This window comes from Peribacillus sp. TH27 (assembly GCF_016650915.1).
In the GTDB taxonomy this organism is placed as follows: Bacteria; Bacillota; Bacilli; order Bacillales; family DSM-1321; genus Peribacillus; species Peribacillus butanolivorans.
The window spans coordinates 1-357,607 of record NZ_JAEKEV010000001.1 but is presented as its reverse complement, the minus strand read 5'-3'; the positions used below and the strand labels follow the sequence as shown (position 1 = coordinate 357,607).

Below are 357,607 nucleotides of genomic sequence, written 5' to 3'. Positions count from 1 at the left end.
GCCATAAGAAAAAGGCTGCCGCAGCAACCCTTGTTAATGAACTAAAGCACCCGTTTGTTTAAGTACAATGCTTCACAAACTTAAATTTTAAAAAAAGCAGCCCCTAAAAAAAGTGGGCTGCCTCGTTACAAAAGTTTCTTTTTAGAGTTCTTGAATGGTTGGACGAATAATCATCTCATTAATCGCTACATCTGATGGTTGTTCAATGGCAAATGCAACGGAACGGGCAATGCTAGCAGGCTCGATTCCAATTTTACTAACTTCAATGATTTCAGATTTTAACTCTAAATCTGAAATGGATTCTAGTAATTCTGTAGCAATAGTTCCTGGCGAGATAATGGTTGTACGAATATTGTTGCTAGCCTCTTCTATACGGAGACCTTCTGTAATGGCACGTACCGCAAACTTTGTACCACTATAAACGGCACTAGCAGGGAATACTAAGTGACCAGCTATGGAGGAAACGTTAATGATATGCCCTTCTTTTCTTTCTCTCATGGACGGAAGAACAGCCGCAATACCATAGAGCACACCCTTGATGTTAATATCAATCATCGAATCCCATTCATTGATTTTTTTTTGATGAACAGGTGATAGCGGCATTACGCCTGCATTATTGACCATGACATCAATTTTGCCAAACTCTTTAAGCGCATAATCAGCCAGCTTTTCCATTTGTTCGTGTGAGGAAACATCCGTCACTTTATAAATAGCTTGCCCGCCATTCTGTTGAATTTCTTCTTGTAGCTTTTGTAAACGATCTTCGCGACGAGCGGCCAGTACCAGCTTCGCACCTTTAGAAGCAAGTTCTTTTGCAGTAGCTTCTCCAATCCCGCTAGAAGCACCCGTAATAATGACAACCTTACCTTGAATAGTAGACATACTGTATAACATCCTCTCTTAATAAAAATGTAACCAAAACCGTCAACTTAATTTTTATTCTTCAATCTTAAACCACGGGCCTGAAGCTTGAATGATACCCCAAAGTTTTTCCGGAAGCTCAAGCTCACGAACATTTGAAGCCTTTATCGCTGTCTGGATCTCAGACTCTTGTCCGTTCTGCACCTTTTCCACCCAGTCTGGATTCATAATTAAACCATGGCCAATTGCAGCCAGGGTAAGGCCTTTGTCTAACGCTTGTGCCACATCATCCGGCGTTACCATAGAACCAGCAGCCAACAAAGGTACCCGGCCGTTTACATGGTCCACAAGTAACTCAAGATACGTTTTTTCCTGGCTGTCGACCGGCAGTGAGGAAAGCGCATCTGCCAATGAAGCATGAATATAATCTACATCCTGCTCAACAAGGCGATCAATTAATGCGTAGGTATCCTTCATTCGCAAACCGCCTTCTTCTGATTCTTCAGGAGATATTCTGTATCCTAAAATAAACGGTTTTGTCGCATGTTTTTTAATGACATTCTTCATTTCCTGAACGACTGCCAGTGGGAAACGCAAGCGATTTTCTAGAGAGCCTCCCCACTGATCCTCGCGTCTGTTGAAGAAAGGAGAGAAGAAGTTTTGGAGCAAAAATCCGTGTGCGCCATGAATTTCAACGCCATCAAACCCTGCTTCAATGGCCCGTCTTGTTGTTTCTCCAAACGCATGAATCACGTCCACTATTTCATCGTGTGAAAGTTCTCTCGGCAATACGGAAGGAGCAAAGGCCGTCGCTTCCGTCTCTACAGCGCTGGAACTAACAATATCACCATTTGGTGTCAAGTCCGGCAGTGCTTTGTTGCCGGCATGGAAAATTTGAAGAATGGCATGAGCTCCGCCGCTTTTCGCTGCATCCGCCAATTTCCGAAGGCTTGGAATAAAGGAATCATCATACGCTGCGAATTCATGCGTAAAACCGATCCCATTTGGCTGAACATGCGTGCAGCCTGTAATCACAAGACCGACACCATTTACTCTTTTTTTGTAGTATGCTGCTTCTTCATCTGAAATGGTGTAATCGTCATTACTTGCCCAAGTGGTCATTGGTGCCATAACGACTCTATTTTTAATGGTGATACCATTTTTAAATGTAAGGGACTCAAATAAGTTGCTGTATTTTGTGTTCATTTATTAACCTCTTTCAATATGTTTATTTATATATTCATGTCAGTTTTGCACTATTTTATAAAGGTTTATCAACCCTTCATGTATTTAAATAGTGCAAGAGTAGATTAATCCTTAGAGTGCACTCTAACGCAAGCGTTTTTTATTTTTATTTTTTTTCGATAAAAACGCGATTTCGAAAACTGTCTGTACGAGGTTTATCAAAAAGACGAAAATGGAGAAAATAACTGGCTGCTTAATCTCTAGAGAAACAGTCTCCTAATTCATTTTCGTAAAAAGTTATTTTATTATCCAGATGTTCTAAACTTCGACGAAGCTTCTCCAAATCTTCCACTACTTTTTTGCGATGATTTTTAAGTAGAGCTAACCTTTCTTCCATAGTTGCATCTCCAACATGCCCCCACATGGCAAATTGTTTCATGTCTTTTAGTGGCATTCCCGTATTTTTTAAGTGAAGCAAAGATTCAATCCATAATTTATTTTCATCCGAGTAGACTCTGACATTGTTCTCGTCTCTGTTTACTTTTATTAACCCTTCTTTTTCATAAAACCTCAATGTATGGTCGCTTAACCCAACGATTTTAGAAAATTCTCCAATAGAATATGTCAATGTAGCCGCCTCCATTAAATCTGATATGTCTATATCTTCTTTCATTTTTAATTTGTGATACAAAGTAAGAGTAATACTTAGAGTTTACTCTAAGTCAAGGTATTATATTTTGTCTCTCTATGATGCACTAACATTTTTAGATTAATTTGGTTTCGTCAGGCAATAAAAAAGGAAAACTCGCCAATACTACGAATTTTCCTTTTTTATAGTTATCCCATTCCTTATTGAACTAAACTGCTTCGCTAGTTAATTAAGGGTACTTTTTCACTTTTATTTGAATGAATAATTATTGTAAGAGTCTTACATTAAGAAGTGCCGCCAATTGGCGACCTTGTTATGGCGCTAACGCCCGTTTGTTGAATTAAATATAAAGTTATTTAATCTTTTTTACCTTGATTGACCTTAATTAATTCATCAAGCTTCTCATTTCTATCTCGGTCTAATTTTGTTTTTTCATTCATGAACTTAATTACCTTAATTACAAAATAAATGGAAAAACCAGTAATTACTAAACAAAAAATAATAGGTAAAAAAGCTACAAGAGCAAATAATCCATCTCCACTATTAATCATTTCAAACCTCCAATACTATTAAATATATTAATATTATACATTTTCTCTTTCCCCCAAGGTTTGGACGAACCTTAATAAATAACCGTCTGGGTCCATAATTAAAAATTCTTTTTGTCCCTTTAATTTATTATCTGCCCTATACCAATTCTCCTGAATTTCTATCTTAATCGGATACTCATGCATTCTTAGACTCTTATATATTTCGTTAATATCACTTACCGTTATTTGAAAGTTAATTCCCCTCCCAAAAGGATATGTTAACTCCGCAGTCTGCCAATAGCCATTTATCTCTTCAATCATAATTTGACAGTCATTTAGTGATAGCATAGCGAACTTATCTTCTGGACGTTGGTACTCTAACTTAAATGAGAGAATGTTTAAATAAAAATTAAGACTTTTATTTATATCTGAAACTGATAACTCTGGTACTAATGTATTTAGTTTAAACATCATATCTATTCTATCTCCATTTCTAATTTTATTAATATATGTACCCTACCCTATATTCTATATCATTCCTTTCAACAATCCTCCACCGATAGTTGCATAAAGAAAAAGCCGTCTTAAAGACAGCTCTGATCTTCAGCTAACGCACCCGTTAGTTCATTATGAAATTATCTTATATCATCTATTTCTTGTAAAACAACATCTTTAGATATTTCTAATTCAGCCTTTTTCGCTATAAAACTTTCGTCATCCAAAGGTCCAGTTACTTTGCCTGTCTTAATTTCTAATATCCAAAAATTCACTTTCTCTTCATCAGGAATTTGATAGCCATTGCTACTATCTTCGTCTTCTTTCAAACCAAGTTGCTTTGCAATAATATAATTACCATCCCAAGCAACTTCAGTAACTTTCGTAGGAATGACGTCGGTTCCCCAACTACTATCACTTTCTTTTGGTGCAATCTTGACTTGATGGGCTGATGTTCTTATAACAGAATAACCTCCAGGAAGGTCTATATCGTAGTCAGTTGGACCCGGACAACCTGTTAGTAGTGATAGTGATATTAAAGCTAATAGTAAATAATTAAATAATTAAATAATTGCTTTATTTGCATTAAAATCCCTCGATATCAAAAAAATCCATTCTAATTTCAGCTTTAGTATATTCTATATTCGTATAATTTTCTCGACTAACCTGCCCCTTCGTATTATAAGGTCAGCCAGAAAATATTTCTGGTTGACCATTTTTTATATCGATATATGATAACGGTAGCCGGGGTAGAACGTACCTGCCCGTGGGGCTTAAGATCCCGTCAACTAAACAGTTCGCCCCCTACTTGCTTAAACATGATTTGGCTGGTTGGGACCAAGATCTCGTATAACAAGCGAAGCTATGATACTGCAAGAAGGATTAGGGGTTACCGGCAAATATTATGTTTTTGGAGGAGATAAAAAATGAATCCAGTGGTTGGTCTGGATGTAGCTAAAGGTGAAAGTCAGGTTCAAGCATTCTTGGATAAGAAGAAGCCTTATAAAAGAAGTTTTAAAGTAGCACATACCATTGAAGGGCTAGAGAGCTTACACCAATATCTTAGAGAGATAGAAAACTTAGCAGGAATTCGACCTCCGGTCGTTTTAGAGTCTACTGGGCATTATCATACTCCAGTTGTTCAGTATTTCGAGGAAAGAGGTTATTTACTAATTATCATTAACCCACTTGTCTCCTATCGAGCAAAGAGCTCATCTCTACGAAAAGTAAAGACAGATGTGATTGATGCTTACCATCTCTGCGAGCTGTATTATAAAGAAGATTTGGAACCAAATAAAAAACGAGGAATTCAACTCTTAAACCTTCGTAATCCTACAAGACAACACGAAAATGTAACGGGTATATATGTACAAACGAAACTTCAATTTCAAGCAGTTCTTGATCAGGTTTTCCCTGAGTATCATGGGGTTTTTGGGGACTTATATTCAGTTGCCTCTTTACTAACCTTATTAGAATTTCCTACATCTAAAGATGTTTTGGTAGTCGATGAAGAAGCATTAGGTAATAAAATCGATGAATTATGTACAAGTCGTTCAAGAAAGTGGGCAAATACAAAGGCAAAGAAACTTATAGCTGCAGCAGCTAAAAATCCCTTTCAGACAACACTGTATCAAAGTCACATAATGAGCTAAGAAATGTATATCAAAATGCTTATGGAATACCAAAAGCACCTATCAAAGTTGGATGAAGAGATAGGTGCTTTGGCTAAAGAAATTGAAGAATATAAGATAATCCAATCAATCCCTGGTATCGGTGAAAAAATCGCGGCAACGATTATTTCTGAAATTGGTGAGATTGATCGGTTTAATCACCCTAAAAAACTCGTAGCATTTGCAGGAATTGATCCTAGTATCTTTGAATCTGGTAGATTCAAGGGATCCGTAAACAAAATAACCAAAAGAGGTTCGAGTAGATTACGGCATGCCCTATATATGGCTGTTCGATGTGCCATTCGTGATTGTCGCAAAAAGAAAACGACTGATGAAATCATCCCTCGTAATAAGAGATTACGTGAGTTCTATGATAAGAAACGGAAAGAAGGAAAGCCCTATAAAGTAGCTGTTATAGCATGTGCTAATAAGCTTCTACAATGGATTTATGCACTATTACAAAACAACTCGACTTTCCAAGATCTAGACTAGTTTGAAAGTGCAACTAAATATCACAAAACTTTCCAAACGCTATTCGTAGGGGGGCTATTTGGTATGCATATTTTTAGTATAGCATGAAATATTTTTAGTTTTTATTGATAGATGTTGACAAACTATTAGCTGGTTTAGTTGCATAAGAATAAGCTGTCTTAAAGACAGCTCCGATCTTCAGCTAACGCACCTGTTAGTTGAAGAAGAAAAATCAAAATCATTGTTTAAAAGAGTCTATTTTAAAGAAGTAACAATTAAAAAAAGTTCGTAAAAGTGTACTTTTACGAACAGGGTAATTATAGTAAACAGGAAAGGCTTATCAAGTTAGGGATAATGGCATCCATATGTGTCTAATATTTTCTCTTCTTCTGCATCATAGTAAAATCCTCTTTCTCCGTTAATACATTCGAATCTGACTTTAGTAAAATAAGTGACATTACCATTTGAATCAAGTTCTGGTGCTATGCCAATTATTGCTATATAGTCTTTTCTAACATTACCTTTATCTATAAACTCGTCGGTAAACTTGTCAATTTTATATTTAGCTTCTGAAACATTCATCTTTGCACCTTCCTTGTGTCACAATTTTGTCTATAAGCGAATTTGCATGTTACCAATTCAAAAATTCAGGATATTTTTTATTTGTCTTAGGATGTAAAGCAACCTGGCCATAGGTTCTGTAACTGAGGTTTGTTAATCAAAGGGGAGCGTGTGTTGAATTAAGACTTTTTATGAGGTAAAAAAGGAAAGGCTTAAGGATCCGAATTCACCTCAAGCCTTTACTTGCCCTATCTTAAAAACCCATTGATATATATTTTTCTTCCAAATATTCTTCAAGGCCTTGATGGCCACCTTCCCTTCCCATACCACTCTCTTTCATGCCGCCAAATGGAGCTTGTGCAACGGTGGGAATTGCGTCGTTAAAGCCGATGATGCCGAACTCCAGAGCTTCGGATACCCTGACTCCCCTGCTTATATTCTGTGTATAAAAATAAGCGGCCAGACCGTACTCTGTATTGTTGGCAAGCTCGATTACTTCTTCTTCTGTATCAAATGGGATGATTGGTGCAACCGGTCCAAATGTTTCCTTGTATGTGATAAGCATATCCTTGTTCACTCCACCTAGAACGGTAGGTTCATAGAATAATCCATCAGCCAATTCCCCTTCAATCCTTTGTCCACCACAAAGAAGGCGGGCACCTTTTGCCAAGGCATCTTGTACATGTTCCTCTACCTTTGCCAGGCCATCACCGCTGACAAGAGGCCCGACTTCAACGGTTGGATCAATGCTATTTCCGACTTTAAGGGCTTGTACTTTTTCAACAAAAAGTGCAGAGAATTTATCGATGACAGAACGCTGGACGTAAATTCGATTTGCACAAACGCATGTTTGTCCAGTGTTCCTGAATTTGCTTGCAACGGCACCAGCTGCTGCGGCTTCCAAATCAGCATCCTCAAAGACGATGAACGGCGCGTGTCCTCCAAGCTCAAGGGAAAGTCTCTTGAGCTGCGGGGCTGACTTGGTAACCAGCAATTTGCCTACTTCAGTAGATCCTGTAAAAGAAATTTTCCTTACTACCGGATTTTCAAAAATTTCATCCGAGATAGGTCCGGCACTCCCTGTTACGATACTGACCACTCCAGCAGGCACTCCCGCCATTTCCACCAATTTACCAAACGCTAACGCACTAATAGGAGATTGTTTTGCAGGCTTGACAATGACTGTACATCCAGCGGCCATGGCAGGTCCTACTTTCCGCGTCATCATGGCCAACGGGAAATTCCAAGGGGTAATGGAAGCGACCACTCCAATCGGCTGGCGAATCACCGATAGCCTTTTATTTGCAGCAGAAGCAGGGATCGTTTCCCCATAAATCCGGCGTCCTTCTTCAGCAAACCATTCCAGGTAGCTTGCAGCAAAATCCACTTCACCCTGTGCTTCTGTAAAGGGCTTGCCCATTTCCAGACTCATGATTTCTGCTAATTCATCTTTATATTCATGCATAAGGTCATGCAATTTTTTTAAATATTTGCTACGTTCCTGAGCTGTCAATTTTGACCAGGTTTTAAATGCTTTCTCAGCAGCTGCAATTGCCACATGCGTTTCTTGGCGTCCTCCATTTGGAATCCTTGCAACCACTTTCCCGGTTGATGGATTTGTTACTGGTAATGTTTCTCCGTTATGTGCTGCAGTCCATTCACCGTTTACATACATTTTCAGTTCAGTTAAATTTACTAATCCACTAGTTTTCAGCATGAATATGTCTCCTTTTTTTCGTTGGATTTGTAAAACGCTTCATTATATATACATAAGGCAAGGAACCTTTATAGTCCTGAAACGTTAGTTCCTCTGTCAATGTCAGAGTCAATGGATATCCTCTCATTTTTAAGAATGAAGGTATATCCCACAGCAGCAATAAGGCAAATGACTACCGGTATAATCAAGGCTATATTGAAATTATTGAATTTCGTTATTAAGAGCCCAGTTGCAACTGGAGCTATCCAACCAGCGAGGTTCCCCACGAAATTTTGCAGCCCTGCAAGCTTTCCTTCCGCACCCTTTGGAGCAACATCCGAAACAGTAGCCCATAGGATGCCCGCAGCCAATCCTTCACCACCGATTGCTATTGAGATATACGTAAGTGCCATTATGGCGCTGTCTGTATAGATAGTCGGTATAATAGCTAATGGAAAAAGCATGCCGATGGTTAAAACAGTCTTTCTTGCTTTGATGGAATTCCAGCCTCTTTTAATCAAGAAATCCGATAAAACCCCTCCTAGAATATTTCCCAGAAAGGACATGATCCAAGGTAGCATCGTGAAAAAACCGGCTTTTAAAAGAGTCATTTGCCTTTCGACTACAAGATAAGTGGGAAGCCAGGTCATCATTAAATAAGTAAGATAGTTATGGGCAAACAAGCCGTATAACATAGGGTAAACACTTCTGAATTTAAAGAATTTAAATGGTGAGACGTTTAGTGTCGTCGCTTTTTCGGTTTGAGTTTGCTCCTCTTTGATATAGGCTACTTCGGCCTCGTTTGCAATCTTACTTTGCTCTGGATGGTTTTTGAAAAAGAATAACCAGAATGCCAGCCATACAAAACCGATGGATCCAATTACCGCAAAGGATGCTTGCCATCCCCAAGTCTGGATGATCCATGCTAAAATGGGTGTCGTTATGCCAATCCCGATAGCTGTACCAGAATTAAATATCCCGTTTGCAATGCCCCGTTCGTGTGACGGCAGCCAGTCTGAAATAACGCGCGTATTGGTTGGAAACGCTGGAGCCTCTCCGATTCCCATTAAAACGCGGATACCAATCAGTCCGCCAAGCGAACGTCCCATTCCAGTAAACACCGTACAGAGCGACCACCAAACGATGGCAATCGAATAAGTTAAGCGTGCCCCCAATTTATCAACGATTACCCCGACCGGGATCTGCATTAAGGCATACGACCAAAAGAACGCTGACCCCAATATCCCGAATTCTACTGCCGAAAGCGAAAGATCCTTCATCATCGAGGGTCCTGCAATGCCAAGAATTGCCCGATCCATATAATTGATTGTTGTTGCGACGAAAAGGAGTACCACTACAAGCCATCTTCCATTGGTCTTTTTCATACGTCACCTCATTAGATAATTATATTCAGGTAGAAAAATGCTGCGGGAAATCCATGTGTCCGAAAAAAGTTAAAAAGGGGAAACTGATTCGAAATCCCCTGAAATTTCAGGTGATTTTCAAATTGAATGGTTTTTATACATTCACGATGGCCGTTTCTGAATTTTTTGCACTGCTTGCATTTCGATTACCATTATTAAAACCTTCAAAGTCCCCCTCATAAGCCTTCTCTATAATCAGTTGGATATCCGATGCCTTCGTCAGCCTTGGATTAACGACCACGTTACCGCTTCGCATGGAATCTTCCACTAATTTCGGCAAAACGTCCAAAGAGACTCCAAGCTCTTTAATATTAAGAGGAATATTCATGCTCCGATTCATTTCGATGATGGTTTCGATTGCTTTCTCGGCTGCTTGTGCATTGGATAAACCGCTTACATCCCTTCCTAAAGCTATTGCAATTTCTCTATACTGATCCTCACATGCCGGCAGGTTGAATCTCATGACGAATGGCAATAGTGCTGCATTTGCGATGCCATGCGGGATATTAAAGACTCCTCCAAATGTATGGGAAATGGCGTGTACATTACCCAGTCGGGATTGTGAAAAGGCTGCACCAGCTAACAGGGAGGCTACAAGCATGTTTTCCCTGCTTTCCATGTCCGTTCCCACAAAGTACGATCGTGTTAAATTTTCACCGATCATCTTAATGGCCTGCATCGCGAAAGCCTTACTGACAGGGTTGGCAGATTTGGAGGTGTAAGATTCAATTGCATGCGTCAGAGCATCCATACCAGTAGCTGCAGTAATCTCTTGAGGTAAATTTAATGTAAGGGCAGGATCCAATATAGCTAGCTTTGGAAACAAAAGTGAACTAAGTACTCCTAATTTAAAAGAGGTGTCCTTATTCGTTACCACTGTTGAATTAGTAGCTTCACTGCCAGTTCCAGCCGTAGTCGGGATTGCTATGATCGGGAGCGGAGGATTGGAAATATTTCCAACCCCTTCATAATCCAGGATATGGCCGGGATTAGTAGCCATTGCCGCGATGCCCTTGGCTGTGTCAATGCTGCTTCCTCCTCCTACAGCCAGAACCGCCTCCATCTTTTGTTGCTTAAGATACACTGTCCCCTGTTGGATTGTTTGAGCTGATGGATTAGGCTCTACCTCATCGTAAATCTCAAAATAAAGGTTTGCCGAAGCAAGGGATTTTTCAATGCCTTGTAAGAGACCGGCTCCTCTTACCCCTTTATCTGTTACGATCAGCACACTCGATACACCTAAATCCTTAATGAGTTCCCCTGTTTTTCCAGATATTCCGTTACCGCATTCCACCCGTGTCGGCATACTATATGTAAAAGGCATAAGAGACATTTTCATCTTCCTCTCCATTTATATTCTATTAGATAGTGAAACCCTTTCCGCCCCGGTCTGCAGATCCATCATGAATGGTTATGATGCTTAAACTTTCATGGACACCCTACCTTCAAGCAATCTATAAAGCTTTTCTAAGTAATTCTTCTAAACTGCGCTGGGTTGGCACTCTTGGGTTATTCCGAATCAGGCGATCGATTTGGAGGGTCTTCTCAGCAATTTCGGGAATATCCTCTTCTTTGACCCCAATCTTCGTCAGCTTTGTAGGCAGTCCAATTTCCCCAAGCAGGGTAAGCACAGCTTTTGATGCAGCCAAAGCGGCTTCCTTATCGGAGAGGCCATCCGTGTTCACATTGAATGCCTGGGAAATCCTCACCATTTTTTCTGTTTCTACAGTTGCATTATATTCCATGACATATGGAAGCAAGAGCCCGGTCACCTCTCCATGCGGTGACTTCACAAGTCCTCCGATTGGGTAAGCCAATGCATGGGCTGCTGCTGTACCTGCATTTGAAAAGGACATTCCAGCAAGCAGGCTGCCCATTAGCATATTGGAACGGGCCTCGAGATTGCTCCCTTGCTGCACCGCAAGCGGCAGGTTTTTTGCAATCAATTCAATGGCTCTGAAGGCGAGTGCATCGCTTATGGGGATTGAACCTTGGAATAAAATGCTTCCTTCTGCCTGGATATATGCAGAAGGTTTGGCTGTGTATGCCTCTATCGCATGTGACAAAGCATCAATTCCGGAACAAGCTGTTACATAAGCAGGAAGCCCTAACGTTAATTCTGGATCAAGTAGAGCAACGGTTGGTCTTAGGTAATTATCCGAGATACCAACTTTCAGGTTATTTTCCACATCGGTCAACACCGCTACAGATGTCACTTCTGAACCGGTTCCAGCAGTCGTCGGAATCGCTACAAGAGGGGCGATGGGTCCAGGAACCTGGTTTTCTCCGCCATAATAGTCCAGGGGATGTCCGCCATGGGCGACCAACAAAGCGACAATCTTCGCCATATCAATGCTGCTTCCTCCGCCAAGGCCAATTACTGCATCAATATCCATTTGAGATTTAGCAAACTTATAACAGTCCATCGCCGAATCTACCGGAGGTTCCGGTACGACCTGGTCATAGATAACTGTTTCGTAATTTGCATGTTCCAACAACGATGAAATTCTGTCTACGATTCCTGCATTTTTGATCCCTGGGTCAGTAACGAGCAAGATGTTTTTTGCCTTTAATCTTTGAAGGATCACATCCAATTGCCCGATTGCCCCGTTTCCAAATACGATTCTTTCGGTAGAATAAAAATCCCATGTATTTCTCATATTCCTTACCTCCAAAGTCTAAAGATTGATGACGACAAGTTTTTCGTCTGTCATTTCTTGCATGGCATAATGCGGTCCCTCTTTGCCAATTCCGCTGTCCTTCACTCCGCCGTACGGCATAATGTCGGCACGGTATGTAGAAACATCATTGATGATTACACCGCCAAAATGGAGTTCCTGTGTTGCCCGCATGGCTAAAGTGATATCGGATGTAAATAAACCAACTTGTAAGCCGAACTTCGTATCATTGGCCTGACGGAAAGCCTCCTCGATGCTATCGAAAGGAATGATGCTAATCACCGGTGCGAACACTTCCTGGCAGACTACCTTCATTTCCGGTTTCACATCTATTAATATAGTAGGTTCTAGAATCGAATCCCGCCTTTTCCCTCCATATACCACTTTGGCCCCAAGACGCCTGGCTTCCTGGATCCATTCTTCCGCACGCCTTGCTTCTTTCTCGGAAATCATAGGGCCAATGTCCGTGGAAGAATCTTCCGGATCACCGACCTTCAAGCCCTGTGCCACCTTGACTGCCTTCTCCACAAACGTATCGCAGATATTTCTATGAACGTAGATTCGCTGTACTGAGATGCAGGCTTGCCCTGCATTCACATACCCTCGTGTGACACAGAGCTCAACTGCTCTGTCTAAATCATGGACATCCTTGTGAATGATGTTTGGGGAGTTATTCCCTAATTCCAAAGTAACCTTACGAATTCCCGTACTGCTCTTAATATGCCGACCTACACCGGGACTCCCTGTAAAAGTGAACATTGCAATTCGTTCATCCTCCAAAAGGTATTGACCTGTTTCCTGCCCAAACCCGTTAACCACATTCAGAAAACCTGCAGGCAATCCAGCTTCAGAAAAAATTTCTGCGATCTTGCATGCAATGAGTGGCGTCATTTCAGCCGGCTTCAACACGATTGTATTTCCCGCTGCCAACGCAGGAGCTACCTTGTGTATGGTGAGATTGAATGGGAAATTAAACGGGGTGATCGCACCGATAACCCCAACAGGAACCCTGATGGTGAAAGCCATCTTATTGTCGTTTCCAGACTGCCCCAAAGGAACGCCTGTACCGGCAATCCGTTTTGCTTCTTCCGCTGAAGCTATCATCGTTTGGATTCCTCTATCGATTTCCCCTCTGGCATCCTTCAATACTTTACCGACTTCCTGAACCAGAATCATCGCCAGCTCTTCTTTTCTCTCTTTAGCGATATCCGCTGCACGCATTAGAATCTCGTAGCGTTGATTGGAATCTAGCTTTCTCGTATTAAACGTTTCCAAGGCATTGGTTACCGCATCAGAAACCATTTTCCGTGATGCCCTGCCGATCTGGGCAATTTCTTCTTTGTTATATTTGTTAATAACAGCGATTGTATTTTGATCGGATATCCATTGCCCATTTATGAAATGGCCATAAAATGCGTTTTTTCTACTCAGCGTTGTGCTCATTGAAGATTCCTCCTTTGAAAAATAACGACCACATTTTTTCACTTCACAGTTATCTGCTAATAGATTCAACAAATTCATCAGTAAAACGCCTAAAATAAAGCGCTTCCATTTTAAACTTAAGATTTTCCCTGCCCATCAACACTCTTTAGTAACTGATTATTGTAGAATCCTGCCCAAAAATAGTATGTAATCATTTCCAAAAATATATCATATAATATACGATTATGTAAATGTTTAAAATTAAAAATATTCAGTTTTTTTATATAAACCTTGCTATTACAATGTTTTTCACTTCGAATAATATAGATAGATTAAATAATTCATGATTATTTTTAAAATATTATATATAATCTATTCAAAATCCATCAAATATAATATATAATCATCAGTGATGAGGATATATTTTTGTAGCTTTCCAGCAGACTATGGAGTCTACTTCTAAACTCTCTATTCTTGATATCAATATGGTTTCGCCTTATCTTATTGATAGGGTCAACAAGCCGAAAGCTGCTTCAGTTTTAATTTAAGTTGTTACATCTATATGAAATAACACTCGTTCTCATAGAATTTTTTTAAGTTAGGGGCATTTCGATGATAAAGGAAAAAGAACGCGGAGAAACAACGGAATATGTCTACAATTTATTAAAAGAAAAGATTTTTGAATGGGATTTATCGCCGGGACAAAAAATCAATATCAGCCATTTAACCCGGGAAATCAACATTAGCGCCATACCTCTCAGAGAAGCATTATCTCGTCTGAACTCTGAGAACTTAGTCATCTTAGAACCAAATAAGGGGTATCGGGTCAGTGACATATTAGATACTGAAAATATGGCGAAAATGTTAGAGGCCCGGATATTACTGGAGACGCATGCGGTCCGGAATATTATCCGCTTAAATAATGTAAGCGTGACGGAAGAAATGGCCGCGCTTACAGATGAAATGTTTTCCACAAACACAGGTGCTTCCAACAAAAAAATACTAGATTTTACTCATTTAGATCAACAATTTCATCATGCCATCATGAACGCTGGAGGAAACCCGTTTTTATTTGAAGCATATAAAGGCATGCACTGTCATCTTCATATAGGCCGGTTTTATCACGTCAAAGGTGAGATCGACCAAAAAGACGCACCATCGGAACATATGGAAATCATTGAGGCCATCCGGACAAGGGATGTATACAGAGCCGAGATTGCGATCTCCAGCCACATACAGGATTCCATAGATCGTTTATTGGAGAGGACAAAAAGATAATACTTGGAAGCTATTGAGGATAATCTTCTTCGGATATCAGTCATCGTAATCGCTTTGATCAAATTTCCGGAATATTCAAGTGGGTGTAAACAGACATTCCCATCTCAAATGCTTGGAAAAAAAGGGACAGAAAAACATGTGAAAGATTTATGCACCAAGAAGAAAACAAGTGTGATCAAAGGGATGAAACCGAAGACAAAAGAAAAGAAGCCTTTTGATGCTTCTCTTGTTTTGAAAGATGATGGATCGATTGAATTTGCAAAAAAAACATTTGCTAAATCAAAGCAACAAACTAAAACCCCTATAACAATTGATAGGGATTTTACCATGAAAGAGTATATGCCGAATGATTCGCTGAATGAATCTACTTACTGCTATAACCTTTTCTGATTTTGATCTCCAAAGAAAAGAAAAAGTATATGTGAAAAATCCAAACGAAAGAAGTAAAAAATAACGAAAACCCTATAACTAATTTGCCCCTTATAGTTTTTGTAGGTCGTGGGTTTTACTTAATGAAAAAAACTCTTTGAAAAAAGATAGCTTAGAGCACAAAAAAAACGATTTTCCCTTAACGTGGGGTAAAATCGTCTTTTCTGGTACTTAATTTGAATAAGGTAAATGTAGCTCTCAAGACAGGGGTGTTCACTTTTCTTAAATCTTCTTCTATGCGTATTTAAACCAGAAGTAAAAATCACTTCCAAAAGTTAAAAAAGGGTTTGATACCTTCAAATCTATTTTTCCAAATGAAAACAACCATCTTTATGGCTTAAGGACCACTTTAATACATCCATCTGTCCTTGTATCAAATACTTCATACCCATGCTTTGCTTGGTCAATTGGAAGTACATGGGTTACAACATCGCCAGGATCTACTTTTCCTTCTGATATTAGTTTATAAAGGTAGGGCATATAAGGAATAACAGGAGCCTGACCTGTTTTAATTTCCACGTTTCTTTGGAAAATATCTCCTAGGGGGAATCCATTATAACGGCCGCCATAAACGCCTGTTATTTGTATAGTTCCCGCCTTACGCACGGCTTGAGACGCAATTACAATCCCTCCCATGGCTCCCCCATGTAATTTAAGACCCGATGCAAGATATTCCATCGGAGTCATTTTGCCACTCATCCCGGAACAGTCAATAACGATATCTGCACCACCTTTAGTGATTTCTTTAAGGTATTCGCCAGTATTTTCATATTGTGCAAAATTTACGGTTTCGACTTTATTCGTCCTTTTTGCATGCTCTAAACGATAGTCGAGATGGTCGACAGCAATCACTCTTTTCGCCCCTTTAAACCAAGCGAATTTTTGAGTAAGTAGACCTACAGGACCGCAGCCTAAAACGATAACCGTATCGCCAGATTTAACACCTGCGTGATCTACACTCCAGAATGCTGTGGATGCTGCATCAGCGAGCAACACCAATTTTTCATCTTCTACCTCGCAGTCTTCTGGGATTTTGAAAGGGGTAAAGTTTCCATAAGGAACACGCATATATTCAGCTTGCCCGCCAGCATACCCACCAGTTGTTTCTGAGTATCCAAAAAAACCACCCATTTCCCCATGAGGATTTGAATTATCGCACTGACTTGTAAGGTCGTGGTCGCAATACCAGCAGCTCCCGCAGCTAACGTTAAAGGGGATAATGACCCGGTCTCCCTTCTTTACCTTAGTTACCCCTGGTCCAACTTCCTCAACAACCCCCATCGGCTCATGACCAATGACATAATCTGTAGGCATATTGGGAATTAATTGATGAATTAAGTGCAAATCGGAGCCGCAAATCGCTGAAGTAGTGACTTTTACAATAATATCATCCGAATTTTTGATGTTAGGGTCTTTAACTTCTTTAACCTGTACATTTTTATTGCCCTGGTAAGTTACGGCTTTCATGATGCTTTTCCTCCTTTATTTATTCGGCGTTGCGAACATGCCGAGTCTGTCAGTATCATTCGGGAAAAGATTCATTCCAGCGATACTAACCGCCATATCGGCTGATTTCAAATCTAATTCCACCTGTTTACCTACATCGTTCGGATAAAGCCAGCCCTTCCTGATCATTAAATCGGATAACTCACCATGTAAGTCAATAGATTGCTCCATTTGCTGGTACAATGCTTTTCTCAATGCGGGATTCGCTGTTTCAGATAATGCAATACCATAAGTATGAATCCCACTTTTGATAGAGAGTAGAAAATCTAACGCGAAAGAGGAATCAGCCATTTCCGGCATATGTTCAGCGCCTTGAGGATCTAAAAAATCCATTTCCATTTAAATTTCACCTCATTTTTCATAGTTTGTTCGGGCTTCTTTATAAAAACCCTTTAGCTCGTTTATAGCAGCTATAGATTGTTGTACGTCTTTTTCCATTAATGCTTTTAAGTCATTGTCAAAGCAAATTCCTTGCATTAATTTAGATCTCATTAAACCTATTGTTTTAAAATTTAAAATTTCATGCGTTTCCATGGTTTCATGAAATGCCAAGCTTTCATTTTCCATACGTTAACCTCCCTAATCTATATAACAAAAATACCTTTCCCAGTTCATCTGTTTGTTATACGGAATATTGACCGATAGGTAGTTTTTATCGCAAAATATACGTTACCTTTGCAAATGATGATGTATAAAAACTTTTGTATTACGAAAGATATGTAAGTGAATTCTCAAAGAAATGGAGTGAAAAATCATGACCAAAAATTTAGGACTGCATGAAACTTTAGAGGCGCACGAAATTTTAACTTTCAAGAGTCTTTGTCTAACAAAGTCCTCTTCAATGAGCAGTTTAGTGCAGGATACAGAACTACAAAATATTCTATTAAAAGACATGAGCACTGGGACACAAGATATTCATAAACTGCAGGAAATTCTGACAAATCGAGGGGAACAGTAATGACAAATTTTTTGCAAAATATGGCGGGGATGGGTGGCATGACTGATCAGGTGATTGCAACGGACTTCTTAATATCCGCAAAATCAGGAATTAGAAATATTGCATTTGCCATTACAGAAACAAAAACACCTGAATTGAAAGCAGCCTTAAGAGAACAGCTTCGTGTCGCTGTAGAAAGACACGGAGAGATAAGTAACTATATGATTTCAAAAGGTTACTATCATCCACATGATTTAAGTGAACAATTACAAGTTGATTTAAATACAGCAAATACAGCCCTAAACCTTCCTCAACAATAAAGTCAACTCATGGATGTGAAAACAGACAGATTACACAGAGGTACGGGCAAATGGAAAAAAAGCAATGAATTTCTCGAACTTGAGATACATTGCTTTTTTTAGGGGTATATTATAGAAAGTCCTTAGCAAAACAGAGGAATAATGGTAATGTAGATGCTCCAATCTATAAGCTGTTGTGTTTTAACTAATTTTACTTCTTTCTTAATAGGGTTAAATCGATTTCTTCATGCCACACTCTCTGCATTTACGAATATATTTAACCGAACTTTCAAACTAAGTGTTACCGCAATTGTCATAGCGACCACTAACGATGTCAGGATAATCTTCGTAGTCATAAATAATTATGGTGTCATATTCCTTTTTTCCTCTAGAATTTCTTCAGATAAAGTAAAATCACCTTCACTATTTATTTGATTATATATATTCTACGAGAGGCGGAATGCTCCGCTTATCAAGACCTAAATTATAAAAAACCTTAATAAATAAAGGAGAACACATATTAGCCATGTATAATATGTACTCTCCTTTTATCTTTTAATGAACTGACGCACCCGCTAGTTCCATAAGAAACTCCTATGGCGGCGCTCCTCGCCGCCACCATCTACTACGAATTTGGCTTCCGCTTCGTAATAATTATCGACACCCATTGTACAAGCAAACCCATTAAGAGCTTGGCCTGCTTCCGGGAGAGGACTTTGACGCTGCATCAAAGCACCATTAATCCCAGGTTCATTCTCATCGCCAGTCCCCGCTCCCAAGTAAGGCATTCCTGCGAAATCACTCCAATCTTGAAATGACCATCCAAATACCTCACCATAAAATTTCTTTGCCCGTTCCATGTCATCCACATGAATTTCGAAGTGAACTAATCTTCCCATGATTACCTCCTAGTTTTGTTCAAAATTTTTCCTCTTACCGTAAGTTGATACTTATGTAGCTTCATGCCTATGGTGCTTTATTTATATTTTTAAATCTAAGATGAAGCAGGCTTTTCAATTTGAGTTAAGTCACTTCTTTATTATAGGACAGTTGGGGGGGAATATCTGACAAAAAAGGCAGCTCCCTGATGGGGGATAGCTACCTTCGTTTACGATTACTATGAAAAGGTAGGAGCAGGGAATTCATCAATTCTCATACGAAGTAAACTATATGGTTTTTCTCGCAGATCTCTTCCATAATGAAATCTCGCCTGCCGATGTAATTGATTCACAATGACATATAAGTATTGATTGGGGCCAATCGAAAAAGTATCCGGCCATAAAATTCTCGGGTCATGTGCGATGGTTTCCATTGCGCCATTCGGCAATATCTTCCGGATACTATTGTTTTCATAGTCTCCCGCATAAACGGTTCCTTTTGCGCCGGTGACCATTCCATCAGACGCACCTTTTTCCCCCCAATACTGCACATATTGGGATAAATTCAGGTCCTGTATCCTTCTGTCTCTTAGGGCTTCTGTTGAGATCGAGAACAGCTGACGGCTGGTTAGCGGAGCATAAAATAAAACCTTTCCATCAGGAGAAATCGCTAAACTATCGGAAGCCAATCTAAATGGGAAAGTCGAGCCGTCCGGGTTTCGATTCATCAAAATTTCACCTTCTACTTTCGGTAAAAAATAGGGATCAGGTGAAGTTGATATTGCCCCATTTAACCGTCTAAACGCGTTCCCATTTTCTAAATCTACGACGATAATAGCCCCTGGCCCTCTGGAAGAAGAATCCGTTATATATGCATAGCCTGCTCTTCCAACCCGAAAATCCAAACGGACATCATTCAGATAAGTTGTTGGCAAGACAACATCTTCTGTAAAGGTATATACTCTCCTTATTGTATTCGTGCTTAAATCAACAGCAACTAATTTTGCTCCCCCTTGAATAGGTTCAGAAAAATTTGGTGCCCCTGTATCTAGTACCCAAAGTGTTCCTCTTCCATCAGCAACGATACTTTGGACACTGACGAAAGACATCGTAATATTCCCAGTATTAACTAAATTGGTTTCTACACTGGGATAAGGCTGCAATTCACCCTCAACAATTTCCGCCACAGTAAATTGAACGTCGTCTCCCCATTTCGGAAAGCATACAAAAATACGACCGGTTTCGGAAACGCTGACACCTGTAGGCATAGCCCCATAAAAAGCATGCACCAGTTCAAACTGCCCAAAATATTTTTCCATAGGTAACATAGGTTGCATGATATCCTCCTCATCAAATCCGAACGGATATCACCTATATATGATGAAAATTTTTTGTAGTGCATGGTTCTTGATAAATTTTCTATCGTGATGGATGCTGTGGGTTTATTAGTCCAGGAGAAACATGGGAGTTTCGATAAAGTGATTCAAACTTCCATGTTTCTCCAAAGACGGGGAATGAGAGCATCTGAATTTATGTTTGCAGTCAATTTTAGAACTAACATAAAAACTATTATGATTTGCTCCCGTCCAGCAGCCTGGTTAGAAAATAAATCTGTCTCCTTTAAAGGGGAGTATTTTTAAGTTTAGTGTAACTTTTTCATCCTGAGCATAAGTAAGAATTTTTAGAAGCCTATAAAGTGGGCGGATATTCATTTAATATAGATTATTTAAGAACCTCATTTACTTATGATACGGTTCCCCGTAACGAATCTAAATGAGGTTATAAAACCATGATATATTTTATTTTTCATTTAAAGATCTACTTTACCACAGTCAAAACTAATACCTGTTTCATTTTATTTGCCATTTTTCAACGTTGAAGTCTTTTACTTTTGAATAAATAATTTTGGTGTCTAAAAAAGTTTTAAAAATTCTTTTGCTGCTTTTGATAAATAACTATTCTTCCTCCAAATTACTTTGGGTTCAGATATTAAGGTCTGATCCTTTAGCTGAATGACTCTCAATCCTCCCAATGAATGGAGGGATAATAACGAGAGCGGTAAGATCGTTGCACCAAACCCCGATGAAACGAGACCAAGTAACATAATTAAATCCTGACATTCGCACAGTATATTTGGTTCTAAATCTAACCGTTGAAATTCATTGACAATTTGTCCATACGCACCTAAACCATAGTTTGGTCGCAGAAGAATCAATGGCAAATCGATGATTTCCTCTAACCTGCATTGTTCTGATCCACTCCACGTCCATTTTTCAGGCAAAACAAGCACATATGGGTCACTTTCCAATGTCATTTGAGAGATACTTTTTTCCGTTATTGGACTATTTGTTATCGCAATCTCAATCTGACGTTTAGATAACATTTTTATGAGATGAATCGTTTCACCTTCCCATACTTTGAAAGTAAGACCAGGATTTTTCTCACGAATATCTACCACCTTGGAAAGAATTAAAGATGCACAATAAAGATTGGATCCAACAGATAAAATCCCACTGGTGTCTTTCCTCAATTCTTGAACTTCTACCATTGTTTCATCAAGTTTATTTAAAAGTTCTTTTGCTCGAAGAAGTAATCTTTCCCCCTCCAAGGTTAAATTAAGACTTTTGTTATCTCGATCAAATAAAATGACGCCTAGCTCTTCTTCCATTTGTTTGAGTTGTCTGCTCAAAGGGGGTTGAGCAATATTTAATTTCTTTGCAGCTGTCGTGATCTTACCTTCTTCTGCTATAGTGACAAAGTATTTTAACTGTCGAATATCCAAGATGAAACCTCCATCATACCTAAAAGATATAGTAAAAAGATAAAACAGATATTTTAAGTATTGATAAATTAAGTATACACTACGATGTAGTGTAATTCATAAGTTGAAGGGGAGTGACTTTGTTGTTCAAAAAAAATACCATACAATTTCCAAAGCTTTTATCAGTTGGGAATATATCGAATGGATTTGTGGCCTGGCTTTTTGGTTCAGCAGGACCATTATTAATTGTTTTACAAGCTGCTGCAAAAGGTCATTTGTCTGGTAGCATAACCAGCTCATGGATTTTCGCCATTTATGGAATGGGGGGACTCCTAACGCTCATCGTTTCCTTATATTATGGGCAACCCATAGGCTATGCCTTTTCAATACCTGGAGCCATTCTTGTCGGCTCAAGCTTAACCCATTATTCTTTCAACCAAGTGGTTGGTGCCTATATTATAACCGGGATCCTTATTTTTCTTTTAGGATTATCTGGCCTTGTTACAAAATTGATGAAGGTTTTGCCTATGCCAGTTATGATGGGGATGGTGTCAGGCGTCTTACTCCCTTTCGGAACTGAAATGATCGGCTCGGTTGTAAAAAATCCTTTACTCAACGGAATCCCTTTACTTGTCTTTCTTGCTCTTTCTTTTTTCTTACGATTTTCAAAAAAGTTTCCGCCTATATTAGGAGCGATCATTGCAGCAATTCTTTGTCTTAAATTTTTGCCGAACGTTTCTGTACAGCCTATCCATATAACAATGGGCATTCCCCATTTTATAATTCCATCATTTAGTTTTTCCGTTGTAGGGGAACTTGTCATTCCATTACTCTTAACGGTTATTGCCATTCAAAATGCCCAAGGGATTGCTATGTTAGAGACCCATGGCTATCGTCCACCGATCAATGCCATGACCAATTGGAGCGGAATCGGTACCATTATAAATGCTTTTTTTGGGGGTCACCCAGCCTGTATTGCAGGTCCCATGACGGGCTTACTTGTTAATAAAGAATCAGGCAAACTTGAACATAGGTATGTCGCTGCTATTGTATTAGGAGTATTATCCTGTCTATTAGCTCTTTTCTCTCCAATAGCTTCGCAAATTCCATATGTCATTCCTACCTCATTAATTCAATTACTAGGTGGCGTTGCCATGATTAGTGTACTGGTTGACTCTTTGAAAATGAGTTTCTCTGGTCCATTCAAATCAGGCGCCCTCTTTTCCTTTATAATCACAATCTCTGGGATCTCTATTCTCCATATTGGAGCACCATTCTGGGGTCTGGTTGGGGGTACCTTGGCCACCGTATTCTTGGATAAACAAGATTTTTATAAATCCAAATCAAGTGACCAAAACAATGAAACTAACTTGAGTGAAGCTCTTTACAAGGACAAAATTTCCTAACACCGTTTCTTTAGACCTCGGATACATCTCATGACAAAATAAATGACACCTAGACATAGTGCAGTCTAGGTGTCATTTATTTCTTTGTATAGAATAAAAACCTCATATACTTATGATACGATTCACCGCACATATTCAAGCTGTGATTTTTTAAAAACTGTCAGCCTTTTTATTTTACACTTCTACTTTAAATCGACGCTGCTGATGAAGCAGCTGCTTGATCAGCCTTCACACAATCAATTGCAACAACGAGTGCAATAATAATGGTTTCCATCTCTTCATCTATTATTTGAACCTGTAGCTATCGCCCCAAGTGAACCACTCCTTGCCCACTTCACCTCGATTTTACCATGCTGTAAAACTTGAAAATCCATATCCAACCAATTACCATGTACTTCAATGTCTGCCGCATCAATTGTATATCGTGCTTTTAAGAAGAAATTCCTTCTTTATTGTTAATACCTCTCGACCATTCACCTCAACCAAAACTTTGGTAAAATGCTGAACACCTTTTTCGTAATGAGTGCTACTTCATCTCTTGCTGTATTCATAATGGAGAAAGTCTTTGGAACTTGCATAAAACTTCCCTCCATGTAATATTTAAGTCTTTTACATTACTTACGTTTGAAATGGGCATTGGTTCCAATATTATGCATTAAATTCCAAATAATAGTTTCACTTAAAAGCGCCTTCTTTTCGGTTCACCACTATTTATCCTTACTAATTTACCTTTTGTAAAGTCAGCAATTCTTCCTTCGCAATCTGGCCCAATTGTTGAATAACTCCTTATGTACTCTTCAACTAGCTGCCCCGATGGTTCCATAAGAAAAAGCTGACTTAAAGACAGCTCTGATCTTCAGCTAACTAAGATAAGCGTTGTTTACTTCTTGAAAAAGGTTAAATGTTTTTTAATATTTAATAATTGTTCTTCCCAAATGGTGACCATTTTTAATCGCTTCAATCGTTTGAGGTAATTCTTCAAGTGAAATTTCACTTATTAGAGTAGTTTGAGAAATATTCCATTCATTCGCTATTTTCTCCCAAATATAACCACGGTCTTTGATTGGTACATTTACAGAATCAATTCCCAAAAGGTTAATTCCTCTAAGTATAAACGGCAATACTGTTGATGTTAGTTTTATACCACCTGCATTCCCACACATACTCATACTTCCACCATAAGAAATTTGAGGAATTAATACAGAAGCAATTTCCCCACCAACAGTATCTAGGACAAAGTCAAACTTTTGCTTATTTAATGGTTTATTTTGCACTCCTAATTCATTTACAAAAATGACATCGGTAGCTCCTAAAGATATAGCTACCTCTATTTGGTGTTCTTTTCGAACTAAAGCAGCAATATTTTTGTAACCAATTTTAGATAAAATTTGTAAAGCAATACTACCTACTCCACCAGTTGAACCAGTGACTAGAATCCTAGGGTTTTTAATTATATCCATACCTTTCTCCTCTAAAGCTATGATAGAAAGGGCAGCCGTAAACCCTGCTGTTCCAAAAACCATAGCATCTTTTAAGGATAAGTTGACTGGCATAGGAACAATCCAATCTCCAGGGACTCTAGCATATTCTGCAAATCCTCCTGTATGGCTCATCCCCATAGCAAAACCTGTAACAACAACTTTCTGTCCCTCTGTGTAACGATTATCTGTTGTATGAACAATGGTTCCACTTAAATCAATTCCGGGGATCATTGGGTAATTCCGAATAACTCCTCCATTTTTTTGAACAGCTAACATATCCTTATAGTTTATTGAAGAATATGACACCTTAATTAAAACCTCGCCGTCCGAAAGACTGTCAAGATTAACATCTTCCAAACCATAAATTACTTGATCATGTTTTTCTTTTACAATAATTGCCTTGAATGTATTCATAGATATCTACCTCCTTTTTGATACAAAACATTTTTGCAACAAAAATGTTTCATTACAAAAACTAACATGATATTATAGGTAATGTCAATATGGAGGAGATACTATGGAATTAAAAGATTGCATGAACTTTTTACTAAGTGCTAGTCAGAATAAAGTTTTTAAATATTTCAGCAAGCTTTTAGAGGAATTTGGAGTAACACCAGCTCAATATGGTGTGTTGAATTGTTTGTGGAGAGAAGGACAATTATCCCCTAAACAAATTGGAGAAATGGTATATTTAGAAGCCCCTACTGTCTCTGGGATATTAGATAAAATGCAAAAAGCTGAATTAATAGAACGTTCGGTAGATCCAAAAAATCGTAGAAATGTTTTAGTGATGGCTACTCAAAAATCTAAAGAAATCAGAGATGAAGTTGAAGCTGCAACAATTAAGTTGAATAATAAGGTTCTTCAAAACTTGTCGGATAATGATAAAGTAGTACTAAAAAAAGCATTAAATACAATAATAAAGTCTGATTTTTAACGATATGTAGCCAATATAATAACACTTATTTTCTTAACCTACGGTTGGAACAGTACTTGGTTGGAGTGTAAATTTGCAGATTAGCTCTACCTAATTTGTTAATATAAAAAAATTAAATTAGCCCCCCCTCATAATGGTTGATGGGGGGCCTGACTACGTTGTAAAATGTAAGACTTATAAATCCCATTGTTAAACTTACCTGCCCCTTTAGTTGCATAAAGAAAAAGCTGCCTTAAAGAGAGCTCTGATCTTCAGATAACGCCCGTTAGTTTAAGTAAAAATCTTAACAAGATTCAATTAACATAAATACATCCATTTTCCCTTTAAAGTAGAAGCTTATTATAGTGTAAACGGGTTTAGTAATTATAATTACAGGGTAATTAAGGTTTTGGTATATAAAAAATAGGGGGATTAAATTATGAAGGGGTCACTAGATACATATAAATTACTGGAATTCATCCAAGAAAATAAAGCGGATTTTGAAAATTCATTATTAAACGAAGCATCTAATGTGAAAGAAAAAATTGAAGAAATTTTAACGATCGGTAATATTGACCTGATAAATAATGCCCATAGGCTGATTCAATACATTATTGAGGCTAAAGAACAGGAGCTTCAATCATTTGCTACACAAGAAGGTATAGCTTGGGCGACACACGCAATTCCATTAACTTTCAAATTAGAGTGGGTGCAAGCCATTCGAAGGACCTTGTGGAGGTCCCTACAAGAATATAACGAGGTAAAGAATAAGGTTATTACTGAAGAATTTTTTTCGGTAGAAAAACAAGTTAATAATCAGGTAGACAGATTTTTAAATGTTTTTTTTATTACATATTCTCAATACAAAGATTCGTTGATAATGGCTCAAAAAGAATTGGTTGAAAATCTTTCAGTGCCTATAATACCAATAACACCCACTATATGTATTTTGCCTCTTATTGGTGCGGTTGATCTTTACCGAACGAATATTCTCGAGGAAAAAGTTTTAATAGAGATTGGAAAATTACGTATTCAAACATTGATTATGGACTTATCTGGAATTATGGAAATCGAGGCCGATGTAATTGATCATTTAATGAAGATTATAGACGGCACTTCATTAATGGGATGTACCACTGTGATTACCGGGTTAAGAGCTGAAGTGGTTAGTAGTATGATAAACGTAGGAATAAGATTAAATGAAAAAGCACAAACATTAGGAACTTTACAACAAGCATTGAATAAATACTTATTAAGTTAAACACGGGGAATTTTAGAGGAGAGTGCTTTGCCGACTCTTTTTTCTTATTCAATATATTCTGACCAACTGTCTAAATATTTGTTCCTGCCCGGCAGTTACGCCTTGGTATAAGCTATAGTTAGGGTATTTAGTTTTTAATTCAACACTAATCAAATCATTTTTTTCTTCAACTAAAATGCTGGTACATAAAGAATGTGCTGCCTTAAAAACAGCTCCTGTTTTCAGCTAAAGCACCCGTTAGCAATCAGCGCAAATATCAGCGCTTCACCACAGAGAATGAAAATTGGTCTCTATGTCGATAATGTTTTAATGGCTGGCGAAGAATGTCGTTGAACTATGGTACCTTTGAGCCCATCCGTTAGTCTGACTCCGACGACCACGGTGTACCACCGACTGTCGCGCCCTTTATGGGTAGCACTCATGGGAGATTAATCCTTTTTTGATCGTCGCGCTAGCCTTTACTTAATTTGCAATGATTGGAGGTTTTTGTTTAACGATTTACCAAACTCAATTAGATCACTCATAAGGCTCAACCTATTTTTAAAAAGCGTTTTTACTGGGTCTATTTTGTTGTGGTTTTTTCTGGATTTTGAGCTTTTTTAATTTTCATGGGAGCTCAATTAGAAAATACGATACCTCTTATTAAAGTATCGCACTCATTAGTTTAAGAAGTACACATCATTAATTAATCAAATGGTTCTCTTCAATTTTCTTTTCTTATTTAAATCTGTAATTAATATTAAAACTAAGATTCTTCGGCTTATTCCAAATATAATTGCACCTCCCCTACTTACTCCCATTCCTACAAACCCCCTAATTAACTTCAACCACCAAAATGCGTTATGATACCTAAATTTACAAAAACCAATGGAGAAATATATAATGGTAAGCTTGATTTGTGTTAGAACATCAGTGTGACAAATCCCCGACGCAATAAGGCGAACTAAAACCTCACTTAGTTTAGGATCATCCATTGTAATTTCTGTGATTTGGAATGGTTCACCTTCCCAAATGTAACTGCTGACCTTTTCTGTTGAATCCTTACAAAACGATCTGCCCAGATTGTATTATAAGTTTCTAGAAGCTTGCTATCCTACTTAGTTATTTTATGCTTAATATGAATGTACAAAAAGAGAAAAGGGATATATAGATACACAAAGTAAAAAGCAATGTTTGAATACATATCATTCAATCGCTCTATTTGACTCCACTCTTTGAGCACATTAGCTAAAATAAAGAATAGGACCAGTACAATGAACAGACTTATACGTTGTTTCACATTTATTACTTTCTTAATAGCACGACAACCTGCCCATATTTTCACACTGATATTGGGTAATACGAGAAGTAACCAAATCGAAACAACGATAAATTCGACTCTTTCTATTAGAGGGAATTTCGCAATTTTCATTTGAGCTAATGTTGGCCATATTGTATGGTTTAATTGTCCTTCACTAAAGAAGACAAATGTGATGAGTGCTATTATTAGATAAAGTAAGCTTGAGAACAAAAGTCCAAAATGGGCCCATTTTTGTGATCTGTCTGGATTTTTTATGAATGGGTAGAACATGAATAAGGTCTCAAAGCCAACATACTGAAATAACATAGCTTTAGAGGATGATACGATTTCCTTCACAGAGTGGTTAAAGACGGGTAATAAATTGTGAAAATTGGAAAATTCCAATGAAAAAAAATTAAGGGGAAACAGGATAATAAAAGGTATGATAGTTCCCCAGAAACACATTCCAGTAATCACGCGGAATCCACCGGATACAACGTAATAAATGAGTACTAGAAGAATGAGGCTTATTTGCCAGGTCTTCATTAAGGGAAACAGCCAAACTTGAACAACTTCAATATAAACACGGAAAACAATTAACGCTAATATAAGAAAGTAGAAAATCACAAAAATGTTGAACAGTCCGCCAATCCATTTTCCAAAGCAAAATTTGTGAACATGTATGACATCATTATTAGCAATTCCAAGAATACGATAGATCATCCAAACTAGTATATGAATGCTTATACTTGATAAAATGATGGAAATCCATGCATCATAACCTGCGTCCTTCGTTATATCTCGTTGAAAACTCATGATTCCTATGCCAATAATATTCGTGTAGATCAGAAAGAAAACGTAAAAGGAAGATACTAAATGTCGTTCGTCTAGTAATGATTTCACGTGGTTCCTCCTCTTATCATGCAGATTTACTCTTCAATACCTGTATTTAGGATGTCAATATTTGTGTGTACAGTGGTTTTTACTTCTGAGTATATGTCCTCCATAAACCGTTGATAGTCCCAATTTCTTGAGGCGGCTCTAACCTTTTCTCCCAACCCAATGGGATCTACATTGTATCCTTGTACCAGTGAAATTAAACGTTGGACCTCTTCCTTAAAGTGTTCATTTAAAATTCGTTCCAATTTTACAATATCTTTATCTTTTTTCAAATCAAACCAGGATGATGCTTTTTCAATCTCTGCATGGATGGTTAAATCGATGAATATACTCGGAATGCCTTCGCTTTTCTCAACCGTATATGTAGTTTTTGCATCCAGGTTTTTTAAGAGAATAAAACCTTCCTTTTTATTTTGTGTGATTTTGGTTTTATATTGCCCATTTTGAGACCCATCAATTAATGTTTTTAGAATAAAGGACTTTCTTAAATTAATATGATTTATGTACTTCCCGTTCCTTAATAAGGCTAACCCGTCAATTTTAATTTGATCTTCCTCTAGGATAAAATAAGGTAAAATTTGATCCCTCCCTTCTTGATGAAAACTGTTCAAAAACATGTGCAGATTCATTTTTGGCAAATTACCACTTTCAATGTTTTGATTGATTTTTTCACTTAAATGGAATGGAAGATTCACATGTGCACTGGATTGAAGTATATCTTCGGCTTTGTTTTCAGCAATGCCCAACTGCATTCGACTCCCCGTATTTGGATTTCGGGCAAAATTAGTGATAACATCTTCGATCCCTTGTGTGGCATATTCCTTGCCGAACAATAGAAAATCTAATTTTCCTGTCTCAATAGGATAGGCTGACTTTGCATTCATGGTCGGGAGTATGTCTTCATATGAATCAGACACCGTTTTATAAATCTTCAATTTGACCTTCCCCTGCTCTGCGAAAGTAGGATAAATAGCAATTCCTTTGACTTTGCCTTCTTCCCGATCATATCCTAGAGCTTCAATTATCTGAACTTCATCAATGATCCTCTCATGTATACCACACCCTGATAAAAAGAAAGTTAAGCTAAAAGTTAACAGAAAACATAATTTCATTTAATTCACCTTTATTATCCTTTCCTGGTTATTCATCAAAATCACTTTTCTTTTTTTTGTGATTATGTGGGTGGTATCTCCAAATTGATTTAGGACGTAAGTAATTTGGCCTTTTGGATGTTTTACTATAAGAGGAACGGATCAGGCTGTCCGTTAAATCCTCAGGCCTAAAAGGATAAAGTGGAACGGTATAGGGTGTTCCTAAAGATTCTAACCGTGTAAGGTGAATGAGTAAAAAGGCAATCCCGATAACGACACCTAGTCCCCCCCAAATAGATGCGAAGAGAATTAAAGGAAAACGTAAAAAACGTATAGTGTTCGACATTTTATAAATTGGGGTAGTAAAGGAAGCTAAGGCAGATAAGGCGACTATAATGAGTAAGACATTACTTGTAAGGGACGCCTCAACTGACGCTTGGCCGATAACAATACCGCCCACTATTCCCAATGTTTGTCCTACCTTTGTAGGTAACCGGACTCCCGCTTCACGTAATAGTTCAATCGTGAATTCCAGAAAAATCACCTCTAATACCGGCGGAAACGGGACATTATAACGAGAACTACTAAGTGAACCGAATAAATCGTTTGGAATCATCTCGTAATGGTAAGTGATAACGGCTATATAAATAGATGTTCCAAAAATGGAGAAAAGGACACTGAATACCCGTATTAAACGAAAAAAAGATGCAAGAATCCATGGGAGAAAGTAATCTTCAGGTGAAATAAAATAATCAATGATCGTAGAAGGACCTGTAATGACATATGGCGACCCACTACTTAAAACAGCTACTTGTCCGTTAATAAGAGCTTGAACCGCCCTATCCACACGTTCAGTTGGAAGAAGCAAAGGAAACGGTGTAAGGGAATTATCTTCTATAAATTGATGCAGCAGAGAAGTATCAAAAATGACATCAAAATCAATATCTTGAAGCCGTTGGGTCATGGTATTAACATGCTGCTCACTCGTAATCCCATCAATATGAGCAATAATAACTCGAGTATTTGAAGTAGAACCAATGTTTACTTCCTTCGTAATTAGATCAGTTGTATTTATTTGTTGTCTTAATAAATGGATATTTACATCAATATTCTCAAGAAACCCAATTTGTGGCCCCACCACACTAAACTCATTTTCAACGTTATTTTGTTCACGCAATCCAGCTTTATCATTAGATAAGAGAATTAAAGCAACCCTTTGATCATTTTCCTTCATTTGAAGTATCGCATACCCTTTAAGTAACTTTGATTCAGCTTCGTTCCGATTATCCGTTATTACAATATCTTCTATTGCGATGATTTTCTTTATGTCATCAATTTTCTCTAGCCTGTCTAGTTCAAAAGGGGTCTCTCGGAAAATCATTAAAATTTTCAGTTGGAGTTGTTGTTGATCGACCAGTGTATTGTAGTAAGAAATGATTAAATGTCCCGATTCATCCGTAAGTGGAAATTGTTTAAAATCACTGGATTTTTTAACCTTAGCAAACAGCTGGCCAATATCTTGTGAATTCTCAGTCACGGCCTGTTTGTCTTTATTATTTCTAATCTTTCGTTTTTTGAAGAACATCTAATCACCTCCCTATTACAAAGGAATTCATATCCTTCTATATTATGTACAGGCATCCCCATATTTATGTAAATCCGTTTTATAATAAGTGAAAACTTTATCCTCTCTAGTTTACATAATATAAATATAGCTTAGAGTAAGCAAAGGACCCTGATCCTAATAGAAATAATCCCTGTAGGGGTAGGGTAGGACAGCAAAACACAAATTTACAAAGTTAAAACTTTTTCAAAATAAAAAGAGCCAAAAGGCTCTCTTAAATCATCGAATGGAGTTTAAACTCTAATGCTCCCCTCAATTTTATACCTAATTCAGGATACTTATTTAAACCGGTCCATACATTAACCCAACCCTCATTTTGTTCAAACAGTTTGCTTATTAGTGTATCATCATTTTCTTTCAAACCTTTTTTTTAACTTCATTATTTTATTCTCATTATCTACTATTTCAGTATAATCTTAATATCTGTTTCTTGATCATCCTCTACTTTTATATCTGTTGGTCAAATAAGATATTTCATAACAATACCTTTTATAAATAATCAATCTCACTTAATTTAGCTTTCAAGTATTCAATCGAAGTCCTTGCGTACCAATCTGGTTCTGCTTGTCTTGTATGAAATCCTACTTCCATTGATAAATACCCATCATAATTGATTTCTTTTAATGCTTTAAGTACGGCCGTAAAATCGCCTCTTCCTTGGCCAGGAGGGAGACGGTCATTGTCCGAAATATGGACATGGTGAAGTTTATTCTTCATTTGATATACATAATCACTTGGTACTTCGTTTCTGTACAAAGCATGGAATGTATCAAACATTACCTTGACATTGGATAAACCGGTTTGTTCGCTTAATAACAAAGCATCATCTGCTGTTTCAATCAGGTTGCTATCTGCAGGGGTTGGCTCAACAACCATAGTTACACCTAACTCTTTGGCATAATTACCAACTTCCCCTAAACCCTCTAAGCTGTAATTCCAGGCATCCTGTTGAGACATGCCAAATGAGGCCCATCCTGCAATCCACATAACTGTCGGGCATTCCCACTCGTGTGCCAACCGGACAACCTCTTTATAGTGGTTGATCGTAAATTTTCGTTCCTCTGCAAGAAGTGAACTTGGGTTATTACCCGGTCCGCCGCCTGGTGCAGGAAGCATCGATGATACCTTTAAGTTCTTTTCTTTTAAAAGTTTTAAAATTTCCTTCCTTCTTTCCGGTGATAAATAGTCCGGCCAGGCATGAGGAGCTGCACATCCAATCTCAATCGCATCATAACCAAATGATGAAATCCTATTTATTACCTCCTCTAGCGGATAGGAAGGAACCCAAGTTGGAAAACTGCTGTATGCCCAAGTATTAAACGAAATACCCTTCATGATATATAACCTCTTTTCGAATGATATTATCTAACGATTGTTATTTTATCCCTGTACTTCGGACCGGCAATGAGAGCTAATAAGTATTTCACTTGTATAGCTTAATATTATTCCCAAACAAATACTGCTTTTTCCGTTTTTCTTTCATCAAATAGTTGGAACGCTGTTTCTGCTTCTTCCAGTCTGAATTTATGGGTCACCAATCTTTCAACAGGGAGTTTTTTTCTCACAATGAATTCCGTAATTTCGTCAAATTCCTGGATTGGGAAATACCACGACCCTATGACAGAGATTTGTTTACGGATTAATTGTGCACTTGGTTTGATCGTAGTTTCCTTGCTTTCACCAACAAAGGCAACCCGTCCATGGGCTCTCACGCAATCCAGCGCATCATTCTGAGCGAAAGGACTTCCTGAACAATCGATCGCTGCATCGGCACCAAGACCATTTGTAATGCGGGAAATTTCTTCTTGTACGTTTGCATTTTTCCCATTAATTATGTAGGCTGCGCCTAATTCTTTCGCCATTTCTAAGCGCTCATCGAGCATATCGACTGCAATTACAGTCGCACCCAGGGCATTTCCGATCATTACACCGGCGGCCCCCATTGGACCCATTCCAAAAATGACAAGTTTGTCTCTACCAGAAATCGCTAGCCTTTTTTGGGCATGGAATAACGTTCCGACAGCATCAGTTGAAACGGCAGCTGTTAAAAAGCTCATATCATCGGGAAGCCTCATGCAGTTTTCAGCCGGAACAACCATGTAATCTGCGTCTCCACCGTGGGAATCAAATCCTATGCACTTGAATTCCTTACAGAACATTTTGTAACCACTCTTACAATGGGCACACTCCCCGCATCCTAGTGCTAAATAAACCGCAACACGGTCTCCTGTCTTAAAAGTGGTTACCCCTTCTCCTAATTCTGTTATGATTCCCGCAGGTTCATGACCTGGAACAATAGAACCAAGTTTTGTACCCTCAAAAACCGAAGTTCCATAATATAAACTCATATCACTGCGGCAAATCGCAGATGCTTTCATTTGGATTAAAACTTCTCCCATACCAGGTGTCGGGATTTCCATTTCTCTTATTTCTACTTTTTTGTCTCCAGGAAAAATAACTGCTTTCATGGTTTTCTCCTCCTATTAATAAAGGTCTTATTTTTCATAGTTTTTAATATATAATGTGTTTATTATCTTTTAACTTGCTTGATCTTTGTCAATAAAAGCATTTTCTTTCTGTTTTTGCTTTTCTTCATGCGGCAATTTCATGAATCTCATTAAGAATGCACTAATAAAATACAAGATGGCGAATACCCACATCACACCTTCCACACCGATGCTGCCGATGAATGCCCCAACGATTGCCGGTGCAATGAAGTAAGATAATCCTGCTCCGAAATTTACAACAGCCATAGCAGACCCTTTCTTATCCGGTGCAAGTGAAGTTACAATTGCAGTGATTGGTACGTAACCTGTGAGTGCAGCTCCAAGAAATACTCCTGCAAGAGTCATCATCCAAAAATTACCCCCGAAAACCTGTGGCGTATAAAGCAAAACCAGAGTCATTACACCCGAACCAAAGCTTCCAATCCACATAACCGTTTTTCTCCAGCCTAACCATTTATCGCTGACATACGGGATAACAATATCAAAAACAATATTAGCTAACCACATCGTTCCCCATACTTGCAGCCATTGCTCTGTGCTAAATCCGTATTCGGAAGATAAATATAACGGGAAAAAGATTGGCAGTGCACCTATACCTGTCGTATTGATCGTACGAACAATACCACCGATTGCTACTTTTGGATTCTCGTAGCAAATGGTTAGTCCACTAATTAAGCTTTTGAACTTTTCCTTTGGATTGCCTTTCTTAGCTCCTGTATCGCGTCCGACAACATAAATTCCAATTAAACCACCGACTAAAACCCAAGCAACTGCACTCCATAGAAGACCTACATGCCCAATTTTAGGAAGCATTAATGCTGGGAAATAACTTCCGATTACATAAAGCCCCGCAATCCAAGCTGCCCAGAAGACTCCGATTGCTGTCGCAAGGACCTTACCAGGGCTACGATACGTGACCCACACTAAGAAAGAGTAACAAAATAATGGATATCCGAATCCGCGTAAAGCATAGGTAGGCAACATGACTGAATAGTTAATACTTTGAAGAGCCTCTATAAAAGCAATGTGACCGATCAACCAGATGATCATTCCTAAAACCATCACTTTTCTTGCTCCCCAGGCTTCTGTCAGAACCCCGGAAAAGTAGGAGGCAATAGCCAAAACTCCCCCATATGCCATAAATAAGGTAGCAGACTGTTGAACGGTAAAACCTTGTTCAATAAGATATGGAGACAGCCATCCATGCTCAAGTCCGTCCCCAACCATAAAAATCATTGTTGCTAAATATCCCCAAATCATGGTGATAGGAAGGCCGAAGAGACCGCGTTTCGTTCCTTTAATTGCTTTCACTATTAATCACCTCGAATTATAAAGTTAAGGAATGGTGAGCATTATGCCCACCACATTTCAGTTAATTGCTCTTTAAACATGGCTCCTTTTAATAACGAAATGGCCTTGCCTAGGCCCTCGTCTAGCGACGCAAGCATATCTTCATGCTCGATCGAAACAACGTAATCATATCCTACTGCGAGTAGAGCGCTTACAATATCTTTCCAAACTTTCTCGTCTTGTCCATAACCTACAGATCTAAATGTCCAGGAGCGATTTAAGATATCACTGTAATGCTTTGTATCCAGGACGCCATTCACACTAATATTAGCTTGGTCCAAATACGTATCTTTCGCGTGAAAATGATAGATGGCATTGTCTTTTCCAAGCCTTTTAATGGCTTCAACCGGATTTATTCCTTGCCAGATCAAATGGCTTGGATCAAAATTCGCTCCTATAATCGGTCCTACATGCTCCCTTAACTTCAGTAATGTTTCCGGGTTGTACACAACAAACCCTGGGTGCATTTCAAGTGCGATTTGATTGATGCCGTGTGACTTGGCAAATCGAGCTTCCTCTTTCCAATAGGGAATTACGACTTCGTTCCATTGCCAATCTAGAACCTCGGTGTATTCAGGTGGCCAGGAGCATGTTACCCAGTTTGGAAACCTTGCTTCATGATGATCACCTGGACAGCCTGAAAACCCATTGATGACAGGAACTTCTAACCGTTCCGCTAATAAAACGGTTTTTCTCCAAGTGTCATGTGCTTCTTTCGCAGCCTTTTGATTCGGGTGAAGTGGATTCCCATGACAGCTTAGACCACTGATAGTCATTCCTCTACTATCAATCGCACGTTTAAATTCTTTAACTTTTTCAGGATTGCTTAATAACTCATCCGGGTTGCAATGACAGTTCCCCGGATAATTTCCAGTACCCAATTCAATCGCATCTACTCCCATTTCGGAAAGCTTATCCAACATCGCTTCAAAAGAAAGGTTTTGATAAAGAACGGTAAATACACCTAGTTTCATAGATACTCCTGCCTTCCCTGGACTTTCACCCATTTTTGTTGTTCATGGCTCTCTAAAATCGCATCAGTAATGCACATGGATATATGACCATCTTCAAATGTCGCAAAATTAACTTGTTCATTTAGTAGATCCTTGCCTTCACGAATGAAGGAATAATAATTCAGCATCATATTCTTCATTGCATCCGGCCAACCTTCATTATGTCCGCCTGGATGGTGGATCGCCTGTTTGGCTTCCGGTAAGAACAAAGCAGGATCTGCCTGAAGGATTTCATTCGGTCTTTCACGGTGGCCAATCCATAATTTCTCCGGTTCCTCCTGGTTCCAGAAGGCTGAATGTTGACTTCCGTTGATCTCAAAGCTCAACCTATTTTTCCGGCCAGCGCTTACCTGAGATACCGTAAATACCCCTTTGGCTCCATCCTCAAAGCGTACAAGAACGGATGCGTAATCCTCTGTATTGATAGAAACATCTTCATAATTCTTATTTTCTTCTTTTTCCGTTCCAAAAGTGGATCCGTTGTGTTTTTGTTTCTTTCTTACTGGAATGACTGTTGCTAAATCAGCGAATACTTCCGTAATCCGTTTTCCGGTCACATATTGGACGGTATCGCACCAGTGGGAACCGATATCCGCGATGGCTCGTGATTTTCCGCCTACATCCGAAGCCAACCGCCAATTAAAATCTGTCTCATATAATAACCAATCTTGTAAGTAGCTTCCGTGCACAAGATTCACTTTGCCCAACTCGCCATTCTTTATCATTGCTGCCAATTGTTTCATGATCGGGTATTGCCTATAATTGAAGTTGACGCCATGCACGACTTTATTTTCCTTTGCGAGCGCTAACAATTCAGCTGACTCTTGGCTTGACATTGCTAGAGGCTTTTCTGAAACAACATGCTTTCCTGCTAACATAATCTCTTTATTGATTGTAAAGTGAAGATGGTTCGGTGTGCAGTTATGTACCACTTGGATTTCACTATCTTTTAGCATATCGCGATAATCGCCAAAGGCTTTTGAAATCCCGAGTTCAGCCGCCTTTTTTTCAGCGGCCTCCTGACCATTCGCTGCTAGCCCGATCACTTCCACAAAACCAAGCCTTCTAATAGCTTCAATATGAGTAGGTCCAATAAAACCATTTCCAATGACTCCCACTTTAATTTTTTCCATGGTGTGATCCTCCTTAACCAGTAACATATGATTTTCTGTAATCGATTACAAAAAATGAGTTGGGTTTTATTCCTTTTTTTCGTTTATTTCCTTGATTTCGTGTGAATTAGTAAAAAAATATGTAATCGATTACATTTATAGAGATTTATGCTATCTATCTATTCTTATTAGGTTGTTTAAGTAATAAACTGTTTTACAAGAATAATTGTAATCGATTACATTATTAATTGCAACTTTTTTCACAAAATTTATAATCTTTATACTTATTGTATATGGACAATTTTTTACCCATTAATTTTACTTTTTCTCAAAAATAGATTAGTACTTCTAATTAGTTAACTCCGTCAGGTCAAAACTGTGTGAGTCTTAAGGTTTGTTAATGAGGGGATGCAATAAAAAGGGGGTGACTTGTTTTAATAGTCACCCTTTTTATATATATTAGAGATAAAAAACACAGAAGTATTATCAAATAACATAGCTCATATAATGAAACCTGCAGGTTTACCAATTTATTTCAGGACTGGCCTGTTTAAGTGTAAATGAAATAACCTTCTACTGATGGAGTTTCCCTTTATTTATTTTACATTTACAAGGTTTTGTTGCAGATTCACCCATGCACCTTTTTCAGCAGATTCAAGGATTGCATCAGAAATAACTGCAATCTGAAACCCATCATTAAAGTCTGGTGAAACAGCTGTGTTTTCTGCAATTGATTTAATAAAATCATAAGTTTCGATTATTTTTGTTTCACCATAGCCGATGCCTAACGCTGGAATTGGCCAAAGACTTTCTCCGTATGGATGGGCCGGACCAGTATAAACTGTTCTGAAGCCTTTGGCATCGCCTGGGTCGTCAGAGAAACAAACTTGGAGTTCATCACGGCGCTCGTAGTTGAAACAAATTGAACCTTTGTCGCCATGAATTTCGAATGTTAAGAAGTTGTTACGACCCCATGCATTGCGTGTAGCCTCAATACTTCCAATTGCTCCGTTCTCAAACTTTACCAATGTAGTAAACTCATCATCTACATCTACAGCACTCTTTGGTACACCTTCAGACCCTTTGATAGTACCTAATTTGTCGACACCACCTGTTTGAACTGGCCTCTCAGGAATCCATGTTCTTGCAAGTGCATTAACATCTGTAATTTCACCAACCAAATAACGGGCAAAGTCGATTACATGTGTCCCTATATCTCCTAGAGCGCCAGAACCAGCAATTTTTTTCTGGAAGCGCCATGATAATGGTGAATTAGGATCTGCAGACCAGTCCTGTAAATAAGTACCTCGGAAATTTAAAATCTTTCCGATTCTTCCTTCTTCAATATATTTTTTAGCCAATGCAACCGCTGGTGTTCTTCTGTAATTGAAGGCAACCATATGCTTAACTCCTGCTTCGTTTACAGCATCTAACATAGTCTTGGCCTCTGCTGCATCTCTAGCTAATGGCTTTTCTGAAATAATATGTTTTCCGGCCTTTGCAGCAGCAATCGCTATTTCTGCATGAGAATCATTAGGAGTAACAATATCAATGATATCAATGTCTGGATTTTCTACTACCGCTCTCCAATCGGAAGAATAATTCTCAAACCCTAGACGCAGCGCACCATCCTTAGCTAATTCATCTGTAATATCTACTAAAGTATGACGATGTGGGATTGCTGGTGACGGCCAAAAAAACATCGGCATCCCCGCATATGCAAGTGCATGCGCTTTCCCCATAAATCCTCCACCAATCATGCCTATATTCAATTTCTTCATTTTATTCTCCTCCTATTATTAAATTAGCGATCAATAAGTATTTACTTTCCTGCATTCTGGATTGTATTAGGTGCCTCTGTATGGTATACCAGTTCCCATGCATCCAGAATATTGTCTTTATTTACTGTTAAAGCTGGTACTGCTATATATGCAGGTGCTTCTTTTCCAAGTAAAGCATAGCCAGCAAGGATAGCTTCAGCGATACCCTGGTCATAAGGCAGCTGTGCCCCTAGACCTTTAATTGGCCCACCTGATGCAATATCCAAAGCAACATTTGTGCCTAAATCAATTGTTGTTATGATCATATCTTCTCTACCTGCAGTTCTAACTGCCGCTAATGCTCCTTCAGCAGGTACATCCCAAACAACAAAGATTCCATCTAAAGTGGGGGTTTTTGTCAGCATACCTGATGCAACCTTCTCTCCCTGGTTCGGGTCAGTTATCCCTCCACGTGCAACAATTTTCATATCGGGATACTTTTCTTTAAGGGTTGCTTCAAATGCTTCTGTACGTTGTTTTGTTACAAAGAAGTCAGCATCATGAAAAACCATACCGATCTTCCCCTTTTTACCAAGTTTTTCAGCCATAATATCTGCTGCGGCCACGCCGTTTCCATAGTTATCTGCAGAAACAATACTCACATAATCCTTGCCTGCTTCCAGACCACTAGGTGTATTATCCATAAACACAAGCTTGACTCCAGCTTCAACTGCTTTCTTATATGCTGCAGCAGTCGAGACAGGGTCTACTGGAATACTTACGATAAGATCAGGATCCTTTGCTAGAACAGTTTCTATATCTGAAACCTGCTTCTCTGGTTTAAATTGTGCATCCGTAACGGCTACAATTTCTACGCCCATTCTTTTGAAGGATGATTTCAGACCGTCGATTTGTGCCTTTGCCCAATCGTTACCCGCGTAATGCATTACAATTGCTGCAGTATATTTCCCTTTTTTAATTTTTTCCATATCCTGTTCTGAAAGTTCTAATGTTGTTGCTGAAACTGCAGTTTCCCCATGAGGACCTTTACTAAGAATTTTCTGATCACTCGGTAATTCAGTGTTAATGGTAAGCGGACCCGATGAATTTGCTTCTGGGGCATTTTCAACTTCAGTGCTGTTCGAACTTTCCTGGCTGCAGCCAACTAGTCCAAAAGAGGTAATCAACAAAATCATAGGGAATACCGACAAAAACTTCTTCATAATAACCCCCCTTTCATATCCTTTAACCTATACGTTATTTATCTTCACAAACTTAGAAAGAAAATGACGGCTAATCTCTGCCCCTTTTTTTGGATCAGGGTAGCTATCTAATTCGACAGTAACCCAGCCATCATAGTTCACTTCATCCAAAACAGTCAGCATCTGGGCAAAATTTTGGTGACCCTCTCCCAAAGGTAAGAAATCCCCATTATGGTAGTCTTTTAAATGAACGTATTTAATACGATCCGAATACTTTTTTATAACATCTATCGGTTCTCCACCACCAGCTTCAATATGAGCAGTATCCAGGCAGAGATTTATCTTTGTTAATTGCATTAGTTTATCCAGTTGCTTAGGGGACTGTACATTTGTCCCTAAATGTGGATGGTAACTTGCTATAAGGTCATACTTTTCAGCAATGTCTGAGACAATATTAAGAGCATTCCCTAACGCTATGTAATCGCTATCCAGGATACCATTCGAACGGATTGCCCCTCCCCCGACTATAAGGTGTTTTGCGCCCGCTTTTGATGCCAAAGCAGCTACCGCCTCTATTTTTGATAATTCCTCTTCTAATATGTCAGGAAAGATAAAATTCCCACCTGTGTACACACCAATAAAATCTAAGGAATTCTCCCGTATCAAAGACTTAAATTCTTCCACTCGATCTTTGTATTCCATTAGGTTTCCATCGAAGATCTCAAAACCTTGATAGCCTGCTTCTGCTATATCTTTTAACGCTTCCTCTGTTGACCCATTTGCTAGATAGAATAAATCCTTCACTGAAGTGACTCCTGCAGGATGGCCAATTACTCCACCCCAGGTATTCGTATGATATCCCAATTTCATTATTTACCCTCCAATTCGAACTGATGTAAAGCATTCTTTAAAACCCTAGAATAATAATCACCTCCTAAAAAGGAATAATGTGAAACTAAACCTGTATCATTTAGTTTTCTATACTCTCAACTGATCGTTAGTGGTATTTAGTGTGCTAGACGTGCTATCGATGTACAGGGTTGTGCTAGTATTCCTACAATTATCAAGTTTTATCGTTGCAGATTCCTATAAAGAGATACCCAATCCCAAGAACGATCCTTTAAATGCTTAAAGAAGTTGTTATTTCCAGGTATAAACATTTAAATGAAATGTAATCGATTACATTTTGGATTGTGGTATATATTATCTATCAATCAAAATATAAACTTAGCGTTTGAAAAATCTAAACCGTTCTCAGGCAAAAAAACCACCTCAAACAAAGCTGAGTCTTCTGATTACTTCAATGTAAGTGGCCCGATAAAAACCCATTTCAATATTTCCCACCTGATTTTTTGTTCACTTCTCATCCCTGCTCTAGTGGTTGAAACCAAGTGAGTATTGAATCGTTTACTATCTTTTCAAAGCTTTCTTACCGAACGCTACAGCCATGATAATGATCATTCCTTTAACAATCATCTGTTGGCTCACATCTAAGCCCATGATTATTAATCCGTTGTTAATAGTTCCAATCATCAACGATCCAACTACAGTCCCAACGATGGTTCCTACGCCGCCAAATAAGCTTGTTCCGCCAAGAATGACTGCTGCGATAACGGATAGCTCATCGCCCTGACCGAATGTATACCTCCCTGCATGCATACGTCCCGCATATAATAAACCTGCCAAACCCGCCATTAGGCCCGTCCCAAGAAAGACTATGAGTTTAATTTTCATGGTTTTTACACCTGAGAAACGAGCGGCACTCTCATTCCCGCCTGTGGCAAGGGTTTGTCTTCCAAAAGGTGTTTTTTTCAATAGAATATGAGCAATAATAGTCAGAATTAATGTCCACACTAATAAGATAGGAACTGCACCAATGTCACCGGATCCAAAGATAAAGTTAAAAGAAGAATCAACGATCGGCACCGGTGCAGTGTCTGTTATCCACATTGCTACCCCTGAAATAGCTCCCAACGTTCCAAGCGTAACCAAAAAGGAAGGGATTTGTACTCTTGTTACTAGCAATCCGTTAATTAATCCAACTAGTAACCCAGTCGCCAAGCCAACTGCTACACCACCTATCGCTCCATAACCAGCCTGGATGGCCAATGCACCTGTTAATGAAGATAAAGCGGCAATAGAGCCAACAGAAAGGTCAATTTCACCTGTACTGATAACAAATGTCATCGCTAGTGCCATGATTGTGATAGGAGCTGTTTGTCTAACTATATTCATAAAGTTATCTGAGCTCAAGAATCCTTGGTCAGAAAGGCTAACCGAGAAATAGAATAATACTCCTATAAAAGCTATATAAACGATATAGTTTCTCCATTCAAATCCTTTAAGTGATGTAGTTACATTGTTTCTAGGTTTGTTTTCAACTTTATTAGTGACCTTGTATTGCATATTGAAGATCCTCCTCTGTATCGATTTCTTTTCGATTGAGCTCCTTGATGATCGCTCCTTCGTGCATGATGACCACACGATCACTCATGGCCAGCAGTTCTTGAAGCTCCGAAGAGATAACAAGTATAGCCTTGCCGCTGTCAGCAAGTTCACGAATGACATCAATAATTTCTGATTTTGCACCAATGTCTACCCCTACTGTAGGTTCGTCGAGAATAAGCACCGTTGGATCATTCGCCAGCCACTTGGCCAAAACAATTTTTTGCTGGTTTCCACCTGAGAGCAAACCCGACTTTTTGAAGATATTGTCTGTCTTGATATTAAGTTTTTTAACAAACTTGTTTGTAATTTCATTGGACTTTTTATCATCAAGCAAAAAGCCTCTTTTAACCTTCGAAATGATTGGTAAGACCATGTTCTCTTTCACACTGTGCTCCAAGATTAATCCCTGTACCCTACGGTCTTCCGGAATAAGGGCTATACCCGCATTTATTGCGTCAGTTGGACTTTTTATGGTTACTTTTTGTCCATTTACAATGACTTCTCCACTATCTTTAGGGTCTACCCCAAATATGCCTCGGACCATTTCTGTTCTTCCGCTTCCCATCAGTCCGGCCACGCCAAGTATCTCACCAGGATAGATGCTTAAATTTACATTATTGACTTTTGGTCCTGACGATAAATTTTTTACCTGTAATACCGGCTGGGCAACTTTAGAATAACTTCTTTCTTTCCATTCAAAGGCCTTATTAAATTTCGCCCCTACAATATGATGAATAACAGATTCCATATCAGTATTTTCAATGTTATCTGTAGCTACATGCTTTCCGTCTCGTAAAATCGTAATACGGTCGCAAATCTTGAAGATTTCATCCATTCTATGTGAAATATAAATGATAGAATACCCTTTTGCTTTTAGTTGATTCATAAGCATAAATAGTATGTCTATCTCATTTTGAGTAAGCGAGGAAGTCGGTTCATCCATGACTAATATTTTGGCTTCCTGAGAAAGCGCTTTAGCAATTTCTGTCATTTGCCAGTACCCTACTCCAAGTTCCTGGACAATGTCATTAGGGTTGATATCGACACCTAATTCATTTATGATTTTTTCTGCTTTTAAAACAAGTTCTTTATCATTAATCAGCCCAACAGAAGTTTTGGCTTCTCTTGTGAGAAAGATATTTTGTGCAACTGTTAATGTTGGAATTAAACTGAACTCCTGAAAGATCATAGATATAAAGTTTTTTCTAGCATCCTCATAGCTATTGATTGTTACTTTTTCATTTTCAATTAAAACTTCTCCTGAGTCTGCTGTATAAACACCCGTTAAAATCTTCATTAAAGTAGATTTACCAGCACCATTTCCACCCATTAAGGCGTGTATCTCTCCCTTATTGATAGAGAAATCAACATTGTCAAGAACCGTGATACCGTTGAATGCTTTAGATATTTTCTTCATTTCAAGTATTGGCTTTCCCAAAGCTAATTCACCTTCTTTATTTGTAGAAGCTAATTTTCAGAATAACTTCATATAATTTAATGGTTTAATTAGTAGTAGATATTATTCAGCTGCATTTTGAATGATCTCCGGGGCATCCACTCCGTAAATTAGCTTCCAGCTATCCAACACGTTTTCTTTGGTTACAGATAGAGCTGGTGTAGCGACATAAGCTGGTGCCTCTTTCCCAAGTAGTGCGTATCCTGCTAAAATAGATTCTGCTACGCCCTGGTCAAAAGGTAATTGACCGCCTAGGCCTTTTACAATACCTTCAGAGGCAATTTCCAATCCAACATTTGTGCCTAAGTCTGTTGTAGTAACTACTAAATCATCTTTCCCTGCTGTACGAGCAGCTGCGACGACACCTTCAGCAGGCACATCCCACACCACGAAGATACCATTAATATTTTTGTTTCTAGTTAACATTGCAGAAGCTACTTTTTCTCCATCATTTGGCCCGGTAATTCCCCCCCTTGCTACGATTTCAATATTTGGATACTTTTCTCTCATTGTTTCTTCAAAAGCATCCGTACGGTTTTTTGTTACAAAGAAATCAGCGTCATGGAAAACAATACCCACATTTCCTTTTTTACCAAGTTTTTCAGCCATAATATCAGCTGCGGCAGCACCGTTTCCGCGATTATCACCAGACACGGCACTGATATATTCCTTCCCTGGTTTTAAACCCTGTGCAACTCCATCCATAAATACTAGCTTAACCCCTTGTTGGGCTGCCTTTTTAAACGCCGGTGCTGTTGAAACTGGGTCTACTGGAACAGAAATCATTACATCTGGTTTTTTTGCTAATACTGTTTCAATATCTGAAACTTGTTTTTCTGCTTTGAATTGAGCGTCCGTCACTGCAACTACTTCGATTCCCATCCTCTTGAAGGATGCTTTCATTGCATTAACCTGGGCTGTCATATAGTCTGTTCCAGAATAGTGCATAACAATAGCAGCTTTATATTTGCCTGCTTTAATCTTTTCAATTTCTTTTTCAGTAAGCTTTAATGTTTTAGCCGAAACTGCTGCCTCACCATATGGCCCCTTATCCATAACTTTTTTATCCGAAACCTTAGGATTTATCATTAAATCACCAGTGCTTGCGATAGTTGCTGTTTTAGTAGTGTCTTTACCGCCTTCCTTTGTAGAAGCGTCTTGGTTACCACAAGCTACCAGAGCAAGTGCGCTACTTATGATAATTGCAGAGAATATGTAAGATTTCTTTTTCATATTAATCCTCCCATTTGGTTCATTCATTATTTTTCATGTAACGCTTTATTTAAGCTTAGTAAGTAATAAACCAATTTTCCTCTTGTATTAAAGAAATCAATCACCCCTTTAATCCGTGTAATCGTTTACATTTCAAAGGACTCTTTTTTCTTAAAATCAGTCAAAGGTGATATACATAACCCCCTTAAGACATGTAATGAGGGTATGTATCATGTATTATCCATTTTATAGTTTGTAATCGATTACAAATTGTAGAAAAAATTTTTATATTAACCTTTTGCATGATTCCCGAACAACCAGTTTATCATCTAAAATATATTGGCTTTTCTCTAGATTAACTTTACTTATAATTTTAATTAGTAATTCCATGGCTATCCTCCCAATATCAAAGGATGGTTGAGCAACCGTAGTTAATGACGGCTCAAAAATGGAAGCAAATTTAATATCATCAAACCCAACGACTGATATGTCCCCTGGAACACTTAATCCTTTGGATTTTATCGCTTTTATCGCCCCGATTGCCATTTCATCATTAGCAGCAAAAATAGCAGTCGGGGGTACTTCATTCGCTAATAATTTAAGCGTTAAATTAAAACCACTTTCATAAGAAAAGTCCCCCTCCTGTACCATTGTTGAGAGTATAGGTAAGCTATGTTGAGCCATTGCCTGATTATATCCCTTTAAACGATCGCGACCTAACACGCTATTAAATGGCCCGGATAAAAAACCAATTCGTTTGTGGTCTAAATTAATCAGATGTTCCGTTGCTTTTCTGGCACTGCTAATATTGTCAATCGATACAGTTGGAATTTCAAATCCTTCTGTATACTCACAAGCAAGGACAACAGGAAATTGTTTTGCAATGTCCTCTACTACTTGTCCATCAATTCTTGCAGTTAACAATATCATTCCGTCCGCCTTTTTTTGTTGAAGAATATTTAAGTATCCACTTTCACGATCCACATTATTGAGAGCATCTCCCAACAATACTTGATATCCACTTTCCATGGCTACGGATTCTATCCCCCGTAACACCTTGGAAAAAAAAGTATTCGTAATATCTGGAACAACAACAAGGATTGTTTTTGTTTCCATTCTTCGAAGCTGTCTTGCAAGAACATTAGGTTGATAGTTTAATAATTCTATCGCTTTCAGGACTCTTTCTTTTGTATCACTTTTTACGGTACCGGATTTACTTATCACCCTAGAAACTGTTGCTGTGGAAACATTCGCTTCCTTTGCAACATCAACAATTCTTATCATATTTTAAATTCCTTTCAAGATAAACTATCTTCCAATATTGTAATCGATTACATTTTAAATTGCAATAATATTTTAAATATTTAATTTTTCGTTACCTATTATCAATAAAATCTTCGATTTTTAAAATTATTCTTACTGTTTAACAAGCACAGATGAAATAATTATAACATCCTCCTTGGACGCGATATATTGACAAATTCATAACCACCTAATGGATTATACATTTAATACTTTATTGTTGACCCCCTTATATAAATAGGCTCCACCCACAACACCTGCATCATTTCCTAACGACGCAAGTTCTAATGTTAATGCATGGTAGGCCCGAGGTAACGTATATTGTTTTAAATACTTTTTCAATTGTTCTAGCAAGAATTCTCCTGCTTTCGAAACCCCTCCGCCAATAATCACCATTTCAGGATTATTTGTATGAATAATGGTACTAATTGCAATTCCTAAATGTTTCATTGCTTCATCAACTACATTAAGAGCATAAAAGTCCCCGCTTTCCGCAGCATTTAATACATCTTTGGCTTCAATTTTCCCGTTATCTTCTTTAATTACATATAAATCAGTAGAACCGGAGTGATTTTCAATCATTTCATTTCCCAATCTTACCATACCAGTTGCACTTGCGATTGTTTCCAGGCAACCCACTTTTCCGCAACCACAAATAATTCCATTATCCTTTGAAAATATATGTCCGATCTCTCCACCCATCCCATTAATTCCTCTTACTACTTCTCCGTCTACAATGACTCCCCCACCTACTCCGGTACCGAGCGTCACCATTAAAATGTTTTTCTTTCCTTTTCCAGCACCCATCCACATCTCACCTATAGCTGCTAAATTAGCATCATTTTCGATGGCCACTGGTAGTCTAAAACCCTCTTCTAATTCCTCTTTCAGTGGATAGTTTTCTTTCCAAGGTATATTAGGGGAATATGTTACACATCCGGCAACTGAATCTACAAATCCTGGAACACCGACACCTACCTCATTAAAAGAATCCATCTCAAAATTAAGTTCAACTATTTTTTTGTTAACGGTTTCAATAATGTCACCAACGATTTTTACACCGTTATACGAGATATCTGTCGGTATTTCCCACTTTGCTAACATCATTCCATCTAATTTTAAAAAAGCTAATTTTATGCTTGTTCCACCAATATCAATACCAATACACTTATCTTTCAAATATAACAACCACCTTACTATTAATGAATTGCGGGTTCCTTTCTCAGAAACAAAAAATGAAAAAGAAACGAGAAAAGATTCTATTCTTTTTTTGTAAATTCCTAAACAAGTATACAATGATTTGCTTTACTTTAACAGGTACCTTACTTTTGTTTTTGTAGCCTGTCGTAAACTTCAAAAAAAAAGGGACTTACACAGCGCTTTAAATGTTACAAACACACAATCTTTTTAATGAATGTAAATTCCATTTTGATATGGACCAAGGTAGTAGCGCATACCAGCTTTCCTTTAGACTTCGAAAACGGGATCACCGTCTTTAAAATTATGTGTTTATTCAATTAATTTTTTTACTTTAATAACTTCATAAAACCTTATAATGCTCTCTGCCGTTCCCCTTGCAGTATACTAAATAATGAGTCAATCCCTTTTTCATATAGTATATCAATATCACGACTTACTCTTCCTGCCAGCGCTATTACCGGTTTATTATATTTCTTGGCCACAGTTGTAACTCCATATGGAGTTTTCCTAACAAAAAGGTTGCTTCAGCAACCTCCCTTATTGAACTAAAGCACCCGTTAGTTCATTAAGAAAACCTATCAAAAAAGATAGTTCATTTGATTTTATAATTGTTTACAAGCGTATAGTCTAGCTCTTTCCAAGATAGTAATGTATACGGTGTATTAGGCTCTTGAATTGTTTGAACGTTTTTAGCAATTAATGTTACTTTCTCTTTTGGATAATCTTTCTTTCCTTTAGGGAAAATTGCCAGCTTTATTAATTTTCCGTTTTCCCAAGGTTCTCTTAATAAAGGCAGTGCTTCTATTTCATTTTTATCAAATGAAGGCTCGTAACCTATCCAGTCGCAAATTTCAAACAATGGATATTTACTGCCATCCCATTCTTCTTCAATTCCTAACACTTTTAAAATAATATATTTTCCTGATTGGAGACGATAACTAATTACATCTTTGGCTCTTAAACTTGTTTGTGGAATAAACCTTTTGGAAACCTTTTTTGGTAAAGGTTGTGGCGAAATTAGTTGTTCTTTTAGTTTTAATAAAACTTTTTCCCTTTTCTTTATAAGGGAAGGTTCATCATCCCAGCGTTTTAAGTCACTACCATTATCTATTATTTCTACTGCTATTTTTTTCACATTTTCCTCAAGCCTACCCAATTTCCATTGAATAGCTGCTAATGAAAGCCAAAACACGGTAGTATCTTCTTCATCAAACTCTTCGGCTTTTAAAGATTGCTCAACTAAAATCTTTGTCGCCTCTTCAGAAGAATATCCCTCTGCAATTAAATCCTTATAATGTAACTGCACATCTTCAGCAAAATCATCTGAAAAAATTGCCGTACCCCAGGTTGCCATAATATGCCCTCCAAACCTATAACATTAATTAAATAATTCTATTTCAGCTATTTAACTCCTTCTTCAACTATCCTGCCCCGATAGTTCCATAAAGAAAGAGCTGCCTTAAAGACAGCTCTGATTTTAAGCTAACGCACCTGTTAGTTGAAGAGTAAAAGTGAAGCTTATTAAACAATCGCGCCCGTTTAAGGCAAGACAAAAGATTATAAAATGACATACTGTTGGTTGCTTCAAATAGTAATTGAGAATAAATCAAAGCATTGTTCATCTTATGAAAGAGAATAGTAATTAGGCTTAGAGATACTTTCTTCAACTAACGATGCACATAGTTTCATTTTGTTTTTCAATGTTTAAACTTCAAACTGTTTAAAATGATGGTCAAGGTGCTTGTATATTCCTTTACCCCATTGCTCAGAAGTAAGTTTTCCAAAAAAAGGATGCGGGTGAGTTGTGCACTTCTCTGGTCCGTTATTTTGGAATGTGATAATTTTTTGTTTAAGCTTTTCTTTTTCTGTGTCAAATTCTCTTTCATCTGCAATCAAAATGGTTGGAATAGTAGACATATTGTGGGGCAATGACTTGTCATTGTAAATGATTTGTTTTGCAAACCTCCCTACCATTATTCCTAACCAACTCCTTGGTGGAAAAGAATTTCCCATTGCAATGTCTTGGAAAGATGAACAATGCGCTAGCATTTGGGCAACATCCATTTTTCCCCATTGTGGTTGTGAATTTGGACTCAATTTGTCAATACGCTTTAAAACTTCTGCTGTATGCATATGATTAAAAATATTTTTCATTAGTGCATATCCCCTTTAATTATAATGAGTCAACCTTCTTAACTTATTTGGCCCGATAGTTGAACACAAGTTAAACAACACTGTTCAACTAACCTGCCCCGTTAGTTGCATAAGAATAAGCTGTCTTAAAGACAGCTCCGATCTTCAGCTAACGCACCCGTTAGTTCATTAAGAAATGGTCCTAATTCACATATAAATGCAAAACATTTTCCTGTTTCTCATACCTTCCCTTTATTTCTCCGATACCATCAATTGTAAGCGAATCAACATTTTCAATGGGATTATTCTTTAATATCAGATGTAATTTAATTATATTTTGAAGTCCACCCTTACAATAGGCAATAACAGGTTGTTGTACAAGATAGTCTTCATTGTTAATTCTTACTTTTATAAAGTTCTTATGTAAAAGCCTATTTTCAAATGGGACGATATTCATCGGGTCAAAAGATTTAGCAGTTATTTCACCTTCAATAAATAGATGAATTCCTTTTTGTTGTTCAAAATTTTCAAATGTATTTTTTTTATTTTGTATAGCAAAATTAATTACTTCCTCTGTTTCAGGACTTATTTCTACGTTACTTATTTTTATAAAGTCATCCGAAAGCTGTTTAAATATATCGTATAATGTTTCCTCTTTACCCCAAAAACTTTCCTTCCAACCTGGTGAAAACTCATCTAGTAACAAACACATAAACAAACCTGAACTATAACAACTCTTTCGTATATCAGAAGTGGATTCATATTTGTCCATAAGGTGTTGTCCATATTTTTTTAGAACTGATTTGTAAGCTATCGGGGTTTTTTCCGAGTAAGCCTTTAGTTCAACATACAACGCAGGTCCTTCAAATGTTTCAATTAAGTTTTCGTATAATAGATAATTATTAAATTTAGCAGCTCTTTTTTCTCTTAGGGCAATGAAAGTATTAAGATATAGTTTCTTTTTAATAATATTATTTTCTAACACCGCACTAAAAAGGTTGGTTCTTTCCTGATTTCGTAATTCCACATTTTCTTTTGATAACGGATATGTGATTCCCATAATTTCATTCGCAAACCGTGTTTCGCCCTTAACATATTGAAAACCGTGGAATAATTCGTGTACGAGAATAGAATATAAACTTTTATAATCCTCATACAATTCGATATTTACAATTGCTGTTGGATAATCATTATAAAGAATAAGTGTACAACCATTAAATTGTTCATCCCAATTTAAAATTTGATAATTATTTTGTTGATTTTTTTTCATTCTAGGATGGTTGAAAAGATAAACATAACTCTTATCATATAATGCGTAAGCAACCGATTCAAAACCTGACCAATAATTATCCAAATTTGCATTTACTAAGTCTTGGGAAATTCGATTAAGATATTTATTCATCCTTTTCACCTCTATATAAAAAATCCATTAAATCTAAATTCTCTTAGGGATGAAAAATATCCTTTTTCAAAAGGGAGCTTATGCAACTAAACTGCCCCTTTAGTTCCATAAGAAAAAGTCGCCTTAAAGACAGCTCCGATCTTCAGCTAACGCACCTGTTAGTTCATTAAGATATAAGTTTGAAATTACAAAATAAAATATGTTTTAAATATTTTTAATATTTGAAGTTACTATTAAGTTATTATTTTTAAAAACCTTATAAAGCAATTTCCATATTAAGAAGCCGAATGCAGTACCTAACATGTTAAAAATTAAATCATCAATATCGGCAGCACGATAGTTGTACCCAATCCATAAACCAGCTAGACCTTGAAAAATTTCAATTGATAAACTTGTTAAAAAGCCAATGAATATAATCTTTTTTGTTTGCATATTTGAAAAAATTATTGGTAAAACAAATCCCATAGGAAGAAATAGAATAGTATTACCAACTACTTGCTTTAAAATAATACTTAAACCAAAGCTTAAAGAATCCATGTTCTTTGCATCATTAAAGATTTTAAATGGAATAAAATTATTTTTTAATCCCAGATTATCCTCTATCATTGTTTCAATTAAAAATTTCTGAACTGGAAATGGAAATATAGTTACACTAATAAAGTTCGCTTATATAAATCGTAAAAAATAATAGATATACAAAATTAAGTCCAGAGATACGCCTTTTCACAAGTTGAAATAATAAAATTATTAATGATATTGAACTGATTATTATGCTAGGATATAAAGCTGTTAACATAGTTAGTTTTCTCCAATTTGTTTTATTTATTTTTATAATACCAATTTTTTCATATAGCAGGACCAATTTATTTCACTAAACTGCCCCGATAGTTGCATAAAGAAAAAGTCAGCCTTAAAGACAGCTCCTATCTTCAAATAAAGCACCCGTTACTTAAAGAAAATTTGTTCTATTTAATCGTTAATATCATCTTCATAAGGGTTTGCATACAAATCAATATCAAATTCAGCTTTTACACTATTTGCAAATTCAATCTGTTCGTTATCAAGATACAAACCAGGTGTATCTCCATTTTCCATAATAATTACGATGGAGATTTTACATTCCAGTTTATAGTCCACTTTTAACTGATTTATTATAACTGTTTTATTTTTTAAAGGTATCAAAATCTGGTCCATTTGTTCCTTCACATCATAGGAGTCTTGATAGTTAGTATCTAAGTCCCAAACTGTTTCTTTTCGATACAAAGGGAAGTCGCGGGTATAATCATTGCTTCGATTAATGAGTTCACCTTTTTTGTAGGTAAGAGTAGGTGTTATTCCTAACCTATCCGTTACTTCATCTATTGGAAATTCATCACCAAATAAACTGAAATACACCCTTACTTGAGTTTTTTTCATTTGAAATATTGCCTCCATTAGTTTTCATTTATATAGAATGTATTATATACATCTTGTTGAACTAACCTGCCCCTATAGTTGCATAAAGAAAGAGCCGCCTTAAAGACAGCTCTGATCTTCAGCTAACGCACCCTATAGTTTAAGTGCAATTTTACACAAACCATTTCAATTAGCAACGAATCTACCCAATTTTGAACTTTATAGGATTTTTTTATTTAATTAAATTTAATCCTCCCAATAAAAAATCGCATCCATAATTAAATATTCTCCTGGTTCTCGATAAATCGTTGGAATTTTCGTTTCAAAGGATAAAGGTTTATTAATTTTTTCTGCTTCCAAAATGTCATAATCAAATTCTTTTAACGCTTGTTTCCATTTTTCTGCAATTGATTGAAATTTCTTGCTTAAATGCAATCGTTTTGGACCATCAAGTAAGGAACCATAAGCCCCACCAACTTCTTCATTTGTTTCGATACAAATCGTTTTATATCTATCATCTTCACCCATTATAGCTACAGGTGCTAACCGACAAACGTCAATAATAATACCTTCCGTCTTTTCCTCTCGACGACCGTACTTTTCTTCAACGACTGTAACATCTTCTTTGAGATAGCAAAAAAATTCAACAAAAGAGGCATAGCCACTTCCAAAATGATTCCACTCAGCTTCACATTTTAAATTTGGAATACGATTAATTCGATAATATAATCGTCGTATATGAGCTTCAATTTCTTGTTCATTATCTGTATCATAAGGGAAACTGTTACCAACTATGTTCCCTGAAATTAAGTCTTTTAATTGTTTTTCTGAAAACATTCACATTCTCCTGTCCCTTTCATAACTAAAGTAACTTGTTTTCAAATCATACACTACGGGGTAGCGTCAGGAAAATGCGGATTTACAACGCTAAGGAAATGTCACCTATTAAAAAAGCCGATTTCCATCTCAAGGAATCGACTTTTTTAGTTATTCTTATTCAACTAACGCACCCGTTAGTTCATTAAGAACTTCTCCTATACGAACAGCGATGTTTACTCATCGACAGTACCCTCAGTCGGATATTTTTCTTTCAAAACATGATGTAGAAACATTATTCTAACAGCTATTATAAACTTTTTCTTATCGGTTAAGGATTCTTGATTTCTCAAGAATTCTTCCAACTCTTCCGTAGTCATTTCACAATATGCAGCCAACGTGTCATAACTTAATCCTATGTCTCTATGCAAGGCTTCTATAATATCACACAATCTTTGTTCTTCATCAACAATATCAATAGCTGTTAAAAAGGCACTCATTTCTATTGGATCAGTGTGATACATTTTGTGTTTAGTATAGAAAATCTTATTTATTACGTCATCTGACATTTTGTATATTTTTTTCATTTTTTCAATATTCTCTTCCAATGTAATAAATTCCATAAAATAATTACCTCCAATCTTTAATAGCATTTTACCAATTAACCCAATGGATTACTAAACTATCCTGCCCCGTTAGTTCAATAAGAAAAAAGAGTTGCGTATGCAATTTTTTTTGCAGAACGTGTGCCAGTGCAGTTTTTTTGAACATCGTTGAAAGCCTTGTTATATCTAGGTTCAAACGATTGTGATAAAAAGCTGTATAGGAATAGAATAAAGAAAAACACTTAAAACATTGATATGACAACGTTTTAAGTGTTTTGTTGTATCAACAAACTTTGATTTGGGATTGGTTTCTCAGCTGCGTATGTATAATTATTCTTATTATTTTTTTCAAAGTAAGCTACTCACCTGTGTGTGAATCCATAAGCTTTCCTGTCTTTAAATCGTAAATTTTATAATCCATTTCCCACATACGGTCTTTGGTCACCGTAATCTCACAGTAATAAGGAATTGATTTGCCATAAGCATCAAGGTCAGGAATCTCCATGAAACTAAATTGTTCGTCTGTATTAAACATATTGAAAGTCGAATCAGAAGAACGACCAGATGAAGATATTTCTATCGTACATTTTCCATTAACAACATCAAAGTCTTTCGTTATTACATCTTTTAGACTTGGAATGGTCATCCATAAAAGCAGGAGTCCCACTAGAAAACCGCCCAGCATTTTAATAGTCTGCCAAAACTCAATTTCTCTCTCTATATACATATGAATAAAAAATATCACTGTGAATATAACTAAAAACACACCTAAACCAAATAAAAAATAATAAATTAAAATAATAATCCCTTCCCTACAATAAATAATTACTATATTTACGTTAATTCAATTATAAAAGTTTCAAAAGTTATCATTATAACCTTTCCAAAGCGAGATTTGATATGTTCATTTCCGATCATAGCAACATTCAATATAGTTATGGAATTTATAGTTTCACTTTTGTATATCTGTTTAAAGTAACTTTCTACTCCTTCATATTCAACTAAACTGCCCCTTTAGTGCCATAAGAAAAAGGCTGCCTCAGCAACCCCTGTTATTGAACTAAAGCACCCGTTAGTTGAAGAATAGAACAGCTATAGATACTAAACAGGTTAACCTTTATACTTTCTTTGGAAAGCCTTGAATTGCTCTTCGTATTTTTGTAACCTTTGCAAATTAACTTTAGAATTTAAAAAAGGTTTTCGCTTACCTACAACCATTACATCCTCTTCCTCGATAGGGCTTGAAAGATATACATATGGTTTAAATTTATCGCACTTAGTATTAGGAATAGCTACAGACAACTTCGCGTATTCTTCCGTAGGAAATTGGTTAGAGATTTCTAACTCCTGAAGCTCTTTTAATTCACAAATGGGTTCTAGCGACTCGTCTTGAACCTTAATATTTGATAAACCTAGATATTTTAAATTTCTAAGATACTTTAGAGGCTGAAGATTATTTAATTTTAAGTCCTTCGACTCTCCACCTGACAAATCTAACAGTTCTAAACTTGTGCTGTTTTGTAAATGGCTTATGTCATTTAACTTTGAAAAGTCTTTTATAGACAAAGATTTTAAAGAAGAATTATTAGATAAATCCCATAAACAAGTTGCTTTTAAATTCCAGTCAAGCGACACTACCTCAACATCTTTAAGTGAGCCGATTATAGATAAATCTTCTACTCTCATTTCATATATATGCAGCATTTTCGGATTGACTAGACTCAATATAGTATTGAATTCATTTTGGTTTACTGTGTAAATCCACAGTTTGATCAATTTCGAAAAAGATTTTAGCTTTTCCATATTCTTTGTTTTCCCTTGGATTAACAATTCGGTAGAAGAGTCATCTACGTCGGATAAATCATCTACAAACTGAGGTTGTTCTCCAATACGAAAAATAAAATGGGGGTGTTCTTTTAAAAATAACATTTTATACCTCCGCATAATCGTTTAAAAATATTCTACCATTTCGAATACTATTGAACTAACCTGCCCCGATAGTTGAACAAGGGTATTTTTTTCTCTAATTTGTATGTATGATAATATAAAGAATCGCACATTCAAAAGGCCGCCAATTGGCGGCCTTCTTATGGCGCTAACGCATCCGTTAGTAAGCGAACTCCATATATTTTTCTTTTTCGCGTATGTTTGAATTAAAGTGTGACAATAATTGGACCATTTTTAGTAAGGATAATCGTATGTTCCAATTGAGCTACATAGCTTTTTTCTGTGGCATAGGTCCAACCGTCTTCTTTTTGTAATGCTTCTTCTTCAAAGGTTGAGATAAATGGTTCGAATGCGATAACCATCCCTTCCTTTAATATTTCATTATCCCATGGATCATAATAATTACAAATATGGTCAGGTGCTTCGTGTATTCTACGTCCAACACCATGTCCTGTAAGGTTTTTGATAACAGTGAATCCATGCTGTCTCGCTGTTTCGAATACTGCTTTTCCGATTCTACTTTTTTTGGAACCGGGTTTTGCTTTCTTAAGACCTGCTTCAAATGCCTTTTTAGCAACGTCGCATATTTTGGTTAATACTGCTTCTCCTTCGCCTACTACAAACGAGATTCCTGTATCTGCGAAATAACCGTTTTTGGAACCAGAAACATCTATATTTACTAAATCTCCTTCATGAATAACCCGAGGACCCGGAATGCCATGTGCCACTTCTTCATTAACACTAATGCAAGTATAGCCAGGAAAATCATATTCACCTTTTGGGGCTGAAACTGCACCTGCTTTCTCTAAAAGCTCTCCGGCTATATCGTCAAGTTCTTTGGTCGTTATGCCAGGAATTGTTCTTTGTACCAATTCATCTCTAATGGAGGCAACAATTTTGCCAATTTCCTTCAAACCATTAAAATCTTCTTCTGTTTTTGCAACCATTTTTCTTCACCTCATTTTTTTTTCATAGACTCTGCAATTAATTCCTTCTATGCCATAACATCTGCCACCAGATTTTCTTAATCATAACATTCAAAAGCCTTGATTGTATCATACTTTTCCACTTGAATTTGAATGTATGATAATGCTAAGAATCATACGTTCAAAAGGCCGCCAATTGGCGGCCTTCTTATGGCGCTAACGCACCCGTTAGTTCTTTAAGAAAAGCGATTCTTATTAAAGAATCGCGCCCTTTAGTTGAATCAAACTTCTGTAATTATTCCTTATTTTAATTTTAAAAATGGCTTATCGAGGTTCGATAAGCCACTTTTATACATATTGTATTATTTTGATAATGCGATTTTTATATGGGCTAAATGATGCTCTTCGTGCCAAGCTAATTTTGCAACTTTTGTTGCAACTGTTATTATACCGTTTATCTGGTGAGTAAAAGCTCGATCTAATTGCTCTTCAGTTAAACTATGTCCTAAAGATAAGATGCGCTCATTTATACCTTCTAACATTTTAATAGAACTTTCTACAGGAAGCTTTGTATCCGGTTGAATAGCCCACTTTTCTTCATCAAAAGCTGGTACTGTTGGATTCTCATCTGTTAAAGCCAGCTTCAAACGTTGATACATGTTCAACTGAGAATCTGCAATGTGATGAACAAGTTGACGAACTGTCCAACTACCTTCACGATAAGTTCTGCTTAATTCCTCATCACTTAATAAGTCGACAGTTTCTCTTAATCGAATCGTGTAAGTTTCGATTTCCTTTAGCCATTCTTGAATATTTTCTAATGTTACTTTTTCAGGAACTTGTAGTTTCCCAATTGGGTATCTTACATCCATTTTCAATCCCCCTTTTCCTTATTCTTTATTTCATTATATTTCGGTATTAACGTTTAATTTTATTTAATTATATCACTTCAACAAACTGCATCGTAATTCAAAAGTTTATTCAATTAAATGGCCCTTTAATGGGATAACATGACTGACGTATTTAAACAACTTTAATGTCACTTAACAGTATTCCTTATGGAACTATCCTGCCCCTTTAGTTTAAGTACATTCTTTCACAATCTCAATAGTGTAGAGCCTTTTTAGACACAATCCAATCACCTACAAAATAGAGTTCATAATGTCCATATGACTTGTATCAGAATGCTTATCGTTGTAAATACGCATTTTCCTGATGCTACCCGGGTACAGACAACATTTTGACGTAAAACCCACATTAAGACATTTTTTGGTAGATAAATAGTGTGTTTTCTTACTTTAAGGCTATTCCCTATAACCAAAAGCCTTTGGAAGAGGGAAATATATAGGGAAGGATTAAGGGAACGAAAATTACCTTATTTATCATCATCAAGTGGTTAATATTCAACTTCCCTAAAACGAACATTTAAGGGAAACTCTTTATTTACCAAGGGTTTCAGCCTTAACGTGGGAAATATGATAAAAAGTTGGTGCTACCCCATTCTGAAGGAGAAGACTTCAAAAGTTACCTAAGATTAATTACCTAATTTTGGGTTCTATTACAGTTCTTGTTGTTTGATGAACCTTATATAGGTTATCATTGTTTATTGTTTCAAAAGGGTCAGGAAAGGCAAATAGTTGTAAATTAGTATCCATATTTACAGTAGAAGTGGTTACCTCATATACATATGTGCGTTTTGGTTGCGTTTTGACATCGAGTGTAGTTTCATTATTTATTTTAGCTTGATTCCAGTTTTCAAAAGCAACAACTTTATATTTAACTCCTTTATCTACAAAAGTGCTACCCATATGTAGATATGTTTTTTGGTTTGAATCTATATTACTAATTAATTGTCTGTCAATTTGTTTTCTGCTAAAAAATATTGAGTTTTGATCACCTTCTGAATCGTATATGTAATCTGGATCTTTATAATTGAAAGTGATACCCTTTATATCTGATCCTTCGATAATATATCTTTTGGCATAAGCTTGTTCATAATAAAATAACTGCTCAATATCCATTTCTTTAACCATGGAATCCGGTTCTTTAACAATTAATATTATTAACTCTCTAGTATTAGGATTTACTTTAAGTGATAATGGTATAGTAATTTCCGTATTAGATTTTGCTTTTATTCTGCATAAATCCTTAGTTTTAACACCGTTACAACTAAATTTACTTTGAATATAGTCCTGCATCACTATAATTCCATAAGTTGTCTCTTCGTTCATAATATGACCCAAAAACAACTCTAAACTAGCAATAGATTCTTCGTTTTTATGTAAGAATTCATTATCTAAAATAGGTTCTCCAGTATCTTTAAATGCAGCTACAGCTAGAGCATTATTCTCTAAATAACCGATTTTCTCACTGGAATTTGAATCAGTTTCCGTAGAATAACTAAAATTAAATTTGAAATATAAAAGAGAAATTGCAAGTAACGACAATAAGAAGATACCAAATATAACATTATATTTTTTCAATTAGAATACTCCTTATCTAGATTCAATAGTATATGAGGGATGAAAATAATGATTTCACCCCCTCATATTAAATAACTACTGTTTTTTTCACTATATGAGATTTTAACCTCCGTTCCCTTTTTTAATTCTACCAATATTTTTCATTTATAGTCAGTCTAACCAACTGATAGACTGACTCCCTTATTAAAGTAACCTGCCCCGATAGTTCCATAAGAAAAAGCTGCCTTAGAGACAGCTCCGATCTTCAGCTAACGCACCCGATAGTTTAAGTGTATTGTTTCACAATTTATACTTTCATGTCTGAATATCATTAACCATATCTCACCAGTACATGCCACAATAGCTTTAATTCCTGAAGCATATCTTTAACAGTTCCATAATCAGACCAATTATCAGGATTAAAGTATAAGTCTTTTACGGCAGAGCCAATTATTCTTGCATCAATATAATCGCTTTGTGCAATACGTTTTGCTAAAAAAGGCATTGTTGGTCCTCTAAAATCAGAAGGAATATCCTGTACTTTAAGTTTAAAACCCCTTCGCCAATATAATCTAATTGAATACTTTAGGCATATTTGTTCTAGGGCTTTCCCAATATCAGTTCCTCTAAAAGAACTGTCTGCAACAAGAACTTCAACGTCATCTTTAAGTGATATATCTCCATGAATTTGAGCTTCTATGTAGTGATTAAGATTTCGATTAGGTTTCTTGTTGTTGAGGTATATTTCTGATTTAGGAAGATTAGTTAATAAATGATTGATTAGTTTTGGAGGTCGTAGTTCACTTTCTCCAAGTACATATTCTCTTGAGAATGACTCTTCCAAAAGTATTGCTAAAATTAAATCAAATTCTTTATAGGTCCCCTTTTCCTTTAAATCTTGGTGAGAATCTAAATATGTAAATGTAGAACGACATGAGGCTTCTGGATAAAGTAGGAGATAGCATGAACCAAAGCGAGGGGCTGGTCCATCTGAATGTAACATCAAATTAAGTGCACCATATTTGGGACGTTCTTTATTTGTTGTACCCTCAAGTTGGTATGTTCCTCCAAACATTCTTTTCTCCCAAAGGTCTCGTTCACCACCTGGAAGAGCAGATACACTTCCATTTGTGATAAGCGTTTCGAATTGATTTTTATAAACCCCTTGCATTAATAATGATTCGGCAACGCTTGTCATATTGGAATCGGGTCTATCTGGATGAAAATGCAAACCAATTCTTGCGTAAACTTTAATTGCATTAACTGCTTTTTCAAATGTATCTGTTGATATGTTTGACATTTCTAACACATGATTAATATTTAATTTAGCTTCATTTTTATGATTTTTTGCATAATTTTCAATATATTCAATAGCTAATCGTTGTGAATTTGATAAATGCATGTTTATTAATTGCTCCTCTCTCCTCTTATAATCACTTTTAAACATATTCTTATGTAACAAAATTTATAAATACTATATCATTTCTTATTGAGCTAAACTGCCCCCTATAGTTTATTAAGAACAAAATAAAAAGGACCCTTGGTCCCTTAAAAGTACTTTCTATACAAGTCTCTCCGCATTGCACCACTTAGATATGCATAAATTTTTGTGGTTTCACTTTTTTCATGACCCATTAAATTTTGAATCACTTCTAGAGGCGCTCCATTATTCAATAAATTTGTGGCGTAACTATGTCTAAGCTGGTGGGGATGAATGCTCTTTTTAATGTCCGTTCGCTTTGCTACCAGTTTTATAATGTTTCTCGCTTGAGAAATACTCATTCGATGGGGTGCACGTGTTGTCACAAATAGTGCTTCCTCATGATCTTTTCGCTCATTTAAATATCGCTTCAACCATATTTCACAGCGAGTATTGAAATATACTTCTCGTTCTTTTTGTCCTTTACCTAATACGATTGCTGATTGATTAGAGAAATTGATTGAGGCCCTATCTAGAGTTATTGCTTCACCAATTCTGCATCCTGTTGAATACATAAACTCAAATAAAGCATTTTCGAATGTTGTATGACAAGCTTCCCGCAAATGTTCAATTTCCTCTTCAGACAAGTATTTTGGAACCCTTAATTCTAATTTTGGTTCCTTGATTTTGGAAGCAGGATTTCCATTAATTAAATTTTCATCCTGGGCCCATCTAAATAAAGATTTAATAAATCGAATTCTGTGACCCAGACTGGATGGCTTAAGCTTTTCAGCTGCTTTTCCCAGATAAACTTTAAGAGAATTAGTTGAAAGGTCTTGAATGGATATATTTCCAAAACTATTCACCAACAAGTTAAATTGGACGTAATAGGCCTTTAATGTTTGTGGAGAATAACCTTGAATTTGCTTATCTGCCTTATATAAACCCCATACATCATACATCAGTTAAGATCATACCCGATTCTCTCCAATCTATACCATATTAATAGACAGTATAGACAAAAGAAGAACTATTATACTAGATTAGTAGATTTTTCATTAAACAATAACACCTGTTAGTTAAAGAAGAACAGGCTGCCTTAAGACAGATCCGATCTTCAGCTAACGCACCCGTTAGTTCTAGAAGATTAAGAATTAGAGATAGGGGTCCAAGGACTTTGTTTTGTTTCGCAAACTCATCCAATGATACCTAGCCTTATATGAAGTTCGTGTTCCTCAGACCGGAGGTTTGCCGCTTGCTTCCTTCAGATTCCATGTCACCATGGACACCCTTGCATTAAGCTAACCATTACTACTGCCTTCATGGTTCGGGACTCACACCCTTTAGATTGCACCCATGCCGGGCGCACGAAGAAAACATTTGAAATTGACAATTCCAAATGCTTTTTCATTTCATATATTCCTTAATTTTACGAACAATATGTAACTAAGTACGAATGCTAAAAAACCATTAGGCCTCAAGGTAATGTCTTCCGTTTTTATTGTTTAAGCATGTTTATATACATCGATGGATGAAGTCTTTCTGTGTATGAAGTCTTTGAGTTAGAAGGTTAGCGAGAACTTGTTGAAGAAATTGTACTACGGAACCACTAAATCTTTGATTAAGGGGACTATGAGGACACCTGTAGATGATAATACTTTTGCAAATACACTGTATAAAATCTGTCCGTTTATAAGTGACAAACTTATGGAATCTTCTAGTGCAATGAGATGAAGATGATTGCTAAAATAATAGTATGAAAACGGATTCATATCAGAATCCTTCATTATTTATTTCTAAATTGTTTTGAAAGATAATAGGAGGAGAGAAAATGAGAGCACTAGTGATTGAAGAACCCTATAAAGCAGTCGTAAAAGAAGTTCCTTATCCTGCACCGCAGTCAGGAGAAGTAACAATCAAAGTAAAGCATACCGGTATATGTGGCACCGATATACATATTTACAAAGGAGAATTTTTGTCTCCCTATCCCATTATTCCAGGACATGAGTTTTCCGGTGTTATTCATGAGATCGGAGAAAACGTAAGAGGATTTAATATAGGAGACAGAGTAACAGCTGACCCATCTTTGTTTTGCGGCGAATGTGAATATTGTTTAACACACCGCGGTAACCAATGTGAAAATTGGGGGGCTCTTGGAAATACAACTGATGGTAGCATGGCAGAATATGTAAAAGTCCTAGCACGAAATGTAGTAAAAATTCCCGATTCCCTTTCTTTTGAAGAAGCTGCATTCATTGAGCCAATGGCCTGTGTCGTGCATGCTATGAACCGTCTTGATTTACAAGTAGGAGACCGCGTTCTATTATTTGGAGCAGGCGCAATGGGACAACAGTTGATTCAATCTTTAAAAATGGCCGGTGCTTCTGAACTTGTTGTTGTCGATCTTGATCAGGCAAAATTAGATATGGCGTTGGAGTGGGGAGCTACAAAAGGTGTACTCAGCCAAGAAATTGAAAAGAACCTTAGCAATGAAATATACCCGCATGGATTTGATGTTGTTGTAGACGCTACTGGAATTCCCTCTGTTATAGAAAGTGCATTTAACTACATCGGAAAAACAGGTAAGTATCTTCAGTTTGGTGTGACAGCACAAAATGCAAAAGTAACTCTTGATCCATTTAAACTATACAATAATGACTGGACTGTATTAGGTTCTATGGCCATTAACTATACATTCATTCCTGCTTTCAATTGGGTGAAAGAAGGACGTATTCTATTAAAACCACTCATTTCTGATCAGCTGTCTCTTGAAGAAACAGTTGATTACTTACAAGGACCGCGCAATAGTAGTCAATTTAAAGTACAAGTAAAAATCGATAAATAGCATCTACCCAGGACCCAGCCATCCAATTCAAGCAGTTTATTTCACTCTGCTGAAAGGTACTTGCCGGGTTCTCTCTTATTACTAGAAAGCAGAAAGGATAAAAAAAGATGAACCCTTCATTATTATTAGGAATTGATATTGGAACGCAAGGAACAAAGGCTTTGGTGATCGATCATAATGGACACGTTGTTTCTACCGCTCAAGTATCTTATACATTTGATAGTCCACAGCCAGGGTGGGCTGAACAATCACCCTCTCTTTGGTGGGAGTCCGTTATTTCCTGCTTAAACATGTTATGGGAAAAAGGAATTGATTCAACATTAATTCGAGCAGTTGGTACCACCGGCCAAATGCACAGCCTGGTTATTTTAGATGAACAAAATCAACCGATTCGACCGTCCATTTTATGGAATGATGGGCGAACATTAAAAGAGTGTAGTGAAATGGAGGAAATCATCGGGGCTGATTGTTTATTTAAAACTGTCCAAAATCCAATTTTACCTGGTTTTACTGCGCCTAAACTTTTATGGCTAAAAAGAAATGAACCTCATCATTTTTCACAAATTAAGAAGATCTTAATGCCAAAAGATTATATTGTATACGAGTTAACTGGAGAATATTCAGCAGATGTAACCGATGCAAGCGGAACATGTTTGCTAAATGTCCAAAAAAGAGAATGGGCTTGGGATATTATCAAAGATCTTGGATTTCTTGAAGAATGGTTCCCTCCAGTTTCGGAAAGTAAGGAAGTCATCGGAACCATTTCTGAAAAAGCGGCTCAGTTAACAGGACTGCCAATCGGAATTCCAGTTATTGCTGGAGCAGGAGACAATGCAGCAGCAGCCCTAGGAAATGGTATTATAAAGGAAATGAAGGGGAGTATCAGCATCGGAACATCAGGAACCGTTTTTGTTCCACTGAATGAACTTCCTGATGTAGCAAGAGATGAAGCAAGCACACTGCACTTGTTTTGTCATTGTCTGCCTGGAATGTGGCATGCGATGGGTACAACATTATCTGCTGGAATGTCATTAAGATGGCTGCGTGACACGTTTGAAAAAGAAACATTTGATGAATTGCTGAAAGGTGTTGATCAAGTAGAACCTGGCGCTGAAGGATTATTGTTCTTCCCCTATTTAAATGGCGAACGGACACCATTAAATAATCCCAAAGCAAAAGGCGTCTTTTTTGGATTAACGTATAGACATCATCGACAAAACATGGCTCGCGCTGTGATAGAAGGAGTTTGTTATAGTTTAAGAGATGTATTTGATATGATGAAAAAAGCAGGGATTGAGGTAGAAGATTGGACTGTAACAGGTGGCGCTATTAAAAATCCATTATGGACAGAAGTGCTAGCTGACGTATATCAGCAGTCTCTTCATGTTCATGAAGAACGTGAAGGCCCAGCTTATGGTGCATCTATTCTAGCGGGTTTTGGCAACGGAGAGTGGACGGCAGTTTCTGATTTAGCTATGCTTGATCAGCAATCTAAAATGATTGCCTGCAATCCAAAAAACAAAAACGTGTATGACGAACAATTTGCCCGCTATCAAACCATTGCTCAAACTATAAACCCTTTGTTTTAATACATAAAAAATGATGAGAAATGCTTGAGAAATGAAGGTGAAAAAGTTGGCAGAGAAAGCAAAAATATTTATTAGCAGCCGCCAAAAGATGATAATTGACCGTCTACTTGAAAGCGACTTTCCGATTATGCCAAAAGATATTGCTGAGGAGCTGGACATTAGTTTAAGAACATGCCAGCGAGAAATAGCACAGTTAAAACCTATAGTACGGACTTATGGTCTGAAAATCATGAAACAATTTCGAAGTGGCATATGCTTAGTTGGTGAACAAGAAAATAAAGATGTTCTGACGGAAGAACTAGAAAAAGCCCGCCAGCAAACCTCTTTTTCACCAAAAGACAGGCAAATAGGAATCGTTTGCGACTTATTAAGGGATCAGACACCAACTAAAATGTTTGTGTTCAGTAAAAAATACTATGTAACGGAAGCGACGATCAGCCATGATTTAAATGAACTTGAAGAATGGTTGAACCATTTTCATTTAACATTGGTTCGAAAACCTGGTCTTGGTATTTATATTGTAGGAGAAGACAAAGATTTACGAGCTGCCATTACTACGGTTGTAAATAATTCAACACTGCCAGAGAATTGGCTGGCAGTGTTTGATTTATTGAAACTAGGAAAAAAAGAAGATTGGCGGATAGAAAAGTATATCCCATCCATGTATTTAGACCTGCTAGATTTGGATATTCTTTATGCAGTCGAGAAAGTGCTAACTGAGGCAGCTGAACAAAATCCTTCGCTGTTTTTAAACGAGCGTGATCGGATCAGCGTTTCTCTTCATTTAGCTCTTGCTGCTGAGCGCCACAAAGATAAAAAACATGGACATCTAAACCTGGACTCGAAACTAATGAAATTGTACCCTTCCGCTTTTTATATAGCAGCAAGATTAAGAGAATTACTGGATATTGAACTTCCGGAAGAGGAAATAAACTATTTGATTCTTCACTTATATGGGGTACAACCTGATTTGCCTATAGAACAGCTTCAAGAAGAAGAAACTACCCATTTGGTTAGGATTTTTATCGAAGGCGTGAAAAAAGAACTGAATCAACCATTGACAGATCCCATGCTGAGTGAAGGATTACTTAAGCATTTTTATCCTGCATTAAACAGAATACGCAATGGACTGCCTATCCATAACCCGCTATTTTCTCAAATTCAAAGAGATTATCCCGATGTCTATGAAGCGAGCCGGAAAAGTGCTGAATCATTGTCAGATTATCTTGGTGTTACCATACCTCCTTCTGAAATTGCCTATATGGCAATACATGTGGGAGCAGCATTAGTAAATCAACAAAATATAAAAGGACGCGTAGTTATAGTTTGTGCCAGTGGATTTGGCACATCCCGATTAATTGCGTCCCGGTTAAAGCAAGAAATTCCAGGAATTTACGTTTCAGGAGTGATATCCATTAATGAATTGCCTAAATGGCTCGAAAACAACTGGCAAGTGGATGCAATTGTATCTACGATTCAGATATCTGCCATTACAGAAGAGCGTCTTATCGTAGTATCCCCCATTTTAACAGAAAATGATTTGCAAAAAATAAAAAGCATATTAAAAAAACAACAAAGCACCGATCAGATACTGTTCGCATCCGATCATTTTTCAGAAGATTCAGCGCTTATAGAGGTCGCTTATTATGGGGAAGCGTTTGCTCAACTGATGAGAAGCCTCGATTGGATGGAAGCCATTCCTACAAAAGAGAAGTTTACATGGCTTAATGCGATTGTATCACAATCCCATGCTGTCATTTCATCCGAAGAGCTGATTGAAGCATTTAAAGAAAGAGAGCGGAAAGGCAGTTTTGTAATTGGCTCCATTGGTATTTTACATAGCCGTACATCTGCTGTTCGGACTCTTTTTGCTAACATTATATCGCTGAAAGAAGCAATACCGTGGCATTCTGAAAATGGACAAAAGCAATCCGTCAATACAGTATTACTACTGGCGGGACCGCCTGATGCACCGCGTGAGCATTTTCCACTTTTAGGGGAATTGATAAGCGGGCTTCTTGATAATGTGCTGGCAGAAGCCATTTCTTCCGGCAACAAAGAACAGGCACTTTTCGCCGTGCGTGACCAATTGCAGCAAGCTTATCAAGAAAAAATTCTTAATTATGCAAGAGGAAAACTTAGATGAATCGCATAGGACGCATATATAGCTCCATTGTTTTTCAAAATATCTCAATTATGATAGCTGTAGGTATTTTAAATATTTTATTTGGACCAAATGGATGGAAACCTGACACTGTAATCAGTCAATTTATCGATCCTATTTATCGATATGTATTACCACTTATGCTTGCTTACACTGGAGGAAAGTTGTTTGGCGGCCATAGCGGAGGTATTGTCGCGAATGTTGCCATGATTGGTTTGATTATGACATCGGATATGCCGATGACTATTGGAGCTATTTTATTCAGTCCGCTAATCGGCTGGCTATCAGCATGGATAGAACGGCGGACACAGGACTATATTCCGATCGGTAGTGAACTTCTGATTTCCAATCTTATAGATGCAGTGCTTGGGATTAGTTTACTGTTAGCTGGCTATTTCATGATAGGCCCTCTAATGAACGATATACTCAAACAAATAAATAATGGGTTAATTATGTTAGTCGAATCAGTATGGCTTCCTTTTTTATCGTTTATCATTGAGCCTGCCAAAGTCATGTTTTTAAATAATCTCATTAACCATGGAATCGTCGCGCCATTTGGTATTCAACAAACACGCGAACTCGGGAAAAGTGTCATCTTTCTTGTAGAAGCCAATCCTGGACCAGGCTTTGGTGTTCTGTTGGCCTATTTGGTGACGGCAAGAAAGGAAGAAGAACCGGCACTCCGTGGGACAGCTGGGATTCAGATTTTTGGAGGAATTCACGAAGTATATTTTCCATATATTTTAATGAAGCCTACATTATTTTTAGCAGTAATTGCTGGCGGATTTACAGGCATTACCTTATTCCAACTTTTTAATGTTGGACTTGTTTCCACGGCTTCTCCTGCGAGCATATTATTGATCTTGTTTCTTGCTCCGCAGGATGATGCTTTATTTATTTTATTGGGAATTGGGTTATCGGCGTTTGTATCCTATATTGTTGCTCATTTTATTCTTGTTCGATCTGATGCCCAACGTTCTGAAACATCAATGGAACCTTTCCCTCTTCCACTCTCTGAAAAAAATGAACGGCCAAGTATCGTATTTCGGGACGAACAACCCTCTTCTCTTTCTCCCATTCATCACGTTACTATTTCCTGTGACGGAGGAATGGCTTCGAGTGCGATGGGAGCGGCTATTCTACGACGGAAAGTGAAGGAAGCTGGATTAACAAATATTCAAATTGATCACCGATCTATCGATGATATTCCGTCCTATACAGATTTAGTTGTTATTCAGGAGCAACTAAAAAAAAGAATGAATCACAAGCATCAATCTGTACCTACAGTTGGATTGAACTCCTTATCTAATTTACTAGAATACGATGATATTGTTCTATTAATTAAAAACAGAAACCAATCTGAATAAACCCTCACATAGAGAAAGCTGTCCGAATAAGAATTCAGACAGCTTTTTCTATGAATTCATCGCTATCTTTTGTGTTTCTTCTTTTGCTTTTGCTTCTGTGGGCAATTTGATAAAGACTGTCAATATAGCACTAATAAAATATAGAATTGCAAGCATCCAGATTAAACCGCTTGCGCCAATCGGCTCATAAAACAATCCTACAAGAGCAGGGCCGATAAATACGGGGAGTCCTGCCCCTAAGTTCAATACAGAAACAGCTGCTCCCTTGTCTTCTTTTACAAGAGATGGTACCAAAGCAGATAATGGTACATACCCTGCAAGCGAAGCACCCCAGAACATTCCTGCAAGAAAAACGAGTATAAGGTTTCCATTGGTCCATATTGGTATATAAAATAACAGTAGTGTAGAGATTCCGGCAGTAACTCCTCCAAACCAAATGACTGTATTACGCCATCCTAATTTATCACCGACTATTCCAAATATCACATTAAATATGATATTACTGGCAAAAATAACGCCCCACATAGTCAGCCATGTATTGATCGAAATCCCGTAATTCGCCATATGAATAGGCAAAAAGATTGGAAAAGCAAATTGAGAAGTAGTATTAATGGTTCGAACAATCCCGCCTAACGCAACTTTTGGTTCCCTTTTTAAAATCGTAAAACCTTTTGTTAATTCTTTTAATTTCGCACCGGTATTCATATTGCTGCTTTTAAGCTCTAGCTTGTCTCGGTTCATAATAATGGCAAAAAAAGCTCCGACACATACCCAGAGAATTGATGTCCAAAGAGTACCGATCTGGCCGAAATGTTCAATGGCCCATATAGAGTAATAGGCTCCCAGCACATTTAAACCACCTGTAAAAACAAACCAAAACCATCCAACTGCTGCTCCCAGCTTATTTTTAGGACTCCGATAATTGATCCATACCATGAAGCTGTATGCGAATAGTGGATAACCGAATCCTCGGAGTGCATAAGTCAGTAACATCGTGCCATAATTAAGCTCGTTAACGCCGAAAGCAATAAACGAACTAGTCCCGATTATATAAGTAATTATTCCCGTAAACATTATTCTTCTCGGACCAAACGCTTCAGCGAGCACCCCTGATAAAAAGGAAGCAATTGTAACTGTGACTCCATAGGCCGTATAAAGAGAAGCCGTTTGTTCAACGCTCATTCCTCGTTCTTGCAAATATGTACTCAGCCAAGCTATTTCCAATCCATCTCCCATCATGAAAATTAGAATTCCAAAATACCCCCAAACGAGCGTCTTCGGAATACCAATTTTGTCTAAAAATGAAAGTTTTATTCCATTAGATGTATTCATAAACATCCCCTTTTCCATTTGAATTAGATGATTGCGCTTACATCGTTAAGTTTAGCACCGTTTGAAGAGAAGAAGAGACGTCACTTCTTCAAACTTTGGCGCATTTTCCGTGACAAAAATTCTTGAACAAAATAAAACATAGAAATTCCTATTAACCGGACTTTCTCTTGGATTGGCTGTCTGGGGTCCTGCAACAAAACGCGGATATTATACGCTAAGAAGAAAAATCAGGGTTATTTTTACGTCCGCAGTGGACGTAGGGAATGAATGGAATTCGGATTCTAGAATTGAACGAATATTCTCCGAGAAAATTTATGTATTCCCATCCTAACGGGGATAAACGAGAAGCAATTCTTCTTGATATTTCCTGTAATTTCATGTGTTCAACTGCCTGTGTGATAGTTACACGGTATTCCAAATGCTGATTGCATTAATAGTAAGATTTAATACGCTGACACGTTGTAATTGATCTTGTAATGCTCTTTCTCTAAATGCTCTTTCTCTAAGTTCCCCATGTTTAAATTGCTCGTTCTAACGCGTTCATGGCTTCAACATTATTTAACCCACGCTGGATTCGACGACGTAAGTGTGGAATAAGGCTACTGATGAGTTTCAATCGAAAGGAAGGATAAAAATGAATCATGTAATTGGACTAGTCATTGTGAAAGGAGAAAGTGAAGGAAAGACATTAAGAAAAGTTATAGTGTTCACAATACACGTGAAGGACTAGATTCGTTCCATATATTCTTAAAAGAACTGGAGGATATGACAGGAGTTAAACCTTCGGTCATTATGGAATCAACGAGACATATCATGCCCCAGTCGTTCAGTTTATAGAGGAGAAGGACTATCTTACATGGACGGTAAATGGAAAAGGGTATGAAATGATTGCCACACCCTAAAAGAAAATCCATATTTATTCGTAGGAAACCATAAATGACTTTCCTTATAAACTTTTTTCTACAGATTACATATTTACAGGTACAACCATGAAAACGATTTATAGCAATGAACGTAACCTTCTTCTTAACTATGTCCAAAATCACCTTTTCATTTAGTTCATATTTCAGCTTTTTTCGCCTGGATCATTTCTTTGATTTTATCTCTAAACTTCTCATTCGTGAAAATATCCTGTGTGGTTGTTATGTGTCGCTTGGCATGTCTGGAGAAGTTAGTGGCTGCCAACCACTGACCACAATAAGGACATGGAAGCTGTGCGTCTACTTGCCATTGTGTCGTTACGAATCTACTTTTATTTGAATTACTTCTTTTCGGAACCTTATTGACTACCTTCGTATTCGTATCGACTACATCATCATTCATTTTGTATTCGTCTGTGATTGCTAGTTCATCGGATACACTTTCATTCCCTGTCATTTCACGTTCTATCAGCAGACAAACCGCTTCACTGATAGATAAATTCAGTTCGTCACAGTAACCTTTGAAATCCCCGTACAAGCTTTCTGGAATGCGTGCGGTTAATACCTCGGTCTTTTCTCTTCTTCTCCGATTACGTGCGAATTTTTCCAAGTATGTCATCCAATTCCCTCCTAAATCCTCTTATTGATTTATTCGGTACACATCACCATACCTCCTTCAAATCATTCTGTATACAATTCGAATCACAATCAAATCACTTTGAAACATTTATATTGGGTCACCTTGTATACTTGTATATTAGATTAAAATATATATTCTATCGAGGTTATTTCTAAAATAATTAAGAAGTAAACTTCACTAGATCAACTGATAAACTTGTATCCTGGAATCTATGATAATTGTTCTTTTTGACGCTCATACCAGGTAGTTTTTTTGTCAAATTACTTATGTATTCCAAAATTAGAACGATGCCAAGTTGAATAAGAGAATATGTAATTCAAACTTTTATTCTGAGTACAAAATAAAAACGACAATTAAGTCGCCTTTTCTCTTCTTTTTAATAAAAATCTCCTAACAGCTAGTTTTGTTGTACCTCCCATCCCCCATCATTCCCCTGCCAGAACCAGATGAATACCACATGTTTCTTAGAACCGATGGACTCTTTATCAGAAGAATACAGCATCTCATGAATAAAGTAATAGAAAATTAAGAAATGTAAGATTTTTATTGTTTAATATGCCTAAAGTTATTACGAATAAAAAGATTATAGAAAGGATCGCAAAAAATCTGACTTTTCGTTTGCTTTTTTTATGGATTATTAGAAGGGAAAATCCATCGCTTCAAATAAAAAAAGCACGTGATAATGTGACTAAACCAAACTAATCTAATCTAGATTAGTTTATTCTTTTAAAACCAGACTAGACTAAACTAGTTTAGCAATTTCATGATCAAATTCGGGTCATAACGATATTTGACCAAATGGCATTTTAACCAGGAGACGTCCATATACTATTTTAAAAGGAGGAAGGAAAATGGTGTATAGACCTACAGTAAGATACCCGGACGTTTATAAAAATTATATAGAGAATGTATATAAATCGACCGATCTAGATCGTAATCAAATTTTCCGTTTGGCCTTATTTGTTGCCGCACATTCAAATGAGTATAAAAGTATCCTTCAAAAACATAAAATTGCTGACGTCCCTCTCCCCTGCCCTGATTGGGGGCGGGATGAAGAAGGTTGCTGGAAAGATCAAAATTATATTAAAAAACAGAATCTAGCCCCATTCAAAATCACTGAACAGGGTGGAATTAAGATTATTTTGGGCTAATTATTTCTTTTTAGATTCATTTGTGCTCTTTACGTAATGCAGCGTGGATGCCTTATTAGCAAGCTTTTCAGCCAGTTCTTTTGAAATATCTTTACTCATTTCGTATCACCTCACTTAAAAAAAGCCTTGCCACAATCCCTAGCAAATATACCTCCCTCCACTCTTGGCATAGCGTAACGATGTAACCAACTGACCAACCAACCCAAAGAAAAAGACGATTTTGAAAGGGGAATAGCAAATGGGAAAGGTTAACCATTTGAATCCGGTTCTCTCTACTTCAAAAAAGAAAATACTTGAACCACAAAAAAGGAAAGTTCGTTCGGATAAGCTACATGATATAAAAATCCCCATAGACGAACCCGTGGACATGATATTAAGACGAGAATCCCGACGATTCTGGAATGGCTCTAAAACAGCCTTGGGAACGGAAATACTGTTATTTGGACTTGAAGAGGTGCTCGTATATCCTGACGTCACCTATACAGACCAGCCTTACACGGTTCATTGCAAAGTAGATCATGAAACTTATCAAAAGATAGGCGATTATGCGGCTGTTTGGAAATGTAGCGTTCGAAAAGCAGCTCATCGAATATTTGTAGAATCATACAAAAAAAAACAACTTGGGGGCGTAACCGATGGGGAAATATAGCCAAGCCAATCTTATAGATGAAGAACTATCTTTGATCGGATCATCAAACTTTATCGGAAAGCTTCTCCATAAAGTAAATAAATCTTCAACCGTCTTACTGAGTATAGACGTCCCCTTGAATCTATTTCTAAGAGCAGAAGTTTTCTGTGAAGATATTCAAGACCTATCAGACATGCATTTCGAACAAAACGACTTAATGAATCTTTTATATAATGACTTCTTACTTTTTGCGAAAAAGAATCCAGACTCAAAGGCTTTATTCCGATTGATCACCTCATTGGATCAGTATGCTGGTAAAAATTCAAGACTTGAAAAGTCTGGGGAATCTGCTTTTAAATTAATCCATATAGATAAGAATCAAGAAATGAAAACCTTGAATTTGCGCATGAGAAGGAAATTTGCCTTACGTGGAGAGGTGTTGCTTGCCGATATGGAGGAAGTTCAGCCTGAACATGGCTACACACTAGAAAAAGTATTTGAGCTTCTTTATATAGACTTTATTGATAAATTTCGAAAAGGTAATCATGCGGGTGTCGTAGAAAATATCCTGCGCCTGCTTGATGATGAAATCGAATAGAAAATACACGAAAAGCTAATCTTTTAAGGAACACATTTGAAAGGGAAAATCCATTAACCTCAGGCTATATCACAAATTATGAACCTATGCATTCACAATACTATTTGCATGAATAATTGAGCTTGTAGAGGTTTCTCCAAGCTCCTTACATAAACTTTTTGTTGTTCAACTTCTCTGCCTTTGTTGATCAACAACCTCTTCTATTGCATACCATACCGATTATTCATTAAAAAGATAATAGTTTCACCTTCAAATGTTGATGCATATACTGAAAATGGATAGGACTTGTCCTCCTGTTTAGTAAGATAATTCCGATATTCGATTATTTGGGAGTAACTATTCTTGGTCGGGGAATAGTTACTTTTTTTCGAACTATAATAATCACAGTTTTTTTCTGATGTGTAACATAAGCCCTTTGAGGGAATATTATATATCGAGCAAGGTAACTTAGTCACCAATAGCATTCCACCAGCGATCCTTGCTCTCTGCTTCATTTCATTTACAAAAATTTTAATGTCCTCAATCTTTTTTGCTATAAACGTTCTTTTCCTTCTCGAAATAACCAATCATTCATACACCCTTCAATATTTATGTCAGTGCAATTAGGATGCATTTATCTTTAATTATTGTTTATTGAGATGATGCTCCGTATGATATGTGAACATCATCAAAAAAAATAAGCACCGTTTAGATGCTTATTTTGCATTTAACCACTCTTTCATTTTTTCTAAGCTGACTGTATACGGACGTTTAATTAGATTCCTTTCATACCTGGACAAGGTACTATGGGAGATTCCCATTTCCTTAGCAGCCTCTAAAATGCTTAATCCCCGATCCGTTCTTTCCTTATTAATCGTTTCAGGAGAAACCTGCTTTTCTGCAACCATCTCCCTGGTTGCAACTGTCTCCCTGTCCGTCATACCCTTCAACATCGTTAGAAAATTCTCTGTGTCATAGTCCTGATCCTCAATCAATAATAAGTCCTGGTCATCTCCCATTCCCGTGATTTCAGTAGGTGGGATGATTTGGACTCGTGCCTTCAACCATGTGTTTGCGAACCAATTTCTCTCCTGCTCTATTTGCTTCTCTAGGTTTTTTTCCTTATAGCTCCACCCTTTAATGATTCCATCCTGCTGCAGGGTGTCCAATATTTCCTCAAATTGTTCTCTAATCCTTGAACCATATCGCGGATTCACGTCCAAATCCATTACTTTTAAAAGCCCTTTGTCTCCCCCGATATGATAAGCCCTGAGATAGTCCGCACTCTTCTGGCGAATCCTCCACTGCCAGGACAGGTATCTCGATAACCGTTTATGGTACTTTTGCTTAATTGGATGGTATTCTAGAGTCTTTAATGCAAGCAACCCACTGCTTCTTTGGGAACCGTACAAGAAGTTGGCAAGCAATTCACCAGGACGAATGCTGCATTCATAAATACCAATCGGGTTATCCCCCCGGTAGGCTACCGTCACGCTATCCACCAAAAACAAGGGATTAAACTGCACTTGTCCAATTTCTTCAAAATCTCCCTGATCCTCATTTATGAACCTCAAATTCTCTTTTTCAATTCTAATCCATATCGTTGTGAGAGCGGCCAACCTTTTCATGATATCATCGCGTTCTTTTTTTCGATAAGACATTTGATAGCCGTCTAAATCTTCTTTCCGACCTTGTAATCTCCTTAGATTCAAAGCATCATCCGTATGGAAATGAATCATTTGGTCCTTATGAGTAGCCTGTTGCATCCAAAGAATCGAGACGATATCAAAAATGTCTGCGGTTAAGTCATCCATCGACGTAATGGCTTGAGAGGTGAGGTTTTTCCATTGTTCGATGGCTACATTGGATTTCATCATCAGATAATCATTTTCTGCCCTCACTTGAGCCGTCGCCTCTATCGCCCTTTCCGCAATCCTTGCAGTAGGAATCTCAGTCGCAATGTCGAATTCATTTTTACTGATGGTCTCCCTTAATTTATGAAATAATAAGGCCGAACCGGACTCGGCAAAATTTTGATTCAACAAGGCATTTATCACTTCCCTGTTGTTAGACTTTGGGGAATAGGATGAATTCTCTTCCCCTACCGCCTGTATGTATGGAAGGACAAAATTTCTAATTTCTTCTATGTAATCATCAACCCATTGTTCCATATCCTCGAATTTCAATCCATAATCTTTCACCAAGCTATCCAAAATCACAAAAAATGCTTTTAATGTTTGGCTTGGCTGGTAATCATCTTGAACTGACATAAGATGGTTGATATCCATATTCCATTCGACAAAGAGTTGAGGATAATCTGGAAAAATCGTTTTCATGACATTCAAAAATTTCGTTTGCAGGGGTTGTAACATTATTCTTTAACCCGCCCTTCTTTTGTCGACTCTATGTCTTCAAATGAGTACTGTTGGATGTAATCTTGAAAAACAACGGTTTCCAATATACCCAAATCGTGCAGAAAGCTAACGGACTCAAAAGAAAGGAACTGAACGATCGGATTTTTTTCTAGGATGGCATTTTTCAACTGTTGGATGTCTTTTTCCTGATAAAGTATGTAATTTCCCATCTGTTCTTTGATGTCGTTAGGGGAATAGATGGTATCTTTGAATGGTTGATTATGCGTACATTCATAGACCATCTCACCTTTTATATAATAAGTCCTGACACCAAAATCTTTCCCAGCCTTATAAAATTCGATTTGTTTTCGAAACCATATGGGACCACTGTATAATTGGACCACTGGTTTAGGAAGCACGCCACGCAGCTGATAGGTGGAAACCTTTCTCCGATCCCATCCGAGAATTTCCCCCACCTCTTTAACTCCTACTAAAAAATCCATATGTGTTCCCCTTTAATCTAGTAATATGGTAATTATGAGTGAGCATTGTTGCTTTTGTCAACACACGGTTTAAACGTGCAACTTTTTTTATTTTGACGTTTGCTTTCACAATGTGCACATAACACTGCTTCTCTGTTCACTTGCGATATATTCTCCTTTTTTCTTTAATTTTTTAATTTACTCATCTTCGGATACTTCGTTTTCGTCTCAATATGACTTGTGCTATAGATGTAGGTAAAACCTAGGGTGCATTTTCATAAAAAATGATTTTCTCGAAAAATCATTCAATTGTAAGGGAGCATCAGCAACCACCATGAAGGTTTGAAACCTGTGCTCTTTAAACATCCAAGTAGACTCACTCTTCAGATTTAGATTCCAGAAGATCTTGACTGCTAATTATTTTTACAATGTGACGTTAAAGAAGCTTGACGCTTTCTTTCACTATACTAATCAATAAAATTGCAACTTATCTTTTATTTGACGTTTGCTCTCACAATATGCACTAGCCTCTTCGTATAAAACTCCTTTTAAAATGTAGGTTCTTTACCAAAAGACTTGCATACAGTAATCTCCTTCTGTTCAAATAAGAAGGAAAATGACGTTTCCTTGCACACGTTTTTGTGCAAGTTTTACGATTTTTGTACGATTATAAATGGATTTTTCATTAGAATGTTGATATATCAATGATTCTCACACCCTCTTAATGATTAAAGAATGACGTTTCCTTTCACAATGTGCACACCATTATATGGGATTGCAACTTTTCCTTCATTGGACGTTTGCTCTCACAATGTGCACAATGATAAGGGTATGCAGGTTTATCTCGCGTTAACAACATCCCATAAGCTCCACGCCTTCTTGAATATCTCACTCTTCCAAAATAAGCTGTGCAACTTTTTCTTGTTTGACGTTTCCTTTCACAATGTGCACAATCCCCTATTTTTGATCTGAGATTTTTTAAAACATTTTGATCAACCAACCTTTTACACCCCTAAATCTCCAACAAAATTTCAGTAAAAATTAGGAACCCACACAAAATAGTGCCTAAATTTATCTCTTTTTGTTCTAAAATGAAGAAAAATGACGTTTGCTCTCACACAAACTTGCACACATTTCTGTGCAAGTTTTTTTATTCTTGCCCATTTATGCATGGACTATTTTATGAAAACATTGATATATCAACGTTTGTCCTACTTTGCTTATCTATCAATTCATGACGTTTCCTTTCACAATATGCACAAACCGTGTGAAAAATTGACGTTTCCTTTCACACAAAAATATTTAGAGTTTTTTTCAATCCCTTGCCCCCCAAGGGATGAGCACATGTTGTGCAACTTTGAAAATCCCTTAATAAAGGACACCATTTCCTGTTTTTCCATTCTGCTATAATTCAAACTAGAAAAATAGACGAGAGGAGGGCCTAAAATGAAAGAATCCAGAATAAAAATCGATGGTTTTAGAATGCATCACGCCATCTTAAAAGAATTCCATTTTCTTCGTGATCAATCATTTGAGCGCCCTCCTGCCTCTGCCTATGTCGTATATATGACCATGTTAAACCAATTACAAGTAGAACAAAACCAACGAGGCATGCTTAAGGAATATAATCTTTCTTACTGGGCAAAGAAACTTGGAATCTCTTATTCTACCCTTTGGGGAGGAAAAAAGTTCTTAGAAGATCATCATTTTGTGAAAGAGGAAATCCACAAAGGGTTACCTGTTATCGTGTTAAAAGATGTTGATAAGTATAATACACCTGAACTAAATGGTGTATCTCTCAACTACCTAATCATACCGCATGCCCTTTTTGAAACGAATATTTTAGCAGAATTCGTACGTACCTCGAACCCGGAAGGAATCGAACTCCTCTTATCCTTACTTAACCAGTTCCGGACTGGTCTGTCTTTCAGCAAGACAGGTGAAATGGAGAAAATAAAACAAGAACGGACAATGAAGACACTTAAACTTCAACTGAACAAGAATGCAAAAGGGGTTCGTAAAACTTTAAGTGTTTTAGAAGCTCTTTTTTCCATCGAATTCACAGGGATAGAGATTCGTGGCAAGCAAATATGGATTAAAAAAGCCTCCTTTTCCTTGAAGCCGGAATGTGTGGAAGAAAACACGGATGAATTTAATGTCAACTCACTCATGGCGAAACTATCAAAAGAGCTCACCTACTTCTTTGATGGACATCAAATTAAATTTAAACCAAGAGACCAGATCGATGTCATGATTTCCTTTAAGCAGGAAGTAATGAATAAACTGAACTATCTTATGGATGAGGACTATGAAAGCTTCACCATACGTGATCAATTCATGAAAAACTTCTTTTTACAAACAATGGATCAGATAGGAATTCATATACATACAGAAAAACAACGAAAAGGTTCTTTCCATTTCTACTCGATTGGCGCCTTTTTCAGAATGGCCTTTAGAAAGTATCTTCCTGGGGCCTTAAAAAAGATTCCTTATGAATTAATCCATGGAGCCAAAATCAGAGAATACACCAAAACTGGCCAAGCACCAGAGCTACACGGTGTAATTTAATAGCATAAACCAGCCTTGTGAAAAAATAGGACATTCACAGGGCTATTCGAATATACTCAAAAAAAATATAGAAGTATTCCCTTATAACAAAAGTCTTTACTCTCCCCTTCTGTCACAGTTTCTGGCAGATTTTCTGAGAAAGACTATTTTTTTACGTCCAATAGTTTCCGAATGTAGACTTGTGCATTAGTGGATATAAAAAATATCAGCCTGTGAATATGTAAATAGTTTAAAAAAAGTCCTGTGTACATGTGACTTCTTTTACACTCTATATGTGGGAAAGTGGAAACTCTGTTATAACGACTCTTAGAAATGACTAGAACCCTTGTCCTTCAAGGGATATACCCAACAATTGAAAAATGCCTATTACTTCTGTTTCTTTTATTAAATCTGTTTTCTCTTATTAAATATGCCTTTTTATTAAATTTGTTTATTTACGAAATAAATCACTTCAAACAAAATTTTAAATATTAAATTAAGAAAATATACTCGCTCTAAAACAAACTGACTTTCAAAAATTACATATTGAAAACTAATGATAAGATTAATCAACCATATTATTTAGATTGAGGTTCATTCATTCTAAATTTTATACAATCACCAGAAGAAACCTCCAATTAGTTGGGGCGAGCTAAAAACGGCCACCATGAAAATTCAGCGCAAGTTTAATGAGCAGCATTCTATAAAACCTTTCACTAAATCGCTTTTCATCCAAAATTCTGCAAGTAATACCTCAAAAAAGAGAATGCTTTGTAAAAAAATTAGACCACCCAAGACGGTGGCCTAAACTTATCCTTTTACTGCATTCAACGTATTTAATTTAGGAGCAAGGCACCTTTACCCTTTTACTTGCTATAAAGCCCTAGAGAGCTCATAGAGAAGCTATAGACTATCTTTAATCATCATAATGCAAAAGGACACTCTTATTCCTAATTTGAATCTGGAAAACGAAATGTCCATCTTCCAGAAACCGCACTACATAATAGTTTGGGAGAATCCAATTTTTCTTCTTACTCCCTAAAACAAAAACAAATGAATAGAACTATTAATCTTCCATAGTTTGTTCTAATGCTTCCCTTTCATTTGTTAAAAGTGCTGTTTCAGATTTTAACCTTTTTTCTAAAGCAAGTGATTCTTCTTCAAATTGACTAATCTTCTGCCTTATTATATTAATTTCATCAATGAGCTCCACTTCTATATGGTCAGCTTTGATATCCCTTTCATCCACTAGTATTTCAGATTCTAAATTCAGAGTATCTTCTGTATTTTTTTTTGCAAAGAAAGAGAAAAAGCCTGTATTTTTCTTTTGCTCCAAACTTTTTCGTAACACATTCGCTGCTTGTCGATCCATTTTTCGATTTAATCGATGATTTTTAATCTTTTCTTCGATAACTTCAATTTGTCTTTGTTTATCAGCTATTCCAGTTCTCCTTCTCAGCAACTCCACTTCAATTAGATTGATTGTGTTTTGTAGTGTGAAGGTTCTCATCATTACATTCTGCCTTCTATCAAATTCCGAGAATAATTGATCTAAGGTATCCTCATTATATTTACTCCCTTTTGCTTTTCCGCCATTTTGTTGAGGAATCGATTTTAGCGATAACTTAACTTGAATATCGGAAATCGTTTCTCCCCTCTCAATTGCCAGTAAAGTCATATGGATTTTAAAAACAGTGAGAAATGGCAATCGCTTCTTTCTACCTTCTACATAAATCTCTAAGTATCCCTCTAGCATCCTAACGTAATACCTTAACGTCGAATTAGCGATATTAAAGATCTTATCGGAACAATCGGTGGTTGAATACAGGGCATTCGGATCCAACTCTAGTATATCTTCTTTAAATAGTTTGGCACTGTATTCCTTATCAAGTACCAACGAAGTGAATAAAGCATCGTCACGAAGTGCTTCTGTAATGAAATCCTTATTGGCCTGGACTCTGTTAGTCACGATAACCCTCCTCTTAACGCTAGTTTAACTATAGCTTATTTTTATCTACCTATCGCTAAGCGTCAATTTATCTGTATCTATAGTTTACCTACTAGATAAAGACTAATCAACTAGGTTTGTTTGCTTTAATAGAAATAATGAACGAATTCGATCTATTTTAATCTAGACTAGATTAATCTGAAAGCACAATAATAACCAATCTAGTCTAATCTAGTTTGGATTTTTAGTGAGTATCTGCTACATTTCTTGTGGTAAATAACCGATAACGTTAATCTAGCGGTAGATAGCAACAATATGAAATTATTAACGGTAATTTACGGATAATCATTTCAACACTAAACTAGTCTAATCTAGTTTAGTGTTGTTTATATGAAGTGATTTCTCCTTATACCTTCAACGTTAAATAACCGATAACGTTAATTTGGCGATAAGTAGCAATAACGCAGGACGGTTTAGCGGTAACTTACGGATAATTATCTCGTAATAAAAGAAGTTAAAAAACGATAACGTCAAATTACCGTCAAATATATAGTTAAAATAAAACAACTGTTCATAAAGGTGTGAGTTAAGCGTTGAGATATCGCTAATTTAACGATATTATGTTAGCGGTGGAATATCGATAACGTCAATTTAGCGCTAGTTTTTCATTGACTTTAACAGGTATTCTCTATATATTGGATAGTAAGTAGACTAAACTAGATTAGTCCGAAGGAGGAAGACCATGACAAAACTTGATTTTTTATTTAAAGAGGATTATTTAATTGCAGGAGTGGATAGTGGGAACATTTCTAATAAAATTACGTATATCGACCAAAAAGGAAATGTTGTTTCATTAAATATCGCGAGTATTATCGGAGAAAACGCGGAAACGACTGCTGAAGATATGCCAGATGAAAGCGCAGATAAATCTTTTCCTGATGATATGATTCTTCATTTACATATTAAAAGTAAAGCCTTACCAAAGAATCGAACAAATGCTTATTATACAGTAGGGGAATATGCTCAAATTTCAACAAATGACAAAAATAATTTAAGAGAAACCAGCAGTGATGCAAGAGATAAATTAGGGAATGAAATCCATGTTGTAACAACTTTAGCGGGATTAGCCTTAGCTGCTTGGAAATCGGGTAAGACCAATAAGGTAGACGTTCCATTGAGTTTTGGGCTTCCAATAGAAGAGGCCAAACAGGCGTCTTCCGAAAAAATCAACTTATATATGGGTGAGCATGAAATTACTGCAATAAAAGGGCCTTATAAAGGCAAAACCATAACCATTAATATTACGGATGTTCAGCTTAATGTGGAAGGCGTAACGAGCTACTTAGCATTGGCCTTTGATTTAGTGGATGGGGAAGTGGTGGAAACTGAATTTTCATCACAAATCCATGATGAGTTTGCCATAGCTGATTTAGGAGCTGGAACATTGGATTTAGCTCTTTATGATGAAAATGGTTTAAATTCAACTAAATCTACAAACCATCTGATAGGTACAAATAAATATATTGATTTAATCATGAAAGAAGCAGCGGAACTAAAGGAATTCGACAGCATACGGGCCCGTTTTGAAAGGGTGAATAAAACTCCTAAAATTTCGTTTACACGTGAAGAATTTATGAGGAAGTTCATCAAGCCGGAAATCAATAAAATGGTTTTAAATCCTAAATATTCTCCTGTCTTTAAAGCGACCTGGCAGTCCAAAACAGCAGATATCACAAAAATTGTAGATAAATATACGAAAGAATATGCCGAAGAAGTGAAAGATAAAGTCATCCGGTATTTTGTTGATACAAACGTTGGGCAAATGATTATCGTCGGGGGAGGGCTTCTCTTCGCTTATAAATACTTAGCGGAACTCAAAGATGAAGATTGTCTATTTCCTCCGAATATCGATCAAGCCAGTTTCTTTACTAGTAAGGCATATCTCTTGAAAAATATTATTGCTGAAATTGAAAAGCAATCAATTGAAGCATAGTAATATAAGAGCATCTTCTTTTAGTTGTGATACAAGGTGGTGGTAACGTTGTCCAATAGAAAAATCACTCCAGGTCGAGGAATTCAATATACCCCCAAAACCTCGATAGAATGGGCTAATGAATTTAATGAGTTGGTAGACTGCTTTAAAAGCAGAAATGAACTTATTAGTGCGCTTATTGAAGATGGTTTAAAGGTTCGGAATGGATCTTATAAAGAACAAGGTATTTACCTTCCACTAGACACCTTTACGAATGATCAATTAGCACTTTTGAAAACGGAGGAAGGGCAAAGGATTCTTTATAATATCGTTTCTTTAATTGTAGGGAATCCCGAAGGGACGGCGCTTGCCCAGCAAATGGTGCAGCCGGTATCCCAGAAAAGTAAACCAGCTTCCTCACCAATCGTTCCATCTAAAGGTCCATTAAATCATGAAGAAGATACTATGGAAGGCAAGGGACAATCAAACGAAGCCCTTTCTAAACTATTGAAGTTGGGGAAGATGACCAATTTAAAGGGATAAAACATTTTTAAAAATAGAGCTCAGATATATGTAAGAGGCTGATTCAAAAGGTCGTTGAATAACGACAAATTTGAATCAGTCTCTTTCTTTTAAATCTAACTCCAATTCAAATGGAAAGCCCTTTTTAACTGGAAATTTATATATAGCGGGTTGCATAGAGTGGCTGGATCTTTATACGAAGTGCTCAAAGCATATTGTACATTTTATATTAAAAGAAGGTTTTGTCAAAATTTGCATTATAGAAATAATAGATAATGTAAGCGTTTTCTTTTATAATTAAAACACGCGAATGGTGTGTGGCCATCCTGGTATCTTGGCGTAGGCGGAGCCAATGCAATATTTCTAAAAATGATGACTGATTAAAAAATTACTATTTCTAAACAAAAATGTAATGAACTTTAAAAACGTGAGTGCTTAAATTGATGATATAAAAGATAAAGTAAAGGGGAGGAAAAGATGGAAAAAGAAAATAAAACCCTATTTGTAAATTTTATTCAGGAAGATCGATTTGAACTAAACTCCTACCTTAATTATTTATTTAACCAATTTAATGAATATGTTCCAAAGCATATGGAAGACGTTAAGATGATTGAACAATAACGATATTATAACAACAAAAATACGCGGCTGTATTATTCCTTGAGAATAATACAGCCGCGTATTTTTGTTTTCTTTCTTCTTAAAAGAAGGTTTTTACCGTTATGATCTTAAAGATCTTAATTGAAATCAGAATCTAGCGGTTGATCTAGCCAGAAAAGAATAGATCAAGGATTAGTAAAAAGGGGTAATAACAAGACTAGAGTCTCCCGAAAAAACCACCATTTTAGCGTCAGTTAGAGATTTAAAGTGTCATAACTTATTAAAAAAGGACAAACGTCTCAAGGGGGGAGTCTGTCCAAAATCAAGTGAACTATATTCACGAACCGTTTGGATTAACAGCGTAAGTAGTATTCCGTTAGGAATCCTATTAATCTTTTCAAATTCACATTATGTTTGTACCAAAACCATTTCTTGTTAAGGGATCATTAAAATATTAATATTGTATTAATATTAAATAATTAAAAGAGTTTTGCTAATATTAAGGAAATTAATTTAATTCCAAGAAGTAAAAGGTATTTTAATTCCTTCTTTAGTAACTATCTTGGATAGAAAGGGGAGTATATGAGTAAGTCACTTAACGGAAAATCAGTGTGGAAAGGGGTGGCTTTAATTTTCTTAGGCATCTCTATGCCGCATTGGCTTAGCTCCAAAAATGTAGGCCTAGGTATACTAATAAATATTATGGAAGAAACCCCCCATGGGAATACTCTCTTAATAATGGCCTTTTCCATAGTTATGCTTAATACAATTCGCGCACTTCCAATTTATATTGGTGCAATTATGTTGGGAAATGCATTAGGAGAAAAATTTCAGAGGAATTGGCTCAGATTAGCTATTCCTCTTGCTGTCATCCCACTTACCTATGCAATTATAAATTTATCAGTTAAATCTAATTATCATTTTGGTATTCCAGCCGTTATCATACTTTTATGTATCATCTTAGTACAATTATTGGAAAAAGGAAGATTGGGATTATTTATGAAATCCCTTATTCTTGTTCAAATTCTTTTTGGGGTACAGTGGTTAGACGAGGTGCCTTTTCTTACAAGGTATGGGTTCGGTCATGGAGCCATCTCTACTAAAGTCAAGAAATGGGCAATTGAAATTGGATTTGATCAAGCTCTTTCGTTATATGCAATCGTGTTATGTTCTATATTTCTTATTAATGCTTTTATTCTGATGGGGTTTCTCGTTAGATGGAGGATTGTTCAAGAACTGCATATTATAAAATTAGAGGCTCTAGAAGCTCGTTCTGATAAAGAAGTGTTGAATCTGGTTCATGATTTAAAAACCCCACTAGCCTCTATTGAGGGACTCATTTCTTTAATTGGTCTATATAATAAACATGAAAGAACCAAAGAATATTGTCGTAGTATTTCATTGTCTATTAGTTCTATGAGTGAAATGATTTCTGAAATTTTATATAAATCCCACAAGAGTTGTTGTTCTTTAAAAAGTCTGGTTGATTATACCTTGTCAAGCCGATTAAGTGGTACCGATAAAAAGGTCAATCTAGAATTACCCGATCAACCAGAAACAATTAAAATTTGGGTTAATAAGATCCGGATGACTCGTGTGATAGTAAATTTAATTAATAATGCTTTTGACGCTATTGAAGGATGTCCTGAAGGAAAGGTGACTATAAAAGCTAAAACTTATGGCAATCAGATTTTGTTAGGTGTATCCGATAATGGAAAAGGAATGAATGAAGAGGAGCAGAAGAAGATTTGGAAGGCAGGATACAGTACAAAATATCAATCAGGAATTGGATTATCTTTTGTTCATCAAGTGGTAGAAGAGCATAAAGGAACAGTTTCTATTGAAAGTAAAATTGGACAAGGAACCACAATTTGGATTCATCTAGCAGGAGGGAACAATGATGAGGATTTTAGTTATTGATGACGACAAATCAGTTCGCTATATGTTGAAAGAAATTTGTGATTTTGCAAAATGGAAAGTAATAGCTTGCAGCAATGGAAAGGAAGGTGTAGAACAATTTATAAAGAATGAGATTGACATTGTTCTCGTAGATTTTCATATGCCTGTAATGGATGGACTAATGACCGTTTATGAAATTCGTAGACTCAATAGGGAAGTTCCCATTCTCGTTTTAACGGTAGATGAACGCCAAGAGATTGCTGATCTTTTTTTAGAGAAGGGGGCAACTGATTTTGCATTAAAACCAATAAAAGCGCCTGACCTCATCTCTCGAATTCAATTACATAAGCGGCTTTTCGAAGCAACAAAGACAAAAGGTGATGTTTTTGTAACGAAAGGAATGAGTCAAATGACTTTATCTCATGTTTCAGTATTTTTACAATCTTGTACTCAGCCCTGTGCGATTGCTGAAATTACAAAAGAAGTAGGTTTAGCTTATCCTACAGTTTATCGCTGTTTAGTTCATTTAATCCAAAAAGGGAAAGTACGTACAATAGTGAGTTATCAAAAAATTGGTAGACCTAAAAACCTTTATGAGTGGGTATAAATCTACTATTTGAGCATAATCTTGAGTTGTGACTTTAACTAAGTTCACAAAGACTAGAGTTATGCTTTTTCTTTTTTTCTTTTTTTCTATTTTATAAGAGAAAAAGAGTAGATATAATTCTGTTAATTAGAAGATTTGATTATTAATATAGTTGTTAAAAATTTAAATAATATTAAATTTTCTAAATAAATAAAATGAAAGTGCTTTCATCGATGGGAAGATTTATGTAAGGTAATACTTTTTAAAAGTATCTTTATTCAACAATTTAGTAGATAGAAAGGAATTCTCAAGTGAGTATGATTAAAGATATCTTTTATAAAAAAATTAAAAGAAAAAGGGGAGATTTAATGAAAAAATTAAGTTTAGCTAGCCAAATTTTCATTGGTTTAATTTTAGGTATTATCGTTGGTGCCATTTTTTATGGTAATGAGACGGCCCAAAACTTTTTACAGCCATTCGGAGACATTTTCCTGCGAATGATTAAAATGATTGTTGTGCCAATCATTGTATCAAGCCTTATCGTTGCAGTTGCAGGTGTAGGTGATTTGAAAGCAGTAGGTAAACTAGGAGCTAAATCACTATCATACTTTGTTGTGGTAACTACAATTGCGATTGCTGTTGGTTTAATTTCCGCGAATATCATCCAGCCTGGTGCTGGTGTAAATATGAATAATCTGGAACAAACTGATATATCCACTTATGTTGATACAGCAGAAACTAAGCAGCATGAATCTTTTGTAGATACACTTGTTCACATTGTACCATCCAATCCAGTTAAAGCTATGGTAGAAGGCGATATGCTAGCGATTATTTTCTTCTCTGTATTGTTTGGACTTAGTATTTCGGCTATCGGTGAAAAAGGTAAACCAGTTTTCCGTTTCTTCCAAGGTACAGCAGAAGGGATGTTCTACTTAACGAATATGGTGATGAAATTTGCTCCAATCGGGGTATTTGCACTAATCGGTGTGACCATCTCCAAGTTCGGTTTGGAATCTTTAATTCCATTAGGTAAGTTAGCGCTTTCTGTATATGGAACAATGATTTTCTTTGTAATTGTCATTCTGGGTCTTATTGCAAAATTTGTAGGGTTCAATATCTTTACGTTGATTAAGCTTCTAAAAGAGGAATTAATTCTTTCGTTCTCGACAGCAAGTTCAGAAGCGGTTCTTCCGAAACTCATGGAAAAAATGGAGAAAGTGGGATGTCCAAAACATATTGCTACATTTGTTATTCCGACTGGATACTCTTTTAACCTTGATGGCTCTACATTATATCAAGCCTTAGCAGCTATCTTCATCGCTCAAATGTACGGAATTGATTTAAGCGCGTATGAGCAAATTACGCTAATGCTAGTGTTAATGATCACGTCTAAGGGAATTGCGGGTGTACCTGGTGTATCTTTCGTAGTTCTTTTAGCGACATTAGGAACAGTTGGTATTCCTATTGAAGGTTTAGCATTTATTGCCGGTATCGACCGTATTCTTGATATGGGACGTACAGTAGTAAACGTTATTGGTAATTCACTTGCGGCTGTTGTTATATCAAAATGGGAAGGTCAATTTAATAAAAGAGAAATAGTAAACAATATGAATAATTTAAATGAAAAAATTTCATAATATTTAGAATTTACAATCTTTTGGTGAATCTATAGATTAAATTAAATAATTGGGGGAGAAATTTTTGAAGTATCTAATAAGCTTTACTTTAGTTATTTTTAGTTTTTTTTGCTTGATTACACCAGCATTTGCTAGCGTGCCTGGAGTAGATAGTTCAATGAAAAAAGGAGCAACAAAAGGTATAGTTTCAGCTTCTCATCAATTAGCTGCTGAAGCCGGTAAAAGGATATTAGAGCAAGGGGGAAATGCAGTTGATGCAGCTGCAGCTATTCAGTTATCTTTAAATGTTGTTGAGCCAATGATGTCTGGAATTGGCGGCGGTGGTTTTATGATGATTTACAATAAAGATAAAAAGAAAATAACAATGATTGACAGTCGAGAAATGGCTCCTCAGAATGTAAAACCTGACTTATTTTTAGATAAAAACGGTAAGCTCATTCCTTTTAGTGAACGTCATACAACTGGAAAAGCAGTAGCTGTTCCAGGAACACTAAAGGGAGTTGAAACAGCTCTTAATAAATATGGAACTATGAAACTATCTCAAGTTATTGATCCTGCGATTCAACAAGCTGAGAAAGGTGTTAAGGTCAACTGGGCTACGGCCCAATATATCGACGAAAATAAAGAAAAACTTCAGAAATATCAAACAGCAGCAGACGTATTTGTTCCACATGGTAAACAATTAAAAGAAGGAGATATCCTTGTTCAACCGGATCTAGCAAAGACTCTTAAATTAATTCAAGCAAAAGGACCCAAAGCATTCTATACAGGTAAAATTGGAAAAGCTCTTGTAAAAGAAGTTCAAAAACGTGGTGGAACAATGACAGAGCAAGATTTAAAAAACTATGTAGCCAAAGAACGAAAACCTATTGAGTCAAATTATCGAGGCTTTAAAGTTGTAAGTGCAGCTCCGCCAAGTTCTGGCGGTTTAACTGTTCAACAAATACTAAAGTTAATGGAAGGTTATGATGTGCAAAAAATGGGAGTTAATTCGCCCGAATATCTCCAACATTTAAGCGAAGCGATGCACTTAGCTTATGCTGATCGAGCAGCTTATATGGCAGATGAAGATTTTTATGATGTGCCAACAAAAGGACTTTTAGATGAAAAATATATAGAAGAAAGAAGAAAGCTTATTAATCCAGAGAAGGCTACTGCTGATGTAAAAGAAGGAGATCCATGGAAGTATGAAGGCAAGAAATCTTCTTCTCAAGTGTCAGTGAAAGAAGAAAATCCTATTGGACAAACAACTCACTTTTCTGTTATAGATAAATGGGGAAATATGGTTTCTTATACAACAACTATTGAACAAGTATTTGGATCTGGTATCATGGTTCCCGGTTATGGATTTATGTTAAATAATGAGATGACAGATTTTGATGCTACACCAGGTGGCGTTAACCAAGTAGAGCCAAAGAAACGCCCAAGAAGTAGCATATCTCCAACCATTCTTCTAAAGGACGAGAAACCTTTTATGGCTATTGGTTCTCCAGGTGGACCCACTATTATTGCATCAGTAGTTGAAACAATTATGAATGTTATTGACCATAATATGCCAATTCAAAAAGCGATTTTAACGCCTCGTATCTACTCAGCAGGATATCCAACTATTAGGTGGGAACCAGGAATTGATCAAAATACGAGATTAGAATTAATGGCAAAAGGAAATGTGTTCGAAGAAAAACCTGAAAATATCGGGAATGTACAGGCAGCTATCTTTGATTATGAAACTGGAAAAATGTACGGAGGAGCAGATAATACAAGAGAAGGAGCCGTTTTGGGGGTAAATGGAGTATCATATATATCTAAAAAACCAAAAGAAATAAAAGAAGAGAAAAAGGGGCCTTTTACCTTGAAAGTAAATGGTGCTATTTATCCATATAAGGCTGAACAAATGAAAGTGATAGATGAAAAACCCTTTATCCAATCAGATAAATTACTACTTGGTTTAGGTGTTATTGACACAAATGATTTGAAGTTATATAAAACTGATAAAAATTCTTATTTGTCTGTTATAAAAACTGCAAAGGCATTAGGATATAAAGTAGATTGGGATGAAAAAGATAAAATTATACTATTAGAGAAAGATTCATCTAATTATGACAATCCAAATGATGATGATGACGGGGATATCATTACAAACTAATTATTGGTTCTAATGAGAAAGTTATTTTTTAGAATTACAGCATGTCATAGTGTAGAAATAATTAGTAAAAAGGGTTCTGGTGCAAATACTGTATTTGTTTAAAAAAGGCATATAGTTTCTTAACTGAGTGATATTATCCCCTCTAAGTAGACAGTGTATCATCTACAGATTATCTGTAGATGATACACTCATACTTAGGGGGATTTTACTATGACTAGAAAAAATAACAGCCACTCTTACGATTTTAGCTAAAGTTTCTGTCATTTAAATTATCTTTGCAAATTGTGTAATCACTTCATCTCGGTTGAAGACCAGTTTTTCATAGTCCCACTCCTGATTGTCAGCTTCGCCATAAACGATTCAAAATGTAGCTTTGAAATAAAGTTTGATCAAATTAATACTATAATAAACAAATAGAAAGAGCATGTTTTGAAAAAAAAGTAAAGAAGAAGCTCATAAGTTTGATGATGGAAAACCACATTTAGTTAGAACAGTATTTTGGGGGGATCAGAACAAGTTATAGAGAGTTGTAAACGCTAAACTAGAATGGACAGTTATCACCAACTAAGATTGAACACCTTTCGCCAATAAATAACCCTAATAACTTATACTAGGGGTACTGCTGGGGGAGCATCAGGAAAATGCCAATTTACAACGATAAGCATTTTGATACAAGTCTTATGAGACATTATGAAGTCTAATTTACAGGTGATTTAATTATGTACCAATAGGCTTTACTCTATTGTGAAGTGATACACTTAAACTACCATGAAAATTAAACACTAATAATCAGGAAAAAGACCATATTAAAGAAAACGCAAGCTTCAATTTTTTTGAAAAAAAGCAGCGCCATATAAAGATCTCCTAGAATTAATCGGTGGTTAGGATGCTTCTGATATATTTACGGTATATCCTAAGTTTTCTAACCTTCGGACCGAATTTCTTACAATGGAAGCTTGCTTTTGTTTATCAAAATAATCTTCGCCTAAGTCTACATACATTTCTTTCCTTGTTAAAAGATAATAAGAAATTCTTAACATGGCGTGGGCAACGACAATTCCAGCTCGTTTTCTTCCTTTTCGCGCAGCTGTCCGTCTGTATAGAGCGCCAAGATAGTTTTTGGAGGCTCCAACTGAATGAGCAGCCTCAGTTAAAGCAGATTTTAAATATTTATTTCCCTTTTTGCCTCTGGTTGATTTCCTTTTTCCTGCACTTTCATTGTGTCCTGGTACGAGGGCGGCCCATGAACATAATCTGGCTGCACTTTCGAACTGTTTTTCAACGTCCGTTCCGATTTCAGCTAGAATTTGTTCTGCCATTCGAGTGGCAATACCAGGTATTGAATCCAGTCGTTCTATGTTTTCTTGATACACACTAACTCTTTGGGCAACCTCTTGATCGAGGTTTTCAATCTGTTCAGTCAGAAAATCAATATGAGTTAGAATCGTTTTAAGCATCATGCGTTGATGAGGATTCACATACCCATTCAGGGCAAGGATTAAATCATCTTTTTTCTTCTTCATCGAACGTCGCGCAAAGTTTGCTAGTTTCTCAGGATCATCCTCACCATTTGCGATCGCTTGAAGCATGTCCTTTGATGAAACACCCATAATATCCGATACGACAGAGCCTAATTTGATATTTGCACCTTCAAGCACCTTTTGAATTCGATTATGCTGTCTAGCTCGTTCTTCAATAATACTTCTGCGGTAACGAACAAGCTCACGTAATTCTCGCTGATTTCGATCAGGGATAAAGCTTGCTTTCAACAACCCATGACGAAGAAGTTGAGCGATCCACTCGGCATCCTTGACATCTGTTTTTCGACCAGGGACTGCTTTCATATGTTGTGCGTTAACAACTAAAAATTCCATTTCTTCAGCCTCAATTAAGTTCACGATAGGCTTCCAAAACACACCTGTGCTTTCCATAGCGACATGAGTGCAACCATGTGATTTAATCCAATCCATCAGTTGAATTAAAAACACCGTTTTTGTAGAAAATGTTTGAATCTCCTTTCCTTCGGGGGTCATAATGCAGGCGATAATGTTATCTTTATGGGCATCCATTCCGCATACTCGTTCAATGATAACTTCCTTTGAAACCATCCTTCCTATGGCGAAAAAATTAGAGGCTGGTGCAAAAACCAGAATAGGATTAATCTACCATGAGTGCTTCCCGTAAGGGAGCGACAGTCTGTGATGCACCGAGGTCGTTGGAGTCAGACTAACGGATGGGCTCTAATGGCACCATAGTTCATCGACCTTCCTCACCCAGCCATAGAATCAGTATGGACGGTTTTCCACCATTTTCATTCTCTGTGGTGCAGCGCTGGTCGTGCGCTGCATGGTTGGCTAAAGGGGCAGTTTAGTTAAAGAAGGAAATGGTATTATTGTGTAGAATTGATAGGGGCAATAAGTCAGGGGGAGAATTTTTTGTTAATACATAAAATCGATGATGAAGTATCTTTGAGGCTATTCAATGTGGGTGACGCTGAAGAATTTTTTAATTTGATCATTAGCTCAAAACCTTATCTCAAAGAATGGCTTGGATGGCTTGATTACGTAGAAAAAGTAGAGGATACTGTTGAGACCATAAAATCTCGACTACAGAGCTTTGTAGAAACTGGAGGGTATCCAAAGTCAGTTGCTATCATTTATAGAGGTGAAATAGCAGGAACTATCGGATTTAATGAAATAAACAAGGTAAGTAAGATTGGGAGCATCGGCTACTGGATTGGAGAAGATTTTCAGGGGAATGGCATAATGACAAAAGCGTTTAAGGCTTTTATTGATTACGGATTTAGAGAACTTGGGCTAAATCGAATTGAGGTTAGCATAGCTGTTGAGAACAAAAGAAGTCGAGCACTTGCTGAACGGCAGGGTTTTATAGAAGAAGGAAGATTAAGACAAGCAGAATGGCTATATGATCATTATGTAGACCATATTATTTACGCAAAACTGGCTGAGGAATGGGAATGAAAAATAATAGTTCCTTGTTCAACTAACGGGGCAGGTTAGTAAATAACTTAATGGCAGTTTAGTTTAATAAGAATCAATGGTAAAATGATGAGAATTAATTATGCTATGGGGCTGGTCAGTTGTAATTTTATAAAGGAGTTGTGAGAAGTTGAAATATCGTAAAGCAAATATCGATGATATTGATAAATTGGTCGAGTTAAGAAAAAAGCAATTAGTTGATGAGGGGATAGAACCTAATATAGATATTGATAGGGAACTATATGTTTTCTTTAAAAATAAACTAAGTGATGGTACTTTAATTCAATGGCTAGTGGAAGATAATGAAGAAATTATAGCTTGTGGTGCAGTAATTTTTTATGAATTTCCACCTTGTTACACCAATAAGACTGGAAAAAAGGCTTATATCACAAATATGTATACTAATGAAAATTATCGTGGGCAAGGAATCGCAACAAAGCTGTTAACTAAATTAGTTGATGAAGTTAAGATTTCAGGAATTTCACAAATATGGCTTGGGGCTTCAAAAATGGGTAGACCAGTGTATAAGAAGTTTGGTTTTATGGAAACTGATGAATTTCTAGAATTAAATATTTTTTAATAATTTGTGAAGTATAACACTTAAACTAACGGGTGCGTTAGTTCATTATTAGGAGCTGATCAGCAGCTCCTTTTATTATGCAACTAAAGGGGCAGGATAGTTTATTAAGAAAATATTTACAATTTGTAATGGTGTTATAAAATAGAGTGAATTGACGGTGAGAGATGTTTAAGTTATGGAGGCATTAAAATGCTTGGATTACCAAAAGGTGAGGTGTTTTTAGTTCCTTGGACAAATGATTGGAAAAAGGAATTTTTATTAGAGAAAGAAAGGATTCAAGAGGTAATTGGTCAGAATATTTTAGCTGTTCACCATATTGGAAGTACAGCAATTAAACATTTAAGTGCAAAGCCAATTATTGATATTGCTATTGAAGTTAAAGGATTTCAGGATGGTGAAAAGTGTGTTAAGGCATTAGAATCACTTGGATACTCATATAAAGGGACAAATGTATTACCAGATAGATACTACTTTAATAAAGGTGAACCAAGAACACACCAAATTCATATGTATCAAAGTGGAAATAAATATTTACTTGAACAGTTGGATTTTAGAGATTATTTGAGAAATAACGAAACAGCAAGAATACAATATAAAAAACTTAAACAGGAATTATCAACGGTGAATAAAAATAATAAACATAAATATGCAGATGATAAAACCAATTTTGTTAAGTCCATCTTAGAAAGTATAAAAAAATAATAGTATTTTGGTAACTCAACTAACAGGTGCGTTAGCTGAAGATCAGAGCTGTCTTTAAGGCAGCTCTTTCTTTATGCAACTATCGGGGCAGTTTAGTTCATTAAGCGTAGCTTAGTCGAACTGTAACTATTGACTATTTTTATGAAAAAAACTAAAATTTGGTTAATGATAATAATTGGGCGGTGTGTATTTGTTGAGTAATATAGGTATTCCAGGATTAATTCTATCTTCTCTTTTCGTAATATTAGTTTTATTTTTACTAAGAAAACTAGTGCAACCGAAGAAAGAACTTCAACAAAAAATAGATAAACTAGAAGAAGAGGTTCGAATATTAAATAATCACAAATAATAAACTTTGCTTTAATGTACTAACGGGTGCGATAGGTGAGACCAGAGCTGTCTATAAGGCGGCTCTTTTCTTAATTAATAACAGTAAGGTGGCAACGATTATGACTGATAGTATCATACTGATAGAGGAGTTCAAAAATACAGAACTAGATAAAAATTTAAAATGGTTTTCCCCGCCTAACGAGTGGAATCATAATTGCGAGAGCTCGAACTTAATTATTAAAACTGATAAGCAAACAGATTTTTGGCAAAAAACACATTATGGTTTTCAAGCTGATAATGGACATTTTTTGTACTATGAAGTAAACAGAGACTTTAGATTGACTACTAAAGTAAAATCAAAACCAGAGAATAGATACGACCAAGCTGGCTTAATGGTGAGATTTTCAAGTGATACTTGGTTAAAGACTTCTGTTGAATATATACCTGATGGCAATAGTAAATTAGGTGTTGTTGTAACTAATCAAGGTTATTCTGATTGGTCTAGTCAGGAATTTTCAGAAGACCAGAATTCACTTTTTTATCGAATAACCAGAAGAGAAAACAATTACTATGTTGAATATTCATTAGATGGTATTTCGTGGAGACAAATAAGAATGACCCACCTGGTTAAAGAGACAGATAATATTAAAGTTGGCATCTATGCTTGCAGCCCACAAGGAGAAGGTTACGAAGCAGAGTTCGACTTTATTAAAATTGAAAATATAAATAATGATACAAAAGTTTATTAGTAATTTAGGATTACCTTAATTTCTTAATCAACTAACGGGTGCGTTAACTGAAGATCAGAGCTGTCTTTAAGCCAGCTTTTTCTTTAAGCAACTAAACGGGGCAGGATAGTTGAACAAGGATAATCCACAATTTGAATAGAATATGTAGAAAACAAATAGTTGTTTGGATATGGAATATCGATCCCAATAACAACCTATGAAGGAAGGGTAAGTAAAATGAAGAAAATGGTTGGTTGGACACTTACTTTAGCTACGCTTTTGGTAGGTGGAGTCATTTATTATTTTATAACGTTATCTCTATACGAACCATCAAAAGATTCATTTGACTTCCCAGTTCCTAAAAATGCTGAGCTAGTCCAGGAAAATGAACAAGGGAAAAGTTATGATTGGTCAAAAGCATCGGAAGAAAATGGCATACCATTTGGATATGAATTAGTCCTTAAAGCGAATGGATGGAAAAAGGGAGAAAGAGAAGGGGCTTCCGTTTTTTACACAAAAGGAAATCATAAAATAGATTTGATTTCTACATCGAAGCATTTAAACATCCTTAAAGTGAATTAATATAAAGGAAATTCTTATGGAACTAAAGGGGCAGCATTCCTGTATTAACTGAAATACTAAAAAGTTTGTGAAGAAATCTACTTAAACTAACGGGTGCGTTAGCTGAAGATCAGAGCTGTCTTTAAGGCAGCTTTTTCTTTATGCAACTATCGGGGCAGGTTAGTTGAACAAGGTATCATAATTTTTATGGTAAAATAATGGTATTATGTTCAGATTTAGTAGAGTGACTAAAGGGCATAAATGGAACAGTAAGGGTAAATTTATATTGTGGAGGTTTAAATGAAATTCTTCAGAAGTATGTCTAAAATAGAGTCAATTAATTGGAAAAAAGGAGCAATACTTGGTTTTTACACATATATGTTGCTATTATTTATAAACTATATTTACTTTCTAATATATGGAATTGAGCCTTTTACTTCCGTTGTAATTTTTTGGACTGGATTGTTAGTAGCTTTTGGGTACGAGTTTATCTTAAATTTAAAGTCTAAGATGAAATTAAATAAATGAACTAATTGTGATACATTAACAGGATATACCCTTTTTCCTTATTGAAGTAACATGTGCGTTAGCTGAAGATCGGAGCTGTCTTTAAGGCTTTTTCTTTATGCAACTAAAGGGGCAGGTTAGTTAAAGAAACTATTATAAAAGTTATTCGTATAGGTATTAAGGAAATTATTATTTGGCGGAGGAGGTTTAGTTGTGTTGTGGGATAAACCTAAATGTATTGTATGTGATAAAGAGATTAAGGAAGATGACTTTGTTTTTGTAAAAATGCGTTACCCAAAACGAAAAGGTTTTACTGAGATAAAAGCTTATTTAAGAAACGAAGGCAAATTCATTTGTGAAGACTGTTTTAATAATAAATCCTACTAAACTCTATTCAACTAACGGGGCAGGTTACTTAAATAAAGTATAAGATCAATGTGTTACGATTACTTATGGTTTTAATTTTTCAAGAAGAAAGGATAGTTATATATGGATAATGCAATAATTACTTTTATTTTTACATTTTTAGTTGTCTTAATTATTAACTTTATAGGGCAAAGGTTAATAGTTAATAAAGAAAAAGTCCTTGATGGGAGAACTTTAGTAACTTTGTTAGCCCAAGGTTTGATAATAACAATTATTTTAAGTTTTATTTAAGGCTATTCAGCTAACAGGTGCATTAGCTTAAGATCGGAGCTGTCTTTAAGGCAGCTTTTTCTTATGGAACTAACGGGGCAGTTTAGTTCATTAATAACTCATTTATGAATTGATTAATGATAAAATAATGGAATAATTTCCTTGATTAAATGGGGTGAAGAAATGTATTGGAAATTAAGAATTCCTCTTTTTTTGTTTGTTATGGGTGTTACATCTGGTCTTTATCAAAAGTTTCCTAACCTTTTTCTTGTAAATACATCTTATTTTATAAGAAGTGTTGTATATATTGGCCTAATTGGAATCATCTTTACTATTTTAGAAAATTCAAAAATAAATGAAAAAAAAGTCCATATCATTATTGGGATGGTGTTAATTTTTTCAGGAATTTTATTTGATAGTCTAATGGTGTAAAGACCATCCTTAATCAACTAACAGGTGCGTAGCTGAAGATCGGAGCTGTCTTTAAGGCAGTTTTTTCTTTATGCAACTATCGTGGCAGGTTAGTTTAAGTAGGATTATCATTTGGTAATATTACCATTCAATTGTTATAGGAAGTGAAAAGATGATCTTTTATTATTTAATGCTCATAGTAGGAGCTTTATCAGTAATAGGCGCAGTATTTGTTTTTTTTGCTATGTATGTTGATAAAGAATATTCATTATTAAATGTAGGTAAAAGCTTAGGAAGCTTTGTATTTGGTGTTTTTCTTTTAGCTGTTACCCTCCCAAGCCTAAAATATGTTGTGCTAAAGGAATATGATGTCGTCAGTGGAAAATGTGTTGTGGAAATAGATTCATCAGGTCGTTCTTCTATGGCGGACTTTAACATGCTCGATACAGATGAACTGTTTACTTTCAATGATATTCCTGCACTTGATGCTTATGGAAAGTCAATCCCTTATTATTGTAAGGTGACAGTTACAAAGGACCATATGTTTGAAATTGGTTACAAAATATATGATGTCAAAACAAGAAAGTTAATATTAACAAGCCCGTAGCCGTGTATACAGTTGTAAATGATAAAAGAGGCAATTACCTTTTTATCATTGATAGAAATTTTCCATTTGTGAAGAAATGTACTTAAACTAACGGGTGCTTTACTTCATTACCAGGAGCTGATCAGCAGCTCCTTTTCTTATGCAACTATAGGGGCAGGTTAGTTCAATAACGGAGGCTGTCAAATGACGAACCTTTTTATATAGGAATGTCATTGGTTTGCAGCTGTTATTTAGGTATTTAGTTTTAATATAAGGGGAAAATACCTACAATACTTACATCCAGAGGTGGCGTTAAATCGTGAAAAAGTTAGTCATACTAGTCCTGGTGTTTACTGTGTTATTTTCCCCAATACAATTAGCAAAGGCAAATATTCAACCAAAATTAAAAACAGGGGATGTTTTATCTGTTCAAGTAAACCGTTTATATGGGGGATCTCGTTTATTTAAGGAAAGCGATGGATATGAAGAAGTAATCATCAATAAGGTTGTTAAATGGATAAACACATCAAGTCATTCCGAAGGAGCAACTGAGTTAGAGTTAAATAAAACTCCCATAGTCTCGATATTGAAAATAAAAATGAAAAACGGGGATGTTGCGGTTATCGAACCTGCATATAATTGTATTTCCGAAAACCAAGCAAAAACATGCACAATAGCAGAGAGTGAGGTTATATATACCCGAAATAATATAAAAATTCGATTGAAATCACTAGAGTTGTATGATTGGCTCTTAGTTGGCTGGAAATATGAAAGTGTTGGAGCTCCCAAAGATGAATTGCTTGAAGAAACTTTATATACAAGATACTTTTCCTACCTCGACAAAACTTACTCAGATTTTATCATGTGTCCAAAAATAGATAAAATCGAAAGAATAAACGGGGATGAGAATAGACATATCGTTCATGCAAGTGCGTTAAATTATGTAGCGCATCATGGCGATGTTCCCTACGACAGAATCCATATCACGTTGACCGATACTCCAGAACATGGTGTTAAAATAAATAAGGTTAAAATACAAAAAAGTATTTCCGGAAAAGAAAGCCGTATCCAATGTAGACGGGAGAGCTAAACAATCTTGTAAAAGTTTTGATGTGGAGTACCAAAATTATTCAACTAAAGGTGCTTTAGCTTAGGATCAGAGCTGTCTTTAAGGCAGCTCTTTCTTTATGCAACTATTGGGGCAGGTTACTTTAATAATTGTTTTATAAATAAAGTCCATAATATACAAAGCGATAATAGGGAATTATAATCCTATACCGTATAAGGGGACATACTGAATGAAGAAAATAATGCAATTTACCTTACTATTGGTGACATTAAATCTTTCACCGATATTTGTTCAAGCTGACGAAAAACTAAATGAAGAGCTTATGAAAATTGTTAAAGAGTTTACTCCGTCGAACGCTTTACTTGTAAGCCCTGAAAAACCTTTCTCCACACAGTCAATTCAACTTTATGATTTTAACCACGATGGGCAAAAAGAAATAATCGCTACTTTTGAAATTAAAGCAAAAGAACAACCTAATCCTTCCCAGTTTGGAGTAATGGTACTAAAGAAGGTTAATAATGATTGGCAAAAAGTTTGGGAAACAAAAGCTCAAGGAGTTGGTTTGAATTTTTCAGGTTTGGCTGATATTACTGGTGATGGTACAAAAGAATATTTAATCGGTGTTACAATTGGTGCAGCTGCAGGAAACAAACTTGAAATTTTTCAGTGGAATGATAACTCATTCATAAATATTGCAGATGTTCCTTATTTTGAAATAGACATATTGAACCAAAATAAAAAAGTCAGTTTAGCAATCTGGCAATGGTATATTGGTGAAAGTTATTTAGTAGATGTATTAAAATGGAATGGTGAAAAATTGGTTTTTGATAAAGAATCATATTCTAAATACTATCCTATAATTGAAAATTTCTATAAAGATAAAATTTCAAAAATGGATGCTTGGTTTTATTGGTATTGCCTTGCAGATGCTCAAATTAAAGCAAATTTATTTGAAGAAGCTTCTAAATCAATCGAAAAAGGGAGTTTATTAGCAAAAAAATTATCAATGCCTGAGGTAGTTCAGACCTTTAACGAATTAAGTGACAGACTGGAAGAAAAGAAAAAAGGCTTAATGAACTCCCTCAGTTTAATAGATAATGGTCACGAATACTCGCTTATTCGCAGGATTTCAAACCACATGGTATAGGTTGCTTTAGATGGACGAAAGAGATAGGACCGTTTTGATAAGATGAGGGCAGATTGAAATAGGGGATCTATTGAAAATCCCATATTATTACATATGCTGCACGCATTTTCCACGCTGCCCCTGGAGGCTTTCCCTCCCATGTCTCAACGGGTCATAATCATATGCCCTTTCATTCCTTCGTCATGCCTATCCAAGGGGTGGAGGCTGGTTTTGCTAACGGAACGGGTCATTGCCCTTTTGTTCATTACATCCAGTACTTCGTGCTTTCTTTGAAATCCTACGAATAAGCCAACTTTCGTTAAATAACCATGTGAATGTAAATTTACGCTGCTAGTTGTTCAAGTGGGAAAATCATTTCCGGTTTATAGGCAGAGCCATTACGAGCTATCCCTACTAGGACACGAGCGAGTTTTCCACAAAGTTTCATGATGGATTTCATTTTCTTAATCTTCTTCACCTTAACATTGTTCGAGTGTAGGGCTTTAAACTCAGGGTTATTCATCACCAGACTCATGGTCGCAAGGAAGAGGTAACGCCGCAGGCGTGATCTTCCACGTTTGGAAAGAACAATTTGGCCTTTCCACTTCCCAGAGCTTGCTTCAGCGAGATGCAATCCTGCATGACGAAGGAGCGCATTCCCGTGAGCGAACCCACTCAGATCTCCAGCTTCTCCTAAGATTCCCGCTAGTGAAATCTCGCTGATTCCTTTAATGGCAAGTATTTGCTTAACGAATGGAATCTGTTCCAAGACGATTGTGACTTCTTGCGTCACTCTTTCGAGTTGAGATGAAGCGAGATCATATTCCTCTAATAACTGTCCCAAGTGAAGTTTATACGCATCAAGGGCTTGTTTCGTACCAATTGAACGCTTGGCCAATCCAAGCAGGGAACGGGCTTTTTTATGCCCGGAATGTCGCTTCATACATGATTTCCAACCGGTTACGATATCTTGAGGCTGTAAGGAACATAATTCAGCTGGGGTAGGAAAGAGGCGTAGGGTTGCGATTGCCCCTTTACATGATACGTCTTTAAACACTTGCCGGAGCTCGGGAAAGACAACATCCACCCAGCGATTAATTTGGTTGATGGAGCTAACAAGACGCTTAACGATCACATCTCGATTAGCCATAAGGACACGAAGTTTTTCAAATGATTCTGAAGTGGAACGAACAAAGGCATAGTAGCCATTCTTCACCATATCAGCGATGACAAGGGCATCTTTTTTATCACTTTTGGATTGCGTATTATCACGATTTTCTTTGTTTCTTTTGACATGGTGAGGATTGACGGTGACGACATCCATGTTTTGTTTGACTAGCCACTTTGAAAGGTTTATCCAATAATGACCGGTAGGTTCCATTCCGACTATCGTGGTGTCTAGGTTTTTCATGCGTTTTAGTTCCTTGATCCAGTTTAGTAATCGAGTAAAACCCTCTTCGTTATTTTCAAAAGACAAAGGTTTCCCGATCACAATGCCCCGATAGTTTACAGCACGGGCCACGTGTACGTGTTGGGCGATATCCACACCAACAACTAGATGTTGATCCGTAATTCTTTCAATTAGTTGATTTTGTTTGTTTTGCATTTTAAAATTCATAGTAGGGCTTCCTCCTTAAGACTTAGAGTTAGATTGGACTCTATACTCGTATCTTACTGAGGGGCTCTATTTTTTTCAAACCTGATATTTAACGATCTACAGGAATGCTAACGGGTGCTTTACTTCAATAAGAGAGTTGCTTTGGCAGCTCTTTTTGTTATGGAACTATCGGGGCAGATTAGTTCAACAAGGGTAATTCATAATTTGTATAGAATATGTAGAGTTTAGGTTCATTTGAAGGGAATGAGGTGGCTATCATAAAGAAAAATCTTAGTTTATTGTTTTTGTCTGTAGTGTTTATTGGTGTAGTTGCATGTAACAAAGATGTGGTCAAAGAAAACGGTGAAGAAAAAGAAGGGAAACCCGTTAAAGAGGAAAATGTGGTCAAAATAGAAGAGGCGGAAAAGTTATTTAATAGTTATAGTACAGAACTATATACGATTAAAGATCCATCCAATCCCCCAACTTCTGATGAAATCGCAGAAAAGATTAAAGTATATTTAACCGAAGATCAATATAATGCTGAAATCGCTAACCGTAAATTTCAAATACCAGAATTGGTATCCAAACAAATTAAGAAAAGTATTGAAGTACAAGATGTGAAACTTGAAGAACAAAGCAAAAATGATGATGGCACAATCGATTACTTATATACAACGACATTTAAAATTTATGACGAGAACTCATCTAAAATGTATGAGAAGGAAGGAGAACTAACCATATCTACTACAAATAATGAATTAAAAATCGATCGTGAGTGGAGTAGAGGGGTAAAAATTGACGGTTTAGATGGTGGACTTTAAGAGCTTATAGAAACTGAACTAACGGGTGCTTTAGTTTAATAAGATGTATAAAAGGATCTTCCAATCGAAGATTCTTTTTTCATTGCCTAAAAGGTCGCTTATATGTAGACTAGCTCACTATTTTTGCTAAGGTACTGACTGATAGTAGAACTACTTTTCTGCTTTAAAATTATTTTTTATCAAAAATGACTAAGTATTTTAGGATTTTTTTAAAAACATTCGGCTAAAATTGTAAGTTTTACGTCTAATAGGTATACACAAAAAAACAAAAGAAGGTGATCAACATAATTGAGTCTAATTACAGAAATCCAGGGGATAACGATAAAGCTTTTTTAGGGCTCTTTCGGCAATACGAACAGGATATTTACAAGATGGCGTATGTTTACGTAAAAAATAAAGATGATGCACTAGACATTGTTCAGGAAACAGCATATCAGTCCTTCTTAAAATTTAATACTTTGAATGACTTGAAACTTTTTAAAACTTGGATCATTAAAATTACGATAAATTGCGCAATTGATTTATTAAGGAAAAAAAAGAAAGTGATTCATTTAAACAAAGAAGTTGTTGAATTTATTTCTAACAGCACGGATGATATTCCTTTGTCACTAACCCTACAAGATTTATTAGAAGAACTAAATGAAGATGAAAAAACTGTTCTATTACTAAAATACTTTCAAGGATACACTTTTAGTGAGATTTCAGAGATTATAAATACACCATTAAGCACGGTGAAATCCGTTTTATATCGAGCATTACAAAACCTTCGAAAAAAAACTAGGAGGTCAGATATGTATGGACAATAAAATAAGACAAGAGATGGATAAAATAGAGATCCCAAAGGAATTAAATAATAGGGTTATATTAGGGATGGAGAATGCAAAAAAAGATTATGAAAGGCATAATCAACTTAAACCTGAAAGCAAGAGTGATAGAAAAAGATGGAGTCTTAGAAAAAAAATAATGTTTTTCAGCAGTGTTGCTGTATTATTACTTGGATTGTTAATAAGTTCTGCCTTTGTATCTCCTGCAATGGCAAAAGTGATTTCGAACATTCCATATTTAGGCTCAATTTTTCAATCGGAATCAATAAGTAGCTTAATTATTGATGAATTAGAGGAAAAAGGTTACAAAATTAGTGGAACAGGAATCAGTTACAAGCCTAAAAAGGAATTAGAAGTAAGAGTAGAGGGTTCAGATGATTATTTTAATGAAGTAAAAGATGAGATAGAAAAGACCGTGAAAGGAATTTTAAAATCAAAAGGCTATGATGCCTATTCCGTAAAAGTTAGTAAAGAACTAGCGCAAAATGATTATGACCTTAATGAAGAAGAGCTGAAAGAAAAAACAATACTTGATAATGAGGTTACAAAAAAACTAAAACAATTGGACTATAAATTTGATTTGGTACAAACTGATCCTAAGGAAAAAATTATTTTTATAGATATAGACGGATCCAAGAAATACTACGATGCCGTTAAAGATGATGTTGAGAAAACGGCAATAGACGTTACAGAATTGAATAACTATAAAGATTATAGTATTGATATAAATAGACCTACTGTGAAGATAGCAAAAGCAGATACAGGAGCATTAATTACACCTGCGATTGCTGAAGGGCTTATGTCAAAAAAAGAGTTTAAGGTTACAGGTGTAGGTTATAAAGAAAAACCGTTGAGCTTCATAATAAGTACCTCCATCCCAAGTTCTGATTCAGAAGCTAAAGCACTTGGAACTGAAATCGAATCAATGATTGTTGAATTTCTGAAATCCGAGGAAATATCGAAAATATTAGGTGAGGAATCTTATGAAATTATAGTAAAAAGCAAAGACAAAAAGAAGATAAATTAATGAAGATGGAACTTCAGGCATTTATTGGTTCAATATTATTTTTTAGGAGTCTACTTATGAAGAGAGTTGCTTTGGCAGCTCTTTTTCTTATGGAGCTAACGGGGCAGTTTAGTTTAATAAGGATTATAATCTGGTTGTAGGAATAGAACCTATAAGGTGGTTAATAAAATGGAAACAAATGCTTTATTTTACAAGATTCAAAAGAGAACTATTTGGACTGAGGATTATGTAAATTGGTCGCACAACTTGTTAAAAACCGATGTGTCATCACCATCCGTAAATATTATTTCTTCATTTCCATTTGACGAAAATATTTTCGAAGTGGAAGTTTATTTTAAAAGAGCTTTGAATGAATTGGTAATAGAGAAACCAACCCTTGAGATATGTGCTAGAGCCTATATAGGACATTTAGCAAATGAAATTATTAAAGAAAATAACCATTCATTGACCTTTGATTTTGCTTATATGATTTATCGGATTGTTGCTTCGGATTTAGATTATCCAAATGATTTGATGGAGTGGTATGAGATAAGTGAAATGATTGATGAACTACGAAATGGTGATATACCTTTAGAGTTTAATGAGAACGATGTAATATCAAGGATTAAAAATGAGGCAGGTAAATATCTTATTAGGGATTAGTATTTCTTCTTCAACTAACGGGGCAGTTTAGTTGAAGAAGGATTTTCCATACGAGGCGGAGAAATTAATGATAATATAGGATTATAGTTTTAAATAAATGTTATTTGATAACTGTTTTGGAGGCAAAAAGAATGAATCGTGGTGTATTAATAACCCCTTATCAACAAGGTGCACTTGAAGGAATAAACAAAACAATTACAATAATTCACAAAGAATCAAGTACAAATGTTAATGTTCATAGGATCTTTTACTCAACTATGATTCAGGCTGGAATTCACGAGTTTTTAATTTCTGAAAAAAATCCACAAAAAATACTCCTTCCTAAAACAAGTTACAAAATATTATCAACGGAGAAATTAAATGAGGTAGATAAGGTTATTAATGATCTATTTGATTTTTTCATGCCGGAAGGATATTTGAATGACGATCAATATAGAGCTGTGGCAAATTACAAATATTTTCTTAAAGATATTGTTTTATCTATGAAGCTAAATAAGGGTGTAGTTTCGATGTTAGGTAGACCTGATCTTAATGACATAAGAGATATAATTCCCCCTGATTTATATTTCCCTCTGAATAATCTATTTAGTAATTTAGAGACAGTATCTCCTGAATTACCACTATTAAGTTACTCCATTCCTGCAAAAGATGTGTCGATATTTTATGATCTAATTAATACGGAGTTATTCAAAAATTATGCCTTATCTCATAGTCAACTTGAAAGCAATCATGGTTCAGTAAACGAGGTTATACAAGCTGGTACTAATTTTTATCGGAAAAATATCGAATCATTGGAACTGAAAAAATTAACAATGTCCCTTTTATCCCTGACTCCTAAACTTGTTGATTCTTTTTTCGGTAAGATACCAGGACATATAACAGACTTTTTCGCAAGACTATTTACCGAACAACTTGCTAAAGATAAGAAAGTTGTTATATACGATTTTAATCCAACTATTAAATATCTCATCGAACAATATCTTTTAACTAATCTCAAGAAAATGTGAATGATTGAACTTAAACTAATGGGTGCGTTAGTTCTATAATTAAAGAACGCACATATTAGATATGTCTAAAATGTGCGTTCTTTTTGTTTTCATATGTTTACATTATCTAACCTAAATATAATCATTTCAACATCCTTGTTTCTAATTGGAATAATAAACCAGTGACGTTTATTTTTTTAAAATATACCTTAAAGATGAGGTGTTCTAAATGTCAAAACTAAATAAAGTAACGTTAAACAAAAGATTGCTAGCTAACGGTTTTGCTTTCATTATTTTATGTGCAGGTTTAATCGGTTTTAACCATGCAAATATTAAGGGGTTAGAACCAAGTGTAGCCAATGCAGCAACTGTAACCTATACAACAACTGCTAACCTGAATGTCCGTACAGGTCCTTCTACTGCTAATAAAATTATAGCAACAGTTAAACAGGGCACAAAGTTAACGGTTACTGGAAAGGATGCGAATGGATGGCTAAAGGTTAGCTTAAATGGTCAAACAGGTTATGTTAGTAGCCAATATGTAAAAATATCAAACTCTTCATCTGGCTCTAGTACAACAACTGTAATCTATACAGCAACTGCTAACCTGAATGTCCGTACAGGTCCTTCTACTGCTAATAAAATTATAGCAACAGTTAAACAGGGCACAAAGTTAACGGTTACTGGAAAAGATGCGAATGGATGGCTAAAGGTTAGCTTAAACGGTCAAACAGGTTATGTTAGTAGCCAATATGTAAAGGTATCCAATCCTTCATCTGACGCCATTCAGGTTGTTGCAAAGCCTGAAAGTATTCCAGTGTTAGTCAATAAAAAAAATAAGCTACCAGAAAACTATGTACCAAAAGACTTAGTATATACGTCGATACCGTTTACTTTTAAAGAAAAGACAGAAAAGAGAAAAATGCGAAGTGAAGCAGCTGCTGCCATTAGCAAATTATTTGCGGAATCCAAGAAGCAGGGAGTAAGTCTTCTCGGTGTATCTGCATACAGATCACATGCTACACAAGTTGCTCTATTTGATTATTATGTAAAAAGGGATGGTTATGCCAAAGCAATCACATACAGTGCATTACCTGGAACAAGTGAGCATGAAACAGGCCTTGCTATTGATGTGACAGGAGGAAATGGTAAATGCGCGGCACAGGATTGCTTTGGAGGTACTAAAGAAGCAAAATGGCTACAGGCACATGCAGATGATTATGGATTTATTATCCGATACCCTAAAGGAAAAGAATCAGTCACTGGGTATAAATATGAACCATGGCATCTTCGATATGTAGGTAAATCAATAGCTCAAACTATTATGAGCCAAGGAATTACTCTTGAAGAATATTATTATACTAGAGCCGTTCAAAAATAAAGAAATGCTCCTAAAGATATATTGGTTCTAGTGCAAAAACTTTAATAAACTATACGCAGTGAATAGCCTCATCAAAAACTTGATGAGGCTATTTATATTTAGGTATACTACCTAGATCTATGATTTATGTAAAAGAGATAGACAAATAATGTGCTTTTCTTAATGAACTAACGGGTGCTTTAGTTTATTAAGGAACACAAAAATGATCAATCTTTAGAGCGAAAATAGCATTATTCTCAGGTCTCATAGGTATAATCTTTTTGGGTATTACTGATTTAATATATTTTCTATAAGGTTTCTTTAAAAAAGTTATATATACTAGAGTAGATGTTGTTTACACTTATACTGATGCTTATGTGCAAGTTGCTATTAAAACTGGTACATTTAATAAATACGCATTTTAAGGGGTAGAAAACATTTGAAGAATATTAACATAGTAAATGGAATAATTGATATCATTGTTCTTGTTATAGTGGTATTTATTATTGTGAAAATCGTCAAAACAGTTAGCAGAAAATTAAAGAAGAAAAAGTAGATTAAAGGTGAACTGAACAGTTCGCCTTTTTTATTTAATCGTAACAATGGTTAGAGTGGCTTAAAGTAAAAAATAAGTTTTATTTAGTCTTGTTCTCGCCGCTACTTTTCAATATTTCTGGAATAATATAGATTCCCATTTATTTTCTGTGGTTATAAAGTGAACTCAACAATAAGTCTTATAGAACTAAACCAGCTAATAGTTAGTCAACATTTTTCAATGAAAACTTAAAATATTTCATGCTATACTAAAAATATGCATGCCAACTAACCTACCTAATTTATATTTTTGGAAGGTTTTTCATTATATAGTTATATTTTTGAACTAAGCTATATCTTGGAAAGTTGAGTTATTTTGTAATAGTGCACAAATCCATTGTAGAAGCTTATTGGCACATGCTATCACAGCTACTTTAAAGGGCTTTCCTTCTTCACGTTTCTTATCATAGAACTCTCGTAATCTCTTGTTCCGAGGGATGATTTCATCTGTCGTTTTCTTCTTGCGACAATCACGAATGGCACAACGAACTGCCATATATAAGGCATGCCGTAGTCTACCAGAACCTCTTTTGGTAATCCGATTTACTGAGCCTTTAAATTTACCTGATTCAAAGATACTTGGATCAATTCCGGCAAATGCCACTAGTTTTTTAGGGTGATTAAACCGATCAATCTCTCCAATTTCAGAAATAATCGTTGTAGCGATTTTTTCACCGATACCAGGGATGGATTGGATAATCTTATATTCTTCAATTTCTTTTGCCAAAGCATTTATCTCTTCTTCAAATTTGGATAGGTGCTTTTGGTATTCTAGAAGCATTTTTATATACATCTCTAGGCTTAAAATGTGACTCTGATATAAAGTTCTCTGAAAAGGATTTCGAGCTGAGGCAGCCATAAGTTTCTCTGCCTGTGTATTCGCCCACTTTTTAGAACGACTTGGACAAAGTTCATTAATCCTATTTGCTACGGTTTCTTCATCGACTGCTGATATGTCTTCAGAAGTAGGGAATTCTAATAGAGTAAGCAAAGAAACAACCGAATACAAATCTCCAAAAACCCCTCTATATTTAGGAAATACTTGATCAAGAACAGCCTGAAACTGTAGTTTTGTTTGCATAGATACCTGTTATATTTGCATGTTGTCTTGAAAGATTACGAAGATTTAAGAGTTGTATCCCTCGTTTTTTATAAGGCTCTAAATCCTCTTTATAGTACAGCTCGCAGAGGTGACGTGCATCGATTAAATCTGTCTTTACTTTCCGTAAACTAGAGCTCTTCGCACGATAAGAAATGAGTGGGTTAACGATAATTAATAAGTAACCTCTCTCCTCAAAATACTGTACAACGGGCGTATGATAATGCCCAGTAAACTCTAAAACGACCGGAGGTCGAATTCCTGTTACGTTTTCTACCTCTCTAAGATATTGGTGTAAGCTCTCTAGTCCTTCAATGGTATGTGCTACTTTAAAACTTCTTTTATAAGGCTTCTTTTTATCCAAGAACGCTTGAACCTGACTTTCACCTTTAGCTACATCCAGACCAACCACTGGATTCATTTTTTATCTCCTCCAAAAACATAATATTGCCGGTAACCCCTAATCCTTCTTGCAGTATCATAGCTTCGCTTGTTATACGAGATCTTGGTCCCAACCAGCCAAATCATGTTTAAGCAAGTAGGGGGCGAACTGTTTAGTTGACGGGGTCCAAGCCCCACGGGCAGGAACGTTCTAACCCGGATACCGTTATCATATATCGATATAAAATTGTTCAACCAGAAATAACTGGCTGACCTTTATAATACGAAGGGGCAGGATAGTTAAAGAGTGCTGTTTGATCTTTATTCAACAATTGGGCCAGATTGTTGAGGAATATGAACAGTAGGCATACTAATTTAAGATTATTTGTGAAAAGTTACACTTAAGCTATCCGGGCAATCAATCTGTAAATCCTTTGTGTAATATATTGGGAATGTCTGCTAATATTATTTATATCATATTGAAAAATTTCATATAGGGGGATTTATGAATTTAGAAATAACGTTTAATAACAATGTAATGGAGTACATACTTAATAAACTAGCAGCGCTTGGTCTATTAGTATTTATTATGTGTATATATATCATTTTGGGAACCGAATTTGATTTGTATGAGTTTACAGAGTCTATATCAAATATAAAGGTTTGGGGATTAATTTGTGGATATGCACTAGTGATGACAGTGCTAATCGATTTAGTAAGGTATAAATGGAGAGAGGTCACATACAAGACGAGTATCCTTTTGCACTGTTTAGCAGGATTTATTGTGTTTTTTCCATTTATGGGTATTAATTTGTTTTCATTGATTGCTGGAAGTGTTGGTGCATTATGTGCATTTATCTATGCTTTTAGCTACTATTTTTTAGAGAAAAAAAAGCAATTAGTATGGATTTCTCTTTTAGTCTTCCCTCTACTGCTATGTATAAGATTATTCGATTTTACTATAAAAGAAGATTGGACCGAAGAAAAGACAAAATCATCATTTTCCGCAGAGTTTGAGCGTTTCAATGGAAAAAACGAGATTCCAATATCTTTAAAAAAGGGAAATGTAGTAACGAGTTATATATCCTTTGACCAAATGAATGAGGGAGGATATGGGTATCATATTTTAGATAATAACGGGAAGTTAGTAGAGATGAAAGAGCTAGAAGATACGTATGGAGAATATAGAGACAGTGATACGAATGTAATCCAGTTTAATGCAGAAAAAGCAGGTATATATATATTAATAGTCACAGGGGATAATTTGAAAGGGAAGATTGATGTAAAATGGGAAATAGATTAATGCAAAGGAATATGAGCACTTTTTAATATATTATTTGTACAACATATTCATTCTTATGACCTTCAATTATAGAGTTTTTGAAAAAAATGTACTTAAACAATAGTATGCTTTTATGCAATATCTTAAGTGGCAAGAAGGCTCACTATGTATCAGGAGGTCTTAAATAATGCCTGTTCATGATTTTGGAATAATTGATAATATCGAAAATCTGAAAAGAAATATTGGTTATGAACCACAAAAATATAAATGTATTTCTGTTGATGATGAAATTATTAATCACTTAAATGAGCATTTATCTATTATGAGAACCTACTTTCATTCGCTTGAACGCCCAGAGTTTGGGTTAGCTTACTGGGGAATTACAATTATTCCACCTGATTCTTTATCAATGTTTTATGATGTGATTACATCTTCAACGATGTATAAAAAATCTGCTGAACTTAATGAGTTAGCTTCTAAAATATTTCAGGCTAAAGAGGAAAATAAATACATGATACACTTTGGAATATAAGCCTTTTTGTTTTTTATCTTATCTAAATTAACGGGTGCTTATATTAAAGAAGGGATGGCTGCGGCTAACGGGTTCCCTTTTGAGGTGCAAACAATGCAAATCACATCACATTTTTTGTCACTAATATCAATGCAATTCTCAATGGAATTCTCTAATTAAATATCAATAATAAACGCAGAGAAGGGATAGCTTAATAGCTATCCCTTCATCTTAATTTCACTATCTAATCCCGTTGGTTGAAGAAAGTTGTTGTCTGTTTTTATTGAGTGTCTTCGTCACCCTTGTACTCCAAAATATCACCTGGCTGACAATCCAAAGTCTTACATATCGCTTCTAATGTTGAAAAACGAACCGCTTTTGCTTTTCCATTTTTCAGAATGGAAAGATTCGCCATAGTAATTCCAACCCTCTCCGAAAGTACTGTTACGCTCATTTTCCTTTTTGCCAACATCACATCAATATTGATGATAATCGCCATGATATTCACCTCAGATCGTTAAATCATTTTCTGATTTTATATTAATAGCTTCTTGTAAAAGTCTTTGGAGAACAGCAGCAAAAACGGCGATCACCATTGAGGCGAAAATAATGACCAATCCGATTGGTATGAAACTTGGAGGGTCAACTCTTTTCGCCATGAGATAGTAGAGTGGCATACCTAACAGGTACAAGGTACTGATCGTGATGGCACAGTGTTTTATATTCTTTAAAGCCTTTACCGATAATTCCGAGAACGCTTGGTTCTTATCAATATAGCTTAAAAGTTTAAAAGCTTGATAAAGAGCGAAATAAAAAGGAATCGCTGCCACGTACATATCGATTAAAACGAGAGATTTCATATAAGCAATATCTGGATACAATTCCCCAGCAAAATTCCCAATCTTAGGCACCAAAAATATGCACAATGCAAGAACTGCAATTCCAACCAGAAAAATAATTACCTTTAAGAAAGTGGTTGAACCTGGTTTAACATTCATTTAAAATACCTCACTTATTTAATGACAACATGATTTTATCATATGATTTATCGTTTTACAATAAATTCGTATTGTTTTTTATTGTATTATTATTGTTACATGAAGTCCTTCGATATACTTGTTTCTTTGATCAAATTCATGAAGGGCATTCAAATATTCCGAGTAAGACTCCGTATCATTCTTTGTTTTTTGTTGAGGAGAGAAAGAGAAGCGAAGTCTTGCATTCTTTTGAGAGAAATAATCAAGATCTATTTAAGCTGGAGCAAGAGAATAAACAGAATTTGTGGAAGAGTCATCTCTTGCTCTCATATAGACGGGCAGCATTCATGTAATAAATGAAGTGGTAATTGAGTAGGTTTATGAAACATTGTACTTAAACTACGGGTGCGTTAGTTCTATAAGGATCACTAAAAGGTGTTCAATGACAATAAAGATAATTAATTACAAATAAAGATCTTTAATTTACAATAAACTTGTTTAACTCTTAACTAATAAGAAAAGGAGTATTGAATTTGAATCGTGTTGATGTTGTGTACACACTTTTGTTTAACGAGGATACCAATAAGATTTTAGTGGTACTAAATAAAAAAAATAACACTTGGTCCTTACCAGGAGGAGCAGTTGAAGCAAATGAGACTCTAAAAGAAGCAGCCATCAGAGAAGTTAAAGAAGAAACGGGCTATGATGTGCAGGTAAACGATATTATTGCATTAAATGAAGCATTTATAAATGAAGATCATGTATATTTTATTATGTTTGAAGGGCAAGTTCTAAAATCACCTGAACAAATTCCAAAGGAAAAAAACATTTTAAGAGTTGAATGGGTAAATTTAGAGGAAGCAGATAGACTAATGCCTTATTATCCAGAAGGAGTATCCAAACTAATTAGCAACTCCAGAGCAGGATATACATTCCAAAAATAATTAAAATACAATGGTATTAGGGCTAAATTGCTGTGTTATTGCATTGAATTATAGATTTTAAATGACATTATTGTTACTGTGGAAAGAGCAATTTTGACCTACAATCAAAATTAATAACTTTATTTTAACACCGTTCAAAAATTTGGACGGTGTTATGCATGTTTGTAGCTTTAAAATTAAACGACCTTATTGTCAATCAACAAAAGGATCACAAAAAATGATCAAACTATTTTATAAAAACCGTATACTTAATCACTAGAAAATAATCCATTTTGTTCATTTTTTTCCAAAATGGATTCTTTTTATTTACGCTAATATGGGGGTTCAGGAGGACCTTTTGATCAATCCCTATAGTTGATTCTTTTACGTGCAAAATAGCACTTAAATTAAGTGCAAATTATCACTTAAATTTACAGAATAGGATTCTAACGCTTTTTAAATGTGAGACTTGAACATTAAGCCTTATTAGCGCGATAACTTTCACTCTTAACGGAATCAGTACGGCACTTATTTGCAAAATGGGTGATTAAGGCCTTAGAATTAATCACAATTAATCCTGCAATGATCGTGATTCCCCCGAAAAACATGAGCCATGTTATCTTTTCCTGATACAAGACCTTCCCAAGTCCTAAGGCAATGATGGGGGAGATGTAGAGCCATGTGGACGGAAATATCGGGTCCGTTTTTGAAACAAGCCAATAGTATATGGTATGGGCAATCATAGAGCCAAAAACGGTCAAGTACACGATCGATCCTATTGCATTCTTATTTGCAAGATCTCCTATGTTTATCTGCTCAGATGTCAAAGACAGCAGCAGAAGCAATGCACCGCCGTAAATCATTTGAGTAGCATTCAGCATAATAGGTGAGGTGCCTGAAAAACGCTCTGACACCTTTTTGGAATAGATCGTTCCTGCTGCATAACCCACTTGACCAAGCAGAATAAGGAAGCAAGCGATCAGCCATATTGAATCGTAGGAAACAGTCAGATTCGGCATAAGGAGCAGAGCCACTCCAATCAAGCTGATTGCAGATCCTACAAACGTTCTTATAGATAACTTAACGTGCAAGACCATTGTTTGAATCAGCAAAATCATAATTGGTCCCGTTGCAGACAGGACAGCACCAACTCCGGAAGCAACGTACTGTTCCGCCCAATATAGCGTAGCAAACGTTCCGAATGTTAACGTACTTCCTGTGATGAATGATTCTTTAGAAAAAAGAACAGCCAGATTTGCTTTTTTTCGCAGCGACATCATTAAAAATAGAAGGATTCCTGCCATGAAAAATCGGATCCCTGCTGAAAAAAAGGGAGGAAGCCCTTCGTCTACTCCTATTTTTATTGCCAGGAATGTTGTCCCAAAAATCAAGCACATACAAATATAGTTAAAGATAATCATGTAAATCCCTCCTTGCTACTCATCATATAGGACGGGAAATAGAACAGATTCATTGTAGGTAGAACAGATCGCAAACCTTGGTGCTAAACTGATATTGGGGGGAATTCATGTGAAGATAAAATCCTCAGAGCTTTATAAGCAGATTTACGATTTGGTTCTTGCCAAAATTGATCGTAAAGAATGGAAGGAACATGAGAAACTGCCTTCTGTAAGAAGAATGGCGGAGGAACTGAATGTAAATCGGTTGACTGTTCTAAGAGCTTATCAATTACTAAAAGAACATAAAAAGATATACGCAAAGGAAAAATCAGGGTACTTTGTTCAGCCTGAAGATCCATCTTTTTCTTTGAATGAATCTCAGCTGCCAGAAATCGCTGACTATCCTTATAGGAACCTGTTGTCATCGATCCATCAGGTGGCTGTTGACTATCAATTCTCTCAAGCCCTTATTGATCCGAATCTCCTGCCGAATTCTTATTTATCTGAATATGTCAAAAAGGTTTTTACCCTCTATCCCAAAGTGCTTGGCACTTATTCGACTGTTCAAGGGGATGAGGAATTGAGGACAGCCCTTTCAGACTACTTTTACAAGACGCACCATTTTTTTGCACCGATTGATGAGCTGTTAATTACTTCAGGTGCTCAACAGGCCATTGATCTCGTGGCAAAGGTTCTGCTTAGGGCGAATGATACAGTATTAGTTGAGAGGCCTACATACAGCTCAGCTATTGATATTTTCAGGCAATATGGTGCGCGTATTATTGGGATTGAGATTGGGCAGGGCGGTTACGATCTGAATCAGCTAGAACATATCTTAAAAAAAGATAAACCGCGGTTTTTCTATACAAATCCAACCTTCAATAATCCAACAGGCTGCACCATTTCTGCTCTGCAAAGAAAACAGCTGGTGGAACTTGCAGAAAAGTATAAATGTGTCATCGTTGAAGATGATCCTTTCAGGGATATTTATTTTGATAAGGCTCCTCCATTCCCGATTTATTCGTATGATACCGATGGCTATGTTATCTATATCCGCAGCTTTAGTAAATACGTTTCGCCTGGATTGCGTGTTGCAGCTGTAGCATGCCGTCATCCGCTAATGAGCCACTTGATTACTTCAAAGTCACTCGCTGACAACGGGACGGCCCTTATTAATCAAAAAATGTTCCTGCACTATTTTTTCTCGGAACGAATGCAGATTCACTTGGAGAAATTGCGAACAGCTCTATTTTTAAGGAAAGAAGTAATGAGAAATGAACTGGCTGCAACGTCATGGAAATGGACAGATCCATCAGGAGGATTAAACTTGTGGGTGGAACTTCCAGAACAAATCTCAGTTGAAAAGCTCCTTGATGCCTGTTTGGAACAGTCCATTTCCTTCGTGCCGGGATCTATATGTGATCCAGATCAAGCCCTTAGATCGTGGATTAGACTGAGCTTTTCGTATGCAAACGAAATACAGCTGCAAACAGGCATGAAAAAACTAATGACGGTTGCTGAAACGATAAATAGTGATTCCGCATATCGACAATGATTTTAATTACAAGTTCAACTTATATAGCAAAATTTTATATGAAATCCCTATCAAAGTTTGCCATAATAAGAGAGTAGGAAGGGGGAACATCATGCTTCGATTATACGGGGCTTTAATTGGCCTTAGTTTGATATGGGGTTTATCGTTTGTTTTTATGAAGTGGTTGCTCCCGCCAGCGGGCATTTGGGGGATTGTGTTTCTCCGCTGTTTGGCGGGTGCTGCTGTTCTGCTTCCCGTTTTGTGGTGGAAGCGCAGGGAAATCAGCTGGAAATTGCCGTGGAAAGCACTGGTCGTTGTCGGAATCTTCAATTGCGTATTGGCATGGGGATTAATTCCTCTAAGTGAAACAGAGATTAACAGCAGCACGGCATCGATTCTTAATGCAACCACTCCGATCTGGACGGGGATCATCGGATTTATTATTTTTTCATATGTTCTAACCGCCCGCCAATGGATGGGCATTCTTATCGGTTTTTTCGGAATTCTAGTATTGATGGATTTTCAAGTCGGTCAGCTTTTCGGCAAGGAATTCATCGGGATTGGAACAATGCTGCTTGCGTCCACCTGTTACGGATTTGCCGGCCAATTTACGAAAAGATTTCTTTCTGGTACCGGAGTATTGGTCATAACGACATTTACGCTGCTCACGGGTGCCGTTATCGGTTTGATCGGGATGCTAATAACGGAGCCGATAAAGCCAGCAATGTTGATGGAACCGCTGACGATTTTCGCCATCGTCGGTCTTGGGTGCTTTGGTTCAGGGCTCGGCCAGCTGATCTATTTCTACATCAATAAAAATGGCAGTCCAGAGTTAGCGGCAACGGTTACATACCTTATTCCTGCAACCGCTATGGTTTGGGGCTATGTCTTGCTTGGAGAAGCGATTACTCCTAATGTAATTATTGGCCTGCTGATTATTTTCGCTGGAGTTTATCTTTCTTCCAAGAAGTCAAAAGCGGAAAATGATGGCACAAACTCTTTATCCCGAAAACCAGGGGAATTTCGTCACGTAAAATAAGAGACCAAAACGAAATAGTCCCCAGGTAAAGGTTTTTTTATCTTTTCCTGGGTGCTTCCGTATAGGAACACATTAATAGTTTTACTTAATTCTGAATTTGCCAAAGTAGTGATTGATCGTCTTTGCCGCGACTTATTATAGCTAAAGAAAAGCTTGATAAAACTTTACGTTAGCAGCTTGTTCAATTGGACGAGATAATTTATTTTACTTATTACCAGATTATTGTTTCCGGTATAGCACCTTTAGGATAAGTATCTTCTACTATTTCTTTTTCTTCGAACATGTAATACCAAGTATCTGCCACATAAATTAGGTCTGTTTGAGTACCTAATTTCATCATTATACCTAATGATAAATGTCCCACATGGATACCTTTATCTGATAAATCAGCATGTAGAATAAGGTACCTTTTAGGGTCTAAATCTGCAAGCTTTTTTTGTGTAATCAAAAATAACAGATTCCAGATAAAAGTAGTATAAACTATAAAGACTAATGTTATAATAGTAATAACAATTATAACTTTCTTTTGAAGGAGGAACGATTAATGGCTATTAGAAAATTAACCAAAGTTGGCAATAGCTTGGGTATTACGTTTCCAGTTGACATGTTGAAAACTGCAAATTTAGCTTTTGGAGACGAATTAGAGGTTGAGTTTAAGGGTGAAGAAATCATTTTAAGGAAAAATAAAAATGTAAAATTACCTAAAGGTGTAGATGCAGAATTTATGGAAATGTTATCAGACATTATTAAAGAACATGACGAAGCATTCAAGGGATTGGTGGATAGATAATATGACGTTGGATATTATCTATCTTTCCACGAATCAAATTATTGCTATCAATGCCATTCAAATAAAAGTGTATTCTCCTACTGAACAAATCGGAGTGAAAGATCCCGGTCTCCTTGATTCTGCAGTGAACAGACCCAGACAAACTGTTTTCGAGAATGATGCTTACCCATCTATTCATGAAAAGGCTGCAGCATTATTCGAATTCATTTCAAAAAATCATGCATTCCACAACGCAAACAAGAGGACAGCACTCGCTTCCCTTATTATGTTTCTGAAGATTAATCATTATCAATGGATAATGGGAATAGAAGAAGAACAGAATTTTGTTGTAGATTTCGTCAACCATAAATATGATTTTAAAGCTATCTCAAGAATCATCCAAGAAAACATAAAGGCTTTATAAGAGGTTTCGTTCATGGAGCATAATTTGTTTTTTATCGACGGCTGGTAGCAATTCATGCTGATGGTATACAATAAATGATTATTCAAAAAAAGGGGAACAAGTCAGAATATAAAACATGTACTAATTTAACGGATGTGAAGGAAGAAATTGATCGAGTTATTGAAGAATATAATGAACATCGTTATCAATGGGGGCTAAAGAAAATGGCCCCGGTACAATACCGGGACCACTTATTAGCCGCTTAGGCACTTTTTTATACTGTCCGTAAAATGGGGCACAGTTCAAAGAATTCCTTGCGGTCTTTTTATATCTTACTTTTTAGTTATCATTTCTTTACTCGAGATTTGCGTGTCGGCCATACATTTTATTGGTATCCAATCCCTTTTTATCCATGAACCTCAAAATGACACCATCGTAAAAAAGTAAGAGAGTTTGCTCAAATAGAGAGCCCATTGGTTGAATTGTTTGATAATCACCTTCTGACTGATCTTTAGGTGAACCAGGCAATTTTATTGCGATATCCGCCAATTTTCCAATGGTGGATTCAGGGAAAATTGTTGCAGTCGCAATGGTTCCACCGATACTTTTTGCTTTCTCAGCCATGGAAACCAAACTTTTTGTTTCTCCTGAACCGGTTCCGATGATCAAAATGTCGTCTTTTTCGAAGGTAGGGGTGACTGTTTCACCTATTACATACGCATCTATCCCCATGTGCATCATTCGCATGGCAAAGGATTTACCCATAAGCCCGGATCTTCCTGCACCCGCTACAAAAACTTTCTTTGATTCAAGAATCCCATTAACCAGTTTTTCAGCTTCTTCGTCAGCTATTAAGTCTACTGAACGATTTAGCTCTTTTATGATTTCAGCTAAATATTGAGAAGTATGCATGATGGATATTAGCCTTGTTTCACTAATTTTTGTATTTGGGCAGCTGTCCCTTTAATATCAGCTTGTCCAGTGATACCTCCACCAACAATGACAAGGTCAGGTTGTGCCTTAATGACTTCCGGAAGTGTATCTAATTTTATGCCGCCTGCTACAGCAGTTTTTGCATTTTTTACAACACGTTTAATGGTTTGAAGGTCCTCAAAAGAATTTTTTCCAACAGCTTGAAGATCGTAGCCAGTGTGCACACAGATGTAGTCGACGCCAAATGCATCCACTTCTTTAGCACGAGTTTCAAGATCTTTCACAGCGATCATATCAACAAGGATTTTTTTGCCTTGTTTTTTAGCTTCTTCAACAGCCCCTTTGATGGACATATCTTCAGCTGCACCAAGAATCGTGATGATATCAGCGCCAGCTTCAGATGCCTTCATCACTTCATAACCGGCTGCATCCATAATTTTTAGGTCAGCTAATACTTTCAAAGAAGGGAAAGCTTCTTTCATTTCTTTAACAGCCCTAAGCCCTTCATTAATAACCACAGGTGTACCGATTTCTACGATATCAACATATTCCTCCACTTGTTTAACCAATTCAATACCTTCTTGAATGTTTACTAAATCCAGTGCCAATTGTAATTCCATTTATTCTTCACTCCTAATAGTATGTTTTAGTTTGTTGCACAGTAAGTATGCCCCTCTGGCACTCAATCATTGCACCGCAAGAAATTTATATCGACTGTACAATGTATCGTATACTAAGTATAATATTTTTGTAAGTACGCACTTTAATTTTACATAGTGTTAAAAAGTATACTATGTGATTAAGGATTTATATTTGGAGGTGATTTGAATGACAAGGCTACAGAATAAAACATTCAATTGTGAGAAGGAATTGACCCTTTCTGTTATTGGGGGGAAATGGAAGATGCTTGTTTTATGGCACCTAGGCAAGCAGGGGACCAAGCGTTTTGGTGAACTGAAGGCTCTTATGCCGGGCATCACTCAAAGAATGCTCGTTAACCAGCTTCGAGAGCTGGAAGAAGATCTTATTGTTCATCGCGAAGTCTATCCAATTGTACCTCCCAAAGTGGAATACTCTCTGACAGAACAAGGAGAAAGCCTGATGCCGATTCTTGATTCGATGTATAATTGGGGCAAAAATTATATGGAGAATGTCGTTGGGGGCCAAGTAAAAAGAAAAGAGGATATCAATTAGAAAAACTATCCCTTCTTTCTTATTCAAAGATGTTTTCTCCTTTTTCTTTACCTTTATATGGTCACGTATCAAATTAAGGTAGAGAAAAGCACAACATTTAATAATCAGTTATTAAAAGCCAAGGTTAGCGATTTTTGTATAGTCGCTGACCTTGGCTTTTTCACATGCACCCGGCATTGGTGCAAATCTCTAGCCATGGTGGTGTACGGTTAGCTTAATGAAGGAGTGTCTACTCAGAGGGGAAAACCTTTTCGTTTCTAGGAATATTATACAAAGACCTAGTAATTGGTATACTTTATTACACTATGTAATTTTACTGATACTATTTAATTATAAAGAGCGTACATACAGGGATACCACCAGCAAAACGCGAATTTACAACGTTAAGGAAATACCAATATTAAAAGCTCAATTTCTCAGCATTAAATTGAGAAATTGGGCTTTTTTCCATACTGTAGATAATGCCTCGATTGTGGAAGATCAATAAATTTGAACAAAAAAGTGATTATTGATCTGCCGCATTTTTCACTGCTACGACTGCTTTGGCATAATCCGGATGACAATGACAAACGGTGTATAAGGAGGCTCTAATTATGTTCAGATTGATTGGGTCCGTAAATAGTATTCTGACTATATTTAGATAACTAACATGCTTGGTAGTAGGTATTAACTTCGATTGATATCCTTATAGGGGAAAATTCAAATTGACATATCGGGAATTAATGATATTATAAACATATGGATATCATAGAAATCTTTAAAGCATTGTCTAATGAAAAACGTTTGCAGATTTTGAAGTGGTTAAAAGAGCCTGAAAACTATTTTACACTCCCTATTTCTGAAGGGGTTAGTTTTGAGAAAGAGGGTGTATGCGTATCACAGCTGCATCATAAGTTAAATGTAACACAATCAACGGTTTCTCAATATCTTACTATGTTACATCGGGCTGGGCTACTCGTAGCAACGCGTAAGGGGAAGTGGACATACTATAAGCGTAATGAAGAAGTTATTAAGGAAATAAGCAATTACATTGCGAAAGAGATTTGAGGATTAAAGTGAATTGCTTGAAGCAATTCACTTTAATTAATTAATATATATCGAGATTTCAGAATATGTAAATATGTTAGGTTGTATATTTTTTATTAAAATAAATCGTTAATTCGCGATATATTAATTTATTATATACGCTTCTATGATTCCAGCTTTATTTAAGGAGCTGATTTATTAATTATAGTAAGGAAGAGATTTAGGCGAATTTAGAAATGGTGTCCATAAGAATAAGGATGAAGTATTCGCTTTTGTTTCCTATTGATCCAATACAATCCGTTGCTTAATAATATACTGAAATTCTAAGTGATGAAAAGGGAGAAAATTAAAATGAACAAATTTGAAAAATATAATTGAAGGTTGGCAGTGGTGGAATCCTGCTTCCACAGTATAGTGCATATAAGGTGGCTACCCAGCTATTTCAATTACAATCACTTTTTCCCGGAAGAATAAAGGCAGGTGTCGGACGTTCACCTGGTAGAAATGAAACGAATCGGACAATGGACTTATTATCGACGCAATGAGGAAACCATTAAACAGTTTGAAAAGTATATAGGCTTAAGAATATAACCTTTTAAGGAGGACCAAGAGTGAGTTTTCAAAATCATCGTGCCTATAACAGCATGTACCAGAAAGACAAAATGACACTCGGATTTATCCTCCCGACTGCCAGGATGTCTAAAAATCCGATTATGGAGAATCAGCTGGAGCTTGCCCGTAAAATTGAGGAATATGGCTTTGCTTCATTATGGCTCCGTGATATTACGATACAGAATTTGAATATTGATGATAACGGCCAAAAGTACGATTTATGGATTTATTTGACGTATCTTGCTGCCTATACGAAGCACATTGCGTTAGTGACAGGAAGTGTAGTTCTTCCTTTGCGCCACCCCGTCAGGGTAGCCAAGGAAGCTGCATCAATCGATCAATTGTTTCCAGGTCGATTGATTATGGGAGTGGCATCAGGGGACAGGGAAAAAGACTTTACAGCTTTAGGGATATCTAAGCAAGAAAGCGGTCCGTTATTTAAAGAAAATTTCGAAATTCTCGACCGGCTGTTAAAAGAGGATCAGCCGACAATCCACAGCCACGCCGGGCTGATCGATGGTACAGATATGAGGTTAATTCCAAAGCCTGTATCTTCGATTCCGACCATGGTGACTGGATTTAGCAATCAGTCTATCAATTGGATAGCAAGGAATGGGGATGGGTGGCTTCAATACCCAAGAAGCATTATTCAACAGGCGCAGCTTATCCAGGATTATCGTGCTTTAACTGAAGTGCATGCTCCAGGAGATTTTAAACCCTTCTCTCAAAGCTTGTTCATCAATTTATTGGAAAATCCCGATGAAATGCCTGTCCCCATACCCTTAGGCTATTCCGTGGGAAGAAACCATTTAGTTGATCTACTTCATCGATTTCAAGCGATTGGTGTCAACCATTTGGCGTTTGTTCTGTATTTTTCCAAGCGCCCTCCAGAGGAAGTAATCCAGGAACTTGGAGAATTTGTTTTACCCTACTTTCCAACCCATAAACGTAAAGGCCAGCTTTAAAAAATTTAATTGTATAGAAGGAGGAAGAATTATGACAAAGAAAATAGAACTTTCAGTACTAGATCCCTCCCCAATTGTCGAGGGAGGATCAGCCGAACTTTCCCTTCAAAACACGCTTGATCTAGCAAAGAAAACAGAGCAGTGGGGATATAAACGGTTTTGGCTTGCTGAACATCATAATTGGGCAGGAATGGCGAGTTCAGCATCCCCGATCGTAATTGGACGAGTAGCCTCTGTCACGGAAGAAATTCGTATTGGATCAGGCGCAATGCTGCTTTCCCATTATTCTCCTCTTTCCGTGGCTGAGCAATTTGGAACATTAGAAGCCTTCTTCCCTGGCCGGATCGACCTTGGATTGGGGCGGGCACCTGGCACCGACCAATATACAGCAAATGTATTGCGGCAGCGGGTTGCTGGTGAACCTGAATTTGATGCCCGGCTTGATGAGCTTATCGCATATCTTTATGGTACAGGAACAGCCACTAAGAATGGTTCATTTAGCTTTCACGCTATTCCCGGCGAAAAAACAAATGTGCCAATTTGGCTGTTAGGTTCAGGGTTTTATAGTGCACAATTGGCTGGAATACTTGGGTTACCATTCTCTTTCGCGGGACATTTTGCTCCAGGTAACATGATGGAGGCCATAAAACTGTACCGGGATTATTTTCGTCCGTCTCAATTTTTGGAGGAGCCTTATGTACTGTTAGCCGTTCAAGTGGTGGCTGCTGATGAGAAACAGGAGGCACAAAGGCTTGCCACTTCGATGTATCAAAAATTTCTTTTGTTAACCCGCGGACAGCCTTCGCCCATTTTGCCACCTGTTGATAACATGGACGAGATTTGGAACGATAATGAACGCAGGGCGGTTGAAGAACAGCTTTTCACTTCCATTATCGGGGACCCTGCAGGTGTGAAGCAGCAGCTCCATGAGTTAATAGAAAAGACTGACGCTGATGAAATTATGGCTCATACAGAGATTTTTGATCATAAGGCACGGCTGCGCTCTTATGAAATTTTGGCTCAGGCTGCAGTAAATTAAACAGTGTCTAGTCTAATAAAGTATGTATTTTCTGCAGATATTAAATCAGTTAAATTAATGTGATTTAGATTGAAGCAGTAAAAGAAGACAAAGAAAACAACCTGTAAATTCTTTTATAGGTTTGAAAACGAAATTTTTAAAGAAAGAAGATGAGCATATGCCTGAAAATGATACAAAACAAATTACGGATATTCCATTCTCGGTCCTGGATCTCTCTCCAATTGCAGATGGAAGTACGCCGGCTGATTCTTTTCGCAATACTTTGGAGCTGGCCCAGCTCGCTGAAAAGCTGGGGTATAACCGATATTGGCTCGCTGAGCATCATAATATGCCATTTATCGCTAGCTCTGCAACATCGGTAGTCATTTCCCATGTTGCAGCAGGTACATCAAAAATCCGGGTAGGTTCAGGCGGCATTATGCTGCCGAATCATGCACCTCTTGTTATTGCTGAGCAATTTGGTACTCTGGAATCATTATATCCAGGACGTATTGATCTTGGCTTGGGCCGTGCACCAGGCACTGATCAGCTTACCGCACGTGCATTAAGACGTGACTTGAGAAGTTCAGGAGAAGATTTCCCTGAGCAGCTGGCTGAGCTCCGGAATTACTTTGACCCTTCCCTGGCACAAGGATATAGTCATGTTAAAGCAATTCCGGGTGAGGGATTAAACATACCTATTTGGCTGTTAGGTTCAAGCGGATATAGTGCCCAGCTGGCAGGAGAGCTTGGACTGCCGTTTGCATTTGCGAGCCATTTCTCGCCGCATAACACACTGCCGGCTATCCAGCTGTACCGCCGTTCGTTTAAGCCTTCTAAAGTACTGGACAAGCCGCATGCAATGGTAGGGCTAAACATCATTGCGGCCGACACAGATCAAGAAGCTGAGCGGCTCGCTACAACATTGCAGCAGCAGTTCTTGAATTTGATGCGCGGGAAGGAAGTCCCATTGCAGCCGCCAGTGGATAATATTAATGATATAGCGAGCGACTATGAAATAGCTGCCCTTGAGAATCAATTAGGAACTTCGATTGTTGGCAGTCCTCAAATCGTAAAAGAAAAGCTGGAAAAGTTTATGGATGAAAGTCAAGCCGATGAAATCATGGCAATCACCCAGGTTTACGATCATAAGGCCCGCCTCCATTCCTATGAAATATTGGCAGAAATTACTCAGCTAAAATAGGTCAAAACTGGCCGATCCTTATGGCAAGCTTTTAATGTATCTCTAAAATTTTTTTTCATAGAATAAAAATGCTCGATCGTCAACCAATTGCTCCGAGTGCGGTAGCAGCGGAACGGGACGATGCCGTGGTACCTCGGGAAATGACAGCAGACGAAATCGATGAAATTATTAAAGCATTTGGTGAAGCAACCAGAAGAGCAATCGAAGCTGGGTATGATGGAGTTGAAATCCATGGTGCCAATACGTATTTGATTCAGCAATTCTTTTCTCCACACTCAAATCGCAGAACTGACAAGTTGGGTGGGTGGAACGCTGGAAAAACGTATGTCCTTCCCGCTTGCTGTAGTTGACGACGTTAAAAAAGCAGTTTTAGACCATGCAACAAAACCTTTTATCATCGGCTATCGGTTATCGCCTGAAGAAAGAGAGAATCCTGGCATCACCATGGAAGAAACGTTGGAATTAGTGGACAAGTTAGCGGACCAGGACCTGGATTATCTCCATAATTCTGTCGGCGGCTTTTGGAACGGATCAATCCGTGATGATAACATCAGACATTCCGAGTTGTTATGATCCATGAGCGTGTCGGCGATCATGTTCCTGTGATGGGTGTTGGGATGCTGCTGGCACCCGAAGAAGTGATGAAAGCATTTGAAACAGGTGTACCTTTTATTGCTTTAGGGAGGGAATTGATAATGGAACCTCAGTGGGTACAAAAAGTACAAGCCGGTGAAGAAAACAAAATCCGTACAACATTATCTAAAAAAGATCAAAAAGAACTGGCTATTTCTGATAAAATGTGGGAGTACTATACTGGCATCCCCGGCTGGCTTCCTATTGTATAAGGAGTTCACTTATCTCATTCCATCTCTGCTTCCTTGAATTGTTCAACAAAAAATGGGAATCGTGATGATAATTGTCCTTGCTCAGCAAGTATAAGAATATACCTTATACTAAACAAGACGGAACATTTTAGAGGGAAACCATCTTAGTGGTTTCCCTCCTTTATTGAGTATTGGAGCAGAAAATCAGCCATAGTTCATTTGTTTATGACTAGAAGTTATTGTTAATATATAATCAACAATAGACGCCCATAGAAAGGATTGGATCTAAAGTGAGCCTGGGATTAAAAGATAAAACGGTACTCGTGACAGGCGGCAGTAAAGGTATTGGAAAAGCATTGCAGTAGAGAGGTGCATCGAACTTTATGTTCGTTTTCTCTTCCAGCAACCCCTAAATAATGCATTAAACGGATGGTGTGATTCAGGATCCATTGCAGTATGGCAGGGTAATATCCCTAAAGCTTAATAAAACCAGTACACAAACATTTTTATTATATTGAATTGTCCATCTTACCTCAGCGAGAACCAACAACGTATTTACTCATTTTTTTTCAAATGTAAATACTGATTTACTTCCTGATAAAAAATACTTAATTTCCTCTAACAGTATTTCCGTTTTGATAGCAATCTGTATGAGCTCATCCAATTCTTTATCAAGTCTTACGACTGGGTTATTTGTCTGAAGTAACAAAACTATTTCTCCTGAGGTAATAACAACATCCTGGCAATGCCGTAGAACCATCGATTTCCATCTTAAGCTTAAATTGGAGAAAAAGTACCCCTTATCATTTATAAGGCTATTAATAAAAGTTAGGATTTGTTCTTTAAATGAGTTCGTTTATTTTATAGTTTGGGTATGTTTTACATAATAGATTGCGAAAAAAATGGGGGGATATGATTAGAATTATCTTAGCAATAGCTGTTATTGTTCTATCAAGTTATAGTTTAATAACTGAATCTAAACCGAGTTAATGCCGTATTGTATGTTTTTCTTAGGGACACTTATATTGGAAATAGGTTTAGCAGAACTTCAAAAAGACAGAAAAGGCTTTGTGGGATATATGAGCATTGTTATCTCTTTATTTGTTTCCATACAGGATTTCTTAATGCACTAACGGGTGTTTTAATTCAATAAGAAAGGTTGCTGAGGTAGTCTTTTTATTATGGCACTAAAGGGGCAGGTTTGTTACAAGTGTAGTGTATTCGTACTGTATAGCTACATCGAATAACAATACTTTTAATCATTAGTATGTTATATTTAATTAGAGTTAAAATTAGAATTATATGGGGCACCTCCAGACTTCTCTTAGTCATCTTCCCTCTGTAATAGAAGAGAGACTAAGACGATATGTCCTTAAACCACATTAAAACAATGTTAGAAACCTTAAAACAGTATACTAACTGTGAAATAACATTAACTTTCAAAAACAAAAATGGTATACCGTTATTGTCTGTATGCTATGACAATAATTGTTATGAACTAACACATTTGGATACACAAATTATCGAAACCTGTGACGATATAGAATCTACTATCTCAGCTATTGATAAAGTTATGCAAGATAGTTCTAAAAAAACCTCTAATTAATAGAGGTTTTTTTGTTTCACAGTTTGTTTTGTCAGCTCTTTCTTTATGCTACTAACCGGGCATTTTTTAGTTGAAGATGAAAATGAAATTGATTGATGTTGAATTAAATACTAAATACCCTCACTATAGTTTTTATACCGAGATGTAACTGCGGGGCAGGAACAAATATTTAGACAGTTGGTCAGAATATAGCCAATTAAAAAAAGAGTCGGCAAAGCGACCCACCTCTAAGATTCTCCGTGTTTAACTTAATAAGTATTTATTCAATGCTTGTTGTAAAGTTCCCAATGTTTGTGCTTTTTCATTTAATCTTATTCCTACGTTTATCATTTTTCTAACCACTTCAGCTCTTAACCCGGTAATCACGGTGGTACATCCCATTAATGAAGTGCCGTCAATAATCTTCATTAAATGATCAATTACTTCAGGCTCCATTTCCATAATTCCAGATAAGTCCATAATCAATGTTTGAATACGTAATTTTCCAATCTCTATTAAAACTTTTTCCTCGAGAATATTCGTTCGGTAAAGATCAACCGCACCAATTAAAGGTAAAATACATATAGTGGGTGTTATTGGTATTATAGGCACCGAAAGATTTTCAACCAATTCTTTTTGAGCCATTATCAATGAATCTTTGTATTGAGAATAGGTGATAAAAAAAACATTTAAAAACCTGTCTACTTGATTATTTACCTTTTTTTCTACCGAAAAAAATTCTTCAGTTAAAGCCTTATTCGTTACCTCATTATATTCTTGTAGGAACTTCCACAAGGTTCTTCGAATGGCTTGCACCCACTCTAATTTGAAAGATAATGGTATTGCGTGTGTCGCCCAAGCTATACCTTCTTGCTTAGCAAATGATTGAAGTTCTTGTTCTTTACCCTCAATAATGTATTGAATCAGACTATGGGCATTAGTTATCAGGTCAATATTACCGACCGTTAAAATTTCTTCGATTTTTTCTTTCACATTAGATGCTTCGTTTAATAATGAATCTTCAAAATCCTCTTTATTTTCTTGGATGAATTCCAGAAATTTATATGTATCTAGCGACCCCTTCATAATCTAATCCTCCTATTTTTTATATGCCAAAACTCCTATTACCCGGTTCTTTTAATTACTAAACACGTTTATACCATAAGCTTCTAATTTAAAGGGAAAATGGATGTATTTTTGTTAATTAATAATGTGAAGATTTCCAATTAAACTATTGGGTCGTGCGTTAGCTGAAGATTGGAGTTGTCTTTAAGGCAACTATTTTGTATGAAAATATATTCGTGAAAGGCCATACAAAATAAGCCCACCATATTCTAATTTTTTGAAGGACGTAAATGTACCATGTCGTTATATTAACTGGTTATGCAGTTTGTTGTTCAGATGGAGCGATTGTATAGCCTTTCTTTTTTAGGTATTCGATCATTTTCTTATGGCACTAAAGGGGCAGTTTAGTTGAATAAGGTAATATTTGGATTAAGATAGATATAAGTAGAAAAGTTAATAACAAGGGGTGATTTTTTGGAGAAAAATATTGGGGATGTAGATTTTTTTAAACAAGTAGTAAAAAGACTTTGCAAAAAAAACAATATTTCCCCTCAGAAACCTAAATTTGAAATCATCAAGAACGTAATGGTTATTAGCATTAAGAACCATTTAAAAGATGGAGTAGACTTAGATTGTTTTAATATTTTAAACCTTATTTACCGAACAATTGGACCTTTAGAAGAGAGCTGAACAAACAAGAAATAGAATTATTGAGGCTTATGCAGAGTGTCAAGGCATTTTATTTTGATTATAGCAATGAAATGAATACCATTTGGCGATGATTATTTTACTAAGTTTTTAATGTTTTTACTGATATATGCAAAGTTAGCAGTACACTAATAAAGTAATAAGGTTTACTTCAGTAAAATAAGGTATATTATATTTGTTGAATAGATTCTCTTTAAAGACATGAAAAGTAGGTGAACAAAGTGGGAAAATATCAATTGGATTACAAAGGTCAGGTAGCTGTGACAAAGTTTCATGAAAAACAGACGCCTGCCAAATTTGATAAAAAGCAGCAACTTGAAAAAATACGTGCGGAGTATTTGAAAAAGAAGCAAAAACAAACAGATAAATAATATGAATGAAAACATAGGAAGACTAAAATCTCCCTATGTTTTTCTTATTCGAAGTTCTTTTTTCAATTGATGATAGAGTTTATTATTCCCATAAATTTCAGATTCGGTGACAAAAAAATCGTCATCAGATATCCATTCCTCACTAAAAATTTCAGTAGCAGAATCAATAGACCAGCCGTTATTTTGGATACACCAGTAATCTCCAGCAGAATTTTTAAAACATTTGGATACTCACTTGGCTTAGGTAGCTGAATAAAAAGATAAGTATAGAAGAAAGACGTTTCTAAAAAATTATTCACTTCCATAAAATAAGGTAAATGAATGACCGGAGAACTTGCTTAGGTGATTTTTTGTACATCAACAAAATAGGTTCAAGGTGAACAAACGTCATAGTTGTTAATTTATCAATTCCAAGTTGACTATTTTAAAAAATAGAAGTATGATAATGAAGTCGCTTAATTAATAGGCGATTTTATGAAACTGAAATTCTTCGCAGAAGTTGACAACTATTCGTAGCTATGTTAAGATGAATAAGTCGAAACAAACCGACAACGAAATTGCTCTTTGAAAACTGAACAAAACAAAGCGCCAACGTTAATTTTTAAAGTGAGCACACACTATCAAAAGCAAAATGAGCAAGTCAAACATTTCTTCGGAGAGTTTGATCCTGGCTCAGGACGAACGCTGGCGGCGTGCCTAATACATGCAAGTCGAGCGAATCGATGGGAGCTTGCTCCCTGAGATTAGCGGCGGACGGGTGAGTAACACGTGGGCAACCTGCCTATAAGACTGGGATAACTTCGGGAAACCGGAGCTAATACCGGATACGTTCTTTTCTCGCATGAGAGAAGATGGAAAGACGGTTTACGCTGTCACTTATAGATGGGCCCGCGGCGCATTAGCTAGTTGGTGAGGTAATGGCTCACCAAGGCGACGATGCGTAGCCGACCTGAGAGGGTGATCGGCCACACTGGGACTGAGACACGGCCCAGACTCCTACGGGAGGCAGCAGTAGGGAATCTTCCGCAATGGACGAAAGTCTGACGGAGCAACGCCGCGTGAACGAAGAAGGCCTTCGGGTCGTAAAGTTCTGTTGTTAGGGAAGAACAAGTACCAGAGTAACTGCTGGTACCTTGACGGTACCTAACCAGAAAGCCACGGCTAACTACGTGCCAGCAGCCGCGGTAATACGTAGGTGGCAAGCGTTGTCCGGAATTATTGGGCGTAAAGCGCGCGCAGGTGGTTCCTTAAGTCTGATGTGAAAGCCCACGGCTCAACCGTGGAGGGTCATTGGAAACTGGGGAACTTGAGTGCAGAAGAGGAAAGTGGAATTCCAAGTGTAGCGGTGAAATGCGTAGAGATTTGGAGGAACACCAGTGGCGAAGGCGACTTTCTGGTCTGTAACTGACACTGAGGCGCGAAAGCGTGGGGAGCAAACAGGATTAGATACCCTGGTAGTCCACGCCGTAAACGATGAGTGCTAAGTGTTAGAGGGTTTCCGCCCTTTAGTGCTTCGCAGACTAACGCATTAAGCACTCCGCCTGGGGAGTACGGCCGCAAGGCTGAAACTCAAAGGAATTGACGGGGGCCCGCACAAGCGGTGGAGCATGTGGTTTAATTCGAAGCAACGCGAAGAACCTTACCAGGTCTTGACATCCTCTGACAACCCTAGAGATAGGGCGTTCCCCTTCGGGGGACAGAGTGACAGGTGGTGCATGGTTGTCGTCAGCTCGTGTCGTGAGATGTTGGGTTAAGTCCCGCAACGAGCGCAACCCTTGATCTTAGTTGCCAGCATTCAGTTGGGCACTCTAAGGTGACTGCCGGTGACAAACCGGAGGAAGGTGGGGATGACGTCAAATCATCATGCCCCTTATGACCTGGGCTACACACGTGCTACAATGGATGGTACAAAGGGCTGCAAACCTGCGAAGGTAAGCGAATCCCATAAAGCCATTCTCAGTTCGGATTGTAGGCTGCAACTCGCCTACATGAAGCCGGAATCGCTAGTAATCGCGGATCAGCATGCCGCGGTGAATACGTTCCCGGGCCTTGTACACACCGCCCGTCACACCACGAGAGTTTGTAACACCCGAAGTCGGTGAGGTAACCTTTATGGAGCCAGCCGCCTAAGGTGGGACAGATGATTGGGGTGAAGTCGTAACAAGGTAGCCGTATCGGAAGGTGCGGCTGGATCACCTCCTTTCTAAGGATAAATACGAGAGCGCTTTTGTTTTGTTCAGTTTTGAATGAGTAATTCATTCATATAAGAGAGAATACATCACTTAGTGATGCTCTTTATACTTTGTTCCTTGAAAACTAGATAATAGATAGAAGGTAATTAATTTTTTCAAAGCATCAGTAAGATCTTTTTTAACGGTTAAGTTAGAAAGGGCGCACGGTGGATGCCTTGGCACTAGGAGCCGATGAAGGACGGGACTAACACCGATATGCTTCGGGGAGCTGTAAGTAAGCTTTGATCCGGAGATTTCCGAATGGGGAAACCCACTGTTCGTAATGGAACAGTATCTTTACCTGAATACATAGGGTACTGAAGGCAGACCCGGGGAACTGAAACATCTAAGTACCCGGAGGAAGAGAAAGCAAATGCGATTTCCTGAGTAGCGGCGAGCGAAACGGAATTAGCCCAAACCAAGAGGCTTGCCTCTTGGGGTTGTAGGACACTCAACATGGAGTTACAAAGGAACGGGGTAAATGAAGTGATCTGGAAAGGTCCGTCAAAGAAGGTAAAAACCCTGTAGTTGAAACTTCGTTCCCTCCTGAGTGGATCCTGAGTACGGCGGGACACGAGAAATCCCGTCGGAAGCAGGGAGGACCATCTCCCAAGGCTAAATACTACCTAGTGACCGATAGTGAACCAGTACCGTGAGGGAAAGGTGAAAAGCACCCCGGAAGGGGAGTGAAATAGATCCTGAAACCGTGTGCCTACAAGTAGTCAAAGCCCGTTAATGGGTAATGGCGTGCCTTTTGTAGAATGAACCGGCGAGTTACGATTTCATGCGAGGTTAAGTTGATAAGACGGAGCCGCGACGAAAGCGAGTCTGAATAGGGCGAATGAGTATGAGGTCGTAGACCCGAAACCAGGTGATCTACCCATGTCCAGGGTGAAGTTCAGGTAACACTGAATGGAGGCCCGAACCCACGCACGTTGAAAAGTGCGGGGATGAGGTGTGGGTAGCGGAGAAATTCCAATCGAACCTGGAGATAGCTGGTTCTCTCCGAAATAGCTTTAGGGCTAGCCTCAAGATGAGAGTATTGGAGGTAGAGCACTGATTGGACTAGGGGCCCCCAACGGGTTACCGAATTCAGTCAAACTCCGAATGCCAAATACTTATTCTTGGGAGTCAGACTGCGAGTGATAAGATCCGTAGTCGAAAGGGAAACAGCCCAGACCACCAGCTAAGGTCCCAAAGTATACGTTAAGTGGAAAAGGATGTGGAGTTGCTTAGACAACCAGGATGTTGGCTCAGAAGCAGCCATCATTTAAAGAGTGCGTAATAGCTCACTGGTCGAGTGACTCCGCGCCGAAAATGTACCGGGGCTAAACGTATCACCGAAGCTGTGGATTGACACCGTATGGTGTCGATGGTAGGAGAGCGTTCTAAGGGCGTTGAAGTCAGACCGGAAGGACTGGTGGAGCGCTTAGAAGTGAGAATGCCGGTATGAGTAGCGAAAGAAGGGTGAGAATCCCTTCCACCGAATGCCTAAGGTTTCCTGAGGAAGGCTCGTCCGCTCAGGGTTAGTCGGGACCTAAGCCGAGGCCGAAAGGCGTAGGCGATGGACAACAGGTTGATATTCCTGTACCACCTATACATCGTTTGAACGATGGGGGGACGCAGAAGGATAGGGTAAGCGCGCTGTTGGATATGCGCGTCCAAGCAGTTAGGCCGGAAACGAGGCAAATCCCGTTTCCATTAAGGCGGAGCTGTGATGGCGAGGGAAATATAGTACCGAAGTTCCTGATTCCACAGCGCCAAGAAAAGCCTCTAGTGAGATGTAAGGTGCCCGTACCGCAAACCGACACAGGTAGGCGAGGAGAGAATCCTAAGGTGTGCGAGAGAACTCTCGTTAAGGAACTCGGCAAAATGACCCCGTAACTTCGGGAGAAGGGGTGCTTTTTAGGGTGAATAGCCCGGAAAAGCCGCAGTGAATAGGCCCAGGCGACTGTTTAGCAAAAACACAGGTCTCTGCGAAGCCGCAAGGCGAAGTATAGGGGCTGACACCTGCCCGGTGCTGGAAGGTTAAGGGGAGAGGTTAGCGCAAGCGAAGCTTTGAACCGAAGCCCCAGTAAACGGCGGCCGTAACTATAACGGTCCTAAGGTAGCGAAATTCCTTGTCGGGTAAGTTCCGACCCGCACGAAAGGTGTAACGATCTGGGCACTGTCTCAACGAGAGACTCGGTGAAATTATAGTACCTGTGAAGATGCAGGTTACCCGCGACAGGACGGAAAGACCCCGTGGAGCTTTACTGCTGACCTGATATTGAATTTTGGTACAGCTTGTACAGGATAGGTAGGAGCCTGAGAAGCCGGAGCGCTAGCTTCGGTGGAGGCGTTGGTGGGATACTACCCTGGCTGTATTGAAATTCTAACCCGCGCCCCTTATCGGGGTGGGAGACAGTGTCAGGTGGGCAGTTTGACTGGGGCGGTCGCCTCCTAAAGAGTAACGGAGGCGCCCAAAGGTTCCCTCAGAATGGTTGGAAATCATTCGTAGAGTGTAAAGGCACAAGGGAGCTTGACTGCGAGACCTACAAGTCGAGCAGGGACGAAAGTCGGGCTTAGTGATCCGGTGGTTCCGCATGGAAGGGCCATCGCTCAACGGATAAAAGCTACCCCGGGGATAACAGGCTTATCTCCCCCAAGAGTCCACATCGACGGGGAGGTTTGGCACCTCGATGTCGGCTCATCGCATCCTGGGGCTGTAGTCGGTCCCAAGGGTTGGGCTGTTCGCCCATTAAAGCGGTACGCGAGCTGGGTTCAGAACGTCGTGAGACAGTTCGGTCCCTATCCGTCGCGGGCGCAGGAAATTTGAGAGGAGCTGTCCTTAGTACGAGAGGACCGGGATGGACGCACCGCTGGTGTACCAGTTGTCTTGCCAAAGGCATAGCTGGGTAGCTACGTGCGGACGGGATAAGTGCTGAAAGCATCTAAGCATGAAGCCCCCCTCGAGATGAGATTTCCCATAGCGCAAGCTAGTAAGATCCCTGAAAGATGATCAGGTTGATAGGTCAGAGGTGGAAGCGTGGCGACATGTGGAGCTGACTGATACTAATAGATCGAGGACTTAACCACGCTTTAAAAAATGAAATACCTTCTTATTATCTAGTTTTGAAGGAACAACGTTCCTTTATTGTTTGGTGGCGATAGCGAAGAGGTCACACCCGTTCCCATTCCGAACACGGCAGTTAAGCTCTTCAGCGCCGATGGTAGTTGGGGGTTTCCCCCTGTGAGAGTAGGACGCCGCCAAGCAATGTTTATCACATGAATTAGGATTCATAAACCCGTATAATCAGGTTCAAATCCTATCTACGCATTCTAAACCTTAGGATTCTCCTAAGGTTTTTTTGTATAAATTCCACGATTCGTGTATTGGATAGGCGTATTAATAGCATGATTTTGGTAGGGGGGCTTCTCGATGACCAGTAAAGAAGAGATCCTGGACAATAAACAAATTCTTCATTCTTTTGCGGAATGGTTAATGGGTCAAAATAAATCCGATGGTACGATTAAAACCTATGTGGGAGTCATCTCCCAGTTTCTTCAATGGTTTAAAGAAGAAGCGGAAGAGATTGAAAAATCCCACGTGCAAACCTATTTAGACGATATGGAACAGTCAAATAAGAGTGGAGGAACGATTGAAAAACATTATTCAGCCATTACGATGTTTTCCAGGTTCCTTGATAAACCCGAGATCGTCCTCAACATCGACCGTAAAGCAAAGGAAAAGAAAGAAGATCCGCCAGAAGCCCTGAACATGCTTGAGCAAGCTGATCTCCTAAAAGAAATCGAGGCCTCTGGGCATTTCAGGAATATTGCCATTGTCTATACACTGATCCATACGGGTATCCGGGTGTCCGAACTTTGTGATTTGAACCATAGCGACATTCAAAAAGAGGGAGACAGGCAATATATCCTCATCCGGGATTCAAAAGGGGATATAGACAGGAAGATTCCACTCTCCATGGCTGCTAGTGAAAAGATCAAGGCATACAAGGAATTTTTAAATATGGAAACGGAAGCGATCTTCATATCCAGTGTGAATCAGCGCATCACGCCAAGGTCCGTGCAATATATGCTGACTAAATATAATGCGACTCCCCATAAGCTGCGGAATACGTTTTGCCAAAAATTAATCGATTCGGGGATAGACATTCAAACCGTTTCAAAATTGATGGGGCATAAAGATTTGAACATGACCAAACGTTATGTAGGAGAAGGAAAAGAAGAATTGGAATTAGCCATTGAAAATACTTTTGATGATAATTTATTAAGGTAGGAAAACCTTTATGCCCTATCTAGATGTATATCGGGATGTATTCCCCAGGCCAAGCCAACTCCATAAGCCCCTTTACACCCTCTCCTATTTGGAGGGGGTTATTTTTATTAATTTGGGAGTCCTTAAAAGATATCACAATTAGGAGGGATATTGTGAAAACGGAAGATGAAAAAACCTCAGATGGCTTAAATGAGATCTTTGAAATTATTAATGCTAAAGGTGATACAGGAGAACTAAAAGAAATCATCCAAAAATCAGATGAACAAATAATGTAGACAAATAAACTTCCTGCGTCTATCAAATCGTAAAAGCCTTTCTCCTAAATGAGAAGGGCTAATCTGTTAATCTTCAAACAATTCATCCATCAAGTCATTGATTTCTTTTCTTACTTTTCAGTGCCTTCTTTGGATCTGGTAATCTTATCACCATCAATAATCAGTATATCCCCAACCTTCTATATATTTTCGGTTTATGAAATTTGTCTACTCCTTAGATGTGAAGGGCTTTTAATATAATAAGGGTCACAGAAATGATCAAACTTTACTTATTTCATCTCATATTAAGTATCTTTAATCTTTTGCTCGTTCTACCAATTGTAGCAATTCACCATTAGGTCCATTGAATAAAATCATACGTCCACATTCAAGTGTTGGTTGTGGTTGAGGGGATAAAAATTCAATTCCTTTATTCCGGTAATGGTTAATTGCTATATTAATATCTTCTACTGTAAAAGAAAGGTGGTTAACGATTCCACTTTTGTTATACTTACCAATAGGTTCAATGTCTTTGATTAGTTCAATTTCCATACTAGGCTGTTCTTCCAAGTACAAAAATGCCATCTCTCTTGTTTTTGAAGATCCTCGAAGGCGAACCTTAAACCCAAACATATCTGAGTAGTATTGAATAGTATGATCCATATTAGTAACAATAATAGCTATATGTTCCATTTTTTTATCATTTGTATTCTTCCTTTCAACATAAATAATAAATTTAAATGAAATATACACCAACTTAGTAAACATTTATTTTGGTTTATCAAAGAATTTATGCGTTTACTATTTTTATTTATCTATCTATCATCTGTAAAAAGATAAAAACGAAGTGAAAGAAAAGGTGATTATGGAACTTAAGACCCGTAAAATTAAAGGTAAGGTTTTTTCAACCTTACCCCTTAAAGATTGTCTTCCTATGGTGCAATATCTTCTAGAACCTTTTCACTAATTTCAATCATTCGATATGCTATAAACGTACGGATGGCAGCTACGCAAGCAAAAAGAACAAAGACAGAATTAAGACCTTTAGCGCCAGTCTCGCTGAATGAATCATTATTTTATTTATTCAACTAAACAACTTCTACGTTACTAGGTTGTAGAGCTATTTGTAGAGCTATTTTTTCTTCATTGTTTAAAGGGACCAATGGTAAGCGGACACCTCCAACATTTAATCCTCGCATATTTAATGCTGATTTTACCGGTGATGGGTTTGATGCAGCAAATAATGCTTTCATAATTGGAAGAAGGTTACGATGTGTAGAAGCAGCACCATGGACATCACCATTTTTAAAGCTATTGATCATTTCTTGCATTTCATTACCAATGATGTGTGAAGAAACCGAAACAATGCCTGTTCCACCGATAGCTAAAACAGGTAATGTTAACCCATCATCGCCGCTGTACAACGCAAAATCACTAGAGGATTTGCTTATGATTTGTGCCATGGCATCTAAGTCACCACTTGCTTCTTTTACTGCGACAATATTGTTAATCTTTGAGAGACTAACAATCGTCTCTACTGACATGTTTACAACACTTCGTCCTGGAATATTATAAAGCATTACCGGTAATGATGTTGATTGGGCAATCGCATTAAAGTGCTGAAATAATCCTTCTTGAGACGGCTTGTTATAGTATGGGGTGACGAGCATAATTCCATCGACTCCTGCTGCCTCTGCTTGTCTTGTTAAGCTAATCGAAGCTTTCGTGTTATTTGAGCCAGTTCCAGCTATAACTGGAACTCTTCCATTGACAACTTCCCCAACAAATTTGAATAAATCTACTTTTTCTTCTGCTGTTAATGTAGGCGACTCTCCAGTTGTACCAGCTATAACTAATCCATCAGAACCATTAGCAATTAAATAATTTACTAAAGTTCTCGTAGCATTAAAATCAACCTCATTATTATGATTAAACGGGGTAACCATTGCAGTTAAAACTTGGCCAAAATTCATAATTTCACACCCTTTAGTATAATTTTTTTAAAAAATTCAGAGGTGGTTAGGGCCATTCAGGAGTAAACGCAAAAAAGCAACAACGAGGATTCGCTGCTGCAGTAGAAACAATATTTAATAAAAAAGAATCGTTTCGGCGCGTAAGATAGCCCTCCATATAGTTTCCTATATGACAGTTCTGTATTTATTCAACAGCAGAACCAGCTTCAAGAACATGAGATTCTTTCCGCTTCGGCAAATTCCCCTTTCCACAATAGTCATAGGATCTCATTCTCCTCAAAATGTGTACTAATGGTCTTTGCTCCTCTATCCTCACTTCAAAAAGTATGAAGTAAGAAAATATTTAATTGACTGTAATATAACAGGAAATCCTTTCTATTGCAAGGCCAATTTAGAAATATTTTTTTAAGAATACATGGATAATCGATGGAAATGGCTAAGGTATTGGGCTGGATTCATCTATTATGTAAACTCAACAGATTAATAGTTTTATAAAACAAACTGTTTGAAAAGTTTCACCTTTATAGTCAGTTTTACAATTGATATATCTTATAGAAGGAATTAGTATTTATCTTATGAATATCAATAATATTGATCAAGGAGGGGAGGACAACATGACTAATACAAAACTAACAAAGGAAAGAAAAGATATGAAAATCCGTGAAGTTTGGGAAGCAAGAAAACGAATCGCTTCAATTGTAAGTAGAACTCCATTGATTCTTTAAGCTGTATTGTGTAATCGGGCAACTTTACCAAAGAGTAAACGCTATCTAAAATGAGATTGAACTGATTTATAATTTGCTTGAGTTAGTTGTCCAATGGATCACTAAAAGGTGTTCAATGACAATAAAGATAATTAATTACAAATAAAGATGTTTAATTTACAATAGACTTGTTTAACTCTTAACTAATAAGAAAAGGAGTATTGAATTTGAATCGTGTTGATGTTGTGTACACACTTTTGTTTAACGAGGATACCAATAAGATTTTAGTGGTACTAAATAAAAAAAATAACACTTGGTCCTTACCAGGAGGAGCAGTTGAAGCAAATGAGACTCTAAAAGAAGCAGCCATCAGAGAAGTTAAAGAAGAAACGGGCTATGATGTGCAGGTAAACGATATTATTGCATTAAATGAAGCATTTATAAATGAAGATCATGTATATTTTATTATGTTTGAAGGGCAAGTTCTAAAATCACCTGAACAAATTCCAAAGGAAAAAAACATTTTAAGAGTTGAATGGGTAAATTTAGAGGAAGCAGATAGACTAATGCCTTATTATCCAGAAGGAGTATCCAAACTAATTAGCAACTCCAGAGCAGGATATACATTCCAAAAATAATTAAAATACAATGGTATTAGGGCTAAATTGCTTGAGGGGTGTCTTGTCCGTCCGGAATGGGTTTTAAGACGGTAGACCTTCGCAATGCTTTGATAGGGAAAACGCCAGGCAGCGAAAAGATAAGTAAGGATGAGCCGGTGTTTCTGCTTAATCTCGATGAGCTGACGGAATTAAAAGCACCGTACATGGACGAAGAAAAGACGGAAACTTGCTTTCGAAATATAAGTCGGACGACTGGCGGAATCATTGTTTCCGAAATCCCAAGGCTTCCAAGTCGAACGAACCCCCCACAAAAGTAATGTTATCTTTATTATACAAAATAAGCTTATAGACTTCCCCTAAAAAGGGACTTTGTCTACAAGCTGAGAAGTGGATAACAAATCCACTTCTTTTATTTTTACAGATTTTTAATTTTGTATTCTTTTCCAATATTGTTGTTAGTGTTATTTATCTTCCATACTTTTAACAGTTATTTTAAATTTATTACCATACTTGAGCTATTTGAGCCAATTCAGCTGCCTCCCAAACCGGTAATACGGTGAAGCCATCTTGTTTAGCCAACTCCCAATTTTCATCACCAATTCGGAGACCAATGACTACATCAATTCCGTGACTTCTAAGAAAATTCGCTCGTTGCTGTCCTCCATTATCTTGATATCCAAGAATTGCAACTGTTTTATTGCTATAACATTTTAAAATTAATTGTTCAAATTCTTTATCATTCATAATTTTAACCTTCTTTCCTAAAAACTATAAATATAAACTAGTAAATTAATATTCCCAATTTTCTTATTATTATATACGTGTAATTAACACCCGACAAATTGATGATTTTAATTGAGCCTATAAAAAAAACTAATATGGCCAGCCATGCTAATAAAGCTATTAATATTTTCTATGAGACAGATAAAAAGAATCAATTTGAAAACGCTTTAGTTATATCCGAAAATGAAAATAGAACATAAATGAAACCTAGGAGGGGAATTAATTTGTTATCTAGTAATGATAATTATTTATTGACAAGAACTGGTCCTGAAACACGTATGGGGGATATGCTTAGACAATACTGGATCCCAGCACTTTTAGCAGAGGAACTTCCTCATCCGGATTGTCCACCGGTACGAGTTAAGCTTTTAGGTGAGGAATTAATCGCATTTCGTGATACAAATGGAAAACTTGGAATAGTTGATGAATTCTGCCCACACCGTAAAGTGTCTCTCTTTTTCGGTCGGAATGAAGACTGTGGCGTTAGATGCGCATACCATGGGTGGAAATTCGACACTGAAGGCAATTGTGTAGATTTACCTTCTGAACCGCCAGAAAGTAAGTTTAAGGATAAAGTTAAAATTAAGTCATATCCTTGTGAGGAACGTGGTGGAGTTATTTGGACATATATGGGACCAACTGAATCTAAACCGGAATTACCAGAACAAGAATGGATGCTAGTTTCTGATAGTCAACGCCATCTATCTAGAAAAATACAAGAAAGTAATTTTTTTCAAGCTTTAGAAGGTGGAATTGATTCAAGTCACGTTTCAATTCTTCACTCCGGTTCAGTTGGAGGTTTAGGAGTTTCTAAAAACAGTAACAGCACATCACTCTTAGCAAAAGATACTGCGCCCCGCTTTGAAGTTGCAGATACCGATTATGGATTATTAATCGGTGCAAGAAGAGAGGCCGATGATGAAAACTTTTATTGGAGGATTACACAGTTTCTTATGCCTTTTTATTCCATGATACCTCCGTTTGCAGGGGCTCCACGAGGAGGGCATGCTTGGGTGCCTATTGATGATGAAAACTGTTGGGTATGGAGCTGGAGTTGGACACCAGATCGTGATCTGACAGAAGAGGAAATTAAACAGATGAAGTCTGGGGCCGGAATTCATCCAACACTGATACCAGGTACATTCCGTACAAAAGGAAATAAAGAAAATGATTTCCTTATCGATCGAGAAATGCAAAAAAGAGGCGAATCTTTTGCTGGTATATTTGGTGTAGGTATGGAGGATCATGCAGTTCAAGTAAGTGCGGGGCCAATTGTTGACCGATCACAAGAAAAGTTAGGAACAAGTGATACAGCTATTATAAAGGCTCGACAATGTTTGTTAAAAGCAGTAAGGGCTCTAGAAAACGGAGAAAAGTTACCGGCTTTGGATCCTAGTAGTCATAGAATTCGTTCTGCTTCTGTCTTACTTCCAAAGGGCGTTCCCTTTCAAGAAGGAGCAAAAGAGGCTTTAGAACTAAGTGAAAAGGACTTCGAGGCTGTTTAATAGATGAAGTAAACAATCTATAATTACATTTCTAATTGATTTTAAAACTTTTAAACACCTCTGTAGTACATATGAATGTTAAGGCATTCAAATTACGCCTACGACACAGGGGATGATTTTGGTTTCAAGAACCACTCTTTAAAGATACCTAAAACACATTGGGGTATTAGAGGAAAATTGCGTCGTATTTAAACAGATAGTCCTAAAAAGGGTCTAGAGATGAAGAGAGAAGAATGCAAATGACTATTGAATTCGTTCTGCTTGTACCGGATTCACCCCGGGTGTGCTCATAAAATGAAATTGTTGTGAGAAACTTTTGTATAAGTCAATCTTATTCTATCAAAAAAATTAGTAACGAAAAATGTAAGCGCAATCTCTTACAATAATAATTATTAAAATAAAATTTCATAAAGTGTAGATTTTTATTAATTATTTTTTTATATATAAAAACTGATAGGGGGAATAAGAAAAGATGAATACGAAGGTGAAATCAGCTTTTGTCGCTCTATCGATTGCGTGGTTGGCATATTTACTTTCATATGTAAGTAGAATGTCGTGGTCTCCAATTATTCCGATAGCTTCAGGTGACTTGGGTATAAACGCTACTCAAGCTGGAAGCTACATGACAGCTTTCTATATTGGCTATGTTGTTACACAAATTCCTGGTGGTTTTTTAATTGACCGATATGGTTATCGAAAAGTTTTACTAGGTTGCTTTTCGATAATTGGTTTGTTTACATTTCTAACAGGAGTTGCACCTAGTTTCGAAATAGGAATTGCAACTAGGGTTATTGCAGGAATTGGTTCTGGGGCTATTTTTTCTGCTGGTCTTGTAGTAATAAATGATTGGTTTCCTGAAAATAGACGTGGACTTGCTAATGGAATATTTATGACAGCTACTTCTTTAGCTGTTTCATTGGTAAACTTGTATGTTCCTACAATGGCAAATGGATTTGGTTGGAGATCTGCATTTTATGTTTCAGGTATCCTTCCTTTGATAGGACTAGTTATCGCATTCTTTTTTCTTAAGGAACGCACTCCTATTTCTCAAAATTTAAAAGGAGGTAATAGGGATAAAGTATCTGGTCGTGATATTTTGTCTCTATTTAAAAATAAGAATCTAATGTTAACAGGCATAGCAGGTTTTGGTGGGCAGTGGGCTACTATGGCAACGGCAACATGGGCCAATTCGTATTTAAATAAGTCTCTGCATCTTTCTCTTGTCCAAGCTGGTCTATTTATGTCTATCTTTGGATTTGCAGCTTTACTATCTAAACCAGTTACAGGAATTTTGTCAGACTATTATGATCGTAAAGCTCTAACATTTTGGATCCTTATATTATTAGGACCGGTGTTATTATGGTTTGGTCATAATAAAAATCTTCCGTTGTTATATTTGCTAATTCCAGCGATGGGGATTTTAGGCTATGCATTTTACCCTGTTTTGAATACTGTAATTGGTCATTCGGTAGAAAAAAGACTATTGGGAACAGCATCGGGCTTAGTAAATGCAATGTGGCAATTAGGTGCTATGCTGTCGCCATTAGCTGTTGGTGCTGTAATTGATGCGACGGGTAATTACTTTTATTGTTTTGCTACAATGGCTATTGGGCCATTTTTAGGAGCATTGATATTCTTGTTTATTAAACTGGAAAAAAAGGCATCTAAGATTAAGCAAAATAGTGTAGAAGAAGTTCAATTGATGAATGTTCGCTGAACCTATTAATATTAAATAAAAAAATTAGGTTTAAGACCTAAAAATGTTATTTATATAGACCCAATGAATAAGTTTTACTATTTTCTAAAGTTTAGGTTTGTGTTATGTCGAATAAGGATAAACGATCTGGCCCTGTTATTGGGTTGTTGTGCCCTGATAAAGCCTTGAGTATCTAAATATGTAAATATTGGTAGGTTAATTGAGGTTGGTCATATATATGTTTATTGACAATGAAATCAAGTATAGCAGTTTAGTTACTTTACTCCACATCTCTGTAGAGTGAAGTAAGAAGTGGCAACCATTACTTTTATTGAGGTGGACTTTATGGAAAAAAAAGTATTAGCAGCGGTAGCAACCGATACAAAACATACAGAAATCCAAGAAATTCTTTTACCGGATATCGAGATAGATACAGGTATTTTAAAGGTGGAGATTGTTGGTGTCTGTGGAACCGATGTTTCTTATTACAATAATTTAAAAGAACCAATGATTTTAGGTCATCATGTAGTGGGTCATATACACAGAATTGGTGATTTGGCCTCTAAACGCTGGGGAGTTAAAGAAGGCGATCGTATTGTCATGGAAGAGTATATCCCTTGTGGTCAGTGTGAGCTATGTCGGACAGGTTTATATCGCTTATGTTCCAACACGAATCCAAGAGTTAATGGAATAAGATATGGTGCTACTCCAATTGCTATTGAACCATCGCTTTATGGTGGTTTCAGTCAATATATGTACCTACATCCTAATGCAGTAATCCACAAAATTCCTTCACATGTTCCGGCTATTGAGGCAGCATTAACATTGCCTTTATCTAACGGATTTGAATGGATGAGGATTGTAGGAGGAGTAGGTCCTGGTGATGTAGTTGTTATTCAAGGTCCAGGTCAACAAGGGCTTGCATGTGCTTTAGCGGCAAAAGCAGCTGGAGCTGAAACGGTAATTATTACTGGAAGAAATAGTAGTGCTGAACGCTTGAAGTTGGCATTAGAATTAGGCGCTGACTATTCGGTTAATGTTAGTTCAGAGGACCTAATTGAAAAGGTTTCTGAAATTACTAATGGGAAAATGGCTGACTTAGTTATTGATGTAACTAGCGGAGGAACTGATCCTGTTGTCTCTTCATTAGAAGTTGCTAAAACGGGAGGCACGGTTCTATTAGGAGCTTTGAAAAACCAACGTTACAACGAATTCGATCTGGATATAATTTACAACAAAACTTTAACTATTAAAGGGGTTCGCGGACATAGTTATAAGTCGGTACAGATGGCGGTAGAATTCATCTCTTCCGGAAAATTCCCTCTTGCTATCATGAACTCCCATAATTATAAATTAATCGAAACTGACCTGGCTTTAAGAACCGCTGCAGGAGAGTTAGACTCTTCTCGGTTATTAGTGACCGTCTCTCCATGGATGTAAATAATAAACAACAGGAAAAGCTCCTTTAGACAAAGGAGCTTTTCTAGTAATTACATTGTTCAATTAAGTAAGGGGAATCGTTAGCATATAAAAATTAATAGATTTTTTAATATATATGGCAATACGTACGCTGGCTCTGATGTAAATCTCGAATGTTTAAAAATATGAACGAAAATATAGCTTAAATTCCAGACGTTTTAGATATGTTCTACAATGAAAGTATACCCTAAACAGATGCATGTATTAGTTAATGTTTATTTAGATTTTGCTATCTGAATTTTGCACCAGAATCAATGGATGGCTTGCCTAAGTTAAAGGAAAAAGGGCGGTGTAATGATTCTGACCTTGTCGAAAACTCAGCCCAAAGAAATAAAAGACTGGAAAATTTAATAGAAAGGTTACTAGGGAAGTCGGTGATTTCCCTTTGTAGGATAACTGGATGAAAATACAAGGCTTCTCAATTTATGGAAAACGTATTATTTTAACACTTGCTGTAGTTCTATTTCTTGTCTTTCAACTGGTTCCATTTAAAGGATTAGGTTTTATATTGTCAATTGTTTCTATATTTGCTATTGTATTCTCTCTCCTATCATGTAATTTTTTTACCCGAGTGATGTCTATTATATTTTTGACTTTTGGGACGTTAATGGTTGGAAGTAAAGGAATTAGTTTTTTATCCTACGTGAAGCTTTATGGAGACATGCTTTATTTACTCTCCCTCTTTGCAATCGTTCCTTTATTGTCTATACCGATACAAGCAGGCGGGTACAGAGAGGTTTTTAAACAGTTATTTCAGGGGAGGATCCATTCATCTTCTCACTTATACCGAACGATAACGGGTTTATCATACTTTCTAGGCTGTTTTTTAAATATGGCGGCTGTTCCGATCACACACGCCAGTGTGAAAAGTACAGTGGATGCATGGCCTATTAAAAAGCCTGAACGCTTTCTGGCCAGCAGTATTATTCAGGGATTTTCTTTGCCTATTATGTGGACACCTTTATCCGGCATTTTGGGCGTGGTACTTTATGTAACGAAGGTGGAGTGGCTGAATATTTTTCCTGCACTATTATGCATCAGCTTAGTTACACTCGGGTTTAATTGGCTTATTTTCACTTTGGTGGAACGTGTCAAACAATCCGGTGTTGATCAAAAAGAGGTTGCAGCGGTTGAAGCCTCTCCTCTTTTCTACCGTAAGATGTGTCAAATTGTCCTTGCGATTGTCTTACTTTTATTTTTAATTGTTAGCGTAGATGCTATTTTTTCATTTGGCTTAGTGGTGAGCGTTACCCTTTTAACCTTGCCTTTCGCATGGATATGGTGCCTTTTACTAAGAAAAAGTACCGATTATTGGCCGGGTGTAAAACACCACTTTACTCACAAAATAGTGGATATGAGTGAATCGTTTTCAATCTTTCTAAGTGCTGGTTTTTTTGTGCAGGCTCTTCACTACTCAGGAAATGACCTTTTGGTGAACCAGCTGTTTGTTCAATACGATAAAATAGTGGGTGTTCATCTATTTTTGATCACTCTCCCGTTTCTTACATTGCTTTTCTCGTTTATAGGGATGCATCCAATTGTTGTTGTAAATTTGTTGGCCCAATCATTAAAACCAGATGTTCTTGGCATAACACCGGAACAGATAGCGGTGGCTTTTTTGGGCGGTGCTGTTTTGACATTTTACTTGGGACCGTTTAGTGGGACGCTCGGCCTTATGTCATCCATCATTAATGTGCGGCCGATGCGCATCGCCGGATGGAGTCTGTTGTATGCGGCTGCCTTTTCACTTGTTTTAACTATTTCTGTTTTTTTAATTTAGTCTTACAATCGCGAAGCACATTACTTAAGGGGTATGGAAAATGAAAAAGATGACGTTTAAACGGCTGGATAGTTTAAGTTTAATGTGTGTATTTTAGGTTAATCACCAGTGAAGGTAATTAACTTGCTAATACAACCTCCAGTCAAGAAAAATCATCTGCAGAGTAAAAAATGTACTGCACTTTTACTCTGGATAATGAAACAGGATTTGCCTGGTCGGTTCCGATGCAATAAAAACTATCAAACTTGGACCTGTAGAATCATATAAATCTGACAGTAGTTTCGCGGCAGAACCGTTTTTATCATGAAAGATTACTATAAAATGTTCAATTACAAATAAAAGGAAAATGGACGCATTTATTAGGTTACGTCCGTTTAGATGTGTTATTTGATTTTTTTACGAGAACACTACTTCTCAATATTCTAGTTTATTTAATGGAACTGAGGAATCTATACAGGCATGGGAAATGGTTAAGTGGCTGATTTATATGGTTATATAGTTCTATTATGTTAAATTTTATAGTCTCTGGTATGAATGGAATTTAATTTCGCACGTTCTAATTAGTAAATTAATTTATAAAATGTAAGGGGAGATTTTATATGATGTTGAATAAGGATCTGGAATTGACTAATAGTATCCATAACTAGAGTAAAAATGTATTATATTGCTGAAATTTAAGGAATATCTTTTTTCAGAAGTATTAGAAATTAGTTGTTTATTAGACAAGGAAATTCTCTCTTTACAATAATATTTTAACGATTCTTCGAAAGAAGGTCCCTTTCTCAAGCGTGTGAAGGGACGTAGCCAAACAGTAGGGAGGGTCATTCACTAAAGGTATCTTAGTAGAAATATTATGTGAGTGACAATCCTCTTGACTAGTGTTGAAAGGATACAAATAATCATCACTCCATCTCTACCATCGGTTTTCCATGAAGAATATGATTTTCTGGAACCAACTCTTCTAAATCCGATGGTAGAAATAGTTGGTCCTTATAATAATCGATAAACATGAAAATTGATCCTTTTGTAGGTGTTTGGAGGTATTTACCTTCTAACATAAGAGCGATTTCCTTATATATATTTCATAAAAGAAGGGAAGGTCTTACCTATTAGTTTACCCTTATTACTTTTAAACAAGCCAGTGACAACACAGAAAATAGTAAGAACTGGTATACAAGGATATAACTATTGGCTTCTAGAATCAAGAAAATAAACGAGGGTGCCCCAAGACGATTTCGGGAAAGTTAAGAGAAATATAATAATTATAGCTACACCTAGAAACTTCTGCTAATAGGTTAAACAAAATGTTCTTCTGAATCTTCATTTTGTGCTTGTCCTGTATTTTGACTACAGGAAGACAAATGGATAACGCTTACAAATACCACTAAGTAAAAATTTTTTATCATACTTATCCTCCTATTTTTTATATTTTTCACCATGCCTTTCTCACACAATTTAAACCTTTATTAACTCTAACATTTATTTTTCAGTACCTTTAACCTACTTTTTTCATTATTCTCAATTTAAAGAAAATTTAAATTAGTAGTTTTGTGTGTTATGTATTAAGATTATTAATAGGTTAGTGTTATTAGCAAATAAGGAGAGAAAAAACAACTATGGAATTAAAGAACATTGAAGCATTCCTAATGGTAGTAGAAAAAGGTAGTTTTTCAGCTGCAGCAGATGCTCTATATATTAGTCAACCTACTATCAGTGTTCGTATACAACAACTTGAGAAGGAGCTCAATAGTACGTTATTTGAAAGAGTAAATGGCAAGAAAACAACATTGACCCATTCCGGTAAAAAGGTTTATCCCTATTTTCATGAGGTCCTTCACCTCATTGAGAAATCACAAAATATCGTTAAAGAGGAACCTCTACATCATCAAAAAATTAAAATATCTTGTACAGATCATATGGGTGTAGAAATAATGCCAGAAATATTGAAAATTTTATATGACTGCTTTCCTAGCTTAGAATTTCCAATAGAAATTAGATCGACGGAGCAACTCGCTGAAGATATTAGCGCTGGTAAAATTGATATTGGATTTGCTTACCATCATACGAAAGAGAACCATCCAGATCTTTCGGTAATTAAGATAGCTAATGAACAAAATATTCTTGTTTGTGCACCTGACCATTCTCTTACAAAGCTAGATAAAATTGTACCGTCAGATTTGGAGAACGAACGTATTATTGTGTACAATCGTGAGTTTGTTACCACTAAGATCATAGGTGAATTTCTAGAGAAAAATCGTTTGAAAGATTATAAAGAAGTAGAAATTAATAATGTGGGATGGTTAAAAATGATGGTTCGTAAAGGATTGGGAGTTGCCTTTTTACAAGAGATTATTGTAAAAGAAGAAATAAAGAATGGAAAACTTTATAAAGTTCCTCTTAGTAAATCTCTCCCACCAACCCCAATATACTTATTCTTACATTCTGAATTACCTCAAAATATTAAAAAAGCAATTATACAAACCTCTAAAGGAATTTTTTCGCAGACTATAAAAACCTTTACGAAATCTGATTTCTTAAGTTAAAACGAAAACAAATGCAATTGTCTGAAAAAAAACACAATTTTAAATAAAGTGTTTCATTAGTACTATTAATATTCAATTTTTGACTATATCCCTATCGGACTTATATTGAGGAGACTGTTCAAAAAACAAATCCAATGTGGAAATAGTGACATATGGTGTGCCAAATATATTGGGTTGGGTTGCGAAGGAGAAACGAAGCGATTGCCTGGGCTTGATAATGAGAGCCGGATGGGCTGGGAGGCTCATGTTTGGTTCTGAGTGAAAACTTCTTAAAAGAAAAACTTATTCTTCAATATCTATTGTGACACTTTTATCACTTATTCAAGTACCTTGTAAATTTCCTTGGATTCTATCGTTGTTTCCAATACTTAGAAAAAAAGCGATATGAAAGTAGATAATAAAAGCCAGAACAGTAAATTACTATTCATTGGATCTAACCTTATGTCGATTTCCCGAGAGAACACGTAGACTCTTTTGGGTTTGTGCATCTCCGTCGTTTTCTTTAAACCTGTACCCAATCAAGCGGTAATTATATTTTGAAACAACAGGTCATTGCAATCAAAATTTCATCCGACAAAAGAGTCCATTAAAGAGTCTGTTAGGTTTCTAGCAGAAATAGCGCAGATGCTTCAAAACGTCCTCAGAGATTAGGAATTCATTAAACTATATGTCGAAAAAGAAAATCAGTTATAGATATTTTAAAGTTCTTGAGGGTTCTTCGAAAGTGTGGACTTCTATTATTCTATTACACAAAGACGATATGTCCTACTTAATATAGATTGCTTTAAAAGTGTAAGTGAATAATTATCATATGTACCATTAAATTATAAATATTTCCATGAAAAAAGGCGTCATCCACCAAATAAAAAGGGATGGCGCCTTTTTATTATTATTTATGTGCATTTTCTAAGTTGATCAAACTGTTTACAGTGTTTTCATGGTAATTAGCTGGTGGACAGGTACATAGATTAAAAGGGAAGTAAGAGCAGGGCAGGATTCATTTTGCTCCGACGTTTCGGTAGATAAGCTTGGTTTGTCTCGTTCCATAGTACATTGTCATACCAAAATTTTTTCGATATTCAGTTGGCGGAGCACTCAGGGCAGAGGAAACTTGTGTCCATCTTTTATACCCTTTGGTGAGGCGGCCAATTTGATAAGGCAGAAATCCGCCACCATGTCCGATCAGGATTTTTACATCTACATATCAAGCAGGTTGCTTAACAAGATATCAGCAGCACAGACGGTTGTTTCCCATGGTACACCAATTAAGTTTGGCAGCATTCCCCGTTTTAGGCGTGGGTCTTCGGAAAATAGCGGGTGAATGAATAGAATTACATTTTGTGCGTTTGCTTCTTCCCAAAAGGGTGTGAATTCTTCATCTATGAGCATTATTTTGTTGATACCAGAGTCGATAACTAAGCTCCTTAGCTGCCTGAGCAGGTTCATTTAAAGATACAGATACAATCGCAAGTGCCAAAAGCCTATATTTGTCAGTCTAGCAAGGCCGGCCCAATTACAGGTTACTAGATTAGCAGATTATATGTATTTATGACTATCGAAACTAAATCTCTCAATGTCATCTGTTGATGCTATTCATCCAGGATATGGATTTCTTGCTGAAAAATGCTTAGTTAGCACAAAGTAGAGGAAGACAAAATAGATATTCTCTTAAAAAAAATCAAAACTGTGCCGCATAGAAGAATTCATTGTTTCGATTAGAAAAAATCCGGGTCATAATAATGCTATAAACAGGGAAGAGAAAGGATGAAATATATGTCGAAATTAAATTTAAGTTTTGCGTGTTGGGATTATGACCGAATTCAACCGTTAACTAATGGAACTGTCCAGGCAAAAGGTATTGATTTAAACTGGCTGAATATGCCGGTTGAAGAAACGTTTTGGAGAATGATGCGTCACCAGGAATTTGATATATCCGAATTATCGCTATCCTCTTATTTAATTGCAAAAGACCGAGGTTATCCTAACTTCACCGCTATCCCTGTATTTATGTCTCGTTTTTTTCGCCATTCCGGTATTTATATTAATAAGCATTCTGGTATTGAAGAAGCAGCCGATTTAAGTGGGAAACATGTTGGAATTCCTGAATACCAGCTGACGGCCTGCCTTTGGATTCGCGGTATTTTACATCATGATTATGGTGTGCATCCATCTGAAATGAAATGGTATACAGGAGGACAGGAAGCGCCGGGGCGTGTTGAAAAAATCAAACTCATGTTGCCACCAGATATTAACATACAACCAATAAATGACGAACAAACCTTAAATCAAATGCTTGAATCTGGAGAGATCGATGCACTGATCGCTCCAAGGGCACCTTCTTGTTTTTTAAATGGTTCGCCTCATGTACAGCGATTGTTTCCAGACTATGGATCTGTCGAAAAAGATTACTACGAACGAACAGGCATTTTTCCGATCATGCATGTCGTTGCAATTAAAGATGAAATTTTGGAAGAGCATCCATGGGTCGCAGCCAATCTTTATCAGGCTTTTGTTGAAGCCAAGCAAAAAGTATATGACGGTTTTAACCAAACGGCGGCCTTAAAGGTCACTTTGCCATGGTTTGTTTCGGAATGGGAAAATACCCGTCAATTAATGGGAGAAGATTTCTGGCCGTATGGGCTGGAGAATAATCGAAAAACATTGGAGGCGGCTGTAACGTATTCGTATGAGCAAGGAATGATTAAAAATCGTTTAAACGTGGAGGAATTGTTTGCCCAATCAACGTTGGAAGCATACACACTTTAAAACAAGAGGAGGGGTTGAATTGGGCCAAAAAGTTTTGTCAGCAGTCGCAGTTGGTGAAAGTAAAACGGAGCTGCAGGTGTTTGAAATGCCCGAGTTATCTCCTGAAGAAGGCATTTTGCGGGTGGAAATTGTTGGCGTCTGCGGGACGGATGTTTCGTATTACCGGAAAAGCCAAGAGCCTAGAATTTTAGGTCACCATATTGTAGGTCATGTTGAAAAAATTGGTGAAAATGCGGCTAAGAAGTGGGGAGTGAAAGAGGGAGATCGAGTCGCTCTTGAAGAGTACATTCCTTGCGGGCAATGTGAACATTGCCGGACGGGGAAATACCGTGCCTGTTTATTTACTGATCCACGTGCAGGCGGAATCCGCTATGGTGCAACGCCGGACTCGTTGAAGCCTTCTTTATGGGGAGGATTTAGCCAATATATGTACCTCCATCCCAATTCGGTCGTGCATCGAATGGCTGATCATGTCCCTGCGGAGGAAGCGGCTTTAACGCTTCCGTTAGCAAATGGTTTTGAATGGATGATCATCGAAGGAAAAGCACAGCCAGGTAAAGTTATCGTAATACAGGGTCCTGGGCAGCAGGGCTTAGCATGTGCTCTGGCAGCCAAAGCAGCCGGAGCAGAAGTCATTGTCACTGGCCGAACGACAAGTCTGCGTCGCTTAGAATTGGCAAAAGAACTGGGTGTCGATTATATTATCAATATTCAGACTGAAGATCTCCAAACCCGTATACATGAAATTACGAATGGCAAAATGGCGGATATCGTTTTAGATGTGACTTCCGGCGGAATGACTCCCATAACGTCTTCTTTAGAGATAGTAAATAAAGGCGGCATGGTTATTTTGGGAGCTTATAAATATCAGGAAATTCCAAACTTTAATACGGATTTAATTATACAAAAAACGCTCACTGTAAAAGGCGTCCGGGGGCACAGTTACCAATCGGTAAAAATGGCGACAGAGTTTATCGCATCCCAAACGTTTCCGCTAAATAAGATGCACTCGCATAATTATGGATTGCATCAAGTTGATGAGGCATTGAAAACGGCAGGAGGAGAAGGTGAACCATCTCCGCTTTTGGTTACCGTATCCCCTTGGTCTTAATAAAGATTAGAGAATCATAGTGAAAAAACACCCTTATTAACTTAGTAAAACTAAGTTAATAAGGGTGTTTTTAATCGACTTCCCTTATTCTTTGGGGCAGTGGGCAGGTTGGCAGGGGTTTCAGCGATTTTCCTCTTCCCTCTAGTGAAAAAGAAGATGAACTAACGAAAAAAACAACTTAAAATGTACAAAAAAAATCGACCTGTTCTGGATGAACTGGGCACTGGCCGTTTTCTTCGTTAACTGATTTTCATGTCTTCCGTAAACTATGAATCTGCTATTCTAATCGACTCTGTTGGCATCCTTCAAAAGCTTCGTCCAAGTCATCAAGTAAAATTCTTCGATACTTCCGCTGTACCATCATTTTCATCCAAAATCATATAAGCGATGCCCTCAAACACAGTAAAAGAAAAAATCCGGTGCAGCCGCTCCGCATGCAACAAAAACGATACAGGTGTCTTGATCACCCTGTGAACTTTGTCAGATTAAAGATCTCCTTAAATCTGTAATAACTTCTTTTAAAACTTGTACTTTGTCTTTTTGGTTTTCCATTAAGCTTGTGCTATTATGTGTTCGCACTTTAGCTGATAGTTCAGTTATAAACTTCTTTTGCATGCTTACTGCAGGAGCCGCGCTGCTTCGCCAAATCCAGTCGTAATCAATTTTATTTTTCCTTCATACGTGCAAATGTCTCCCACGGCTTAAATGCCTTCCATATTAATCGTTACCATATTGGAGTTAACTTCTCTCCTACCACACATCCTTCTATTAGCTATTGAAGAATCCCCGTACAAAATGTTCCCCTATCTATTACTTACTGATAAATAATTTGAATAATCAAATATATTAAAAGGAACTAGTTTTGAGGTCTGTTGTGCCCTTAGGGAATTTCTGTTAAATTTGAATTGTTCTTAATTATAATATATTTTTTTCAGAGCAACTATATTCCGATTTTGGAGGGGTTTTTATGTCAGTAAAAACAGAACGGCTATCTTCCGTTCATAATGCTATTCGTATTTTACAAACATTTTCATTATTAGAACCTGAGTTGGGCATAAGCGAGTTGAGTGTACGCCTCGGATTGGCGAAAAGCACAGTCTATCGATTGATGAACACGTTAAACGAATCTAAATTGGTTGCTCAAAATAAAGAGACACAAAAATACTATCTAGGTATTGCGGCTTTTGAACTTGGATTCACGGTTTATCATTCGATGGAACTTAGAAGAATTGCACTCCCGATTTTGGATAAGCTTTCGATTTCACTGCGAAAAGTCGTCAGGCTTGCGGTATACGATAATGGCGGCGTTGTCTATATATGTAAGCGTGTACACAGCGAGGATAATGGAACAATTTCAAAAATTGGAGATAGGGCTCCAAGTCATTGCACGGCGATAGGAAAAATGTTATTAGCCTATCAAAACGAACAAGAGGTTGATAGTGTATTAAAGAGGGATTTAAGTGTGCATACAAGCAAAACCATCACCTCTCCCATACAATTAAAACAAGATATTATTGAAAGCAAACATAAAGGATATGCCATAACAAGAGAAGAGCTGCGAGAAGGTATTTCTTCTGTTGCGGTACCGGTCTACAATGATTTTGGAAAAATGATTGCATCCATCAGTGTAACAGGGCCGAAATATTATTTTGAACCTGACCAAGTTGAGCAATACGTAAAAGAAATGGGAACTTGCAGCCGTTTGATCACAGAAAGGTTAGGGATGGGTTATTAAGAACATTTTACCGTCAAAAAAGTGTATGCTCATTTCCTAATGGGTGGCTGATGCCACTCATTTTTATTTTTGATAATTTCGTTAGATCCATGTGAAGAATGGAAAAAAACATAAAAATCTGTTCTGTATATAAGAACGAGATTATTGTTGTTGAAAACGTTTGTGAGAAAATCAATATATAAATTTGAAAATACCAAAAAGGAGTGTGTAATGATGATATTAGGCGTTTAGAAAGATTTTGAAGCACCCGTATACACCTAGTTATTCAATTGAAATATTCATTTTTTCTTGGTGTTGCGTATAAAAGAATGCAGTTGTTCACATTTCAACGATTTGTGATAAAGTAAATTTTACCAATACGATTTTCCAGTTTAATTGAAGGGATTTTAAAATTGAATGTTGCAATGATTAGATAACAAAAAACTGTAACCGTTTACTTGTTCAATTGAATCTGTCATCCATAGGTACAGAGAGGGGAATTATGTTATGAATAGATTTTCAAATAGAGCGTGTATGAGTCTAGTGGCTTTTTTTCTTCTGGTTGTTACAGTTTTAAGCGGGTGCAACAATCCCAACAATGCTGAATCTCAAAACGAAGCAAAAGGAGTTTCCGTCGAGAACAAAGGAGCAACGATCCAAATGGGTCTTCCTTCTTCAAATGCCAGTTATCTTCCGTTATTTGTGGCTGATAAAAAAGGATTTTTTCAGGATCGCAATTTGAAAGTTGAATTTACAAAAGTACAGGGCGGGGTGACAGCGATTCGCGGCTTGCAGACGAATGATTTTCAAGTCATCTCAAGTTTGCCTGAATCAGTGATTACCGGCGTTGCGCAAGGTGCTGACGTTAAAATGATTGGAACGCTGGATGATCAGTCGATGTACAGTATATACACTACACAAGATATTAACAGCCCTGAGGATTTACGAGGTGAAGTAGTCGCAACAAACCGAACAGGAAATGGAACGGATATTCAACTACGCTGGTGGCTTAAAAAAAATGGCTTGGATCCTGACAAAGATGTTCGCATTATTGAAGCAGGAGAAAATTCAACACGCCTTCAATCATTAATAACGGGTCAGGCGAAACTAACAATTTTAAGTCAGCCAACGGATTTAAAAGCGGAAACTTCAGGAATGAAAAAGTTGGCTGTGATGCGTGATGAATTGAAAACGTATAATCATAATATGCTGATGGCGAATGGGGATTTCTTGAAAAAGCAACCAGAAGTGGCAAAAGCGTTTGTTGAAGCAATAGGAGAAGGAACGGAGTACGCGAAAAACCCCGATAATCGTGAAGAAATGGTTCAGCTGATAATAGATGAACTTCAAATGGAAAAACAAGATGCAGAAAAATCGTTTGATTTTGTACTCCCTGCATTAGCAGATAAAGCAAAAATCAACCGTGAGGGTGTTCAATGGGCCATCGACACAACAAAGGAAACCGGCATGTTAAAAGAAGATATATCAACGGATCAATTAATTTATGACGCTTCTCCCAAGTAATTCTTGAATAACATTTTAGATGATCGAGGTGATTTTTTCATGAAGAATATAATAGTCAAAACCAAAACACCCATTCTGCAATTTCAATCCCTGAGCGTCATTTATAACGAAGGGGAGCCAAATCAAGTTCATGCATTGAAAGATGTTTCTGGAGAAATCCATGAGGGTGAGTTTATTTCAATCATCGGTCCTAGTGGCTGTGGGAAAAGTACTTTGCTTCATACGCTGGATGGCTTGCTCAAACCAACATCAGGAACGATATTTGTGAACGGTTCTCCAGTGCATGGTCCGGACGGTGACCGGGCGATGGTCTTTCAAGATTTCGCCTTAATGCCATGGCAAACTGTTTATCAAAATGTCGCATTCGGATTAAGGTTAGCCGGGAAGAAAGGTCATGAAACCCGTGACCAGGTTATGCACTATATTAAGCTTGTCGGTCTGGATGGATTTGAACAAAAATATCCGCATCAGCTTTCAGGCGGGATGAAGCAGAGGGTTGGAATTGCCCGTGGTTTTGCAGTAGAACCAAAAGTATTGCTAATGGATGAACCATTTTCAGCGATAGATGAACAAACAAGAGAGATTATGCAGGAAGAAGTTTTAAAGATCATGCTTCATGAAAAGAAGACTGTGATTTTTATTACTCACTCAATTGATGAAGCTGTCTTTTTATCTAGCCGCATTTTCTTAATGTCAGTCAGGCCGGGGAAAATTGTGGAAGAAGTAAAGATTGATATACCATATCCGAGAACATTGGAAACAAAATCATTACCTGAATACCAAGAATACAAGAAGATTATTTGGGACCACCTTAAAGGAGAAGTTAGACGACAATACCGGAAGGGGGAAGCGTAATGGAAAGGGTAGATGCAACGATCAATGTTCCTTCATCTTCTCTGAAAAAGACAAAAAAAATTCCTCAAAGTGTTTCTTACCCTGTCGGAATATTGGCCATCCTATTATTTGTTTGGGAGCTGTGTGGGCGTTTGAACTTGATTGACCCATTTATGTTTAGCTGGCCAAGCAAAATTTTCGTTGAAGCTAAGGATTTTTTCTCTACTGGAGAGATATTTAAACATCTGGCGGTTAGCGGAATGGAAGTTGGATTTGGATTTGCGATGTCGTTGATCGGCATTCCAATCGGTTTAATGATGGGTTACTGGAAAAAACTAGAATTAGCCTTTGATCCATATGTCACAGCCCTTTACACAACACCGATGATCGCATTAACACCATTGTTTGTACTATGGTTTGGTTTGGAAACGTTATCAAAAGTAATGATGGTGTTTGCTTTATCCATATTCCCTATCTTGATTAATACGATGGCGGGCGTCAAAATGACCGATGTATCATTAATAAAAGCTGCCCGTTCCTATGGAGCGAGCGAGCGTCAAATGTTTAAAGAAGTTATTTTCCCTTCTGCGATTCCATTTATTATAACTGGTATTCGATTAGGAATAGGCCGAGCCTTAATTGCTGTTGTCGTTGCTGAGATGCTGGCTGGAAATATCGGGATTGGTTATGCAATTAGACATGCTTCTGAGCTTTTCCAAACGGCTGAATATTTAGCTTATGTGGTTGTTCTGATGATACTATCTGTTTTATTGACGGAATTATTAAAGATCTTTGAAAAGAAATTGGCACCTTGGCGGGATCGTTAAGTTGTTGAGGCAGTGCAGAGCACTGTCTCTTTTTTATTAAAAAAACCTTTCATAATGTTCCACATAAAAGAACCGTTTATGTAGACAGTTAAACTGGCGTTTTATAATAAAGTTATGCAAATAACTGTTTAGAAATGAAAGAAGGGGTGGGAGTTATGTTAAAGAAAGAAGATAATGAAAAGCTTTGTCAAACGGGTTCAGGAACACCAATGGGAGAGGTTTTCAGGCGATACTGGATTCCGGCGTTGTTAACAGAAGAAGTCCCAGAAAAAGACTGTCCGCCTGTAAAAGTAAAATTGCTGGGTGAAGAGCTTGTGGCTTTCCGTGATTCAGATGGAAAAGTAGCCATTTTAGATGCATACTGTCCTCACCGACGGGCCCATTTGTTTTGGGGGCGTAACGAGGAGTGCGGACTTAGATGTGTTTACCACGGATGGAAATTTGATAAGGACGGAAAATGCGTAGATATGCCAAATGAGCCGGAGGAAAGCAGATTTAAGCATAAAGTTCAATTGTCGGCCTACCCGACATGGGAGAAATCAGGTATTGTCTGGACGTATATGGGGCCAAAAGAAAAACATCCGGAAACGCCGGATTACGAATGGTTGCGTGCACCTTTGACTCATTTTCAGGTATCCAAAACTTACGAGGGCTGCAACTGGCTTCAAGGACTTGAAGGAGGAATTGATACCTCTCATTCATCATTTGCCCACAACAATAATATTCAAGACAAAAGCTCAATGAGAAGCCGTGCAACCAATCCAAAGCTGGAAATGGATAAAACGGATTACGGATTCAAGTATGTGGGAATCCGAGATTTAAAAGAAGACGGAAATTACATTCGTGCCTATCAATTTATCATGCCTGCCCAGCAAATGCGCGGGCAAATGATGAAATGGCATGATGGAAGTCGTGAAGATTACCCAACGATTAGAGGTCATATATGGGTGCCGATTGACGATGAAAGCGTGTGGGTATGGAACTTTAAATACACGAGTGAGCCAACAATCCCATTAGATCCTGAGTTTTCCCAGCAACAAGAAATTCTTTTTGGGCGGGGACCGGATGATATGTTGGATGGCTACCGCTTATTACGAAATCCATCCAATGACTTCTTGATCGACCGGGAACTTCAGCGCACCAAAACGTTTACAGGGATTGCAGGCATTAACACGCAGGATTATGCACTTCAAGAAACGATGGAAAAGCCATTTCCGGACCGTACAAAGGAGCGTTTAGGAACAGCTGACTTGGCGATTATAGCTGCCCGGCAAATGTTACTGGAGGCCACCAGAGATATAGAAGCGGGGCGACAACCAAAAGGTGTTGATCCAGTATCATATCGCCATGCACGAGCTTGTGACCAATTCCTCCCAAAAGGGGTGGACTGGCGAGAAGGTCTAAAAGAAGATATGTACGCGAAATATTAAAAAGAATGATAAGTTGTAAAGGTTAGATTGGCAATTCTTACAATATAAGAAATTTCTTCCTTTAGAAATGGAGGCAGGAATTTCTTCTTATGAGGAGACGGAATCGTAGGATTACCTCCTGAACGACTCCGCCTTTTTATTGGAAGCAAATAAGGGGTACTATCTATCAGGAAAATAATTTGAATGTTAAATTCAGGTATGTACAAAGAGGGTTATTGAACGAAGAGGATTACAAACGAAAGACTTCCATTTTATCTCATCCCTAAGTCGTTTAATACAGGTGTGGCTTAAGAGGCTAATGTAAGATCATTGGAACTTTACAATTATTCTATGATTTCAATTTATATTGTGAAGATAAAAAAAGCTCAGTAATTTAAGGGAAAGATTGCGATTGATGTAGTCACTCAAAACGGATACAATATTCCGAATTGAATATTGGGTGCAGAAGCAAGGATTAGGAATAAAGACGTAAGAATCATCTTGTAGGAGATAATGCAGATCGGCTGCAGGCACGCAAGGCCAGGCAGCAGTTACACCGAATGACTTAGTAGCTGACGGGTTAGGTCTACAATTTTTTAAGTGAGATGAACTGTGGGAATGGAGACGTATTTGAAAAATGTCGAGTTAGATCTGTTGGAAGACGAAAGATTTCATGCTGAATAATAATGGTTTAGCGTGAAATAGTCTTAGCAAAAACCATTGCGTAAGTGGAGATGCAATGGTTTTTTATTTTTGATATGAAAAAATAGAAATTGTTCCGTATATAAGAACCGCTTTCACTGCTAGATTACTTTTCAATATAAAATAACCCTACTAAGTATTACAGAAAAACAAATATAATAGGAGGTCATTTAATATGTATCAAACAGATCAATTACACATTCCAGAGTATTTATATGGAAAAACAATCGCAATTTTAGGCTACAGCAATGAAGGAAAGGAATATGCACAGTTGCTGCGGGAGCATCAAATTCCGGTGGTTATTGGATTGAGGCCTGTTGATGATGTATGGGCTGACGCTGAACGTGATGGGTTTGATGTGAAAACCCTGTGGGATGCGGTAGAGTTAGCCAGTATTATTCAAGTGTGGTAGAAAGGTATCATGGGAGAATCATTTGCGTTTTTGGCTGCATTTTCATTTGGATGTGCAAATGTAATGGTAAAGAAAGGGACTAAACCAAATTCAATCGATAACGGAACGTTTTTATCTATTTTAATCACCTTTTTTCTTGCGGGGGTCATAGCTCTTGGAAGAGGAATGGTAAAAGGATGGGTTATTTTTACTGCTGAAGGCATTGGGTGGTTTGTCATAGCTGGGATACTGACGGCATTTATCGGGCGAATTCTTTTATTTAAATCCATTCAGCATTTAGGTTCTGTCAGAGCTTCCGCCATTAAGCGTTTAAACCCTTTGTTTGCCGTTTTAATCGGCATATTCTTTCTTCATGAATCTTTAAACACTTGGAGTATACTAGGCATCATTTTTATTTTCGGAAGCTCTGTCGTGCTCATGTATGAATCGTTCATCGTTGCAAAAAAGAATAATAAGAATGTACACGCTTCCAAACAGGCGAAAGCTGGTGACGGCTGGTTCATCCGATTGAAAACGATTGCTAGTTTCAGTTATGTTTATGGAGTCATTTCTGCTTTCGCTTATGCGATTGGGTACGTGGTGAGAAAAGAAGGATTAGACGAAATGCCTGATCCGTATGTGGGGACAATGGTTGGCGCACTTGTTGGCATTCTGGTCTTTTTAATCCTTTCCTTATTTCAGAAACGATACAGACAGTCCATTCAGTCCACTTTCTCAAGTTTTCAGCCATGGTTGTTTGGCGCAGGAATCGCTACATCAATGGGTCAAATCTTATATTTCGCCGCATTATCACAAAGCGGAGTTTCTCAAGTAGCTGTTATAGCTTCAACAGACGTGATCTTCACGTTATTTTTGTCTTCCTTGGTTTTTAAAACTCATGAGGGGATTACAAAAACGGTCATCTACGCTTCGATTACGGCAATGGTGGGAGCGGGGTTAATAGCCTTAGGTTAAAGAAAACTGTGGTGGGTGAGTAGTATGCAAAATCAAACCTTAAAGGAACAGCTGGCCATATCAATCCGTATGATGGAACAAGCAAACCATATCGACTTTAACGGTCATATGAGTACCCGTGTTCCTGAAACTGACTTTATTTTGATAAACTCCGCTGGAGCGAGTAGAAGCACATTAACTGCTGACGATGTAATAATGATTGATTTGCAGGGAAATGTCATTGAAGGGGATGGGAGACCACCAAATGAATTTCCGCTTCATACGCAAATTTACAAGCGAAGAAAAGATATTCAAGCCATTGCTCATACTCATCCCCGGTGGTCCACAATGTTTACAATCGCTAAGATCCCATTGCGGCCGGTCGTTATACAAGGTGCAGTATTAGGAGATATTTCGGTATTCCCCAAATCACAGTCAATCAGCGAACAAGAAATTGCGAATGATCTGGCTGAAAAATTGGCAGGGCATCACATTATACTATTGAAGTCCCACGGAGCGGTCATTACTGGTACAACAATAGTAGAAACGTTCGTGCGCAGTGTATTTTTAGAAGAGAATGCTTATCGTCAGTACATGGCAAGTCAATTGGGGTACGCACATTCCCTCGAGGACGAAGATATACAACTAACAAAAAATGTGATTTGGCAGCCGAATAACATTAAAAAAATATGGGATTATCATTACAGCAAGCTATAATGATAATCTATATAGATCCACATGGCTGGAGGATAATTTTTTTCTAAAACAGAAATGGTGAAATAGTAGGCTGGTATAACAGAAAAAGGAACTTAGCAGTATTGCTATCAAACATTTACTCAAATCCAAAGAGATTTTACCAAAGGTATTGAATTACTAGAAATTGAGTATAGTGAAGGTATATTTATAAAATTTGCCTACGCATATCCCGGAAGAACATCCACTGTAAATCAATCGCCTGACATGCAATAAGCTTCAATAATACTCAAAATCCCTCTTGAATAGATAGGGATTATTTATTTATTTTTTTCTCTTTTTTCATAGTTTTGACTAGTAAATCTACTTTAAATAACAAAAAAACCTCACCGGCTAGATGCCGATGAGGTTTTCTTGTGGTGTACATATAGTTATCGTTTTTTCTACTAAATTATTGTTTTTTATCTATCAAAACATACCGCCAATTACTACAAAAAGCAGCCATGCGAGTCCGGGGCCGAGTGTGATGAAGATACCAGTAGTAATCAAGAGTTGTCTGAAGAATACTCTTTCTTTCATTCCCTGTACATTAGCCAGTAAAAGTGCTCCAGCAGATGAAAGAGGACTTAAGTCAACAATGCTGGAGGATGCAGCAATCGATGAAATAATATTGATAGATGAAATATCTGGATCCTGCAAAAGTGGTGTTGCAATTGGGATAATAGATGCTAAGAAACCAGTTGTCGAGGCAAAGGCAGACACAAATCCACCAACGTATGAAACCGCCAGAGATGCTAAGAGTGGGTTATCCATCCCGGATATAAGCCCGGTCACATAGGTCATTACACCTACTGTTTCCATCACATTTACGTATGTCACGATCCCCGTTACGAGGAAAATAACACCCCATGGCATTTCTTTCAATACGCCTTCTTGTTTTCTTGGGGCTAACAATGCTAATGCTGATCCGACTATAATCGCCGCAAAACCAATATTTATATCAAACTTAAGAGTTAAGATACCTAAGACGACAATCGCCGCAAGACAGGCTGCTTTATATAAATCTAATCCGCCTTCACGCCCTATTGCCGGATTGCCATCTGGTTTGATGGCCTCTACTGGGAATCCTGTAATACCTAGAGTAGCCGGTCTATTACTAAAGTAACGATGGCCGCCAAACATGAGGTATACAATCATTGCGACGAGTCCGAAATATATTAAGCAATTAATTAATAGCAATGCTGGGGAATATTCAAGATCCCTAGATTGCATACCGCCGTTTATAATAACTCCAAAGACATTTAGTGGTGAGAAGGAACCTGCTTGCATCCCCATAATAATCATTATACCCATCATTAACGGACTGATTTTATTTTTGTGTGCTATTTTTAATGCGATTGGAGCAAGAAGAGAAACAACCGCAATTCCATACGTACCAACGCCTGCAAGTACCAATGCCAACAGGAACATTAGCCAAGGTACCAGACCAAGATTGCCATTGACTGAGCGGAGACCGTATTCAGCGATTAGATCTACGACCCCACTTTTTTGGATTATCGTGAACAAAAATGTGATCCCTACAATAATGATAAACAGTTCTACTGGAAATGCGCCATAAATTTCATCCATGCTAAGTTCACTTACTAGGGAACCGACTATAAAAACAGCCAAAAAGCCCCAAACACCTATATTAATCGGTAAGCAAGCGCCCAAAACAAATATAATTAGAAGTACACCGATTGCAATTATTTCAATACTCATTAAATCTCCTCCAAATAAAAAATGTGAAAAGAAGAATACTACAATTTAAGCATTCAGTATAATAGCGCTTACATTTATTGATTGTACACTCTCCCGTGAGTGATGCAAAGATGTTGACTAACACCTCCTGTATTATTTGAATATAGATTTCAAAGACTAGGAATTTCTTTCATAACTAGGATTATTTATAAGTTAATTGATATTTGTCTTTCATACAACACTAGTATTCTGATATATGCAACAAATGATATAATTATAAATTTTTGAAATTATTAGTTTGATCGCGATATTTTTTATAAATAAGCTTCACAAATTCTTGTTGCATCTTTTTTTTAGTATAAACCAGTATTTTATAATGTTAAAATCGAATAAAAATTATTGCTCTACTAGAAGTAATAAGATTATTTATATGTTGGTGTGGGAGGTAAGAAAAATAATAAATATATTTGTTGCTTATAGAAGAACGAGGTAGTTGTATCGTGAACAAGTTTCCCTTATCATGAATTTTGAATAGTAGAAAATTATTCAAATATGTATATATTTTGTTTGATATTTGTAGAAGAATTTTATACTTCGTGTAAGCGCTTTACATGAGACAAGATATTAATAGGAGGGATGGAACCTGCTAAATATTTTTCTGCGACCCATTTCCACCCCATAACCAGGTATAGAAAATTAAAAGATATACACATTAACTTGCCAATCGTATTCTCTTTATTAAAAAGGGAAGCAACAGTAGTACGTAAGAATATAAAATTATTATTTATTTTAGCAATTACGGGTGGATAGCTATAACTTATTTATTATTGGTGGTGAATAATACATTAGCAATCAACAGTAGTTTGCTTAGTAGATATCAGCCCTTTGCATGATATTCACGTTGTCTTTCATCCGTATAGAAAAAAGAGTATGCACCCAAAACGTACAAATTTTTAGGTCAAATGAATTCAGAAAAGAGCAATATATAATAGAAGAAAGGGGGATGAAAGATGGGAGAAATGCTCGCTCTGCTGTCCATGATATTGTTTTCAGCGAATATCATACTTACAAAGTTGGCGATTGCCCGACTGAATTTAAATCTCGGGTTTCTGATATCGGTAGCGGTTAATGTGTTATTTGCTTTTTTTCTTTTTTTTATTCAAATTATCTTTTTTGATGCAGGTGATCTAGCTTGGCATACAAAAGGTTTTTTTCTTTTTTTGATAGCAGGATTCTTTGGTACATATTTGGGTAGATGGTTTTTCTTTGAAACGATAGCTAAATTGGGACCAACACGCGCAAGTGCTTTCCAAGTGACAAATCCAATATTTACAACAATCATTGCCTGGCTTTTTTTGAAGGAGCAATTAAGTTCAAGGGACCTATCTTCTATCCTATTAATACTGTTTGGCTTATTACTAGTATCTTATATCCCGCAACGATCAAAAAATGAAATAGTTAAAAAAAGAAAAGTGATAAACTTTCAACCGTTCCCTGAGTTGTCCTTCAAGGGATTAGTACAATCAGGAATCCTTGTGGCTTTACTTAGTTCATTAGCCTATGCCATTGGTAATGTTATAAGGGGAGCTGCCATTTTAAACTGGGATCAACCTATTTTAGGGGGAGCACTGGGTGCATTACTTGGATTTGTGTTGCATGTAGCTACGAGTAAAAGTAAACGTAACTTTTGGCGACAATTTAAAGAGGCTGATATCACCGGTGTTTGGCTCTATGTTATCAGCGGAATTATTACCATATCTGCTCAAATTTCTGTAATTGCATCGATGCGATATATACCCATTTCTGTAGCTAATCTTATTACGCTCTCAACACCAATTTTGGTAACTCCAGTGAGCTATTTCCTATTTAAAAATCAAGAGGGTATTACTTATCAGACTTTAATAGGCATAGGCTTAGTTTTAAGTGGTTTAGTTTTTATTGTCTTATAAAAATACAGACTATTCTGTGTATGATATGATGAAGCTAAATCGTTCTTAAAAAATAAGGGGAGGGAGGGGTATCATGGGTAACGAATTAAATAAAAACTATTTACTTTCTTCTGTGAAGAATGCACTGCTAATTATGCGGAGTTTCACAATAGATGAGCCGGAAAAAAAAGTAACAGACCTAGCACTTTCGCTAAATTTAGGAAAAAGTACTGTCAGTCGCTTATTATCTACTCTAGCAAGTGAAGGCTTTGTTGTAAAAAATCCTGAAACAAACAAGTATCGCTTAGGCTTATCTATCTTAAATCTGAATACCATCGTGACAAACAATATCGAAATTAATCGAGACTCTGAGCCTATTTTGAGAGAACTTGTAAATGAAGTCAAAGAAACTGCACATATCGCTGTCTTAGAAGGAACGGATGTGGTTTATCTATATAAAGTTGATTGTAAGCAACCTGTGCAAATTTTAACTCATATTGGAAAAAGAAATCCGGTTCATGCTACCAGTTCCGGGAAAGTTCTAATAGCTCATCGGGCGGAAGATGTTATTCTTAATTTAATAGATAATGGATTGTATGGATATCAGAATAATACCATTACTAATCCTGAACAGTTACGTGATTGTTTAAACCTCGTCAAAAAACAGGGATTCGCAACAAGTTCGGAGGAACTTCTTGATGGTGTAGTATCTGTAGCGGCACCTATACGTGACTATACCGGAAAAGTGGTTTACTCAGTTTCTGTTACAGGTCCCGAACATCGTATGAATCCACAGAACCCGGCACTAGTAAATAAAGTAATAAAGGCAGCGAAAGATATATCCGAGAATTTGGGTTGTTGGAAATATTAGGTATATTATAGATATTACTTAAAAGAGAATACGTTATAATTAAAGTTAGGAGAGAAGACCAATTTTTAGGTGGTTACTCTTTTTTAAAGGTGCGCTAGAGGCGGAGCATCGAGGAGATTTGAACAAAACCAATAGAAAATAAAAAGCATTACTATCCCCTAATAAGGGTGGTAATGCTTTTTTGATTTTCTGTTATCTAATTTGTTTTACTTGTTGTTGTTTATTGAAACGTAATACAGTGTTCCAGCTTCCAGATAACTGTCCTGCTACACCTATAGTAGTTTTTTTTTGATGATCAAATACACTTAGCAGTATCGCGAGATAACGTCCGCTGAATTTGGACCAAAAATCCGTCAACAAGATTGACAACATCGTCCTTGAATCATCTGCTTCTTGCAGAATTAACACTGTAGCCGTTTCATTACCTTCTGTAAGGCATGGGCGCAAAAAATTTTGAACGCTCTGCTAACGTCATTTTTTTTCCACGGACCGTTCAGTGTTTGCCGTGCTTGAGCAAGATCCACGTCTTCTTTTCCGCCCTCTGCTACAGTGCCAACCACATATTTATTTTTTGCTGCACATAAAAGAACAACGCTGTTGTATAGTTTGTATTTATTAATTAACCTTTAAAAGAAACTAAATGTAGCATTCGTACAATCTCGTATATTTTCTCAAATAACCTGAAGAACCTGATAAAAAAGGTAATGAAGCTGATAGAAAAACTTCGAAGGGTCTTCTTAACAAATGAAAGATGTTTTTCATCGTTCATTTTTCCACATCTCTGTTCCGTATCCAGCCATTATTGGACAAAATTACTGGAATCAATAAAAAAGTGCAGTCAGCCGAATAATGGCGACGGCGACTCTCGCCAGTGATGACTTTTTCTATAAAAATAAATTTCCGCTTGGAATTTTCGTTTTGGTGCAGATTTTCATTTGATTTTAGCATATGTCCGCCTGATTCAAGTGCAACGATAGGTTCCTATTACCTTATTTTATAAGAAGGGATAAAAATAGTTTCAACTTATACTGATAAGAAAAAAAAAATGAAGTGTTGCTTATAGCAGAACATGGTAGTTGTATAGAAAACACTTAATCCTTAGAATGGGAACTACAAAAACTAAAACAGAGGTGATTCATCAGGGGTTAATATCTGATAATTGTTAAAATTAAAAAAACTGGAAACGCATACAGTTGGTTAATTAGTAATTAGTTATCATAAAAAATTTTCAATAAACTTATTTTCTATTAAAGGAGAGATGACAATGTTAAGCAAAGAACAAAACGAAGACTTGATTCAAGTTGGAGCTGGAAAGTCGATGGGGGAGCTTTTAAGAAGATATTGGCACCCCATTGCTATTAGTACAGATGTGGAAAAAATCGGTACCATTAAGAAATTAAAAATTCTTGATGAAGAACTTGTTTTATACCGTGATAAATCTAATAATCTTGGTTTAGTAGCTGATCGTTGTGCTCACCGTGGGGTATCACTTGAGTATGCCATACCGGATGAGTGTGGATTACGCTGTCAATACCATGGCTGGTTATACGATCAAACAGGACAATGTGTCGAACAGCCGAATGAGCCAGAAGATAGCACATTTAAAAAACGAATCAAGATCTCAGGTTATGAAGTAAGAGAGTTAGGCGGTTTAGTATTTGGTTACATGGGTCCTAAACCTGCTCCTGAATTGCCAAATTGGGATTTATTTGTTCAGGAAAATGTTATTCGAACCGTTGGATATGCAGAGATACCATGTAATTGGGTGCAAATTATGGAAAATTCACTTGACCCAACACATTTAGAGTGGTTACATGGACATTATTTTGAGCATGTATTTGAGCAACAAGGTCGCCCGCAGAATGAATGGCCTATAACAAAGCGACACCTGAAAATTGGATTTGATGAATTTGATTATGGAATTATTAAACGTCGAGTTTTAGAAGGGCAAACAGAAGAAAATGAAGATTGGGCAGTCGGCCACCCCATTGTTTTTCCAAATTACTTGAGAGTCGGAGATAGTGGAGCACACTCTTTCCAAATCCGGGTACCAATAGATGATACACATACATTACATTTTTGGTATACATGTTTTGTTCCAGCTGAAGGTGTCAAAGTACCTGAAAACTATCCTATATCATCCTATGAATGTCCAATTTATGATGAAAACGGGAAATTTGTAACGGACTACATCGATGGACAGGATATGATGGCGTGGATTACGCAAGGTCCTGTCGCTGATCGAACTGTGGAACGACTTGGAACATCTGATAAAGGGATTATTATGTATCGCCAAATGCTGAAACGAGAGTTGAAGAAGATGAAAAATGGGGAAGATCCAAAGTGTACAATTCGGGATACACAACAAAATCAGTACATTGAATTGCCGCAGGAAGAAGACAAATTTAGTGAGGGTGGGTTATTGTCAGGGGTAGCTATTCATTGGAATACACGCTATGCGCCAAACCTACATGAGATTATTGAAATCTGTAAAGGTGAACCGATTTCTTCTAATAGTTAATTTATATAACAGCCCTTCTATTAAGAGGGAGGGGCTGATTGTCCCTTTAGGAGGTTTTTTAAATGGCGGAGAAGACAAAGTGCAACATAAAATTGAAATACTGTCCGAATTGCGGGGAGTCATTATTAAAAGCTGGCAGTCTTCTGAATGAATATTGGATCTCTGAAGATACAGCTTACTTTTGCTGGTGTGGAGAGTGTTCATGGAGAGGCGAAATTATCGAGGTAACACGTGTAACCGGCCCAGAATTAGTTACATCATAAAAGAAGGGGTGGTAGGATGAATGACTCATTGGAAGAGCTTAGAGAAAAAGTAGCTCTATCTTGTAGAATTTTAGCCATGGAAGGATTAGTGGATGAAACATTAGGTCACGTAAGCGCCCGTATTCCGGGAACTGATGAAATGTTTATACGCTGCCGTGGTGAATCGGAAAAAGGGCTTAGATATACGACGTTTGAAACAATTAGGCAAGTGGATTTTGATGGTCATGGAGATGATTTGCAGGGCGAGTATCATGTCCCGAAAGAACTTTCTATACATGGTGAAATTATGAAATCGCGTTCTGAAGTTGGCTGTGTTATTCATGCCCATCCGCCAGCGACTTTAATTTGTGGTATTACCGACCTGGAATTCCGGCCAATTTTTGGTGCATTTAACATACCAGCAATGCGAATGGCCCTGGAAGGTGTTCCTGTTTTCCCTAGATCTTATTTAGTAACACGACCAGAACTGGCAGCCCCTATGATTGAAACAATGGGAAACAAAGATATTTGTTTAATGAAAGGGCATGGTATTACAGCTACGGGCGCAACGGTTGAAGAAGCAACGATTAATGCGTTGAATTTTAACACACTGGCAAAAGTGACATTGGAAGTAGGGAAAACAGGAAGAGAAGTCCCATCTATTTCCGAAGAAGATATTGCGGAATTACCTGATTTGGGGACAAAGTTTAATGCTAAATGGGTCTGGCAATATTATGTAAAAAAATTAAAAGAGCAAGAAAAATAAATAAATAAAGAAAAGGAGGAGACATATGCCTTTTAAAAAACAAAGTATAAATATTGGAATTGTTGGTTTAGGGATTGCGGGAGCATCGATGATACCGGCAATCCTGGCACATCCCCATGTGAACTTAGCTGCAGTAGCCACGAGGAATCAAGAACGTCTTGATAAGTTTGCAAAAGATTATCACGCAGAAACCTATTATACAATAAATGAATTGTGTACGAATCCAGATATAGATGCTGTCTACATTGCCACGCCGACAGAGCTGCACACGGAACATGTCCGCATTGCCGCAGAGGCAAAAAAACATATTATTGTAGAAAAACCCTTAGCTACTTCTTTAGAAGATGCTGAGAGAATGATTGAGCTTGCTGAAAAAAATGGTGTTCACCTTATTGTAGGTCATTCTCACAGCTTTGAACCGCCTATTCAAAAAATGAAGGAAATTATCGACAGCGAGAAACTTGGAAGAGTCTTAATGATTCACAATTGGTATTACAACGATTGGATTTACCGCCCTAGAACACCTGAAGAATTAAAGACAGAGCTTGGTGGGGGTGTGACATATCGTCAAGGGTCTCATCAATTTGATATTATTCGGCTTTTAGGTGGTGGAGAGGTAAGAAGTATAAGGGCAGTCACAGCCATTTCGGATAAGGAAAGGCCGACAGAAGGGACCCATACCGTCTTTTTAGAGTTCGAAAATGGTATTGCAGCAACGGCTGTATACAATGGTTACGATCATTTCCATACGACTGAGTTAACGTTTGATATCGGGGAGGGCGGACCTCTTTCAAACATAGGGGTTTATGCGCATGCTCGCAGGACGATTAAAGAAACAAACTCTCTAGAAGATGAGGTGGCCTTAAAAGTGGCGGCAGGGTATGGAGGAAGTCGATCCAAAAATTATCAAGAGGCGGAAAAACACCATCCTTTTTTTGGTTTAACCATTGTGAGCTGTGAAAAGGGTGATATCCGGCAAAGTCCAGAAGGTTTAATCGTTTATGGTGATGAAGAAAAATATACGGTTCAAATCCCTATGGAAGAGACCGGACGGATAAACGTTATAAATGAATTATATGAAGCTGTATGTAAAGGAGTAAAGCCGATTCATGATGGTCGGTGGGCAAGAGCCAACTTAGAGGTATGTATAAAAGCGATTCAATCCTCAAAAGAAAGAAAAGAGTTGTATTTGGAGTATCAGGTACCGGTTAAAAAAGAGTCAGTTGAGAATAAAAGGTAATTTTTTACGGGATTCAAAATGAGCAGAGGTGAAATGAGATGGAAGAAAAGATTTTAGATATTACCATTATTGGCGGAGGCCCGGTCGGATTATTTACAGCTTTTTATGCAGGGATGAGACAAGCATCTGTTAAAGTCATCGAGAGTTTGCCTCACTTAGGAGGACAGCTTTCTGCTTTATATCCCGAGAAGTATATTTACGATATAGCTGGATTTCCAAAAGTGCGCGCTCAGGAATTAGTGGATAACTTAATTGAACAAATGAGTCTATTTAAAGATAATACAACCATTTGCCTTGGACAATCTGTTCTGCAGATTGAAAAAAAGGATGGAATCTTTACGATCAAAACAGAGAATGAAACCCATTATTCAAAAGCTATTATTATTACTGCTGGAAATGGGGCTTTTCAAGCAAGAAAGTTACCGATAAAAGCGTGGGAAAAACAGGAAAGTTCGAATGTTCACTATTTTGTAAATGATTTAAACCGATTTGCTGGGAAAAGAGTGGTCGTATTTGGTGGAGGGGACTCTGCTGTTGATTGGGCGCTAATGTTAGAATCGATTGCTGAAAAAGTTACACTTGTTCATCGACGTGACAAGTTCCGTGCACATGAGCATAGTGTAACGATGCTTGAGGAATCGAAAGTCGATATTGTTACCCCATATGTTCCTATTCGTCTAGTTGGCGATAACGCAGTGGAAAAAGTAGTGCTTGAAGAAGTTAAAGGGAATGGCGAGATAGAGCTCGAAGTTGAGGATGTTTTAGTCAATTATGGATTTATTTCATCATTGGGACCAATTAAAAATTGGGATCTCGTAATTGAAAGCAATTCTATATTAGTTAATTCGAAAATGGAAACCAATATTGAAGGAATTTATGCTGCAGGAGACATTTGTACGTATGAGGGAAAAATAAAATTGATTGCGACTGGATTTGGTGAAGCAGCTACTGCAGTTAGCAATGCAAAAGTTTATGTAGAACCTTCAGCTAAAGTGCAGCCACTGCATAGCACGAGCTTAATGGAAAACAAAAAAGATAAAGTACGAGTTTAAACGCTAATTTGGATTTATGGAGGTCTTTAATATGACGAAGTTCACATGGGTAGATCAAGACACCTGTATCGCGTGTGGGGCATGTGGAGCAGCTGCACCAGAAATTTTTGATTATAACGATGAAGGGATAGCTTACGTGATCCTGGACGAAAATCAAGGTAATTGTGAAGTACCAGATGAGTTGTTGGATGAGTTAGATGATGCTCTTGAAGGTTGCCCAACAGATTCGATTAAAATATCAGACCATGCATTTACAGAAGAAATGAAAATCAGTTAGAGATTTTTTTCTTTGGCTGGGAACTTTTCAGTGAAAATCTTCTCCTCTCCTTTTAGTTTCCAGCTCATTCGTTTAACTAGCAGCAATCGAATGATTACGTGAAATTAAAGAAGAGAAGTGAATCCAAAACTGAATGAACAAATGTATATATTAAGCTGGTAAGCATAATTACCTCCTTAGTGCAATGGGTTAGGAATTACAACTATTTTTGAAAACACTTATATAAATTGAACATTAATTGGGGGAAGAGGAATGAAGAATCAAAAAGTAATCAATGTTTATAATGGGTTGGTAGTTAAATTTAAGGAATTAGTTAGTGAATACGAAATTGATCATAATGACTATCAAGCTCTAGTTGATTGGATGGATCAACTAGGTAAAGCAGGAGAAATTCCGTTGTTTATGGATGTTTTCTTTGAAACTCATGCACTTCAAGAAATGTATAGAAGTGTAAAAGGAACGGAACCTACTATTCTAGGACCCTATTACATTGAAAATACGCCAGTCGTCCAAAATCCAGGAGTGTTGCCACAACGTGAAAATGAACCAGGTGACGCACTTTACTTTTCAGGATCTGTGAAAGATGTAAATGGAAATCCGTTGGCAAATACAAAAATCGATATGTGGCAGGCGGATACAAATGGTGAATACTCATACTTCGCTGAAGGTATTCCAGATAATAATTTACGTGGTGTATTCTACACAGATTCGAATGGTAATTTTGAAATTAAAACAGTTGTACCAGGTAATTATTCAATTCCAACAGATGGACCTTCTGGTCAGTTCTTAAAGTGGATTGATCATCATGCATATCGTCCAGCACATTTGCACCTGTTATTCCAACCGGAAAATGGCGATAGATTAGTAACACAAATTTATTTTGAAGGCGATGAGTATTTAGAAGATGATGTTGCACAAGGTGTTCGTGGAAGTTTAATTACGAAGTTAGATAAACATCCTGGTGCAGAAAAAGGATTGAAAAATGATTATTATACGGCTCATTTAGATTTTGAACTTAGATTACAAGATAAACCCGTTTTCAACAAAGCTGTTTTGAATAAATAATTGTTAATAAACGTAAATTAAGATAATCTATTTATATTTACAATGGAAGTAAAAAGATTGGCAAGGAATAGTGGAGAGTCGAGAAACTATAAACTGAAAATCAAGGTGCAAAAGAAGGGTTCGTCATTAAAGGTATATGCACAAGACAAATCAGGCAATAAGAGTCAGAGTAAAACGGTAAAAGTGAGTTAGGTTTTACTTGGACAATATTTGTATCTGAGTGAGGAATAAAACGTTTTATTCTTGAGGTAATACTGCTATGAGTATTACCTCTCTTTTTTAGTTTTGTTTTTAATAACCATTATATAACTAGATAGGCAGAGTTGTTAAAAGGCGGTTTTTATTAATAAATAAGTATTACACTCCCACAGTATGTTAAATATTCTATTCCCTTTGATTATCAATAAAAACCTGTTTATAGACATGATTTTACGTATGTTTTATGTATAAAAAGGACTCCTTTCTTTATGCAAATCTTATAGAACAAATAGGAATTTCTATAACGATTGTTATTTCATAATTTTTCCTTATTAAACTAATTGGCATTCATATTCCATGAATGGATTAATAAACATAGAGAGTTATAATATAAAAGTATAGCGGAATAAGAGGAGTGGTTGATTAAATGGTAAAAATTCGTAAGGCTTTATGTTATGAAGTAGAAATGATTCGAGAACAAAGAGTGAAGGCCTACGAAGAACATGCACAAAGCATTCCTGAAGGGCATTGGGATGCTCTGAAGAAAGCTATATCGTCAGATGCCGATGAACAGAGAGATGTTGAACTTCTAGTTGCTGAATTAGATGGGGAAGTGGTAGGGAGTGTTGCTTTGTTTCCTGCGAAATCAGATGCCTACAAAGGACTTGTTGATATGTTAGATTATCCTGAGATAAGAATGCTTGCAGTCACACCACAGTCACGACACAAAGGTGTTGCTGAGGCATTAATAAAAGAATGTATTCGTCGAACAAAAGTAAAAGGTTCACAGCACATCGGCTTACATACCGCAGATTTTATGAAAACTGCTATGCGATTGTATGAACGTATGGGCTTTGTACGAATGCCACAATTCGACTTTCAACCTGCTGATGACGGAATCATTGTGAAGGCGTACCGACTATCTATCGAATGAATAATATCACAAGGAAAAACAGTCACTTTTTGTTCAGGGGGAAATATATTCTTGAAAATAGTTAGTATTATCTTAGCGCTAATTGTTCTTGCTTTATCAGCCTATCAGCCTATCAGCTAATTACTGAGAATTTGGAGTTGATGCCGTATAGTATGATGTTCATGGGGGCAATTATGTTAGTGACAGGACTAGCGAACTAACTATCGGGACAGCATTCCTGTAATAACTATCGTCCACAAGGTTTAATGGGCACAAAAGAAATAACATCCATGTTTGAAAATGAGATTTGAGCAAAAAAATAACCTCTTGGTAGAATGAGAGAGTCCTGAAGCTGGCCAGCGAAAAGGACATTACTCAAATACCATGAGGCATTACCATGAATTATAACCAAAATGGAAAGATTGCTCAAATTACTTCTTAGACTCTAATTATAGATGTCGATATTGCTAAGTTCAAGCATGTCGCACGGGCGCAGAATTTCAATATTTCCTGGAATGGATCTATCAATTAAAGCAAGAACAGAGCATGGAAAAAGTGATGGTAGGCATGGAGCCTATGGGTCATTATTGGCTGAACTTAGCTCACATTCTAAAAGAAGATGAGATTAAGTTTGTCGAGTCAATCCGTTACACGTAAAGAAAAGCAAGGAGCTCGACTACAATTCACCGACTAAAAATGATGTGAATGATGCCAGAGTCATTGCACAGTTAGTAAATCGCTTTTTGAAATTGGATACACTTCAGTACATCAAGCTTTACAAGATAGAATAAGCATTTTAACCGTACTTTACTTATTATTAAGAGGTTGATATGATTCATATTTTTCGAGTGTCAGAGTCTTTGAAATTCCACTCAATAGAAATGAAAAAAAGATAAGTTAGGGAAGGAATAGATTGTATCATAAAACTGACCCTCTGCCATAAGGAAATAGATTCTATTTGTATAGGGAGGATTAATAAATGAATGATAGAAGAAACAGTAAAAGTAAGACTAAGAAAAATATATAAAAGGCTTTGCAGAGGAGGAACACATGTGGGAGATTACTTATCAATCAGTGAAATGGCATCCGTTCATAGTATCTCAAGGCAAACACTCATTTATTACGATAAGATCGAATTGTTTAAACCTGTACATATTGATGAACATGGTTATCGATATTACAGTGCAGTTCAGATTCCATTTCTAAGGGAAATTTGCTTTTTAAAGTCTATTGGCATCAAACTGAATGATATTAAGCACCATATAGGAAATAGGAATTTATCTACTGCCATGTCACTTTTGGAATTTCATCAAGAATTCATAGATAAAGAAATTAACTCCTTGATGAATATACGTACATTTATTCAACAGAGATTAATGAAATATTCAGAAGCCAAAAATATTAAATGTGAATTGGATAAACCTATTATAGAAGAATTTCCAGAAAGGAAAGTCTTGTTTATACCATTTGAAAATGAATTGTGCCGAGAAGAATTACATTTAACGCTGATGAAAGCTTGGAATGTCTTAAGTAAACATGAAATGCTTCCTTCCGAGGGGTTTGGTACTGTTATCTTAAAGGATAATCTAGGAACGGATGATATTTTCGAGGGTGCGGGAATCTATACTTCATTACCTTTTACAGACCCTGATATGGATAATATGATGACTTTTCCTGCTGGGCAATATGCATGCGTTTATAAATATGGAATGCCCTATAATATAGAGATTTTAAATAAACTGGTTCAATGGATCAGTGAAAACCATTATAGAATTGTAGGGGATGTTATAGACGCTTGTTTATTAGATACGACTTTTTACGAGAATGATAATAGTGTAGATTTTTGTCAGTTACAAATCCCTGTAGAAAAAATTACTTGAATTTTCAAATATCTATTGACTGTATAGTAGAAATATACATTAATATATTCCTTGTAACCGTTATCATATAGTTTCGTTGAAACCGAATAGTACATAGGGCACTGATATTATGAATGCTAGGGGGAATTTTTAATGTCTACAAAAAAGAAAAAAGTAACTGATTTACGTTCTGCTTTAGAACTTCTACAAACAATTTCAGGACAATTAATTGAAACCAATGAACTAGTCAATCCACATGCTGAATTATCAGGGGTTTATCGTCATGTAGGGGCTGGCGGAACAGTAATGCGTCCAACAAAAATTGGACCTGCCATGGTTTTTAATAATGTATTGGGGCATGAAGATGCAAGCGTACTGATCGGGCTTTTAGCTAGTCGTGAAAGAGTTGGCCTCATGCTTGATACAAAACCAGAGCGACTAGGGTTCCTGTTAAATGAAGCGGTTAAAAATCCAATTAATCCCATTACCATTTCAAACGATAAAGCGAAAGCTCAAGAAGTGGTTCACTATGCAGAAGATCCAGATTTCGATATTAGAAAACTAATTCCTGCACCTACGAATACAGAGGAAGATGCGGGTCCATACATTACGATAGGTATGTGCTATGCCTCTGATTCAGAAACGGGTGAATCAGATATTACGATACATCGTTTATGTTTACAAAGTAAAGATGAGATGTCTATGTACTTTGTTCCAGGCCGCCATTTAGAAGTTTTTCGTGAAAAGGCAGAAAAAGCCGGAAAACCATTACCTATTTCCATTAGTATCGGCGTTGACCCTGCTATTGAAGTCGCTGCTTGTTTTGAAGCACCAACGACACCGCTAGGCTTTAATGAATTGAGTGTTGCAGGAGCGATTAGAAATGAAGCTGTTGAACTAGTTCAATGCTTGACCATTGATGAAAAAGCTATCGCAAATGCTGAATATGTAATAGAAGGGGAATTGGTTCCTGGAGTACGTGTGCGAGAAGATCAAAACACCAATACCGGAAAAGCAATGCCGGAATTCCCAGGTTATACGGGTTCGGCTGTTGCGGAACTGCCTTTAATCAAAGTAAAAGCTGTTACGCATCGTGTCAATCCAATTATGCAAACAGTTATTGGTCCAAGTGAAGAACATGTGAATATGGCTGGTATTCCTACAGAAGCAAGCATACTTCAAATGGTGGAAAGAGCAATGCCAGGCAAATTATTAAATGTTTATGCCCATACATCAGGCGGCGGTAAATACATGGCTGTTTTACAATTTAAGAAAAGTCAGCCAAGTGATGAAGGACGTCAAAGACAAGCTGCCTTGTTAGCATTCTCTGCATTTTCTGAGCTTAAGCATGTCTTTATAGTGGATGAAGATGTGGATCCATTTGATAGTAATGATGTATTATGGGCACTTAATACACGTTTTCAAGGGGATGTTGATACAGTTTTCATTCCTGGAGTACGTTGTCATCCGTTAGATCCTTCACAAGATCCGGCTTACAGCCCGTCTATTCAGGAAAAAGGGGTTTCCTGTAAGACAATTTTTGACTGTACAGTGCCTTATCATTTAAAAGGTGAATTTAAAAGATCAGAATTTAAAGAGGTAGATCCAAGTCGTTTTGCTCCAGAATTATTTAATAAATAATTAAACTTTACTTCGTGTATGGTGAAACGGACCATCGATGGGGATCATTGATGGAAGTTCCACTTTATAAAACACATAAAAAATGAAAAAAGAGGGGGAATTGGATGAAAATCATTGTTGGAATAACAGGAGCAACTGGAGCCATTTTTGGGATTAGGATCCTTCAAATGCTTAAAAATAGTGAAGTGGAGACTCATTTAGTAATGTCTCCTTGGGCTCATGCTACTATTCAACACGAAACCTCTTATTCTGTTAAAGACGTGGAAGAGTTAGCTGATTATTCCTATTCATACAAAGATCAAGCTGCTAGAATATCCAGTGGATCCTTTCGAGTTGATGGGATGATTGTAGCTCCTTGCAGTATGAAAACCCTTGCCTCGATTCGAATGGGATTAGCTGATAATTTAATAACACGATCTGCTGACGTAATGTTAAAAGAACGAAAAAAATTATTATTGATGACAAGAGAAACCCCTCTAAATACGATTCATTTAGAGAATATGACAGCACTCTCAAAAATGGGAACTATTATATTCCCTCCGATGCCAGCCTTCTATAATCATCCAGAAAACGTTGACGATGTCATTGACCATCTGGCATACAGAGCATTAGATCAATTTGAGCTAGATGTTTTCGGTGCGAAACGGTGGGACGGAATGAAATATAGCAGCAAAACATAGATGGATGATGGTGAATTTTCTGAAATCATTAACCTATATGATATTTTTTCATTACTTTTTATATAGGCCCTTGGTTCAAAATGAAGAAAAAGGTGAAAAAAATGAATAGAATAGAAATGTCAACAGAGGTAGTCGACTTGTTAAATGGCGAAGACCTTACTGACAAACAGCATGAAGCCATGATGTTGTTAACGGTAAGTGAAGATGGGTGGCCACATACAGCGATGATAAGCGTTGGAGAAATCGTAGCCATAAGCGGTGAGGAACTACGAATTGGATTATGGCCAGATACATCGACTACAGCCAATATCATTCATACAAATAAAGCTACATTGGTTCTGTTTTGGAGAGGGAAAGCGCATTATATTCGACTTTCTATTGAGAGACTAAAAGAGTTGCCAACTGCACGATACCAAAGAGAACGATTTTTAGCTAGAGTTGTCTCGGCACGTGAGGATGTTGCTAAGTATGCAGATATCACCTCTGGCATTAAAATTAAGTTGAAAAATTCTAAAGAAGTCGTTGAACGATGGGGCCAGACTATTGAGGATATACGTCGGTAAAGTTCAGCAACTTTCACGGAATCGATCTTAAGGAATGGAAATTTGTTAAAGAGTAATGAAAAATCCAAAAGAACGAAAAAAATTTGATATTATTAAAATTTCATGTAATATGGAATTATTACATGATATAAATCTTGCCTATTCATTAACTATTAGAAAACGCCCTTTTTTAATGAAATTAATGAAGTGACCGGCTATCTTAATTTCACGATCAGTTACTTGATGGTGAAGTTAAGGTAGCTTTTTTTATTAAAATTGAAAGCGTATTTATGAAAGGGGTGAAAATACTCTGTAGAAAGAGTTAGAAAAATCCTTGTCTCCAGATAAATAAATGAAAGCTATGAAAATTTGGTTAATTAGTTGAAAAATGTTGCTTACAAGCAAATAAGTTTGTAAATAAACAAACGATGATAGGTACTATGAGGAGAGTGTGACTATGAAAATGTATGTAAAAGAGCTGGGAAATCGAAGAATCCAAATTGCAGATTACCCAGGAACGAAAGGAACAATCATTGCTATACATGGCTTAACGGGAAATCATAAGCAAATGCATTATTATGCAGAAATGTTAAAAGGAGAGTACCGAGTCATTTCGATTGACTTGAGAGGAAGGGGGAATAGTTCAGAAACAGATGAGCAGACTTCTCTTTTCAAACATGCAGAAGATATTATAGCGTTAATCCAAGAATTAGACATTGAAAATCCAATTTTAATGGGGTATTCAATGGGAGCATTCATAGCAGCGGTTGTAGCTAGTAAATTAAATAATCAAGTAAAAGGCTTAATTTTACTGGATGGTGCAGCTACTTCAACTCAACAACAAAGGGACATAGTACAACCATCACTTGGAAGGTTAAGCAAAAAATATGAATCCCAAAAAAGTTATGTCATAGAAATTAAAGAAATCTATAATCGGTTGGGTGTTAAATGGACGGACCATCTGCAAAGTGTGGTAGAGTATGAGGTTCATGAAGTAGATGGTGGCTGGGAGAATAAGTCATCTGAATATAGTATTCTTGCAGATTTCAATAGTTTTTATTCATTTGTCCCTAAAGAAGTATGTACACAAATAAACTGCAAAACCTTATTAGTCTATGCTAGTGGTAAAATTGGAGAATTTCCCCCATTATTTTATGAAGAAGCTTATGAAGATACGAAGAAATATACTGCGGATATTGAAACCATTGTTTCAAAGTGCAATCACTATACAATGGTGTTTGAAAATAGAGAGGAAATTAACGAAGGAATAAAAATATTTTTAGCAGGAATTTGATTTTTTTGAAAATATTTTTAAAAAATGTTGAAATTAACAGAAAATAGTGTAAAATTAGAATATAAAATTAATTATTGCCTATTCATTAGCTTTTAAAAAATAACCTTTTTTAATAACAACTAGTGAACAACTGGCTACCTTTAACAACTGCTGTCAATTTTTGATAGTAATGTTTAGGGTAGCCATTTTTGTCGTGATAATGTAAACGCTTAAATTAATTTGGGGGTTTTATCGTTGAAAATAATTGATTTAACATTGGAACTTTACGATGGTCTAGTTACAAGTAATGAATTACCAGAAGTAGGCATTAAAAATAATAATTCTTTTGAACAAAAGGATACATCTAATCCACTTCCTAAAGGATTTCATTCTAAGATGATTTCTTTTTCGGATCATAGCGGGACACATGTTGATGCGCCGTCACATTTCTTGGAAAATGAGGAGTCGGTTGAAAACATCAATCTGAAGAAAATGTTTGGAGATGCCCTAATTCTAGATGTAAGTATGTTAAAAGTACCGCATGAGCCTGTTACGAAAGAGTTACTTGAAGAAGCTGAACGTAGGCAAGGAGTATATGTTGAAAAAGACGATATTGTCCTCATTAGAACGTGGGAAAGAACGTGGGGAGAAGAGGGTTTTTTTGAAGCACAGGCTTTAGATGACAGTGCGGCCAATTGGTTTATTGAAAAGCAAATACATATTGTTGGGTTAGATTTGCCAAATGCTGATTTGAACCATAATACAGAAAGTAGAATTCATCAGAAATTACTAAGTAATGAAATATATATTGTGGAAAACTTAGTGAATCTTGAAAAATTACCTAAGCATTCTCGCTTTCTTTTTTTCGGGATTCCTTTAAAACTAAAAAATGCAACGGCCTCACCTATAAGAGCACTATCAATTCTTGACTCTCAATTAATCTAAAGAGGTGTAGACAAATGAGCAAAGGATTATCGTATTTTAAAGAAGTGTATGATGTTGTACCAGGATGGGTACAAAAAATGCACGATTATAGCCCAAATGCACTTGATCACTATACAAGCTTACGGAGTAACATTATGCAAGAAGGGGCATTAACGAAAAAGGAGAAAGATATATTACTAGTAGGTATGAATGCTGCGAGGTTGTATGAACGCAGTATGATCTACCATACAAAAGGGGCAATAGATGGTGGAGCAACTTTACCGGAACTTGTTGAATACCTAATTGTTCCATATTTATATAACGGAGTTCAAGCATTAAAAACAGGGGTAAAATCTTTAGAATATGCCCTTGCACTTAAAGGTATTGAATTTCAGAAAAAAAGAGGGGATTATAAAACAGCAGAAGAGATCCTTCTTTATATGTTTGAGCTTTTAGGCAATGAGGACACGGCATATGTATCGAATGTATTGAAACTAGTTAAATCTGAAGACCAAAACTCTCTTAAAGATTATATATTGAGTGATTCAGTCGTTTCAAAAAGGCTAAAACATATCCTAATGGCAGGAATATTCATAACTGAATTAAAAGGGAATCAAGTAGAAGAATGGATGGAAGCGGCAAGAGAAAATGGAGCTTCAGAAGAACAATTAGCGGATGTGGGATTTATTTGCTTATTAACTGCTGGAATCCCTGCTTGGTTTGAAGCAAGTGATTCATTAATTGAAAATAAGTAACAGGATTGGTGGAGAAAAACATGACGAAAGTACATCAAGATATAGAAGCAGCTTTATCTTGTGTGAAAAATGACCATACGTTAATGATAGGAGGGTTTGGATTGATTGGTGCCCCACTAACATTAATAGATGGGTTGACCAAAAAGGATGTAGCAGGTTTAACAGTCATCAGTAACAACTTAGGCGAAAAAGGGAAAGGATTGGGTGTTCTCCTAAGCCAAAAGAAAATAAAAAAAGCAATCGGTTCGTATTTTACAAGCAATCGCGAAGTTGGGGAATTTTATCAAAGAGGTGAAATTGAATTAGAGCTATTACCACAGGGGACATTAGCAGAATCCATGCGTGCTGGCGGTGCTGGCATAGGCGGTTATTATACGAAAACCAGTGTCGGGACCGATTTAGCAAAAGGCAAAGAAGAAAGGGAAATAAATGGGGCGACATATATTTTTGAACCGGCAATAAGAGCAAATGTTGCTTTGATCAGGGCCTGGAAGGCAGATACACTTGGCAATCTGGTTTATTACAAAACAGCTCGTAACTTTAATCCGGTTATGGCAACAGCAGCAGATGTAGTTATTGTAGAAGTAGATGAGATTGTTGAACCCGGTGAACTATCACCAGAGGAGATTGTAACACCGCATTTATTCGTCGATGGAATTATTAAGGCAACGAAAATCCTGACGAAGGAAGGTGTCAAAGATTATGAGTGACAAAGAACAAATGCAAAATTTGATAGCAAGACGTGCGGCTCAAGAATTAAAGGGTCCTTGTATAGTGAACCTAGGAATAGGTATTCCGACTTTGGTTTCAAAATTCATCGATGACGAAAAAGTTTTTTTTCATACGGAAAATGGATTATTAGGAGTTGCTGATGTAGAGGAAGATAAAATGGATCCGAATTTAGTAAATGCAGGCAAGTTACCAGTTGGAGAATCCATTGGTGCATCATTCTTTAATAGCGCAGAATCGTTTGCAATGATTCGTGGAGGGCACATTGATGTTGCTATCTTGGGTGTATTGCAGGTAGATCAAACAGGGGAAATTGCAAATTGGGCCGTACCTGGAAAAAATATTATGGGTGTTGGAGGAGCGATGGACCTGTTAGTGGGTGCCAAAAAAGTGATTGTGACAATGACACATACTAATAAGGAAGGTAAAAGTAAAATTTTAAGAGAATGCACCTATCCCATTACATCAACTAGAAGTGTTGACATGATTATCACGGAGTTAGCTGTCTTTGAAGTTGTTGAAAAACAGTTGAAACTAATTGAATTAATGCCAGGTGTAAGTATCGAAGAAGTAAGAGGAAAAACAGAAGCGAATTTTATCTATTAAATGTTAAAAAGGTGGATTAAATGAAAATACGTTCAGTTGATGTATATATTATTGATTTACCCACAATTCGTCCTCATCAGCTTGCCATGCATACGATTGTTGAACAAACAATCATTCTTGCTCGTGTCAAAGATGAAGAGGGTGCGGAAGGATGGGCAGAGGTGGCAACAATAGGTGGTGCTTCATATGGTGAGGGAACTCCTGAGGCGATAAAAGTGAATATTGATAAATATATTACGCCCCTTATTATTGGGAAAAATCCAGTCCATTATGACAAAATCATGCATGAAGTTTCTTTACACGTTAGAGGAAATAACTTCGCAAAGGCTGTTGTTGAATCAGCAATGGTAGATTTAGTGGCTAGAAGGAGAAACATCCCTGCCTATGAATTATTCGGAGGGAAGATTCATAAATCATTACCGGTAGCTTGGACATTAGCAAGTGGAGATACGAATAAAGATATCGAAGAAGCCAAAGAATTCTTACACCAAAAACGCCATAATATTTTTAAATTGAAAATTGGTAAAGGTAATCCATTTAAGAATGTGGAGCATGTATTGAAAATTATAGCAGAAGTAGGAGATCAAGCCCGTATTACGGTTGATGTTAATCAAGCATGGGATGAAACAACAGCTACGTATTGCATAGAAGCTTTACAAGAAGGTGGAGTTTCAATGATCGAACAACCGTTGCCCGCTTGGAATAATGAGGGGATGGCAAGGTTGACCAATCGTTTTAAGGTTCCGATCATGGCTGATGAATCCCTAAATACGGTTCAAGATTCTTTCCAAATAGCTAAGCATAGAGCAGGTAATTCATTTGCTTTGAAAGTATGTAAACATGGTGGAATGACTCAAACGAAAAAAGTGGCTGCCATTGCTGAAGGTGTAGGTTTTGGTTTGTATGGCGGAACGATGATTGAATCCTCATTAGGAACAGCCATTTGTGCACAACTTTATTCAACCATTCCCAAGTTTGAATTCGGTACTGAATTATTTGGACCGTTACTATTCAAAGATAATATAACGGTAAACCAAATTGAATATGAGAATTTTGAAATAATCATTCCGGATGGACCAGGATTTGGTATGGAGATAGATAAAGAAAAAGTAAAACATTTTTCAAGAGCTTTGTTTGTAATATAAACTAGAAGTGGGAATATGGAACCCTGACTAGTTAATGCAAGTAATCTTGAGAGGATGTAGTTTTATGGGACAACCAACATTATTAATTACGGCGTATGCAAAGGCACCACAGAATACGAGTATGTACGAAAATTATAAATACGCTGGTATGGTACTTGAAATCCATAAAGAAAGTCACATTATTATTAATGCAGAATTCACTTTTTTAACAACTTTGGCACAGGACTTTTTTAAGAGAATGATAGTTGGATTTAATTTTAGTAAAGATATTGATCCGTTAATAGAAAATATTAAAACCGACTTTTTAGCGCCATCACAGCAGTCAGTGATTGTTGCTTTAAAAATAGCACATCAAAGATATAAAGATAGTTTAGAAGTAAATAAAGCTAATACCCGGGGGGAAGAAAATTGACCAATGTCGTTATTATTGACTCGGTTCGCACCGCCATTGGGAAATTAGGGGGATCATTAGAAAATGTTCCTGCTGATTTTCTAGCAGCAGCTGTCCTTGATGAAGTTGTAAAGAGAGCGGATATTCCAAAAGAGATTATTGATGAAGTAATAATGGGACAAGCGAAACAAAGTTCTGACGCATCAAATTTAGCAAGAATTGCTTCACTCCGTGCAGGTTTTCCGGTGGAAGTACCAGGTTTTACCGTTCATCGACAATGTGGATCTGGTATTCAAGCAATAAATTCAGCTAGTCAACAAATTCAATGTGGTTTAGGAAATGTAATCATTGCAGGTGGAGCAGAATCAATGAGTACAGCTCCGTATTATATGAGAAATATTCGTTTTGGGTTGAAATCAGGCAATGGGCAGTTATTAGACCCAAATACAGAAAGCCAGCCAGGTTCACAGCCCATTGAAGACTACGGAATGTTAACAATGGGAATGACAGCAGAAAATTTAGCTGAAAAGTATTCTATTTCAAGAACGGAACAGGATGAATTTGCCTTAAGAAGTCAAGAAAATGCAAAGCGAGCAATTTCTACTGAGAAATTCTCACAAGAAATCGTTCCCTATCAACTTAAAACGAAAAAGGGTGTAACAGAGTTTAAAGTGGATGAGCACCCAAGGGAAACCAGTCTAGAAAAATTAGCTCAGTTAAAACCGGTTTTCAAAAAAAATGGAACGGTAACCGCTGGAAATAGTAGTGGAAGAAATGATGGTGCATCTGCTCTCTTACTTATGTCGGAAGAAGAAGCCATGAGACTTGGGAAAGAACCAAAAGCAAGAGTAGTAGCACAAGCAGCAGCAGGTGTATCACCGAATTTCATGGGGATAGGACCAGTGAACTCTACCTTGAAAGCACTTCAAATGTCAGGCTTGAAATTGGATGATATTGATTTGATCGAATTGAACGAAGCCTTTTCTGCTCAAGCTTTGGCAGTAATCAAAGAATTGAAGCTTGATATGAATAAGGTGAATCCTAACGGTGGTGCTATTGCGATGGGGCATCCGATTGGTGCCACAGGTGCGATTTTAGCAACGAAAGCGATACACGAGCTAGAACGAACGGGAAAAAGATATGGGCTAATCACTTTATGCATCGCAGGTGGGTTAGGAATCACAACAATTATTCAAAATACTCAGATATAAACTAACATTTATATAAAAACTTATAAAAATTGGAGGAAGTATATATGAAGAATCAAAAAGTAATCGATGTTTATAATGGATTGGTAGTGAAATTTAAGGAATTAGTTAGTGAATACGAAATTGATCATAATGACTATCAAGCCCTTGTTGATTGGATGGATCAACTAGGTAAAGCAGGAGAAATTCCGTTGTTTATGGATGTATTCTTTGAAACTCATGCACTTCAAGAAATGTATAAAAGTGTAAAAGGAACTGAACCTACTATTCTAGGACCTTATTATATTGAAAATACGCCAGTCGTTCAAAATCCAGGAGTGTTGCCACAACGTGAAAATGAACCAGGTGACACTCTTTACTTTTCAGGAACTGTGAAAGATGTAAATGGAAATCCGTTGGCAAATTCAAAAATCGATATGTGGCAGGCGGATACAAATGGTGAATACTCATACTTCGCTGAAGGTATTCCAGATAATAATTTACGTGGTGTATTTTACACAGATGAAAATGGTAATTTTGAAATTAAAACAGTTGTACCGGGTAATTATTCAATTCCAACAGATGGACCTTCGGGTCAGTTCTTAAAGTGGATTGATCATCATTCATATCGTCCAGCTCATTTGCACCTGTTATTCCAACCGGAAAATGGTGATAGATTAGTAACACAAATTTATTTTGAAGGCGATGAATATTTAGAAGATGATGTTGCACAAGGTGTTCGCGGAAGCTTAATTACGAAGTTAGATAAACATTCTGGTGCAGAAAAAGGATTGAAAAATGATTATTATACGGCTCATTTAGATTTTGAACTTAGATTACAAGATAAACCGGTTTTCAATAAAGCTGTCGTGAAAAATTAATCATTCAAACAATTGGGTATGAAATGAATGTCGAAGAAAAGGGTTAAATCCCTTAATATAGTGGCTTTGACTAATTCAAAAGCTATTACAATTTATGGGGTTTAAACCTTGTCATTGAAAAAACCAAAAGAAAGTAATTTACCTAAATAGCTAGTTTACTAATAAACAATCAATAATATTGAAGCAAGAGTCTTATCTTATTCTTAATGTGATCTGTAATCTATATTATCTGATTTTTCAATGTTATGCGAATTACCAGAGTAAAATACAGGTATTCTGGAAACACATTCTAAACCGAGATTTTTAAATGATGGGGGACGGAAAATGCGTAGTGTAGTAGCTTCAGATATTGTTTCTGCAAGTAAGTTTAACCGCTTTCATTTACTTGTTTTTCTTTGGTGTTTTTATGCCATTGCTTTTGACGGGTATGATATTGCAATGTATGGTGTGGGGCTGCCATGGATGATGGAAGAGTGGAATTTATCTTCTGTTCAGGCAGGTGCAGTTGGGAGTTATTCATTATTCGGCATGATGATGGGTGCTCTGATTTTAGCACCGATTGCTGATAAATTTGGTCGAAAAAAAGTACTTCTGATTTGTATGTTGCTATTCAGCTTATTTACATTGGGGGCAGGAATTGCACCCAATCTCACATAGTTTACCATCATGCGCTTCATAGCTGCAATTGGCATGGGGGCTTTGATGCCGAATGTTATATCGCTTATGACTGAATATTCTCCTAAAAAAAATCGTGCCATCATAGTTGCTGCGATGTATTGCGGGTATTCAATAGGTGGAATCATGGCTTCCTTGGTGGGAATGTATATAATTCCTCATACGGATTGGCGTGTATTGTACTTTATTGGAATTCTACCATTACTTACACTTCAATTATTCATAAAGCAGTTTCCTGAATCCCTTTCTTACTATTTAGCAAGGAAGGAAATTGGGAAAGTTGTTGGAATCCTTAATAAAGTCAAACCAGAAGGGGATATTAAAGTAACAGATGATTACCAGATTAAGGAAGCTGAACAGAAGGGAAAAGGGTCTCCGGTAAAAAAGTTATTCACGAACAAACGGGCATTCAGTATGATTTCCATCTGGATGGCAGTGTTCTGCACACTGATGATGGCTTACGGTTTAAATACATGGCTTCCCAAAATGATGCAAGATTCCGGATTTAGTATCACCTCAAGCCTTTCATTTAACTTGGTTTTGTGTCTTGGTCAGATTGGCGGTTCATTAGTAGGAGGTTATTATGCAGGAAAAATGGGACATCGTAAAATTCTAGTTACACTATTCTTTTTGGGGGCTGTTACCTTTGTCGCATTAAGCAAGACGACTAATGTGGTCAGTGTATATTTACTGATATTCTTAGGAGGCGCCTGTACGGTCGGTGCAATGAACTTAGCGAACCCTTATATTACAGAATACTATCCTCGTGAAATCCGTACAACCGGAATGGGCTATTCACAGGCTATCGGCAGGATTGGTTCTATTCTCGCTCCTACCATAATTGCTTTTCTTCTTACAACAGGTATGAATCCAAAGATAGCTTTTGCTACTTTTGCCCTGCCAAGTATAATCGCAGCAATCGGTTATATACTGGTTCAAGAAAAATACGGATCTTTTGACAGGGTAGTCAAGGAGGATAATGAAGAGGTAGAATCAGAGAAAGCGGTAACTGTCTGAATAATTGATTCATAATTCAGAAGACTATCCCCTAAGTAGTGTTATCTTTGCAATTAGGGGAGCTATTATCTACATGAACAAGTGATTGTACTCTAAATTTTGTCTATTTTTGAAAAAAAGTGCTTTGAAAATATCAATCTAATCCTGAAGAAAATCTATGTAATTGCAAAACTCAGCATAGATGAAATCCAAAAAAAGTTAGTAGAACGATGTACTAATGTAGGCATTAGGTAAGGGGGAGAATTATTGAGCTCAGAATTAAAGGCAATAATAGAGGATCACACACATGAACTGGCAGCCAACAAATCAAAAAAGGGAAAACCGAAAACAGTTCGATGGTTTATCCTATTTCTCATTGCTTTAGTCACCTGTATAAATTACATCGACCGTGCAATCATTTCACTTGCTGCGCCAAATATTCAAGCCGATCTACAAATAGATCCGGCTTTGATGGGTGTTATATTTTCCGTTTTTGGTTGGAGCTATACCTTCTCCATGCTTTTTAGTGGTTACTTTCTTGATAAATTTGGACCAAGAAGGGTATACACGGTTTCTCTTATTTTCTGGTCTCTATTTACATTCTTGGTAGGAACCGCGAAAAATATAACATGGTTAGTTACATATCGTATTGGACTTGGCGCATTTGAATCTCCATCTATTCCTACTAACGCCTGGTGCGTATCCGAGTGGTTTCCAAAAAAAGAACGTGCTACTGCTGTAGGTATTTATACGGGTACCCAATATATTGGGTTAGCCTTTCTGACTCCAGTTTTCACCTGGATAATCATAACGTTTGGGTGGAATTACCTTTTTTATATCGCAGGAATTGTTGGAATACTTATTGGTTTAGTTTGGTTTGCGTTCTATCGCAATCCAAGGGAACATAAGAGGATTTCTCAAGAAGAACTCGATTATATCAAGGAAGGTGGGGGGCTGATTGGTACCGAAGAGAAGCACCCATTCTCCTGGAAACGGATAGGTCAACTGCTTAAGCACCGTCAAATTTGGGGGATGTTTATCGGGCAATTTTCCATTCAAACTACTTTGTTTTTCTTTATGACTTGGTTTCCATCCTATTTGATTGATGAAAAGGGAATGACGATGCTAAAAACCGGAATTTATGCAAGTATCCCATATATTGTAGCTATATTTGGTACTCTCATTGGTGGACGATGTTCTGATTGGATGCTGACACGTGGTTTATCAACAGGAATGGCACGTAAACTGCCTATTATTGTCGGATTGTTACTGTCTTGTTTAATCCTGGGGGGGGATTATACGGATTCACCAAACATAGTCATCACCTTTATGGCCATTGCATTCTTCGGACAAGGGATGGCATCCACTGTTACCGGTGCCCTTTTAGCTGATATCGCTCCGAAAGGTATGGTGGGCCTAACAGGTTCCTCACTATATTTTGTTGCTAACATTGGCGGGGCTTTATCTCCGTTAATCGTCGGTCTCATTATTAGTGCAACCCATTCTTATGCAGCAGCTCTAACATTTATATCGGTAGTTGCTCTAATCGGCGCATTTGCTTATATCTTTCTTCTTGGAAAAGTTCGTCGTATAGAAATTACGGAATAGTAAAATTTAGATTTGGGGAAGGTGGAATTACAATGAAGCTTAGTTTATGTACCACAGGATTTAAGGAATGGGACATTGAGGAAATTATAAAATGGTTACTTCCATTGCAAACGGATGTAAAAGGACTTGAACTTTGGAATAAACATATAGAACGATTTCAGGAGAAGCAAGGGCCGCTGGATAAATTAGCTCTATTACTAGAATCCAATGATTTACAAATAACGTCCATTAGTGGATATACCACATTTTCCAAACTTTGGAATCCGAAAGAACATCAAAACGAAATCAATCAAGCAAGAAGATTGTTAGATATGGCTCATCAGTTAAACTGCCCGTTGATACGGACGTTCGCAGGACATATTGCGTCAAGGAATGCATCACCAGAGCAATGGTCAGAAACGGCTACCGAATTAAATAAATTAGCTCAAATGGCAGATCTGTATGGAGTGGACGTAGCAATTGAAATTCACTATGATTCCTTTGCTGATAACCTTGAAGCCATTCATAAACTTTTACAAGATATAAACCATCCAAGGATAAAACTGATTTTCGATGGTGCAAACTTATACGTTGATCAATTGAATCCGATGGAGGTATTGGAATCTGTTTTCTCCCATGTCAGCCATGTGCATTTAAAAAATTATCACTACAATCATAAAGAGCGATATAAAAACAAACCAGCACCTATTTTTAGCGGGGATGTGGACAATGTTCGTTTGCTGGAAGAATTGAGAAGGCTGAATTATACAGGTTTTGTTTCTTTGGAGTATTTTGGTGAGGAAGGAATACCTAACTTGCTTGCTTCATTAGAACAATGGAAGCATCAACTGACAATATGAACCTCTTGGGTTTGTTAGATGTGAAATCAATAGGGATTTTGAAATATGATATGATAGTGAATGTGTTATGAAATACCTTGAAGAATACATCAAAAAGCTATCGATTTTAAGTTCCACTATAAATATGTAACTGGTTTGCTGATTATTAATTGATTGATGAATGATAAGCTAAGAAAATAGGGAAGATTATACTCTCTTGTTTTTCTTGGCTTTTTTTCATGTGCAGTAAAATGAAACGTCCTTTATCACCAGTTTCTAATAATTTCCGTAACTTTTTATTTAAAAATAGTTGAAATCACCACTAAATAAACTTTATTGGTAACTTATGTGAATAATTGTCAGTACTAAATGACTATAGAAAAAATTAAAATTCAATATGTTTGGTTCTGGTACAAAGACTGGGTAGCACCTATTACTATTGGGTGAAAAACTTCGGTCGTCCTGATCCAGATGCAGAACTGAAAGGATTGATTAAATCTGTTTTCGATGAACATGAAGGTCGGTTTGGTTACCGTCGAATTCGTGATGAACTTAGAAATCGTGGACACAAAGTAAACCACAAAAAGGTACAGCGAATCATGAAAGAACTAGGACTAAAATGTCTTGTCCGTATGAAAAAATATCGCTCTTACAAAGGAACTGTGGGTAAGATTGCACTAAATATTTTAGATCGTAATTTCAAAGCTGAAAAACCAAATGAGAAATGGGTTACGGATATTACAGAGTTTAAATTATTTGGAGAAAAGCTATATTTATCGCCGATATTGGACTTATTTAATGGAGAAATTATTACGTATACAATCGGTTCAAGACCAACCTACTCACTCATTTCAACGATGTTGGATCAAGCTTTTGAACGTTTAACAGACGACGATACTCTCCTTATTCATTCAGATCAAGGCTGGCATTATCAAATGAAGCAATACCGTAATACCCTTAGTGAACGTGGCATTACGCAAAGTATGTCTCGCAAAGGGAATTGTTACGATAACGCTGTTATGGAAAATTTCTTTGGTATCATGAAATCGGAACTTCTTTATCTAAAAGAATTTGAAAGTGTGGAACACTTTAAACACGAACTAGCAAAATATATAGAATACTATAATCACAAACGAATCAAGGCAAAATTAAAAGGCATGATCCCGGTACAATACCGAGCTCATGTCCAACGGGCTGCCTAACGAAATAACCTGTCTAACTTTATGGGGTCAGTTCACGTAGAGGAGATCGACTTTTTAGGTTGGAATTTTCTTAGCGTATAAAATTTCTAAAATGGGCGGTATAGTATTGTTGCTACTGTTCGTAAAGGTACACCTTTCAGACGCCTATAAGACTATAAGCCCCCATATTAGGGGTTTTTTTTGTTTTAAAAGGGAATATCGCAAAGTTTCAACTTGATGAGCATGTTATCCTATTAATAAATTTTCAATTAAAACCCAAATTAATATTTACTTTTCTGGATTTTTTTGCTACTTTAATAATATAGTTGAATTCAACTTGAATTCAAGTAAAAAAATTAGGAGGCTCCTATGAAAAAAAGGACAACTTTGAATGAAATTGCATATCACAAAATTAAAGAAAAGATTATGAGGGGGGATTTTATAGAAGAGAATTATACCTCGCAAAATCAATTAGTTGAAGAACTTGAAATGAGTCGAACTCCTATTGTTGCAGCACTTCAAAGGCTTCAAAATGAGGGTTTTGTCAAAGTAATCTCTAATCAAGGAATTGCTATACAAGAATTATCGATTAAAGAGATTAATGATTTTTTTGATGCACGTATTGCAATTGAAACTTTTTCTATTAGGAATACGATTGACATGCTTAAAGAAAATGACCTTGCAACCTTATATGAAATGGTTAATGAGCAAAAACAATGTTGTGAAAATGATGATTTCTTTAGCTTTGTCCAGCTTGATGCTGATTTTCATTACTATCTTTTGGAAGTTGAAGGAAATAGCTTATTTCTCCAAACAATGTCCAATATAAGTGAAAGACTTTTTTATAACTCAACGTGCTTTCTAAAAAAGAAACAAAATATGACGAAGTTTATTCAAGAGCATATTGACATCCTTGAAGCTTTAAAGCAGAAGAATCACCATTTAGCAGTACATGAGTTGGAAGAACACATTCGAGGAGGGAAAATATCCCTATTTTAAATAAACAAATTAAGGAGATGGAAAAATGAAAAAAACTAATGTTCTTAAAGAAATGAGCTGGAAGGTATTTGTAGAGAGAAAAATGGAAACCAATTTAGCGATTATTCCTACAGGAGCTTTTGAAGTATATGGTCCGCATTTACCACTTGGAAGCGATACGTTAGTAGCTGCAAAAATTGCAGAACTCGTAGCCGAACGGGTAAATAGCATAATAGGTCCAACTTTGGAAGTAGGTGACTCATCAATGTTGGATGATTTTCCCGGAACAATTACCATTCGACCTGAAAGCTTTAAAGAGTATTTGGTAGATACAGTTAACAGTTTGAAAAAGTGGGGATTCAAAGACTTCTTATTTATTAATAATCATGTAGGAAATGTTCCTGTCATCAACCAAATTGCTTATGATCACCGTGACTATGATGAGTTTCGATTTGCACAAATCGATTATTGGAGGTTTTTAAAAACACTTGATAATGGAATTGTTGAATCTGGAGCATTAGCCCATGGACATGCGAGTGAAGCAGGTACATCAGTCCTTTTATATTTATACCCAGAACTGGTTGACATTGAAAAACCGGTAAACGAGCCACCAAAATTCATTGATCAATTCCCTGAAATTATTCAGTATCCAAAATACAGCATTTACAGTGAGTCAGGGACAGTTGGAAACGCAAAATTAGGAACAAAAGAAAAAGGTGAACGATTGGTAAACCGTTCTGTAGACAAGATTGTTCAATTTTTACAAGAAAACTGGAATATTCCAGAGGAAAACCAAGAACTTCAACAAACTCTATAATTGTTTTGTAAGCGCTTTAAATTCCTGAAGACATTACTAAAAACCTTTGCAATTTACTATTTTATGTTTTGATCTGGGATAATCTCAATGATACCGGTAATAGGAACTAAGGTTTTGACGATTTAGAAGAAAATTAAAACTGCAAGAGAAGAAATAAAATTAAATGAAAGTAGAGGGGAAGAACATGTTTAAAATTAATCCTAGAGTACAAGGTATTAGTCCAAAGCTCATTGATTTGTATCAAAAGGTAGATCCTTCAACGATTGGACATATGACAGATTTTGGTTTTCTTAAGGGCTTACAACCACTTTCTCGTCCAATACGATTTGTAGGTAATGCTATTACCGTTCGGATCCCACATATGGATTCTACTGCTGTGCATAAGGCATTAGATTTAATAGAACCAGGTGATGTAATGGTAATAGATATGTCTGGAGACGAACAACGGTCTTGTTGGGGAGGAATGGTGTCTTACGTTGCGCATGCTAAACAAGTAGCTGGTGTGATTGTTTCAGGTTGCATCAATGACGTTCCAGAAATATTAGAACTAGGCCTACCTGTTTTTTCTCTAGGTATAAGCCCTCTAACAACAAGAATTCTTGGAATAGAAGGAGAAATCAATACAACAGTAAGCGTATGTGGTGTAAGTATTAATCCAGGCGATTTAGTGGTTGCAAGTGATGATGGTGTATTCGTTATTAATCCTAAAGATGCTGAACAGTATGCGATAACAGCTATCCAAAAACAAGAGGCTGAGATAGAAATGAAAAGACAAGTAGATTCCGGCATTAGTTTAGCTTCATTAAGTGGAGCGGAAAAATTCTTTAGATAATAAAGGAGTGAGTTGTTTGAAGAGCACTAATGTCCGATGGCGAGTTATATTTTTTATCATGGTTCCAATGCAATTAATGATGTCATTAGATCGAATCAATATTAGTGTTAGTGCACCACTCATTCAGGAAGATTTTGGTCTTAGTTTAACTGAAATTTCATTTGTATTATCGGCTTTTGCCTGGACGTATGCATTATGTCAAGTACCTGCCGGAATTTGGGTACAACGAATAGGCTCTCATAAGGCAATTGCTATTGCAGGTATTCTTTGGTCCGTAGTTACATTTATTACTCCATTTGGATCCGGCTTAATTTTACTGATCTTCTTTCGCTGCTTATTAGGTATTGCCCAGGCTGCAGATATACCAGGTGGAATAAATGCTATCAACACTTGGTTTCCTAGAACGGAAAAAGCCAGAGCTAATTCTATCTTTTTAAGTTCTGGTTATTTAGGATTGGCAATTGGTACAACATTAACTGCATGGATTATTTCACGATTCGGTTGGGAATGGAGTTTTTATAGCTATGGAATCATTGGAGTAGCTGTTGGCTTGTATTGGTATAAGAGGTTTAAGAATCATCCGAAAGATCATCCAGCTGTGAATCAGGGAGAGTTAGACTTAATTACCGAAGAAACAAAATCCAAAGAAGAGAACAATGAAGTGGTATTCAAAACATCACGGAAAGAATGGAAAACACTTTTGAGCAAGTCCCAATTTTGGGCGATTGGTTTTCAATATTTTTGTTTAGTATTGGTGGAAAGCTTTTTTATCACGTTACTACCTCTATTTCTTCTCCAATCGCGTGGCTTGTCCATTGAAAGTACAGGAATTGTGGCAGCATTGCCTTGGTTAGCATTAGCGGCTTCTGTAGTGGGTATGGGGACTTTAGTCGATTTCGTTTATCGTAAAACAAAATCTCGTATTACCTCACGTGTTCCTTTTGGTATTGTAGGATTCATCATCAGTTCTAGTTGTCTATGGTTTGCCTCTCAAGCGACTTCTACTTTTAACATGTCTATTCTATTAATGATTTCAATGGCTGGAATAGGTATGATACAAGTACCCAATTGGTCTGCCGTTCAGGACATCGGAGGAAAACATAGTGCTTCATTATCAGGATGGGTAAACTTTTGTGGAAACGCTGCAACGGCGATTGGTACTATACTAGTGGTGCAAACAGTCAATCTCACTGGAAATTGGAATATGGGTATCATGTTATTAACAATTATGGGTGGATTGGGTGCTATCTCGTGGTTATTCATAAAACCTAACAAGTCCCTTTTTGAAGAGGAACAAATTGAAAGCGCTATCGTAAACAACGAAACTCGCAATACGGTAATATGATTTATTAAAAAGTTTATTAGGAGGATTATTATGAAAGTAGCTATTGCTCAATTATCTACAAGTACCGATAAAATGTCTAATTTGGAGAAAGCAAAAAAATACATTTCTAAAGCAAAAGGATTGGGAGCAGATTTTGTTATATTACCTGAATTGTATATGGCACTAGCTATCCCAGGTTCCGGAATTTCACCCGTTGATGTTGCTGAACCATTGGAGGGTCCGTTTGTTTCAGGATTAGCTGAGGCGGCTCGAGAAAACGAAATTTATATAGTTTGTGGAATATTTGAGTCAAAAGTAGATGATGAGCAGCGTGCATATAATACGACAGTATTTATCGATCGTTACGGACAAATTATACAATCTTATCAAAAGACTCACTTATACGATGCTTTTAACTATAAAGAGTCTGATACCATTGTCCCTGGTGATAATCAATATAAAGTAGTAGAAACGGAATTTGGAAAAATAGGTTTTATGGTTTGTTATGAATTACGATTCCCAGAGATAGCAAGGCAATTAGCACTCCAAGAAGCGGATATTCTGTTTATTCCTGCTGGATGGGTAGCGGGAGCTATGAAAGAGGATCATTGGGAAACTCTACTTCGTGCCAGAGCCATTGAAAATACTGTGTTCGTTTGTGCTTCTAACCAAGCCGGCAATGTCTTTTCTGGACGGAGTATGATTGTCGATCCAATGGGAGTTATAGCAACTAGTGGAGGCGAAGAAGAAACTTTGATTATGTCTGATATTGACCTTGATCGTGTACATCGTGTGAGAGAAAAACTCCCTTGTTTAGTTAACCGTAAACCTGAATTTTATGTTACAACTTGATGTTCCTAGAGAAGTTCTTTACTGACATCTTGCAATTAATCTTCCCAACTTGAACATTTTGAAATTCAGTAGACAATGAGTTTATAATAGGTGTATCAAATAGTCCTGTTGCGTCAGGGATAAAAATTTAACTTAGTGGTCGCACACTAGGTTATAGAAGAAGTCATTTCCGTTAGTGCCTGAGAAACACTAACATATGGAAATGGCTTTTTTGTTTATCCGTTCGTTTTTAAGTTACTGATAATTTTACCTCTATCAAACTGGTAAAGCAACCATAATTAACAAGGTTCTGATAGTTTCCGCCATACCGTAAAAAGTAAAAAAGCCCAGCCCATTACAGGCTAAGCAGGTTCCGTTTTGATGTCTGTACCCCAATTTCAGCTTAGAGTGGTGGGACTGGTGGGATTGGAAGCTGTGGAGGACGCTGATTGTAGCTTTTGTTATACCATCCCATATATACAACCCTCCTTTTTCTACTATATATGTGGGATGAAAAAATACAAGCTTGTCCAAATTACCTAAGTTCAGTGAAAAAGTATATATCTCTATTGGGTTAGATATTTAAACATTTTGACCTTTATACTATAGTTCGTAAAAGTAGACTTTTGCAAACGGTTCTTTTTTGTGCAAAATCATCTTACTTTAACGTTCATTAAAGTTAGAAATAATTTTACGGACGTTCGTATATTTATATACACTTTTACGAACGTTTTGGTGGAATAAGAGAAAAGTAGAAGAGGGAGTAATAAATTGGATATTCGTAAATTTGGATACATACGAGTCAGCAGCAAAGATCAAATAGAAGAAACTCGTCAAAAAAGTAGCCTTTGCTCAACAGGAGCAAAGGCTTTTCAACGATAGGAGGAATAATTTATCAGTTTCACCAATTTTATAGATTGATATACATCTATTTTAAAAGTAATAGCGTTGAATTTTGCAACGAAGGATATTTGTACATAAAAAGCATAATTCACTTCGTCAGAGAGCGAATCTCAGCACAATTATAACAACAAAAGAGAACCCATAAAAGCTCCCTCAATTTCTGTTTAATCTATTAAGTTCTAGCTCATGTTTTCCAACTTTTTCAGCAAGGTAATCAATATTTTCATTGCTCTCTTAGTATATTAGTTTAATTCCGAATTATGGATAATAGAAGGTCGAGGTAGTAGTTAAATTAACTTCTTGAACAAATACTGGAAACGAAGAGTGATCTTTTACCAGTGTCTCCTTTGCAGAGATAAGTATGAAACCAAGAAGTTTTAAATTTTTGTGTCTTAGTAGTACTTCCATGCTGGGCGTATTAACAACAGTATGGAAATCTCTCTCAGCTGTTCAGGTAAAATCCAGTTCTAAAGTCGTCATTCCTCTTCCTTACATATTTTTGGATGCTGCCCAATATTTTTATTCTTGAGACGAGGATAATATTAGCATGTCCAAGTTTGACAGATTTTTTATATCAGAGCGTTGGATTTCTCTAATTCTATTTATATCAATAATATCAATTGTTTGACTAGAGAGTTTGATTATACCGTCTTTAACCCATTTTTGGATGATTTTATTTACGGTAATACGGGACGTACCAACGTAACGGGCAAATGCTGTTTGATTAATAGCAAACTTACCGTTTTCGTTAACAAGCTTTAATAAGTAGTGTGCCATTTGCTGTTCAACAGGGCTATCAAGAAAAGTAATAATTTCTGCCAATAATCTAAATTTATAAATTAGGGAATTTGTAAATATTGTTGCTGCATTTGGGTGTTCTTTACATACTTTTAGTAATGCTTCATCAGAGAAATAATACAAAACGGAAGGGGAGGTTGTAAACGCGGTAGTGGAATAAGGTTCTTTATTAATTCCATTCTCTCCAAACAACATACCTTCCGGAACATAATTAACAGTACGCTCTTCTCCTTTATCGGATAGAATTGTAATTTTTATTTCTCCCTTACTTAAGTAATAAAACCCTTTTCCATCCTCTCCCTGGTGATAAATAACTGTATTTTCTTTCACCTCAATAAATTGTCCATATGTCAAAAATGGACTCCATGTAAAACGAAGATTTAACATTCTATCACCACTCCTGATAAATAACGTGTTTTTTATTTATGAAGAAATTATTACATTTAGTCGTATCTAAATGTAATCGGATGACACACCGAGCATTAAAGCTTTCAAACGAACTTCTCTTGGTAGACTCCACCACGATTACAGTGGGAAAGTCGCCTTTATCACAGGGAGCGTGCAGGAATCAAACTGCATGTTAGCTATTCTCCTCTCACTGAAATACCTCTTCATGTCGTTGGAACCACTGGACTTGTGCATGATGGACCAATTGTTGAACAGTTGGTCGATTTACGATTTATCATGGTAGAAAATCGAGTCTATTTTAAGATCAAAAGAATCAATCAGTTTACGGAAGACCATCAAAAGTTTGTCATCCGAATGAAAGAAAATACAGAAATCTTTTGAACACATTCTTTACAACGGCTAAAGCAAAATGCATCGCCCGTCAAGCGTGACAACACCTGCCAACTAGGTACCGAGCAATCTCGTTCAATGAAACGTCAACGCGTTGTATTTTTTAGGACGATTATGGTAATGAGATGCGTGAAGTCACCAATCTGATGAATGTTGCGCCAGAAGCCATTGCAGATATATACAAAACAAGGTGGAGAATCGAAACGTTCTTCCGATGGATCAAACAGAACCTAAGTGTCCCTGTTTTATTTGACACGACAGAAAACGCCGTCTTTAATCAGATTTTGCTGCTTTGATTGCATATGTTCTATTTAAATGGCTCTATTCGAAGACATCTGAAGGGCGAGTATTCAATAAATTGTTGTTTATCACTTTTCAGCGACAATGGCTAAAAGCCAATTTACCTATAGACTGGCGAATAGCTGTTGTTTTAAAAACTATAGAGAATTACAAGAGATATGTCTGTCTAATTTTGGATAATCAACACTCATGAATTAATAACATAGTTTCTTAACAGATCGGGATCTCTAATTAATAGCTTTCGACTTTGTATTTCGATTAAATTTTCTTTCTGCCATTGTTTTAATATTTTGTATACAGTTATCCGTGTCAAGCCTGTACACGTTACGAGATCTTTTTGGGTTAGATGAACTTCATGATCTTTAAAATCATAACAAATATTTAGAAGTATCAAGGCAATTTGACTCTCTGCAGAGTGAGAATTCAAATTAATTAGCTCAACAAGCCCGTGTATTTTTTGTATTACAGTTTTTGTGAAAAGATTTAAAAACGTTGGTTGTAACCTTAGGAGTTCTTTAAACTTCTCATAAGGAAAGTAATAGAGTATGGAGTCTTTCACTGTTACAGCCGTTGTAAAGTGAACTTGTTGATCCATGGTTTGAACACCTAATAGTTGACCAGGAACTACAATGTTTAACATACGGTCTTTTTCCTTTGTTGTTGAGGTAATAACTTTAATTAAGCCCTTATGAACATAATAAAAACCATCTCCAATAGTATCTTGTTTATATACCCCTGTTTTTTCCTTGAAAAATTGTCTAATTCCAAATTCTAAATAATTTTCCCAATTGATGTAAGTATGCTGGGAAATAATCATAGTAGTCACTCCTAGAATTGTAATTTTCAATGAGTATTTTTTGATGGAATCTTGAGAGCATTATCAATGCCCCTAGTAGTAGCATTATTTTTAAATAGAACGCGAGTAAATGATTATGAAATGGACTAATAAAATTGTATTTCTAATCTAGATATTCGATGTAATTATTTGATGGGTTCAATTATATTAACTTTGTTATGTTTTCTTACGAGGAATTACTTAGAGTTTAATAGTTTGATGGGAAATTTTCTTCAAACATAATTGGTAGCGCTTTCTTTTTTGGGTATTTGACTAATGATCTTTTGTAACTTAGGACTCTTTAAAACCTTTCTATATATAGCGACGACGAAAAAGCTTTTTAAATACTTTACACTAGTTTAAATATAAATTTATTTAAAATCAATCTATTATTTTAACGATGGTTGCATTAGGGACCTTACTTGGGTTTGTCTGTGCGTGCGGTGCCGGATTCATTATATCTAGTTTAACGTTAGTTTTTAAAGTTCCCATCTATCAAGCATTGGGGACCTCTCTAACGGCCTCAAGTTTTAGTAGGAACCATTTTTGGAGCCTATGTAGGAACAAAATTTACAAACTTCGCACCCAAATTATTTTTGAAAGTGACAGTGGTCGGAACTCCTGCATTGGCCGGCTTTTTACTGTTAATTTAGCGTTGATGCCATTTTAATAGACGTTAAGGGGGCTGACTCAAAAACATGTTACGTGCCTTCGGGATCGAGCCTTTTTTAACTATTTTTCAGAAAATATAAAAAAATCAAAAAGGTTAAATAGTTTACAGTTTTATAACTGATTTGGGCTTATTATCAACTAAAGGGATTGAATCAATAAAGATGATATTTAAAATAACTTTGAGGGAGAGTGATAATAAAAAATAGATAATAACTTTCTATTAAAGAAATGCATGTCGATGAAGTCCACCGTGTTTTAGAAATGAGTAGATAGTAAAGATATGTTAATGAAAACCAAAAGATATAGATGCTATTAAATAAACATATAAGGAGAAATGATTATGGGAATCCGTACAGGTGCTCAATATATAGATGCAGTAAAGGCGCGAAAACCCGAAATTTGGATGGCGGGGAAAAAAGTTGAAAGCGTGTTGGATGAGCCAGTATTAAAACAGACAGTACTTGAAATCGCAAAGCTATATGATATGCAACATGATCCGGAATATCAAGATAGGATTACTCATGTCTGTGAAGAAACTGGGGAAAGAGTGAACAATGCGTTTTTGGTTCCCAAAAACTATGAAGACTTAACTAAGCGTAGAGCAGCGTTTGAGGCCTTCGCAAAGGCTACTTTTGGTTTAATGGGAAGATCTCCAGACTTTTTAAACGTGGTAATTACTTCTTTGTACAGTAATTCTAACTTTTTTGAAAAGTACAATCAGCAGTGGGCTGAAAATATGCGTAATTACTATCGACATGTTCGCGATAATGATTTGTTTTTAACGCATGCCATTATCAATCCTCAAAATGACCGAAGCAAATCCTCTCATGAGCAACAGGATATGTTTTCTCATTTAGGAGCTGTTGAAGAGACGCCTGAAGGACTTATTGTGAGAGGTGCTAAATTTTTGGCTACACTTGCTCCTGTAACAGATGAAGTTATTATTTATACCTTCCCAGGATACAAACCGGGTGATGAACGTTATGCGCTATCATTTGCACTTCCAATTGATACACCAGGACTTCGAATTATTTGTCGCGAACCGATGCAAGATGGGAAGCGTCCATTATTTGATCATCCATTGGCATCACGCTTTGAAGAAATGGATGCACTGTTAGTCTTTAAAGATGTTTTAGTTCCTTGGGATCGAGTGTTTATTTATAACAATATTGAAGCTGCAAACCTCCTTTATCCAAAAACAGGAATCGCTCTGCAACCATCACATCAATCGGCAGTGAGAGGGCTCCTAAAACTTCAATTTGCTACCGAAGTAGCATGCAGGTTAGCTGACTCAATTGGAGTAGATACATTTTTACATGTACAGGAAAACCTTGGTGAGCTAATCCAAGCTGTGGAATCTATTAGAGCATTAATGCTTGTTGCTGAGCATGAGTATGAGATTACACCAGAAGGTGAGGCTATTCCGAATTGGGTACCTCTTGAAACGATTCGAGGTTTCTTGCCGAAGATGTATCCGCGTGCGATTGAACTGATGCAAACAATAGGGGCTGGTGGATTATTGTTGAGTCCAACTGGTGCTGATTTTGAAAATCCAGAGCTGAGAGAAGATATGGATCGCTATTATGTAGGGAGAGAGGGCGTTTCTGCAATTGATCGTGTAAGCGTTTTCAAACTTGCTTGGGATTTGTGCGGAGAAGCTTTCGGACAACGCTTGCTTCAATATGAACGTTATTATACAGGGGATCCGATACGGAAGAAAGCCATTTTTTATAATACAATTAAACGTCAGCGTAAGTTTGACATGGTGGATGAAGCATTACAAGTAAGTGAGTTGCTAGAACTAATGAAGAAGTAATACCCTGATTTTATGTAATGAGGAGGTAGAGGGTATAGAAACGCATGCAGAAGGAACTTTAACACTGCCAGGCTCGGTCATAGCAATTGGCGCGTTCGATGGGGTTCATCAAGGGCATCAAGCTGTGATTAGAGAAGCTGTGAAAAGAGCTAAGATTCTAGGAGTACCAAGTTTGATATATACATTTGATCCCCCTCCTCGATTTTATTTTCAAGGGGTTCGTATTTTAACTACGGTTGAAGAGAAACTGGTTTTATTTGATAAGTTAGGGGTCGATCATGTTGTGATTGCACGGTTTGATGAATTTTACACAATGCGTCCCCCTATAGATTTTATTGAAGATTTAAAGAAATTTAGTCCAATAGAAATCATAGTAGGAAGTGACTTCCGATTTGGAGGAAATCGAGAAGGAGATATTCAACTACTTGAACAGTATTTCCAGATTCGAGTTAATCAGCCTGTTTGTTGCTCAAAGGGTAAGGTTATTTCGTCTACCAGAATACGAAAACTGATATTAACAGGAAACATTCAAGAATCCCTTTCTCTGTTGGGACGGCTATCTGGAAGTTAATGAAATAAGGCGAAGGAACATTATGCTCTGTTTACCATCAGTTGGCGATAACAGATGGATACCTAAGGTAGTGTAGGACTTTCAAGGAGGATCTTAAATGAAATTATTAGGAATATCTGGAACTGTTGTTGGAGCGAAAACATGCGTTGTTGTACAGAAGATTTTAGAGGAAGTTAAAAAAACACATCCAGAAGTTGACGTGGAATTGTTGGATTTGAGAAATTACTCTGTTTCTTTGTGTGATGGACGTGACCTTTCTAGTTACTCGGATGATACAAAAAAGGTCGTTGACATTGTTTCGTCTGCTGATTTCTATATTATCGGTACCCCTATATTTCAAGGCTCTCTCTCTGGGGCGCTTAAAAACTTATTTGACTTGGTGCATCCGCAAATTCTACGCAATAAAGTAATGGGGTTTATTGCTACAGGTGGAACTTATCAACATTACTTAGTGATTGAAAATCAATTGAAACCAATTGCTGGTTATTTTCGGACCTTCGTAGCACCGGGCTCTGTTTACGTTCATACCGACCATTTCAATAAGCAGAATGAAATAGTGGATGAAGAAGTATTAAGCAGAATTTCGGATTTGGCAAAAGAAGTAGTCTTTATGCAAAAAGCATTAAAAGCCTAAACAATGAAATTGTATAGTGGGAAATCCTTTTCACCTGTAGTCTGGATGATGAAAATGCATTTTTATAATTCTTTAGAGGGAGTATCTCAATGCCTATCGTTGAAATGAAAATTATAGAGGGTCGAGATCAAGAAATAAAAAACCGCTTGATTGAAAATGTAACACAAACGGTATCTGAAACGTTAGGGGTATCCCCCGAAAGTATTAGGATTTTAATTTATGACATTCCATCAACACATTGGGCCATTGGGGGAGAAACGGTTCAAAAAAGAAGAGGGTAATGGTGACACATTTAAATAAGTCGATATTGATCTTAAAGCTCTCACAAAAATCAAACAATGAAACAATAAAAAAACATATATGGAGTGATTAAAACTATGAGTACTTTGAATACAACTTTCAATACAATTAATCTATGGAAATTTATTGAGGAAAATAAAGATCAACTTAAACCTCCAGTGAATAATAAAGTGGTTTGGAAAGATTCAGAGTTAATGTTTATGATACTGGGGGGGCCGAATAAACGACGTGATTTTCATGTAGATCCCTCAGAGGAGATTTTCTATCAGCTAAAAGGGGATTGTTATGTTGAAATTATTAATAAAGAAGGAAAGAGAGAAGTAATAACCGTAAAAGAAGGAGAAGTATTTCTACTTCCTCCGAATGTTCCTCATTCTCCACATAGAGTTGCTGATACCATTGGTATAGTTATAGAACGTGACAGGATTGAAGGCGAATTAGAGGATTTTGTATGGTTCTGTGATAAGTGTGATTCTGAAATGCACCGAGTCAGTGTTCAATTAACCAATATTGAAATTCAAGTAAAGGAAGCCATCAACCAGTTCAATGGTAGTCTAGAATTACGAACATGCAAAAATTGTGGACATGTTATGTCGAGGGAAGCAGGGGAATGGAAATGCGAGTAGATTTTCATACACATATTATTCCAGAGAATATTCCAGATTTCTCAAAAAGATTTAAAGGAGATCGATGGCCTGTTTTACAACCAACTTGTTCCTGTGGAGCCAATATTATGGTTGCGGGAAAAGTTTTTCGAGAAGTTACAGATCAAGTTTGGAGCCCTGAAAAGCGAATTCAAGACATGGAACGAGAAAAGGTGGATATTCAGGTTTTATCCCCTATTCCTGTAACATTTTCTTATTGGGCGCCTGCTGAAGAAGCGGAAATCATGGCCCGTATTCAAAATGACTTTATTGCAGAAACAGTAAATCAGTATCCAACAAAATTTATTGGACTAGGTACGGTTCCATTGCAAAATGCAACTTTTGCTATTCGAGAGATGGATCGCTGTATTCACGAGTTGGGCTTAAAGGGGATTGAAATTGGGACTAATGTAAATGGAAAAAATCTAGATGATCCTTCATTAGTTGAATTTTTTGAAATGTGTGAGAAGTGGGAGGTCCCTCTATTTGTTCACCCATGGGAGACGTTAGGAGGAGAAAGGATGCCCCGTCACAATTTAATGTACACGGTCGGCATGCCTAGTGAAACGGCCCTAGCAGCAGCTAGTTTAATATTGGGCGGTGTGATGGAGAAGTTTCCTAGGTTAAAAATTTGCTTTTCTCACGGCGGAGGGTCTTTTCCATTCATTCTTCCTCGATTAGATAAAGGGTGGCAAGTATGGCCACATTTAAGACTAATCGACAAACCTCCAAGTTATTATGCCAAGAAGTTTTATTTTGATTCGATCGTAAATGATCCAGTGAATATCAAATATCTCGTTGAAAATTTTGGACATGATCGAGTGATTATGGGGTCGGATTACCCATTCTTACTTCGAGAAGTTCCACCGGGACAGGTTATTGACGATGCCATGGCACTCACTTCAGAACAAAAGCTAGCTATGCTTGGAGAGAATGCTCTTAAATTTCTAAATATTGAAAAAGCGGTGATTAAACAATGAAAAGCCAAACTGTGACACCCGAAGAGAAATTGGAAGAACTAGGATTAGTACTACCTATACCGCGTCAGGCGGCTGGGAACTATGTCAGCTGTGTACGGACAGGAAACTTGATTTTCACAGCTGGACAAGGTACCGATGAGTATCGCGGCAAGCTCGGTAAGGATGTAACGGTTGAAGTTGGATATGATGCTGCTAAACAATGCATGATGAATCTTTTGGCGGTCGTAAAACAAGAGATCGGGGAACTAAGTAAAGTAAAACGCATTGTTAAAATATTAGGATTTGTGAACAGTACTCCTGATTTTACTAGCCAGCCCAAAGTAATGAATGGTGCTTCAGATTTGTTGGTAGAAGTATTCGGTGAGAACGGGAAACATGGAAGATCGGCTGTTGGAATGGCCCAGCTCCCACATAATAATGCGGTCGAAGTGGAAATGATCCTAGAAATAGAGGAATAGGAGGGTACAGATGAGCTCTTTACAGGGGAATCAAATAAAAGTGAAAGACGCAAAACTTTTTATCAACGGTGAATATATTAATGCGGTATCAGGTGAGACATTTGATACGATTGATCCTTCAACAAACCGGAAACTTGCTTCAGTGGCAAATGCTAGTGAGAAAGATGTTAAGCATGCGATTGAGGTCGCACAACGTACATTCGAAAGCGGTGTTTGGAGTGAAATGCCGGTTGAGGAAAGATCGAAAATTCTTTGTAAAATGTCTGATCTAGTTATGGAACGAGTAAATGAGTTAGCTCTTATTGAAACGCTAGATGTCGGAAAACCAATTAAAGAGAGTAGAGAATTTGATATTCCTAGGGCGGCATCCAATTTACGTTTCTTTGCTGAAATGGCTAAATACGTCCACCAAGAGCATTATCAGCAATCTAAACATATGTCCTATACAAAGTATGCAGCAGCAGGTGTGACTAGCTTGATCATTCCATGGAATCTTCCTTTTATGCAAATGACATGGAAAGTATCTGCAGCATTGGCTGCCGGAAATACAGTAATTGTGAAGCCGGCCTCTTATACACCGCTCAGTGCAGTTATGTTAGGGGAAATTGCCAATGAAGCGGGACTTCCCCCAGGTGTCCTAAATATTATTACCGGACCGGGTGGAACCGTCGGTACTGCAATGTCTACAAATCCATATGTACGCCGTATTTCTTTTGTTGGGGAGACTACGACCGGCCAAACAGTTATGAAAAACGCAGCCTCTCAATTAATCCCTGTATCGCTTGAATTGGGCGGGAAGTCAGCTAACATCGTTTTTGAAGATGCAGACCTAGATGAGGCGGTAAAAGGTTCGATTGAGGCTATTTTTAGAAATCAAGGGGAAATCTGCTTGGCCGGTTCTCGCTTATTAATACAAGAAAGCATTTATGATAGATTCCTAGAAAAGTTTGTTAATGCTGTAAAGAAGATTAAGGTTGGAGACCCGCTGGATGAAGCTACCGATATGGGAGCCCTAGTTTCCCGCAGTCATTTAGAAACGGTTGATAATCATGTTCAAGCTGGAATGTCTGAAGGGGCAAAACTAGCAATTGGCGGTAAGCGAATTCTGGGATTAGGTGAAGGAAACTTCTACGAGCCTACTGTTCTTTATGATGTAGATAACAAAATGAGAGTAGCCCAGGATGAAATATTTGGTCCTGTACTTGTTGTGATTCCTTTTAAAACAGAAGAAGAGGCAGTGAAAATTGCTAATGACTCGATTTACGGTCTTGCGGGTGTGGTCTGGACGAATGATCTACAGCGAGCCCACAGAGTTGCTTCCCGAGTCAATTCTGGCTTGTTCTGGATCAATTGCTGGTATTACAGAGATTTGAGAACTCCTTTTGGAGGGTCAAAGGCGAGCGGAATCGGTCGAGAAGGTGGACGCCATAGTTTTGAATTCTACACGGAAGCAAAAACTATTACGATGAAATTATAGAAGCAAAATATAAAGAGTGGCTAAGAGTCACTATTTATATCTAAGGAAGGAAGGGGATTCTCTTGAGTTTAATATTAGAAGCATTAGCAGATAAATTGATAGAAGCAGAGAGAAGTAAGCAGCCACTAGACCCACTTACACAGCAATATCCTGAATTGAGTGTGACCGACGCTTACCAAATTCAGATAAAAGTCATGGAGAAAAAGAGAACAGAAGGACGTTGGGTTATTGGTAAGAAAGTAGGGCTTACAAGTGTGGCAATGCAGAAAATGCTAGGAGTCAATGAACCGGATTATGGCCATTTGTTAGATGATATGGAGGTTAAAGATGGGGAGAAAGTCAAAATTAGCGATATGATTAGTCCGAAAGTAGAGGCGGAAATTGGTTTTATCCTTGGACAAGATCTAGTTGGTCCGAACGTCACTTATCTGGATGTATTAATGGCTACTAAGTATGTGGTACCCACGATTGAGATTATTGATAGTCGTATTACTGATTGGAAGATTCAATTAATAGATACTGTCGCCGATAATGGTTCTTCAGCTAAAGTAGTGGTTGGGAACAAGAGGAGTACGATAGATGGTTTAGATTTACGTAGTGTTGGTATGGCTCTTTATAACAATGAAGAGCTCGTAGCAACAGGTTCTGGGGCTGCTGCACTTGGGCATCCTGCACAGGCGATCGCATGGTTGGCGAATAAATTGCACGAGTTTGGTATTCAGCTTAAAGCAGGTGAGTTAATTCTGCCTGGAGCACTTTCTGGAGCATTGACTGTTAAGCAAGGGGATACCATTTCAGCTCATTTTGGCCCTCTTGGTTCGGTTTCTGTAGCTTTTGAGTAAATGGGGGTAGTTTATGTGAATAAAGTTAAAGCAGCGATTATCGGTTCAGGTAATATCGGTACCGATCTTATGTATAAGTTGGAAAGAAGTGAAGTAATAGAATTAACTACTATGTTTGGGATTGATCCCGAATCTGACGGATTAAAACGTGCGAAAGAACGAGGGTATCGGGTGTTCGCAAACGGAATTCAGGGGTTAGTAGATAACCCTGATTTAGCAGAGATTGTTTTTGATGCGACATCAGCCAAAACGCATGTAAGACATGCAAAAGTCTTAAATGAACTGGGGAAATTGGCGATTGATCTTACACCGGCTGCCAGAGGACCTTTTGTGAGTCCAGCCGTCAATCTGGGTGTTAACCTTCATGCTAGGAATGTCAACATGATAACATGTGGCGGCCAGGCAACGATTCCCATTGTACATGCTGTCAATCAAGTAGCAGACGTTTCCTATGCAGAAATTGTTGCTACGATTTCAAGCGAAAGTGCGGGACCGGGGACACGTGACAACATAGATGAATTTACGATTACTACAAGACGAGGAATTGAAGAAGTGGGGGGAGCAGATTGTGGAAAGGCCATTATTATACTTAACCCGGCTGATCCTCCGATTCTCATGCGTGACACTGTCTATTGCGAAGTAAAGAATATGGATCAAGAAGCGATTCATCAATCTATTTATGAAATGGTAAGAACTGTACAGCAATATGTGCCGGGGTATCGACTTAAACAGGAACCTTTATTTGAAGGAAATCAAGTGACGGTCTTCGTTGAAGTAGAAGGAGCAGGAGATTACTTCCCGAACTATGCAGGGAACTTAGATATTATGACTGCTGCAGCGACACGTGTAGCAGAAGATTTTGCACGTAATATATTGAACCAGGCAACAGTCGAACTGGCTTCAAGTGAAGAATAGGCAGGAAGGGATAGGTGACCACAGATGAATAGCAAAAGCGACAAACCCATTAAAATCACAGAAGTATGTTTACGCGACGGTAGTCACGTTATGGCACATCAATATACGGAAGAACAGGTTCGCAAAGTTACGCGTGCTCTTGATGATGCAGGGATGCACTACATCGAGGTTAGTCATGGCGATGGATTAGGAGGTTCGACTCTTCAATACGGTCGTTCGCTTGTTGATGAAATGAAATTGATTGAAGCTGCTGTTGAAGAGTCTAAGCAATCAAAGATTGCGGTCCTGTTATTGCCGGGAATTGGTACCGTTCATGATCTGAAACAGGCCCATGATATAGGTGCAGGGTTGGTTAGGGTTGCGACGCATGTAACAGAAGCGGATGTATCCTCTCAGCATATTAGCATGGCACGAGAATTTGGAATGGAAACATTAGGTTTTCTAATGATGGCTCACATGGCTCCTGTAGAGAAGCTGGTGGAGCAAGCCAAATTGATGGAAAGTTATGGTGCCCAAGCGGTATATGTAACTGATTCAGCGGGGGCTCTTTTACCTGATCAAGTTCGTGAGAGAATCAGTGCTCTACGTGAGTCCTTAGATATTGAGATTGGTTTCCACGGCCATAATAATCTATCCGTTGCGGTTGCAAATACGCTTGTGGCCATTGAAGAGGGAGCCACGCGATTGGATGGAAGCATTCGCTGTTTAGGGGCAGGAGCAGGAAATACACAGACGGAAGTTTTATTGGCTGTATTGGATCGAATGGGAATCCAGGTAGGGATTGACCTTTATAAAATGATGGATGTTGCTGAGGATGTTGTGGGACCATTGTTACCTCGAGCACAGGAGATTAATAAAGGAAGTCTTACTCTGGGGTATGCCGGTGTTTATTCCAGCTTCCTCCTTCATGCAGAGCGGGCGAGCAAGCGGTTTGGCCTTGATCCGAGGGATATCCTAATGGAACTTGGAAAGAGAAACGTGGTTGGAGGTCAAGAAGACATGATTCTTGACGTGGCCGCTGAATTGGCTAAATCCCAAAAATTGGGGGTGCGATAATGGCTATTACTCAAGGAGCAGATCTAGAAATCGTTGAATATCTTTTATCAGCGGAAAAGGAACGCCGGGAAGTTACAAAAATCACAGATAAATATCCAAACTTGACTTTCGAAGAAGCGTATTTCTTACAGGAGAAATTAATTCAACAAAAAGAACAAGAAGGTGCTCGGCGAATTGGATTGAAACTGGGTTTAACAAGTAAGGCCAAACAGGAGATGATGGGGGTTCACGAAGCCATTTACGGCTATTTGACAGATGATATGCTTGCTTTCGAATGGGCCCCGCTTGAGTTTAATCAACTCATTCATCCGAAGGCCGAACCGGAAATCGCTTTCTTTATTGGAGAAGATCTTCAGGGAACCAATGTTACCGCAGCTGATGTATTGAGTGTAACCCAATATGTTGCTCCGGCAATTGAAATTATCGACAGCCGATATTTAGATTTTAAATTCACCCTTGTGGATGTTATTGCGGATAATTGTTCTTCGGCTCGCTTTGTAATAGGTAATAAATGGATGTCTCCCACTAGTCTCAATTTGGCGGAACTAGGAATGGTTATGTCTAAAAACGGGGAAGTAGCTACGGTGGGAGCAAGTGCGGCTGTGTTGGGACACCCTGCCACATCCGTTGCTTGGGCAGTTAATAAAATGGGGGGAATCGGAAAGGGCTTAAAGAAAGGGGACATTGTGCTAAGTGGCGCCATATCCGAAGCTATCGCCTTCCAACCAGGAGATTCTATCCACTCTCAATTTGCAGAATTAGGGAGTGTATCATTCACCTGTAAATAGAGCAAAAACATGTTTTTACTGAATCTATGAAAACATTAAGGTTCTTAGTAGTTTCTACTTTGCGCTGTTCCAATTTTTTATTCATACATGTTAGTTTTTCAATCTGATGTTCTTAACGTACTCTTTGAGAACCTAGACATCCTTAATAAAAAGCCCCTCTCTTTAAATACAGAAGATCTCTATAAGAAAATTGTGCGCAGTATGGGAATTTTGTATCGGTTTGAAGTTCCTCTAAATAAATGGACGATAGACAGTATCTACCAAATGTGTGTTCTGACCGAAACATCTCCCCAATCTATATTTAATAAGAATTATTTCCTTTCTAAGGTGACGGAAGAGGGACGTATCACCTCTAGGGGACACATTAATCATAGTCAAAGGAAAAGAACTTATAAAAGAAAAATTAGCAAATCACGAGATTGTTGAAGAGGCCCAGCGTTATTTTCAATTAAGTATCTGACCAAACTTCTAGACGGTTTCATTTTTAAATAGCAAGATAACAAGTTAATTGAATTCCCTAAAATGTAAGATGGTTGAGGATTAGAAGCAACTACGACAGATAACGGAAACAATTTAATGATAATAATGAGCACTAATTATCAAAAGGAGCTGTTTAAATGAGCCGAAATTCACATTCAGTAGATCCCTCTTATTCGAAGAACGAAACAAATTTTCGACAAGAATTGAGTAATTTGGAAAGTAAATCAATTCCTGGTATTACTTATCTTGTTGTAACCATTTGTTGGTTTTGCATGCTTGCAGAAGGCTTTGATTTAGCTATCTACGGTGCTGTACTTCCAACGTTAATGGAGTATCCAGCATGGTCATTATCTTCAGCTCAGGCGGGTTCTATTGGAAGCTATGCCCTCATTGGGATGCTAATAGGAGCAGTATGTGTGGGAACTATTACTGACATTTTTGGACGTAAAAAGATATTGGCATTCTGTTTGACTCTATTTTCTATAATGATGATTCTATCGGCTACGGCATCTTCTCCTGAAATGTTCGGATTATATCGCTTTATTGGGGGGATTGGATGCGGTGGTATCATTCCTACGGTTTCTGCCTTAACTATTGAATATTCTCCTATTAAACGCAGGTCACTGATGTATGCGATAATGTATACGGGATATGCATTGGGCGGTGTATTTTCGGCTCTAATTTCAATGTTTTTCATAGGCGAATATGGTTGGCGATTAATGTTTTTGGTTGGTGGAGCGCCGATTCTCGTTGTTCCTTTCATTCTCAAATATCTGCCTGAATCACTCGGTTTTCTCGTAGCTAAAAATAGATACACAGAGGCAGAGCGTATTGCCAACCGCTATAATATTTTTATCGAGCCCATTAAAGAAAATAAGTCTTCGGATAAAGGGCAGAAAGGGAAAAGTAAATCCAACACGATAGCGACACTTTTCTCAAAACAGAACATTCGGGCAACTTTATTTTTCTGGGTTACCTTTTTTATGGGATTGTTTATGATTTATGGATTGACAACATGGTTACCTAAAATGATGAGAGAAGCTGGTTATCCGCTTGGTTCGAGTCTAGGACTTCTGTTGATGCTTAACCTTTCAGCAGCCGCGGGTGCTCTTTTAGCTGGTGTAGCAGCAGATCGCTGGGGCTCAAAAAAAGTGATCAGTATTTCATATTTCCTGGCGGGAATTTCAATTGCTTTATTAAGCTTAAAATCATCGATGCTAATTGTTTATAGCCTTGTAGGAGTCGCTGGTTTTGGAACCATCGGAACAACGTTGATCTTAAATGCATATATTTCCAAATATTTTGATGCGGATAATCGTGCTACAGCTTTAGGGTGGGCACTTGGATTTGGTAGGATAGGAGCTATTTTAGGTCCTATTTTGGTTGGATTGTTTATGTCTTGGAAATTCGATCTTGTGATGAACTTCTATGTTTTTGCTTTTGCGGGGGTCATAGCTTCATTATCTGTGTTATTTATACCGAAAAATGCACATGGGAAAATTTAGATATCAAAAGGGCTGAGCTATAAGTACATTCATACTTAGGGGGTTTAGCCCTTTCTTTCATTTTAGGATGACAACCAAAGGGCTTTTGTAAAAGGGGTGCATTAAGCGGCAGGTTCAATGCTCTACGATCTATTTGAAAAGGAAAATATGTTTAAACGAAGGTTTGATCATTTAATACATAGAAGGTTATTTTTTGAATGCGCGGTTTCAAGTTTAATGAGAAATCACATATTGCTTGAGTATAGATGGTTTAAGAATGTAAATTTTTCTATTTTTGATATTTAGCAACTCTTCCTGTTCCCACTTCTTCAAAATTCTATAAGTGGTCCCACATCACCTTGTCGGTAAAGGGGTGTTTTTTTTTACAAACTTGGCGTTCTGCATAGCTCAAGTAGGGTTAGCAAGAATGTAAGTGTTTATATTTGTTGTCTGATGGTGGAGTAAGCAAAATGGGCCCCCCTTTTTTTGAGTACGACGGATTGGATTAGTCCAACGAAATGCTTAAGAATGGGTAAAAAATTATACATGGGCTTTTTCTATACTATGGTAAAGAGACGAAAATATAATAAAAGGTTCATATTTGATGGTACCCAATCAATTAACTTTATTAATATATTGAACTAATTTTCCTCTAATAATTAGAGTACAGTAAATTTCAACACAGTCAAACTTTATTAATCGGTCGAACTTTATTTTAAATTCACATCTAGATCAATCTAATATCGGTACAATCCCTATAATCGTAAAAGAAATAAAAAAAACGCCCCTGTCAACGGTAAATGGCTGACTGTAACGTAGTGGAAGGAATTTAAGGAGTTGATAGGGTCACCATACCCAAAACCCTCTTGGCACTCCAAAACAACAGCCCTCATTTTATCTGTCCTACTTAGTGTAGCCGATCAAATGATACCCTCAAAAGAATTAACTATTAAACGTAATGTTTATTATATTTAATGATGGTAAAAGTGACTAAAAGGGAGGCGAATTGTTTTGGCTATAATAGATATTGACCAATTGCTTTTAGCTACTGAAGAATTGCCGAAGAGTCAATTCGATTCCATCTCGATACATTTGACATTGATCAATTATTAGATAAAACAGATAACTGGTAAAGAAAATCATGCCCTTAAAAGGAGGATAAACATGACAACAAAAAAAAACAGGGATCAAGATCTTCCTGAAGAATGGGTTGAGTTAGTAAAAAAAGCAATGAAATCAAATATAACTAAAGTGGAATTTAAGAGATTTTTGGAAGGAAAATCAAAAATCAATAAAGATTAACTATTTTTAACACCGTTCGAATAATCAGAACGGTGTTTTCAATTTTTATATGTGGCCATGTACTCGTAAAAAGGAGTACTGCCACATTTGGTGATTGTCAATGGCTAAGGTGAAGAGGGTTAAATCGATTAATTAGTGGTTTGTAGGCTACTAAAAGACTAGAAAGAGTTTGATGAGCTTTATGCTTCTTATTTACATATAGCTAGGTTTTCCTATATTCCGTTTAGGAACTATGGAACACAATAGGGCAAAATATTAGATGAATCAGCAGTTTACATAATACTGATTATTAACAGTAAATTTCTATCTTATTTTGATAGACGTATGAAAAAGATGTTTTAGATCGGTAAGCCTCCAAATTACCAAAGGAAAAAACCTCTTGAGTGACGGAGATATTTTCGAATTATTTAAAGAGCAGACTCTTAAATGAGTTTGCTCTTTTTAAATGTCAATATAATGAGCTGCTGAAGACCAGCAGCTTCTTGAATTTAATTTACCATAGATCTAATTTTGACATTTAATGATTGCCCTAATGATACTAACAACTTTTCATATCCAATAATTACTTCTTTGCGTAATTATTTGATTTGTATTCTGCAAATTTATGATTTTCTGAAGAATAGTCAGATATAACGCTAGAATCTTTAAAATGTTACCGCAAATTCGGGTTTATCTCATTAATACAAAAAAGCACTCTGTTTAAGGAGTACTTTGGCCAATATTAGATGAATATCAGTTAGAGGGGTTTGAGAACAAGATACACACTGCTATTGAGTGTAGCTCAACTGACTAGGTAAGCTAGAATATCATTCAAAACTCTCAAAAAATACAAATGCGCCAGCCTATTTAAAAATACTCGAAATGCTCACTTTTTAGAAAATCTATAATAATCTTCCTATACGTGCATGCGCTATGTGTCTACTCCTATTATTTCGTGGTGGTAGGATTGTGAGGCTCGCCAATATCGGCTTTATTTTAGAGATAACTCTAAGGTATTTTAAGATAGTTCAGGCAGTAAACCAAGTATTATAGCTGCTTCTAAAGCTAACCAAAGTTCGGCAACGTTATTGGTAACATTTAGGCGACGTTCCGTCATTTCTTCTATTCGGTTAATTCGATATACTAATGTCTGCTTATGTATGTGTAATTTTTCTGAGGCATTCTTCCAAGAGCGATTCTCACGAAGGTAGATATAAAGAGTCATTGCTAGTTGACTGTTATGTGTCTTATCATATGCTAAAAGGTCTCCAATTACTTGCTCTACCAGTTCTTTAGTTTCACTTCTGCCTCTAGGCAAAAATGGTGATACGGGAGACTCTTCATTGTAGAACATACAGGTTTTATTATAAGTCTCTGCTGCACGTAATGCCCATAAAGCTTCTTGATATGCATCTGCTACACGTGAAGGGCAATCAAAATTATTACTTATACCAAAGCATATATTTGTTGTTTGCAATTCACATTTTAAGCTAGAAATTGACTCTGCATTGGCAGGAAGTAAAGCAACCAGAACATTTCCTCTTAGAGTTAACAAATGGGGAATATTGCATGCATTCAACTGAAGATGTAGCCACTCGTGCTCAAAAGGCTGGGTCCCTGCAGAGCAAGCGACGATGCACCGTGGTTCTTTTCCTAGTCCGTGATTAGCTAACAAGAAATTGGCTGAATCTGGTGTAAGTCGTTGATCAATTAATCCCTCCATTATTTCAGCTCCCACTCGTCGTTGACGTTCATGTATGGCTGTATCTTTCTCAATTGCCAATCCCACAACGGTCGCAGTATGACTTAATACGATACTATCGGGTATACCTGTTGGATGATTAAAGACCAGTAGAATGGCGGGTCGTGAAGTAGGAATTGGCACTTGTAAAGCTTGAACTCCTCTCCACTCTATACGTTGTATAGCAGGAGAATCAAATGTACTGAGTGGACGGACCGCTTTAAGTATATCTGTAACATTTTTCGGTAACTTGCCTTCAAAAAATAGGGGTTTACTGTTAACTGGATTTATTATATAAAGCGAACAATTAATAATCTTGCTAAGCGTTTTGACTATACCAGACGGTGGAGTATTATGAAAAGCCTGACGCGCAACTTCATAAATTCGTAACGTCTGTAATAATCGTGCATGCTCTTTATGTGAATTAGCATCAGACACAGTCCGTGTAATTGTAATCCACGGGACTTCATAAGCTGTCAACAGGACTGGAAAGCCATTGCGGTCGGCTTCAGAGAGAAGAGGATTAATCATTTCAGGAGCATACATTCTTCCCGCAATTGATATTCCACTTACTTTTGCATCTATAAGACGCTTTATGTAGTCCTTCTGCTCTTGTCCAGGACGTGGAATAGCCAGACCAGTAGTCAAGATTAATTCACCTCCATTTAACCAAGGAGTAGGATCCGATAATTCACATACATGTGCCCAAGTAACTTCTCGCTTTAATCCCCCATACCCGGCAAGAACTTGCGTCTTCAAGTGTGGGTTATTAACAAGGTCCTGAATAGTAATTGTCATAAGCATTCATCCTATCGTATGAAATAAATAAAGATTACTATAATTTAGACGTATAGAAGAATATTTATTGTTAGAATATACTGAATATAATGATAGTTTTCATTATTGCAATTGTTACCATTATACTAGATGGTTAGTGAATTGCAATTATATCGTCAGTCTCTAATGAGATTATGTAAACCGGATGGAAACAAATAAGAGGAGGACGGCAAATGTTACAAGTTGGAATTGATGTTGGTGGAACCTTTACTGATCTTTTCGCATGGGATGAGCAAGCCACAGGAACAAATCGCGTACGCACGGCAAAAGTACTTACTACGCCGAATGATCCAGTAATCGGATTTATGAATGCGCTTTCATCTGCGGATATTGACCCCTCGGAAATTAGCACAATCATTCATGGGACGACCATTGGAACAAACGCCTTATTAGAACGAAAATATCCCGAACCTGCATTAGTGACGACAGCTGGTTTTCGTGACACACTTGAAATTGGGCGGCAACGCCGTCGCTACCTATACGATCCTTATCAAGTTAAATCCCGCCCATTGATTTCCCGTAGTCAGCGGTTCACAGTGAGCGAAAAATTGGGAGCCGATGGGAAGACAGTAAAGCCCCTCGACCGTGAGGAAGCAATAAAAGTAGCTGAACACATTGCTTCACTTGGCGTCAAGAATATTGCTATAGCGTTTATTAACTCATATGTAAGTGGCCGGCATGAGCAAGCGATGAGAGAGATAATTCTAGAAAGGATTCCGGATGCACGGATTGCTCTGTCTTCAGAGACACGCCCTAAAATTCGCGAACTAGGTCGTTTTGTTACGACTGCCACACGTGCTGCCCTATTCCCTGTTGTGAGTGATTACTTCACTCGATTGGAAGATTGTCTAGCTGAGGCGGGATCAACAGCAAAGCTTTTCATAGTGAAAAGTAATGGTGGTATGATGCGAAGTTCTACAGCCAAAGAGCGTCCTGAAGAATTGATTGCGTCAGGACCAGCAGGTGGAGTTGCAGCAGGAGCATTTCTCAGTAATTTACTTAACACGCAGAATATGATTGTTACGGACGTAGGTGGCACTAGTTTTGAAGCTTGCCTGATGGAGAATGGCCGTGGTCTGATAACAGACGAATATGAATTCGAATGGGAGATGCCGATTATTGCGCCTATGCTCGATATCCGAAGTATTGGTGCCGGTGGTGGGTCAATTGCGTGGATTGATCAGGGTGGATCGTTACGTGTTGGACCACAAAGTGCCGGAGCAGATCCGGGACCAGCTTGCTACGGTAGAGGGGGCAGCCGTCCAACAGTCACAGATGCAAATCTTGTTCTTGGACGTTTAAACCAAACCTTAAGTGGTAAATTTCAACTCGATTACGATGCTGCTGTAGCTGCTATAAGTACTCTTGCGGAACCACTAGGGTTATCTGTTCTTGATTGCGCAGAAGGTATTATCGAAATCGTCTGTGAGAATATGGCAGGAGCAATTCGCATGGTTTCAACTGACAGAGGTCGCGATCCCCGCGATCAGACACTTGTTGCATTTGGAGGAGCCGGCGGGCTACATGCCTATAGGGTTGCCGAGGCAGCCGGTATTAATCGAATACTAATTCCTCCCTTTGCTGGTGTCGCATGTGCATTTGGAGCCGCTACTATGGAAGTGCGTCATGATCTTGAAGCGACTTTTTATGCACCAGTAAAAGGTCTATCTCCGAGTGAATTAACACTTGCTTTCACTAAACTAGAAAAAGAATGTCACGAATTACTCGAGAATGATGGAATTAAACCAGAGAAGATTACATTGGAGCGAAATGCCCTGATGCGCTATATTGGACAATCATATGAAGTAGCTACCCCAGTACCTAATGGAGAACTGAATACATCCATATTAGATGAAATAGCTATTGCCTTCCACGAAGTGCACGAGCGTGAATATGGCGTATCATCAGAATCTTTCGGCGTTGCATTTGTCACATTACGTGTCACGGGATATGGTCAAATTGTCAGAACAGAGTCCATCGATTTAGAGGCAGTAATGGGGGCAAGTAACCAGATTAACGCACTATCTGTTAAGGATCATCGCAAAGTCTACTTTGGTGGCAAGCACTACAAGGTAGAGGTACATGACCATACTTTGCTTTGTAATGGTCAACAGATTAATGGTCCGGCAATTATAGAACAAGCGGACAGTGAAATTGTTCTTCCGCTTAATGCATTGGCTCAAATAGATAAGTATGGCAATATTATTATCACTAATGAAGAGCAAGTGAATCAAAATGGTAGTTACGTTACTACCACTGAGGAGGGTGTACTATGACAATCATCCATACAAACTCCGTACAGCGTCAGCTTGATCCAATTACATTTGAAGTTCTTCGACGTTCATTTGAATATACATGCGAGAGAATGAGCCAAGTGTTGCAAAAGGCATCATTCTCACCAATTATTTATGACATGGTGGATTACTCCAATGCTATTTTTGACCCGGACATCAATTTAATTGGTCAGACTGCTAACTGTCCTGTTCATATTGCTGCCATGCACTTCAGTGCCCGAGCTTCACTTAAACAATTCCCAATAGAAGAGTTGGGTCCTGATGATGTCATCATTTTAAACGATCCTTATGATGGTGGCACTCATACTCCCGATGTTACGATGACCATGCCGGTGTTTAATGAAGGAACTTTGCTCGGCTTTGCAGTCAGCCGTGCGCACTGGACCGATGTAGGTGGTGGTTTCGATACTCATATCGCTGGGGAAGGTCTGCGTCTTCCGCCTTCAATACTCTACAAGGGAGGGAAACCAAATACCGAATTAATAAACATTATTAGGAATAGCTCACGCACACCTCAATATATTGAGGGTGACATCAACGCACAACTTGGAGCTCTTCGAGCAGCTCGTGATGAATTCATAAGACTCGCCAATAAGTACGGAGTTGATGTTCTTCGACAGGGGATGCGTGAAATTCTTGATTACACTCAACAAGTTACTATAGAAGCAATTAATCAAATTCCTGATGGCGTGTACGAAGCGAGTGAATACGTTGACAGCGATGGGTTTATCGATGATCCAGTTCGGCTACGTGTCAAGCTTACTGTTGCGGGTGATCGGATTGGTGTGGATTTTACAGGAAGTGATCCAACCGCTATTGGTCCAATTAACTCACCTTATGCTAACACGGCTTCGGCAGTTTACTATTCTTTAAAGTTCTTTCTCAATCCTGAGGCACCAGCTAATGCTGGAATGTATCGCCAAATCGACTTGAACATTCCAGAGAATACATGGCTCAACCCAAAATGGCCAGCACCAACGCTCGGATGTACTACGGTAGCATCATCAAAGATTACTGCAGCAATATGGATGGCTTTGGGTCAGGCTATTCCTGATCTCATTGTTGCTCCGACCTGTTCGGATGCTAATTGGTACGTGGCAAGTGCAACTGACCCAAAAACTGGTGAATTGCATGTCTTTACTGATTTACCTGCTGGGGGATGGGGGGGCACACCTAATCATGATGGAATGCATGTAACAATGGATCCTCTTGGGAATTGTCAAAATTTACCTGCTGAAATTGCTGAACTATTGTTCCCAATTCGTTACAATGCCTTTGAAATGCGCACTGACTCGGCGGGAGCTGGACGTTATCGTGGTGGTGTAGGTGTGCATGTTGAAATAGAATTCCTTGGGCGTGGCGAGATAATTTGGATGGAGTGTTCGCGAACACGTGAAGGTTCCCCAGGAGTTAATGGAGGATTGCATTCAGCACGCCAACGACAAATGCGTAAGTCACTCAATGGTTCACTGGAGACTATTGGTGGAATGGCAGACGATGGAATATGGCATTCAGCGATGTTAGGTGGAATTCAATTCCAGCCAGGTGAAGCATTTGTTTTTGAGAGTACAGGTGGTGGTGGCTGGGGCGACCCTTTGAGTCGTGATCCGAAACTGGTCTCGCAAGATGTACGAAATAATATTGTTTCAAAAGAGCAAGCAGTAAACCTTTATGGTGTAGTGCTTAAAGACGACCTTACAGTCGATCAACAGGCAACCAATGTTAAACGAGCAGCAGTTAAATCATAAATATCATGCATTCAGAACTCGTACCTAATAACAATTAAGAGGAGGAAGTGGGTATAAACCTACTTCCTCTTTCATTAACTATCCCTTACAAAAAATTGTTGTTGTTTGATGGAAAAGTACTGGAGTTCAAAAAGTATATTTGTTGGTGAATGTTTTCTGTTTATACCATAATCACTTAGACAGGAAGGAGAAAATCGCATGACAAATTTTAAGAACCTATTCAGTAGTATTGAAATTGGGAAAATAGAACTTAAAAATAGAATTATGATTACTGCTCATCAAACAAATCATGTAGTTGATGGTATACCTACATCAGAAATGACGGCCTACCATGTTGCCCGTGCTAAAGGTGGTGTAGGTCTTATTATTCTTGAAGCCGCTGCAGTGCATAAATCTGGAATGCTGACGGGGCAAACCATTGCGGGATACGACAAAAAAATAATACCCGCTTATTCAGAAATTGTAGAACAAGTACATAACTATGGAACAAAAGTATTTGTTCAGCTTTTTCACGGAGGAAGAGAAGTGATAGCGAAAGATTATCGTAATCCTGCATGGGCTCCATCCGCAGAACCCAGTTTGCGATTTGGTGCTATGCCTAGACCTATGAGTCTTGAGGATATTGAAGAAGTTATTGAAGGGTTTGCTTTATCTGCTAAATTAGCTAAAGAATCCGGACTTGCCGGGGTAGAAATTGCTTGCTCACACGGGTATTTACCCTCACAATTCTGGTCTAGCCATACCAATCACCGAACGGATCAATACGGTGGATCTTTTGAGAATCGTATGAGGTTTACTATAGAACTTTTGGAACGTATTTGGAAAGAGGTAGGTAAAGATTTTACGGTAGGAATAAGGATGAGTGCAGACGAAATGACTTTGGATGGTACTACTGTAGCAGACGCAGTCAAGATTGTTGAATATTTGGTAGAAAGAGTTCAGCTTGATTTTATAGATGTTACATCTGGAGACTCAAGTACCTATTCAGGTTCAACTCATATTGCACCAGCTTCGCCTATGAAGCATGCTTATAATGCTCCTCATGCGTTTAAGATTCGGATGGCAGGGGCAGTTCCCGTTTTTGTTGGAACTCGGGTAATTGATCCTGTTGAAGCTGAGCAAATTGTAGCTACAGGTAAAGCCGATGTAGTAGGGATGACTAGGGCTTTGATTGTCGATCCAGAAATGCCCAACAAGGCCAAAAGGGGAGAAGTTAATTCTATCGACGCTTGCATAGGGTGTCTTCAAGCCTGTATTGGCCATTATCATAAAGGACTTACTATAGGTTGTGTACAGAATCCAATGGCTGGGAAAGAGCAGGAATTACTGCCGCTTAAACAGCATTCAAGAATAAAGCAACGTGTGGTCATAGTAGGGGCAGGACCTGCGGGTTTGCACGCTGCATTAACCGCAGATTCACAAGGACACGAAGTTATTTTGGTTGATCAATGCAAGGAAATTGGTGGGCTACTACAAACTATGCGTCGAGCCCCAATGCGACAAGAATTAGCGGAAACAATGATAGATAATTATTCTCGCAAGTTAGCAACGAGTAAAATAGATATACGGATGGAGCAAAAAGTTAACTATGAGTACCTAACTGAGTTAAAACCTGATGCCATTATCTGTGCAGTGGGGTCAAGACCTTACTTGCCGCATGTAGAAGGAGTAAAGGATCCTAGAGTCATAAAAGTTGATAATCTTTTCAGTAGGAATCCAAAGACGGTGGGACAACGGGTATTGGTCTTTGATTTTGGTGGTGATTGGGCAGGAATAGAAGCAGCTTTATTCTTAAAAGAAAAAGGTAATGATGTAACGCTAATCACTGCTAAGCTACACATCGGTCAAGAGATTCATCAGTATCTTCGTAATGAGTATTTAAAGAAACTGTATCAATTAAATGTAATTCTCAAGCCGCACTATGATTTTGGGGGCATTAATAATGACAAAGTTATTATAAGAAATCTATTCTCTCATGATATAGAAGAGATAGAAGACTGGGATACTATCGTCTTATCCCTTGGCCGTGTTCCCAATGTTGAGCTCTACGAGCAAGTTAAAGGTGTGGCTCCTTTTGTACATCAGATTGGAGATTGCTTGGCACCCCGTACTTTGGAAGAAGCAACCTACGAGGGGATGATGTCAGGTTTAAATTTAGGTGTTATGCTCCCTGAAATTAAAGTATAAGGGAAAAAGAACCTTTTACGTTCATTAAAATACCACATACCCATCAAGCTAAGGATAATCATTATCCTGATATGCAGATTTCATTGGAAAATTTTCTTCTTAGCGAAGAAGATGATGATTTATATTTGTTATTTAAAGTCGTTGCATTAGAGCATTAGATATTTTAATTAATTTAGATTACAAGGGTAAAAGGAGGCTATCATGGCCAGGATAAACCTCAAAGTGCCATTTAAAGACAAAGATATTGCCAAAAGCCTCGGAGCAAAATGGGATAAAGATAAAAAAGTCTGGTATACCTCTTATGGTGGAGAGACACAAAGGTTTTACAAATGGCTTCTCCCGATAAAAGAAGAGGATATTGATTTGAAAGCGGATTATTTTTATATCGCCGAAACAGCTAGACAATGCTGGGAATGCAAAAGAAAAACAAAAGTCTTTTGCTTTTTATTAGAATCATATTGTTTTATCGATGCAGAATCAGAATTTGACGAAAGTGAAAACTGGAAGTCTTTCTGGATTGAGGAAGATTATCCTAGTTTTATTTCAGAAGTAACAAGGCTCAACGAGAAAGCGCAGCTGGCAATGTTAAATCATACCGAGAGGTTCAGGGCTTCAAAAAGTGAGTATATCGCGAATCATTGCGATCATTGCGATGCTTTACAAGGGGATTTCTATTTGCATGAGGAGCCAGGTATTGCCTTTTGTCCTGTAAATGAAAAAGAGATTAAAAGAATAAAGCTTTATAAAGTAGATGAGCCTTTTGAAGCTGCAGGTTGTCATTCATGGAGTTCTATTTTTGAAGATTATGATGTAATAAATATTTGTTTGCAAAAACCTCGTAAAGGCTGGTTTTGGGGGAAGTGAAAGGTATTTTAATTATTTCTCCCTACGTTTATCAAGCAGCTCTGCAGCCTTCATAGCTTTTTCCTATATAAAAGGGAAGTGTCAGAAGATGTATGCCCAAGCTGTGACATGATTAAGGATCTCCACCTGTCTGTTCCGCTAAATTCGTAGCATAGGTATGTCGATTAGAAAGGGGAAGAGGCTCCCCCTATAGAGTTTAATAAAAACAAATTCATTTTCATCATCCTTCCCTTTATAACACTTATTTCGAATGTGCAAATAACCTTTTAGATTGTGAAGGGAGGAAGGGGCCAAAAGGAAAGAAAGGCAAAAAACTCAGATTATGGGGCGGCGTTCTTCTGGATTGCCGTTCCCTTTTATTATATTGTGGCGTCGGGGTTTCGGCTATGCTTATGGAAAGAAGGGGAAATAAGCATGAGAAAATGTAGAAAATGCGGCGAAGAAAAACCGCTTGAAGACTTTAGGGAATTAAGTGCTTCAAAGGACGGAAAAAATCCACGGTGCAAACCATGTGTGCGTGACAGGTAAAACACACGGAACAAACTGAAACACGTTCAACAATACAATATCAACAAAGCACATAAACGCCGTGCAATCGAAAAAGCACTTCCGCAAGACGTGACAGCGGACAAATGGAAGGCAATCATGAAACGCTTCGGGAATCGCTGCTTTTTGACGGGTTCAACGAATGTAAGTTTTGAACACGTAATATCGTTCGCCACTGGACACGGCGGTCATATTGTCGCAAATCTCCTTCCAATGGATAAAGCGTTGAATCTATCCCGCCAAGACAAGAACTTCGGGGAATGGTTCAATACTCTTGAGGCAACAATTGAAATGCACGACGCATTTGATGAAGCCTTCGAATATTTGGCGGAATTGAACGGATTGACCGTTGACCTTTTTTGGGAATACGTCTACTATTGCGACGCATATCGCCGCACGGAAGAAGAAATCAAAGCCGACCCACGTCCAAGCGTTGAAATATTCAAGGAATGGAAAGAAGCGGGGGGCGTGATATGAATGGAAATAATATAATAACAATAGTTTGTTACGGCGTTCTAATGCGGAACGCTGTTTTTATTGTATATAAAAAGCCGCCATAAATGACGACTTCACATTCTACCACGTTAAAAGAAATCTATCGTGAACTTCTTCATTTTCCATTACTTGACCCGCACGTTGTAATATGGCTCAAACCCTTCCACGAGGAGCGAGTAGCTCGAGCAAAGTCCAGTATTTTAAAGGATTTAGAGGATAAAGAAAGAAATTTCATCTGTCACCCTCTCTTCTTATCTAAAGAACGCTTTAAAATAGGCTTTTCCTCATTTTAATCAATCGTTTGATTAAATTTGAACTCCGACTCCTCAACAGTTACATTCGCTTTGTGAATTTTACTGATAATTGGGAACCTTGAGCTTGTAAAAACTTCGCTTCTTGTACTATATGGCTCCATTCTTCTGCCAATTTGTTTTAAGGGGACCTTTTTAAATTGGCGTTTTCAACCTAACCTGATGTTTATAAATCTAATGCATATAGCCATTCCTTCCCCTTTATTAATTTAAAAGTCGAAAATCAAAAAATATGAGTCGGGGGATACAGTAACAAGGAAAGGTGAAAGGTTGTTAAATCCGTTCCACCTTACTGAATGTGAATGTATTTTAATAATTTATATGCCAAAATAGCTAAGTATAACTTTATGCCATTATCATAATTGTTTAGGTCTAATCCAGTTTTTTTCTGTATCTGTTCTAACCTATATTTCAGTGTATGGCGATGAATATATAGCTCACTTGCAGTTTTTTTAATACTTTGATTGAAAAAAAGATAAGCTTCAAGTGTAGTAATGAGGTCTACACCTTTTGAATCAAATAGATTTCCAAGGTATTTTTGGTAAAACTCCTCTAAATCTACCCCTGACTCTTTCATTTCAATGAGTAATTGATATATGCCAAAATCGTTATAATGGACTATAGATTTTGGTTTAAATAGAATTTGGGAAAATCGTGCTGCTTGCTCAGATTCAGCAGCACTTTTGTGTAATTGATAAATGTCGGCAGTTGTTTTACCAATACCTATTGCTATTGGTTCATTTGATAATGTTGAATTCCAACTATTTAAGAGGTTCTCAGCTAACTCTAAAATATTTACTCCAGGTTTTGCTTCCGCCAAAATAATGACACTATCGGATTTTGTCCTCATGAGGTAAGGGATTTTTGACTTTCTCATAGTGTATTGAATAATTTCGGTTAACTCATTGTATTTTTCCTTAATGTTCTCCTCTTTCAATAATGGAAAATAAATGTATAAGGTACTTTGCGGATTTGAAAGGTCTACTCCTAGTTTACGTCCTCTCTCGATCATATCTTTATTATTTGGGATTATAGGATTTAATACTTCTTCTAGGAAGTCACTAGTGAGCCGCAATTGGGTCTCCTCTACTGCTTTTCTCCGCAAAAATTCAATGGCATATACAGTAGTAGCATGCTCAATTGCGATTGAATCTAATTCTTCCGATAACCTTTTTTCCTTTATAATGAGTACACTTCCGTAGGTATTTTTATTAGCTATAATAGGTTGACTATTAATTTTGTAGTTATCCATTTGTTTTTCATATAGATTTTTTATATTGTTAATATCAATAAAGTCATGTTTTATGTAGGAACTTATTATTTCATCTTGTGCTATTAGGATTACACTTGCATCAATTATTTCATGAAGGGTTTTTGTAATAGGATCAAATCCGTGTTGTTCTAATACAAGCCGTGTAAAATCCTGATGGATTCGTAGTGAATATTCAAATGTTTTGCTTTGTTTGTTAACAATTTGTACCAGTAGTTCTTTTGTAATCATGGAAAAATTTATGTTTGCAGGAATTTCAATTAAAGGTAAGGCAAATTCGTTTGCGATAGTAATAAATGATTTTGGAATTTCCTTTAGATAAAATCCTGTATATATAGCTATTCCAGATAGTTTTCCGATGGATAAAAGCTTTTCAAATTCCTTACGTTTCTCCGTATTTTCTCCTAATCCGAATCCTGTTGTGATCAAAAACTCTCCATCTTGTAAACGATAGATATCTTCAATTACCTCCACAATTGTTACCCATTTGATCCAATTTTGTAACCCCTTTTTTCCAGCCGTTAATTTTGTTTGTTTCATAATAGGTAGTTGCAACGCTTCATAAATCCGAATAGCCATAGAAAGCCCCCTAGTGATTAAACTTAGATTATCCTTTCATCCATTATACGCGGTGTATAATGGAACCTCTATTTTTTCATACGTTTGTCAAATTGTTATTTGTCAGAAATTTTAATAAAGTTTTAGTATACTCTTATAATTCCAAGGGAGATGTAACGGATGAAGGAACGAGATTATTTAATTAAACCGGTATTAGGCCAGCAATATCCAATAGCTGCATCTGCAAAAGGCATATATATATATGATCAGGATGGTAAGAAGTATATTGATGGGTCGTCTGGAGCTGTAACAGTAAGTATTGGACACGGTGTACAGGAGGTTGTCAACGAAACCCTTGCACAGGCAGAAAAAATTTCATTTTCTTATAGATCACAATTTACCAATGAACCAGCTGAAAAACTAGCAGAAAAATTGAGTCAATTGGCTCCTGGAGATCTTAATTGGTCATTCTTTGTAAATAGTGGTTCAGAAGCGACCGAGACAGCGATGAAGATTGCTATACAATATTGGCAAGAAAAAGGACAATCACAAAAAGATCGCATTATATCTAGGTGGACTAGTTATCATGGAATTACAATGGGAGCATTATCCATGTCAGGACATGTATTAAGAAGACAGAGGTTTTCATCGATGTTAGCTGATTATCCTTCAGTGTCTGCCCCATACACTTATCGTCGACCTGATAATTTAACTGAAGAGGAATGGGGTCTTCTTTGTGCCCAAGAACTTGAAACGAAGATTAGGCGTATTGGGGAAGAACATGTTGCTGCATTTATTGCCGAGCCAATTATAGGTGCTTCTGGGGGGGCTATCACGCCACCATCTAATTACTATCAAAAAATCAAAGAGATTTGTGAGCGTTGTAACGTCCTATTTATTGCAGATGAGGTAATGACCGGAATTGGCCGTACTGGGAAGATGTTTGCAATAGAGCATTGGAATGTTACACCGGACCTTATTACTCTAGGAAAAGGAATGAGTTCAGGATACACCCCAATGGCAGCTACTCTGGTCAGTGATAAAGTTATGGAACCTATATTAAATGGATCTAAGTCTATTATAGGAGGCCATACTTATAGTGCTAATCCGCAATCAGCAGCAGTTGCTCTAAAGGTTATTAAATACGTTGAGAAACATCATTTGGTAGAAAAAGCAGAAGAACAAGGTATATATCTTATGAGTAAATTGAAAGCGCTTTTAGAGTCTTACGAAATGATTGGGGACGTAAGAGGAAAGGGCCTTTTAATTGGAATGGAGTTTGTAGCAGACCGAGAAAAGAAAAACCCTTATCCACCTGAATTAAATGTAACAAATAGGGTAATTAAACAAGCTTTTGAAAAAGGGTTACTTGTTTATCCAGCGTCAGGAGCTATTAATGGGATGGGGGATGCTATTATCATTTCGCCACCTTTGGTTATTACAAAAGATGAAATTGATAGTTTAGTAGATATTTTAGAAGAGGCAATTTCTGAAGTACAATGTGAACTCAGTATGGAGGGGAAGATAAATGCTACTGTACAAGTCTAAACTAGGAAAGGTAAGTACTTTAGAGGCAGCCCTTCAAAGAATTTGTGACGGATGCTCCTTAATGTACGGGGGATTTGGTGGTATTGGTACTCCCCCTACAATTGTAGATGGGATATTAAATAAAGGATGTAAAGAATTAAGCTTAATAGGTAATGACGCAGGTTTCCCGGACGTTGGGGTTGGGAGATTGGTTAGTTCAGGAAGGGTGAAGAAACTAATTACTTCTCATATTGGTTCCAACCCAATAGCCGGTCAATTAATGAACAAGGGGGAAATGGAAGTAACATTTTCTCCACAAGGAACGTTGATTGAACGTATTCGAGCCGGTGGTATGGGGTTAGGTGGTATTTTATCCGATGTGGGATTAGCCACGGTTGCAGAGGAAGGAAAGACACATATTACTGTAAATGGACAGGAATATTTGATCGAAACAGCATTAACTGCTGAAGTGTCTATAATCCATGCTTCAAAGGCTGATTATCTTGGTAATCTCGTATTTGAAAAAAGCGCACGTAATTTTAACCCATTAGTTGCTATGGCGGGGGATTTTACGATAGTTGAAGCAGATGAGATTGTTCAAGTTGGTGAACTTGATCCAGAATCGATTATAACCCCTGGAATCTTTGTGGATATGGTAATTCCAAGTGAAGGAGTGAATTGGAAATGGGTTTGGGAGTAGAAGATCGCCACCGTATCGCTAAGCGCGCTGCCCAAGAAATAGATAATGGAATGTTTGTTAATCTTGGAATAGGGATTCCTACATTAATTGCTGATTATATCCCATCAGATATTTCTGTTCAATTCCATGCCGAAAATGGAGTATTAGGCACTGGCTCGACACCAAAAAGGAGTAATATTAACCCCAATTTATGTAATGCCGGTGGTTATCCGTGTTCTGTAGTACAAGGGGCTTCCTTTTTTGATAGTGCTACTGCATTTGGCATAATCCGGCGAGGCCTTTTAGATGTTACCATTTTAGGAGCCCTTGAAGTAAGCGAAGAAGGTGACCTGGCCAATTGGATTGTTCCTGGAAGACTTGTCCCTGGTATGGGTGGGGCGATGGAGTTGGCTCAAAAGTCAAAAAAGGTAATTGTACTGATGAACCATACAAATAAACAAGGTAAATCAAAAATTCTGAAGGAATGTGCATTACCACTTACCGCCAAAGGCTGTGTTAGTTTGATCATCACTGAAATGGCTGTGATTGAGGTAACGCCACAAGGATTAGAGTTAAAAGAAGTTATGGAACCTTACACAGTGGAAGATGTAATTAAACATACAGATGCACAATTGAAAATACTTAAAACCGCTGAAAAGATTTAGGAGTGAAGTAATGGAAGATGCCGTCATCGTTGCAGGAGTTCGTACTGGAGTGGGTGCATTTGGAAAGTCACTTAAAAGTGCTTCCGCCACTGAAATGGGAAGACAAATATTGGTAGGTTTAATGGGTAAGACCACTCTTACCAAAGAGGATGTAAATGAAGTAATATTTGGACATGGATATGTACATGGTGGAGGATTAAATTCAGCTAGAATATCATCACAATTAGCTGGATTCCCAACAAGTGTTCCAGGACATGTTGTAATCAAGGCATGTGGTTCAAGTTTAAAAGCAATTACTAACGCGGCCTTAACAATTAAGTCCGGTCAAGAAGAGGTGGTAATTGCAGGTGGGGTAGAGAATATGAGTCAGGTCCCTTATTTAGTTAAAAATAGATGGGGGACAAAGTTTGGGAACTTTGAAATGGAAGATGCCCTATTAACTGATGGTTTAATTTGCTCGTTGGAAAATGAACATATGGGTATGACGGCAGAGCGCTTAACGCAAATTTACAGTATTTCCCGAGAGGAACAAGATGAATTTGCCTTTGATAGCCATAAAAAGGCAGCTCAGGCTATTGAAAATCATTATTTTGAAGAGGAAATTTTACCTGTTCAGGTCCACGGGATGAAAGAATCTTACTTTTTCAGGACAGATGAGTCTGTACGATCGGATATTCAGCTAGATAAATTAATAAATCTTCCACCAGTTTTTAAAACAGATGGGTCAATCTCAGCTGGGAATGCGTGCCCTATGAACGATGGTGCAGCAGCAGTATTAATGATGTCACAAAAGAAAGCTTTACAAAAAAGTATAAAACCTTTGTTAAAAGTGAAAGCGTTTTCTAGTGCTGGTGTGGAACCAGGTATTATGGGAATTGGACCTGTTCCTGCAACAAAAAAGGCACTAAAGTTAGCCGGATTAACTTTAGATGATATTGGTTTGATTGAGCTTAATGAAGCCTTTGCTGCACAGGCATTAGCTGTTATTAAAGAACTAGAGTTAGACTATTCAAAAGTAAATGTTAATGGTGGAGCTATTGCGTTGGGGCATCCAGTTGGAGCAACTGGTGCTAAGCTAACCGTTAGTTTAATGAATGAAATGTTACGTACCAAAACAAAGTATGGAATGGTGACGCTATGTATGGCCGGTGGAATGGGGCTTACCGTCATATATGAAAACCTAACACTATAACCGCATTAAAGCGAGGTGAACTGTATTGCAATTAATCACAGAGCAAATTCAAACATGGTTAAAAGAGCATTATGAAGAAGGTACAGAATTATTACAGCGACTTGTACAATCTCCTAGTATTTCTGAAAATGAGTCAAAAGCGCAATCAATAATCACAGAAGTATTGTCGAATATGGGGTTAAAGGTGGATGCCTGGGAGCCAAGTGGAAAAGAATTAACCGAAAGCCCCTACTTTTGCTCGTCAAGGGATGATTTTACTGGAAGTCCTAATGTTGTAGGTGTTCTACCCGGAACAGGTGGTGGCCGTTCTATAATCCTAAATGGACATATTGATGTTGTGCCTGAAGGTAATCATGAACAATGGACAGATGATCCCTATAGTGGAGCAATTAAGGAAGGAAAAATGTATGGTCGTGGTGTTACGGATATGAAAGGTGGGCTAGTCTCATTTCTTTTATCCTTACAAGCCATTCAACAACTCGATATTAAGCTTAGAGGCGACGTTATTTTTCAGAGTGTTATAGAAGAAGAGAGTGGTGGAACAGGGACCTTATCTACTATTCTAAAAGGCTATAAAGCTGATGCTGCACTAATCACTGAACCTACTAATATGAGGATTTTTCCTAAACAGCAAGGATCTATGTGGTTTAGGATCTTTGTCAAAGGACGATCAGCCCACGGGGGAACACGATATGAGGGAGTAAGCGCTTTTGATAAAGCAATGATACTAGTGGAGCAAATCAGGGCTTTGGAATCTACACGGAATCAACGTATTAATGATCCTCTTTACGAGCAAACCCCTATCCCAATTCCTATTAATATCGGAGTTGTTTCAGGAGGAAACTGGCCATCTTCAGTACCTGATTTGCTAAAAATAGAGGGAAGAATGGGTGTAGCACCTAACGAGAAGGTAGAAGATGCACAACATGAAATGGAGGATTGTCTACAACAATTATCAATCCTAGACCCATGGTTTAAGGATAACCCTCCTGGCTTAGAATGGTTTGGTGCTCGATGGCTGCCAGGGGAAATTGATCTTGAACATGATTTGATGAATACGTTAGTTCATCAATATAGAGAAACTACTGGTGAAGAACCAGTGATAGAGGCTTCTCCTTGGGGAACTGATGGGGGATTACTTACAGAAGTAGGGAAAATTCCAACAGTTATATTTGGACCAGGGAAAACGGAAATGGCACACTTCCCAGATGAGTATATTGAATTGGATAAAGTTTTTAAATCTGCAGAAATTATTGCATTAACGATAATTCAGTGGTGTAGTATCAAGGACAATATTTGAATTAAAGGAAATGCCATATTTAGTTCATGCATCAAATGACTGATTTTATTTAGGAGGGTGTTATGGCTGAATTAGATAATGAACAAGGTCTGAAAAGGGTAATGAAAAGTCGCCATTTATTTATGATTGCTTTAGGTGGCGTAATCGGTGCAGGGTTTTTCAACGCTTCAGGTTTTACGATTAGTCAGTCAGGCCCTATAGGCGCAGTTTTAGCCTATATGATGGGCGGACTTATTATGTATTTAGTTATGCTGTGCTTAGGGGAATTGACTGTAGAGATGCCAGTATCTGGATCTTTTCAAACTTATGCGACTAAATATATTCATCCATCGACAGGCTTTACAGTTGGGTGGATTTATTGGATTGGGTGGTCTTCAACCGTAGCGTATGAAATTATCATTATAGGTTCGCTGATGCAAAGATGGTTCCCGGATATTTCTCCATGGATCTGGTCGTTAATTTCAGGAATTGTACTATTTTCTGTTAATGCCCTTTCTGCGCGCAGCTTTGCAGAAACAGAATTCTGGTTCGCGAGTATTAAGGTAACCGCTATAATCTCGTTTATCTTAATTGGGTTAGCCGCTATTTTCGGTATTGTACCAATTGAGGGTGAATCAGCAGCTCCTTATTTTACGCACTTAACAGAATTTGGCTCCTTCCCTAATGGATTATTTGCAGTAGTTATTGCTATGATGGCTGTTAATTATTCGTTAGGTGGTACGGAACTTGTAGGAATTGCTTCTGGTGAAAGTGAAAATCCAGAGAAGACAATCCCGAAGGCTATAAACCAAACTGCATATCGAATTATATTATTCTTCGTTTTGTCAATAATTATCGTTGTTTCTATAGTACCTTGGCAACAAATCCAGCCAGATGCTAGCCCGTTTGTTACTGCTCTAGATAACATCGGTATACCATATGCAGCCGATATTATGAACTTTGTAATTATTACCTCATTACTATCTGTTGCTAACTCTGGTCTTTATACCACAACTAGGATGTTATACTCTCTTTCTAGTTCTAAGATGGCACCAAAATCCTTTCAAAAGTTAACAAAAAAAGGTGTGCCTTTACTTGCTTTAACGGCTAGTATGGGGATCTCCTGTGTGTCTATTCTTGTTTCAAAAGTAGCAGCTGAAACTATTTATACCTGGATTCTTTCTGTGGCAGGAATGGCATCCATGTTAGCTTGGATGAGTATTGCGGCATCTCAGTATTTTTTCCGCAGACGATATGTAGCTGAAGGTGGAAAAGTTAGTGATCTAAAATTCCGGACCCCACTTTACCCTTTAGTTCCTATCTTGGCATTTGTCTTTAATCTGGTTGTATTAATTAGTTTAGTGTTTGACGAAGGAACTAAGTTGACTATATATATTGGTGTTCCAGTAGCCATTGCTTTTCATTTAATATATATTTTATTTTTGCAAAAACGCGAAAAGAAAGATGTTGAGTCATCGGTTCAAGAGGATTATGAAAATGCGCGTATAATTAATAAAAGTTAAACACAAAAAGTGAACAATAAATAACAGATTATATGGTTCTGGTGCAAAAAGTTTAACATATTGAATAATTACTGGGGAAAAGCACACAGGTGTTGGCAGTTACTAGGATTTTAATTTACAAATGCCTATTCAATTGTCTTAGATTAACTCTCAGTCAAAAATAAATTTATTTTCCAAACCCATCGTCCAATTATTTCATTACAGAGCTTCCTAGAAACACTAATTTATTTCAATCACAAATAGAAAATCTTATAATCTTTGACGAGTTTCTTCTATATTTTAATAATCAATCGTCTTGAGGAACAAGCATCTAATCACCTACCTGTTAAAGTTCTTTCCAACATCCGATAAAGTCTAAGTTCCGATAACTATTTTTTATCGGAACTTAGGGTTTTTGTCTATAAAATAATGAAGGTAGGATGTAAGGGAAATCTATTATCATACATAGTAGACTTAATCTTCGATGGTTCAATGTCTACCCATTAAAAGGTGAGAGGTTTACTGTTTTTAAAGTTCGCGTTAAATTCTAATTTAACGAATATATATATACTTAGAAACATAAGTTTGGTATAATTATCCTAAGAGGTTAAACTGAAGATAATAAAATAGATATAATGAATGATTTTTAAAGATACCAACTACCATATAAGAAGGTGTATGTTTATGAAGAATTTTACTCTAATTAATAAACTTAAGAATGAATTAGACCAACTCAGACCGCTTCCACCAGAAGCTGTTAAAAATCTTTATGAGGTTTATCGTGTGGAATGGACTTATAATTCAAATGCAATTGAAGGAAATACTTTATCACTTATTGAGACAAAAATTGTGCTTGAAGAAGGTTTAACTATAGGTGGTAAAAAACTTCAAGAACACTTAGAAGTTATTAATCATTCAGAAGCAATTGATTTTGTTGAAGAGTGTGTAAATAAAAATCAACCTATAGATGAAAGTACACTCAAAAATATCCATTACCTTGTTTTGAAAAATATCGACAATAAAAATGCAGGACAGTATCGCCAGTTTAATGTTGGTATTTCAGGTAGTAAACATACGCCTCCACATTTTCTTCAAATTCAAGATGAAATGAAAGACCTATTCAATTGGTATGAAGAAAAGCAAGATGAACTGCATCCTGTAGAATTAGCAGCATTATTTCATTTTAAGTTTGTGTATATACATCCCTTTTCTGATGGGAATGGACGAACGGCAAGACTTTTGATGAATTTAATTTTAATGAAGAACGGCTATCCTCCTGCTATTGTTAAAGCTGAAAATGAACAACGAATAAGGTATTATGAAACGTTAGAAGCAGCAAGTGTGGAACAAAATGTAGAACATTTTATTGATTTAATATCTGAATGTGTTGAAGATAGCTTAAAGAAGCATTTACATGCAATTAGATAAAGAAAATTATCTCTAATATTAGAAGATTATAAGATCATTACATCTAAAGTTAACCATAATTATATTATGGTTAACTTTTCGTTAAAATTGTATTTAACGCGAACATTCTACATTTTTCGACATAAGGAGTTTTATACATGGCTTCTGCAAGAGAAACACTTATACATGAAAAACGCTTAAACACTCACCTGGCATCTATGCCAGAGTACGTCGTTGAGTTTGTTCAAGCCAAAAAAAGAGCAAAATACTCCTCTTCTACCCTGCTTGGATACATACATGAGTACAAAAAATTTTTCGAGTGGCTGCAGCACGAGGGAATCTCAAAAGTGGATCACATAAAGTATATTCCTCTACCTGCCTTAGAAAATCTCACAAAAAAAAATGCTGAGTTTTATAAGGAATTTTTAGAAGAAGAAATCATTTCTGAAAAAGACGACGTAATAAAAAAACGGTCAGGTAATGCCGTAGCAAGAAATATTAATGCGATCAAATCACTCTTCAATTACCTTACGACTGAAACTGAGGATGAAGAAACAGGGGAATGTTATTTTTACCGGAATGTATTCAGCAAGGTGAAATTAAATAAAAAAGATGAAGATACAACCAGCCGCCGCGCAAAAAAAATAAGTTCTATTATACTGAATGACAAGGAAATCAATGAATTTCTAGATTACTTAAAGAATGGATATGAGAATCCACTCAGCCCGCACAAAAAAGGCTCTTTTCTTCGAGACAAGGAAAGAGATATTGCGCTTATTAGCATGATGCTTGGTAGTGGTGTTCGAGTTAGTGAAATTTCCTCCCTTACGTTCAAAGACATTAACTTTCAAAAAAAGCAATTAGACATTATTCGTAAAGGCGGTAAAGCGGATACAGTAGAAATCCTAGATTCTGCTTTGAATGACCTAAAGGAATATCTCCGAATTCGAGAAACGCGATATCCTGGAGCAAATAGTACCTCATATGTTTTTGTATCTAAATATGCCGGTACGGCAAGACCGATTTCAGTCAGAGCCATTCAAGATTTAGTAACTAAATACACAATTGCTTTTAATTCACAGGAAGAATTCTCTTCAGGGCAAGCTTTGAGTCCGCATAAATTAAGACATACTTTTGCAAGCGAATGGATAAAAAACGGTGGGAATCTCATTTTACTTCGTGACCAATTAGGACATAATTCAATTGAAACAACACAGAAATATACGAACTTATCATCCAAAGAGAGTAAAAAAGTAATGCATGAAATAGAAAAGGCACGTGATCAGACAAAAAACTAACAACCTACATTAATCAGCGACCACAAGTATTTGATAAAAGTATTGGATCCGTCCCAAACTGTGAAAAAAGTGGTGAGGTATAATTATGTTTGAAATCGTAGTTAAACTTAAGAGTGATTGGATTGATTTGTCTGGTGTGCCAGATGTGGAATTATTCAAGGCACTGTCTGAGTGGTCAAATGGTAAAGAGGACGTTATTAAGATTAAAAGTCTTTCGTTCAAATCTAAAGATATTATGAGTATTACTATCAATAGATAATTGAACAGTACGAATAAACTAAGCAGTAAAATGATTAGAGACCTGGATAATAATCCAAGGTCTCTCTTCTATTTCCTTACCTCTTCATTTAATTATGAGTCCTCATAACAAGAACTCAATGCTTTACTAAATTGGGATTGTCTATGTCCTGCTAATCTTACTCATTTTTAAATATGAGGTTTTTGATGCTCATAACAATAAATACTACCTTTAAACCGCTCCTTATTTAACAAACAAAGACCTCAACTTTACCAGATACTGCTCTTCCACAAGTCATACATGTCGCTATTTTAATTTGGCTTTCATTGGTTGCCTTAATACTTACCTTCGTTTTTAACATCTCAACATGCTTTTTTCTTATATCTTGGTCTGATATGTTACTCTCCTCTAACACATTGTACATATATAAAATATCATCATCAGAAAATATTGGTGATTGATGCTGTAATTTTAAGACACTGAGCTTCATCTCTGGCAGCATAGAGGTCAGTATTTATCTATGTATTGTTAATATAAGCAATCTATTTAAAACCCTCTATACTTAATAAAATTAAAGAGCCTTACAAAAAAGCTCTTTAATCACTGTTACATCTCTAATTTATCTTTCCTTACAAGTAGTGAACAGCACTCCACGTGCCCAGAGTGTATGTGGCAACACATAGGAGGCTGGTGAGACCATAACAAAAAATCCCCCAAACTCTTATTCTGGGGGAACATAAAAACGCACCTCAATATTCTTCTAAAATCCGCTAAAAATATTGATTCCTGCGGGCGGATCCAATTATATACTTAGTAAATTCCCACCGAATCAAATCCGGCAGCAGCTGCAGCCTCTTCCTTGCTGCCTTCACCATAAATATCAATTGCAGACTGAACAATAGCCTTACGAGCGTCACTAAAATCGGAATTTGGCGTTAAATAAACGCTTATTGCACGATAGTAGATTTGTCCTAACTTGTGCCTTCCAATTTCTTGACCAATCAAGTATGCAGCGTGGTTTGTAATCGAGGAGTTAACATGGACACCGCCGCCATCTACCGAAGTTGGCATGTGATAAAATTCATCCATATGAGCCGGATAGACTCCACTGCCATATGCAGCTCTTTCCGCATTACTTACTACAACACTGTTTGGATTACTCAAGCTGCGCAATCTCGTTACACCGTCAGCTTTAGCAGCTGGTGCCATAATATCCTCACCCATTTCCCAATCATCGTCGTCAACAAGTGCACCAAAGACGTCAGCAAATGATTCGTTTAGAGCTCCAGATTGATTGCGGTAAACTAAATTTGCTGTATGAGTGATGACGCCATGAGTCATTTCGTGGGCAGCAACGTCAAGACCGGCTGATAGTGAAATAAAGAACTCACCGTCACCATCCCCATAGGTCATCCAACGCCCATTCCAGGATGCATTGTTGTAATTATTGCCATAGTGGACCTTAGAAATGATTGCCATTCCTTCACCGTCAAGAGAATTTCGGCCATGCTCATTAAGGTAATAATCATATACCTTTTCCGAATTATAGTGTGCATCGACAAGAGCCCGATCATAGTCGCCGATAAATGCAGCAGAATTCCCCACATATAGAGTATCATTACTGGAACTATTATCATTTTTAGCATCATACGTAAGTATTCCATCAAGACCATTATGAGAGTAATCAGCTAACGCAAACTGAGTTCCAGATTTAGGTTTCTTCACTTGGGTAATATGTAATTCCCTGTGAGCACCATGTACCCCTTTTCCAGCACCTTTTTGTGTTTTCATTTCATCAGCATGCATTAAACCATTATACTTATCGATGATTTCTCCCGTGTTTGCATCCACAAAGACAAACCAGTTGCCAGGCTCATCCCCCATGAAGTTAACATTCACTTTATAAGCTGTATGATTCTCTCCTTCAAAAGGATAGACTACAAGCTCAGAAGTTGGCTCATACGTTAGCTCTTCAGGGGCATTGACAGATGATAGTGCCTGCTTTAGTGCTGCATCACTGCTTAAGGAGGCAGTCGTGTCCACCGCATCATCGGCAATCGTCTGATTTACTCTTCCGTTGACGGATACGACTTCATTATTCTTATTAAAATGAACAATAACTTCGGATCCTTCTACGTTCACTCCATTTATTGATTGATTAAAGCGAACGTTGGTCATACCGAGTTTATCTTTTTGTGAATCTTTTACTTTTAGGTTTTTATCTGGATTTTTAATTCCGGTTTTACCTTCGTTTTTCTTTAAATAATTTAGTGCATTGGAAGGGTTGCTAGAAGAGAATTTCTCAGCAAATCGCTCCTTCACAAAAACAGGAACGCTTGCCTTCTCATTCCACTTTTTAGAAGCTTGTACACTACTAGCCACCTTCGAATCAACCGGCTTCGCAAATACATTACCGACTGGGATAGAACCTACCAACAACGCTGACGATAGAACTGCAGGAACAATAAACTTTTTCTTCAATATCGATACCCCCCATTTTTTTCCATTGACTTTATTATAGATTAATAAAAGTTAATTTACATGAATATTTGGAATTATTTTAATTTTATAAAAAATATTAAGAATAATCCGGATGCTATCTTATGGTAGGTACAATTTACCACTCGACATGGTGATGAAATTAAATTTTCTTTTCGAATACTTCTAAAACTGTAACTTTGAAATAAGGAATGATCAAAAGGTCTCCTGGCCCTATATTAGCGTAAATAAAAAGAACCCATTTTGAAAAAAGATTGATCAAAATAGGTTCTTCTATTTAAGAGTAATGTTATGTCATACGTACATTTAGAAAATTTGTTCCGGGTGTTTGATAGGTTAAATTTAAACCTAAAGCTATGTTTTTTCACTCAGTAAACTCCTTTTTACTGTTTCACAAAACAAATCCTAATAATGGGCTGAACCAATTTTATGTCTATTTTCGTAGATTCAGATATAGTAGCCAACTCGAATCAGTTCGAGAAGAGTGTTTTCCCAATTGAATGTTGTAGGTAGGATAGTCTATTCATTGATTATGTGACCAATTTAAAATCAAACATCTCAAAAAATGCTAATATATTGTGAGAAATTTTGTTAAATCCATTTCTTAAATAATCAGGAATGGATTTATTATGGATTTGTTTTTTTGTTACGGTAGGCAATCATTACGTCTAATATCAGGAATTACCCATGCAAGGTGACATCCATTATTCAAAAATCATCAATTTTATGAAAAGTTTACCTTTATATGTCTAATTTTTGATGATGAGATTCGCTCTACAGCAAAATTAACTTTTGTTTTATGGATAATGTCATTTGATTTAATATAGAAGCTTTTAGAAACACACTATTTTAAGAGATATCTTATTGTATATCTCTTAAATCTGAATCTAGGACTTAGATTTATTTACAAAAAGTCTAAGTTCCGAAAATAGATAGTTATTGGAACTTAGACTTTATCGGCTGTGAAAGAACCTTAGCTGGTAGGTGATTAGATTCTCCTAACTGTCACCCCAATGATCATATTTTATCTCAGAGAAATTACCTTTTAAAACGTAAAATTCCATTGTTTTATCCCCTTTTTCTTAGGTTTAGCCCTATATCACTAAGGTTAGCGTCTAATTCCATCTGATTCAAGCTACCTTAATTCTCTTTTTTAGTATCCAATTTTCAATCATACTCTTTCCAGAACACATTCCCTTTGGTAGGTCATATAAATATTTAGGATCTTGAAAACCATGGTGAACTTCGCATATAACCCGTATAGGTTTTTAAATCCCTTCAATGCGAAGGCAATTCGAACCCCCGTAGTCAAGCTTTTGAGCAGAGGCAGATACCTTAACGGCGATTTTAAACCTCCTTCTTCATTTACTCTAAAAGCAGTCATTATATATCCCTACTACCTCGTCATTTAACATAACCTCGGTAGACTATTAATGAATTAACCCCCCCTAATTTAAGGATGAAAAAGGCTAATATTTCTTACGCGAAGGAAACACCGACCTTTAGTTTTATTGAGTAAGAGAATGAGTGTAAACTTTCTGCTCACAATGATAAGGTATAAGCTAACTTCTTAAGAAAGTAATTCTATTTTTAAGAATCTTTAATATTGTATTCCGACATTTATTAATAGTCAGGAGTGGCTACTTTTCCAGTAAATATTTGGACACCTGAACTAGACCCTATTCTAGTTGCCCCTGCCTCTACCATAGCTTCTATATCTTGAAGGTTTCGGACACCCCCTGAAGCCTTCACTCCGATATTTGGTCCAACAGATCTCCTCATTAAAGAGACATCCTCAACAGTGGCTCCATGCAAGGAAAAACCTGTTGAAGTTTTAACAAAGTTGGCACCAGCTTTTACCGATAATTCACAAGCTCGCATTTTCTCTTTATCTGTTAACAAGCAAGCTTCTATAATCACTTTCACTATTGTCTTCTCTTTCACCGCTTCAACTACTGAACGTATATCGTGTTCGACAAGTTCATCATTTTTATCTTTCAAAGCCCCTATATTTATGACCATGTCGACTTCTGTTGCTCCATTCTCCAGTGCATTTTTTGCTTCAAACGCTTTTGTTTCAGGAGTATTCGCACCTAATGGAAAACCAATGACCGTACAAACCTCTACATCCGTGTCATGTAAGATTTCCGCTGACTTCGCTACCCAAGATGGATTCACACATACGGAGGCAAATCCGAATTGTTTTGCTTCTTCGCATAACTTAATAATGTCTTCTTTCTTGGCTTCTGCTTTAAGTAAAGTATGATCAATCAATTTTACATAATTCAATTCATTCATCTCCATTATTTTATTTCCGCGAATTTTTTCGAATCGTCCACATAGTTCGTTGCATTTTTTTCATCAATTAATCCTGTATCTGCATTCATTACTTTTTCAACGTCTTCTCCATTTCCTGTTTTGATTGCTGTTTGGATAGCAAGTGTCCCAAGGGAAATCGGATCGTTGATAACTGTTGCATGAAACGTGCCTGCTTCAATTTTTTTCACGGCTTCCATTAACCCATCGATTCCAACAATTTTAACATCTTTCAGTTTTCCTGCCTGCTCTAATACTTTCATTGCCCCAAGTGCCATATCGTCATTATGAGCGTATACCAGTTTTACATCCGGATGAGCCTGCAGTAAATCCTGCATAGATGAAACGGCTTTTGCACGTATATACTCACTGTAAGGACCTTCAATAATCTTAATTCCCTTTTCTTTCTCTACAACTTCATGAAATCCATCATGACGAGCCTTCATAACTGTGCCACCAGCGTCCCCTTGTAATTCAATAACCTTACCGGTAGCTCCTTTACCCCCTAGAAGCTCGACAGCTTTTTCACCAGCAAGACGACCCATTTCTACATTATCCCTGCCAATATAAGAAACGACGTCTTCTTTTGTTTGACGATCCACTGTGATAACTGGTATACCCGCTGTTTCAGCTGCTTTTAAAGCGGGTGCTACAGCTGATGGATTGACCGGATTAATGAGCAAAACATCGATTCCTTTTGTAATAAGAGATTGCACATCTGTATTTTGTTTTTCTATATCATTTTGAGCGTCCACTACGATTAATTCGGCGTTCTCTTTTTTAGCTTCTGCTTTAGCTCCATCAACCAATGATGTATAAAAAGGAGATTCAAGAGTTGCTTGGGAGAAACCAATCACTAATGATTCACCACCTCCATCTTTACTTGTGTTTGAACCAGAGTCTTTTGCTGCACCGCCTCCACATGCCGTTAACGTAAACGTAAGTGCCATTGCCACTAAACCTGTCATCCACTTTTTCTTCAAATTAAACACCCCTTATTTTTTATTAATGATATATTGGTTCATAATTAATGCTAGTACAATGATTAAGCCCATAAATATAGATTGGTAGTAAGATGATAAACCTAACAGGTTGAAGATATTGACGATCATGCTCATGATCAGCACACCAATGAATGTTCCACCTATGCTACCTTTTCCGCCCATAAGGCTTGTACCACCTATGACAACTGCCGCGATAACATCTAACTCAAGACCAGTACCAGCCGTTGGTTGTCCGACGGTTAGCCACGCGCTCATGAGAATGCCGGCCACTGCCGCTAACAACCCTGCGATTACGAAACACCATGTAACATACTTCTCGACTGGAATACCCGAGAGTCTAGATGATTCTTCATTTCCGCCTACTGCATATATTTTTCTTCCGAATGTTGTGTATTTTAAAACCACCAGGGCTACAATCGTTAAAGCAATCCAAACAATCGCGGTGAATGGAATCTTTCCAAAAACATTCCCGCCCAATGCTGTAAAGCCTTCCGGGAGATCGTATATTGGCTCTCCATTTGTTGATAGTAAGGCAAGTCCTCTTGCACTTACCATCATGGCAAGAGTTGCGATGAAGGCCGGAACTTTAAATTTAGTGGAAACAAATCCATTTACGAAGCCCAAGAAGGCTCCTGCTATAAGTGTAATGACTATGGCTAGTATAGGATTCATTCCTGTACCGAGCAAAATCGATACTAACATGCCTGTTAGCGCTAACACTGCTCCAACAGATAAATCAATACCAGCAACTAAAATGACAAACGTCATTCCAATACTAACGATTCCTACAAAAGAAGACTGTTGAAGAAGATTCAGTAAATTTTGTACAGAAAGAAATTGATCAGATAGTATGCTGCCAATCAGGATGAAACCTAAAAAGATAAAGAAAAGATTATACTTCTTTAAAATATTCTTAATTGAAAGGGATTTTGTTTGCTTTACTCGAGCTACTTCTATATTTGCATTCATAGTACGCCTCCTTTTGTATTAACCAGATACGGCGATATTCATAATTTCGCTTTTATAATTGGAAGGGTGCGAAAATTCCTTGATCAACTTACCTTCAAACATTATCAGTACCCTGTCACAAACGGTGAGTAATTCTTCAATTTCTGATGTTGCCATTATTATGCTAGTCCCTTGATTTGAAAGTTCCTTCATAATGCCATAAATTTCGTCTTTTGCTCCTACATCGATTCCTTGCGTAGGTTCATCGAATAGTAGAAGTTTGGATTCATTAATGAGCCACCTGGAAATTATGACTTTTTGCTGATTGCCCCCGCTTAGGTTCCTCATGGGCACATCACTACCGCTTGTTTTAATATTTAATTTCTTAATCATCTCTTGCATAACCATTTTCATTTGCTGTTGTTTTACAAAACTCCGCTTAGAAAAGGTGTGAAGGGAAGGCAGAAATGCATTTTCTAAAATGGACAAGTCCAGGTTAGCCCCTTCAGTTTTTCTATTTTCCGGCACAAGTCCCATGCCAGCATCCACTGCTTTTTGTGGAGAGGATATACTCTTTTTCATCCCATCCATCATTAGTTCCCCTGCTTGTATCGGATCTGCTCCGTATATCGCTCTTAGTAATTCCGTCCTTCCAGAACCTACCAGTCCGTATAAACCAACGATTTCTCCTTTACTTACTGAAAAAGAAACGTCTTGTATTTTATGATTTGTAAACCCTTTCACTTTTAAGAATTCTTCCCTATTTGTTTCTGTATGGACCTTATCCCTTTTTTCAATAGAACGTCCGGTAATGTGGCGGATTAAATCAGGCTGTGCGAGATTCTTCATCTCATCTGTGATAACCCATTTTCCATTTCTAAGTACGGTTACCCGGTCTCCCACAGCGTATAATTCTTCGAGTTTATGAGAAATATAAACAATCGTATACCCTTGTTTTTTTAATAGTTTAATAACATCATATAGTTTTAACACTTCATCATTGGACAATGCAGTTGAGGGTTCATCCATGATTATTATTTTGCATTCAGCTGCTATGGCTTTTGCGATTTCCGTCATTTGTTTTAAACCCATACTGGCCTTAGATGTTTGCATGGTAGGTGATACAGATAATCCTAGTACAGAAAATAGCCTTTTTGCCTCTTCATTAATCTTTCTCCATTTTACAAAGCCTCCATTTGGCTTTAGATAGTTTCCAAGGAAAATATTTTCTGCTAAACTCAATTCTTCTACTAGGGAGAGCTCCTGATAAATAGTTGAGATTCCAAGAGACATACTATCAACAGGTGTTTTAATTGTTACCGGCTTTCCTTCTAATCTTATCTCGCCTTCATCTTTTGTATATACACCTGATAAGATCTTCATTAAAGTAGATTTTCCAGCTCCATTCGCCCCAATTAGACAATGTACTTCTCCTTTTTTAAGAGTGAAGTTTACATTTTGCACCGCTTTCACACCTGGAAAAGATTTAGACACTTGCTTCATTTCGAGTATGTTGCTCACTCTGGTCACCCCCTCCATTTTTCAATCGTTTCATAATAGGAAATAATACCTGATTTAAATGTAAATAGATTTCAAATAACTTATCGTATTTTTTTGTTTTCTCCATATCTGGGTAATAGGTTTTTTCCATCTCTACCATAGATATCGACGCATCCTTCAAGGTGGGGTGGAATCCTAGACCGTATGAAGCGATAATGGCTGCTCCTTTTGAACCGGTTTCAATATCTTTAGGAATCGAGATTGGAAGTCCAATGACATCACTAATGATTTGCATCCAGCAAGCATTGTGTGTTCCACCACCCCCTGCAATGATTCTTTCAACTGGGATCGAAGAATGATTCATGGTTCGGATTACATTTTTTGTACCAAACGCAATCGCTTCAAGAATGGCTCTATAAATGTGATATTTGTTATGTGATAGTGTAAGACCAACAAAGGCACCAGTAGCATATGGCGTCTTATATGGCGTTCGATTCCCTTTCCAACTATCTAAAACGAGCAACCCTTCACAACCTGGATCAATCTTATTAATTTCCATTTCAAGTTCTTTGTAAATTTCTTTTTTGTCCGTCCGGTGTCCATAAAACTCTTGTAGAAACCATGAAATGATAGATCCGCATGATAATTGACCACCTTCAAGAAGCCAGTGTTCCTCAAGAAGCGGTGAATCATAAGGACCCCAAAGTGAATCATTAAAAACTGGTTTATCGTGGTGCATTAAGTGAACAAAACTTGTACCTGTAATCATACTGAGCTGACCAGGCTCAAGAGCCCCTGAGCCAATCATACCGATATGGGCATCAATGCCTCCTTGAAAAACCGGTATTCCTGTAACCAAGCCTAAATACTCCGCTGCATTGGATGTTATGTTACCCACTTGATCACCGACACTCAGAACTTTTGAAGGCCAGTGTTCAGTAATGCCTTCAAGACCAATCTCCTTGAAGAAGGATTCAGAAAATCCTTCTAGTCGATCAACATAATTCCATTTACAGCTGGCGTTACATTTTGATGCCACAAGCTCTCCTGTTAATTGATAATTGATCCAATCAATTTGTTCGACGATTCTTTTGCCTGTTAAGTCATAATGCTTTTTCAACCATAAGGATTTTGTAGTCATCCACTCAACTGATGTTTTCTTGCCAGAGAATAGCAGATGATTTTCCACTTGAAAATGCTGATTACTATTAATCTCTTCTTCTTCGGCTGTAGCCCGCTGATCCATCCAGCATTGTGCTGGGGTTGTCGGATTCAAGCTTTCGTCTGTTAAGACAACGGTTGAAGAGGTAGCACAAAGCGATATCCCTTTTATCATTTTTGAATCGACCGCTTGAGTAACGTATTGCATGGCCTTCTGCAGCGCTCCCCACCAGTCGTTCGCATTTTGTTCGGAATACCCATTTTTTCTATGGTATGTTGGATAAGAAGCGCTTGCCGTATAAACATGCTTTCCTTCTACTGTGTAGACACCAACTTTTAAAGACTGTGTTCCAAAATCAATACCTAGTACGATATCGTTCTTCATAATTATTCTCCGGGGTAAAGCAAAATTTTATTAAAAACAATTTCTTTGTTTTTTATTTTTTTAAACACGGCTGGTGTTTCGTCTAAATCAAAACGATGGGACACAATTTCTTCGGTTTTGATCTTCCCTTGTGCCATACTCTCAATCACATATGACCATTCCTTACCAGGGAAGGGATCGGAAAAAGAATTCCAAGAGCCGTGAATACCAATTTCATATCGTAATAGACGATCAACTGTTTTAGCAGATAGGGTTAATGGCTGATTAGAGATTCCAAGAAATACAACACGTCCCATTTTCCCAGTAATCAAGACCGCTTGATCTTGTGCAATCGGAGAACCTGATGTATCAATAACAAAGTCCACGTGAGTATCCATTAATACCTGCACTATATTTTTCTTTTTCGAGTTGACTACCCGATCTGCTCCTAGCTTTTTAGCAATTTCAAGTTTCTCCTCGAAAATATCAACAGCAATAACTTCTTTTGCACCCATTTCACGTGCAAATTGCACGGCAAACATTCCAATCGCTCCAAGTCCCATAACTACAGCTGTATCACCTTTTTTTAGGTTTCCTCTCCAAAGTCCATGAACTGCATTTGCAGCCGGATCAACCATTGCTCCTGCATCGTACGATATAGTATCTTCAAGCTTCAGGATATTAGCTTTTCCTACTTTAATGTAGTTCGCCATTGCACCATCTGTTCTTGAACCGTAATAGTTGTATGTGTCACATAAACCAAATTTTCCTTGTTTACAATAAACGCACTCCATACAAGGTTCTAACGGAGCAATAGTTACACGATCTCCGACGGACCATTCCGAAGCATCTGATCCACATTCTACAATCTGTCCTGAAAATTCATGACCTAGTGTTAACCCTTTATAGTAAGCACCTTTTGTTAGTGCTCTAGGAATATCTGATCCACAAATTCCGATTGCCTTCACTTTAATTAATACTTCTGTTTCCGAGATTGACGGTAATTCTACTTCTTCTACCTGTAAATTACCTGGCTCGTACAATTTGACTGCTTTCATGATTTTTCCCCCATTTAAATTAAACTATTTCTTTTGCTAATTCTTCATCTATGAAAAGTACGTTTACATACCCTCCATTTAAAGCCCCTTTTACACTCCCGGCTTTTGCCTTGCCTGCAGCTAAGGCGATTGAAAACTCTTTATTTCGTAATTCTTCTAACTCTAGCCCAATGGTTCGTTTGTTCAAGTCTTTATCGACAATTTCCCCCACCAACGAGAAATATCTTGAACAAATATCGCCTACTGCTTTTTGATTCATTAATGTTTCGTACGAATCTCCTTTAAAATACCCACCTTTATAGAGAACTGATTCATATGACACATTCCCGATTCCAAATACCGCAATATTACTTTTTTTACCGAGATTTAATACTTGTTCAATACTAGAATCTGTCATAATTGAATCAGCTATAATCGAAGTATCCACAATGGATGGAACGGGTAAAAGATAATGGTCGGCAGAAAACGCCTCTGAAAACTTTTCAAGCAGCGCCCCTGATCCTGTGGAAAAGTTACTCTTAGCTATTCCCCCATTTAATTGAACTATTTTCATAAAGGGTAATTTTTTTTCCTTTAAATGAGGAATAACGTAACTCATGGATGTCCCCCAAGAAACACCTAAAATCGAGTGACTCTCACAGATTTCATATAAATATCCTGCAACCGCTTTGCCTATATCATTTTGAATGAGTGGGACGTCATCTACATAAACCGGTAAAACGAACACTTTTTTTAATTTATACTTTTCCTTTATCTTATTTGCTAACTCCTGAACTGAGTTGAGTGAGTAATTTATTTTGACATCAATAATCCCCGCTTTAAACGCCGCATCAATAATCCGGCTTATTGTTGGTCTTGAATAGCTTAGTTTTTCTGCTATTTCCTTCTGTGTAAGATTCATCTCATAATACATCTTTGCTATTACAATCATTTCTTCATTTGAGTACATTTCATCCTCCCTTCTGAGAAATTATGTTCACTCGTTAAAATTAATTTCATATTTAGATTATAAGTAATTTTCTGATAAATGAAAACGCTTTATATATTTTTGAACATAATTTCAATTGTGTTTAAATAAGAAACAACTCTTGTTTATTAACACGAAATTTTTATATTGGCAAAACCAAGTATCAAAAAAAGCAAGCAAACATGGTTTGCTCACCCATTAGATTTATTGTTATTTAATGTTGTACAGTATTTGATCGATAGCAGGCGTTGTTTTGACTTTACCTGTTTTAAAGGTCCTTCCAAGTTCGCCGTAATCCTTGTGGTAATAATAGTAAGTAGTTCCAAATTCATCAGAATACCACTCTTTCACAACAATAACATTCTTAAGACCATTGATACTTGCATTCGTTTCTACTACTTGACGAGTCGAACCGTACTCAACTTTCCATTTGTCGTTCTTTTTGACAGGAAATTTAAGCGACGGGTATTTCTTGTTCTTTTTGTACATAGATATGAAATTTATATTATTTCTATGATCCATAAGCATTTCTCCTACTTTATACAAACCTTTTCTGTCTATATATCGAATTACGATCATATCGTTTTCGTTCTTTAACTGTACGAAGTTCCCGTCAAAATATTGAAACAAATCATAAAAAGCAGAAACAGAATTCACACCATGGTAATAGTAATTTAATTTCTTAGCGGGTAAGAATCCTAATTTATTCGCCACCTTTTTATGTAGCAAATTTTGAGAACAATGTTTCTTTTAACTCAAAAAACGTCGGAACTTTTTCATTTAACCAAGATGGATGGGGAAATGTAGGGATTCTGACTCTTCAAAAAGACTCCATTAAAATGACGATCAAATGACTAGACAGCAGCATAGGGGCTACGGATACTACAACTTTACCCATACATACAAAAAGAATTTCTCTACATTTAACACAAAGTTGAAGCCTAAGACTAAAATTTTTTCCCTGTCCAAGACTAGCCTTAATTTTACCTTTGTTTTCACTAGAAAAGGATAGTTTAAATTTAAACCTAAAGCCATGTTTTTTCACTCAGTAAACTCCTTTTTACTGTTTCACACAACAAATCCTAATAATAGCTGAACCAATTAAAAGTCTCCTTTCGTAGGTTCAGATATAGTAGCCAACTCGAATCAGTTCGAGAAGAGTGTTTTCCCAATTGAATGTTGTAGGCAGGATAGTCTATTCATTGATTATGTGACCAATTAAAAATCAAACATCTCTAAAAATGCTAATATCATTTTATATTACGGAAAATTTTGTTAATAATTACTTAAATAGTCAGGTTTGCCTTTATTATGGATTTGTTTTTTTGTTCAAAAATACAGTAGGCAATTATTACATGGAATATCAGGAATTACCCATGCAAGTTGAAAGTTAAAATTTAACCCATTATTCAAAACTCCATCATTAAGGCATAGATTATCTTTATATTTCTAATTTTCAAATGCTGAGATTCGCTCTACAGCGGAATTAACTTTTGTTTTATGGATAATGGTTCATTCGTTTTAATATAGAAGCTTTTAGAAACACACCATTTTACGAGATATCCTATTGTATATCTCGTAAATCTACATCTCGTATTTTGAGTTATTACAACAAATCTAAGTTTCGATAACATATAGTTTTTTGAATGAAGCCAATAACTCCTTTCCTCAATCAAAATCACTTTAGTAGTGATGAGAATTTTTGCTCTACCCACTTACTCATACTGATTCCTTCTTGTTCAGCTAACTCTGTTATACTTTCTAATAGATCAATGGGTAATTCCAAACTAGTTTTTCGATAAGAACTTCGAAAAATCAGGTGACCCTCTTCATTATAGATGTCTCCTTTTATTAAAAATGGCAGGATATCAGCCGCAAAGAAACCCTTTGTCGTTAATGGTCTTTCCCCTGCCCGAATGAAGAGTAGGATCGTGTGATCCTGTTCCCGCAATCGTATGTTTTCCATTCCCCATGTTTCATATAAATAGTCCACGAATGGATAAAAGACAACGGCATCCTTCGGAATTTCTAGCTGTACATAGCCTTTATACTCCAAAGTGGATTGATGAATGGGATAGACCGGCTTTAACTGATACTCCCTTATCCCTTCTTCAAATGGTAACCATTTGAAGAAGGGATAAGTAAAAACCCCATCCATTGTCCTTATTCCGTATAACACGTGCTTCAGGCACCTTGCTTGAATGGAATTTCTGAAATAAAACGATATCTTGACTAGAATGATAATACTCAAATCGTTTTGGGCGTTGGGATTCAGATGGTTTCAGTATACCGGCCGCTTCTTCATATGCTGTTTATACCAACTCCTTCGACAAGAGGATGTCTCCGCATAAATTAAGACATAATTATGCTACGAATCTAGCGGAGCAAACCAATGGGGATTTACCTTTAATTATGGCTCAATTGGGGCACATCTCATCTGATACTTCCCTTCTTTATATAAATACGTCACGGGAAAAGGCTCGAAAGGCCGCCGAGCTTTTGGATAAGCGTAGGTAGAAGTGAATTTTTGATTTGATAGTATGAAAATGTACTATACTGGCAGTTAAATGCTAACTCTCAAAGCTAATAATCCTTATCACTTCAATTTTTGAGTCTAAAGCTGTACAGTGGTTTCACTTCACTTACCGGCTTATATATGACAGGAAGACCTCTTTCCAGAGAAACTGGGAGGAGGTCTTTTTTTGTCTTTTAAGGTTTGGTATCGAGGAGTTTATGCTGTCTCAAAGGGTGAGCTTCTTAAAGATATAACCCCCTTGCACTGTATTATAAGATTCCCTTTTTATATAAGTAAATCTTACTTACATAACGAATAATTTCCGGACATATAGGTCGTTTTTTCTGAATGATACATCATTGAACCATAAAGTTTAGTGAGTTAACAGTTTCGTTCATTTCAGTTAACAATAAAAAAAGCCTAGAGGCTCTTTTCCCCTAAGCTCTATATACGGTATAATTTTTTACGTTCAGCTAGTGGTATGAACTCCATAAGTCCAGCTAGTTTACCATCTTGAAAGGATAGTAAAAGCCCAAATTCGCCTTTCCTTAGCCCCATTATCAGTAAATCATCATATTAGCTATGATTGACTGCGTTTCCCTATCTCATAACGAGAATCCTTACACTTAAACACTATGCCTTCTAATTCTTGTTGCTAGGCCAAATCAAAGTATGCAGAACTATACACCTTCTATAAATTTAACTTTTACTACTAAACGTGTATCCTGGCTGATAATTTCATCCAGCAGTGCTTCCCCTCTATTAAAGTAAGAGCGGTGCATCCTTTACATTTCTTATAAAAATTATTTATAAACCGGATAAAGTTGTGACACCACACCCTTTGTTGAGCAAAATAAAAAAACCGATTTCCAAGTAGGAGAATCGACCTTAAACATTTGGTTTAGTTATTTTGTTCCTCAGCTGTTTGATGTTTGATTAACTCCCTTTGTTTTTCTATTAGCTGTTCTATTGCCACTCCAATAGGATCATTATCTTTGTATTTCGCTCTTCTATGGATTTTATATTTCTTCCGAGCTTTGATTATATAGCAATGGATTATTTTGTTTATTGGTCGCTAAACTTTTGCTTGTCTCTCCATGTTGTTTTATTAGCATTTTAATAGGAGCAATTTTCTTTTTCTCTGGTTCTTCCGTAGTTTTTTTTATTTGTGCAAGGTATCGGGAGTTTTGTATTTCATTCATTATTTCTACTCCCTTTCATTTTTTATTTTTTTATTTAATACCTTACCTTGCCCTACCATAATTCACATTATTGAAAAGTTATTTCGACTCCCTCGAACTAACCTCTTTTTATGTTCGGGGATAAGAAAGAACGCTATATAATTCTATCAAACACGATGTCACGTTATCATTTTTCATTACTCACACTTTATAAATTCTCCTTACACGGTAATATTAATCCTTCGATATTATTGAAAACGAAAAAAGTATTTTATTCTCAGAACAATTTACAAAATTTATGACCAGAAATAACGGTATTTTTTTAATATTCGAAAATAACTTCGGCGGATATTGTAGCTTCATCCTTTATTGAATTCATTATCACCCATCCTTATATTTTCGATATTTCCTTTCTGCAATAGTCACATTCTCACCCCTAAGACAATTGCACTAAAAACAAAAGTTTCAATAAAAGGTTTATACAAATAACAGTATAATAATCTTTTAGTAGAATTTTGAAATTATTGTATAGGGGGATTATATATGCATAAGTTTATTATAATTATATTTACTATAATGATGCTCTATTACCAGTTACACTCTTAAAGAGTTATATTTTGTCAACTTTTTTATTGGGTATTTCAATTATCATTTTTACTATTGGCTTAAAAATACCCAAATTTCAAGAAAACCCTGTCTTTATTTTTCTCATAAGAATCTTATTATTATTTATTATTATGATGATTAGTTTAAAAAGCATTAAGGTAATAAGCATTGAACTATATAAAATTACTGGTAATGAATTAATAGAGAAATACATCATTATTCTTTTTTTAGTCATTGTAATTGTCTTTTTCATTTTGATTTTGATTGATTTAGGTTATAGAATAATAAAAAATATTTCAGAGCCGGGACAAAAAACAAATATTTTGATCTTACTAGGTTTTCTGGTAGTGTTACTACTAGCCCCTAATTACCTTTTTGGATTGTGTTATAGCTTAGTATTAGCAACTTTCTATGACATTCAATTATCCCCCTTTAAGGGTTTCTATTTAACTTTTGCAATAAGTTATTCATTACCAATTAATGACGAGGAGCTTTCAAACACAATTAAAACATTCAATAAATATTTTTCTTTACAATTTATACAAATTGTTCATATTACACTTTATAAAATCATTGATCTTACAGTAATTGCAACTATCATAAATTATATTAATGATCTGTTGAAACGTAAGCGATAATAAAACCAATAATAAAACCAATAGTTAAACAGAAAAAGACACTTCAAATAGTGAACTGCACCCTAATTGTAGTTTGTGTCTAACAATTGGGGTGCAGTTCATTTCTTCCATATATTTAATCATATCTTTCATTGCATTATACGCCGTTAAAACTCCACCTGATCAATATCTAAATAAACATTGGTAAGCCTAAGGGTTGGAATTGCCCGCTCCTTAAGTTCGTGATCGTCTTGGGAGGAATAGAAAATACACAAAGGTCCTTTAGTTTACATAATACTGATTTCTGGCAATCAAGAAGCCTTCGAATTTAATAGAATTCGAGGGCTTTATAATAACATATATATATTACTGTTTGTTATATTATGGAGCATCCACTTAAACATTTCATGTAGTCAGAGAGCGAATCACAGCATAAGAATCTTATTGTTAGTTCATATCTTTTAAATTTCATTTTTATATTGAGGATTCTTATAATAAAGCATAAGAGAAGCGAAGAAAATAATAGAATTACTTTTTTCAGAGTGTTAAATACTAATAATTGAAAAAGAACCATCATTCTTAAGTATATGCTTATCTTTACATGCATGATATCTTTTTTGTTCGTATAATGGAATAAAGGGGAATCAAGATGAGTCTAATTTACAAGAAGAAGGAGCAGATTAATTCTGTGGAACCAAAAGGCGAAGAAATAAAGAATTTAGCATTAAAAGTCAAAGAGATTATTCAATCTTCAGGATGTCAAAATGAAGATGTAATCTTTCTGTGTATTGGTTCAGACCGATCAGTTGGGGATTCATTAGGCCCTTTAGTGGGGACAATGCTTAAAGAACACACGGTGCCTTATCGTGTTTACGGCACTTTGGAAAATCCCGTTCATGCATTTAATTTAGAAGACACGTTGAAAGAAATTAAAAAACAATTCAAAAAGCCTCTTATTTTTAGTGTGGATGCTTGTTTAGGGGATCAAAACCAGGTCGGTTATGTTTTCTTGAAGGATGGACCTCTTGTCCCAGGGAAAGCTTTAAAAAAAGTATTGCCGGAAGTGGGAGACTATCATATTACAGGAATGGTCAACTATATAGATCCGCTGCCAACCATGCAATTTTTAAATGATACTCGTCTATACACGGTTATGAACCTTGCGAAAACAATCGTAAAAATCATTACTCAAGCGACCGGCGAGACTTCTGGAATTAAATAAAAGAATGGGCTGAGCCAAAACCACTAATAATAATTAGTTTTGGCACAGCCCTACTTTGTTTAAGTTCGAAAAATATTAGATAACATTATACTTAAATAATAGCCCCTGTCAAGATAGCAACAATGATAAGGACTAATGAGCAAATTAGAGCCCATTTAAATGCATACCGCTGTAGTTCCCCGATATCTGTCTTTACCATCCCTACTAGTAAAAGAGTCGATGCCACGAGAGGACTTAAGAAATGTACAGGCTGGCCCAGTACGGAAGCTCTGGCAATTTCTAAAGGACTCACTCCATAAGCTGCTCCTGCTTCGGCAAGAATTGGCAAAACGCCAAAGTAGTAAGCATCATTGGATAAAACGAACGTAAATGGCATGCTGGTGAACGCAACGACCATCGGTAAAAAAGAGCCTAAAGAATCAGGAATGATGGCCACTAATGAATTTGCAATGGCGTCGACCATTTTCGTACCCGAAAAGATCCCTGTGAAAATACCAGCCGCAAATACTAATGTGACAACGGTTATAGCGTTTCCTGCATGTGACACGATTCGCTCTTTTTGCTGTTCTAGATTAGGGTAATTAATGATTGAAGCAAGCACAAACCCGATTAGAAACAACACAGGTACCGGTACTATGCCCATTACAAGAACGACCATAACCGTGAGCGTCAACAAAAGATTGACCCATATTAATTTAGGGCGCTTTAAATCGTCTTGTATGGCGGAAGCTACCGCTGCTTCAGCAAGAGCTCCTTTCATTTCAGGTGCAGCTTCGATATTAACAACGCCAATCCTTTTGCGCTCTTTTTTCCCAAGTACATAAGCGGTAAAAAGAATAGCTGCAATTCCTGCGAATAGTGTTGGGATAATCGGGACAAAGAATTCATTTGCATCGAGACCTAAAGATGCTATTGCTCTTGTTGCAGGTCCTCCCCAAGGAGTCATACCACTCATAATACTGACAGCCAACATAGAAATAGTTCCAAGAATAAGTGGATTCATACCAAGTCGTAAGTAAAGAGGCAGCATAGCGGAAATCGTAATCATATGAGTCGTGGTACCATCACCATCTAAGGCAACGGTCATTGCGATTACTGCTGTTCCTATCGCTATTTTAACCGGATCCCCTTTTACGATTTTTAACATAGTTTTAATAAGTGGATCAAATAATCCAGCGTCAATCAGAACTCCGAAAAACAAAATAGCGAACAATAGCAAAGCGGCTGAAGGTGCGACAACCTTTATTCCATCGAGCATCATATCTCCGAGCTCTGGACCAAATCCGCCAATTAATGCAAAGATAATTGGAATGACTACAAGAGAAGCAACAGGTGATAACCGTTTAGACATGATTAAATAAGTAAAGACAACGACCATTGAAATTCCAAGTAACGTAAGAATATGAATCCCCTCCTATTAAAGAAACCGCTTACAAGTCAAACGAAAAGTTTGAATAGTTAAAAAATATTATATAATATTTTCTGTTTCCCTGTTTCTTTGTTTTCTTTTTTTAGAATAGTTCATATCGTTAAATAAGTGAAATACATATTTTTTGTACTTTTTCGAAAAAAAAACTTATAATCCATTTTATATTAAATTAAGAAATCGAAAAAGCACAATGAAATTGTCAATAATTCATTGTGCTTTTTCGTTAAAGATTGGAATTTTTATTCAGGAAATCAATAAAGTTTTTCACAGTAGAGAGTTTTAAAGAATCCTGGTTATACATTAACCATGTATTTCTTAACACCGGCTTCCCATTTTTGTAGGATAACCCGTATGTATGCAAGTTATCTGAAGGCTGCAGGCATATTTCCGGCAGAATAGAAACACCAAGATCATTTTTGACCATCTCTTTGCACGTCTCCTGCCGATCTGTTTCCATAGTTACAAATGGTGGCTCCGGGAATCTATCATGCCACCAGCCATTTATTAAGTTTTTTAAAGAACTGTCGGTTTTATAATTTATGAATGGAAGTTCTGGCAAGTTATCCAAGTCTACCTCTTTCTTAGAAATTAAACAAAGTCTTTCTTTATGCAGTAGCGATTTGATTCCATACCATTCATAGTTTCCACGAAGAATGCCTAATTGAACACTAGAGGAATCCAGAAGATGCATGATTTCTGTACTCCAGCCTGTATTCACATTAAATTGTACATGAGGATATTGTGTTGAAAACTTTTTCAATATTTCTGGTAGTTTATATTGGGCAAAGTTGCTGGAAACGCCAAGCCTTAAAGTTCCTCTTACCTCATTTTTCATATTCAGCATATAATCTTTCGTTTTTTGCAACTTTTTCACCATTTCTTCCGCATAGCCCGCTAAATGTATCCCTTCGGAAGTAAACTCAATGCCTCCTTTTATTTTGAAAAATAAGTTCGTGCTAAATTCTTTTTCTAAATTTTTAAGCCGATACGTTAACGCCGGCTGCGATATATATAAACGCTCTGCGGCACGGCTAATGTTTTTTTCTTCATATAGTATCCTTATCGCAATCCAATCTTTTTCGTCCACTTAACCATCTCCCACTTTTAGATTATAAGTTTTTTTATCATTTTTATTAAAAAAATATGTATTTTACTTATTACAGAACTTATCATACTATATTCCCAATGGAACCGGTAGTACTATAAATATTGGGTTGAGAAAAGGTGGTTATACAATGAAAGTACCAGTAGTTGTAATGCGCGGCGGGACAAGTAAAGGTGTGTTCCTTAACTTTGAAGATATGCCTTCGAATCGCTCACACTGGGAAGGTTTCTTACTTGACGTGATGGGCAGTCCGGATCGGAGACAGATTGATGGTCTTGGAGGAGGGAATTCATTGACAAGTAAAGCAGCGATTATCAAAAAATCGGATTCACCAGAATTCGATGTGGAATATACATTTGCGCAGATCAGCATCGATAATCAAATGGTTGATTTTAAAGGAAATTGTGGTAATATTTCATCTGCTGTAGGACCTTACGCAATTGAGCACGGAATAGTTCCGGCAAAAGAACCTGTTACAACAGTGAGAATTTTTAACTCGAATACACAGAAATTGATTATTGCAGAAGTAGAGGTTGAAAATGGACAAGTGAAAACAGAAGGTAGCTGCTCAATTCCAGGCGTGCCTGGTAAAGGATCACCTATCTATCTTTCATTTACTCGTGCTGAAGGAGCAGTCACAGGAAAACTATTCCCTACAGGAAATCCGATTGACATGATTAAAACGAAGGATCGACTGATTCAAGTTTCAATTATTGATGTTGCTAATCCACTTGTTTTTGTAAGGGCACAGGATATTGGTCTAAACGGAAGCGAATTGCCCACTGAATATTCACAGGAAAAATTAAATGAACTAGAAGAAATCCGGTCGATAGCAGCTGAAATGTGTCAATTTTCCGATAAGAAATCAGCAACTGTCCAATCTCCTGCTGTGCCTAAAATGACTCTAATTGCTCCTCCTATGGATTACGTCGACCTAAACGGATCGGAAAGAAAAGCGTCAGAGATGGATTTGATGATCAGAATGATGTCGATGCAAAAGCCCCATCAAGCGCTTGCTATTACAGGAGCAATCTGTGCAACTGCAGGAGCTTACTTACAGGAAACGATTTTATCTGAGATGGTGAACATCAAACAGGAAATTTTTCGATTAGCCCACCCGGCGGGGATAATGGAAACAAAAGTTGATTTTTTGGCAGGACACATACGCGCTATTAAAGTGGTACGCACAGCGAGAATCATTTTAGAGGGTTACGTGTACACGAAAAAAAATTACGAGCTTTCCTATCAATTAGCTTGATTTGAATTGATTTGCAAATTACGCAAAAAAAAATTATCTATCACTTGGAGGATTTGCAATGTGGGTCATCACTGTCTTTTTAAAAGGAAATATTAAAATTTTTGAATTTGACACAGAAAAAGAAGCGAAAGCACTATTCAAAAATATGAAAGGCACTAAAATTCTTTCCGAAATAGTTTACTTCAATGATCCTTGTTTTTTATAAGTGAGTTTTCAATAGAGCTCAGACTCTAATGTATCTCCAACTAACCGATGCCTACAAAATTCAATAATAAAATAGGGTTGAGAATAGATGAAAATTTTCCTGGGGGAGCGATTCACCCTTATACAATTTAGGATATAGATACTGAATCCAGATTTTCATGGTTACTAGAGTATTAAACAAAAGGCTCTGTTAAATTTAAATGTTGATTTTTTATATAATAAATTAGGGGAACCTTCATTTGTCAAGGTTCCCCATTTTTTTTTAGCTAATGCCCCCGTTTGTCCAACAAGGGGAAAGAACGACTGCCCCTATAAAAGACAGCCGTCCAGTCTGAAATATCAGTGTGTTTAGTTAAGCGGAAGTGTTGCTATATATATGTCAGCATATCGTCTGTTTATTTGATTTTCTCCGCCAACTCTAAAATAATTCCCTCTGGACCACGAACGTAGCATAACTTATAACTTTCTTCATATTGCTGTATTTCACTAAAGATTTCCGTGCCCTTCTTTTTCAATTTTGCAACAATAGCTTCAATATCTTCAACAGCAAAGCAAATATGTCGGATACCCAGCGTATTTGCAAAAGGTTGCTGAATATCTTTTTCATCTGATGGCGTATAAAATTTGACTAGCTCTATCCATGCCTGACCATCTGGCATCCCCAATCCTACACATGCCGTTTTAACATCATTAAGCCCAACTATTCGGTCCAACTGTTCTCCACCCAATTCCCATTCCGCTTGCACTTCAAGTCCTAAATCAAGAAAAAACGCTTTAGCCTCTGAGAGATTATTTACGTTTATACTCACATGATCTATTCTATTGATCTTCATATCTCATACCTCCTTGAGATCAAGTGCTCATCGGAGAATTATTCAACAAACTTATTGCAAATTCCTGTCACGATTGTTAAATAAGCACTATACAGCGAATTTTGATAAGCGTAAACTATCGTAAGTATCTGTCATTTCAAAGACAAATGATGATAATAGAAAATCTTTAATATTGTGCTTTGTGTTTTCGTTACAGCGGCTATCGACAAACAAAAACCAGGCTAGGTAGTTATCAAGGTACTTCGTTGCGACACCTTTAAATCGGTTTATGAATTGTTTCAATCGGGAATGGAGACCATTAACGTTTTGAATATGATATAAGCCCTTAATAACGTGTTTACCATCGTTTGATTTAATTCTGTTATGCTCAATGCCTTTTTTCTTTTGCATACGTTTTATAGGCTCTCCAAGCATCTATTACAAGTACATTTTCGGGTGTCAACTTTGAACCAATCATTTTTTCAACTTTCGTCTTAACAATACGCCCCATACAAGATACTTTTGAAACAGTCGCTTTTGTACGATCTCTAGCAACAAGAACACAAACCTGCTCGTGGCTGATTCCTCAGTGTTTGGAGCTGCCGCCACGTTTACGGGGTTTTCTACCAGTAATGTCACGTTGACCTTTTTGAGAGTATAAGAAATAGGTCTCATCGACCTCGACAATACCCTCAAATTGTTCAAAATCGATTTGTTTAAGAGCGTTCAAGAGCTTGTGTCTCCAATAAAAAAGCGTAACCCAAGTAACCCCTACGATTTCAGCCGATTTTCGTAGAGAATAGCCTTTGAACATACAATCAACAAATGTAATCCATTCGTTGTCTTTACGAGTGCGGAACAAAACGGTATTTGTTGTGTCTGTAAAAGTCTTCCTGCAAGATTTTTGTATTTCCCGAATCGAACAGCACAGAATTACAGTGAAGGCACTCAAACCCATCTTTAAAGCGAGTCTCCCTCATTTCATTGATTAAACGTCCACCGACAGAGGAAGAAGGATCAACATAACGTTTTACCCATTGATAGACTTGTTCTTTTTTTGTAAGGGTTAATTTATCAATGTGATTTAATAAATTGCTAAACGCCTTGTCCATCCTTATAACCTCCCCGAATACTTGTTCCTATATTAATTATATAAGGGAATCAGGGAGGTTTCAATTATCAACATTTACCTTTAACACAGCCAAACAAAAAGAAAACTAATTGTTATCTTTCATCCTTGTTATAGGGAAAGTATCCACAAACCAAGCCATTATTTATTGACTGGCCGCCCTTTTTCACAGGCTCAATTTTAGCATCAATCGAAGCATAGGAAGAACACCTATATATTATAATCATACAAAATAATTGATAACTGGTAACTGTTGATAAGTCAGCACTGACTTCATGCGCGATAATGCCCAGCTGATCTATTCAGCTGGTGCTAAAATCGAATAGCTATAATAGAGGAAAAATCATATTGTCAGCCTATCAGGACGCCTAAAGCTATACAATCACTACATCTGAAAAAACTGCAATAGATAAACTGTTACTAAGGTTGACTAAAACTCATATCCCTATATGATATGAGTTTTAGTCAATGCATAAAGACTTTTAATATTTGAAGTACCAAACAGCCAAGAACTTTTTTAAGCCTTGGCTGTTTTTTATTCTTCTATTTAATGTATCCCTAGAATTTTTGGACACATTCTTATCTAATTAACTATGCAAGGAAAAGACTCAATGATTATTGATCGCTTCAACCTTTTCTTGAAAATAGTGGGCTGCGGATGAACCAGCTAATTTTCCAAAGACTGCTCCAGACATTAACCCGGATCCACCAGGATAGTTTTCATAAAAAATCCCCCCAATCATTTCACCAGCCGCAAAGAGACCTTTTATCGGTTGTTCTTCTTTGTTTAACACATGACCCGTAGCATCTACATGCAAACCACCGAACGAGAAGGTGATTCCGCACGTTACAGGGAAAGCATAGAATGGCCCTTGCTCAATTCGAAGTGCCCAGTTGGATTTAGGAGGGGTAATTCCTTTCGTTCCTTTGCCATCTTTCTCTGCGGGTCTATACTCGCCATCTTGTACGGCACTGTTATATTCTTCGATCGTTTTAAGGAATTGTGTTTGATTGACCGGCAGGAAACTAGCCAACTCTTCAAGTGTATCTGCTTTATAAATAGTCGCTTCTTCAAGGTCATATTCTTTACGCAGCATCGGGCGTACCTGTGCATCATAAATTTGATATGCCACATGTCCAGGCTGTTTTAATACCTCACGGCCGTATTTGGCATAGGTGTAATTTCGCAAATCTGCTCCTTCATCAACAAAACGTTTCCCTTCATTATTAAGCATGACGCTGTACGGATAAGAATGCTTTTTAAAAATATCTCCCGGCTTCGTGAAGTCTCCTACTTTTGGCGCGTTATAATCTGTCCCAATCGAATGACATCCAGACCACTGCCCAAATTTTTGAGCCCCGACTGCCATAGCCATGGAGATGCCGTCTCCTGTGTTGAACTCGGTTCCACGAACAATCGCCGCTTCCCATTCTTCACCAATATTTTCACTTCTCATTTTCTTATTGGCTTCAAAGCCGCCACAAGCCAAAATCACACCGGATGTCTGAACTGTTACCATTGTATGATCCTTCTCAACAACGACACCCGATATTGTGTTATTCTCTGATACAAGCTCCACAGCACGTGAATCGTACCAAACGTCGATGCCAATTTCTTCTGTCCGCGCAAAGAGCTGTCTCATTAAGCCAACGCCTTTATCTTCCGTTTTGATAGGCAGTCCTCCCCAGAAATTGCGCTTGCCATCTTGTACGAAAGATTGATTTTCATAATTCAATTCAAATTTTATTCCCTGATCACGCATCCACGCAATTGTTTCATACGATTTAGTAACTAGCTGTTTTGCTAATTCAGGATTACTTTGTCCACCTGTTACTCGCATTAGATCATCTAAATAATCAGATTCAGCGTATTCAGGCATAACAATTAACTCGGCTTCTACGTCTGTTAATTCAGGTATTACTTTTCTGATTGCGTCTAAATTATTGTATGCAACACGTATGGCTCCATCTGTGAAGAAAGAGTTTCCTCCACGCTTTTCCACTGGTCCTCGTTCTAATACAAGAACTCTAGCACCGCCCTCTTTTGCTGAGATTGCGGCACATAAAGCTGCGTTTCCTGCCCCTACTACAACTACATCATAATTTTGTGTATTTTCCATTTTTACCCCTCCTGCTAAGTAGTGATAACTCTTCATGTAAATAATAAGTGAAAATAAAGAATAAAAATAATATTGTTTTTTTATTTATTGACATAAAAAATTTTTATGATAAATACTAGAAATACTTAGTGAGATTATTGATTTACACAAAAAAAGATAGATTTCTTTCATTCATTAGTTGTATTATACTTTTAGAAATCAAATAAATTATTGCTATTTTTAATTACCTATAAATATTTTTTATGAAGAAAGGAGAAAAATATTATGGATGAAAAAGACTGGCATATATTAATTACTCTTCATGAAGAAAGAAATATAACAAAGGCAGCACAACGACTATTTATTTCGCAGCCAGCTTTAACCTACCGTATAAAACAGCTAGAAAAAGAATTTAAAACAAATTTAATCTCTAGAGGAAAAAGAGGTATCGAGTTTACTGTTAAAGGCGAATATCTGGTTCAATATTCAAGAGATATGAGTAACCAGTTACGAGATGCAAAAGAACATATTTCAAATTTGGATGAAAAAGTAAAAGGAACTTTACGTTTGGGTGTATCTGGCTTGTTTGCCCGATATAAACTTCCAGTATTATTAAAAGAATTTCTAACCCTGTATCCAGATGTTGAAATTAGTTTGAAAACTGGATGGAGTTCTGAAATTCATCAAATGCTTAAAAAAGAAGAAGCACACCTAGGGATAGTTAGAGGTCCTTACAAATGGCAGGAAAATAAAGTGTTATTTCAAGAAGAAAAGATTTGCATTGCTTCCAGTAAAAAAATTGAATTAAAAGATCTTCCTTTTCTTCCTAGAGTGAATTATCAAACAGACCAATCGTTAAAACTAACTATTGAAAACTGGTGGCAGGAAACATTTACAGTACCACCTAAGGTTTCAATGGAGGTAGATCGGATAGAAACATGTAAAGAAATGGTTCTTAATGGTTTAGGATATGCCATTTTACCAGAAATCTGTATTAAGAATGATGAACCACTGTATACTTTCCCCGTTGTATTAAGCGATAATAGCTATTTGCTTAGAGAAACTTGGATTTTTTATCGGGATGTCACTATGGATTTGGCTCAAGTAAAAGCATTTATTGATTTTCTAAATGATTCTAAACAAAGGAAACAAGACGAAACGAAATAAATCTAATACAAAGGAAGAGAATTAATATGAAAAAGTGGGATTTAAATAGAGTAAGCAGGGGAATCCAATTATTAGCTGCAATCGTAACTGCTTTTATTGGAGGCGGCCTTTTCTCTCTTATCAGGTTGCCAATCCCCTGGCTTCTAGGTCCAATGGCAGCCCTATTAATTACGTCACGCTTCAAAAACGTTAAATTAATTTGGCCCGTTTCGATTAGAAATACAGGATTAATTATTGTAGGTTATTCAATTGGCATCTCCTTTACCAAGAGCTCATTTTCTGACATGATTAGTCACCTTCCCTCAATGTTGATCCTTACAATTTTAATTGTCCTTGTGTGTGTATGTTCGGCTTTTGTCATGTCAAAACTTACCGGTATTGACTATCCTACCTCCTTAACAAGCAGTATTCCTGGAGGGTTGTCACAAATCGTTGTGTTTGCAGAAGAAATGAAAGGGATTGATATTACAACAGTAACCTTTTTCCATGTTACAAGAGTGATCATGGTTGTTTTCTTAGTTCCATTTTTAATTTCCAGTCCCCTTTTTGCATCGGAAAGTACCAATGGCTCATCTAGAATAATGGATAACGTTATTCCACAGTGGAGTGAATTATTTCCACTTATCTTTCTGTTCGCGCTTATTTGTTTTCTCGCAGCAAGAATAGGTAAAATAATCAAATTACCAGCTCCTTACTTTTTAGGACCAGTAATCGTTACTGCTGCAATAAGCCTTTTTGGTTTGCAGGGACCCCCGCTTCCCCCTTCACTTCTTGATATATCTCAATTTATGGTTGCCGGTTATATCGGTTTACTATTAAAACCGGAACAACTCGACAACAAAAAGAAAACCATATTATTGGCTTTGATGAACGGGCTAATTTTGATCTGCGCAACAATGTTTTTCAGTTTTCTACTGACCCAGTATTATGATTTATCATCTATTACGGGTTTTTTAAGTTTAGCCCCTGGTGGAATGGATCAAATGGGAATCATTGCACATGAAGTCAATGCTGATGTATCTACTGTTACCAGCTATCAACTATTTCGGTTGGCTTTTATTTATATCGCCGTTCCTCCATTACTAAGATTGGTATTAAAATTAAGTTTAAGAAAAAAAGACTAACAGTAATTCAGTAAAACTAAATGTTAAATAAAAAGGAGGGATCTTTGCTCAAAGGCACTGAAAAAGTCTGATTCATAAAGAAAAGAAGATCATCATCTATAATTTAGATGATGACCTTCTTTATAAAACTAAATGTAGCATTTAAATTTAAAATCTATAGTTATGAATCACTTTTCCAGTGGCTTTCATTGCTTTAGTCTCCATTCTTTTTTAAAGAATAAATTATTTTGATAACAATACCAAAAAAATATGTATTTAACTTATTGCTCTCTCTGTATTAACCTTTAATAAAGAAAAGCGCATAAGCATAGTGTAAAACTTATTAATCTACCAGTCTCTTTCTGAAAATTCGCAAATTATTTCTAAGTCATCCGGAGATTAATTGAAAGCGCATTCAAAATTAGGGAGGGGATTTAATAATGTTTCTTACAATTTTAGGTACTTCTATGGTTATCGTTTTTACCTATTTAATTATGTCCAAACGTTTATCACCCATTGTTGCTTTAACTTTAGTTCCGATCGTGTTTGCAGTAATTGGTGGTTTTGGGAGTAAAATTGGCACTATGATGATGGAAGGCATTAAGCTAGTCGCTCCTTCTGCTGCTCTATTATTATTCGCCATATTATTTTTTGGTATTATGATAGACACGGGCTTATTTGACCCACTGATCAAAAAATTATTAAAAGTTGTCAAGGGAGATCCTGTTAAAGTTTCGGTAGGTACCACAATTCTTGCATTACTCGTTGCCCTAGATGGAGATGGAACAACAACGTATATCATTACTGTTTCAGCTATGTATCCACTTTATAAACGAATCGGTATGAATCCATTGGTTTTAGCCACAGTAGCCATGCTAGCTTTAAGTGTTATGAGTGGAATGACCCCCTGGGGTGGACCTGCTACACGGGCAATCGCAGTATTGGGACTTGATGCATCCGAATTTTTCGTCCCACTTATTCCAACCATGATCTGTGGTGCTCTTTGGGTTATTTTCGTCGCATTTATTTTAGGAACAAAAGAACGTAAACGACTGGGTGTAATACACATAGAAGAGTTAAATATTGAAATAGCTGCTACTGTAGAAAATGAAGCCACTGAGATAGTCCCACACATTGACATTAAACGTCCTCATTTATTGTGGGTTAACTTATTCATTGTAGTAGGCATTATGGTCATTCTTATTATGGGATTGGTACCTTCTCCTATTTTATTTTTGGTCGGTTTCGCTATTGCTTTAATGATTAACTACCCCAATCTGGAAATGCAAAAAAGTCGCATCTTAGCACATTCTGGAAACGCATTGATTGTTGTTCTGTTAGTTTTTGCGGCAGGAGTATTTGCAGGAATCTTTTCCGGTACAAAAATGGTTGATGCTATTGCTAATGGACTGGTTTCGATAATACCTGCTTCACTAGGTCAATTTTTTCCTGTCATTGTTGGCATTACAAGTATGCCATTCACTTTCGTTTTATCGAATGATGCCTATTATTTTGGAGTTCTCCCTATTCTTGCAGAAGCAGCTTCAGCCTATGGAATCAGTCCGTTAGAAATTGCTCGGGCTTCTATATTGGGACAACCCGCTCATTTAATGAGTCCACTTGTTGCATCAACCATTCTATTAGTTGGTATGGTTGATAAAGACCTTGGAGAATATCAGAAATTCGCATACAAATGGGCCATCTTGACATCGTTAATCTTAACAGTATTAGCTATAATTAGTGGTGCCATTTCTTTTATGTAAATTATAAAAGTCCTTGTATACTTGTTTGCAAGGACTTTTGTGGCATTTTTCAGCTAGATAGTTTTTGATACAACTTTGTTGACAGGTAAAGTTCTATGTTTATAATTTCAGTCGATTTATTTAAAAAAAGACCCTATTAAGGTCTCAATGATTGTGATTGATTTAAGAACCCTCTAATTTCATCAATAGGTTCATGAAAAAATTGAAATGATCCAACGTTTGCAGTGATAACCGGTGTTCAAGTCTTGCTTTGTTTTCATTTCCTCCCCTCCATTCCTTTATGTCCATAATTGAAACCATTAAATAAGATTGGAAAACTGAAGTATTTACTGATATTATGTGGATCTGTTGATAAGAGAATGTCAAATCCATGAGCAGAAATTGGAACAGCTGGTTAAGTCCATACCTTTCTACATCGTTGAGTATGTTGACAATAAATTGGATACCCGGCCCCCCTTCTACCCTTTTGAATTACGTTCTTGATTATAATTATTTTTGGAGTGGCTGATAGCTGAGAGCATTGCTGAGCAGGAGCATATTAAAGATATCCCCCTGTCAGTGCTGGAAAAGTTAAAGTTGATCGAAGCTCAATCCTTTATCAAATTTTTGGAACGGAGAAATATCCCTATCAATAAGAAGGAAACAAAAAAAGCCGAAAAGGTATCCGTCAATCGGGAAATTTCAGCATTACGTTCCCTTTTCAAGTATTTAACGACTCAGTCAGAAAATGATGACGGCGAACCTTACTTCTATCGAAATGTCATGTTGAAAATTGAAGTGAACAAAGTAAAAGAGACTTTGGGGGCCAGTGCTTCGAGAATATCGGCAAAGATTTTCCACAATGATGAGGATGCTCGGTTTCTTGAATTCGTGATGCATAACTATGAAAAGGAGCTACCTGAAAGGTCCATGAAACTTATTTATTTTAAAAGGGACCAGGAACGTGATTTTGCAATTTTATCCCTCTTCTTAGGAAGCGGCATCCGGGTGAACGAGTTATCCAAATTAAGGCTATGAGACTTGGATTTTGAAGATAAACAAATACACGTATTACGTAAGGGTGGAAAAAAGGATGTAGTGGCAGTCTCACCTCCGTTGATGCAGGACATAAAAGACTACCTAACTGTGCGAACGGAACGTTATAGGGGCTCAAATGATGATACGGCCTATGTTTTCTTGACTAGAGTGAATGATGGAGCCACCCCTCTTTCCAACCGCGCCATCGGGGCTCTAGTAAAGAAATACACGAAGGCATTTAAGTCCAATAAGTCGATGTCGCCACACAAACTGAGACATACCTATGGGACAAACTTAATGGAGCAGTCAGGAGACATCCATTTACTGATGACTTAACTTGGTCATACTTCAACCACAACAGCTGCCCTCTATACTAACCCTGAGCAGGAGAAGGCTAAAAAGGCTGCGAAACAGCTGGGAGAGAGAGAAGAATCAATTTTCGTGAAAATGATTAAATGAAAAAAGAGAAGATTTTCTAGTCTTCTCTTTTTTATATTTAAGTGTAACTTCGGAAATTTTCATTGATTTGGAAAAAGATCCTTTATAAAATATTTATTAAATGCGAAAGCTCAAGATTAAAAAAACGTGCAGAAGGGTAGTCATTAGATTGCCTTTTTCGTAGTTTACAATTTTATTAGTTAACATAAGATAAATTATAGGAAGTTAATAGTACACAAAATAATCTGTCTCAAAATGACAAGTAATCTTTTTGTAGTGAGACGGAATTAGAAATAATTTTACATTTTATTGAATCAATTTCTTTTATTGTCATGTATAATTGGGGAAACTCCAACTACGGTTTTTTCAGGACTCCGTAGACAGAAAAAACCTCTAGGTATATCTTAGAGGCTATTTTCATTAGTATCTCATTGCCACTAGTATTCTTATATTTTGAGACAAAAAAGAATTTTACACTAATTGATATTCTTCTTAATGTACATCTTCTGTTGAAGGTGTATCTGCTTTAACTATAGTGATATCTATTGATTTATCAGCTTGTTTAGCCTTTTCTTCCGCATATTTAAGTGTAGCATTCAAGTTTTAAATTATATTTTTAGCTGCAGCAAGCTCTTTAACCTTTGCGTCATATTCAGCTGTTTTGATGGCCAACTGATCCTTATGTCCTGATGATTAGCTGTTTCAGTATTCAAGTTTGTTTCCAAATCTGCGAAAGCTTTGGGTGCAAATTTGAGATATTTAAATATAAGCTATGTTAATCGTTAATGTTGATATTTTGATAATAAAAAAGAATGCCTATATATAGGCATTCTTTTTTATGACCATTTTTCTTCATCATCAATCCATTGATTATTTTTTAACTCATATGATTTAGTATCATCGTGGAAAACAAAGAACGATGGTAAATTCAATATATCCCCACCTGATTTTTTCCAACATTGACGAAACCAATCTGTAAACGCTTTTTGTTCTAAATCGTATATTGCTGGATAGTTTTCTTCGTAAAAATTATCAAGAAAATCATCCAATGAATTGTCGATTAACTGATAGTATGTAACATCAGGAACTATATCAACACTACCTGCAAAAACTGTTGTGTCATTACCTTCATAGAAAACTTCGTTAGCTTCTCTATTCATAGAGAACATCCTTATTGAAATTTCAAAATTTGTAGGCTCAATAAATGCGGTAAAATCCAACAAATCTATTTCAGAAAAATAGTTGTATGTAATGATATTTTTAAGGTTACCTACTAACAAATCTGAATGTTTCTCAAGGTTAGCTTTAATAGAATCAATATAATTATCGATTGTTAACATATTTTATGGTCTCCTTCTTTAATGCCTTATTCAAACAAATGACCTGCTATTATGAAGTTACTAAGCTAAATTTTCCTTACGGAATCCATATCTATATAAACCTAGAAAGAAAGGATACATTATGATAAGCGTGAAAGCTGTAACGAAAATCATTCCCCCTACTCCAAGTTCTGAATCATTAAGCACATCCAACATTGTGTATGCAAGCACTTCAATTACAGTTATTATAAATACGAATTTCCAGAATGACTTTGATAACAATTGTTTGTTATATACATAACCAAATAATCCAATTGTGGAAATAATACTGATAACAGTATCCGTAGCTTCTATCACAGGACCATGAACCGCTTCTACAAACAATGAAGCTATCGATATAGCTATAATTAGCCAAAAGTAAATTTTCCAGAGCATTTTTTACACTTCCCTACTAATTAAAATGAACCTCTCAATTTTTCCATTTCTAGTATATCAAACCAGCCTAGTAAAATGGGCTTATTTTTAAAATAATCCCGGTTTCTTGAATTCGTGAAGCATGATTATATCCCTATATTTGGCCAAAAGAAAAAAGAGTAGATTTTCTAGTCTTCTCTTTCTGTATGTGTGTATAGAAATGAATACTAATACCTATAATATATGTTATGTAAACTAAAAAAGTGTAATAAAAAAGGAGCCTTAAATCCCCTACTCTATTATTGCGCGGGTACTGCATCAGGATATAATTTTAGAATCGAATACGTGTCTCATAGCTTAAGGGATTATCCAATGTGAATCGATTATAGACGTCAAACCTCACATACAAATACAAACGAAGAAATGCAGAAGAATACAGCCGATTGATTTGATGATCGATTCTGGACATAATGGACAAAAAGGATCCCTAGAGCAAGCCGTGGAATTCTCATATCTTTTAAAAACAAATCTAGGCAAATCTGAAAGTCCTTACCGCCACTTACTAATACATGCTCTTCCTCAACTAATTCTTCTATAACCGTTCATTTTCTTTTTGTTACCATTCTCTACACTCCTTTAAGGTTAATTAAAGTGGGTAGCACACGATTATAAGACACGACCAAAACAAAAAAGGATTGCGTGTTCAGTCATTAAGACTAAACTCACGATCCTTGTTGTATAGCAGAAAAAAGCGGGTTTTAGTTAAAAATTGATACCGGTGGCCGGGGTTGAACCGGCACTCCAGAGGAACACGATTTTGAGTCCCAATATATTCCATAAAAGCTATATTTTCAGTCCTATCAACGGTTGTTGAAAAAACTCATTTTTTTAGTAATACGATTACTGTTAATTATGCCTTTACTTGGTATTACTCGTCAAGGTTCAAAATCTTTTCTTATTAAATTTTGCTAGCCCTAATTGTTTATATTGATTGATAAGTAGTGCTTCATATCTTCTAGCATCTTCTTCTTGTTCAAACTCAGCTACAAATTGATATTCAAGCAATCCATCCTTCATAAGCTCTCTATGTTCCGAGTTTCTTCTATTAGAATATCTTCTGCATCTGTACCATAGCCCACTACCTACATAAATAACTTCCCCATCAAGCCAATGTTCATAAACAATAAATTTATTTACTTTCCTTAGTTCATTTGGATTAATTCCATACTTTTTTATAAGCTGAATTATCTTCTGAAAAGATGCTCCATAAATTTTAGCGATATCTTGGTTTGTCATTTTGTCTGATAAATGATGAATTAGTTGTTCTTCAGTTGGTAGCAAAAAAATCACCTCAAATTTCTTATATCAGGTGATTTTTAAATGTAAAATAAAATTTTGATTTTATAAAAAAAATAAAAAAAATAAACTCCTGAAGACCAGGAATTTATTTTCGCTTATTTTCCATTGCTGCCTAGTTATTCAGTTTCCAATAAAATCAAAACGTATCATTCCAACCTATTTCTTCATCAGTAAAGGTTGCTGTCCAATTTCCTTCTTCATTAATTGCTGCTTGTTCTTCTTTAGTCTCGATTCCGTTCATACCAGCATTTAATCCAAGGAACACTCTATAAGGCATCCAGATACTTCCGCCAGACTCATAATCGAGTCCATCTTCCAATTCTCCCAACGCCATGTATAAATCTCTTTCAAGATTAGCGTTTTTAGTTGGCATCAATGCTTCAATTTCCTTGGCTCTTTCTGCTAGTTCTGATTTAACTTCTTCAGTTAACCAAGCATCGTCTTCTATTTCTCCAGGCGTATTTTCGTATGTAACGACAAGTTTAGAAAAGTATTCGTATTGATCTTTTACCATTGCTTTCATTTCTGGTGTGATAGCTTCTTCTCGTGAGACAGTATTTTCAAAGTCCTCAGAAAAATCAGGTTCTCCGTTTTCTAAAAGTTTTTCTTCTGAAACTGTTTCTGGTTTATGTACTTCGGCCGATGCCGTTTCTTTAACTTTTGCTTCTGGTTTTTCTTCTTGCATACATGCACCAAGCAATCCGATTGAGATAACGCCAGCTGCTAAAATTAAACTTTTCTTCATGATGAATTTCCCCTTTTTTATGTCTCACACAACTGTGAATGTTCCAAAGATAGCTAAAGAGGCAACTACACCCATGCACCAATGTATTCTAAGACTTTTTTTACTTCAAAAATTACTATTTATATCATTTGTAATTATATCAAAAAATTAATAGTTGTTGTAAAAGTAGGAAATATACTGTTTTTTTTAACACTAATGCATTTTACATAAAATTGATATTTTATTCACTTTTATTAATATTTCCTAATCGAAATATTCATCTAATTGTAAAAAATCATATTTTATACTTTTAACATCAAATACATTTACTTCTTTACATTCAAATAATTCATCATTAAAAACTGCTAAATTATATCCCTTTTCATTTCTAGTACTTTTATATCTTATTCCTTTATGACCTTTACTTTTAACAAAGTCAGTAATATATTGCGTTGGTAAATAATCTAAAGAACTATCACTTCTTCTAAGAGGCTTTGCTATTTCATTACTAATTTTCCTTAAGTGTTCCTTGTTAATTGCATGGAGTTCTGTATTAATACCCGAGAAAGGACTAATTTTGTCCAAAGCTATAAAGTCTACAACGTCAATGTCTTCCAGTAGTTCAAACTTCCCGATAGTAACATAGTCATATACACTTGCTCTAATTTCATGTAAAGTTGTTTCATTATCACTCGCCAAGTACAAACAACTAATTCCTAAAGGATTTGCACGTCCATCGGATGCTTTTCCTGAAGGTGGCGCCCCCATATTGTCAAATGCATACCCATCTTCATCGGAGATTCTTGCCCTATATAAAACTTCACCAGCTTTATAAGATTTTATAGCGACCTCACAGAACATTTCTAAAACTTTGGTATTAATATGATTTGTATGAAATCTATTTACATTTTTTATTTCTACAACAAAGTCTTCCCAATTATAGTTCTTTAAAATTGAATTTTCAGTTAAATAATCATCATTTTGATATAATGCAGTAATACCAATTGGAGAATCAAATAATTCAGGCATCTCTGTGTATTTTTCGTGACATATACTTTTTACCAAAGTATAGATTTTTTCATTATTAATATTAAAGATTTGCCATCTATCATTCAGCTCATCTTTTAGCAAATTTGCTTTTTCTCTAGGATAATTATCTGGTAAACTAGATAAGGGCGTATAAATATCTAATAGTTCATTAAAGTTATCTACTAATTCATTGTTCTTATCAGTGTCATAAACAAATACGTTTTTTTTGTTACACGTTTCACACATTCCTTGTCTATTGATACCTTGAATGATGGCTTTAATCTCCAGATCCTTAAAACACCGGTCACAACAAATCATCCCTATTCTACCCCATCCAAATACTTACTAACTAGTTCAATATGATGCATTATTGAAAGCTTCTTTACTGTACCTAAGCCCGGATATGTACCGTTATGGTAGTGCTTCATAAATTCTCTTAAACCAAATGTATTGATATGTTCTTTTTCTTGCCACAATGCAAGTTTTTTTAACGCTTCGTAGAATTTGCCTGCTGGATCATTATAATCTTCATTTGAATTTGAAACAAAGTGCTTGACTCTTAGACACTTATTCTCATCAAAAAAAACAATATGTATTGCAACAGCATAAGGTGCAAAACCTGATTCAAAATAACCTTCACCAACAATTGAGTAATCTGAAAAACCAATAAATCCATCTTCTTTATAAAATATATGATCCTCAGAAAAGGATTCGTCATCTAAACTTAAGTAATCTGCATTTCTTGATTGTTTTTCAAATCTATCAGCAATTAATACCTTATTATGTCTTATCTTTCTTCTAAATGAACTTTCTTCTGGTATAAGATTATATCGTGGATACTCTTCCTGGAAAACTTGCAAATAAAAATTCAAGCAATCTTTCTCTTTATTAATCATTAAAATTTCATTCTTTTTATGCCCTTGTTCAACTAGCATATTTATTTCATTAACACTATTTGAATTTAATATATGTGAAATAATCACATTTGGCTTTTCAAACGCACTTATTAATTGATCTCTAAATTTATCATTTTTAACAATTTCTAACTCTTTGTTAAAATTCCCGACTTTCGGGTTGAGTACTAATGCAATATCTTTATTTTTATCTACAAACTGTGTAATAGTCTTAATTAGAGTAGAAGAAGGTTTTATCGGTTCAATTATTGGAGTTACTTTATTACCTATAAGATCATTTTCAGCTAATTCTCTTAATGCTAATAACTCATATTGCCTACCTCTTAAGTATGGTAGATACATAACTAACCTCCCCAGTTCCCATGTAAAAAATCATGTAATTTTAAATAATCATTTTTCTTGAACTTAGAAAAATATACCATAAATTTCAGTTCATAAGGTACTTTATTATATTCTTCAATCTCTTTAATATTTCTTTTTTTTAATTCTCTAATAAAAAATTCGTAAAGAATTTCTATATCAATTCTTGTAAACAACTTCAAACATTCTTTATAATAATTTACTTGAGTAGTATGGGGCAACTCACCATAATAATCTAATAATATATTTTCAAATTCTTTTTTTCTTAATATTTTAAAGATTGTTGGATAATCTAAAAATGAACGTTCTTCAATTGATTCTTTTCTTACGCTAATTGTATTTCTGTCAGTCAATATATAGATACCCACTTTTGTATCTTTAAGGATTCCTGAAAGTTTTTTATAATTTGATTCACATGTAACCACGCATACATGGTCAAATGCTTTATAATAATCATTAATCTGATTATCCAATCTCTCAAATGTATCTAAACCTGTTTTGATTTCATATACTACAGCTTTACCGTTAATTAAAATAAAATCTGCTTTTGATTTATTAATGGGGACTTCAGACAAAGCTGTTGTTGTTTTGAGACTATGTCTTCCTAATAATAGTTTATTTAGCAGTGTATTCTTATAGAAGTATTCATTTCTGTACTTTTTACCCATATATCCATAAACTTTATTTATTAACACTTCGTTATTAAATGAATTTATCTCCTCTAAATAACGTTGAATACATGTATTGTAAACGGTATTACAATTATTATTTATCAGGTCCATAAATATATTTTGAGTAAAAAGTCTGTTTAGAATAAAATTATTACTCTTATTCATAATCCACACCCATCTATTTATGTTTACTATTAGTTATCATAACATAATTTGCTCTATCCTATTCTAGATTTCCACTCCAAATAACAACTATTTAAAAGTTCTCCTTTCGACCATCTTCGGCCTTATGAAAGTCTTTATTATACTCTACCAAGGAGTTTAAGGAGTGGATCATTAGAACAATCTTCTGGTTTTGATTGTTCTTCCTTAAGTCTAGATGATGCGTCAAGTCCTAGAAGTTTAAACGCTTCTAATACCTTAGCCTGTGCCTTCATTGATATTCCTAAAGCTGGATGTTCTTTCTTTCCATGCAATCCCTCAAGAACAAATCCATCTTTTAAAAGCTGTATCTCACATTCTTCTATGGTTGCCAAGTTAAATGCAATGCGTTCAATAATCGGCTGATCCGTTGGATTCAATTTATTTAGTTTACTTAACTCTTCCACTATAAAATTAAATTGTTGAATGCTCTTATGGTTAAAATGAACTGGTATTTGCATATCATCATCCCTTTACACTTATTTACATAAAAATTGTTTTTATTAAAAATTCAGGTAGTGAAAGTGTACCTCCCACAGTTATTAAACGTATATTACTGTTTTTGTTCTAACGCCTAGGCGGTACTCCTCATCCTATATAAATGTTTTATTCATACCATCGTCTTATGAAACCATAAGAGACTTCGGCATTACCCATTGATCTTAAGGATAAGTTCACACGATCTAACAGGTTTGTTCGTGTCATATCCTTACCTTTGTTCTTCATCTCATCTAAGTAGTAATCAATTAAGATTGTTGCAGCTGCAAACCTAAACTTATCTTCATCTATGATTCCACGTACTATTTGTAAATGATTTAGTTTCTCTTTCATTTGATATACCATCCTCTCTTACTTAACTACTACTAATTGAGCGCTTAAACCCTGTAATGATATAGACCAAGTGCTTAACTCCGCATATGGAATATCATTATCGAATGTAGTTATTGTGCAGTTACCAAAGTACTTCTCTTCAGATGGTAGGGCGATATATACATCTACTTTATTTCCTTGAACGTACTCTTCTTTTAATGTTGCATATGCCTCAACATCAGTAATGAATGCTTTATTACAGGCTATTGAGAATACTTCTGTATCAGTGCCTTCTACTGAATGACTTAAGGTAGCATTTCGTTGGGCAGCTAATGCTATATTTGTTCCTGCTTTATGGATGTAGACTTTGCATTTCGTTCCTGGTCTTTTTGCCATTCTTATTACCTTCTTTCAATTAAAATAAAAAGAGCCAGAAGTTAATCCAGCTCTAAGTTTATGAAATATTTCGCATAAACAATTATGCGGTAATTGTTCCTTTAGCTACAGCTAAGTAGTTATGCACTGATCCATCACAATACATTTCGCCCATATATAAAGTATTACCCGACACACTTACAATTGAATCTTTTCCAAGCTTTGTAACAACAACATCTTTAGAAATCGCTAATGTATAAGCGTTTGCAATGTCAGTAAAGATAATTGGAACTTGTCCGATTGTATCACCTGCAGCAATAGCATTAGTTACTTCAATTTCATGTTCCCATAAAGTGGCAACAACTTTATTATCAACTGTTTTCGATTTAACGATATATTCACCGTTAACAATGATCTTTGCAACTTTCTCAAAATATTGCTCAGACATATACCATTTGCAGAATGGGCGATATTCTGAATTTACTTTTAAATAAAGAGCTCGAAGTAATAATTCTGTTGGAGCAATTGCAATATTTACTGATGGAACTAATACGTCAGGAGCAATACCGTGCAAACCAGTTAATGTGCCATCACCAACTAAAATCTCTTCTTCAATTTTTTTACCAACCCGACTAACTAATTTTGACTTGCTATTTTCCTCTAAAACTCCAACTTCATTCAAAAGAACATTGCTGAATCTTTGCGCGATACCAATTCGCTTCGGATTTAACTTAGTTGCTTCTGCTAAGTTTAAGCTGACTTCTGGAATAGGGTCCCCATCAAGAACAAATTCCGCATCCGATAATTCTGTCTCGTATGGAAGTTTCAGTTCTTGGCCAACAAGCTTAATTTTACGACTTTTAGCTACTACATCGCTTGTACTTTCTAACAGCTCTGTAATCGGTGCGACTTGTTGAGAAATAGTTGATTGTCCAGTTCCAACATCTTGTAATTCTCTTATTTCTTTCTTTAATTCTTCTTTCATTTTTTGTTCCTCCTGTAATTTAGAAAGTTCATTTCTCGTTTCTTCTAATACTTTCTTAGTTCGTTCAAGATAGGACCTACTACTATTAGTGTCGAGCAACTTAACCATTCGTTCAGCACTAGAAACACTAGCCTTTTGTTTTTCAACTTCGATTTGAGTTTTTCGAATTTGAAGGTCTAAATCTTTTTCTTTTCGAACTTCTTCAATTTGAATTTCAGCTTCTGGTTCAGCAGGAATTTCAACGTCTTCAACTAGATCAATACCACGAGCAGCAATAGTAGACTGGCTGTAAGCAGGATCTTTCACAACCGAAACTTCGTATAAAAGAAGTTCTTCGATGGTACGTTCATAAAGATCTCCTGTAGTCTTTTTCCATGAATCGCGAATATTTTTAAATCCAAAACTCATGTTTCGTAAAATTCCAGATTTGATAAGCTCATACGAATCTTTTCCGTAACTTGTCTTGGCAATCTTAGCTGTCATTTTAAGACCAACAGAATCTTCTTCTAAATGAAGACTTCCGTTTCTCGTACTAGATAAAATCTGATTTGACTTATGTTCAAGTAAGAAATCGATGTCTCGTTGCTTATTAGCAATAGCCCTTTGGAAGGCACCTCGTCGTATTTTTTCTTTGAACCTCTTACTAGAACCAAGTACTTCTGAAAGTTGCTCCGTTTTATTGACATAGCCTGATACAATCATTTCATCTTGATTCTCTGAAACTAACTCAACATCTTGAACACGCAGTTCCATTTTCATATTTCTACTTCCCTTCTAGTTCTTCAAAACATTCGGCAGCTAACTCTTCTAGTATGGAATCTGTGATAAAGTTCCCGTTGCAAGTTTGGTCTTCTGCTGTATGAAGAACTTTTCCTTCTGAATTTTCTAAGGTATACATTCGACCGTTTTTAACCCATCTATAATTTTCAATGTCGTTTAAGTTCAACATGATATGTCTCCTTCGAATTAATATTTTGCTTTGAAAGCAAACTTAAAAAAACGTAAAAAAATAGCCATACCTGTAAAGGTATGACTCTTGATTTTCTTCTCGCTCGGATTTAGGCAAAGATCGTCATGGCAAGAGTAGAAGGTTAAGCCTGGCGTTCGTACAAAACACCTTAGCTGTATATATGGCCCTTTCGGGCGAAGATGTTTTTGATTCACATAATAAACAACATAGGCAACTCAACTAAAATCGATTTCGGAGGACCAATTTATGGCAACAAAAACCTATGTTGTTTATTATATAAATCAAATTATTAAGGAGGTTGAATGAATAGCCAACTTCTCAGAAATGGAAGAAAAGAGGAAGCTAACTAAACATTCAACTTAAATCATGAATATAAAAACTCTTAAGGAAAAACGTTTCACTCAACTACGAGAGAAACAGAGAGGGAAAGAGAATTGGAATAAACTTATCTCTCTATTAATATATATACATACCTAAAGTGCTTGGTACGATATATTGGAAAATAATTTCTTTTAAAGCATTTTTTTATCTCCTTAATTATATATATACGAGTGCTACATACTAGACACTTTTTCTGAAACTTTTTCATTATAAAACGTAAATGAGATTTGAAAACTTCTCAAAAAAAAATAAGACAGCCATTAGGCTGCCTCAGTCGTTCTGCTCTATAACGTTGAATCGTACTTGTTTTCCATCTATTCGAGAATTATGATCTACAATCTTAAAACCATTTTCAGATAGAAGTTTTTTTAAGCTCGTCCATTTCAATTGTCTTCCATGACCATTGATTAAATTTAGCTCTTGAGCAAGTTCATCCTTCTTTTCTTTTGTTAATGGAATACCAATAAATCGTTCCAGCTTAGTGGGACAAAGCTCTGTTACTGTTCCATCTCGTTTAATCTCTACAATAGAACCACTTTGATTAAGAGTCACTAAGTTATTGATATCATGTCTGATTCTTCCTCGAACTTGAGTAATGACTTCTGAATTTCTGCTATGAACGATGACTGTTTGAGCCATGTTTTCTTTATCGAAGATATTATATCCAGTCTCATATGCAGCATTTATTATTACTACATCCACATATTCAGGAATTTCTTCTTTCTCAACAATATGCTCACGAACTTTTCTAGAGAGATTATCCATTTTTCTTTCATTATTGATGCTCCATAAGCAAGCAACATTAAATCCATTAGTCTCCAGTTTCGAACGAACTTCTACTGCTTTCTTGATAGTTTCAACATACATCAGAATTTTGTTATCTTCGTGCAGGTCATTTTTCCGAAGCTCTTTTAGGATGTTATCAATATTCGTATAAACTTTTTGACTGTTGAATAGATATCCCCTCAGTTCACTTTCGGACACTATCTTGTTGCAGGTATAATTGAAGCTTTCTTTTAGAAGCTTAGTTATTCTATATGGAGTTGCTGTCATAAACAAAGTTTTAAAAATTCCCTTATCAGTTGAAGTAACAATCTTCTCTAAAGCTTTATATAAGTTCGTTTCTTCTTTCTTAGCTCCAAGCTGAAGATCATATCCAATAAATTTTGCTAAATTATGAACTTCATCACAACAAAGAAATTTGATGTTGTTCAAGAAGTTATCATCATTGCTTCTACTTAGAACGCTGGCAAACTTCGCGTACGTCATACAGATTGCTCTATTATCTTTCTTTCCATCTTCTTTTATTTGAACTCCAAATCCATGCCCAGGGAGCTGTTCTTCATTAAAAATCATGGTTCCTTTTACTGATGAATCGTAAGGTTTTAGGTATTCATCATATTTATTTAATAACAATTCTTCTAAAATTGAAGTATCTACCAAATATAAAATTTGTTCTTTATTCTTCGCTTTCTTAGAAACTTCTTCAATAAAGAACGTTGTCTTGCCAGTTCCGCATGGAGATTCAATAAAGTTGATGATTCCATCGATTATTTTTGAATAAGAAACTAATTCTGATACATATCTTGCTTTAAATCCGTTTTCAAGTTTCATAGATTGTAAATACATTTCGTTGTGAGTCTTCATAATAATTAGTTCCTCCGAGTGATTTGATTTGGTGATATATCTATTATTTCTGTATTTTGAAAAACGTAAATCAATCGGAGAAACTTTTTTAAATTATTTTTGTTACAAAACTGTACATCAGTGTATATACTCATGTACAAATTTGTAACACTTATTGCGATCAAGCTTGCTTGTCGCATGGCAAAGCCTTGCCTTTGACCATCATATAAATAATAAGAATAGATAGTTAAAGAATGAATTCTGAGACCTTTTGGAGTGGATTAATATATAACTCCATATTGATATTTTTGATTCAACACGGGTCAATCTGGAGCTTCTGAGGATAGGTATGAGGATTGTTTAAAGATATATAAAATGTGAATTTTATTATTAATTAAATGTTTATATAGATCAATTGGTTAGTCAATCGTTGTGGTAAAATAAGGATATAGAGAACATAAGGAGGAAATTACTAAAGATGGTTTTGTCACTTGCACTTTTTGAATCGCAATGGTTTAAAGTATTATTACCTGTAATTCTCGCAGACAGGTTTAACTCAAGTTTTAAATAATTACTTTACTAAGCGTCGAGAAAAGAAAAATAGTCAAAATGAAATCCTAAAAAAATTTTATTATAAGACTATCCCTGAAATTTACGATTACTTTACTGTAGAAAATGACTTTAAAAGGTGGCAGTCTTCAATCCAATATGATGAGCGTATTAATACTGAACAATTTAAACGTAATATTTTTTCCCATATAGAGGATAACTTATTTTATATAAATACAGAAATTAATAATAGTTATAGAACGCTCAGAAAAAACCAATTTTTAAAAGACTTAGGTATCAATCAACATGAGATAGATGAAATAAATTTATTTTATACAATAGTTGAAGAATATATTAATCTTCTAAAAAGTCTAAGACATAATGAATTAGGTTCAGCTTATGAATATGCTTGCTTGTTTTTGATATGGAAAAACACAAAATACTTTATAGAAGATGACACGTACCTAGCAATGTCAAGATACTTTTATTTTAATACAAAAAAACTAAATAAAAGGATGATGAACAGACTAAAAAAATTAGATAAAATCGATAACTATAATGAGCGTAAATTCGAATTCCGACTAATTTTAATTGAATTAGTTAATCAAGAAATTGAAGAAAATGATAAGGAAGAATTGCTAGATACTTTCTTTGAAATAGGTCCTGAGATAAATGATGCTATCGGTATTTCTATTTATACAGATCTAGCTTCTCCAGGATTTGGTCCCTTACCAATATCCTATAGAAAACAATACCGAGAAAATATTTTAAGAGAACTTTACAACTCAAAATATTACACATCAGATTATAACTTCAAATTTAAAAAAGTGGAATTCAATAAATTAAATAATGAATACAAAAATGCTATGAACTACTGGGCAGGAAAAAAACTAGTATCACTTAACTATGAAAAGGATTTCGTATCTGTGAACATAACACCAAATGGAGAAGATTATATTGAGAGTTCGTCTACTGAAAATTAAGGACTCTTTTAAAAACTTCTTATCTTCAAAAATTTCGTTAAGTATTTGAAATAAATTGAACGTTTAGGAGGACCAAATGAAAAAAGTATATTTTACGCTTTTTGCGGAGCATATAGAATTTGATACTGATGAACAAAAATCAGAAAAAGAAAAACTCATAGAATACACATTCTTTAGTGATAGTTTGACTAGGGAAGACATAGAATATTTGTTCATCAAAATAATGGAGATTAAATTAGACTGGATGGACCTTGAACTTAATGAGGATAAAAATAATGTTTATATAATAATGAAACTTTTATATCCATATACTAATGGTAAAAAAGAAACTAATATTCCTTCTGGTATATTTTCTCTTATCGAGGACTTTGTAAGTGAAAAGAAAAATATTGAACGATATGAGATTAATGATATTGTAGAGGATTTTGACGAAGAAATAGAAGGCCTACTTATAAATATTAAAGATGATTCCTCAGGGATAGATGAATTATTAGAAGAACTCAGAAAGCAAAATATCGACTTTGAAATTATCACTAAGAATGTAAAAACGACTGAAGCGGGCGCAGGAAATACATTCTTTGAAATAATTTTGTATATTCAAAACACAGTTTTAGATGGTGTAGTGTCTGGAGCAGCATGGGATATTACTAAAATAGGCTTCCTTGCACTAATATCTAGAACTGGAAATTCCGGAAGCATCGATGAAATAAGAGTTGCAAATATTAAATATAAAAAACTTTTAAAATCTATTGGTATGAGAGTTAAAATGAAACCAAAGGATTTAGTATTAATAAATTCGTATAAAAATAAAATTAATAATGAAACAATATTTGAATTCAAAGGAAATAATTCAAATATTACTGTTATCTGTGCTGAAGATTCTACAATTTTAGAGCTTAACCTTGAAGAAAAAGAAATCAATAATCAAAATACCTAAAATTTAACAAACATATACTTACGACTGTGTATTTAATGCCCTGCTCTAGGACCTAAACGGTCCTTTTGTTTTGGAAAATAAAATATTGATTTTATAATTAAAAATAAGCCTCGATAGGCTCGTTTTTTTACTGCTTATTAAAAGTTCTCCTCGATAAATTCGGCTTCTTGTTCAGGAGTAAGAACTCCGGTAGCTTTACCAACATTTCCATTTTGAGCTTCCCAAAAGTAGTTATGATCTTCCACTATATTGTCGAAGTTTCCTTCTTTCCAGTCTCCTGCGATTCTCAACAATTCCTTTCTAAGCATGAAGCCTATGTCACTATCTTTAATGAATTCATAGACTGCATTGATGTTTTCAGGAGTCATCGGAAGGTTTGACCATTTATCTGTCGCAACAACTTTTTGATGAGTCATGCTGTGCATAGTTTCTAAAACGTCTGCTCCAGTTGAACTTGGGCCAAGGCCGATTTCATATTGAGCTTGTTCAATATCTGAAGTTTGCTCTTCAATTTCTTCTTCTTTCTCATCTTCTTTATTAATTTTCCCCGTAACGTCCATGACAGCAATTTTTTCGTTATCTGGATCATTATGCCTTGCTTGTCTGATTTCATACTTTTCAGCATTCTGCTTGAATGTTATTACCACTGCAAGAACTGCTGCAACAACTATAATTGCAACCACTGACCATCTAAATTTATTCATTATAACTTCCTCCGAGTCATAGTTCGATTATCACTCATTTCAGTTACATCCTTTTATGGATAAGCTAACCATTATTATATTAACATAAACTATTAACAAATAATCTTAAACTATTAAGTAACCATATAGATAGATATAAAGTTTTTATCTTATAATAAAAAAATGAGCATAAGTTATTAATCCTCAAAATCATCTAAATCTAAATTGATTAGATGGGATTAATAATCACTCGGTATTGGCCATTAAACTATTCCCTATATAAATGGAAACCAATACAGAGCATTCTGTGGCTTCTGGGTACTATACTAATCTTACCAGTTAATCAAAGGAACATTGGAATCGTTTAATCTCTTTTCGAATAATTTATAAGAATCAATTTGCCCATGTTTCAAATGACTTTTATACAAAGTATTTTCTAAGCAGGTTCTAAAGTAAGCTCCAAAGTTATCTATATCAGGATTTGCTTCTACCTCTTTTAAGACCCTATAACAAACTTCTTTACTCAATCCTTATAATCGATATTCAGAAATTAATTTATTTATTATTTCATCGTTGTTAACCGATTCTTTGTTAACAAAATATTTATTAATATTTTTATATTGTTCTTTTTTATTTTTCTTTTTATAAGCTGGTAACTTTTGTACAGGCTTGGATTGCTCTTTTGTCATTGCTAGGGTTACACATTTGTCATAGCTCAAAAAATCTTCAGACTGTTTCTGTACTGAGGTTTCTTGTTCATTTTCCTCGTTTAGGTCTGCGCTTTTGTCAGAGCTGACAGCTACTTTTGGAAGTAACTGCTGCACTATTTTATCTGTGATATGAAAGTACTTCTTAGATGGTGAACCCATGATTATCGATTCGATATAGCCTGCATCTTCTAAATCCTTAATTGCTTTCAATTGCTGCCTGTATGATAAAGCTGTTTCTTCTTCCAAAACTCCACTAGTTAAATAGAAGTACTCTTTACCATCTCGTACAGTCAGCATTTTCTTACTTCCAAAACTTTCATAGCTTGAACATAACTGCCCGAAAATAATTGCTCCGTTGACTGATACTTCATGAGCTAGTTCTTTGTTAAACATGACAAATCCATTTCCACTTAAAAGTGACATGAGTTTCATAAAATTTTCTCCTTCTTGACACAGAAGAAAAAGACTTGCTATCATTGTAAATGTAGAAGTTTTCTTCTGCGTTTTTTATTAAGAGATGGTAGAGCCGCCAAACTCATATACCATCTCTCTTATTTTATTTTAATATACGAACACACATTCGTACACTATTATAATTTTAGTCCTTTTAAAGCTCCATACTGGCTGTGCTTTCGTTCTATATCAGGTCCCCATAAGTTTACATATCTTTTAGTTATCGACATATCCTGATGACCTAATAGAGTCATTAAACTGAAAACATCTATCCCTGCTACAATCATTCTCTTTGCCATGGTATGACGAAAAGTATGCGGACCAACTCTTTTACTGATATTAGCTTCTTTTCTATACTTGGCAAATCTCGTTTGAATACTATGTGGATTCAAATCGTTATCGTCTCTATTGATGAACAATTTCTGAGTTCCGACAGTCCCTCTAATTTTAATATATCGTTTTAATTGTTCTTGCGTAGTCTCCGATAAATAGACCGTTCTTTCAAATTAGTTTTTGGTTTTTCTAATAATTATATGGTTGTCTCTTACGTCTTCCACTTCAATTCCTATTAATTCAGATAAACGGACACCAGTATCTAAGAACACCAACAAAATTACTTCGTCTCTAAATCCTACAAATGTTTTTTGTTTTCTAATCGTCTTAATTAATAACTCAATTTCTTTATTGTCTAACGTTTCTATAGTCTTTCGTCTATCTCTCAACAATTTAATATTCTTCATTGGATTCGTTTCTAAATGCTTATTTTTATACAGAAAATTATAAAATGATCGCAGAGCACGTAGTCTAGTATTTATAGTAGTTACTTTTATTAACTTTTTGCTTTCTATAATCAGATTTTCTATATCTTGCTGTTCACATTCAACCAGTGTCTTATTAATAAACTTCTTAGCGAGCATGAAATTCATTTTTATAATAATCAATTGTTGCTGGCCGTAGATTCCTTAAATAACAATCTCTATAGAAAACTTCAAAAGCTTCTTCATCGTTTATTCTCTTTATTATAATTTTTAATTCTTCTTTAGACAGATCTCCTCTTCTTCCCATAATTACCTCCTAAACATAAGCGCGGCATACGATTCGAGGCACACGATTCTGAGTTATTTTTGTCGTATTTAGAAAACAGAAAAAAGACCTCAACGTAATCGTTGAAGTCCTGATTCTATAGCTTTCATGATACCGGTGGCCGGGGTCGAACCGGCACTCCAGAGGAACACGATTTTGAGTCGTGCTAAGATATCAATTGTCAAATACCCTTGTTATATCTATGTTTTGAGAACTTTTATTATTTTAATTCGTGTTGTTGTCCATACGATTATTAAATACCTTTATATGAATATACTTATAGCTATTACAAATGTCAACGACACCACCTTGACGGTAAATAGTGTTCTAACGTATTAGTTTATGTTATGAGTGGAGTATATTATTTCTTCCCTCACAATGTGTTGTTTTACCTACTTTTTACCTTCTTCAATGGAACTAATGGATTTCCATTTGGAAAGCAATTACACCTTTATAACATGAGAAAGAGCAATACAATACGTATTGCTCAATGTTAAAATCTATTGTTAGTTAATTAGATATCATTTCTATAGTGATTGTTTACATCCCTTATTTCCTTTCTACTTTGTTGTATCTTTCTCGTTCTCATCTTTCATCTAGAACTAGTACATTTCCTATTAATCCACCATCGCTAAATGAACATATGAGTTTATAAAGTATCTTCTTTATGTTTTTCTATGTATTCCTCAATATTTATATTATTTTCTCCCAAGTAACTAATAATAAATTCCCTTATATCATTGTAACATTTTACTATTTTATCATACTTCATTGAAGAAAGTTCTCCAACACCTGATATAACACCTGTTATGGATTCTCCCTTATCTTTATTAACCTTAATTGATTTTCCGTAGTATGCAACTAATTTTTCTACTGTTTCATTATTTAGAATTGCTGCAGGGGAAGGTTTTATTTTCCAAAATGATAAATCTCTAATACATTCGTTAGCTAACATTTCTTCATATAATTTTACAGTTATTTTGGAATCATTACTCCCAACAGAGTTAAGAATTTCTTTAGAAAGTAATTCTATTCTTTCGTTCATAGTACCTAGCATTGATAATGTATCAATAAGACGGTCTTCTTCATTTTGGTTACTTAAGAAAGAATACATCATTCCTGCCCATTGCTTCCTTAGATAATCCTCAATATCTGCGAAGTTTCTAAAAGGAACAATAGCATTATTAATTGTGTTTTTTCTAACTTCATCTATAAACTCGAATATCATGTTGTTGTCTGAAGATGGATAAATGATTTTTGAATAGTCCACAGTGTCATTTTTCTTATTCTTCGTATAAACATTATGGTCGCTATAAACTCCTTGTTCTACCAAAGTAAAGATTGGGATTTTTAACTTAACTGCTTCTTTATACTCTGCATTGGTTATTGAATGGTCAGTTTCTTTGAACTTCCCGCCATATCTTCCACCAATAATAAGTACGAATATTTGGCAGTTAGGAATCTCTTCTAGACAAGAATCATGAGTGTGTCCTCTAGGGTTATAGAAAACATCCCCATCTTCACTTAAAACAGGTTCATATCCTAATGTTCTAATAAAGTACTTTAGGTTTTCTCTAATATACCTTAAATCATAGCAAGTCGAACTGATAAATACTTTTGGACTAGCCAACTTTTCTCCCCCTCACAAAATTTTCTATATTATACCATTATAGTATAGTTAATCTTGCCTTGTAAGATAATTATTCTTTTTTATAACTTATCCAAGGATAAGAGGAATGGTAATATCTCTATCTTAGTTAACCCTATTTTTTGTACTCAATCTAATACTCCCTAATAAAATCAAATTTCATTAATTACAACAGCAGAGGAATTCTAACAAAATAACAATCATGACGTTTTGAGTCTACCGACTCAGTAATAGTCCCATAAATCCGGGGGCATTTAATGTGGAAAATAGCACCTTTTCTTTATAGATGGGTATCAAAGTTACTCAGAATATGTGTAATTATTTTTATATCGCAGGTTCCACAATCAATACAGAATGGCTGATATTTTGCTCATGCGTTCTTGGTGTGAAAAATACGATTCTAGTATCACTACATGTAAAACGGGTGATACAAAAACGAGATCTACCCGAAACCCGTTCCCCTTTGTGCTGTACCACGAATATCCACAAAAGTTGTCATGAAAGTATCTCCATGTGTCTATCCAGCCTAAGTCTAGTAATTTTCGCATAAATCCCACCCCATAAAAAGGTACACCTTGTGCATCTTCCGACAATCCGGTATTGTAATCTCCTAAAATAACAGCTTTTTATTGACATTCTTCCTTGCAAAATCAATTAGTTCTATCCAAAATTCCTGCTTTCCTTGTTTATCCTGACTGGGATATGTATGCCTAGGATATACAAGTCCTGCAGAGTAAGCTTTATCTCAAGCCACTGTTCCTTATTCTTTTCTCTTTGATAGGAAGATAGAAGTACTTCAAATGGATAACGGGAAGCAAATAGCAGATGGTTTTGTTTTGGTTCACCATTACTATTAACGACATATCCATATTCCCGCAAATGTTTCTGAAGTTCCACACCCTTTTCTCCAGTCCAGTATTCCGAAAGTAAAACAATATCAGCTGAGTGCTTGTTTATTTGCTGTGCAGTGCTATCAATGCGTTGCAATGAACCGCCTTAATTTAAATTCCAAGTTAATATTTTTCAACATTCTCTCCTCCGTTCCATCCTAAAAAACAAACTCCTTCTTAACGCTTCTCTTCCTTAACCGCCCTATAAGTGTTATATGAAAATCAATTACAATAACTCTTTCATTTCTCAAAAGATAATATTCGGAAATTTTGTTTTAACCATTGTGATTTTAAGACATTAACCCAAAAATCCCCAAAATAAAACAGCCATATCTTTTATAGCTGTTTTCAAATTCGTAGTAGATATTCATTTACTTTTTCACATTTCTCTTTGGTTCACTATAATTTGTATGAAAGCTAAAACGACTAGTTAAATGGAAATTCAGAAAAGCTAAAATAGGATTTCTAATGAAAAGGTAGACTAGAAAGTCAGTTTGCGTTTACACTTACTACTTCTCATCCTCAACCATCTTCTTTTTATATTCTTTAATTTCTATTTTACGTGTTTGTTTAACTGTCATAAAGAATTTCAGAAAAAGGACATTCGTAAATGGATATTTCTCCAATATTTTGCTAATTTCAATTCGCTCGTGTAAGTCTTTTTTTGCCTTTATTAAAAATTTACTTGGAACTGAAGGCGCAGCTTCATTTAGCATAGTGTATTGCATTGTTAATCTTGTAACATCATCTTCATGTTCACTTTTAAAACTAGAAATTGCATCGGCTTGTCTGATAAAAGTAGTTAATTGTTTTCCAGTATACTCATGCTGGCTTGCTCTCTCACCAAGTTTTAAAAAATAATCAGCAACGGTTAAAATAAAGATCAAAGATGCAAAAGTCCCGACAAATAGTTTATATGTATCTTCAGTTAGATATTTAAAAGTAGGAATGAATGTATCATAATTAGCAAAGGTTAAAATAGCAATAATTGTTGATCCTACTAGTATAGAAAAGTTCAAAAAGCCATTATAAATGTTTAAACGTTTTGATAACATAAAATGAGTATTTCTAGAGAGATTTGCTTTCCTTTTTAATTTTTCAATCTGATTTATTTTATTTTCTATTTCCATATTTAATCACCTTCCTCATAAAGACGCCATATCCACATATATTCTGATAGCTCTGTTGACATTTTTGCATCAATTAATGCTTCCCTAATAGTGTTTGATTCTTTATTAAATCCAACCCAATGTTTTTTTATATCTTCTATAAATCTTTCTTTTCTAAGACCCGTACCAAAAATCCTACCATCTTCCATTATAACTATAGTCCTCGTACGGTGTAGAAGGTGCGTAGGCGTATTGGTATTTTCAATATAACTAAACGTTTCCTCATCATTAATTTTTTCGATATCAATTATATCCTTTACCCCGATATTTTTCAGCATACTATTGAAATCTGCCTCAAGGAGTATAGCATTTTTATTAGAATTGGATAGTACTAATACAAACTCTAACAATCCTTCAGCAGTGAACCTTTTTCCTGATCATTATTCCTAGGATAAATGACTGGGATTTTTTGTTTGTAATCAATATCCAATAGATTCCCTCCCTGCATTTCGTTTATGAAATAAAATAATGAGGAAGTTCCATCTTCAGTTCTTTCAAGATGTAATTCTAATCCGCTACTTTTAAGGTCGTTAATAATTTGAGAAGGTATTGAATTAAAGAAATTTGATAAATTCTCCACTCTGGTCTGTATTAAAATGTTTCTTGCAGTAGTAATACCGATGTTATATAGTTTGAAACTCGTACTATCCGAGTAATTGGAATCTACTGTTAAATTCTTCAGCTCTTCTTCAAAACTTTTGTAATTAAATACTACAAAATCTTCAAAGTTAATCTCAACCATTTGATTGTCTAACTGTAATGTAGGTCTATTTTGATTTACATATGATTCTTTACTAAGTTCAAGTTGTTTCTCAGATAGCCTTGCGCTCTTACTTGCACTCTGTGATGAAAATGCAGAAAAAAGGGCTGATCCAGCGACGAATAACTAAAGATAAAATTTGTATTGTGGTTTCCACAGTTTCATTCAAACCTTTCTGTCCTCCTAAAATAAAACATAAATATATTAATAGATAGCAAATCCCGCTCACCTGTTAAAATGAAAGAAATTAAGGAAAAGCACCCTCTTTTCAGAGAGAGCATTTTTTAAATTAACCTAAAAGGTATAAAAATGAACTATTGTTTTGTAATGACTCCACTATTTGAACAGGAACTTACGTTGCATATTATTGTGATGGCTGTTTGCCGACTGTTGAAACTTTATCCTTCCGTATAGGTGGTCAGAATGTTGTCAATAATGTTAATAAATGTAACAATTACCAGTAGAAAGCTAGTGTGTTTAATATTCTTTATAGATACCTTGCAAGAAGGATTTTAGTTATAAGAATTAAAAAGATCCCAAGTTCAAAAGCAGCAATTCCAAAATGTTCACGGGTTTTTTTCTTGGTTATTTTTACATAATTTAACCTTTTTTCCATTGCGTCAGCTAACTTATCTTTATCTACTTGTGTTAAGTGTGGGAAATTCAAAGTGTTATTAATAACGTGATTTTTCAATTCAATTTCTGCTGTTACTTCTGCATCCTGTTCATCCTTATTATAAATTTCTTCATATGGCTTGTTATATTTTTTCATTGCATAAGTATACCAAAGGATTTTTAAAATAAAAATCAGCGTAAAAATCCCGGACATCCAAATTAGGTTATTCTTCGTGGCTAATAGACCAAATCCAGTTGAAAAAATAACACAAAGAATTACTGATATTAATAAAGAATTTAAATATGCCTGATGCTTTTCTTTAAGGTCTTTTATATGATTTGGATTTGAACGATTATTTAAAGCATGCCCCGCTTCGTGAGCACCAACAACCGCGGACTCGTATTGATCCTTATATGCATTTTTATTAAGATAAATAATTGTATTTCCGGGATTACTAGGATCATATGAACAGCGTGATATCCCACCACTAATGTACTTTACTTCTTTGTAATTAAAATTATTACCTTTAAGAATTGCTTCAGCAATTTCCTTGGACTCAATAGACAAGACTATTCCCCCACATATTACTTTCATTTTTTTAAAACCGCATTAAGTTAATTAGTATAAATATCCTTAGGCAGTCCTCATTCATCAAGTGATTGCTTAGTTATTTCAATTTCTCTTTATAAATCCTTTGTAATTCTAAACGTCAATAGAAACTAAAATTTCAATTCCAGGTTCAGCAGTCCATTTTGAAAAAATTTTAGTGTAGATGTATCCATTATTAACACAATACATAATTTGTTCTCACATGGATTTTAACAAGGTACCTTTTAAATCTCCCTGTGAGACAGATAGGACTGTCTACACAAAAGGAATAATGTCAAAAAGCACGCTTATTTTTACGAAATTTATGCAAGTACTGTTATATTTCTTGCATTAGTTTGTTGAGCTTGAGAAGAGCTTTTTTAACCTTTTTCAAGCCAGGAAATTTTAAGTCATTGCAGAGACAATTTAATTAAATGGGATTATTACCGTTTATAGGTAATAATTGGCTTCAGGCACCTTGCTTGAATGGAATTTCTGAAATAAGACGATATATTGACTAGAATGATAATACTCAAATCGTTTTGGGCGTTCGGATTCAGATGGCTTCAGAAATCCGGCCGCTTCTTCATAGGCTGTTTCAGATATGACATAGATTGTCCTCTCATCCCCAAAGGGTACCACCTCTGCTTTTATAACCCCCTCTTGAATATACTTATAGACACTTTGAACAGATAACCCTAGTTTCTTTGCTACTTCAGTAGGCCTCATACCCGTAGGGTGTGATTTCTTTTCATTAACAAGTTGATCCACTTCCGCATTTCATACCGTGCCTCTCTATGAATTCGATGTGGATCTGCTATTTTAATAATTTTCTTCTGCTTTGCATAATGATAGACCGTTGCTTTGAAGACCCCTAGTAAATCGGCTACCTCTTGTTGCGTATACCATTACCCTTTAACCACTCCTGTCTTCCTGGATTTCTCAATCGTTTCATTTATCATTACCCCATGCTTGTTAAAGCATTATTTCCTCATGATACAAAACGGCTTCAGCTTGTCCAAATCTTACGCGATATTGTAGACGTGGATGATCGATTACTTCCATGACCTCCCCTTTTTTCTTATCAAATTCTTTAATATAGTAAAAGCTCTCAGAGTCTTCTTCTTCCGTGCACGTTTGCTGAACCCGAACTGAATCTCCAACTTCATAAGGGGTCATCTCGTGTTTATTCTCAAAATTTGAAATAATCAATTTTACTCTCCCCTTTACTCTTATATTTTTATGCGTTCAAGTATATGGTTCTTCATTTATTCGTTCTATCATATCCTTTACTAGAGTTTTTACTATGTATAATTAATAGAATCTATTAATTATACATTATTGCATCTATTTATGATTATCAATAAAATCTATATTAAATGAAATAATGTATTAATAAATAAAATCATATAACCTAAAATTTGATACCCGGTCGCCTTCTACCCTTTTGAATTACGTTCTTGATTATAAAAGTGGCTGATAGCTGAAGGTATTGCTGAACAGGAGCATATTAAAGATATCCCCCTGTCAGTGCTGGAAAAGTTGAAGTTGATCGAAGCCCAATCTTTTATAAAATTTTTGGAACGGAGAGATATCCCTATCAATAAGATGGAAACAAAAAAAGCGGGAAAAAAACTGATACAATTCGACCTGCAATCGCTTCTGCAGCTACCCCTACTATAGGTCTTACATAATATGTGCCAACAGCCGTAGCCGCTGCTTCTACACCTTTCTGATTGACGGCACCATAATCTTCGTCTGTTTAAGTATTGGTTGTTCTTCCGGCATGACATTTCCTCTCCTTGAAGTAATTTCTGTTAGTATGTCCCTAACTCAAGCATACTTTCAAGAAGTTACCATTCAATTTGGTTTTGCTATACTACTAAAAAATAAAAAAACACCTAGCTAAGTAGGTGTTCTGTAAAGTAAATGATTGTTATTCTAGTAAATCTATTAATTTCTCAGTGTTGTAGGCCATGAGTGAATATTCGTTTTCTTTCCTTATATGGGTAAAATCGTATTTTTCATAGAAACCTCTTGTTTTAGAAGTAGACTCAAGAACTATAAGTGTACACCCAGACCTTTTAGCAATTTCAGCACACTCTATAAAAACACATCCCAGTAAATCTTCTCCATATCTTTTCTTTCTATATTTTTCATCAACCGCTATGTAGTGAAGTCTTATTGCTGGTATTACCTTAACCTGGTCGGGAAGTTTAACCTGCAGTTCTAGTCTTTTCTGTTTGTTCATCTTAATTGTATCATTGAACAAAGAATAGAACCCGACCAAATTCTTTTCATTATCAAAGAATAATCGGGTTCTTACAAAGTTACGATCCATTAAATTAATTGATTCTTCTTTTAAAAAGGAATCTACTTTGTCTTCATCACTGCATTTAAACTGATGTATTTTATCTATATGTTGATGTTCTAAGGGGACTCCTTCTAGTCCAAGATTACTTTGCATTCACTTAGTCCTCGGTTTTATTCCGTTTATAATTTTTGAATATCGATTTAATAAAGTCACTAGGCTCTTTAGGATTATTTATGATCTCGATGATTTTCTTGATCTCCCTGTTTTCGGATACCTTAATATTATCGATTGGTTTAGTAGCTGGAGCAATCATATCATTGTCCTCCTTGTCGCACATCCTACCCCTCCTAATATTTTACCTACATAAAATATTAAACAGTAGTAGTCTGCTTTCCTTTAATTAAATTATACCAAATTTTTCATTAAAAAGGTAATACTTTAAGGAAAAGTGTCATATACTAGTTGTTTGTTTATATACTACAAATATGTTTTAGACTATCTTATCATATTTTCACATAAAACAAAGAATATTGTAGTTCGATTATTTAATACCCTTGGGATCCCTAATGAAAACCAAAAGATTACTTTTCATCTTCTTCAGCCAACTGCAATCAAAACCATGTGAATAAAAATCACCTAATCCACCAGAATCAATAACAATTCTTTTATCATACTCAGAATGAATTAAAGTATTTGAGTCACTAAATTCTCCTGTATATAATTGGTGGTGATGCCTACGCATTCGTTAAAATGTGCAAGTGATTCATTATTTTCCATGTTCATTCCATCTAAATAATTGATGATCCTGTATGATATTCGGGATACAGTACCCCCATAAAGACTTCTACAATTACTTTAATATCGACGATAATTTAAGCTCTATCCACTTACTAATACTTATTTCTTCTTGTTCGGCTATTTTTGAAATCCTGTCTAACAATTCGATAGGTAATTCAAAGCTAGTTTTTCGATATGGACTACGTAATATCAAAGTATCATATTCATGATGCATTTCTCCATTGATTAAATACGGTAAGATATCAGCAATACCAAACACCTCAGATATTAACGGCTTTTCTCCTGCCCTGACGTAGAGTAAAACTGTTTCATTTTGTTCTCTAAGTCGAATGTTTTCCATTCCCCAAATTTCATATAAATAGTCAATGAAGGGATAAAATACAACTTCGTTTTTTGGAACCTGAAGCTCAACATAGCCTTTATAATCCAAAGTAGGTTGGTGGATCGAATATGATGACTTTAAGCTATAATTTTTAATTCCTTCTTCATACGTTAACCATTTTTGGATATTGGGTAGGTAGAAACCAAATACACTATCTTCATTACGAACCACACGTGCCTCTGGTATTTTAGTTGAATGAAATCTTTGATACAAAACAATGTCATTTTTTGAATCATAATATTCATATTTTTTGGGCCGCTGTGTTTCAGATGGTTTGAGTGCTTTCTCTGCTTCATAATAGTCTGTTTCCGAAATTACATAAGTGATTCTTTCATCACCATAAGGGACGGCCTTAGCTTTTATCGAACCATCTTGTATATACTTATAAATACTTTGTACAGATAACCCCAATTTCTTTGCAACCTCATTAGGACTCATGCCAGTAGGGAAAGATTGCTTTTCATATACTAGTCGATCCACTTCCGCTTTTTCATAACGGGCCTCTTTGTGTAATCGATGTGGGTCCCGAATTTTAATGATTTTCTTCTGCTTTCCATAATGGTAGACAGTTGCCTTGGATACGCCTAATAAATCAGCTACTTCTTTTTGTGTATACCATTCCACTTTATCCCCCTCCCATCCTTCTTTATTATCCGTTACTGTTATTGGAACATCCCGTTGGTTCCCATTCGTCAATTCCTCATGATACAAGACTGCTTCCGCCTGGCCAAATTTTACACGATATTGGAGACGTGGGTGTTCGATCACTTCCAAAATCACGCCTTCTTTTTTTTCAAATTGTTTAAAGTAGTAAAAACTCTCTGGGTCTTCTTCTTCCGTACATGTTAGGAGAACAAAAACCGTTTCCCCCATTTCATAAGATGCAGTCTGCGTGTTTTTTTCATAGTTTAGTTTATTCATTATTTGTCTATTCACCTTTTATCTTTTATTGTTATATCTCTATTATCTCATGAATTACTAATTATTTCATGTATCAACGATAATCTATAATATAGATTTAAATAAGTAATATTATAGATTTATTTTATATTTACCAATATAGATTTATTATTCGAATCATATATTATTATTATATTAGCTGAATCTGATTATATAATAATTATGGTGAACCTAAATAAAGATAGGATTTATTTAGGTATTTCATAATTAATTACCTCTTGTCATTTGTTATAATGTAAGTAGGATTCATAACATAGAGAGTATTTAGATATACACTTTACCTTATTAATAAGTGAATTATAAAAGTGAGGGATACAGGTATGCATGAACTGATCGAAAAAACGAAAGAGATTCAGAGCTTTGCATGGAAAAACAGTCTGTCAGACATTTCGATCAACACGTTACAAGAACGATTAGATGCGACAGAAAAGAATGGGAAAGATCCTTTTTCCGATTTTAGCGATGTAGACATGCTACAATGGTTTCTTCAACGACGAGAGCATTTAAAACAACAACATGAAAAGTCCACCCGCACCGTCCAAGCCTATGAGCGAGAGCTTATTCAATTTATTGAACAATTACTCACTTATTCGGTGGAAATCCATGTAGACTTGGAAAAAGTTGTAGACGGTTCCCTCTTTAAATCTCTATCTACCCGGCACATTCGAAGATATCAGGAATGGTTATCAGAAAAAAGCCCCTATGTCTTAAAAAAAGGAGCGTATTCCGTTGCCACATTATCCAGAAAGACAACCATCATTAAGAGTTTTTTGAAATTCCTGTTCGAATCAGGCTATATCACGGACCCCATTCATGAAGGTTTCTTTAAGGTAAGTATTCGTAAAGATGATCGGCCAAACCGTGATTTGGGACCAAAGGAAGTCATTCAGCTACTTGATTACTTCAGGGAAATCAACCACCCCATCGTTTTTTCGATTATTCATATTCTAACCATGACAGGCATGCGTAATGAAGAGTTTACAAGACTCCGAGTCAAGGATCTTCAATATGATTCCATTACCAGCTCGTATTTTTTAGAGGTCCTAGGTAAAGGAAATAAAAAAAGGCAAATACCATTGAAAGAAAAAGGAATGAATAGTATTCGAATGTTCCGTTCAGCTAGAGGAATCGACGATATAGACGCAGCAGAAGGGGACGACCCGCTCTTTACGACCAATACCGGCCGTGCCTACTCTCCCTCTTATTTGTCTCAATACATAACAAAAGCCATTAAAGAGAGTGGATTGCCTTTTTTGAAGTTTCGTTCTTCTTCCATTGGTCCTCATACATTTAGGCATGCTTTTGCCATCATTTCTCACTTAAATGGAGTGGATGTCTATCAGATTATGAAGAGTCTGGGACATGAGCAGCTATCCACTACAGAAATTTATTTGGAGAAGGTTTTTGAAAAAGAACGCCATGCGATTCATTTGTGGAAATCAGATGTGTTTGGGGAGTATATATAATAGAAGAAACTCGTCATATTTAGAGAAGTTTTTGCTGGATTTTGGGACTTAAGTCAGGCGTTGCTGGAGCGGAAATAATTGGAATGACTGATATTGCTATCATGAAACAGACGGGACATAAAACGTGGAAGATGGTCGATCGGTATGTTCTCAGGCTGGGACACGTTATAAAATAACGCCAGCAGCATCTTGAAGATTATATAAGGTAAAAGACTCTTTCTTTTACCCTATATAATAGAAGACACTCGTCAAAGATTATATGATTTTTCTGTTTGGATTGAAATAATTTAGTATTTCTAGGAAGCTCTTTAATGAAATAATTGGGCAATGGGCTTGGAAAATAAATTTATTTTTGACTGAGAGTTAATCTAAGACAATTGAATAAGCAACTGTAAATCCTGTTCCAAGTAATCTGTTATCAATTTACTAATTTCCCTGTCGTCTTCCACAAGCAGAATACGCTTTTGCATACTTCCACATCCATTCATTTGTGTTAACAATGCAAATTAATCTCATATCATTTTTATCTATTACTTTATTTCTATACTTTGTACATAATTCTTTCCTCAACTAAATGACCCTTAACGGAACAACTTTATTAAGAGATTCAATATTCTCTTAACACCCTGTAAAATTGGAATTTATTTGAATATGGTCCCATATTTCGCTTTTGGTTGTCATATCCCATATTTAGTTGGAGGGTACCTTGAGGATCATTTTTGAATCTCTTAGTGCTATCTTAAAAAAGTCCAACTCACTTGTGATACGGTTCACCGCATCTACTAAACCAGCGGTTTTTCCAATTAGATGAGGGTTGGGATTTAAAATGAAGTTTAAATGATTAAAGATAATAACAAAAGGGAGTTGAGGTAGGGTCAAATAGATTGTTGATGAAAAAACTGTATTACCATGAATGGAAGTATGTCTTTTATAACATAAAAAAACAGATTTCCTTTTTAAGGAAATCTGTTTTTTTACTATTCGGCTTTCACTAAAATTTTCACTTGATTCCTTTCTTTTAGTAAAGCCTCAAAACCCTCTTCAATTGCGTCATCAAGCTTAATCCGTTTAGTTACTAATCTATCAGCAGGGAAGTAACCTTGGGCCATTAAACTAATAACTGCAGGGAATACATTGCGGTACCCGATAATGCCATTTATTGTACGCTCTTTTAGAACAATATTTTGAGGATGAATAGAGGCCTCTTTTTCAAAAATACTTACAATCATAGTTTCTCCACCATTCTGGGTAGAGTTAATTGCTTGAGTCAAAACCGGGGGAACTCCAGTAACTTCATAAGAAACATCTACTCCTCCGTTTGTCAGCTTTTGAATTTGTTCCACAGGATCACATTGACTAGGATCGATACCAATAGCACCAAGTTCTTCCGCCTTTTTTCTCCGCTGTTCAGATAACTCAACTGCATAAATTTCTGATGCACCTGATGCTTTTAGTGCTTCAATAACTAAAAGTCCGATAGGACCAGTTCCAAAAACAGCAGCTTTATCTCCTACTTTCAATTTGCTCTGACGTACAGCATGAAGAGCTACCGCTGATGGTTCAACAAGTGCCCCCTGCTCATAAGACACCACTTCTGGAATTTTATGAAGCATTGCTTCTGGAACCGCTGCGTACTCTGAGAAACCGCCGCCGCCGCCAGCAAGACCATAAAAGCCCATTTTCTTACAAAGATTATACGTCCCCTGTTTACAAGCCGCACATTTACCGCAGGCATAAATTGGCTCAACAACCACACGATCACCAACCTGAACCTTTGTTACTTCTTCTCCAACTTCAACAACTCGTCCAGAAAATTCATGTCCCAATACGATAGGAGCTTTGTCCCCGCTTAATGGATGTGGTGCCTCAGTTGGAATAAAAATCGGTCCAGCAGTATATTCGTGTAAATCACTTCCACAAATCCCGCACCATTCTACTTTAATTTTTACTTTATCTTTTTCTGCAGTCGGTTCTTCGATATTATCTAACCGTAAATCTCTTACTCCATGCCATCTCAGAGCTTTCATTTTTTCCTCTCCTTAAGTGTTAATAATTCCTATCATTATTGAGTTATACATTTACTGCATTGAAATCCAGACACTCTTTACTTCTGTATAATTATTAAGTGCATAGGAGCCCATTTCACGTCCAATATCTGATTGTTTGTATCCGCCGAATGGAGAGGCTGCATCGAATGCATTGTAGCAGTTTACCCATACGGTTCCCGCACGAAGCTTGCTGGAGATATAGTGAGCTTTAGCCACATCGCGTGTCCACACACCAGCTGCCAGTCCATATTCACTATTGATGGCACGATTAATTAATTCATCAATATCGTCATATGGCATAGCAGCGATAACCGGTCCAAAGATTTCTTCCTTAGCGATTGTCATTTCATCCCGTACATCTGCAAAAATAGTGGGGGAAACAAAGTAACCCTGTTCCTGAGGCTTATTACCACCTGTAACAAGCTGTGCACCTTCATTTAGTCCCTTTTCAATATACCCAAGTACACGGTTTTGCTGTTCGATGGAAACCAGCAGTCCAATTTGTGTATCCGTAAAAATTCCGGAGCCTTGTTTAATTCTTTTCGCATGTTCAGCCATATCTGCTACAACATTATCAAATTGCTTCTTTTGAATAAATACTCGGGAACCTGCACAGCAACCTGTCCTTAGTTGAACATAACACCGTTAAGTGCCCCTGGTATTGTCTTTGTTAAATCAGCGTCGGGAAGGATGATGTTTGGCGACTTTCCGCCAAGCTCAAGGGTAACTCGCTTCAAGTTTTAGACGCGCTTGACATGATTAGCTTTCCAACCTCAGTAGAACCGGTAAAAGCAATTTTATCGACTAAAGGATGGTTAACAAGAGGCTGACCCTGCGGTTTTACCAAAACCAGGTTTTTCTCTTACCGTTGTAAATTGTCTAAATCCTGACGCTACCCCTTTTTAGTTTAAAATGATCCTATGCAAAAAGAGATTAACAATAGATGGCTATTCATTAACTGTTAATCTCTTTTAATACTTTTATTAGAGAACTAGTAAATATGGTGTCTCAATATATTTGACTAAGACATTTAGGAATTCTGCTGCTTGAGCACCATCTGCTATTTGATGATCGAAGGTGAGACTAAATGGAATTTTCTTAACGGATTTAACTTTGCCCTCTTCATCTAAGATTAATTCATCCTGGAAAGCCCCTACTCCTAAAATACCTGTTTCTGGTGTATTCAAAATAGGTGTAAAGTATTCAATTCCACTGGCTCCAAGGTTTGTAATGGTAAATGTTGAGCCAGTTAGTAAATCTCCGCCTGCCTGACCGTTTCTTGCTTTCGTCGATATTTCTTTTATTTCTTTTGCCAGAGTACCGATTGTTTTTTGCTGGGCATTCTTAACGACAGGGACTAACAAGCCATCGTCCAAAGAAGTTGCAATACCTAGATGAACCTCATCAAACTCTGTCAATTTGCCATCCTGGTAGTGAGAATTCATTTTCTTCAAATCTCGTAAAGCTAGAACCGTTGCTCTAGCAACCAATACAGTCAAAGTAAGTTTGACATCTAAATCAGCAGACTCAATTTCTTTCCTTAGCACTTGTTGGAAATCAATTAAACGATCAGCATTTGCCTTTCGATGTAACGTTAATTGAGCGGTTTGTCCCAAACTTCTACGCATATTGCGAGCAATCGCTTTTCGCATCGGACGCAGACCTTCACCTACGGATTCATCATTGGCAGCAGGTGTAGCTAGGGCTGCTGCAACTTGTGACTCTGCTTGATAATCGTAACCATCCGCTAGAACACGTTGGATATCTCGTTTTGTAATTCTAGCGTTTCCACCGGTACCCTTAATTAAATCAATATCCAGATTATTTACTTTAACCATTTTTCTCGCTAATGGAGTAATGAATATCCGGTTACCTTTTACTTTTTTTCCTTCGGTTTTTTTCACTTTAGCAGGTTGATCAATAGCTTCCGCTTCTACAGGGGCTGTTGCTGTTTGCTCAACTTGTAATTCATTCGTTACAACCACTTCGTCTGCTTCTCCAATCACAGCTATTGGAGCACCGACTTCTAGTTGTTCTTCAACCTCCGCATTTTTAATGAGTAAAGTACCCGATATCGGAGCTTCAACTTCTTGGTTTAATTTTTCTGAACTGATCATTAAAACCGCTTCGCCTTCGTTAACAGGATCTCCCACTTCTTTATACCATTCAACAATGGTACCTTCAGTCATCGTCATTCCTAATTTAGGCATTACGATTGTTTCACTCATTTCGCTTCACCTCCTATTTCATTACATGTTGTTTTTTCAAGTCAGCAATTAACTCTTCTGCAACAGTCAATACTTTTTTTGCATCCGGAATATAGGCCTGTTCCAAATTAAACGCAAATGGTACCGGTGTATTTGGTGCACATACCGTTTTAATCGGACCATCTAAATAATCAAAGGCTTTATCCGCCACTACTGATGCAATATCAGTAGCTGTGTTGTTATGTGGATTTGACTCATCAATAACGATTAGTCTTCCCGTTTTCTTCACCGATTCCAACACAGTTTCTTGATCCCAAGGGGCAACCGTCCTTAAATCAATGACTTCCACTGAGATTCCATCTTTACCTAATGTTTCTGCCACTTCATGGGCTACTCGAACCATTTTACCAATCGCCACAATCGTAAGGTCCGTTCCTTCTCTTGTCACATTGGCTTTACCAATTTCAATTGTATAATATTCTTCAGGCACATCGCCTTTAATGCCATAGAGGGTTTTATCTTCCGAAAAAATGACTACGTTATCGTCTTCAATCGCTGCTAGCATCAACCCTTTTGCATCATATGGATTGGAGGGAACGACTACTTTAACTCCCGGAATAGAACCGAACATTCCATACAAAGTTTGGGAGTGTTGGGCAGCTGCTCCTGCTCCTGCACCATGTACTGTCCGAACAGAAAGTGGGATTTTTGCTTTTCCGCCAAACATATATCGCATCTTTGCACCTTGATTTAAGATTGGATCTAAAGCAAATCCGATGAAGTCGTTAAACATCAATTCGGAAATGGGACGTAATCCTGTAGCAGCTGCACCGACTGCTGCACCAAAATAACCGTGTTCTGCGATCGGTGTGTCAATGACACGTCCGCGACCGAACTCTGTTACCATTCCTTTGGATAATCCGAAAACCCCACCAAATGCATCATCATAACGTCCATCGTCTTTGATTAAATGGTCGACTTCAGCACCGCCAGCAACATCCGTACCAATTAAGATAACAGTTTCATCTTTTCGCATTGCTTGTGTCATCGCTTCAGTAATAGCAGTCATAAAAGTTACTTGTCTTTTTGTCATTTTTCATTCCCCCTATTCTTATGCAAATATATCCGTATATAAAGTTTCTAAATCTGGTAGTGGGCTTGCTTCTGCAAAAGCAACTGCTTCTTTGATCGTTTCTTTAGCTTGTGCTTCAATACCATCCGCCTCTTCTGCTGTCATCCAACCATTTTGAACCGCTTTTTCTCTGAATTCGATAATTGGATCACGGTCTTTATTTGGATCGTTATCCGTTTTGTATTTTTGTTCGTCCCCTTCAAAGTGACCATATTTCCGGTATGTATCACATTCAATTAAGGTAGGACCGTTACCTGACTTTGCCCTTTCGATGGCTTCTTTTGTAGCATTGTAAACAGCCTCAACATCCATACCATCCACACGTACACCAGGCATATTATAAGATGATGCTCTTTCAGAAACGGTTTCAGATGCACTTGCATATCTAAATGGTGTACCCTCACCAAATTGGTTATTTTCACAAACAAAAATGACCGGTAAGTCTAAAATAGAAGCTAGATTTAGACCTTCATGGAATGTTCCTTCGTTTGACGCTCCATCACCAAAGAAGCAAACCGCGACATTGTCTTTTCCTAGAGTCTTAATGGTAAGAGCTGCACCAGCTGCTAAGCCGAAACCACCCCCAACAATTCCATTGGCACCTAGCATTCCTTTACCAACATCGGCAACATGCATGGATCCACCTTTTCCTCCGCCTAAGCCATCTTTTTTACCCATAATCTCTGCCATCATGCCTTTAATATCACAACCTTTTGCAATCGCATGTCCATGTCCACGGTGGGTACTGGTAATATAATCTTCATCATCTAATAGTGCCATTACTCCTGTTGCAACAGCCTCTTCTCCTGCATACAAATGGACAAACCCTGGAATTAAACCTTTTCCGAAAGTACGATGCACATCTTCTTCAAAAAACCTAATCTCATTCATTTTTTGATAAATCCAAAGGACTTCTTTCTTTTCCATTTATTATTCCTCCCTTTATGTTGTTTACATATGAATTGCTTGTTTAAGTAAAGCGTTTGCATTTTCTCCAATCGCTTCAGAAATGGCAGGATGGGCATGCACCATGCTTGCTAGCTCATTCATCGTACCTTCTGAGTGCTTCATGGCCAATATTTCTCCAATTAACTCTGTTGCATTCGCCCCAACAATAACGGCGCCTAGTATTTCCTCATATTGATGATCCGAGATAATTTTGATAAAACCTTCCGTTTCCCCCATCGCAATGGCTTTCGCGTTTCCTGCAAGGTTAGATGTGGTTATTTTCACATCATAACCGGCATTCTTAGCTTGTTCTTCATTGAGCCCGAACGAAGCGATTTCAGGATGTGTATAGACACATCTAGGAATTTTCGTTTGATCTAGAGGTTGAGGATGATCGCCATTCATGGCATGAACCGCAATGAGACCTTCTGCACTTGCTGCATGTGCCAATTGATAGCCTCCTACCAAATCTCCAACTGCATAAACGTGTTTTTTGCTAGTTTCATAATCATCATTAACTGCCACAAACTTGTTTGATGCATCCATTTTTAGGTTAAGTTCTTTTGTCACTTCAATATTTGGTTTTCTTCCAGTTGCCACCAAAAGAGTGTCAAATGAGATTTCTTGATCCGCTAAAATGACCTTCCCTTTTTGTACTTCCTGGATTTTGGCTTTTATAATGGTTTGTATATTTTTCTTTTGCAATTGCTTTTTAATGATTTTTCGTGCGTCAAGGTCTTCAGTTAATAGAATGTCAGGAGCCACTTCGATAATGGTCACCTTTGTTCCTAGTGGGGCCATTGCGAAAGCTAACTCTATTGAAATGACCCCGCCGCCAATGATCGTCATGGACTTTGGTAGTTCCTTCAAGTCAAAGAATGAATCGGTAGTGTGGTAGTTTATTTTATCCAAACCTTTAATAGGAGGGATAAACGGTGTGCTTCCTGTTGCTAATAAAATATCTTTACCTTTGATTTTGCCGTCTCCAATGGAAACAACTAAAGCATCCGAAATCAACGCTTCTCCTTGAAAAAAGGTAATGTTGTTTTTCTTTAACAGATGCTGAACACCACCGGTCAACGTCTGTACGACTTGATCTTTACGTTTCATTAATTTTGGAAAATCAATCGATAATTCACCGGTTTTAATGCCCCAGCTATTTGCCTTTTGAATTTCTTCAACCATTTCACTATGTCTCAATAATGCCTTTGAAGGAATGCAACCGACATTCAGACATGTTCCGCCTATTTTCTTTCTTTCGACGATCGCTACCTTCTTGCCCAATTGTGCAGCCCGAATGGCGGGAACATATCCCCCAGGTCCTGCACCAATGACAACTACATCAAATTCTTTCATTTCTTTTCATCACCTTGCTTTCGTCTTAAAGTGAAAGTTAATTACACTCATATATAATGCAAGTGGCGTGCCAACTTTTATAAAATAGATAAAAACGCTGTCATAACAATGTGGTTCCTCTTCCTTTGTATTTTCACTCATCTTTAAATTTTGTATCAATGAGACGGATAGTGTCTCACCTGTCTCACTGTCTCTATACAAAAAATCCTCCATTTTATCCTTCTCAACTGAGAAAGGTATAAAATGGAGGATTTTTTTAAATTTAGCTTTTTACTTTTTTGCTATTCCAATCTTCAGCAGTCAGCTGATACTGTTTGATTTTTCGATACATGGTAGCGCGAGAAATATCAAGGATTTTTGCGGCGTTTGTGACATTTCCATCCTCCTTAATCATCGCTTCAATAAGTCTTACCTTTTCGTCTTCTACTACCTGGCCTTCAAGCAATTCTGGAGGCAGGTCGAATGGGGATAGGCTATTTCCTTCCATATTAAAAAGAGATTGTTGAACGACATTTTTCAATTCCCTAATATTCCCTGGCCAATGATATTGTGTCAGGTACTGCATGGTATCTGATTGTACTACAATGTCACGTTTTCCAAATTCTCCACTCATTTTTTTTATGAAGTGGTGGACCAATGCAGGGACATCGCCGATTCTTTCACGTAAAGCAGGAATTCTCAATTGGATCACATGAAGACGATACAATAGATCCTCGCGAAATTCACCTTTTTGTACAGCTTCCTTTAAATTTTTATGAGTAGCCGCAATGACACGTACATCAAGCGGAATCAGTTTGTCCCCACCCAGTCTGGTGACCACCCTTTCTTCCAATAACCGAAGCAGGTGGACTTGCAAATTCAACGGCATATCACCAATTTCATCAAGGAAAATCGTACCTCCCTGAGCTAATTCAAACTTTCCGGGGCTTCCTTTCGATTTAGCTCCGGTGAATGCACCTGGTTCATAACCGAATAATTCACTTTCAAGCAATCCATGTGGAACAGCTCCACAGTTAATCGCTACAAAAGGTTTATTACTACGATTGCTCGCTTGATGGATCGATTGTGCAAAAAGCTCTTTACCCGTCCCTGTTTCACCTGAGAGAAAAAGAGTGGAATCAATTAACGATGCTTTTCGTGCTTTTTTTACGATATCTGTAAATTCCTTTGAGGAACCTATCATATCGTCAAAACTATAGCGGGTTGTATTAGAATGGGTTGAACGAGTTATTGTAGGTTTTTGCGATATTAATGTGGGGGATTCCGTATTTTTTCTAAAAAATATAACAGCCCCCAAATTTTCAGTCTGGAAAGTGACAGGATAAATGGAGCAAATGAATTTTTGCTTATTTTTATCCATACTTACTTCTTCTCTCAGAATTTTCTGTCCATTTTGCAAAACAAAATCTATGAGACTATCTAATTTAGGGATATTTTTAAGAGTTTGAATATTGCTTAGAATGGAATGTGATCTAGCAGCAACATTTTTATCCACAATACTTTTACCGCCATTCACAATAAATACAGCATCTTCTACACCTTCCAAAGCAGTGTTTAAAAATAAATGATTACTCAAAGCATATTTAAAAAAATAATGATTAATAGACTTAGAAATATTTTTCGCTTCTGAAACGATGTACTTAATCTTTTGTGAATTCATCTGAATTTCGTATCCTGCAATATTCATAATTCCAAGCAGTTCATTTGTAAACGGGTACAAAATAGGGAAAGCTACACAAAACCAATCATGATGTTTTTCACAATAATGTTCCGAAAACAAAACTTGGGAGAACTGTTTCTTTTTTAGCACAAGCCCAACCGCATTTGTTCCTGCCGATTGCTCACTCCAAGTTCCACCATTAAAAATATTTATCTTCTCCGCCTTTTTCAAAACATTCCTTTCACCGCTTGAATATAAAACAGTACCGTGATTATCTGCAATGGAAAGCATCGTTTTAGATTCAATTAAAATATCGGATAATTTATTTATTTTTGGTGTAGCATAAGTAAGTAATTCTTCATTTTTCTCGAGTCGATCTTTCAATTCGTTCTCGTTAATAATTTCTTGAATTCTGTTTTGAAAAGGACTGATGCCTAGTTTCTTTGAATTCTCCCAGGAATCAATGATGTCATCACGTACGCCATCACCAGTATATTGTCCCAACTCCTGGAATCGTTTCCAAAGTTGATTAATAGAAGGATTATAATCTATGGGTCCAACTAACTCTCTTGTAAGTTTATGTTTCATTTAAATGCCCTCCATAACATAAATTTGCTAATTCTTCACATAATTTTTTTACTTCTTCTATTTGGTCCAAGATATTATTATTCACTTTTCTCAAATTATCATATAAAGCAAAAATACCCGCAAATGAAAGGCCTAGTATCTGTTAATTCTTTCTCTCTTTCTGCAGATGTCAGTGTCTCATTTTCTCCCGAAATTTCTTCTTCTTTCGGCTCGATACCTATATTCAAATCAATTTGTTTAGGCTCATCAACACTTTCTTTAACTTTTGTCTCCTCTTTCTTTGCCTTTTCCAGGCTCTTTCTCAATGTATCGAATCTGCTAGTTTCTTAGATTTCACTTCAAGTCTAAATTCTCTTTCTTCATCCGATGAAAGCATATTCTCCTCCGTTCAGTTATTTAATTACCTTGAATCCTACAAGCATTCGGCTAATACGGTCTAATTTATAGACAACCACAGTATCTCCCTCGCGTAACACTTTTAGAAGCTCATCCAACTGAGGACGATTTCTTTTCTTTCCTGATTCCTTTTCTTCAAAAATCTGATCAACTCCAAAATGATTTAAAGAATCAAGTTGTAACGACAATGATTGATCTTGTGTACTAACGCGTGCATATCCAAAATTCAACATAATTACCCTTTCTGAATCCTTCAACTATACCAAAAAGGGGTATGAAACGTATGCTCAGAAATGGAGATGTTCAATTGGCAATGAGTTAGTTAGGATCGTAAAATCTTTTTTACTTTAAATTTCACGAGTGAAAAGTAAGGTTGTTGTTCCGTAGTCAATATAAAGGGTGTCTCCATTTTCTACAAATTCGGATGCCCGCTTTGCAATTCTTCTTTTTTCATTTTCATTCGTACTTTAACGATTAATGTAGCTTGTCTCTAAGTTTGCTTTGTTTAGAATTGCGCCCCATGGACTTTGCGAACAAGCCCTTTTCCTCCAACTCATATAAATCTTTTCGTATTGTTTCTCGCGTTACGTTTAACTCTCTGCTGAGTTCCAAAATTTTGACTGTTTTAAATTCATGTAGTTGTTTCATGATTTCACTTTGTCTATCTTGTGGAAGCATTTCTCCACCTCCAAATTTTATTCTATTTACATTATAGAACAAGTCAAAGACTCTTCGCCTGTCCATTCAATTGCACTAACAGCGCCCCAATTACCACAAATTTTTATAAGTATACATAGTCATGAGATTAAAAGGGGGAACAAGTCATCCAGACGACTTGCTCCCCCACTTTTTCAATAATTACTTATTGTATTCAAAAACCCAGCATGAATTTGCTGCATATCTCCATCTTTATATTTTCCAATGTTATAAATCCAAACTTCGGTAAAGAAGACCAAATAGCTTAAATCCTCCATGAATCTCTCGAACCCTTTTATAAAGCCTTTATGTTCTCTTGGATGATTCTTGCGATAGCATTAAAATCATACTTATGGTTGACGACATCTACAACAAAATCCTGTTCTTCTTCTATTCCCATTAGCCATTGATAATGATTGATCTTTAGAAACATAATAAGGGAAGCGAGTGCTGTCCTCTTGTTTGCGTTGTGGAAAGCATGATTTTTAGAAATGGATTCGAATAAGGCTGCAGCCTTTTCATGAATAGATGGGTAAGCATCATTCTCGAAAACAGTTTGTCTGGGTCTGTTCACTGCAGAATCAAGGAGGCCGGGATCTTTCACCCCGATTTGTTCAGTAGGAGAATATACTTTTATTTGAATGGCATTGATAGCAATAATTTGATTGGTGGAAAGATAGATAATATCCAATGTCATATTACCTATCCACCAATCCCTTGAATGCTTCGTCATGTTCTTTTATAACATCTGATAACATTTCCATAAATTCCGCATCTACACCTTTAGGTAATTTCACATTTTTATTTTTCCTTAAAATGATTTCTTCACCCTTGAACTCAACCTCTAATTCGTCACCAAAAGCTAAATTTGCAGTTTTCAACATTTCAACTGGAAACGTAATACCCAAGCTATTTCCGACTTTAGTTAATTTCCTAATGGCCATTATTCATTCCTCCTTCAAAAGAAAGTTATAATTGTTATTACTATTATAACATTGGTCTTTATGGTTTATACTACTTTTATCTGGTATCTGTTATTTTTTTGATTACATAAAAAAACTTGCAGATTTAGACCCTAAATGGGACCTTATTCTACAAGCTGAACAACCTCCATTATCCCAGCAATTCTAATATAAAATGGTACAGCCAATATTATATTATCTTATGAGCAAGTAATGATCATGTTACCTTAGGTTGGACCAGTCTGCCCAAGCTACAGTTTATCTAATGGTTAAATCAATTATCTATTTATATATACGCAAGAAAACCAGAGCAGAATATATGCCCCGGTTCTCTTACTCCTTTATTCTTTAGCTGATTATATAACTTCACTTTTTTTCTCTACATCGATTAAGTCTTGGTCTTCTACGATTTCCTTTTGATCACTAACATCATATTTCGCAGGGGATTTTGCAATTTTGAAGAGCGCAATCAATACACCGAGCTCTAATATCAGAGCCGGGACACCACCAAGATTAGAGAGCATAGCCACTAAATTTTTCACCTAATCCAACACGCATGGCATCTTGTAAACATGTTCGGGAAATAGTTGTTATATCACCCAATTCACTTGCTTTAAACGCCACTTTTTCTATAAGATCATTCATTTCTTGTCTTAATAATTGAAAACTTGAAATTATCGCCATCCGGATCGCTGTGTGACAAACATCTGAAGTAGATTGAGATGCATTTACATGCTCTGTTGGATGAATGGGTGTATACCCGCCTTTTTCCACGCCAAAAGCCGCATTAGCAAAATTGACAATCACTTCATTGACGTTCATATTTGTTCCGATCCCACCGCCGCCGTGTAATACATCAATTAAAAACTGATCTCCATTTGCTCCAGATAAAAGTTGATTACAAGCAGAAGATATCTGTTCACCCACTTCTTTTGATAACACTTTAGCTTCAACATTTGCAGCAACAGCTGATTTTTTTACAATCAAAAGTGCTTTCACATAAAGTGGGTATTGCTGAAGCGTTCGATTTGAAAACGACAAATTTTCAATTGTTCGTACTGTGTTAATTCCATAAAGAGCCTCTTTAGGAATTGCAACCTTTCCGATTGCATCCTCTTCTACTCTCATATTGTTCAACACACTTCACCTTCTTCGTACACAAATTAAAACTTAAGATAAACAGTTTTGATTTGTAAAAATTCTTCAAATCCATGTTTTCCATCGTCGCCGCCAGTACCCGATTGTTTCAAACCTGCGTGATATTTGTGTGGAAAAAGGCAACGATGAAATTTGAGGAGAAGCTGCAAGAGAAAATTGACGAGACATACCAACAGATTCAGGTCATCACAAATAAAGAAGATTACGAACTCTTTTGAAACAGAATTTGAAGCCTTGATTCTCTATAATACATTTTTAACGGAACAAAAACCGAGTTACAAAAAAGATATTCGTCATGCAAGTAACTGGATATATGATGAACACAAGGATGAATAAACTTGTCCAAATAACCGTAAGGTTTTATTTAAACGTTATTCGACCCGCACGGATAAAAATGGCTTCACGCGTGAATTTAAAATTTATGAATGCGAGGACTGTTCAGATTGCCCATTGAAATCGCGTTGCTCAAAGGCAGCAGGAAATCGTCAGGTGCATTATAACCCGATTTATGAAGAACTAAAAACGAAAGCAAAAGTGAACCTTTGGTCTGAATCAAATGCACAAATCTACGCTCGACGAAAAAATCGAGGTTGTGAGTGTTTTTGGTCACATCAAGGGCAATAGGTCGTTCCGTCGATTTTCGCTTCGGGGAAAGTCCAACCCGAGTTTGACATCGTAGGCCATGGCTCAGAATCTACTGAAGGTAGCTGGCTTTCGCCAGTTACTTACAATGAATAATGATAAAACTAGAAAAACAGGTGAAGAAAAACGAATCGTTTTTCTTCACCTGTTTTATTTTAGGGACTTATTAGACAGCCCCTTTTCTCAATATTAGTATTCTCATTCATAGAAGCACAATTTATAGAAAGCTCGGGCAGAATACTTACAATCAAGGTTTAACTAATAAAACTGTAAAATGAGTAGGTGATAAAAAGTCTGGATGTCCTTTCTTGATTTCATGTGTTTATTGGGAAGTTTATAATTTCTACCGTTTTTGAATAATTCCTTGTTTTCTCAAAGTGCCTAATAATCAACAAGTACTAAAGTATTCACTATTTCTTAAAAGATTATAAGTATATATACTATCTGAAGTAGAGCATAAACTGTAGTATTTCCAATTCAAAGTACACCAAGATGCATGGGGCTCTTGATAATGTTTATTTTAAAATTAAATCCTATCCATTTTTTGTATGATATCCAAAATCTATTTGTCAATAATAGTCTTGATACTTCCCTCATTTTGTATAGTAGTATGAATGGTAAGCTTCATTTCTAGATTGGGATAATATTTCTTTCGCCAGTCCTTCAATTCCTCATAAGGAATTTTATTTCTGTAGTATTGTCCCAAACCGAAGACATCTGTTTCTTGCTTTTGAAACCGTTTCAGCATTCCATCAAAACGATTTACCATTACCTTTTCAAGCTCTTTTTTAATTATTGCATTGGAAACTTTTCCTCTTCTCTCTTGAATAACTACATCTAAACGAATCGTTGAGAACATATATGGAATATGATTTCTTAGTTCTCCTTTATGAAAACCTGTATTTCCAACAATCATGATGGTTGCATGTTCCATTACTTCTACCCTTCCCTTCATACTGTTCCCATGAAAGGCATTAAAAAGGAGGGTTTCTTTAGGATCCATTTTAGAAACGATTTTTCCTCTTTTCATCACTGCAGAACCTGTATAAGTAACTGCAGTGTTTTCCCCTGATTTGACCATAGGAATTGCTACATTTTGAGTGTAGGAATTAAGGGCTCGATAAACATGCCATAGACGTGTTAAAGATATTTGTGGGGTCCAACCTGCATATTTCTCAAAAAAGTCATAAAGATTTATCCCTTTTTCTAGATTTTTTTTGAGTGTTAAGAAAAAAGCATCTATATTATCATCACATATTGCGATTAATGTTTTTGAAGATACTTCACGAATTCTCATAAACGTGTTAATCGGTTCTTCCATCCCTCCTTCTTCTACTAATTTTCGATCAAATATGATTATCCTTATGTGCAATAAGTCTACACTGCTTTCCATATTAGTTCTAATGTCCTCTACTGCCTTTAAAATGGTTAATCCTGTTCCTTTGACAATTGTCTGTTTCTGAACACCCTCTGAAGAAATAGGAATTTGAAGTAAGACTCTGAATTTTTCTCCCTCTTTAGTAATTCCCATTGCAATCGGAAAGGCACGATGATTAATGTCTTTAATATCCCAGCAACCACTTAATGGCATCAATATACATAGAATAAGCACTAGTTTAAAACAAATCATAATACTTCTCATGATAGTCTTTTTCTCCTTACACCGATTAGGAATATAATTAAAGGGAGTACGATTAAAATATAAAATCGGAAAGCAGTATTCCACCATAGCAACTTCTCAGTCTCTTGCCAACTAGGAATACATAAGCAAATGATAAGAATGCTAACAGATAAGGCTACAATATGATATTTTTGCTTTAATCCCGGGAAATATTGACTCATTATTATAGAGGACTGCCATAAAAGTAAGGAAGTAAGCAACATGATAAAGGTAACTAGGCTTAACGCAAAAAACAAGGTTGCCCTGTCAAATATAAGCCATTGAAGCTGAACTTTATCCAATGTGGTTATAAAGGGAAAAAGCAGCGTACTAGCCGTTTCATTTCCAAAGGTTAAAAGAGGTAAATAAACGGATAAGAAAAAAAATGGGATAAGAAAAAAGACTGCAAACATGATTTTTTTAGAGTTATACGATATTTTTTTTGGAATAAAACCTAAAAATGAAAAAACAATGGCGAAAGAAAAAAAACTTGTATAAAAGGGAGGTTCTCGAAAAAAATTAAAGCCGGTATCCATAATCGGAAATGCATTATGCCAATCAACGTCTTGAAAGCAAATCGAAAGCATAAGTAAGATTAATGGGAAAAAGATACAGAATATTAATAAGGCTGTACGTAAGATGGTTTCGATTCCTTTTACGGTGATATAAGTTGAAATAAGAATCATTAATGTAATAATTGCCCATGTAGGAGTATTCGCTAAAAAGATAATGTTGGTCACTTCTGCATAGGCGCTAACAAGTTCAATAGTAGTTATAATTAAGTAAAGAAGAACAGGAAAAAGTAATGTGAAAGAAAAAGCTTTACCTAAGGTCTTTAAAATACCGATAATATCCTGTTTTGGAAAATAAGATAGACCCTTTAGGTAAAGCCATAAAAATAGAATAAATATGACACATTGAATTAAAATCGGTTCCCAGTGACCTTTTTGTGTGCTGGCAATAATTCTTTCCGGATAAATGAAAAAAATAAGACCAAAATGAGACATTAACCCCATGCATATAACCTGAAGGCTTTTATCCAATTCCCCCCCTCCCCTTAGTTAAACTAGTGTATGGAATTCCAAATATCTCTCGACTTGCAAAGTAAGCGCTTATGAATACCAGACCGGATAATATTCCCAACACGCCATAGATTGAAGCAAAAATAACAACTACATATTTAAGTAAGCGCAGGATTAACGCATTTTGAAACCCTACAACGCTTGAATTCGCTATCGAGGTTGCTGCTACAACGATAATTAAAAGGTTGCTAACCAGCTTTGCGTCTACTACTGCTTGTCCAATGACAATTCCCCCTACCATTGTTACCGTTGGACCGATACTGAGCGGAAGCCTTATACTCGCTTCAATAATTAACTCTAAAATAAGGAGCATAATTGTAATTTCAACAAAAGGGGGATAGGGTATTCCCGCCCTGCTCTGAGCAATCGATAGAGCCAATTCAATTTTTAATATCTCAGGATTTACAGCAACAAGGGCCACATAAAGAGCTGGAAATATAAGGGTAACCAAAGCGCCAAGAACACGTAAAAATCGGATGGCGCTCATAATTGGGTAAGCATAGTTACGGTCATTCGCCTGGGCGAACATATCCCATAATAAATGTGGCAAGATAAGCGCAAAGGGAAAACCGTCAACGAATAGAATGACCCTTCCTTTGTTTAAACCATCTACTGCTTCCAATGGCATTTCTGTGTTATTAAACTGAGGGATAACCTCCCATTTTCGCACACCCATAAAACGATAAAGATGCTGAAGATAGAGAATATTTGTGTGTTGATTCATTTCAATATGTGAAATGATCTTTTTGATCACACCTTTATCTGCTCGGTCGTCCAAATAAACTATTGATAATTTCTTTTTTTGATCACTTCCTACCGTATAGGTTTTAACTGAGAGCTGAGCAGAGGAAACTTTTTTTCTCATTATTCCTATATTTGTTGACATATCTTCAATAAAAGAATCTAAAGGACCTTGTAATACGTTTTCATTAGCCGGCGATTCAATTGACCGACTCAATTCTTTGGGAAGTGGTTCAAATTGCAACATTATATTTTTTTCTTTTGAGTAAACAATGAGTTTACCCTGAAGAATAGACTCTATTGCTTCTTCACTATTTATTTCAACACCTTTTCTGTTGAAAAAAGTTCTTTTTACTCTTATTGAATGAATCACTTCACTGGTATCCATATCTTTTTTTAATATTTCTTTTGTTTTTATAAGGTTAACTATTGAATGTAAACCAAGTAAAAGGACTGCTTCACCATCCAAAATAAACGGTTCTATGAAAAAGTCTTCTGCATCTTTAAAAGCCTCATTTATTTCTACTATTATTGAGTTCATGACTTCTCATCTGCCCTTTCAAATCCCATTATTTCTTATTTCATTTTCCCCCTTTGCTTGTTATTTATACAAATACCAAACTAGGTAAAATATGACGTCTGAGATATGTTTTTTAAAGCCACAACCACATATTCGCATGTGCACATTGCATTAGAAATAGTTCATTCAGAAAAGGAGGGGTAACGCTTCGGGGCATTTTTTTAGTTAAGCTTTGAAACGAGAAATCATCTCCTGCAATTCCTCCGACAATCTGGTCAAGGAAATTGTTGCATTTGGAACCTCCTCAATTGAGTCCAATTGCTGCTTCCTAGCAGCAGCTGCTGTTTCAGTACCAGATAGCGTTTCCTGTGACCCTTCAGCAATTATTTCTATGGTTTGCTGTAGTTCTTCAAAACCATTCTTTATAAACTGGGTAGAGGCTGCCACTTCTTGAATCTGAGATGTACCTGCTCAATTAAAATTAAAATTTCTTCAAAGTTTGTTACTGTTTCTTCAGAATGCTTTTTTCTTCTCTTACAATTTGAATATTATTAACGGTCTCGTTTGATTCATTTTGGATGATTGAAACAAGCTTATGGATATTATTTGCAGATTGTTTGGTTTGATCGGCTAATTTTCTAACCTCTTCTGCAACAACTGCGAATCCTTTTCCATGCTCCCCGGCTCTAGCAGCCTCAATTGCAGCGTTTAATGCAATTAAATTCGTCTGACCTGAAATATCAGTAATTAGAGTGGAGATTTCTTTAATTTTTGTCGCGCTAAATACTAAGGGGGTGAGTCCTTTATCCGCCATGTCAACAGACAGATTGATAGATTTCATCTGCTCGAGCATTCAGCTGCTGCCAAACGCCGCGCCGATAATGCCTTGAACCGATTTTTCAAGATGACAATCGGATTCACAGCAGCATGGTTCTTGGCGCCCGCCAGAGCTTGAACACGTTTTCCGTTAGAGCTGTACCCTGTTGGTAATCTTGGTCTGCCCCTTGTGCTTTCCAGATGGTTTCTTTTAAATTTAAACCTGCTTTTTACGATTTGGAGAGGGTGTTGATAGTCTCTGAGGTCGCAGACCTCTGCGAAATGACAATCCCTTTATTTTTCGCAACCTATCTCACTTTATAGAATTAATACGACATAGTTAAATCGTTATATAAATAAGTCGTGCGACCCAATCCATTTTCAGGACCATTTCTGGATATGTGATATTTCCTACCCATACATAAGCCAACAGCAGCCATTCTGGTTAATTACTCTTTGATATAGATCAACGAACATGGCTGTCATTTGAATGAGGGATTATGTTCAATAAAGTGGAAGCCGTTTTAATAAATTCAGCCATAAATATTGTCCAATTTAAAAAGGATTGCCAGTGGCAACCCTTTTTTCTAAATATTAGTATTCTCACTCATATTAGCTTGAAAATAATGGAGGAAATGTTTCAGTCCTTTTGACTTAATTAAACAGAAGCTTCTTTTTTAACATTTAGTAATTTAAAGAATTCTTTCATAAAACCTGGGAGATCTGGCCAAGCATGCCCTGACACGATATTGCCATCAACATGAAGCATTTCTTCCACGTATGTAGCTCCTGCAGCTTCTATTTCGGGTCTACATGCCGTATAAGCTGTCATCTCCCTGCCCTTTATATATTCTCTTATCGTTGTTAATACCAGTTGTCCGTGACAGATAACTCCAAGTGGTTTATTTTCTTTTAAAAAATGGGCGGTTATATCTTGTACTTTTTTATTCATACGAATATATTCAGGAGCACGGCCCCCAGGAATAATAAGTGCGTCATAATCAGTAGGTTCAATCTCATCAACCGAGGCATGAGATTCAATTTTATATCCCCATTTTTCTGTAAACGTTTCCATTTCAGGCAAAAAATCATGAACAACTGTCTGGAGACTTTTTTTCACAGGTGAGGCAATTGTGCAATTAATATTTTCTTCGATACATCTATAATATGGATAAAATACTTCCAATGCCTCTACAGCGTCACCAGTTATAATAAGAACGTTCTTACTCATTTTTCATCACATTCCTTTTCTGAAATTTTTTTAAAATTCATAAGCATCCTTAAAATTATATTTTCGTCAATGTACTTTCATCAGCGGAAGGCAAATTATATCGAGCCTCTAATAAACCGCGACAATAATGAGCATTAAACTCCATATTCATTCGTGATCCTTTGGCACCTCGCAGATAATCATCAAACCCTTCTTCAGTTATCTCTTTATCTTCAGGAGTGGTTATGGCTAAGAGATTTAAGTAATTCGACGTTTTTTTCTTTTCCAGGTATTTTTCTCTAAGTAACTTCCCTTCTACAGATAAAGGCAGTTCATAAAGCTCTTGGATCGATAAATTGATGATTTCTTTCTTTGACATGCCATTTTGAAGTAAATATCTTATAAGTTTCTCTTGCCTTGCATAGAAAGCTTTTATCTGGAAAGTCTTACGTAATTCATCAAGATCTCCATCAGATAAACTACTAAAGGATTCGCTAAAGGATTTACCTGAAGTTGCTCCTTGGTTGATTTCATCCGAAGCACAGTGATCTAATAAAGTTACTTTAACTTCATTTACCCAGTCTAATTCAGCCACATACTTCAGTATATCTTCGGCCATGATATATGCGAAGTTAGGTGAACACCAGTAAGTTGGTAATCGAAAAACTACTTCGACAACGTTTTCTTTTATTACCGTGTGATCGATAAATCCTAATTCAGTTAAAGGCCGATCCAATTCTGGATCATAAACTTTATCAAGCATGCTATAAACCTGTTTTTCTTTGTTCATAAAGTTCGATGCACCTCTCTTTTTCAATGATTGAGGCAAAACTTTAACATGACTCAACTGGTCTATTGATTGAGATTAAACCATTATATGTGAAGCTAATTCGCATTTTTGCAACTTCGCTTTTTGAGCCTCGATATCAATATTATAGAGTCTGGCTGCATTACCGCCTAAAATTTTCTTTTTAACATTCAAATCAAAAGTTACGCCTGTTTCCTGTTGGATATCTTCAGGAAGCTCAAAATCTACGAACTTTTCGATAAGCCATTTTGGTTCCCATATTCCATAATCACTCCCAAAAAGGATGCGATCCTCATCCAGCCAGTACAATAACTCACTTATGATTTCTGCAAAATAGCGAGGACGTTGATGGATAAGTGATATGGCTACAGCTAATCCCCCGTATACATTTTTCTCTTGTGTTGCAATCCAACAAAAATCTTCCAGCCTAGGCAACCCAACATGCTCTACGATAAAATTCAGTTCTGGAAAAGTACTTGCAGCATCATCAACGTCAGCTACATCAAAAGCATCGCGATTAAGCGGTGTGACCGTTGGGCCTTTATGGATATGAATATTTTTTATTCCCAGATCAAGGCATTTTTGCAGATAACGCTGAGACCACGGATCAGTCAGCTTATATCCTTTAGAATCGCCATACCAATCAGCTGTATAAAGTTTTATACCTTGCCAACCGTATTTCAATTTCATCGCTTCTAGATTTTCTAACCCGCGCTCACCATGTCGAGGATCAAGTGTCCCATTACATATAAAACGATTTGGATATTTTTTTGAAAGGGCATCATTTACATCAAAATCTCCAAACCCGTTTTTGTAAAACTCCTTAAGATATACCGGTTGAAAAATAGCCATATCAGCATATCCTTTTACAATGACATCCTGTACCAACGTTTCAGAGCCATATTTCTCAAATTTTTCCCTTGGCCAAAAATATTCTTCAGGACTCAAATTCTTATGATAATCATAGAAACAACTAATAAACTGTTCACCATGTATGTTTAGCTGGTTTTCCTTGCTTCCATCCCAAATTGCCACATGAGAATCAATAACAAAAATTTCTTCCCCGCTTTTCGTTTTATACAACATTATCACCCCTTCAAGTTTCGTCTTTCTCTTTACTTCATTGCAAATACTGTGCCAAAACTTCCTTCTTTACTATCAAAAATTATTAAATTTTTCTTTAATACAAGCAAGAGTGCCTCTATTCCAATATTTATCAGGCTCTAAATAATTGGAAATTTGGAATGATAACTATAGATTTAAATAAAAATATTGAAAGTTCTGTATTTTTATTCTAATGACATATGGTGCATAAAGCGACACTGTATCTAAAAGTGACGATCGTAATTAAGCAAAGTGCGACACACCTTACTTATAAGTTTGATTAAATATAGAATAGTAGATTATATTTGAGAGTGGGACAGCATAGAGGAGATTAACAATATTGATAATTCAGATAATTGGTATATAATATGTGTAACTATATTTCCAACGTGATAGAGAACTTATTATTATCAATCACTTAAAAGTATTGTAAGCGTTTACTGAAAGGTCAGGGTGATTTCAGAAACATGGCACGTACTTACATTAAAAGGAAGGTACCGGTATGAAGAACCCATATATTTCGTTGGATTTTTCCTCTTCACCGAAAACTGAAAAAGATAGAATCGAAAGAGCCTGGGAGAATTTTATATCAGGCCAAAATTTAGTATCTGAAGTGAGATCCTTAACTTATCAATCTTGGGAGCGCTCTATTCGTCATGGAGTACACCCCACCAAAGGGAGAGCCCCACTGGTTCTGTCGCAAGATGAAATACAAGAATATCAAACAACCCACACTTTCTTTTCTATTTCAGAATCCCTTCTACCAAAACTTAAAGAATCAGCAATAGATTCAGGTCACTTAATTGTGATTTGTAATCATAAAGGAGAATTATTATATCTAGATGGAGATGCCTCTCTTAAAAAGAAAGCCGAAAATATGAATTTTACAGCAGGGACTTCATGGTCAGAGAGCTATGTAGGGACAAATGCTATGGGCACTTCTTTGGCTACAGGAGTCCCTATGCAAGTCTTCGCGGGAGAACATTTTTGCCAACCTGTTCACAATTGGGTATGCTCAGCCTCGCCGATTAAAGATCCTGCAACACAAAAGGTTCTTGGAGCGGTCAACTTAACGGGTATTTGGGACGTGGTACATCCCCTCTCTCTATCCGCTGTTGTTTCTATCACTCAAACAATCGAAGAAAAGCTCCTAAGCCGGCTCAAATTTGAGCACTTTTTGCTACTTGAACATTATATTGAAACAACTCGTAAAAACCCCAGTAAAATAGTGGCTGTGCTCGATAATGGACATCAAGTCATTAAAGCCTCCACCCCATGGTATGACAAAGGTTGGATTGATTACAATAACCGATTAATAAATTCGTTATCAGATTGCAGTGGCACAGAAGGCATGAAAGACGGCTGGATTTTTGAGTCAGTCCCTTTCTATCATCAAGGATCCCCTATTGGTTTTATGATACATGCGATTTCAAAAGTCAAACCTTTAAATAAAACGGGGTTTAGTACAAAGTACTCCTTCACAAATATGATTGGGAAATCTCCGGAATTCCAATCTGTTATCGATGAGGCGCATACAATGGCCAATCTGGATTTACCCGTTTTAATTGAGGGAGAGAGCGGTACTGGAAAAGAGTTATTCGCACAATCCATACACGCTTATAGCCATCGATCTGAAGCTGCTTTTGTAGCTGTTAATTGCGGGGCAATTCCAAAAGAACTCGCAGCAAGCGAATTATTCGGTTATGAGGAAGGCACTTTTACAGGAAGTATAAAAGGTGGCCGTGCCGGAAAATTCCAACAGGCTGAAGGAGGAACAATTTTTTTAGATGAAGTTGGCGAGATGCCACTAGATATACAGACCATGTTTTTGCGCGTGCTTGAAGAAGGAGAAATTGTACGAATGGGTGGAAGAGAACCGATAAAATTAAATGTACGGGTAATTGCCGCAACAAATTGTAATTTAAAAAAAGCCTGCGAGGAAGGCGCTTTTCGTAAAGACCTTTACTACAGACTTAATATCCTTTCCTTGCAAGTCCCCCCACTGCGCGAAAGAACAGGGGATGTCCCCTTATTATTAAATCATTTTTTGACAAAAACTTGTGCAGAAATTAGGAGACCACCACTTAAAATAGGCGACCAAGACTTGTTTGTCTTAGAGCAGTATGAATGGCCTGGGAATGTACGTGAATTAAGGAATTTTGCCTACAAAGTGGCCATAAAGGCAAATGGCAATGTAATCACAAACAGTGATTTCCCAAAAGAAATCGGACTAACTAAAAGGATAATAAATTATTCAGCGACAGATCATTCACATCAAAAATTGAATAATAAAGAACAGCCATTAATACTTACTAATCCTTCCTCATCCCAAGAAGAATCAGTGAATTATCCAACCTCTTTAAAGCAGCAAGAATTGCATATGATTCTTATGGTACTTAATGAGGCAAATGGCAATGTTACAGCGGCTGCTAAAAAACTTGGTATTCATAGAAGCACAATTTATAGAAAGCTCGGGCAAAAAACTAAAAATGAAGGTTTATCTAATAACAATGGATAATGAAAAGCCTGGATATCCTTTCTTGATTTCAGTGTGTTTATTGGGAAAATTATAAGTTCTGCCGTTTTTAATTCCTTATTTCACAAAGGATCTGATAATTAAAAATCATCAGTATAGTTAACACTATTTCTTAAAGGGAAAAAGTATATATATTTTCTGAAGTAAATGATGAACTGTAGAGTTTCCACTTCAAAGAGCACCATGATACTGAACTGCACCTCCAATTGTTAGACAACATCTAACAATTGGAGGTGCAGTTTTTTGACTAAATATATGATAGACGAAAAATCAAATGTAGTTTTAGAGTACTTAGAAGGGAAAAAATCCTATAAATCCATTGCTCAAGAAAGAAATGTAGGTTTATCCCCTACACAAAGCATGTCCCGCAAAGGAAATTGTCTCGATAATGCGGTCATTGAAAACTTCTTTGGCTTATTAAAATCCGAATTACTCTATCTTCAAGAATTTGAAAGCATGGAGCATTTCAAACAAGAACTAGAATAATCTATTACTACAATCATCAACGAATCAAGGTAAAATTAAAAGGCATGAGCCCGGTAGATTACCGGGTTCATGCCCTCAAGGCAGCCTAAGTAAATAAAGTGTCTAACTTTTTGGGTTCACTTCATACATGGAGCTGTTTATATAATTATTTTCTTCAAAAATTAAAACCTATTGCCTCCCAGCTTTTCATTTTCCGCTGCTGCTTCTTTTAATGCTTCTTTACCAGGAGCAGCTGTTGCATCACTCACGATATAAACTTTGAAGCCTTGTTCTACTAATTCACGCATATGGGAGTCAACACATAGGTTTGTATTCATTCCTCCAATAATAACCGTGTTAATGCCACGTTTACGAAGTTGTAAAACTAAATCATTCGATTCTGGACCAAAGATTTTATGTGGGCTTGTGATGATTGTTTTGTCGTCTTCGAGATATGGTTTAAATGACTCGTAAAAGTCAGCTCCTGATGCAGATTCAATCTGTTTTTGAGGACCTTTGCTTTGGAACATATTGTTTTCCTGCATCATTGATTCTCCCGCACCTTTAATTTTCCAGTTTTTATCATGAGGGTAGTAATAGTATTAAAAGTTGAATGTTTACTACTAATTCTTCATGCTCAATTTTAGCTATTTCCTCACATAAGAAAGTCAGCAGAACCGCCGCCTTAATTTTAAAAGAACCGTTATATTTGAAAATTCTAAAAATTAACTGCTACATCTTTGAGTGAATCATATCATTTCACAGAAACTTTACCTTGAACTTCAATTTTAACATCTGCTTTTTTCAATATATTTCCGACATCGCACCCTTTATCTGCTGCTTCTGTCGCTCTTTGTGCAGATTGAATTTGTTCTTCTGTCGCGCCAGCAGATAAAACGATGTGAGGATAATGGATAATTTTAAACTCATTATCAGATATACTTGCCTCAGAGTTCACTGTAAGTTTCGCCACAGGAAGTTTTCTGCTTTCAAGCACAAATGTTAGTGTTGCTGCATAACAAGTTGTTACAGAAGCAACGAGAACCTCTTTTGGATTTGCTCCGTTACCACTACCTCCTAATGATGTTGGAATAGCGATTTTTGTATCAAGATACTCCGCTTTAAGGGTTCCATTCCCTGTTACCCCACCATCCCAAATAGCATTCACATTTATTTTCATATCAGCCATAATTAACACTCCCTCAAATAAATTAACTGCATAAATATCTTGCCTATTCACGTATATTTTTACTCTATGATAGAGGTATTTTCATTTACTTTTTTAATTTCTGCTACGAGCTTTTATTGATATGGTGATCTTCTTCCCTCTTGAACAACTAGCGGCGTAAATTTAATAGATTGACATGGTTATTTACGAAAGTTAGCTTATTCGTAAGATTTCAAAGAAAGCACGAAATACTGGATTTATTGACAAAAGGGCCATGACCCGTTCCTTTAGCAAAACCGGCTATGCATGACGAAGGAATGAAAGGGCATATGATTATGATGAATCTGGATGCAAAAGCTCATTATACAATTAGTCAAACCGCTCAAGTTCCGAAAATATCTATCGATTTAACGATGAATACTCAGATAAAAGATGTCCCGCCTTGGCTTAATGTAACCGCAAATAAAGATATCCTAAAGTTGGAAAATCTTTAGAATAAACATTTTAATGAAGAAGTCCCGCAATTAATCTCGTTGTTTCAAGAATACCAAGTAGATCCAATCGGGTTTGGAGACATGGTTAGAGCAAAATCAAGAAAGTGGAATTATAGCCGGTTTCAGGATATGTATCCCCATCTCAAAACTACAGTCAATACAAAGGTGAATATTATACAAACAGGTGTCGGGGAGTATGGATTTCATTTTTGAAGAGGAGAGGAATAAGGTGCACACTTTAACAGATGAACGATTTTTAGTATCTCCTTTTTTCGTTTTATTTCTGATTTACTCTAATATTATTGGTGTGGGAATCATGGGTTTTCAAAGAGATATTATAAAGAGTGCCGGTTACGATGCATGGATTTCCGTCCTATTATCAAGTATAAGCATTCATGTTTTAGTTTGGATGACATATCGCTTCTTACAATTGCTAATAACGATATCATTTATATCCATCAATTTTGCTTTGGGAAATGGATTGGCGGGTTATTAAACGTTTTTATCATCATCTATTTTCTTATAGTGGCATTGATTGTTTTACGTGTTTATATTGAGGTTGTTCAAGTTTGGATGTTTCCTTTAATGAAGACATGGTAAATAAGCGTGATTTTTCTATTCCTTCTTTATTACATTGCTTCCATTGGGTTTCGTGTGATTACCGTGGTGTGTTTCTGGAGAACAGTTATACCTTTTGTTTTTCTGTTTCCCCTTTTATTCTTTTCCTTAAAATTTGCCCAATTCAATCATTTACTGCCTCTTTTTAATCACTCGGTTAAGGAAATATTAGGATCATCTAAAATAAAACGATGGTGTTTCAGTTTCTTGGCTTTGAGACTCTACTCATGTTCAATCCATTTATCAAGAACCCTGAAAAATCAAAAAAATGGGCCCGTTTCGGGGTTTTGTTTACAATCTTCTATACCCTTCCATAACAATCATTACTTTTGTTTTCTTTAATGAAGAGCATCTCAAACATACGATTTGGCCGACCTTAACTTTACTTAAAATTGCGGAAATGCCTTTCATAGAAAGAGTCGAATATATTGTCGTTTCCTTATGGTTCCTTGTCGTATTGCCTCATATTAGCGGGCATCTATGGGCAGTCTGCGGCGGACTCAAAAATTTAGTAAATATCAAACAACGTATCAGCTTATTCATTTGCCTCTTTTTATTCTTTTTGTTCTCTAATGTATTAGAGAGCCATAAACAGATAGAACGATTAGCTGATTTATACTCATCTGTCGGCTTCTATTTTATATATTTGTATGTCCCTTTTCTCTTTTTAACGATTAACATTAAACAAAAACTAACTAAAAAGGGTTTTGATGCGAGAATAATTCGATAAGGATATTAAATTTCCCCGATAAAAAAAACTGTATGGAATAAATTCTACACAGTTTTTTTGAAATTCTTATTAGATTGTCAGCAACTCCAACAATATTCCCTCTTTAAAGTGAATTTTCAAATAATATCCAATGGCATTTTCCTAGTAGGTTTAGGAAATACTTGATCAATTCTACTGAGATCTTCTTCAGTAAACTCAATTGTTGCTGCTTCAGCATTTGCTAAAACATGTTCATCTTGAACCGCTTTTGGAATAGAGATGACGTTATTCGAACGGATGGTCCAAGCAAGAGCGATTCGTAATGGTTGGACATTGTATTTGTCAGCAATATCATGAATAGCTGGATCGTTTAAAAGCTGTCTTATTAAAGAGCCTCCTTGAGCAAGGGGACTGTAGGCCATGATTGGCATGTTATGTTCACGCTGCCATGGTAAGAGATCGAAGTCGATTCCTCTTGAACCTAAATGATATAGCACTTGGTTTGTTACACAATTTTTTCCATTTGTGGTGTTCCATAGCTCTTCCATATCAACCGTGTCAAAATTAGAGACGCCCCATCTTAAAATTTTCCCTTCTTCACGTAGTTTTTCCATTCCTTCAATTGTTTCCTCTAAAGGAACATGTCCTCTCCAGTGGAGAAGATATAAGTCCAAGTGGTCTGTTCCGAGTCGTTTTAAGCTGTTTTCACATGCTTTTGAAATCATATCTAAACCTGCATGATGGGGATACACTTTTGAGACTAAAAAGACTTCATTTCTGCGTCCTTTAATGGCTTCGCCAACTAAGCGTTCAGAATCGCCATTTCCGTACATTTCAGCAGTGTCAATAAGTGTCATGCCCAATTCTACGCCGAGCTGCAAGGCTTTTATTTCTTTGTCTCTCACTTGGGGATTTTCCCCCATGTACCATGTTCCTTGTCCTAAACTAGGTAAAGAAGTGCCGTCAGGTAGGGTTACCACGTGTTTGGCTAATGCATTTTTAATTTCCGCTCTTTTCTTTTCATCCATTAGGCTCGACCCTTTCTATTATGTATTTGGGTATCATAGAAGTAGAATGTTAACGTCTCTTCGTATAAACTACGCATATATTTAGAATTTCCGTAACCAACAAAGCCATTCTTTATTGCATGATATGGCCATTACTGCTTCCGTCTGTGCAAAAAAACAAAGAAAGTGAGGATGGTCTGTAAGTGTCTGACACTTTGAGTCAACCTCACCACTTCTATTCTAAATCAATTTATCAATCGACTTTGATATCAATGGATTAGATCAGATGAGCTCCTCCATCGATAAGAACCGATGTGCCAGTTGTAAACCCATTTTTCGCTAGGTAAACATAGGTTTCAGCTATATCTTTAGGTTGAGCAACGCGTCCAACAGGTAATTGCTTAGCAATCCCATGGTACATAATTTGTCTTTCATCTTCTTGAATTCCGCCGTAAAGAGGAGTGTCAACGATACCAGGTGATACCACGTTTACTCTGATAGGTGCCAGGTCTACTGAAAGTCCTCGTACTAATCCATCGATTGCTGAATTAATGGAAGCTAGAGTCGTTGCACCTTGAGGAGGACGCACACCATATACACCAGAAGTTAATGTAATAGAACTTTCATTATTCAAGTATGGAAGAGCAGCACGAACCGAAATATACTGCCCCCAGAACTTACTATCAAAAGCCTCTCTTACTGTTGCAACAGGCAGTTCGCTAAAGTGACCCATTGCGCCTTCACCTGCAGTAACCACTAGGTGATCAAATTTTCCAACCTTCTTGAAAAAGTCAGCAACCTTTTCCTCGCTGCGAAAGTCGATTTCATAGCCCTCTACGTTACCACCAAGCTTCACTTTTGCGTCAGATAATTTTGAAGCAGAACGCTAGCAATAATGACTTGAGCGGATTCATCGATAAACGCCTTAGCAGCGGCTAAACCAATACCAGATGTACCTCCTAAAACAGCCACTCTTTTTCCTTTTAATGACAACGTAATTCCTCCTTTATTCATACGTTTGTTTAACCAGCTTGCGGATTCTGATTAAAGAATCCGCAAGTTAGATATATTTAAGTTTTTACATCACCATTGTTATTTAGCTAAAAGTTTTAGTGATTCACGATTGAATGCTGGAATATCTTTTGGTTCTCGACTTGTTACAATATTTTTGCTGATGACAACTTCTTCGTCTTTATAATTTGCACCAGCATTTTTCAAATCGTTGCGAATGGATTTATAGCCAGTGATGTCGACACCTTTTAAAAGGTCTGTATCGATTAACACTTGTGGTCCATGACAAATGGCAAAAACGGGTTTTTCGTCTTGGATAAATACTTTTGCAAATTCCCCAAAACGATCGTCTTCACGCAATAAATCGGGAGAGAATCCACCAGGGATAAGCAACGCATCAAAGTCTGCAGGATGAACTTCATCAATGGATTTATCAATTTTTACGGTTGTGCCTTTTTTACCAGTTACTTCGTTCCCTGATTGTTTGTCAATCGTGATAACTTCATGACCAGCTTCTTTAAAGGCTTGTACTGGTTCAGTGTACTCCACATCTTCAAATAGGTTTGTTATAAGCGTAGCGATTTTTTTACTCATGTTCATTAACCTCCTTAAAATCATAGAACAGAAGTAAAAATATTCATTTCCGTACCATGTTCTGATTATCTTCATTAGAAGTTGATTTTATCTCCGTTGTAAGCCGCAATATAGATTTTTTTCATATCCTCCACCGATACTTCTCGTGGATTGGATGGAGTACAAGGATCCTCAACAGCTCCTGCTGCCATCTGGTTCAGGTGTTTTTCAAATTCTGCTTCTCCCACACCAAATTCCTTTAGTGTTAATGGCAGATTCAAAGATTTGTTTAAACGACGGATGAGGTCTGTTAACGAGTCAATCAATTCGTCATCCGTATTTCCGGTTAAACCAAGCATCCTTGCAATATCCGCATATCTTGAGCTTTCCACCTTTCTATTATAATCAATCACATATGGCAAGTAGAGTGCATTTGCTGTACCGTGCGGAATTTCAAAAATGGCTCCGCTCTTATGGGCTAAGCTGTGGACAATTCCTAAAAATCCATTGGAAAAGGCCATGCCGGCTATGGCCTGGGCATAATGCATTTCTGCCCTTGCCTGTTTGTCACCTACTGCGGATTTTTCAATATTTTCTACCACTTGCCTAATCGACTGCATGGCCAGCGGATCAGTAAAAGAGTTGTGCAGGGTGGATACATATGCCTCAATGCCATGTGTCAATGCATCCATCCCCGTATAGGCTACAATCGAAGCAGGCATGGAAAACGATTGCAATGTCAGGCGTAATTTCATATCCAAAAACCGGATACTTCACTCCCTTATCATAGTCCGTAATAACGGAGAATGGAGATACATCACTGCCTGTTCCGCTAGTAGTTGAAATGGCAATAAAGCGAGCTTTTTCACGCAATGTTGGCAGTACATTTGGAGCCTTGATTTGGTCAAATGGCAGTTCGGGGTTTTCATAAAAAATCCACATCAACTTAGCCGCATCAAGCGGAGATCCGCCGCCGGCAGCAATGATCCAATCCGGCTGGAATTCTTCCATCTTCTTGCCGCCGTTTTGAGCGGTTGTAATAGATGGATCGTTTTCAACACCTTCGATTAGTTGCGTCTCAATGCCTGCCTCTCGTAAATAAGTTTGGATTTTATCGAGATAACCGGATTTTTTTTATCGATTGACCGCCAATAACAACCGTCGCTTTTTTCCCTTCAAGGGTTTTTAAAACTTCTAAGGATCCTTCTCCAAAATAAACATCTCTCGGAAAAGTAAATCGATTCATATGTGTAAATTCTCCTTTTCTGTGGTGAAATTAGCAACTTTAAGGTTCCCTTATCCATTTTTTTAAAATTGAGTACGTCATAAGTGTTTCCCATCATCTTAAATGTTACTAATGAACAAATTCAGGTTCTCCCTCAACAATGGTCCTTACTATATCTTCTGCTTCGATTTCGAGTAATTTCTCCAAGAACCTTATGGTTCCTAATACTGCTTGAATATCCCCCTCTGTTTGAACGTCTTCCATTTTCTTTTGAACAATCAGTTCATTTATAACTTGTTTGAAAGCCCGAGTCTTTATAAGCCATTCTCCAACAAGTTTCTTTGTTGCGTCTTTCTCGCCTGTATTTTTCACTGCAAATAAACTTTCCGTTTTTGTTTCTACGAGCGTTACGGAACCAAAATCGGAATCCATACGGATGCGAAAATAATTCTTTCTACTGTCATAATATCTTTCTTCTTTTAAAAGAAAATACTCTATCCCTACTGTGATTTCAAAAAAGGGTTCTGTCTCTGTAGGATAATGTAGTTCTCTTACATCAACACTTTTTACAACGTCTAAATACGTCTCCAAACCATATTGGGTACTAATGATTTTTGCATCCATTACGTTCATGACTTCACTCCCTTTTTCACCTTGCGGATTGTTTTAATATATAATAATCTTTTTTACTAAAATCCATCCCACATTAACCTAATCGCTTTTTTCAACTGCATGTCCACCAAACTCGTTCCGAAGGGCAGCAACCACTTTCCCTGTAAAGGTGTCATGATCTAAAGAACGGTAGCGCATCAAAAGAGACATGGCGATCACTGGAGTGGCTACCTGCAGATCCAAGGCCGTTTCCACTGTCCACTTTCCTTCTCCTGAAGAATGCATGGTTCCTTTGATTTGTTCTAAGTTTGCATCTTTAGAAAATGCACGTTCTGTTAAGTCGATGAGCCATGAACGAATGACTGAACCGTTATTCCATACTCTTGCCACTTTTTCATAGTCAAAATCAAACTCACTTTTCTCCAGTACTTCAAATCCTTCGCCAATCGCAGCCATCATCCCATACTCGATTCCGTTGTGGACCATTTTTAAGAAATGGCCGCTGCCTGCTGGACCAGCATATAAATATCCTTTTTCAACCGCTGTGTCTCGAAATATGGGTTCAACCATACTCCAAACTTCTGAATCCCCGCCGACCATGTAACAAGCTCCGTTACGCGCTCCTTCCATTCCCCCGGATGTACCAACATCCATAAAGCTTACACCAACTTGCTTTAGCTGGCCGTAGCGGCGAATGGAGTCCTTATAATGAGAATTACCAGCTTCGATTATGATATCGCCTTTACTCAAGTATGGAGTGATCTCATTTATAACTGAATCGACAACAGCGTGCGGAACCATGATCCAGATAATTCTAGGGCCGTCCAGGATTTTAATAAGTTCCTTAAAACTCGATGTTTCTATAGCACCGTACTTACTGATTTCTTCTACAGCATTAACATTTAAATCGAAGGCGGCTACTTCGTAGTTGTGGTCAATTAGATTTTTCCCTAAGTTTATCCCCATTTTCCCTAACCCGATTAATCCAACTTGCATCCTCTTGTCCTCCTGTACTATTCGTGTTGTTAACGTATTTTTAATACTTTTACTGATTGATCTTTTGAAATCATCTCATACTTAGACCCTTGGTATTCCCACCAATAAAACCCGTCCTCTTTTAAAAGTTCATCCGAAGCACCCGGCCCCATCGAACCTGAACGATACAAATGTAAGGGGACTGTGTTTTCCTCAAACGCTTCTAAAACTGGCTGCACCCAATTCCACGATAATTCCACTTCATTCCAGTGGGCAAAGAATGTCGAGTCACCGCGTAATGCATCAAAGATTAAGAGTTCATAAGCTTCGGGTATGTCTTTTGCTCCTGTTGAGAAGTCAATTGAAATAGGCTCAATTTTCCCGTTTTTTAGCGGATTCTTACTATTCAATTGTAACGATATCCCTTCATTGGGATTGATATTGACAATTAATAGATTTGGTTCCGTTTGTTGATCGGATCCATACAATTCCTTCACTGGATTTTTAAACTCTATGACGATACGAGTCGACTTTTCCTTCATTCTCTTTCCTGTACGGATATAGAAAGGAACTCCTCCCCAAAAATCATTATCAATCCATAAACGGGCGGCAACAAAAGTATCATTGACAGAGGAAGAATCAACCCCAGGTTCCTCCCTGTATCCAACCACTGGCTCATGATTCATTTCTCCGGCACTATATTGGCCACGGACAACTTGAGAACCGACATCCTCTTTCTGCAAAGGCCGCAATGATTCCATCACCTTTCTCTTTTCATTCCGGATATCTGCCGCACTTGTCGTTTTTGGTAAATGCATGGCCATCATCATCAACATTTGCAGCATATGATTCTGGAACATATCCCGGATGGCTCCGGCTTGATCATAGTAGCCCGCTCTATCTTCTACTCCAACCGTTTCACTAGCCGTTATTTGTATATTGGCTATGTGCTGATTATTCCATAAGGATTGAAGCACAGGATTGGTAAATGCCAATGCTTCGAGGTTTTGAACCATTGTTTTGCCAAGATAATGGTCTATCCGGTAAATTTCCTCTTCGCTAAAAGATTTGCGTAGCCTTTGATTTAAATCTTGGGCGGAAACCATATCATGCCCAAACGGCTTTTCAATAATCAGGCGTTTCCATCCATTGGTCGTTCCCAATCCGCTTTCTTTAATATTAGAGGCGATTACATCGAAAAACTCGGGTGCAACAGACAGATAGAATAATCGATTTTCAGGAATATTTAACTCCCGTTCACGCCTCTGAACCAAATTAAGCAGTTCTTGATACCCTTTCACATCCGTTACATCTAATTGGCTGTAACGAAACGCGTCGATAAATTCTTTTAATTTAGCTTTATCTTCGATAAAGCGTCTAGAAAATGTTCTTAATGAATGTTCTACATTTGTTTGAAATGTACCATCCGATAGTTCTCTCCTGCCTAACCCAATAATTGAAAATGACTGGGGCATCTTTTTATCTAAAAACAAATTAAAAAGAGCCGGATAAATTTTTCTTTTGGCCAAATCACCCGTTGCTCCAAACAAAACAAAGGTCATAGAATCCACTTTTCATTCCTCCATTTTTCAAAACACTTTGCAATAGAAAAGGTAGGTACCTACTCTAATACTTGATAATTGTTGGTTATGGTAACCATATAAGGCACATCAAATTTTTTACGATCTAAATGATTGCAGACTTTCGCTACCCTGCATCCGCTTTATACACTTGATTATTTCACCCAACTTGCACCATGAAAATGAATTTCCGGAAATGGTCATAGCCACATTGAGGACATTATTAATCATTTGTAGTGATCGTTAAACATCTTTCGCAAACTTTTCGATGTTTTGCTTTTTTCCTTACCCTCTTCGTTTCATTCCTTTCTGCATTCATTAATAGACGATCTATCTTGAATAATGCGTATAACTTCCACCTAACAACTGTATTGGATGTTGTTACAGTTGAGAAAGATTAGATTTATCTTAAGTCCGATCTTATTTTCAAAATATAAAGGAGAATTCTTCATTCCCCTGTTAAAAGGCCTAATGGTATAAGTCCCTTTTCATCTTAACAATTGCCGCTTAAAAAAGATTGGTTGCTGCATTGATGTTAGTATAATATCTACAACAAATAATTAAAAGTACGCACTTTTTTATTATATAATGTTTAAAAATATACTTAGTATACTTTTATATACCATATGGGGTTGTGAGATTTTCAATTAGAGGATTTAAAATAAAAAGATCTTCGTTATTTACGAAGATCTTTCAAAATTGCCTTGGAGTCATTATTTAAATAATAGTTTTATCGACTCATGATAAATAATGGAATATCCTTGGGTTCACGACTCTTTGTAATGTTTTGCTTACTGCTGACTCTTTGCCCTTGTCGTTTGCACAGTCATTTATCAAAGCTTTGCGAATTGGTTTATAACGGGCGATATACACATGTATCAACATGAGGCTAATTAATATAAGCAAATATTAAGCTTTATTATTTAGAAGGATTTGCTTTCGGTAGTATAAGCGACCTATCTATACCAGATGTTTCACAAACATAGGACGCCTCCATAATAGCTGATGGATCTGCTGCTAAAACGACACTTTTTAAATTGGAAAAAAGAAACCTGTTCGTAATACAATAAATAACCTTCTTTCTTTCCCTTAAAAAAACCGCCTTCTCCATATAAAAATGTGATGCTGATATTTAAATGACTGATAATGCTATCTCCAACTTCATCAGGTTTTTCTGAAATGATCATGACAGATTTCCCATGATTTAATCCATCTAAAACATAATTAATCATTTTCGTCACTATATAAAAAACAGCCAGAGAAAGCATGGCCTGTTCCAATGTATAGACAACCGCCGCAATCGTAAATATGAAAGCATTTACGACTAATAAAAATGAGGCAATCGGAAATCGATAGTGTTGGTTAAACCAAATCGACAGCATTTCAGTGCCATCTATTGCACTGCCAAATTTTACAACGATTCCTATCCCAACTCCTAAGATTACCCCACCGTATAAAACAATTAATACTTCAGATTTAGTAATAGGAGGAATCGATTTAAATAGTACTAAACCAACGGTAGTAATAATATTTGCATATAGAGTTCTAATGACAAAGGTTTTACCCACTTCTTTAGCTGTAAAAATTAAGATAGGAATATTTAAGCCCAAAAATACAACATAAATCGGGATTCCCCATAAAGCATTGGCCATAATCGATAACGCTGTTACACCACCATCTACTAGCCCGTTTGGTGCTAACATCGTTTCTAATCCCATAGCAACGATTGACGCCCCCAAAGTTAAAAAAACATACTCAACAATTTTTTTCATCATCTCACCTGAAAATATGTATTATTCTTGATTCCTTACTATAAAACAGTTCAGCTAAAATCCTTTACAACACAGGAATATTATTTACCTTTTTCCAGAATGTACTCCTTTATTTCCTTTATGAACTGGATCATTGCAAATAAAAAGACCACAAGTCTTGACTTATTAAAAGTCTACTTGTGGTTTTTAATCCCCTCTTTTTAGAATGATTGCTATTTAATAGACGCACTTTTATTGGCAGGAGTATCCATCACATTCTCCATATAGTTTTTACCCCATTCATACATGGAATCGAGTATTGGCATTAAGCTTTTTCCTTGTTCGGTCAATGAATATTCTACTTTTGGAGGAACAACAGGATAGACTTTTCGTTCAACAATGAGGTCTTCTTCTAGCTCGCGTAATTGGTTAACCAGCATTCGTTGAGTAATGCCCGGCATAAGAGCCTTCAGCTCACCAAATCGCTTCGTTCCCTCTTTTCCTAAATGCCACAAAATCAGCATTTTCCATTTACCGCCAATAACATAAAGCGTTAATTCTTTTTCACAGTTAAACATTTTGTCCTGCATACGTGACATTTGTTTCACCTCCATTTCTATATAGAATAACACATAGTATACTTTTTAACACTATGTAAAAATAAAGTGCGTACTTTCATACTTTTAATATACACATTATACTAACACTGTACCATTGTTAACAAGAGCATTGGTTACAGTTGCCAGGAGCAACGAAAGTGAACAATGGGCATTATTACTACTGTGCAACAAACTTAATAAATTATGAGGAGTGAAACATAGATGGAATTACAATTAGCATTAGATTTAGTCAACATTCCAGAAGCAATCGAATTGGTAAAAGAAGTAGAGGAGCATATTGATATCGTAGAAATCGGAACACCGGTTGTGATCAACGAAGGTCTCCATGCTGTAAAGGCAGTAAAAGAAGCATTCCCTAACTTAAAAGTATTAGCAGACCTGAAAATTATGGATGCTGCTGGATATGAAGTGATGAAAGCTTCCGAAGCAGGTGCTGATATCATCACTATTCTTGGAACGGCTGAAGATATGTCGATTAAAGGTGCTGTAGAAGAAGCGAAAAAACAGGGTAAAAAAGTCCTTGTCGATATGATTGCGGTAAAAGACCTTGCTGGACGTGCTAAAGAAGTGGATACTATGGGCGTGGATTATATTTGTGTTCACACGGGCTACGATCTTCAAGCAGTCGGAAAAAATTCTTTTGAAGATCTACAAACCATCAAAAGTGTGGTTAAAAATGCTAAAACGGCCATCGCAGGCGGCATTAAATTAGAAACACTTCCAGAAGTCATTAAAGTAAATCCAGACCTTGTCATTGTAGGCGGCGGGATTACTGGACAAGCTGATAAAAAAGCTGCTGCTGCCAAAATGCAACAAATGATCAAAGAACAAACGGTTACAGCAGGTTAATCCTAAGATGCAGACGACTCAATATTTAGCAGAAATCTTAAAAGAGCTTAATCATTCAGCTGACTTAATCGCAGATGAAGAAGCTGAAAAACTCGTCAACGGGATACTTGAATCGAAAAAGGTTTTTGTCGCCGGTGCAGGCAGATCAGGATTCATGGCCAAATCCTTCGCCATGCGGATGATGCATATGGGAATTGATTCTTATGTAATCGGTGAAACTGTAACTCCCAACTTTGAAAAAGAGGATATCTTAATCATCGGATCCGGATCCGGGGAAACAAAAAGCTTAGTCTCCATGGCTGAAAAAGCAAAAAGCATTGGTGGTAAAATTGCAACTGTCACGATTTTCCCTGATTCCACTATTGGACAGTTAGCAGATATCACCATTAAATTGCCTGGATCCCCGAAAGACCAATCAGAGGGCGATTATAAAACCATCCAACCAATGGGCTCATTATTTGAGCAGACCCTTTTACTTTTTTATGATGCCGTCATCTTGAGATTCATGGAGAAAAAGGGATTAGATACCAATAAGATGTATGGCAGACATGCCAATCTTGAATAAAACATAGTCCTAAGAATGTAATAACCAAAAGACCGCAAACATACTAAAGAAACTTTGCGGTCCTTTGGTTAGTCTTTAAAACATTATTTTGTTATTATTAACAATTATTCTAAAATTTTTTAATAAGGAATGATAGCATGATTTCATTAAAAGGAAAAACTGCTTTAATTACTGGGGCAGGCAGAGGAATCGGGCGTGCTACTGCGATTGCTTTAGCAAAAGAAGGAGTTCATTTAGGATTGATTGGATTAACGATGTCAAATCTTGAAAAGGTAACCGCGGAACTAGAGCAATATGATGTGAACGTTTCAGCAGCAACAGCAGATGTAGCCGATCTTGAAGCAGTTCATCAAGCTGTTGAACACATCAAATCAGACCTAGGTTCTATTGATATTTTAGTCAACAATGCAGGTATAGCTAAATTTGGCGGTTTTCTTGATTTAACTCCTGAAGAATGGGAAAACATCATCCGAGTAAACTTGATGGGTGTATATAATGTAACAAGAGCCGTTTTACCTGATATGATTGAAAGAAAATCAGGAGATATTGTGAATATGTCCTCAACTGCGGGCCAAAAAGGAGCACCTGTTACAAGTGCTTACAGCGCTTCTAAATTTGCTGTTTTAGGACTAACGGAATCACTCATGCTAGAGGTAAGAAAGCATAATATCCGTGTAACGGCTTTAACACCAAGTACAGTTGCAACTGATTTGGCCATTGAAACCAATCTTATTAGTGGAAATCCTGAAAATGTTATGCAATCAGAGGATTTAGCAGAGCTGCTTGTAGCCGGGTTAAAACTTCATCCAAGAGTCCTAGTAAAGACTTCAGGATTATGGTCAACTAATCCTTAATTTGAGAAGTGATCGACTCTTCTTGTCTATATTGGATAAGAAGTAGGAACCTAGTTGTAAAGTGTACCCTTTGTAAAGGACATTTTTAAAAAAAGGATTAGGCAGCCTAAAGAAGATGATCTCTGTTGTGGAGTGACCCCTGTCAAATAGACAGAAATAAAAAAGACCAATTAAGCAACCTGAGTTCTATATTGATATGGACTCAGGTTGTTTAATTTTTTCTGGAAGCGATGATGGTTATAGAATCGAATATACATACTTACAGCACCTCGAACCTCTTCAGAGGTACCGAAGGAGTTCATATAGAAACACTCCGATTTAAAGTGGCTGAAGAAATTCTCCATACAAGCATTATCCCAGCAGTTTCCCTTTCTTGACATACTGGATTGCATTTTATATTTTTTCAAATAGGTTATTGTATTGGTGGGAAGTGTTTTGAATGCTTTATCAAACGTTCCTTTAATATTACCCATAGAAAAATCCCCTCCATATATAGACAGATTAATGTGCTTTCTTTTTTCTGTCTACTAAAAGGGGATCATATCATTGTACAGGGGTCATCTTTTCTAATACTTCAAATCCTTCTCCAATCGAAGCCATCATTCCGTATTCAATTCCATTGTGGATTGAACAAGATCTTGTAAGCTAGATGTACCTTCAGCCCCGTATTTCTTTATTTCTTCAACAGCATTTGTATTTAGATCAAATGCTACTACATCATGTTTATGGTCAATTAAGTTCTTTCCTAAGTTTAGCCCCATTTTTCCTAATCCAATTAATCCGACCTTCATCATTAATCCTCCTTGAGTATTTCACCTATAGCGTAATGGATTCAAAGTATAATCATAATCTTTCTTTTACCACCATCTATAACCATCCTCTTCCAATAATTGATGAGCAGCTTCTGGTTAAGCAAAAGTTGCAGTACTAAAATACTTGCTTTATTATTTAGGGTATAGTATATTAATTGACACATCAACTATTGAGCTATCAATTATTTTGTCTAACGTATGAAAAGAGGGTGTTTCTTGACGAATTCATGTTCTAATGAATCTTTTATTTTATATATAATGAACTGCCTTAACAAACAGATAAGTTCAAAATTTGAAAGTTGTACGGGCATTAGTCAATCAAGACATGATATCTTATATCAGCTTTATAAAGTTGATGAAATTAGTCAAACAGCACTTCAAAAAGAGGTTAACATTGACAGTGCAGCGATTACCCGGCATTTAAAACAACTTGAAGCGACTGGAATGATTTTAAGACGCAAAGATCCGGAGGATAATCGATTTACTCTTGTCTGTCTTTCAGATCATGGTCGCAAACAGATTATTCTCTACCAAGCTGAAAAGGCTCGTTTTGTCACTTTGATGCTTAAAGATTTCAAAGAAGAAGAACGTCAAGAGTTAACAGATATGCTGACACGCATTCAAAAAAATATAAGCCAAGTCTAACACTTGATTCGTTACAATTTGAAATGAGAATAACTATAAATTAAACTACTAAAGTTAAAAAGAGGAGACTATCAACTATGACTACTACAGCACAATTAACAAATGATTTCAAAGAAATTGTCACTGGACGCCGCTCCATAAAAAATTACGACAAATCCGTAAAAATCAGTAGGGAAGAAATGGAGGAAATACTTACCTTAGCGACACTTGCTCCTTCTTCAGTTAATATGCAACCATGGCGTTTCCTTGTAATTGATAGTCCTGAGGGAAAAGCAACACTTGCACCTCTTGCTCGCTTTAACCAAAATCAAGTCGAAACATCTTCCGCAGTAATTGCCGTATTTGGTGATATGAACAATTTTGATAACGGCGAAGAAATCTACGGTAAAGCTGTAGATTTAGGGCTTATGCCTTTAGAAGTAAAAGAAAACATATTAGCCTCATTTGCTGGATATTTCGAAAAAATCACTAGTGAAGAGATGAAAGAGGTCGTTCTAGTTGATGGTGGTCTTGTATCCATGCAACTAATGCTTGCGGCTCGTGCTTATGGCTATGATACAAATCCAATCGGGGGCTATGAAAAAGACCAGATTGCAGAAGCTTTTGGATTAGATAAAGATCGATACGTACCAGTTATGCTAATTTCAATCGGTAAAGCAGCAGATAATGGCCATCAATCAGTTCGTCTTCCAATTGATAAAGTCGCACAATGGAAGTAATGTAATAAAGAATCCATTCATTAAATTTCAATCGAGTATGTTATTTTTACTTTAATTATATATTAAGTTTATTATGCTTAACAAAAGAGAGGATGACGTTTAATGATTATCATTCATGCCGTATTCAATATTAATCCAGCAAAACAAGATGCATTTCTAGAGGAGATTCAACCGCTAATCGTAGCTTCAAGAGCGGAAAGTGGAAATGTTTCTTACACTCTTCACAAAGCTACAGAAAAAGACAATGAATTTACAATGGTTGAAGTTTGGCAAGATCATCTGGCGGTTGCAAGCCATAATTCAAGTGAGCACTTCACCTCGTTTGTTGGTAAAGCTAAAGAATTCCTTTCTTCACCTTTAAATGTTAACGCATTTGAAGGACAACCATTAAAATAATGAGTTAAAATGTATGGGATTTCCTATATCCCATCTTATAAAACAAAGAGTTGCTGCTTCGGTAAAACAAGCTGCAACTCTTGTTTATTTCCATTCCATTTTCTCGGACATCACGCGCTTATTTGGCGTACATAATCTGTGTGACAATTAACCTAAAAAGTCGATCTCCTCTACGTTAAGGAATCGACTTTTTTACTTATTCTTCTTAATGAACTAACGCACCTGTTAGTTCTATAAAGACTTATTGTAGAGTTGACACAAACTGTGCGGTAAAAAAGGGCACCCAAGTATCCCGGCCCTTCATTTCTCTTATTTAGTAGGCGTGAAAGTAAACGTCTCCTTGTATTTTCTGCCCTGAACTTCTTTGCTGTGTGGTTTTCCGTGCCAACTTATTTCAAATTGAAGTTCATTGGATTTAACCGATATAGGGAAATTTGAAAATTCAAAGGCTTGTCCCTTTTTAAATTTCTCATATTGATGGTCGTTTATACTTAATCCGTATTTTGTTTCAGTATTTGGTTCATTCCTGTAAGTATTAAATTCAACTTTATCTAGCTCTTTACCAATATTGGTGATAACAACGTTATATGATTTAAACACATTCTTATTAGTTTTTTTCGTCTCTTTACCCTTTTTTATTTCGATTTTCCATTGATCAGTTTGCTTTATGATAGGAGTTTTAAATAGCTCGTCTGACGCTGCTGCTGCATTTGAAGATACTACAGTGGCTATAAAGCTAAAGATGATTAATGTAGTTATTAATTTTTTCAATATTGTTACCTCCTGTTGTTGTATTAAATCAATTTTAATTAGTTTTCCTAAAAACTAAAAAAAACACAACATTCTTATTTCACAGTTCGAATATGAAATGAAGTAAAGAGCAAGGCCGGCTGGTGGAGATGCATGTGGTGACTAATTTGCCTTGCTCGTAATAATATATTGACCTTAAAGGGATCATGTTACACATCAGATACAAACTGCGACATAAAGGGGAGATGAAAATGTTAATTCGTTCGATAAAGATCATTGATTGCTGGGTTTGGTAAATCTTTAAGTATTTAATAATTACTTATTAGGGATTGCTTAAGAATCAACTTGTCTAGCTTTTCACTATATTTAAGTGTTTCCTGATGATTTAGACCTTTCTTAACACCAGTTTCTATAAGTAATTTTCTTAGGTTCTTTATATTTAATTCTAAATCCCTATACATTTTTATTTCGCACATTTTGAATACTCCTTTTTAGGTAACTAATTTCTATTTTAGGATTATATTACAATTGTGTAATTATTAAAATGTTTTCTCTTGAACTTGTTAATAAATAGGGAAATAGACATGATATTATCCTGCAATACGTCACAGTTCGAATACACTACGCTTATGCAACTATCCTGCCCCGTTCGTATTATAAGGTCAGCCAGAAAATATTTCTGGTTGACCATTTTTTATATCGATATATGATAACGGTAGCCGGGGTAGAACGTACCTGCCCGTGGGGCTTAAGATCCCGTCAACTAAACAGTTCGCCCCCTACTTGCTTAAACATGATTTGGCTGGTTGGGACCAAGATCTCGTATAACAAGCGAAGCTATGATACTGCAAGAAGGATTAGGGGTTACCGGCAAATATTATGTTTTTGGAGGAGATAAAAAATGAATCCAGTGGTTGGTCTGGATGTAGCTAAAGGTGAAAGTCAGGTTCAAGCATTCTTGGATAAGAAGAAGCCTTATAAAAGAAGTTTTAAAGTAGCACATACCATTGAAGGGCTAGAGAGCTTACACCAATATCTTAGAGAGATAGAAAACTTAGCAGGAATTCGACCTCCGGTCGTTTTAGAGTCTACTGGGCATTATCATACTCCAGTTGTTCAGTATTTCGAGGAAAGAGGTTATTTACTAATTATCATTAACCCACTTGTCTCCTATCGAGCAAAGAGCTCATCTCTACGAAAAGTAAAGACAGATGTGATTGATGCTTACCATCCCTGCGAGCTGTATTATAAAGAAGATTTGGAACCAAATAAAAAACGAGGAATTCAACTCTTAAACCTTCGTAATCTTACAAGACAACACGAAAATGTAACGGGTATATATGTACAAACGAAACTTCAATTTCAAGCAGTTCTTGATCAGGTTTTCCCTGAGTATCATGGGGTTTTTGGGGACTTATATTCAGTTGTCTCTTTACTAACCTTATTAGAATTTCCTACATCTAAAGATGTTTTGGTAGTCGATGAAGAAGCATTAGGTAATAAAATCGATGAATCATGTACAAGTCGTTCAAGAAAGTGGGCAAATACAAAGGCAAAGAAACTTATAGCTGCAGCAGCTAAAAATCCCTTTCAGACAACACTATATCAAAGTCACATAATGAGCTAAGAAATGTATATCAAAATGCTTATGGAATACCAAAAGCACCTATCAAAGTTGGATGAAGAGATAGGTGCTTTGGCTAAAGAAATTGAAGAATATAAGATAATCCAATCAATCCCTGGTATCGGTGAAAAAATCGCGGCAACGATTATTTCTGAAATTGGTGAGATTGATCGGTTTAATCACCCTAAAAAACTCGTAGCATTTGCAGGAATTGATCCTAGTATCTTTGAATCTGGTAGATTCAAGGGATCCGTAAACAAAATAACCAAAAGAGGTTCGAGTAGATTACGGCATGCCCTATATATGGCTGTTCGATGTGCCATTCGTGATTGTCGCAAGAAGAAAACGACAGATGAAATCATCCCTCGGAACAAGAGATTACGAGAGTTCTATGATAAGAAACGTGAAGAAGGAAAGCCCTTTAAAGTAGCTGTGATAGCATGTGCCAATAAGCTTCTACAATGGATTTATGCACTATTACAAAATAACTCGACTTTCCAAGATCTAACCTAGTTTAAAAATATAACTAAATAGCACAAAACTTTCCAAATATAGTTCATTGGAAGGTTATTTAGCATGCACAAATTTAGTATAGCATGAAATATTTTAAGTTTTCATTGAAAAATGTTGACTAACTATTAGCTGGTTTAGTTCATTAAGGGTACTTTTTCACTTCAACTTTGAATGTATGATTATGATTCAAAGTTTAGTAATTTCAATATTATTAACATGGGTTATTTAAAGAATTAATTTTCAGAATTCCAAATAGGATATAGTATTTAATACGGGCCTTCATTGATTATGAAGGCCCGTATTAATGGGATAGAAAAGTGATATTTCACTTTAAACCTATAGTTTACATAAATCGATCACATCTGGCTGCTTGTATACTGAGATCCACCTTCATCCATAAAAACGAAAGGCCCTCCATAAGTCGAGTCCTTTTTCTTGTGCTTGAATCTGACCTTTAAATTCAGGCACTCTAGCTTCTTTTTACCCTAAAATATAGAACTGTTTTTCAAGGTCCTTTCTTCCACAAACACCTTCTTTTTTCAACAATGGTATGACACTTTTTATAATTTTTTCTAAATTCCAATTAAAATTTATAATTTAAGGAAAATGAAACTCTGATACTTGCTGTTCCTGTACCTGATCCGATGAGTCCAATCGAATTTATATTGTTCATAGTAATAGATTTGACTTGACCTGCTGTGACTATAAATCCACCAACTGGAGTTCCATTTACAGAGAGAGCAGCCGTTGGTGAAGCTCCGATAATTCCGTTGTTTTCTACTACAATTGTTCCATTTATAATAAAAGGGGTAGCATCATTCCAAAGCTCTAAAGCTACCCCAGCTGTATTACTTAAATCAACAGTAAAACACACTGCATCATTTACACTCCCTAATAGACCATTACAACAATTCCCGAATTGCATCAATATTAATCTCCCTCCTAATTTATATTTAGAATAAATTCAGTGCCATATAATGTTGATAATATCTGTTTTTTGTTATTTAAGAGTTCAAAAGTGTATTAGTACTTCAAATATTATCCCTTTACTCTACTCTAATAATTGTTAGGGATGCACCTGTTGATCCTCCTGCTGATAAGAGAGTAGCTACTAAGAGTATACTGCTAGATAATTGCAATGAAATTGTGTCACCAGCAGTTAGGTTTACAATGACATCATTATTAAAGATTGAAACGCTTATAACTGGTCTTAATATAGAACCTGGAATTGGAGTAGTACCATTTAGTAAAATTCTTGAACCAGCTCCTAGTCCGAGTGCAGCTGTTGTATTAATTTGATAGGTAATGTAGTAACGGCCGGTTACTGGGACAGTGAAAATGGTGTTTGCACCATTAGTTACAAAACTATCTAAGTTTTGATTATTGGGAAGGGGAATACTGGTAGCGCCTCCGAGAGCTACCGAAATCACAGTACCTACTGTATTAGAGGCAAACATAGAATTAGCAGTTACACTTGGCCCTTGAATTTCTCCTGAACAACATTTTCCCAGTGGCCCACAAAAATTAAGGTTGTTCGTCAACTTTTGTTCTCTCCTTTGTTAATAAAAAGTACAAACCCTTTTTATAAGGTATTCTTCTTTTTAGGATAGGAAACTTTGTATTTTTTCACTTTCGTTAGAACGTATGATTATTAAAATGATCTTACATTTAAAAGGCCGCCAATTGGCGGCTTTTTATGGCGCTAACACACCGTTAGTTGAAGAAGAATTTTTTGTCGCGAAAAGGAAAACATATTTCCAAACAGTATGTCCCATCAACTGTTCCTTCTCCTTCATGAGATACAATTATAGAAACAGCATCTTCTACAGTTGCCGAAAGTGAGTTTCCTTTTGGGATATTAAGTACAACAGGAATTTTCCCCATACGAATCACAACAACTCGAAGGGAAACTGAACTAGAGGAGCTATTGAAAAAGGATGCAGTGACAATCGTTTTTTCATCCAATCCTTTTTTCCAAATGTTCAAATCGCGAACATCATGATTTAAATGTATATTTCCACAAGTTTTTGTACAAACGATTTCAATATCGCAAAATGGTTTAGGAAAGCATTTATATTCAGGTGGACAGGGTGGTTTTGGGGGTTTCGGCTTCTTTTTTTCTTTTTTTTCACAATTACATTTCTTGTTCTTCTCTTTTCCCACAAAGGATTCCTCCTTTCTTTACAAAGGTGTTTGAGCTTGTTCACTCTATATTTAATTCTTTTTTTTAGAGAATGCTTGTACATCTGTGGAATTATAGTGAAATTAGCACAGTTATCAACTAGAAAGGACTATATTTTTCGATAAAGAGTTGAGTATTTTTTATTTAACTTGAATGTACGATAATATAAAGAATCGCACATTCAAAAGGCCGCCAATTGGCGGCCTTCTTATGGCGCTAACGCATCCGTTAGTAAGCGAACTCCATATATTTTTCTTTTTCGCGTATGTTTGAATTAAAGTGTGACAATAATTGGACCATTTTTAGTAAGGATAATCGTATGTTCCAATTGAGCTACATAGCTTTTTTCTGTGGCATAGGTCCAACCGTCTTCTTTTTGTAATGCTTCTTCTTCAAAGGTTGAGATAAATGGTTCGAATGCGATAACCATCCCTTCCTTTAATATTTCATTATCCCATGGATCATAATAATTACAAATATGGTCAGGTGCTTCGTGTATTCTACGTCCAACACCATGTCCTGTAAGGTTTTTGATAACAGTGAATCCATGCTGTCTCGCTGTTTCGAATACTGCTTTTCCGATTCTACTTTTTTTGGAACCGGGTTTTGCTTTCTTAAGACCTGCTTCAAATGCCTTTTTAGCAACGTCGCATATTTTGGTTAATACTGCTTCTCCTTCGCCTACTACAAACGAGATTCCTGTATCTGCGAAATAACCGTTTTTGGAACCAGAAACATCTATATTTACTAAATCTCCTTCATGAATAACCCGAGGACCCGGAATGCCATGTGCCACTTCTTCATTAACACTAATGCAAGTATAGCCAGGAAAATCATATTCACCTTTTGGGGCTGAAACTGCACCTGCTTTCTCTAAAAGCTCTCCGGCTATATCGTCAAGTTCTTTGGTCGTTATGCCAGGAATTGTTCTTTGTACCAATTCATCTCTAATGGAGGCAACAATTTTGCCAATTTCCTTCAAACCATTAAAATCTTCTTCTGTTTTTGCAACCATTTTTCTTCACCTCATTTTTTTTCATAGACTCTGCAATTAATTCCTTCTATGCCATAACATCTGCCACCAGATTTTCTTAATCATAACATTCAAAAGCCTTGATTGTATCATACTTTTCCACTTGAATTTGAATGTATGATAATGCTAAGAATCATACGTTCAAAAGGCCGCCAATTGGCGGCCTTCTTATGGCGCTAACGCACCCGTTAGCCAACCATGCAGCGCACAACCAGCGCTGCACCACAGAGAATGAAAATGGTGGAAAACCGTCCATACTGATTCTATGGCTGGGTGAGGAAGGTCGATGAACTATGGTGCCATTAGAGCCCATCCGTTAGTCTGACTCCAACGACCTCGGTGCATCACAGACTGTCGCTCCCTTACGGGAAGCACTCATGGTAGATTAATCCTATTCTGGTTTTTGCACCAGCCTCTAATTTTTTGCCATAGAAAGGATGGTTTCAATGGAAGTAATCATTGAACGAGTATGCGGAATGGATGTACATAAAGATAACATTACCGCCTGCATTATGACCCCCGAAGGAAAGGAGATTCAAACATTTTCTACAAAAACGGTGTTTTTAATTCAACTGATGGATTGGATTAAATCACATGGTTGCACTCATGTCGCTATGGAGAGCACAGGTGTGTTTTGGAAGCCTATCGTGAACTTAATTGAGGCTGAAGAAATGGAGTTTTTAGTTGTTAACGCACAACATATGAAAGCAGTCCCTGGTCGAAAAACAGATGTCAAGGATGCTGAGTGGATCGCTCAACTTCTTCGTCATGGTTTATTGAAGGCAAGCTTTATCCCTGATCGAAATCAACGAGAATTGCGTGAGCTTGTTCGGTATCGTAGAAGTATTATTGAAGAACGAGCCAGACAGCATAATCGAATTCAAAAGGTGCTTGAGGGTGCAAATATCAAATTAGGCTCTGTCGTATCGGATATTATGGGTGTTTCATCAAAGGACATGCTTCATGCGATCGCATTTGGTGAGGATGATCCTGAGAAACTAGCAAACCTTGCGCGACGTTCGATGAAGAAGAAAAAAGATGATTTAATCCTTGCCCTGAATGGGTATGTGAATCCTCATCAACGCATGATGCTTAAATCGATTCTAACTCATATTGATTTTCTGACTGAACAGATTGAAAACCTCGATCAAGAGGTTGCCCAAAGAGTTAGTGTGTATCAAGAAGACATAGAACGACTGGATTCAATACCTGGGATTGCCACTCGAATGGCAGAACAAATTCTAGCTGAAATCGGAACGGACGTTGAAAAACAGTTCGAAAGTGCAGCCAGATTATGTTCATGGGCCGCCCTCGTACCAGGACACAATGAAAGTGCAGGAAAAAGGAAATCAACCAGAGGCAAAAAGGGAAATAAATATTTAAAATCTGCTTTAACTGAGGCTGCTCATTCAGTTGGTGCCTCCAAAAACTATCTTGGCGCTCTATACAGACGGACAGCTGCGCGAAAAGGAAGAAAACGAGCTGGAATTGTCGTTGCCCACGCCATGTTAAGAATTTCTTATTATCTTTTAACAAGGAAAGAAATGTATGTAGACTTAGGCGAAGATTATTTTGATAAGCAAAAGCAAGCTTCCATTGTACGAAATTCGGTCCGAAGGTTAGAAAACTTAGGATATACCGTAAATATATCAGAGGCATCCTAACCACCGATTTATTAGGAGATCTAATAGGGCGCTGCTTTTTTTCAAAAAAATTGAAGCTTGCGTTTTATTTAATATGGTCTTTTTTCTTATTATTAGTGTTTAATTTTCATGGTAGTTCAAGAAGGATCAGCTTCTATAAACTGTTCATAATACTTTATAGGGTTACTTATTTTGTTTTCAATGAAAAATTCAGCCTGGTTTTTAACCATATCAATATAGTCACTATCAATTTGACCCTTACGAGTATTCTCAACACTGCCTTCAACCTTAACATAATTTGATTGTACATTTACAATTACCGTCATTATTTTTGTATCTTTAAACGAAACTGTTCCAATAACTTCTTTATTTTCTAAATCAACAGAAGGATAGTCCACTGTTATCCCAGAGGATTTGTACACAGTAAACCCTGGTATTGGTACCATTGGTCTAATATATTTAAATGTAATATAAAGACCAATGCCAACAATCGGTATCAACAAAATTTTCAAGACAAGCGAACCACCCATTACTGTCCTCCTAACAACAATTCTCTTTCCTAAATAATACCATAAAGTTAAAGTTCCTTCTTCAACTAAACTGCCCCGTTAGTGCCATAAGAAAAAGGCTGCCGCAGCAACCCCTTTTAGTCCACCACCTTATTTTCATACACCTATATATTTCTTCTGATATTTTCTGTTTCATTTAATTCATTAGCTTATAACCTACAATGAAAATTCTTATCAAAAATGTGAGCGTGTTAATTTTAAATGATATATATCTATTTTTGATACTCCCTTACAAAAAATTGTTAAATATTTACTTATATAGTAAAATAGTAAAATATATACAAATAAATGGAGGGGATTATATTGAAGTTGAAAAGGTCATTATTGATAACAGCATTAGGTTTATCCATATTAAGTTCTGCTACGGGAGCAAGTGCCGCAGAAACTGAAGGTTTGGTAAATTCACAAGAAAAATCATTTACTCAAGTACCCGATGGTACAGGTGGTTCCATCCTAGCAAAGAATAAGGTTCACGGTAAGTTAACTACACATTCACCTTTTGGAGGTGGAGCCTATGCAGTAGCTAAATCATCCTCTAATAAGATACAGGATTATATTTACGCACGAGCTAAAACCTTTAATGGTGATGGATCTTTAATCAAAACTAATTCGGCAAGTTCTAAAAAGGCGGACTATATTGGAGTTAAAACAATGAACGGAACAGCATACTTTGGGAATGATTGGGCTGTTGGGACTCATATTTTTAAACTTAAAGGGTATAAAGATATTACTGGTCAAACAAAGGCATATTGGTAATAAAAAGAATGAAGAGATATGCTCATTGCATATCTCTTTTAATTAGGAGAAGATTGGTCTATGAAAAAATACTACATTACTGCGTTATCTGTTTTGGTATTGCTTGGAGTTTTTTACTGGTTTTTTTCTTCATCTCCAACTAAAGAATTAAGCACTTCTAACGTTGTTGATATTGAAAAAGAACGCGAACTAACGAATGCGGATGAGTATGGTTCGATTGGGTATGGTTTGGAAAATTTGAAAGGGAAACTTATAGATCAAGGAAGTACACTTAATAGTAAAGACAATGAAGTAACAGTTGTTGCCTCAGTAGACAACGACATAGATGAAGACAGAAAGTATACTTTACTTATTTTTGAAGATTATAAACAAGTAAAATTCAAAGCTGAAAATAAGGAGCAGGAAGTAAATAAATTTTTCTTTGAAATGAAACCTAACAGCTCCATAAACTTCAAAGTTTCTGTTCCTATTCGTTCCGACTCCAGTGAATTGACTTTTGTAATCGTGCAAAAGCCAGAGTATAAATTGAAGGAACTCGATCTAATTAAGGCAGGAATTTTAGAACAAGTTTTAAGTATGCGGTATTCCGTCAACAAAGCTGACAGCAGCGAAAATGTAAAAAAAGTAAAGGAAGTAAAACCTGATGCTATTGTAAAAGATGGGTTAAATGAAAATGTATTTATCACAAATAGTCAGGAAAAGTTGCAATCAATTATGACTGAAAAAGAAGGCAAGAAGCTTAAGCTCTCTGCCGGAAATGAAACGAATGATGAGCTCAGATATGCCGTCATAGCTTTAAAAGATTGGGAGCAAGTTGCAGTTATAGATAACACAGAAGTCTTATATACAACTATTCCTCCAGAAACTAGATATCTTTTTGATTTTAAACTACCGGAAGTTGAAAACGAAAATAATTTCCAATTCATCGCCTTTCCGTTTCCTTATGAAGTATCTGCTGATAATTATGAGAGTCAACTAGCTTTTGGTTCCTTTAGAGTAGTTATTCAAGAAAAAGAATAAGATTATCAATGGAAGGGAAGAATCGGATTGTCTACTATAATTAATATATTAAGTTTCGCGGGTATAGTTGGATTTATAGTTTTTCTAGCCATAGTAAAAACTATAAAAGATAATTCCAAAAGGTAGTTGTTTTTTTAAGCAATCGTATCAAACGTGAATTCATCAGGAACACGCATCGAATGCTAAATCCCTTATATTTGTGGAAATCGAATAAGATGTATAGAAAGGGTACCTCCAGCATTTCGGAATCCAGTACGTTAAGCAAATCCCAGCAAAAAAAATCCCTTTCCTGTACGTTAGGAAAGGGATTTTTTTATTTCTCTTATTGTGCTAAGGCATCTGTTGATAAAAGAATCAACTGTTGCTTTGAAATAAAGATTGATCAAATTGGATTCTTTTCTATTGATTTTGTTTACAGTTTTTATAAAATAGTTTGATTATTTTTAGTGAACCTTAATGAACTAAAGCACCCGTTAGCCAACCATGCAGCGCACGACCAGCGCTGCACCACAGAGAATGAAAATGGTGGAAAACCGTCCATACTGATTCTATGGCTGGGTGAGGAAGGTCGATGAACTATGGTGCCATTAGAGCCCATCCGTTAGTCTGACTCCAACGACCTCGGTGCATCACAGACTGTCGCTCCCTTACGGGAAGCACTCATGGTAGATTAATCCTATTCTGGTTTTTGCACCAGCCTCTAATTTTTTGCCATAGAAAGGATGGTTTCAATGGAAGTAATCATTGAACGAGTATGCGGAATGGATGTACATAAAGATAACATTACCGCCTGCATTATGACCCCCGAAGGAAAGGAGATTCAAACATTTTCTACAAAAACGGTGTTTTTAATTCAACTGATGGATTGGATTAAATCACATGGTTGCACTCATGTCGCTATGGAGAGCACAGGTGTGTTTTGGAAGCCTATCGTGAACTTAATTGAGGCTGAAGAAATGGAGTTTTTAGTTGTTAACGCACAACATATGAAAGCAGTCCCTGGTCGAAAAACAGATGTCAAGGATGCTGAGTGGATCGCTCAACTTCTTCGTCATGGTTTATTGAAGGCAAGCTTTATCCCTGATCGAAATCAACGAGAATTGCGTGAGCTTGTTCGGTATCGTAGAAGTATTATTGAAGAACGAGCCAGACAGCATAATCGAATTCAAAAGGTGCTTGAAGGTGCAAATATCAAATTAGGCTCTGTCGTATCGGATATTATGGGTGTTTCATCAAAGGACATGCTTCATGCGATCGCATTTGGTGAGGATGATCCTGAGAAACTAGCAAACCTTGCGCGACGTTCGATGAAGAAGAAAAAAGATGATTTAATCCTTGCCCTGAATGGGTATGTGAATCCTCATCAACGCATGATGCTTAAAACGATTCTAACTCATATTGATTTTCTGACTGAACAGATTAAAAACCTCGATCAAGAGGTTGCCCAAAGAGTTAGTGTGTATCAAGAAAACATAGAACGACTGGATTCAATACCTGGGATTGCCACTCGAATGGCAGAACAAATTCTAGCTGAAATCGGAACGGACGTTGAAAAACAGTTCGAAAGTGCAGCCAGATTATGTTCATGGGCCGCCCTCGTACCAGGACACAATGAAAGTGCAGGAAAAAGGAAATCAACCAGAGGCAAAAAGGGAAATAAATATTTAAAATCTGCTTTAACTGAGGCTGCTCACTCAGTTGGAGCCTCCAAAAACTATCTTGGCGCTCTATACAGACGGACAGCTGCGCGAAAAGGAAGAAAACGAGCTGGAATTGTCGTTGCCCACGCCATGTTAAGAATTTCTTATTATCTTTTAACAAGGAAAGAAATGTATGTAGACTTAGGCGAAGATTATTTTGATAAGCAAAAGCAAGCTTCCATTGTACGAAATTCGGTCCGAAGGTTAGAAAACTTAGGATATACCGTAAATATATCAGAGGCATCCTAACCACCGATTTATTAGGAGGTCTAATAAGGCGCTGCTCTTTTTCAAAAAAATTGAAGCTTGCGTTTTATTTAATATGGTCTTTTTTCTTATTATTAGTGTTTAATTTTCATGGTAGTTTAAGTACATTTCTTCACAAACTTATATTAGTTCACAACTAAGATTTAAGAACATAATTAATAAATTCTGTTTTTGCTTTAGTGTACGCTTCACGATCATTGCTATATTTTTTTGCTAAATTTCTTTTAAGAATAGCGTATTCATCAATAAACTGCTGATTAGTCCGTAATAAATCACGAAAAAGTAGCTGATTATCCCACCGTTCTACTCCCTCAAGTAAAATATGTAAATGTACTACTCGTTTGTCGTTAATTACTTTCACAAAAAACCTTTGCCAAGGTCGATTGTCTAAGTTAGGTGGTACATAATTCCAGTCGTGATTAGCTAACAATGAAGATATTTCTTTTATTTTTTGAAATGAATCAATTTTAGCCATTAAATCAATGATTGGTTTAGCTGGTAAATTTGGAATAGATGTACTTCCATAATGTTGAATTTCCGTTATGCCGAAAGTTGAAAGAAGATTAAGAAGAAGTGCTTTTTCCTGATTACCTTTTTCTACCCACTTGGGATTTGGTTCGACAATGTCTATTGTCTCATTAGCCCAAACGGGCCATGTGCTTTCATCATGAATATCTTTCATTTTACTCTCCCTCAAGATTTTAATTTTTTCAGATTCAGAAAAATCTTTGTACCTGCATTCTTTTACAAACCTGCGCTGCCTTAAAGACAGCTCCGATCTTCAGCTAACGCACCCGTTAGCGAAATAAGAACTTTTTACCTTCTAACGAATAATGAGTATTCTATTGGATTTTCGAATCCTAATCTTTCAGCCAGCTTTATCGACGCAAAATTGTTAACATCACAATCCCAGTTGGGTTTCAAATTTCTTTCAATACAATGTTCAATGAATATTTCTGCAACATATTGAGCTAAGCCCATTCCTCTATACTTATTTTGAGTTGCAATATCAATTTCAGCAAATTGTGATGAACTAAATATAGATGTACACTCACTTACAACGGTATCATTATGTACCAAACAATACCCAAAACCATTCTCAAGAAAATTTGATACTGAACCCCAATATTCATTATAATAAGATTCATTAAATTCTAGACTATCAGTAATTATTTTTTCATCTATTCTCTTTACTTTAAAATCTTTAGGGAGTTTTTCTTTTTTTATTGTTGAGTATGTATCCTTATTAAAATGAAAAGAATATCTATGCATTTGTCTTAACTCTTTTTCAAACAACTTATTTATAACTTGATCCCATTCTTTTGATGGAGAAAACAAAGTGAATCGCTTTTTATCATTTTTTCTGCTTCTATAAATTTCTAAAAATATGCTGTCAAAACCATTGTTCATTTCGTCTCCACCAATAACAAAAATACCTGAATCAGTTCCAATTAAAACTGTTTTCTTCAATTCATCCATATAGACCTGTCCAGGAATATAATTATTTAATACAGAGTAAGCAAATGTAGGATAAGTTTCTTTATCCTTATTTTCCAGTAAATTCATGGCCTTTTTAAATTCATTATTCATACACTGATTCCCCCTTTGTTTTTTGATTATTCATCATACATGTCGTACTTTCCTTCTTCCACTAACCTGCCCCGTTAGTTCATTAAGAAAAGCCATTCTTGAATAAAAAATCGCTAAGCTGAAAAATGATTATTTTGGTTATTACTCTCATAAATTCTTGAACTACTTCCCCAAGGATGGTATCCGTCACCTATATAAGTGAATCCATATTTTTCATAGTATCCAATGTGATCAGTACAAAGGAAAACTTTATTGAATCCTGCTTTTTCGGCATCAGCCTTAGCACGTAAAAGTAGCTCTTTACCTAAAGATCTACCACGATAGCTATTTTCAATATAAAGAGCACATATCCAAGGCCATAAATCCATCCGACTAATAAAATCATTGCTAATAAGACCTGCGCAGCCAATAATTTCACCATAATCCTCCATTAAATACCAAATAGGAAACGGACTATCCGTTGTTATGCTGTGTGTAATACAGTCCTCATATACTTTCATACTGTTTTCGTTTGCCCATTTGCACTGAAAATATTTAATTGCTTTTTCTTTATACTCGGGATGTTCTCTAACGCTAATAATTTGCATATGACTTTCCCTTCGTTATCTTATTTTAAATAAATTTTTAGGCGCGATCCTTACTAGAGGATCGCTACACCCGTTCATTAAATTAATGTATTTAATTAGATTTTTATTATTTTATCTTCATCCCATATACGTTCCAAGATCACTTCATTATTAATACAGTTTATTTGAAAAACGTCAGGATTACTAAGGTTTTTCCAACACTCGAAATCAAAGTCACTATTATAATTCTTTAAAAGTAAGGATATTATATTTCCGTGACTGACGATTACTGTGTTTTCAGTCCCACTTTTAAAGACTTCTTCTACAACATTTACAATTCGCTTCTTCGCTTCTTGACTTGACTCTCCTCCTTCAAATTTTAATTCCATATCATTAAATGTTGCTTTTAGTTTTTCATACCAATCAGGTAAGTCCGTTGTGCTTAGTGTTCGTTCTGAGAGGCGTTCATCAATCTCTATTTTAATATTTGTTTTCTCACTTAATGGTTTTACTGATTGAATAGCACGCAAAAACGGACTTGATATTATTCGGTCAATTTTTGCATTACTGAAGAAATCAACTAAATATTTCGCTTGTTTCGAACCTTTTTCTGTTAATTGAGATTCCGAAGGTTGCCCCTGTGCTTCGCAATGTCTGACAATGTAAATCTTCTTTAGCATACAGATCCTCCCACATAAGTAGTAAATACTAGTTTCTATTTTTGTCTGTAATTTCCTTCTTGAACTAAACTGCCCCGTTAGT

General features: G+C 36.6%; 320 protein-coding genes, 3 rRNA genes, 29 pseudogenes and 1 riboswitch. Of the genes and pseudogenes, 176 read left to right on the top strand and 176 right to left on the bottom strand.

The features are described 5' to 3' along the window. Positions 1-141: 141 nt before the first annotated feature. The 6 genes from JFU24_RS01695 to JFU24_RS01670 form a co-directional block, all read right to left on the bottom strand. Complete coding sequence (locus tag JFU24_RS01695) at positions 142-882, bottom strand: SDR family oxidoreductase (RefSeq protein WP_201225376.1); 741 nt, start codon at positions 880-882, stop codon at positions 142-144. A 54-nt stretch (positions 883-936) separates the two neighbouring features. Then, entirely contained in the window at positions 937-2,067 is a 1,131-nt protein-coding gene (locus JFU24_RS01690) for an NADH-dependent flavin oxidoreductase (RefSeq protein WP_201249365.1), read from the bottom strand. 232 nt (positions 2,068-2,299) lie between these two features. Then, entirely contained in the window at positions 2,300-2,674 is a 375-nt protein-coding gene (locus tag JFU24_RS01685; protein ID WP_242485229.1) for a MerR family transcriptional regulator, read from the bottom strand. Between the two features lie 377 nt (positions 2,675-3,051). Further along, positions 3,052-3,246 carry a hypothetical protein gene (locus tag JFU24_RS01680; protein ID WP_201225372.1) on the bottom strand — a complete coding sequence of 65 codons (195 nt, stop codon included), beginning with the start codon at positions 3,244-3,246 and terminating at the stop codon, positions 3,052-3,054. Between the two features lie 33 nt (positions 3,247-3,279). After that, positions 3,280-3,699, bottom strand: a complete 420-nt coding sequence (locus tag JFU24_RS01675; RefSeq protein ID WP_342214653.1) for a bleomycin resistance protein — start codon at positions 3,697-3,699, stop codon at positions 3,280-3,282. A gap of 161 nt (positions 3,700-3,860) precedes the next feature. Continuing rightward, the gene (locus tag JFU24_RS01670) at positions 3,861-4,208 is read right to left on the bottom strand and encodes a DUF3997 domain-containing protein (protein WP_342214655.1); all 348 of its coding nucleotides are present in this window, start codon (positions 4,206-4,208) and stop codon (positions 3,861-3,863) included. A gap of 438 nt (positions 4,209-4,646) precedes the next feature. On the opposite strand from JFU24_RS01670, the pseudogene JFU24_RS01665 reads away from it, so the two are divergent. Beyond that, positions 4,647-5,882: pseudogene (locus JFU24_RS01665) on the top strand (IS110 family transposase). A 324-nt stretch (positions 5,883-6,206) separates the two neighbouring features. On the opposite strand, the gene JFU24_RS01660 reads toward JFU24_RS01665, so the two are convergent. The 6 genes from JFU24_RS01660 to JFU24_RS01635 all read right to left on the bottom strand — a co-directional run bounded on the left by JFU24_RS01660 (position 6,207) and on the right by JFU24_RS01635 (position 13,663). Next, positions 6,207-6,443 carry a hypothetical protein gene (locus JFU24_RS01660; protein ID WP_201249364.1) on the bottom strand — a complete coding sequence of 79 codons (237 nt, stop codon included), beginning with the start codon at positions 6,441-6,443 and terminating at the stop codon, positions 6,207-6,209. A gap of 232 nt (positions 6,444-6,675) precedes the next feature. Then, complete coding sequence (locus JFU24_RS01655) at positions 6,676-8,139, bottom strand: NAD-dependent succinate-semialdehyde dehydrogenase (RefSeq protein WP_201249363.1); 1,464 nt, start codon at positions 8,137-8,139, stop codon at positions 6,676-6,678. A gap of 68 nt (positions 8,140-8,207) precedes the next feature. Continuing rightward, the gene (locus JFU24_RS01650; protein ID WP_201249362.1) at positions 8,208-9,503 is read right to left on the bottom strand and encodes an MFS transporter; all 1,296 of its coding nucleotides are present in this window, start codon (positions 9,501-9,503) and stop codon (positions 8,208-8,210) included. Between the two features lie 133 nt (positions 9,504-9,636). Further along, on the bottom strand, positions 9,637-10,881 hold the full coding sequence (locus JFU24_RS01645) for an iron-containing alcohol dehydrogenase (RefSeq protein ID WP_242485228.1): 1,245 nt from the start codon (positions 10,879-10,881) through the stop codon (positions 9,637-9,639). A gap of 115 nt (positions 10,882-10,996) precedes the next feature. Continuing rightward, entirely contained in the window at positions 10,997-12,202 is a 1,206-nt protein-coding gene (locus JFU24_RS01640) for a hydroxyacid-oxoacid transhydrogenase (RefSeq protein ID WP_201249361.1), read from the bottom strand. 18 nt (positions 12,203-12,220) lie between these two features. Continuing rightward, on the bottom strand, positions 12,221-13,663 hold the full coding sequence (locus JFU24_RS01635; RefSeq protein ID WP_201249360.1) for an aldehyde dehydrogenase family protein: 1,443 nt from the start codon (positions 13,661-13,663) through the stop codon (positions 12,221-12,223). A 591-nt stretch (positions 13,664-14,254) separates the two neighbouring features. On the opposite strand from JFU24_RS01635, the gene JFU24_RS01630 reads away from it, so the two are divergent. Continuing rightward, positions 14,255-14,920: a GntR family transcriptional regulator gene (locus JFU24_RS01630; RefSeq protein ID WP_057215460.1), complete on the top strand. Its 666-nt coding sequence runs from the start codon at positions 14,255-14,257 to the stop codon at positions 14,918-14,920. Between the two features lie 3 nt (positions 14,921-14,923). Beyond that, positions 14,924-15,310: a topoisomerase C-terminal repeat-containing protein gene (locus JFU24_RS01625; RefSeq protein ID WP_201249359.1), complete on the top strand. Its 387-nt coding sequence runs from the start codon at positions 14,924-14,926 to the stop codon at positions 15,308-15,310. A 369-nt stretch (positions 15,311-15,679) separates the two neighbouring features. Here the strand turns inward: JFU24_RS01625 and JFU24_RS01620 are convergent, their stop codons facing one another. From JFU24_RS01620 to JFU24_RS01610, 3 genes are read right to left on the bottom strand one after another with little or no spacing between them, the layout of a single operon-like run. Next, positions 15,680-16,816, bottom strand: a complete 1,137-nt coding sequence (locus tag JFU24_RS01620) for a zinc-dependent alcohol dehydrogenase (protein WP_201183734.1) — start codon at positions 16,814-16,816, stop codon at positions 15,680-15,682. Between the two features lie 15 nt (positions 16,817-16,831). Then, positions 16,832-17,194, bottom strand: a complete 363-nt coding sequence (locus JFU24_RS01615) for a spore coat protein (RefSeq protein ID WP_048682441.1) — start codon at positions 17,192-17,194, stop codon at positions 16,832-16,834. A 12-nt stretch (positions 17,195-17,206) separates the two neighbouring features. Further along, the gene (locus JFU24_RS01610; protein ID WP_048682438.1) at positions 17,207-17,422 is read right to left on the bottom strand and encodes a hypothetical protein; all 216 of its coding nucleotides are present in this window, start codon (positions 17,420-17,422) and stop codon (positions 17,207-17,209) included. 187 nt (positions 17,423-17,609) lie between these two features. Between JFU24_RS01610 and JFU24_RS01605 the strand changes: the two genes are divergently transcribed. Together JFU24_RS01605 and JFU24_RS01600 are read left to right on the top strand one after the other, a co-directional pair. Next, complete coding sequence (locus JFU24_RS01605; protein ID WP_201183733.1) at positions 17,610-17,813, top strand: hypothetical protein; 204 nt, start codon at positions 17,610-17,612, stop codon at positions 17,811-17,813. Then, positions 17,813-18,112 carry a spore coat protein gene (locus tag JFU24_RS01600; protein ID WP_095394806.1) on the top strand — a complete coding sequence of 100 codons (300 nt, stop codon included), beginning with the start codon at positions 17,813-17,815 and terminating at the stop codon, positions 18,110-18,112. The genes JFU24_RS01605 and JFU24_RS01600 overlap by 1 nt, the downstream gene beginning before the upstream one ends. A gap of 210 nt (positions 18,113-18,322) precedes the next feature. On the opposite strand, the pseudogene JFU24_RS29925 reads toward JFU24_RS01600, so the two are convergent. From JFU24_RS29925 to JFU24_RS01585, 4 genes and pseudogenes are all read right to left on the bottom strand, one after another. Continuing rightward, positions 18,323-18,457, bottom strand: a pseudogene (locus tag JFU24_RS29925) (hypothetical protein). A gap of 248 nt (positions 18,458-18,705) precedes the next feature. Beyond that, positions 18,706-18,990 (bottom strand): annotated as a pseudogene (locus JFU24_RS01595) (VOC family protein); the annotation flags it as partial. A 218-nt stretch (positions 18,991-19,208) separates the two neighbouring features. Beyond that, complete coding sequence (locus JFU24_RS01590; protein ID WP_201183730.1) at positions 19,209-20,306, bottom strand: L-dopachrome tautomerase-related protein; 1,098 nt, start codon at positions 20,304-20,306, stop codon at positions 19,209-19,211. Between the two features lie 575 nt (positions 20,307-20,881). Further along, positions 20,882-21,751 carry a LysR family transcriptional regulator gene (locus JFU24_RS01585; protein ID WP_056519673.1) on the bottom strand — a complete coding sequence of 290 codons (870 nt, stop codon included), beginning with the start codon at positions 21,749-21,751 and terminating at the stop codon, positions 20,882-20,884. 122 nt (positions 21,752-21,873) lie between these two features. On the opposite strand from JFU24_RS01585, the gene JFU24_RS01580 reads away from it, so the two are divergent. Next, complete coding sequence (locus tag JFU24_RS01580) at positions 21,874-23,136, top strand: benzoate/H(+) symporter BenE family transporter (RefSeq protein WP_201183728.1); 1,263 nt, start codon at positions 21,874-21,876, stop codon at positions 23,134-23,136. A 187-nt stretch (positions 23,137-23,323) separates the two neighbouring features. Here the strand turns inward: JFU24_RS01580 and JFU24_RS29920 are convergent. Then, positions 23,324-23,735, bottom strand: a pseudogene (locus JFU24_RS29920) (LURP-one-related/scramblase family protein); the annotation flags it as partial. 309 nt (positions 23,736-24,044) lie between these two features. Then, complete coding sequence (locus JFU24_RS01575) at positions 24,045-25,031, bottom strand: YhdH/YhfP family quinone oxidoreductase (protein WP_056519667.1); 987 nt, start codon at positions 25,029-25,031, stop codon at positions 24,045-24,047. A 103-nt stretch (positions 25,032-25,134) separates the two neighbouring features. Here JFU24_RS01575 and JFU24_RS01570 point away from each other — a divergent pair, with 103 nt between their 5' ends. Next, a complete protein-coding gene (locus JFU24_RS01570; protein WP_056519665.1) occupies positions 25,135-25,554 on the top strand; it encodes a MarR family winged helix-turn-helix transcriptional regulator in 420 nt (139 codons plus the stop codon). 418 nt (positions 25,555-25,972) lie between these two features. After that, entirely contained in the window at positions 25,973-26,794 is an 822-nt protein-coding gene (locus tag JFU24_RS01565) for an STAS domain-containing protein (RefSeq protein WP_201249357.1), read from the top strand. 1,093 nt (positions 26,795-27,887) lie between these two features. On the opposite strand, the gene JFU24_RS01560 is transcribed toward JFU24_RS01565, so the two are convergent. From JFU24_RS01560 to JFU24_RS01410, 31 genes and pseudogenes are all read right to left on the bottom strand, one after another. Beyond that, entirely contained in the window at positions 27,888-28,976 is a 1,089-nt protein-coding gene (locus tag JFU24_RS01560) for a GerAB/ArcD/ProY family transporter (RefSeq protein WP_201249356.1), read from the bottom strand. Between the two features lie 26 nt (positions 28,977-29,002). Beyond that, entirely contained in the window at positions 29,003-30,085 is a 1,083-nt protein-coding gene (locus JFU24_RS01555) for a Ger(x)C family spore germination protein (protein ID WP_201249355.1), read from the bottom strand. A gap of 28 nt (positions 30,086-30,113) precedes the next feature. Continuing rightward, positions 30,114-31,649, bottom strand: a complete 1,536-nt coding sequence (locus JFU24_RS01550; protein ID WP_201183719.1) for a spore germination protein — start codon at positions 31,647-31,649, stop codon at positions 30,114-30,116. 528 nt (positions 31,650-32,177) lie between these two features. After that, positions 32,178-33,023, bottom strand: coding sequence for a sugar phosphate isomerase/epimerase family protein (locus JFU24_RS01545; RefSeq protein ID WP_201183716.1), 846 nt, complete (start codon positions 33,021-33,023; stop codon positions 32,178-32,180). Positions 33,024-33,130: 107 nt separating this feature from the next. Then, a complete protein-coding gene (locus tag JFU24_RS01540; protein ID WP_201249354.1) occupies positions 33,131-34,156 on the bottom strand; it encodes a zinc-dependent alcohol dehydrogenase family protein in 1,026 nt (341 codons plus the stop codon). A gap of 69 nt (positions 34,157-34,225) precedes the next feature. After that, entirely contained in the window at positions 34,226-35,506 is a 1,281-nt protein-coding gene (locus tag JFU24_RS01535; RefSeq protein WP_313889456.1) for an MFS transporter, read from the bottom strand. A 41-nt stretch (positions 35,507-35,547) separates the two neighbouring features. Next, positions 35,548-36,519 carry a sugar phosphate isomerase/epimerase family protein gene (locus tag JFU24_RS01530; RefSeq protein ID WP_201249353.1) on the bottom strand — a complete coding sequence of 324 codons (972 nt, stop codon included), beginning with the start codon at positions 36,517-36,519 and terminating at the stop codon, positions 35,548-35,550. Further along, positions 36,516-37,691, bottom strand: a complete 1,176-nt coding sequence (locus tag JFU24_RS01525) for a Gfo/Idh/MocA family protein (RefSeq protein ID WP_201183707.1) — start codon at positions 37,689-37,691, stop codon at positions 36,516-36,518. The genes JFU24_RS01530 and JFU24_RS01525 overlap by 4 nt, the downstream gene beginning before the upstream one ends. A 575-nt stretch (positions 37,692-38,266) precedes the next feature. After that, entirely contained in the window at positions 38,267-39,451 is a 1,185-nt protein-coding gene (locus JFU24_RS01520; RefSeq protein WP_201249352.1) for a Gfo/Idh/MocA family protein, read from the bottom strand. Between the two features lie 41 nt (positions 39,452-39,492). Next, positions 39,493-40,653, bottom strand: a complete 1,161-nt coding sequence (locus JFU24_RS01515; protein WP_201249351.1) for a substrate-binding domain-containing protein — start codon at positions 40,651-40,653, stop codon at positions 39,493-39,495. Positions 40,654-40,680: 27 nt separating this feature from the next. After that, on the bottom strand, positions 40,681-41,502 hold the full coding sequence (locus JFU24_RS01510; protein WP_201249350.1) for a sugar phosphate isomerase/epimerase family protein: 822 nt from the start codon (positions 41,500-41,502) through the stop codon (positions 40,681-40,683). Positions 41,503-42,042: 540 nt separating this feature from the next. Next, a complete protein-coding gene (locus JFU24_RS01505) occupies positions 42,043-43,038 on the bottom strand; it encodes an ABC transporter permease (RefSeq protein ID WP_201183694.1) in 996 nt (331 codons plus the stop codon). Beyond that, positions 43,019-44,518, bottom strand: a complete 1,500-nt coding sequence (locus JFU24_RS01500) for a sugar ABC transporter ATP-binding protein (protein WP_201183692.1) — start codon at positions 44,516-44,518, stop codon at positions 43,019-43,021. The genes JFU24_RS01505 and JFU24_RS01500 overlap by 20 nt, the downstream gene beginning before the upstream one ends. 81 nt (positions 44,519-44,599) lie before the next feature. Continuing rightward, a complete protein-coding gene (locus JFU24_RS01495) occupies positions 44,600-45,769 on the bottom strand; it encodes a substrate-binding domain-containing protein (protein WP_201249349.1) in 1,170 nt (389 codons plus the stop codon). 264 nt (positions 45,770-46,033) lie between these two features. Then, entirely contained in the window at positions 46,034-47,032 is a 999-nt protein-coding gene (locus tag JFU24_RS01490; RefSeq protein WP_201225248.1) for a LacI family DNA-binding transcriptional regulator, read from the bottom strand. Positions 47,033-47,248: 216 nt separating this feature from the next. Beyond that, on the bottom strand, positions 47,249-48,229 hold the full coding sequence (locus JFU24_RS01485; protein WP_201249348.1) for an ROK family glucokinase: 981 nt from the start codon (positions 48,227-48,229) through the stop codon (positions 47,249-47,251). Between the two features lie 371 nt (positions 48,230-48,600). After that, positions 48,601-48,744, bottom strand: a pseudogene (locus JFU24_RS01480) (glycerate kinase); the annotation flags it as partial. 98 nt (positions 48,745-48,842) lie between these two features. Beyond that, complete coding sequence (locus JFU24_RS01475; RefSeq protein ID WP_201249347.1) at positions 48,843-49,604, bottom strand: hypothetical protein; 762 nt, start codon at positions 49,602-49,604, stop codon at positions 48,843-48,845. A 350-nt stretch (positions 49,605-49,954) separates the two neighbouring features. Then, on the bottom strand, positions 49,955-50,404 hold the full coding sequence (locus JFU24_RS01470; protein WP_201249346.1) for a DUF1569 domain-containing protein: 450 nt from the start codon (positions 50,402-50,404) through the stop codon (positions 49,955-49,957). Between the two features lie 181 nt (positions 50,405-50,585). Further along, positions 50,586-51,785: a hypothetical protein gene (locus tag JFU24_RS01465; protein WP_201249345.1), complete on the bottom strand. Its 1,200-nt coding sequence runs from the start codon at positions 51,783-51,785 to the stop codon at positions 50,586-50,588. 204 nt (positions 51,786-51,989) lie between these two features. After that, positions 51,990-52,430, bottom strand: coding sequence for a VanZ family protein (locus JFU24_RS01460; protein ID WP_342214654.1), 441 nt, complete (start codon positions 52,428-52,430; stop codon positions 51,990-51,992). A gap of 324 nt (positions 52,431-52,754) precedes the next feature. Next, on the bottom strand, positions 52,755-53,201 hold the full coding sequence (locus JFU24_RS01455) for a DUF4279 domain-containing protein (protein ID WP_201249344.1): 447 nt from the start codon (positions 53,199-53,201) through the stop codon (positions 52,755-52,757). 225 nt (positions 53,202-53,426) lie between these two features. Continuing rightward, entirely contained in the window at positions 53,427-54,017 is a 591-nt protein-coding gene (locus tag JFU24_RS01450; protein ID WP_201249343.1) for a hypothetical protein, read from the bottom strand. 215 nt (positions 54,018-54,232) lie between these two features. Next, positions 54,233-54,619 (bottom strand): HTH domain-containing protein, encoded by a 387-nt coding sequence (locus JFU24_RS01445; RefSeq protein WP_201249342.1) that lies wholly within the window; start codon positions 54,617-54,619, stop codon positions 54,233-54,235. Between the two features lie 340 nt (positions 54,620-54,959). After that, positions 54,960-55,268 carry a hypothetical protein gene (locus JFU24_RS01440; RefSeq protein ID WP_201249341.1) on the bottom strand — a complete coding sequence of 103 codons (309 nt, stop codon included), beginning with the start codon at positions 55,266-55,268 and terminating at the stop codon, positions 54,960-54,962. Positions 55,269-55,711: 443 nt separating this feature from the next. Continuing rightward, positions 55,712-56,530: a leucine-rich repeat domain-containing protein gene (locus tag JFU24_RS01435; protein ID WP_201249340.1), complete on the bottom strand. Its 819-nt coding sequence runs from the start codon at positions 56,528-56,530 to the stop codon at positions 55,712-55,714. A gap of 224 nt (positions 56,531-56,754) precedes the next feature. Further along, positions 56,755-57,495: a type I methionyl aminopeptidase gene (map, locus tag JFU24_RS01430; protein WP_201249220.1), complete on the bottom strand. Its 741-nt coding sequence runs from the start codon at positions 57,493-57,495 to the stop codon at positions 56,755-56,757. Between the two features lie 341 nt (positions 57,496-57,836). Further along, entirely contained in the window at positions 57,837-58,346 is a 510-nt protein-coding gene (locus JFU24_RS01425; RefSeq protein WP_201249339.1) for a YfiT family bacillithiol transferase, read from the bottom strand. A 666-nt stretch (positions 58,347-59,012) separates the two neighbouring features. Further along, positions 59,013-59,957: a hypothetical protein gene (locus tag JFU24_RS01420; protein ID WP_201249338.1), complete on the bottom strand. Its 945-nt coding sequence runs from the start codon at positions 59,955-59,957 to the stop codon at positions 59,013-59,015. 310 nt (positions 59,958-60,267) lie between these two features. Continuing rightward, on the bottom strand, positions 60,268-61,338 hold the full coding sequence (locus JFU24_RS01415) for a DUF3626 domain-containing protein (protein WP_201249337.1): 1,071 nt from the start codon (positions 61,336-61,338) through the stop codon (positions 60,268-60,270). A 146-nt stretch (positions 61,339-61,484) separates the two neighbouring features. Continuing rightward, entirely contained in the window at positions 61,485-62,318 is an 834-nt protein-coding gene (locus JFU24_RS01410; protein ID WP_201249336.1) for a tyrosine-type recombinase/integrase, read from the bottom strand. An 869-nt stretch (positions 62,319-63,187) separates the two neighbouring features. On the opposite strand from JFU24_RS01410, the gene JFU24_RS01405 reads away from it, so the two are divergent. From JFU24_RS01405 to JFU24_RS01390, 4 genes are all read left to right on the top strand, one after another. Continuing rightward, a complete protein-coding gene (locus JFU24_RS01405) occupies positions 63,188-64,201 on the top strand; it encodes a zinc-dependent alcohol dehydrogenase family protein (protein WP_201183670.1) in 1,014 nt (337 codons plus the stop codon). A 107-nt stretch (positions 64,202-64,308) separates the two neighbouring features. Further along, on the top strand, positions 64,309-65,790 hold the full coding sequence (gene xylB / locus JFU24_RS01400; protein ID WP_201183668.1) for a xylulokinase: 1,482 nt from the start codon (positions 64,309-64,311) through the stop codon (positions 65,788-65,790). Positions 65,791-65,836: 46 nt separating this feature from the next. Then, the gene (locus JFU24_RS01395; protein ID WP_201183667.1) at positions 65,837-67,936 is read left to right on the top strand and encodes a BglG family transcription antiterminator; all 2,100 of its coding nucleotides are present in this window, start codon (positions 65,837-65,839) and stop codon (positions 67,934-67,936) included. Then, a complete protein-coding gene (locus JFU24_RS01390) occupies positions 67,933-69,321 on the top strand; it encodes a PTS mannitol transporter subunit IICB (RefSeq protein ID WP_201183664.1) in 1,389 nt (462 codons plus the stop codon). Before JFU24_RS01395 ends, JFU24_RS01390 begins: the two co-directional genes overlap by 4 nt. A gap of 48 nt (positions 69,322-69,369) precedes the next feature. Here the strand turns inward: JFU24_RS01390 and JFU24_RS01385 are convergent, their stop codons facing one another. The 3 genes and pseudogenes from JFU24_RS01385 to JFU24_RS01380 all read right to left on the bottom strand — a co-directional run bounded on the left by JFU24_RS01385 (position 69,370) and on the right by JFU24_RS01380 (position 72,192). After that, positions 69,370-70,653: an MFS transporter gene (locus JFU24_RS01385; RefSeq protein WP_201249335.1), complete on the bottom strand. Its 1,284-nt coding sequence runs from the start codon at positions 70,651-70,653 to the stop codon at positions 69,370-69,372. Between the two features lie 239 nt (positions 70,654-70,892). Then, positions 70,893-71,239, bottom strand: a pseudogene (locus JFU24_RS29915) (Tn3 family transposase); the annotation flags it as partial. Positions 71,240-71,712: 473 nt separating this feature from the next. Further along, positions 71,713-72,192, bottom strand: coding sequence for a hypothetical protein (locus JFU24_RS01380; protein WP_201183660.1), 480 nt, complete (start codon positions 72,190-72,192; stop codon positions 71,713-71,715). 872 nt (positions 72,193-73,064) lie between these two features. Between JFU24_RS01380 and JFU24_RS01375 the strand changes: the two genes are divergently transcribed. From JFU24_RS01375 to JFU24_RS01365, 3 genes are all read left to right on the top strand, one after another. After that, positions 73,065-73,364, top strand: coding sequence for a hypothetical protein (locus JFU24_RS01375; RefSeq protein ID WP_207196635.1), 300 nt, complete (start codon positions 73,065-73,067; stop codon positions 73,362-73,364). Between the two features lie 238 nt (positions 73,365-73,602). Further along, positions 73,603-74,013, top strand: coding sequence for a hypothetical protein (locus JFU24_RS01370; RefSeq protein ID WP_201183658.1), 411 nt, complete (start codon positions 73,603-73,605; stop codon positions 74,011-74,013). Then, complete coding sequence (locus JFU24_RS01365; protein WP_201183656.1) at positions 74,000-74,590, top strand: hypothetical protein; 591 nt, start codon at positions 74,000-74,002, stop codon at positions 74,588-74,590. The genes JFU24_RS01370 and JFU24_RS01365 overlap by 14 nt, the downstream gene beginning before the upstream one ends. Before the next feature lie 695 nt (positions 74,591-75,285). Here JFU24_RS01365 and JFU24_RS01360 read toward each other — a convergent pair. Further along, entirely contained in the window at positions 75,286-76,941 is a 1,656-nt protein-coding gene (locus tag JFU24_RS01360; protein ID WP_201249334.1) for a helix-turn-helix domain-containing protein, read from the bottom strand. Then, entirely contained in the window at positions 76,941-77,426 is a 486-nt protein-coding gene (locus JFU24_RS01355) for a hypothetical protein (RefSeq protein WP_201249333.1), read from the bottom strand. The genes JFU24_RS01360 and JFU24_RS01355 overlap by 1 nt, the downstream gene beginning before the upstream one ends. Positions 77,427-78,851: 1,425 nt before the next feature. Here JFU24_RS01355 and JFU24_RS01350 point away from each other — a divergent pair. Then, entirely contained in the window at positions 78,852-79,973 is a 1,122-nt protein-coding gene (locus JFU24_RS01350) for a hypothetical protein (protein ID WP_201249332.1), read from the top strand. A 1,045-nt stretch (positions 79,974-81,018) separates the two neighbouring features. Here JFU24_RS01350 and JFU24_RS01345 read toward each other — a convergent pair. Further along, a complete protein-coding gene (locus JFU24_RS01345; RefSeq protein ID WP_201249331.1) occupies positions 81,019-81,921 on the bottom strand; it encodes a hypothetical protein in 903 nt (300 codons plus the stop codon). A 721-nt stretch (positions 81,922-82,642) separates the two neighbouring features. Here JFU24_RS01345 and JFU24_RS01340 point away from each other — a divergent pair. From JFU24_RS01340 to ggt, 7 genes are all read left to right on the top strand, one after another. Further along, the gene (locus tag JFU24_RS01340; RefSeq protein ID WP_201183645.1) at positions 82,643-83,893 is read left to right on the top strand and encodes a ParM/StbA family protein; all 1,251 of its coding nucleotides are present in this window, start codon (positions 82,643-82,645) and stop codon (positions 83,891-83,893) included. A 48-nt stretch (positions 83,894-83,941) separates the two neighbouring features. Next, positions 83,942-84,415, top strand: a complete 474-nt coding sequence (locus JFU24_RS01335; RefSeq protein WP_201183643.1) for a hypothetical protein — start codon at positions 83,942-83,944, stop codon at positions 84,413-84,415. A 456-nt stretch (positions 84,416-84,871) separates the two neighbouring features. Continuing rightward, a complete protein-coding gene (locus JFU24_RS01330) occupies positions 84,872-85,015 on the top strand; it encodes a hypothetical protein (RefSeq protein WP_201249330.1) in 144 nt (47 codons plus the stop codon). Between the two features lie 561 nt (positions 85,016-85,576). After that, a complete protein-coding gene (locus JFU24_RS01325; RefSeq protein ID WP_201249329.1) occupies positions 85,577-86,914 on the top strand; it encodes a sensor histidine kinase in 1,338 nt (445 codons plus the stop codon). After that, complete coding sequence (locus tag JFU24_RS01320; protein ID WP_201249328.1) at positions 86,895-87,500, top strand: response regulator; 606 nt, start codon at positions 86,895-86,897, stop codon at positions 87,498-87,500. The genes JFU24_RS01325 and JFU24_RS01320 overlap by 20 nt, the downstream gene beginning before the upstream one ends. Positions 87,501-87,847: 347 nt before the next feature. Continuing rightward, positions 87,848-89,116, top strand: coding sequence for a cation:dicarboxylate symporter family transporter (locus JFU24_RS01315; RefSeq protein WP_201249327.1), 1,269 nt, complete (start codon positions 87,848-87,850; stop codon positions 89,114-89,116). A gap of 64 nt (positions 89,117-89,180) precedes the next feature. Continuing rightward, positions 89,181-91,262, top strand: coding sequence for a gamma-glutamyltransferase (ggt, locus tag JFU24_RS01310; protein ID WP_242485227.1), 2,082 nt, complete (start codon positions 89,181-89,183; stop codon positions 91,260-91,262). A gap of 881 nt (positions 91,263-92,143) precedes the next feature. Here ggt and JFU24_RS01305 read toward each other — a convergent pair. Further along, positions 92,144-93,370 (bottom strand): IS110 family transposase, encoded by a 1,227-nt coding sequence (locus JFU24_RS01305; RefSeq protein ID WP_201249326.1) that lies wholly within the window; start codon positions 93,368-93,370, stop codon positions 92,144-92,146. Between the two features lie 327 nt (positions 93,371-93,697). On the opposite strand from JFU24_RS01305, the gene JFU24_RS01300 reads away from it, so the two are divergent. The 11 genes from JFU24_RS01300 (at position 93,698) to JFU24_RS01250 (ending at position 101,518) form a co-directional block, all read left to right on the top strand. Continuing rightward, positions 93,698-94,243, top strand: a complete 546-nt coding sequence (locus JFU24_RS01300; RefSeq protein ID WP_201183766.1) for a GNAT family N-acetyltransferase — start codon at positions 93,698-93,700, stop codon at positions 94,241-94,243. Positions 94,244-94,391: 148 nt separating this feature from the next. Then, positions 94,392-94,841: a GNAT family N-acetyltransferase gene (locus tag JFU24_RS01295; protein WP_201183769.1), complete on the top strand. Its 450-nt coding sequence runs from the start codon at positions 94,392-94,394 to the stop codon at positions 94,839-94,841. Positions 94,842-95,030: 189 nt separating this feature from the next. Next, complete coding sequence (locus tag JFU24_RS01290; protein WP_201249325.1) at positions 95,031-95,543, top strand: GrpB family protein; 513 nt, start codon at positions 95,031-95,033, stop codon at positions 95,541-95,543. A 449-nt stretch (positions 95,544-95,992) separates the two neighbouring features. Further along, a complete protein-coding gene (locus JFU24_RS01285; protein WP_201249324.1) occupies positions 95,993-96,622 on the top strand; it encodes a DUF1349 domain-containing protein in 630 nt (209 codons plus the stop codon). Between the two features lie 216 nt (positions 96,623-96,838). Next, positions 96,839-97,183, top strand: coding sequence for a hypothetical protein (locus JFU24_RS01280; RefSeq protein ID WP_201249323.1), 345 nt, complete (start codon positions 96,839-96,841; stop codon positions 97,181-97,183). Positions 97,184-97,885: 702 nt separating this feature from the next. Continuing rightward, the gene (locus tag JFU24_RS01275) at positions 97,886-98,056 is read left to right on the top strand and encodes a Fe3+ hydroxamate ABC transporter substrate-binding protein (RefSeq protein ID WP_207196649.1); all 171 of its coding nucleotides are present in this window, start codon (positions 97,886-97,888) and stop codon (positions 98,054-98,056) included. 102 nt (positions 98,057-98,158) lie between these two features. After that, positions 98,159-98,326 (top strand): hypothetical protein, encoded by a 168-nt coding sequence (locus JFU24_RS01270; RefSeq protein WP_201249321.1) that lies wholly within the window; start codon positions 98,159-98,161, stop codon positions 98,324-98,326. A 162-nt stretch (positions 98,327-98,488) separates the two neighbouring features. Continuing rightward, complete coding sequence (locus JFU24_RS01265) at positions 98,489-98,737, top strand: hypothetical protein (RefSeq protein ID WP_201249320.1); 249 nt, start codon at positions 98,489-98,491, stop codon at positions 98,735-98,737. Between the two features lie 151 nt (positions 98,738-98,888). Further along, the gene (locus tag JFU24_RS01260) at positions 98,889-99,323 is read left to right on the top strand and encodes a hypothetical protein (protein ID WP_201249319.1); all 435 of its coding nucleotides are present in this window, start codon (positions 98,889-98,891) and stop codon (positions 99,321-99,323) included. Positions 99,324-99,621: 298 nt separating this feature from the next. Further along, positions 99,622-100,392 (top strand): hypothetical protein, encoded by a 771-nt coding sequence (locus JFU24_RS01255; protein WP_201249318.1) that lies wholly within the window; start codon positions 99,622-99,624, stop codon positions 100,390-100,392. Positions 100,393-100,600: 208 nt separating this feature from the next. Then, positions 100,601-101,518 carry a hypothetical protein gene (locus tag JFU24_RS01250; RefSeq protein WP_201249317.1) on the top strand — a complete coding sequence of 306 codons (918 nt, stop codon included), beginning with the start codon at positions 100,601-100,603 and terminating at the stop codon, positions 101,516-101,518. 322 nt (positions 101,519-101,840) lie between these two features. Here JFU24_RS01250 and JFU24_RS01245 read toward each other — a convergent pair whose 3' ends face one another. Continuing rightward, on the bottom strand, positions 101,841-103,115 hold the full coding sequence (locus tag JFU24_RS01245; protein WP_201249316.1) for an IS110 family transposase: 1,275 nt from the start codon (positions 103,113-103,115) through the stop codon (positions 101,841-101,843). 248 nt (positions 103,116-103,363) lie between these two features. Between JFU24_RS01245 and JFU24_RS01240 the strand changes: the two genes are divergently transcribed. The 7 genes and pseudogenes from JFU24_RS01240 to JFU24_RS01215 all read left to right on the top strand — a co-directional run bounded on the left by JFU24_RS01240 (position 103,364) and on the right by JFU24_RS01215 (position 108,778). Then, positions 103,364-103,918, top strand: a complete 555-nt coding sequence (locus JFU24_RS01240; protein WP_201249315.1) for a hypothetical protein — start codon at positions 103,364-103,366, stop codon at positions 103,916-103,918. Between the two features lie 275 nt (positions 103,919-104,193). Then, entirely contained in the window at positions 104,194-104,724 is a 531-nt protein-coding gene (locus JFU24_RS01235) for a sigma-70 family RNA polymerase sigma factor (RefSeq protein WP_342214652.1), read from the top strand. Then, positions 104,714-105,769 (top strand): DUF4030 domain-containing protein, encoded by a 1,056-nt coding sequence (locus tag JFU24_RS01230; protein ID WP_201249313.1) that lies wholly within the window; start codon positions 104,714-104,716, stop codon positions 105,767-105,769. Before JFU24_RS01235 ends, JFU24_RS01230 begins: the two co-directional genes overlap by 11 nt. Before the next feature lie 168 nt (positions 105,770-105,937). Beyond that, positions 105,938-106,411 (top strand): hypothetical protein, encoded by a 474-nt coding sequence (locus JFU24_RS01225; protein WP_057219596.1) that lies wholly within the window; start codon positions 105,938-105,940, stop codon positions 106,409-106,411. A 131-nt stretch (positions 106,412-106,542) separates the two neighbouring features. Further along, positions 106,543-107,418, top strand: coding sequence for a hypothetical protein (locus tag JFU24_RS01220; RefSeq protein WP_201249312.1), 876 nt, complete (start codon positions 106,543-106,545; stop codon positions 107,416-107,418). Positions 107,419-107,626: 208 nt separating this feature from the next. Then, a pseudogene (locus tag JFU24_RS31130) lies at positions 107,627-107,935 on the top strand (SH3 domain-containing protein); the annotation flags it as partial. A gap of 48 nt (positions 107,936-107,983) precedes the next feature. Beyond that, positions 107,984-108,778: a D-alanyl-D-alanine carboxypeptidase family protein gene (locus tag JFU24_RS01215; RefSeq protein ID WP_446728284.1), complete on the top strand. Its 795-nt coding sequence runs from the start codon at positions 107,984-107,986 to the stop codon at positions 108,776-108,778. An 859-nt stretch (positions 108,779-109,637) separates the two neighbouring features. Here JFU24_RS01215 and JFU24_RS01210 read toward each other — a convergent pair. Continuing rightward, positions 109,638-110,871: pseudogene (locus JFU24_RS01210) on the bottom strand (IS110 family transposase). A gap of 465 nt (positions 110,872-111,336) precedes the next feature. On the opposite strand from JFU24_RS01210, the gene JFU24_RS01205 reads away from it, so the two are divergent. After that, positions 111,337-112,134, top strand: a complete 798-nt coding sequence (locus JFU24_RS01205; RefSeq protein WP_201249310.1) for a hypothetical protein — start codon at positions 111,337-111,339, stop codon at positions 112,132-112,134. A gap of 166 nt (positions 112,135-112,300) precedes the next feature. Next, positions 112,301-112,645 carry a short-chain dehydrogenase gene (locus JFU24_RS01200; RefSeq protein ID WP_207196621.1) on the top strand — a complete coding sequence of 115 codons (345 nt, stop codon included), beginning with the start codon at positions 112,301-112,303 and terminating at the stop codon, positions 112,643-112,645. Positions 112,646-112,904: 259 nt separating this feature from the next. Here the strand turns inward: JFU24_RS01200 and JFU24_RS01195 are convergent, their stop codons facing one another. Together JFU24_RS01195 and JFU24_RS01190 are read right to left on the bottom strand one after the other, a co-directional pair. Continuing rightward, positions 112,905-113,123 carry a helix-turn-helix domain-containing protein gene (locus JFU24_RS01195; protein WP_061465081.1) on the bottom strand — a complete coding sequence of 73 codons (219 nt, stop codon included), beginning with the start codon at positions 113,121-113,123 and terminating at the stop codon, positions 112,905-112,907. Between the two features lie 10 nt (positions 113,124-113,133). Further along, a complete protein-coding gene (locus JFU24_RS01190) occupies positions 113,134-113,622 on the bottom strand; it encodes a DUF2975 domain-containing protein (RefSeq protein ID WP_201183788.1) in 489 nt (162 codons plus the stop codon). A 512-nt stretch (positions 113,623-114,134) separates the two neighbouring features. Between JFU24_RS01190 and JFU24_RS01185 the strand changes: the two genes are divergently transcribed. Further along, on the top strand, positions 114,135-114,545 hold the full coding sequence (locus JFU24_RS01185) for an NUDIX hydrolase (RefSeq protein ID WP_201183791.1): 411 nt from the start codon (positions 114,135-114,137) through the stop codon (positions 114,543-114,545). A gap of 455 nt (positions 114,546-115,000) precedes the next feature. Here JFU24_RS01185 and JFU24_RS01180 read toward each other — a convergent pair whose 3' ends face one another. Beyond that, the gene (locus tag JFU24_RS01180) at positions 115,001-115,945 is read right to left on the bottom strand and encodes a DMT family transporter (protein ID WP_201249309.1); all 945 of its coding nucleotides are present in this window, start codon (positions 115,943-115,945) and stop codon (positions 115,001-115,003) included. A gap of 103 nt (positions 115,946-116,048) precedes the next feature. Here JFU24_RS01180 and JFU24_RS01175 point away from each other — a divergent pair, with 103 nt between their 5' ends. Next, positions 116,049-117,479 carry an aminotransferase-like domain-containing protein gene (locus tag JFU24_RS01175; RefSeq protein ID WP_201249372.1) on the top strand — a complete coding sequence of 477 codons (1,431 nt, stop codon included), beginning with the start codon at positions 116,049-116,051 and terminating at the stop codon, positions 117,477-117,479. A gap of 91 nt (positions 117,480-117,570) precedes the next feature. Continuing rightward, positions 117,571-118,497, top strand: coding sequence for a DMT family transporter (locus JFU24_RS01170; RefSeq protein ID WP_201183797.1), 927 nt, complete (start codon positions 117,571-117,573; stop codon positions 118,495-118,497). A gap of 211 nt (positions 118,498-118,708) precedes the next feature. Here JFU24_RS01170 and JFU24_RS01165 read toward each other — a convergent pair whose 3' ends face one another. Beyond that, positions 118,709-118,945 (bottom strand): dehydrogenase, encoded by a 237-nt coding sequence (locus tag JFU24_RS01165; protein WP_201249308.1) that lies wholly within the window; start codon positions 118,943-118,945, stop codon positions 118,709-118,711. 96 nt (positions 118,946-119,041) lie between these two features. Between JFU24_RS01165 and JFU24_RS01160 the strand changes: the two genes are divergently transcribed. From JFU24_RS01160 to JFU24_RS01150, 3 genes are all read left to right on the top strand, one after another. Further along, positions 119,042-119,287: an AbrB/MazE/SpoVT family DNA-binding domain-containing protein gene (locus JFU24_RS01160; protein WP_201183803.1), complete on the top strand. Its 246-nt coding sequence runs from the start codon at positions 119,042-119,044 to the stop codon at positions 119,285-119,287. Between the two features lies 1 nt (position 119,288). After that, positions 119,289-119,690, top strand: a complete 402-nt coding sequence (locus tag JFU24_RS01155; RefSeq protein WP_201249307.1) for a type II toxin-antitoxin system death-on-curing family toxin — start codon at positions 119,289-119,291, stop codon at positions 119,688-119,690. A 74-nt stretch (positions 119,691-119,764) separates the two neighbouring features. Continuing rightward, a complete protein-coding gene (locus tag JFU24_RS01150; RefSeq protein ID WP_274606939.1) occupies positions 119,765-119,935 on the top strand; it encodes an IS3 family transposase in 171 nt (56 codons plus the stop codon). Between the two features lie 88 nt (positions 119,936-120,023). Here the strand turns inward: JFU24_RS01150 and hxlB (JFU24_RS01145) are convergent, their stop codons facing one another. Together hxlB (JFU24_RS01145) and hxlA (JFU24_RS01140) are read right to left on the bottom strand one after the other, a co-directional pair. Continuing rightward, positions 120,024-120,581, bottom strand: coding sequence for a 6-phospho-3-hexuloisomerase (gene hxlB, locus JFU24_RS01145; RefSeq protein ID WP_201183808.1), 558 nt, complete (start codon positions 120,579-120,581; stop codon positions 120,024-120,026). A gap of 8 nt (positions 120,582-120,589) precedes the next feature. Further along, positions 120,590-121,222: a 3-hexulose-6-phosphate synthase gene (hxlA, locus tag JFU24_RS01140; RefSeq protein ID WP_056519751.1), complete on the bottom strand. Its 633-nt coding sequence runs from the start codon at positions 121,220-121,222 to the stop codon at positions 120,590-120,592. 208 nt (positions 121,223-121,430) lie between these two features. Here hxlA (JFU24_RS01140) and JFU24_RS01135 point away from each other — a divergent pair, with 208 nt between their 5' ends. The 7 genes and pseudogenes from JFU24_RS01135 to JFU24_RS01110 form a co-directional block, all read left to right on the top strand. Beyond that, positions 121,431-121,796, top strand: coding sequence for a winged helix-turn-helix transcriptional regulator (locus JFU24_RS01135; protein ID WP_201183811.1), 366 nt, complete (start codon positions 121,431-121,433; stop codon positions 121,794-121,796). Positions 121,797-122,534: 738 nt separating this feature from the next. Then, complete coding sequence (locus tag JFU24_RS01130) at positions 122,535-122,843, top strand: ArsR/SmtB family transcription factor (protein WP_098175221.1); 309 nt, start codon at positions 122,535-122,537, stop codon at positions 122,841-122,843. Between the two features lie 353 nt (positions 122,844-123,196). Then, positions 123,197-123,340, top strand: a pseudogene (locus JFU24_RS29910) (LLM class flavin-dependent oxidoreductase); the annotation flags it as partial. Between the two features lie 93 nt (positions 123,341-123,433). Then, positions 123,434-124,399: a TIGR03571 family LLM class oxidoreductase gene (locus JFU24_RS01125; protein ID WP_201183814.1), complete on the top strand. Its 966-nt coding sequence runs from the start codon at positions 123,434-123,436 to the stop codon at positions 124,397-124,399. A gap of 31 nt (positions 124,400-124,430) precedes the next feature. Further along, positions 124,431-125,438: an LLM class flavin-dependent oxidoreductase gene (locus JFU24_RS01120; protein WP_201249306.1), complete on the top strand. Its 1,008-nt coding sequence runs from the start codon at positions 124,431-124,433 to the stop codon at positions 125,436-125,438. A gap of 157 nt (positions 125,439-125,595) precedes the next feature. After that, positions 125,596-126,621: an LLM class flavin-dependent oxidoreductase gene (locus JFU24_RS01115; protein WP_201225602.1), complete on the top strand. Its 1,026-nt coding sequence runs from the start codon at positions 125,596-125,598 to the stop codon at positions 126,619-126,621. 74 nt (positions 126,622-126,695) lie between these two features. Then, positions 126,696-127,466: pseudogene (locus JFU24_RS01110) on the top strand (oxidoreductase); the annotation flags it as partial. Between the two features lie 538 nt (positions 127,467-128,004). On the opposite strand, the gene JFU24_RS01105 reads toward JFU24_RS01110, so the two are convergent. After that, entirely contained in the window at positions 128,005-128,154 is a 150-nt protein-coding gene (locus JFU24_RS01105) for a hypothetical protein (protein ID WP_157444554.1), read from the bottom strand. 280 nt (positions 128,155-128,434) lie between these two features. On the opposite strand from JFU24_RS01105, the gene JFU24_RS29905 reads away from it, so the two are divergent. Next, complete coding sequence (locus JFU24_RS29905; protein WP_342214651.1) at positions 128,435-128,578, top strand: DUF3953 domain-containing protein; 144 nt, start codon at positions 128,435-128,437, stop codon at positions 128,576-128,578. A gap of 716 nt (positions 128,579-129,294) precedes the next feature. Here JFU24_RS29905 and JFU24_RS01095 read toward each other — a convergent pair. After that, entirely contained in the window at positions 129,295-130,116 is an 822-nt protein-coding gene (locus JFU24_RS01095) for an STAS domain-containing protein (RefSeq protein WP_201183539.1), read from the bottom strand. Positions 130,117-130,569: 453 nt separating this feature from the next. Between JFU24_RS01095 and JFU24_RS01090 the strand changes: the two genes are divergently transcribed. From JFU24_RS01090 to JFU24_RS30625, 7 genes are all read left to right on the top strand, one after another. Beyond that, a complete protein-coding gene (locus tag JFU24_RS01090; RefSeq protein WP_201249305.1) occupies positions 130,570-130,785 on the top strand; it encodes a hypothetical protein in 216 nt (71 codons plus the stop codon). Positions 130,786-131,024: 239 nt separating this feature from the next. Next, entirely contained in the window at positions 131,025-131,174 is a 150-nt protein-coding gene (locus JFU24_RS01085; RefSeq protein ID WP_056529733.1) for a hypothetical protein, read from the top strand. Between the two features lie 649 nt (positions 131,175-131,823). Continuing rightward, positions 131,824-133,377, top strand: a 16S ribosomal RNA gene (locus JFU24_RS01080). A gap of 172 nt (positions 133,378-133,549) precedes the next feature. Continuing rightward, positions 133,550-136,483: ribosomal RNA gene (locus tag JFU24_RS01075) — 23S ribosomal RNA — on the top strand. Positions 136,484-136,544: 61 nt separating this feature from the next. Then, a 5S ribosomal RNA gene (rrf, locus tag JFU24_RS01070) occupies positions 136,545-136,660 on the top strand. The 16S, 23S and 5S rRNA genes sit together here, the layout of an rRNA operon. A 166-nt stretch (positions 136,661-136,826) precedes the next feature. Further along, entirely contained in the window at positions 136,827-137,687 is an 861-nt protein-coding gene (locus JFU24_RS01065) for a tyrosine-type recombinase/integrase (RefSeq protein WP_201249304.1), read from the top strand. A gap of 152 nt (positions 137,688-137,839) precedes the next feature. Then, positions 137,840-137,962 (top strand): hypothetical protein, encoded by a 123-nt coding sequence (locus tag JFU24_RS30625; protein WP_255264167.1) that lies wholly within the window; start codon positions 137,840-137,842, stop codon positions 137,960-137,962. A 294-nt stretch (positions 137,963-138,256) separates the two neighbouring features. Here JFU24_RS30625 and JFU24_RS01060 read toward each other — a convergent pair whose 3' ends face one another. Continuing rightward, entirely contained in the window at positions 138,257-138,634 is a 378-nt protein-coding gene (locus JFU24_RS01060) for a VOC family protein (protein ID WP_242485225.1), read from the bottom strand. Positions 138,635-139,029: 395 nt separating this feature from the next. Further along, positions 139,030-139,914, bottom strand: coding sequence for a 4-hydroxy-tetrahydrodipicolinate synthase (gene dapA / locus JFU24_RS01055; protein ID WP_201249302.1), 885 nt, complete (start codon positions 139,912-139,914; stop codon positions 139,030-139,032). 138 nt (positions 139,915-140,052) lie between these two features. Then, positions 140,053-140,231, bottom strand: a riboswitch (Lysine riboswitch). Between the two features lie 614 nt (positions 140,232-140,845). Here dapA and JFU24_RS01050 point away from each other — a divergent pair. Both JFU24_RS01050 and JFU24_RS01045 read left to right on the top strand, forming a co-directional pair. Next, a complete protein-coding gene (locus JFU24_RS01050; protein ID WP_201183791.1) occupies positions 140,846-141,256 on the top strand; it encodes an NUDIX hydrolase in 411 nt (136 codons plus the stop codon). 56 nt (positions 141,257-141,312) lie between these two features. Next, on the top strand, positions 141,313-141,555 hold the full coding sequence (locus tag JFU24_RS01045) for a hypothetical protein (protein WP_201249301.1): 243 nt from the start codon (positions 141,313-141,315) through the stop codon (positions 141,553-141,555). Positions 141,556-141,739: 184 nt separating this feature from the next. Here the strand turns inward: JFU24_RS01045 and JFU24_RS01040 are convergent, their stop codons facing one another. Further along, positions 141,740-141,982, bottom strand: coding sequence for a hypothetical protein (locus JFU24_RS01040; RefSeq protein ID WP_201184214.1), 243 nt, complete (start codon positions 141,980-141,982; stop codon positions 141,740-141,742). A gap of 263 nt (positions 141,983-142,245) precedes the next feature. Between JFU24_RS01040 and JFU24_RS01035 the strand changes: the two genes are divergently transcribed. The 4 genes from JFU24_RS01035 (at position 142,246) to JFU24_RS01020 (ending at position 148,481) form a co-directional block, all read left to right on the top strand. After that, positions 142,246-143,526, top strand: a complete 1,281-nt coding sequence (locus tag JFU24_RS01035) for a Rieske 2Fe-2S domain-containing protein (RefSeq protein WP_201249300.1) — start codon at positions 142,246-142,248, stop codon at positions 143,524-143,526. A gap of 472 nt (positions 143,527-143,998) precedes the next feature. Continuing rightward, positions 143,999-145,243 (top strand): MFS transporter, encoded by a 1,245-nt coding sequence (locus tag JFU24_RS01030; RefSeq protein WP_201249299.1) that lies wholly within the window; start codon positions 143,999-144,001, stop codon positions 145,241-145,243. A gap of 324 nt (positions 145,244-145,567) precedes the next feature. Then, positions 145,568-146,662 (top strand): zinc-dependent alcohol dehydrogenase, encoded by a 1,095-nt coding sequence (locus JFU24_RS01025; RefSeq protein WP_201249298.1) that lies wholly within the window; start codon positions 145,568-145,570, stop codon positions 146,660-146,662. A 439-nt stretch (positions 146,663-147,101) separates the two neighbouring features. Continuing rightward, complete coding sequence (locus JFU24_RS01020; protein WP_201184203.1) at positions 147,102-148,481, top strand: hypothetical protein; 1,380 nt, start codon at positions 147,102-147,104, stop codon at positions 148,479-148,481. A gap of 902 nt (positions 148,482-149,383) precedes the next feature. On the opposite strand, the gene JFU24_RS01015 is transcribed toward JFU24_RS01020, so the two are convergent. Further along, the gene (locus JFU24_RS01015) at positions 149,384-149,539 is read right to left on the bottom strand and encodes a hypothetical protein (protein ID WP_201249297.1); all 156 of its coding nucleotides are present in this window, start codon (positions 149,537-149,539) and stop codon (positions 149,384-149,386) included. 558 nt (positions 149,540-150,097) lie between these two features. Between JFU24_RS01015 and JFU24_RS01010 the strand changes: the two genes are divergently transcribed. Continuing rightward, a complete protein-coding gene (locus tag JFU24_RS01010; RefSeq protein ID WP_201249296.1) occupies positions 150,098-151,024 on the top strand; it encodes a LysR family transcriptional regulator in 927 nt (308 codons plus the stop codon). Between the two features lie 1,197 nt (positions 151,025-152,221). Here the strand turns inward: JFU24_RS01010 and JFU24_RS01005 are convergent. Further along, on the bottom strand, positions 152,222-152,413 hold the full coding sequence (locus JFU24_RS01005) for a hypothetical protein (protein ID WP_201249295.1): 192 nt from the start codon (positions 152,411-152,413) through the stop codon (positions 152,222-152,224). Between the two features lie 384 nt (positions 152,414-152,797). Here JFU24_RS01005 and JFU24_RS01000 point away from each other — a divergent pair, with 384 nt between their 5' ends. Next, positions 152,798-153,790 (top strand): ABC transporter substrate-binding protein, encoded by a 993-nt coding sequence (locus JFU24_RS01000; RefSeq protein ID WP_201184191.1) that lies wholly within the window; start codon positions 152,798-152,800, stop codon positions 153,788-153,790. Positions 153,791-153,809: 19 nt separating this feature from the next. Then, positions 153,810-154,901 carry a zinc-dependent alcohol dehydrogenase gene (locus JFU24_RS00995; protein ID WP_242485224.1) on the top strand — a complete coding sequence of 364 codons (1,092 nt, stop codon included), beginning with the start codon at positions 153,810-153,812 and terminating at the stop codon, positions 154,899-154,901. Positions 154,902-155,167: 266 nt separating this feature from the next. On the opposite strand, the pseudogene JFU24_RS31125 reads toward JFU24_RS00995, so the two are convergent. Then, positions 155,168-155,351, bottom strand: a pseudogene (locus JFU24_RS31125) (4Fe-4S domain-containing protein). A gap of 517 nt (positions 155,352-155,868) precedes the next feature. On the opposite strand from JFU24_RS31125, the gene JFU24_RS00990 reads away from it, so the two are divergent. The 8 genes from JFU24_RS00990 (at position 155,869) to JFU24_RS00955 (ending at position 163,973) form a co-directional block, all read left to right on the top strand. Continuing rightward, positions 155,869-156,636: an IclR family transcriptional regulator gene (locus tag JFU24_RS00990; protein ID WP_201184188.1), complete on the top strand. Its 768-nt coding sequence runs from the start codon at positions 155,869-155,871 to the stop codon at positions 156,634-156,636. 486 nt (positions 156,637-157,122) lie between these two features. Beyond that, positions 157,123-158,139 (top strand): ABC transporter substrate-binding protein, encoded by a 1,017-nt coding sequence (locus JFU24_RS00985; RefSeq protein WP_201184184.1) that lies wholly within the window; start codon positions 157,123-157,125, stop codon positions 158,137-158,139. A gap of 39 nt (positions 158,140-158,178) precedes the next feature. Next, positions 158,179-158,994 carry an ABC transporter ATP-binding protein gene (locus JFU24_RS00980; RefSeq protein ID WP_201184181.1) on the top strand — a complete coding sequence of 272 codons (816 nt, stop codon included), beginning with the start codon at positions 158,179-158,181 and terminating at the stop codon, positions 158,992-158,994. Continuing rightward, complete coding sequence (locus JFU24_RS00975; RefSeq protein WP_201184179.1) at positions 158,994-159,800, top strand: ABC transporter permease; 807 nt, start codon at positions 158,994-158,996, stop codon at positions 159,798-159,800. Before JFU24_RS00980 ends, JFU24_RS00975 begins: the two co-directional genes overlap by 1 nt. A gap of 155 nt (positions 159,801-159,955) precedes the next feature. Then, positions 159,956-161,230 (top strand): Rieske 2Fe-2S domain-containing protein, encoded by a 1,275-nt coding sequence (locus JFU24_RS00970; protein WP_201184177.1) that lies wholly within the window; start codon positions 159,956-159,958, stop codon positions 161,228-161,230. A gap of 856 nt (positions 161,231-162,086) precedes the next feature. Next, positions 162,087-162,323 carry a hypothetical protein gene (locus tag JFU24_RS00965; RefSeq protein ID WP_201184174.1) on the top strand — a complete coding sequence of 79 codons (237 nt, stop codon included), beginning with the start codon at positions 162,087-162,089 and terminating at the stop codon, positions 162,321-162,323. Between the two features lie 9 nt (positions 162,324-162,332). Then, the gene (locus JFU24_RS00960; RefSeq protein ID WP_201184171.1) at positions 162,333-163,277 is read left to right on the top strand and encodes an EamA family transporter; all 945 of its coding nucleotides are present in this window, start codon (positions 162,333-162,335) and stop codon (positions 163,275-163,277) included. A 24-nt stretch (positions 163,278-163,301) separates the two neighbouring features. Continuing rightward, positions 163,302-163,973: a class II aldolase/adducin family protein gene (locus tag JFU24_RS00955; protein WP_201249294.1), complete on the top strand. Its 672-nt coding sequence runs from the start codon at positions 163,302-163,304 to the stop codon at positions 163,971-163,973. A gap of 444 nt (positions 163,974-164,417) precedes the next feature. Here JFU24_RS00955 and JFU24_RS00950 read toward each other — a convergent pair whose 3' ends face one another. Further along, on the bottom strand, positions 164,418-165,710 hold the full coding sequence (locus tag JFU24_RS00950) for an SLC13 family permease (protein WP_201184165.1): 1,293 nt from the start codon (positions 165,708-165,710) through the stop codon (positions 164,418-164,420). A 989-nt stretch (positions 165,711-166,699) separates the two neighbouring features. On the opposite strand from JFU24_RS00950, the gene JFU24_RS00945 reads away from it, so the two are divergent. Both JFU24_RS00945 and JFU24_RS00940 read left to right on the top strand, forming a co-directional pair. Beyond that, on the top strand, positions 166,700-167,638 hold the full coding sequence (locus JFU24_RS00945; protein ID WP_201184162.1) for a DMT family transporter: 939 nt from the start codon (positions 166,700-166,702) through the stop codon (positions 167,636-167,638). Positions 167,639-167,711: 73 nt separating this feature from the next. After that, positions 167,712-168,488 carry an IclR family transcriptional regulator gene (locus JFU24_RS00940; protein WP_201184160.1) on the top strand — a complete coding sequence of 259 codons (777 nt, stop codon included), beginning with the start codon at positions 167,712-167,714 and terminating at the stop codon, positions 168,486-168,488. 192 nt (positions 168,489-168,680) lie between these two features. Here the strand turns inward: JFU24_RS00940 and JFU24_RS00935 are convergent, their stop codons facing one another. Then, positions 168,681-168,935 carry a hypothetical protein gene (locus JFU24_RS00935; RefSeq protein ID WP_201249293.1) on the bottom strand — a complete coding sequence of 85 codons (255 nt, stop codon included), beginning with the start codon at positions 168,933-168,935 and terminating at the stop codon, positions 168,681-168,683. Between the two features lie 817 nt (positions 168,936-169,752). Here JFU24_RS00935 and JFU24_RS00930 point away from each other — a divergent pair. The 31 genes and pseudogenes from JFU24_RS00930 to JFU24_RS00780 all read left to right on the top strand — a co-directional run bounded on the left by JFU24_RS00930 (position 169,753) and on the right by JFU24_RS00780 (position 199,456). Further along, positions 169,753-171,009 (top strand): aromatic ring-hydroxylating dioxygenase subunit alpha, encoded by a 1,257-nt coding sequence (locus JFU24_RS00930; RefSeq protein WP_201184151.1) that lies wholly within the window; start codon positions 169,753-169,755, stop codon positions 171,007-171,009. 62 nt (positions 171,010-171,071) lie between these two features. Continuing rightward, positions 171,072-171,272, top strand: a complete 201-nt coding sequence (locus JFU24_RS00925) for a hypothetical protein (protein ID WP_201184148.1) — start codon at positions 171,072-171,074, stop codon at positions 171,270-171,272. Positions 171,273-171,288: 16 nt separating this feature from the next. Further along, positions 171,289-172,017 (top strand): class II aldolase/adducin family protein, encoded by a 729-nt coding sequence (locus JFU24_RS00920; RefSeq protein ID WP_201249292.1) that lies wholly within the window; start codon positions 171,289-171,291, stop codon positions 172,015-172,017. Between the two features lie 25 nt (positions 172,018-172,042). Further along, positions 172,043-173,257 (top strand): Gfo/Idh/MocA family protein, encoded by a 1,215-nt coding sequence (locus JFU24_RS00915; RefSeq protein WP_201184142.1) that lies wholly within the window; start codon positions 172,043-172,045, stop codon positions 173,255-173,257. 38 nt (positions 173,258-173,295) lie between these two features. Continuing rightward, entirely contained in the window at positions 173,296-174,309 is a 1,014-nt protein-coding gene (locus tag JFU24_RS00910; RefSeq protein ID WP_201249291.1) for an NAD(P)/FAD-dependent oxidoreductase, read from the top strand. 31 nt (positions 174,310-174,340) lie between these two features. Then, positions 174,341-174,586: a ferredoxin gene (locus JFU24_RS00905; RefSeq protein ID WP_201184137.1), complete on the top strand. Its 246-nt coding sequence runs from the start codon at positions 174,341-174,343 to the stop codon at positions 174,584-174,586. A gap of 252 nt (positions 174,587-174,838) precedes the next feature. Continuing rightward, entirely contained in the window at positions 174,839-175,651 is an 813-nt protein-coding gene (locus JFU24_RS00900) for a dioxygenase family protein (protein ID WP_201184134.1), read from the top strand. 625 nt (positions 175,652-176,276) lie between these two features. Beyond that, positions 176,277-176,783: a GNAT family N-acetyltransferase gene (locus JFU24_RS00895; RefSeq protein ID WP_201184131.1), complete on the top strand. Its 507-nt coding sequence runs from the start codon at positions 176,277-176,279 to the stop codon at positions 176,781-176,783. Positions 176,784-177,210: 427 nt separating this feature from the next. Further along, positions 177,211-177,496, top strand: a pseudogene (locus JFU24_RS00890) (IS110 family transposase); the annotation flags it as partial. A 249-nt stretch (positions 177,497-177,745) separates the two neighbouring features. Beyond that, a complete protein-coding gene (locus tag JFU24_RS00885) occupies positions 177,746-178,642 on the top strand; it encodes a MerR family transcriptional regulator (protein ID WP_207203186.1) in 897 nt (298 codons plus the stop codon). A 132-nt stretch (positions 178,643-178,774) separates the two neighbouring features. Beyond that, positions 178,775-180,262 (top strand): UbiD family decarboxylase, encoded by a 1,488-nt coding sequence (locus tag JFU24_RS00880; protein WP_201184126.1) that lies wholly within the window; start codon positions 178,775-178,777, stop codon positions 180,260-180,262. A 104-nt stretch (positions 180,263-180,366) separates the two neighbouring features. Beyond that, positions 180,367-180,942 carry a non-oxidative hydroxyarylic acid decarboxylases subunit B gene (locus JFU24_RS00875; RefSeq protein ID WP_201184123.1) on the top strand — a complete coding sequence of 192 codons (576 nt, stop codon included), beginning with the start codon at positions 180,367-180,369 and terminating at the stop codon, positions 180,940-180,942. A 101-nt stretch (positions 180,943-181,043) separates the two neighbouring features. Next, positions 181,044-181,505 carry a pyridoxamine 5'-phosphate oxidase family protein gene (locus JFU24_RS00870; protein WP_201184120.1) on the top strand — a complete coding sequence of 154 codons (462 nt, stop codon included), beginning with the start codon at positions 181,044-181,046 and terminating at the stop codon, positions 181,503-181,505. 436 nt (positions 181,506-181,941) lie between these two features. Continuing rightward, positions 181,942-182,778, top strand: coding sequence for an alpha/beta hydrolase (locus JFU24_RS00865; RefSeq protein WP_201184117.1), 837 nt, complete (start codon positions 181,942-181,944; stop codon positions 182,776-182,778). Positions 182,779-183,012: 234 nt separating this feature from the next. Continuing rightward, entirely contained in the window at positions 183,013-183,702 is a 690-nt protein-coding gene (locus tag JFU24_RS00860) for a cyclase family protein (protein ID WP_201184114.1), read from the top strand. A 14-nt stretch (positions 183,703-183,716) separates the two neighbouring features. Beyond that, positions 183,717-184,436: a carboxymuconolactone decarboxylase family protein gene (locus tag JFU24_RS00855; RefSeq protein WP_201184112.1), complete on the top strand. Its 720-nt coding sequence runs from the start codon at positions 183,717-183,719 to the stop codon at positions 184,434-184,436. Between the two features lie 20 nt (positions 184,437-184,456). Next, positions 184,457-185,146, top strand: coding sequence for a CoA transferase subunit A (locus JFU24_RS00850; RefSeq protein WP_201184109.1), 690 nt, complete (start codon positions 184,457-184,459; stop codon positions 185,144-185,146). Then, positions 185,139-185,771, top strand: coding sequence for a 3-oxoacid CoA-transferase subunit B (locus tag JFU24_RS00845; protein WP_201184107.1), 633 nt, complete (start codon positions 185,139-185,141; stop codon positions 185,769-185,771). The genes JFU24_RS00850 and JFU24_RS00845 overlap by 8 nt, the downstream gene beginning before the upstream one ends. Before the next feature lie 20 nt (positions 185,772-185,791). Next, the gene (locus JFU24_RS00840; RefSeq protein ID WP_201184104.1) at positions 185,792-186,916 is read left to right on the top strand and encodes a muconate cycloisomerase family protein; all 1,125 of its coding nucleotides are present in this window, start codon (positions 185,792-185,794) and stop codon (positions 186,914-186,916) included. A gap of 64 nt (positions 186,917-186,980) precedes the next feature. Then, positions 186,981-187,328 (top strand): DUF3870 domain-containing protein, encoded by a 348-nt coding sequence (locus JFU24_RS00835; protein WP_201184101.1) that lies wholly within the window; start codon positions 186,981-186,983, stop codon positions 187,326-187,328. Next, the gene (locus JFU24_RS00830; RefSeq protein WP_201184098.1) at positions 187,325-188,518 is read left to right on the top strand and encodes a thiolase family protein; all 1,194 of its coding nucleotides are present in this window, start codon (positions 187,325-187,327) and stop codon (positions 188,516-188,518) included. Before JFU24_RS00835 ends, JFU24_RS00830 begins: the two co-directional genes overlap by 4 nt. A 44-nt stretch (positions 188,519-188,562) precedes the next feature. Then, complete coding sequence (locus JFU24_RS00825; RefSeq protein ID WP_201184095.1) at positions 188,563-189,375, top strand: dioxygenase family protein; 813 nt, start codon at positions 188,563-188,565, stop codon at positions 189,373-189,375. A gap of 324 nt (positions 189,376-189,699) precedes the next feature. Continuing rightward, positions 189,700-191,067, top strand: a pseudogene (locus tag JFU24_RS00820) (MFS transporter). 246 nt (positions 191,068-191,313) lie between these two features. After that, the gene (locus JFU24_RS00815) at positions 191,314-192,654 is read left to right on the top strand and encodes an MFS transporter (RefSeq protein ID WP_201249290.1); all 1,341 of its coding nucleotides are present in this window, start codon (positions 191,314-191,316) and stop codon (positions 192,652-192,654) included. A 32-nt stretch (positions 192,655-192,686) separates the two neighbouring features. After that, positions 192,687-193,493, top strand: coding sequence for a sugar phosphate isomerase/epimerase family protein (locus JFU24_RS00810; RefSeq protein WP_201184089.1), 807 nt, complete (start codon positions 192,687-192,689; stop codon positions 193,491-193,493). 404 nt (positions 193,494-193,897) lie between these two features. Next, a pseudogene (locus JFU24_RS00805) lies at positions 193,898-194,674 on the top strand (IS3 family transposase); the annotation flags it as partial. A gap of 348 nt (positions 194,675-195,022) precedes the next feature. Continuing rightward, on the top strand, positions 195,023-195,652 hold the full coding sequence (locus JFU24_RS00800) for a GntR family transcriptional regulator (protein ID WP_201184086.1): 630 nt from the start codon (positions 195,023-195,025) through the stop codon (positions 195,650-195,652). Positions 195,653-195,677: 25 nt separating this feature from the next. Then, positions 195,678-196,448, top strand: a complete 771-nt coding sequence (locus JFU24_RS00795; RefSeq protein WP_201184084.1) for a creatininase family protein — start codon at positions 195,678-195,680, stop codon at positions 196,446-196,448. Positions 196,449-196,632: 184 nt separating this feature from the next. Next, positions 196,633-197,280, top strand: coding sequence for an RraA family protein (locus JFU24_RS00790; RefSeq protein ID WP_201184082.1), 648 nt, complete (start codon positions 196,633-196,635; stop codon positions 197,278-197,280). 16 nt (positions 197,281-197,296) lie between these two features. Next, on the top strand, positions 197,297-198,625 hold the full coding sequence (locus tag JFU24_RS00785; RefSeq protein ID WP_201184080.1) for an MFS transporter: 1,329 nt from the start codon (positions 197,297-197,299) through the stop codon (positions 198,623-198,625). A 30-nt stretch (positions 198,626-198,655) separates the two neighbouring features. Next, positions 198,656-199,456, top strand: coding sequence for a carbon-nitrogen hydrolase family protein (locus JFU24_RS00780; RefSeq protein WP_201184077.1), 801 nt, complete (start codon positions 198,656-198,658; stop codon positions 199,454-199,456). A 1,401-nt stretch (positions 199,457-200,857) separates the two neighbouring features. Here JFU24_RS00780 and JFU24_RS00775 read toward each other — a convergent pair. Beyond that, a complete protein-coding gene (locus tag JFU24_RS00775; protein ID WP_201184074.1) occupies positions 200,858-201,523 on the bottom strand; it encodes a Crp/Fnr family transcriptional regulator in 666 nt (221 codons plus the stop codon). A 180-nt stretch (positions 201,524-201,703) separates the two neighbouring features. Here JFU24_RS00775 and JFU24_RS30610 point away from each other — a divergent pair, with 180 nt between their 5' ends. Together JFU24_RS30610 and JFU24_RS30605 are read left to right on the top strand one after the other, a co-directional pair. Beyond that, entirely contained in the window at positions 201,704-201,925 is a 222-nt protein-coding gene (locus JFU24_RS30610) for a transposase (protein WP_201184268.1), read from the top strand. 134 nt (positions 201,926-202,059) lie between these two features. Continuing rightward, the gene (locus tag JFU24_RS30605) at positions 202,060-202,230 is read left to right on the top strand and encodes a transposase (protein WP_201184071.1); all 171 of its coding nucleotides are present in this window, start codon (positions 202,060-202,062) and stop codon (positions 202,228-202,230) included. 191 nt (positions 202,231-202,421) lie between these two features. On the opposite strand, the gene JFU24_RS00760 is transcribed toward JFU24_RS30605, so the two are convergent. Beyond that, positions 202,422-203,051 (bottom strand): Crp/Fnr family transcriptional regulator, encoded by a 630-nt coding sequence (locus JFU24_RS00760; RefSeq protein WP_201184069.1) that lies wholly within the window; start codon positions 203,049-203,051, stop codon positions 202,422-202,424. 418 nt (positions 203,052-203,469) lie between these two features. Between JFU24_RS00760 and JFU24_RS29885 the strand changes: the two are divergent. From JFU24_RS29885 to JFU24_RS00690, 15 genes and pseudogenes are all read left to right on the top strand, one after another. After that, positions 203,470-203,604 (top strand): annotated as a pseudogene (locus JFU24_RS29885) (sulfite exporter TauE/SafE family protein); the annotation flags it as partial. A gap of 477 nt (positions 203,605-204,081) precedes the next feature. Beyond that, positions 204,082-205,557 carry a 4-hydroxyphenylacetate 3-hydroxylase family protein gene (locus tag JFU24_RS00755; RefSeq protein WP_201184065.1) on the top strand — a complete coding sequence of 492 codons (1,476 nt, stop codon included), beginning with the start codon at positions 204,082-204,084 and terminating at the stop codon, positions 205,555-205,557. A 34-nt stretch (positions 205,558-205,591) separates the two neighbouring features. Next, complete coding sequence (locus JFU24_RS00750) at positions 205,592-206,128, top strand: FAD synthetase family protein (protein WP_201249371.1); 537 nt, start codon at positions 205,592-205,594, stop codon at positions 206,126-206,128. Between the two features lie 97 nt (positions 206,129-206,225). Continuing rightward, the gene (locus JFU24_RS00745) at positions 206,226-206,762 is read left to right on the top strand and encodes an NADPH-dependent FMN reductase (RefSeq protein ID WP_201249289.1); all 537 of its coding nucleotides are present in this window, start codon (positions 206,226-206,228) and stop codon (positions 206,760-206,762) included. A gap of 89 nt (positions 206,763-206,851) precedes the next feature. Next, entirely contained in the window at positions 206,852-207,043 is a 192-nt protein-coding gene (locus tag JFU24_RS00740; RefSeq protein WP_201249288.1) for a tautomerase family protein, read from the top strand. Positions 207,044-207,139: 96 nt separating this feature from the next. After that, positions 207,140-207,688 (top strand): 3-hydroxyanthranilate 3,4-dioxygenase, encoded by a 549-nt coding sequence (locus JFU24_RS00735; protein ID WP_446728282.1) that lies wholly within the window; start codon positions 207,140-207,142, stop codon positions 207,686-207,688. Next, on the top strand, positions 207,679-208,686 hold the full coding sequence (locus JFU24_RS00730; protein WP_201249370.1) for an amidohydrolase family protein: 1,008 nt from the start codon (positions 207,679-207,681) through the stop codon (positions 208,684-208,686). The genes JFU24_RS00735 and JFU24_RS00730 overlap by 10 nt, the downstream gene beginning before the upstream one ends. Further along, entirely contained in the window at positions 208,683-209,144 is a 462-nt protein-coding gene (locus tag JFU24_RS00725) for a RidA family protein (protein ID WP_201249287.1), read from the top strand. Before JFU24_RS00730 ends, JFU24_RS00725 begins: the two co-directional genes overlap by 4 nt. Before the next feature lie 10 nt (positions 209,145-209,154). Then, positions 209,155-210,621: an aldehyde dehydrogenase gene (locus JFU24_RS00720; RefSeq protein WP_201184056.1), complete on the top strand. Its 1,467-nt coding sequence runs from the start codon at positions 209,155-209,157 to the stop codon at positions 210,619-210,621. 62 nt (positions 210,622-210,683) lie between these two features. After that, positions 210,684-211,463: a 2-keto-4-pentenoate hydratase gene (locus JFU24_RS00715; RefSeq protein ID WP_201184055.1), complete on the top strand. Its 780-nt coding sequence runs from the start codon at positions 210,684-210,686 to the stop codon at positions 211,461-211,463. A gap of 15 nt (positions 211,464-211,478) precedes the next feature. Then, on the top strand, positions 211,479-212,378 hold the full coding sequence (locus tag JFU24_RS00710) for an acetaldehyde dehydrogenase (acetylating) (protein WP_201184052.1): 900 nt from the start codon (positions 211,479-211,481) through the stop codon (positions 212,376-212,378). A gap of 24 nt (positions 212,379-212,402) precedes the next feature. After that, positions 212,403-213,434, top strand: a complete 1,032-nt coding sequence (dmpG, locus tag JFU24_RS00705) for a 4-hydroxy-2-oxovalerate aldolase (protein ID WP_201184050.1) — start codon at positions 212,403-212,405, stop codon at positions 213,432-213,434. Further along, positions 213,434-214,222 (top strand): 2-keto-4-pentenoate hydratase, encoded by a 789-nt coding sequence (locus JFU24_RS00700; protein WP_201249286.1) that lies wholly within the window; start codon positions 213,434-213,436, stop codon positions 214,220-214,222. Before dmpG ends, JFU24_RS00700 begins: the two co-directional genes overlap by 1 nt. A 617-nt stretch (positions 214,223-214,839) precedes the next feature. Further along, positions 214,840-216,207 (top strand): MFS transporter, encoded by a 1,368-nt coding sequence (locus tag JFU24_RS00695; RefSeq protein ID WP_201249285.1) that lies wholly within the window; start codon positions 214,840-214,842, stop codon positions 216,205-216,207. A 1,143-nt stretch (positions 216,208-217,350) separates the two neighbouring features. Continuing rightward, a complete protein-coding gene (locus tag JFU24_RS00690) occupies positions 217,351-217,488 on the top strand; it encodes an anti-repressor SinI family protein (RefSeq protein ID WP_201249284.1) in 138 nt (45 codons plus the stop codon). A 997-nt stretch (positions 217,489-218,485) separates the two neighbouring features. On the opposite strand, the gene JFU24_RS00685 is transcribed toward JFU24_RS00690, so the two are convergent. Then, complete coding sequence (locus JFU24_RS00685) at positions 218,486-220,006, bottom strand: PucR family transcriptional regulator (RefSeq protein WP_201249283.1); 1,521 nt, start codon at positions 220,004-220,006, stop codon at positions 218,486-218,488. Positions 220,007-220,218: 212 nt separating this feature from the next. Here JFU24_RS00685 and JFU24_RS00680 point away from each other — a divergent pair, with 212 nt between their 5' ends. From JFU24_RS00680 to JFU24_RS00660, 5 genes are all read left to right on the top strand, one after another. Continuing rightward, complete coding sequence (locus JFU24_RS00680) at positions 220,219-222,321, top strand: hydantoinase/oxoprolinase family protein (RefSeq protein WP_201249282.1); 2,103 nt, start codon at positions 220,219-220,221, stop codon at positions 222,319-222,321. Then, entirely contained in the window at positions 222,318-224,087 is a 1,770-nt protein-coding gene (locus JFU24_RS00675) for a hydantoinase B/oxoprolinase family protein (protein WP_201249281.1), read from the top strand. Before JFU24_RS00680 ends, JFU24_RS00675 begins: the two co-directional genes overlap by 4 nt. A 198-nt stretch (positions 224,088-224,285) precedes the next feature. Continuing rightward, a complete protein-coding gene (locus JFU24_RS00670; protein ID WP_201249280.1) occupies positions 224,286-226,274 on the top strand; it encodes an oxidoreductase in 1,989 nt (662 codons plus the stop codon). A gap of 201 nt (positions 226,275-226,475) precedes the next feature. Next, positions 226,476-227,138: a DUF5710 domain-containing protein gene (locus JFU24_RS00665; protein ID WP_201249279.1), complete on the top strand. Its 663-nt coding sequence runs from the start codon at positions 226,476-226,478 to the stop codon at positions 227,136-227,138. Positions 227,139-227,783: 645 nt separating this feature from the next. Beyond that, entirely contained in the window at positions 227,784-228,161 is a 378-nt protein-coding gene (locus tag JFU24_RS00660; RefSeq protein WP_201249278.1) for a hypothetical protein, read from the top strand. Positions 228,162-228,779: 618 nt separating this feature from the next. Here JFU24_RS00660 and JFU24_RS00655 read toward each other — a convergent pair. Further along, positions 228,780-230,339, bottom strand: a complete 1,560-nt coding sequence (locus tag JFU24_RS00655; RefSeq protein ID WP_201249277.1) for a PucR family transcriptional regulator — start codon at positions 230,337-230,339, stop codon at positions 228,780-228,782. Positions 230,340-230,498: 159 nt separating this feature from the next. Between JFU24_RS00655 and JFU24_RS00650 the strand changes: the two genes are divergently transcribed. The 9 genes from JFU24_RS00650 to JFU24_RS00610 all read left to right on the top strand — a co-directional run bounded on the left by JFU24_RS00650 (position 230,499) and on the right by JFU24_RS00610 (position 240,126). Then, complete coding sequence (locus JFU24_RS00650; RefSeq protein WP_201249276.1) at positions 230,499-231,866, top strand: aspartate aminotransferase family protein; 1,368 nt, start codon at positions 230,499-230,501, stop codon at positions 231,864-231,866. After that, complete coding sequence (locus JFU24_RS00645; RefSeq protein ID WP_201249275.1) at positions 231,847-232,545, top strand: CoA transferase subunit A; 699 nt, start codon at positions 231,847-231,849, stop codon at positions 232,543-232,545. Before JFU24_RS00650 ends, JFU24_RS00645 begins: the two co-directional genes overlap by 20 nt. Then, the gene (locus JFU24_RS00640) at positions 232,530-233,189 is read left to right on the top strand and encodes a 3-oxoacid CoA-transferase subunit B (protein ID WP_201249274.1); all 660 of its coding nucleotides are present in this window, start codon (positions 232,530-232,532) and stop codon (positions 233,187-233,189) included. Before JFU24_RS00645 ends, JFU24_RS00640 begins: the two co-directional genes overlap by 16 nt. A 10-nt stretch (positions 233,190-233,199) precedes the next feature. Next, on the top strand, positions 233,200-234,381 hold the full coding sequence (locus JFU24_RS00635) for a thiolase family protein (RefSeq protein ID WP_201249273.1): 1,182 nt from the start codon (positions 233,200-233,202) through the stop codon (positions 234,379-234,381). Between the two features lie 25 nt (positions 234,382-234,406). After that, positions 234,407-235,681: a peptidase gene (locus tag JFU24_RS00630; RefSeq protein ID WP_201249272.1), complete on the top strand. Its 1,275-nt coding sequence runs from the start codon at positions 234,407-234,409 to the stop codon at positions 235,679-235,681. A 62-nt stretch (positions 235,682-235,743) separates the two neighbouring features. Beyond that, positions 235,744-237,183 (top strand): amino acid permease, encoded by a 1,440-nt coding sequence (locus JFU24_RS00625; RefSeq protein ID WP_201249271.1) that lies wholly within the window; start codon positions 235,744-235,746, stop codon positions 237,181-237,183. Positions 237,184-237,846: 663 nt separating this feature from the next. Next, on the top strand, positions 237,847-238,590 hold the full coding sequence (locus JFU24_RS00620; protein WP_201249270.1) for a Fic family protein: 744 nt from the start codon (positions 237,847-237,849) through the stop codon (positions 238,588-238,590). 137 nt (positions 238,591-238,727) lie between these two features. Then, positions 238,728-239,867 (top strand): tyrosine recombinase XerS, encoded by a 1,140-nt coding sequence (gene xerS / locus JFU24_RS00615; protein ID WP_201183956.1) that lies wholly within the window; start codon positions 238,728-238,730, stop codon positions 239,865-239,867. Positions 239,868-239,952: 85 nt separating this feature from the next. Continuing rightward, positions 239,953-240,126, top strand: a complete 174-nt coding sequence (locus JFU24_RS00610; RefSeq protein WP_201249269.1) for a hypothetical protein — start codon at positions 239,953-239,955, stop codon at positions 240,124-240,126. Between the two features lie 789 nt (positions 240,127-240,915). On the opposite strand, the gene JFU24_RS00605 is transcribed toward JFU24_RS00610, so the two are convergent. The 10 genes from JFU24_RS00605 to JFU24_RS00560 form a co-directional block, all read right to left on the bottom strand. Further along, the gene (locus JFU24_RS00605; protein WP_201249268.1) at positions 240,916-242,586 is read right to left on the bottom strand and encodes a M4 family metallopeptidase; all 1,671 of its coding nucleotides are present in this window, start codon (positions 242,584-242,586) and stop codon (positions 240,916-240,918) included. Between the two features lie 1,641 nt (positions 242,587-244,227). Further along, entirely contained in the window at positions 244,228-244,893 is a 666-nt protein-coding gene (gene deoC, locus JFU24_RS00600) for a deoxyribose-phosphate aldolase (protein ID WP_201249267.1), read from the bottom strand. 14 nt (positions 244,894-244,907) lie between these two features. Beyond that, positions 244,908-245,903: a substrate-binding domain-containing protein gene (locus tag JFU24_RS00595; protein ID WP_201225527.1), complete on the bottom strand. Its 996-nt coding sequence runs from the start codon at positions 245,901-245,903 to the stop codon at positions 244,908-244,910. Between the two features lie 12 nt (positions 245,904-245,915). Next, positions 245,916-246,893, bottom strand: coding sequence for an ABC transporter permease (locus JFU24_RS00590; protein WP_201183945.1), 978 nt, complete (start codon positions 246,891-246,893; stop codon positions 245,916-245,918). Positions 246,894-246,911: 18 nt separating this feature from the next. Continuing rightward, positions 246,912-248,393 (bottom strand): sugar ABC transporter ATP-binding protein, encoded by a 1,482-nt coding sequence (locus JFU24_RS00585; RefSeq protein WP_201183941.1) that lies wholly within the window; start codon positions 248,391-248,393, stop codon positions 246,912-246,914. Then, entirely contained in the window at positions 248,359-249,918 is a 1,560-nt protein-coding gene (locus JFU24_RS00580) for an FGGY-family carbohydrate kinase (RefSeq protein ID WP_201183938.1), read from the bottom strand. Before JFU24_RS00580 ends, JFU24_RS00585 begins: the two co-directional genes overlap by 35 nt. Before the next feature lie 2 nt (positions 249,919-249,920). Next, positions 249,921-250,955, bottom strand: a complete 1,035-nt coding sequence (locus JFU24_RS00575; RefSeq protein WP_201183935.1) for a galactitol-1-phosphate 5-dehydrogenase — start codon at positions 250,953-250,955, stop codon at positions 249,921-249,923. Positions 250,956-250,974: 19 nt separating this feature from the next. Beyond that, a complete protein-coding gene (locus JFU24_RS00570) occupies positions 250,975-251,904 on the bottom strand; it encodes a sugar-binding transcriptional regulator (protein WP_201249266.1) in 930 nt (309 codons plus the stop codon). A gap of 228 nt (positions 251,905-252,132) precedes the next feature. Further along, positions 252,133-252,444, bottom strand: coding sequence for a hypothetical protein (locus tag JFU24_RS00565; RefSeq protein ID WP_201249265.1), 312 nt, complete (start codon positions 252,442-252,444; stop codon positions 252,133-252,135). A gap of 1,156 nt (positions 252,445-253,600) precedes the next feature. Next, the gene (locus JFU24_RS00560) at positions 253,601-254,101 is read right to left on the bottom strand and encodes a hypothetical protein (RefSeq protein WP_201225521.1); all 501 of its coding nucleotides are present in this window, start codon (positions 254,099-254,101) and stop codon (positions 253,601-253,603) included. A gap of 107 nt (positions 254,102-254,208) precedes the next feature. On the opposite strand from JFU24_RS00560, the gene JFU24_RS00555 reads away from it, so the two are divergent. Further along, a complete protein-coding gene (locus tag JFU24_RS00555) occupies positions 254,209-254,439 on the top strand; it encodes a tyrosine-type recombinase/integrase (RefSeq protein WP_313889464.1) in 231 nt (76 codons plus the stop codon). A 1,017-nt stretch (positions 254,440-255,456) separates the two neighbouring features. On the opposite strand, the gene JFU24_RS00550 is transcribed toward JFU24_RS00555, so the two are convergent. Next, entirely contained in the window at positions 255,457-255,639 is a 183-nt protein-coding gene (locus JFU24_RS00550; RefSeq protein WP_201249264.1) for a hypothetical protein, read from the bottom strand. Between the two features lie 596 nt (positions 255,640-256,235). Here JFU24_RS00550 and JFU24_RS00545 point away from each other — a divergent pair. After that, complete coding sequence (locus JFU24_RS00545) at positions 256,236-256,862, top strand: hypothetical protein (protein ID WP_201249263.1); 627 nt, start codon at positions 256,236-256,238, stop codon at positions 256,860-256,862. A gap of 628 nt (positions 256,863-257,490) precedes the next feature. Further along, positions 257,491-258,063, top strand: coding sequence for a spore protease YyaC (gene yyaC, locus JFU24_RS00540; protein ID WP_201225515.1), 573 nt, complete (start codon positions 257,491-257,493; stop codon positions 258,061-258,063). Positions 258,064-258,154: 91 nt separating this feature from the next. Here the strand turns inward: yyaC and JFU24_RS00535 are convergent, their stop codons facing one another. Beyond that, the gene (locus tag JFU24_RS00535) at positions 258,155-259,465 is read right to left on the bottom strand and encodes a CitMHS family transporter (protein ID WP_201225641.1); all 1,311 of its coding nucleotides are present in this window, start codon (positions 259,463-259,465) and stop codon (positions 258,155-258,157) included. A gap of 250 nt (positions 259,466-259,715) precedes the next feature. After that, a complete protein-coding gene (locus JFU24_RS00530; protein ID WP_201225513.1) occupies positions 259,716-260,579 on the bottom strand; it encodes a LysR family transcriptional regulator in 864 nt (287 codons plus the stop codon). Between the two features lie 148 nt (positions 260,580-260,727). Here JFU24_RS00530 and JFU24_RS00525 point away from each other — a divergent pair, with 148 nt between their 5' ends. Both JFU24_RS00525 and JFU24_RS00520 read left to right on the top strand, forming a co-directional pair. Further along, the gene (locus JFU24_RS00525; protein WP_201225511.1) at positions 260,728-261,855 is read left to right on the top strand and encodes a 2-methylaconitate cis-trans isomerase PrpF family protein; all 1,128 of its coding nucleotides are present in this window, start codon (positions 260,728-260,730) and stop codon (positions 261,853-261,855) included. 58 nt (positions 261,856-261,913) lie between these two features. Beyond that, positions 261,914-262,060, top strand: a complete 147-nt coding sequence (locus tag JFU24_RS00520) for a hypothetical protein (RefSeq protein ID WP_201225509.1) — start codon at positions 261,914-261,916, stop codon at positions 262,058-262,060. Between the two features lie 394 nt (positions 262,061-262,454). On the opposite strand, the gene JFU24_RS00515 is transcribed toward JFU24_RS00520, so the two are convergent. The 3 genes and pseudogenes from JFU24_RS00515 to tcuA all read right to left on the bottom strand — a co-directional run bounded on the left by JFU24_RS00515 (position 262,455) and on the right by tcuA (position 266,120). Next, positions 262,455-262,892, bottom strand: a complete 438-nt coding sequence (locus JFU24_RS00515) for a VOC family protein (protein ID WP_201225507.1) — start codon at positions 262,890-262,892, stop codon at positions 262,455-262,457. An 87-nt stretch (positions 262,893-262,979) separates the two neighbouring features. Continuing rightward, a pseudogene (locus tag JFU24_RS00510) lies at positions 262,980-263,983 on the bottom strand (IS1595 family transposase). Between the two features lie 625 nt (positions 263,984-264,608). Continuing rightward, on the bottom strand, positions 264,609-266,120 hold the full coding sequence (tcuA, locus tag JFU24_RS00505; RefSeq protein WP_242485222.1) for an FAD-dependent tricarballylate dehydrogenase TcuA: 1,512 nt from the start codon (positions 266,118-266,120) through the stop codon (positions 264,609-264,611). Positions 266,121-266,384: 264 nt separating this feature from the next. Here tcuA and JFU24_RS00500 point away from each other — a divergent pair, with 264 nt between their 5' ends. From JFU24_RS00500 to JFU24_RS29875, 5 genes are all read left to right on the top strand, one after another. Then, positions 266,385-267,266, top strand: coding sequence for a LysR family transcriptional regulator (locus tag JFU24_RS00500; RefSeq protein WP_201249262.1), 882 nt, complete (start codon positions 266,385-266,387; stop codon positions 267,264-267,266). A 26-nt stretch (positions 267,267-267,292) separates the two neighbouring features. Next, positions 267,293-268,390 carry an AbrB family transcriptional regulator gene (locus JFU24_RS00495; RefSeq protein ID WP_201249261.1) on the top strand — a complete coding sequence of 366 codons (1,098 nt, stop codon included), beginning with the start codon at positions 267,293-267,295 and terminating at the stop codon, positions 268,388-268,390. Between the two features lie 419 nt (positions 268,391-268,809). Further along, complete coding sequence (locus JFU24_RS00490) at positions 268,810-270,132, top strand: CitMHS family transporter (protein WP_201249260.1); 1,323 nt, start codon at positions 268,810-268,812, stop codon at positions 270,130-270,132. A 495-nt stretch (positions 270,133-270,627) separates the two neighbouring features. After that, a complete protein-coding gene (locus JFU24_RS29880; RefSeq protein ID WP_242485221.1) occupies positions 270,628-271,149 on the top strand; it encodes a hypothetical protein in 522 nt (173 codons plus the stop codon). Between the two features lie 3 nt (positions 271,150-271,152). Further along, positions 271,153-271,485 carry a tyrosine-type recombinase/integrase gene (locus tag JFU24_RS29875; RefSeq protein ID WP_242485220.1) on the top strand — a complete coding sequence of 111 codons (333 nt, stop codon included), beginning with the start codon at positions 271,153-271,155 and terminating at the stop codon, positions 271,483-271,485. A 938-nt stretch (positions 271,486-272,423) separates the two neighbouring features. Here JFU24_RS29875 and JFU24_RS00480 read toward each other — a convergent pair. The 13 genes from JFU24_RS00480 to JFU24_RS00420 form a co-directional block, all read right to left on the bottom strand. Then, positions 272,424-272,927 (bottom strand): hypothetical protein, encoded by a 504-nt coding sequence (locus JFU24_RS00480; protein ID WP_201249259.1) that lies wholly within the window; start codon positions 272,925-272,927, stop codon positions 272,424-272,426. A gap of 60 nt (positions 272,928-272,987) precedes the next feature. Then, complete coding sequence (locus JFU24_RS00475; protein ID WP_201249258.1) at positions 272,988-273,341, bottom strand: hypothetical protein; 354 nt, start codon at positions 273,339-273,341, stop codon at positions 272,988-272,990. Between the two features lie 921 nt (positions 273,342-274,262). Continuing rightward, positions 274,263-274,661, bottom strand: a complete 399-nt coding sequence (locus JFU24_RS00470) for a hypothetical protein (RefSeq protein ID WP_201249257.1) — start codon at positions 274,659-274,661, stop codon at positions 274,263-274,265. Positions 274,662-274,815: 154 nt separating this feature from the next. Further along, positions 274,816-275,424 carry a hypothetical protein gene (locus JFU24_RS00465; RefSeq protein WP_201249256.1) on the bottom strand — a complete coding sequence of 203 codons (609 nt, stop codon included), beginning with the start codon at positions 275,422-275,424 and terminating at the stop codon, positions 274,816-274,818. A 243-nt stretch (positions 275,425-275,667) separates the two neighbouring features. Beyond that, positions 275,668-276,750: an RES family NAD+ phosphorylase gene (locus JFU24_RS00460; RefSeq protein ID WP_201249255.1), complete on the bottom strand. Its 1,083-nt coding sequence runs from the start codon at positions 276,748-276,750 to the stop codon at positions 275,668-275,670. A gap of 2 nt (positions 276,751-276,752) precedes the next feature. Beyond that, positions 276,753-277,688: a sce7725 family protein gene (locus JFU24_RS00455; RefSeq protein WP_201249254.1), complete on the bottom strand. Its 936-nt coding sequence runs from the start codon at positions 277,686-277,688 to the stop codon at positions 276,753-276,755. Between the two features lie 2 nt (positions 277,689-277,690). Next, positions 277,691-278,542: a sce7726 family protein gene (locus JFU24_RS00450; RefSeq protein WP_201249253.1), complete on the bottom strand. Its 852-nt coding sequence runs from the start codon at positions 278,540-278,542 to the stop codon at positions 277,691-277,693. Positions 278,543-278,679: 137 nt separating this feature from the next. Continuing rightward, positions 278,680-279,039 carry a P27 family phage terminase small subunit gene (locus JFU24_RS00445; protein ID WP_201249252.1) on the bottom strand — a complete coding sequence of 120 codons (360 nt, stop codon included), beginning with the start codon at positions 279,037-279,039 and terminating at the stop codon, positions 278,680-278,682. Positions 279,040-279,184: 145 nt separating this feature from the next. Next, entirely contained in the window at positions 279,185-279,421 is a 237-nt protein-coding gene (locus JFU24_RS00440; protein WP_201249251.1) for a hypothetical protein, read from the bottom strand. 6 nt (positions 279,422-279,427) lie between these two features. Next, entirely contained in the window at positions 279,428-279,784 is a 357-nt protein-coding gene (locus tag JFU24_RS00435) for a hypothetical protein (protein WP_201249250.1), read from the bottom strand. Positions 279,785-279,866: 82 nt separating this feature from the next. Next, positions 279,867-281,507 (bottom strand): HK97 family phage prohead protease, encoded by a 1,641-nt coding sequence (locus tag JFU24_RS00430; protein ID WP_201249249.1) that lies wholly within the window; start codon positions 281,505-281,507, stop codon positions 279,867-279,869. 4 nt (positions 281,508-281,511) lie between these two features. Beyond that, positions 281,512-281,697, bottom strand: a complete 186-nt coding sequence (locus JFU24_RS00425) for a hypothetical protein (RefSeq protein ID WP_201249248.1) — start codon at positions 281,695-281,697, stop codon at positions 281,512-281,514. Between the two features lie 672 nt (positions 281,698-282,369). Next, positions 282,370-283,746: a DEAD/DEAH box helicase family protein gene (locus JFU24_RS00420; RefSeq protein ID WP_201249247.1), complete on the bottom strand. Its 1,377-nt coding sequence runs from the start codon at positions 283,744-283,746 to the stop codon at positions 282,370-282,372. A 1,046-nt stretch (positions 283,747-284,792) separates the two neighbouring features. Between JFU24_RS00420 and JFU24_RS00415 the strand changes: the two genes are divergently transcribed. Both JFU24_RS00415 and JFU24_RS00410 read left to right on the top strand, forming a co-directional pair. Continuing rightward, entirely contained in the window at positions 284,793-285,257 is a 465-nt protein-coding gene (locus JFU24_RS00415) for a hypothetical protein (RefSeq protein WP_201249246.1), read from the top strand. A 76-nt stretch (positions 285,258-285,333) separates the two neighbouring features. Beyond that, positions 285,334-286,194, top strand: coding sequence for a hypothetical protein (locus JFU24_RS00410; protein ID WP_201249245.1), 861 nt, complete (start codon positions 285,334-285,336; stop codon positions 286,192-286,194). 137 nt (positions 286,195-286,331) lie between these two features. Here the strand turns inward: JFU24_RS00410 and JFU24_RS00405 are convergent, their stop codons facing one another. From JFU24_RS00405 to JFU24_RS00340, 16 genes and pseudogenes are all read right to left on the bottom strand, one after another. After that, positions 286,332-286,898, bottom strand: coding sequence for a DUF6241 domain-containing protein (locus tag JFU24_RS00405; protein ID WP_201249244.1), 567 nt, complete (start codon positions 286,896-286,898; stop codon positions 286,332-286,334). 509 nt (positions 286,899-287,407) lie between these two features. Further along, on the bottom strand, positions 287,408-288,019 hold the full coding sequence (locus JFU24_RS00400) for a hypothetical protein (RefSeq protein ID WP_201249243.1): 612 nt from the start codon (positions 288,017-288,019) through the stop codon (positions 287,408-287,410). 158 nt (positions 288,020-288,177) lie between these two features. Further along, positions 288,178-288,780 (bottom strand): annotated as a pseudogene (locus tag JFU24_RS30945) (tyrosine-type recombinase/integrase). A gap of 166 nt (positions 288,781-288,946) precedes the next feature. Continuing rightward, the gene (locus JFU24_RS29860) at positions 288,947-289,105 is read right to left on the bottom strand and encodes a hypothetical protein (protein ID WP_242485218.1); all 159 of its coding nucleotides are present in this window, start codon (positions 289,103-289,105) and stop codon (positions 288,947-288,949) included. A 667-nt stretch (positions 289,106-289,772) separates the two neighbouring features. Beyond that, positions 289,773-290,753 (bottom strand): DUF4062 domain-containing protein, encoded by a 981-nt coding sequence (locus tag JFU24_RS00390; RefSeq protein ID WP_201249242.1) that lies wholly within the window; start codon positions 290,751-290,753, stop codon positions 289,773-289,775. Between the two features lie 678 nt (positions 290,754-291,431). Then, on the bottom strand, positions 291,432-291,758 hold the full coding sequence (locus JFU24_RS29855) for a hypothetical protein (protein ID WP_242485217.1): 327 nt from the start codon (positions 291,756-291,758) through the stop codon (positions 291,432-291,434). A gap of 412 nt (positions 291,759-292,170) precedes the next feature. After that, entirely contained in the window at positions 292,171-292,791 is a 621-nt protein-coding gene (locus JFU24_RS00380) for an SLATT domain-containing protein (RefSeq protein ID WP_201249241.1), read from the bottom strand. Positions 292,792-292,793: 2 nt separating this feature from the next. Next, positions 292,794-293,108 carry a hypothetical protein gene (locus tag JFU24_RS00375; protein WP_207203184.1) on the bottom strand — a complete coding sequence of 105 codons (315 nt, stop codon included), beginning with the start codon at positions 293,106-293,108 and terminating at the stop codon, positions 292,794-292,796. Positions 293,109-293,173: 65 nt separating this feature from the next. Next, positions 293,174-293,572, bottom strand: coding sequence for a hypothetical protein (locus tag JFU24_RS00370; protein ID WP_201249239.1), 399 nt, complete (start codon positions 293,570-293,572; stop codon positions 293,174-293,176). A gap of 505 nt (positions 293,573-294,077) precedes the next feature. Then, complete coding sequence (locus tag JFU24_RS00365; protein WP_201249238.1) at positions 294,078-294,773, bottom strand: zinc metallopeptidase; 696 nt, start codon at positions 294,771-294,773, stop codon at positions 294,078-294,080. 471 nt (positions 294,774-295,244) lie between these two features. Next, entirely contained in the window at positions 295,245-295,565 is a 321-nt protein-coding gene (locus tag JFU24_RS00360; RefSeq protein ID WP_242485216.1) for a helix-turn-helix domain-containing protein, read from the bottom strand. Continuing rightward, a pseudogene (locus JFU24_RS29850) lies at positions 295,520-295,648 on the bottom strand (hypothetical protein); the annotation flags it as partial. The gene JFU24_RS00360 and the pseudogene JFU24_RS29850, both read right to left, overlap by 46 nt. Before the next feature lie 121 nt (positions 295,649-295,769). Continuing rightward, positions 295,770-296,006 carry a hypothetical protein gene (locus tag JFU24_RS00355; protein WP_201249237.1) on the bottom strand — a complete coding sequence of 79 codons (237 nt, stop codon included), beginning with the start codon at positions 296,004-296,006 and terminating at the stop codon, positions 295,770-295,772. Between the two features lie 724 nt (positions 296,007-296,730). After that, entirely contained in the window at positions 296,731-297,261 is a 531-nt protein-coding gene (locus JFU24_RS00350) for a GNAT family N-acetyltransferase (protein ID WP_201249236.1), read from the bottom strand. A 4-nt stretch (positions 297,262-297,265) separates the two neighbouring features. Beyond that, entirely contained in the window at positions 297,266-297,445 is a 180-nt protein-coding gene (locus tag JFU24_RS00345; RefSeq protein WP_201249235.1) for a hypothetical protein, read from the bottom strand. Between the two features lie 513 nt (positions 297,446-297,958). Further along, complete coding sequence (locus JFU24_RS00340) at positions 297,959-299,209, bottom strand: helix-turn-helix domain-containing protein (protein WP_242485215.1); 1,251 nt, start codon at positions 299,207-299,209, stop codon at positions 297,959-297,961. A gap of 359 nt (positions 299,210-299,568) precedes the next feature. On the opposite strand from JFU24_RS00340, the gene JFU24_RS00335 reads away from it, so the two are divergent. Together JFU24_RS00335 and JFU24_RS30600 are read left to right on the top strand one after the other, a co-directional pair. Beyond that, entirely contained in the window at positions 299,569-300,714 is a 1,146-nt protein-coding gene (locus JFU24_RS00335; RefSeq protein WP_201249234.1) for a tyrosine-type recombinase/integrase, read from the top strand. Between the two features lie 41 nt (positions 300,715-300,755). Further along, entirely contained in the window at positions 300,756-300,890 is a 135-nt protein-coding gene (locus JFU24_RS30600; protein WP_274608115.1) for a hypothetical protein, read from the top strand. Between the two features lie 801 nt (positions 300,891-301,691). On the opposite strand, the gene JFU24_RS00325 is transcribed toward JFU24_RS30600, so the two are convergent. From JFU24_RS00325 to JFU24_RS00250, 16 genes and pseudogenes are all read right to left on the bottom strand, one after another. Beyond that, positions 301,692-302,741: a 2,3-butanediol dehydrogenase gene (locus JFU24_RS00325; protein ID WP_201249233.1), complete on the bottom strand. Its 1,050-nt coding sequence runs from the start codon at positions 302,739-302,741 to the stop codon at positions 301,692-301,694. Between the two features lie 51 nt (positions 302,742-302,792). Next, positions 302,793-303,616 (bottom strand): annotated as a pseudogene (locus tag JFU24_RS00320) (aldehyde dehydrogenase family protein); the annotation flags it as partial. Between the two features lie 129 nt (positions 303,617-303,745). Further along, complete coding sequence (locus tag JFU24_RS00315) at positions 303,746-304,990, bottom strand: dihydrolipoamide acetyltransferase family protein (protein ID WP_201249232.1); 1,245 nt, start codon at positions 304,988-304,990, stop codon at positions 303,746-303,748. 13 nt (positions 304,991-305,003) lie between these two features. After that, positions 305,004-306,062, bottom strand: coding sequence for an alpha-ketoacid dehydrogenase subunit beta (locus JFU24_RS00310; RefSeq protein ID WP_056519793.1), 1,059 nt, complete (start codon positions 306,060-306,062; stop codon positions 305,004-305,006). A gap of 18 nt (positions 306,063-306,080) precedes the next feature. Beyond that, complete coding sequence (locus JFU24_RS00305) at positions 306,081-307,028, bottom strand: thiamine pyrophosphate-dependent dehydrogenase E1 component subunit alpha (RefSeq protein WP_056519792.1); 948 nt, start codon at positions 307,026-307,028, stop codon at positions 306,081-306,083. A gap of 24 nt (positions 307,029-307,052) precedes the next feature. Further along, the gene (gene lpdA, locus JFU24_RS00300) at positions 307,053-308,405 is read right to left on the bottom strand and encodes a dihydrolipoyl dehydrogenase (RefSeq protein ID WP_144551417.1); all 1,353 of its coding nucleotides are present in this window, start codon (positions 308,403-308,405) and stop codon (positions 307,053-307,055) included. A gap of 9 nt (positions 308,406-308,414) precedes the next feature. Further along, positions 308,415-308,618 carry a hypothetical protein gene (locus JFU24_RS00295; protein ID WP_201249231.1) on the bottom strand — a complete coding sequence of 68 codons (204 nt, stop codon included), beginning with the start codon at positions 308,616-308,618 and terminating at the stop codon, positions 308,415-308,417. Between the two features lie 49 nt (positions 308,619-308,667). After that, positions 308,668-310,653 carry a sigma-54-dependent Fis family transcriptional regulator gene (locus tag JFU24_RS00290; protein WP_201249230.1) on the bottom strand — a complete coding sequence of 662 codons (1,986 nt, stop codon included), beginning with the start codon at positions 310,651-310,653 and terminating at the stop codon, positions 308,668-308,670. A 98-nt stretch (positions 310,654-310,751) separates the two neighbouring features. Beyond that, positions 310,752-310,958 carry a hypothetical protein gene (locus tag JFU24_RS00285; protein ID WP_201249229.1) on the bottom strand — a complete coding sequence of 69 codons (207 nt, stop codon included), beginning with the start codon at positions 310,956-310,958 and terminating at the stop codon, positions 310,752-310,754. 117 nt (positions 310,959-311,075) lie between these two features. Further along, positions 311,076-311,279: pseudogene (locus JFU24_RS00280) on the bottom strand (recombinase family protein); the annotation flags it as partial. Between the two features lie 117 nt (positions 311,280-311,396). Beyond that, positions 311,397-311,498, bottom strand: a pseudogene (locus JFU24_RS31120) (DeoR/GlpR family DNA-binding transcription regulator); the annotation flags it as partial. A 25-nt stretch (positions 311,499-311,523) separates the two neighbouring features. Continuing rightward, entirely contained in the window at positions 311,524-311,727 is a 204-nt protein-coding gene (locus JFU24_RS00270) for a DeoR family transcriptional regulator (RefSeq protein WP_063597005.1), read from the bottom strand. 313 nt (positions 311,728-312,040) lie between these two features. Beyond that, positions 312,041-312,442: a type II toxin-antitoxin system death-on-curing family toxin gene (locus JFU24_RS00265; protein WP_144551424.1), complete on the bottom strand. Its 402-nt coding sequence runs from the start codon at positions 312,440-312,442 to the stop codon at positions 312,041-312,043. Position 312,443: 1 nt separating this feature from the next. Further along, positions 312,444-312,689 (bottom strand): AbrB/MazE/SpoVT family DNA-binding domain-containing protein, encoded by a 246-nt coding sequence (locus tag JFU24_RS00260; protein ID WP_048689328.1) that lies wholly within the window; start codon positions 312,687-312,689, stop codon positions 312,444-312,446. Positions 312,690-313,063: 374 nt separating this feature from the next. Next, the gene (locus tag JFU24_RS00255) at positions 313,064-313,237 is read right to left on the bottom strand and encodes a hypothetical protein (RefSeq protein ID WP_201249228.1); all 174 of its coding nucleotides are present in this window, start codon (positions 313,235-313,237) and stop codon (positions 313,064-313,066) included. Continuing rightward, positions 313,221-313,835 (bottom strand): lyase family protein, encoded by a 615-nt coding sequence (locus JFU24_RS00250; protein ID WP_242485231.1) that lies wholly within the window; start codon positions 313,833-313,835, stop codon positions 313,221-313,223. The genes JFU24_RS00255 and JFU24_RS00250 overlap by 17 nt, the downstream gene beginning before the upstream one ends. Positions 313,836-314,213: 378 nt before the next feature. On the opposite strand from JFU24_RS00250, the pseudogene JFU24_RS31115 reads away from it, so the two are divergent. Then, positions 314,214-314,489, top strand: a pseudogene (locus JFU24_RS31115) (transposase); the annotation flags it as partial. A 580-nt stretch (positions 314,490-315,069) separates the two neighbouring features. On the opposite strand, the gene JFU24_RS00240 reads toward JFU24_RS31115, so the two are convergent. The 7 genes and pseudogenes from JFU24_RS00240 to JFU24_RS00205 form a co-directional block, all read right to left on the bottom strand. After that, complete coding sequence (locus tag JFU24_RS00240) at positions 315,070-316,149, bottom strand: Ger(x)C family spore germination protein (protein WP_201225431.1); 1,080 nt, start codon at positions 316,147-316,149, stop codon at positions 315,070-315,072. Continuing rightward, positions 316,146-317,210: a GerAB/ArcD/ProY family transporter gene (locus JFU24_RS00235; RefSeq protein ID WP_201249226.1), complete on the bottom strand. Its 1,065-nt coding sequence runs from the start codon at positions 317,208-317,210 to the stop codon at positions 316,146-316,148. The genes JFU24_RS00240 and JFU24_RS00235 overlap by 4 nt, the downstream gene beginning before the upstream one ends. Further along, on the bottom strand, positions 317,203-318,531 hold the full coding sequence (locus tag JFU24_RS00230; protein WP_201249225.1) for a spore germination protein: 1,329 nt from the start codon (positions 318,529-318,531) through the stop codon (positions 317,203-317,205). Before JFU24_RS00230 ends, JFU24_RS00235 begins: the two co-directional genes overlap by 8 nt. Before the next feature lie 204 nt (positions 318,532-318,735). Then, positions 318,736-319,363: pseudogene (locus tag JFU24_RS29845) on the bottom strand (methyl-accepting chemotaxis protein); the annotation flags it as partial. Between the two features lie 621 nt (positions 319,364-319,984). After that, positions 319,985-320,557, bottom strand: a complete 573-nt coding sequence (locus JFU24_RS00215; RefSeq protein WP_056519773.1) for a DJ-1/PfpI family protein — start codon at positions 320,555-320,557, stop codon at positions 319,985-319,987. Between the two features lie 55 nt (positions 320,558-320,612). Continuing rightward, positions 320,613-321,326, bottom strand: coding sequence for an iron-sulfur cluster assembly protein (locus JFU24_RS00210; RefSeq protein ID WP_201249222.1), 714 nt, complete (start codon positions 321,324-321,326; stop codon positions 320,613-320,615). Positions 321,327-321,401: 75 nt separating this feature from the next. Next, positions 321,402-322,427, bottom strand: coding sequence for an amidohydrolase family protein (locus JFU24_RS00205; protein WP_201183825.1), 1,026 nt, complete (start codon positions 322,425-322,427; stop codon positions 321,402-321,404). Positions 322,428-322,950: 523 nt separating this feature from the next. Here JFU24_RS00205 and JFU24_RS00200 point away from each other — a divergent pair. Continuing rightward, positions 322,951-324,966 carry a sigma-54-dependent Fis family transcriptional regulator gene (locus JFU24_RS00200; protein ID WP_201249221.1) on the top strand — a complete coding sequence of 672 codons (2,016 nt, stop codon included), beginning with the start codon at positions 322,951-322,953 and terminating at the stop codon, positions 324,964-324,966. A 369-nt stretch (positions 324,967-325,335) separates the two neighbouring features. Next, positions 325,336-325,559, top strand: a pseudogene (locus JFU24_RS00195) (transposase); the annotation flags it as partial. Between the two features lie 72 nt (positions 325,560-325,631). Here the strand turns inward: JFU24_RS00195 and JFU24_RS00190 are convergent. Continuing rightward, positions 325,632-325,994, bottom strand: a complete 363-nt coding sequence (locus JFU24_RS00190) for an isochorismatase family protein (RefSeq protein ID WP_242485214.1) — start codon at positions 325,992-325,994, stop codon at positions 325,632-325,634. A 209-nt stretch (positions 325,995-326,203) separates the two neighbouring features. Beyond that, positions 326,204-326,638: an OsmC family protein gene (locus JFU24_RS00185; RefSeq protein ID WP_201183542.1), complete on the bottom strand. Its 435-nt coding sequence runs from the start codon at positions 326,636-326,638 to the stop codon at positions 326,204-326,206. A 485-nt stretch (positions 326,639-327,123) separates the two neighbouring features. On the opposite strand from JFU24_RS00185, the pseudogene JFU24_RS31110 reads away from it, so the two are divergent. The 3 genes and pseudogenes from JFU24_RS31110 to JFU24_RS31100 form a co-directional block, all read left to right on the top strand. Further along, positions 327,124-327,324 (top strand): annotated as a pseudogene (locus JFU24_RS31110) (Ger(x)C family spore germination C-terminal domain-containing protein); the annotation flags it as partial. Continuing rightward, positions 327,308-328,071: pseudogene (locus JFU24_RS31105) on the top strand (GerAB/ArcD/ProY family transporter). The pseudogenes JFU24_RS31110 and JFU24_RS31105, both read left to right, overlap by 17 nt. Continuing rightward, entirely contained in the window at positions 327,998-328,459 is a 462-nt protein-coding gene (locus JFU24_RS31100; protein ID WP_242489193.1) for a GerAB/ArcD/ProY family transporter, read from the top strand. The pseudogene JFU24_RS31105 and the gene JFU24_RS31100 overlap by 74 nt, the downstream one beginning before the upstream one ends. Before the next feature lie 116 nt (positions 328,460-328,575). Here the strand turns inward: JFU24_RS31100 and JFU24_RS00170 are convergent, their stop codons facing one another. The 12 genes and pseudogenes from JFU24_RS00170 to JFU24_RS00130 form a co-directional block, all read right to left on the bottom strand. Next, complete coding sequence (locus tag JFU24_RS00170) at positions 328,576-329,466, bottom strand: aldo/keto reductase (protein ID WP_207196631.1); 891 nt, start codon at positions 329,464-329,466, stop codon at positions 328,576-328,578. Positions 329,467-329,722: 256 nt separating this feature from the next. Further along, positions 329,723-330,301: an SDR family oxidoreductase gene (locus JFU24_RS00165; protein WP_342214649.1), complete on the bottom strand. Its 579-nt coding sequence runs from the start codon at positions 330,299-330,301 to the stop codon at positions 329,723-329,725. Continuing rightward, positions 330,298-330,438, bottom strand: coding sequence for a hypothetical protein (locus tag JFU24_RS29825; protein ID WP_242485210.1), 141 nt, complete (start codon positions 330,436-330,438; stop codon positions 330,298-330,300). Before JFU24_RS29825 ends, JFU24_RS00165 begins: the two co-directional genes overlap by 4 nt. Before the next feature lie 99 nt (positions 330,439-330,537). Beyond that, on the bottom strand, positions 330,538-331,050 hold the full coding sequence (locus JFU24_RS00160; RefSeq protein ID WP_201183550.1) for a type 1 glutamine amidotransferase domain-containing protein: 513 nt from the start codon (positions 331,048-331,050) through the stop codon (positions 330,538-330,540). A gap of 74 nt (positions 331,051-331,124) precedes the next feature. Beyond that, entirely contained in the window at positions 331,125-331,784 is a 660-nt protein-coding gene (locus JFU24_RS30590; protein WP_274608116.1) for an iron-containing alcohol dehydrogenase, read from the bottom strand. Continuing rightward, positions 331,696-332,112 (bottom strand): iron-containing alcohol dehydrogenase, encoded by a 417-nt coding sequence (locus tag JFU24_RS31095; protein ID WP_446728283.1) that lies wholly within the window; start codon positions 332,110-332,112, stop codon positions 331,696-331,698. The genes JFU24_RS30590 and JFU24_RS31095 overlap by 89 nt, the downstream gene beginning before the upstream one ends. 28 nt (positions 332,113-332,140) lie before the next feature. Continuing rightward, positions 332,141-332,275, bottom strand: a complete 135-nt coding sequence (locus tag JFU24_RS30580) for a hypothetical protein (RefSeq protein WP_274606936.1) — start codon at positions 332,273-332,275, stop codon at positions 332,141-332,143. Positions 332,276-332,383: 108 nt separating this feature from the next. Continuing rightward, positions 332,384-332,887 (bottom strand): hypothetical protein, encoded by a 504-nt coding sequence (locus JFU24_RS00150; RefSeq protein ID WP_201183552.1) that lies wholly within the window; start codon positions 332,885-332,887, stop codon positions 332,384-332,386. A 78-nt stretch (positions 332,888-332,965) separates the two neighbouring features. Beyond that, the gene (gnd, locus tag JFU24_RS00145; RefSeq protein WP_201183554.1) at positions 332,966-333,862 is read right to left on the bottom strand and encodes a phosphogluconate dehydrogenase (NAD(+)-dependent, decarboxylating); all 897 of its coding nucleotides are present in this window, start codon (positions 333,860-333,862) and stop codon (positions 332,966-332,968) included. Between the two features lie 29 nt (positions 333,863-333,891). Continuing rightward, positions 333,892-335,412: a glucose-6-phosphate dehydrogenase gene (gene zwf / locus JFU24_RS00140; protein WP_201183556.1), complete on the bottom strand. Its 1,521-nt coding sequence runs from the start codon at positions 335,410-335,412 to the stop codon at positions 333,892-333,894. A gap of 928 nt (positions 335,413-336,340) precedes the next feature. Then, positions 336,341-337,193, bottom strand: a pseudogene (locus JFU24_RS00135) (YitT family protein). A gap of 212 nt (positions 337,194-337,405) precedes the next feature. Next, a complete protein-coding gene (locus tag JFU24_RS00130) occupies positions 337,406-337,771 on the bottom strand; it encodes a winged helix-turn-helix transcriptional regulator (protein ID WP_056519732.1) in 366 nt (121 codons plus the stop codon). Between the two features lie 222 nt (positions 337,772-337,993). On the opposite strand from JFU24_RS00130, the gene hxlA (JFU24_RS00125) reads away from it, so the two are divergent. From hxlA (JFU24_RS00125) to JFU24_RS00115, 3 genes are all read left to right on the top strand, one after another. Continuing rightward, positions 337,994-338,641 carry a 3-hexulose-6-phosphate synthase gene (gene hxlA / locus JFU24_RS00125; RefSeq protein ID WP_048883203.1) on the top strand — a complete coding sequence of 216 codons (648 nt, stop codon included), beginning with the start codon at positions 337,994-337,996 and terminating at the stop codon, positions 338,639-338,641. Positions 338,642-338,648: 7 nt separating this feature from the next. Then, positions 338,649-339,206: a 6-phospho-3-hexuloisomerase gene (gene hxlB / locus JFU24_RS00120; RefSeq protein ID WP_201183562.1), complete on the top strand. Its 558-nt coding sequence runs from the start codon at positions 338,649-338,651 to the stop codon at positions 339,204-339,206. 137 nt (positions 339,207-339,343) lie between these two features. Then, a complete protein-coding gene (locus tag JFU24_RS00115) occupies positions 339,344-340,060 on the top strand; it encodes a 3-ketoacyl-ACP reductase (RefSeq protein WP_201183564.1) in 717 nt (238 codons plus the stop codon). Between the two features lie 170 nt (positions 340,061-340,230). Here JFU24_RS00115 and JFU24_RS00110 read toward each other — a convergent pair whose 3' ends face one another. Next, complete coding sequence (locus tag JFU24_RS00110; RefSeq protein WP_201183566.1) at positions 340,231-340,533, bottom strand: IS3 family transposase; 303 nt, start codon at positions 340,531-340,533, stop codon at positions 340,231-340,233. 150 nt (positions 340,534-340,683) lie between these two features. After that, a pseudogene (locus JFU24_RS00100) lies at positions 340,684-340,851 on the bottom strand (NAD(P)-binding domain-containing protein); the annotation flags it as partial. Between the two features lie 237 nt (positions 340,852-341,088). On the opposite strand from JFU24_RS00100, the gene JFU24_RS00095 reads away from it, so the two are divergent. The 3 genes from JFU24_RS00095 (at position 341,089) to JFU24_RS00085 (ending at position 342,632) form a co-directional block, all read left to right on the top strand. Beyond that, positions 341,089-341,517 (top strand): MarR family winged helix-turn-helix transcriptional regulator, encoded by a 429-nt coding sequence (locus JFU24_RS00095; protein ID WP_201183568.1) that lies wholly within the window; start codon positions 341,089-341,091, stop codon positions 341,515-341,517. A 77-nt stretch (positions 341,518-341,594) separates the two neighbouring features. Continuing rightward, positions 341,595-342,236: a nitroreductase family protein gene (locus JFU24_RS00090; RefSeq protein ID WP_056529677.1), complete on the top strand. Its 642-nt coding sequence runs from the start codon at positions 341,595-341,597 to the stop codon at positions 342,234-342,236. Between the two features lie 102 nt (positions 342,237-342,338). Next, complete coding sequence (locus tag JFU24_RS00085) at positions 342,339-342,632, top strand: putative quinol monooxygenase (protein WP_056529674.1); 294 nt, start codon at positions 342,339-342,341, stop codon at positions 342,630-342,632. 309 nt (positions 342,633-342,941) lie between these two features. On the opposite strand, the gene JFU24_RS00080 is transcribed toward JFU24_RS00085, so the two are convergent. Continuing rightward, positions 342,942-343,403 (bottom strand): hypothetical protein, encoded by a 462-nt coding sequence (locus tag JFU24_RS00080; RefSeq protein WP_201183632.1) that lies wholly within the window; start codon positions 343,401-343,403, stop codon positions 342,942-342,944. A 287-nt stretch (positions 343,404-343,690) separates the two neighbouring features. Further along, on the bottom strand, positions 343,691-343,843 hold the full coding sequence (locus JFU24_RS00075) for an aspartyl-phosphate phosphatase Spo0E family protein (RefSeq protein ID WP_242485230.1): 153 nt from the start codon (positions 343,841-343,843) through the stop codon (positions 343,691-343,693). Between the two features lie 440 nt (positions 343,844-344,283). Between JFU24_RS00075 and JFU24_RS00070 the strand changes: the two are divergent. After that, positions 344,284-345,519: pseudogene (locus JFU24_RS00070) on the top strand (IS110 family transposase). A gap of 583 nt (positions 345,520-346,102) precedes the next feature. On the opposite strand, the gene JFU24_RS00065 reads toward JFU24_RS00070, so the two are convergent. The 4 genes from JFU24_RS00065 to map (JFU24_RS00050) form a co-directional block, all read right to left on the bottom strand. Then, on the bottom strand, positions 346,103-346,447 hold the full coding sequence (locus JFU24_RS00065) for a DUF3992 domain-containing protein (RefSeq protein WP_397443461.1): 345 nt from the start codon (positions 346,445-346,447) through the stop codon (positions 346,103-346,105). A 118-nt stretch (positions 346,448-346,565) separates the two neighbouring features. Continuing rightward, entirely contained in the window at positions 346,566-347,060 is a 495-nt protein-coding gene (locus tag JFU24_RS00060) for a BclA C-terminal domain-containing protein (RefSeq protein ID WP_242485209.1), read from the bottom strand. 172 nt (positions 347,061-347,232) lie between these two features. Next, positions 347,233-347,682, bottom strand: a complete 450-nt coding sequence (locus tag JFU24_RS00055; RefSeq protein WP_201225403.1) for an S-Ena type endospore appendage — start codon at positions 347,680-347,682, stop codon at positions 347,233-347,235. A gap of 293 nt (positions 347,683-347,975) precedes the next feature. After that, a complete protein-coding gene (gene map, locus JFU24_RS00050) occupies positions 347,976-348,716 on the bottom strand; it encodes a type I methionyl aminopeptidase (protein WP_201249220.1) in 741 nt (246 codons plus the stop codon). Between the two features lie 464 nt (positions 348,717-349,180). On the opposite strand from map (JFU24_RS00050), the gene JFU24_RS00045 reads away from it, so the two are divergent. Further along, positions 349,181-350,398, top strand: coding sequence for an IS110 family transposase (locus JFU24_RS00045; RefSeq protein WP_201249219.1), 1,218 nt, complete (start codon positions 349,181-349,183; stop codon positions 350,396-350,398). A gap of 116 nt (positions 350,399-350,514) precedes the next feature. On the opposite strand, the gene JFU24_RS00040 is transcribed toward JFU24_RS00045, so the two are convergent. Beyond that, positions 350,515-350,907 carry a hypothetical protein gene (locus JFU24_RS00040; protein WP_201249218.1) on the bottom strand — a complete coding sequence of 131 codons (393 nt, stop codon included), beginning with the start codon at positions 350,905-350,907 and terminating at the stop codon, positions 350,515-350,517. Positions 350,908-351,249: 342 nt separating this feature from the next. Here JFU24_RS00040 and JFU24_RS00035 point away from each other — a divergent pair, with 342 nt between their 5' ends. The 3 genes from JFU24_RS00035 to JFU24_RS00025 all read left to right on the top strand — a co-directional run bounded on the left by JFU24_RS00035 (position 351,250) and on the right by JFU24_RS00025 (position 354,671). Then, positions 351,250-351,702: a hypothetical protein gene (locus tag JFU24_RS00035; RefSeq protein ID WP_201225388.1), complete on the top strand. Its 453-nt coding sequence runs from the start codon at positions 351,250-351,252 to the stop codon at positions 351,700-351,702. Between the two features lie 60 nt (positions 351,703-351,762). After that, positions 351,763-352,722 carry a hypothetical protein gene (locus tag JFU24_RS00030; protein ID WP_201225386.1) on the top strand — a complete coding sequence of 320 codons (960 nt, stop codon included), beginning with the start codon at positions 351,763-351,765 and terminating at the stop codon, positions 352,720-352,722. Between the two features lie 731 nt (positions 352,723-353,453). Beyond that, positions 353,454-354,671, top strand: a complete 1,218-nt coding sequence (locus JFU24_RS00025) for an IS110 family transposase (RefSeq protein WP_201249217.1) — start codon at positions 353,454-353,456, stop codon at positions 354,669-354,671. 154 nt (positions 354,672-354,825) lie between these two features. On the opposite strand, the gene JFU24_RS00020 is transcribed toward JFU24_RS00025, so the two are convergent. The 4 genes from JFU24_RS00020 to JFU24_RS00005 form a co-directional block, all read right to left on the bottom strand. After that, the gene (locus tag JFU24_RS00020; RefSeq protein ID WP_201249216.1) at positions 354,826-355,371 is read right to left on the bottom strand and encodes a GrpB family protein; all 546 of its coding nucleotides are present in this window, start codon (positions 355,369-355,371) and stop codon (positions 354,826-354,828) included. A 134-nt stretch (positions 355,372-355,505) separates the two neighbouring features. Next, positions 355,506-356,279: a GNAT family N-acetyltransferase gene (locus JFU24_RS00015; RefSeq protein WP_201249215.1), complete on the bottom strand. Its 774-nt coding sequence runs from the start codon at positions 356,277-356,279 to the stop codon at positions 355,506-355,508. A 113-nt stretch (positions 356,280-356,392) separates the two neighbouring features. Continuing rightward, entirely contained in the window at positions 356,393-356,866 is a 474-nt protein-coding gene (locus tag JFU24_RS00010; RefSeq protein ID WP_201225380.1) for a GNAT family N-acetyltransferase, read from the bottom strand. Positions 356,867-356,961: 95 nt separating this feature from the next. Further along, complete coding sequence (locus tag JFU24_RS00005) at positions 356,962-357,525, bottom strand: histidine phosphatase family protein (RefSeq protein ID WP_201249214.1); 564 nt, start codon at positions 357,523-357,525, stop codon at positions 356,962-356,964. Positions 357,526-357,607: the final 82 nt, after the last annotated feature.

Bases quoted from the DNA above. Each gene is read 5' to 3' on its own strand.
- JFU24_RS01435 (WP_201249340.1), bottom strand. From the start codon at position 56,530: ATGTTATTTTTAAAAGAACACCCCCATTTTATTTTTCGTATTGGAGAA.
- JFU24_RS01060 (WP_242485225.1), bottom strand. From the start codon at position 138,634: ATGGAACATATAGCTATTATTGTTACTAATATGGATCATACTATTCAA.
- JFU24_RS00855 (WP_201184112.1), top strand. From the start codon at position 183,717: ATGAGCAAAGGATTATCGTATTTTAAAGAAGTGTATGATGTTGTACCA.
- JFU24_RS01180 (WP_201249309.1), bottom strand. From the start codon at position 115,945: ATGATTATCTTTAACTATATTTGTATGTGCTTGATTTTTGGGACAACA.
- JFU24_RS00490 (WP_201249260.1), top strand. From the start codon at position 268,810: ATGTTTCTTACAATTTTAGGTACTTCTATGGTTATCGTTTTTACCTAT.
- JFU24_RS01250 (WP_201249317.1), top strand. From the start codon at position 100,601: ATGAAGAAAATAATGCAATTTACCTTACTATTGGTGACATTAAATCTT.
- JFU24_RS00620 (WP_201249270.1), top strand. From the start codon at position 237,847: ATGAAGAATTTTACTCTAATTAATAAACTTAAGAATGAATTAGACCAA.
- JFU24_RS00045 (WP_201249219.1), top strand. From the start codon at position 349,181: ATGGAAGTAATCATTGAACGAGTATGCGGAATGGATGTACATAAAGAT.
- JFU24_RS01115 (WP_201225602.1), top strand. From the start codon at position 125,596: ATGCCTGAAAATGATACAAAACAAATTACGGATATTCCATTCTCGGTC.
- JFU24_RS00310 (WP_056519793.1), bottom strand. From the start codon at position 306,062: ATGACAAAAAGACAAGTAACTTTTATGACTGCTATTACTGAAGCGATG.
- JFU24_RS00810 (WP_201184089.1), top strand. From the start codon at position 192,687: ATGAAGCTTAGTTTATGTACCACAGGATTTAAGGAATGGGACATTGAG.
- JFU24_RS00950 (WP_201184165.1), bottom strand. From the start codon at position 165,710: ATGAGTATTGAAATAATTGCAATCGGTGTACTTCTAATTATATTTGTT.
- JFU24_RS00865 (WP_201184117.1), top strand. From the start codon at position 181,942: ATGAAAATGTATGTAAAAGAGCTGGGAAATCGAAGAATCCAAATTGCA.
- JFU24_RS00625 (WP_201249271.1), top strand. From the start codon at position 235,744: ATGGCTGAATTAGATAATGAACAAGGTCTGAAAAGGGTAATGAAAAGT.
- JFU24_RS00550 (WP_201249264.1), bottom strand. From the start codon at position 255,639: ATGAATGAAATACAAAACTCCCGATACCTTGCACAAATAAAAAAAACT.
- JFU24_RS00415 (WP_201249246.1), top strand. From the start codon at position 284,793: ATGAACAGACTAAAAAAATTAGATAAAATCGATAACTATAATGAGCGT.
- JFU24_RS00895 (WP_201184131.1), top strand. From the start codon at position 176,277: ATGGTAAAAATTCGTAAGGCTTTATGTTATGAAGTAGAAATGATTCGA.
- JFU24_RS00005 (WP_201249214.1), bottom strand. From the start codon at position 357,525: ATGCTAAAGAAGATTTACATTGTCAGACATTGCGAAGCACAGGGGCAA.
- JFU24_RS01410 (WP_201249336.1), bottom strand. From the start codon at position 62,318: ATGTATGATGTATGGGGTTTATATAAGGCAGATAAGCAAATTCAAGGT.
- JFU24_RS01650 (WP_201249362.1), bottom strand. From the start codon at position 9,503: ATGAAAAAGACCAATGGAAGATGGCTTGTAGTGGTACTCCTTTTCGTC.
- JFU24_RS01370 (WP_201183658.1), top strand. From the start codon at position 73,603: ATGGGAAAGGTTAACCATTTGAATCCGGTTCTCTCTACTTCAAAAAAG.
- JFU24_RS00670 (WP_201249280.1), top strand. From the start codon at position 224,286: ATGACAAATTTTAAGAACCTATTCAGTAGTATTGAAATTGGGAAAATA.
- JFU24_RS01260 (WP_201249319.1), top strand. From the start codon at position 98,889: ATGATCTTTTATTATTTAATGCTCATAGTAGGAGCTTTATCAGTAATA.
- JFU24_RS00430 (WP_201249249.1), bottom strand. From the start codon at position 281,507: ATGAAAATGGAACTGCGTGTTCAAGATGTTGAGTTAGTTTCAGAGAAT.
- JFU24_RS01475 (WP_201249347.1), bottom strand. From the start codon at position 49,604: ATGGCAACCTGGGGTACGGCAATTTTTTCAGATGATTTTGCTGAAGAT.
- JFU24_RS00160 (WP_201183550.1), bottom strand. From the start codon at position 331,050: ATGAGTAAAAAAATCGCTACGCTTATAACAAACCTATTTGAAGATGTG.
- JFU24_RS00975 (WP_201184179.1), top strand. From the start codon at position 158,994: ATGGAAAGGGTAGATGCAACGATCAATGTTCCTTCATCTTCTCTGAAA.
- JFU24_RS01495 (WP_201249349.1), bottom strand. From the start codon at position 45,769: ATGAAAAAGAAATCTTACATATTCTCTGCAATTATCATAAGTAGCGCA.
- JFU24_RS01170 (WP_201183797.1), top strand. From the start codon at position 117,571: ATGCTTCGATTATACGGGGCTTTAATTGGCCTTAGTTTGATATGGGGT.
- JFU24_RS00665 (WP_201249279.1), top strand. From the start codon at position 226,476: ATGGCCAGGATAAACCTCAAAGTGCCATTTAAAGACAAAGATATTGCC.
- JFU24_RS00370 (WP_201249239.1), bottom strand. From the start codon at position 293,572: ATGGTTGAGATTAACTTTGAAGATTTTGTAGTATTTAATTACAAAAGT.
- lpdA (WP_144551417.1), bottom strand. From the start codon at position 308,405: ATGAAAGAATTTGATGTAGTTGTCATTGGTGCAGGACCTGGGGGATAT.
- JFU24_RS01470 (WP_201249346.1), bottom strand. From the start codon at position 50,404: ATGAAAAATATTTTTAATCATATGCATACAGCAGAAGTTTTAAAGCGT.
- JFU24_RS01230 (WP_201249313.1), top strand. From the start codon at position 104,714: ATGGACAATAAAATAAGACAAGAGATGGATAAAATAGAGATCCCAAAG.
- JFU24_RS01635 (WP_201249360.1), bottom strand. From the start codon at position 13,663: ATGAGCACAACGCTGAGTAGAAAAAACGCATTTTATGGCCATTTCATA.
- JFU24_RS01695 (WP_201225376.1), bottom strand. From the start codon at position 882: ATGTCTACTATTCAAGGTAAGGTTGTCATTATTACGGGTGCTTCTAGC.
- JFU24_RS01265 (WP_201249320.1), top strand. From the start codon at position 98,489: ATGTATTGGAAATTAAGAATTCCTCTTTTTTTGTTTGTTATGGGTGTT.
- JFU24_RS00930 (WP_201184151.1), top strand. From the start codon at position 169,753: ATGTTAAGCAAAGAACAAAACGAAGACTTGATTCAAGTTGGAGCTGGA.
- JFU24_RS00675 (WP_201249281.1), top strand. From the start codon at position 222,318: ATGACAATCATCCATACAAACTCCGTACAGCGTCAGCTTGATCCAATT.
- JFU24_RS01190 (WP_201183788.1), bottom strand. From the start codon at position 113,622: ATGAATGTTAAACCAGGTTCAACCACTTTCTTAAAGGTAATTATTTTT.
- JFU24_RS31100 (WP_242489193.1), top strand. From the start codon at position 327,998: ATGGGCCCGTTTCGGGGTTTTGTTTACAATCTTCTATACCCTTCCATA.
- JFU24_RS00475 (WP_201249258.1), bottom strand. From the start codon at position 273,341: ATGCTCTGGAAAATTTACTTTTGGCTAATTATAGCTATATCGATAGCT.
- JFU24_RS00085 (WP_056529674.1), top strand. From the start codon at position 342,339: ATGATTATCATTCATGCCGTATTCAATATTAATCCAGCAAAACAAGAT.
- JFU24_RS01525 (WP_201183707.1), bottom strand. From the start codon at position 37,691: ATGGAAAAAATTAAAGTGGGAGTCATTGGAAATGGTTTTATTGGACCT.
- JFU24_RS01575 (WP_056519667.1), bottom strand. From the start codon at position 25,031: ATGAATACATTCAAGGCAATTATTGTAAAAGAAAAACATGATCAAGTA.
- JFU24_RS00580 (WP_201183938.1), bottom strand. From the start codon at position 249,918: ATGAAGAACGATATCGTACTAGGTATTGATTTTGGAACACAGTCTTTA.
- JFU24_RS01030 (WP_201249299.1), top strand. From the start codon at position 143,999: ATGAATACGAAGGTGAAATCAGCTTTTGTCGCTCTATCGATTGCGTGG.
- JFU24_RS00500 (WP_201249262.1), top strand. From the start codon at position 266,385: ATGGATGAAAAAGACTGGCATATATTAATTACTCTTCATGAAGAAAGA.
- hxlB (WP_201183808.1), bottom strand. From the start codon at position 120,581: ATGCATACTTCTCAATATTTAGCTGAAATCATAAAAGAGCTAAATCGT.
- JFU24_RS00720 (WP_201184056.1), top strand. From the start codon at position 209,155: ATGAGCTCTTTACAGGGGAATCAAATAAAAGTGAAAGACGCAAAACTT.
- JFU24_RS00240 (WP_201225431.1), bottom strand. From the start codon at position 316,149: ATGAGAAGTATTATGATTTGTTTTAAACTAGTGCTTATTCTATGTATA.
- JFU24_RS01000 (WP_201184191.1), top strand. From the start codon at position 152,798: ATGTCGAAATTAAATTTAAGTTTTGCGTGTTGGGATTATGACCGAATT.
- JFU24_RS01510 (WP_201249350.1), bottom strand. From the start codon at position 41,502: ATGAAATTGGGATATCATACGAATACCTGGGGTGGAGTAATTGGCCAT.
- JFU24_RS00735 (WP_446728282.1), top strand. From the start codon at position 207,140: ATGAGTACTTTGAATACAACTTTCAATACAATTAATCTATGGAAATTT.
- JFU24_RS00115 (WP_201183564.1), top strand. From the start codon at position 339,344: ATGATTTCATTAAAAGGAAAAACTGCTTTAATTACTGGGGCAGGCAGA.
- JFU24_RS01490 (WP_201225248.1), bottom strand. From the start codon at position 47,032: ATGATAAGAATTGTTGATGTTGCAAAGGAAGCGAATGTTTCCACAGCA.
- JFU24_RS00400 (WP_201249243.1), bottom strand. From the start codon at position 288,019: ATGAAACTCATGTCACTTTTAAGTGGAAATGGATTTGTCATGTTTAAC.
- JFU24_RS01195 (WP_061465081.1), bottom strand. From the start codon at position 113,123: ATGGCGATTATCATCAATATTGATGTGATGTTGGCAAAAAGGAAAATG.
- JFU24_RS30590 (WP_274608116.1), bottom strand. From the start codon at position 331,784: ATGAAATTACGCCTGACATTGCAATCGTTTTCCATGCCTGCTTCGATT.
- JFU24_RS00740 (WP_201249288.1), top strand. From the start codon at position 206,852: ATGCCTATCGTTGAAATGAAAATTATAGAGGGTCGAGATCAAGAAATA.
- JFU24_RS29860 (WP_242485218.1), bottom strand. From the start codon at position 289,105: ATGGGAAGAAGAGGAGATCTGTCTAAAGAAGAATTAAAAATTATAATA.
- JFU24_RS01515 (WP_201249351.1), bottom strand. From the start codon at position 40,653: ATGAAGAAGTTTTTGTCGGTATTCCCTATGATTTTGTTGATTACCTCT.
- JFU24_RS01270 (WP_201249321.1), top strand. From the start codon at position 98,159: ATGGATAATGCAATAATTACTTTTATTTTTACATTTTTAGTTGTCTTA.
- JFU24_RS00345 (WP_201249235.1), bottom strand. From the start codon at position 297,445: ATGTGCGACAAGGAGGACAATGATATGATTGCTCCAGCTACTAAACCA.
- JFU24_RS01025 (WP_201249298.1), top strand. From the start codon at position 145,568: ATGGAAAAAAAAGTATTAGCAGCGGTAGCAACCGATACAAAACATACA.
- hxlB (WP_201183562.1), top strand. From the start codon at position 338,649: ATGCAGACGACTCAATATTTAGCAGAAATCTTAAAAGAGCTTAATCAT.
- JFU24_RS00795 (WP_201184084.1), top strand. From the start codon at position 195,678: ATGAAAAAAACTAATGTTCTTAAAGAAATGAGCTGGAAGGTATTTGTA.
- JFU24_RS01015 (WP_201249297.1), bottom strand. From the start codon at position 149,539: ATGTTAGAAGGTAAATACCTCCAAACACCTACAAAAGGATCAATTTTC.
- JFU24_RS00850 (WP_201184109.1), top strand. From the start codon at position 184,457: ATGACGAAAGTACATCAAGATATAGAAGCAGCTTTATCTTGTGTGAAA.
- JFU24_RS00440 (WP_201249251.1), bottom strand. From the start codon at position 279,421: ATGGTATATCAAATGAAAGAGAAACTAAATCATTTACAAATAGTACGT.
- JFU24_RS30605 (WP_201184071.1), top strand. From the start codon at position 202,060: ATGCGTGAAGTCACCAATCTGATGAATGTTGCGCCAGAAGCCATTGCA.
- JFU24_RS00755 (WP_201184065.1), top strand. From the start codon at position 204,082: ATGGGAATCCGTACAGGTGCTCAATATATAGATGCAGTAAAGGCGCGA.
- JFU24_RS00960 (WP_201184171.1), top strand. From the start codon at position 162,333: ATGGGAGAATCATTTGCGTTTTTGGCTGCATTTTCATTTGGATGTGCA.
- JFU24_RS00760 (WP_201184069.1), bottom strand. From the start codon at position 203,051: ATGATTATTTCCCAGCATACTTACATCAATTGGGAAAATTATTTAGAA.
- JFU24_RS01445 (WP_201249342.1), bottom strand. From the start codon at position 54,619: ATGGAATTTATTACATTGGAAGAGAATATTGAAAAAATGAAAAAAATA.
- JFU24_RS00700 (WP_201249286.1), top strand. From the start codon at position 213,434: ATGGCTATTACTCAAGGAGCAGATCTAGAAATCGTTGAATATCTTTTA.
- JFU24_RS00480 (WP_201249259.1), bottom strand. From the start codon at position 272,927: ATGTTAACAATCGATAATTATATTGATTCTATTAAAGCTAACCTTGAG.
- JFU24_RS00340 (WP_242485215.1), bottom strand. From the start codon at position 299,209: ATGAATAAACTAAACTATGAAAAAAACACGCAGACTGCATCTTATGAA.
- JFU24_RS00920 (WP_201249292.1), top strand. From the start codon at position 171,289: ATGAATGACTCATTGGAAGAGCTTAGAGAAAAAGTAGCTCTATCTTGT.
- JFU24_RS01160 (WP_201183803.1), top strand. From the start codon at position 119,042: ATGGCTATTAGAAAATTAACCAAAGTTGGCAATAGCTTGGGTATTACG.
- JFU24_RS01045 (WP_201249301.1), top strand. From the start codon at position 141,313: ATGGGTTTTAAGACGGTAGACCTTCGCAATGCTTTGATAGGGAAAACG.
- JFU24_RS00420 (WP_201249247.1), bottom strand. From the start codon at position 283,746: ATGAAGACTCACAACGAAATGTATTTACAATCTATGAAACTTGAAAAC.
- JFU24_RS01610 (WP_048682438.1), bottom strand. From the start codon at position 17,422: ATGGAAAATGAAAGCTTGGCATTTCATGAAACCATGGAAACGCATGAA.
- JFU24_RS00790 (WP_201184082.1), top strand. From the start codon at position 196,633: ATGTTTAAAATTAATCCTAGAGTACAAGGTATTAGTCCAAAGCTCATT.
- JFU24_RS00685 (WP_201249283.1), bottom strand. From the start codon at position 220,006: ATGACAATTACTATTCAGGACCTTGTTAATAACCCACACTTGAAGACG.
- dmpG (WP_201184050.1), top strand. From the start codon at position 212,403: ATGAATAGCAAAAGCGACAAACCCATTAAAATCACAGAAGTATGTTTA.
- JFU24_RS00955 (WP_201249294.1), top strand. From the start codon at position 163,302: ATGCAAAATCAAACCTTAAAGGAACAGCTGGCCATATCAATCCGTATG.
- JFU24_RS00570 (WP_201249266.1), bottom strand. From the start codon at position 251,904: ATGTACTCAAATGAAGAAATGATTGTAATAGCAAAGATGTATTATGAG.
- JFU24_RS00875 (WP_201184123.1), top strand. From the start codon at position 180,367: ATGAAAATCATTGTTGGAATAACAGGAGCAACTGGAGCCATTTTTGGG.
- dapA (WP_201249302.1), bottom strand. From the start codon at position 139,914: ATGAATTTTGGCCAAGTTTTAACTGCAATGGTTACCCCGTTTAATCAT.
- JFU24_RS00690 (WP_201249284.1), top strand. From the start codon at position 217,351: ATGACAACAAAAAAAAACAGGGATCAAGATCTTCCTGAAGAATGGGTT.
- JFU24_RS01200 (WP_207196621.1), top strand. From the start codon at position 112,301: ATGCCTGTTCATGATTTTGGAATAATTGATAATATCGAAAATCTGAAA.
- JFU24_RS00800 (WP_201184086.1), top strand. From the start codon at position 195,023: ATGAAAAAAAGGACAACTTTGAATGAAATTGCATATCACAAAATTAAA.
- JFU24_RS00565 (WP_201249265.1), bottom strand. From the start codon at position 252,444: ATGGATCATAGAAATAATATAAATTTCATATCTATGTACAAAAAGAAC.
- JFU24_RS01550 (WP_201183719.1), bottom strand. From the start codon at position 31,649: ATGTTCTTCAAAAAACGAAAGATTAGAAATAATAAAGACAAACAGGCC.
- JFU24_RS01675 (WP_342214653.1), bottom strand. From the start codon at position 3,699: ATGATGTTTAAACTAAATACATTAGTACCAGAGTTATCAGTTTCAGAT.
- JFU24_RS01605 (WP_201183733.1), top strand. From the start codon at position 17,610: ATGACCAAAAATTTAGGACTGCATGAAACTTTAGAGGCGCACGAAATT.
- JFU24_RS01205 (WP_201249310.1), top strand. From the start codon at position 111,337: ATGAATTTAGAAATAACGTTTAATAACAATGTAATGGAGTACATACTT.
- JFU24_RS00965 (WP_201184174.1), top strand. From the start codon at position 162,087: ATGTATCAAACAGATCAATTACACATTCCAGAGTATTTATATGGAAAA.
- JFU24_RS01520 (WP_201249352.1), bottom strand. From the start codon at position 39,451: ATGAAGAAATTGAATATAGGCATGATTGGTGGAGGATTTATGGGGAAA.
- JFU24_RS01355 (WP_201249333.1), bottom strand. From the start codon at position 77,426: ATGGATTTTTTAGTAGGAGTTAAAGAGGTGGGGGAAATTCTCGGATGG.
- JFU24_RS01120 (WP_201249306.1), top strand. From the start codon at position 124,431: ATGACAAAGAAAATAGAACTTTCAGTACTAGATCCCTCCCCAATTGTC.
- JFU24_RS01020 (WP_201184203.1), top strand. From the start codon at position 147,102: ATGAAAATACAAGGCTTCTCAATTTATGGAAAACGTATTATTTTAACA.
- JFU24_RS00075 (WP_242485230.1), bottom strand. From the start codon at position 343,843: ATGTATAGGGATTTAGAATTAAATATAAAGAACCTAAGAAAATTACTT.
- JFU24_RS00230 (WP_201249225.1), bottom strand. From the start codon at position 318,531: ATGAACTCAATAATAGTAGAAATAAATGAGGCTTTTAAAGATGCAGAA.
- tcuA (WP_242485222.1), bottom strand. From the start codon at position 266,120: ATGGAAAATACACAAAATTATGATGTAGTTGTAGTAGGGGCAGGAAAC.
- JFU24_RS00325 (WP_201249233.1), bottom strand. From the start codon at position 302,741: ATGAAAGCTCTGAGATGGCATGGAGTAAGAGATTTACGGTTAGATAAT.
- JFU24_RS00290 (WP_201249230.1), bottom strand. From the start codon at position 310,653: ATGAAACATAAACTTACAAGAGAGTTAGTTGGACCCATAGATTATAAT.
- hxlA (WP_056519751.1), bottom strand. From the start codon at position 121,222: ATGGAATTACAATTGGCACTGGATTTAGTAAACATTCAAGAAGGTATT.
- JFU24_RS01555 (WP_201249355.1), bottom strand. From the start codon at position 30,085: ATGAAATTATGTTTTCTGTTAACTTTTAGCTTAACTTTCTTTTTATCA.
- JFU24_RS00025 (WP_201249217.1), top strand. From the start codon at position 353,454: ATGGAAGTAATCATTGAACGAGTATGCGGAATGGATGTACATAAAGAT.
- JFU24_RS00040 (WP_201249218.1), bottom strand. From the start codon at position 350,907: ATGGGTGGTTCGCTTGTCTTGAAAATTTTGTTGATACCGATTGTTGGC.
- JFU24_RS01135 (WP_201183811.1), top strand. From the start codon at position 121,431: ATGACAAGGCTACAGAATAAAACATTCAATTGTGAGAAGGAATTGACC.
- JFU24_RS00090 (WP_056529677.1), top strand. From the start codon at position 341,595: ATGACTACTACAGCACAATTAACAAATGATTTCAAAGAAATTGTCACT.
- JFU24_RS01450 (WP_201249343.1), bottom strand. From the start codon at position 54,017: ATGTTTTCAGAAAAACAATTAAAAGACTTAATTTCAGGGAACATAGTT.
- JFU24_RS00970 (WP_201184177.1), top strand. From the start codon at position 159,956: ATGTTAAAGAAAGAAGATAATGAAAAGCTTTGTCAAACGGGTTCAGGA.
- JFU24_RS00880 (WP_201184126.1), top strand. From the start codon at position 178,775: ATGTCTACAAAAAAGAAAAAAGTAACTGATTTACGTTCTGCTTTAGAA.
- JFU24_RS01415 (WP_201249337.1), bottom strand. From the start codon at position 61,338: ATGCATTTATCAAATTCACAACGATTAGCTATTGAATATATTGAAAAT.
- JFU24_RS01220 (WP_201249312.1), top strand. From the start codon at position 106,543: ATGAATCGTGGTGTATTAATAACCCCTTATCAACAAGGTGCACTTGAA.
- JFU24_RS01065 (WP_201249304.1), top strand. From the start codon at position 136,827: ATGACCAGTAAAGAAGAGATCCTGGACAATAAACAAATTCTTCATTCT.
- JFU24_RS00445 (WP_201249252.1), bottom strand. From the start codon at position 279,039: ATGCAAATACCAGTTCATTTTAACCATAAGAGCATTCAACAATTTAAT.
- JFU24_RS00465 (WP_201249256.1), bottom strand. From the start codon at position 275,424: ATGAAGAAAAGTTTAATTTTAGCAGCTGGCGTTATCTCAATCGGATTG.
- gnd (WP_201183554.1), bottom strand. From the start codon at position 333,862: ATGCAAGTTGGATTAATCGGGTTAGGGAAAATGGGGATAAACTTAGGG.
- JFU24_RS00870 (WP_201184120.1), top strand. From the start codon at position 181,044: ATGAATAGAATAGAAATGTCAACAGAGGTAGTCGACTTGTTAAATGGC.
- JFU24_RS01285 (WP_201249324.1), top strand. From the start codon at position 95,993: ATGACTGATAGTATCATACTGATAGAGGAGTTCAAAAATACAGAACTA.
- JFU24_RS00990 (WP_201184188.1), top strand. From the start codon at position 155,869: ATGTCAGTAAAAACAGAACGGCTATCTTCCGTTCATAATGCTATTCGT.
- JFU24_RS01565 (WP_201249357.1), top strand. From the start codon at position 25,973: ATGAAGGGGTCACTAGATACATATAAATTACTGGAATTCATCCAAGAA.
- JFU24_RS01590 (WP_201183730.1), bottom strand. From the start codon at position 20,306: ATGCAACCTATGTTACCTATGGAAAAATATTTTGGGCAGTTTGAACTG.
- JFU24_RS30580 (WP_274606936.1), bottom strand. From the start codon at position 332,275: ATGAATCGATTTACTTTTCCGAGAGATGTTTATTTTGGAGAAGGATCC.
- JFU24_RS01545 (WP_201183716.1), bottom strand. From the start codon at position 33,023: ATGAAGGGTATTTCGTTTAATACTTGGGCATACAGCAGTTTTCCAACT.
- JFU24_RS00450 (WP_201249253.1), bottom strand. From the start codon at position 278,542: ATGAATAAGAGTAATAATTTTATTCTAAACAGACTTTTTACTCAAAAT.
- JFU24_RS00845 (WP_201184107.1), top strand. From the start codon at position 185,139: ATGAGTGACAAAGAACAAATGCAAAATTTGATAGCAAGACGTGCGGCT.
- xerS (WP_201183956.1), top strand. From the start codon at position 238,728: ATGGCTTCTGCAAGAGAAACACTTATACATGAAAAACGCTTAAACACT.
- JFU24_RS01540 (WP_201249354.1), bottom strand. From the start codon at position 34,156: ATGAAAGCAGTTATTTTTCCTGGAGACAAAAAAGTAGAAATAAGAGAA.
- JFU24_RS01620 (WP_201183734.1), bottom strand. From the start codon at position 16,816: ATGAAAGCCGTAACTTACCAGGGCAATAAAAATGTACAGGTTAAAGAA.
- JFU24_RS01390 (WP_201183664.1), top strand. From the start codon at position 67,933: ATGAATCGCATAGGACGCATATATAGCTCCATTGTTTTTCAAAATATC.
- JFU24_RS01320 (WP_201249328.1), top strand. From the start codon at position 86,895: ATGAGGATTTTAGTTATTGATGACGACAAATCAGTTCGCTATATGTTG.
- JFU24_RS00405 (WP_201249244.1), bottom strand. From the start codon at position 286,898: ATGAATAAATTTAGATGGTCAGTGGTTGCAATTATAGTTGTTGCAGCA.
- JFU24_RS00200 (WP_201249221.1), top strand. From the start codon at position 322,951: ATGAAGAACCCATATATTTCGTTGGATTTTTCCTCTTCACCGAAAACT.
- JFU24_RS01425 (WP_201249339.1), bottom strand. From the start codon at position 58,346: ATGGATGTAAGATACCCAATTGGGAAACTACAAGTTCCTGAAAAAGTA.
- JFU24_RS00640 (WP_201249274.1), top strand. From the start codon at position 232,530: ATGGGTTTGGGAGTAGAAGATCGCCACCGTATCGCTAAGCGCGCTGCC.
- JFU24_RS00825 (WP_201184095.1), top strand. From the start codon at position 188,563: ATGAAGAATCAAAAAGTAATCGATGTTTATAATGGATTGGTAGTGAAA.
- JFU24_RS00940 (WP_201184160.1), top strand. From the start codon at position 167,712: ATGGGTAACGAATTAAATAAAAACTATTTACTTTCTTCTGTGAAGAAT.
- JFU24_RS00725 (WP_201249287.1), top strand. From the start codon at position 208,683: ATGAAAAGCCAAACTGTGACACCCGAAGAGAAATTGGAAGAACTAGGA.
- JFU24_RS01680 (WP_201225372.1), bottom strand. From the start codon at position 3,246: ATGATTAATAGTGGAGATGGATTATTTGCTCTTGTAGCTTTTTTACCT.
- JFU24_RS00835 (WP_201184101.1), top strand. From the start codon at position 186,981: ATGGGACAACCAACATTATTAATTACGGCGTATGCAAAGGCACCACAG.
- JFU24_RS00885 (WP_207203186.1), top strand. From the start codon at position 177,746: ATGATAGAAGAAACAGTAAAAGTAAGACTAAGAAAAATATATAAAAGG.
- JFU24_RS01290 (WP_201249325.1), top strand. From the start codon at position 95,031: ATGCTTGGATTACCAAAAGGTGAGGTGTTTTTAGTTCCTTGGACAAAT.
- JFU24_RS00170 (WP_207196631.1), bottom strand. From the start codon at position 329,466: ATGGATGAAAAGAAAAGAGCGGAAATTAAAAATGCATTAGCCAAACAC.
- JFU24_RS01405 (WP_201183670.1), top strand. From the start codon at position 63,188: ATGAGAGCACTAGTGATTGAAGAACCCTATAAAGCAGTCGTAAAAGAA.
- JFU24_RS00010 (WP_201225380.1), bottom strand. From the start codon at position 356,866: ATGCAAATTATTAGCGTTAGAGAACATCCCGAGTATAAAGAAAAAGCA.
- JFU24_RS01655 (WP_201249363.1), bottom strand. From the start codon at position 8,139: ATGCTGAAAACTAGTGGATTAGTAAATTTAACTGAACTGAAAATGTAT.
- JFU24_RS01245 (WP_201249316.1), bottom strand. From the start codon at position 103,115: ATGAATTTTAAAATGCAAAACAAACAAAATCAACTAATTGAAAGAATT.
- JFU24_RS00635 (WP_201249273.1), top strand. From the start codon at position 233,200: ATGGAAGATGCCGTCATCGTTGCAGGAGTTCGTACTGGAGTGGGTGCA.
- JFU24_RS00015 (WP_201249215.1), bottom strand. From the start codon at position 356,279: ATGAATAATGAATTTAAAAAGGCCATGAATTTACTGGAAAATAAGGAT.
- JFU24_RS00915 (WP_201184142.1), top strand. From the start codon at position 172,043: ATGCCTTTTAAAAAACAAAGTATAAATATTGGAATTGTTGGTTTAGGG.
- JFU24_RS00495 (WP_201249261.1), top strand. From the start codon at position 267,293: ATGAAAAAGTGGGATTTAAATAGAGTAAGCAGGGGAATCCAATTATTA.
- JFU24_RS00150 (WP_201183552.1), bottom strand. From the start codon at position 332,887: ATGAACGTAATGGATGCAAAAATCATTAGTACCCAATATGGTTTGGAG.
- JFU24_RS01005 (WP_201249295.1), bottom strand. From the start codon at position 152,413: ATGCTCATAGATGAAGAATTCACACCCTTTTGGGAAGAAGCAAACGCA.
- JFU24_RS00380 (WP_201249241.1), bottom strand. From the start codon at position 292,791: ATGGAAATAGAAAATAAAATAAATCAGATTGAAAAATTAAAAAGGAAA.
- JFU24_RS01095 (WP_201183539.1), bottom strand. From the start codon at position 130,116: ATGAAGGGGTCGCTAGATACATATAAATTTCTGGAATTCATCCAAGAA.
- JFU24_RS29905 (WP_342214651.1), top strand. From the start codon at position 128,435: ATGCCGTATTGTATGTTTTTCTTAGGGACACTTATATTGGAAATAGGT.
- JFU24_RS00900 (WP_201184134.1), top strand. From the start codon at position 174,839: ATGAAGAATCAAAAAGTAATCAATGTTTATAATGGGTTGGTAGTTAAA.
- JFU24_RS01385 (WP_201249335.1), bottom strand. From the start codon at position 70,653: ATGAATACATCTAATGGAATAAAACTTTCATTTTTAGACAAAATTGGT.
- JFU24_RS00910 (WP_201249291.1), top strand. From the start codon at position 173,296: ATGGAAGAAAAGATTTTAGATATTACCATTATTGGCGGAGGCCCGGTC.
- JFU24_RS00270 (WP_063597005.1), bottom strand. From the start codon at position 311,727: ATGCTTCCACAAGATAGACAAAGTGAAATCATGAAACAACTACATGAA.
- JFU24_RS00110 (WP_201183566.1), bottom strand. From the start codon at position 340,533: ATGGGTAATATTAAAGGAACGTTTGATAAAGCATTCAAAACACTTCCC.
- map (WP_201249220.1), bottom strand. From the start codon at position 348,716: ATGGTTGCAAAAACAGAAGAAGATTTTAATGGTTTGAAGGAAATTGGC.
- JFU24_RS00680 (WP_201249282.1), top strand. From the start codon at position 220,219: ATGTTACAAGTTGGAATTGATGTTGGTGGAACCTTTACTGATCTTTTC.
- JFU24_RS01505 (WP_201183694.1), bottom strand. From the start codon at position 43,038: ATGCAATACAAGGTCACTAATAAAGTTGAAAACAAACCTAGAAACAAT.
- JFU24_RS00775 (WP_201184074.1), bottom strand. From the start codon at position 201,523: ATGTTAAATCTTCGTTTTACATGGAGTCCATTTTTGACATATGGACAA.
- JFU24_RS01640 (WP_201249361.1), bottom strand. From the start codon at position 12,202: ATGAGAAATACATGGGATTTTTATTCTACCGAAAGAATCGTATTTGGA.
- JFU24_RS00780 (WP_201184077.1), top strand. From the start codon at position 198,656: ATGAAAGTAGCTATTGCTCAATTATCTACAAGTACCGATAAAATGTCT.
- JFU24_RS00215 (WP_056519773.1), bottom strand. From the start codon at position 320,557: ATGAGTAAGAACGTTCTTATTATAACTGGTGACGCTGTAGAGGCATTG.
- JFU24_RS00575 (WP_201183935.1), bottom strand. From the start codon at position 250,955: ATGAAAGCAGTCAAATTGTACGAGCCAGGTAATTTACAGGTAGAAGAA.
- JFU24_RS00030 (WP_201225386.1), top strand. From the start codon at position 351,763: ATGAAAAAATACTACATTACTGCGTTATCTGTTTTGGTATTGCTTGGA.
- JFU24_RS00695 (WP_201249285.1), top strand. From the start codon at position 214,840: ATGAGCCGAAATTCACATTCAGTAGATCCCTCTTATTCGAAGAACGAA.
- JFU24_RS01660 (WP_201249364.1), bottom strand. From the start codon at position 6,443: ATGAATGTTTCAGAAGCTAAATATAAAATTGACAAGTTTACCGACGAG.
- JFU24_RS01645 (WP_242485228.1), bottom strand. From the start codon at position 10,881: ATGAAAATGTCTCTTATGCCTTTTACATATAGTATGCCGACACGGGTG.
- JFU24_RS01690 (WP_201249365.1), bottom strand. From the start codon at position 2,067: ATGAACACAAAATACAGCAACTTATTTGAGTCCCTTACATTTAAAAAT.
- JFU24_RS01465 (WP_201249345.1), bottom strand. From the start codon at position 51,785: ATGAATAAATATCTTAATCGAATTTCCCAAGACTTAGTAAATGCAAAT.
- JFU24_RS00375 (WP_207203184.1), bottom strand. From the start codon at position 293,108: ATGCTGAAAAATATCGGGGTAAAGGATATAATTGATATCGAAAAAATT.
- map (WP_201249220.1), bottom strand. From the start codon at position 57,495: ATGGTTGCAAAAACAGAAGAAGATTTTAATGGTTTGAAGGAAATTGGC.
- JFU24_RS01375 (WP_207196635.1), top strand. From the start codon at position 73,065: ATGGTGTATAGACCTACAGTAAGATACCCGGACGTTTATAAAAATTAT.
- JFU24_RS01365 (WP_201183656.1), top strand. From the start codon at position 74,000: ATGGGGAAATATAGCCAAGCCAATCTTATAGATGAAGAACTATCTTTG.
- JFU24_RS01380 (WP_201183660.1), bottom strand. From the start codon at position 72,192: ATGACATACTTGGAAAAATTCGCACGTAATCGGAGAAGAAGAGAAAAG.
- JFU24_RS01280 (WP_201249323.1), top strand. From the start codon at position 96,839: ATGAAGAAAATGGTTGGTTGGACACTTACTTTAGCTACGCTTTTGGTA.
- JFU24_RS01330 (WP_201249330.1), top strand. From the start codon at position 84,872: ATGGAAAAAGAAAATAAAACCCTATTTGTAAATTTTATTCAGGAAGAT.
- JFU24_RS01010 (WP_201249296.1), top strand. From the start codon at position 150,098: ATGGAATTAAAGAACATTGAAGCATTCCTAATGGTAGTAGAAAAAGGT.
- JFU24_RS01360 (WP_201249334.1), bottom strand. From the start codon at position 76,941: ATGTTACAACCCCTGCAAACGAAATTTTTGAATGTCATGAAAACGATT.
- JFU24_RS00250 (WP_242485231.1), bottom strand. From the start codon at position 313,835: ATGAGAGTAGAAGAGGATGCAATCGGAAAGGTTGCAATTCCTAAAGAG.
- JFU24_RS00190 (WP_242485214.1), bottom strand. From the start codon at position 325,994: ATGCAGGAAAACAATATGTTCCAAAGCAAAGGTCCTCAAAAACAGATT.
- JFU24_RS00945 (WP_201184162.1), top strand. From the start codon at position 166,700: ATGGGAGAAATGCTCGCTCTGCTGTCCATGATATTGTTTTCAGCGAAT.
- JFU24_RS01315 (WP_201249327.1), top strand. From the start codon at position 87,848: ATGAAAAAATTAAGTTTAGCTAGCCAAATTTTCATTGGTTTAATTTTA.
- JFU24_RS00610 (WP_201249269.1), top strand. From the start codon at position 239,953: ATGTTTGAAATCGTAGTTAAACTTAAGAGTGATTGGATTGATTTGTCT.
- JFU24_RS00265 (WP_144551424.1), bottom strand. From the start codon at position 312,442: ATGACATTGGATATTATCTATCTTTCCACCAATCAAATTATTGCTATC.
- JFU24_RS00840 (WP_201184104.1), top strand. From the start codon at position 185,792: ATGAAAATACGTTCAGTTGATGTATATATTATTGATTTACCCACAATT.
- JFU24_RS01325 (WP_201249329.1), top strand. From the start codon at position 85,577: ATGAGTAAGTCACTTAACGGAAAATCAGTGTGGAAAGGGGTGGCTTTA.
- JFU24_RS01600 (WP_095394806.1), top strand. From the start codon at position 17,813: ATGACAAATTTTTTGCAAAATATGGCGGGGATGGGTGGCATGACTGAT.
- JFU24_RS00660 (WP_201249278.1), top strand. From the start codon at position 227,784: ATGAAACGCTTCGGGAATCGCTGCTTTTTGACGGGTTCAACGAATGTA.
- JFU24_RS00295 (WP_201249231.1), bottom strand. From the start codon at position 308,618: ATGGAGGATTTTTTGTATAGAGACAGTGAGACAGGTGAGACACTATCC.
- JFU24_RS00335 (WP_201249234.1), top strand. From the start codon at position 299,569: ATGCATGAACTGATCGAAAAAACGAAAGAGATTCAGAGCTTTGCATGG.
- JFU24_RS01530 (WP_201249353.1), bottom strand. From the start codon at position 36,519: ATGAAACTAGGTGTATTTACCGTTCTTTATCAAAACCTTTCTTTTGAA.
- JFU24_RS01340 (WP_201183645.1), top strand. From the start codon at position 82,643: ATGACAAAACTTGATTTTTTATTTAAAGAGGATTATTTAATTGCAGGA.
- JFU24_RS01305 (WP_201249326.1), bottom strand. From the start codon at position 93,370: ATGGTTTCAAAGGAAGTTATCATTGAACGAGTATGCGGAATGGATGCC.
- JFU24_RS00925 (WP_201184148.1), top strand. From the start codon at position 171,072: ATGGCGGAGAAGACAAAGTGCAACATAAAATTGAAATACTGTCCGAAT.
- JFU24_RS00315 (WP_201249232.1), bottom strand. From the start codon at position 304,990: ATGAGTGAAACAATCGTAATGCCTAAATTAGGAATGACGATGACTGAA.
- hxlA (WP_048883203.1), top strand. From the start codon at position 337,994: ATGGAATTACAATTAGCATTAGATTTAGTCAACATTCCAGAAGCAATC.
- JFU24_RS01570 (WP_056519665.1), top strand. From the start codon at position 25,135: ATGGAATTAAAAGATTGCATGAACTTTTTACTAAGTGCTAGTCAGAAT.
- JFU24_RS00985 (WP_201184184.1), top strand. From the start codon at position 157,123: ATGAATAGATTTTCAAATAGAGCGTGTATGAGTCTAGTGGCTTTTTTT.
- JFU24_RS00650 (WP_201249276.1), top strand. From the start codon at position 230,499: ATGAAGGAACGAGATTATTTAATTAAACCGGTATTAGGCCAGCAATAT.
- JFU24_RS01225 (WP_057219596.1), top strand. From the start codon at position 105,938: ATGGAAACAAATGCTTTATTTTACAAGATTCAAAAGAGAACTATTTGG.
- JFU24_RS00525 (WP_201225511.1), top strand. From the start codon at position 260,728: ATGAAAGTACCAGTAGTTGTAATGCGCGGCGGGACAAGTAAAGGTGTG.
- xylB (WP_201183668.1), top strand. From the start codon at position 64,309: ATGAACCCTTCATTATTATTAGGAATTGATATTGGAACGCAAGGAACA.
- JFU24_RS00185 (WP_201183542.1), bottom strand. From the start codon at position 326,638: ATGGCTGATATGAAAATAAATGTGAATGCTATTTGGGATGGTGGGGTA.
- JFU24_RS00515 (WP_201225507.1), bottom strand. From the start codon at position 262,892: ATGAAGATCAATAGAATAGATCATGTGAGTATAAACGTAAATAATCTC.
- JFU24_RS01040 (WP_201184214.1), bottom strand. From the start codon at position 141,982: ATGAATGATAAAGAATTTGAACAATTAATTTTAAAATGTTATAGCAAT.
- JFU24_RS00305 (WP_056519792.1), bottom strand. From the start codon at position 307,028: ATGGAAAAGAAAGAAGTCCTTTGGATTTATCAAAAAATGAATGAGATT.
- JFU24_RS00745 (WP_201249289.1), top strand. From the start codon at position 206,226: ATGAAATTATTAGGAATATCTGGAACTGTTGTTGGAGCGAAAACATGC.
- JFU24_RS00520 (WP_201225509.1), top strand. From the start codon at position 261,914: ATGTGGGTCATCACTGTCTTTTTAAAAGGAAATATTAAAATTTTTGAA.
- JFU24_RS01155 (WP_201249307.1), top strand. From the start codon at position 119,289: ATGACGTTGGATATTATCTATCTTTCCACGAATCAAATTATTGCTATC.
- JFU24_RS01630 (WP_057215460.1), top strand. From the start codon at position 14,255: ATGATAAAGGAAAAAGAACGCGGAGAAACAACGGAATATGTCTACAAT.
- JFU24_RS00730 (WP_201249370.1), top strand. From the start codon at position 207,679: ATGCGAGTAGATTTTCATACACATATTATTCCAGAGAATATTCCAGAT.
- JFU24_RS01615 (WP_048682441.1), bottom strand. From the start codon at position 17,194: ATGGAAATGGATTTTTTAGATCCTCAAGGCGCTGAACATATGCCGGAA.
- JFU24_RS00645 (WP_201249275.1), top strand. From the start codon at position 231,847: ATGCTACTGTACAAGTCTAAACTAGGAAAGGTAAGTACTTTAGAGGCA.
- JFU24_RS00210 (WP_201249222.1), bottom strand. From the start codon at position 321,326: ATGAACAAAGAAAAACAGGTTTATAGCATGCTTGATAAAGTTTATGAT.
- JFU24_RS00590 (WP_201183945.1), bottom strand. From the start codon at position 246,893: ATGAATGCAAATATAGAAGTAGCTCGAGTAAAGCAAACAAAATCCCTT.
- JFU24_RS00655 (WP_201249277.1), bottom strand. From the start codon at position 230,339: ATGGCTATTCGGATTTATGAAGCGTTGCAACTACCTATTATGAAACAA.
- yyaC (WP_201225515.1), top strand. From the start codon at position 257,491: ATGAGTCTAATTTACAAGAAGAAGGAGCAGATTAATTCTGTGGAACCA.
- JFU24_RS00130 (WP_056519732.1), bottom strand. From the start codon at position 337,771: ATGTCACGTATGCAGGACAAAATGTTTAACTGTGAAAAAGAATTAACG.
- JFU24_RS01130 (WP_098175221.1), top strand. From the start codon at position 122,535: ATGGATATCATAGAAATCTTTAAAGCATTGTCTAATGAAAAACGTTTG.
- JFU24_RS01455 (WP_201249344.1), bottom strand. From the start codon at position 53,201: ATGAAAAAAACTCAAGTAAGGGTGTATTTCAGTTTATTTGGTGATGAA.
- JFU24_RS00455 (WP_201249254.1), bottom strand. From the start codon at position 277,688: ATGTATCTACCATACTTAAGAGGTAGGCAATATGAGTTATTAGCATTA.
- JFU24_RS00905 (WP_201184137.1), top strand. From the start codon at position 174,341: ATGACGAAGTTCACATGGGTAGATCAAGACACCTGTATCGCGTGTGGG.
- JFU24_RS00460 (WP_201249255.1), bottom strand. From the start codon at position 276,750: ATGATTTGTTGTGACCGGTGTTTTAAGGATCTGGAGATTAAAGCCATC.
- JFU24_RS00260 (WP_048689328.1), bottom strand. From the start codon at position 312,689: ATGGCCATTAGGAAATTAACTAAAGTCGGAAATAGCTTGGGTATTACG.
- JFU24_RS01350 (WP_201249332.1), top strand. From the start codon at position 78,852: ATGAAAGAATCCAGAATAAAAATCGATGGTTTTAGAATGCATCACGCC.
- JFU24_RS00350 (WP_201249236.1), bottom strand. From the start codon at position 297,261: ATGCAAAGTAATCTTGGACTAGAAGGAGTCCCCTTAGAACATCAACAT.
- JFU24_RS00980 (WP_201184181.1), top strand. From the start codon at position 158,179: ATGAAGAATATAATAGTCAAAACCAAAACACCCATTCTGCAATTTCAA.
- JFU24_RS00425 (WP_201249248.1), bottom strand. From the start codon at position 281,697: ATGTTGAACTTAAACGACATTGAAAATTATAGATGGGTTAAAAACGGT.
- JFU24_RS00410 (WP_201249245.1), top strand. From the start codon at position 285,334: ATGAAAAAAGTATATTTTACGCTTTTTGCGGAGCATATAGAATTTGAT.
- JFU24_RS00020 (WP_201249216.1), bottom strand. From the start codon at position 355,371: ATGAAAGATATTCATGATGAAAGCACATGGCCCGTTTGGGCTAATGAG.
- JFU24_RS00435 (WP_201249250.1), bottom strand. From the start codon at position 279,784: ATGGCAAAAAGACCAGGAACGAAATGCAAAGTCTACATCCATAAAGCA.
- JFU24_RS01150 (WP_274606939.1), top strand. From the start codon at position 119,765: ATGATTATTCAAAAAAAGGGGAACAAGTCAGAATATAAAACATGTACT.